At 71.7% G+C, this 461,373-nt stretch carries 386 protein-coding genes, 8 tRNA genes and 5 pseudogenes (2 of these 399 running past the window's edge); 179 read left to right on the top strand and 220 right to left on the bottom strand.

The window, feature by feature from the left end; genetic code table 11:
* A protein-coding gene (locus IO24_RS0102520; protein WP_031131270.1) for an NADP-dependent oxidoreductase crosses the window boundary here: on the bottom strand, positions 1–531 show its 5' portion. The gene continues 495 nt to the left of window position 1, outside the view; only the first 531 of its 1,026 coding nucleotides appear in the window; its start codon is at positions 529–531; its stop codon lies off the left edge, out of view.
* 102 nt (positions 532–633) lie between these two features.
* Here IO24_RS0102520 and IO24_RS0102515 point away from each other — a divergent pair, with 102 nt between their 5' ends.
* On the top strand, positions 634–1,083 hold the full coding sequence (locus tag IO24_RS0102515; protein WP_031131268.1) for a MarR family winged helix-turn-helix transcriptional regulator: 450 nt from the start codon (positions 634–636) through the stop codon (positions 1,081–1,083).
* Between the two features lie 240 nt (positions 1,084–1,323).
* On the opposite strand, the gene IO24_RS45535 is transcribed toward IO24_RS0102515, so the two are convergent.
* Positions 1,324–2,097, bottom strand: coding sequence for an SCO2400 family protein (locus IO24_RS45535; protein ID WP_031131265.1), 774 nt, complete (start codon positions 2,095–2,097; stop codon positions 1,324–1,326).
* A gap of 269 nt (positions 2,098–2,366) precedes the next feature.
* On the opposite strand from IO24_RS45535, the gene IO24_RS0102505 reads away from it, so the two are divergent.
* The 8 genes from IO24_RS0102505 to IO24_RS0102470 all read left to right on the top strand — a co-directional run bounded on the left by IO24_RS0102505 (position 2,367) and on the right by IO24_RS0102470 (position 12,895).
* Positions 2,367–3,530 carry a mandelate racemase/muconate lactonizing enzyme family protein gene (locus IO24_RS0102505; RefSeq protein WP_031108125.1) on the top strand — a complete coding sequence of 388 codons (1,164 nt, stop codon included), beginning with the start codon at positions 2,367–2,369 and terminating at the stop codon, positions 3,528–3,530.
* A complete protein-coding gene (locus tag IO24_RS0102500; RefSeq protein WP_031131260.1) occupies positions 3,527–4,531 on the top strand; it encodes a zinc-dependent alcohol dehydrogenase in 1,005 nt (334 codons plus the stop codon). The genes IO24_RS0102505 and IO24_RS0102500 overlap by 4 nt, the downstream gene beginning before the upstream one ends.
* Before the next feature lie 128 nt (positions 4,532–4,659).
* A complete protein-coding gene (locus IO24_RS0102495) occupies positions 4,660–5,628 on the top strand; it encodes a hypothetical protein (RefSeq protein WP_031131258.1) in 969 nt (322 codons plus the stop codon).
* A 139-nt stretch (positions 5,629–5,767) separates the two neighbouring features.
* Positions 5,768–6,880, top strand: a complete 1,113-nt coding sequence (chvE, locus tag IO24_RS0102490; protein ID WP_420823195.1) for a multiple monosaccharide ABC transporter substrate-binding protein — start codon at positions 5,768–5,770, stop codon at positions 6,878–6,880.
* Between the two features lie 46 nt (positions 6,881–6,926).
* Entirely contained in the window at positions 6,927–8,477 is a 1,551-nt protein-coding gene (gene mmsA / locus IO24_RS0102485; RefSeq protein WP_031131254.1) for a multiple monosaccharide ABC transporter ATP-binding protein, read from the top strand.
* Positions 8,474–9,718: a multiple monosaccharide ABC transporter permease gene (gene mmsB / locus IO24_RS0102480; protein WP_031131252.1), complete on the top strand. Its 1,245-nt coding sequence runs from the start codon at positions 8,474–8,476 to the stop codon at positions 9,716–9,718. The genes mmsA (IO24_RS0102485) and mmsB overlap by 4 nt, the downstream gene beginning before the upstream one ends.
* Positions 9,719–9,793: 75 nt before the next feature.
* Positions 9,794–10,942 carry an aldose epimerase family protein gene (locus tag IO24_RS0102475; protein ID WP_031131251.1) on the top strand — a complete coding sequence of 383 codons (1,149 nt, stop codon included), beginning with the start codon at positions 9,794–9,796 and terminating at the stop codon, positions 10,940–10,942.
* A 171-nt stretch (positions 10,943–11,113) separates the two neighbouring features.
* Positions 11,114–12,895 carry a pyridoxal phosphate-dependent aminotransferase gene (locus IO24_RS0102470; RefSeq protein ID WP_031131250.1) on the top strand — a complete coding sequence of 594 codons (1,782 nt, stop codon included), beginning with the start codon at positions 11,114–11,116 and terminating at the stop codon, positions 12,893–12,895.
* 86 nt (positions 12,896–12,981) lie between these two features.
* On the opposite strand, the gene IO24_RS0102465 is transcribed toward IO24_RS0102470, so the two are convergent.
* From IO24_RS0102465 to IO24_RS0102440, 6 genes are all read right to left on the bottom strand, one after another.
* Positions 12,982–14,418, bottom strand: a complete 1,437-nt coding sequence (locus tag IO24_RS0102465; RefSeq protein WP_031131249.1) for a family 43 glycosylhydrolase — start codon at positions 14,416–14,418, stop codon at positions 12,982–12,984.
* A complete protein-coding gene (locus IO24_RS0102460) occupies positions 14,400–15,386 on the bottom strand; it encodes an arabinan endo-1,5-alpha-L-arabinosidase (RefSeq protein WP_031131247.1) in 987 nt (328 codons plus the stop codon). The genes IO24_RS0102465 and IO24_RS0102460 overlap by 19 nt, the downstream gene beginning before the upstream one ends.
* A gap of 164 nt (positions 15,387–15,550) precedes the next feature.
* Complete coding sequence (locus IO24_RS0102455) at positions 15,551–16,609, bottom strand: hypothetical protein (RefSeq protein WP_031131245.1); 1,059 nt, start codon at positions 16,607–16,609, stop codon at positions 15,551–15,553.
* Positions 16,610–16,629: 20 nt separating this feature from the next.
* On the bottom strand, positions 16,630–17,088 hold the full coding sequence (locus tag IO24_RS0102450; protein WP_031131244.1) for a TIGR03618 family F420-dependent PPOX class oxidoreductase: 459 nt from the start codon (positions 17,086–17,088) through the stop codon (positions 16,630–16,632).
* A gap of 85 nt (positions 17,089–17,173) precedes the next feature.
* Complete coding sequence (locus IO24_RS0102445; protein ID WP_031131243.1) at positions 17,174–18,355, bottom strand: alpha/beta hydrolase family protein; 1,182 nt, start codon at positions 18,353–18,355, stop codon at positions 17,174–17,176.
* Between the two features lie 146 nt (positions 18,356–18,501).
* The gene (locus tag IO24_RS0102440; protein ID WP_031131240.1) at positions 18,502–19,050 is read right to left on the bottom strand and encodes a YciI family protein; all 549 of its coding nucleotides are present in this window, start codon (positions 19,048–19,050) and stop codon (positions 18,502–18,504) included.
* A gap of 64 nt (positions 19,051–19,114) precedes the next feature.
* Here IO24_RS0102440 and IO24_RS0102435 point away from each other — a divergent pair, with 64 nt between their 5' ends.
* Both IO24_RS0102435 and IO24_RS0102430 read left to right on the top strand, forming a co-directional pair.
* On the top strand, positions 19,115–19,891 hold the full coding sequence (locus IO24_RS0102435) for an alpha/beta fold hydrolase (RefSeq protein WP_031131238.1): 777 nt from the start codon (positions 19,115–19,117) through the stop codon (positions 19,889–19,891).
* Between the two features lie 32 nt (positions 19,892–19,923).
* Entirely contained in the window at positions 19,924–20,355 is a 432-nt protein-coding gene (locus tag IO24_RS0102430) for a hypothetical protein (protein ID WP_063768057.1), read from the top strand.
* A 21-nt stretch (positions 20,356–20,376) separates the two neighbouring features.
* On the opposite strand, the gene IO24_RS0102425 is transcribed toward IO24_RS0102430, so the two are convergent.
* Positions 20,377–21,030 carry a DUF4360 domain-containing protein gene (locus IO24_RS0102425; RefSeq protein ID WP_031131234.1) on the bottom strand — a complete coding sequence of 218 codons (654 nt, stop codon included), beginning with the start codon at positions 21,028–21,030 and terminating at the stop codon, positions 20,377–20,379.
* A 303-nt stretch (positions 21,031–21,333) separates the two neighbouring features.
* Positions 21,334–21,792 carry an RrF2 family transcriptional regulator gene (locus tag IO24_RS0102420; RefSeq protein WP_031131232.1) on the bottom strand — a complete coding sequence of 153 codons (459 nt, stop codon included), beginning with the start codon at positions 21,790–21,792 and terminating at the stop codon, positions 21,334–21,336.
* A gap of 131 nt (positions 21,793–21,923) precedes the next feature.
* Here IO24_RS0102420 and IO24_RS0102415 point away from each other — a divergent pair, with 131 nt between their 5' ends.
* Positions 21,924–24,905: a glycoside hydrolase family 35 protein gene (locus tag IO24_RS0102415; protein WP_031131230.1), complete on the top strand. Its 2,982-nt coding sequence runs from the start codon at positions 21,924–21,926 to the stop codon at positions 24,903–24,905.
* An 18-nt stretch (positions 24,906–24,923) separates the two neighbouring features.
* On the opposite strand, the gene arfA is transcribed toward IO24_RS0102415, so the two are convergent.
* The 4 genes from arfA to IO24_RS0102395 all read right to left on the bottom strand — a co-directional run bounded on the left by arfA (position 24,924) and on the right by IO24_RS0102395 (position 29,681).
* Positions 24,924–26,438 carry an arabinosylfuranosidase ArfA gene (gene arfA, locus IO24_RS0102410; protein ID WP_031131228.1) on the bottom strand — a complete coding sequence of 505 codons (1,515 nt, stop codon included), beginning with the start codon at positions 26,436–26,438 and terminating at the stop codon, positions 24,924–24,926.
* Positions 26,439–26,557: 119 nt separating this feature from the next.
* On the bottom strand, positions 26,558–27,391 hold the full coding sequence (locus tag IO24_RS0102405) for a carbohydrate ABC transporter permease (RefSeq protein ID WP_031131226.1): 834 nt from the start codon (positions 27,389–27,391) through the stop codon (positions 26,558–26,560).
* Positions 27,388–28,326 carry a carbohydrate ABC transporter permease gene (locus tag IO24_RS0102400; protein ID WP_031131224.1) on the bottom strand — a complete coding sequence of 313 codons (939 nt, stop codon included), beginning with the start codon at positions 28,324–28,326 and terminating at the stop codon, positions 27,388–27,390. The genes IO24_RS0102405 and IO24_RS0102400 overlap by 4 nt, the downstream gene beginning before the upstream one ends.
* Positions 28,326–29,681 (bottom strand): extracellular solute-binding protein, encoded by a 1,356-nt coding sequence (locus tag IO24_RS0102395; RefSeq protein WP_031131222.1) that lies wholly within the window; start codon positions 29,679–29,681, stop codon positions 28,326–28,328. The genes IO24_RS0102400 and IO24_RS0102395 overlap by 1 nt, the downstream gene beginning before the upstream one ends.
* 248 nt (positions 29,682–29,929) lie before the next feature.
* Here IO24_RS0102395 and IO24_RS0102390 point away from each other — a divergent pair, with 248 nt between their 5' ends.
* The 3 genes from IO24_RS0102390 to IO24_RS0102380 are packed head-to-tail and all read left to right on the top strand — an operon-like array spanning position 29,930 to position 33,164.
* Positions 29,930–30,550, top strand: a complete 621-nt coding sequence (locus IO24_RS0102390; protein ID WP_031131220.1) for a hypothetical protein — start codon at positions 29,930–29,932, stop codon at positions 30,548–30,550.
* A complete protein-coding gene (locus IO24_RS0102385) occupies positions 30,547–31,764 on the top strand; it encodes an MAB_1171c family putative transporter (RefSeq protein ID WP_031131218.1) in 1,218 nt (405 codons plus the stop codon). The genes IO24_RS0102390 and IO24_RS0102385 overlap by 4 nt, the downstream gene beginning before the upstream one ends.
* Positions 31,761–33,164 (top strand): NAD(P)/FAD-dependent oxidoreductase, encoded by a 1,404-nt coding sequence (locus tag IO24_RS0102380; protein ID WP_031131216.1) that lies wholly within the window; start codon positions 31,761–31,763, stop codon positions 33,162–33,164. Before IO24_RS0102385 ends, IO24_RS0102380 begins: the two co-directional genes overlap by 4 nt.
* A gap of 182 nt (positions 33,165–33,346) precedes the next feature.
* Here the strand turns inward: IO24_RS0102380 and IO24_RS0102375 are convergent, their stop codons facing one another.
* Together IO24_RS0102375 and IO24_RS0102370 are read right to left on the bottom strand one after the other, a co-directional pair.
* A complete protein-coding gene (locus tag IO24_RS0102375) occupies positions 33,347–34,195 on the bottom strand; it encodes an SMP-30/gluconolactonase/LRE family protein (protein ID WP_031131214.1) in 849 nt (282 codons plus the stop codon).
* Positions 34,192–34,965, bottom strand: coding sequence for an IclR family transcriptional regulator (locus IO24_RS0102370; RefSeq protein WP_031131213.1), 774 nt, complete (start codon positions 34,963–34,965; stop codon positions 34,192–34,194). The genes IO24_RS0102375 and IO24_RS0102370 overlap by 4 nt, the downstream gene beginning before the upstream one ends.
* Before the next feature lie 101 nt (positions 34,966–35,066).
* Between IO24_RS0102370 and IO24_RS45090 the strand changes: the two genes are divergently transcribed.
* Positions 35,067–35,207 (top strand): hypothetical protein, encoded by a 141-nt coding sequence (locus IO24_RS45090; protein WP_157851230.1) that lies wholly within the window; start codon positions 35,067–35,069, stop codon positions 35,205–35,207.
* Between the two features lie 41 nt (positions 35,208–35,248).
* Here IO24_RS45090 and IO24_RS0102360 read toward each other — a convergent pair whose 3' ends face one another.
* Together IO24_RS0102360 and IO24_RS45530 are read right to left on the bottom strand one after the other, a co-directional pair.
* Entirely contained in the window at positions 35,249–36,493 is a 1,245-nt protein-coding gene (locus IO24_RS0102360) for a PucR family transcriptional regulator (RefSeq protein WP_031131212.1), read from the bottom strand.
* A gap of 3 nt (positions 36,494–36,496) precedes the next feature.
* Positions 36,497–36,649 (bottom strand): hypothetical protein, encoded by a 153-nt coding sequence (locus tag IO24_RS45530; RefSeq protein WP_167551585.1) that lies wholly within the window; start codon positions 36,647–36,649, stop codon positions 36,497–36,499.
* A gap of 377 nt (positions 36,650–37,026) precedes the next feature.
* Between IO24_RS45530 and pgfA the strand changes: the two genes are divergently transcribed.
* The 10 genes from pgfA (at position 37,027) to IO24_RS0102305 (ending at position 48,943) form a co-directional block, all read left to right on the top strand.
* Entirely contained in the window at positions 37,027–38,022 is a 996-nt protein-coding gene (pgfA, locus tag IO24_RS0102350) for a cell envelope lipid trafficking protein PgfA (RefSeq protein WP_031131210.1), read from the top strand.
* 216 nt (positions 38,023–38,238) lie between these two features.
* Entirely contained in the window at positions 38,239–39,459 is a 1,221-nt protein-coding gene (locus IO24_RS0102345; protein ID WP_031131208.1) for a glycosyltransferase family 4 protein, read from the top strand.
* Positions 39,456–40,253, top strand: a complete 798-nt coding sequence (locus IO24_RS0102340; RefSeq protein WP_420823196.1) for a class I SAM-dependent methyltransferase — start codon at positions 39,456–39,458, stop codon at positions 40,251–40,253. The genes IO24_RS0102345 and IO24_RS0102340 overlap by 4 nt, the downstream gene beginning before the upstream one ends.
* Positions 40,250–44,422 (top strand): alpha-(1->3)-arabinofuranosyltransferase, encoded by a 4,173-nt coding sequence (locus IO24_RS0102335; RefSeq protein WP_037667069.1) that lies wholly within the window; start codon positions 40,250–40,252, stop codon positions 44,420–44,422. Before IO24_RS0102340 ends, IO24_RS0102335 begins: the two co-directional genes overlap by 4 nt.
* Positions 44,419–45,666, top strand: coding sequence for a condensation protein (locus tag IO24_RS0102330; RefSeq protein WP_031131202.1), 1,248 nt, complete (start codon positions 44,419–44,421; stop codon positions 45,664–45,666). Before IO24_RS0102335 ends, IO24_RS0102330 begins: the two co-directional genes overlap by 4 nt.
* Positions 45,663–46,406 carry a class I SAM-dependent methyltransferase gene (locus IO24_RS0102325; protein ID WP_031131200.1) on the top strand — a complete coding sequence of 248 codons (744 nt, stop codon included), beginning with the start codon at positions 45,663–45,665 and terminating at the stop codon, positions 46,404–46,406. The genes IO24_RS0102330 and IO24_RS0102325 overlap by 4 nt, the downstream gene beginning before the upstream one ends.
* 15 nt (positions 46,407–46,421) lie before the next feature.
* Positions 46,422–47,327, top strand: a complete 906-nt coding sequence (locus IO24_RS0102320) for a hypothetical protein (RefSeq protein ID WP_031131198.1) — start codon at positions 46,422–46,424, stop codon at positions 47,325–47,327.
* Positions 47,324–47,545, top strand: coding sequence for a Trm112 family protein (locus IO24_RS0102315; RefSeq protein WP_031131197.1), 222 nt, complete (start codon positions 47,324–47,326; stop codon positions 47,543–47,545). The genes IO24_RS0102320 and IO24_RS0102315 overlap by 4 nt, the downstream gene beginning before the upstream one ends.
* On the top strand, positions 47,542–48,369 hold the full coding sequence (locus tag IO24_RS0102310; RefSeq protein WP_031131195.1) for an FkbM family methyltransferase: 828 nt from the start codon (positions 47,542–47,544) through the stop codon (positions 48,367–48,369). The genes IO24_RS0102315 and IO24_RS0102310 overlap by 4 nt, the downstream gene beginning before the upstream one ends.
* Positions 48,335–48,943, top strand: a complete 609-nt coding sequence (locus IO24_RS0102305; protein ID WP_078898775.1) for a hypothetical protein — start codon at positions 48,335–48,337, stop codon at positions 48,941–48,943. The genes IO24_RS0102310 and IO24_RS0102305 overlap by 35 nt, the downstream gene beginning before the upstream one ends.
* Here IO24_RS0102305 and IO24_RS0102300 read toward each other — a convergent pair.
* On the bottom strand, positions 48,934–50,325 hold the full coding sequence (locus IO24_RS0102300; RefSeq protein ID WP_107062881.1) for an MFS transporter: 1,392 nt from the start codon (positions 50,323–50,325) through the stop codon (positions 48,934–48,936). The genes IO24_RS0102305 and IO24_RS0102300 overlap by 10 nt on opposite strands.
* A 28-nt stretch (positions 50,326–50,353) precedes the next feature.
* Positions 50,354–51,232 carry an ATP-grasp domain-containing protein gene (locus IO24_RS0102295; protein ID WP_031131189.1) on the bottom strand — a complete coding sequence of 293 codons (879 nt, stop codon included), beginning with the start codon at positions 51,230–51,232 and terminating at the stop codon, positions 50,354–50,356.
* Between the two features lie 161 nt (positions 51,233–51,393).
* Here IO24_RS0102295 and IO24_RS0102290 point away from each other — a divergent pair, with 161 nt between their 5' ends.
* A complete protein-coding gene (locus tag IO24_RS0102290; protein WP_031131187.1) occupies positions 51,394–52,458 on the top strand; it encodes a MerR family transcriptional regulator in 1,065 nt (354 codons plus the stop codon).
* Positions 52,459–52,550: 92 nt separating this feature from the next.
* On the opposite strand, the gene IO24_RS0102285 is transcribed toward IO24_RS0102290, so the two are convergent.
* Positions 52,551–53,255 carry a FadR/GntR family transcriptional regulator gene (locus IO24_RS0102285; RefSeq protein ID WP_031131185.1) on the bottom strand — a complete coding sequence of 235 codons (705 nt, stop codon included), beginning with the start codon at positions 53,253–53,255 and terminating at the stop codon, positions 52,551–52,553.
* Between the two features lie 194 nt (positions 53,256–53,449).
* Here IO24_RS0102285 and IO24_RS0102280 point away from each other — a divergent pair, with 194 nt between their 5' ends.
* The 8 genes from IO24_RS0102280 (at position 53,450) to IO24_RS0102245 (ending at position 66,382) form a co-directional block, all read left to right on the top strand.
* Positions 53,450–54,805, top strand: coding sequence for an SLC13 family permease (locus tag IO24_RS0102280; RefSeq protein ID WP_031131183.1), 1,356 nt, complete (start codon positions 53,450–53,452; stop codon positions 54,803–54,805).
* A gap of 72 nt (positions 54,806–54,877) precedes the next feature.
* Positions 54,878–56,323, top strand: a complete 1,446-nt coding sequence (locus tag IO24_RS0102275; protein WP_031131181.1) for an acyl-CoA synthetase — start codon at positions 54,878–54,880, stop codon at positions 56,321–56,323.
* Positions 56,316–57,656 carry a carboxyl transferase domain-containing protein gene (locus tag IO24_RS0102270; RefSeq protein WP_031131179.1) on the top strand — a complete coding sequence of 447 codons (1,341 nt, stop codon included), beginning with the start codon at positions 56,316–56,318 and terminating at the stop codon, positions 57,654–57,656. Before IO24_RS0102275 ends, IO24_RS0102270 begins: the two co-directional genes overlap by 8 nt.
* Before the next feature lie 80 nt (positions 57,657–57,736).
* A complete protein-coding gene (locus IO24_RS0102265) occupies positions 57,737–58,093 on the top strand; it encodes a CU044_2847 family protein (protein ID WP_031131178.1) in 357 nt (118 codons plus the stop codon).
* A gap of 32 nt (positions 58,094–58,125) precedes the next feature.
* Positions 58,126–59,814 (top strand): VMAP-C domain-containing protein, encoded by a 1,689-nt coding sequence (locus IO24_RS0102260; RefSeq protein WP_031131176.1) that lies wholly within the window; start codon positions 58,126–58,128, stop codon positions 59,812–59,814.
* Positions 59,815–59,907: 93 nt separating this feature from the next.
* A complete protein-coding gene (locus tag IO24_RS0102255) occupies positions 59,908–60,915 on the top strand; it encodes an AAA family ATPase (RefSeq protein WP_031131174.1) in 1,008 nt (335 codons plus the stop codon).
* A complete protein-coding gene (locus IO24_RS45910) occupies positions 60,905–65,176 on the top strand; it encodes an SAV_2336 N-terminal domain-related protein (RefSeq protein ID WP_031131172.1) in 4,272 nt (1,423 codons plus the stop codon). Before IO24_RS0102255 ends, IO24_RS45910 begins: the two co-directional genes overlap by 11 nt.
* Positions 65,177–65,344: 168 nt before the next feature.
* Positions 65,345–66,382: a rod shape-determining protein gene (locus tag IO24_RS0102245; RefSeq protein ID WP_031131170.1), complete on the top strand. Its 1,038-nt coding sequence runs from the start codon at positions 65,345–65,347 to the stop codon at positions 66,380–66,382.
* Positions 66,383–66,396: 14 nt separating this feature from the next.
* Here the strand turns inward: IO24_RS0102245 and IO24_RS0102240 are convergent, their stop codons facing one another.
* Both IO24_RS0102240 and IO24_RS0102235 read right to left on the bottom strand, forming a co-directional pair.
* On the bottom strand, positions 66,397–67,350 hold the full coding sequence (locus tag IO24_RS0102240) for an anti-sigma factor RsbA family regulatory protein (protein ID WP_031131168.1): 954 nt from the start codon (positions 67,348–67,350) through the stop codon (positions 66,397–66,399).
* Positions 67,347–67,703: an STAS domain-containing protein gene (locus IO24_RS0102235; protein WP_338055501.1), complete on the bottom strand. Its 357-nt coding sequence runs from the start codon at positions 67,701–67,703 to the stop codon at positions 67,347–67,349. The genes IO24_RS0102240 and IO24_RS0102235 overlap by 4 nt, the downstream gene beginning before the upstream one ends.
* 185 nt (positions 67,704–67,888) lie before the next feature.
* On the opposite strand from IO24_RS0102235, the gene IO24_RS0102230 reads away from it, so the two are divergent.
* From IO24_RS0102230 to uppS, 4 genes are all read left to right on the top strand, one after another.
* Complete coding sequence (locus IO24_RS0102230) at positions 67,889–68,587, top strand: ANTAR domain-containing protein (protein ID WP_031131164.1); 699 nt, start codon at positions 67,889–67,891, stop codon at positions 68,585–68,587.
* A gap of 292 nt (positions 68,588–68,879) precedes the next feature.
* Positions 68,880–69,122 carry a DUF6411 family protein gene (locus tag IO24_RS0102220; protein ID WP_031131162.1) on the top strand — a complete coding sequence of 81 codons (243 nt, stop codon included), beginning with the start codon at positions 68,880–68,882 and terminating at the stop codon, positions 69,120–69,122.
* Between the two features lie 69 nt (positions 69,123–69,191).
* Positions 69,192–70,157, top strand: coding sequence for a YihY/virulence factor BrkB family protein (locus tag IO24_RS0102215; RefSeq protein WP_031131159.1), 966 nt, complete (start codon positions 69,192–69,194; stop codon positions 70,155–70,157).
* 103 nt (positions 70,158–70,260) lie between these two features.
* Positions 70,261–72,135: a polyprenyl diphosphate synthase gene (uppS, locus tag IO24_RS0102210; protein WP_338055502.1), complete on the top strand. Its 1,875-nt coding sequence runs from the start codon at positions 70,261–70,263 to the stop codon at positions 72,133–72,135.
* Between the two features lie 80 nt (positions 72,136–72,215).
* Here the strand turns inward: uppS and IO24_RS0102205 are convergent.
* The 3 genes from IO24_RS0102205 to IO24_RS0102195 form a co-directional block, all read right to left on the bottom strand.
* Positions 72,216–72,289, bottom strand: a tRNA-Ile gene (locus IO24_RS0102205).
* Between the two features lie 190 nt (positions 72,290–72,479).
* Positions 72,480–72,552 (bottom strand) — tRNA-Asn (locus tag IO24_RS0102200).
* Between the two features lie 5 nt (positions 72,553–72,557).
* Positions 72,558–72,630: transfer RNA gene (locus IO24_RS0102195), tRNA-Asn, on the bottom strand.
* Positions 72,631–72,780: 150 nt separating this feature from the next.
* Here IO24_RS0102195 and IO24_RS0102190 point away from each other — a divergent pair.
* The 4 genes from IO24_RS0102190 (at position 72,781) to IO24_RS0102175 (ending at position 78,464) form a co-directional block, all read left to right on the top strand.
* Complete coding sequence (locus IO24_RS0102190; RefSeq protein WP_078965987.1) at positions 72,781–73,095, top strand: hypothetical protein; 315 nt, start codon at positions 72,781–72,783, stop codon at positions 73,093–73,095.
* Positions 73,096–73,242: 147 nt separating this feature from the next.
* Positions 73,243–74,691: a xylulokinase gene (locus IO24_RS0102185; protein ID WP_031131154.1), complete on the top strand. Its 1,449-nt coding sequence runs from the start codon at positions 73,243–73,245 to the stop codon at positions 74,689–74,691.
* Between the two features lie 111 nt (positions 74,692–74,802).
* Positions 74,803–76,536 carry an ABC transporter ATP-binding protein gene (locus tag IO24_RS0102180; protein WP_031131152.1) on the top strand — a complete coding sequence of 578 codons (1,734 nt, stop codon included), beginning with the start codon at positions 74,803–74,805 and terminating at the stop codon, positions 76,534–76,536.
* Positions 76,536–78,464 (top strand): ABC transporter ATP-binding protein, encoded by a 1,929-nt coding sequence (locus tag IO24_RS0102175; RefSeq protein ID WP_031131150.1) that lies wholly within the window; start codon positions 76,536–76,538, stop codon positions 78,462–78,464. The genes IO24_RS0102180 and IO24_RS0102175 overlap by 1 nt, the downstream gene beginning before the upstream one ends.
* Positions 78,465–78,645: 181 nt before the next feature.
* Here the strand turns inward: IO24_RS0102175 and IO24_RS0102170 are convergent, their stop codons facing one another.
* Positions 78,646–79,926: an RNA polymerase sigma factor gene (locus tag IO24_RS0102170; RefSeq protein ID WP_031131149.1), complete on the bottom strand. Its 1,281-nt coding sequence runs from the start codon at positions 79,924–79,926 to the stop codon at positions 78,646–78,648.
* A 139-nt stretch (positions 79,927–80,065) separates the two neighbouring features.
* On the opposite strand from IO24_RS0102170, the pseudogene IO24_RS40325 reads away from it, so the two are divergent.
* Positions 80,066–80,684, top strand: a pseudogene (locus IO24_RS40325) (hypothetical protein).
* The gene (locus IO24_RS0102160) at positions 80,681–81,679 is read left to right on the top strand and encodes a nucleotidyl transferase AbiEii/AbiGii toxin family protein (RefSeq protein ID WP_031131148.1); all 999 of its coding nucleotides are present in this window, start codon (positions 80,681–80,683) and stop codon (positions 81,677–81,679) included. Before IO24_RS40325 ends, IO24_RS0102160 begins: the two are co-directional and overlap by 4 nt.
* Positions 81,680–81,685: 6 nt before the next feature.
* Here the strand turns inward: IO24_RS0102160 and dnaG are convergent, their stop codons facing one another.
* The 4 genes from dnaG to IO24_RS0102140 form a co-directional block, all read right to left on the bottom strand.
* Positions 81,686–83,605: a DNA primase gene (gene dnaG, locus IO24_RS0102155; RefSeq protein WP_031131146.1), complete on the bottom strand. Its 1,920-nt coding sequence runs from the start codon at positions 83,603–83,605 to the stop codon at positions 81,686–81,688.
* Positions 83,606–83,653: 48 nt separating this feature from the next.
* Positions 83,654–84,919 carry an NAD(P)/FAD-dependent oxidoreductase gene (locus IO24_RS0102150; RefSeq protein WP_031131144.1) on the bottom strand — a complete coding sequence of 422 codons (1,266 nt, stop codon included), beginning with the start codon at positions 84,917–84,919 and terminating at the stop codon, positions 83,654–83,656.
* A 160-nt stretch (positions 84,920–85,079) separates the two neighbouring features.
* Positions 85,080–86,363, bottom strand: coding sequence for a deoxyguanosinetriphosphate triphosphohydrolase (locus IO24_RS0102145; RefSeq protein ID WP_031131142.1), 1,284 nt, complete (start codon positions 86,361–86,363; stop codon positions 85,080–85,082).
* A 116-nt stretch (positions 86,364–86,479) separates the two neighbouring features.
* Positions 86,480–87,250, bottom strand: coding sequence for a sirohydrochlorin chelatase (locus IO24_RS0102140; RefSeq protein ID WP_031131140.1), 771 nt, complete (start codon positions 87,248–87,250; stop codon positions 86,480–86,482).
* Positions 87,251–87,464: 214 nt separating this feature from the next.
* Here IO24_RS0102140 and IO24_RS0102135 point away from each other — a divergent pair, with 214 nt between their 5' ends.
* The gene (locus IO24_RS0102135; RefSeq protein WP_031131138.1) at positions 87,465–88,163 is read left to right on the top strand and encodes a SanA/YdcF family protein; all 699 of its coding nucleotides are present in this window, start codon (positions 87,465–87,467) and stop codon (positions 88,161–88,163) included.
* Positions 88,164–88,804: 641 nt separating this feature from the next.
* Here IO24_RS0102135 and IO24_RS0102130 read toward each other — a convergent pair.
* Genes IO24_RS0102130 through IO24_RS0102120 form a run of 3 tightly spaced genes read right to left on the bottom strand, consistent with a single transcriptional unit; the run spans position 88,805 to position 92,380 of the window.
* Complete coding sequence (locus tag IO24_RS0102130) at positions 88,805–89,572, bottom strand: enoyl-CoA hydratase-related protein (RefSeq protein WP_031131136.1); 768 nt, start codon at positions 89,570–89,572, stop codon at positions 88,805–88,807.
* Positions 89,573–89,606: 34 nt separating this feature from the next.
* The gene (locus IO24_RS0102125) at positions 89,607–90,863 is read right to left on the bottom strand and encodes a ferredoxin reductase domain-containing protein (RefSeq protein ID WP_031131134.1); all 1,257 of its coding nucleotides are present in this window, start codon (positions 90,861–90,863) and stop codon (positions 89,607–89,609) included.
* Complete coding sequence (locus tag IO24_RS0102120; protein WP_031131132.1) at positions 90,860–92,380, bottom strand: amino acid adenylation domain-containing protein; 1,521 nt, start codon at positions 92,378–92,380, stop codon at positions 90,860–90,862. Before IO24_RS0102120 ends, IO24_RS0102125 begins: the two co-directional genes overlap by 4 nt.
* Before the next feature lie 393 nt (positions 92,381–92,773).
* Here IO24_RS0102120 and IO24_RS0102115 point away from each other — a divergent pair, with 393 nt between their 5' ends.
* Positions 92,774–94,912 (top strand): molybdopterin oxidoreductase family protein, encoded by a 2,139-nt coding sequence (locus IO24_RS0102115; protein ID WP_031131130.1) that lies wholly within the window; start codon positions 92,774–92,776, stop codon positions 94,910–94,912.
* Positions 94,913–94,915: 3 nt separating this feature from the next.
* On the opposite strand, the gene IO24_RS0102110 is transcribed toward IO24_RS0102115, so the two are convergent.
* Complete coding sequence (locus IO24_RS0102110) at positions 94,916–96,562, bottom strand: M4 family metallopeptidase (protein WP_031131128.1); 1,647 nt, start codon at positions 96,560–96,562, stop codon at positions 94,916–94,918.
* A gap of 139 nt (positions 96,563–96,701) precedes the next feature.
* Here IO24_RS0102110 and IO24_RS0102105 point away from each other — a divergent pair, with 139 nt between their 5' ends.
* Complete coding sequence (locus IO24_RS0102105; protein WP_031131126.1) at positions 96,702–97,118, top strand: gamma-glutamylcyclotransferase family protein; 417 nt, start codon at positions 96,702–96,704, stop codon at positions 97,116–97,118.
* Positions 97,119–97,239: 121 nt separating this feature from the next.
* On the opposite strand, the gene IO24_RS0102100 is transcribed toward IO24_RS0102105, so the two are convergent.
* On the bottom strand, positions 97,240–97,857 hold the full coding sequence (locus tag IO24_RS0102100; RefSeq protein WP_045295832.1) for an NADPH-dependent FMN reductase: 618 nt from the start codon (positions 97,855–97,857) through the stop codon (positions 97,240–97,242).
* Between the two features lie 268 nt (positions 97,858–98,125).
* Between IO24_RS0102100 and IO24_RS0102095 the strand changes: the two genes are divergently transcribed.
* Together IO24_RS0102095 and IO24_RS0102090 are read left to right on the top strand one after the other, a co-directional pair.
* Positions 98,126–98,647 (top strand): hypothetical protein, encoded by a 522-nt coding sequence (locus IO24_RS0102095; RefSeq protein ID WP_031131123.1) that lies wholly within the window; start codon positions 98,126–98,128, stop codon positions 98,645–98,647.
* 111 nt (positions 98,648–98,758) lie between these two features.
* Positions 98,759–99,418 carry a class F sortase gene (locus IO24_RS0102090; RefSeq protein WP_031131121.1) on the top strand — a complete coding sequence of 220 codons (660 nt, stop codon included), beginning with the start codon at positions 98,759–98,761 and terminating at the stop codon, positions 99,416–99,418.
* Here IO24_RS0102090 and IO24_RS0102085 read toward each other — a convergent pair.
* The gene (locus IO24_RS0102085) at positions 99,356–99,748 is read right to left on the bottom strand and encodes a winged helix-turn-helix transcriptional regulator (RefSeq protein ID WP_031131119.1); all 393 of its coding nucleotides are present in this window, start codon (positions 99,746–99,748) and stop codon (positions 99,356–99,358) included. The genes IO24_RS0102090 and IO24_RS0102085 overlap by 63 nt on opposite strands.
* A 105-nt stretch (positions 99,749–99,853) precedes the next feature.
* Here IO24_RS0102085 and IO24_RS0102080 point away from each other — a divergent pair, with 105 nt between their 5' ends.
* Positions 99,854–100,747 (top strand): NAD(P)-dependent oxidoreductase, encoded by an 894-nt coding sequence (locus IO24_RS0102080; RefSeq protein WP_031131117.1) that lies wholly within the window; start codon positions 99,854–99,856, stop codon positions 100,745–100,747.
* Here IO24_RS0102080 and IO24_RS40320 read toward each other — a convergent pair.
* A pseudogene (locus IO24_RS40320) lies at positions 100,744–101,595 on the bottom strand (sulfite exporter TauE/SafE family protein). The gene IO24_RS0102080 and the pseudogene IO24_RS40320 sit on opposite strands and share 4 nt — an antisense overlap.
* A 160-nt stretch (positions 101,596–101,755) precedes the next feature.
* On the opposite strand from IO24_RS40320, the gene IO24_RS0102070 reads away from it, so the two are divergent.
* From IO24_RS0102070 to IO24_RS0102050, 5 genes are all read left to right on the top strand, one after another.
* The gene (locus IO24_RS0102070; RefSeq protein ID WP_031131115.1) at positions 101,756–102,973 is read left to right on the top strand and encodes an NAD(P)/FAD-dependent oxidoreductase; all 1,218 of its coding nucleotides are present in this window, start codon (positions 101,756–101,758) and stop codon (positions 102,971–102,973) included.
* Complete coding sequence (gene nirB / locus IO24_RS0102065; protein WP_031131113.1) at positions 102,973–105,582, top strand: nitrite reductase large subunit NirB; 2,610 nt, start codon at positions 102,973–102,975, stop codon at positions 105,580–105,582. The genes IO24_RS0102070 and nirB overlap by 1 nt, the downstream gene beginning before the upstream one ends.
* Complete coding sequence (nirD, locus tag IO24_RS0102060; protein WP_031131111.1) at positions 105,579–105,929, top strand: nitrite reductase small subunit NirD; 351 nt, start codon at positions 105,579–105,581, stop codon at positions 105,927–105,929. The genes nirB and nirD overlap by 4 nt, the downstream gene beginning before the upstream one ends.
* A gap of 75 nt (positions 105,930–106,004) precedes the next feature.
* Entirely contained in the window at positions 106,005–106,847 is an 843-nt protein-coding gene (locus IO24_RS0102055; protein ID WP_031131109.1) for a maleylpyruvate isomerase family mycothiol-dependent enzyme, read from the top strand.
* 119 nt (positions 106,848–106,966) lie between these two features.
* On the top strand, positions 106,967–107,905 hold the full coding sequence (locus IO24_RS0102050; RefSeq protein ID WP_031131108.1) for an SMP-30/gluconolactonase/LRE family protein: 939 nt from the start codon (positions 106,967–106,969) through the stop codon (positions 107,903–107,905).
* Positions 107,906–107,908: 3 nt separating this feature from the next.
* On the opposite strand, the gene IO24_RS0102045 is transcribed toward IO24_RS0102050, so the two are convergent.
* From IO24_RS0102045 to IO24_RS0102035, 3 genes are all read right to left on the bottom strand, one after another.
* Entirely contained in the window at positions 107,909–108,835 is a 927-nt protein-coding gene (locus IO24_RS0102045) for an oxidoreductase (protein ID WP_031131107.1), read from the bottom strand.
* A gap of 99 nt (positions 108,836–108,934) precedes the next feature.
* A complete protein-coding gene (locus IO24_RS0102040; RefSeq protein WP_037667066.1) occupies positions 108,935–110,641 on the bottom strand; it encodes a SulP family inorganic anion transporter in 1,707 nt (568 codons plus the stop codon).
* A 458-nt stretch (positions 110,642–111,099) separates the two neighbouring features.
* The gene (locus IO24_RS0102035; RefSeq protein ID WP_031131103.1) at positions 111,100–111,705 is read right to left on the bottom strand and encodes a carbonic anhydrase; all 606 of its coding nucleotides are present in this window, start codon (positions 111,703–111,705) and stop codon (positions 111,100–111,102) included.
* 217 nt (positions 111,706–111,922) lie between these two features.
* Here IO24_RS0102035 and IO24_RS0102030 point away from each other — a divergent pair, with 217 nt between their 5' ends.
* The 4 genes from IO24_RS0102030 to IO24_RS0102015 all read left to right on the top strand — a co-directional run bounded on the left by IO24_RS0102030 (position 111,923) and on the right by IO24_RS0102015 (position 116,194).
* The gene (locus IO24_RS0102030; RefSeq protein ID WP_031131101.1) at positions 111,923–112,753 is read left to right on the top strand and encodes a response regulator transcription factor; all 831 of its coding nucleotides are present in this window, start codon (positions 111,923–111,925) and stop codon (positions 112,751–112,753) included.
* A complete protein-coding gene (locus IO24_RS0102025; protein ID WP_031131100.1) occupies positions 112,750–114,240 on the top strand; it encodes a sensor histidine kinase in 1,491 nt (496 codons plus the stop codon). The genes IO24_RS0102030 and IO24_RS0102025 overlap by 4 nt, the downstream gene beginning before the upstream one ends.
* A gap of 163 nt (positions 114,241–114,403) precedes the next feature.
* Positions 114,404–115,561, top strand: a complete 1,158-nt coding sequence (locus IO24_RS0102020; RefSeq protein WP_031131097.1) for an alkaline phosphatase PhoX — start codon at positions 114,404–114,406, stop codon at positions 115,559–115,561.
* A 114-nt stretch (positions 115,562–115,675) separates the two neighbouring features.
* Positions 115,676–116,194 carry an NUDIX hydrolase gene (locus IO24_RS0102015; RefSeq protein ID WP_031131095.1) on the top strand — a complete coding sequence of 173 codons (519 nt, stop codon included), beginning with the start codon at positions 115,676–115,678 and terminating at the stop codon, positions 116,192–116,194.
* A gap of 275 nt (positions 116,195–116,469) precedes the next feature.
* Here IO24_RS0102015 and ppdK read toward each other — a convergent pair whose 3' ends face one another.
* Both ppdK and IO24_RS0102000 read right to left on the bottom strand, forming a co-directional pair.
* Complete coding sequence (gene ppdK, locus IO24_RS0102005) at positions 116,470–119,217, bottom strand: pyruvate, phosphate dikinase (RefSeq protein ID WP_031131093.1); 2,748 nt, start codon at positions 119,215–119,217, stop codon at positions 116,470–116,472.
* A gap of 406 nt (positions 119,218–119,623) precedes the next feature.
* On the bottom strand, positions 119,624–120,826 hold the full coding sequence (locus IO24_RS0102000) for an ROK family transcriptional regulator (protein ID WP_031131091.1): 1,203 nt from the start codon (positions 120,824–120,826) through the stop codon (positions 119,624–119,626).
* Between the two features lie 121 nt (positions 120,827–120,947).
* Between IO24_RS0102000 and IO24_RS0101995 the strand changes: the two are divergent.
* From IO24_RS0101995 to IO24_RS0101985, 3 genes and pseudogenes are all read left to right on the top strand, one after another.
* A pseudogene (locus IO24_RS0101995) lies at positions 120,948–122,414 on the top strand (MGH1-like glycoside hydrolase domain-containing protein).
* The gene (locus IO24_RS0101990) at positions 122,411–124,348 is read left to right on the top strand and encodes an amylo-alpha-1,6-glucosidase (RefSeq protein ID WP_031131087.1); all 1,938 of its coding nucleotides are present in this window, start codon (positions 122,411–122,413) and stop codon (positions 124,346–124,348) included. Before IO24_RS0101995 ends, IO24_RS0101990 begins: the two are co-directional and overlap by 4 nt.
* Before the next feature lie 166 nt (positions 124,349–124,514).
* Positions 124,515–126,314 (top strand): sulfatase-like hydrolase/transferase, encoded by a 1,800-nt coding sequence (locus IO24_RS0101985; RefSeq protein WP_031131085.1) that lies wholly within the window; start codon positions 124,515–124,517, stop codon positions 126,312–126,314.
* On the opposite strand, the gene dusB is transcribed toward IO24_RS0101985, so the two are convergent.
* Positions 126,315–127,448 carry a tRNA dihydrouridine synthase DusB gene (gene dusB, locus IO24_RS0101980; protein ID WP_031131083.1) on the bottom strand — a complete coding sequence of 378 codons (1,134 nt, stop codon included), beginning with the start codon at positions 127,446–127,448 and terminating at the stop codon, positions 126,315–126,317.
* A gap of 78 nt (positions 127,449–127,526) precedes the next feature.
* Between dusB and IO24_RS0101975 the strand changes: the two genes are divergently transcribed.
* Entirely contained in the window at positions 127,527–128,972 is a 1,446-nt protein-coding gene (locus IO24_RS0101975; RefSeq protein WP_031131081.1) for an MFS transporter, read from the top strand.
* A gap of 63 nt (positions 128,973–129,035) precedes the next feature.
* On the opposite strand, the gene IO24_RS0101970 is transcribed toward IO24_RS0101975, so the two are convergent.
* Positions 129,036–129,470, bottom strand: a complete 435-nt coding sequence (locus tag IO24_RS0101970; protein WP_031131079.1) for a VOC family protein — start codon at positions 129,468–129,470, stop codon at positions 129,036–129,038.
* Between the two features lie 193 nt (positions 129,471–129,663).
* On the opposite strand from IO24_RS0101970, the gene IO24_RS0101965 reads away from it, so the two are divergent.
* The gene (locus IO24_RS0101965) at positions 129,664–129,870 is read left to right on the top strand and encodes a hypothetical protein (protein WP_031131077.1); all 207 of its coding nucleotides are present in this window, start codon (positions 129,664–129,666) and stop codon (positions 129,868–129,870) included.
* A gap of 17 nt (positions 129,871–129,887) precedes the next feature.
* Here IO24_RS0101965 and IO24_RS0101960 read toward each other — a convergent pair whose 3' ends face one another.
* The 4 genes from IO24_RS0101960 to IO24_RS0101945 form a co-directional block, all read right to left on the bottom strand.
* Complete coding sequence (locus tag IO24_RS0101960; protein WP_031131075.1) at positions 129,888–130,754, bottom strand: GNAT family N-acetyltransferase; 867 nt, start codon at positions 130,752–130,754, stop codon at positions 129,888–129,890.
* A gap of 88 nt (positions 130,755–130,842) precedes the next feature.
* The gene (locus IO24_RS0101955) at positions 130,843–131,436 is read right to left on the bottom strand and encodes a TetR/AcrR family transcriptional regulator (protein WP_031131073.1); all 594 of its coding nucleotides are present in this window, start codon (positions 131,434–131,436) and stop codon (positions 130,843–130,845) included.
* A gap of 25 nt (positions 131,437–131,461) precedes the next feature.
* The gene (locus IO24_RS0101950) at positions 131,462–132,466 is read right to left on the bottom strand and encodes an aldo/keto reductase (protein ID WP_031131071.1); all 1,005 of its coding nucleotides are present in this window, start codon (positions 132,464–132,466) and stop codon (positions 131,462–131,464) included.
* A gap of 98 nt (positions 132,467–132,564) precedes the next feature.
* Positions 132,565–133,182 carry a LysE family translocator gene (locus tag IO24_RS0101945; protein ID WP_031131069.1) on the bottom strand — a complete coding sequence of 206 codons (618 nt, stop codon included), beginning with the start codon at positions 133,180–133,182 and terminating at the stop codon, positions 132,565–132,567.
* A 117-nt stretch (positions 133,183–133,299) separates the two neighbouring features.
* Between IO24_RS0101945 and IO24_RS47085 the strand changes: the two genes are divergently transcribed.
* On the top strand, positions 133,300–133,428 hold the full coding sequence (locus IO24_RS47085) for a hypothetical protein (RefSeq protein WP_267886804.1): 129 nt from the start codon (positions 133,300–133,302) through the stop codon (positions 133,426–133,428).
* Between the two features lie 61 nt (positions 133,429–133,489).
* On the opposite strand, the gene IO24_RS0101935 is transcribed toward IO24_RS47085, so the two are convergent.
* The gene (locus IO24_RS0101935; RefSeq protein WP_031131068.1) at positions 133,490–134,872 is read right to left on the bottom strand and encodes a glycine--tRNA ligase; all 1,383 of its coding nucleotides are present in this window, start codon (positions 134,870–134,872) and stop codon (positions 133,490–133,492) included.
* Positions 134,873–135,057: 185 nt separating this feature from the next.
* On the opposite strand from IO24_RS0101935, the gene IO24_RS0101930 reads away from it, so the two are divergent.
* From IO24_RS0101930 to IO24_RS0101915, 4 genes are read left to right on the top strand one after another with little or no spacing between them, the layout of a single operon-like run.
* Entirely contained in the window at positions 135,058–136,005 is a 948-nt protein-coding gene (locus tag IO24_RS0101930) for a metal ABC transporter substrate-binding protein (RefSeq protein ID WP_031131066.1), read from the top strand.
* A 20-nt stretch (positions 136,006–136,025) separates the two neighbouring features.
* The gene (locus IO24_RS0101925) at positions 136,026–136,793 is read left to right on the top strand and encodes a metal ABC transporter ATP-binding protein (RefSeq protein WP_031131065.1); all 768 of its coding nucleotides are present in this window, start codon (positions 136,026–136,028) and stop codon (positions 136,791–136,793) included.
* Positions 136,793–137,695 carry a metal ABC transporter permease gene (locus tag IO24_RS0101920; RefSeq protein WP_031131064.1) on the top strand — a complete coding sequence of 301 codons (903 nt, stop codon included), beginning with the start codon at positions 136,793–136,795 and terminating at the stop codon, positions 137,693–137,695. The genes IO24_RS0101925 and IO24_RS0101920 overlap by 1 nt, the downstream gene beginning before the upstream one ends.
* Before the next feature lie 58 nt (positions 137,696–137,753).
* Positions 137,754–138,173: a Fur family transcriptional regulator gene (locus tag IO24_RS0101915; RefSeq protein WP_031131063.1), complete on the top strand. Its 420-nt coding sequence runs from the start codon at positions 137,754–137,756 to the stop codon at positions 138,171–138,173.
* A gap of 297 nt (positions 138,174–138,470) precedes the next feature.
* Here IO24_RS0101915 and IO24_RS0101910 read toward each other — a convergent pair whose 3' ends face one another.
* From IO24_RS0101910 to IO24_RS46175, 4 genes are all read right to left on the bottom strand, one after another.
* Positions 138,471–139,304 (bottom strand): isoprenyl transferase, encoded by an 834-nt coding sequence (locus IO24_RS0101910; RefSeq protein WP_031131061.1) that lies wholly within the window; start codon positions 139,302–139,304, stop codon positions 138,471–138,473.
* A gap of 66 nt (positions 139,305–139,370) precedes the next feature.
* Positions 139,371–140,117, bottom strand: coding sequence for a DNA repair protein RecO (recO, locus tag IO24_RS0101905; protein ID WP_003990109.1), 747 nt, complete (start codon positions 140,115–140,117; stop codon positions 139,371–139,373).
* Positions 140,118–140,143: 26 nt separating this feature from the next.
* The gene (locus IO24_RS0101900; RefSeq protein WP_030836519.1) at positions 140,144–140,359 is read right to left on the bottom strand and encodes a hypothetical protein; all 216 of its coding nucleotides are present in this window, start codon (positions 140,357–140,359) and stop codon (positions 140,144–140,146) included.
* Positions 140,356–140,562, bottom strand: a complete 207-nt coding sequence (locus tag IO24_RS46175) for a hypothetical protein (protein ID WP_078898792.1) — start codon at positions 140,560–140,562, stop codon at positions 140,356–140,358. The genes IO24_RS0101900 and IO24_RS46175 overlap by 4 nt, the downstream gene beginning before the upstream one ends.
* A gap of 255 nt (positions 140,563–140,817) precedes the next feature.
* Between IO24_RS46175 and IO24_RS0101895 the strand changes: the two genes are divergently transcribed.
* Together IO24_RS0101895 and IO24_RS0101890 are read left to right on the top strand one after the other, a co-directional pair.
* Positions 140,818–141,291 (top strand): GNAT family N-acetyltransferase, encoded by a 474-nt coding sequence (locus tag IO24_RS0101895; protein WP_031131056.1) that lies wholly within the window; start codon positions 140,818–140,820, stop codon positions 141,289–141,291.
* 66 nt (positions 141,292–141,357) lie between these two features.
* The gene (locus IO24_RS0101890; RefSeq protein ID WP_031131054.1) at positions 141,358–142,833 is read left to right on the top strand and encodes an alpha/beta hydrolase; all 1,476 of its coding nucleotides are present in this window, start codon (positions 141,358–141,360) and stop codon (positions 142,831–142,833) included.
* Between the two features lie 75 nt (positions 142,834–142,908).
* On the opposite strand, the gene IO24_RS0101885 is transcribed toward IO24_RS0101890, so the two are convergent.
* Positions 142,909–143,346 (bottom strand): protein-tyrosine phosphatase family protein, encoded by a 438-nt coding sequence (locus IO24_RS0101885; RefSeq protein WP_031131052.1) that lies wholly within the window; start codon positions 143,344–143,346, stop codon positions 142,909–142,911.
* Positions 143,347–143,609: 263 nt separating this feature from the next.
* Here IO24_RS0101885 and IO24_RS0101880 point away from each other — a divergent pair, with 263 nt between their 5' ends.
* From IO24_RS0101880 to IO24_RS0101860, 5 genes are read left to right on the top strand one after another with little or no spacing between them, the layout of a single operon-like run.
* The gene (locus IO24_RS0101880) at positions 143,610–145,235 is read left to right on the top strand and encodes an ABC transporter substrate-binding protein (protein WP_031131050.1); all 1,626 of its coding nucleotides are present in this window, start codon (positions 143,610–143,612) and stop codon (positions 145,233–145,235) included.
* Positions 145,236–145,239: 4 nt separating this feature from the next.
* Complete coding sequence (locus tag IO24_RS0101875; protein ID WP_031131049.1) at positions 145,240–146,202, top strand: ABC transporter permease; 963 nt, start codon at positions 145,240–145,242, stop codon at positions 146,200–146,202.
* Positions 146,199–148,187: a dipeptide/oligopeptide/nickel ABC transporter permease/ATP-binding protein gene (locus IO24_RS0101870; RefSeq protein WP_420823197.1), complete on the top strand. Its 1,989-nt coding sequence runs from the start codon at positions 146,199–146,201 to the stop codon at positions 148,185–148,187. The genes IO24_RS0101875 and IO24_RS0101870 overlap by 4 nt, the downstream gene beginning before the upstream one ends.
* Positions 148,184–149,203: an oligopeptide/dipeptide ABC transporter ATP-binding protein gene (locus tag IO24_RS0101865; protein WP_031131045.1), complete on the top strand. Its 1,020-nt coding sequence runs from the start codon at positions 148,184–148,186 to the stop codon at positions 149,201–149,203. The genes IO24_RS0101870 and IO24_RS0101865 overlap by 4 nt, the downstream gene beginning before the upstream one ends.
* Positions 149,200–150,132, top strand: coding sequence for a dihydrodipicolinate synthase family protein (locus IO24_RS0101860; protein WP_031131043.1), 933 nt, complete (start codon positions 149,200–149,202; stop codon positions 150,130–150,132). Before IO24_RS0101865 ends, IO24_RS0101860 begins: the two co-directional genes overlap by 4 nt.
* 23 nt (positions 150,133–150,155) lie before the next feature.
* On the opposite strand, the gene IO24_RS0101855 is transcribed toward IO24_RS0101860, so the two are convergent.
* The 5 genes from IO24_RS0101855 to leuA all read right to left on the bottom strand — a co-directional run bounded on the left by IO24_RS0101855 (position 150,156) and on the right by leuA (position 156,983).
* Positions 150,156–150,818 carry a response regulator transcription factor gene (locus IO24_RS0101855; protein WP_031131041.1) on the bottom strand — a complete coding sequence of 221 codons (663 nt, stop codon included), beginning with the start codon at positions 150,816–150,818 and terminating at the stop codon, positions 150,156–150,158.
* Complete coding sequence (locus tag IO24_RS0101850) at positions 150,815–152,056, bottom strand: sensor histidine kinase (protein WP_031131039.1); 1,242 nt, start codon at positions 152,054–152,056, stop codon at positions 150,815–150,817. Before IO24_RS0101850 ends, IO24_RS0101855 begins: the two co-directional genes overlap by 4 nt.
* A 50-nt stretch (positions 152,057–152,106) precedes the next feature.
* On the bottom strand, positions 152,107–154,200 hold the full coding sequence (locus IO24_RS0101845; protein WP_031131037.1) for an MMPL family transporter: 2,094 nt from the start codon (positions 154,198–154,200) through the stop codon (positions 152,107–152,109).
* A gap of 153 nt (positions 154,201–154,353) precedes the next feature.
* The gene (locus tag IO24_RS0101840; RefSeq protein WP_031131035.1) at positions 154,354–155,052 is read right to left on the bottom strand and encodes a tellurite resistance TerB family protein; all 699 of its coding nucleotides are present in this window, start codon (positions 155,050–155,052) and stop codon (positions 154,354–154,356) included.
* Between the two features lie 209 nt (positions 155,053–155,261).
* Positions 155,262–156,983, bottom strand: a complete 1,722-nt coding sequence (leuA, locus tag IO24_RS0101835) for a 2-isopropylmalate synthase (RefSeq protein ID WP_031131033.1) — start codon at positions 156,981–156,983, stop codon at positions 155,262–155,264.
* Between the two features lie 322 nt (positions 156,984–157,305).
* Here leuA and IO24_RS0101830 point away from each other — a divergent pair, with 322 nt between their 5' ends.
* From IO24_RS0101830 to IO24_RS0101820, 3 genes are read left to right on the top strand one after another with little or no spacing between them, the layout of a single operon-like run.
* Positions 157,306–158,367, top strand: coding sequence for a M4 family metallopeptidase (locus IO24_RS0101830; RefSeq protein ID WP_031131031.1), 1,062 nt, complete (start codon positions 157,306–157,308; stop codon positions 158,365–158,367).
* 20 nt (positions 158,368–158,387) lie between these two features.
* A complete protein-coding gene (locus IO24_RS0101825) occupies positions 158,388–158,654 on the top strand; it encodes a protealysin inhibitor emfourin (RefSeq protein ID WP_031131029.1) in 267 nt (88 codons plus the stop codon).
* A gap of 57 nt (positions 158,655–158,711) precedes the next feature.
* On the top strand, positions 158,712–160,034 hold the full coding sequence (locus tag IO24_RS0101820) for a GH1 family beta-glucosidase (RefSeq protein WP_037667060.1): 1,323 nt from the start codon (positions 158,712–158,714) through the stop codon (positions 160,032–160,034).
* Here IO24_RS0101820 and IO24_RS0101815 read toward each other — a convergent pair.
* Genes IO24_RS0101815 through IO24_RS0101805 form a run of 3 tightly spaced genes read right to left on the bottom strand, consistent with a single transcriptional unit; the run spans position 160,024 to position 162,009 of the window.
* Complete coding sequence (locus tag IO24_RS0101815) at positions 160,024–160,836, bottom strand: SAM-dependent methyltransferase (RefSeq protein WP_031131027.1); 813 nt, start codon at positions 160,834–160,836, stop codon at positions 160,024–160,026. The genes IO24_RS0101820 and IO24_RS0101815 overlap by 11 nt on opposite strands.
* A 52-nt stretch (positions 160,837–160,888) precedes the next feature.
* Entirely contained in the window at positions 160,889–161,140 is a 252-nt protein-coding gene (locus tag IO24_RS0101810; RefSeq protein WP_031131025.1) for a DUF397 domain-containing protein, read from the bottom strand.
* Complete coding sequence (locus IO24_RS0101805) at positions 161,137–162,009, bottom strand: helix-turn-helix domain-containing protein (protein WP_031131023.1); 873 nt, start codon at positions 162,007–162,009, stop codon at positions 161,137–161,139. Before IO24_RS0101805 ends, IO24_RS0101810 begins: the two co-directional genes overlap by 4 nt.
* A 246-nt stretch (positions 162,010–162,255) precedes the next feature.
* On the opposite strand from IO24_RS0101805, the gene IO24_RS42570 reads away from it, so the two are divergent.
* Positions 162,256–162,702, top strand: a complete 447-nt coding sequence (locus IO24_RS42570) for an ATP-binding protein (protein ID WP_031131021.1) — start codon at positions 162,256–162,258, stop codon at positions 162,700–162,702.
* A 14-nt stretch (positions 162,703–162,716) separates the two neighbouring features.
* On the opposite strand, the gene era is transcribed toward IO24_RS42570, so the two are convergent.
* A complete protein-coding gene (era, locus tag IO24_RS0101795; protein ID WP_031131019.1) occupies positions 162,717–163,679 on the bottom strand; it encodes a GTPase Era in 963 nt (320 codons plus the stop codon).
* Between the two features lie 160 nt (positions 163,680–163,839).
* Between era and IO24_RS0101790 the strand changes: the two genes are divergently transcribed.
* Positions 163,840–165,150 carry an ammonium transporter gene (locus IO24_RS0101790; protein WP_031131017.1) on the top strand — a complete coding sequence of 437 codons (1,311 nt, stop codon included), beginning with the start codon at positions 163,840–163,842 and terminating at the stop codon, positions 165,148–165,150.
* Entirely contained in the window at positions 165,147–165,485 is a 339-nt protein-coding gene (locus IO24_RS0101785) for a P-II family nitrogen regulator (protein ID WP_031131015.1), read from the top strand. The genes IO24_RS0101790 and IO24_RS0101785 overlap by 4 nt, the downstream gene beginning before the upstream one ends.
* Before the next feature lie 25 nt (positions 165,486–165,510).
* Here IO24_RS0101785 and IO24_RS0101780 read toward each other — a convergent pair whose 3' ends face one another.
* From IO24_RS0101780 to IO24_RS0101740, 9 genes are all read right to left on the bottom strand, one after another.
* Positions 165,511–165,987 (bottom strand): hypothetical protein, encoded by a 477-nt coding sequence (locus IO24_RS0101780; protein ID WP_031131013.1) that lies wholly within the window; start codon positions 165,985–165,987, stop codon positions 165,511–165,513.
* A gap of 171 nt (positions 165,988–166,158) precedes the next feature.
* Positions 166,159–166,512 carry a cytidine deaminase gene (locus IO24_RS0101775; protein WP_031131011.1) on the bottom strand — a complete coding sequence of 118 codons (354 nt, stop codon included), beginning with the start codon at positions 166,510–166,512 and terminating at the stop codon, positions 166,159–166,161.
* Positions 166,513–166,532: 20 nt separating this feature from the next.
* On the bottom strand, positions 166,533–166,892 hold the full coding sequence (locus IO24_RS0101770; RefSeq protein ID WP_031131009.1) for an MmcQ/YjbR family DNA-binding protein: 360 nt from the start codon (positions 166,890–166,892) through the stop codon (positions 166,533–166,535).
* The gene (locus tag IO24_RS0101765; protein WP_031131007.1) at positions 166,889–168,193 is read right to left on the bottom strand and encodes a hemolysin family protein; all 1,305 of its coding nucleotides are present in this window, start codon (positions 168,191–168,193) and stop codon (positions 166,889–166,891) included. The genes IO24_RS0101770 and IO24_RS0101765 overlap by 4 nt, the downstream gene beginning before the upstream one ends.
* Before the next feature lie 8 nt (positions 168,194–168,201).
* Positions 168,202–168,699 (bottom strand): rRNA maturation RNase YbeY, encoded by a 498-nt coding sequence (ybeY, locus tag IO24_RS0101760; protein WP_010042065.1) that lies wholly within the window; start codon positions 168,697–168,699, stop codon positions 168,202–168,204.
* Between the two features lie 14 nt (positions 168,700–168,713).
* A complete protein-coding gene (locus IO24_RS0101755) occupies positions 168,714–169,781 on the bottom strand; it encodes a PhoH family protein (protein WP_031131004.1) in 1,068 nt (355 codons plus the stop codon).
* Between the two features lie 282 nt (positions 169,782–170,063).
* Entirely contained in the window at positions 170,064–171,200 is a 1,137-nt protein-coding gene (locus IO24_RS0101750; protein WP_031131002.1) for a carbohydrate kinase family protein, read from the bottom strand.
* A gap of 136 nt (positions 171,201–171,336) precedes the next feature.
* Positions 171,337–172,626 (bottom strand): glucarate dehydratase family protein, encoded by a 1,290-nt coding sequence (locus tag IO24_RS0101745; RefSeq protein ID WP_031131000.1) that lies wholly within the window; start codon positions 172,624–172,626, stop codon positions 171,337–171,339.
* Positions 172,623–173,570: a 5-dehydro-4-deoxyglucarate dehydratase gene (locus IO24_RS0101740; RefSeq protein WP_031130998.1), complete on the bottom strand. Its 948-nt coding sequence runs from the start codon at positions 173,568–173,570 to the stop codon at positions 172,623–172,625. The genes IO24_RS0101745 and IO24_RS0101740 overlap by 4 nt, the downstream gene beginning before the upstream one ends.
* Positions 173,571–173,667: 97 nt before the next feature.
* On the opposite strand from IO24_RS0101740, the gene IO24_RS0101735 reads away from it, so the two are divergent.
* Together IO24_RS0101735 and IO24_RS0101730 are read left to right on the top strand one after the other, a co-directional pair.
* Entirely contained in the window at positions 173,668–174,450 is a 783-nt protein-coding gene (locus tag IO24_RS0101735; protein ID WP_031130996.1) for an IclR family transcriptional regulator, read from the top strand.
* A gap of 205 nt (positions 174,451–174,655) precedes the next feature.
* The gene (locus IO24_RS0101730; protein WP_031130995.1) at positions 174,656–175,969 is read left to right on the top strand and encodes an MFS transporter; all 1,314 of its coding nucleotides are present in this window, start codon (positions 174,656–174,658) and stop codon (positions 175,967–175,969) included.
* Positions 175,970–175,973: 4 nt separating this feature from the next.
* Here IO24_RS0101730 and IO24_RS0101725 read toward each other — a convergent pair whose 3' ends face one another.
* The 10 genes from IO24_RS0101725 to hrcA form a co-directional block, all read right to left on the bottom strand.
* On the bottom strand, positions 175,974–176,975 hold the full coding sequence (locus IO24_RS0101725; RefSeq protein ID WP_031130994.1) for an adenosine deaminase: 1,002 nt from the start codon (positions 176,973–176,975) through the stop codon (positions 175,974–175,976).
* Positions 176,976–176,995: 20 nt separating this feature from the next.
* Positions 176,996–177,901 (bottom strand): ribonuclease Z, encoded by a 906-nt coding sequence (locus IO24_RS0101720; protein WP_031130992.1) that lies wholly within the window; start codon positions 177,899–177,901, stop codon positions 176,996–176,998.
* A 6-nt stretch (positions 177,902–177,907) separates the two neighbouring features.
* Positions 177,908–178,258 carry a histidine triad nucleotide-binding protein gene (locus IO24_RS0101715; protein ID WP_031130990.1) on the bottom strand — a complete coding sequence of 117 codons (351 nt, stop codon included), beginning with the start codon at positions 178,256–178,258 and terminating at the stop codon, positions 177,908–177,910.
* Between the two features lie 123 nt (positions 178,259–178,381).
* Positions 178,382–181,573, bottom strand: coding sequence for a S41 family peptidase (locus tag IO24_RS0101710; RefSeq protein WP_037667057.1), 3,192 nt, complete (start codon positions 181,571–181,573; stop codon positions 178,382–178,384).
* Positions 181,574–181,618: 45 nt separating this feature from the next.
* Positions 181,619–182,164, bottom strand: a complete 546-nt coding sequence (locus tag IO24_RS0101705; RefSeq protein WP_031130985.1) for a hypothetical protein — start codon at positions 182,162–182,164, stop codon at positions 181,619–181,621.
* 49 nt (positions 182,165–182,213) lie between these two features.
* On the bottom strand, positions 182,214–182,606 hold the full coding sequence (locus tag IO24_RS0101700) for a VOC family protein (RefSeq protein ID WP_031130983.1): 393 nt from the start codon (positions 182,604–182,606) through the stop codon (positions 182,214–182,216).
* Positions 182,607–182,622: 16 nt separating this feature from the next.
* Entirely contained in the window at positions 182,623–183,363 is a 741-nt protein-coding gene (locus IO24_RS0101695) for a 16S rRNA (uracil(1498)-N(3))-methyltransferase (protein WP_031130982.1), read from the bottom strand.
* The gene (locus tag IO24_RS0101690) at positions 183,360–184,433 is read right to left on the bottom strand and encodes a nitronate monooxygenase (protein WP_031130980.1); all 1,074 of its coding nucleotides are present in this window, start codon (positions 184,431–184,433) and stop codon (positions 183,360–183,362) included. Before IO24_RS0101690 ends, IO24_RS0101695 begins: the two co-directional genes overlap by 4 nt.
* Before the next feature lie 191 nt (positions 184,434–184,624).
* Entirely contained in the window at positions 184,625–185,758 is a 1,134-nt protein-coding gene (gene dnaJ, locus IO24_RS0101685) for a molecular chaperone DnaJ (protein WP_031130978.1), read from the bottom strand.
* Positions 185,758–186,774 (bottom strand): heat-inducible transcriptional repressor HrcA, encoded by a 1,017-nt coding sequence (gene hrcA / locus IO24_RS0101680; protein ID WP_031130976.1) that lies wholly within the window; start codon positions 186,772–186,774, stop codon positions 185,758–185,760. The genes dnaJ and hrcA overlap by 1 nt, the downstream gene beginning before the upstream one ends.
* Before the next feature lie 170 nt (positions 186,775–186,944).
* Between hrcA and IO24_RS0101675 the strand changes: the two genes are divergently transcribed.
* Together IO24_RS0101675 and IO24_RS0101670 are read left to right on the top strand one after the other, a co-directional pair.
* Positions 186,945–187,676, top strand: a complete 732-nt coding sequence (locus IO24_RS0101675; protein ID WP_031130974.1) for an MBL fold metallo-hydrolase — start codon at positions 186,945–186,947, stop codon at positions 187,674–187,676.
* 31 nt (positions 187,677–187,707) lie between these two features.
* Complete coding sequence (locus tag IO24_RS0101670; protein WP_031130972.1) at positions 187,708–188,508, top strand: DUF3097 domain-containing protein; 801 nt, start codon at positions 187,708–187,710, stop codon at positions 188,506–188,508.
* Positions 188,509–188,656: 148 nt separating this feature from the next.
* On the opposite strand, the gene hemW is transcribed toward IO24_RS0101670, so the two are convergent.
* On the bottom strand, positions 188,657–189,889 hold the full coding sequence (hemW, locus tag IO24_RS0101665) for a radical SAM family heme chaperone HemW (protein ID WP_031130971.1): 1,233 nt from the start codon (positions 189,887–189,889) through the stop codon (positions 188,657–188,659).
* Between the two features lie 27 nt (positions 189,890–189,916).
* Positions 189,917–192,142 carry a SpoIIE family protein phosphatase gene (locus IO24_RS0101660; protein ID WP_037667054.1) on the bottom strand — a complete coding sequence of 742 codons (2,226 nt, stop codon included), beginning with the start codon at positions 192,140–192,142 and terminating at the stop codon, positions 189,917–189,919.
* 192 nt (positions 192,143–192,334) lie between these two features.
* Here IO24_RS0101660 and IO24_RS40310 point away from each other — a divergent pair, with 192 nt between their 5' ends.
* A complete protein-coding gene (locus tag IO24_RS40310) occupies positions 192,335–196,843 on the top strand; it encodes a hybrid sensor histidine kinase/response regulator (RefSeq protein WP_420823198.1) in 4,509 nt (1,502 codons plus the stop codon).
* A gap of 91 nt (positions 196,844–196,934) precedes the next feature.
* On the opposite strand, the gene IO24_RS0101645 is transcribed toward IO24_RS40310, so the two are convergent.
* Together IO24_RS0101645 and lepA are read right to left on the bottom strand one after the other, a co-directional pair.
* Positions 196,935–198,809 (bottom strand): AMP-dependent synthetase/ligase, encoded by a 1,875-nt coding sequence (locus tag IO24_RS0101645; RefSeq protein ID WP_031130965.1) that lies wholly within the window; start codon positions 198,807–198,809, stop codon positions 196,935–196,937.
* A 211-nt stretch (positions 198,810–199,020) separates the two neighbouring features.
* Positions 199,021–200,889: a translation elongation factor 4 gene (gene lepA, locus IO24_RS0101640; protein WP_031130962.1), complete on the bottom strand. Its 1,869-nt coding sequence runs from the start codon at positions 200,887–200,889 to the stop codon at positions 199,021–199,023.
* Between the two features lie 241 nt (positions 200,890–201,130).
* On the opposite strand from lepA, the gene rpsT reads away from it, so the two are divergent.
* On the top strand, positions 201,131–201,397 hold the full coding sequence (gene rpsT, locus IO24_RS0101635) for a 30S ribosomal protein S20 (RefSeq protein ID WP_031130960.1): 267 nt from the start codon (positions 201,131–201,133) through the stop codon (positions 201,395–201,397).
* Positions 201,398–201,570: 173 nt separating this feature from the next.
* Here rpsT and IO24_RS0101630 read toward each other — a convergent pair whose 3' ends face one another.
* Positions 201,571–201,966 carry a nuclear transport factor 2 family protein gene (locus IO24_RS0101630; RefSeq protein WP_031130957.1) on the bottom strand — a complete coding sequence of 132 codons (396 nt, stop codon included), beginning with the start codon at positions 201,964–201,966 and terminating at the stop codon, positions 201,571–201,573.
* A gap of 100 nt (positions 201,967–202,066) precedes the next feature.
* Between IO24_RS0101630 and IO24_RS0101625 the strand changes: the two genes are divergently transcribed.
* Positions 202,067–202,492 carry a VOC family protein gene (locus IO24_RS0101625; RefSeq protein WP_031130955.1) on the top strand — a complete coding sequence of 142 codons (426 nt, stop codon included), beginning with the start codon at positions 202,067–202,069 and terminating at the stop codon, positions 202,490–202,492.
* 78 nt (positions 202,493–202,570) lie between these two features.
* Here the strand turns inward: IO24_RS0101625 and holA are convergent, their stop codons facing one another.
* The 9 genes from holA to leuS all read right to left on the bottom strand — a co-directional run bounded on the left by holA (position 202,571) and on the right by leuS (position 214,378).
* Complete coding sequence (gene holA, locus IO24_RS0101620) at positions 202,571–203,560, bottom strand: DNA polymerase III subunit delta (RefSeq protein ID WP_199808800.1); 990 nt, start codon at positions 203,558–203,560, stop codon at positions 202,571–202,573.
* 77 nt (positions 203,561–203,637) lie between these two features.
* Positions 203,638–203,883, bottom strand: coding sequence for a hypothetical protein (locus IO24_RS0101615; RefSeq protein WP_037667215.1), 246 nt, complete (start codon positions 203,881–203,883; stop codon positions 203,638–203,640).
* Between the two features lie 38 nt (positions 203,884–203,921).
* Positions 203,922–204,803 (bottom strand): YceI family protein, encoded by an 882-nt coding sequence (locus IO24_RS0101610; RefSeq protein ID WP_031130951.1) that lies wholly within the window; start codon positions 204,801–204,803, stop codon positions 203,922–203,924.
* 174 nt (positions 204,804–204,977) lie between these two features.
* Complete coding sequence (locus IO24_RS0101605; protein ID WP_031130949.1) at positions 204,978–205,808, bottom strand: arylamine N-acetyltransferase family protein; 831 nt, start codon at positions 205,806–205,808, stop codon at positions 204,978–204,980.
* A 4-nt stretch (positions 205,809–205,812) separates the two neighbouring features.
* Positions 205,813–208,404, bottom strand: coding sequence for a ComEC/Rec2 family competence protein (locus tag IO24_RS0101600; RefSeq protein WP_045295848.1), 2,592 nt, complete (start codon positions 208,402–208,404; stop codon positions 205,813–205,815).
* Positions 208,401–209,525, bottom strand: a complete 1,125-nt coding sequence (locus IO24_RS0101595; protein ID WP_031130945.1) for a ComEA family DNA-binding protein — start codon at positions 209,523–209,525, stop codon at positions 208,401–208,403. Before IO24_RS0101595 ends, IO24_RS0101600 begins: the two co-directional genes overlap by 4 nt.
* A gap of 119 nt (positions 209,526–209,644) precedes the next feature.
* The gene (locus tag IO24_RS0101590) at positions 209,645–210,490 is read right to left on the bottom strand and encodes a DegV family protein (protein WP_031130943.1); all 846 of its coding nucleotides are present in this window, start codon (positions 210,488–210,490) and stop codon (positions 209,645–209,647) included.
* Positions 210,491–210,562: 72 nt separating this feature from the next.
* On the bottom strand, positions 210,563–211,351 hold the full coding sequence (locus IO24_RS0101585) for a hypothetical protein (RefSeq protein WP_031130941.1): 789 nt from the start codon (positions 211,349–211,351) through the stop codon (positions 210,563–210,565).
* A 138-nt stretch (positions 211,352–211,489) separates the two neighbouring features.
* A complete protein-coding gene (gene leuS, locus IO24_RS0101580) occupies positions 211,490–214,378 on the bottom strand; it encodes a leucine--tRNA ligase (protein WP_031130939.1) in 2,889 nt (962 codons plus the stop codon).
* Positions 214,379–214,846: 468 nt separating this feature from the next.
* On the opposite strand from leuS, the gene IO24_RS0101575 reads away from it, so the two are divergent.
* Positions 214,847–216,112, top strand: coding sequence for a ferric reductase-like transmembrane domain-containing protein (locus IO24_RS0101575; protein ID WP_031130937.1), 1,266 nt, complete (start codon positions 214,847–214,849; stop codon positions 216,110–216,112).
* The gene (locus IO24_RS0101570; protein WP_031130935.1) at positions 216,109–217,719 is read left to right on the top strand and encodes an NADH-quinone oxidoreductase subunit NuoF family protein; all 1,611 of its coding nucleotides are present in this window, start codon (positions 216,109–216,111) and stop codon (positions 217,717–217,719) included. Before IO24_RS0101575 ends, IO24_RS0101570 begins: the two co-directional genes overlap by 4 nt.
* A 121-nt stretch (positions 217,720–217,840) precedes the next feature.
* On the opposite strand, the gene IO24_RS0101565 is transcribed toward IO24_RS0101570, so the two are convergent.
* The 10 genes from IO24_RS0101565 to IO24_RS45515 all read right to left on the bottom strand — a co-directional run bounded on the left by IO24_RS0101565 (position 217,841) and on the right by IO24_RS45515 (position 223,070).
* Positions 217,841–217,913 (bottom strand) — tRNA-Ala (locus IO24_RS0101565).
* Positions 217,914–218,041: 128 nt separating this feature from the next.
* Complete coding sequence (locus IO24_RS0101560) at positions 218,042–218,275, bottom strand: hypothetical protein (protein ID WP_006136074.1); 234 nt, start codon at positions 218,273–218,275, stop codon at positions 218,042–218,044.
* A gap of 3 nt (positions 218,276–218,278) precedes the next feature.
* The gene (locus IO24_RS44210) at positions 218,279–218,452 is read right to left on the bottom strand and encodes a hypothetical protein (protein ID WP_107062878.1); all 174 of its coding nucleotides are present in this window, start codon (positions 218,450–218,452) and stop codon (positions 218,279–218,281) included.
* Between the two features lie 200 nt (positions 218,453–218,652).
* A tRNA-Ala gene (locus IO24_RS0101550) sits at positions 218,653–218,725 on the bottom strand.
* Between the two features lie 74 nt (positions 218,726–218,799).
* Entirely contained in the window at positions 218,800–219,468 is a 669-nt protein-coding gene (locus IO24_RS0101545) for a histidine phosphatase family protein (protein ID WP_031130932.1), read from the bottom strand.
* The gene (rsfS, locus tag IO24_RS0101540; protein WP_031130930.1) at positions 219,465–219,911 is read right to left on the bottom strand and encodes a ribosome silencing factor; all 447 of its coding nucleotides are present in this window, start codon (positions 219,909–219,911) and stop codon (positions 219,465–219,467) included. Before rsfS ends, IO24_RS0101545 begins: the two co-directional genes overlap by 4 nt.
* Before the next feature lie 104 nt (positions 219,912–220,015).
* Entirely contained in the window at positions 220,016–221,734 is a 1,719-nt protein-coding gene (locus IO24_RS0101535; RefSeq protein ID WP_031130928.1) for an LCP family protein, read from the bottom strand.
* Positions 221,735–221,750: 16 nt separating this feature from the next.
* Positions 221,751–222,494, bottom strand: a complete 744-nt coding sequence (gene nadD, locus IO24_RS0101530) for a nicotinate-nucleotide adenylyltransferase (protein WP_031130926.1) — start codon at positions 222,492–222,494, stop codon at positions 221,751–221,753.
* Between the two features lie 85 nt (positions 222,495–222,579).
* Positions 222,580–222,744 carry a hypothetical protein gene (locus tag IO24_RS45520; protein WP_031130924.1) on the bottom strand — a complete coding sequence of 55 codons (165 nt, stop codon included), beginning with the start codon at positions 222,742–222,744 and terminating at the stop codon, positions 222,580–222,582.
* Positions 222,745–222,908: 164 nt separating this feature from the next.
* On the bottom strand, positions 222,909–223,070 hold the full coding sequence (locus IO24_RS45515) for a hypothetical protein (protein WP_031130922.1): 162 nt from the start codon (positions 223,068–223,070) through the stop codon (positions 222,909–222,911).
* Positions 223,071–223,194: 124 nt separating this feature from the next.
* Here IO24_RS45515 and IO24_RS0101515 point away from each other — a divergent pair, with 124 nt between their 5' ends.
* Positions 223,195–224,322 carry a M48 family metallopeptidase gene (locus IO24_RS0101515; protein WP_031130921.1) on the top strand — a complete coding sequence of 376 codons (1,128 nt, stop codon included), beginning with the start codon at positions 223,195–223,197 and terminating at the stop codon, positions 224,320–224,322.
* A 47-nt stretch (positions 224,323–224,369) separates the two neighbouring features.
* Here IO24_RS0101515 and IO24_RS0101510 read toward each other — a convergent pair whose 3' ends face one another.
* The 5 genes from IO24_RS0101510 to proB form a co-directional block, all read right to left on the bottom strand.
* A complete protein-coding gene (locus IO24_RS0101510; RefSeq protein ID WP_031130920.1) occupies positions 224,370–225,440 on the bottom strand; it encodes an SCO2583 family membrane protein in 1,071 nt (356 codons plus the stop codon).
* Positions 225,441–225,529: 89 nt separating this feature from the next.
* Positions 225,530–226,105 (bottom strand): SCO2584 family spore wall biosynthesis protein, encoded by a 576-nt coding sequence (locus tag IO24_RS0101505; protein WP_031130919.1) that lies wholly within the window; start codon positions 226,103–226,105, stop codon positions 225,530–225,532.
* Positions 226,106–226,296: 191 nt separating this feature from the next.
* A complete protein-coding gene (locus tag IO24_RS0101500) occupies positions 226,297–227,583 on the bottom strand; it encodes a glutamate-5-semialdehyde dehydrogenase (RefSeq protein WP_031130917.1) in 1,287 nt (428 codons plus the stop codon).
* 72 nt (positions 227,584–227,655) lie between these two features.
* On the bottom strand, positions 227,656–228,114 hold the full coding sequence (locus IO24_RS0101495) for a hypothetical protein (protein WP_031130915.1): 459 nt from the start codon (positions 228,112–228,114) through the stop codon (positions 227,656–227,658).
* Between the two features lie 134 nt (positions 228,115–228,248).
* Positions 228,249–229,355 (bottom strand): glutamate 5-kinase, encoded by a 1,107-nt coding sequence (proB, locus tag IO24_RS0101490; protein WP_031130914.1) that lies wholly within the window; start codon positions 229,353–229,355, stop codon positions 228,249–228,251.
* Between the two features lie 321 nt (positions 229,356–229,676).
* Between proB and IO24_RS0101485 the strand changes: the two genes are divergently transcribed.
* Positions 229,677–231,716, top strand: coding sequence for a membrane protein (locus IO24_RS0101485; protein WP_031130912.1), 2,040 nt, complete (start codon positions 229,677–229,679; stop codon positions 231,714–231,716).
* 15 nt (positions 231,717–231,731) lie between these two features.
* On the opposite strand, the gene IO24_RS0101480 is transcribed toward IO24_RS0101485, so the two are convergent.
* The 14 genes from IO24_RS0101480 to IO24_RS0101415 all read right to left on the bottom strand — a co-directional run bounded on the left by IO24_RS0101480 (position 231,732) and on the right by IO24_RS0101415 (position 251,083).
* The gene (locus tag IO24_RS0101480) at positions 231,732–232,940 is read right to left on the bottom strand and encodes a glycosyltransferase family 2 protein (protein ID WP_031130910.1); all 1,209 of its coding nucleotides are present in this window, start codon (positions 232,938–232,940) and stop codon (positions 231,732–231,734) included.
* A gap of 200 nt (positions 232,941–233,140) precedes the next feature.
* Complete coding sequence (locus IO24_RS0101475) at positions 233,141–235,249, bottom strand: hypothetical protein (protein ID WP_107062877.1); 2,109 nt, start codon at positions 235,247–235,249, stop codon at positions 233,141–233,143.
* A gap of 173 nt (positions 235,250–235,422) precedes the next feature.
* Entirely contained in the window at positions 235,423–236,919 is a 1,497-nt protein-coding gene (locus IO24_RS0101470) for a bifunctional cytidylyltransferase/SDR family oxidoreductase (protein WP_031130907.1), read from the bottom strand.
* Between the two features lie 573 nt (positions 236,920–237,492).
* A complete protein-coding gene (locus IO24_RS0101465) occupies positions 237,493–239,040 on the bottom strand; it encodes an alkaline phosphatase D family protein (protein WP_031130905.1) in 1,548 nt (515 codons plus the stop codon).
* A 168-nt stretch (positions 239,041–239,208) separates the two neighbouring features.
* The gene (locus IO24_RS0101460) at positions 239,209–240,717 is read right to left on the bottom strand and encodes an FG-GAP-like repeat-containing protein (protein WP_031130903.1); all 1,509 of its coding nucleotides are present in this window, start codon (positions 240,715–240,717) and stop codon (positions 239,209–239,211) included.
* A gap of 176 nt (positions 240,718–240,893) precedes the next feature.
* Complete coding sequence (gene obgE, locus IO24_RS0101455) at positions 240,894–242,330, bottom strand: GTPase ObgE (RefSeq protein ID WP_031130901.1); 1,437 nt, start codon at positions 242,328–242,330, stop codon at positions 240,894–240,896.
* A 102-nt stretch (positions 242,331–242,432) separates the two neighbouring features.
* Positions 242,433–242,687 carry a 50S ribosomal protein L27 gene (rpmA, locus tag IO24_RS0101450; RefSeq protein ID WP_031130899.1) on the bottom strand — a complete coding sequence of 85 codons (255 nt, stop codon included), beginning with the start codon at positions 242,685–242,687 and terminating at the stop codon, positions 242,433–242,435.
* Between the two features lie 14 nt (positions 242,688–242,701).
* Positions 242,702–243,022 carry a 50S ribosomal protein L21 gene (rplU, locus tag IO24_RS0101445; protein WP_031130898.1) on the bottom strand — a complete coding sequence of 107 codons (321 nt, stop codon included), beginning with the start codon at positions 243,020–243,022 and terminating at the stop codon, positions 242,702–242,704.
* A gap of 266 nt (positions 243,023–243,288) precedes the next feature.
* A complete protein-coding gene (locus IO24_RS0101440) occupies positions 243,289–247,482 on the bottom strand; it encodes an Rne/Rng family ribonuclease (protein WP_031130896.1) in 4,194 nt (1,397 codons plus the stop codon).
* A gap of 258 nt (positions 247,483–247,740) precedes the next feature.
* Positions 247,741–248,523, bottom strand: coding sequence for a TIGR03936 family radical SAM-associated protein (locus tag IO24_RS0101435; protein ID WP_031130894.1), 783 nt, complete (start codon positions 248,521–248,523; stop codon positions 247,741–247,743).
* 48 nt (positions 248,524–248,571) lie between these two features.
* Positions 248,572–249,777, bottom strand: coding sequence for a phage tail tape measure protein (locus IO24_RS0101430; protein ID WP_031130892.1), 1,206 nt, complete (start codon positions 249,775–249,777; stop codon positions 248,572–248,574).
* Positions 249,778–249,876: 99 nt separating this feature from the next.
* Positions 249,877–250,344: a GNAT family N-acetyltransferase gene (locus IO24_RS0101425; protein WP_031130890.1), complete on the bottom strand. Its 468-nt coding sequence runs from the start codon at positions 250,342–250,344 to the stop codon at positions 249,877–249,879.
* Positions 250,344–250,586: a helix-turn-helix domain-containing protein gene (locus IO24_RS0101420; protein WP_031130888.1), complete on the bottom strand. Its 243-nt coding sequence runs from the start codon at positions 250,584–250,586 to the stop codon at positions 250,344–250,346. The genes IO24_RS0101425 and IO24_RS0101420 overlap by 1 nt, the downstream gene beginning before the upstream one ends.
* Positions 250,586–251,083 carry a DUF2975 domain-containing protein gene (locus IO24_RS0101415; RefSeq protein ID WP_031130886.1) on the bottom strand — a complete coding sequence of 166 codons (498 nt, stop codon included), beginning with the start codon at positions 251,081–251,083 and terminating at the stop codon, positions 250,586–250,588. The genes IO24_RS0101420 and IO24_RS0101415 overlap by 1 nt, the downstream gene beginning before the upstream one ends.
* A 584-nt stretch (positions 251,084–251,667) precedes the next feature.
* On the opposite strand from IO24_RS0101415, the gene IO24_RS0101410 reads away from it, so the two are divergent.
* On the top strand, positions 251,668–252,525 hold the full coding sequence (locus IO24_RS0101410; RefSeq protein ID WP_078898816.1) for a helix-turn-helix domain-containing protein: 858 nt from the start codon (positions 251,668–251,670) through the stop codon (positions 252,523–252,525).
* Here the strand turns inward: IO24_RS0101410 and IO24_RS42555 are convergent.
* Entirely contained in the window at positions 252,510–252,779 is a 270-nt protein-coding gene (locus tag IO24_RS42555) for a DUF397 domain-containing protein (protein WP_078898818.1), read from the bottom strand. The two genes, IO24_RS0101410 and IO24_RS42555, sit on opposite strands and share 16 nt — an antisense overlap.
* Before the next feature lie 243 nt (positions 252,780–253,022).
* Here IO24_RS42555 and IO24_RS0101405 point away from each other — a divergent pair, with 243 nt between their 5' ends.
* Positions 253,023–253,235 carry a cytochrome c oxidase assembly protein COX20 family protein gene (locus IO24_RS0101405; protein WP_031130882.1) on the top strand — a complete coding sequence of 71 codons (213 nt, stop codon included), beginning with the start codon at positions 253,023–253,025 and terminating at the stop codon, positions 253,233–253,235.
* 7 nt (positions 253,236–253,242) lie between these two features.
* Here IO24_RS0101405 and IO24_RS0101400 read toward each other — a convergent pair whose 3' ends face one another.
* From IO24_RS0101400 to IO24_RS0101350, 11 genes are all read right to left on the bottom strand, one after another.
* Positions 253,243–255,207 (bottom strand): TIGR03960 family B12-binding radical SAM protein, encoded by a 1,965-nt coding sequence (locus tag IO24_RS0101400; protein ID WP_031130880.1) that lies wholly within the window; start codon positions 255,205–255,207, stop codon positions 253,243–253,245.
* Between the two features lie 87 nt (positions 255,208–255,294).
* Complete coding sequence (locus IO24_RS0101395; RefSeq protein WP_031130879.1) at positions 255,295–256,800, bottom strand: CYTH and CHAD domain-containing protein; 1,506 nt, start codon at positions 256,798–256,800, stop codon at positions 255,295–255,297.
* Between the two features lie 55 nt (positions 256,801–256,855).
* Complete coding sequence (gene rodA / locus IO24_RS0101390; protein ID WP_031130878.1) at positions 256,856–258,058, bottom strand: rod shape-determining protein RodA; 1,203 nt, start codon at positions 258,056–258,058, stop codon at positions 256,856–256,858.
* Positions 258,055–260,301, bottom strand: coding sequence for a penicillin-binding protein 2 (gene mrdA / locus IO24_RS0101385; protein WP_031130877.1), 2,247 nt, complete (start codon positions 260,299–260,301; stop codon positions 258,055–258,057). The genes rodA and mrdA overlap by 4 nt, the downstream gene beginning before the upstream one ends.
* 148 nt (positions 260,302–260,449) lie before the next feature.
* Positions 260,450–261,124 carry a rod shape-determining protein MreD gene (mreD, locus tag IO24_RS0101380; RefSeq protein ID WP_031130875.1) on the bottom strand — a complete coding sequence of 225 codons (675 nt, stop codon included), beginning with the start codon at positions 261,122–261,124 and terminating at the stop codon, positions 260,450–260,452.
* Between the two features lie 13 nt (positions 261,125–261,137).
* Positions 261,138–262,085, bottom strand: a complete 948-nt coding sequence (gene mreC, locus IO24_RS0101375) for a rod shape-determining protein MreC (protein WP_031130873.1) — start codon at positions 262,083–262,085, stop codon at positions 261,138–261,140.
* Positions 262,086–262,229: 144 nt separating this feature from the next.
* Positions 262,230–263,249 carry a rod shape-determining protein gene (locus IO24_RS0101370; RefSeq protein ID WP_004001297.1) on the bottom strand — a complete coding sequence of 340 codons (1,020 nt, stop codon included), beginning with the start codon at positions 263,247–263,249 and terminating at the stop codon, positions 262,230–262,232.
* 274 nt (positions 263,250–263,523) lie between these two features.
* On the bottom strand, positions 263,524–263,937 hold the full coding sequence (gene ndk, locus IO24_RS0101365) for a nucleoside-diphosphate kinase (RefSeq protein WP_031130869.1): 414 nt from the start codon (positions 263,935–263,937) through the stop codon (positions 263,524–263,526).
* 69 nt (positions 263,938–264,006) lie between these two features.
* Positions 264,007–264,363 carry a DUF4233 domain-containing protein gene (locus IO24_RS0101360; RefSeq protein ID WP_031130867.1) on the bottom strand — a complete coding sequence of 119 codons (357 nt, stop codon included), beginning with the start codon at positions 264,361–264,363 and terminating at the stop codon, positions 264,007–264,009.
* A gap of 5 nt (positions 264,364–264,368) precedes the next feature.
* Positions 264,369–265,892: a bifunctional tetrahydrofolate synthase/dihydrofolate synthase gene (gene folC / locus IO24_RS0101355; protein ID WP_031130865.1), complete on the bottom strand. Its 1,524-nt coding sequence runs from the start codon at positions 265,890–265,892 to the stop codon at positions 264,369–264,371.
* A 178-nt stretch (positions 265,893–266,070) separates the two neighbouring features.
* Positions 266,071–268,728: a valine--tRNA ligase gene (locus IO24_RS0101350; protein ID WP_031130863.1), complete on the bottom strand. Its 2,658-nt coding sequence runs from the start codon at positions 268,726–268,728 to the stop codon at positions 266,071–266,073.
* Between the two features lie 138 nt (positions 268,729–268,866).
* Between IO24_RS0101350 and IO24_RS0101345 the strand changes: the two genes are divergently transcribed.
* Positions 268,867–269,796 carry a hypothetical protein gene (locus IO24_RS0101345; RefSeq protein WP_031130860.1) on the top strand — a complete coding sequence of 310 codons (930 nt, stop codon included), beginning with the start codon at positions 268,867–268,869 and terminating at the stop codon, positions 269,794–269,796.
* 64 nt (positions 269,797–269,860) lie between these two features.
* Here IO24_RS0101345 and clpX read toward each other — a convergent pair whose 3' ends face one another.
* From clpX to IO24_RS0101320, 5 genes are all read right to left on the bottom strand, one after another.
* The gene (gene clpX, locus IO24_RS0101340; protein ID WP_031130858.1) at positions 269,861–271,150 is read right to left on the bottom strand and encodes an ATP-dependent Clp protease ATP-binding subunit ClpX; all 1,290 of its coding nucleotides are present in this window, start codon (positions 271,148–271,150) and stop codon (positions 269,861–269,863) included.
* Between the two features lie 181 nt (positions 271,151–271,331).
* Entirely contained in the window at positions 271,332–272,039 is a 708-nt protein-coding gene (locus IO24_RS0101335) for an ATP-dependent Clp protease proteolytic subunit (RefSeq protein ID WP_031130856.1), read from the bottom strand.
* 110 nt (positions 272,040–272,149) lie between these two features.
* On the bottom strand, positions 272,150–272,755 hold the full coding sequence (locus IO24_RS0101330) for an ATP-dependent Clp protease proteolytic subunit (RefSeq protein WP_030818448.1): 606 nt from the start codon (positions 272,753–272,755) through the stop codon (positions 272,150–272,152).
* A 356-nt stretch (positions 272,756–273,111) separates the two neighbouring features.
* Positions 273,112–274,488 carry a trigger factor gene (tig, locus tag IO24_RS0101325; RefSeq protein WP_031130852.1) on the bottom strand — a complete coding sequence of 459 codons (1,377 nt, stop codon included), beginning with the start codon at positions 274,486–274,488 and terminating at the stop codon, positions 273,112–273,114.
* A gap of 193 nt (positions 274,489–274,681) precedes the next feature.
* Positions 274,682–274,758 (bottom strand) — tRNA-Pro (locus tag IO24_RS0101320).
* Positions 274,759–274,924: 166 nt separating this feature from the next.
* On the opposite strand from IO24_RS0101320, the gene IO24_RS0101315 reads away from it, so the two are divergent.
* Together IO24_RS0101315 and IO24_RS0101310 are read left to right on the top strand one after the other, a co-directional pair.
* Positions 274,925–274,998, top strand: a tRNA-Gly gene (locus tag IO24_RS0101315).
* 80 nt (positions 274,999–275,078) lie between these two features.
* The gene (locus IO24_RS0101310) at positions 275,079–275,549 is read left to right on the top strand and encodes an ASCH domain-containing protein (RefSeq protein ID WP_031130851.1); all 471 of its coding nucleotides are present in this window, start codon (positions 275,079–275,081) and stop codon (positions 275,547–275,549) included.
* 10 nt (positions 275,550–275,559) lie between these two features.
* On the opposite strand, the gene IO24_RS0101305 is transcribed toward IO24_RS0101310, so the two are convergent.
* Complete coding sequence (locus IO24_RS0101305; RefSeq protein WP_031130850.1) at positions 275,560–277,935, bottom strand: serine/threonine-protein kinase; 2,376 nt, start codon at positions 277,933–277,935, stop codon at positions 275,560–275,562.
* 107 nt (positions 277,936–278,042) lie between these two features.
* Positions 278,043–278,237 (bottom strand): hypothetical protein, encoded by a 195-nt coding sequence (locus IO24_RS0101300; protein ID WP_031130848.1) that lies wholly within the window; start codon positions 278,235–278,237, stop codon positions 278,043–278,045.
* Between the two features lie 623 nt (positions 278,238–278,860).
* Here IO24_RS0101300 and IO24_RS0101295 point away from each other — a divergent pair.
* Positions 278,861–280,045 (top strand): acyltransferase family protein, encoded by a 1,185-nt coding sequence (locus tag IO24_RS0101295; RefSeq protein ID WP_037667046.1) that lies wholly within the window; start codon positions 278,861–278,863, stop codon positions 280,043–280,045.
* A 15-nt stretch (positions 280,046–280,060) separates the two neighbouring features.
* Here IO24_RS0101295 and IO24_RS0101290 read toward each other — a convergent pair whose 3' ends face one another.
* Together IO24_RS0101290 and IO24_RS0101285 are read right to left on the bottom strand one after the other, a co-directional pair.
* Positions 280,061–280,522, bottom strand: coding sequence for an HD domain-containing protein (locus IO24_RS0101290; RefSeq protein WP_031130844.1), 462 nt, complete (start codon positions 280,520–280,522; stop codon positions 280,061–280,063).
* A gap of 32 nt (positions 280,523–280,554) precedes the next feature.
* Positions 280,555–281,733, bottom strand: a complete 1,179-nt coding sequence (locus IO24_RS0101285) for a PP2C family protein-serine/threonine phosphatase (protein ID WP_031130842.1) — start codon at positions 281,731–281,733, stop codon at positions 280,555–280,557.
* A 162-nt stretch (positions 281,734–281,895) separates the two neighbouring features.
* On the opposite strand from IO24_RS0101285, the gene IO24_RS0101280 reads away from it, so the two are divergent.
* On the top strand, positions 281,896–283,146 hold the full coding sequence (locus IO24_RS0101280) for a GNAT family N-acetyltransferase (protein WP_031130840.1): 1,251 nt from the start codon (positions 281,896–281,898) through the stop codon (positions 283,144–283,146).
* Positions 283,147–283,159: 13 nt separating this feature from the next.
* Here IO24_RS0101280 and IO24_RS0101275 read toward each other — a convergent pair whose 3' ends face one another.
* Together IO24_RS0101275 and IO24_RS0101270 are read right to left on the bottom strand one after the other, a co-directional pair.
* Entirely contained in the window at positions 283,160–283,969 is an 810-nt protein-coding gene (locus tag IO24_RS0101275) for an Fpg/Nei family DNA glycosylase (RefSeq protein WP_031130838.1), read from the bottom strand.
* A 429-nt stretch (positions 283,970–284,398) separates the two neighbouring features.
* Positions 284,399–284,884 carry a ribose-5-phosphate isomerase gene (locus IO24_RS0101270; protein ID WP_031130836.1) on the bottom strand — a complete coding sequence of 162 codons (486 nt, stop codon included), beginning with the start codon at positions 284,882–284,884 and terminating at the stop codon, positions 284,399–284,401.
* A gap of 280 nt (positions 284,885–285,164) precedes the next feature.
* Between IO24_RS0101270 and IO24_RS0101265 the strand changes: the two genes are divergently transcribed.
* Positions 285,165–286,655, top strand: a complete 1,491-nt coding sequence (locus IO24_RS0101265; RefSeq protein WP_031130834.1) for an amino acid permease — start codon at positions 285,165–285,167, stop codon at positions 286,653–286,655.
* Positions 286,656–286,776: 121 nt separating this feature from the next.
* On the opposite strand, the gene IO24_RS0101260 is transcribed toward IO24_RS0101265, so the two are convergent.
* A complete protein-coding gene (locus IO24_RS0101260) occupies positions 286,777–288,672 on the bottom strand; it encodes a serine/threonine-protein kinase (protein WP_078898821.1) in 1,896 nt (631 codons plus the stop codon).
* A gap of 193 nt (positions 288,673–288,865) precedes the next feature.
* On the opposite strand from IO24_RS0101260, the gene IO24_RS0101255 reads away from it, so the two are divergent.
* Complete coding sequence (locus IO24_RS0101255; protein WP_031130829.1) at positions 288,866–289,591, top strand: hypothetical protein; 726 nt, start codon at positions 288,866–288,868, stop codon at positions 289,589–289,591.
* A gap of 87 nt (positions 289,592–289,678) precedes the next feature.
* Here IO24_RS0101255 and IO24_RS0101250 read toward each other — a convergent pair whose 3' ends face one another.
* The gene (locus tag IO24_RS0101250; protein WP_031130827.1) at positions 289,679–290,260 is read right to left on the bottom strand and encodes a biotin transporter BioY; all 582 of its coding nucleotides are present in this window, start codon (positions 290,258–290,260) and stop codon (positions 289,679–289,681) included.
* 449 nt (positions 290,261–290,709) lie between these two features.
* Here IO24_RS0101250 and IO24_RS0101245 point away from each other — a divergent pair, with 449 nt between their 5' ends.
* The 8 genes from IO24_RS0101245 (at position 290,710) to IO24_RS0101210 (ending at position 299,315) form a co-directional block, all read left to right on the top strand.
* Entirely contained in the window at positions 290,710–291,909 is a 1,200-nt protein-coding gene (locus IO24_RS0101245; protein ID WP_031130824.1) for an ROK family protein, read from the top strand.
* A 231-nt stretch (positions 291,910–292,140) separates the two neighbouring features.
* Positions 292,141–293,199: an ABC transporter substrate-binding protein gene (locus IO24_RS0101240; protein WP_031130822.1), complete on the top strand. Its 1,059-nt coding sequence runs from the start codon at positions 292,141–292,143 to the stop codon at positions 293,197–293,199.
* Positions 293,196–294,071, top strand: coding sequence for an ABC transporter permease (locus tag IO24_RS0101235; protein WP_031130820.1), 876 nt, complete (start codon positions 293,196–293,198; stop codon positions 294,069–294,071). Before IO24_RS0101240 ends, IO24_RS0101235 begins: the two co-directional genes overlap by 4 nt.
* Positions 294,047–294,781 carry an ABC transporter ATP-binding protein gene (locus tag IO24_RS0101230; RefSeq protein ID WP_031130818.1) on the top strand — a complete coding sequence of 245 codons (735 nt, stop codon included), beginning with the start codon at positions 294,047–294,049 and terminating at the stop codon, positions 294,779–294,781. The genes IO24_RS0101235 and IO24_RS0101230 overlap by 25 nt, the downstream gene beginning before the upstream one ends.
* Positions 294,778–296,121, top strand: a complete 1,344-nt coding sequence (locus IO24_RS0101225) for an LLM class flavin-dependent oxidoreductase (RefSeq protein WP_031130816.1) — start codon at positions 294,778–294,780, stop codon at positions 296,119–296,121. Before IO24_RS0101230 ends, IO24_RS0101225 begins: the two co-directional genes overlap by 4 nt.
* Positions 296,122–296,138: 17 nt before the next feature.
* Positions 296,139–297,032, top strand: a complete 894-nt coding sequence (locus IO24_RS0101220) for a TauD/TfdA dioxygenase family protein (protein ID WP_031130813.1) — start codon at positions 296,139–296,141, stop codon at positions 297,030–297,032.
* A 121-nt stretch (positions 297,033–297,153) separates the two neighbouring features.
* Positions 297,154–298,536 (top strand): amino acid permease, encoded by a 1,383-nt coding sequence (locus tag IO24_RS0101215; RefSeq protein WP_031130811.1) that lies wholly within the window; start codon positions 297,154–297,156, stop codon positions 298,534–298,536.
* Between the two features lie 131 nt (positions 298,537–298,667).
* Complete coding sequence (locus IO24_RS0101210; RefSeq protein WP_031130810.1) at positions 298,668–299,315, top strand: superoxide dismutase; 648 nt, start codon at positions 298,668–298,670, stop codon at positions 299,313–299,315.
* 121 nt (positions 299,316–299,436) lie between these two features.
* Here IO24_RS0101210 and IO24_RS0101205 read toward each other — a convergent pair whose 3' ends face one another.
* Genes IO24_RS0101205 through IO24_RS0101195 form a run of 3 tightly spaced genes read right to left on the bottom strand, consistent with a single transcriptional unit; the run spans position 299,437 to position 302,318 of the window.
* Positions 299,437–300,213 (bottom strand): SAM-dependent methyltransferase, encoded by a 777-nt coding sequence (locus IO24_RS0101205; protein ID WP_031130809.1) that lies wholly within the window; start codon positions 300,211–300,213, stop codon positions 299,437–299,439.
* A 12-nt stretch (positions 300,214–300,225) separates the two neighbouring features.
* A complete protein-coding gene (locus IO24_RS0101200; protein ID WP_031130807.1) occupies positions 300,226–300,849 on the bottom strand; it encodes a histidine phosphatase family protein in 624 nt (207 codons plus the stop codon).
* A complete protein-coding gene (locus tag IO24_RS0101195; RefSeq protein ID WP_031130805.1) occupies positions 300,846–302,318 on the bottom strand; it encodes an FGGY-family carbohydrate kinase in 1,473 nt (490 codons plus the stop codon). Before IO24_RS0101195 ends, IO24_RS0101200 begins: the two co-directional genes overlap by 4 nt.
* A 156-nt stretch (positions 302,319–302,474) precedes the next feature.
* Here IO24_RS0101195 and IO24_RS0101190 point away from each other — a divergent pair, with 156 nt between their 5' ends.
* From IO24_RS0101190 to IO24_RS0101145, 10 genes are all read left to right on the top strand, one after another.
* Positions 302,475–303,896 (top strand): ABC transporter substrate-binding protein, encoded by a 1,422-nt coding sequence (locus tag IO24_RS0101190; protein WP_031130802.1) that lies wholly within the window; start codon positions 302,475–302,477, stop codon positions 303,894–303,896.
* 3 nt (positions 303,897–303,899) lie between these two features.
* On the top strand, positions 303,900–304,784 hold the full coding sequence (locus IO24_RS0101185) for a carbohydrate ABC transporter permease (protein ID WP_031130800.1): 885 nt from the start codon (positions 303,900–303,902) through the stop codon (positions 304,782–304,784).
* Positions 304,781–305,605, top strand: coding sequence for a carbohydrate ABC transporter permease (locus IO24_RS0101180; RefSeq protein WP_031130798.1), 825 nt, complete (start codon positions 304,781–304,783; stop codon positions 305,603–305,605). Before IO24_RS0101185 ends, IO24_RS0101180 begins: the two co-directional genes overlap by 4 nt.
* The gene (locus tag IO24_RS0101175; RefSeq protein WP_031130795.1) at positions 305,602–306,690 is read left to right on the top strand and encodes an ABC transporter ATP-binding protein; all 1,089 of its coding nucleotides are present in this window, start codon (positions 305,602–305,604) and stop codon (positions 306,688–306,690) included. Before IO24_RS0101180 ends, IO24_RS0101175 begins: the two co-directional genes overlap by 4 nt.
* Entirely contained in the window at positions 306,687–307,499 is an 813-nt protein-coding gene (locus IO24_RS0101170) for a DeoR/GlpR family DNA-binding transcription regulator (RefSeq protein WP_031130793.1), read from the top strand. Before IO24_RS0101175 ends, IO24_RS0101170 begins: the two co-directional genes overlap by 4 nt.
* Positions 307,500–307,617: 118 nt before the next feature.
* Positions 307,618–308,697 carry an ABC transporter ATP-binding protein gene (locus tag IO24_RS0101165; RefSeq protein ID WP_031130790.1) on the top strand — a complete coding sequence of 360 codons (1,080 nt, stop codon included), beginning with the start codon at positions 307,618–307,620 and terminating at the stop codon, positions 308,695–308,697.
* Positions 308,694–309,725, top strand: a complete 1,032-nt coding sequence (locus tag IO24_RS0101160; RefSeq protein ID WP_031130788.1) for a 2-hydroxyacid dehydrogenase — start codon at positions 308,694–308,696, stop codon at positions 309,723–309,725. The genes IO24_RS0101165 and IO24_RS0101160 overlap by 4 nt, the downstream gene beginning before the upstream one ends.
* An 18-nt stretch (positions 309,726–309,743) precedes the next feature.
* Positions 309,744–311,168 carry an FGGY-family carbohydrate kinase gene (locus IO24_RS0101155; RefSeq protein WP_031130786.1) on the top strand — a complete coding sequence of 475 codons (1,425 nt, stop codon included), beginning with the start codon at positions 309,744–309,746 and terminating at the stop codon, positions 311,166–311,168.
* A 26-nt stretch (positions 311,169–311,194) separates the two neighbouring features.
* Positions 311,195–312,253, top strand: a complete 1,059-nt coding sequence (locus IO24_RS0101150; RefSeq protein ID WP_031130784.1) for a glycerophosphodiester phosphodiesterase family protein — start codon at positions 311,195–311,197, stop codon at positions 312,251–312,253.
* Complete coding sequence (locus IO24_RS0101145; RefSeq protein WP_031130782.1) at positions 312,250–312,477, top strand: hypothetical protein; 228 nt, start codon at positions 312,250–312,252, stop codon at positions 312,475–312,477. The genes IO24_RS0101150 and IO24_RS0101145 overlap by 4 nt, the downstream gene beginning before the upstream one ends.
* A gap of 3 nt (positions 312,478–312,480) precedes the next feature.
* Here the strand turns inward: IO24_RS0101145 and IO24_RS0101140 are convergent, their stop codons facing one another.
* Positions 312,481–313,119: a mycothiol-dependent nitroreductase Rv2466c family protein gene (locus IO24_RS0101140; protein WP_031130780.1), complete on the bottom strand. Its 639-nt coding sequence runs from the start codon at positions 313,117–313,119 to the stop codon at positions 312,481–312,483.
* A gap of 137 nt (positions 313,120–313,256) precedes the next feature.
* On the opposite strand from IO24_RS0101140, the gene pepN (IO24_RS0101135) reads away from it, so the two are divergent.
* The 4 genes from pepN (IO24_RS0101135) to IO24_RS0101120 all read left to right on the top strand — a co-directional run bounded on the left by pepN (IO24_RS0101135) (position 313,257) and on the right by IO24_RS0101120 (position 318,690).
* Entirely contained in the window at positions 313,257–315,836 is a 2,580-nt protein-coding gene (pepN, locus tag IO24_RS0101135; protein WP_031130778.1) for an aminopeptidase N, read from the top strand.
* Positions 315,837–316,032: 196 nt separating this feature from the next.
* Positions 316,033–317,073 (top strand): hypothetical protein, encoded by a 1,041-nt coding sequence (locus tag IO24_RS0101130; RefSeq protein WP_031130776.1) that lies wholly within the window; start codon positions 316,033–316,035, stop codon positions 317,071–317,073.
* Between the two features lie 268 nt (positions 317,074–317,341).
* The gene (gene sigK / locus IO24_RS0101125; RefSeq protein WP_078898823.1) at positions 317,342–317,953 is read left to right on the top strand and encodes an ECF RNA polymerase sigma factor SigK; all 612 of its coding nucleotides are present in this window, start codon (positions 317,342–317,344) and stop codon (positions 317,951–317,953) included.
* A complete protein-coding gene (locus IO24_RS0101120) occupies positions 317,950–318,690 on the top strand; it encodes an anti-sigma factor (RefSeq protein ID WP_031130772.1) in 741 nt (246 codons plus the stop codon). The genes sigK and IO24_RS0101120 overlap by 4 nt, the downstream gene beginning before the upstream one ends.
* A 57-nt stretch (positions 318,691–318,747) precedes the next feature.
* Here IO24_RS0101120 and IO24_RS0101115 read toward each other — a convergent pair whose 3' ends face one another.
* The 9 genes from IO24_RS0101115 to IO24_RS0101075 form a co-directional block, all read right to left on the bottom strand.
* Positions 318,748–319,470, bottom strand: coding sequence for a 4'-phosphopantetheinyl transferase family protein (locus IO24_RS0101115; RefSeq protein WP_031130770.1), 723 nt, complete (start codon positions 319,468–319,470; stop codon positions 318,748–318,750).
* Between the two features lie 17 nt (positions 319,471–319,487).
* Positions 319,488–320,471, bottom strand: a complete 984-nt coding sequence (gene sbnA, locus IO24_RS0101110; RefSeq protein WP_031130767.1) for a 2,3-diaminopropionate biosynthesis protein SbnA — start codon at positions 320,469–320,471, stop codon at positions 319,488–319,490.
* Between the two features lie 44 nt (positions 320,472–320,515).
* Positions 320,516–321,583, bottom strand: coding sequence for a 2,3-diaminopropionate biosynthesis protein SbnB (gene sbnB / locus IO24_RS0101105; protein WP_031130765.1), 1,068 nt, complete (start codon positions 321,581–321,583; stop codon positions 320,516–320,518).
* Positions 321,580–322,596 (bottom strand): TauD/TfdA family dioxygenase, encoded by a 1,017-nt coding sequence (locus IO24_RS0101100; protein ID WP_031130763.1) that lies wholly within the window; start codon positions 322,594–322,596, stop codon positions 321,580–321,582. The genes sbnB and IO24_RS0101100 overlap by 4 nt, the downstream gene beginning before the upstream one ends.
* Before the next feature lie 31 nt (positions 322,597–322,627).
* On the bottom strand, positions 322,628–325,090 hold the full coding sequence (locus IO24_RS0101095; RefSeq protein WP_045295862.1) for a non-ribosomal peptide synthetase: 2,463 nt from the start codon (positions 325,088–325,090) through the stop codon (positions 322,628–322,630).
* Positions 325,090–327,621, bottom strand: coding sequence for a Pls/PosA family non-ribosomal peptide synthetase (locus IO24_RS0101090; protein ID WP_031130758.1), 2,532 nt, complete (start codon positions 327,619–327,621; stop codon positions 325,090–325,092). The genes IO24_RS0101095 and IO24_RS0101090 overlap by 1 nt, the downstream gene beginning before the upstream one ends.
* A gap of 140 nt (positions 327,622–327,761) precedes the next feature.
* Entirely contained in the window at positions 327,762–328,142 is a 381-nt protein-coding gene (locus IO24_RS0101085) for a serine hydrolase (protein ID WP_267886807.1), read from the bottom strand.
* Entirely contained in the window at positions 328,143–329,903 is a 1,761-nt protein-coding gene (locus IO24_RS0101080) for a TIGR03767 family metallophosphoesterase (RefSeq protein WP_031130754.1), read from the bottom strand.
* A 231-nt stretch (positions 329,904–330,134) separates the two neighbouring features.
* Positions 330,135–330,593, bottom strand: a complete 459-nt coding sequence (locus tag IO24_RS0101075) for an NUDIX hydrolase (RefSeq protein WP_234335140.1) — start codon at positions 330,591–330,593, stop codon at positions 330,135–330,137.
* A gap of 224 nt (positions 330,594–330,817) precedes the next feature.
* On the opposite strand from IO24_RS0101075, the gene IO24_RS0101070 reads away from it, so the two are divergent.
* Positions 330,818–334,114 carry a S8 family serine peptidase gene (locus tag IO24_RS0101070; protein ID WP_031130750.1) on the top strand — a complete coding sequence of 1,099 codons (3,297 nt, stop codon included), beginning with the start codon at positions 330,818–330,820 and terminating at the stop codon, positions 334,112–334,114.
* A gap of 54 nt (positions 334,115–334,168) precedes the next feature.
* Here IO24_RS0101070 and IO24_RS0101065 read toward each other — a convergent pair whose 3' ends face one another.
* Together IO24_RS0101065 and IO24_RS0101060 are read right to left on the bottom strand one after the other, a co-directional pair.
* Complete coding sequence (locus IO24_RS0101065; protein ID WP_031130748.1) at positions 334,169–335,092, bottom strand: hypothetical protein; 924 nt, start codon at positions 335,090–335,092, stop codon at positions 334,169–334,171.
* A gap of 1 nt (position 335,093) precedes the next feature.
* Positions 335,094–335,648 carry an RNA polymerase sigma factor gene (locus tag IO24_RS0101060; RefSeq protein WP_031130746.1) on the bottom strand — a complete coding sequence of 185 codons (555 nt, stop codon included), beginning with the start codon at positions 335,646–335,648 and terminating at the stop codon, positions 335,094–335,096.
* A gap of 349 nt (positions 335,649–335,997) precedes the next feature.
* Between IO24_RS0101060 and IO24_RS0101055 the strand changes: the two genes are divergently transcribed.
* The gene (locus IO24_RS0101055; RefSeq protein ID WP_031130744.1) at positions 335,998–337,014 is read left to right on the top strand and encodes an aspartate-semialdehyde dehydrogenase; all 1,017 of its coding nucleotides are present in this window, start codon (positions 335,998–336,000) and stop codon (positions 337,012–337,014) included.
* Here the strand turns inward: IO24_RS0101055 and IO24_RS0101050 are convergent.
* The gene (locus IO24_RS0101050; protein WP_031130741.1) at positions 337,011–337,493 is read right to left on the bottom strand and encodes a DUF1203 domain-containing protein; all 483 of its coding nucleotides are present in this window, start codon (positions 337,491–337,493) and stop codon (positions 337,011–337,013) included. The genes IO24_RS0101055 and IO24_RS0101050 overlap by 4 nt on opposite strands.
* Before the next feature lie 295 nt (positions 337,494–337,788).
* Between IO24_RS0101050 and pepN (IO24_RS0101045) the strand changes: the two genes are divergently transcribed.
* On the top strand, positions 337,789–340,368 hold the full coding sequence (pepN, locus tag IO24_RS0101045) for an aminopeptidase N (protein ID WP_031130739.1): 2,580 nt from the start codon (positions 337,789–337,791) through the stop codon (positions 340,366–340,368).
* Positions 340,369–340,507: 139 nt separating this feature from the next.
* Here the strand turns inward: pepN (IO24_RS0101045) and IO24_RS0101040 are convergent, their stop codons facing one another.
* Entirely contained in the window at positions 340,508–341,449 is a 942-nt protein-coding gene (locus IO24_RS0101040) for an EamA family transporter (protein ID WP_031130737.1), read from the bottom strand.
* Between the two features lie 106 nt (positions 341,450–341,555).
* On the opposite strand from IO24_RS0101040, the gene IO24_RS0101035 reads away from it, so the two are divergent.
* Entirely contained in the window at positions 341,556–342,068 is a 513-nt protein-coding gene (locus tag IO24_RS0101035) for a MarR family winged helix-turn-helix transcriptional regulator (RefSeq protein WP_031130735.1), read from the top strand.
* Positions 342,069–342,124: 56 nt separating this feature from the next.
* On the opposite strand, the gene IO24_RS0101030 is transcribed toward IO24_RS0101035, so the two are convergent.
* From IO24_RS0101030 to IO24_RS0101020, 3 genes are all read right to left on the bottom strand, one after another.
* Positions 342,125–342,412: a hypothetical protein gene (locus IO24_RS0101030; protein WP_031130734.1), complete on the bottom strand. Its 288-nt coding sequence runs from the start codon at positions 342,410–342,412 to the stop codon at positions 342,125–342,127.
* A 63-nt stretch (positions 342,413–342,475) separates the two neighbouring features.
* The gene (gene malQ, locus IO24_RS0101025) at positions 342,476–344,560 is read right to left on the bottom strand and encodes a 4-alpha-glucanotransferase (protein WP_031130733.1); all 2,085 of its coding nucleotides are present in this window, start codon (positions 344,558–344,560) and stop codon (positions 342,476–342,478) included.
* Complete coding sequence (locus tag IO24_RS0101020) at positions 344,561–344,818, bottom strand: hypothetical protein (RefSeq protein ID WP_031130731.1); 258 nt, start codon at positions 344,816–344,818, stop codon at positions 344,561–344,563.
* Positions 344,819–345,042: 224 nt separating this feature from the next.
* On the opposite strand from IO24_RS0101020, the gene IO24_RS0101015 reads away from it, so the two are divergent.
* The 4 genes from IO24_RS0101015 to IO24_RS0101000 all read left to right on the top strand — a co-directional run bounded on the left by IO24_RS0101015 (position 345,043) and on the right by IO24_RS0101000 (position 350,581).
* Entirely contained in the window at positions 345,043–347,934 is a 2,892-nt protein-coding gene (locus tag IO24_RS0101015; protein WP_031130729.1) for a glycoside hydrolase family 84 protein, read from the top strand.
* A gap of 78 nt (positions 347,935–348,012) precedes the next feature.
* On the top strand, positions 348,013–348,546 hold the full coding sequence (locus IO24_RS0101010; RefSeq protein ID WP_031130727.1) for a PadR family transcriptional regulator: 534 nt from the start codon (positions 348,013–348,015) through the stop codon (positions 348,544–348,546).
* On the top strand, positions 348,543–349,229 hold the full coding sequence (locus tag IO24_RS0101005) for an ABC transporter ATP-binding protein (RefSeq protein WP_031130725.1): 687 nt from the start codon (positions 348,543–348,545) through the stop codon (positions 349,227–349,229). Before IO24_RS0101010 ends, IO24_RS0101005 begins: the two co-directional genes overlap by 4 nt.
* Positions 349,226–350,581 carry an FtsX-like permease family protein gene (locus IO24_RS0101000; protein WP_031130723.1) on the top strand — a complete coding sequence of 452 codons (1,356 nt, stop codon included), beginning with the start codon at positions 349,226–349,228 and terminating at the stop codon, positions 350,579–350,581. The genes IO24_RS0101005 and IO24_RS0101000 overlap by 4 nt, the downstream gene beginning before the upstream one ends.
* Positions 350,582–350,671: 90 nt before the next feature.
* On the opposite strand, the gene IO24_RS0100995 is transcribed toward IO24_RS0101000, so the two are convergent.
* Positions 350,672–351,208 (bottom strand): HNH endonuclease, encoded by a 537-nt coding sequence (locus tag IO24_RS0100995; RefSeq protein WP_031130720.1) that lies wholly within the window; start codon positions 351,206–351,208, stop codon positions 350,672–350,674.
* A gap of 313 nt (positions 351,209–351,521) precedes the next feature.
* Here IO24_RS0100995 and IO24_RS0100990 point away from each other — a divergent pair, with 313 nt between their 5' ends.
* From IO24_RS0100990 to IO24_RS0100925, 14 genes are all read left to right on the top strand, one after another.
* Positions 351,522–352,628 (top strand): mechanosensitive ion channel family protein, encoded by a 1,107-nt coding sequence (locus IO24_RS0100990; RefSeq protein WP_031130718.1) that lies wholly within the window; start codon positions 351,522–351,524, stop codon positions 352,626–352,628.
* 248 nt (positions 352,629–352,876) lie between these two features.
* The gene (locus IO24_RS0100985; protein WP_031130716.1) at positions 352,877–354,088 is read left to right on the top strand and encodes an ROK family transcriptional regulator; all 1,212 of its coding nucleotides are present in this window, start codon (positions 352,877–352,879) and stop codon (positions 354,086–354,088) included.
* 55 nt (positions 354,089–354,143) lie between these two features.
* Complete coding sequence (locus IO24_RS0100980; protein WP_031130713.1) at positions 354,144–355,481, top strand: ABC transporter substrate-binding protein; 1,338 nt, start codon at positions 354,144–354,146, stop codon at positions 355,479–355,481.
* Positions 355,482–355,484: 3 nt separating this feature from the next.
* On the top strand, positions 355,485–356,429 hold the full coding sequence (locus tag IO24_RS0100975; RefSeq protein WP_031130711.1) for a carbohydrate ABC transporter permease: 945 nt from the start codon (positions 355,485–355,487) through the stop codon (positions 356,427–356,429).
* Positions 356,426–357,319 (top strand): carbohydrate ABC transporter permease, encoded by an 894-nt coding sequence (locus IO24_RS0100970; RefSeq protein ID WP_031130709.1) that lies wholly within the window; start codon positions 356,426–356,428, stop codon positions 357,317–357,319. Before IO24_RS0100975 ends, IO24_RS0100970 begins: the two co-directional genes overlap by 4 nt.
* A gap of 89 nt (positions 357,320–357,408) precedes the next feature.
* On the top strand, positions 357,409–358,674 hold the full coding sequence (locus tag IO24_RS0100965) for a 6-phospho-beta-glucosidase (RefSeq protein WP_031130707.1): 1,266 nt from the start codon (positions 357,409–357,411) through the stop codon (positions 358,672–358,674).
* Positions 358,665–359,633, top strand: a complete 969-nt coding sequence (locus IO24_RS0100960) for an N-acetylglucosamine kinase (protein ID WP_031130705.1) — start codon at positions 358,665–358,667, stop codon at positions 359,631–359,633. Before IO24_RS0100965 ends, IO24_RS0100960 begins: the two co-directional genes overlap by 10 nt.
* A gap of 342 nt (positions 359,634–359,975) precedes the next feature.
* Positions 359,976–361,427 (top strand): hypothetical protein, encoded by a 1,452-nt coding sequence (locus tag IO24_RS0100955; protein WP_031130703.1) that lies wholly within the window; start codon positions 359,976–359,978, stop codon positions 361,425–361,427.
* A gap of 68 nt (positions 361,428–361,495) precedes the next feature.
* Positions 361,496–362,473: a glutamate ABC transporter substrate-binding protein gene (locus IO24_RS0100950; protein ID WP_045295866.1), complete on the top strand. Its 978-nt coding sequence runs from the start codon at positions 361,496–361,498 to the stop codon at positions 362,471–362,473.
* A gap of 79 nt (positions 362,474–362,552) precedes the next feature.
* Entirely contained in the window at positions 362,553–363,890 is a 1,338-nt protein-coding gene (locus tag IO24_RS0100945; RefSeq protein ID WP_031130698.1) for a coiled-coil domain-containing protein, read from the top strand.
* 17 nt (positions 363,891–363,907) lie between these two features.
* A complete protein-coding gene (locus IO24_RS0100940; RefSeq protein WP_031130696.1) occupies positions 363,908–366,511 on the top strand; it encodes a serine/threonine-protein kinase in 2,604 nt (867 codons plus the stop codon).
* Positions 366,512–366,514: 3 nt separating this feature from the next.
* Positions 366,515–367,930, top strand: a complete 1,416-nt coding sequence (locus IO24_RS0100935) for a PP2C family protein-serine/threonine phosphatase (RefSeq protein ID WP_107062876.1) — start codon at positions 366,515–366,517, stop codon at positions 367,928–367,930.
* 99 nt (positions 367,931–368,029) lie between these two features.
* Entirely contained in the window at positions 368,030–369,376 is a 1,347-nt protein-coding gene (locus tag IO24_RS0100930) for a vWA domain-containing protein (protein ID WP_031130692.1), read from the top strand.
* 32 nt (positions 369,377–369,408) lie between these two features.
* Positions 369,409–370,827: an FHA domain-containing protein gene (locus IO24_RS0100925; protein WP_031130691.1), complete on the top strand. Its 1,419-nt coding sequence runs from the start codon at positions 369,409–369,411 to the stop codon at positions 370,825–370,827.
* A gap of 3 nt (positions 370,828–370,830) precedes the next feature.
* On the opposite strand, the gene IO24_RS0100920 is transcribed toward IO24_RS0100925, so the two are convergent.
* Entirely contained in the window at positions 370,831–371,814 is a 984-nt protein-coding gene (locus IO24_RS0100920; protein WP_031130689.1) for a methyltransferase domain-containing protein, read from the bottom strand.
* 59 nt (positions 371,815–371,873) lie between these two features.
* On the opposite strand from IO24_RS0100920, the gene IO24_RS0100915 reads away from it, so the two are divergent.
* On the top strand, positions 371,874–372,287 hold the full coding sequence (locus tag IO24_RS0100915) for a globin (RefSeq protein ID WP_031130686.1): 414 nt from the start codon (positions 371,874–371,876) through the stop codon (positions 372,285–372,287).
* Between the two features lie 19 nt (positions 372,288–372,306).
* Here IO24_RS0100915 and IO24_RS0100910 read toward each other — a convergent pair whose 3' ends face one another.
* Genes IO24_RS0100910 through ettA form a run of 3 tightly spaced genes read right to left on the bottom strand, consistent with a single transcriptional unit; the run spans position 372,307 to position 375,056 of the window.
* Complete coding sequence (locus tag IO24_RS0100910) at positions 372,307–372,975, bottom strand: DUF8185 domain-containing protein (RefSeq protein WP_031130683.1); 669 nt, start codon at positions 372,973–372,975, stop codon at positions 372,307–372,309.
* A complete protein-coding gene (locus tag IO24_RS0100905; protein WP_031130681.1) occupies positions 372,972–373,385 on the bottom strand; it encodes an acyl-CoA thioesterase in 414 nt (137 codons plus the stop codon). Before IO24_RS0100905 ends, IO24_RS0100910 begins: the two co-directional genes overlap by 4 nt.
* A 6-nt stretch (positions 373,386–373,391) precedes the next feature.
* Entirely contained in the window at positions 373,392–375,056 is a 1,665-nt protein-coding gene (gene ettA / locus IO24_RS0100900; RefSeq protein WP_031130678.1) for an energy-dependent translational throttle protein EttA, read from the bottom strand.
* A gap of 901 nt (positions 375,057–375,957) precedes the next feature.
* Between ettA and IO24_RS0100885 the strand changes: the two genes are divergently transcribed.
* Positions 375,958–376,557, top strand: coding sequence for a GNAT family N-acetyltransferase (locus tag IO24_RS0100885; RefSeq protein ID WP_045295869.1), 600 nt, complete (start codon positions 375,958–375,960; stop codon positions 376,555–376,557).
* On the opposite strand, the gene IO24_RS0100880 is transcribed toward IO24_RS0100885, so the two are convergent.
* The 5 genes from IO24_RS0100880 to IO24_RS0100855 form a co-directional block, all read right to left on the bottom strand.
* The gene (locus tag IO24_RS0100880) at positions 376,514–377,356 is read right to left on the bottom strand and encodes a phosphotransferase (RefSeq protein ID WP_078898855.1); all 843 of its coding nucleotides are present in this window, start codon (positions 377,354–377,356) and stop codon (positions 376,514–376,516) included. The genes IO24_RS0100885 and IO24_RS0100880 overlap by 44 nt on opposite strands.
* A 399-nt stretch (positions 377,357–377,755) precedes the next feature.
* Complete coding sequence (locus IO24_RS0100870) at positions 377,756–379,165, bottom strand: Cys-Gln thioester bond-forming surface protein (protein ID WP_031130667.1); 1,410 nt, start codon at positions 379,163–379,165, stop codon at positions 377,756–377,758.
* A 274-nt stretch (positions 379,166–379,439) separates the two neighbouring features.
* Complete coding sequence (locus IO24_RS0100865; protein ID WP_031130665.1) at positions 379,440–379,916, bottom strand: single-stranded DNA-binding protein; 477 nt, start codon at positions 379,914–379,916, stop codon at positions 379,440–379,442.
* Between the two features lie 379 nt (positions 379,917–380,295).
* Positions 380,296–382,116 (bottom strand): YfjP family GTPase, encoded by a 1,821-nt coding sequence (locus IO24_RS0100860; RefSeq protein ID WP_031130663.1) that lies wholly within the window; start codon positions 382,114–382,116, stop codon positions 380,296–380,298.
* Between the two features lie 3 nt (positions 382,117–382,119).
* A complete protein-coding gene (locus IO24_RS0100855; protein ID WP_031130661.1) occupies positions 382,120–383,727 on the bottom strand; it encodes a dynamin family protein in 1,608 nt (535 codons plus the stop codon).
* 321 nt (positions 383,728–384,048) lie between these two features.
* Here IO24_RS0100855 and IO24_RS0100850 point away from each other — a divergent pair.
* A tRNA-Arg gene (locus IO24_RS0100850) sits at positions 384,049–384,121 on the top strand.
* A gap of 215 nt (positions 384,122–384,336) precedes the next feature.
* A complete protein-coding gene (locus IO24_RS0100845) occupies positions 384,337–385,296 on the top strand; it encodes a D-2-hydroxyacid dehydrogenase family protein (RefSeq protein WP_031130660.1) in 960 nt (319 codons plus the stop codon).
* Between the two features lie 113 nt (positions 385,297–385,409).
* On the opposite strand, the gene IO24_RS0100840 is transcribed toward IO24_RS0100845, so the two are convergent.
* The 4 genes from IO24_RS0100840 to IO24_RS0100825 all read right to left on the bottom strand — a co-directional run bounded on the left by IO24_RS0100840 (position 385,410) and on the right by IO24_RS0100825 (position 386,977).
* Entirely contained in the window at positions 385,410–385,685 is a 276-nt protein-coding gene (locus IO24_RS0100840) for a hypothetical protein (protein ID WP_031130658.1), read from the bottom strand.
* 145 nt (positions 385,686–385,830) lie between these two features.
* Positions 385,831–386,100: a hypothetical protein gene (locus IO24_RS0100835; RefSeq protein WP_031130657.1), complete on the bottom strand. Its 270-nt coding sequence runs from the start codon at positions 386,098–386,100 to the stop codon at positions 385,831–385,833.
* Between the two features lie 236 nt (positions 386,101–386,336).
* A complete protein-coding gene (locus IO24_RS0100830) occupies positions 386,337–386,615 on the bottom strand; it encodes a hypothetical protein (protein WP_031130655.1) in 279 nt (92 codons plus the stop codon).
* 83 nt (positions 386,616–386,698) lie between these two features.
* Positions 386,699–386,977 (bottom strand): hypothetical protein, encoded by a 279-nt coding sequence (locus IO24_RS0100825; RefSeq protein ID WP_031130653.1) that lies wholly within the window; start codon positions 386,975–386,977, stop codon positions 386,699–386,701.
* Positions 386,978–387,364: 387 nt separating this feature from the next.
* Between IO24_RS0100825 and IO24_RS0100820 the strand changes: the two genes are divergently transcribed.
* On the top strand, positions 387,365–387,655 hold the full coding sequence (locus IO24_RS0100820) for a chaplin (protein WP_031130651.1): 291 nt from the start codon (positions 387,365–387,367) through the stop codon (positions 387,653–387,655).
* A gap of 80 nt (positions 387,656–387,735) precedes the next feature.
* Here the strand turns inward: IO24_RS0100820 and IO24_RS0100815 are convergent, their stop codons facing one another.
* The 4 genes from IO24_RS0100815 to IO24_RS0100795 form a co-directional block, all read right to left on the bottom strand.
* Entirely contained in the window at positions 387,736–388,605 is an 870-nt protein-coding gene (locus IO24_RS0100815) for a tyrosinase family protein (protein ID WP_031130649.1), read from the bottom strand.
* Complete coding sequence (locus IO24_RS0100810; RefSeq protein WP_031130647.1) at positions 388,589–389,080, bottom strand: tyrosinase family oxidase copper chaperone; 492 nt, start codon at positions 389,078–389,080, stop codon at positions 388,589–388,591. Before IO24_RS0100810 ends, IO24_RS0100815 begins: the two co-directional genes overlap by 17 nt.
* 200 nt (positions 389,081–389,280) lie before the next feature.
* Complete coding sequence (locus IO24_RS47080) at positions 389,281–389,403, bottom strand: hypothetical protein (protein WP_267886808.1); 123 nt, start codon at positions 389,401–389,403, stop codon at positions 389,281–389,283.
* A 633-nt stretch (positions 389,404–390,036) separates the two neighbouring features.
* Positions 390,037–390,747: a hypothetical protein gene (locus tag IO24_RS0100795; RefSeq protein WP_031130645.1), complete on the bottom strand. Its 711-nt coding sequence runs from the start codon at positions 390,745–390,747 to the stop codon at positions 390,037–390,039.
* Positions 390,748–391,146: 399 nt separating this feature from the next.
* Between IO24_RS0100795 and IO24_RS0100790 the strand changes: the two genes are divergently transcribed.
* From IO24_RS0100790 to IO24_RS0100755, 8 genes are read left to right on the top strand one after another with little or no spacing between them, the layout of a single operon-like run.
* Entirely contained in the window at positions 391,147–392,235 is a 1,089-nt protein-coding gene (locus tag IO24_RS0100790; protein ID WP_031130643.1) for a hypothetical protein, read from the top strand.
* Positions 392,236–392,285: 50 nt separating this feature from the next.
* Complete coding sequence (locus tag IO24_RS0100785; protein ID WP_031130641.1) at positions 392,286–393,536, top strand: glycosyltransferase; 1,251 nt, start codon at positions 392,286–392,288, stop codon at positions 393,534–393,536.
* On the top strand, positions 393,533–394,960 hold the full coding sequence (locus IO24_RS0100780) for an exopolysaccharide biosynthesis polyprenyl glycosylphosphotransferase (protein WP_031130639.1): 1,428 nt from the start codon (positions 393,533–393,535) through the stop codon (positions 394,958–394,960). Before IO24_RS0100785 ends, IO24_RS0100780 begins: the two co-directional genes overlap by 4 nt.
* Before the next feature lie 7 nt (positions 394,961–394,967).
* Positions 394,968–396,311: an O-antigen ligase family protein gene (locus IO24_RS0100775; RefSeq protein WP_031130637.1), complete on the top strand. Its 1,344-nt coding sequence runs from the start codon at positions 394,968–394,970 to the stop codon at positions 396,309–396,311.
* Positions 396,308–398,011, top strand: coding sequence for a lipid II flippase MurJ (locus IO24_RS0100770; protein WP_031130635.1), 1,704 nt, complete (start codon positions 396,308–396,310; stop codon positions 398,009–398,011). The genes IO24_RS0100775 and IO24_RS0100770 overlap by 4 nt, the downstream gene beginning before the upstream one ends.
* The gene (locus IO24_RS0100765; RefSeq protein WP_031130633.1) at positions 397,995–398,759 is read left to right on the top strand and encodes a polysaccharide deacetylase family protein; all 765 of its coding nucleotides are present in this window, start codon (positions 397,995–397,997) and stop codon (positions 398,757–398,759) included. The genes IO24_RS0100770 and IO24_RS0100765 overlap by 17 nt, the downstream gene beginning before the upstream one ends.
* Before the next feature lies 1 nt (position 398,760).
* A complete protein-coding gene (locus IO24_RS0100760) occupies positions 398,761–399,909 on the top strand; it encodes a glycosyltransferase (protein ID WP_031130631.1) in 1,149 nt (382 codons plus the stop codon).
* The gene (locus IO24_RS0100755) at positions 399,906–400,562 is read left to right on the top strand and encodes a YveK family protein (RefSeq protein WP_031130629.1); all 657 of its coding nucleotides are present in this window, start codon (positions 399,906–399,908) and stop codon (positions 400,560–400,562) included. Before IO24_RS0100760 ends, IO24_RS0100755 begins: the two co-directional genes overlap by 4 nt.
* A 58-nt stretch (positions 400,563–400,620) precedes the next feature.
* Here the strand turns inward: IO24_RS0100755 and IO24_RS0100750 are convergent, their stop codons facing one another.
* The gene (locus IO24_RS0100750; protein ID WP_031130627.1) at positions 400,621–401,913 is read right to left on the bottom strand and encodes a glycoside hydrolase family 26 protein; all 1,293 of its coding nucleotides are present in this window, start codon (positions 401,911–401,913) and stop codon (positions 400,621–400,623) included.
* A gap of 168 nt (positions 401,914–402,081) precedes the next feature.
* Here IO24_RS0100750 and IO24_RS0100745 point away from each other — a divergent pair, with 168 nt between their 5' ends.
* Positions 402,082–403,338 carry a carboxylate--amine ligase gene (locus tag IO24_RS0100745; RefSeq protein WP_031130625.1) on the top strand — a complete coding sequence of 419 codons (1,257 nt, stop codon included), beginning with the start codon at positions 402,082–402,084 and terminating at the stop codon, positions 403,336–403,338.
* Positions 403,338–404,606 carry an NAD(P)-binding domain-containing protein gene (locus tag IO24_RS0100740; RefSeq protein ID WP_031130623.1) on the top strand — a complete coding sequence of 423 codons (1,269 nt, stop codon included), beginning with the start codon at positions 403,338–403,340 and terminating at the stop codon, positions 404,604–404,606. Before IO24_RS0100745 ends, IO24_RS0100740 begins: the two co-directional genes overlap by 1 nt.
* Positions 404,607–404,813: 207 nt before the next feature.
* Here the strand turns inward: IO24_RS0100740 and IO24_RS0100735 are convergent, their stop codons facing one another.
* From IO24_RS0100735 to iolC, 11 genes and pseudogenes are all read right to left on the bottom strand, one after another.
* Positions 404,814–405,518, bottom strand: coding sequence for a chaplin (locus IO24_RS0100735; protein WP_031130621.1), 705 nt, complete (start codon positions 405,516–405,518; stop codon positions 404,814–404,816).
* A gap of 155 nt (positions 405,519–405,673) precedes the next feature.
* A complete protein-coding gene (locus tag IO24_RS47075) occupies positions 405,674–405,799 on the bottom strand; it encodes a hypothetical protein (protein WP_267886805.1) in 126 nt (41 codons plus the stop codon).
* Positions 405,800–405,919: 120 nt separating this feature from the next.
* A complete protein-coding gene (locus IO24_RS0100725) occupies positions 405,920–407,434 on the bottom strand; it encodes a vWA domain-containing protein (RefSeq protein ID WP_031130619.1) in 1,515 nt (504 codons plus the stop codon).
* 160 nt (positions 407,435–407,594) lie between these two features.
* Complete coding sequence (locus IO24_RS0100720) at positions 407,595–408,461, bottom strand: ABC transporter permease (RefSeq protein ID WP_031130617.1); 867 nt, start codon at positions 408,459–408,461, stop codon at positions 407,595–407,597.
* The gene (locus IO24_RS0100715) at positions 408,458–411,115 is read right to left on the bottom strand and encodes a CocE/NonD family hydrolase (RefSeq protein WP_031130615.1); all 2,658 of its coding nucleotides are present in this window, start codon (positions 411,113–411,115) and stop codon (positions 408,458–408,460) included. The genes IO24_RS0100720 and IO24_RS0100715 overlap by 4 nt, the downstream gene beginning before the upstream one ends.
* A gap of 182 nt (positions 411,116–411,297) precedes the next feature.
* Complete coding sequence (locus tag IO24_RS0100710) at positions 411,298–412,701, bottom strand: APC family permease (RefSeq protein ID WP_031130613.1); 1,404 nt, start codon at positions 412,699–412,701, stop codon at positions 411,298–411,300.
* A 203-nt stretch (positions 412,702–412,904) separates the two neighbouring features.
* Positions 412,905–414,407: a CoA-acylating methylmalonate-semialdehyde dehydrogenase gene (mmsA, locus tag IO24_RS0100705; RefSeq protein ID WP_031130612.1), complete on the bottom strand. Its 1,503-nt coding sequence runs from the start codon at positions 414,405–414,407 to the stop codon at positions 412,905–412,907.
* Between the two features lie 14 nt (positions 414,408–414,421).
* Positions 414,422–416,305: a 3D-(3,5/4)-trihydroxycyclohexane-1,2-dione acylhydrolase (decyclizing) gene (iolD, locus tag IO24_RS0100700; RefSeq protein WP_031130611.1), complete on the bottom strand. Its 1,884-nt coding sequence runs from the start codon at positions 416,303–416,305 to the stop codon at positions 414,422–414,424.
* A gap of 32 nt (positions 416,306–416,337) precedes the next feature.
* Positions 416,338–416,481 (bottom strand): annotated as a pseudogene (locus IO24_RS46170) (5-deoxy-glucuronate isomerase); the annotation flags it as partial.
* A 64-nt stretch (positions 416,482–416,545) separates the two neighbouring features.
* The gene (locus IO24_RS0100695; protein WP_031130609.1) at positions 416,546–417,427 is read right to left on the bottom strand and encodes a Cgl0159 family (beta/alpha)8-fold protein; all 882 of its coding nucleotides are present in this window, start codon (positions 417,425–417,427) and stop codon (positions 416,546–416,548) included.
* Complete coding sequence (gene iolC / locus IO24_RS0100690; protein WP_031130607.1) at positions 417,424–418,374, bottom strand: 5-dehydro-2-deoxygluconokinase; 951 nt, start codon at positions 418,372–418,374, stop codon at positions 417,424–417,426. The genes IO24_RS0100695 and iolC overlap by 4 nt, the downstream gene beginning before the upstream one ends.
* A 434-nt stretch (positions 418,375–418,808) precedes the next feature.
* On the opposite strand from iolC, the gene IO24_RS0100685 reads away from it, so the two are divergent.
* Positions 418,809–419,009, top strand: coding sequence for a helix-turn-helix transcriptional regulator (locus IO24_RS0100685; RefSeq protein ID WP_031130605.1), 201 nt, complete (start codon positions 418,809–418,811; stop codon positions 419,007–419,009).
* 84 nt (positions 419,010–419,093) lie between these two features.
* On the opposite strand, the gene IO24_RS0100680 is transcribed toward IO24_RS0100685, so the two are convergent.
* Positions 419,094–420,137: a zinc-dependent alcohol dehydrogenase family protein gene (locus IO24_RS0100680; RefSeq protein WP_031130603.1), complete on the bottom strand. Its 1,044-nt coding sequence runs from the start codon at positions 420,135–420,137 to the stop codon at positions 419,094–419,096.
* Here IO24_RS0100680 and IO24_RS45080 point away from each other — a divergent pair.
* The 3 genes from IO24_RS45080 (at position 420,136) to IO24_RS0100665 (ending at position 423,030) form a co-directional block, all read left to right on the top strand.
* Positions 420,136–420,297 (top strand): hypothetical protein, encoded by a 162-nt coding sequence (locus IO24_RS45080; RefSeq protein WP_157851228.1) that lies wholly within the window; start codon positions 420,136–420,138, stop codon positions 420,295–420,297. The two genes, IO24_RS0100680 and IO24_RS45080, sit on opposite strands and share 2 nt — an antisense overlap.
* An 84-nt stretch (positions 420,298–420,381) precedes the next feature.
* Positions 420,382–420,621, top strand: a complete 240-nt coding sequence (locus tag IO24_RS0100670; protein WP_031130601.1) for a heavy-metal-associated domain-containing protein — start codon at positions 420,382–420,384, stop codon at positions 420,619–420,621.
* 168 nt (positions 420,622–420,789) lie between these two features.
* Positions 420,790–423,030 (top strand): heavy metal translocating P-type ATPase, encoded by a 2,241-nt coding sequence (locus IO24_RS0100665; protein ID WP_031130599.1) that lies wholly within the window; start codon positions 420,790–420,792, stop codon positions 423,028–423,030.
* 648 nt (positions 423,031–423,678) lie between these two features.
* Here IO24_RS0100665 and IO24_RS0100660 read toward each other — a convergent pair.
* Both IO24_RS0100660 and recD2 read right to left on the bottom strand, forming a co-directional pair.
* Positions 423,679–424,968, bottom strand: coding sequence for a citrate synthase (locus IO24_RS0100660; protein WP_031130597.1), 1,290 nt, complete (start codon positions 424,966–424,968; stop codon positions 423,679–423,681).
* Between the two features lie 179 nt (positions 424,969–425,147).
* Positions 425,148–427,427 carry an SF1B family DNA helicase RecD2 gene (gene recD2, locus IO24_RS0100655; protein WP_031130595.1) on the bottom strand — a complete coding sequence of 760 codons (2,280 nt, stop codon included), beginning with the start codon at positions 427,425–427,427 and terminating at the stop codon, positions 425,148–425,150.
* A gap of 532 nt (positions 427,428–427,959) precedes the next feature.
* Here recD2 and IO24_RS45075 point away from each other — a divergent pair.
* Both IO24_RS45075 and IO24_RS0100645 read left to right on the top strand, forming a co-directional pair.
* Entirely contained in the window at positions 427,960–428,130 is a 171-nt protein-coding gene (locus tag IO24_RS45075) for a hypothetical protein (protein WP_157851227.1), read from the top strand.
* Between the two features lie 175 nt (positions 428,131–428,305).
* The gene (locus IO24_RS0100645) at positions 428,306–428,818 is read left to right on the top strand and encodes a GNAT family N-acetyltransferase (RefSeq protein WP_031130593.1); all 513 of its coding nucleotides are present in this window, start codon (positions 428,306–428,308) and stop codon (positions 428,816–428,818) included.
* Positions 428,819–429,462: 644 nt separating this feature from the next.
* Here the strand turns inward: IO24_RS0100645 and IO24_RS0100635 are convergent.
* From IO24_RS0100635 to IO24_RS0100610, 6 genes are all read right to left on the bottom strand, one after another.
* Positions 429,463–431,649, bottom strand: coding sequence for a bifunctional polysaccharide deacetylase/glycosyltransferase family 2 protein (locus IO24_RS0100635; RefSeq protein WP_031130589.1), 2,187 nt, complete (start codon positions 431,647–431,649; stop codon positions 429,463–429,465).
* A 928-nt stretch (positions 431,650–432,577) separates the two neighbouring features.
* Positions 432,578–432,967: a D-ribose pyranase gene (gene rbsD / locus IO24_RS0100630; protein WP_031130587.1), complete on the bottom strand. Its 390-nt coding sequence runs from the start codon at positions 432,965–432,967 to the stop codon at positions 432,578–432,580.
* Positions 432,964–433,866: a ribokinase gene (locus tag IO24_RS0100625; RefSeq protein WP_031130585.1), complete on the bottom strand. Its 903-nt coding sequence runs from the start codon at positions 433,864–433,866 to the stop codon at positions 432,964–432,966. The genes rbsD and IO24_RS0100625 overlap by 4 nt, the downstream gene beginning before the upstream one ends.
* Before the next feature lie 75 nt (positions 433,867–433,941).
* On the bottom strand, positions 433,942–435,891 hold the full coding sequence (locus IO24_RS0100620; RefSeq protein WP_031130582.1) for an ABC transporter permease/substrate-binding protein: 1,950 nt from the start codon (positions 435,889–435,891) through the stop codon (positions 433,942–433,944).
* Positions 435,881–437,419, bottom strand: a complete 1,539-nt coding sequence (locus IO24_RS0100615; protein ID WP_031130580.1) for a sugar ABC transporter ATP-binding protein — start codon at positions 437,417–437,419, stop codon at positions 435,881–435,883. Before IO24_RS0100615 ends, IO24_RS0100620 begins: the two co-directional genes overlap by 11 nt.
* Positions 437,416–438,435: a LacI family DNA-binding transcriptional regulator gene (locus IO24_RS0100610; RefSeq protein WP_031130577.1), complete on the bottom strand. Its 1,020-nt coding sequence runs from the start codon at positions 438,433–438,435 to the stop codon at positions 437,416–437,418. Before IO24_RS0100610 ends, IO24_RS0100615 begins: the two co-directional genes overlap by 4 nt.
* 241 nt (positions 438,436–438,676) lie before the next feature.
* On the opposite strand from IO24_RS0100610, the gene IO24_RS0100605 reads away from it, so the two are divergent.
* Positions 438,677–439,042: a cupin domain-containing protein gene (locus IO24_RS0100605; protein WP_031130575.1), complete on the top strand. Its 366-nt coding sequence runs from the start codon at positions 438,677–438,679 to the stop codon at positions 439,040–439,042.
* An 82-nt stretch (positions 439,043–439,124) separates the two neighbouring features.
* Positions 439,125–439,775 (top strand): dihydrofolate reductase family protein, encoded by a 651-nt coding sequence (locus IO24_RS0100600; RefSeq protein ID WP_031130573.1) that lies wholly within the window; start codon positions 439,125–439,127, stop codon positions 439,773–439,775.
* 99 nt (positions 439,776–439,874) lie between these two features.
* On the opposite strand, the gene IO24_RS0100595 is transcribed toward IO24_RS0100600, so the two are convergent.
* The 3 genes and pseudogenes from IO24_RS0100595 to IO24_RS0100590 all read right to left on the bottom strand — a co-directional run bounded on the left by IO24_RS0100595 (position 439,875) and on the right by IO24_RS0100590 (position 441,296).
* Positions 439,875–440,678 carry a sugar phosphate isomerase/epimerase family protein gene (locus IO24_RS0100595; RefSeq protein ID WP_031130572.1) on the bottom strand — a complete coding sequence of 268 codons (804 nt, stop codon included), beginning with the start codon at positions 440,676–440,678 and terminating at the stop codon, positions 439,875–439,877.
* Between the two features lie 11 nt (positions 440,679–440,689).
* Positions 440,690–440,884: pseudogene (locus IO24_RS47520) on the bottom strand (hypothetical protein); the annotation flags it as partial.
* Positions 440,883–441,296, bottom strand: coding sequence for an SgcJ/EcaC family oxidoreductase (locus IO24_RS0100590; RefSeq protein WP_420823199.1), 414 nt, complete (start codon positions 441,294–441,296; stop codon positions 440,883–440,885). The pseudogene IO24_RS47520 and the gene IO24_RS0100590, both read right to left, overlap by 2 nt.
* 214 nt (positions 441,297–441,510) lie before the next feature.
* On the opposite strand from IO24_RS0100590, the gene IO24_RS0100585 reads away from it, so the two are divergent.
* Positions 441,511–442,083 (top strand): dihydrofolate reductase family protein, encoded by a 573-nt coding sequence (locus IO24_RS0100585; protein ID WP_031130568.1) that lies wholly within the window; start codon positions 441,511–441,513, stop codon positions 442,081–442,083.
* 214 nt (positions 442,084–442,297) lie between these two features.
* Here IO24_RS0100585 and IO24_RS0100580 read toward each other — a convergent pair whose 3' ends face one another.
* Positions 442,298–443,347, bottom strand: a complete 1,050-nt coding sequence (locus IO24_RS0100580) for a LacI family DNA-binding transcriptional regulator (protein ID WP_031130566.1) — start codon at positions 443,345–443,347, stop codon at positions 442,298–442,300.
* A 325-nt stretch (positions 443,348–443,672) separates the two neighbouring features.
* Here IO24_RS0100580 and IO24_RS0100575 point away from each other — a divergent pair, with 325 nt between their 5' ends.
* From IO24_RS0100575 to IO24_RS0100545, 7 genes are all read left to right on the top strand, one after another.
* Positions 443,673–444,824 carry a Gfo/Idh/MocA family protein gene (locus IO24_RS0100575; protein WP_031130564.1) on the top strand — a complete coding sequence of 384 codons (1,152 nt, stop codon included), beginning with the start codon at positions 443,673–443,675 and terminating at the stop codon, positions 444,822–444,824.
* Positions 444,821–445,972 (top strand): dihydrodipicolinate synthase family protein, encoded by a 1,152-nt coding sequence (locus IO24_RS0100570; RefSeq protein ID WP_031130562.1) that lies wholly within the window; start codon positions 444,821–444,823, stop codon positions 445,970–445,972. Before IO24_RS0100575 ends, IO24_RS0100570 begins: the two co-directional genes overlap by 4 nt.
* Before the next feature lie 32 nt (positions 445,973–446,004).
* Positions 446,005–446,802, top strand: a complete 798-nt coding sequence (locus tag IO24_RS0100565) for a sugar phosphate isomerase/epimerase family protein (protein ID WP_045295907.1) — start codon at positions 446,005–446,007, stop codon at positions 446,800–446,802.
* A gap of 183 nt (positions 446,803–446,985) precedes the next feature.
* Positions 446,986–448,170 (top strand): hypothetical protein, encoded by a 1,185-nt coding sequence (locus IO24_RS0100560; RefSeq protein ID WP_031130558.1) that lies wholly within the window; start codon positions 446,986–446,988, stop codon positions 448,168–448,170.
* Positions 448,171–448,261: 91 nt separating this feature from the next.
* Complete coding sequence (locus tag IO24_RS0100555) at positions 448,262–449,179, top strand: LysR family transcriptional regulator (protein WP_031130555.1); 918 nt, start codon at positions 448,262–448,264, stop codon at positions 449,177–449,179.
* Between the two features lie 330 nt (positions 449,180–449,509).
* Positions 449,510–451,342, top strand: a complete 1,833-nt coding sequence (locus IO24_RS0100550; protein ID WP_031130553.1) for a glycoside hydrolase family 3 protein — start codon at positions 449,510–449,512, stop codon at positions 451,340–451,342.
* Positions 451,343–451,455: 113 nt separating this feature from the next.
* On the top strand, positions 451,456–452,121 hold the full coding sequence (locus IO24_RS0100545) for a hypothetical protein (RefSeq protein WP_031130550.1): 666 nt from the start codon (positions 451,456–451,458) through the stop codon (positions 452,119–452,121).
* Between the two features lie 23 nt (positions 452,122–452,144).
* Here IO24_RS0100545 and IO24_RS0100540 read toward each other — a convergent pair whose 3' ends face one another.
* From IO24_RS0100540 to IO24_RS0100515, 6 genes are all read right to left on the bottom strand, one after another.
* A complete protein-coding gene (locus IO24_RS0100540; RefSeq protein ID WP_045295877.1) occupies positions 452,145–452,690 on the bottom strand; it encodes a DUF4760 domain-containing protein in 546 nt (181 codons plus the stop codon).
* 97 nt (positions 452,691–452,787) lie between these two features.
* The gene (locus tag IO24_RS0100535) at positions 452,788–454,224 is read right to left on the bottom strand and encodes a S28 family serine protease (RefSeq protein WP_031130546.1); all 1,437 of its coding nucleotides are present in this window, start codon (positions 454,222–454,224) and stop codon (positions 452,788–452,790) included.
* 115 nt (positions 454,225–454,339) lie between these two features.
* The gene (locus IO24_RS0100530; RefSeq protein ID WP_031130544.1) at positions 454,340–454,729 is read right to left on the bottom strand and encodes a hypothetical protein; all 390 of its coding nucleotides are present in this window, start codon (positions 454,727–454,729) and stop codon (positions 454,340–454,342) included.
* A 113-nt stretch (positions 454,730–454,842) separates the two neighbouring features.
* Positions 454,843–458,580, bottom strand: a complete 3,738-nt coding sequence (locus tag IO24_RS0100525) for an ABC transporter ATP-binding protein (RefSeq protein ID WP_031130542.1) — start codon at positions 458,578–458,580, stop codon at positions 454,843–454,845.
* 135 nt (positions 458,581–458,715) lie between these two features.
* Entirely contained in the window at positions 458,716–459,687 is a 972-nt protein-coding gene (locus IO24_RS0100520; protein ID WP_031130540.1) for an esterase-like activity of phytase family protein, read from the bottom strand.
* Positions 459,688–459,818: 131 nt separating this feature from the next.
* Positions 459,819–460,670 (bottom strand): serine hydrolase, encoded by an 852-nt coding sequence (locus tag IO24_RS0100515; protein WP_031130539.1) that lies wholly within the window; start codon positions 460,668–460,670, stop codon positions 459,819–459,821.
* Positions 460,671–460,814: 144 nt separating this feature from the next.
* Here IO24_RS0100515 and IO24_RS0100510 point away from each other — a divergent pair, with 144 nt between their 5' ends.
* Positions 460,815–461,373, top strand: partial view of an ArnT family glycosyltransferase gene (locus IO24_RS0100510; protein ID WP_031130538.1) — the 5' end (the start) only. The gene runs 1,679 nt beyond the window's last position; 559 of the gene's 2,238 nt are visible here — the first part of the coding sequence; it begins with the start codon at positions 460,815–460,817; its stop codon lies beyond the right edge, outside the window.

Genomic DNA, 461,373 nt, shown 5'->3' with positions numbered 1-461,373 from the left:
CTTGAGCTTGGCGATCTGCCCGACCTGGCCGCCCACGGCCCCGGCGGCACCGGACACGAAGACGGTGTCGCCCTCCTTGAAGGCGGCGGTGCGCAGCAGTCCCGCGTAAGCGGTGAGGCCGGTCATGCCCAGCACACCCAGGTAGGTCGACAGCGGCGCGGCGTCCGGGTCCACCTTCACGGCGTTCTTGGCGCCGACGACCGCGTACTCGCGCCACCCGAAGAAGTGCAGCACGTGGTCCCCGACGGACAGCCCCTCGGCGTTCGAGGCCACGACCTCGCCGACGGCACCGCCCTGCATGACCTTGCCGAGCTCGAACGGGGCGACGTAGGACTTCGCGTCGCTCATACGGCCGCGCATGTACGGGTCCACGGAGAGGTACTTGTTCCGGACGAGGACCTCCCCCTCACCCGGCTGCGGAACCTCCGCCTCGACGAAGGCGAAGTCCTCGGGCTTCGGCCAGCCGACGGGGCGGCTCGCCAGGTGCCACTCACGGCTGCTGACGGCGGGGAGGGTGGGGGTGTCGGTCATGATGCGCCTTACCTCACTGACTGGATGCGAATGTTTCAGTACCTGAAACAACCATGCTCCTGAAAATTTCAGGTTGTCAAATAACCGGGTACCCTCGATGGCATGGCCTCCACCACGTCGACGCCCCAAGTCATCACCAACCGCCCGGATCCGCTGACCGTCGAGGTCGTCGAGCTGATCGGGGAGGTCGTCGTGCGGTTCCACGAGGACTACGAGTCGGCGGCGGCGGAGCATGCCCTGACCGGCGCGCAGGCGAGGCTGCTCAGCCTGCTGTGTCTCGAACCGCTGCCGATGCGGAGGCTGGCCCGGCAGCTGAAGTGCGAGCCGTCCAACGTGACGGGGATCGTGGACCGGCTCGAGGCGCGGGGGCTGGTCGAGCGGCAGCCGGATCCCGCCGACCGCCGGGTGAAGGTGGCGGCGGCGACCGCGGAGGGGCGGCGGGTGGCCCGGAGCCTGCGGGAGTCGCTGAGGTTCGCCCGGGAGCCCCTGGCCGGGCTCTCCGAGGGGGAGCGGGTGGCGTTGCGGGACACGCTGCGGCGGATGCTGGGCTGAGGCCGGGCCGCCGCCGTCAGCGGATCCTGTGCCCCAGGACCGAGTACAGGGCACTGCACACGTGCGCGTACCGCCGGGCCGCCTGTTCGGGGTCCTGCGGCACGTGGCCGATGCCGTCCTCCCCGATGAGGGTCCAAGGCGGCCCTGGGCCCTCGCCGGCGCGGCGTCTGCGGCCCGATGTGCAGGGGCAGGAAGGGGCGATTCCGTTCCCCGCGCGCTGCCGAGGATGACCGACAGGCCTTACGTGCACCACCACAGAAACCGGTCGCACGTCTGAGACGGTTCCGGTTCCGGTTCCGGGGTGGTCGGGTCCGATGTCGGCGTCGGGGCCGGGGCCGGCGGGGCGGCCGTGGGAGCGGATGCCGGGCGGCTGGGGGCGCCTCCCGCCGTGGCCGACTCGGGGTCCTTCACCGGTTCGTCACCCTTCGGGGACTCCGACTTCTCGCCCTCCGGGGATACGGAAGCCGACGGCGTGTCAGATGCCTCCGGTGAGGCGGAGCCTGACGGACCTTCAGCCCCGGGCCCCTTTCCGCCCGAGCCGCTGCCCGGCTCCCCCGCCTCCGCCGAGGCGTCCCCGTCCGGCGACTCGCCCCCGGCCGCGGCCGGTTTCGGCGTCGAGCTGGGGGCGTCCATGCCGAGCTCCGCGAGGCTCAGGCCGCCCGCGGCCAGCACGAACCCGGCCGCCACGAACAGGGTCCGGCGTCGGCGCCGGCGGTGTGCGGCGGCCTTGCGGTCCCGCCGGCTCGACCCGCCCGGGCCGTCGACGGCCGGGCCGTGCCCGCGGCTCCGGCGGCGCGCGGCCCGTCCCAGGTGCTCATCGTCGTCGTCGCCGTCGTCGTACGCGGTGTCCGACCCCGTCGACCCCTCCGGCGTGTCGCCGACGCTCTCGGACGCGGTGACGTCGTAGCCGCCGTACCCCGGCTCGCGCCGCCGCAGCGTTTCGGCCGAGGTGCCGCACCCCGGGCAGGCAAGGGCGCCGTTGAGGTGCCGTCGGCACGGGTCGCAGTAGTCCATGACGCGGGAAGATTAAGTTCCGCGCTGGTCACGTTCCTAGATCCAGCTGTGAAGGTTCTGTAGGGACACGGCTCACCCATGGTTTCGAAACTGTCGAAACCGTTATGCGCGCGACCCATTGACACTCCAGCCGCCCGATCCTTACTGTCACGCCAGCATTTCGAACGTGTGCCGAAATCTCGAACAGACCGAGTCGCCGGACCACGAGCGGGATGCTGACGGAACAAACTGACGGAACTGAACCGACGAAGCTGCGAGGGACAACCGCCGTGCGCATCACCGGAATCAGCACACACGTGGTCGGGACGCCGTGGCGCAACCTGACGTACGTCCAGGTGCACACCGACGAGGGAATCACCGGAGTCGGCGAGACCCGGATGCTGGGACACACCGACGCCCTTCTCGGTTACCTGAGGGAGGCCGAGGCCAACCACATTCTCGGCTCCGACCCCTTCGCTGTCGAGGATCTCGTCAAGCGCATGAAGTACGGCGACTACGGCCGTGCGGGCGAGATCGTCATGTCCGGCATCGCCGTGATCGAGATGGCGTGCTGGGACATCAAGGGCAAGGCCCTGGGGGTCCCCGTCTGGCAGCTGCTGGGCGGCAAGGTCACCGACAAGGTCAAGGCGTACGCCAACGGCTGGTACACCACCGAGCGGACCCCGGAGGCCTACCACAAGGCCGCCCAGGGCGTGATGGAGCGCGGCTACCGGGCGCTCAAGATCGACCCCTTCGGCACCGGCCACTTCGAGCTGGACCACCAGCAGACCCTGTACGCCGTCTCCCTGATCGAGGCCGTCCGCGACGCCATCGGCCCCGAGGCCGAGCTGATGCTGGAGATGCACGGCCGCTTCTCCCCCGCCACGGCCGTGCGCCTGGCCAAGGAGCTGGCGCCGTTCAAGCCGGCGTGGCTGGAGGAGCCGGTCCCGCCGGAGAACCTGAAGGCGCTGGAGAAGGTCGCCGCAAAGGTCGACATGCCGGTCGCCACCGGTGAGCGCATCCACGACCGGATCGAGTTCCGGGAGCTGTTCGAGAGCCAGGCCGTCGACATCATCCAGCCGGACGTCGGCCACATCGGCGGAATCTGGGAGACCAGGAAGCTCGCGGCGACCGCCGAGACCCACTACATGCTGGTGGCTCCGCACAACGTGGGCGGCTCGGTCCTGACCGCCGCGTCGCTCCAGGTCGGCTTCACCTCCCCGAACTTCAAGATCCTGGAGCACTTCAACGACTTCGCGGACGCGGAGATCAAGAAGGTCGTCAAGGGCGCCCCGCAGGTGAACCCGGAGGACGGCTGCTTCCACCTCTCCGACGCCCCCGGCCTCGGTGTGGAGCTGGACGTCGACGCCGCCGCCGAGTTCCCCCAGCAGCAGGCACGCTTCGACCTCTGGGCGGAAGGCTGGGAACAGCGCAAGCCGAAGGGTGCGCAGTGAGCACCGCTGTCGTCATCGACGCCCCGGGCGAGCACCGTCTCGTCCCGCACGAGCCCCGGCGGCCCGAGCCGGGTGAGGCCCTGGTGCGGGTCCACGCCTCGGGGATCTGCGGCAGTGACCGCGAGGTCTATCAGGGCAACCGCCCCGAGGGCTATGTGCGCTACCCGCTCACGCCGGGCCACGAGTGGTCCGGGACGGTGGAGGCCGTGGGCGCCGGTGTCCCGGAGTCCCTCGTCGGCCGCAAGGTCGTCGGTGAGGGCTTTCGAAACTGTCAGGTCTGCGACCGCTGCCACGCCGGCGACACGACCCTGTGCACGGCCGGGTACGAGGAGACCGGGTTCACCCAGCCGGGCGCGATGGCGGCCACGCTGACCCTCCCGGCCCGGCTCCTGCACGCCCTCCCGGACGACTGCGACCTGACGGCCGCGGCCCTCCTGGAGCCCGCCGCGTGCATCGCGGCCGCCGCACTGAAGGGCAACGCGCAGCCCGGCGAGCGCGTCGCCGTGGTCGGCACCGGCACCCTCGGCATGTTCGCCGTGCAGTTCCTTAAGGCGAACTCGCCGTCCGAACTGCTGGTCGTCGGCACCCGCCGGGACCGCGAGGCGCTGTCGCGGAGTTACGGCGCGACGGACTTCCGGACGAAGGACCAGCCACTCCCGGACGACTTCGACGTGGTGATCGAGACGGCCGGGTCCGCGGACGCGGCACGGATCTCGGCCGGCCTGCTCAGGCGGGGCGGCCGGCTGGTCCTGACCGGCATCCCGGCACCGGACGCCGACGGTCTCGACCCGACCGACCTCGTCGTACGGCAGCTGGAGGTGCACACCGTGTTCGGTGCCCCGCCGGACGCCTGGGCGCACACGGTGCGGGTGTTCGCCGCCGGTCTGCTCGACCCGCTGCCGCTGGTGACGCACGAGCTGCCGCTCACCGAGTTCTCGCAGGCCATCGAGCTGGTCGGGGCCGGTGACCCCAAGGTGGGCAAGGTCCTGCTCCGCCCCTAGACGTACGCCGGTACGGGGGCAACCTGACGGCTCCCGTACCGGCGTACACCCAGCCTTGCCGCACCCCGAGCCTCGCCGTACCCACAGCCGCGAACCTCGTCCGAAATATCGAACCGAAGGACATTCCTGTGACCGACGCTTCCGTCACCGCAGCCCGCAGGCCCGGTGAGCAGGCGCTCACCGCCCTGGGCCTGAGTGCGCCCGCCCCCGACCCCGCCGACGCCTCGCCGCACTCCTTCCCGGGCGGCGGCCGCTGGCGCACCGAGATCCCCTCCTGCGAGGGTCCCGAGGCACTGGCGGTGGTGCTGAAGGAGGCCTCTCGGCTGGACGTGCCGATCCACCGGATCAGTCAGGGCAGCGGCGTGTGGATGCTGACCGACGCCGAGATCACCGAGATGGTCGAGTCGACGGCCGAGCGCGACATCGAGCTCTGCCTGTTCACCGGCCCACGCGGCACCTGGGACATCGGCGGGTCCACGCGCACCGACTCGCGCGGGGGCGGGCTGCGCGCCCGCGGCCACGACGCCGTCGCCGGCTGCGTCGAAGACGCCGTCAGAGCCACGGAGTTGGGTGTCAAGTGCCTGCTCGTCGCCGACGAGGGCGTGCTGTGGACGCTGCACCGGGCCCGGGCCGCCGGGATCATCCCGGCCGACACGACGCTCAAGGTCTCCGCGCTCATCGGCCCCGTCAACCCGGCCGCGTACGCGGTCTACGAGCGCCTGGGCGCCGACTCGGTCAACGTGCCGAGCGACCTGACGCTCGATCACCTCACCGAGATACGGCGGGTGTCGGGCGCTCCGATGGACATGTACATCGAGGCCCCCGACGACCTCGGCGGCTACGTCCGGATGTACGAGGTGGCCGAACTCATCAGACGCGGGGCCCCGTTGTACCTGAAGTTCGGCCTGTCCAAGGCCCCCGGGATCTACCCGTACGGGCACCACATGCGGGAGTTGACGCTGGCCACCGCCAAGGAGCGGGTGCGTCGCGGCCGACTCGCACTGGACCTGCTGGCCCGCCACGGCGCGGACGGCGACATGGCGCCGCTCGGGTCCCGGATGCCCGGCGATCTGCAACGGTTCGAAATTTCGGCATAACGTTCCGGAAACTCGGCTTCACAGAAGAAGACACAGCCGACCACAATCCGACACATCTCTTCTCGGTCTTTCCGGCACGACCACCCGGAGCGACTTCCCGCCTCAGACCGAGCCCTGCCAAAGATCAAGGATGATCATCATGCGTAACCGCAGAGCCGCTCTCGCCGCCATAGCCGGCGCCGCGTCCCTCGCCCTCACCCTGTCCGCCTGCGGGCAGAACAGCGAGGGTGGCAGCGAGGAGAGCGGGGACAGCGCCAAGGGCGCCACCATCGGCATCGCGATGCCGACCAAGTCCTCCGAGCGCTGGATCGCCGACGGCAAGAACGTCGTCACGGAACTGGAGTCCAAGGGCTACAAGACCAAGCTGGTCTACGGCGAGGACGACCCGGACCAGCAGGTCTCACAGGTCGAGAACCTGATCACGCAGGGCGTCAAGGCGCTGATCATCGCCGCCATCGACAACAAGTCGATGAACAACGTGCTCCAGCAGGCCAAGGACGCGAACATCCCGGTCATCTCCTACGACCGCCTGATGCTCGGCACGAAGAACGTCGACTACTACGCGTCGTTCGACAACGAGAAGGTCGGCGAGCTCCAGGGCACCTACATCGTCGAGAAGCTCGGCCTGAAGGACGGCAGCAAGAAGGGCCCGTTCAACATCGAGCTCTTCGCCGGCTCGAACGACGACAACAACACGCGCTACTTCTTCGGCGGCGCGATGAAGGTCCTGCAGCCGTACATCGACAAGAAGCAGCTCGTCGTCCGGTCCGGCCAGACCAAGCTCAACCAGGTCACCACCCTGCGCTGGGACGGCGGCACCGCCCAGAAGCGCATGGACGACATCCTGACCTCGGCCTACAAGAGCGAGCGCGTCGACGCGGTCCTCTCCCCGTACGACGGCATCTCCATCGGCATCCTGTCGGCGCTGAAGTCGGACGACTACGGCTCCAAGGCCAAGCCGCTGCCGGTCGTGACGGGCCAGGACGCCGAGGTCGCCTCGGTGAAGTCGATCATCGCCGACCAGCAGTCGATGACTGTCTACAAGGACCTCCGAAAGCTCGCCAAGGTGTCCTCGAACATGGTCGACGCGCTGCTCAACAAGAAGAATCCCGAGGTCAACGACACCAAGACCTACGACAACGGCGCGAAGGTCGTCCCGGCCTACCTGCTGGAGCCGGTCGCCGTCGACAAGGCGAACTACCAGAAGGAGCTCATCGACTCCGGCTACCTCAAGGAGAGCGACGTCAAGTAGTCCCCGCCACCGACCGACGATTCACCACTGATTGGAAGGCACGACCATGGCGGGACCCGTCCTGGAAATGCGCTCGATCGTCAAGACCTTTCCCGGCGTCAAGGCGCTGTCGGACGTCACGCTGACCGTCCGGCAGGGCGAGGTCCACGCCATCTGCGGGGAGAACGGCGCCGGCAAGTCGACCTTGATGAAGGTCCTCTCCGGCGTCCACCCGCACGGCACGTACGAGGGCGACATCCTCTTCGAGGGTGAGGTCTGCCAGTTCAAGGACATCCGGGCCAGCGAAGAGCGCGGCATCGTGATCATCCACCAGGAACTGGCGCTGGTGCCCTACCTCTCCCTCGCGGAGAACATCTTCCTCGGCAACGAGCACGCCACCCGGGGGATCATCAACTGGACCGAGACCCTGCGGCACGCCACCGAGCTGCTGCGCCGGGTCAGCCTGTCCGACCACCCCGACACCCGCGTCGCCGACATCGGGGTGGGCAAGCAGCAGCTGGTGGAGATCGCGAAGGCCCTGTCGAAGAAGGTGAAGCTGCTCATCCTGGATGAGCCGACCGCCGCGCTGAACGACGAGGACAGCGGCAAACTCCTGGACCTCATCCTGGAGTTGAAGAAGCAGGGCATCACCTCGATCATCATTTCCCACAAGCTCAACGAGATCCGCAAGGTCGCCGACTCGGTGACGATCCTCCGCGACGGCCAGACCATCGAGACCCTCGACGTGAAGGCGCCGGAGACCACCGAGGACCGGATCATCAGCGGCATGGTCGGCCGCGACCTGGAGAACCGCTTCCCGGAGCGGTCGCCGCACGAGCCCGAAGAGGGCGCGGCCCCGGCCCTGGAGATCCGGGGCTGGACCGTGCACCACCCGATCGACCAGCAGCGCAAGGTGTGCGACGACGTGTCGCTCCACGTGCGGCGCGGGGAGATCGTCGGCATCGCGGGCCTGATGGGCGCCGGGCGCACCGAACTCGCGATGAGCGTCTTCGGGCGCACCTACGGCCGGTACGCGGGCGGCACCGTCCTCAAGGACGGCAAGGAGATCCGTACGAAGTCCGTCCCCGAGGCGGTCAAGCACGGCATCGCGTACGTCACCGAGGACCGCAAGCACTACGGCCTCAACCTCATCGACACCATCAACCGGAACATCTCGCTGAGCGCCCTGGGCAAGGTCGCCAAGCGCGGTGTGGTCGACGAGCACGAGGAGCGGCAGGTCGCCGAGGGCTTCCGCAAGTCCATGAACATCAAGGCGCCGACCGTCTTCGAGCCGGTGGGCAAGCTGTCCGGCGGCAACCAGCAGAAGGTCGTCCTCAGCAAGTGGATCTTCTCGGGTCCGGACGTGCTGATCCTGGACGAGCCGACGCGCGGAATCGACGTCGGTGCCAAGTACGAGATCTACACGGTCATCGACCAGCTGGCCGCCGAGGGGAAGGCGGTCGTCTTCATCTCCTCCGAGCTGCCCGAGCTGCTCGGCATGTGCGACCGCATCTACACGATGGCCGCGGGGCGGCTGACGGGTGAGTTCTCGCGGGCCGAGGCCTCCCAGGAATCGCTGATGCGTCAGATGACGAAGGACAAAGAGGTAACCCGATGAGCACGGACGTGACCGCCAAGAGCCCGGCCCCCGCGCCGCCGGGCAAGAGCGGAGGGGCCGCGGGCGACAGCCTGCTACAGCTGGTGATCGACGGCATGCGCCGCAACATGCGGCAGTACGGCATGCTGATCGCGCTGGGCCTGATCGTGGTCCTGTTCGCCGTCTGGACCGACGGTGACCTGCTGCTGCCGCGCAACGTCTCCAACCTGGTGCTGCAGAACAGCTACATCCTGATCCTCGCGATCGGCATGATGCTGGTCATCATCGCCGGCCACATCGACCTGTCGGTCGGATCACTGACGGCGTTCGTCGGGTCGATGGCCGCCGTGTTCATGGTCAAACAGGACCTGCCGTGGCCCGTCGCCGTGGTGCTGTGCCTGGCCGTGGGCGCGGTCGCGGGTGCCGTACAAGGGTTCTTCATCGCGTACGGCGGCATACCGTCGTTCATCGTGACCCTGGCGGGCATGCTGATCTTCCGCGGTCTGACCGAGATCTTCCTGGAGGGCCAGACCCTCGGCCCGTTCCCGGACGGGCTGCAGAAGGTCGCCAACGGGTTCCTGCCCGAGGTCGGCCCGAACACGAACTACCACAACCTGACGCTGCTGCTGGGCTTCGCGATGATCGCCTTCGTGATCTTCCAGGAGGTCCGTGACCGCAAGCGGCAGCAGGAGTTCAACCTGGACGTCCCGCCCACCAAGCTGTTCCTGCTGAAGCTGGTCGCGATCGGCGCCGCCGTGCTGACGCTCACCATGCTGCTGGCCAGCTACAAGGGCGCCCCGATCGTGCTGCTCATCCTGGGCGTGCTGCTCGTCGGCTTCGGCTACGTGATGCGCAACGCGATCATCGGCCGCCACATCTACGCCATCGGCGGCAACCTCCCGGCGGCCAAGCTGTCGGGTGTGAAGGACAAGAAGGTCACCTTCCTGGTCTTCCTGAACATGGGCATGCTCGCGGCCCTGGCGGGTCTGGTCTTCGCCGCCCGCTTCAACGCGGCCTCTCCCAAGGCCGGCCTCAACTTCGAACTGGAGGCCATCGCGGCCGCGTTCATCGGCGGTGCGTCGATGAGCGGCGGTGTCGGCACCGTGCTCGGCGCGATCATCGGTGGCCTGGTCCTGGGCGTGCTGAACAACGGTATGAACCTCGTCGGCATCGGCACCGACTGGCAGCAGGTCATCAAGGGCCTGGTGCTGCTGGCGGCGGTCGGGTTCGACGTGTGGAACAAGCGCAAGGTCGGTTCGTAAGTCAGATCGGGGCCCCGCCGGAAGGCGGGGCCCCGGTTCTTTCCCACGCAGTTTCCCAATGAAGCGGAGCCGCACATGGAACTGAACAGACGCACGGTCATCGCGGGAGCAGCGGCGGCGGGGATAGCCGCCACCACGCTCGGCGGCACGGCGCACGCCACGGGAGGCAGGAAGCCGGTGAAGACGCTCTTCGGCAAGTTGGCCGACGGCACCAAGATCTACAGCTGGTCACTGGAGAACGGCGGCACCCGCCTGAAGGTCCTCTCCTGGGGCGGTGTGGTCCAGTCCCTGGAGATCCCCGACCGTCGCGGCCGGTACGCCAACGTCTCCGCGGGCTTCGACAACATCGAGGACTACGTCGCGAAGACCCCGTACTTCGGCGCACTGATCGGCCGGTACGGCAACCGCATCGGCAAGGGCAAGTTCACCCTCGACGGCAAGAACTACCAGCTGTCCGTGAACGACGGCGAGCAGAGCCTGCACGGCGGCACCCAGGGCTTCGACAAGCGCGTGTGGGACGTCGAGCCGTTCACCAAGGGCTCCGACGTCGGTCTGCACCTGTACTACACGAGCGTCGACGGGGAGATGGGCTACCCGGGCACGCTCAAGACCAAGGTGACGTACACGCTCACCCGGCACGGCGACTGGCGCATCGACTACGAGGCCACCACGGACAAGGCCACCGTCGTCAACCTCACCAGCCACGTCTACTGGAACCTCGCCGGTGAGGGCAGCGGCACGATCGAGGACCACGAGCTCCACATCGCCGCCTCCCGCTACACGCCCACCGACGCGGGCCTGATCCCCACGGGCGAGCTCGCCAAGGTCGCGGGCACGCCCTTCGACTTCAGCCGGGCCAAGCCGATCGGCCGGGACATCCGCACCTCGCACCCGCAGCTGGTGACCGCCAAGGGCTTCGACCACAACTGGGTCCTCGACAAGGGCATCACCGCCCGGCCCGAGCACGTCGCGACCCTGCGCGACCCGGCCTCCGGCCGGTCGATGAAGATCGCCACGAACGAGCCGGGCCTGCAGTTCTACTCCGGCAACTTCCTCGACGGCACGCTGACCGGCCCGTCCGGCCGCACCTACCGGCAGGGCGACGCGCTGTGCCTGGAGACGCAGCACTTCCCGGACTCGCCGAACAAGCCGAAGTTCCCGTCGACGGTGCTGCGGCCGGGGCAGACGTACCGGACGACGACGATCCACACGTTCGACTGCTGAGGCCACTGACAGGTCTTCACAGAGTGGGCACAAGTTCTGACCGTTTTCCCGACGGTTGAACAGCGCCCCTGTGGCCTCCGTATGAATGGGCGGCCCGCGCTCCCCCGCGCGGGCCGCCCTTGAACGTCGGGTCCGGCCGTCCCCAACGGGCCCGCCTCATACGGAGGTTCCATGGCCGACAACGTCACGTCGCTGTTCCGCAGTACCGCGGCACACAGCCCGTCGATGGCGGCTCTGACACGCGAGGGCGGCGAGGGAGCCGGCCCCGTGGACTTCTGTATCCCCTGCAACCCGTACTTCCCGACCCCGGCCATGTTCGAGGACATGGCGGGCCGACTGCGCGACATCATCACGTACTACCCGTCCGGCGCCGACACGATCACGGCCGAGCTGTGCAGCCTGCTCCAGCTGCCCCCGCAGTGCGTGGCCATGGGCAACGGCTCGACCGAGCTCATCACCTGGATCGACCACCTGCTGGTCCGCGAGTCCCTCGCCGTCCCCGTCCCCACCTTCGGCCGCTGGACCGACCAGCCCATGGAGACCGGCAAGCGGGTCGACATGTTCCCGCTCCAGGAGTCCAGCGGCTTCGCCCTCGACCTCGCGCAGTACGCCGAGTTCATCCGGGCCCGCGGCACCCGCGTCGCGGTGATCTGCAACCCGAACAACCCCGACGGCGGTTTCCTGCACAAGCACGCCGTCGTGCAGTTCATGGACGCCATGGCCGACCTCGACCTGATCGTCGTCGACGAGTCGTTCCTGGAGTTCGCGGACGCCGAGATCGAGCCGTCCGTCGTCCAGGAGGCGATGCTGCGGCCCAACGTCATCGTGCTGCGCAGCCTCGGCAAGAACTTCGGCCTGCACGGCATCCGCTTCGGCTACCTCGTCGCCAACCCGTCGCTCGCGGGCCGGGTCCGCTCGATGCTCCCCAAGTGGAACCTCAACTCCTTCGCCGAGCACGTCGTCTTCATGCTGAAGGAGCACGGCGCCGAGTACGCGCAGAGCCTGACGCAGGTGCGCCGCGACCGCCTCGACATGGCCGGCCAGCTCTCTTCCCTGCCCGGGCTGACGGTCTACCCGTCGCAGGGCAACTTCCTCTTCGTGCGCCTCCCCGTGGGCGCCGAGGGCACCGTCGTCCGGGACCGGATGCTCACCGAGCACCGGATCCTGGTCCGCGAGTGCGGCAACAAGATCGGTTCGTCCAGTCGCTTCCTGCGTCTCGTGGTGCGCCCCCAGGTGGACGTGCGTCGCCTGGTGTCCGGCCTGGAACAGGTGCTCTACGGGACGTCCAGGAGGGGAGCCGCCGTACCCGAGCTGGGCAACGGGACCAGCTACAGCTCGGGTACGGCGGCCGTGGACCGTCTGGTGAGCGAGACGAACGGGTCGGGCATGCGGGGGCTCGCGGCGCAGGCGATGGGGATGGCCGCGGCGCCGGCTGCCGCCGCAGGGGTCGGCGGGCCGGGACTCGCCCCGGCCCCGGCGGCCGCGAGTGTGGGTGGGCCGGGACTCGCCCCTGCCCCGGCGGCCGCTGCCCCGGCGCCCGCTCCGGCCACCGGCATCGGCATGCCGCTCCCCGCCGCCGCGTCCGCCGTACCGGCGGGTACGGGCGGTGGGATGCCGATGCCGGCTGCGGCGCAGATGCCGCAGCCGCAGATGCCCCAGCCTCAGATGCCGCAGTCTGTGCCGCAGCCCGCTCCCCAGCCGGTGGCCGCCCCGGCGCCGCCCCTGGCCCCCGCGGCCCAGGCGCCGGCGCCGTACCCGGCTCCGGCTCCCATGGCCGCCCCGTCGCCCATGGCCGCCCCGTTCACCGGGCCCACGCCGCCCGGTGTCCCGGCCCGTGGTGGCCTGACGGCCGCGCAGGTGCGGGGCACGAACGGGCTGACGCCGGCACCGGCCACGGGGTGGCCCGCCGCGCAGAGCTGGCCCAACGCGGCGGGGATGGGGCAGGCCGGGTAACGCCTTCTCGCCGTAGGCGGTTCGGTGACCGGGCCGGCGCGGGGTTCGTCGTGGCTGTTCGCGCAGTTCCCCGCGCCCCTGGGGAGCTATACCGCGGTCAGTTTCCATTGCTGGCAGGCGTTGTTCAGCCATGTCCACTGCCGTACGTCCGCGCTGTCCGCCGTGGAGCAGTTCGCCACGTCGGCCACCTTGCCGGAGGCCTGGTTGGCGATGCGGACCCAGCCGCCGTCGGTGGCCACGAAACGGAACCGCTGGCAGGTGTTGTCCAGCCAGGACCACTGGCGCAGGTCGGCGCCGTCGGCCGTCGAGCAGTCGGCGGTGTCGAGGGCCTTGCCGGTGGCGACGTTCACCAGACGGTGGGTGTCGTCGCCGAGGTCCTCCAGGCGCCAGCGCTGGCCGGCGTTGCCGTTGCAGGTGTACTGCGCGACGTTGGCCCCGTCCGCAGCTGAACCCCCGGTCACCTCCATGCACTTGCCGCTGTTGCGGTTGGTGACGGTGTAGGCCGTCGAGGCGGTGGCCGGCTCCCCCGACGGTCCGGCCTGGCTCGCCCCGAGCCGGACGGGCGTGCCGAGGTGGGGCGTGCCGTCGGAGTTCCACGTGAACTTCTGCGCCCTCGTCGTACGGCCGTTGTCGCAGCCCTCGGAGGCGGAGTCGTTGGCGTGGTAGACGATCCAGTTCTCGCGGCCGTCGGGTGAGGTGAAGAAGCCGTTGTGGCCGGGCCCATACACCCCGTTGGCGTCGCTGCGCTGGAAGACGGGCGTGGACTTCTTGGTCCAGGACGAGGCGGACAGCGGGTCGGAACCGGTCAGCTCCAGTTGCCCCAGCTTGTAGTCGGGCGTCCAGCAGCCGCTCGCCGAGTAGATCAGGAAGGTCCGGCCGTTGCGCTGAAGAACCTCCGCGCCCTCGTTGACCGTGCCGCCCTGCCGTTCCCAGGCGTGCGTCGGCGTCGAGATCGTCGAGTAGGAGCCGCTGACGGTGTAGGGGTTGGACATCGGCGCGATGACGAGGTTCTGTGTCCCGCCCGTGATCGCGCTGCCCAGCATGTACAGCCGGCCTCCCACGTTCATCAGGCTCGGGTCCAGCATCCAGGCGGCGTTGAGCTGCCCCTTGTAGGTGTAGGGGCCCATGGGGTCGGACCCGGCGCTCTCCAGCACGTGGCTGCGCTGCGTGGGGTTGTAGTCGGACACGTTCTGCCCGGCGACGTAGTAGAGGTACCAGCGGCCGTTGACGAAGTGCAGCTCCGGCGCCCAGATGTTGCAGCAGCGGGAGGCGGCGTCGCCCTTCCACACCTGGACGCTGGGCGCGGTGGAGAGCCCGGCGAGGGTGGTGGACTTGCGGATGGTGATGACGTCGGTCCAACTCGTCGTCACCAGGTAGTAGTTGCCGTCGTGGTACGAGATCCAGGGGTCGGCGCCCTTGACGGACTTGACGGGGTTGGCGAAGGAGGCGGCGCTCGCGGAGGGCTGGCCGAGGCTCAGCGCGAGCAGCAGGGCCGCCAGCAGGGTCAGTAGGCGACGGGCCATCCGCTGCTCCAGTTCAGGAGGTTGATGCCGAGCTTGGGCGTGCCGTTCGCGTTGCCGTCGTAGTAGTGGTAGACGATCAGGTCGCCGTCGGCGTCCTTCAGGATCGACTGGCCGCCGGGGCCGATGACGCTGCCGTGCGACTCCAGGACGGGCGTGCCGCCGTTGTTCATCAGGTCGACGCCGTTCCTGTCCCGGTACGGCCCGGTGATGCTGGAGGCGCGCCCCACCTTCACCTTGTACGTCGAGCTGGTGCCGGCGCAGCAGGTGTCGTACGAGGCGAAGAGGTAGTAGTAGCCGCCCCGCTTGACGATGAAGGGCGCTTCGACGGCCTTGGTCCCGGTGGGGCGGGAGGCGAGCGAGTACCGGGTGGTGTTGGAGGAGAGCTGCTTCCCGGTGGACGGGTTGATCTGGATCATCTTGATGCCGGTCCACCAGCTGCCGAAGGACAGCCACCACTTGCCGTCGTCGTTCACGAAGAGGTTCGGGTCGATGGCGTTGAAGTCGCTGCCGGAGTTCGACGTGTAGACGGTGCCCTGGTCGGTCCAGCTGCCCGGCCGGCCGGTGCTGGAGGTGGCGAGGCCGATGGCGGAGGTGTTCGAGCCGAACTTCGAAACGGAGTAGTACATCAGGTACTTGCCGCCGTGGTACGAGATGTCCGGGGCCCAGGCCTCCGGGACGGACGAGTAGTTCCGCCACCAGCTCGGCCTGCTGCCGAAGGCGTCGGCGCTGTTCGTGAACGCGGTGCGGTCGCCGGACGCCTTGCCGGCGATGCCGCCACCGGTGGCGTACAGCAGGTACTGCCCGGACGAGGTGCGGATCATCGAGGGGTCGTGGGTGACGACGTCACCGGTGACCCGGCCGGGGTTGGGGTACGCGGAGGCCGTGCCGGGGATCAGCGCCAGAAGGGCGGCGGCGGGGAGGGCGAACAGGGTGGTCCGCCTGCGGAGTGTACGAGGGCTGCGGCTCATGCGGGTCCTCTCCTTGCGGTGGGGGTGAGAGCTGCTCGACATTTCGAACAACATTCGCAAGTTCGAACGGACCGTAGAATCGAACCCCTTGCGCGTCAATGGTCCGCGCAGCAACAGTTGCGCGGACCAGTGGAGACCGGCCGGGATCCGAGTGGCCGGACGTGTCAGCCGGTCGGAAGTCCCAGCCCGTAGTACCTGACGTGGTAGCCGTCCACGTACTCGGCCTCGCCGCCGACGATCAGACCGGTCGGCTCGCTCACCCCCGCCGCCCTGGCCGTCGCCACGAGCATCTCCGCGAGGGCGCGGCCCTTCGGTTCGCCGGGGCCTCCCGCGTCCACGCGCCACACCGGATCGTCGTCGCGCCAGGTCGAGGCCGTACCCGGGTGCTCGGCGACGGTGCCCCAGCCGAGCGAGGCCGCGTCGACGTCGTCCGGGGCGAAGCAGCCGATCGACAGCCGGTCGCCGCACGTGACGTCGAAGAGGAGGGGCGCACCACCGGCGGTCCGCCCGTAGAACGGCATCCCGATACCGATGCCCAGGGCGGTCGCCTCCGCGGGCAGGGCATCGAGGAAGTCGCCCAGCGACCGGGTGACGGTCTGCCAACTGCGGGCGGTCCAGCCGCCGGGGAAGCCGAGGCCGGCGTTGGCCGGGTCGCGGTTGCTGCCGAAGAAGCCGCTGATCGCATGCTCTTCGCCGCTGCCCTGGCGCCAGAACCAGTTCTCGGCCGGGCCGGTGGGCTGCAGGACCAGCTCCGGCCCCGACGTGCCGGCACGCAGCTCCAGGGTGTCCGGGCTGCCGCGCCAGCGCATGAAGGGGGCGCCCCACAACGGCCCGCTGTCGTAGAAGGGGCCCATGTCGCCGTGCGAACCCATGACGGACGGCCGGCCCAGGGCCGCGGTCAGTTCCTCGTTGGCAGCCCGGAAGGCGGCGGCCTGCGCCGCGGCGTCGGGAGCGGCGCTCGTCACCGGCACCGCGAGCTCCACGTACGACTCGCCCTCGGCGTAACGCTCTTCGTAGGTGCCGACGGGACGCAGGCGGGCGTCACCCGAGGGCCGGCCGGTGACCAGGACGGGATGGTCCGCCGTGCCGCCCAGGGCCCAGCCGAGCTCGTCCGCCAGGGCCTTCACCCCGTCCGGCGTCCAGCCGCCGGTGTCCACCGCGAGCAGTCGCCGGGCGAGGTCCGCGAGGGATTGTTCCGTCGTGCTTCCCCGTTGTCCGTTCATGCGCTCATCGTGCCGCAGCCCTATCCCTCGATGTCGAGCGCGGTCCCGTACAGCCGGTCCACCTTCAGCCGGATGACGACGCGCCGCTCATCGACCAGCTGCTGGAGGAAGGCGTCCTCGTCCTCCGGTGCGGCGCCCGCCGGGATCATCGCGAGCAGCTCCCGGCCGACCGTGTCGCCGGGGACCCTCGTGACGTCGGAGACCTCGGCGTCGCCCTCCGCGACGGCGAACGACCAGACGTCCGCCCCCTGCACGTGCAACGCGGCATGCGGTTCGCGGCGCAGGTGCTTGACCTTGACGCGGTCGGCCGTCGTCGAGAACCGCACCGTGCGGGACTCGGCGTCCCAGCTGTACAGCATGGTGGTCAGGTGGGGGTGGCCGCTGCGCTTCACGGTGGCGAGCGTGCCGAACTGCTGCGCGCCGAGCAGGTCGGAGAGGGCCGCGTCGGACAGCAGGCGAGGTGCCGGTCTCTGAGTCATGACATCCCCAACACCGGTGCGGCCCAGATCATTTCAGGGTGCCGGCAGGAGTCCGGCGAGGGTGCCGGCATGCTCTGGCGCCGGATCACGGCCGCTGGAACGCGACCTCGGGGTGCGTGGCCTCGGGGCCACCGAGGAGCGGCTGCGGTATGCCCCGCAGGTGAAGGTCGAAGAAGGCTGACACGTAGTCGCGGGTTATGCGCCACCCGCGTTCCCCGGACAGCGACAGGGCAGGGTCCGACAGGCCCAGCTGCCCGGCCAGATACGGCAGGTCTGTGAAGGAGAAGTGTTCGGCGCCGGCCACGGTCAGCCAGCGCTTCCAGCCGTTCAGGTGTTTCCACGCCTCAGGCCAGTCGGTTGTCCGGCTGCTGGGGCTGTGGGTGGACTCGGCACCGAGCATCAGAAACGGGCGCCCGCCGAGCCCCGCCGCAGCAGGGTGCAGAAAGAAGTCACCGTCCAGGTCGACCCCCGCCCGCACACGACGGTCGGCCGCCATGGTGGCCGCCGCGGTCGCACCGCCGATCGAATGCCCGCCGATTCCGATCCGGCTCGGGTCGATCGCATGGGACAGCGCCCCGGCCCGCCGGCCGTCGGTCAACTCGCTGATCACGAAGGACATGTCCATGACCCGGCCACGCACGACGGCCGCCTGCTCCTCCGAAGTGTCGACCCGTTCACAGGCCACACAGGTCAGCATCCGGCCCCCGGGGAAAGCAGTGCCGACAGATTCGTACGCGTGGTCCACCGAGGCGACGACATAGCCGCGACTCGCGAGATCGTCGGCGATCGAGGTGAGGGTGGTGCGCGGCATCGAGAAGCCCGGAGAGAGCAGCACCGTGGGGAAACGCCCTGGCGCCGGACGAGCGCCCACATGCGCGTGGGTGCGCGCCCTGGCCACCGTTTCGTGGGGCACGACGCCGCCCAGTCCCCTTGCTTCCAAGAGGAGCTGCGCCTCTTCGTCGGTCATGTACGCCGCCGGCGATCCACCCGCTGAGCGTGCCGGGTAGGACACCGTCACCATCAGCTCCCGGTTACCGGCCGTCGGTACCCATGGGTCGGTACGGTGCCGGTCGACCAAGTGCAGGGTGCGGCGGCCGACGGGGTACGGACCGGTGGGGGACGGTAGTTCCAGCCCGCCGCTGTACGGGATTTGGCTTGCAGCCTGAGCGGCGGTGACGGAAACGGCCGGTGTGGCGCTCAAGAGCGGCGCCGACAGGGCCAGGGTGAGCAGAGTGGCCATGGCGGCTCTGCGGTGTCCGGGGATCATGCAGTCGAAGCTAGGCCCTGGTTCTTCACAACACGTCGGGCTCCAGGGTTACTTGGCCGTACCCCTGTCGGCGGATCCCGTCAGACCCTGGTATCACGCCAGCCGTTCTGCGACGAGACGATCATAAGCAAGGTCGCAAGCTCTCGTCACCGTCGCCCGCCGAACTCCCACGCGTGCACCTCGATGCCCGCGTACCGCCCCTGGGTGAGCACGGCACGCGCCGCCTCCGCGTTCGGGGCCCTCACAAGCGCGGCCGTGCCCACCCAGTCCTCACCGTCGTCGGACAGCAGCGGCCCGTAGGCGATCAGCTCGTCCCGGTCGTACGGCAGGTCGAGGTCGGCGGCCGTCCCCGAGCCGAAGCCGAGCACGAGGAATCGGTCCCCGCCACTCGGCCCGCCGGGGAACTCCCACATGGTCCGCCCCAGCTGGTTCCGCCAGCGTCGCAGCAGTACATCGCGGTACACCCCGGCCTGCTGGTTGGGCTCGTCGAAGGCGAACGCGCGGGCGGCGGCGGTGTCGGGGAGATCGACGATGTGCACACTCCCGGTGGGGGTCTCCCCGTCCGCGGCGAACGTCGGCCCCCGGGCGATCAACTCCGCCTCGTACCGGTCCATATAGGCCCAGTGCGCCTCCCCCAGCTCCTCCCGCAGCGGCAGGGAGCCGGGCCGGTCGCGGTGGTAGCAGAAGAACTCCATAGCTCATCCAACCTCAGTGGCTACTCTCGTGTCTCCCACCGTCGTGACCGCAGGAGAGCAGACCGTGCGCAGTGCCGCCGTGACACCCGAGGGCGACCGGATCCGCTGGGCCGAGCTGCCGGGGCAGGAGCCGCCACGTGTCTACGTGCACGGGCTGGGCGCCACATCGCCGGCGTACTTCGCACAGGTCGCGGTCCATCCGCTGCTCGCCGGACATCGGTCACTGCTGATCGACCTGCTGGGCCACGGCATCAGCGACCGCCCGACGCACTTCGACTACACACTGGAATCACACGCCGACGCGCTCGCCGGCGCCCTGACGGCGGCGGGCGTCTCGGCCGCCGAAGTGATCGCCCACAGCATGGGCGGCTCGGTGGCGGTCGTCCTGGCGGCCCGCCACCCCCGCCTGGTCTCCCGTCTGGTCCTGATCGACGCGAACCTGGACCCGGTCCCGCGGACCCCGGGTTCGCCGGGCAGCAGCGGCATCGCCGCCTACTCCGAGGAGGAGTTCGTGACGGGCGGCGGCTGGGAGGAGGTCCGCGACCGGGTCGGCCCTCACTGGTGGTCCACGATGCGCCTGGCCGGCCGGGAGGCTCTGCATCGCAGCGCCTCCCACCTCACGCGCGGTACGACCCCCACGATGCGCGAACTCCTGCTGGACCTGAAGATCCCCCGCACGTTCCTGCTCCCCGGGTCCGACGGCCCGCTCCCGGGCACCGACGCCCTCACCGCGGCCGGTGTGTCCGTCGTCGCGGTCCCCGACTGCGGCCACAACATCATGCTGGACAACCCGGAAGCCTTCGTGAAGGCCACCGCCGCGGCGCTCACGCCGCAGGACTGACCGGCTCTCACCGGAGAACGAGGTTCCCCGCCATGCGGTACGTACGACTCGTCAAAGGCGCCGTCACCGTCGCCGTCGCCTCCGCGGCCTGTCACACCCTGATGGTCACCGGCTACGCCTGGGGACGCGACAGCGCGTCCGCGGACGGGGACGGCATGTTCGCCGGCGCGTTCGAGTTCCTGTTCACCACGGCCGCTTCATGGGCGCTCATGCCGTTTCTGTTGTGGGCCGGCATGCGGGTGATGCGGGAGACCGGCAACACCGTGCTCGTCCTCGTCGGCGGGCTGGTCTGGGCGATGCTCTCCGGGTATTTCGTCGACGACATCGACCGCGCGGGCGGGCACATACCGGTTCCGGCCCTCGCCGCATACGTCCTTCTCGGTGCGGCGGTGGCCGGGGCCGGCCACCGGCCGGACGACGCGCGGGGACACGAGGGGCGGCCCACCCGGCCACCGGCCCGGTGAGGCCGCCCCCCGGTCATCCCGTCATGACTTCTTCGGGCACTCCTTCCACGCCAGGTGGTACACCGTGCTGATGTCCCCGTCCGTGGAGTCCATGGTCATGAAGCTGACCTTGTCGGCCGACTGGGTGCCGGCGTTGACCCGGAGCTCGGTGTTGATGTTGAAGTTGCGCTGGACTCCGCAGGGTGCGTAGACCAGCTGGGCCCAGTCCGTCTCGTCGGTGGCCTGCCAGTTGTCGTTGTACGGGCCGGCGAAGGGGTGGTTCTTGTGCACCGTGCTGGGCGAGCCCTGGAAGTAGTACGAGGCCCGCTGGGAGGCGCTCGCGCCGCGCTGGAGGGAGGCGAAGCCCCGGTAGTCCGCGCTCGCGATGGCGTAGGTGAAGCCGCCGGGGACGTGTACGACCAGGCTGAGCTGGCAGTTCCTGCGGAACGCGGTCGGATCGGAGCTCCCGCCGGCCTGGGCGAGGTAGTCGCTGTAGGTCACCGTGAAGGCCGTGTTGTCCTCGGAGACGGCGACCGCTGCCGTGCCCTGCGGACAGCCGGAGCCGTTCACCGTGGCGACCTTGATGATGATCTTGTCCGGGGGCGGGTCGTCGAACCCGGAGGACGGGGATTGCGCGGGAAGTGCGCTGGTGAGCAGCGCGGCGATCGCGCCGCTCAGGAGCAGGCCACCGGCCATGGTTCTCCCATCCGTTCGTGGGGGGTGGATCACTACCGAGATCTGGGCATGGGCATGTCAAAGAGACAGCACACGCACTCCCGACCTGTGACCATTCCATGAAGGAGATGTGAAGTGCGGGAGCGGTCGCATCGTACGCAGGGCGGCAGGGGTCGGCCAGGTCGCTCTCCGGCCATTCACACTGGCGGGAATTCACTGGGGTACCGGCAGGCGCATAGGGTGCGTTGCACCAGTGCGTCAGACCGAGGACATCCCGAGGACGGAATGAGGATCACGCACAGCGCCGCGCACGGCCGCCGCCCCTCAGGGGTTCTCCCAGGCCGCCGGTTCCGACGCCAGCCGTTCCACCGGCTCCGGCAGCGCCCCGGCCGCGAGGTCGGCGATCGTCACGCCCTCCAGGATCCTGCGCACATTGGCCCGCAGGGCGATCCACAGCGGCAGCAGCGGCTCGGCGGTACCGGAGTAGGAGAGGCCGGTCGGCCGCTCGCCGCGCACCGAGACGATCGGCCCGTCCACGGCCCGGATCACGTCCGCGACCGTGATCTCCGCGGCCTCCCGGGCCAGCCGGTAGCCGCCGCCCCCGCCGCGCCGGCTGTCGACGACACCGCCGCGCCGCAGATCGCCCAGGATCCCCTCCAGGAACTTGTGGGGGATGTCCTGCGCGGTGGCGACGGCCTCCGCCTTGACCGGCCCCTCCCCCTGCCGGACGGCCAGCTCCACGACCGCTCGTACCGCGTAGTCCGCACGTGCCGAGATCCTCATAGGACCATTGTCGCCGTGACCCTGTAGACATTGAGCACACGCACCACGCACCACACCCAGCACCCGCACCCCGCATCCCGTACGACGAGCACACGCACCACGCACCGCAAGGCACAACAGGAGGCGCTCCCTTGGAGCTCAGCAGGCGTACCTTCCACGCTCTGGCCGGCACGGCGGCGCTCGGCTTCGCGCTGACCGGCAGCGGGTCGCCGACCTCCGCCAACCCGTCACGTCCCGCGCCCACCGGCCCGCCGCCCCCGGTGCCGAGCGCGGACGGCCGGCCGCACGAGATCGGCTTCGACCACCACTCGCTGATCGTCGACGGCCGCCGCCTGGTCCTCTGGTCGGGCGAGATGCACCCCTTCCGGCTGCCGAGCCCGTCGCTGTGGCGGGACGTGCTGGAGAAGATGCGCGCCCACGGCTACAACGCCGTCAGCGCGTACGTCGCCTGGAACCACCACTCCCCCGCCCCCGGCCGCTACGACTTCACCGGCGTGCGCGACCTGGACCTGTTCCTGCGGACGGCCGCGGAGACGGGGATGTACGTGATCCTGCGGCCCGGGCCGTACATCAACGCGGAGGTCGACGCCGGCGGCTTCCCCGGCTGGCTGACCGCCACCGAGGGCCGGGCCCGGACCTCCGACCCGACGTACCTGCGCTACGTCGACGAGTGGCTGACCGCCGTCAACGCCATCGTCGCCAAGCGCCTGTTCACACGGGGCACGGGCACCGTCCTGCTCTACCAGATCGAGAACGAGTACGACGCGCACGTCGACGAGCCGTCCGGGCGCGCCTACATGTCGTACCTGTACGAGAAGGTCCGCGCCGACGGCATCGACGTGCCGCTGTTCCACAACGACAAGGGCAGGAACGGCCATTGGGCGCCCGGCTCGTTCGGCACCGGCGGTGAGAAGGGGCGCTGGCTGTACGGGTTCGACGGATACCCGGAGCCGGACGAGGTGCCGCCGGACTGGGGGTCGTTCGGGACCGGCGGCAGGAAGGGCGGGGCCACGGCCAGCCCGAAGACGCCCGGGTTCGTGCCCGAGTCCGGCGGGGGCTGGTTCGACCCGTGGGGCGGGTCCTGGTTCGACGGCAAGGGGTACGCCGAGGCGCGCCGGACCCGGGACGCGGCGTACGAGCGGCGCTTCTACCTCACCAACCTCGCCAACGGCATCACGCTGCACAACGTCTACATGACGTACGGCGGCACCTCCTGGGGCTGGCTGCCCGCGCCGGCCGTCTACACCTCCTACGACTACGGCGCCGCGTTCGACGAGGCCCGCAACGCCACCCCGAAGCTCGCCCCGATGCACCAGATCGGGCAGTTGCTGCGGTTCGTGCCCGACCTCGCCCGGCTGAACCGGGGAAAGTCCGTGCGGGCGGCCGACGAGCGGATCAAGGTCTACCACCTGGCCAACCCGGACACCGGGGCCCGCTTCTACGTCCTGCGCAACGACACCGGCGAGGCGGTCTCCTCGCCGCTTCCGGACGCCGGGATCGACGTGCCGGTCACCGTCCCGGCCCGCGACGCCAAACTGATCGCCGCGAACCTGCGGCTCGGGCGGCGGACGCTGGTGCACTCCACCGTGCAGCCCATGGTGAGCCTGACCGCCGGGCGGCAGGACATCGCCGTGTTCGCGGGCCGCCGAGGCGAGATGGCGCAGGTCGTGCTGGAGTGCGCGGACGAGCCGACGCCCATGCGGCTGGACGCGGAGCCCGCCTGGTCCTGGAACCTCGGCAAGCTGAACATCACCGCTCCGCTCGGCGCCGGCGGGCTGAGCCGCGTTCGGGTCGAGGGCGACGGTGTGGACACGCCGATGCTGGTGCTGTTCGCCGACGACGCGACCGCCCTGCGGCTGTGGCCCCACGAGACCCCGTCCGGCCCGCTCCTCGTCTACGGCCCCGCCCTGCTGCGCTCGGCCGAGCTGCGCGGCTCCACGGTCCATCTCACCGGCGACACCACCGGGGCGACCGGCCTGGAGGTGTGGGGGCCACGCGGGATCACCCACGTCACCTGGAACGGACGCCCGGTCCCCAGCCGGATCAGCGCCTCCGGCAGTCTGCTGGCGCTGCGGCCGCTGCCCGGTGTGACCCGGCCGGCCCTGCCCGCCCTGGACGGCTGGCGGCGGCGCAGCGGGAACCCGGAGGCCGAGCCGGACTTCGACGACTCGGACTGGACGACGGCCGACAAGGAGACGACCTTCAGCACCACGCCCGTGCCCGACGGGCAGCCCGTCCTGTTCGCCGACGACTACGGCTTCCACTACGGCGACGTCTGGTACCGAGGCGAGTGGACCGGCGAGGACGGCATCGAGTCGCTCTCCCTCGCCTACAGCACGGGCACGCAGGGCCTGCTGATGGCCTGGCTGGACGGCGAGCCGCTGGGCACGCACCGGATGCCGGTCCCCGGCAAGGACCGGGCGCGGCAGGGGACGTGGACCGCGAAGGCCGCCTTCGACCTGCCGGAGGAACTGCGGAAGAAGTTCCGCGCGGAACGCCCGGAGACGGGGCGGCGGCGGCACGTGCTGTCCGTGCTCGTGCGGCGGATGCAGCACGACATGGACGGCGAGGCGCTCGGCACGCACAAGGCCGCACGCGGACTGACCGCTGTCACCTTCGCGGGCGGCTCCCCCGAGGTGAAGTGGCGTATCCAGGGCGCCGCCACGCCGGATCCCGTGCGCGGGCCGATGAACAACGGCGGCCTGCACGGGGAGCGCGAGGGCTGGCATCTGCCCGAGTACGACGACAAGGACTGGAAGGACGCCCAGCTCCCCCGGGCCGACCGGCGCCAGGGCGTCACCTGGTACCGGACGGACTTCCGGCTGGACGTCGCCCCCGGCGTCGACGCCTCGGTCGGACTCGTCCTCGACGACGACCCGGGCCGGGCCTACCGCGTCCAGATCTTCCTCAACGGCTGGAACATGGGCCAGTACATCAACGACGTAGGCCCGCAGCACACGTTCGTGCTGCCCAACGGGATCCTGCGCACACGGGGGGCCAACACACTGGCTTTGGCGGTGTTGTCCGACGGGACCACACCCTCCGGGCCGCGGGACGTGCGGCTGGCGCTGCTGGGCGCCGCGGCCGGAGGGGTACCCGTGACAGCGGTGTGACCGGATCGGCCGGGGCCGTCACGCCAGCCGGATCACGTTCCAGGACAGCGGCTCCAGGACTGCGCTCAGCGTGCCGTCCCGAAGGGCCGTGCCGTCGACCGGGTGGGGGGCGACCCGCTCGGGGTCGTCCAGGGTGTTGCGGGCGTCGGGGTCGGCGTCCGCGAGGGCGCTGTGCTCGACGACCCGCGTCAGGTCGAGGCCGTTCAGGGCCACTTCGAGCGGCAGGGCGTCGGTGCGGCTGCGGTTGACCGCGAAAACGGTGACGGTGCCGTCCTCGGCACGCACGGCGGTGGCGTGCAGCAGGTCGGTCTCGCCGTACTTCTTCGTCTCGTACGTCGGGGAGTCCACGCGGACGTCCAGGACCTGGCCGCGGCCGTACTGCGCCGCCTGCGCGAACGGGAAGAACGTGGTCTGCCGCCAGGCCGGGCCGCCGGGCTCGGTCATGATCGGCGCGATGACGTTGACGAGCTGGGCGAGGCAGGCGACCGTGACGCGGTCGGCGTGCCGGAGCAGGGCGATGAGGAGCGAGCCGAAGACGACGGCGTCCATGACGCTGTAGTTGTCCTCCAGCAGGCGCGGGGCCTCGGGCCAGTCGTCCTGCTCGAAGGTCTTGGCGCGGGCCTCCCACTCGGGCAGGTACCAGACGTTCCACTCGTCGAAGGAGAGGTTGATCCGCTTCTTCGACTTGAGCTTCGCGCCCACGTGGTCGGCGGTCGCGACGACGTTGTCGATGAAGGACTCCATGTCGACGGCGGAGGCCAGGAAGGAGTCGAGGTCGCCGTTCTCGGGCCAGTAGTAGGCGTGCAGCGAGATGTAGTCGACGAGGTCGTACGTCTCCTCGAGGACCGTAGCCTCCCACTCGGCGAACGTCGGCATGGACTGGCTGGAGGAGCCGCAGGCGACGAGTTCGACACCGGGGTCCAGCTGGCGCATGGCCCGGGCCGTCTCCGCGGCGACCCGGCCGTACTCTTCCGCGGTCTTGTGGCCGGTCTGCCAGGGGCCGTCCATCTCGTTGCCGAGGCACCACAGCCGGATTCCGAAGGGGTCCTTGTCGCCGTGGGAGACGCGCAGGTCGGACAGGGCGGTGCCCGCCGTGTGGTTGGCGTACTCCTGGAGTTCGAGGGCCTCGGCGACCCCGCGCGTGCCGAGGTTGACGGCCATCATCGGCTCGGCCTGGGGGCCGATCTTGCGCAGGAAGTCGATGTACTCGGAGAGGCCGAAGCGGTTGGACTCCGTCGAGTGCCAGGCGAGGTCGAGGCGGCGGGGGCGGTTTTCCGCGGGGCCGACCGAGTCTTCCCACTTGTAGCCGGAGACGAAGTTGCCGCCGGGGTAGCGGACGGCGGTGACGCCGAGTTCGCGGACGAGGTTCAGGACGTCCTGGCGCAGGCCCTTGTCGTCGGCGGTGGGGTGGTCCGGTTCGAAGACGCCGGTGTAGACGCAGCGGCCGAGGTGTTCCACGAAGGAGCCGAAGAGGCGGGGGTTGACTTCGCCGACTGTGAATGCGGGGTCGAGGGTGAAACGGGCCTTGTGCATTTTCGCCTTTCGGGGTGGGTGGTTCTGTTCTGTGGCGGCTGCGGGTGGTTCGTGGCTTGTCGCGCCCGCGCGGCGGAGCCGCGAATTGAGCACAGCCCCGCGCCCCTGAGGGCGCTGCTCTACTGCCCTGCCAAGCCTGTATGTGCGACGCCCGCCACGATCTGCCTCTGGAAGAAGACGAAGACGATGATCAGCGGCAGGCCCGCCATGAGGCCGCCGGCCATGAGCTGGGCCCACTGGATGCCGTAGGAGTTCATCACGGTCGCGATGCCGTTCGGCATGGTCATCAGGTCCGGGTTGTTGGTCACCATGTACGGCCAGAGGAAGTTGTTCCACGAGGCGATGAAGGTGAAGATGCCGACCGCGGCGAGGGACGGGCGGGACAGCGGCAGGACGATGGTGAAGAAGACCCGCCAGCGGCCCGCGCCGTCGATGAACGCGGCCTCCTCCAGCTCCCGCGGGATGCCCTGGAAGAACTTGTAGAGGATGTAGACCATCGCGGCGGGTGCGCACTGCGGCAGGATCATGCCCCAGTAGGTGTCGACCATCCCCATCTGCTGGACCGTGGTGAACAGGGGGACGCCGAGGACCGCCGGGGAGATCATCAGCCCCGCCATGACCAGGCCCATCAGGACGCTCTTGCCGCGGAACTCGGTGCGGGCGAAGCCGTAGCCGGCGAGGGCGCTCACCAGCAGGACGACGGACGTCACGCAGACCGAGACGACCAGGGAGTTCACGAACCAGTTGGTGATGTTGCCGGACTCGAACAGCGCCTTCCAGGCCTGGCCCGTCCAGTCCTCGGGGAGCCAGTGCGGGGGTACCTCGACGGCCTCGGTCTCCGACTTGAGCGAGGTGAACAGGCCCCAGGCGAACGGGGCGAGGAAGACGATCGACACGGCCGTACCCAGGAGGGTGAGCAGTATCTGGCTGGGCGTCCACGCCTTGGTGGTCATCGGGCGGTCTCCTCACGGTTCCGCAGCAGCCACATCCTCGCGAAGGCGACGGCCGCGATGATCACGAAGAAGATGACGGAGATCGCGGAGGCGTAGCCCACGCGGTAGCTGGTGAAGCCCTCTTCGAGGGTGTACTGCACGAAGGTGCGGGTCGACCCCTCGGGCCCGGGGAGGAAGTCCATCATCACGACGGCCTGGTCGAAGATCTGGAGCGAGGCGAGAATCTGGAGGGCGATGACCAGGCCGGTGATGTTGCGCAGCATCGGCAGGGTGATGTGGACCATGCGGTGCCAGGCGCCCGCGCCGTCCAGTCTGGCGGCCTCGTAGAGGTGGTCCGGGATGCCCTGGAGGGCGGCGAGGTAGAGCAGGAAGCTGAAGCCGACGGTCCACCACAGGGTCGTGATGACGATGGCGAGCATCGCGTAGGACTTGTCGGTCAGCCAGGGCGTCTCGGCGCCGAAGACGTGGTTGATCATTCCGGTGCCGGGGTTGAACAGCCACTGCCACAGGTTGGCCGCGACGGTGGACGGCAGCAGGAACGGGGCGAAGAAGCAGAGCCGCCACAGCCACTTGGCGCGTTCGATGTGGTGGGCGAGCATCGCGAGGAGGAAGGCGAGGACGGTGATGCACGGGACGACCAGGAGCGTGAAGTACGCGCTGTGGCCGAGGGACTCCCACACCAGGGGGTCGTCGAGGGCCTCGCGGTAGTTGTCGAGGCCGACGAAGCTCGCGCCCTCGCCCGTGATGTTGGCGTCGGTGAAACTGAGGTAGACGCCGCGCAGCAGCGGCCAGATCACGAACAGGGCAAAGAGCAGCAGGAACGGGGCGACGAACCAGCCGCCGTGCTGGAAGCCCTGCTTGCGGCGGAGGGTGGCGCTGCCGGCGGCGGTCTTCGCGCGTGCGGGTGCGGCGATGGTGTGGGCGCTGGTCGCCATCAGACGGCACCTCCTTCTGCGGCTGTCTTCCCGTCCATGGGGTTCTTGGTGGCGAGGAGCTGAGTGAGCGCCTTCTTCATGCGGCCGGCCGCGGCCTCCGGCTTGGCGGAGCCCATCGTCGAGGAGACGACGATCGGGCCGACGCGCTGGGCGAGGATGCCGGTGGAGCCCGCGAACCACACCTTCGGCTCGGTGGCCTGGTGGTCCATGGCGGAGACGTACTCGCTCTGCGGGTCCAGCTTCTTGTACGCCGCCGTGGCCAGGGTGGGTGTGTACGCGGGGATGTGGCCGCCCGCCGCCCACTGCCGGGCGTGCTGGACGACGTAGGCGGCGAGCTGGTGGGCGGCCTCGTTGGCGGCGCCGCCGCGGTCGGACTGGTGCGGCAGGACGAACGAGTGCGACTCGGCGTGGGTGGCCTGCCGGCCGAAGACGGGCGGCAGCGGGGTCGCTCCGTAGTCGAGCTTCGCTCCGGAGTAGACCGGGAGCGACCAGTTGCCCTCCCAGACGAAGGGGGAGCCGTTGATGAACTGTTCGGCGCTCGCCAGGCCTCCGAAGCCCGGGTCGGAGTACCCGTCGGTGACGTGCCGGCGCAGGAACTCCAGGACCTGGACGGCCTTGTCGGTGTCGAAGGTGACCTCGGTGTTCGCGGTGTTGAACCAGGTGCCGCCGAGCTGGGTGTAGAAGGCGACGAAGAACCACCACTGGAAGTTCTGGTCGCTGTTCCACATGCCGATGGTCTGGAGCCCCTTCCCGGTGGCCCGCTTGGCCTCCTTCAGGGCGTCGAACCACTCGTCGGCGGAGGTGACGGGCACCATTCGGCCGTCGGAGCCCAGCAGCCCGGCCTTCTTCAGCACGTCCTTGCGGTAGAAGCAGAGCTGGACGTGGATGTCGAGCGGGAGGGCGTAGAGCTTGCCGTCGATGACGCCGCGCTTCCACAGGGCGGGGTTGTAGTCCTGCTCCCGGACGCCGTACTTGGCGAGCAGGCCGACGTCCCAGGGGTCGAGGAGGCGGCCGGGTGCGAAGCCGGTGACGCGGCCCAGGTGCATGACGCCGAGGTCGGGGGCGCGGTTACCCGCCGCCGCCATGGCGAGTTTGGTGTAGAAGGGGCTGCCCCACTGGAGCGTGGAGTCCTTGACGGCGATGTCCGGGTTGGCCGCACGGAAGGCGTCCAGCATCGCGATCATGTTGGAGCCGTCGCCGCCGCTGAAGAGGTTCCAGTAGCGCACCCGCGCGTCGGCACCGGAGGCGAGTGCGTCGGCTCCGGTGCCGAGCGCGGCGAAGCCGAAGCCGCTCGCGACGAAGAGTCCGCCGAGCCCGCCGAGAAGCTGCCTGCGATTCAGGCCAGGTCGTCCCATGCCCTGCCCTTACGATCGATGATCAGAACCGTTCGGTATTTCGGATGACGCTCGTTACTTCGAACGGGACCGTAAGTTCGAAGCGCTTGCGCGTCAATGGTCCGGCCTCATTTTGGACAGGACTTTCCGGGCAGGAACGGTCGTTTCCCGTTGAACATCGGACGCCGGATCGCATGACGCGCACACTTTCGGGCGCGTAGTCTCAGACGCGCCGACAGGCCGTCGGCCGGCGGTGAGAAGGGGGAACGATGGACATCGCGGGCGCGCGGATCAGAGCCGCCCGAGTCACCGCCGCGCTCAGGCGCTCACGCAGTGGCTCAGCCATGCGCGGCCTGGCCGCCGAGCTCGCCACCGCGGTCCGGAAAAGACCCCTGCGCCCCACCGACGTACGGTCGTTGTGCCGGGCGCTGTGCGAGGAGATGAGCACCCGGCGCGGCGGACGGCCGGTGGAGCTGCGCTTCGAGCGCTTCCCCGACGAGATCGAAGTGACCGGCCTGTGGGTGGAGTTCCAGGACTTCGACCTCGTCATCGTCGAGGAACGGGCCGAGGCGGTGCAGCAACTGGTCATCCTCGGGCACGAGCTGTGGCATCTGCACGCGGGGCACGGCCATCACCATGTCGCCGGTACGGCGGCGGCCCGGGCCCTGGACCACGAGCCCGGGTGGACGTCGGTGCCGCTGACCGTGGCGGCCCGGGACGGCTCGCGCCAGCGGGACGAGGCCGAGGCCGACGCGTTCGGGCACCGGCTGGCCGCCGCGTTCCGCTCGTTCGCGGACGGCTCCCCCACACGCGGACACGGGAGCGAGCAGGCCCTCGACCCCGTCCGGCGGTCGATGGGCTACCGGGGCCGGGGAGACGGCGCGCGATGACGTACGCACGGGACGTCCTCGACGGCTTCTCCGTCTCCTTCTGGCTGCCCATCGTGGCGCTGACCGTCGCCCTGGTCATCAAGCTGCCGAGCCTGGTGAAGATGTGGCGGGACCCGATGCTGCGGGCCGTCGGCGGGCTGCTGCTGTTCGCCTGCGCCGTGTTCGTCTTCGCGTCCCCGTCGGTCATCGGCTGGACCAACCGCGTCACCGGTGTGCCCAACATCGCGGCGCCCCTGGTGTACTCCCTGCTCACCGCATTGTGCGCGTCCTGGCTGCTGCTGATCGTCGCCTGGCGCAACGGCCTGTCCGACCGTTCGGCCTCGACGCGCCGCGCCGCCCGCTGGGTCGTCTTCGCCTACGCCGGTGTGGTCGCCGCCCTCTGGGTGCTGTTCTGGCTCGCGGACGTCCCCGTGGAACGCCGCCGGGACCTCGACACGTACTACGCGAACACGCCCTTCATGCGCGAGGAGATCCTGCTCTACCTGCTCGCCCACACCGTGGCCTGCTCGGTCACGGCCCGGCTGATCTGGAACTGGGTCCGCACCGACGGCCTGGACGCCTGGCTGCGCTGGGGCCTCAGGTTCCTCGGTGTCGGCTACGCGACGAACCTGCTCTTCGACGCGGCCAAACTCACCGCTGTCACCGCCCGGCTGACCGGCCACGACCTGGACTGGCTGAGCACCTACCTGGCCCCCTCGGCCGCCTGCGTGTCGGCCACCATGGTCGCCATCGGCTTCATCATTCCGCACGGCGGCCAGTACCTGCACGAGCGCTGGCGCATCCGGCTCGCCCACTGGCACCTGCGCCCCCTCTACCTCCTGCTGCGCGACGTCAACGGCGGCGCCCCCTTCACCCCCCGCGCCACCGGCGAACTGCGCCTGATCCGCCGCGAGACGTACATCCGCGACGTGCTCCTCCAGCTGGCCCGGCACCTCGACGAGGACCTGCGGGAACGGTCCTACGACGCCGCCGTGGACCTCGGTCTCGAGCCCGGCCGGGCGAAGGCCATGGCCGCGGCCGTGACGATCCTGGACGGCGTCGCCGCCCGGGAGCGGGCCCCGCAGAGCGACAGCGCCGCCTCCCCGTCCGGCCCCGACACCACCTATCTGCTGCAGGAGATCCAAGCCGTGTCCCGAGCCCTGCGCCACCGCGACCACATAGAGGCGGTACGCTCGCGCGCGGCCGCCCCCGGGAGAGAGAACGCCCGCGCATGACTGACAGCACCACCCCCGCCAGAACCGCCGTCGTCCTGGGGGGATCCCACTCCGGCATGCTCGCGGCCCGCGCCCTGGCCGACGTCGCCGACCGGGTCGTCGTCGTGGAGCGCGACGCACTGCCCGCCGCCCCCGGGCCCCGCAAGGGGCTGCCGCAGGCCCGGCACGCCCACATGCTGTGGTCCGGCGGGGTGCGCGCCATGGAGGAACTGCTGCCCGGCATCACCGGGACGCTCCGGGAGGCCGGGGCGAACCGGCGGCCGGTCACGACGGACATGGTCGCCCTGGGCACGCGGGGCTGGTTCCGGCGCTGGGACGAGTCCCACCACGTCATCCTGGCCGGCCGGGACCTGCTCGACGCGACGGTCCGCGCGCGGGTCCTGGCCGACGAGCGCGTCGAACTCGTCCAGCGCACCGAGGCGGTGGGCCTCACCGGCACGGGCGGCGCGGTCACGGGCGTGCGCGTCCGGCCGTGCGGCGGACCGGAGCGGACCCTCGACGCCGACCTGGTCGTCGACGCCTCGGGCCGCGGCTCCCAGGCGGCGCACTGGCTGACCGGCCTCGGCCTGCCCCGCGCCGAGCGGCGCGAGGTGGACGCGGGCCTCGCCTACGCCAGCCGCCTCTACCGCGCCCCCGCCGCGGCCCGCGACGACTTCCCCATCGTCAACATCCAGCCCGACCGGCGCGAGGGCGGGCCCGGCCGGGCGGGCTTCCTGCTGCCCATCGAGGAAGGCCGGTGGATCGTCACCCTGTGCGGCACGCGCGGCGGCCGGCCGTCCCCGGAGAACGACGACTTCGTCCGCTTCGCCCGCGAGGACCTGCGGCACCCGCTCATCGGCGACCTGCTCGAACAGGCCGAACCGCTCTCCGACGTGTCCTTCACCCGCGCGACCGTCAACCGCCGGCACTTCTACGAACGCATGCCGGCGTGGCCCTCCGGCTTCACCGTCCTCGGCGACGCGCTCGCCGCGTTCAACCCGGTCTACGGGCACGGACTCGCCGTCGCCGCGCAGAGCGCCCTGCTCATGCGCGACACGGTGCAGCGCCACGGCTGGGACGCCCCGGGGCTGTCCCGGCGGATCCAGAAGGCGGTCGCCCGCCCGGTCGGCGCGGCCTGGGACCTGGCCATCGGCCAGGACGTCTTCTACCCCGGCGCGACGGAGCAGGGCCCGACCCTGCGGGACCGGCTCGTGACCGCGTACGTGGACCGGCTGATGCACACGGCGACGGGCAACGGCCGGATCGCCCGCCGGGTGACGGACGTGACGTCGCTGGAGCAGGAGGCGGGGGTGCTGCTGACGCCGTCGGTTCTTCTGGCGGCGGCGGTGGGGCCGCTGAAGCCGGGGCTGAGCGGGCCGCCCCTGACGGCCGCCGAACGGAAGGCGGCCGGACTCACCTAGGGCCTGTCGTTCGGATCAGGTCGCAGGGAATCGACGGTGCCTCTCGACACCGGTGAGCGGGGCCTGGTGCGTGTAGCTGCAAGGCGGAGCAGGGAGGCGACGCGGAGCGTCGGTGACCGACGACAACGCCGCAGATGCGCGCACCAGGCCCCGCGTCTGCGACCTGATCCGAACGACAGGCCCTAGCCCGCGAACGAGGGCTGTGCCAGTCCCTTGCCCGCCCCGGGCACCACGAACAGGGACCCCGCCGACGCGGGCGGCTCGGTCAGCCCCACACGAGCGGTCGTCACGTACAGGTCGGTCAGGTCGGCCCCGCCGAACGCACAGGCGGTCACCAGCGGCACCGGCAGCTCGATCACCCGGTCCAGCTCGCCCCCGGGTGTGTACCGCCGCACCGCCGACCCCTGCCACAGGGCGACCCACACGCACCCCTCGGCGTCCACGGTCAGCCCGTCCGGGAAGCCCGCGCTCTCCTCGATCCGGGCGAGGGTGCGCCGCCCGGAGATCCGCCCGTCCGCGTAGTCGAAGACGTCGACCCGCCGGGTCGGGGAGTCGATGTAGTACATGAGCCGCCCGTCGGGGCTCCACCCCGTGCCGTTGCTGACGGCCACGTCGCCGAGCACGACGTCGACCGTGCCGTCCCCGGTGACGCGGGACAGCGTGCCGCCCCCCGGCGCCTCGTCGTAGCGCATCGTGCCCGCCCACAGCGCGCCGTCGGGCGCGACGGCGGCGTCGTTGGCGCGGCGGCCGGGGACCGGCTCGTGATGGAGCCAGCGGAAGCCGTCGTCGGGGTCGAGGAGACCGATCCCGTCGCGCAGGTTCAGCACCACTCCGCCCCCGGCGCGCGGCTTGACGGCGCCGATGTGCTGTTCCGTACGGCGGACGGTGCGGCGCCCGGTGGCCGGGTCGTAGGTGTGCAGGCGGGAGCCGAGGATGTCGATCCACAGCAGCCGGCCGGCCGCCGCGTCCCAGGTGGGTCCCTCACCGAGCTCGGCTTCCGCCCGCACCGCGACCTCGTACGGCGTGGTCATGCCATGCTCCGGTGACCGAGGTGCTCGGACAGCTCGGCGGCGCCCTTGACGGCGAGCTGCTCCAGCTCGGTGCGGCGCTCCTCGCTCCAGCGGATCATGGGCACGGAGATCGACAGGGCGGCGACGACCTGCCCGGTGCGGTCGCGGACGGGCGCGGCCACGCAGGACACGTCCGGGTTGGACTCGCGGTTCTCCACCGCGAGGCCCCGCTCACGGATCTCGGCCAGGGCCTCGCGCAGGGCGCCCGGGTCGGTGATGCTGTTGGGGGTCATCGCGGCCAGCTGGGCGCTGTCGGGGATGCGCGCGGTGAGCTCCGGCTCGGGAAGGGAGGCCAGCAGCATCTTGCCGACGGAGGTGCAGTGGGCGGGCAGCCTGCGGCCGGCCGCCGACACCATCCGCACGGCGTGCGTGGAGTCGACCTTGGCGATGTAGATGACGTCCGTGTCCTCGAGGATCGCCACGTGCACGGTCTCGTCGCAGGTCTCGGCGACGGACCGGGCGACCTGCTGCCCCTCGGCCGCGAGGTCGAGCTGCTCGGAGTAACGGGCACCGAGCTGGTACGGGCGCACGCCGAGCCGGTAGCGTCCGGGCTGACCGGGCATCGGAACGATGTACTTCCGGGCGGCGAGCGTGGTCACCAGCTCGTGCACGGTGGTGCGCGGCAGCTGGAGCCTGCGCACGATGTCGGGGGCGGAGAGCGTCCCGTCCCCGTCGAGAAAGAGCTCGAGAATGTCGAGAGCCCGGGTCACGGCTGGTACAAGACGTCCCACGACCGGCCCCCTCCCTAATATGTCTCAGGCGCCTGTGTTCGAGATTTCAACAGGCGATCGGCATGACGAACACAGGCTAGCCATAGAGGTATGTCCGGGCAATGGGCAGGGCCTCGTCACTCACGGCCCTGAGCGAGAACCTCGGCTCCGCGATGGTCGATCCTGGCTGGTCCAGCCCCACAGGGCAGGGCGACGCCGCCGCCGGACGCACGGCGGTGAAGGAGCGGGTGGCCGCGGGGTGAGTACGGGGAGGGGGTGATCGTCGCCGGGGATGGCGGCCCGGTCACCGCCGTCCCCGCATCACCCCCAGCTCCCCCCGCAACCGCTGCGCCCGCAGCACCAGTTCCAGTTCGAAGCGGCGGTCGGGGTTGTCGATCTCGTCGCCCCACAGTTCGCGGATCTGGCGCAGGCGGTAGCGGACCGTCTGGGGGTGGACGCCGAGGCGGGTGGCGACCTCCGGGGCGCCGCCGCGGGTTTCCAGCCAGGCCAGGAGGGTTTCGGCGAGGCGGCGGCCGTGGGTGGGGCCGCAGTGGGTCAGGGGGGCCAGGCACCTCAGGGCCAGGTCGTCGATGAGTTCCTCGGGCTGGAGGAGGACCAGGGCCTCGGTGTGTTCGGTGCAGTAGAGGACCTCGCCGGAGGGGAGGAGGCTCCGTTCCATCAGGCGGACCGCCGCCTCCGCCCAGCGCAGGGACTTCGCCGCGTCGGTGAGCGGGACCGGCGGGCCGATCGCGCCGGACCAGCCGGCCAGGGCCCGGTGCATGAGCTCGGAGCGGCCCGCCGCGTCCGGCTCGGGCACGACCATGCGGGGCTGCTCGTACTCCATGTCGAGCAGGACGCCCTGGCCGACCGCCGGGGCCATCGCCTCGCGGGCCGGACGGAGCAGGACGCCGACGGCGACCTTCGCCGGTAAGGGCCAGCCGATCCGGGCGGCGCGTTCGGTCAGGGCCTCGGCGGGGTCGCCGCGGTGGTGCTCGGCGAGGAGGAGCTCCATGAGGCGGCGTTGCAGGCGCAGGCGTTCGCCGGCCTGGCGGGCCGCGGCCTCGGCGTAGCCGCGTACGGACTGGTCGACCAGGCCGTCCAGGTACTCGTAGCCCGCATCGACGAGTTCGTACATCGCCGGGGGTGGGATCTCCACGCGCTGGCCGATGTCGGCGAAGCGGCGCCAGGCCAGGCGTACGCCCATGCGGTAGATGGCCTGGAGGGAGTCGAGGGAGCGGCCGTTCAGGCCCTCTCCGCGGCCGAAGTCCTGGAAGACGCCGGGCGGGACGGTCGGGCGCCCCTCGGAGTGCTCCAGGTGCTGCACGAACACCTCGATGGCGCGACGGATGCCGACCAGGGCCATCGGCTCGCCGGAGTCGTCGAGGACGACGGGCAGATGCGGGTACTCCCGCTGGATCTCGCGGAGGATCTCCTCGGCGAGCGCGGGCGCCTCGGCCATGGCGATCGCCGCGAACCGGCGCACCTGGAAGCGCGGTACGTCGTGCCAGGCCGAGCGGGTGGTGACGGTTCCGGTGCGGGCGGCCGTCATCCGTCAACCCCCCTGCCCGGTCTGCTCGTACGTGATCAGGGGGGTGTTCGGCTGGTCGGGTGTGGCCTGGAGCAGCGCGACCACGCCCAGCGCGGCGCCCACGGCCAGGGCGGCGGCGAGCGCGACGGTCAGCGCGGCAGCGAGCAGTCTCGACATCGCAGGGTCAGCCTCTCTGTCCGGATACGTCCGGAGATCATCCGGAGGTTTCCCCACCCCGGTATCCCGTCCCTGCCCGTCGCGCCCAGTCTCGACAAGCATTGACACCCCGTCAAGAGCCGCCTACGGTTCCCGGCCCAAGGAGGTGCCGAACGGGCCGGCGCGGCGTCGCGACGCCTGGCACGCACGCTCGCCGCGTTGCCGAACCACCCATGTGGCTCCACCACGCGGGCGCTCCGGCGCCTTGCGATCGCACGCACCAGACGCCGCTCATTCCTCCGCGCCGGCCCGTTCGGCACCCCCTTCGCACGCGCTGATTCCTCCGCCGTGCCGGTCCCCTCGTACGTCGAGCCGTCCCAAGTCACTGGAGTGCCCGGATGCGCCGTACAACCTCTCCTTTTTCCCTGGTCCTGCTGGGTCTCGGCACGTTCCTGCTGGTGCTGGCGCCGCTGCTCGCCCGGTACGTGGAGCCGCGTGCCGCGGTGAACCCGATCGACATCGACACGACCGCCGTCTACACCGGCAGAGGCAGCGTCTTCGACACTGACCGGATCGAGACGGTGCCCGACCGGAAGATCACCGTGACCCAGCGGGTGCGGGGCAACGTCGAGGACAGCGAACGCAGCGGCAACGCCGTCTGGGACGTGACCACGACGGTCGACACCGACAAGTCGCTGCCGGCCGCCGATCCGCACGACGCGCTGGACTTCACGCCGCACCGCTGGGTGATGGACCGCGAGACGACCCGGCCCGTGCACTGCTGCGGGGAGAAGCCCTACATCGAGGGTGAGGCCTACCTGAAGTTCCCCTTCGACGTGCAGAAACGCTCCTACCAGTGGTGGGACAACACGCTCGGCGACACGGTCGTGCTGCGCTACCGGGGCACCGCGAAGGTCCAGGGTTACTCGGGCTACAGGTTCACCGGCTCCGTGCCGCCGACGAGGACCGGCACGCGCATGGTGCCCGGCAGCATCGTCGACCAGCCGAACCGGCCGCAGGTGCTGGCCGAGGAGTGGTACTCCAACCACGGCTTCGAGCTGGTCGTGGACCAGGCGACGGGCCGCGTGATCTACGCGCAGACCGGCCCGAAGCGGACCCTGCGGGCGCCGGGCGGGAAGAAGGACGCGGCGGTGCTGCTGGACAGCGAGAAGGTCGCCTTCACGACCGCGACGCAGAAGGAAGCCGTGCGCCAGGCGAAGCGGGACAGCGGCCAGCTCCGGCTCGTCGGGACGACCTTGCCGATCGGTGCCGGGATCGCCGGCCTGGTGCTCGCCGCGGTGGGCGGCGTTCTGGTGGCCCGTGGGCGGAAGGAGCCGGAGCAGCCCGCTCCGTCCGATACGTCCGGTACACCCCAGCCCACCCTCACGATGTGATGTGACGTCAGCTCTAACAAAGCCGGAAATTGTCACGTCGGTGAGTAGCCGTGGAGTTCGTCCGGGCGAAAACTGTCCAACCCCACCCCGAGCACAACCCGTCCACACCCCCTCCCAGGAAGAGCTCAGGCCCCCCACAGGCCGTCCCCTCCCCGACGACCCCACCCCCACGTTTTCCCCACCGAGTTCCGCACCCCGAGACGAGTTGGAGCACCCATGCCCCAGCACGTGCCGTCCGTTCCCCCGCTCTCGGCTTCGCTCGAGCGGGGGGACCCCCACCGCGTCGCGTCCCCCAGCGCGCCGCAGCACCTTTCGGCGCTCCCCCCACAGCCGCGCCGGATCGTGTTCCTCGCCCATCGTGATCTGGACAACCCCTCCGCCGGCGGCTCCGAGCTGCTGGTCGACAAACTCGCCGACGGACTGACCCGGCTGGGGCACCAGGTGACCCTGCTGTGCGGCGGTCCGGCGTCCCCCGGGCCCTCGGCTCCTCCCCCGAGCGCCCCCATCCGCGACTACCGGGTCGTGTCGGCGGGCGGCACGTACGGGCACTACCTGCGCGCCCGGTCGGCCTTCGCCCGTCAGGTCGGTGACTGCGATCTGCTGGTCGAGGTGTGCAACGGCATGCCGTACCTGGCGCCGCTGTGGCACCGGGGGCCGACGCTGTGCCTGGTCAACCACGTCCACACGGACCTGTGGAAGATGCGGTTCGGCGGTCCGCTGGCGCCGGCCGCGCGCATCGGCCGAAGACTTGAACACTGGGCGCTGACCGGGGCGCAGCAGCGCAATCTGCTGGTCGCCGTGTCCTCCTCGACCGCCAACGCCCTGCGGGCGATCGGGGTCGAGCGGGAACGGATCCGGGTCGTGCACAACGGCGTCGAGGAGCCGGGCCCGCGAGCCGAGCGCTCGCCCGAGCCGCTGTTCGTCGCCGTCGGACGGCTCGTCGAGTACAAGCGGATCGATCTGCTGCTGCGGTTGTGGGAGCGGGTGCGGCCGGTGACCGGCGGGCGGCTGGTGATCGTCGGGGACGGACCGGAGCGCGAGCGGCTGGAACGGCTGGCCGGGCCCGGGGTCGAGTTCACCGGGTATGTCTCCGAGGCCGAGAAGCACCGGCTGCTGTGTGCGGCCTGGCTGCTGCTGCACCCTTCCGCGGTGGAGGGGTGGGGGCTGGTCGTGACGGAGGCGGCGGCCCGGGAGACACCGAGTGTGGCCTTCGACGTGCCCGGGCTCAAGGACTCCGTGGTCGACGGTGAGACCGGGGTCCTCGCGCGTGGTGAGTCCTCGTTCGCCGCGGCGTGGTGTGCGCTCGCCCTGGCCGGGCGGGAGCGGGAGTTGATGGGGAAGGCGGCGCGCGAGCGGGCGGCGCGGTTCCGGTGGGACCGGACCGTGCGGCAGTTTCGGGTGGTGGCCGCGGAGGCGGTGCGGGGCTGGGGGCCGTGAAGCCGCACCTGCGCCCACGCGACGGAGCCGCACCCGTCACAGCCCCGCGCCGCTCGACGGCGGCCCCGGCGAAGGACCCCTCGTTCCGGCGGTCCCTCGCCCTGTTCCGCGCCTTCCTCCACGAACAGGACGACCCCGAGGCCTGCTACTCGCTGCTCGCCCGCGACGCCGTCGACCAGGTCGAGGCCTACGACGGGCCCGTCGCCGGGCGTACCGTCCTCGACGTCGGAGGGGGCGGCGGGTACTTCACCGAGGAGTTCCGGCGGCGCGGTGCCAACGCGTACCTCTTCGAGCCGGACGTCACCGAACTCGGCGAGATGCCACCCGACTCGGCCGTCGTCGCCGACGGGTATCTGCTGCCCCTGCGGGACGGCGTCGCGGACGTGACCTTCTCCTCCAACGTGCTGGAGCACGTGGCGGACCCCGGGACGTTCCTCAGCGAGCTGGCCCGGGTGACGCGGCCCGGCGGGCTGATCTACGTGTCGTTCACCAACTGGCTGTCACCGTGGGGCGGGCACGAGTGGGCGCCCTGGCACTACTTCGGTGCCGAGCGGGCCCGGGCCCGCTATCTGCGGCGGACCGGCAGGCCCGCCAAGCACACGCTCGGCGAGAACCTGTTCGCGGTGCACATCGGCTCCACCCTCAGGCAGGTCCGCGCCCGGGACGACGTCACGGTCGTCTCGGCGCGCTCCCGCTACTGGCCGTTCCTCGCGGAGGCCGTCGTCAAGGCGCCCGGCATCCGCGAGTTCGCCACCTGGAACCTCCTCCTCATCCTGCGGCGGTGTCCTCTATGACAACCACGGTCCAGGCTCCTCCCCCGGCAGCCGTCCCCACCACCGCGACCACGTCGGGCCCGCCCGACGGCCCGCGGTCGCGGCGCTGGCTGCTGGGTTTCTGGGCCGTGGTGTTCGTGCTGTTCCTCGCGGTGCGGCCGGGGCGGCAGACCTTCGACACCAAGCTCGGTGTCACGGTCGACCCGGGTCAGTTCCTCGCCGACCTCGGGCAGTTGTGGCACGACCGGGCCGGGTTCGGCGGGATCCAGGACCAGTACGTCGGCTATCTGTGGCCGATGCTGCCGTTCTACTGGCTGTGTGACCTGCTGCGGCTGCCGGTGTGGCTGGCGGAGCGGCTGTGGCTGTCGCTGATCGTGTCCGTCGCCTTCTGGGGGGCGTTGCGGCTGGCCGAGCGGCTGCGGGTGGGCAGCGGGGCCTCCCGGCTGCTGGGCGCGGTGGCGTACGCGCTGTGGCCGCTGTTCACGACCGTGATCGGGTCGACGTCGGCCGCCGCGCTGCCGGGGGCGTTCCTGCCGTGGGTGCTGCTGCCGCTGACGAACGAGCGGTACGCCGCCCGGGTCGCGGCCCTGCGGTCGGCGCTGCTCGTGCCGTTCATGGGAGGAGTGAACGCGTCGGCGACCCTGGCGTCCCTGCTGCCGGTCGGGCTGTACCTGCTGTCCCGGCCGCCCGGGCCCCGGCAGCGCAAGCTGATCGCCTGGTGGGCACCGGCCGTGATCGTGGTGACGGCCTGGTGGTGGGTGCCACTGCTGCTGCTCGGCGTCTACGGCGAGAACTTCCTCCCCTATATAGAGACGTCGCAGACGACCACGGACACCATGGCGGCGACCGAGGCGCTGCGCGGGGCCGGGAACTGGGTCGCCTATCTGCACCTCGGTGAGGCGTGGCTGCCGGCCGGCTGGGCCGTGGCCTCCTCCGTCGTCGTGATCGTGTGCTCGGCGCTCGCCGCCGGACTCGGGCTGGCCGGACTCGCCCGGCGGGACATGCCCGAGCGGCGGTGGCTGGTGCTGACGGTGCTCGTGGCCGCGGCGGTGCTGCTCGCCGGATACGGCGGGGCGTTCGGGGCGCCGTTCCACGGGGTCGTGCAGGGCTGGCTGGACGGGTGGCTGTCGCCCTTCCGGAACATCTACAAGTTCCAGACCGGTGTGGCGCTGGCGCTCGTGCTGGGTCTGGCGCATCTGGTGGGCGTGGCCTCCGAGCGGCGCGGGGCCCGGCAGGTGCGCGGCCGGCGCTTCGCCCCGCTGATCGCGGCCGTGCTGATCCTGCCGGGGCTGCTGTGGCCCTACCTCAACGGCTCGATCCTCAACCCGGGTTCCTTCCAGAAGCTCCCCGCCTACTGGCAGGCGACGGCCGACTGGCTGGAGAAGTACTCCCCCGACTCGCGTGCCCTGGTCGTCCCGGCGACCGCGCACGGCGTCTACACCTGGGGCTCGCCCATCGACCAGCCGCTCGACGTGCTCGCCGAGTCGCGGTGGGCGCAGCGCGACTACGTGCCGTTCGGCACGCCCGGCAACCGGCGCGCCATGGACGCCGTCGAGCAGGCGCTGATGTCCGGCGCCGAGGTGCCGGGTCTGGCCGACTACTTGAGCCGGGCCGGGCTGTACTACGTCGTCGTGCGCAACGACCTCGATCCCGACCAGATCGGCTACGTGCCCACCGCGGCCGTCAAGCGCACCCTGGAGCAGTCGGGGTACGAGCGGGTGACGGGGCTCGGGCCGGTGATGACCGGCGGCCGGATCGCGCAGGACGCGCCGCTCCAGGTGGAGGGGCTGTACCCGCGGCAGCGGGCCGTGGAGATCTACCGGCCCACCGGGGACGACGTGATCCGGCCCGGGCAGGCGGGGCTCGCCCCGGTCGCCGACACGGCCGTGGTGTCCGGCGGGCCGGAGGCGCTGCTGCCGCTGGCGGAGCGGCTGCGCGGCCGGGCGACCGTCCTGACCGGCGACAACCACCCCGGGCTCGGCACGCCTGCCGTGCAGGTGGTGGGTGACGGGCTGCGGCGGGCGGACACCCGGTTCGGGCTGGTCAGCGCCGGTACGTCGTACACGTACACGCGTGACGAGCGCAACGCGCCGGACGCCCAGCAGGACCCGGGCGAGAAGCCGCGCCAGATCCTGCCCGCCGAGGGCGTCGAGCACCAGACGGTGGCCGAACTGCGCGGCGCCCGCTCGGTGTCGGCGTCCTCGTACGGCAGCTGGCTCTTCCACCTCCCGCAGTACGACCCGGTGAACGCCTTCGACGGCAACCCGGGCACCGCGTGGGCCGAGGGCGCGCCGGACACGCCGGACGGGCAGTGGCTGCGCATCGGCTTCACCGGCTCCTACGACATGCCGTCCTCCTTCAAGGTCACGCCGCTGCCGCAGGAGAGTGTGCGGGCGGCCGCGACGAAGGTGCGGGTGGAGACCGAGAAGGGCTCGAAGACCAGCTTCCTGCGGCCGAACGGCATGACGCAGCGGATCAAGGCGCCCGAGGGGGCGACCGGTTGGATGAAGCTGACGATCGTGGACTCGGTGGAGCGCCGGACCGGCCTGACGGGCGCCGGCTTCTCCGAGATCGACCTGCCGGACGTGCAGGTGACCCGGCTGCTGCGGCTGCCCGCCGACGCGGACGACTCCACCGCGTCCGCCACCGTCGTCTCCCTGCACCGCGCCTCCGACCCGACCGGCCTGTCCGCGACCGGCACGGAAGGCGGCCTGCACCGCCGCTTCACCACCCCCGCTGCCGGGACGTACGAGGTGAAGGCGAGCGCGGTGCCGGTGCCGGGCGAGGAGCTCGACGAGCTGCTGTACGAGGTGGCGCCCGAGCAGCAGGCCCGGATCGTCGCCACCGCAGACTCCACGGCCCGCCTCGGCGCGGGACTCGCGGCACGCAACCTCACCGACGGCGACCTGACGACGGCGTGGGTCGCGGGCGACCGGCCGACGATCCACCTGCGCTGGCAGGGCAAGCAGCCCGTCGGCGAACTGGTCCTGGCTCCGGCGGGTGGCCTGTCCGCCCGGGCGTCCGAGGTGCACATCAGCTCCCCGGACGGCGCCGCGATCGCAGGCGTCGACGAGAACGGCTGGGTGCGCTTCCCGCCGATCACCACCGACCGGCTCGACATCACGATCACCGAGACGGCCCGGCTGACCCTGCACAACCCGGTCGCCGACGAGGACCTGCGCCTCCCGGTGGGCCTCACCGAGGCGTACGTCCCGTCCCTGGACCAGTACCGCACCCCGCAGCCGGACAGCACCCGGAAGTTCTCGCTGCCGTGCGGCAAGGGCCCGGACGTGGCGCTGGACGGCGAGCTGTACCAGACGAGCGCGAAGGGCACCGTGGGGGACCTGGTGGAGCGGCGGGGCGTGCAGGTGACGCTCTGCCAGGAGGGCCGGGGCGACGCCGAGGTGCGGCTCGCGTCGGGCGAGCACCGGCTGGAGGGCGGGGACGCCGGCCCGCTCGCGCTCACGGACGTGACCCTGACCCGTGGCGCGGTTCCCGAGGCCTCGGCGGCCGGGCGTGACCTGCGGATCCGGGACTGGCTGGGCGACCGGCGCGAGATGACGGTCGGCTCGGGCACGGCCTCGTACCTGACGACGTACGAGAACTTCAACGACGGCTGGCGGGCCACGCTGAACGGCAAGGAGCTGACCCCGGTCCGGCTGGACGGCTGGCAGCAGGGCTGGCGGATCCCGGCCGGGGCGGGCGGCACGGTCAAGCTGTCGTACGAGCCCGCCACGACGTACGACATCGGGCTGATCGGCAGCGGTGCCGGCATCGCGGCCCTGGTGGGCCTGGCCGTCTGGCGCCGCCGTGCCCCCAACCCCGACGCGCCCCAGCCGGCCCCGCCGCTGCCCGGCCTGTGGCTCGGCGCGGTGGCGCTGACGCTGGTCGGGGTGGTGATCGCGGGCTGGTTCGCGCTGCTGGTCCCGGCGCTGGCGTTGCTCGCCGCGCGACGGCACGCCCTGCTGGTGCCGATCGCGTTCGCCGCCCTGGCCGGTGCGGGGCTCGCCGCGGCGTTCGGGGCCGGGGAGCCGGTGGGCGCGGGCGCGGGCGCGTTCGGGCATCTCGCCCAACTGCTGGCGCTGATCGGTCTGTTCGCGGCACTGGTGAGTCTGCGCGAGGGGCCGTCCCCGCAGGCGCCGACGCAACGGCTGCCGAGGACGGACCCCGGGGAGGGCAAGCCCGTATGACGGCACCGGTACGCATTCCGTTCCCGGTGGTGGACGAGGTTTCCCGGCACTGCCTCCAGGAGGCGGAACCGGAGACGGTCCACATCGAGGTCCACCTCCCGGGCACCCTCGACCGGGCGCGGCTGCGCAAGGCGTTCCTGGAAGCCCTGCACCGGCATCCGCGGATCCTGATGCGGGAGGCGCGGGGGCCGTGGTACCGGCGGCAGTACGAGTGGGAGTTGACTCCGGAACCGGATGTGGAGGTGGTGACCTTCGCCCCGTCGGGCCCACGGGCCCTGCGGGACGCCCGGACCCGGGCCCTCGCCAAGGCCCCGCCGTTGTCCATGTCCCCGCCGATACGCCTGGACGTGGTGGACTCGGTCCTCCTGCTCACCATCAACCACACCGCCCTGGACGGCCCGGCCTGCCTCCGCGTCCTGGCCACGGCCGCCGAGCTGTACGGCGGCCGGGACAACGCCCCGGCGGCGCCCCCGGCCCGCCCCACCGACCCCCGGCAGGAAGCCCCGGACACCCCGGGCACCTGGTCACCACCCGCGCGGGTGGCGCACGGCACGCCGGACCCCTCCCCCGGCAACGGCATGCTCGTCACCGAGCTCCCCCTCCCGCACCGCCCCAAGAGCTCCCCGTACACCGTCAACGACCAGCTCATGGTCACCACGGCCCTGACCATCGCCCACTGGAACAGGGAGCACGGCGCCCGCCCCCGCCCGCTGCGCATCACGATGCCCGTGGACGACCGCCCCCGCGACACCACCATGCCCATCGGCAATGGCACCCGCCTGGTGGAAGTCCCGTACGCGCCGGGGGAACTGGACGTCACCGACATGCCGGCCCTGCTGCGCCGCACCGCGGAGCGGACCCGCGCCCTGAAGGCCCTCCCCCGCCCCCAACTCGGGCACGGCGCCACCCTCCTGACCGCCCCGTGGGCGCCCGTCACCGCCCGCGCCGCCCTCACCCGCACCCTGCGCAGGGCCGCGGCCCCCTGGACGTCGACGACCCTGCTCAGCAACATCGGCCGCATCCCCTACCCGCTGGACTTCGGGGAGGAGGCGGGCCGCGCGCACGCGGTCTGGTTCTCGGCACCGGCCCGGATGCCGCGGGGCCTGACCGTGACCACCGCCTCCACGGCCGGCCGCCTCCATCTGGCCCTGCGCTGGTCGAAGGCCCTGCTCAGCCACGGTGACGGCGCCCACCTCCGCGACCTCTTCGAGCACTATCTGCACACCACGGAGGTGACCCCGTGACGACACCGGCCACCACCGGGCCCCCGCCCCGCGACCTGCGCGACTTCTACGAGAACCCCGACGTGCCCGTCGCCTCCGGCACGCCGCGCAGCCTGCGCCAGGCCCGCATGCTGGCCCGCGCCCTCGGACCGGCCGCCCAGGCCCCCCGGACCGTTCTCGACATCGGCTGCGGGGACGGCACCGCCGCCGCCACCGCCGCCCCGCTCCTGCCCGGCCACCGCGTCATCGGCGTCGACTGGTCCCAGGACGCCCTGCGCCGCGCCCGCACCCGCATCCCGTACGCGGTGCGCGGCGAACTCACCGGCGGCGGGCTGCCGTTCGCGTCCGGGTCGGCCGACGCCGTGCTGTTCAGCGAGGTCGTCGAGCACCTCGTCGACCCCGACGCGGCACTGGACGAGATCCGCCGGATCCTGCGCCCCGGCGGGCATCTGATGCTGTCCACGCCGAACCTCGCCGCCTGGTACAACCGCGGCCTGCTGCTGGCCGGAGTGCAGCCCGTCTTCTCGGAGGTCAGCCTGCGCGGCATCCACGGCCGCCCGGGCAAGGAGGTCGTGGGGCATCTGCGGCTCTACACCGCCCGCGCGCTCCGGGAGTTCGTCGCCGCGTCCGGGTTCACGGTCGTACGGCTCGAAGGGGCCCCCTTCCACGGCGTTCCGCGCCCGCTGCGCCCGCTGGACCGGCTGGCCTGCGCCCGGCCGCAGCTCGCGTCGATCCTGCTGCTGCACGCCCGGAAGACGTAGCCCATGTGGTGGGGAGTGGCCGCGGCGCTGCTGGCGAACACCCTGTACAGCCTGGGCTTCGTGCTGGAGAAACGGGCGCTCACCTCCCTGCCCGAGGTGAGCATCCGGCAGCCGGCCCGGCTGCTGCGCCTCGTCCTCGGCAGCCCCCTGTGGATCGGCGGGTCCCTCGCCCTGGCCGCCGGTTTCGCCGCGCAGCTCGTCGTCTACCGCACCCTGCCGATCGCCGCCGCCCAGGGCATCTTCGTCTCCGGCCTGGTGCTGCTCGTGCTGCTGTCGGCGCGGCTGCTCGGCGAGGAGACGTCCGGCCGGGAGCGGTACGCCCTGGGCGCGATCCTGCTGGCGCTGCTGATGGTGGTGCTGTCCCTGCGCGAGGGCTCGGACACCGTCAGCCAGGACGCGCCCTACCAGCTGATCCTGCTGGTGTGCGTACCGTCGCTGGCGGCCGGGCTGTGGCTGTACGGCTCGGCCGAGCGGCGCGCTCGCAACCGGCACCGGCGCCCGACGACCGGCGTCGAGTACGGCGTGGCCGTGGGCCTGCTGTACGGCGTCAGCTCGCTGGCCATCAAGGGCGTCTCCAGCCACCTGACGACCCACGGGATCGGCGGCGCGGTGCTGGATCTGCTGAGCTCCCCGTATCCGTATCTGCTGCTGTTCACCGGCGTGTTCGGCCTGGTGATGTCGCAGGCGGCACTGCAGCGCTGCCGGGCCTCGCTGATCGTGCCGGTGTGCACGACCGTGACGTCTCTGTTCACGGCGGTGCTCGGCACGCTGTCGTTCGGCGAGGCCCTGCCGGACGAGCCGCTGCGGCTCGCGCTGCGGGTGGCGGGCACGGCCCTGGCGGTGGCCGTGCTGCTGACCATGCCGAAGCACGACACCGCTCCCCACCCCTCCCCACCCGCCAAGGAGCTCGCATCCCCATGAAGCCCGACGACCCGCTGCTGAAGATCCTGGCGTGCCCGCTCGACAAGGGCCCGCTGCATCTGCTGGCCGAGGAGGCCGGGCAGGAGGAGGCGCTGTACAACCCGCGCCTGCACCGCCGTTACCCGATCACCGACGGCATTCCGCAGCTGCTGCCGTCCTCGGGCGAGCAGGTGCCGGACGACGAGCACGAGCGACTCCTCAAAAGGATGACACCGTGACCAGCCTGGCAGCCCGCGTCGCCCCTCTCCTGCCGACCCGCCTGGTGGCCGCGACGGCCCGGGTGCTCTACCCCCGGTTCGAGCCGGAGCTGGCCCGCCTCGCCGAGCTGTGCCCGCCGGACTGCGGTACGGCGGTGGACGTCGGCGGCTGGTACGGGCCCTGGACGCACCGCCTGGCCGGCCTCGCCGAGCAGGTCGTGACGGTCGAGCCGGTGCCCCATCTGGCCCGGCTGCTGGCCGCCGCCGCCCCGCCGAACGTCCGCGTGATCCGGGCGGCGGCCTCGGACCGGCCGGGCATCGCGCGCCTGTGGCTGCCGTCGGACGACTCGGGTGACCGGGGCGTGTCCTCGCTGGTCCGCCGCGACATCCACGGCCGCGCGCTGGACGTCCCCTGCGTCACGCTGGACGAACTGGGCCTGCGTGACGTCGGCTTCATCAAGATCGACGTGGACGGCAACGAGCCGGCGGTGCTGCGCGGCGCGACGGGACTGCTGGCCCGCGACCGCCCGGCCCTGTTCGTGGAGCTGGAGTCCCGCATCCAGCCGATCGCGCCGGTGGTGACCTACCTGGCCCTGCTGGGCTACGACGGCTGGGTCCTGCCCGGCGACACCTGGGTGCCGCTGTCCGGGTTCCCCCTGGAGGACCACCAGGCGGACGCCTCCTACGTCGTCTCCCACGGCCTGCTCCGCCGGGTCCTGCCCTCCCCGCTCCTCAGGGGCCCTCGCTACGTCAACTCCGTCCTGTTCCTGCCCGACGGCCGCCGCCCCGGCAGAACCCCGGTGGGCGACGATGGGTCCCATGCCCTCCGCAAAGCACCCCGCTGACCCCTTCACCCCGCTCGACTTCCAGCTGGTGCTGCTGCGCCGCATGGCCGACCACAACCCCGGCCTGGTGGAGGACGCCCGCCATGAGCTGGGGGTGTCGATCGCGGACATGCGCGAGGCGAACAGGCGCTGGCAGGCGATGGTCCGCTCCCCGCGCTCCCGGGCGCCCCTGTCCCGGTACCGCCAGGTGCTGGGCGAAGCCGAGTCCCGTACGCCGCGCCGGATCGGCGATCTCGACTGCGAGGCCTGGCTCTGGCCGGTGCCCCTCTGGCCCGGCCTGCGCTTCGAGGTGCTGACGGCCCCGAACCGCGCGGTGTGGAACGAGTGGCTGGTTCGCGCGCCGGGCGCGACGGGCCCGGAGCTGCGCACTCTCGACGACCTCACCCCCTGGTCCTGCACCGTCGACGAGGCGGCCCGCGCCTTCGCCCCGGCGCGCCCCCTGGAGGGCACGGCGCCGACCCGGTGGGGGCTGGCGTTCACCGCGCCGGACGCGCAGGGGGTGCGGCGGGAGGCCGTCGCGGAGTTCACGTGGGGGCTGCTGCAACGGGTGTCCGTCACCGGCCGTCAGCTCTGAGGGGCTGCGGCCCGGCCCGGTACGCACCACCAGGCGAGGGCCGCCGCGGCCAGGTAGGCCACAGCCCCGATGCCCATGCTGGTGCGGATGCCGGTGCCGTAGTTCGCGGCCGAGGCGAGCAGACTGCCGCCGAGTGCGACGCCGGTGGCGCTGCCGACCTGGCGGGTGGTGTTGAAGAGGGCGGAGGCGCCCCCCGAGTACGCCGGGGGTGCGGCGCCCATCACCGTGGCGGTCGAGCCGGTGAGGGCGAAGGACGTACCGAAGCCCGCGGCCATCATCGGCGCCACCAGCAGCGCGTAGCCGGGTTCGGCCCCCGCCGCGGCCCAGCCGGCCAGCCCCAGGGCGGCCAGGAGCATGCCCGAGACCACCAGCGGGCGGTCGCCGGTTCGGCGGGTCAGCCGGCCGGACAGGACCGAGGCGAACATGGTCATCGCCACCGCCGGGAACAGCGCGAGGCCGGTGCCGAGGGCGCTGTAGCCGCGTTGGTGCTGGAACTCCAGGCTGGCGGTGAACACCATGCCGTAGAAGCCGAAGTTGAACAGCAGGCCGATGACGGCTCCGCCGCCCATCGCGCGCGAGCGCAGCAGGGCCAGGGGCAGGACCGGGGCCCGGGCCAGCCGCTCACGCAGGGCGAACGCCGCCGCGGCCAGTACGGCGAGGCCCGCTCCCGCGAGCACGGCCGGGTCGGACCAGCCGCGCCGCCCGGCCTCGTTGAGCGCCGCGGTCAGCAGGGCGACCGCCGCGACGACCGCGACCTGCGCGGGCCAGTCCAGGGCCCGGTCGGCGCGCCGGGGCGAGCGGGCCACGTGCCGCAGGGTGAGTGCCAGGCAGGCCGCGCCGACGGGCAGGTTGACGAGGAACACCCAGCGCCAGCCCACCGTGGAGACGAGCAGCCCGCCCAGCAGCGGCCCGGCGGAGGCCGCGATGCCCGCCATGGAACCCCACAGCCCGAAGGCCCGTGAGCGCATGTCCGGCTCCGGGTAGGCCTGCTGGAGCAGGGCCAGCGAGCCGGGCACGATCAGTGCCGCGCCGAGCCCCTCCACCAGCCGGGCCGCCACCAGGAAGGCCGCGCCGGGCGCGAGTGCGCAGGCCGCCGAGGACACGGTGAACACCGCCACGCCCCAGCAGAAGACCCGCCGGTTGCCCAGCCGGTCCCCCAGCGCCCCGCCCGTCAGCAGGAACCCTGCGAGGACCAGCGTGTACCCGTCGGTGATCCACTGGATGCCGGTGAGCGAGGCCGGCAGCTCCCGCCCGACCACCGGCACGGCGACGTTGATGACCGTCACGTCCAGGATCACCATGAAGTACCCGGCGCACACCGCCAGCAGCGGTGCCCAGGACCGTCGCGCGGGCTTCGGGGCCGGCTCGGGAGAGGGCACCACCGAGGGACGTATACCCCACCCGTGGTGGTCAGCCGGCGGCGGCCAGAACCGCCCGCACGACCCGCGGCACGGATTCCGGGTGCAGATCGAGGAACAGGTTCGGCTCGATCAGCTCCAGCTCCATCACGCACGGCTCGCCGTCCGGCCCGGTGACGAGGTCCACGCGCGCGTACAGCAGCTCCGCGTCGACGGGTACGGCGGCCAGGGCCTGCTCGGCGACGGCCAGTTCGGCGGCGGTCGGCTGCCAGGGACGCAGATCGGGGTGGGCGACCTTGTCGGCGTCGTACGGCGTTCCGGGCGCGAGGACGGCGCCCTTGACGCTCGCGTGCAGCAGGTGTCCGCCGAAGAACTGCAAGGCCCGCTCGCCGTACGTGTCGATGCTGCCCAGATAGGGCTGCACCATGACGGTGAACCCCTCGGTGTGCATGCGCTCGACCTGCCGCAGGGCGGCGTCGCGCTCCCCGGCCGGGTAGCGGGCGGCATACCGGGCGCCGGCCCCGGAGGCGGGCTTCACGACGTACTCGCGGTCGGCGGGCAGATCGACGGGGTCGCCGGGCGCGAAGTACCGGGTGGGCACGGCGGGCACCGCGGCCTCCGCGAGCTGCCCGAGGTAGCGCTTGTCGGCGTTCCACCGCACGACACCGACCGGGTTGGCGAGCCGCGTCGCCTTCCCGCACCGCTCGGCCCACGCCGTGAACTCCTCGGCGCGCCAGCTGTAGTCCCAGGTGGAGCGGATGAGGGCGAGATCGAAGGCGGCCCAGTCGGCCGAGGGGTCGTCCCAGTGGACGGCGACGGCGTCGGCCCCGGCCTCCCGCAGCGCGTCCACCAGCACCGGCAGGTCCCGGTCCTTGTGCTGCTCGCCGCGGGCGTCGTAGGTGACGACGGCGATGCGCGGGGTGCCGGTCATGGCGGCTCCTTCCTCGTACGGACGATCGACTCGATGTCCGTCGCACGCTAACAATCCGGTCCGGAACCGCGACACCCCGTTTGACCTTCACCTTCGGTGAAGCCCCAGCATCGGTGGCGGAACGAACGAGCGCGAGGAGCGCGGGGACCGCAGGGGGTCGCATGGCCATGCTGACGATCGGCGCGTTCGCGAACGCGTGCCGGCTCTCGCCGAAGGCACTGCGCCTGTACGACGAGCTGGACCTGCTGCGGCCCGCCCGCGTGGACCCGGACACCGGATACCGGTACTACGCGGCCGGGCAGCTGGAGCGGGCCCGGCTGGTGGCGTGGCTGCGGCGGCTGGGCATGCCGCTGGCCGAGATCCGCCGGGTGTGCCTTCTGCACGACCGCGACTCCACGGCCGCCGCCCGCGAGGTCCGTGCCTACTGGGCGCGGGTCGAGGCGGAGACGGCGGTCCGGCGGGACCTCGCCGCGTTCCTGGTCGATCACCTGACGACGGACCCGCAGGGGCCCGGGAAGGACACCGCCATGCTGGAACTGCGTTACTCCGCCCACTCGGACATCGGCCGCGTGCGCCCCGCCAACCAGGACACGGCGTATGCGGGCACACGGCTGCTCGCCGTGGCCGACGGCTACGGACCGGCGGGCGCGCCCGCGAGCAGCGCCGCCGTGGAGGCACTGCGCTTCCTGGACACGGACGAGGTCCCGGCCGGCGGCGTCCTCAACGTCCTGGCCGACGCGGTGCGGGGCGCCCAACAGGCCGTCCGGGACGTCGCCGACGGCTCCGACGACATCGGCACGACCCTGACGGCCCTGCTGTGGACGGGCTCGCGGCTGGCGCTGGTGCACATCGGCGACTCCCGCGCGTATCTGCTGCGCGACGGTGAGCTGTTCCGCATCACGCACGACCACACGATGGTGCAGTCGATGGTCGACGAGGGCCGGCTGACCGCCGAGGAGGCCAGGTCGCATCCGCAGCGGGCGCTCCTCGCGAAGGCCCTCACCACCGCGGAACCGGATCTCCGCCTCCACGACGCCCACCCCGGCGACCGCTACCTGCTCTGCTCCGACGGCCTGTACGGCGTCGTCCCCGAGCGCCGCGTCCACGAACTCCTCGCCTCCCCCGCCTCCCCTGACGAAACGGTGCGGGCCCTGGTCGGGGCGGCGAACGCGGCGGGCGGTCCGGACAACGTCAGCTGTGTGGTGGCGGACGTGGTGGAGCCCTGACCCGGACGGCCCGGAACCAGGGGCCGCAGGCGTCGCGGCCCGGTCCAGTGAGTGCGGCACACCGGTGCTTCGTGGCGCCCGGCGTCGCCTGACTAGTCCTCTCCCGGCTCCCAGTCCAGCAGCCGCACCTTCGCCACCGTGCGGACGTGGCGCCGCATGGCCGAGGCGGCCTGGCGGGGCTGCCCGGCGGCGATCGCGTCGAGGATCGCCCGGTGCTGGGAGAGGGAGCGGGACGGGCGGCCGGGCTGGCGCAGCGACTCGGTGCGGCTCTCGGCGATCTGCTCGGCGATGGAACGCATGAACTCGGCGAGCAGACTGCTGTGGGCCGCCGCCGTCACGGCCGCGTGGAACAGCCGGTCGCCCTCGACGCCGTGGCCGCCCGCCTCGATCTCCCCGGTCATCAGGTCGAGCGCCGAGCGCATCGCCGCCAGGTCGTCCTCCGTGCGCCGCTCGGCGGCCAGTTCCGCGAGCTTCGTCTCCAGCGCCTCCCGTGCCTCCAGGACATCGGGCAGGCGTCGGCGGCGTTCGACCATCCGCTCGACCGGTTCGGTGTCGAGGCTGTCCCGCACGAGGTAGGTGCCCCCGCCGTGCCGGGCCTCCACCAGGCCCTGGACCTCCAGCACCACGATCGCCTGCTTCACCGAGGCCCGGCTGACGCCGAGCCGCTGGGCCAGATCCCGCTCGGGCGGCAGCCGGTCACCGGCGCGCAGGCCGCCCTCGACGACGTACTGGCGCAGCCGCTCCAGCACCTGTTCGTAGAGGCGCTGTTTCGTCATGGGGCGCAGGGCGTCGGTCACGGGCTCCCCCTCTCGCCGGGAGCGTAACACCGGGCCTTCACAGTGGCGGAGTGGCTGAGCCAATCCCTGCGCACCCCCTTGACGGGCGCCCGGACCGCACGCACGCTGTTCGACCAACGCACCTCAAGTGGTTCAGCCACTCGTCCACTGGTGGGTGCTCCCAGCCGCTCCGGGGCCCAACGACGGGAGCCCGTATGTCCCGCGAACTCATCTCGATCCTCGTCCTCGTCGTGGTGTTCGTCATCGCGACCACCCGTTCCGTCAACATGGGCGCGCTCGCCTTCGCCGCCGCCTTCGCGGTCGGCGGGCTGGTCGCCGGCCTCGACGCGGACGGCATCTTCGCCGGGTTCCCCGGCGACCTGTTCGTCGTCCTGGTCGGCGTCACGTATCTCTTCGCGATCGCCCGCGCCAACGGCACCACCGACTGGCTGGTGCACGCCGCCGTCCGGCTCGTGCGGGGCCGGGTGGCGCTCATCCCCTGGGTGATGTTCGCCCTGACCGGTGCGCTCACGGCCATCGGCGCGGTCAGCCCGGCCGCGGTCGCCATCGTCGCCCCCGTCGCGCTGAGCTTCGCCACGCGCTACGGGATCAGTCCGCTCCTGATGGGCGCGATGGTCGTCCACGGCGCCCAGGCCGGCGGCTTCTCCCCCATCAGCATCTACGGCTCGATCGTCAACGGCATCGTCGAACGCGAGAAGCTCCCGGGCAACGAGGTCGTCCTGTTCCTGGCGTCCCTTGCGGCGAACCTGGTGATCGCGGCCGTGGTGTTCGTCGTCTGTGGCGGGCTGAAGCTGTGGGCCCGGGGGGCGGTGGAGGAGCCCGGCACCGACGTCGACGGGAGTGCGGGAGCGCCGCGTTCCGCGGGTGGCACCGACGAGGTCCGGCCCTCCCTCGCAGGCACCGCGACCGTCACCGCCCCGCCGGCACAGTCCGCGGTACCCGACATCGCCCGGCTCACGCCGGCCCGCATCGCCACCCTCACCTCCCTCCTGGCCCTGGTGGTCGCCGTCCTGGTCCTCGACCTCGACGCGGGCCTCACCGCCATCACCCTCGCCGTCGTCCTCAGCACCGCCTGGCCGGAGGACAGCCGCACGGCGACGGGCCAGATCGCCTGGCCCACCGTCCTGCTGATCTGCGGTGTGCTCACCTACGTGGGCGTCCTCGACGAGATGGGCACCATCACCTGGGCCGGCGAGGGCGTGGGCGGCATCGGCGTCCCCCTCCTCGCGGCCGTCCTGCTCTGCTACATCGGCGCCCTGGTCTCGGCGTTCGCCTCGTCCGTGGGCATCATGGGCGCCCTGATCCCCCTGGCCGTGCCGTTCCTGGAGCGGGGCGAGATCGGCGCGATCGGCATGGTCGCCGCGCTGGCGGTGTCGGCGACCGTCGTGGACGTGAGCCCGTTCTCCACGAACGGCGCGCTCGTCCTGGCCGCCGCCCCGGACGTGGACCGCGAGCGTTTCTTCCGGCAGCTGATGGTGTACGGAGGGATCGTGGTGGCGGTCGTACCGGCGGCGGCATGGCTGGTGATGGTCGTCCCCGGCTGGGGATAGTCCTCGCCGGCCACCGTCCGCCCACGCACCGTCCGCCGACAACCGCACGCAACAGTCAAGGAGATGTGACGCGTGACCCCCCTCTTCCCGGCCCTGACCGAGACCCCGGCCGACCGCCCCGCCCTCCGGTTCGGCGAGCGCTCCCTGACCTACGCGCAGCTCGCCGCCGCGGCAGGAGCGCTCACGGGCCGCATCGGCGGAGCCACGCGGGTCGCCGTCTGGGCGACGCCCACCCTGGAGACGGCCGTCGCGGTCGTCGCCGCGCTGCTGGCCGGCGTGCCCGCCGTACCGCTCAACCCCAAGTCCGGCGAGAAGGAACTCGGGCACATCCTGGCCGACAGCGCGCCCGGGCTCGTGCTCACGGCCCCCGACGACCGGCTCCCCGCGCCCCTGCGGGACCTCACCCGCGTGGACGTCGACCCGCAGGCCACCGGCCCGGCCCCCGAGGACCGCGCCGCGGACGAAGATCCGGCCCTGATCGTCTACACCTCCGGCACCACCGGCCCGCCCAAGGGCGCCGTCATCCCCCGCCGGGCCGTCGCGAGCACCCTGGACGCTCTGGCCGACGCCTGGCAGTGGACCGGCGACGACGTCCTCGTCCACGGACTTCCGCTGTTCCATGTGCACGGCCTGGTCCTGGGCACCCTCGGCCCGCTGCGGCGCGGCGGGTCGGTGCGGCACCTGGGCCGCTTCAGCACCCAGGGCGTCGCCCGCGAGCTGAACGGCGGCGCGACCATGCTGTTCGGCGTGCCGACGATGTACCACCGCATCGCCGAGGCCGTGACGAGCGACCCGCAGCTGGTGCGGGCGCTGACCGGGGCGCGGCTGCTGGTCTCCGGTTCGGCGGCGCTGCCCGTGCACGACCACGGCCGGATCGCGACCGCGACCGGACGCCGGGTGATCGAGCGGTACGGCATGACGGAGACGCTGATGAACACCAGCGTCCGCGCCGACGGCGAGGCCCGCCCGGGCACGGTCGGCGTGCCGCTGCCGGGCGTGGAGCTGCGGCTGGTCGAGGAGGACGGCTCGGAGGTCACCGTGTACGACGGGGAGACGGTGGGCGAGATCCAGGTGCGCGGGCCGAACCTGTTCACCGAGTACCTCAACCGCCCCGACGCCACCGCCGCCGCCTTCACCGCCGACGGCTGGTTCCGCACCGGCGACATGGCGGTGCGCGACCCCGACGGCTATGTCCGGATCGTCGGCCGCAAGGCCACCGACCTGATCAAGAGCGGTGGTTACAAGATCGGGGCCGGTGAGATCGAGAACGCGCTCCTCGAACACCCGGGGGTGCGGGAGGCCGCCGTCACCGGGGAACCGGACGCCGACCTGGGCGAGCGGATCGTGGCCTGGATCGTGCCGGCCGACCCCCAGTCGCCGCCCGCGCTGGAGGAGTTGGCCGACCATGTGGCGCTGCGGCTCGCCCCGCACAAGCGGCCCCGGGTCGTCCACCACCTCGACGCGCTGCCCCGCAACGACATGGGGAAGATCATGAAGCGGGCCCTGGCCCATGACTGAGCGCCTCTCCGCCCGCGCGGCCGTCACCGCCCTCGCCGACGACGCCACCTTCGCCGAACTCCCCACCCCCATACGGCGGTCGAGGCCCGACGGTCCGCTCGCCTGGCCGGGCTACGACGCCGCCCGGGCCCGTGCCGCCGAACGCACCGGCGAGCAGGAGTCCGTGGTCTGCGGCACCGCCCGCGTCGGCGGCACCCGGGCCGTGCTGATCGCGTTCGAGTTCGGCTTCCTCGGCGGCTCCCTGGGCGAGCGCACCGGCGACCGGCTGGAGGCGGCGTACGCCTACGCCCGTGAACGCCGCTTCCCGGTCGTGCCGCTGGTCGCGACGGGCGGCAGCCGGATGCAGGAGGGCATGCTCGCACTGACCCAGCTCCAGCGGGTGGCCCGGCAGTCGGCGCTCACCCGCGAGGCGGGTCTCGCGCAGGTCGCGGTCCTGCGCGACCCGACCACCGGGGGCGGCTGGGCCACCCTGGGCGCGGGCGCCGACGTGGTGCTCGCGCTGCCCGGCGCCCAGGTCGGTTTCGCCGGCTCCCGGGTGCGCCCGGCGGACGCGGACCCGGCGGCGTACACGGCGGAGGCGCAGGTCGCGGCGGGCGCGGCGGACGCGGTCGTACGGCCGGAGGAGCTGCGCGAAACGCTCGGGCGGTGGCTGCGGCTGCTGACGTGCCCGTCGACGACCCCCGCCCCGCCGCCCGAGCCGCTCGGCGAGGCCGGGGTCCTGCCCGCCACGGGCTGGGACGCCGTCCGCCGCGCCCGTTCTCCGCGACGACCGCGCGCCGCGGCCTACTTGGACGCCTACCTCACCGACCGGGTCGCGATCAGCGGCGACCGCTGCGGCGGCACCGACCCGGAGGGCATGCTGTGCGGCTTCGGCACGCACGAGGGCCGTACGGTCGCGTACGCCGCGCAGACCGGGACCGCGACCCGCCCCGCCGGCTACCGCACCGCCGCCCGTCTGATCCGCCTCGCGGACCGGCTGGGCATCCCGGTGCTGACCCTCGTGGACACCCCGGGCGCCGCCAACGACGCGGAGGCGGAACGGCAGGGCGCGGGCGCGGCGATCGCCGACCTGTTCGGCGCGGTCGCGAGCGCCCGCACCCCGGTGACCACTCTGGTGATCGGCGAGGGCGGCTCCGGCGGCGCACTGGCCCTGGCCGCGCCCGGCAACACCTGGGCCACACCCGACAGCTACTTCTCGGTGATCGCGCCGGAACTCGCGGCGGCCATCCTCAAACGGCCGCCGCGCGAGGTGGAGTCGACCGCGGACCAGCTCCGCATCCGGCCACAGGACCTGGTGGAGCTGGGGGTGATCCGGGGGACCGTCGGCGGGTGACTTCGGTGAATGCCCCCTGCACCATCAAGTACCTTCCGTCACAATGGTGCTGCCCAGCGCAATCGGACGACGGGGGTGTCGTGGACGGGTTGGTCGAGTTCAGAACCGGTGACGGGGCCGTGGTCGCGGTCGAGGCGGTGGAGGAGCGGTCCGGCTCCCGCCTGGTCTCCCGCGGCGACGGCGCGGTCCGGGCGGCCCACACCTTCGAGGGCGCCCTCGACGGAGTGCGGGCGGCGGCCGAGTCGGCGCTGCGCGTCTTCCGGGACGGCTCGCTGAGGCCCGACGGAGTGGAGATCGAGTTCGGCGTGAAACTGGCCGCCGAGACGGGCGCGTTCATCGCCAAGGGCACCGCCGAGGGCCATCTGGTGGTCAAGCTGACCTGGTCCCCGTCCACGCCGGAGCCCCCGTCCACGCCGGAGGCCGGCGCCGCCTCATGAACAGCGCCGTGGACAGCGCACCGGTGGGCGCTCTGAACAGCGCCGAGTGGCACGCCCGCATCGAGTTACGGGGCCGGGTGGCCGGGGCGGGCTTCCTGGTCACCCCGCGCACGGTGCTGACGTGCGCTCATGTCGTGGGCGACGGCCAGGACCTGGCGGTGACCTTCACAGAGCGGCCCGGCACCCCGGCCGTCCCCGCCCGGGTCGTCGCGCACGGCGGCTGGGCCGGTGGCGTCACCGACCCCGGCGACCTGGCCGTGCTGGAGCTGGACCGGGACATGCCGATCGCCCCGGCCGCACTGGCCCCGGTCGACGCGGCGCACGGCACGACAGCCCGCAGGCTCGTCGTCTACGGCTTCCCGGACGGCTTCGACGAGGGCACCCTCGCCGAATGCCGCGTCACGGCACCGCAGTTGATCCGACGGGAGTGGCTCCAGCTGGAGGCCTGGCACCAGGGCGGCCAGCCCCTGGCCCCCGGCTTCAGCGGGGCCGCCGTCACCCTGGCCGACACCGGCGAGGTCGTCGGCATGGTCACGGCGGACGCCGGCAGCGGGCAGGTGCGCACCGGCCGGATGATGCCCACCCAGGTCATGGCCCGCCACTGGCCGGACCTGCGGAGCCTGGTCCCCACCTCCGACCACACCAGCGCCGACCGGGCCCGGCTGCGCGCCCTGGTCGAGAAGGCTGCCCGCGCGGGCGTCGACTGCGACCCGGTGAGGCTGTACACGGCGGCGGCCGACCCGTTCGATCCCCCGCCGCCCGGGGAGGGGTTCGACTCGCTGTGGTCGGCGGCCCTGTTCGTGCTGTGCGAACTCGACGGGCCGGGCGCCGCACGGACCGTCGCCCGGTTCGCCGACCGCCTCCAGGACCTGCTGCACACCCCGGCCGTGGAGCCGTCGGCGCCCGACTGGTCGCCCATCCTCGTCGAGCTCGGGCACAGCGGAGCGGGCGACGGCCTGGTCCGGGTCGAGGTGTCCGCATACAGCGAGGGGCGGCGGCACCCGGTCGACTCCGGCACGGTCGAGCGGCACCGGCTGCACGCGTACGTGCAGGAGGGGATCGAGGCGGCCTTCCGCTATCTGACGCCCGGCGCGGACGAGCTGGTGGCGTTCGCGCTGCCCCGGGACTGGCTGGACTGGCCGGTCGACCGCTGGGAGAGCGCCCCGGACGACGACACACCGCTCGGCTGCGTCTACCCGCTCGTCGTCACCGACCACGCCCGCCGCAAGGCCAGCACCCGGCACGTGCTGACCCGGGCGTGGAAGCGCCTCGACTCCTGGCCGGGCGCGCGGATGCACCGTGTGGAGTGCGGCGGGCCGGAGGAGCCCGGGCGGCTGCGGTTGCGGCTGCGGCAGCGCGACAGCTGCCTCGCCGGGTTCGGCAGCGCCCCGGCCGCCGCCCGCACCCGGCCCCACTTCGACATCTCGCTCGCCGCGCCGGCCCCGGTGATCGTGTGGTCGCGGGGCGGCTGCGGCTCCGGGCAGGAGGAGTGCGCCGGAGCGGACGGCTGCACCGGCAAGACGTTCCTCGACGCGCTCGACGCCCATGTCGTGGCCGTACCGCCCGCCGAACTCCCGCGCCAGGTCCTCGCCCTGCGCGAGGAGGCCCACGCGGAGGAGGACCACTGGGCCCGCGGCATCCAGCTGCTCTGGGACGACCCGCGGGTCTTCACCGACCCGCACGCCCTGGCCGCCGCGCACACGAGGTCGCCGGTGGCCTGACCCAACCGCACGCGAGGTCGCCGGTGGCCCGGCCACCCGCACGCGACGCGCCTGAGAGACTCGCACGAAAACGGAGAGCGGAGACCACTCCCCATGCCGCACTGGTCCGTCTACACCGGCCGCGACGAGCCGCACGACGGCATCGACGACCTGCCCGCCCCGCCGCCCTGGCGTGCCTTCGACGGCGGGCCCGCCCTGCCGCCGCCGCACGACGGCGACGACGCGACGGCCGTCTCCCCCGACCGCGTGCACCGGGCGAAGTCGTATGTCGCCACCGAGGAGAGCGTCCGGCTCGTCAACGCCGCACTCTGCCTGCGCCGCCCCCTGCTCGTCACCGGCCCGCCCGGCACCGGCAAGTCGTCCCTCGCCTACGCGGTGGCGCGTGAGCTGCGGCTCGGCCCGGTGCTGCGCTGGAACATCACCAGCCGCAGCTCGCTGGCCGACGGCCTCTACCAGTACGACCCGCTGTCCCGGCTGTACGCGGCCCGGGAGGGGCGGGACGAACGGGGCGATGTCGAGGACCACCTGCGCCTCGGCCCGCTCGGCACGGCCCTGCTGCCCTACGACCGGCCCCGCGCGCTGCTCGTCGACGAGATCGACAAGAGCGACCTCGACCTGCCGAACGACCTGCTGAACGTCCTGGAGGAGGGCCAGTACGAGATCCCGGAACTGGTCCGTGCGGCCCGGCACTCCGGCGACGGCGGGGCCGAGGTCCTCGCCGACGGCACGGACACCCCGGTCGCCGTCCACCGCGGCCGGGTGCGCTGCCGGGCCTTTCCGTTCGTCGTGCTGACCAGCAACGGGGAGCGCGAGTTCCCGCCCGCCTTCCTGCGCCGCTGCGTCCGGCTGAAGCTGCGACGCCCCGACCGGGACCAGCTCACCCACATCGTCCGGGCCCATCTCGACACGCCGGGCGGCGACGCGGACCGCCTGATCACGCGCTTCCTGGAGCGGGCCTCCGGCGGCGAACTGGCCACCGACCAGCTGCTGAACGCCCTCTACCTCACGGGAGTGGCGGGCCTGGACGCCCAGTCCCGCGACGACCTCGCCGAGCAGCTGATGCCGTACCTCAGCGCGACGGCCGACGGCGATGGCTTCTGAGGCCGGGTCCGGGCCGTCCCCGGTCGCCCGGCTGGCGGCGGCCCTGTCGGCGGCGGGCGCCGCGCCGACACCCCGGGAGATCGCCGAACTGCTGTGGCTGGCCGTTCGGTTGGAGCAGCCTGGCGAGGAGCCCGAGACCAGCCGGCCGATCGCTCCCGGGGCTCTGCCCACCGGTGAAGACCCGCCCGGCGCCGAGGAGCGGGCCCCCGCCCCGCCGCCGACCGCCGAGCCCCCTGCCCGGGCCGCCCCCGACCGTGTTCCCCTCCGCCTCCCCGCCCCGCGGTCCCCGGACCGTCCGCACCACCACCCGGGCGACGGCGGATCGCCCCTCCTCGCGCCCGCGCCCCCGATGCTGCCCCACCCCCTCGCGTTGCAGCGCGCCCTGCGTCCGCTGCAGCGCAAGGTGCCCTCCCCGCATCTGCGCCTGCTGGACGAACGGGCGACGGCCGACCGGATCGCCCGGCTCGGCGCCCGCCCGGACGTGTGGTTGCCGGTGCTGCGGCCGGCGCCCGACCGCTGGCTGCGCCTGAACCTCGTACACGACACCGGCCCCACCATGCCGGTCTGGCATCCCCTCGTGAGCGAACTGCACACGGTGCTCGCCCAGTCGGGCATCTTCCGCACCGTCACCCTGCACCCGGCCACGCCCGACGGCCGGGCCCGCCAGGTCCCCGTCCTCGACGACGGCCGCACGGTCACGCTCGTCGTCAGCGACTGCATGGGCCCGCAGTGGCGGCCGGGCGAGGCGGGCGACCGCTGGTACCGCACCCTGCGGCGGTGGGCCCACCGCATGCCGCTCGCCGTGGTCCAGCCCCTCCCCGAACATCTCTGGCCCACCACGGCGTTGCCCGCCGAACCGGGCCTGCTGACGGCCCCGTCGACGGCGGCGCCCTCGGCGACGCTCGCCTTCACCCCGTACGACGGGTCACCGCCCCCGGACCAGGCCCTCCCGCTGCCCGTCCTGGAACCGGGCGCCCCCTGGCTCGCCCACTGGGCGGCCCTGCTCGCCGACCCGGGCGGCGCCCGGACACCGGGCGCGGTGGCCTGGCTGCCGCCCGCACCCTCGCCCCCCGCCGAGCCCACGTCCGACCTCACCGCCTCCTCCCCCGAGGACCTGGTCCTGCGTTTTCGCGCGACCGCGTCCCCGGAGGCCTTCCGCCTGGCGGGGCATCTCGCGCTGGCGGTCCCCTCGGTCCCGGTGATGCGCCTCGTCCAGCGCACCCTGGACCGCGACCCACGCCCCCAGCACCTGGCCGAGGTGATCCTCAGCGGCATGCTCGCCTCCGCCCCCGGCCCGCCCGGCTCGTACGCGTTCCGGCCCGGCGTACGGGAGTTGCTGCTGCGTTCCCTGCCCCGCACGGCACGCGGCCGGACACGGGAGTTCCTCGAACAGGTCGGGGGTCTGATCGACGAGCGCGCGGGGCTCGCGGCCGGGGCGTTCCGGGCCGAGACGGACGGCGGGCAGGGGGAGGCGGGCCCGGCGTTCGCGACGGTCAGCGAGGAGACGGTGCGGCGGCTGGGCGGCGAGGAACTGTTCGCCGGACGGTACCGGCCGGTGGCACGGCGCGCGTGGAACGGGCAGGTGGCCGAGGCCGTGGACGTCCGCACGGGCCGGCAGGTGATCGTGCGCCGGTACCGCGGCCGGCCCGCCGGGCACGACCGCTTCCTGGAGCAGGCGCGGGTGCTGGCCGGGATGGACGATCCGCATGTCGTGCGGGTGCTCGACTTCGGAGTGGAGGACGACACGCCGTACCTGGTGACGGAGTTCGTGGACGGCCTGTCGCTGTCCGAGGTGCTGGCGGGCGTCTCCTTCCCGGTGTTCGCCAACGTCGTGAGCCAGGGGGTGGCCGGACTGCGGGCCCTGCACGCGCACGGCCTGGTGCGTGGGGAGCGCGGGCCCGCCGGTCTGCTGCTGCGGCCCGACGGCACCGTGCTGCTGAGCCGGTTCGCCCTGGGCGAGGAGCCCCTGGGCAAGGATCCGGAGTCGGACCTCGCCGAATTCCGGTGGCTGCTCAAGCAGCTGGCCCCGGGCGCGCCGATTCCCGGGGAGCACCAGGACCTGCTCCGTCTGATCGACGAGCACCGGCTGCCCGAGGCCGCCGGCTACGCCGCCCGCCTGCCCGCCCTGGCCCAGTGGCCGCCGGTGCGTTCCTTCACCCTGCTCGGCCCGCTGCGCATCAGCGACGGCCCGCGGGACATCGAACCCCCCTCGCCGGCGGCCCAGGCGCTGCTGTGCATGCTGCTGCTCCGCCGCGGGCGGCGCGTGACCCACGGCGAGCTGGCCCGGGGGCTGTGGGAGGAGCCGGTGCCGGAGAGCGAGACCGCCACCCGCCTCGAACGCCTGGCGGCGGAGGTGCGGCGGGTGCTGCCCCCCGGCCGTCTCGTCTCCTTCTCGCACTCGTACGCCCTGCACGCGCCCGACGTCTACGTCGACGTGCTGCACTGCGAGCGGCTCCTCGCCGACGACCCCGGTGACCCCCGGCGCGCCCTGGACCGCTGGTACGGCGACCCCCTCGACGGCATCCCGGGCCCTGCCGCCGCGGCCACCCGGGACCGTCTGCGCGCCCTCGAGGCGGAGCTGCGGTCCGGCCCGTGGGCCACCGCCCCCACGATCCTCTTCGAGGCCGACGACCTCACCGGCCGCCCCGAGGCCCGCATCACCCTCGAGTACGCGGTGCACGAGATGCTCTCCCGCGGCGCGCTCGCCCCCCACCGGTTCGACGTACGCGTCCGCGGCAGCGGCTATGACGTCCACACCGAGCCCGGCACCTACCTCCTCCCCGTGCTGGTCGCCGTCCTGCGCGGGCTGCCCGAGGTGCTCACCGGACTCGTGGACCCCCCGCCCCTGACCGTCACGTTCTGGGACCGGCCCGCCCCGCCGCCCGAGCCACCGCCCGTGCCCGCCGACATCCAGGTGATCGTCTCCCCGGACCTCTACGAGCAGTTCGCCGCCAGCTCGGCCGCCCAGGGCCCCCAGCGCTTCCAGCCCCTGTACCGGGACGGCGCCACGGACACCCCGCCCGTCGCCTGGTACTGCCCGCTGTCCCCCGCCACGACCCCGCAGCCCGACGCCCGCGACCTGGTGCGGGGCCCCTTCATCACGCGGGACCTGCGCCGGCTCGGCATACCGGCCCCGGGCCGCACGGCGGTCGTCCACACCCGGCCCGACGGCCCGCTGACCCTCCTCAACCCCGCCCGGCCGCACGACGACCGGCCGTCGCGGCTCGTGACGTACTACGAGGTGGACCTCACCACGCACCAGTCCCACCACCGGGTCTCCCTGCCGAGTTCCGGCAAGGGTGCCTTCGCCGCCGCGGTCGAACTGTCCTGGCACGTGGAGGACCCGGTCGCCTTCGTGCGAGCCGAGGTCGCCAGGGTGTCCGAGCCGCTGCTCGGCCATCTGCTGGAGGAGGCGGCCCGCATCACCCGCCGGCATCCGCTGCGCCGGGCGGGTGCCGCCCAGCGCGCGGTCAACGCCGGGCTGCGCCGCTGGCCGGTGCCCGGGCTGTCGGTGACGGCGTCGGTGCAGCTCGGCGTGGAGGGCGCGGACCTGCCCGGACCGCGGGGTGCCGCTCCCGCGCGGCGCCCGCTGCCGCAGCTCCTCGCCGAGACCGAGACGGTCCTGCTCGGCTTCGACGGCCCGATGGCCCGCCTGTTCTCGGCGACCACCGCCCGCGAGGCCGTGCTCGACCTGCTCGCCCTCGCCGACGAGCACCGCGACCCGCGGCACGCCCTGCCCGGGGCGGTGCGGGAGACGTTCGCGCATCCGCTGGACGTGCTCCGGGCCTTCGCCCGGGACCCGCTCGGGCCGCTGCTGCGGGAACGCCTGGACGAGCTGGAACTCCAGGCGGTGCCGCACGCGCCGGCGACGCACAACTCCGCGCTCCTGGTCCGCACCCTGCATGCCGCCGGCCGCCGCGTCGGGGTGATCACGGACGTGTGCGCCGAGGCCGTGCCCCGTTATCTGCGGCCCTACGGCACCCTGCCCCTGGCCGGCGTCCACGGGCGCGCCGAGGACCTCGCTCTGCTCACCCCGCACCCGGACTGCATGCTGCGTGCCCTCGACGCCTGCGAGGGGCCGGCCGCGACGGGCCTGGTGATCGGTTCCACGGTCGCCGAGTTCGCCGCCGCCCAGCGGGCCGGGCTGCGTTTCGTCGGCCTCGCGAGGAACGCGACCACCGACCGGCAACTGCGCGAGGCCGGCTGCGAGACCACCGTGACGTCCCTCGCGCCCCTGCTGGAGGCCGCGCACTGTCTGTGACGGACGTCGAACCCCCCGTTCGGCGGCGCCCCGCCCGGCCCCCCACGAAAGGCGGCCCGGCACCCTCCCGCGCACGATGCGAAGGAGGCCCGCCACCCGGCGGCCCCACGTCTGCGAGGCCCGCCACCTGGCGGCCTCCCACGGTCTGTGCTCTCGGGAGGACCTGCCATGACCGCCAGTCTGGAGCAGTTGCGCCGCTGCCACTTCGCCGTCGACCTGGGGGCGGCCCGCACCCGCGTCTACGTCAAGGGCGCCGGGCTCGTCGTCGACCAGCCGTCCGCCGCCGCCGTGAACACCCGCACCGGCGCGCTGATCGCGGTCGGAGAGCTCGCCGAGAAGATGACGGGCCGCACACCGGACTACATCCGCGTGGTCCGGCCGGTGTCCGGCGGCACCGTCGTCGACATCGAGATGGCGCAGCGCATGCTGCGGCACCTGCTCGGCGACAAGATGCGCCGCAGTCTGCGCCGCAAGCCGATCCTGCGCGCCGCTGCCTGCACCCCGCACGACGCCGACCCGCTGGCCCAGCGCGCCGCGATCGAGACGCTCGTCGGCCTGGGGGCGCGCCGCGTGGAACTCGTCGACACGCTCATCGCCGCGGCCGTCGGCTGCGGGCTGCCCGTGGAGCAGCCCGAGGCCACGATGATCATGGTGTGCGGGGCGGCGGCCACGCAGGTGGCCGTGCTGTCCCTGGGCGCGATCGTCACCGCCGAGCGCCTCCCGGTGGGCGGCGAGGCCGTCGACCAGGCGATCGTGCAGCACCTGCGCCACGAGCACGAGCTGATGCTGCCGAGCCAGTCGGTACGGCCGTTGCAGCTGGCCCTGTCCGGCAACGGTCTCACCGCGCAGGGCCCGGCCTCCACGGAGATCCACGGCCGGGACGTCGCCACGGGCCTGGCCCGCTCGGTCCAGGTCGACACCGCGGCCGTCCGGGACGCCATCCAGACGCCGCTCACCGCGATCCTGGACGGCATCGGCAAGGTGCTGCGGGCCTGCCCGCCCGACCTGGTCGCCGACCTCGCCGACCGGGGGATCATGATGGTCGGCGGCAGTGCCCTGCTGCCGGGCCTGGACCAGATGCTGCGGCAGGCGACCGGCATGCCGGTGCACATCGCCGAGCGCCCGGACGTGTGCGCCGTGCAGGGTCTCGGGGCGATGCTGGAGGGCAGGATCGCGCCGCTGGCGCTGGACCCGCTGGGCACCTGAGCGTCAGTCGCCGGTCAGCGGGCGAACCAGCAGCGCACGGTCGTCCCGGTCTCGCTCCGGTGCACCCGCACCAGGTCGGCGATCAGGTTGACCAGGAGGACCCCGCGCCCGCCGCGCTGGTCGCGGGGCACGGGCCGGCGTCCGGCCAGGATGTCCGCGAGGTGCCCTTCGTCGCGGACCTCGCACACCACGTACCCGTCCTCGGCCCACAGCCGCAGCACGCCCGAACCGCCGCCGTGCACCACGCTGTTGGTGGCGAGCTCGGCCGTGGCGAGGGCCAGGTCGTCCAGCTTCACACCGACGAGGCCGAGCCGCGCGCCCTCCCCGACGGCCATGTGCCGGGCGTGCGAGAGCGAGTCGGAGTCGAAGGTGAACGTCAGCGCCTCCTCCACCGGCGTCAGCGGCTCGTTGTAGCGGCTGACGACGTCCCCGGGGGCGTACGCGTCGCTGCGCCGCTCCGTGCGGTCGCCGGGGTGGATGACGGTCGGGTGGGTGGCGTAGGCGTCGGCGACGACGTGCTCGGGCAGCTGCTCGACGGCGTACGGGCACAGGATGGTCGCCGTACGGCCCTGGAAGGCGGCGTTGATGAGCGCCTCGTGCTGGGCGCAGGCGGGGTACTCGGCGTCGGAGCGTCCGGCCCAGATGGGCTCGCCGATGATCCGCACCCGGCGACCGGCCGGCTGGGCGTCGGCGAAGGCGCGCAGCACTCCGGGGATGATCCGCCCGGGGTTGCGTCCGGCCTCGCGCATGTCCAGGAGCCGCACGGCGGCGGCGTCGTCGCCCAGCGCGTCCCGGATCAGGGCGAGGTTCTTGCCGGGCACGGCGACGGCCACCGGTTCTCCGGCCTCCAGCCCCTCGCGTACGAAGGGCAGGGTGCCGTCGAGGTAGTCCTCCTCGTCCCGGTAGAAGAGCGCGGGGTGGACGAAGGGATCGAGGGGGCCGAAGGGCTCGGTGACCGCAGTGGTCATGATGTCGACACCTCGATTCCCTTCTGGCCGGGCCACAGCAGGTCCAGCGTGCGGCGCAGGGCGGGCGGCGGCCGGCGCACCACGAACCGCCGGCCGTCCCGGAGCTGCCCGGCGGCGGCCGCGAGCGCACCGGCGCCCGCGACGTCGACGAACGTCACGTCGGACAGCTCCAGGTAGTACACGTCCTCATCCTCGCGAACAGCCTGCTCCAGTACGCCTTCCCAGATCGCACGGGTCGTCAGGCCGACCTCACCCGCCGCCCGGATGCCCCGCTGCCCGGCCAGCGGGAACACCGCCAGGCCCGGCACCGGGCCGCGAGGGCCGGTCGCCGACATCTGCTGCCGAGTGTTCAAGCCCCTCTCCCCACGCTTGTGGACCACAGCGCTCGTACCCGCACCGGCCGAGCTCATTCCCCCGAAAGGTGTGTAGTACGCCGTGCGGGGGGCAGGCGCACCTCACACCGACGTCCACGGGGGTGTGTGACGTCGTGCAGTCCGGCGAGACGAACACGACCGACGAGGACCGACAAGGCGGTGACATGACCTCAGCGGCATCATCACATCTCACAGGAGGGCTGGACACCCTGGTCATCCGCGGCCGCGTCGACGCGGATCGCGCCGAGCTCACGCCGCGCGGCGAGCTCGTCCACGGCTGTGCGGACATCCTGGCCCGGACCCTGGCCGGCCTGCCGGCGACCGTCACCCGGGTCGACCTGGACATGGCGGGCGTGCACTTCATGGACACGGCAGGTCTGCAGTTCCTGGACGTGCTGGCCGATCACGGCCGGCAGCGGTCGCTGACGGTGACGGCGACGAACTGGAACGGCCAGCCGCGCCGGATCCTGGAGCTGGCGGGCCTGGACACAACCGACCCGCTGACCGGCCCGGGCGCCACGGGCCCCGTCTCCTCGGTGCCGCCGGCCGCCCCGGCCTTCTCGGCGGTCGCCCAGGAACGCGCGGAGCGCCTGCACGTCCTCCAGGAGGAGGTCGAGCAGCTGCGCCACGCCATCGCCTCCCGCCCCGTCATCGACCAGGCGCGGGGCATCCTCATGGCCACGCACGGCTGCACGTCCGACGAGGCGTGGCACATCCTGCGGGAGACGTCCCAGCTGTCGAACACGAAGCTGCGGGATGTCGCCGCGGCGGTGACGGCGAGCGCGGAAGCGGACGGCCCACCGCCGTCGGCCGAGCTGCGCACGGCGCTGCAGCAGGCTGTCGCGAGGCGCCACAGGGGTTGAGCAGGCCGGGGCTCGCGGTCTTGCGCCGGAAGCCCCGGGTACCCGGCGGCGGCCCGTCCCTGCCCGCCTTCGCCGAGGAGAACCCCGATGGGCTCCAACCGCACCCGTACCGGGAGGAACCCCATGAGCGACCACACCCCGTCCCAGGCGGAGGGCGACCGCGACGGCACGAGAGCCCAGGACGAAGGCGACGGCGACGCGACGGACCGCACGGACACCGCCGCACGGGAGACCACATAGAGGCGGCACGACGGGGCACCCGTATCCCCCCAACCAGTCAAGGGAGTTACTCGTGATCGTCGCCGTCGTCATCGCCGGGTGCGTGCTTCTGGCCGTGCTCGCCTTCCTCGTCCCCCGCCTGTCGCGTCACCCCGAACGCGGCACCCAGCGTTCGCTCGGCGCCGGCGCCCGTGCCGGCGGCAAGGCGCCCGGCGTCCTGGGCAGGCTCTTCAGCAAGCCCTTCCACTCGAGTTCCCGCGCGGTGAGCCGCAGCGGATCCGCCGGCCGCCGCACCCGTGGCCGGATGCCCTTCTGACCCACCACGCGGCCGTGCCGCCCGGCATGCTGGTCCGGTACGCAGGGCAGGCAGAAGGAGACCTTCTCGATGGGCACCGCAGTGCACGTCCCGCAGACGCGGGACATGATCGGGGAGGAACTCTCCGGAGACGAGGCGTTCACCGCGCTACGGCACTACGGAGGCCGCCGGCTGTTCCTCGACGCGTTCACCCGGTTCCGCTACGCCGACGGCTTCAGCAGCTCCCGCTCCCTCGCCTTCCAGGTGGTCGTCGGCATGGTGCCGTTCACCATCGCCCTGGTCGGCGTGGCCACCACCGTCCACACGGAGAGCGTGGGGCGGATCATCGAACTCACCCTCGGCCGGATCGTGCCCGGCGCCAGCGCGGACCTGGTCGAGGACGCCCTGGACGGCACCGCGCGCAGCGCCGGTTCCGGCGTCTGGGGCGCTGTCGCCATGTGGCTGGGCCTGGCCTTCGCCGTCCTCAACCTGGCCTCGGCGATGGCCCAGGTCGAGCGCGGCGCCAACCGCATCTACGGCATCGAGCGCGACCGGCCCTTCCTGGCCAAGTACGGCCGTTCCCTGCTCCTCGCCCTCGTCGCGGGCATGCCGATGGTCCTGGGGTTCCTCGTGCTCGTGGCCGGTGACGCCGTCGGCGGCGCGGTGGTGCAGGCCCTCGGCTGGTCCCGCACCTGGCTCGACTGGTGGGGCGCTCTCGACGTACCGCTGGGCGTGCTGCTCGCCTGGGTCGCCTCCTCGGCGATCTTCCGCTGGGCGCCCCGCCGGGACCAACCGGGCTACACCTGGCTGGCGTTCGGCTCCGCGGTCCATCTGGTGCTGTGGATCACGGCCACCTGGCTGCTGGCTCTCTACGTCGCCCAGAGCGGCTCCTTCGGTGCCGTCTACGGGCCGCTGACGGCCTTCATCGCCCTGCTGCTGTGGGCCAACCTGACCGGCGTGTCCCTGTTCCTCGGCATCGCCTTCGCCGCTCAGCTCGAGGCGGCCCGGGCCGGCATCACCGAGGCCGTGCACCCCGACCCGGGACCGGGCCCGTGAGGTGCCGGCGCCGGCAGGGACACGCGGGTGGACGGGGGACGATCGCTGACGCGCACCCAACCCCTGTGATCATCGCGCTGAACCAGGACGTATCGTCCTCGGTGTGACCGATGTGCCCCCCGCGACCGCAGCACCGGCAGACCGAGCAGCGCCCGTCGAAACCATCCGGCCGGCCGGACATCCGGTGACCGGCGACGACCCGGCCCTGCGGGCGGCCTACCGACTGTGCCGGCGCCGGACGAAGGACCAGGACCCGGCGGAGTACGCGCTGATCCAAATGGTGCCCGCGGCCCTGCGCCCGGCGCTCCACGCCCTGTGGGCCGCCGCCAACGACCTCGACGACCTGGGTGACGACCGCACCGCGCCCGCCGCCGAGCGGGCCGCCCGGGTCGAGGCCTGGATCACCGCCCTGCACCGCGAACTGCCCACCGGCTCCAGCCCGGACCCGGTCCGCCACGCCCTGGTGGACACCGCGAACCGCTGGCGCCTGGACCTGTCCGAGCTGCGGGACGCCATGGCCCAGGTCCAGGACGACACCCACGGCAGGCACTTCGCCGACTGGGCGGAGTGGCGCACCTGGGGCCGGGACAACCTCCTGCCCTGGTTCGGTCAGGTCCGCACGGTCTTCGACCGGGCCGGCGTGCCCGTGGCGCTGCGCCTGGACACCCGGGAGGCCTACGAGGAGTTCCTCGACGGCGTCCGGCTCACCGACATCCTCACCGACCTGTCCGCCGACCTCGCCCAGGGCGACCTCCTGCTGCCCGCCGAGGCCCTCGACCTCCACCCCGGGTCCGCCGCCGATCTGGCGCAGCGCCGCTGGAGCCCCGCCGTCGCCGCCCTGATCACGCAGCTGACCGGCCTGGCCCGCCAGTGGGTGACCCAGGAGGCCCTCACGCGCGGCATGCACCCCGGCCCCGCCACGGTCCTGGACACGATGGCCGCCCTGCTGCGCGCCCAGCTCGACGCCGTCGACGCGGCGGGCCCGGCCCTCCTCCGTTCCCCGCCCCGGCCCGCGCTCCGCACCCGGGCCCGTGTCCTCGCCCCCGCCCGGGCCCGCGCGGCCCTGGCCTGGAGCCTGACGCCGCTGACGGTGCCGCCGCCCCAGCACCCCGGCACCCACAGGGCACCGGAACCCGCCCTGCCGGCACCCACCAGCGCCTTTCTGCGGCCGCCGCCCCACCCCAGTGGCGAACGAGCACCGGACATCCCGTCCGACGACCTCCCCACCCACGTCGCTGTGATCATGGACGGGAACGGCCGCTGGGCCCAGCAGCGCGGCCTGCCCCGGCACGAGGGTCACCGCGCCGGCGCCGGCGCCGTCCGCGAGGTGGTCCACGGCGCCCTGGACATCGGCCTGCGTCACCTGACGCTCTACACCTTCTCCACCGAGAACTGGCACCGCGACCCGGAAGAGGTCGACGCGATCCTCGACCTGCTGCGCCGCGAACTGGACGAGAACCCCTTCCGCGACCTGGACGTCCGGATGCGCTGGCACGGCCGCGCCGGGCGCCTGCCCCCCGACCTGGTCGACGTGCTGCACCTGCGGGAGCGCACCACCCGCGCCCGCACCGGCCTGACGCTGACGATGTGCATCGACTACGGCGGCCGGGACGAGCTCACCCGCGCGGCCGCCGCCCTGGCCGGCCGGGCGCGGGCCGGTCATCTGGAGCCCGGCCTGATCGCCGAGGACGACTTCGCACGGCACCTGCCCCACCCGGACATGCCGGACGTGGACCTGCTCTGGCGCACGGGCGGGGAACAGCGCGTCTCCAACTTCCTGCCCTGGCACACGGCCTACGCCGAGCTGCACTTCACCCCGGGGCTCTGGCCCGACGCCGATCGCCGCGACCTCTGGCAGGCGGTCACCGCCTACACCCACCGCCAGCGCCGCCACGGCTCGACCCCGGACACGGCCCCTGCCGACGGACCGTCAGCGGACCGCTGTTCAACAGCCCCTGTTGCGGGGCCGGGCGGGTGAACCGGATGCGCCGCGCTGGAGCGGCACCGGCGTTCTCGCGATTCCGCGAGTAGAAACGGTTCTGCGCGTGTAGCGCGCGGTGGGGCGGGTGGGACTCGAACCCACGGCCGACGGATTATGAGTCCGCTGCTCTAACCGGCTGAGCTACCGCCCCATAGCGGCGTGTCGCGTACATGTGTGCGCGCCGTCTGCCGCAGCATAGCCGCTCATACGATCTCCTGCTTCGGCTGGGCGGCTTCGCACGGCCTACGTGACCTTGAGGACTGCGCCGGGTGCCGCGCGGTTCCCGGGACAGCGGATCGGACATGAAAAAGGACCCCTGAGAGGGGTCCTCGTTCAACCTGCTCCCCCGACTGGACTCGAACCAGTAACCTGCCGGTTAACAGCCGGCTGCTCTGCCAATTGAGCTACGGAGGACCGAGCTCCTCGGACTGGACTCGAACCAGTAACCTGCCGGTTAACAGCCGGCTGCTCTGCCAATTGAGCTACCGAGGAAGGTCTCGTTTTGCATCGAACGTACCTACCTGGGTATCCGCCAGGGGGCGCGCGTTCGCTGCGACACATACATTAGCGCAAGCAGGGGGGTGCTCCGCCAATCGGTACTCCCCGGCACGCCGCCGCACCGGAGACCTATGCAAGGAAAGGGTGGCCGCCATGCGTTACCGGCTCACGTTCGTCGCCGGAGTCGTCCTGGGTTACGTGCTGGGCACGAGGGCCGGGCGCGAGCGCTACGAGCAGCTGAAGAAATCAGCCCGGCAGTTCGCTCAGAACCCCGCGGTCCGCAACACCGCCGAGACGGCGGCCCACCAGGGCCGTGAGTTCGCGGGCAAGGCGTACCACGTGGTGAGCGACAAAGTCGGCGACCGTGTCCCCGAATCGGTGGCGGACCGGGTCCGCCACCTCCGCGACCGAGCCACCCACAACGGCGGCGAGGACGACTGGGGCACGAGCAACACGTGATCCTCTGATGCCGGGCAGGTTCACGCCCCTGACAGGGACGCGGGGAACTGCGCGACCAGCCATGACGAGCCCGCACCCGAAACCCGGCGACATCCCCCGCGGCGCCCACGGCTCCGGCCGGCGCAGCGGTACGGCAGAATTTTGGCCATGGGGATAGTCGCCGGGTTGGACAGTTCACCCGATTTCACTCGGATCGTCGTCTGTGACACGGACTCCGGAGCCGTGCTCAGGCAGGGGTATGCACCGCATCCGGTGGAGAGCCCCGAGGGCGGCGGCCGGCCGTCGGACGTCGATCCGCAGGCCTGGCTGCTCTCCCTGGGCGAGGCGGCGGGCGGCGGGCTGCTGGAGGGCGTGCAGGCGATCGGCGTCTCGGCGCAGCAGAACGCCGTCGTGCCGCTGGACGCGCAGGGCAACACCGTGCGGCCGGCGATGGTCGGCGGTGACAAGCGGACGCAGGTCGCCGCGGCCGATCTGATCGACGCGCTCGGCGGGCGCGAGGCGTGGGCGCAGGCGGTGGGCTGTGTGCCACAGGCCGCCCAGCCGATCACGAAGCTGCGCTGGATGGCCCGGACCGAGCCGGAGAACGCGCAGCGCACCGCGATCCTCCTCCAGGCGCACGACTGGCTGGTGTGGCAGCTGCTGGGCCGGCCGGTCCGGAGAACCACCGACCGGGGCGGGGCGTCCGGCACCGGCTACTGGTCGGCGGCCACCGGCGGCTACCGGCCCGACCTCGTCGAGCTGGCGCTCGGGCACCAGGTGATGCTGCCGGAGGTGATCGGCCCGGCGGACGCGGCCGGTACGACGCCGGAGGGGCTGCTGATCTCCGTGGGCACCGGCGAGACCATGGCGGCGGCGTTCGGTCTTGGTATCGGCCTCGGCGACGCGGTGGTGTCGCTGGGTGCGTCCGGGTCCGTGATGGCCGTGCACCCCGAGGCGCTGGTCGACGGGTCCGGGATGATCACCGCGCTCGCGGACGCGACCGGCATGCACCTGCCCGTCGTCACCACGCTGAACGCCGTGAGGACGTTGCGCGGGGCCGCGGAGCTGCTGGGGCTGCCCGATCTGGAGAGCCTGTCCGACCTGGCGATGAAGTCGACGCCCGGGTCGCACGGGCTGGTGCTGCTGCCCTATCTGGAAGGCGAGCGGACGCCGAACCTGCCGCACACCGCCGGGACCCTGGCCGGGCTGCGGCGCGAGTCGATGAAGGCGGAGCACCTGGCGCGGGCCGCGTTCGAGGGCATGCTGTGCGGGCTCGCGGACGCGCTGGACGTGCTGCGCGCCCGGGGCGTGGAGGTGCGGCGGGTGTTCCTGCTCGGTCCGGCCGCCGAACTGCCCGCCGTGCAGGCCGCCGCGCCCATGCTGTTCGGGACGCAGGTCGTGGTGCCGCAGCCGGCGGACTACGCGGCGATCGGCGCCGCCCGGCAGGCGGCCTGGGCACTCGGCGCGTCGCAGGGCACGCTCGACATGCGGAATCCGCCGGCCTGGCAGGGCGCGGTGGCGCAGGTGCTGGAGCCCGGGGACGAACTGGCCGTGGGGCAGGCGGTGCGGCAGCAGTTCGTGGCGGTGCGGGAGCAGACCCATCCGGGAGCCCTCTGAACCTTTTGACCGCCTGTTGGGTTAATTCGGTTGAGGTAACGCAGGTGGAGTGTTCGACGATAGGGGCCAGGGGCAACCAACCGCCTCGTCGCCCACTCCGAGAGAAGCAGCGTGCTCATACGACTTCTGCGGACCTATCTCAGGCCCTACAAGAGACCCATCGCCCTGCTGGTGCTGCTGCAGTTCCTGCAGACCTGCGCCACGCTCTACCTGCCCACGCTGAACGCGGACATCATCGACGAGGGTGTCGTGAACGGCGACACCGGCTACATCCTGGGCTACGGCGGCCTGATGATCGGCATCTCGCTGATCCAGGTCGTGTGCAACATCGGCGCCGTGTACTACGGCGCCCGTACGGCGTCGGCGCTCGGGCGGGACGTGCGCGGCGCCGTGTTCGACCGTGTGCAGTCGTTCTCCGCGCGTGAGGTGGGCCACTTCGGGGCGCCATCGCTGATCACCCGGACGACGAACGACGTCCAGCAGGTGCAGATGCTGGCGTTGATGACGTTCACGCTGCTGGTGTCGGCGCCGATCATGTGCGTGGGCGGCATCGTGCTGGCGCTCGGTCTGGACGTGCCGCTGTCCGGGGTACTGGTGGCCGTCGTGCCGGTGCTGGGCATCTGCGTGACGCTGATCGTGCGGCGGCTGCGACCGCTGTTCCGTTCGATGCAGGAGCGGCTGGACGCGGTGAACCGGGTGCTGCGCGAGCAGATCACCGGCAACCGCGTCATCCGCGCCTTCGTCCGTGACGAGTACGAGCAGCAGCGCTTCCGGAAGGCCAACACCGATCTCACCGACGTCGCGCTGGGCACCGGCAACCTGCTCGCCCTGATGTTCCCGATCGTCATGACGGTCGTGAACCTGTCGTCGATCGCCGTGGTGTGGTTCGGCGCGCACCGCATCGACAGCGGCGGGATGCAGATCGGTGACCTGACCGCGTTCCTCGCCTATCTGATGCAGATCGTCATGTCCGTGATGATGGCCACCTTCATGTTCATGATGGTGCCGCGCGCGGAGGTGTGTGCCGAGCGCATCCAGGAGGTCCTGGACACCTCGTCGAGCGTCGTGCCGCCGTCGGCGCCCGTGCGGGAACTGCGCCGGCACGGGCATCTGGAGATCCGCGGGGCGGGCTTCCGCTATCCGGGGGCCGAGGAGCCGGTGCTGCGGGCCGTGGACCTGGTGGCCCGGCCGGGTGAGACGACCGCCGTCATCGGCTCGACCGGCAGCGGCAAGTCGACCCTGCTCGGGCTGGTCCCGCGGTTGTTCGACGCGACCGACGGACAGGTGCTCGTGGACGGGGTCGAGGTCGCGGAGATCGACCCGAAGCTGCTCGCGAAGACCGTGGGGCTGGTGCCGCAGAAGCCGTACCTGTTCGCGGGAACCGTGGCGACCAACCTGCGCTACGGCAATCCGGACGCCACCGACGACGAGCTGTGGCACGCCCTGGAGGTGGCGCAGGCCAAGGACTTCGTCCAGGGGCTGGAGGGCGGTCTCGACTCGCCGATCGCGCAGGGCGGGACGAACGTCTCCGGCGGGCAGCGGCAGCGGCTCGCGATCGCCCGGACGCTGGTGCAACGGCCGGAGATCTACCTCTTCGACGACTCCTTCTCCGCGCTCGACTACGCCACCGACGCCGCCCTGCGGGCCGCGCTCACACAGGAGACCGCCGAGGCGACCGTGGTGATCGTCGCCCAGCGGGTGTCGACCATCCGGGACGCCGACCGGATCGTGGTCCTCGACGAGGGCCGGGTCGTGGGCACCGGCCGGCACCACGAGCTGATGGCGGACAACGAGACCTACCGGGAGATCGTGCTCTCCCAGCTCACGGAAGCGGAGGCTGCCTGATGGCGGGGCCCATGGGGCGGATGATGGCCGGGGGCGGCCCAGACCAGCGCTCGCTCGACTTCAAGGGGTCGGGCAAACGGCTCGTAGCGCAGTTCCGGCCGGAGCGGATCACCATCTACGTGCTGCTGCTGTGCGTGGTGCTCAGCGTCGGCCTCAACGTCGTCGGGCCGAAGATCCTCGGCAAGGCGACCGACCTGGTCTTCGCGGGCATCGTCGGGCGGGGCATGCCGGAGGGGGCGAGCAAGGAGCAGGTCCTTGAGCAGATGCGGCAGCGCGGGGACGGTGGCGAAGCCGACATGCTGCGCAGCACCGACTTCACCCCCGGCGAGGGCATCGACTTCTCGGCCGTCGGGCATGTGCTGCTCCTGGCGCTGGGTGTGTTCGCGGTGGCCGGGCTGCTGATGGCGGTGGCGACGCGGATGGTGAACCGGGCCGTGAACCGGACCATGTTCCGGATGCGCGAGGACGTGCAGACGAAGCTGTCGCGGCTGCCGCTGTCGTACTTCGACAAGCGCCAGCGCGGTGAGGTGCTGTCCCGGGCGACGAACGACATCGACAACATCGGGCAGACGCTCCAGCAGTCGATGGGACAGCTCATCAACTCGGTGCTGACCATCATCGGCGTGCTCGCGATGATGTTCTACGTCTCCTGGATCCTGGCGCTGGTCGCGCTGGTGACCGTGCCGCTGTCGTTCGTCGTGGCCACACGCGTGGGCAAGCGGTCGCAGCCGCACTTCGTGCAGCAGTGGCGCTCGACGGGGCAGCTGAACGCGCACATCGAGGAGATGTACACGGGGCACGCCCTGGTGAAGGTGTTCGGGCGGCAGGAGGAGTCGGCCGAGCAGTTCGCCGAGCAGAACGACGCACTGTACGAGGCGGGGTTCAAGGCTCAGTTCAACAGCGGGGTCATGCAGCCGCTGATGATGTTCGTGTCGAACCTCAACTATGTGCTGGTCGCGGTCGTCGGCGGGCTGCGGGTGGCCTCCGGCTCGCTGTCCATCGGTGACGTGCAGGCCTTCATCCAGTACTCACGGCAGTTCTCGATGCCGCTGACGCAGGTCGCGTCCATGGCGAACCTGGTGCAGTCGGGTGTCGCCTCGGCGGAGCGGGTCTTCGAACTGCTCGACGCGGAGGAGCAGGGCGCCGACCCGGTGCCGGGCGTACGGCCGGAGGAGCTGCGCGGGCTGGTGGCGCTGGAGAACGTGTCGTTCCGCTACGACCCCGACAAGCCGCTCATCGAGGATCTGTCCCTGAAGGTCGAGCCCGGGCACACCGTCGCCATCGTCGGCCCGACCGGCGCCGGCAAGACGACGCTGGTGAACCTGCTGATGCGGTTCTACGACGTCACCGGCGGGCGCATCACCCTCGACGGGGTCGACATCGCGCGGATGTCCCGGGACGAACTGCGGGCCGGGATCGGCATGGTGCTCCAGGACACCTGGCTGTTCGGCGGCACGATCGCGGAGAACATCGCGTACGGGGCGTCCCGGGACGTGACCCGGGGCGAGATCGAGGAGGCGGCCCGGGCGGCGCACGCGGACCGGTTCATCCGGACGCTGCCGGACGGGTACGACACCGTGATCGACGACGAGGGCACCGGGGTCAGCGCCGGTGAGAAACAGCTGATCACCATCGCCCGGGCGTTCCTGTCCGACCCGGTGATCCTGGTGCTGGACGAGGCGACGAGTTCGGTCGACACGCGGACCGAGGTGCTCATCCAGAAGGCCATGGCGAAACTCGCCCACGGGCGGACGTCGTTCGTCATCGCGCACCGGCTGTCGACGATCCGGGACGCGGACGCGATCCTGGTCATGGAGAACGGGGCGATCGTGGAGCAGGGCACGCACGAGGAGCTGCTGGCGGCGGACGGGGCCTACGCCCGTTTGTACAAGGCGCAGTTCGCGCAGGCGGTGGCCGAGGTCGACTGAGTCGCATCCGCGGGTGCCGCGTGGTGTCGTGAGGCGGCTGCGGGCCCGTCGTGGCGGGTCACGCCCACGCGGCGGAGCCGCACATCGAAACAGCCCCCGCGCCCCTGAAAGGACGTCAGCTGTACGCACCCAAGGGGCGCGGGGAACTGCGCGGCCCGCCCCCACCGGCCCGCGGACGGCGTCAGTCCAGATAGCCCCTCAACTGGTCCGCGAAGGTGTGATCCCGCAGTTTGTTCAACGTCTTCGACTCGATCTGCCGTATCCGTTCCCGCGTCACACCGAAGATGCGGCCGATCTCCTCCAGCGTGCGGGGGCGGCCGTCCGCCAGCCCGTAGCGGAGTTGGACCACCTTGCGCTCCCGCTCCCCCAGCGTCGACAGAACCGCTTCCAGGTGCTCCCTGAGCAGGAGGAACGCGGCCGACTCGACGGGGCTGGCGGCGTCGCCGTCCTCGATGAGGTCGCCGAGGGCGACATCGTCCTCCTCACCCACGGGCGCGTGCAGCGACACCGGCTCCTGGGCGAGGCGCAGCACCTCGCTGACCCGCTCCGGCGCCAGGTCCAGGTGGGCCGCGACCTCCTCCGACGTGGGCTCGCAGCCCCGCTCCTGGAGCATGCGGCGCTGGACGCGGACGACCCGGTTGATGAGCTCCACGACGTGGACCGGGACCCGTATCGTGCGGGCCTGGTCGGCCAGGGCGCGGGACATGGCCTGGCGGATCCACCACGTGGCGTACGTGGAGAACTTGTAGCCGCGGGCGTAGTCGAACTTCTCCACCGCCCGGATCAGGCCGAGGTTGCCCTCCTGGACGAGGTCGAGCATGGTCAGACCGCGGCCGACGTAGCGCTTGGCGACCGAGACGACCAGGCGCAGGTTCGCCTCGATCAGGCGGCGCTTGGCCATGCGGCCCATGACGACGAGCCGGTCCAGGTCCAGGGCGAGTTGGCTGTCCAGGTCGGGGGTGAGCCGCAGTTTCTCCTCGGCGAACAGGCCGGCCTCGACACGGCGGGCGAGTTCGACCTCCTCGGCGGCGGTCAGCAGGGGGATGCGGCCGATCTCCCGCAGGTACTGGCGGAACAGGTCCGAGGAGGGGCTGCCGGTGTCGGCCCGGGCCGGCGGCGGCTCGACGGCTTCGGGGACCTCTGCCGGCTCGATGGCCCCGGCGGGCGGCTCCTCCGGCTCCGGTTCCGACTCGGGGTGGTGCGCGGCGCGGCTCTGTGCCGGGACCGCGGGCAGGGCGTCGGCCTCCGCGTCCGGCTCGGTCCCGCCGGCGCCGGTCTGGGTGAGGGTCTGGGTCTGCACGGGGGCGACCTCCAGGATGATCGCTGCCGAGGAGGGCGGCAGCGGTACTTCGGGGGCGGAGTCGACGGCCTCGCCGCTTTCCGTCCCGTACGCGATGAGCGGAACCGCGGGGGTCTGGGACCCGTCGGTGACGGATCGGCCGCGCTCCGAGGACTCAGGCACCGGAACCCAGTGTGGGGTAAGACACATCGTCGCCACGAGGGGCGTGCGATGACTTTTTGCTTCCGGTCCGTGACCGGGCCGTCGCCCCCGGTGGAAAACCCGGGTGCCTCACGCGCCCCTGGTCTGCGACGATCAGCCGATGTCCGCTTCCCTCTACGAATCACATGTGACGGTGCGCTGCGCCGGCCCCGACGAGTCCGCGCGGCTGCGCCGCTGGGCGGCCGCGGGCGGGTTCAAGCTCACCCACATCGTGCTGGCCAGGGGCCGGATGCGCGACCAGCCGATGCTCACCCTGTCCGGTTCGCCGTCGTACGCCCGCGAAGCGGCTCGCGCGCGGGAGGTGGCGGCGCGCCTGCGGGGGGGACGGCTTCGAACCGGTGCGCGTGAAGATCGAGTCGTCGCCGTGGGCGCCGGAGGTGCCGCGCGAACCGTGCGGCGACGGACGGTACTTCGAGCACCATGTGAAGCTGCTGCTCGGCCCGGGCACGGACCTGGCGGCCCTCGGCGCGCGCGTCGTGCCGCACGGCGCCCATCTGTCGTGGAACGCCCGGCGGGTGCGCGGCCCACGGCACGAGCGGTTCGTGACCCAGCGCTGCCGCGCCGTCGACGCCGAAAGCGCCGGCCGGGCGCTGGAGCGGTTGCTCACTGAGCTGGACGGATTCGAAGTGCTGGGCGTGGAGCGGGAGTTCGTGCTCCACGACAGCGACATGTCGGTGGACGACGGATGGCTGGAGGAACCGATGGGGGTCCGGACATGACCGGGACGGCGTGGGAGAGGTTCGGCTGGCAGAGCCCGGAGATACCCCGGGAGCCGCTGGACGACGCCACCCGGAAAGTGGAACAGCTGCCGAAGACGCTGCGGCCCGTGCCGGGGGACGACGTCACGCAGCTCCCGGTCTTCGACCCGGCCCTGAAGCACCACCGCAACGCCTACCGGGCCACCGACCCGTGCTTCACCGACCCGACCCGGGGCGAGGCGTGGCGGGCTGCCCGCCGCCAAGCCCTGCACCTGGTACTGGCCGCGATCGCCGGCTCGGAGTGGGTGGACGCGCTGGTGCTGCGCGGCAGTGTGCTGATGTCGGCGTGGTTCGGGGAGGCCGCGCGCGAGCCCGGCGACCTGGACTTCGTCGTCGTGCCGCACACCTGGCGGATGGAGGACGGCCGGACGGACCGGATGCTGACCGGGATCGCGGATGCGGCGCAGGAGCTGGCCGACGCGCGGGGGCCGGAGGTCGGGATCTCGGCGCGCGGCGCGGTGGTCGAGGACATCTGGACCTACGAGCGGGTGCCCGGCCGGCGCATGGTGCTCCCCTGGGGCGCGCCCGGACTGCCCGGCGGCCATGTCCAGCTGGACTTCGTCTTCAACGAGCGGCTGCCCGAGGAGTCCGAGCCGGTGGAGCTGCCCGGCGGCGCGGTCGTGCAGGCGGCGACGCCGGAGCTCTCGCTGGCGTGGAAGCTGATGTGGCTGATCAACGACATGCACGCCCAGGGCAAGGACCTCTACGACGCCGTCCTGCTGGCCGAGCGGCACCCCCTGCGCCATGGGCTGCTGCACGAGGTGTTCCGGCTGTCGGGCGAGTGGCCGTACCCCTACCGCGAGAAGATCCTGCTGGAGGACGTGGTGGAGGCCGTCGGGTACGTGGAGTGGAACCACTTCGTCACCGAGTACCCGCGGTTCCGGGACGAGGAGCGGGCCTTCGCCGGCCGGCTGGTGCGGGCGGTGACGCCGGCGTTCGAGGGGATCGAGCCCTGACCGGCGTCAGAGCGCGGCGGCGCCGTGCTCCCGGAGGGCCTGGTCGTACTGCTGGAGGACCCACAGCTCGTTCTGTACGGCGGCCAGCTGGGCCGGGTCGCCGTGGGTGCCGAGGCGGGTGAGCCGGCCCGTGATGTCGCGGATACGGCGCTCGACGGCCCGGCGGCGGACGGTCACCAACTGGGCGCCCGCGTACACCTCGTCGACCCCCTTCACGCCCTTGTGCAGCATGATCGCCTCGACGGCCAGCTCCGTCACCATCGCGCGGACCGCGTCGTCCGGGGCGGCCTCGCGGACCTTGACCAGGTAGTCCTGGGGGTCGGCGACGCCCGGTTCGGCGCCACCCGCGTCCAGGATGGCCTGGCGGACGGCAGCGTAGGGCGGGGCGGTGAACTCGTCCACGCCGTACGCGTCGAAGGCCGGGGAGACCAGCTCGGGGCGCTGGAGGGCGAGTTTGAGGAGTTCCCGCTCGGTGGCGAAGACGGGGTTGCGGAGGTTGAGGGCCGGGCCGCGGGAGGTGGCCGGCTGGGGCGGCCCGGCGTACTGCCGGCCCTGGTGGTGCCGCTCCGGGGCCGGGCCCTTGCCGCCTCGGTCGCGGGCCCAGCGGGCCAGCTGGGCCACGCGCTTGACCACGAACTGGGTGTCGAGGATGCCGAGCATGCCGGCGAGCTGGACGGCGACCTCGTGCTGGGCGCCGCTGTTCTTGATGCGGGCGACGATCGGGGCGGCCTCGTCCAGGGCGGCGGCGCGGCCCGCGGGGGTGTCGAGGTCGTAGCGGGCGACGATCTGGCGCAGGGCGAACTCGAAGAGCGGGGTGCGGGGTTCGGCCAGGTCGGCGACGGCCTCGTCGCCCTTGGCGAGGCGCAGGTCGCAGGGGTCCATGCCGTCCGGGGCGATGGCGATGTACGTCTCGGCGGCGAACTTCTGGTCGTCCTCGAAGGCGCGCAGGGCCGCCTTCTGGCCGGCGGCGTCGCCGTCGAAGGTGAAGATGACCCGGGCCGAGCCGTTGTCCATGAGCAGCCGGCGGAGGATCTTGATGTGGTCGCCGCCGAAGGCGGTGCCGCAGGTGGCGATGGCGGTCGTCACACCGGCGAGGTGGCAGGCCATGACGTCCGTGTAGCCCTCGACGACGACCGCGCGGGACGCCTTGGCGATGTCCTTCTTCGCCAGGTCGATGCCGTAGAGGACCTGGGACTTCTTGTAGATCGCCGTGTCGGGCGTGTTGAGGTACTTGGGGCCGTTGTCCGCCTCGTAGAGCTTGCGGGCGCCGAAGCCGACGACATCGCCGCCGATGTCGCGGATGGGCCACATCAGGCGGCCGCGGAAGCGGTCGATGGGGCCGCGGCGGCCCTCCTGGGAGAGGCCGGAGAGGATCAGCTCCTTGTCGGTGAAGCCCTTGCCGCGCAGGTAGCGCGTGAGGTGGTCCCAGCCCTGGGGGCTGTATCCGACGGAGAAGTGCTGGGCGGCGGCCTGGTCGAAGCCGCGCTCGGCGAGGAACTGGCGGCCGGTGTCGGCCTCCGGGCTGGTGGCGAGCTGTTCCACGTACCAGTCGGCGGCGATCTTGTGGGCCTCGACCAGGCGGATCCGCTCACCGCGCTGGTGGGAGGGGTTGTAGCCGCCCTCCTCGTAGCGCAGGGTGATGCCCGCCTGGCCTGCCAGTCGCTCGACCGCCTCCGAGAAGGAGAGATGGTCGATCTTCATCACGAACGTGATGGTGTCGCCGCCCTCCTGGCAGCCGAAGCAGTGGAAGAACCCCTTGCTGGGGCTGACCTGGAAGGAGGGCGACTTCTCGTCGTGGAACGGGCAGAGACCCTTCAGGTTGCCGCCGCCCGCGTTGCGCAGCTGGAGGTACTCGGACACCACGGCGTCGATCGGGACCGCGTCCCGTACCGCCTTCACGTCCTCGTCGTTGATCCGTCCTGCCACGCGTGAATTCTACGGTGGCGGAGTGACAGTCCTGACGCCTCCTGACGGCTAGGGGGCGAGGCTGTCCAGCGGCGCGTGCGGGTCGGCCAGGGCCTCGGTGTCGACCTGGGCCCTCGAACGGATCAGGCGCTGGATCTTGTCTGTGACGTCCCACACATTCACGTTCATCCCGGCCAGCACCCTGCCGTCCTTCACCCAGAACGCGATGAACTCGCGCTTCCCGGCGTCCCCGCGGATCACCACCTGGTCATAGCTGCCCGGGGGCGCCCAGCCGGAGTACTCCATGCCCAGGTCGTACTGGTCGGAGAAGAAGTAGGGCACGCGGTCGTACGTCACGTCGCGGCCCAGCATGGAGCGCGCGGCGGCCGGGCCGCCGTTGAGGGCGTTGGCCCAGTGCTCGACGCGCACGCGCGTGCCGAAGAGGGCGTGCGGGAAGGAGACGACATCACCGGCGGCGTAGACGTCCGGATCGGAGGTGCGCAGCCCCTCGTCGACGACGATGCCGCCGCCGTGGGCCCGGTCGGCGATCTCCAGGCCTGCCGCCTCCGCCAGGTGGGTGCGCGGGGCCGCGCCGATCGCCGCCAGCACGTCGTGCGCCGGGTGCTCCTCGTCGTCGTCCGTGCGGGCCGCGAGGACCATGCCGTCCTGGCCGACGATCTCCGTCAGCCGCCTGCCGAAGTGGAAGCGCACCCCGTGCTCGCGGTGCAGCTCGGCGAAGAGCCCGCCGATCTCCGGGCCGAGCACGCCGTGCAGCGGGGTCGGCCCGTGCTCGACGACGGTGACCTCCGCGCCGTACTCGCGGGCCGCCGCCGCGACCTCCAGCCCGATCCAGCCGGCACCGGCGATGACGAGGTGCCCGTTGTCCCGGCCGAGGTTGGTCAGGACGTGCTTGAGGCGTTCGGCGTGGGCGAGGCGGCGCAGGTGGTGCACGCCCGCCAGGTCCGTGCCCGGGACGTCGAGGCGGCGGGGCTCGGCGCCGGTCGCCAGGAGAAGCTTGTCGTAGCGGACGACGGTGCCGTCCTCGCCGAAGCGGACCGTCTTCGCCGTGCGGTCGACGGCGTCGACGGTCTGGCCGAGGTGGAGCTCGATGTCGTTGGCCGCGTACCAGGCGGGTTCGTGCACGAAGACGCTGTCGCGTTCCTCCTTGCCGAGGAGGTAGCCCTTGGACAGGGGCGGGCGCTCGTAGGGGTGGTCGCGTTCGTCGCAGATCAGTATCACGCGGCCGGTGAATCCCTCCGCGCGGAGCGTCTCGGCCGCCTTGGCGCCGGCCAGTCCGCCTCCGACGATGACGAAAGTCTGATCCGCGTCGACCACTTGATGCCTCCTACGGGGGTCTGGGGGATGTCTTCCCAGAGAACACAGCGGGTGTCGCCACTTGCGAGCGTCCCGCACGGAGCGTGATGCGGGAAGAGGGAGTGACCCGATCAGGCCACGGAGGGTCACATGGGAGGGTGCTCGCGCCCCACCCGTCGCGTCAGTCTCGTCCCTGCCCCGTCAGTCGGGCGTGAAGCGAACGGGCGGAGGTGTCGGTGAGCGAGGCGATCTGGTCGACGATCACCCGCTTGCGCGCCCTGTCGTCCGCCGCCCGGTCGAACAGGGCCCGGAACTGCGGATCCAGGCCGTCCGGGGCGCGGGCGGTGAGCGCCTCGGCCAGTTCGGCGACGACGATCCGCTGATCGGCGCGCAGCCGCTCCTGCTCGGCGCGCTGCATCACGTAGAGGTCGGCGACGGCCTTGAGGACCGCGCACTCCGTCCGGGTCTCGCGCGGGACGACCAGCTCGGCGGCGTACCGGGTGAGCCGCCCGGCGCCGTACGCGGTGCGGGTCGCGGTCTCGGCGGCCAGGCAGAAGCGGCCGATGAGCTGGCTGGTGGCGTCCTTGAGGCGGGCCTGGGCGACGGCGGTGCCGTCGTAGCCGTGCGGCCACCACTCCTGGGCGAGGAGCCGGTCCAGGGCCTCGGCGAGCTCGGCCGGGTCGGTGTCCGCGGGGACGTACCGGCCGAGGGCGACCTGGAAGACGTCCCGGCGTTCGGGGTCGGCGTGCAGGCAGTTCGGGTCGATGTGGCCGGCGTGCAGGCCGTCCTCCACGTCGTGCACCGAGTAGGCCACGTCGTCGGACCAGTCCATGACCTGCGCCTCGAAGCAGATACGCGTGCCGGGGGCGTCCTTGCGGAGCCAGTCGAAGACGGGGCGGTCGTCCTCGTAGACGCCGAACTTGTTCGAGGCCGGGTCGGTGGGGTGGGCGCCGCGGGGCCAGGGGTACTTGGTGGCGGCGTCCAGGGCCGCACGGGTGAGGTTGAGGCCGACGGAGCCCTCCGGGGTGAACCGTTTGGGCTCGATGCGGGTGAGAAGTCTGAGGGACTGGGCGTTGCCCTCGAAGCCGCCGCAGTCGGACGCGAACTCGTTGAGGGCCTGTTCGCCGTTGTGACCGAAGGGCGGGTGGCCGAGGTCGTGGGAGAGACAGGCGGCTTCCACGAGGTCCGGGTCGCAGCCGAGGGCCGCGCCCAGTTCACGGCCGACCTGGGCGCATTCCAGGGAGTGGGTGAGACGGGTGCGGGGGCTGGCGTCCCAGGCGGGGCCCAGGGTGCCGGGCGTCACCACTTGGGTTTTGCCGGCGAGGCGTCGCAGGGCGGCGGAGTGGAGGACCCTTGCCCTGTCGCGCTGGAAGGCTGTGCGGCCGGGGCGTTTGTCGGGTTCCTGGGCCCAGCGGTCGACTGACGCCGGGTCGTAGGCGGTGGGGGTTCGTGCGGTGCCGTCCATGGACCGACACTAAGCGCCTGTGCGTGTGCCCAGTTCTCTTTTCGGGCGTGTGCGGGTTGTTTGTGGCTTGTCGCGCAGTTCCCCGCGCCCCTGAGGTACGTGCACCACCCGGCGTTTCAGGCCGATGCCAATGCGGGCACAGCGGTCGCGGCCGTCAAAGCCTCGTCGTAGCGGTGGAGGAGGAGGCGGGCCATGGCCGGGTGGGTGCCCAGGGGGGCCGCCGCTATCCAGGGGGCCGCCTGGGCGCACTCCGTGGCGAAGCGGCCGGGGGCCGTGAAGTAGGAGGCGAGGGCTATGTGACGGCGACCCCTTGCCAGGAGAGTGCGGACCGCGGTCTGGACCGTGGGGGTGGCGGCCGATGCGTAGGCCGGGATGACCGGGACGCCCAGGCGGGCCGCCAGGAGGTGGGCCGTGCGGGCGGTGTCCGTCTTGGCGTCCGGGTCGCGGGAGCCCGCCGCGGCGAGGACGACCGCGCTGGTGCGGCGGGGGGTCCCGCCCCAGCCGGCTTCCGTGAGGCGTGCCTGGAGGGCGTCGACCAGGAGCGGGTGCGGGCCCAGGGGGGCGGCCAGGTGGGTGCGGGCCCGGGAGGCCGCGGCCATCTCGGGGATGTCCTGCTTGACGTGGTAGCCGCGGCTGAGGAGCAGGGGGACGAGGACCGCCTCCCTGTCGCCGAGGGCGGCGAGCGTGTCGGGCAGCAGGGGGGCGTTGAGTTCGATGTGGCCCAGGTGCACCGGCACGTCGGGGCGCAGGGCCCGGACCCGGTCGAGGAGCGCGCTCACCGTGCTCAGCGCGCGGGGGTCGCGGCTGCCGTGCGCCACGACCACGAGGGCGGGCGGGGCCGGGCGGCGCGTGGCGGGCGGCGGGACGAGGCTGAGCTGACTGGGCATGCACCGATGGTCGCGGCGCCACGTTGCCTTCCCGTTGCATGGGCGTCACGGGTGTTTTCCAGCGGTTCACGATGCGGGACGGGGGGTGTGTGAGCTGTCTTGACCTGCGGTTTCCGTGAACCAGGTGAAGCTGGTCACGTGGCCGCGGGTGAACCGGGCGGGCCGGGAGGGCGTCCCTGACTGTCGAGGGGCCGACCTGGGGAGGGACCGTCCGATGCGTCTACCGGCGTTTCGCAGACCGCGACTGCCGCGTACCCGGCGGGGGCAGCGGCGGCTGGTGCAGGCCGTGATGGCCGGGTGCGTGCTCGCGCTGCTTCCGGCGACGTGGATGTACACCGTGGCGGGTGACCGGTTGCGTACGGCGGTGGATGTGCCGCGTACCGACGTGGCCGTGGTGTTCGGTGCCGGGCTGTGGGACGGGGAGCCCTCGCCGTATCTCGCGCACCGGCTCGACGCGGCGGCGAAGCTCTACCGGGAGGGGCGGGTGGAGGTGGTGCTCGTCACCGGGGACAACAGCCGAGAGGACTACGACGAGCCGGACGCGATGCGCGTGTACCTGACGCGGCACGGCGTGCCCGACGGGCGGATCGTCAGTGACTACGCCGGGTTCGACACGTGGGACTCCTGCGTACGCGCGAAGAAGATCTTCGGGGTGGACGAGGCCGTGCTGATCAGCCAGGGCTTCCACATCCGGCGTGCGGTGGCGCTGTGCGAGGCGGCCGGGGTCGAGTCGTACGGGGTCGGGGTGGACGCCGTGCACGACGCGACCTGGTACTACGGGGGCGCCCGGGAGATCCTCGCCGCCGGGAAGGCCGCTCTGGACGCGGCGTTCCGGCCGGATCCGCGGTTCCTCGGGCCGCGCGAGCCGGGCGTGGACAGGGCGTTGGTCACGGCCGGAGAGACCCTCGGATGAATCCGGGCGTTCGCCACCGGCGGATTGCGCTGGTGATGGCCGTCGCCGGCCCCCCATGCCGGCCGCACCGGCCGCCGTGGGGGGCCGCCTCGGCGGCGCCGTGGCCACCGGGGCGGCCCGGGCGCCGGGGCGGTCCGGGCGACCGGGGCGGTCCGGGCGACCGGGGTCGGGATGCGCCGTGCTCGGCGCTACGGCGCCGGGTGGGCGGACACCGTACGTGTGCTGATCCGGGGCGTGCCTGACCGGGCACGCCCCCTGAACTCGGCCGGTGGCCGGAGCGCTCCGCGCGGGCGGCGGCGGGGCCCGGACGGCGGCACCGGCCACGGAGCGCTGCCAGCCGTGCTGGCCGTGCCGGCCGCCAAGGGGGTCGCCTCGGCGGCGCGGTGGCCGCCGGGATGGCCCGGCCGCCGGGGCGGCCGGGGCAGGGATGCGCCCTGCTCGGCGCTACGGCGCCGGGGGGGCAGCATGCGTGTGCTGATCCGGGGCGTGCCCTGGCCGGGCACGCCTCTGAAAGCGGCCGGTGGCCGGAGCGCTCCGCGCGGGTGGCGGCTGTCGGCCCGGCGGGCCGGGAGGCGGCACCGGCCCCCCTGCCGGAGGGCCGGCCGCGGCCGGCGGCGCCGGCGCGCTCCCGCCATCGGCTGTCAGCGGCCTCGGAAGGACGGTGGGCGCTTCTCCAGGAACGCCGTCATCCCCTCCTTCTGGTCGTCGGTGGCGAACAGGGCGTGGAAGACGCGGCGTTCGAAGCGGACGCCGTCGCGCAGGCCGGTTTCCAGGGCCCGGTCGACGCACTCCCGGGCCGCCCTGACCGCCGCGCGGCCGTAGGAGGCGATCGCCGCCGCCGCTTCGAGGGCCTCGGGCAGGACCCGGTCGTCCGGGACCACGCGGGAGACGAGACCGCAGCGTCCAGCCTCCCGTGCGTCCATCGTGCGGCCGGTGAGCACCAGGTCCATGGCCTTGGCCCGGCCGACGAGACGGGTCAGCCGCTGGGTGCCGCCGATGCCCGGGATCACGCCCAGCTTGATCTCGGGCTGGCCGAAGACCGCCGACTCCCCCGCGACGACCAGGTCGCACATCATGGCCAGTTCGCAACCGCCGCCCAGGGCATGCCCGTTGACGGCCGCGATCTTCGGGGTGCGGAGGTCCGCGAACTCCTCCCAGCCGGCGAAGTAGTCCTCGGCCGCCATGTCGACGGCCGACTTCCCGGCCATCTCCTTGATGTCGGCGCCGGCGGCGAAGACCGTGTCCGAGCCGGTGACGACGAAGCAGCCGGTTCCCGGGTCCGTGTCCAGCGGGCGGAGCACGTCGAGGAGTTCGGTGAGGAGCTCACTGCTGAGCGCGTTGCGGACGTGCGGGCGGTGCAGGCGCACGGTCACCACTCGGCCGTGCCGTTCGACCTTGAGATGGTTCATATGCCTTCTCCTTCCGAGAGATCACGCGTCCGGGTCACGAGTCCCAGATCGCGCCGTACGCCGGGATGCCCCGCCGCTCCAGGCCGTGGACCACCTGCCAGGTCAGCTTCTTGTTGGAGATGCAGATGACCGCCTCCGCGCCGGAGTCCCGGCAGGCCTCGTGGGCGAGGCGCACCATGTCGGGCTTGCCGTGCCGGGAGGTGTCCCAGATGAGGGCGTGCGGCTGGACAGCGAGGATCTCGTCGACGAGGGCGTCGCCGTAGGTGGCTCGGGGGTCGCGGGTCGCCCAGACCAGTCGGGAGGGCACCTGGGCGGCGAGCAGGTGGGGCAGGCAGGGGCCGATGCCGCTGCCGGTGGCGACGTAGACCACCTTGGTGAACAGGACCTCGATGTTGGCGACGCCGGCCGTGGTGATGCCCTTGACCCACACCCGCTCGGGCAGGTCGTCGATGAAGGAGCCGGTCCAGTCGCCGGCCCGGGAGATCGTGAGCCGGAAGCCGGATTCACCGGGGGTGGGGACGTTGGCGAAGGAGTGCCATTCCTTCAGCGGGTTGCGGCTGATCGCGGTGGAGGAGCCCGCGAAGGGGGTCTCACCGTGGTCGAAGCGGGCCAGCACGACGTGGGAGGAGGGGCGTTCGAGGCGGACGTCCACCTTGCGCAGCCGCAGCCAGGGCAGGGCGACGCTGAAGGTGACCAGCGCGAGCACCCCGACCTCCCAGGGGCCCGGCGACGACAGCAGTGTGTGCGTCCAGAACAGGGCCACGGCCGCCCAGCCGCCGAAACGGTGGATCTTCTCGAAGTGGTCGTGGTGGCGGGAGCGGAAGGGCGGCAGGGCGGTGGCGACGATGAGCGCGAGGAGGGCGATCAGGGCCCAGCCGACGGCCATGCGGGGGCCGCTCGGCGTGGCGATCGTCAGGGCCAGGAACCAGGCCGTGCCCGCGAGCGCCCCGCCGACGTGCAGTCCGCCGAAGTGGTAGACCTTGCCGAGCGTCCAGCGGACCCGCAGCGGCCAGTTCGTCGGCGCCGAGGTCGCCAGCCGGAACAGCAGGTTGATGACGTACTGCTGGCGTACGACGACGGCGAGGGCGAGGTTGGCCAGGGCCGCGTGCCCGAGGGTGGGCGCGGACAGCGGCCAAGCGGTCGCCGCGAAGGCCGCGTTGGCCATCAGGACCAGGGCCGCCAGTCGGTTGTAGTGCATCAGGCGGGGGTGCTTGAGCAGGCGGCGGTGGGCGGGGAGGAGCGGCGGGAGTGTGCCGGTGGCCGGGTGGGCCCGGGGCGGGGACGTGGTCATCGCGCCACCGCCACGCGCTCCTCGATCATGTGCAGCAGCGCCTGTTTGTCGACCTTGCCGCGGTCGGTCTCGGGAAGGAAGGCCAGCGGCAGGACCTGCTCGGGGACGCAGTAGTACGGCAGGGCGGCCGCGACCGCGCGGCGGGCCGCCTCCGGGTCGACGTCCGCCGGGCAGACGAACGAGACCAGGGTGCGGGCGTCGCGTTTCAGTGTGACGGCCCGGGTGCAGCGGGCGGCCGACTCCAGGACCGACGAGACGGAGTCCAGCTCGACGCGGAAGCCGCGCACCTTGACCTGGTCGTCGGTGCGGCCGAGGTGCTCCAGCTCGCCCCCGGGGGTCCAGCGGCCGAGGTCGCGGGTGCGGAACATGCGGCGGCCGCCGCCGAGGAACGGGTCGGGGGCGTAGCGCTCGGCGTTGAGGGCGTCGTCGCCGAGGTAGCCGGCGGAGACGCAGTCGCCGCCGGCCCACATCTCGCCCACCTCGCCGACCGGCAGGGGGCGGCGGTCGGCGTCGAGGACGTAGACCGTGTTGTTGGGGGTGGGGCGGCCGATGGTGAGCAGCGGGGCGGCCGGGTCGTGGCGGCTCATGGTGTTGACGATGGTCGTCTCCGTCGGGCCGCAGCCGTTGAAGAAGGCGGCCTGCCGGGCCCACCGGTCGGCCAGTGGGCGCGGGCAGGGCTCTCCGGCGACGGCGACCGTGCGCACCCGTGGGCAGGCGGCCGGGTCGAGGCCGGACAGCACGGTCGGGGTCGCGACGAGCACGTCCGCCGTGCGGGCCGCCGCCGCGAGGTCCTTGCCGCGGATGAGGAGCGTGCCGCCCTGGGCGAGGCAGCCGAGGATCTCCCAGGCGGCCATGTCGAAGGCGATGTTGAGGAGCTGGGCGACGCGGTCGCCGGGCCGGATGCCGAGGCCGCCCGGGGCGGTGAGCAGGAGGTTGGCGACATTGCGGTGGGTGACCTTCACGCCGTTGGGGCGGCCGGTGGTGCCGGAGGTGAACAGGACGTAGGCGCCGTCGGCGCCGGTGACGCGCACGCGTGGGGGTGGGGCGTACGGCAGCGGCTCGTCGAGTGGGAGCAGCAGATGGCCGTCCGGCAGGGGCACGCGGTGGGCGTGCTCGGCGACCGTGAGGACGACCCGGGTCCGGGCGGTGCGGATGACGTGGGTGAGCTGCGCCGGGGGCGCGAGGCCGATGTCCTGCGGGACGTAGGCGGCGCCGGCCTTCAGGATGCCGAGCAGGCCGGCCAGCATGGGGATCGAGCGGCGGACGAACAGGCCGACGTGATCACCGGGGCGGACGCCCTCGCGGACCAGGCGGGCGGCGAGGGCGTCGGCGTGCCGGTCGAGCTCGCCGTAGGTGATGCGGGTGCCCTGGTGCTCGGCGGCCACGGCGTGCGGGGTGGCCGTGGCGTGCCGGGCGACGGCGTGGTGCAGGAGCGGGTCGGGGACGGGGACGGTGGGGCCCCGGCCGTACTGCCGGAAGAGCTGCTGGTCGTGGGGGGTCAAGTGGCGCAGAGGCATGGTCGGGTGGCCTCCTGGCTGTTTCGAGGTCGGATTGCCACCCGCGGCGGAGCCGCGGGTGGATGCAGCCGTGAGTGGCGGGCATGCCCGGGTGTCGAACGCCGTGCGGAGTCGTGCGAGCGCTGCGCGTAGCGAGAGCGTAGTGCGGCTGATTCAACTCTCAACGAGGTCGGATCGGCCAAGAAAGGAACTCAATGAGCCACATGTGGCGTTTTTCGTCCCACAGGCAACGTCCGTGGCGGTCGGCGACGACCTGAAGGAGGGCGGGCCTGTGCCTCACCGGGCGAAGGGCTCCTGCCTCACGCGGGCGGGGCGGTGGCGGGGAGGTTGCCGTCCCGGCCGCGTAACAGGGAACCGTCCCGGGCGTAACACGGCCGACGCACGCTGAACGGCATGCAGAGCACCGCGACGCCCACGCACTGTCCGTACTGCGCCCTGCAGTGCGGCATGAACCTGACGCCCGTGCCGGACGGGACCGTCGAGGTGAGCGAGCGCGCGGACTTCCCGGTGAACCGGGGCGCGCTGTGCGGCAAGGGCCGGACGGCGGCGGCGGTGCTCGCGCGCGACGCCCGCCTGACCTCCCCGCTGGTGCGCGACGAGGGCGGCTCGCTGGTGCCCGCCTCCTGGGACGAGGCGCTGGACCGGATCGCCGCGGAGCTGGGCCGCACGCGCGCGGAGTTCGGGCCGGACGCGGTCGGGGTGTTCGGCGGGGGCGGGCTGACGAACGAGAAGGCGTACACGCTCGGCAAGTTCGCGCGGGTCGTGCTCGGCACCTCCCAGATCGACTACAACGGGCGTTTCTGCATGTCGTCGGCGGCGGCCGCGGGCATCAAGGCGTTCGGTCTCGACCGCGGGCTGCCCTTCCCGCTGGAGGACATCCCGAAGTCCGGCTGCGTGATCCTCGTCGGGTCGAACCTCGCGGAGACCATGCCGCCGTCACTGCGGTTCTTCACCGAGCTGAAGGAGAACGGCGGCACGCTGATCGTCATCGACCCGCGCCGCACGAAGACCGCCGAACAGGCGGACCTGCACCTGGCGCCCCGGCCGGGCACGGATCTGGCCCTCGCCCTGGGCCTGCTGCACCTGGTGATCGCCGAGGGCCGGGTGGACGAGGAGTACGTCCGGGAGCGCACGGCCGGCTGGGAGGACGCCCGGGCGGCCGCGATGGCGCACTGGCCGGAGTACGTGGAGCGGATCACGGGGGTGTCCGTTCCTCAACTCCGGCAGACCGTAAGGATGTTCTGCGAGCCGGAGTCGGCGATGGTGCTCACCGCCCGGGGGCCCGAGCAGCAGTCCAAGGGCACGGACACGGTCGGCGCGTGGATCAACCTGTGCCTGGCGACCGGCCGGGCGGGCCGCCCGCTGTCCGGGTACGGCTGTCTGACCGGGCAGGGCAACGGGCAGGGCGGGCGCGAACACGGGCAGAAGGCCGACCAGTTGCCCGGCTACCGCAAGCTCGACGACCCGGCCGCGCGGGCCCATGTCGCCGGAGTGTGGGGCGTCGACCCGGACAGCCTGCCCGGCCCGGGGCGCAGTGCGTACGAGCTGCTGGACGCGCTGGGCACCGACATCAGGTCGCTGCTGCTGATGGCGTCCAACCCGGTGGTGTCGGCGCCGCGGGCCGCGCACATCGAGGAGCGCATCAGGTCGCTGGACTTCCTGGCGGTCTGCGATGTGGTGCTGTCGGAGACGGCGGCGCTCGCGGACGTGGTCCTGCCGGTCACCCAGTGGGCCGAGGAGACGGGCACGACGACGAACCTGGAGGGCAGGGTCCTGCTGCGGCGCCGGGCGATCACCCCGCCCGAGGGCATCCGCAGCGACCTGGAGGTGCTGCACGAACTCGCCGCCCGCCTGGGCGTGGAGAAGGGCTTCCCGACCGACCCGGAGGAGGTCTTCGAGGAGCTGCGCCGCGCGTCGGCGGGCGGGGCGGCGGACTACTCGGGGATCACCTACCGCAGGCTGGTGGAGGAGAACGGGGTGTTCTGGCCCTGCCCCGCGCCGGTGGAGACGGCCGGCGAGGACGCGGACGCCCTTCCCGACGGCCCCGCCCGGGAGACACCGGGCGAGCACCCGGGCACGCCCCGGCTCTTTCTCGACCGTTTCGCCACCCCCGACGGCCGGGCCCGGTTCGTCCCCGTCTCGCACCGTGCGATCGCCGAGGAGCCGGACGACGAATACCCCGTCCTGCTCACCACCGGGCGGGTCGTGGCGCAGTACCAGTCCGGGGCGCAGACCCGGCGCGTGGCGGAGCTGAACGCCGCCGCGCCCGGGCCGTTCGTGGAGCTGCACCCGAGGCTGGCGGCCCGGCTCGGAGCTGCCGAGGGCGACCCGGTGGCCGTCGTGTCGCGGCGGGGCCGGGCCGTGGCGCCCGCGAGGATCACGAACGCCATCCGGCCCGACACCGTCTTCATGCCCTTCCACTGGCCGGGCGAGGGCCGCGCCAACACCCTCACCAACCCCGCGCTCGACCCGACCTCCCGGATGCCGGAGTTCAAGGCCTGCGCGGTACGGCTGGAGGCCGTCGAAGGGTAGGGGTCAGCTCACGGCGACCGCCTTCCAGGCCGCTCCCACCGCCTTCTGCTCGGTGCTGTCGGCGCCGTACAGATCCTTCGCCGCGCTCAGGGTCGCCGTGCGCGCGTCCGCGTAGTCCGTCGAGGACGTCATGTAGACCGTCAGCGCGCGGTACCAGATCTTGCCCAGCTTGGCCCGGCCGATGCCGGTCACCGTGGAGCCGTCGCAGGTCGGGGAGTCGTAGCCGACGCCGTTGAGGGTCTTCTTGCCGCTGCCCTCGGCGAGCAGGTAGGCGAAGTGGTTGCCGACGCCGGAGGAGTAGTGCACGTCGAGGTCGGCCAGCCCCTCGCTCCAGCAGTCCGCCGACTTCCCGTCCTCGGACGGCTTGTCCATGAAGCGCAGGGCCTCCCGGCCGAGGCCGGAGCGGACGACCTTCTCGCCGATGAGCCAGTCGCCCCGGTCCTCGGCGTTGGCCGCGTGGAACTCCACCAGCGTGCCGAAGATGTCCGACGTGGCCTCGTTCAGGCCGCCGGACTCGCCCGAGTAGGTCAGCGCCGCCGTCTTCGACGTCACGCCGTGGGACATCTCGTGCCCGGCGACGTCCAGCGACACCAGCGGGCCCATCACCTTGCCGTCGCCGTCGCCGTACGTCATGCAGAAGCAGTTGTCGTCCCAGAAGGCGTTGTTGTAGCCCTTGCCGTAGTGGACGCGGTTGAAGGAGCCCTTGCCGTCGCCCGCGATGCCGTCGCGCCCGTGGAGTTTCTTGTAGTAGTCCCAGGTGACGTCGGTGCCGTACTGGGCGTCCACCGCCACCGTGGACCGGTCGGCGGCCGCGCCCGTGCCCCAGTGGTTGTCGGCGTCCGTGAACACCGTGGCGGGGGCCCGGGTCAGACAGACGGTCAGCAGGCACTGGTCCGTCTTGTTCTCCGCGTCGCCGGTGTACGTGCCGCCGCGCGTCGCGTCCTTCAGCCGGTACGACGAGCCGGACGCCGTCGTCTCCAGCGGTACCGTGCCGCCGTAGAGGGACTTGCCGTCGCCCGACGCCGACTCCAGGGTGTCCCAGGCGTCGATCCGGGCGCCGGTGGTCGCGTCGGTCAGCACCGTGCGCCCGACCGGGTTGCCGAGCTCGTCGTGCGCGACCGCGTCGGTCTGCCAGGCCAGCTTCGGGGCGCCGTGCAGGGCGTCGACGACCAGCCGCGGCTTGGCGGTCAGCTTCTTCAGGGTCTCGCCGAGGTGGGCCGACCGCAGCAGGTTCGCCGCGAGGTCGGCGGCCTTGGGGGCGGTCACCTTCGGGGTGACGCTCGCCAGGGAGAGCGCGGACTTCGTCGCGCGGCTCGTGCCGCGGTACGTGCCGTCCGGGTTCAGGTGGAGCACGAAGTCGCCGCCGAGGACCGGGAGCCGGTGGTAGGTGCGGTCGTAGCGGACGTGCCGGGTGCCGTCCTCGTCGACGACGACGTCCCGGACCTCCGTCTCCTGGGCCGAGGTGAGGCCCAGGGCTCCGGCCCGGTCCGCGAGCACCGCCTCCGCGTCCTCGATCGCGCCCGACCTGGCCGGCCGGTCCGCCGCGCCGGCGGCCGGGGAGAGCACGGCGGCCAGCAGGGCGGTGGTGCCGGTGACGGCCGCACCGGCGAGGGCGAGACGGGAACCGCGGACATGACGTATCCGACTCATCGGTCTCCTCATACGGGCGCACCCGGTCGCGTGGGGTCGACCGGGTGCGGCGTTGATGTTGACCGCGAGTTAAGGCGGCACGGACATGGCATGTCCATAGCCCCGCTGTGGAGGTGTGTGAGGGTGCAGAATCGTTCCTGTGACCCTCCCTTTCTTCGTCTACGGCACCCTCCGCCCGGGGGAGGTCAACCACGGCCTCTTCCTGCGTGGCCGCACCCGCTCCGAGGAGCCTGGGCGCCTCGCGGACACGGTGCTGTACGCGGGGCCGGGCTACCCGTACGCGGTCGAGGAGCCGGGCGGCGGCGTGGTCAGCGGGGAGCTGGTGACCGCGTTGCCGGAGGCGTACGAGGGGCTGCTCGCCGAGCTGGACCGGCTGGAGGAGTACGCGCCGGGGGATCCGCGCAGTCTGTACGTGCGCGTGGAACGGAAGGTCGTACGGGAGGCCGACGGGGCGGCCGTCCGGGCCTGGGTGTACGTGGCCGCGCCCGCCGTCGCCGCGCGGCTGCGGGCCCGGGGGCGGGCGATCGCGGGCGGGGACTGGCGGGCGCGGGTGTGAGGGGGCCGGCGTGAAGAACCCGGTGCGAGAGGCTCGGCGTGACGGGCCCGCATGATGGGCCCCTCATGAAGGGCCCGCCGGGCGAGGCCCGGCGCGAGGGTCGGGTGTGTCTGAGGCGGGCTCAGCCTCCGTACGGCCGCCTCCCCCGGGCCTCCCGCAACGCGTGGCCCCACCAGACCAGTTGGTCCAGCATGGCCTTCGCCGCCGCGTCCGGGCCGGACGGGTCGCGCAGGGCGCCCCGGTCGTCGAAGGAGGCGCCGGCGTTGTGGAAGGAGACGGTGTCGCGGACCGTCACGGCGTGGAGCTCCGCGAAGACCTGACGCAGGTGCTCCGCGGCGCGCAGGCCGCCGGCCAGACCGCCGTAGGAGACGAGGCCGACCGGCTTGGCCTGCCATTCGGTGAAGTGCCAGTCGACGAGGTTCTTCAGGCCCGCCGGGAAGGAGTGGTTGTACTCGGGGGTGAGGACCACGAAGGCGTCGGCGCGGGCCAGCTTCGGGGTGATGCCGGACAGCGCGGCGGTCGCCTCCGGGGTCGGTTCGAGGGACATGGGCAGCGCGGCGTCGGCGACGTCCACGACCTCGGCGACCAGGTCGTCCCGGTCCCGGATGCGGCCGAGGAGCCAGTCGGCGACGACGGGGCCGAAGCGGCCGTGCCGGTTGCTGCCCACGACGAGGGTCAGTCGGAGCGGGTCGGCGGCGGTCGGCCGAGCGGCGGCTGGATCGGTAGCGGTTGTCTGCATGCGGCACAGCCTCGTACCTCAACTATTCTTGAGGTCAAGCACCGGCGCGCACACCCGGGTCACCCGTTCACACGCGCACCCCGCGCATTTCCGGCCGCTGCCCGTCCGGACGCCTGTGACCTGCCGAAACGGCTGCGGGTGACCGCCGGTTCACCCCCTCCTGACACCCATTCATCCCAATTCTGACGCCCCATCAGCAAGCGCGTTCGTCCCGCTGCCCGTTACCTCGGAAGGGCAGGCGCAGACCGAACCGCTCGAAGGAGCACCGATGCGATGTACCGCCCGGCCGCTGACCGGTACCGCGCTCGCCGTCGCCGCCGCGGCTCTCGCCGTCGCCCCCGCGTACGGCGCGTCCGCCGGTGGCCTGGAGGTGTCCCCGGCCTCGGTCGTGCCCGGCGGTCAGGTCACCGTGCGCACGGCGGCCTGCGGCGACGGCGGCTCGGCGACGGGTGACGCCGGCGCGGTCGGGGCGGGTTCCCTCAGCCTGGCGCCGGACGCGCACGGGCAGGACGCGAGCGGGCGGTTCAGGGTGCCGCCGAGCGCGCAGCCGGGAACGTACGAGATCACCGCCACCTGCGGCGGCAGCGGCCGGCGGATCACCGGGGACCTGGTGGTCACGCTGACGCCGGTGCGCGAGCAGGTGCATCCCCGGGGAAGTGTGAAGACGGGGGTCGGTGGCGCCCTGGGCCCCGATCCCGTGCAGACCGCGGCCGGTGTGACGGCCCTCGCCGTCGCCGCCGCGGGCGGTACCTGGCTCCTGCATCGCCGGGCGAGAGGCGACGGGATCTGACGGACACCCTCCGCTGTCCGTCGCCGGTACCGCATGTCCCCTCCCCCTCCGGGTCCGACGCCCCTCGCGGCCCGGAGGGGGCACGGGGCCGGATCACAAAAAGGGTTGGGTATGCGCAGGTTCCCAGGGTTCCGCAGCGGCGTTCGCAATCCCGCGAACGCGGCCATGGCGGCCGTGACGGTGTTCGCCCTGTGCTCCGGGGTGTGGCTGCTGCGCGACGGCGCCGGGACGCACGCCCCGCCGCAGCCGTCCGCCGCGCAGGCCCGGGCCGGACTGGACGGCCGTGCCGGTGAGCGGCCCGCCGTGCCCGCGCTGCCGCCGTCGCCGCCCGACCGGATCCGCATCCCGGCGATCCGGGTGGACGCGCCGCTGACCGGGCTCGGCCTGACGAAGACCGGCAGCCTCGGCGTACCGCCCGCCGCGGACGAGAACCTCGCCGGCTGGTACGAGGCCGGCACGACCCCCGGCGAGCGGGGGACCGCGATCGTCGCCGGCCATGTCGACAACGCCGACGGCCCCGCCGTCTTCTACGGCCTCGGCGCCCTCACCAAGGGAAGCACGATCGAGGTGGACCGGCGGGACGGCAGCGTGGCGGTGTTCACCGTGGACGCCGTCGAGGCGTACGCCGCGAAGGACTTCCCCGACGCGAAGGTCTACGGCGCCGCCCACCGCCCCGAGCTGCGGGTCATCACCTGCGGCGGCGGCTACTCACGCGGCGCCGGTTACCAGGGGAACGTCGTCGTCTTCGCCCACCTGACCGGCAGCCGCTGACGCACCGAGGACGTTGGCCCTCCCCCAGGCGCCCAGCGGTTCCAGCGCCTCGTTCAGGGACGCGCCCCGGGCCGTCAGCGAGTACTCCACCCGCGGCGGCACCTCGTCATACGCCTCACGGTGCACCAGACCGTCGGCCTCCATCTCCCGCAGGTGCGAGGCGAGCACCTTCTCGGTGACGCCCGGCAGCTCGCGGCGCAGTTCCCCGAAGCGGCACGGCCGCTCGTCCAGCGCCCAGAGGATCAGCACCTTCCACTTGCCGCCGATCACGTCCATCGCCGCGTCGATCCCGCACACGTACACCCCCGGCCGCCGTCCCGTCGTCCCCATGCCCACCCCTCGCCCGCCTGCTGCCTGGACCCTTCCCCCGAGGTAACCACCCACTTCGAAGTACGTACTTGAGCGGGCGCTTCCCCTACGACGAGCCTAGACGCCATGACCGACACCGCAGTTGCTCCCCGTACCCCTCTCACTCTTCTCGGTACCGGCGCCATGGGCACCGCCCTCGCCCGCGTCTGGCTGGCCGCCGGGCACGAGGTGACCGTCTGGAACCGCACCGCCGCCCGTGCCGAGCCCCTCGCCGCCGAGGGCGCCACGGTGGCCCGGACCGCCGCGGAGGCGGTGGCCGCGAACCGGCTCGTGATCGCCTGCCTGCTCGACGACGCCTCCGTGGGCGAGGCCCTGGACGGGGCCGGTCTCGCCGGGCGGGATCTGGTGAACCTGACGACCGGCACCCCGGGCCAGGGCCGTGCGCGCGCCGCCTGGGCCGAGGCGCGCGGCGCGCGCTTCCTGGACGCCGGGATCATGGCCGTCCCACCGATGATCGGCGCCCCGGACTCCGGCGGCTACGTCTTCTACAGCGGCTCCCCCGAGCTGTTCGAGGAGCACCGCGACACCCTCGCCGTCCCGGCCGGCACCCGCTATGTCGGGGCCGATCCGGGGTTCGCCGCGCTGCACGACGTGGCGCTGCTGAGCGCGATGAGCGGCATGTTCGCGGGCATCACCCACGCCTTCGCACTGATCCGCCCGGAGGACATCGCGCCGAAGGACTTCGCACCGCTGCTCGCGGACTGGCTGGCCGCGATGGCCCCGGCCGTGCACCAGAGCGCAGACCAGCTCCAGAGCGGCGACTACACCCGGAACGTCGTCTCCAACCTCGCGATGCAGGCCGCGGGCAACACCACCCTGCTGCGCACGGCCGAGGAGCAGCGGGTCAGCCCGGAGCTGCTGACGCCGTACATGGAACTGATGGAGCGCAGGCTCGCCCAGGGGCACGGCGACGAGGACGGGACGGGGATGGTCGAGCTGCTGGACGTGCGAGGACGCTAGGCGAGCCACTGCTCGTACGCGAGGTTCCCCACCAGGGCGAAGACGACCGTCAGCAGTACGACGCGGACGAAGCCGCTGCCCTGCTTCAGGGCCGTGTGGGCGCCGAGGGTGCCGCCCGCCAGGTTGAAGACGGCCATCAGGGCGGCCGGTTGCCACAGGACCGCGCCCTGCCAGGCGAAGGTCGCGAGGGCGCCCGCGATGGGGGCCCCTGCTCGAGCGAAGCCGAGAGCTTGGGGGAGCAGCAGTTGACGATCTTGGCGGTGGCGGAGGCCGTGACGAGGTCGAGGTGGAGGACGGCGGTGAGCGCGAGGACCAGGAACGTGCCGGTGCCGGGGCCGATGAGGCCGTCGTAGAAGGCGATGCCGAGGCCGGCGAGGCCGATGGCGGCGAGGATCTGCCGGCGGGTGGCCGGGCCGGGCGCGGGGGCCGTGCCGAAGGCGGGGCGCAGGATCACGAAGGCGGCGACCCCGAGCAGCACCACCATGATCACCGGCTTGAGGACCTCGGTGCTCATCCCCGCCGCGAAGAAGGCCCCCCGCGGAGGAACCGGCGAGGGCGGCCAGTCCGATGCGGACGGCGGTACGGACGTCCACAAGAGCCTTGCGGGCATACTCCCCCACTGCCTGAAGGGCGTGGGAGGTGCCCCCACCGGCCACGCCCGTGGTACCGACGATGGCGACCGCCTTGTTGGTGCCCAGCGCGTGCGCGGCGGGGGTGTTCGCCGGCAGTCCGAGCAGCAGCACCGGCAGCAGCAGGAGGCCGCCCCCGCCGACCACGGCGTCGATCCGGCCGGCGGCGAGGGCCGCTGCGCAGAGCAGGACGATCATGGTCAGCGATGTGTCGGGCATGATCGCGACCCTGTGCGAGGCCGCTGCGACGCCTCACAGCCCGCCGTCGCCGCACTTCAGGAACCCTCACACCCATCGCCCCTCCCCGCTGAGGGCAGCGTTCCCCGCGGGAAACAGAGGTGATGCTGCCGGGTAACACCGGCACCGCACGCTCAAGTGCATGACCTCGAATGAGCGTGTGGTGGTGATCGGCACCGGCCTGGCGGGCGTACGGCTCGCCCGGCGGCTCGGTGAGCTCGGCACGCCCGCGCTGCTGATCGGCGAGGAGGAGCACCAGCCGTACAACCGGGTGCTGCTCGCCGAGGTGCTGGCCGGACGGTACAGCCCCGAGGTGATCGCCCTGCCGGCACCGGCCCGGATCATGCGCGGCCGGGTCCTCGGCGTCGACCGCGGGCAGCGGACCGTGACATGCGCGGACGGGACGGTGATCGCATACGACCGGCTCGTTCTCGCGACCGGCTCCAACCCCGTACTGCCGCCGCTGCGCGGGCTGTTCACCGAGAATCACGAACTTCCCGAGGGCGTCCACGCGTTCCGGACCATGGACGACTGCCTGGGGCTGTCGAAGGCGGTCCGGCCGGGGGCGCGGGCCGTCGTGGTCGGCGGCGGTCTCCTCGGGGTCTCCGCGGCACGGGCGCTCGCCCTGCGCGGCGCCCAGGTCGTGCTCGCCCAGCAGTCCGAGCGGCTGATGGAGCGCCAGCTCGACCCGGCCGCGTCGAAGCTCGTCAAGCGGCATCTGACCGACCTGGGCGTCGAGGTGCACACCGAGTGCCGCGTACGGGACGTGCGCTGCGTCGGCGGCGCCGTCCGCTCCGTGGAGATGGCCGACGGGTACGCCCTCGACGCCGACCTGGTGGTCGTCGCCTGCGGGGTCCACCCCCGGGTGGGTCTCGCCCAGGCCGCGGGGCTCGAGGTACGCAAGGGCGTCGTCGTCGACGACGAACTGCGCACCTCCGACCCGTACATCCACGCGATCGGTGACTGCGCCCAGCACGACGGCGTCCTGTACGGGCTCGCCACTCCGGCACTCGAACAGGCCGACGCGCTCGCGGAGCTGCTCGCCGGTGACGCGAAGGCCCGCTACACCGGCACGCGCTCCCTGACCCGGCTCACGCTGAACGGGCACGACAGCCCCTTCGACCTCGCCGCGTTCGGCGAGACCGAGGCGCTCCCGGGCGACGACGTCGTCCAGCTCGCCGACGCCACCCGCGGCACCTACCGCAAGGTCGTCGTCCGCGACGACCGCCTGGTCGGCGGGGTCCTCGTCGGCGAACTCGGCACCGTCGGCGCGCTCGCCCGCGCCTGGGAGGGAGCAGAGCCGCTCCCCTCCGACGGCGGCCCGCTGCTCCACCTGCTCACCAACGATGGAGGCTCCTGATGACGGCCACCCCGGGGGCGACCCCCACGATCGTGCTCGTCGGCCACGGCATGGTCGGCCAGCGCTTCCTCGAAGCGCTCGCCGAACGCGGCCTGACCGCCACGCACCGCGTGGTCGTACTCTGCGAGGAGCCGCGCCCGGCCTACGACCGCGTCGCCCTCACCTCGTACTTCTCGGGGAAGACCCCCGAGGACCTGTCCATGACGGACATGGAGTTCATCGACACGCACGGCATCGAGCTGTACATCGGCGATCCCGCGCAGACCGTCGACCGCGAGGCGAAGAAGGTCACCGCCAGGTCCGGTGAGGTCTTCGAGTACGACACCCTCGTCCTCGCCACCGGCTCCTACCCCTTCGTCCCGCCGGTCCCGGGCAAGGACGCCGAAGGCTGTTTCGTCTACCGCACGATCGAGGACCTGCTCGCGATCGAGGAGTACGCGAAGAGCAAGGCCCGGGTGGGTGCCGTGGTCGGCGGCGGTCTGCTCGGACTAGAGGCCGCGGGCGCGCTGAAGGGCCTCGGACTCACCTCCCACATCGTGGAGTTCGCGCCCCGGCTGATGCCCGTCCAGGTGGACGACGGCGGCGGCGCCGCGCTGCTGCGCACCATCGAGGAGATGGGCCTGAGCGTCCACACGGGCGTGGGCACGCAGGAGATCCTCGTCGACTCCGCGGGCGCCGTCACCGGCATGAAGCTCTCCGACGGCTCCGAACTGGCCGCCGACATGGTGGTGTTCTCCGCCGGTGTGCGCCCCCGCGACCAGCTGGCCCGCGACTGCGGCCTGACGGTCGGCGAGCGCGGCGGCATCACCGTCGACGAGCAGTGCCGTACGGTCTCCGACCCGCACGTCTTCGCGATCGGCGAGTGCGCGCTGGCCTCCGACGGCCGGGTGTACGGCCTGGTGGCGCCGGGCTACGAGCAGGCAGAGACGGCGGCGGCCACGATCGCCTCGGACGAGGCGTCCTTCACCGGAGCGGACCTCTCCACCAAGCTGAAGCTGCTCGGCGTGGACGTGGCGTCCTTCGGCGACGCGCACGGCACCGCCGAGGACTGCCTGGACGTCGTCTACTCCGACTCCCGCGCGGGCCTGTACAAGAAGCTGGTCATCGGCCGCGACGGCACGCTGCTCGGCGGCATCCTGGTCGGTGACGCGGAGGCGTACGGCACGCTGAAGGCCTTCACCGGCTCGGTCCCGCCGGTCGCCCCCGAGTCGCTCGTGCTGCCGGCCGGCGCCGGGGAGTCCGTCCAGCTCGGCCCCTCCGCCCTGCCGGACGACGCGATCATCTGCTCCTGCCACAACGTCTCCAAGGGCGCGATCCGTGGCGCGGTCACCGACCACCAGTGCACGACCGTGCCCGAGGTGAAGAAGTGCACCAAGGCCGGCACCGGCTGCGGCTCCTGCGTCAAGGTCCTCGGCCAGCTCGTCAACGCCGAGCTGGAGGCGAGCGGCGTCGAGGTCGACAAGGGCCTGTGCGGCTGCTTCTCGCAGACCCGCGAGGAGCTGTACGAGATCGTCCTCGCCCTGCGCATCAACTCCTACCAGGACCTGCTGGACCGCTACGGCCGCGACGGCGCCCGGGGCGGTGACGGCTGCGAGGTCTGCAAGCCGACCGTCGGCTCGATCATCGCCTCCCTCGCCCCCGCGATCGGCGCGAGCGGCTACGTCCTGGACGGCGAGCAGGCGGCCCTTCAGGACACCAACGACCACTTCCTGGCCAACCTGCAGAAGAACGGCTCGTACTCGGTCGTGCCGCGGATCCCCGGCGGCGAGATCGCCCCGGAGAAGCTGATCGTGATCGGCGAGATCGCCCGGGACTTCGGCCTCTACACGAAGATCACCGGTGGCCAGCGGATCGACATGTTCGGCGCCCGCGTCGAGCAGCTGCCGCTGATCTGGGCCCGGCTGGTGGACGCCGGCTTCGAGTCCGGCCACGCCTACGGCAAGTCCCTGCGCACGGTGAAGTCCTGCGTCGGCCAGACCTGGTGCCGCTACGGCGTCCAGGACTCCGTCCGCATGGCGATCGACCTGGAGCTGCGCTACCGGGGCCTGCGCTCCCCGCACAAGCTGAAGTCGGCCGTCTCCGGCTGCCAGCGCGAGTGCGCCGAGGCCCAGTCGAAGGACTTCGGCGTGATCGCCACCGCCAACGGCTGGAACCTCTACGTCGGAGGCAACGGCGGCGCCACGCCCCGCCACGCGGACCTGCTCGCGCAGGACCTGTCGGACGCCGAACTGGTCCGCCTGATCGACCGGTTCCTGATGTTCTACATCCGTACGGCCGACCGCCTGGAGCGGACCTCGACCTGGCTGGACCGGATCCCGGGCGGCCTGGACCACGTCAGGGACGTGGTGGTGCACGACTCGCTCGGCATCTGCGACGAGCTGGAGCAGCTGATGCAGGCGCATGTCGCGCACTACCGCGACGAGTGGGCCGAGACCATCAACGACCCCGAGAAGCTGTCCCGGTTCGTGTCCTTCGTGAACGCGCCGGACACCCCGGACCCCGTCGTCGCCTTCGTGCCCGAGCGCGACCAGATGAAGCCCGACCTGCCGCTGCTGTCCATCGGCATGCGACCCGCCGCTGACGTACTGGAAGGAAGCGCCCAGCGATGACCCTGGCACTCGAGACCACCGACCTCAGGATCGAACTCGCTCTGGACGGCGACTGGTTCACGGTCTGCGACCTGAGCACGCTGCTGCCGGGCCGCGGGGTCGCCGCGCTGCTGCCGGACGGCCGGCAGGCCGCGGTCTTCCGCGACCGCTCCGGTGAGCTGTTCGCCATCGACAACCGCGACCCGTTCACCGGCGCGGCGGTCCTCTCCCGCGGCCTGACCGGCACCCACCAGGGCCGCCCGTTCGTCGCCTCGCCCCTGCTGAAGCAGCGCTTCGACCTGGCGTCCGGGCAGTGCCTGGACGACGAGGCGGTGCAGGTCACGGCGTACAAGGTGCGCGCCGCGTAGGAACGCGGACGCCCGCCTCGACAACACCCCTCCCCCGGAGGGGTGTTGTCGTCGTCGCCTGGCAGGCTGGGGGCCATGGTTGCGCAGCCGAACGACAGGCCGGGCCTCTCCTGGCTCGGCCCCCCGATCGACGCCCGCCCGCTGTTCGGGCCGGAACTGGCAGCGCTGCTGGGGCTGTTGCGGGGGCTGCGGCCCGGTCAGTGGAGCGAGCCGGCCGTGCCGGGCTGGACCGTGCACGACGTCTCCGCGCACGTCCTCGGCGACTACTGCGCCCGCCTCGGCCGTCGTGAGTTCGGCGCCTTCGCGCCGGGCGAGACGCTGGAGGCGTTCATCCACCGCGCCAACCAGGGGTGGGTCGACCGCCACCGGGACATGGACCCGGCCTCGCTCGTCGACGCCCTGGAAGAGGCCGGCACCGAACTGGCCCGCCGCTTCACGCACGCCGACCCGGACGCGCCGTCCCTGGGTGTGTCCTGGGCCGGGGTGGACCCGGCGCCCATGTGGCTGGACTGTGCCCGGGAGTTCACGGAGTACTGGACGCACCGCCAGCAGATCCGGCACGCGGCCGGGCTGGGCACCGACCCCGGGCCGCGCGCCCTGTCCATGGTCCTGGACACGTTCATGCGGGCCCTGCCCCACACGCTGCGGGACACCGCCGCGCCGGCCGGCACGCGGGTGGCTCTGACGGTCACCGGCCCCGGAGGAGGCACCTGGACCGTGACCGCCGGGCCGGAGGGCTGGTCCCTGGCGCAGGACCCCGGCGGTCGGCCGGCGGCCGGCGTGGAGCTGGACACGGAGACCGCCTGGCGGCTGTGCACGCGGGGTGTCCAGCCGGCCGATGCCCTCGCGAGGGCCCGGGTCGAGGGGGACCGGCGGCTCGCCGGGGCCGTGTGCCGGATCGTGTCGATCGTCTACTGAACAACTGCCCTGCCGGACTGTCGGGTTGCTGTCGAGTTCGCCGACCCGGCTGCCGCGTCGGGGGTTCCTCGCGTTTCATCGAGTCACACCCCCACCTTCCTTCCACGGAGGCCCCCACCATGACCCGGAACCACCCCCAGCCGTCCCGGCGGACCGTGCTCGGCGGGGCCGTCGCCGCGCTCGCGGTGGCCGCCGGCACCGGCACGGCACAGGCCGCTCCCGGATCCCCCTGGCCGGCCGAGTTCCCGCTGCCCGACGGCTGGCTCCCCGAGGGGATCACCATAGGCGGCAGGCCGTACGCGTACATGGGCTCGCGCGCCGACGGCGCGATCTACCGCACCGACCTGCGCACCGGCAAGGGCAGTGTCCTGCACGAGGGCGCCGCCGGTCTCGCGTCCATCGGCCTGAAGCTGGACCGGGACGGCCTGCTGTACGTGGCCGGCGGCGCCGGAGGCGCCGCGAGGATCGTCGACTCGCGCACCGGCGAGCTGCTCAGCACGTTGCAACTCACCCGGGACACGGCCCCGTTCATCAACGACGTCGTCCTGCACGAGGACCGCGCCTGGTTCACCGACTCCCGTGCCGCGGTCCTCCACGGCGTCCCGCGCGGCCGGCGGGGCGAGGTCCGCGCCCTGCCGCTGACCGGCGAGTGGGTGCAGGCACCCGCCGGGACCAACAGTGCCAACGGCCTGGTCGCCACCCCCGACGGCCGCGGCCTGATCGTCGTCAACGCGGGTCAGCTGTACCGCGTGGACCTGAGGACCGGCCACGCCGCCGAGGTCACGCTGAAGGGTGCGACGGACGTGGCGGGCGGCGACGGCCTGGTCCGTCTCGGCCGCACCCTGTACGTCGTCCAGAACCGACTCAACAAGATCACCGTCTGGGACCTCGACAAGAAGGCCACCACCGCCACCCTGACCAGGACGATCACCGACCCCCGCTTCGACGTCCCCACCACCGCCGCCCGCTACGGCGACCGCCTCTACCTGGTCAACGCCCGCTTCACGAGCCCGCAGACGCCGGAGACGACGTTCAACGCGGTGGCCGTGGCCCTGTGAGCGTCATGCCTTCAGGGCGTCGTACGTCACCCCGGTCTGCTCCTCGGACGCGGCCCACAGCCGCTGCCCCGCCACGTCGTTGAGGGTCCAGGGCGCCCGCCAGGACGGTGCGGGCGCCCCGCGCCACATGGCGATGTGCGGGCCGGTGAAGGAGTCGGGCCGTACGCCGGGTTCCGTCGCGGCGTACAGGACCGGCAGCGCGCCCGCCTCGGCCGGCTGCGCGATGACCCGGTTGGCGAGCCGCACGAGCCGCTCGGCGGCCGGGCGCCCCTCGGCGAGCGGCCCGGTGGTCTGGAGGTTGGTGGCCGCGTACCCGGGATGGGCCGCGGCCGCCACCAGGTCCGTGCCGTGTGCCGCCGCCCGGCGCGCCAGCTCGTGCGTGAACAGCAGGTTGGCCGTCTTGGAACGGGCGTAGGCGATCCAGCGCCGGTAGCGCCGCTCGCTGTTGAGGTCGTTCATATCGATGTTGGCGAGGGCGTGCATCCCGCTGGAGACGACCACGACCCGGGCCCCCGGCGCCGCCACCAGCGCGGGCAGCAGCAGCCCGGTGAGCGCGAAGTGCCCCAGGTGGTTGACGCCGAACTGCGTCTCGAACCCGTCCACCGTCGTCCCGTACGGCAGCGCCATCACCCCGGCGTTGTCGACGAGCACGTCCAGCCGCTCATAGGGGAATCCGGCCGCGAACTCGCGTACGGAGGCGAGGTCACCCAGGTCGAGCCGGCCCAGCTCGACCCGGGCCTCGGGCAGTTCCGCACGGAGCCGGTCCACGGCCGCCGCGCCCCGGGCCTCGCTGCGGCACGCGAGGACCACCCGCGCGCCCCTGCGGGCGAGTTCACGTGCCGTGACGTATCCGATCCCGCTGTTGGCGCCGGTGACGACGGCGACGCGGCCGCTCTGGTCCGGGATGTCCTGTGTGGTCCAGCCTGGCATGTCAGGCTCCCTCCGTCGGTGGCCCGATCCAGCCTACGAGGAGCCGCGCCGCCTGCGGCGAGGAGGGCCCGGGCCGCCGCCGGGCCCTCCTCGCCGCTGTCAGCCCACCGGGCTCGACCGCTGGTCGTCCGGGAGGGGCCGGGTGTCGAGGTAGAACCACTCGGCGTCGGCGGAGGGTTCCGCCACCGGTTCGCGCCATGCTTCCTCTGCCATGGCCGTGACGTGCCGCTTGGGCAGCGGTGCCGGTGCTTGCCCCGCGGGCGCCTCGGCCCGGTCACCGGCCGGCTTCGCCTCCCCCGGCATCAGCAGCTCCACCCGCAGCCCCAGTCCGCGCTGCTGGGCGGTGAACTCCTCGACCTGGTTACGGCAGGCGTGGTCCAGGTGGGTCACGCCGGTCAGGTCGAGCCGGATCCTCGGCTTCCCGGACGCGGCGGCGGCCTCCAGCGCCTCGATCACCTTCGGCAGCCGCAGGAACGTCGCGTTGCCGGCCATGACGACCTTCGCCGTGTCGTCCTCGACGTGCTGGCGGATCGCGGTCTGGGACATCCGCAGCGCGGCCAGCACGATACCCGCGGCGAGGCCGATCAGCACGCCCTCGAGCAGCGCGGTCACCACGATGACCAGCGTGGTCAGCGTCATCACCGCGAACTCGCCCTTGTCCTGCCGCCACATCTTCGGGAACTCGGCGGGCCCGAACAGCTTCCAGCCGCTGTGCACGAGGACACCGGCGAGCACCGAGATCGGGATCAGCGCGAGCACCTGCGGCAGCAGCAGCGCGAAGGCGAGCAGCCACAGGCCGTGCAGGGTGCGGGAGAGCCGGGTCTTGGCCCCCGCCTGGACGTTGGCCGAACTGCGGGCCACGACCGCGGTGATCGGGAGCGCGCCGAGGATGCCGGCGACGGTGTTCCCGGCGCCCTGGGCGATCAGCTCGGTGTTGTAGCGGGTGCGCGGGCCACTGTGCATACGGTCCACGGCAGCGGCCGTGAACAGGCTCTCGGCGGACGCGATGACCGTGAACGTGAGGATGGCGGTGATGATCGCCCCGTCCGCGAGCCCGGCGAACTGCTCCGGCCCGGGCACCGACACGGACGCGAGCAGGTTGCCGACCTGGAGCGTCTTCACGTCCACGCCGGGCAGCGCGGCGACCACGATGCCGATGCCCACGGCGACCAGCGCCGCCGGGATCTTCCCGGCCGGACCCGGCACCTTCTTCCACACGAAGCTGAGCACGATCGTGACGACACCGAGCAGGGTGGCGATCATCGCCTGCGGGTCGGTCACGATGCCGGCCAGCAGGCCGGGGAGGCCCGCCATGTTCTCGATCGCCGTGCCGGGGGCCTTGGCGTCGGCCATCGGATAGGCCTGGCTGAACATCAGCGGCACGCCGATGCCGGCCAGCATGCCCTGGACGACGGCGACGGAGATGGCCTGGAACATCCGGCCGAGCCGCACCAGTCCCAGGATGATCTGGAGGAGGCCGGCGAACAGCACGATCACGCCGAGCATGGCCACGCCGACCTCGGCGACGGTCTCCGCCACGAGCGCGGCGAGTCCAGCGGCCGGCCCGCTGACCTGGAGCGTACTGCCGCGTGCCGCGCCGACGACCAGACCGCCGATCACCCCCGAGATGATCCCCAGCTCGGCCGGCACACCGGACGCGACGGCGACACCGATGCACAGCGGCAGGGCGACGAGGAAGACGACGAGCGAGGCGGTGATGTCGGTGACGAGGTCGGCCTTGGTCCGCGCTGTGCCGCCCTCGCCCTTCGCACCACCCGACACACGGCTGATCAGCCCACCCAGCACACCGCCCAGGGAACCTCCGGCCGAGCCGCCCGCGGGTTCACCGGGCGGGCTGCCCGACCGCCGGCTCGCGCCCCCTGCCGGGTCCCCCACCAGGCCGCCCCCGGGCCCACCCGACCGACCGACCGTGAAACCGCCCGCCGGACCCCCCGACCGCCGACTCGCAGCGCCCCCCGCCGGGTCCACGAGCAGGCCGCCCCCTGGGCCACCCGACCGATCGCCCGTCAACCCGCCCGCCGGACCGCCCGGTCCCCAGCCCTCGGCACCTCCCGACGAACCACGGACCGGCCCACCCCCCTGCCAGTCCCCCGAGCCCCGCCCGGAGCCGCCGGCCCCCCAGTCCGCGGCACCTCCCCCGGAACCAGCCGCCCCCCAGTCCTCCGCCGCGTCTCCCGCCGGACCGGCCGTCCGGCCACCCGGCGTGGCGCCGCCGCGTGCCCGCCCCCGCGCATGCGCCCCGCTCACGCGGCATGCACCCGGAACGCGCCGTCGTCGCCGAGCTCGTAGACGAAGCCCGTGTCGATCTCGTAGTACCAGCCGTGCAGCCGCAGCCGGCCCGTGTCGAGCCGCTGTCGCACCACCGGGTAACTCCGCAGGGCGGCCAGCTGGTTGACGACGTTGCCCTGGGACACCTCCGGCAGCGACGGGTCGTCCGGCGCGGACTCGAGGACGGGGGCAAGTTCGGGGCGGGCGATGTGCAGCCAGGCGTCCACGCCGGGCAGGGCGGACAGGTCGTCGCCGGACTTCAGCGCACCCATCGCGCCGCAGTGTGAGTGACCGCACACCACGATGTCCTGAACTCCGAGCACTTCCAGTGCGTACTCGATGGTGGCCGCCTCCCCGGAGGCCCCGGGCCGTCCGTAGGGCGGCACGATATTGCCCGCGTTGCGCAGCTCGAATATGTCCCCGGGCCGTGCGCCCGTGATGAGCGCGGGCATGACCCGGGAGTCCGAGCAGGTGATGAACAGCACCTCCGGATATTGCCCTTCGGCCAGTTTCCGGTATTCCCCGCTGTCGAAATCGACGCGCGTCCTGAACGTGCGGGCACGGTCCAGCAATGCTTTCAACTCTGCCTCCTGAGCTGCGATTTCCTTCTATGAGCCCCACCGTAGACGGACGACTTACAGAGGAAGGTTAAGCGAACTCCAGAGCCCGGCCAGGAATTGAACATTCTTTGTCCGGATACCCAGACGGACGGTCATCTTGTAGCGTGTGAACTACCGGGCCGATAATGCGAATTCACGCTGCCCGGATTCATGCCGGCTTCACGGAGAGACGGGACGTATGGGCCTACGAGTGCTGCTCATCGAGGACGACGAGACGATCGCCGAGCCGCTCACCGAAGGGCTCGGACACTTCGGGCTGACGGTCGACCACGTCGCCACCGGCGCGGAGGGGCTGAGAGGGCCGTACAACGACGTCGTCCTGCTCGACCTGGGACTGCCGGACATGGACGGCATCGACGTCTGCCGCAATATCCGGCAGGTCTCGGACGTGCCCATCGTCATCCTCAGCGCCCGCGGCGAGGAGGCCGACCGTGTGCTGGGCCTGGAGCTGGGCGCCGACGACTATCTGGCGAAACCTTTCAGCGTGCGGGAGCTGGTGGCCCGGGTCCGGGCCGTGACCCGCCGCACGCAACGCACCCGGCAGGCGTTCCCCGAGCCCCCGGGCACACCGGTCGCACCCGGTGCTCCCGAGTCGCCGCCCTACGAACCGGCCCCCGCGTACGAGCCGGCCCCGGCCCTCTCCTACGACCCCCCTGCCGCACCGTCGTACGATCCGGCCCCCGATCCCCCGCACGACCCGGGCCCGCTCGTGGTGGACCGCCGCACCCGCCAGGTCTGGGTCGGCGACTCCCCCGTGCCGCTCACCCCCAAGGAGTTCGACCTGCTGGCGCTCCTCAGCGAGGACCCGGGCGCGGTCTACTCACGCCAGCAGATCCTCGACCGCGTCTGGGATCCGCACTTCGACGGCCCGACCAAGACGCTGGACGTCCATGTGGCCGCGCTGCGCCGCAAGCTGGGGCACCCGGCGTGGATCAGGACACTGCGGGGCGTGGGCTTCCGGCTGGCGGTGCACACGGGGCCGAACGCGCCGCAGGTGGCCTCTCCATGACCCGACGGCTGCTGCTCAGTTACCTCAGCCTCGCCGCGCTGGTGCTGCTCTGCCTGGAGATCCCGCTGGGCTTCGTCTACTCGCGCGGGGAGCGGGAGCAGGTGGTCAACGCGGCGAAGGACGAGGCCGAGTCGGTCTCCGCGTACGCCGCGCTGTCCCTCGCTGCGGGGCGGGCCGAGCAGGACCTGCCCGCGCGGGTGGCGCACTGCGCGCAGCGCATCGGCGGCAAGGTGGTGATCGTCGGCGCCTCGGGCGCGCCGCTCGCCACCTCGCACCCCATGGACCCCTCGGTGTCCGGCGCCCTGGCCGACCGGCCGGGCATCGCGGCCGCGCTGCGGGGCACCTCCACGGTGGACGTGCGGACCTCCACGATCGGCGGGGTCGAGTACCTGTCGGTGGCCGCGCCGGTCGGTCACGAGGCGCAGCCGGTGGGTGCCGTGTGGCTGACGGTGCCCACGCGGACGGTGCACGAGCGGGTCCACCACGTGTGGCTGCTGCTCGCCCTGGGCGGGCTGGCCGTGCTGACGGCGGTGGCCGTGGTCGGCTTCGCCTTCGCCCGCTGGGCCGGCCGCCCCATCCGCGAACTGGAGCAGGCGACGCACGAGTTGGGAGAGGGCGGCGGCCGGTTCACCCCGGTGACGATCACGAAGGGCCCGCCGGAAGTGCGCAGTCTGGCCGCCGCGTTCAACCGCACCGCGGCCCGTTTCGCCCATCTGCTCGCCTCCCAGCGGGCATTCGCCGGCGAGGCCTCGCATCAGCTGAAGACCCCGCTCGCGGCGCTGCGGCTGCGCCTGGAGAACCTGGAGCCGGACGTCGCCGCCCGGGCCCGGGGCAGCCTCACCGCGGCCGTCACGGAGACGGACCGGCTCGCCCGGATGGTCGAGCACCTGCTGGCGATGGCCCGGCTGGAGGAGCACGCGGCGATCCCCGCCACCGTCGATCTGGGCGCGGTCTGCGCGGAACGGCACCGCACCTGGCAGCCGCTGTTCGCGCGGGAGGACGTCTCCCTCGTGCTCTTCGCGGGCAGCGTCGGCCCGGTCCTCGCGGTGCCGGGAGCCGTCGAGCAGATCATGGACAACCTGCTGTCCAACGCCCTGCGGGCGTCCCCGCCCGGCAGCACCGTCACGGTCGAGCTGCGGATGCCGGCCCCGCCCCGCCGGGCCCTGCGCGACAGCCGTCCCCGCTGGGTCGACCTGCACGTCACCGACGAGGGCCCCGGCATGACGGAGGAGCAGCGGGCCCGCGCCTTCGACCGTTTCTGGCGCGCCCCGGGCGCCCCCAAGGGCGGCTCGGGACTCGGCCTCGCCCTGGTGCAGCGCCTCGCCCACGCCAGCGGCGGCGAGGCGACCCTGCACGCGGCGGCGACGGGCGGCCTGGACGTGGTGATCCGGCTGCCGTCCGTACGGCCACCGGCCGAGGGGCCCGGACCGGGCACGGACCGGCCGAGGGGCGGCCGGAGACGGGAGGTCCCGGCGCTGCCGGCGTAGGGGGTGTCCGCCGTGGGACAGGCGGCACACAGCATGCCGCCCCACGGCCACGAGTTGTCCATGCCCCGTCAACCCTGCCCGTCTAGCGTCCCTCCCGCCTCCCCCCGCGCACAACCCTGCCGTCGACCGGCGGCAGGGCGGTACGGCACCTCTTGGAGTGAGAGTGGAACGTCGTAGCCTCCTGCGTGCGGCCGTCCTCGGCGGCACTTCGGCCGCCCTGGGCGGAACCCTGTGGCGCGGCGCCGCGTACGCGGCCCCGGCCCAGCCCGGCACCGGACCCTACGGGCCGCTGGGCGCCCCGGACGCCAACGGCATCAGACTCCCTGGCGGCTTCACCAGCCGGGTGATCGCCCGGTCGGGCCAGCGGGTCGGGACCACGTCCTACACCTGGCACAACGCCCCGGACGGCGGCGCCTGTTACGCCGACGGCACGGGCTGGATCTATGTCTCCAACTCCGAGATCAATCCCTCGGGCGGCGCGAGCGCGGTGCGGTTCTCCTCGACCGGGGCGATCACCGGCGCGTACCGCATCCTCTCCGGCACCCGCCAGAACTGCGCCGGCGGCAAGACGCCGTGGAATACCTGGCTGTCCTGCGAGGAGGTGGACCGGGGCTACGTCTACGAGACCGACCCCTGGGGCACGAAGGCGGCGGTGCGCCGCGACGCCATGGGCCGCTTCAAGCACGAGGCGGCGGCGGCCGACCCGGTCCGCCGGGTCGTCTACCTGACCGAGGACGTCACCGACGGCTGCTTCTACCGCTTCCGCCCGACGACCTGGGGCGACCTGTCCGCCGGCACGCTGGAGGTCCTGGTGGCGGGCAGCGGCACGAGCGGCCCGGTCACCTGGGTCCGCGTCCCCGACCCCACCGGCGCGACGGCCACCCGCCACCAGGTGTCCGGCGCCAAGCGCTTCAACGGCGGCGAGGGCTGCTACTACGCGAACGACACCTGCTGGTTCACCACGAAGGGCGACAACCGTGTCTGGCAGTACGACGCCGCCGCCCAGACCGTCGAACTCGCCTACGACGACTCCCTGGTGACCGGCGGCACGGCCCCGCTCACGGGCGTCGACAACGTCACCGGCTCCGCCTCCGGCGACCTCTTCGTCGCCGAGGACGGCGGCAGCATGGAGATCTGCGTCATCACCCCGGCCGACGTGGTCGCCCCGTTCCTCCGCATCGACGGCCAGTCCGGCTCGGAGATCACGGGCCCGGCCTTCTCCCCGGACGGCACCCGCCTCTACCTCTCCAGCCAGCGGGGCACCAGCGGCAGTTCCTCGGGCGGCATCACGTACGAGGTGACGGGCCCGTTCCGGACGTAGCCACGACCCGGCTGTCCCCTGAGCCCGACATGCCGGTGACCTTCGACGCGTCCGGCCGTTCCACCGTTCGGGCAGCTCGTCCCGGGCTGCCCGGCCGACGGAAGGAACATCACCGTGGACACGACCGTGCCCGCCACCGACGTACAGCGCGTGCTGCCGCGTGACGAGTGGGTCAGGACGCTGCCCCAGACCATCGTCGCGTCGTGCGTGCTGCTCCTCGACGCCGAGGACCGGATGCTGCTGCTGCGCTACGCGGACGGCCAGCCCGCTGCGGGGCTCTGGGGACTGCCGGGCGGCATGCTCGACCACGGCGAGGACCCCGTCGGTGCCGCGCGTCGGGAGCTGCACGAGGAGACCGGCATCTCCCTCGAAGGGGACCTGCGGTTCATCGGGTACGACCACCGGGCCGATGTGCTGGGCACGGGCCCGGTGCTCGACTTCTACTTCCACGGCGGCCGTCTCGCGCCCGGACAGACCGTCAGGCACAGCGGCGAGCACGACCAGGACGGCCTGTTCGCCCTCTCCGACCTGGAATCCACCCCGCTGACGACCCCGCTGCCGGCCCTCACCGCCCTGCACCGGGCCGCCCTGACCGGCACCGTCGTATGCCTGCGGGAAGGTCTGTCCCCATGACGGCCCATCAGGCCCGTCACGACGTGGACAGCAGGTCCGCCGCCCGCACCCGCTCCTGATGGATCAGCACGTCGAAGCAGCGGCCCAGCGCCATGTCGAACCACACACGTGCCCGACTGAGGGCCCTGCCGAACCCGCCCCCGTCTGAACAGCTCGCGAGAGAGCGGGGGCGCACCTCCGCACAAGGTGTGCCCCCGCTCTTCTTCGTGCTCCGGAGCCGCCGCGATCGGTGAGGGTCGGGGACCGTCGGCGGCTCCGGGTTCTGTGGGCCCCGGCTAGCGGTGGTCGCTGCCCTGGGACTGGACCGCCGCCCTGCCCGCCTCCAGGCGGGCCACCGGGATGCGGAACGGGGAGCAGGAGACGTAGTCGAGTCCGACCTCGTGGAAGAAGTGGACCGACTCCGGGTCGCCGCCGTGCTCGCCGCAGACGCCGAGCTTGAGGTCGGGGCGGGTCTCGCGGCCGGCCTTGGCGGCCAGTTTCACCAGGGAGCCGACGCCGTCCTTGTCGATCGTCTCGAACGGGGAGACACCGAAGATGCCCTTCTCCAGGTACGCGGTGAAGAAGCTGGCCTCCACGTCGTCGCGGGAGAAGCCCCACACCGTCTGGGTCAGGTCGTTCGTGCCGAAGGAGAAGAACTCGGCGGCCTCGGCGATCTGACCGGCGGTGAGCGCGGCGCGCGGCAGCTCGATCATCGTGCCGATGGACAGCTTCAGCTGCGCGCCCGAGGCCGCCTCGACCTCGGCGATGACCTGGTCCGCCTCCTCGCGCACGATCTCCAGCTCCTGGACCGTGCCGACGAGCGGGATCATGATCTCGGCGCGCGGGTCGCCCTTGGCGGCCTTGCGCTCGGCCGCGGCCTCGGCGATCGCCCGGACCTGCATGGTGAACAGGCCGGGGATGACCAGGCCGAGGCGCACACCGCGCAGACCCAGCATCGGGTTCTGCTCGTGCAGCCGGTGCACGGCCTGGAGCAGGCGCAGTTCGTTCTCGTGCGGCTCCTGGCGGGACTCGGCGAGGGCCACGCGGACGGACAGCTCGGTGATGTCCGGGAGGAACTCGTGCAGCGGCGGGTCCAGCAGGCGGACGGTGACCGGGAGGCCGTCCATGGACTCGAAGAGCTGCACGAAGTCCTGCTTCTGGAGCGGGAGCAGCTGCTTGAGGGACTCCTCGCGCTCGGTGTCCGTGTCGGCCAGGATCAGCCGCTCCACCAGCTCGCGCCGGTCGCCGAGGAACATGTGCTCGGTGCGGCACAGGCCGATGCCCTGGGCGCCGAAGCGGCGGGCGCGCAGCGCGTCCTCGGCGTTGTCGGCGTTGGCGCGCACCCGCAGGCGGCGCTTGCGGTCGGCGAAGGCCATCATCCGGTGCACGGCCTCGACGAGCTCGTCGGCGTCGTCGGCACCCGGGTGCATCCGGCCCTCGAAGTACTCCACGACCGGCGACGGCACGACGGGTACCTCACCGAGGTAGACCTTGCCCGAGGAGCCGTCGATGGAGACGACGTCGCCCTCCTCGACGACGTGCCCGCCCGGCACGGTCATCCGGCGGCGCTTGGTGTCGACCTCCAGCTCCTCGGCGCCGCAGACACAGGTCTTGCCCATGCCGCGCGCGACCACGGCCGCGTGGGAGGTCTTGCCGCCGCGCGAGGTCAGGATGCCCTCGGCGGCGATCATGCCGTCCAGGTCGTCGGGGTTGGTCTCACGGCGGATCAGGATGACCTTCTCGCCCGAACGCGACCACTTCACGGCCGTGTAGGAGTCGAAGACGGCCTTGCCGACCGCCGCGCCCGGCGAGGCCGCGATGCCCCGGCCGACCGTCGCGACCTTCGCGCTCTCGTCGAAGCGCGGGAACATCAGCTGCGCGAGCTGGGCGCCGTTGACGCGGGTGAGCGCCTCGGCCTCGTCGATCAGGCCCTGGTCCACCAGCTGGGTCGCGATGCGGAACGCGGCGCCCGCGGTGCGCTTGCCGACGCGGGTCTGGAGCATCCACAGCACACCGCGCTCGATGGTGAACTCGATGTCGCAGAGATCCTTGTAGTGGTTCTCCAGCGTCTCCATGATCTGCATCAGCTGGTCGTACGACTTCTTGTCGATCGACTCCAGCTCGGCGAGCGGCACGGTGTTGCGGATGCCGGCGACGACGTCCTCGCCCTGGGCGTTCTGGAGGTAGTCGCCGTAGACGCCCTGGTGGCCGGAGGCGGGGTCGCGGGTGAAGGCGACTCCGGTGCCGGAGTCGGGGCCGAGGTTGCCGAACACCATGGAGCAGACGTTGACGGCCGTGCCCAGGTCGTGCGGGATGCGCTCCTGACGGCGGTAGAGCTTGGCCCGGTCGGTGTTCCAGGAGTCGAAGACGGCGTGGATGGCGAGGTCCATCTGCTCGCGCGGGTCCTGAGGGAAGTCCCGGCCGGCCTCGGTCTTGACGATCTTCTTGAACTTGGTGACGAGCTTCTTGAGGTCGGCGGCCTCCAGCTCGGTGTCGACCGTGACCTTCTTGGCCGTCTTCGCCGCCTCCAGCGCGTCCTCGAACAGCTCGCCGTCGACGCCCAGGACGGTCTTGCCGAACATCTGGATGAGGCGGCGGTAGGAGTCCCACGCGAACCGGTCGTCGCCGGCCTGCTTGGCCAGTCCCTGCACGGACTTGTCGGAAAGGCCGATGTTGAGGACGGTGTCCATCATGCCGGGCATGGAGAACTTGGCGCCCGAGCGCACCGACACCAGCAGCGGGTCGTCGGCCTGCCCGAGCTTCTTGCCCATGCGGGCCTCCAGCGCGTCGAGGTGTGCACTCACCTCGTCACGCAGTGCCGCCGGCTCCTCGCCGCTGTCCAGGTAGGTCTTGCAGGCCTCGGTGGTGATCGTGAAGCCGGGAGGGACCGGAAGACCGAGGTTCGTCATCTCGGCGAGGTTCGCGCCCTTGCCACCGAGGAGGTCCTTGAGGTCCTTGTTGCCCTCGGTGAAGCCGTAGACGAACTTCACGCCCTCAACGCTCGCGGCCTGCTCGGCTACCGGGAGATCTTTGTTTTCCGACACGGGTCTCGACTCCTCGAGGACGCGGTGGCTGCCCTGACGGCGAGGAACATACCCAGATCAAAGGCGTCTGGGTACGTCTACTCGCGCGTCATACGCCTGTAACCACTCGTCCGCCAGCGGATCGAAAGTCAAGGCTCGGCAAGCGATCACAGGCGCATGTTTTCACTTCTTGAACGCAAGAACCTCCTCGGACCCCATCGAGCGCTCATGTGAGCGGTGTTTCCGCACATTTGATTTCGCTCGATGAACGATCAAAGGGTGGCACTCAGTGCCACCCTTTGGAGAAGTGCAGTCGCTCAAGATCCGCTCATCTGAGCGCAACCCTTATCAGGGGTGGCGAGAATCACGCTGCCACAGCCGACGGAATTTCACCATGCGGACGCGTCCCGGGACCGAAACGCGGCCGTCACACCCCGAGCGCGCGCAACCGCTCCTCGGCCCGCTCGGGCTTGTAGAGATGCTCCACGACCATCGCACCGGCCCCGACCAGCGCGGCCCGCTCACCCAGCCGCGCGGTCACCACGTCCAGGTGGGCGGTGGAGCGGGGCAGCGCCCGCTGGTACAGCAGTTCGCGCACGCCCGTCAGGAAGGGAGTTCCGGCCAGATCCCCGGCGATCATCAGGACGCCGGGGTTGAGCAGCGTCACGACGGTCGCGAGGACGTCCCCCACCCGGCGCCCGGCCTCCCGGGCGAGTCCGACCGCCTCGGGGTGCCCGGACGCCAGCAGGTCCCGTACGTCCGAGCCGGAGGCCGCCGGCACCCCGGCCTCGGCCAGCCGCCGTGCCACCGCGCCACCGCTCGCGACGGCGGCCAGACAGCCGTACGCACCGCACCGGCACAGCGCCTCGGCGCCCTCCGGCACGCGGATGTGCCCGATGTCGCCGGCGCCGCCGTCGACGCCCCGGAACACCGAACCGTCCACCACGACCCCGGCGCCGATGCCGGTGGAGACCTTGACCAGCACGAAGGCGGAACAGTCGGGGTAGCCGACGCGCTGTTCGCCGTACGCCATGAGGTTGGCGTCGTTGTCCACCAGCACCGGCACCCCGGTGGCGCCCGCGTGCCCGGTGAGCGCCCGGGCCAGCCGTCCCCTTATGTCGTAGCCGTCCCAGCCGGGCATGATCGGCGGCTGGACGACGCGGCCGGTCTCGGTGTCGACCGGGCCGGGCACCGCGAGCCCGACCCCGCAGACCGCCTCCGCCCCGTTTCCGGTCTTCGCCAGCAACTCGGCGAACCAGCGGCCGAGTTCGCCGAGCACGGCGTCCGGCCCGTCCTCGACGACCAGGGTGCCGGAGTGCTCGGTGAGGATCTCGCCGCTCAGCGACAGCACGGCCGCCCGCGCGTGCCGGGTGTCGAGGTCGGCGGCCAGGACCACCGCGTGCTCGTCGTCGAACTCCAGGGTGATGGAGGGCCGTCCGCCGAGCGGTGAGCCGACCGGCCCCCCGGCGCCCTCGCGCAGCCAGCCCGCGCGGAAGAGCCGGTCCAGCCGCTGCCCGACGGTCGCGCGGGACAGTCCGGTCGCCTGTTGCAGCGCACCCCGGGTCACGGCGCGGCGACTGCGCACCAGTTCGAGCAGATCACCGGCGCTCGCCTGAACGCGTCCCGTCATGCGCACCCCCTTGTGTTTCCCAACCCTGCATTACATATTGGGTTTTGCGTGTTAAATAGACGTAACCCTACGGTAGCCCCTGCCGATCCCGGTCAGGAGTACGTCTTTGGGAGAGCCCCGAGTGGATCGCATCGCCCAGCTCACCACGCGTCCCGCGGGGCGCGGTTTCGCATACGATCCGGCCGCCGCGCCGTTCCCCTTGTAGATGAGGGCCGCACAAGTGCTCGAGGGCAACTGGACGGGCGAGTCCACCGTGCCCTCGCGCGGTCTGTATCCGCACCAGTGGTCCTGGGACTCGGCGTTCATCGCGATCGGCCTGCGGCACATCTCGCCGTTACGGGCACAGACGGAACTGGAGACGCTGCTGGCGGCCCAGTGGGCGGACGGGCGGGTCCCGCACATCGTCTTCAACCCCTCCGTCCCCCTCGACGCGTACTTCCCGAGCCCCGACTTCTGGCGCTCGTCGGCCGCCGGGCGCGCCGCCGGCGCCCCGCGCACCGTACAGACCTCCGGGATCGTGCAGCCACCGGTGCACGCCCTGGCCGCGTGGCTGGTGCACCTCGCCGACCCCGGCCTGTCCAGGGCACGCGGCTTCCTCACCCGGATGTACCCCCGGCTGGCCGCCTGGCACGACTACCTCCTGCACCGGCGCGACCTCGGCGGGGGCGGGCTGGTGTCCGTCGTGCACCCCTGGGAGCAGGGTATGGACAACAGTCCCTGCTGGGACCGTCCGCTGTCCCGGGTCACCCCGGCCCCGGCCCGCTCCTTCCGCCGCGCCGACCTCGACCACGGCGCCCCCGACGACCGGCCCACGGATCTGGACTACGGGCGGTACGTGCGGCTGGCGGCCGACTACCGGGACCGCGGATACGACGACGGCCCGGCCCGAGGGGCGGCCCGCAGGGCCACGGTCGAGGGCGGTGGTGGGAGACGGGTGGGCGACTTCGCCGTGGAGGACCCGGCCTTCAACGCGCTGCTCGTCGCCTCCGAGTACGCCCTGGCCCGCATCGCCCACGAGCTGGGCCTGGCCGGCTCGGCCCGGCAGGCCCACGCGGAGCGTCTGACGGCGGCCCTGGTGGAGCGGCTGTGGGACCCGGCGGCGGGGATGTTCCTGTGCCGGGACGTGCGCGCCGGGGAGCTGATCCCCGAGCGCGGTGTCTCCGGCCTCGTCCCCCTGCTGCTGCCGGACCTGCCCGGAGACCTCGCGGCCACCCTGGTCCGCACGATGTGCGGCCCGCACTTCGGCCTCGGCGGCACGACCCGCCTGGTCCCGAGCTACGACCTGCTCGGCGATGCCTTCGACCCGCACCGCTACTGGCGCGGCCCGGCCTGGTTCAACACCAACTGGCTGCTGGAGCGCGGTCTGCGGCTGCACGGCGAGCGCGGCCGGGCCGACGCTCTGCGCAAGGGCATGCTGCACACCGCCGGCGCCTCCGGCTTCGCGGAGTACGTCGACCCGTACACGGCACAGGCCTGCGGCGTCACCGGCTTCGGCTGGACCGCCGCGCTCACGCTCGACCTGCTGCACGACCGGCCCGCACGGGGCAGGAACGGCCTCACGGCGACCAAGGGAGGGAACCGGGGATGACGGACCGGCATCATCTGCTCGTGTACGGCCGGACGTTCGCCGCCGTCGGCGACCGCGGCGACATCAGCGGCTACCGGGGCGGCAGCGCCCCGGACGGCATGTTCGTACGGGACGCCCGGCATCTGAGCCGGTGGCAGCTCACCGTCGACGGGGCGGTGCCCGACACGCTGACCCCGGTGGCGGACGGGGACACCGCGCGCTGTGTCCTCGTCCCGCGCGGCGGCCGCGACGAGCCGCCCGCGTACACGCTCTTCCGCGAACAGGCCGTCGGGGACTCCTCGTTCGTGGAGTCGCTGCGCGTCACCAGCAACCGTCCGGTGCCGACGACGGTCCGTCTCGCGGTCACCGCCGACGCCGACTTCACCGACCAGTTCGAGCTGCGCTCCGACCACCGCACCTACACGAAGGCGGGCGCCGTCCGCTCCCGCCGAGTGCTCGGCCACGGAGTGGAATTCGCCTACCGGCGCGGCGAATGGCGTTCCGTCACGACCGTGACGGCCGACCCGCAGCCGGACGCCGTGGAGGAGACCGGCACCGGAGCCCGCCGCCTGGCCTGGGCCCTGGACCTCGAACCGCACGGCACCGCCGAGCTGACCCTGCGGGTCATGGCCCGCCCGCACGGCGATCGGCGGGCCCTGCGCGTACCCCGCTCCCCCGCCGCCGTCCAGGAGCAACTCCGCGCCCAGGAGGGCGATTTCGTCCAGGGCGTGGCCTTCCCGAGCGGCTGGCCCGAGCTGGCCGCGGCCTGCACCCGGGGTCTCGCCGACCTCGCGGCCCTCCACATCCCGGCGACCGGCCCGGACGGCGAGGACCTGCGCGTCCCGGCCGCCGGTGCCCCCTGGTTCCTGACGCTGCTGGGCAGGGACGCCCTGCTGACCTCCCTGTTCACCCTGCCCTACCGGCCACGGCTGGCGGCCGCCACCCTTCCCGCGCTCGCCGCGACCCAGGCCACCGGGACCGGCGCCGACGAGATCGCCCAGCCCGGCAAGATCGTGCACGAGGTGCGGCACGGCGAACTGGCGCACTTCGGTCAGGTCCCCTACGGCCGCTACTACGGCTCGGTCGACGCCACCCCGCTGTTCCTCGTCCTGCTCGGTGCGTACACCGAGCACACCGGCGACACCGGCCCGGCCCGCCGCCTCGAATCCCACGCCCGGGCCGCGATCACCTGGATGCTCGACCACGGCGGCCTGACCTCGCGCGGCTACCTCGTCTACCGCGCCGACCAGGGCGGTCTCGCCAACCAGAACTGGAAGGACTCCCCCGGCGCGATCTGCTCCGCCGAAGGCACCCGCCCGCACGGGCCGGTGACGGCCGCGGGCGCCCAGGGCTACGCCTACGACGCCCTGCGCCGCACGGCGGGCCTGGCCCGCACGGTGTGGCAGGACTCGACGTACGCCCATCTGCTGGAGCAGGCGGCCGGAGACCTGCGCGACCGTTTCCAGCGGGACTTCTGGATGCCGGAGCACTCCTTCCCGGCCCTCGCGCTCGACGGCCGGGGCCGGCAGGTCGACGCGCTGGCCTCGGACGCCGGGCACCTGCTGTGGTCGGGGCTGCTGGACAAGGAGTACGGCGAACTCGTCGGCCGGCGGCTCCTCGAACCGGACTTCTTCTCCGGCTGGGGCGTCCGCACCCTCGCCGCCGGGCAGCCGGCGTACCACCCGCTCTCCTACCACCGCGGCTCGGTCTGGCCGCACGACAACGCGCTGATCGCCCTGGGCCTGGCCCGCTACGGGCTGCACGACGAGGCCCGCGCGATCGCCCACGGCCTGGTCGACGCGGCGGGCGCGACCGGCCACCGGCTGCCGGAGGTCCTCGCGGGCTACGGACGCGACACCCACCCGGAGCCGGTGCCGTACCCGCACGCGTGCGTGCGTGAATCCCGTTCGGCGTCGGCCCCGTTGGCGCTGCTCACGGCGGTCGGCGTGGTCTGAGGGCCGGTTGGACCGAACGACACCCCCAGTGTTTGCCGGGTGTTTGCCGAGCGCCGGCCCGGCGGGCTGAACACACCCGAGGAACGTCCCGTACGGAACGGTGGCGGACCCGCACCCCCACGCGGGTCCGCCACCTCACCGGGCTTTGAACGGGAAGGACCTCCGGGTGCCTGTCTTCACACGCTTCCACCGGTCGTCGCGGCCGGTCGACGGGATGTCCGGGGCCGATTCCCCACCGGAGCGTGACGTGCGGGCGGACGCCTCTGAGGAGGCGGAGAGCGCCGGAGCCGGGACACGCCTCAGCCGCCTCCGTACCTGGCGCACCCGCCTCCCCCGCGCCGCCCGCGTCCTCCACCTGACCACCACCGCCCTCGCCGCCGTCCTGGTCCTCGGGGCGCTGCTGCTGCCCAACACCCTCCCGGCCCTGAAGGCGGTCAGCTTCGCGCGGATCCCGGCCGAGGCGGTCATCGGGGCCGTCGTCGTCCTGGCGCTGCCGCCCCGGCCCCGGCTGGCGGCGGCGGTCCTGTACGGGCTCGGCCTCACCGCCCTGACCACGGTGAATCTGCTCGACATGGGGTTCAACGAGTATCTGGGCCGGGGCTTCAACGCCGCGCTCGACTGGGATCTGCTGCCCGACGCGCAGGCGTACGTCGAGGACACGCTGGGCGGGGGCGTCGCGACCGCCGCCGCCGTCGGCGCGGTGCTGCTCGTGCTGCTCGTGGCGGCCGTCATGGTCGCGGCGGCGGTCCGGCTCGCGAGCGTGCTGGCCCGCCATCGGGCGCGGGCGACCAAGGGCACCCTGATCGCCGGCACCACCTGGGTCACCTGCTCCGCGCTGGGCCTGACGCTGTTCGGCGGCCCGGTCGCCTCCGAGCGGGGCGCCGGGGCGCTCAGGGTGCACGCGCAGCGGACGGTGGAGTCGCTGCGGGACGAGGCGGCGTTCGTGCAGCAGGCGAAGGCGGACACCTTCGGCAACACCCCGCCCGGTCAGCTCCTCACGGACCTGCGCGGCAAGGACGTGATCTTCACGTTCGTCGAGAGCTACGGCCGCAGCGCGATCGAGGACCCGGCCATGGCCCCCGGCGTCGACCGCACCCTCGACACCGGCACCAAGGCACTGGAGAAGGCCGGCTTCGCCGCCCGCAGCGGCTGGCTGACCTCGGCGACGTACGGCGGCAGCAGCTGGCTCGGCCACTCCACGACCATGTCCGGCCTGTGGATCGACAACCAGCGCCGCTACCGCACGGTCACCGCGGGCGACCACCTCACCCTCACCAAGGCGTTCCAGAAGACCGGCGCGTGGGACACGGTCGGCGTCATGCCGGGCGTGCAGAAGGGCTGGCCGGAGGAGAAGTGGTACGGCCTCGACAAGCTCTACGACGCCTTCGACCTGGGCTACCGGGGCCCGAAGTTCAGCTGGTCGACCATGCCCGACCAGTACGCGCTGGAGGCGTTCCAGCGGCAGGTGCACGGCAGGAAGCGGGACAAGCCGCTGATGTCCTTCGTCATCCTGACCTCCAGCCACCAGCCCTGGGCGCCCCTCCCGAAGATGGTCGGCTGGGACGAGCTCGGCGACGGCTCGGTCTTCGAGGCGATCCAGAAGGCAGGCAACAAGGCGTCGGACGTCATCACCGACACCGCCAGGTCCCGCGAGGAGTACGGCAGGTCCATCCAGTACTCGCTCACCAGCCTCACCCAGTGGCTTCAGCGCTACGGCACCGACGACACCGTGCTGGTCTTCCTCGGCGACCACCAGCCCATCGCCCGGGTCAGCGGGAACCGCGCCTCCCGGGACGTGCCGGTGTCGATCGTCGCGAAGGACCCGAAGGTCCTGGACAAGGTCGCCGGCTGGAACTGGACGGAGGGCCTCAAGCCCGGCCGGGACGCGCCCGTGTGGAAGATGGACGCCTTCCGCGACCGCTTCCTGAAGGCGTTCGGCTCCACACCGCACCCCTCCACGGGCTGATCAGCCGCCGGAGGTGTCGAGCTCGGCGTCCTCGCCGACCCCGGCGCAGTCGTAGGGGTCCTTCAGCCAGCCGTCCGGCAGCACCACCCGGTTGTTGCCGGACGTACGGCCCCGGGGTCCGTCTGCGCCGGCGGGCCAGGGCTGGTCGAGGTCCAGCTCGTCCAGGCCGGAGCGCAGCTCCTGGAGCGAGGAGGTGACGGCGAGGCGCTTGCGCATCTCGGAGCCGACCGCGAAGCCCTTCAGGTACCAGGCCACGTGCTTGCGGAAGTCGATCACGCCCCGGGCCTCGTCGCCGATCCACTCCCCGAGCAGGGTGGCGTGGCGGACCATGACGTCGGCGACCTCGCGCAGGGCGGGACGGGCGATGTCCTGGGGGCGCCCCTCGAAGGCCGCCACGAGGTCGGAGAACAGCCAGGGCCGCCCCAGGCACCCGCGCCCGACGACCACACCGTCGCAGCCGGTCTCGCGCACCATCCGCAGGGCGTCCTCGGCCGACCAGATGTCGCCGTTGCCGAGCACCGGGATCTCCGGCACGTGCTCCTTCAGCCGGGCGATGGCCTCCCAGTCGGCGGTGCCGCCGTAGTGCTGGGCGGCGGTGCGGCCGTGCAGGGCGATGGCGGTGACGCCCTCCTCGACGGCGATCCGGCCGGCGTCGAGGTAGGTGATGTGGTCGTCGTCGATGCCCTTGCGCATCTTCATCGTCACGGGCAGCTCGCCGGCGCCGCTGACGGCCTCACGCAGGATGGCCCGCAGCAGGTTCCGCTTGTACGGCAGCGCGGAGCCGCCGCCCTTGCGCGTGACCTTCGGCACCGGACAGCCGAAGTTCAGGTCGATGTGGTCGGCGAGGTCCTCTTCCGCGATCATGCGGACGGCCTTGCCGACGGTCGCGGGGTCCACGCCGTACAGCTGGATGGAGCGGGGCCGCTCACTCGCGTCGAAGTGAATGAGCTGCATGGTCTTCTCGTTGCGTTCGACCAGCGCCCTGGTGGTGATCATCTCGCTGACGAACAGGCCCTTGCCACCGCTGAACTCCCGGCAGAGCGTACGGAAGGGCGCGTTGGTGATCCCGGCCATGGGGGCCAGGACGACAGGCGGCTGGACGGTGTGCGGACCGATCTGGAGGGGCGCGGACATGCCTCCATTGTGCCGTGCAATGAGATGGCAAAATTCATTAGTTAGCCACACTATCGAATTCGGCGTACGATGAAGCGCATGCCCGAGCTCAGTCCCCGCCGCCGGATGCTGGTGCTCGCGATCTGCTGCATGAGCCTGCTGATCGTGAGCCTGGACAACACGGTCCTGAACGTGGCCCTGCCGTCCATGCAGCAGGACCTGCACGCCGGCACGTCGGGTCTGCAGTGGACGATCGACGCGTACACGCTGGTCCTGGCCTCGCTGCTGATGCTCGCGGGCTCCACGGCCGACCGGATCGGCCGCAAACGCGTTTTCATGGCGGGCCTGGTCGTGTTCACGATCGGCTCGGTCCTGTGCTCCCTCGCGCCGAACCTTCAGGCGCTGGTCGCGTTCCGGATGGTGCAGGCGGTGGGCGGCTCGATGCTGAACCCGGTCGCCATGTCGATCATCACCAACACCTTCACCGACCCCCGCGAGCGGGCCCGGGCGATCGGCGTCTGGGGCGCGGTCGTCGGCATATCGATGGCCGCCGGCCCTCTCGTCGGAGGCCTCCTGGTCGACTCCGTCGGCTGGCGCTCCATCTTCTGGATCAACCTGCCGGTGGGCCTGGCGGCGCTGCTGCTCACCCTGCGTTTCGTGCCCGAGTCCCGCGCGCCTCGCGCTCGCCGCCCCGACCCCGTGGGGCAGGTGCTGGTGATCGCGCTGTTCGGCTCGCTCACGTACGCGATCATCGAGGCGCCGAGCACGCCGTTCACCTCCATCGCCCCGCTGGTCGTCGTGGCCCTGGCGGCCCTCGCCGGCCTGCTCCGGTACGAGTCGCGCCGCGCGGAGCCCCTGATCGACCTGCGCTTCTTCCGCTCGGCGCCGTTCAGCGGGGCGACGGTCATCGCGATCAGCGCGTTCGCCGCGCTCGGCGGCTTCCTCTTCCTGTCGACGCTGTACCTGCAGAACGTACGCGGCCTGACCGCCCTGGAGGCCGGCCTGTGGATGCTGCCGATGGCGGTCCCGACGTTCCTGTGCGCACCGCTGTCGGGCCGTCTGGTGGGCGCGCGCGGCCCGCGCCTGCCCCTGCTGATCGCGGGCTGCGCGATGACCGCGAGCGGTGTCCTGTTCGCCGCGTTCGAGGCGGAGACCTCGAACGTCACGCTCTTCGCCGGCTACGTCCTCTTCGGCATCGGCTTCGGTTTCGTCAACGCGCCCATCACCAACACGGCGGTGTCCGGCATGCCGCGCGCCCAGGCGGGCGTGGCCGCCGCGGTCGCTTCCACCAGCCGGCAGCTCGGGCAGACGCTGGGGGTGGCCGTGGTGGGCGCGGTCCTCGCCTCGGGCGTCGGTTCGTCCTCGTACCGGGACACGTTCGTGTCCGCGGCACGGCCCGGGTGGTGGATTCTGGCGGTGTGCGGGTTCGCGGTGCTGGCGCTCGGGGCGGTGACGAACGGACAGTGGGCTCGGGGAACCGCCGAACGGGCCGCACAGCGGCTGGAGTCGCCGGGGGTACGGCAGACCGCCGGATCGAGCGGCTGAGCCCCGGACGACCCCCGGGCCCGGCCCTCGCCGGCACCGGCCGCGTCTGCGACCCGGATCGGCTCAGTCGAGACAGAACTCGTTGCCCTCGATGTCCTGCATCACGATGCACGACTCGTCGTACTCGTCGGCGAGCAGCACCTGCACGCGTGTGGCGCCGAGCGCGACCAGTCGTGCGCACTCGGCTTCGAGCGTGGCGAGGCGCTCCTCCCCCACGAGCCCGGTGCCGACACGTACATCGAGATGCACCCGGTTCTTGACCACCTTGACTTCGGGGACGCGCTGGAAGTACAGCCGCGGGCCCGCACCCGAGGGATCACCGCACACGAACCCGGCACCCCGGCGCTCGGGCGGCAGGGTGCGATCGAAGTCGCCCCACGACGCGAACCCCTCGGGCGGCGGCGGTACGACGTACCCCAGCACCTCGCACCAGAAGCGGGCCACCCGCTCGGGTTCGGCGCAGTCGAACGTGACCTGGACCTGCCTGATCGATGACATCGGCGCACCATAACAGGACCCCGCTTCTCATCTCCCGTTGTATATCCGCACGTTGTCGTGATGCCCCGACGGCATCGGGCCCGCCCGCGTCTGAGAACTCGTCCCCGGGGAAACCCTGTTGATGTTGGTCTTGCTGCACACTCCTTGCTGCGAGCAGACCGGAACGCCGGATTTCTCGACGCGGGAAGGCGCCATGACACAGATCGACACGAGCAAGGTCAGCCGCTGGGACCAGCACGGCCGGGAGCATGTGGTGCGCGTGAACCGGACGGGTGTGCAGCGCACGATCAGATGCGACACCTGCGGCTGGCGCAGAAGTGCCCAGTTCCTGCCCTGGCTGAAGGCGGAGGAACACCTGGCGGAGGCCCACCAGGCGACGGTGGACCCGACGGCGGCGTGAGCCGGCCCGGACACCTCCTAGTAGAGGATCGAGGGCAGGTACGCGCCGTCGGGCCGGTTGTACAGGCCGATGGTCATCAGGCTCATCAGCTGCACGACCTTGAGGCCGTTGGACAGGCACCACCTGAGCAGCGCGCTGTCGTCCGCGGGGACGAGGATGCCCGGGCCGCCGAACTGCGGGGCCGCCGCGATGAGGGCCTGGAGGTCCGGGGTGGTCTCGCCCACGGCGTGCGCGAAGAACGCCAGGTCGGTGGCGTACCCGGTGACGCGTCCCTCGCGTTCGACGACCCGGGCGGTGCCCTGTTTGAGCGCGTCGGCGACCTCCCCGCCACGGTCGACGCCGTGGACCTGCCGGCATACGTCGTTGCAGGCGCCGAGGTCCGCGTCCGTGGCCTCCCGCACCGGGTATCCGGGCATCGCGCGCCGGATCGGCGGGCCCTGCACGCAGGCCACCGTGGCCCGGTGGACGAAGCCCAGGCCGACGTAGAGCGAGAACGACCTGTTGTGGTAGCCGCTCTGCAGCAGCCGGATGCCCGGCGCCCCGCGCTCGGCGGCCCGCTCCATCACGTCCCGCATCAGGCGGCGGCCCACGCCCGCGTTCTGCGTGGTGGGGTCGACGGTGACGGGCCCGACCCCGACGACGGTCGAGCGTTCGTCCAGGAAGTTGCTGCCGACGATCCGCCCGTCGAGCTCGGCGACGACACTGTAGAACCCCGGGTGCGTCAGGGCTCCCTCGATCAGCGTCACACCCACTTCGGGGCTGGGGATGTCGGGTGGGAACGCATGCTGCTCGGCGATGCCGGCGAAGGCCTCGTAGCAGATCCTTCCGCACTCGGCGGCATCGTCGGCCGTGCCCGGGCGCAATGTGAGAGCCACGATCGCCATCCCTTCTACGCGCCCCCGCGCGGCGCCCCCCCTCACTTCCATCCTGTGCCCGTCCCGGCCGGGACGCACCCGGTACTGCCGGACACCTCTACGGTGTCCGCCGCAGCCCCTGCACCAGCAGGTCGACGACCGCCGCGAAGTCGGCCTCGGCCCCCGGCTCCTCCCACTCCGTCGCATGGCAGGGGTCGTGGAAGCGGCCCGTGGCCTGGAACACCGCCCTGGCCGATGCCTCCGCGTCGGTGGCTGCGAAGTCGCCGGTGTCGACGCCGGCCTGGATGATGCGGGTCAGCTGGGACTCCAGGTCGGTGATGTGCTCGCCCACCGCCGTGCCGGCCTCGCGGGTGAGGACCAGGTACGTGGCGAAGAGCTCCGGGTCCTCGCCCGCCTTGCGGCGCTTCGCGGCGAACAGTGCGGCGAGCCAGTCCCGCAGCCGGGCCTCCGGGACGCGGTCCGCCTCTGCGATCCCGGACAACTGCCCGGACGTGCGGTCCAGCCAGCGCTTGGTGACCGCCTCACGCAACGCCGCCTTCGTCCGGAAGTGGCGGTAGACACTGCCGTGGCTGACGCCGAGCGCCCGGGCGACGTCCACCACGGTGGCCTTGGCCGGTCCGTGGCGGCGCAGCACCTCCTCGGTGGCTTCGAGGATGCGCTCGGCGGTCAGAGTCTCGCTGGTCGGTGCCATGCCCTGACCGTACCCAAAGCCCGGTTCAGCTTTCGAGGTGCGCCATCTGGGCTGCCGGGTACCGGTCGCCGGCGGCGGCACCGGCCGGTACGGCCTCCTCTATCGCGGCCAGGTCGGCCGTCTCCAGCGTCACGCCCAGCGCGCCCAGCGCTTCCGTGAGCCGGTCGCGGCGGCGGGCGCCGACGAGGGGCACGATGTCCTCGCCGCGGGAGAGCACCCAGGCGATGGCGATCTGCGCGACGCTGACGCCCTTCTGCTCAGCGATCTTCCGCAGCGCCTCGACGAGGTTCAGGTTGTGCCGGAGGTTGTCGCCCTGGAAGCGCGGCGACATCGCCCGGAAGTCGCCCGGGCCGAGCTGCCGGCCGGCGGTGAAGTGGCCGGAGATCAGGCCCCGGGAGAGCACGCCGTACGCCGTGATGCCGATGCCCAGCTCGCGGGTGGTGGGCAGGATCTCCTCCTCGATGCCGCGGGAGATGAGGGAGTACTCGATCTGGAGGTCGGAGATGGGTGCCGTGGCCGCCGCCCGGCGGATCGTCTCGGCACCGACCTCGCTCAGGCCGATGTGCCGTACGTAGCCCTTCTCGACGAGCTCGGCTATCGCGCCGACCGTCTCCTCGATCGGCACGTCCGGGTCGAGGCGGGCGAGGCGGTAGACGTCGATGTGGTCGACGCCGAGGCGCTGGAGGGAGTGGGCGGCGAAGTTCTTCACGGCGGCGGGCCGGCCGTCGTAGCCGAGCCAGCTGCCGTCCGGGCTGCGCAGGGCGCCGAACTTCACGCTGACCAGGGCCTGTTCGCGCCGGGCGGCGGGAGCGGCGCGCAGGGCCTCGCCGATCAGCATCTCGTTGTGGCCCATGCCGTAGAAGTCGCCGGTGTCGAGCAGGGTGACGCCCGCTTCGAGCGCCGCGTGGAGGGTCGCGAGAGACTCGGCCCGGTCCGCCTCGCCGTACAGGGCGGACATGCCCATGCAGCCGAGACCGAGGGCGGAGACCAGGGGGCCGGTGGTTCCGAGGGGGCGGGTTCGCATCGTCATGCCCTCCACCATGCCATGACAGCTGACAGATTTCAATATCTGTCATTCGATACTTGTCAGCCCTTTGGGCGCGCCTCAGCCCCGCTCGGCATCCGCGACTACCGGGCCGTGAACGCCAGCTTCGCCCCCAGCGCCACGAAGGAGCCCGCGAAGCCCCGCCGCAGCCAGGCCGTCACCCGCGGCCGGCCCACGACATGCCGGCGCACCGACGCTGCCAGCACCCCGTACGCGGCGAACACGACGAAGGTCGCCAGCATGAAGACCCCGCCGAGCCCCGCCATCCGCAGCACCGCGTGCGGCTCCCCGGGGCCGACGAACTGCGGCAGGAACGCGAAGAAGAAGATCGTCAGCTTCGGGTTGAGGATGTTGATCAGCACCCCGCGCACGATCACCCGGCGCGCCGGCACTGCGGGGGCCGCCTCCGGCTCCTCCACCACGAGGGCCTCCTTGTCCCGCACCGTCGCCCACGCCATGTACAGCAGGTAGGCGACACCCGCGTACTTCAGCACCTGGAACGCGGTCACGCTCGCGTGCAGCAGCGCGGCCACGCCGGTGACCGTGGCCAGCAGATGCGGCACGATCCCGAGCGTGCAGCCGACGGCCGCGACGACACTCGCGCGCCGCCCCCGGGAGAGTGCGGCGGCGAGGGTGTAGACGACGCCGGTGCCCGGCGTGGCGACGACGACGAGGGTGGTCAGCAGGAAGGCGAGGCTCATGCCGTCACCCTGGCGCGGCCCCCGCCCCGGCGACAGGGCCAATCGGCCCCGCTGCTACAGGACCAATCCGCCGCACCGCTGAGACCTCGGCGTCCCCACCGGTCGACGTGGGAGCAGGTGCAGCACGTGGAGGCCGAGCGGCGCGGCATCTGGGCGCCCTCGGCCGTCAAGTCCCTCGACACGGTCACCTCGAAGCGGAACCGCGCCTCGGACCACGCGGCGGTCTACGTCGACCTGGACCTGTGAAACGCGGCGGTGCCGGGCCCCTCCGAGGAGGGACCCGGCACCACGGCACGGCGAAACGCGGTCAGCAGCCGATCAGGCGGGACGCCAGGTAGCCCTCGATCTGGTCGAGGGAGACCCGCTCCTGCTTCATCGTGTCGCGCTCGCGGACGGTGACCGCGTTGTCCTCGAGCGTGTCGAAGTCGACGGTCACGCAGAACGGCGTACCGATCTCGTCCTGGCGGCGGTAGCGGCGGCCGATGGCGCCGGCGTCGTCGAAGTCGATGTTCCAGTTCTGCCGGAGCGCCTGGGCCAGGCCCTTGGCCTTCGGGGACAGCTCCGGGTTGCGGGACAGCGGCAGCACCGCGACCTTCACCGGGGCAAGGCGGTGGTCGAGGCGCAGCACGGTGCGCTTCTCCATCTTGCCCTTGGCGTTGGGGGCCTCGTCCTCGATGTAGGCGTCCAGCAGGAACGCCAGCATCGCGCGGCCGACACCGGCCGCGGGCTCGATGACGTACGGAGTCCAGCGCTCGCCGGCCTCCTGGTCGAAGTACGTGAGGTCCTGGCCGGACGCCTTGGAGTGGGCACCGAGGTCGTAGTCGGTGCGGTTGGCCACACCTTCCAGCTCGCCCCACTCACTGCCGCCGAACTGGAAGCGGTACTCGATGTCGGCGGTGCGCTTGGAGTAGTGGGAGAGCTTCTCCTTCGGGTGCTCGTACCACCGCATGTTCTCTTCGCGCAGGCCGAGACCGGTGTACCAGTTCCAGCGCTGCTCCATCCAGTACTCCTGCCACTTCTCGTCCTCGCCCGGCTTGACGAAGAACTCCATCTCCATCTGCTCGAACTCGCGGGTGCGGAAGATGAAGTTGCCGGGCGTGATCTCGTTGCGGAAGGACTTGCCCATCTGGGCGATGCCGAACGGCGGCTTGCGGCGCGAGGTGGTCTGCACCTGGGAGAAGTTGGTGAAGATGCCCTGCGCGGTCTCGGGCCGCAGGTAGGCGACGGAGCCGGAGTCCTGGGTCGGGCCGAGGTGGGTGGACAGCAGGCCCGAGAACTGCTTGGGCTCGGTGAACTGGCCCTTGTTGCCGCAGTTGGGGCAGTTGACGTCGGCCAGGCCGTTCTCCGGCAGGCGCTTGTGCTTGGCCTCGTAGGCCTCCTCCAGGTGGTCCGCGCGGAACCGCTTGTGGCAGGAGGTGCACTCGGTCAGCGGGTCCGTGAAGGTGGCGACGTGACCGGAGGCGACCCAGACCTCGGGGGCCAGGATCACGGACGAGTCGATCCCCACGACGTCCTCGCGGGACGTCACCATGTAGCGCCACCACTGGCGCTTGAGGTTCTCCTTGAGCTCGACACCCAGGGGGCCGTAGTCCCAAGCGGCGCGCTGGCCGCCGTAGATCTCACTGCAGGGGAATACGAAGCCCCGGCGCTTGCTCAGGCTGACGATGGTGTCGATCTTGTCGGCGGCCACGGTGCTCTCTTCATTACGACGACGGGCGACGAAGCGAGATGCTTCCAGCGAATGCTTCAGGTTACCGGCGGGGGCGCCCCCTCAATCAAATCGCTCCCCCCTCGGGCCGCCGCCGCCCCCCTCGGGACGCCCAGCTCAAGGCCATTTGTTGACAACGGTTTCCATATTTGTTGAAAATGACTGTCATGAACGTACGACGACGCCTCATACCCGCCGCCCTGGCCTCCGCTCTCGGCCTCGGCGCCCTGACCGCCTGCTCCAGCGACAGCGCGGCCTCGGGCAACACGGACAAGTTCGACGTCGTCGCGTCGTTCTACCCGATGGCGTTCCTCGCCGAGCAGATCGGCGGCGGCCACGCGAACGTCACCAGCCTGACCGAGCCCGGCCAGGAGCCGCACGACCTGGAGATCAGCACCAAGCAGCGCGCGCAGCTGGAGGAGGCCGACGCGGCGCTCTACCTCAAGGGCCTCCAGCCCGCCGTCGACGAGGCCGTCGGCCAGACCGGCATCAAGACGAAGATAGACGCGGCCACGCTGACCCACCTCGAGGACCACGGCACCGGCGGCCACACCCACGAGGGCGAGGAGGGCCACGCCGAGGAGGAGGAGCACGGCCGCGACCCGCACGTCTGGCTCGACCCGGTGAAGTACGCCGAGATCGCCCAGGGCGTCGGCAAGGCCTTCGAGAAGGCCGACCCGGACCACGCGGCCGACTACAAGAAGAACACCGCGGCCCTGGTCACGAAGCTGAAGGGCCTCGACGGCGACTTCAAGGACGGCCTGAAGAACTCCAAGTCCAAGGTCTTCTTCACCAACCACGCCGCCTTCGGCTACCTCGCCGAGCGCTACGGCCTCACCCAGGAGGCCATCTCCGGCATCGACCCCGACAGCGAGCCCAGCGGCGCCCGGGTCCGGGAGCTCCAGCAGGAGGCCAAGGCCGACGGCGTCACCACCGTCTTCTACGAGACACTGGTCTCCGACAAGACCGCGAAGACCCTCGCCCGCGACGCGAATCTGAAGACGGACGTCCTCGACCCGCTCGAGGGCATCACCGACAAGTCCCGCGGTGACGACTACTTCCAGGTCATGGAAGCCAACCTCAAGGCCCTTCAGGCGGCCCTGGGAGCCAAGTGATCGACCCATCGGAGGACGGCATGACCGAGCCCGTCGTATCCCTGCGCGGCGTCCGCGCGGACCTGGGCTCGCGCCCCGTGCTGCGCGGCATCGACCTCACCGTGCGCCGCGGCGAGGTCGTCGCCCTGCTCGGCGCGAACGGCTCGGGCAAGTCGACCGCCGTGCGCAGCATCATCGGCCAGGTGCAGACCGGCGCCGGCGAGATCGAGCTGTTCGGCACGGACCGCGGGCGGTTCCGCGACTGGCACCGCGTGGGCTACGTCCCGCAGCGCACCACGGCCGCCGGCGGCGTGCCCGCCACGGTGACCGAGGTGGTCTCCTCCGGCCGCCTGTCCCGGGCCCGCTTCGGCGTGCTGCGCAAGGCGGACCACGCGGCCGTGCGCGCGGCCCTGGAACTCGTCGGCATGGCGGACCGGGCCAAGGACTCGGTCGACGCCCTCTCGGGCGGCCAGCACCAGCGCGTCCTGATAGCCCGCGCGCTCGCCTCCGAGCCGGAACTGCTGATCATGGACGAGCCGATGGCCGGTGTCGACCTGGCCAGCCAGGAGGTTCTCGCGCACACGCTGCGCGAGCAGGTCTCCCAGGGCACGACCGTGCTGCTCGTGTTGCACGAACTGGGCCCGCTGGAACCCCTCATCGACCGGGCGGTCGTCCTGCGTGACGGCTGCGTCGTCCACGACGGCCCGCCCCCGGAGGCCGTCGGGCAGCACGCGCTTCCCGGCCACGACCACGTGCACCCGCACGCACCGGCGGGCGCCGAACCGATCCGCACGGGACTGCTGAGCTGATGGACTTCCTCGACTACGCCTTCATGCAGCGGGCCCTGCTCGCCGCCGTCCTGGTCGGCATCACAGCCCCCGCCGTGGGGATCTACCTGGTCCAGCGCCGCCAGGCCCTGATGGGCGACGGCATCGGCCACGTGGCGATGACCGGCGTCGGCCTCGGCTTCCTGCTGACCTGGTCGCCGGTGTGGATGGCGACCCTCGTCTCCGTCCTCGGCGCGATCCTCATGGAGCTGATCCGCTGGTACGGCAAGACCCGCGGCGACCTCGCCCTCGCGATGCTGTTCTACGGCGGCATGGCCGGCGGTGTGATGTTCATCAACCTCGCGCCGACGGGCTCCAACGCCAACCTGACGTCGTACCTGTTCGGCTCCCTGTCGACGGTGTCCGAGTCGGACGTCACAGCCATCTGCGTCCTGGCCGCCTTCGTCGTGCTGGTCACCCTGGGCCTGCGCCGGCAGCTGTTCGCGGTCAGCCAGGACGAGGAGTTCGCCCGGGTGACGGGCCTGCCGGTGCGCGCCCTGAACCTGCTGACCGCGGTCACCGCGGCCGTCACGGTGACCGTCGCGATGCGCGTGGTGGGCCTGCTGCTGGTCAGCGCGCTGATGGTGGTGCCCGTCGCGGCCGCCCAGCAGATCGGCCGCAGCTTCGCCGCGACGTTCGCGATCGCCGTGGCCATCGGTGTGAGCGTGACGATCGGCGGCACGGTCACCTCGTACTACCAGGACGTGCCTCCCGGCGCGACGATCGTGCTGCTGACCATCGGCGCGTTCATCGTGCTGACGGCGCTCGCGGCCCCGCTGGCCCGCCGCCGCGCCCGCTCGGCGGCGGCCGCGAACGGGACGGCCGACCCCGCCGAATGCGCCATCCCGGGCAGCCGGGCGGCAGCAGACGAAGTCGGCGTCTGACCGCCCCCACCCCGGGCTGGCACAATGGCCCGGGCAAGGCAGACGTGAGGAGGCAACGGTGACGACCGCTGGACCGTCCGTGAAGGGCCGCGCCACCAAGCAGCGGGCCGCTGTGTCGGCGGCCCTGCAGGAGGTCGACGAGTTCCGCAGCGCGCAGGAACTGCACGACATGCTCAAGCACAAGGGCGACTCGGTCGGGCTCACCACGGTCTACCGCACCCTGCAGTCCCTCGCCGACGCCGGCGAGGTCGACGTCCTGCGCACGGCCGACGGCGAGTCGGTGTATCGGCGTTGTTCCACCGACGATCATCACCACCACCTCGTGTGCCGAAGCTGCGGCAAGGCCGTCGAGGTCGAGGGCCCGGCCGTGGAGAAGTGGGCGGAGTCCATCGCCGCCGAGCACGGCTATGTGAACGTGGCCCACACGGTGGAGATCTTCGGTACGTGCGCCGACTGTGCGGGGGCCTCCGGCGGTTGAGCCGGTGTCGCTTCCCGCCGCGGGGGTGAGGCCGCGTTGCCGGCTGCTGGTGCGTGGGGGTGGTTTGCGCAGTTCCCCGCGCCCCTGGGATGGGTGGCGCAGCGTCGTTGCCGGCTGCGGGTGCGTTGTGGCTTGTCGCGCCGTTCCCCGCGCCCCTGGGGTGAGGCCCCGGGGGGCGAGTCTGTGGCGGGCGAGGAGGGACAGGGCCGTGGAGGTCAGGGTCACGGCGCCGCCGACGCGCAGGATGAGGTCGTAGCGGCCCGGCTGCCACCGGAGGGGCTGCCGGGCCACTGCTCGTTACGGCTGCTCGCCCTCCACGGCCAGCAGTTCCTCGTTCGGGACGGCCCCGCCGAAGCGCCGGTCCCGCGAGGCGAACTCCAGGCAGGCCCGCCACAGGTCACGCCGGTCGAAGTCCGGCCACAGCACGTCCTGGAAGACCATCTCGGCGTAGGCGCTCTGCCAGATCAGGTAGTTGGAGGTGCGCTGCTCACCGCTGGGGCGCAGGAACAGGTCCACGTCCGGCATGTCCGGGTAGTACATGTACTTCGCGAAGGTCTTCTCGCTGACCTTGGACGGGTCGAGCCTGCCGCTCTTCACGTCCTCCGCCATCGCCTTGGCGGCGTCGGCGATCTCGGCCCGGCCCCCGTAGTTCATGCAGAAGTACAGGGTCAGCCGGTCGTTGTCCTTGGTCTGCTCCTGGGCGATCTGGAGCTCCTTGGCCACGGACCGCCACAGCTTCGGCATCCGCCCGACCCAGCGCACCCGGATACCCAGCTCGTCCAGCTGGTCCCGGGTCTTGCGGATGAAGTCCCGGTTGAAGTTCATCAGGAAGCGCACCTCTTCGGGCGAGCGCTTCCAGTTCTCGGTGGAGAAGGCGTACAGGGAGATGGCGCCCACGCCCATCTCGACGGCCCCCTGGAGCACGTCCAGCACGCGCTCGGCACCGACCTTGTGCCCTTCGGTGCGTGGCAGGCCCCGGTCCTTGGCCCAGCGGCCGTTGCCGTCCATGACGATCGCCACATGCTGCGGTACGAACTCCCCGGGGATCTTCGGGGGCCGCGCGCCGGACGGGTGCGGCTCCGGCGTCCTGTACTCCCGGCGCTGGCGCCCCAGGATCCCGCGTACGGCCATGTGTTTCTCGTCTCCTCGTGCTCGCTTGTTTCGCTGCTGCCGTGTCTTCGCTGCCCTGCCGCCGCGCTACTTCTCGACGTAGCGCAGGGAGCGCAGGCCGCGCTCCATGTGCCAGTGCAGATACGCGGACACCAGCCCGCTGCCCTCCCGGACGTAGCGCGCCTCGCACGCGTCCGCGGTCTCCCAGTCTCCCGTAAGCAGGGCGCCGAGGAGTTCCAGGGCCTGGGGCGAGGGTACGACGCTGCCGGGCACGCGGCAGTCCACGCAGACCGAACCGCCCGACGCTACCGAGAAGAACCGGTTGGGCCCGGGCATCCCGCACTTCGCGCAGTCGGTGAAGCTCGGGGCGTACCCGTTGACGGCGAGGGACCGGAGCAGGAACGCGTCGAGCACGAGATGCGGCGCGTGCTCGCCGCGGGCGAGGGTCCGCAGCCCTCCGACCAGCAGCAGGTACTGCTGCACGGCCGGCTCGCCCTCGTGGTCGGTGAACCGCTCGGCGGTCTCCAGCATGACGGTCCCGGCCGTGTACCGGGCGTAGTCACTGACGATGCCGCCGCCGTACGGCGCGATGGTCTCGCTCTGGGTGCACAGCGGCAGCCCCCGTCCGACGAGCTCGCTCCCCTTGGCGAAAAACTGCACGTCGACGTGGGAGAACGGCTCGAGACGCGCACCGAACTTCGACTTCGTCCGGCGCACGCCCCGGGCTACCGCGCGTACCCGTCCGTGACCGCGCGTGAGCAGCGTGATGATCCGGTCCGCCTCACCCAGCTTCTGGGTGCGCAGCACGATGCCGTCGTCGCGGAACAGACTCATGGAGCCATTCTGGCAGGGTCGTCACGTCAAGGGACCTCGCCCCTGCTGCGGGCGTTGGCGTACGCGGTCGCCGCGCGCAGCCGCTCGGCCGGGGTGGCGTGCCGGACGGCTCCGGGGTCGGCGTCCCACTCCCTGCCGCCCCCGTACGGCCTCAGCTGCACGTAGGGCCCCTCATGGCCCATCACGATGCCGATGCGACCGCTGCGGGTGTCCACGACATACGCGCCGACCGGAGGCTTCATCGCCGCACCGCCGCGAGCCGCCGGGCGGTCCGTACGGAACACGGGCCCAATGCGATGAGCGGGCAGGGCGCTTCCCGCGCAAAACTCACCGGGTCAAGTCCCCGTGAGGGCATGATGATTCCGGCCTTGGCGAGTTCTGCCCGCAATTCTTTCACCGCGTCCTCCGCTTCTTCGGCGCAGAGCGCCGAGTGTCGTGCCTCCACCGTGCTCCCCCTCCTTTTGCGGTTTCACTCTTCGCGCCTTGACGGTGACGCTCCGCGACTACACTCGGGAAGGGTCTGTGCCCTACAACTGCGGCGCGGCACAAAGGGGTTCGGCACCGAACGCGGTAAACCGGCGTTATCGGTTGCGCTTCACGGAAAGCCGGTGACGCCGATGCCGATAAGCGGTATGGCGACGGCCGTTGAGACAATCCGTCCGTGGAAGCGTCAGAGGGGCCTTCGGAGCCGGAATGGGGCATGCGCCCCGCGCGATCGGCGGATGTCGAGGCGATAGCGGAACTACGGGCCGTGGTGATGCGCCCGGACCTGGAGCGGCTGGGCCGCTACGACGCGCACCGGGTCAGGCAGCGCCTTCGGGACGGCTTCTCCCCGCGGCACACCTCGATCATCATGGCGGCCGGCGCCTTCGCGGGCAGCGTCACCCTGCGCCCCCGGGATGACGGCCACTGGCTGGAGCACTTCTACCTCAGCCCGGGCCTCCAGGGCCAGGGCCTGGGCTCGGCGGTCCTCGCAACCCTCCTGAACAGGACGGACACGACCGGCGACGTCGTCCGCCTGAACGTCCTCCAGGGCAGCCCGGCCCGCCGCCTCTACGAACGCCACGGCTTCACGGTGGAGACACAGGACGCGATCGACGTCTTCATGCTGCGGCCGGCGCCGCCCCGTCGCCCACCCGCACCTCAGCCCGCCACCCCGAACCCCTGGGGGTAATCCCCCTGCGACAGTCGGGAGTTACCCGGATGTGGCCGTCCGCCGAAGTCGGCCAGGCTGCTCGGCATGAAGCAGATCACGAAACTCGCGGCGCTGGTCGCCGCCGCCGGTGCGGTTCTCGGGCTTGCCGGGCCCGGCGGGGCGTCCGCCGCCCCACCCGACCGCCTCGACTGGACCAAGTGCACCGCCCCCGGCCTCGACCCCAGACAGCAGTGCGCCACCGTCGGCGTCCCCATGGACTACGCCGACCCGGACAGCCCGGAGGTCCGGATCGCCGTCTCCCGGATCCCCAGCGAGAAACCGTCCACGCGGCGAGGCGCGCTGTTACTCGTCCCGGGCGGTCCCGGCGGAGACAGCCTCTCCGACCCCTCCGGCAAGGGGCAGAAGCTGCCGCAGAAGGTGCGGGACGCCTACGATCTCATCGGGTTCGCGCCGCGCGGGATGGCGCCCTCCACCGCCGTCGACTGCGGGCTCGACCCCGCCGACCTCGGCATGACCAGGCTCCTGCCCTGGCCCGCCCCGGACGGTTCCGTCGCCGAGAACATGGCCACCGCCCGGCGTACGGCCCAGGCCTGCGCCCGCAACGGCGGGGAGCTGATCCGGCACATCAGCACCGCCAACGAGGCCCGTGACCTCGACCGTGTCCGGGCCGCGCTCGGAGAGCGGAAGATCTCCGCGTGGGGCGTCTCGTACGGCACGTACGTCAGCGCCGTCTACAGTCAGCTGTTCCCCCACCGTACCGACCGCATCGTGCTGGACAGCAACGACGATCCCGACCCCACCCGGGTGACCCGCGGCTGGCTGGCCGCCTTCGAGGTCGGTGTCGAGGACAACTTCCCCGAGTTCGCCAAGTGGGCGTCCCGGCCCGGGAATCCGCACCGGCTCGCCCGCACCCCCGCCGAGGTGCGCTCCGGCTTCCTGCGCCTCGCCGCCCGGCTGGACCGCCATCCCCTTCCCTGGCCCGGCGTCAACCCGCCGCACCTGGACGGCAACACGCTGCGCCAGACCATGCTGACCAGCCTCTACGACCCCGATGACTACCCGAAGCTGGCCAAGACGATCCTGGCCGCCCGCAAGGGCACCGTGCCGCCCGCGCCCCAGTCGCCGCCCGAGTCGGTGCTCCAGAACGTCGCCGCGGTCGCCGTCGGCACCATCTGCAACGACGTCGACTGGCCCGGGTCCGCCGCCGTGTACCAGAAGGACGTCGACAAGAGCCGGGTGGAGTACCCGCTCACCGCGGGCATGCCGCGCGGCCCGATGGTGTGCGCCGCCCTGTCGTACGAACCGAGGGAACCGGCCGTACGGATCACCGGCCGCGGACCCTCGAACATCCTGCTCGTGCAGAACGAGCGGGACGTCGCCACCCCGCTCGCCGGTGCCCGCAAGCTGCGCCGGGCCCTCGGCGACCGGGCTGTCATGGTCACCGTGAACTCCACCGGCCACGACTCCTACCTCGACAACGGCAACGCCTGCGGCGACCGGATCGTCTCCCGTTTCCTGGCCACCGGGAAGCGGCCCGGATCCGACGTCTACTGCGAGTGAGCGGTGCGGTGGCCCGCCGCCCCCGTACCGGCGGGCCACCGCGCGGAACGCCTCCCCCGGCTCCCGGTGCGGGGCTCATCCCTCGCCGAACCGGCGCACGTACCTCCGCTGCCAGGGCGTTTCCACCGCGTGCCGGTCGTAGTGCCGTCGGACGAACCCCACCGCCTCTGCCCCCGGCACCCCGTCCAGCACCGCCAGGCAGGCCAGGGCCGTGCCCGTGCGGCCGCGTCCGCCGCCGCAGGCGATCTCCACCCGCTCACGGGCGGCCCGTTCCCCTACGCCGGCCAGCACCGCGCGGGCGGCCGCCCGGTCCGAGGGGAGGCGGAAGTCGGGCCAGCGGATCCAAGCCGACTCCCAGGGGACGTCGGGCGGCTGCCGGCCGAGCAGGTAGACGCCGAAGGAGGGGCGGGGCGCGGTCGGGTCCAGGGGGTGGCGCAGGCCCCGGCCCCGGACCAGCCGGCCGGACGGCAGTCGCAGGACGCCGGCATCGCTCTCGTTCCACAGCTCGCTCACGCCCTCATCATGCGCCGGGTCCGCCCGCCCGGTGGCGGAACCGGCCCACCTCCCGCGACTCCCGGCCCGCCCGGACCTGCCCTGGTACACCGTCAACTCCTGCCGTCGTGCGGTGCCATCGGTCCGGCCTCTGGCGGATGGGCCATTCGTGTGCGATCCCTTGACCGCCCCCACGGCCCCTCCTATCGTCGCGCTGACCGCAGGACGTAGGACGTCGTATCTCCGCTGCCCGTCCCTTCCCCCCAGACCTCGCTGGAGGACCCGTGCGCGACGTGACCCCCGACGTGCCGGCGCCGCACCGCCGGTCGTTCCTGAAGTACACCGGCGCACTGGGCGCGGCAGCCGTCTCCGCGTCGGTGCCGGCGTGTTCGGCCGGTCCGGAGTCCACCAACGACACCGGCACGGGCAGCGGTCAGGACCGGACCCTCACCGCGGTGATCGGCTACGGCAACGACGGCAGCTGGGACCCCACCCAGACCGCGTCCGCGTTCTGCATGGCCGCCAACCACCACATCTACGAGGGGCTGCTGGACACGGATCCGATCTCCCGTGAGCCGTACGCGGCACTGGCGACCGAGGTGCCCGAGGATCCGGACAGCACCTCTTGGAAGTTCACTCTGCGGGCGGGGGCGACGTTCCATGACGGCAAGCCCGTCACCGCAGACGACGTCGTGTTCGTCTTCCAGCGGATCCTCGATCCCGGCACCCAGACCCTCGCCAAGGGCTTCTTCGCGAGCTGGCTGAAGGAGGCCCGGAAGATCGACGCGCGGAACGTCGAGCTGGTGCTGAGGTTCCCGTTCCCGGACGGGCTTTCGCGGCTGACGCTCGCCAAGATCATGCCGAAGCACGTGTTCTCCCGGCCGGGCGGCTGGGACGAGGCCATCAAGGGCAAGGCCATCGGCTCGGGACCGTACCGGCAGACCGCGCACCACCCGAAGTCGAACACGACCTTCGAGGCGTTCGACGGCTACAACGGCCCCCGCAAGCCCGCCTTCCGGAAGATGAACTGGCTGACGATCGTGGACGCGGCCCCCCGCGTCGCGAAGATCTCGGGATCCAGCGCGGGCGCGCACATCGCGGACAACATCCCGTACGCCAACATCGGCCAGTTGGAGAGCGGCGGGCTCACCGTCGCCGGCGGGGCCGGGATGAACAACCTGTTCCTGATGTTCAACACCCGGCACAAGCCCTTCGACGACGTGCGCGTGCGCCAGGCCCTGCACTACGCCATCGACACCGGGAAGATGGTGGAGGTCGCCCTCAAGGGCCACGGCAAGCCCTCCAGTTCCTTCCTCGACGAGGCCAACCCGTCCTACCGCCGGGCGAAGACCGTCTACGACCACGACCCCGAGAAGGCGAGGGCCCTGCTGAAAGAGGCCGGGGTCAAGGGGCTGAGCATCGAGATCCTGGCCGTGAACGTCAGCTGGATCGTCGACTGTCTGCCGACCATCAAGGCGTCCTGGGACGCGATCGGCGTGCGGACGACCCTGTCCCCGCAGGAGACCACGGCCGTCTTCACGAAGATGGACCAGAAGCAGGACTACCAGGTCGTGGCGGCCGCCTCGAACCCCAACCAGTTCGGCCTCGACGCCGACCTGATCATGCACTACAACTACGGGCCCGAGAACCTCTGGATGCGGTACACGCGGTGGGCCGCCGACCCGGTCGCCAAGCAGCTCTTCAAGGACATGGACCGGGCGACCCGGGAGCCCGACCCGGCGAAGAAGAAGGCGATCGTCCAGGACTACATCGACGTCGTCGCCGAGCAGGCCGTGCTCTACCCGGTCGTCCACAACGAGCTGATGACGGCCTGGAACCCGGCGCGGCTCAGCGGGATAAGGGCACAGCCGTACCCGGGCATCAACCTCCTCCGGGCCAGGTGGGCCTAGCGGCATGACGGCCGTCCTGCGGATCCTGCTCCGCCGCGTCGCCCTGCTCGTGCCGCTGATGCTCGGCATCGTGCTGTTCGTGTTCCTGGTGATGCGGTTCTCGGACGTCGACCCGGCGTCCGCGTTCTTCCAGGGCGCCAACCCGACACCCCGGCAACTGCACGACTTCCGGGAGGAACACGGCCTGCTCGACCCGCTGCCCGAGCGCTACGTGGACTTCGTCGCCGACCTGCTCCACGGCGACCTGGGCACCAGCGCGCTGACCCGGGCACCGGTGATCGACCAGGTCACGACCGCGCTGCCGCTCACCCTCCAGCTGACGTTCCTCGGCCTGGGCATCGCGGTCGTACTGTCCCTCGTGGGCGGCGTGACCGCGGCGATCCACCGGGACCGGCTGCCCGACCAGATCATCCGGATCGTGTCACTGACCGGCGTCGCCGCGCCCGGCTTCTGGCTGGCACTGCTGATGATCCAGTACCTGGCCGTCGACCTGGGCTGGTTCCCGACCGGCGGCTACATCAACCCGGCGGACTCCTTCACCGGCTGGCTGAAGACGATGACGCTCCCCGCGCTCGCCCTCTCCCTTCCGGTGGCAGCACAGCTGACCCGGATCGTGCGGACGGCCGTGGTGGAGGAGCTGGACAAGGACTACGTGCGGACGGCGATCGGGAGCGGCCTGCCGCCGCGGGTGGTCGTGGGGCGCAACGTGCTGCGCAACGCGCTCATCAACCCGCTCACGGTGCTCGGCCTGCGCGTGGGATACCTGCTGGGCGGCGCGGTCGTCATCGAGACGATCTTCTCGCTGCCCGGCATGGGCAAGCTCATGATCGACGCCGTGAAGAACGGCGACCCGGCCGTCGTCCAGGGCGTCGTGCTGACCACGGCGGCCGGCTTCGTCGTGGTGAACCTCGTCATCGACGTCCTGTACCTGCTGGTCAACCCGCGACTGAGGGATGCGACCACATGACGACCCGCATGACGACCCGGAAGGGCCTGACCGAGGCGCTGTCCCGCCCCGGTGTCCGGCTGCGCGGCTGGCGCAGGCTGCCGCCGCTGTCGAAGATCGCCGTCTGCTTCCTGGCGGTCGTCGTCCTGACGGCGTTGCTCGCCCCGCTCCTCGCCCCGCACGACCCGCTCGACCAGCAGCCGCCCGTCGACGGCACCGGGCATCCGTCCGCCGGGCACTGGATGGGCCAGGACAGCCTCGGCCGGGACATCCTCAGCCGGCTGATGTACGGGGCGCGCTGGTCGCTGGCGATCGGGCTCGGCGCCACCGCGCTGGCGCTGGTGGCCGGTGCGCTGCTCGGGGCGGTCGCGGCGACCTCGCGCAAGGCGGTCGACGAGACGCTGATGCGGTGCCTGGACGTCGTGATGGCGTTCCCGGGCATCGCGCTCGCCGCCGTGCTGGTGGCGGTGTTCGGCGGCGGTATCACGGTGCTGATCTGCGCGATCGCGTTCCTGTTCACCCCGCCCGTGGCGCGGGTGGTCCGGGCGAACGTCCTCGACCAGTACGGCGAGGACTACGTGACGGCGGAACGGGTGATCGGCGCCCGGACCCCGCACATCGTGCTGAAGCACGTGGCCGTCAACTGCGCCGCGCCCGTCCTGGTGTTCTGCACGGTGCAGGTCGCCGAGGCGGTCGTCTTCGAGGCGTCGCTGTCCTTCATCGGAGCGGGGGTGCGGCCGCCGGACCCGTCCTGGGGCAGTGTCATCGCGGACGGCAAGAACATGGTGCTGACCGGCGGCTGGTGGGCGACGGTGTTCCCCGGGCTGCTGATGCTGCTGACGGTGCTGTCGTTGAACATCCTGTCGGAGGGGGTGTCCGACGCGTGGGCGGCCCCGTCGGCCCGGGAGGTGGACGTACCGGACGACGACGACCGGCTCGAGGCACCGGAGCCCGGCAGCGGGGAGGTCGTGCGGCTGCCCGGTCTGGCGGAGGCCGCGCGCCGGTTGCGGGCCCGGGCCCGTCATCTGCCCCGGGACGGCCGGCCGTTGCTCGCGGTGGAGAACCTCGCCATCGGCTTCGACCAGCGGCACGGCGGCGTCGACATCGTGGACGGCATCAGCTTCGAGGTGCACCCCGGCGAGGTGCTGGGGCTGGTCGGCGAGTCGGGCTGCGGCAAGTCCCTCACCGCGCTGGCGATCATGGGTCTGCAGCCGAAGGGGGCGCGGATCGGCGGCCAGGTCCGTTTCCACCAGCGGGACCTGCTCGCCGAGCCGATGCGCGTACGCCGCAGGCTGCTCGGCCACGAGATGGCGATGATCTACCAGGACGCCCTGTCGTCGCTGAACCCGGCGATGACGATCCGCGCCCAGCTGCGGCAGGTCGTCCGGCGCGGCGGGCACCGCGGTCCCGCCGAGCTGCTGACGATGGTCGGCCTCGATCCCGAGCGAACCCTGCGCAGCTATCCGCACGAGCTGTCCGGCGGGCAGCGGCAGCGCGTCCTGATCGCGATGGCCCTGTCCCGCGATCCGAAACTGATCGTCGCCGACGAACCGACGACCGCCCTCGACGTGACCGTGCAGGCGCAGGTCATGGAGCTGCTGCTGCGGCTGCGCGAGGAGCTCGGCTTCGCGCTGATCCTCGTCTCGCACGACCTGGCACTGGTCGCGGACGTCACCGACCGGGTGGTGGTGATGTACGGCGGGCAGATCGTGGAGACGGGTGTGACCGCCGACCTGGTGGAGGCCCCGGCGCATCACTACACGCGCGGGCTGCTCGGCAGCGTGCTGTCGCTGGAGTCGGCGCAGGAGCGGATGACGCAGATCAAGGGCGTGGTGCCCTCCCCGGCGGACTTCCCGGCGGGCTGCCGGTTCGCCGGCCGGTGTCCGCGGGCGAGCGCGGTCTGCCGCACCACGGCTCCCCTTCCGGCCGGTACTCCGGCTCATACGGCGGCCTGCCACCACCCGGCCACAGTGCTCGCGACGAACGAGACCGAGGCGGTGTCATGAGCACCCTCGTCGAGCTGTCCGGCATCCATGTCGTCCACAAGGCCCGCAGCGGCGGCCTCTTCACCCGCGACCGGGTGTACGCCCTGACCGGTGCCGACCTGGCGATCACGCCCGGCGAGACCGTCGGCGTGGTCGGCGAGTCCGGCTGCGGCAAGTCGACGCTGGCCAAGGTGCTGGTCGGGGTGCAGCCGCCGACCCGGGGGACGGTGTCGTTCCGGGGCAGGGACCTGTGGGCGATGCCGGCCGCCGAGCGCCGCCGGGCCGTCGGCGGCGGCATCGGCATGATCTTCCAGGACCCGTCGACGGCCCTGAACCGCCGCCTCACCGTCCGGCAGATTTTGCGGGACCCACTGGATGTGCACGACCGGGGCACGAAGAACCGACGTGCCGGCAGAGTCCGGGAGCTGATGTCCCTCGTGGGTCTGCCCCGGGCCCTGGCCGACGCCCTGCCGGCCCAGCTGTCGGGCGGGCAGCGCCAGCGCGTCGCGATCGCCCGGGCGCTGGCGCTGGACCCCGCCCTGGTCGTGGCGGACGAGCCGACGAGCGCCCTGGACGTGTCGGTCCGGGCCCAGATCCTCAACCTGCTGCTGGACCTGAAGGAACACCTCGGTCTGGCCCTGGTGTTCGTCTCGCACGACATCCAGACGGTACGGCGGATGAGCGACCGTGTGATCACCATGTATCTGGGCCGGATCGTGGAGGAGTCCCCGGCCGCCCTGGTCACCGACCGTGCCCGGCACCCGTACACCCGCGCCCTGTTCTCCGCCACACCCGGCCTGCTCGACCCGATCGAGCCGATCCCGCTGGCCGGCCCTGTCCCGTCGGCGACCCGCCCGCCGAGCGGCTGCCCGTTCCGCACCCGCTGCTGGAAGGCGGACGGGACGTGCGCGGACGAGATGCCGGGCTTCTCCGCCGCGTCGGCACCCGCGCACCGCTTCCGCTGCCACCATCCTGTCCTGGAGGACGAGTCGACCCGCGACCTCGTCCACCGGCGCGACCCGATGGAGGCTCCATGACTTTCACTCCGCTGACCGGTGTCATCCCGCCCGTCTGCACGCCCCTGACACCGGACGGCGAGGTGGACGTCCCCTCGCTGACCGGGCTCGTCGACCATCTCGTGGCCGGCGGGGTGCACGGGCTGTTCGTGCTCGGCTCGACCTCGGAGGCCGCGTATCTGCCGGACCGGCAGCGCAGGCTGGTCGTCGAGTCGGTGACGGGCCATGTGGGCGGGCAGCTCCCGGTGCTGGCCGGGGCGATCGACATGACGACGCCCCGCGTCCTGGACCATGTGGCGTCGGTGACGGCGGCGGGCGCGGACGCGGTCGTCGTCACCGCCCCGTTCTACGCCCGCACCCACCCGGCGGAGATCGCCCGCCACTACCGCACGATCGCCGCGGCCAGCCCGGTCCCGGTCATCGCCTACGACCTTCCCGTCGCCGTCCACACGAAGCTGCCGGCCGACGTGGTCCTGGAGCTGGCCGCCGACAAAGTCGTGGCCGGGCTGAAGGACTCCAGCGGCGACCTGGCCGCCTTCCGCCAGGTCGTGACCGGCGCCCGGGAACACCAGGGCATCACCGGCTTCAGCGTGCTGACCGGCTCCGAGCTGATCGTCGACGCCGCCCTCGCGATCGGCGCGGACGGTGCGGTGCCCGGCCTCGGCAACGTCGACCCGCACGGCTACGTCCGCCTGGACGGCCTGTGCCGGGCCGGGGACTGGGACGAGGCCCGCATCGAACAGGAGCGTCTGTGCGCCCTGTTCGGCATGGTGAGCGTCGGCGACCCGGCCCGGATGGGCCCGAACTCCTCGGCGATCGGCGCCTTCAAGACCGCGCTGCACCTGCGCGGCGTGATCGACTGTCCGGCGACGGCGGAGCCGCAGATCCCGCTGTCACCGGACGAGGTGGAGCAGGTCGGCAAGTACCTCGCGGCGGCCGGACTGCTCTGAACGAGGCGTCTGGTGCCGGTCCGTCAGACGCTCCCCGGCGTCACCATTCCGGACTCGTACGCGACGATGACCAGCTGCGCCCGGTCCCGGGCCCCCAGCTTGCCCATGATGCGGCTGACATGGGTCTTCGCGGTGAGCGGGCTCAGGCGCAACGCGTCGGCGATCTCCGTGTTGTTGAGGCCGCGCGCCACCAGCGCGAGCACCTCCCGCTCCCGGCCGGACAGGCACTCGGGTCCGCCGGTCTCCGGTGCGGAGGGGCTGCGCAGGAACCGTTCGATCAGCCGTGCCGTGGGGCCGGGCGACAGCAGGGACTCCCCGGCGGCGACCGTGCGGATGGCGTCGAGGAGTTCGGCCGGCCTGGTGTCCTTCACCAGGAAGCCGGAGGCGCCGGCCCGCAGGGCGTCGACGATGTTCTCGTCCGTGTCGTACGTGGTGAGGACGAGCACCCGTACGCCCGCGAGATTCTCGTCGGCGGCGATGAGCCGGGTCGCCTCGATGCCGTCCAGGTCGGGCATGCGGATGTCCATCACCACGAGGTCGGCGCGGGCGCCGCGGGCCAGCTCGACGGCCTGCCGGCCGGTGGCGGCCTGACCGACGACCTCCATGTCCCGGGCCGACTCCACGAGCATCGCGAACGCCTCCCGTACCAGGGTCTGGTCGTCCGCGAGCAGCACTCGGATGGTCATCCGTTCCTCTCCCCCGTCGTGGTCAGCGGCAGAACCGCGGTCACCACGAATCCGCCCCCGGTGCGCGGTCCGGCGTCGAGTGTGCCACCGACGCTGCGGGCCCGCTCCCGCATCCCGACGAGTCCGAAGCCCGGGGTGCCGCCCGGGGCGGGTCCGGTGCCGTCGTCGCGGACCGACAGGTGCAGGGCGCCCTGCCGCTCGTCCAGTTCGACGTGGACGGCCGGTTCGGGTCCGGCGTGCCGTACCGCGTTCGTCAGGGCCTCCTGCACGATGCGGTAGGCGGCGGCGCCGACGGCGGGCGGTGCCTGCCGTATCCGTACGGTCTGCTCGACCCGGGCGCCGGCCAGCCGGGCGGCCCGGGCCAGGTCGGGCAGCCCGTCGAGGCCGGGCAGCGGGCCGCGGGCCTCCGGGGGGCCGTCCTCGCGCAGCACCTCCAGGGTCGTACGGAGTTCGCCGCGGGCGCTGCGGCAGGTCTCCGCGATGTCGTCGAGGGCCTTGGCCACCGTCTTCCGGTCGAGCCGCTCCGGGTCGGCGGACAGCACATGGGCGGCGACGGAGGTCTGCACGCCGATGAGGGTGATGGTGTGGGCGAGCAGATCGTGCAGGTCCCGGGCGATCCGCAGCCGCTCCTCGGCGACCCGCCGCCGTGCCTCCTCCTCACGGGTGCGTTCGGCCCGTTCGGCGCGTTCCACGATCGAGGTGACGTACCGGCGGTAGAAGCGCACGTCGACGCCGAGGAACAGCACGGCGACGACCCAGCCGGACGCCTTCAGCAGTCCGAGCGCCTCGTGGGCGCTGACGGTGAGCATCACGCCCACCGACAGGGTGATGACGCCGATGCCGACCAGCACGGTGCGCAGCGCCCGGCCGGTGACGGCGACGGTGTAGAGGGCGACGTACGCGGCCTGGGTGCCCGCGGTGTGCGCGTAGCCGAGGAAGTGGTAGGGGAAGACGCACGCCACCACGGCGAGCAGGACGAGCACCGGACGGCGGCGGCGCCACACCAGCGGCACGTGAGAGACGAGCAGCAGGGCCCAGCCGAGCGCGTCGGGCCTGTGGCCGTCGTCGACGAGCAGCGCGAGCGCGACGGCGAGCGCGGCCGCCAGAACGGCGAGCAGCGCGTCGTTGCGGAGCGCATGCGGGGCGGTCAAGGGGTCCCGGTTGACCGCGGCCATGTACCGCTCGGCGTGCCGCGACCAGGTGTTCGATGCTGTGGTGGGTGCCTGCACGGGCAACATCCTCGGCCAGAAAGGCGCCCCTCCGGGAGAGGAGGGGCGCCGTCGGTCGGTCAGGGGGCGTTCGCGGCCACGGGCTTGCGTTCCTCCGGCGGGGCCGTCCGCTCCGGTGCGCGGGAGAGCCTCCCGGGCCACCACATCCGCCGCTTGAGCAGCACGCTCGCCGTGGTCACCAGATACGTACGCACCAGGAACGTGTCCAGCAGCACCCCTACCGCGATCACGAACCCGAGCTCGACCAGCCCGACCATCGGCAGCGTGGTCAGCACCGCGAACGTCGCCGCGAGCACCACGCCCGCCGAGGCGATGACCCCTCCGGTCGTCCGCAGCGCGGTGAGCGCCGCGGCCTCCGGCTCGGCCCCGCGCACGGACTCCTCCCGCATCCGGTGCATCAGGAAGATGCCGTAGTCGACGCCGAGGGCGACCAGGAACACGAAGGACAGCAGCCCTAGCCCGGGATCGTTCCCGGCGAACCCGAACACCGGCTCGAACACCAGCCCGCCGATACCGAGAGCGGCGCCCCAGACCGCCACCACCGCCGCCAGCAGCAGCAACGGCGCGACGAGGCTGCGCAACAGCCCGACCAGGATGACGAACACGGCCCCCAGCACCAGCGGCACGATCACCTTCCGGTCCCGCGACTCGCTCTCGGCCAGATCCATCTGCTGCGCACTGGGTCCGCCGACGTACGCGCCCTGGGGATCGAGCCCGGCCCGCAGCGTCTCGATGGTCCGGGTCTCGGCCGGGGTCTCGGGGGCCGCGGTGGTGAAGACGGCGATCTCGGTCCAGCCCGCGCCGCTGCGGCCGGCCGCCACCTCGGCGACGCCCTCGGTCGTACGGGCCCTGCCGGCCGCCGCCTCGGCCTGTTTTTCGGGCACGATCACCGTCACGGGCCGGCTGCTGCGCTCGGGATACTCCCGCGCCAGCGTCTGCATCGCGGTGATCGACTCGGGCCGCTCGGTGAAGGAGTCCTCCTGCTTGATGCTCCCGGACAGATTCAGCGTGCCGAGCGCGAGCGCACCGAGCAGCGCGGCACCGCCCACGAGCACGGTGACGGGCCGCCGCGTCGCCGAGGTGCCCATCGCGGCGAACAGCGACCGCCGGGCCTTCGGCTCACTCCCGAAGGCCGGGATCAGCGGCCAGAAGATCCGCCGTCCCAGCAGCACCAGGACGGCCGGCAGCAGGGTCGTCATGGCGACCAGCGCGGCGAGCACCCCGATCGTGCCGACCGGGCCCATGCCCCTGCTGCTGTTGAGGTCGGCGGCGAGCAGGCACAGCAGCCCGGCCGCGACCGTCCCCGAGGAGGCGAGGATCGCCGGCCCGCAGCCGCGCAGGGCGGCGCGCATGGCGTCGTACGGCCGCTCGTGACGCCGCAGTTCCTCGCGGTAGCGGGCGATGAGGAGCAGCGCGTAGTCGGTGCCGGCGCCGAGAACCAGCACGGTCATCACGCCGCCGCTCTGCCCGGTGACGGTGACGTCGAACAGCTCGTGCAGCCCGTATCCGGCGGCCATCGACACGGTGGCGGCGACCCCCGCCACGGCGAGCGGCACCAGCCACAGGAAGGGGCTGCGGTAGATGAGGATGAGCAGCACGGTGACGACGGCGAGCGTGGCGAGCAACAGCGTGGCGTCGAGCGTCCCGAACACCTTGTCCATGTCGGTGTTCAGCGCGCCGGGCCCGCCGACCTCGACGCTCAGCCCGCCGTCGCCGTCGGCGATGTCCCGCACCTCGTCGACGAAGGCCTCCCGGGCCTTCTCGTCCTGGCCGGGCTGGGTGCTGGTGACCGGGTACATCAGGGTGGAGCCGTCCTTCGAGGGGATGCCCCGCGGCTCCCCCGTCAGGTCGTAGGCGCCGCTCACCTCGGCGATCTGCTCGGCGGCGGTGCGCCGGTCGGCGTCGGTCAGCCCGCCGTCCCGGTGGTAGACGAGCACCAGGTCGGTCGACTCCCCGCCGGGCAGCCGGTCCTGGATCCTCGCCACCTGGGTCGAGTCGGCGCTGTCGGGCAGGTAGTCGACCGCCCGGTTCTGCTGGACGTCGGCGAACTTCCCGGCGAGCGGCCCGACCAGCACGAGCGCGGCGAGCCACAGCCCGACCACCACCCAGGGCACGGCCCGCTTCCGCCCGGTGCGCGTCCTTACGGCCGCCATGTGTACGGCTCCCTCCGGTCGGGTGTCTGGGATCGGTCTCCAGACTCCCGTGGGGCGGGGGCCGTTTCGTCGGGCGTGAGGTCGATTCGAGGGTTACTGCGGGGGGCGGTCCCGGCCGCGCTCCTACTCCCCGGGGAGTAACGCGGGCGTGCGCTACGAAGGCGTGCGGGCCGCCGCTGCCAGCAGCCGGGTGACGTCGTCGGAGCAGATCGTGAGCGCTGCCCCCACGGTCGCCAGCACATCGCGCTCGGCCGGGGTGTAGGGCCCGTCCGCAAGGGCGATGCGGGCGCCCTGGAGCAGGATCGACTCGCGGCCGGCGGTCGCGAGGTGCGGGGCGAGCGGGTCCAGTGCCTCGTGCAGTTCTATGGCCAGCCCCGCACCGCAGGGTTCGCCGGAGATCCGGCCGGTGTCCGCCTCCAGCGCCTCGACGAGGGCGGCCAGCTGCTCCTCGGTGCAGTCGTCGAAGCCGGCCGCGCGCACGGCGAGGACGGCGGCCTCCAGTGCCGTACGGGACCCGGCGCCGCCCGCCGCCAGCACGGCGAGCGCGACGGTGTGCACGGCGTCGCGGAGCATCGCGGAGAAGCGGGTGGTGGTCGGATGGTCGAGGACGTCGGTGCCGAAGTGGCGGCGGCAGGCCGCGCACTCCACGACCGGGCCGGTCTCGCCGCGGGGCAGCACGGGCAGGCCGAGCAGGGTGAAGCGGCGCTGTCCGGTCAGCCGCTGGTAGTTGCGGTCGCCGCCGCAGCCGGGGCAGAAGAACTCCCCGTCACCGGCGGCCGTCCACGCGGTGCGGGTGCCCAGGATGCGAGAAAGCCTGGCGGCATGGCCGTTTCGTCCCCGTCCTGGCAGCACGTCGCACCTCCGTCACGCCACGGCAACGTCGCCGTGCTTGCGTGATGTTAGCCACATCAGCGACGAGGAGTCAGCACCCCGGAGGAGACCTTTCCGTGACCTCCACAGGGAATGGCCGGTATACGACGGGGCTCCACCCGCCGGACATCGGCGGACGGAGCCCCTGCCGCGTTGGTGAGCGGCCGGTGGCCGCGGACCCGTACGGCTGGTCAGCGAGCCGCGCGGTTGACGGCCGAGACGACCGCCTTCAGCGAGGCCCGCGTGGTGTTGGCGTCGATTCCGATCCCCCACAGGACCTTGTCGCCGATCGCGCATTCGATGTAGGAGGCGGCCTGCGCGGAGGCGCCCTCGCTCATCGTGTGCTCCTGGTAGTCCAGCAGGCGTACGTCGATGCCGACGGACTGCAGGGCGTCGAAGAAGGCCGAGATCGGACCGTTGCCCGAACCGGTCAGAACGGTGTCCTGGCCGTCCAGCGTGGCCTCCACCTTCAGCGTGTCCACGCCGTCGGTGTCGGTCGTCGACTGGTTGTTCTTGACCTGGATCCGGCCCCACGGGTTCTCCGGGTTGGGCAGGTACTCGTCCTGGAAGACCGCCCAGATGTCCTTCGGCGTGACCTCGCCGCCCTCGGCGTCCGTCTTCGCCTGGATGAGCCTGGAGAACTCGATCTGCATCCGGCGCGGCAGTTCCAGCTTGTGGTCGTTCTTCAGGACGTAGGCGATGCCGCCCTTGCCGGACTGCGAGTTGACCCGGATGACCGCCTCGTAGGAGCGGCCGACGTCCTTGGGGTCGATCGGCAGGTAGGGGACGGCCCACTCGATGTCGTCGACGGTGACGCCCTTGGCGGCCGCGTCGGCCTCCATGGCGTCGAAGCCCTTCTTGATGGCGTCCTGGTGGGAGCCGGAGAAGGACGTGTAGACCAGGTCGCCCACGTACGGGTGGCGCGGGTGGACCTCCATCTGGTTGCAGTACTCCCACGTGCGACGGATCTCGTCGATGTCGGAGAAGTCGATCTGCGGGTCGACGCCCTGCGAGAACAGGTTCATGCCCAGGGTGACCAGGTCGACGTTGCCGGTGCGCTCGCCCTGGCCGAACAGGCAGCCCTCGACGCGGTCGGCGCCGGCCATCAGGGCCAGCTCGGCGGCGGCGACGGCGGTGCCGCGGTCGTTGTGCGGGTGGATCGACAGGCAGACGTGCTCGCGGCGGGAGAGGTTGCGGCCCATCCACTCGAAGCGGTCGGCGTGCGTGGAGGGCGTGGAACGCTCGACGGTGGCGGGCAGGTTCAGGATGATCTCGCGGCCCGGGCCGGGCTGCCAGACGTCCATGACCGCCTCGCAGACCTCCAGCGCGAAGTCCAGCTCGGTGTCGGTGAAGATCTCGGGGCTGTACTGGTAGCCGAACTCGGTCTCGGGGCCCAGCAGCTTCTCGGCGTACTCCATGACCAGCCGCGTGCCGTCGACGGCGATCTGCTTGATGTCGTCCCTGGACCCGCGGAAGACGACCCGGCGGAAGACCGGGGCGGTGGCGTTGTACAGGTGGACCGTGGCGCGCTTGGCGCCCTTCAGGGACTCCACCGTGCGCTCGATCAGGTCCTCGCGGGCCTGGGTCAGTACGGAGATGGTGACGTCGTCGGGGATGGCCCCGGGCTCCTCGATGATGGAGCGCACGAAGTCGAAGTCGGTCTGGCCGGAGGCCGGGAAGCCGACCTCGATCTCCTTGTAGCCCATCTTGACCAGCAGGTCGAACATGGCGCGCTTACGGGCCGGCGACATGGGGTCGATCAGGGCCTGGTTGCCGTCACGCAGGTCGGTGGAGAGCCAGCGGGGGGCGGTGGTGATGCGCTGCTCCGGCCAGGTGCGGCCCGGGATGTCGACCTGCTCGTAGCGGCCGTACTTGTGGATCGGCATGGAACTGGGCTGCTGGCGGTTCGCCATGATGCGGGGGCTCCTCAGAGGGTGTCCGGTAGGACGGCCGACGACGCAGCACCAAGCTCCGCGGGGAGGGAGTCGGCCTCGACTACAGGCCCTCGCCGCGGCAGCTAAGGAGAAGCAGCCCGAAACGCATGATGCGCAGCATGCTAGCCGAGCCTCTCCCCGGCGCGTGGGGTCGTATCAGTATGCGGGACCCGGCGAACATACGGGACAAAAAGTGCGCTATACCACTTCACCACGGAGCGTGAGGGTCGTTGTCCCGGTATTTCACCAATCATGGTGGCGACTAGTGACAGTATCGTCACGCAGTGCAAGGGTGCCGGGCATGACGACTCACGGGGGCTTCGAGCCCGTCTTCTGCACCATCGTTCCGCCTCATGTCCTCGACAAGCTCGCCCAGGCCGAGGACCCCGCGCTCGCCGGTCCCGCCCGCCGCACCCTGCAGCGCGACGCCTACGAGCGCACCCAGCGCCGCCTCACCACGGTCATCGGCGCGACCGCCGTCACCGCGGCCGCCGACGGCAAGCCGCAGCGCACCATCCACGACGCCCGGCACGGCACCGGCCTGCCCGGCCACAAGGTCCGCGGCGAGGGCGACAAGCCCGGCAAGGACGCCACCGTCAACCGTGCCTACGCGGGTCTCGGCGCCACCTTCGAGCTGTTCCTGCGGGCGTACCGACGCGACTCCATCGACGGCAGCGGCCTGCCGCTGAACGCGACCGTGCATTACGACCGTGACTACAACAACGCGTTCTGGAACGGCGAGCAGATGGTCTTCGGCGACGGAGACGGCGAGATCTTCCTCGACTTCACCATCCCGATCGACGTCATCGGCCACGAACTCGCGCACGGCGTCACGCAGTACACGGCCAACCTCACCTACTTCGGCCAGCCGGGCGCGCTCAACGAGTCCCTGTCGGACGTCTTCGGCGCCCTGATCAAGCAGTACACGCTCGGCCAGACCGCCGCCGAGGCCGACTGGCTGATCGGCGCGGGCCTGCTCGCCCCGAGGGTGACGGGCACGGCGCTGCGCTCCATGAAGGAGCCGGGCACGGCGTACGACGACGACGTCCTCGGCAAGGACCCGCAGCCCGCGACGATGGACGACTTCGTGCGCACCGGCCGCGACAACGGCGGTGTCCACATCAACTCGGGCATCCCGAACCACGCCTTCTACCTCGCGGCCACGGCCCTCGGCGGCCACGCCTGGGAGCGCGCGGGACAGGTCTGGTACGACGTGCTGACCGGCGGTGAGCTCGCACAGCAGGCGATGTTCGTCGACTTCGCCACGCTCACCGTCAAGGCCGCCCGGGAGCGGTTCGGCGACGGGGAGGAGCTGGACGCCGTGTCGAAGGCGTGGGAACAGGTCGGGGTGCGGACCCTGTAGTTCCGTACTAGACAGGTGCCATGCGGATTCAGGTGAGGCGCACGGGCGGGTTCGCCGGCATCGAGCGGCATGCCGAGGTGGACACCTCGGGCCGGCCCGATGCCCCCGAGTGGCACGCACTGGCCGAGCGGGCGGTCGCCGCCGGCCGGAGCACGCCGCCGGTCGGGGTGCCGGACGGGTTCAGCTACCAGCTCACGGTGGACGGGAAGACCGTGTACTGCGCGGATCCCCGGCTGACGGAGGAACAGCGGAAGCTGATCTCGCGGGTCCTGAAGGAAGGGGCGTAACAGCTGCTCCCGCCCGGCCGTTGACTTCCGTTACCGCCGGTACGGATGATCCAGCGCATGGCGACTGACGCAGGCAACCCGATCCCCCGCTTCCCGGCCGGCTTCCTCTGGGGCGTCTCGACGTCCGCGCACCAGATCGAAGGCGCCGCGGACGAGCGCGAGCCGTCCGTGTGGGACACCTTCACGGCCACGCCGGGGCGGGTGAAGGACGGCTCGACGGCGGCGGTGGCCTGCGACCACGTCCACCGCCACCGCGAGGACGTGGCACTCCTGGCCGGCCTGGGCGTGAACGCCTACCGCTTCTCGGTCTCCTGGCCGCGGGTGCGCTCCGGGAAGGGCCTGGACTTCTACGACCGGCTGGTGGACGACCTGTGCGCGGCGGGCGTCCGCCCGGTGCCGACGCTGTTCCACTGGGACCTGCCGGCCGACCTGGACTGGCTGGAGCGGGACACCGCCGAGCGCTTCGCCGAGTACGTGGCTCTCGTGGCCGACCGCCTGGGCGACCGTGTGACGAAGTGGATCACCCTGAACGAGCCCGCCGAGCACACCCTGCTGGGCCACGCCCTGGGTGTGCACGCACCGGGGAAGCGGCTGCTGTTCGACGCGCTGCCGGCCGCCCACCACCAGTTGCTCGCCCACGGCCTGGCCGTACGGGCCCTGCGCGCCTCGGGCGCCACGGACATCGGCGTCGCCAACTCGCACGGCCCGACCTGGGCGGCGTCGACCGAGGCGGCGGACGTGGAGGCGGCGGACTTCTACGACCTGCTGCTGAACCTGCTGTTCGCCGACCCGCTGCTGCTGGGCCGGTACCCGGACGGCATCGGCGAGCTGATGCCCGGGGACGTCGAGGCAGACCTGAAGGTGATCGCCGAGCCGCTCGACTGGTACGGGATCAACTACTACGCCCCGACCAGGGTCGGTGCCCCGCAGGGTACGGAGATCGATTTCGGCGGAGTCACCATGCCCGCCGAACTGCCCTTCTCCGTCCGGAAGATCGAGGGCCACCCGGTCACGGACTTCGGCTGGCCGGTCGTCCCCGAGGGCCTCACCGAACTCCTCACCGCCTTCCGCGACCACTACGGCGACCGGCTCCCGCCCGTCGTCATCACCGAGAACGGCTGCGCGTACCCGGGCGTCGACGACCAGGACCGGGTCGCCTACCTGGACGGCCACGTCCGGGCCCTGCACCGGGCCATGGCGGCGGGCGTCGACGTGCGCGGCTACTTCGTGTGGTCCCTGCTCGACAACTTCGAGTGGGCGGAGGGCTACGCACGCCGCTTCGGCCTGGTCCACGTCGACTTCGCCACCCAGGAGCGGACCCCGAAGGCGTCGTACCACTGGTACCGGGAGCTGCTGAGGGCGCAGCGTCCTACGGCTTGATGCCCACCCCGGTCCACAGGCTGACCTCGGCGTCCGTCGGGGCGTCGCCCCCGGCGGCGTCCGGGCGCCAGCGGTGGCCGACCGTGACGCCCGGCTCCAGCAGGTCCAGACCGTCGAAGAAGCGGGCGACGTCCTCCCGGGAGCGGAACCGCACCGGCGTGCCGGCCGAGGTGTAGATGTCGGTGACCTTCTGCCAGGTCCCGGGGTCGAAGTCGGGTGTGCAGTGGCTCAGCGCCAGGGCGCTGCCCGAGGGCAGCACGTCCAGCAGGCGGCGCACGATGCCGTAGGGGTCCTGGGCGTCCGTGACGAAGTGCATCAGGGCGTTGAGGGACAGCGCGACCGGGCGGTCCAGGTCCAGGATCTCGGCCAGCTCGGGCGCGTTCAGCAGCGACTGCGGGTCGTTGACGTCCGCCTCGATGTACGTGGTGCGGCCCTCGGGCGAGCTGCGCATCAGGCGCTCGGCGTACTTGAGGACCAGCGGGTCGTTGTCGGCGTAGACCACCCGGGCGTCGGGCACCACCGACTGGGCGACCTGGTGCAGGTTGGGCTCGGTGGGGATGCCGGTGCCTATGTCCAGCCACTGGCGGATGCCGTGCTCACGGGCGAGGACCCGGGTGGCGCGGTGCATGAAGGCCCGGTTCTCGCGGGCGCACACGAAGATGGCGGGGTAGGCCTCGGCGACCCGCTCGGCCGCCTGCTTGTCGACGTCGAAGTGGTCCTTGCCGCCGAGGTAGTAGTCGTACATGCGGGCAGAATGCGGCCTGCTGGTGTCGATGTCCCGCGCGGCCTGCGAGGTGCTCATGGGGGGGTGCCTCTCGGTGGGGGGTGGTGGTGCGAGTCGGTCCGGTGGGGGTTCAGCGGGCCGTCAGGTGGTCGGCCAGGCCCTGCTTGACCCCCGTGACGAACGCGGTGATCTCCTCGGGCGTGTAGATCAGTGCGGGGCCGGCGGGATCGGCCGACTGGCGCACGGCGACGCGGCCGTCGGCGAGCTGCTTCGTCTCCACGCACTGGCCCCCGTTGGGGCCGCTCCACGGACGTTCCCAGCCCTGCTCGCCGAGGTCCGACGCGGGCATCCCGTTGTACACCGCACCCTCGGTGACGGTCATGAGTACTCCTTCCGCATGCGGTTCAACAGCGCCTTGCTGTCCGCGGACGAGGTCTTCAGCGACAGCCGGTTGTGCGCCTCCAGATGGGCCACGACGTCCGCTCGCTGGTCGAGGTAGACGGAGGCGGAGAGGAGTTCGCTGTAGACGATGTCGGGCAGCTCCCGCTCCTCGAACCGGAAGTAGGTGAACGGCGCGCACGCCCCGACGTGGGCGCCCGCGCCGAACGGCACGATGTCGACGCTGACGTGCTCCAGTTCGGACGCCTCCAGGAGCCGGTCGATCTGCTCCCGCATCACCTCGGGGCCGCCGACCACCCGGTGCAGCACGGCCTCCTCCATCACCACCCACAGCGTGGGCGCGTCCTGCCGCGTGAGCAGGCTCTGGCGGCGCAGCCGCAGCTCCACGCGCCGGTCGAGGTCGTCGTCGCCGTCGTTCGGGAAGCCGCCGCCGAGCACGGCCCGCGCGTACCCGGGCGTCTGGAGCAGGCCCGTGACGTACTGCGGCTCATAGGTGCGCAGCGTTCTCGCGCCGGTCTCCAGGCTCACGTAGGCCGTGAACCAGGACGGCATCACGTCGCGGTACGGGTGCCACCAGCCGGGCGCGTTGGCGCGCTCGGCCAGGGTGACGAACTCGTCGATCTCCTGCCGGCCCGCCCCGTAGGTCTCCAGCAGCTTCTCGACGTAGAGGATCTTCAGGCCGACCTCGGCCTTCTCCAGGCGGCGGACGGTCAGCGGAGTGACGCGCAGGGCCTTGGCCGCGTCGTCGAGGGACAGGCCCGCGCCCTGCCGGGCCTCCTGGAGCCGGCGGCCCAGGATCATGCGCAGCACGGTGGGGGCGCCGGCGCCGGTGCCTGATCGCGCGTCGTTCACGCCGTGCCTCCTGAGGGGTCGTCATCGCCGCTGACTCTGCGGGGACTTGAGCGTTTCACCAGATCGCTCGGCCCGGGCGATACCGTCCTTCTGAAATTATCAGGGAGATGGTTGCAGCGTGAACTGCTCTGCGAGCATAGTTACTTGTGTGACCAGGGTTCCGGAAGCACCAACCCCCCATCCGGCCGCCCGTTGCCCGCTCGCCCCTTCCTTGACTGCGCCCACCCCCCACGGAAGGCGATCGCCGTGTCCCCCCACACGACATCCACCCCCCGGTTCCCGGACGCGGTGCGCCCGGACCGCACCGACTGGCTGGAGCTGCCGCCGCAGCGGACGAGTGTCAGAGTCGCCCGTCACGCCATGCGCGCGCGGCTGGCCTCGTGGCAGATACCCGAGGACGTGTGCGCGAACGCCGTGCTGCTCGTGTCCGAGCTCGTGACCAACGCCGTGCTGCACACCCTCAGCGAACGGATCCTGTGCGGTGTGCAGCGGATGGCGGACGCGCGCTTCCGGCTGGAGGTCCACGACGGCGACCTCACGGGCCGCGGCATCCCCGACCGCTGCCCCGGCCCCGACGACGAGAACGGCCGCGGCCTGCTGCTCGTACGGGAGATAGCCGACAGCTGGGGCATCACCCGCTCGACCCTCACGGGCGGCAACGCGGTGTGGGCGAGCCTCGGAAGGCCGCTGTGACGCGCTGAGGGACCTCAGAACCCCAGCTTGCGCAACTGCCGCGGATCCCGCTGCCAGTCCTTGGCGACCTTCACGTGCAGGTCCAGGAAGACCGGTGTGCCCAGCAGTGCCTCGATCTGCTTGCGGGACTTGATGCCGACCTCCTTCAGGCGCTTGCCCTTGGGGCCGATGATGATGCCCTTCTGGCTGGGGCGCTCGATGTAGACGAAGGCGTGGATGTCGAGGAGGGGCTTGTCGGCGGGGCGGTCCTCGCGCGGCAGCATCTCCTCGACGACGACCGCGATGGAGTGCGGCAGTTCGTCACGGACGCCCTCCAGCGCGGCCTCGCGGATCAGCTCCGCGATCATGACCTGCTCGGGCTCGTCGGTCAGGTCGCCCTCGGGGTAGAGGGCGGGGCCCTCCGGGAGGAGCGGGACGAGCAGATCGGCCAGCAGGCCCACCTGCTTGTCGGCGACGGCCGAGACCGGCACGATCTCGGCCCACTCGAAGCCCAGCTCCTTGCCGAGCTGATCGATGGCGATCAGCTGCTCGGCGAGCACCTTGCTGTCCACGAGGTCGGTCTTGGTGACGATCGCGATCTTGGGCGTCTTCTTGATGGACGCCAGCTCCTTCGCGATGAAGCGGTCACCGGGACCGAGCTTCTCGTTCGCCGGCAGACAGAAGCCGATCACGTCGACCTCGGCCCACGTCGTGCGCACGACGTCGTTGAGCCGCTCACCCAGCAGCGTGCGCGGCTTGTGCAGCCCCGGGGTGTCGACCAGGATCAGCTGGGCGTCCGGGCGGTGCACGATGCCCCGCACGGTGTGCCGCGTCGTCTGCGGCTGGTTCGCCGTGATCGCCACCTTCTGGCCGACCAGAGCATTCGTGAGGGTGGACTTGCCCGCGTTGGGACGGCCCACGAAGCAGGCGAAGCCGGCCCTGTGGACAGCTCCGGCCGGCTCTTCGGATGACTGGGTACGAACGCTCATGGCGCCCATTGTCCCTGATCCACGAAGCCCTCCTGCACCGGACGTGCCTCGTGAGCTTCCGGAAACCCTTACGCAACGAAACGTCACGGAAACACACCCGTACGCGACCGGAAACGCGGGCCGGTGAACCTCTGACGAGCCCCCGGAGCCCCCACCCGTTGGAGACACCGTGCCTCTGGCCGCCGCAACCGCCGACACCGGCGACACCGCCTGGCTGCTCGCCGCCACCGCCCTCGTCCTGCTGATGACCCCGGGCCTGGCCCTGTTCTACGGCGGCATGGTCCGCACGAAGAGCGTGCTCAACATGCTGATGATGAGCTTCGTGTCGATCGCCCTCGTCACGGTGGTGTGGCTGGCCGCCGGCTACTCCCTGGCCTTCGGCGAGGACGCGGCCGGGGGTCTCATCGGCGGCCTCGACCACGCCGGGATGAGCGGCCTCGGCCCGGACAGCGTCCAGGGCACGGTCCCCACCCTCCTCTTCGCCACCTTCCAGCTCACCTTCGCGATCGTCACGGCCGCGCTGGTCAGCGGCGCGGTCGCCGACCGGGCGAAGTTCGGGGCGTGGCTGGTCTTCGTGCCGGTGTGGGCGCTGCTCGTATACGTCCCGGTCGCGCACTGGGTGTGGGGCCCGGGCGGCTGGATCCTGGAGAGGCTGGGGGCCCTGGACTTCGCCGGCGGGCTGCCCGTGGAGATCGTCTCCGGCGCCTCTGGGCTGGCATTGTGCCTGGTCCTGGGCCCGCGCATGGGCTTCAAGAAGGACGCCATGCGCCCGCACAACCTGCCCATGGTGATGCTGGGCGCCGGTCTGCTCTGGTTCGGCTGGTTCGGCTTCAACGCCGGCTCCGCGCTCGGCGCCAACGGTCTCGCGGCCGCCGCGTTCCTCAACACCCTCGCCGCGGGCTGCACCGGCCTGCTCGGCTGGCTCTTCGTGGAGCAGAAGCGCGACGGCCACCCCACGACCCTCGGCGCCGCGTCCGGCGCGGTCGCGGGCCTGGTCGCCATCACCCCGTCCTGCGGATCCGTCTCGCTGCTCGGCGCCCTGGTCGTCGGCCTCGCCGCCGGCGTCGTCTGCTCGTACGCCGTCAGCTGGAAGTTCAAGCTGAACTACGACGACTCCCTGGACGTCGTCGGTGTCCACCTGGTCGGCGGGGTCATCGGCACGCTCCTCATCGGCGTCTTCGCCGTCGAGTCGATGACCGGCGGCGCCGAGGGCCTCCTGTACGGCGGCGGCCTCGGCCAGCTCGGCAAGCAGCTGCTCGCCGTGGTCGTGGTGGCGGTGTACGCGTTCGGCGTGACGTACGGCATCGGCAGGCTGATCGACGCCACGATGGGCCTGCGCGCCAGTGAGGAGCAGGAGCAGACCGGTCTGGACCTTACGGTGCACGCCGAGACGGCCTACGATCACGGGGTCCTGGGCCACGGCGCCCCGGTCTCCTCCTCCGTCGTCTCCCCCGCGCAGAAGGTCACCACCCAGGCATGAAGCTCATCACCGCGATCGTCAAGCCGTTCCGACTCGACGAGGTCAAGAACGCCCTGCGGGACCTCGGAGTGCACGGCCTGACCGTCAGCGAGGCCAGCGGCTACGGCCGGCAGCGCGGCCACACCGAGGTGTACCGCGGCGCCGAGTACCAGGTCGACCTCGTGCCCAAGGTCCGGATCGAGGTCGTCGTGGAGGACGCGGACGCCGAGGCCGTCATCGACGCGGTCGTGAAGGCCGCGCACACCGGCAAGATCGGCGACGGCAAGGTGTGGGCGCTGCCCGTCGACACGGTCGTGCGGGTGCGGACGGGCGAGCGCGGCCCCGACGCGCTCTGACACCGGGGCCGCGCCGCCTTCGTTCTCAGTCGAACACGAACGGGCCCGGTGACTGCGGCCCGGTCGCCGTGCAGGTGATGGTGATACCGAAGACGGTCATCCTCAGCGAGCCGCCGAAGGCCTCCAGGCTGTCGCCGGAGGCCACGGTGCCGCTGAGGGGACCGACCTCGACGGGCGCGCCGGCGGCCATCGCCGGGTTCTCCGTGCCGGTGAAGTCGACGGTGCCGCCGCCGCTCTTCACCAGGGTGAGGGTGGACGAGATCGAGTCCTCTCCCAGCGCGATGGGCGCCGTGATCGCGGCGGACTTGACGGTGAGGGTGGCGGCGGTGCCGTCCTGCGTGGCCGTGAGGGTGGCCTCGCCACTGCCGAAGGTGCCGCAGTCCGCGCTGATCGTCGCTGTCTGGGGGGTGACGGCGAGGGCTGCGGGGGCGAAGGCGAGCCCGGTGACCGCGAGGGCCCCGGCCGCCAGTGCGGCACCTGCTCCGATTCGCTTGCATCTCATGGGATTCCGGCTCCGTTTCCGTGTGGGGGGACCGCTCGGCAGGTGGGTGCGGACACGCTGCGCGAGAGCCGAACCTGACGGTCCGTCGGAATTTACGGTTCCATTGATGCGCGTGAGGCAGGGGGCGGCAAGGTTGAAAACTGGCCTAATTACCGGCGGTTACACCGATGTTCAGCCGGCGGTCAGGGTGACGCGGACCGTCCCGTCGGGCCCGGCCACCAGTACCGGCGTCCCGGCGTTGCCGAGATCCCGTACCGCCGCCCGGTCCTCCGCGGACGCGGTCTCCGCCTCGGTCACGACCGCCGCCGCCTCCAGGGACGTCGCGCCCGAGGCCACCGCCATCGCCACCGCCGTCTGCAGGGCACTGAGTTTCAGGGAGTCGAGGGCCACGGTGCCCGCGACATAGGTGCGTCCGGTCTCGTCCCGTACGGCCGCGCCCTCGGGCACGCCGTTGCGGGCCCGCGCGGAACGGGCCAGGGTGACGATCTTGCGGTCCTCGGGGTCGAGCGCGCTGCTGTCGGTCATGATCCGAGCATACGGAAGCGTCAGGAGCGGTCGAGGCGGAGGCGGTCCGCTCGGGGCAGGCCCGCGACGACCAGGTCGTACGAGTCCTCGATGAGCTCCCTGACCAGCCGGTCCGGGAGGTCGCCGTCGACGGTGACCGTGTTCCAGTGCCGCTTGTTCATGTGCCAGCCCGGCACGATCAGCCCCTCGTGCTCGCGGCGCAGGCGGATCGCCTCCTCCGGGTCGCACTTGAGGTTGGCCTTCAGCGGGCGCGCGTCGAGGTGCGACAGGGCGAACAGCTTGCCCTGCACCTTGAAGACCGAGATCTCCGGACTGAACGGGAAGTCCTCCACCGCCGCGTTGAAGGACAGGCAGAACGCGCGCAGGTCCTGCGGGGTCATTCCGGCTTCTCCTCCTCCGGCGGGTCCGGCCGGCCCGCCGGCTCCGCGAGCACTGTCACGATCTTGTTCCGGCGCCCGGCGGCGGCCTCCGCGGTCAGGCGCAGCTCCCGGCCGTCGGGCAGGTCCACGACGGACGAGGCACCCGCGATGGGGACGCGGCCCAGCGCCTTGGCCAGCAGGCCGCCGACCGTCTCGACGTCCTCGTCGTCGTACTCCTCGAGGCCGTACAGCTCGCCCAGGTCGCCGATGTCGAGGCGGGCCGTGACGCGGAAGCGGTCCTTGCCGAGCTCCTCGACCGGCGGCAGTTCACGGTCGTACTCGTCGGTGATCTCGCCGACGATCTCCTCGAGGATGTCCTCGATGGTGACGATGCCGGCCGTGCCGCCGTACTCGTCGATGACGACGGCGACGTGGTTGCGTTCCTTCTGCATCTCGCGCAGCAGGTCGCCGGCGTTCTTGGTGTCGGGCACGAAGAACGCCGGGCGCATGGTCGTGGACACCTGCTCGGACTCGGCGTCGCGGCTGATGTGCGTCTTGCGGACGAGGTCCTTCAGATACACGATCCCGACGATGTCGTCCTCGCTCTCCCCGGTCACGGGGATGCGCGAGAAGCCGGAGCGCAGGGCGAGGGTGAGGGCCTGGCGGATGGTCTTGAAACGCTCGATGACCACCAGGTCCGTGCGCGGGACCATGACCTCGCGGACGAGGGTGTCGCCCAGTTCGAAGACCGAGTGCACCATGCGGCGCTCCTCGTCCTCGATGAGGGACTCCTTCTCGGCGAGGTCGACCAGCGCCCGCAGTTCCGCCTCGGAGGCGAACGGGCCGCGGCGGAAGCCCCTGCCGGGCGTGAGCGCGTTGCCGATGAGGATCAGCAGCGACGGGACCGGGCCCATGATCCGGGCCAGCGGCACCAGGACGTAGGCCGAGACCGTCGCGGTGTTCAGCGGGTGCTGGCGGCCGATGGTGCGCGGGGAGACGCCGACGGCGACGTACGACACGAGGACCATGACCGCGATGGCGATCAGGAGGGCCTCGGTCGTGTTGTCGAACTCCATCAGGCAGCCGTACGTGATCAGCGCGGCGGCGGCCATCTCGCAGGCGACGCGCACCAGCAGCGCCACATTGAGGTAGCGGGTCGGGTCGGCGGCCACCTGGGAGAGCTTGGCGCTGCCCCGGCGGCCGGAGCGCACGGCCTCCTCGGCGCGGAAGCTGGAGACGCGCGCGAGACCCGCCTCCGCGCAGGCGGCGAGCCAGGCCACGACGACCAGGGCGACCGCCCCCAGGGCGAGTTGCGGACTCATCGGCGGCGCTACGAGACCGTCGGCGCCGGGGACGGGCCGGTCAGGCCCCGCTCCGCGCGCCAGCCGTCCACGATGGCCGCCTGGAGGCCGAACATCTCGGCCTTCTCGTCCGGCTCCTCGTGGTCGTAGCCCAGCAGGTGCAGCACGCCGTGAACGGTGAGCAGCTGGAGCTCCTCGTCCATGGAGTGCTGCGTGTCGGCTTCCTTGCCCTGCTTCTCGGCGACCTCCGGGCACAGCACGATGTCGCCGAGCAGACCCTGCGGCGGCTCGTCGTCGTCCTTGGACGGCGGGCGCAGCTCGTCCATGGGGAAGGACATGACATCCGTCGGACCCGGGAGGTCCATCCACTGGATGTGGAGCTGCTCCATGGCGTCGGCGTCCACGACGATCACCGAGAGCTCGGAGAGCGGGTGGATGCGCATCCGAGCGAGCGCGTAACGGGCGATGTCGAGGATCGCCTGCTCGTCGACCTCGGTGCCGGACTCGTTGTTGACGTCGATCGACATGGTGCTGTGTGTGTCTACTTCCCCTTGTGCCCGGACTTGCCGCGGCTCTTGTGCGCGCCGTTCTGGGTGCCGTGCGTGGTGTCGTACTTCTCGTACGCGTCGACGATACGGCCCACCAGCTTGTGCCGGACGACGTCCTGGGACGACAGGCGGGAGAAGTGGACGTCGTCGACGCCGTCCAGGATGTCCTGCACCTGGCGCAGACCGCTCTTCGTCCCGTCGGGAAGGTCGACCTGCGTCACGTCACCCGTGATCACGATCTTCGACTCGAAGCCGAGGCGGGTGAGGAACATCTTCATCTGCTCGGGGCTCGTGTTCTGGGCCTCGTCCAGGATGATGAAGGCGTCGTTGAGCGTACGGCCGCGCATGTACGCCAGCGGCGCCACCTCGATCGTGCCCGCCGCCATCAGGCGCGGGATCGAGTCCGGGTCGAGCATGTCGTGCAGCGCGTCGTAGAGCGGGCGCAGGTAGGGGTCGATCTTCTCGTAGAGGGTGCCCGGGAGGAAGCCGAGCCGCTCTCCGGCCTCGACCGCGGGGCGGGTCAGGATGATGCGGTTGACCTGCTTGGACTGCAGGGCCTGCACCGCCTTGGCCATCGCCAGGTACGTCTTGCCGGTGCCCGCCGGGCCGATGCCGAAGACGATCGTGTGCTTGTCGATCGCGTCGACGTAGCGCTTCTGGTTGAGCGTCTTGGGACGGATCGTGCGGCCGCGCGAGGACAGGATGTTCTGCGTGAGCACCTCGGCGGGTGTCTCCTGGCCGTCGCTCTCGCCGTTGTCGCTCGCCTTCAGCATGGCGATCGAGCGTTCCACTGCGTCCTCCGTCATCGGCTGCCCGGTGCGGAGCACCAGCATCATCTCGTCGAACACGCGCGAAATGAGGGCGACGTCCTTCGGGTCGCCGGTCGCGCTGATCTCGTTGCCCCGGACGTGGATGTCGGCCGCCGGGAAGGCCTTCTCGATCACGCGCAGGAGGGAGTCGCCGGACCCCAGAACGGTCACCATGGGGTGCTGGGCGGGGACGGTGAGCTGCGCTCTCGCCTGCTCCTGCGCGGGGGTGTGAGCTGTGGGTGTCTGAGTCATGGGCCGGCGCTGAAGGCCTGCGGTTCCTCCTCGTCACGGCCGCACAGCTGAGGGCGGCCTCGCGACTCCCAGGGTACGACGGTGGAGTGACAACGCCGTAGGGGTTTTGGGGGTGGGGTTTGCAACCGGGGGCGACAGCGGTTCTCGACCGGGCGATTCGGGGCGCGGCCCTTCCCGGCCGGCAGCTTCGCGGGCGACAGCGGCTCCTGGCCGAGTGATGCGGGTCGCGGATGGGCACAGGCCGGGGGTCCGGGGGGCGGAGCCCCCTGGGCGGCCAGGGCGTCACGCCGAGCGCCGAAAGCCGATCGTGGGTACCGCACGCCGCAACGGCCAGGGTCTGACCAACTCCTCGGAGACCAGGCCCGCCAGGAACCCGTACCTCTCCAATGCCACCGCCGACTGCCCCTCCACCGACTGCACCCTGCGCCACCACGCCGCGATCTCCGACCACCCCGGCGCCGACAGGGACCCCCCGAACTCCTGCACCGACAGCGCCGCCGTCAGCCCGGCGAAGGCCAGCCGGTCGGCCAGCGGCCAGTCCGCCAGCGTCCCGGCCACGAACCCGGCGACGAACACGTCCCCCGCCCCGGTCGGATCGAGCGCCTCGACCTCGATCGCCGGCACCTCCGCCGTCTCCCCCGTGCGCCGGTCCACCGCGTACGCCCCGTCCGCCCCGAGCGTGACCACCGCGAGCGGCACGTACTCGGTCAGCGCGTGCGCCGCCGTCCGCGGACAGTCCGCGCCCGTGTACCGCATGGCCTCCTGAGCGTTCGGCAGGAACGCCTCGCAGTGCCGCAGGTCGGTCAGCGCCGCCAGATCCCACGCCCCCGTGTCGTCCCAGCCGACGTCGCCGAACACCCGGGTGCCGTTGCTCGCGGCCTGGGCGATCCAGGGCGCGCTCACGCCGGGCGCGAGGGAGGCGACGGCGGCACGCGCGCGGGGCGGGCAGGCGGGCGCGGGCTCCTCGTGGGGCGGCTCGTGGCCGTGCGAGACCATCGTGCGCTCGCCCTCGTAGGCCATGGAGACGGTCACCGGGGAGTGCCAGCCGGGCACCGTGCGCGACGGGGAGAGGTCGATGCCCTCGCCGTGCTCCAGGGCGTCCCAGCAGTAGTCGCCGTAGTGGTCGTCGCCGAAGGCCGCCGCGAGGGACGTGCGCAGGCCCAGGCGGGCCAGGGCGGTCGCCATGTTGGCGACGCCGCCGGGGCTCGACCCCATCCCGCGCGCCCAGGACTCCGTCCCGCGCACCGGGGCGGAGTCGAGGCCGGTGAAGATGATGTCCAGGAAGACGGTGCCGGTGAGGTAGACGTCCCAGGGCGGGTCGTCCGGTGTGCGCAGAGGGGCGAGGGGATCGACCTGGCTCTGGCGGTGCGATCCCTTTCCGGCCGGTCCCTTTCCGGCCGGGGCGGTGGACGCGATCACGATGCGCTCCCTGACGTGGTGCGGATCCAGCCAGTCTGCACCACATCACCGACAAGGTGACGCCGATCACGCCGGGCCCACCGGTCCCGTCAGCCCGCGCCGGGCCCTCGCGCACCCCGCCCGGGACGGGCGGGCGCTACCAGCGGGGCATCGCGGGTGTCACCCACTCCGGGTCGGCGATCCGCATGGCCGCCGCGTCGTCGCGGTCCCGCAGAGCGCCGTCGTCGTCCAGCCACCGCCGGTGCAGGGCGGCCAGCCGCTCGCGGTCGAGCTCCACGCCGAGGCCGGGCGCGTCGGACACGGCGACCTTGCCGCTCTCGAAGGTGAGCCGCTCGGTGAGGACGTCCTCGGACTGCCAGGGGTAGTGGGAGTCGCAGGCGTGGTGGAGGTCCGGGACGGTGGCGGCCACGTGGGTCATCGCGGCGAGCGAGATGCCGAGGTGGGTGTTGGAGTGCATCGACACTCCGACGCCGAAGGTGCGGCAGACGGCGGCGAGCTGCTGGGTGTTGCGCAGTCCGCCCCAGTAGTGGTGGTCGGAGAGCACGACCTGGACGGCACCCCGGGTGAACGCCTCCTGGATCTCGGCGAAGGTCGTCACGCACATGTTCGTGGCGAGCGGCACCCCGGTCCGCTCGGCGACCTCGGCCATGGCGGGCGTGCCGAGCGCCGGGTCCTCCAGGTACTCGAGTACCTCGCCGAGCTCCCGGGCCACCTGCACGGACGTCTCCACGGACCAGGCGCCGTTCGGATCGAGCCGCAGCGGGTGTCCCGGGAAGGCCTCGGCGAGCGCCCGTACGGCCGCGATCTCCTCGTCGGGCGGGAAGACGCCGCCCTTGAGCTTGAAGGAGGTGAAGCCGTACCGCTCTGTGAAGCGGCGGGCCTGCTCCACCACTCCCGCCGGGTCGACGGCGGCACCCCAGTCGTCCTTCTCGGCCGGCACGCCCTCGGGGTGGGCGGCCCACTTGTAGAACAGGTAGGCGCTGTACTCGACGGCGTCGCGGACCTTGCCGCCGAGCAGTGCGTGCACGGGGAGTCCGAGCGCCTTGCCGAGGGCGTCGAGGCAGGCGACCTCGAAGCCGGAGACGACGGACAGCCGCAGCTTGTCGGCGGTCTGGACACCGCGCAGCCCGCCGACGTCCACGGCGTTCTCCACGCGGGAGGCGTCCACCGCGACCTGGTCCGCGACCGTGAACAGGCCGTTGAGATCGCTGACCTGGCGTCCCTTCAGCCGCTCGGCGAAGGGCCGGGCCAGCTCCAGGTACTTGGCGTCGCCGTAGGTCTCGCCCACGCCGGTGATCCCGTCCGCCGTGACGACCTCGACGATCAGCCGGGGCGTGTACGGCTGGTGCACGCCCTGGGTGTTCAGCAGCGGCGGGTCCGCGACCAGGATCGGCGTCAGGCGGACGTCCGCGATCGTGAGGTTCACAGGGTGGCTCCCACGAGGTCGAGTCCGGCGGTGAGGACGGCGGTGAGGGCGGCCAGGTCGGCGGGCGAGGGGTCGGTGAGCGGGGCGCGTACCGGACCCACGGAGTGGCCGCGCAGCCGGGCCGCCGCCTTGACCAGCGACACGGCGTACCCGGGGACGCGGTCGCGGAGTTCGACGAGCGGGACGTAGAAGCCGCGCAGCAGCTTGTCGACGGTGCCGTGGTCGCCGTCGCGCAGGGCGGTGAAGAAAGCCCCGGCGATCTCGGGGGCGAAGGCATGGACGGCGGAGGAGTAGGCGGGGACGCCGACGGTGGCATAGGCGCGGGCCTGGATCTCGGCGGTGGAGGCCCCGTTGAAGAACAGGAAGTCCTCGGGCGCGGCCAGTGTGAGGCGCTGCAGCCGGTCGAGGTCGCTGTGGCCGTCCTTGAGGCCGATGACGTTCGGCAGGGCGGCGATGCGGCGGAGCGAGTCGGCGGTGAAGGCGACCTGGCCGCGCTGGTAGGCGATGAGGGGCAGCGGGGTGCGGGCGGCGATCTGCTCCAGCTGGGCGACCAGTCCGTCCTGCGGGGCGGCGACGAGGTAGTGCGGCAGCACCAGGAGCGCGTCGGCGCCGGCGTCCTCGGCGATGCGCGCGAACCGGACGGCCTGCGCCCAGCCGTAGCCGGTGCCGGCGACCACGGGGACCAGCCCCGCCGCCTCCTCGACGGTGATGGTGACGACCTGCCGGTACTCGTCCTCGTCGAGCGAGAAGAACTCGCCGGTGCCGCAGGCCGGGAAGACGGCGCCGGGGGCGGCGGCGAGCCGCTGCGCGACGTAGGCGCGGAAGCCGTCCGGGTCGAGGGTGCCGTCGTCACGGAAGCCGGTCAGCGGGAACGACAGCACGCCGCCCGCCATCCCCTCCCGCAGCCGCCGCGCGACCGCCACCGGTCCAGCGCTCACGGTCATCACCAGTCATCTCCTCATGCAGACGTGATCCATGTATGAGAATGGAGGTTGAGTATGCGAACGTCAACCGCCTGGGCGGCCCGATTACCATCGGTGCATGTCAGACACAGGGGGCGTCCGCGAGGTGAAGTCCGCGGCGCGCACGGTCGAGCTGCTGGAGCTCCTCGCCGCCCGCGCCGACCGTCCGGCCCGGCTCCAGGAGCTGGCCGACGCACTCGGTGTGCCGCGCAGCTCGATGTACGCGCTGCTGCAGACCCTCATCTCGCGCGGCTGGGTTCGCACCGACGTCACCGGATCCCTGTACGGCATCGGCATCCACGCCCTGCTCACCGGTACCAGCTACCTCGACTCCGACCCGCGGGTCCGGGCCGTACGGCCGTACCTCGACGAGGCGTCCGAGGCGCTCGGCGAGACCATCCACATGGGCCGGCTGGACGGCCGGGACGTGGCGTATCTGGCCACGCGTGAATCGCACGAGTACCTGCGGACGATCAGCCGGGTGGGGCGGCGCCTGCCCGCGCACGTCGGCGCCCTGGGCAAGGCCCTGCTGGCGGAACGCCCGGACGGCGAGCTGCCCGAGGGGCCGTACGAGGCGCTGACCCCCAACTCCCACACGAGCAGGGCGTCCCTGGCGGCCGACCTCGCGGAGATCCGGTCCCGCGGCTGGTCCGTGGACCGCGAGGAGGGCGTGACCGGCATCGTCGGCTTCGGGTTCGCGCTGCACTACGACACCCCCGCGCTGGACGCGATCAGCTGCTCGGTGCCGGTCGCCCGGCTCACGCCCGCACACGAGGAGCGGATCGTCGCCGTGATGCGGGAGATCCGGGCGAAGGCCGAGGCGACCGTTCCGGCGGGACCCGGATCGGTGCACTGGCGTTAGCGAAAGCGCCGTCGACGCCTGACGAAGGGCGCTCGTGTACCCGGGCTTCACCACCCCAAACACAACGTGCTCCAGATCACACGCCCAGGGTTCCCTTGTCCGACTACGTGCTTGATACAAATTGCTCGCGCGTTCCTGTCCGTCGACGGTCGTCGCCCAACCCCCCCCATTTCCCCCGCTCCTTTCGCACGCCCTGGGAACGCCCGTGTTCGCCCCCCGCACCACTCCCTGGCCCCTCGTCGCCCTTTTCACGGCCGGGTACCTCGCTCCGTATCTACTGCCCACCACCGTCGGCAGACTCGACTCGGACCTTCCGCTCTCCGCCACGCAGGCCGGCGCCGTCGGCAGCGCCCTGCTGCTGAGTTCGGCCGCCGCCGGATTCGCCCTGGCCTCCCGGGTCGAACGGGCCGGAGCCCGCACCCTCGCCCGGCTCGGTCTCGCCCTGGCCCTGCTGGGCTACGGCGGAGCGGCCCTGACCACCGCGATCCCCGCAGTCATCGCCGGCGCGATGATCGGCGGGTTCGGCTCCGGCACGGCCACCACCGTCGCCGCCACGCTCATCGCCGGTCAGAAGGATCCACACCGGGCCTCAACGGCCGGGCTGCTCACCGTCTCGGCCCTCGCGGGCGCCGTGTATCTGACGGTGCCGCACCTCGGCCCGGGGCACGGCCTGCCGCTGGCCGCGATCGCCCTCACGGCCCTGGCGGTCTGGCCCCTCACCGGCCGCCTCCCCGCCGGCACGCCCGTCACGCCCACCCGGCATGGCAAGGCCCGGCTGCCACACACCCGTTCGGGGCTGCTGCTGGCCGCCGCCATGGTGTGCTGGTCGCTCGCCCAGAACTCCCTGTGGGGCGTCAGCGGACGCATCGGCCTGGAGCAGGCACACCTCGGCGAGGCCACCGTCGGCGTCGTGTTCGCCCTCGGACTGGGCGCCGGCCTGGCCGGAGTCCTCGCGGCCGGCGCCCTCGGGGCCCGCCTCGGACGGGCCCTTCCCATCGGCGGCGGCACGGTCCTCATCGCTGCCTGCATCGCGCTCAGCGCCTCGGCGACCGACCTCGGGAGCTTCGCGGCCGGCGAGATCGCCTGGAACACGCTCTACCCGGTGGTGCTGTCGTACCTCATCGGGCTCGCCGCCTCGCTCGACCCGCGCGGCCGCTGGGCGGTGCTGGTCGGCTCGGCATCCTCGCTGGGCACGGCCGCCGGACCGCTGACCGGCAGTGTGCTGTCGGCGCAGGCCGGGTTCCCGGTCATGGGCGCGGTCCTCGGCGCGGGGCTGCTGGTGATCTCCCTGCCGATGACCGCCGTCGCCCTGCACACCGGCGGACGTCCGCTGCTGCCCGGCGCGATCCGCCGCCGCGGCGGCCACCCGGCCGCCCTGGTCGCCGCCGCCACCGGCACCCCCACCGGCGCGGTCCCCGAGATCGGTGCCCCGGAGCAGCCGGTGGTGGAGATCCCCGTCGAGGCCGCCGCCGCCCCCGCCCAGCGCGACTACGACAAGGCGGGGTCGGAGGTCTTCTGAGGCCCTACGGGTTCCGCTGGAACGCGTAGGCCTCCACCTCGGCGAGATACCGGGCCCGCAGCTCCTCGTCGTCCTCCAGGAAGGAGGCGAGGAAGGAGTTGCGGGCAAGCTCCCGCAGCTGCTCCTCGGTGAGGCCGAGGGTGGCGCCCACGGCGTCGAAGTTGTCACCGGCGTAGCCGCCGAAGTAGGCCGGGTCGTCGGAGTTGACCGTGCACATGAGGCCCGCGTCCAGCATGGCGGGCAGGGGATGGTCGGCGAGGGTGTCGACCGTGCGCAGCCGGACGTTGGACAGCGGGCACAGCGTCAGCGGCACCCGGTCGCGCACCAGCCGCTCCACCAGCGCCGGGTCCTCCACGCAGCGCAGCCCGTGGTCGACCCGCTCGACGCCGAGGAGGTCCAGCGCCTCGGTGATGTACTCCGGCGGGCCCTCCTCGCCGGCGTGGGCGACCCGCCGCAGGCCGAGCGCGGCGGCGGCCTCGTAGACCTCGCGGAACTTCACGGGCGGATGCCCGACCTCGGCGGAGTCGAGGCCGACGCCGGTGATCCGGTCCAGGTACGGCTTGGCCGCGTCCAGCGTGGCCAGGGCCGACTCGGCGGACTCGTCACGCAGGAAGCACAAAATCAGCCGGGTGGAGACACCGTGATTCGCCTCGCTGCTCCCGAGCGCCCGCCACAACCCCTCGACGACCGTGCCGATGTCCAGCCCGCGGCTGGTGTGGGCCTGTGGGTCGAAGAAGATCTCCGCGTGCCGCACGCCCTGCGCGGCGGCCCGGGCGAGATAGGCGTTCGCCAGGTCCTCGAAGTCCCGCTCGGTGCGCAGGACGGCCATGAGCTCGTAGTACAGGTTCAGGAAGGACTGCAGGTCCTCGAAGCGGTAGGCCTCGCGCAGCTCGTCCGTGTCGGCGTACGGCAGCGTGACGGCGTTGCGCGCGGCGAGCTCGAAGGCGAGTTCCGGTTCAAGGGTGCCTTCGATGTGAAGGTGCAGTTCGGCTTTGGGGAGGGACATCAATTCATCGTACGGCCGTTTCACCGACGCTTCGGAACCGGCACCCTCAGTAGATCGTGGGCCACGGTCAGCTCACCGTCGTACCCGGCGGCCCGCGCCTGCCGCTCGAACTCGTCCGGGTCCGTGTACCGCTGGCTGAAGTGCGTCAGCACGAGGTGCCGCACGCCGCCCTCCCGGGCCGCCCGGGCGGCCTGACCGGCGGTCAGGTGACCGTGCTCCACGGCGAGTTGCTCGTCGTCGTCAAGGAAGGTCGACTCGATGACGAGCATGTCGCAGCCCTCCGCGAGCGCGTACACGCCGTCGCACAGCCGGGTGTCCATGACGAACGCGAACCGCTGACCGCGCCGCGTCTCACTGACGTCGTCGAGTGAGACTCCGCCGAGTGACCCCTCGCGCTGGATGCGGCCGACGTCCGGGCCCTTGATGCCGTGCGCGGCGAGCCGCTCGGGCAGCATGCGGCGGCCATCGGGCTCGACGATCCGGTAGCCGTACGACTCCACCGGGTGCGACAGCTTCCGGGCCTCCAGCGTGTAGCCGCCGGTGCGGGCGAGGGGCCCGTCGGCGTCGACCGGGGCCTCGGTGATGCCGACGGTCTCGCGGTAGGCGGTGGCGTACCGGAGCCGGTCGAAGAAGCGCTGCCCGGAGCGGGGGTAGTGGGCGGTGATCTCGTGCGGGACCCGGTCGAGGTTGATGCGCTGGATCACACCGGCGAGGCCGAGGGAGTGGTCGCCGTGGAAGTGCGTGACGCAGATCCGGTTCAGGTCGTGCGCGGCGACCCCGGCGCGCAGCATCTGGCGCTGCGTGCCCTCGCCGGGATCGAACAGGATGCCCTCGCCGTCCCAGCGCAGCAGGTAGCCGTTGTGGTTGCGGTGCCGGGTCGGGACCTGGCTGGCGGTGCCGAGGACCACGAGTTCACGTACGGACAAGGCGGATTACCCCGGGGGCCAGTCGAGGCCGCGACCGCCGAGCACGTGGCCGTGCACGTGCCAGACCGTCTGGCCGGCGCCGCTGCCCGTGTTGAAGACGAGGCGGTAGCTGTCGAGTTTCTCCTCGTCCGCGACGGCCTGGGCCTCGCGGAGCACGTCCGCGGACAGGACCGGGTCGGCGGCGAGGGCTGCGGCGTTCTCGTAGTGCGCCTTGGGGATGATCAGGACGTGGGTGGGGGCCTGGGGGTTGATGTCGCGGAAGGCGATGGTGGTGTCTGTCTGGCGGACGATCGTCGCCGGGACGGTGCCTGCGACGATCTTGCAGAACAGGCAGTCTTCCTGGGGCTCCCCTGCCATGTCTCCTCCGAGGGTTGGCCGAGCGAGGTCTCGGGTGGGCATCGTATCGTCGTCGGGTGCGGGTGCCTCGTGGCTGGTCGCGCCCACGCGGCGGAGCCGCACATCGACACAGCCCCGCGCCCCTCAGGTGGGCAAGCCTGGAGGCGTTTTCGCGGGACTGGCCTCCAGTGCCTCCAGTGCCAGCCGGATCGCCTCGTCCAGTTGGGTGTCCCTGCCCGCCGCGTAGTCCTGGGGGCGTTGGACGATCTCGACGTCCGGGTCCACTCCGTGGTTCTCCACGCCCCACTCGTAACCCTCCAGCCAGAAGGCGTACTTGGGCTGGGTCACGAGCGTGCCGTCGACCAGGCGGTAGCGGCTGTCGATGCCGATGACGCCGCCCCAGGTGCGGGTGCCGACGACCGGGCCGAGGCCCAGGGCCTTGATCGCGGCGTTGACGATGTCGCCGTCGGAGCCGGAGAACTCGTTGGCGACGGCTACGACGGGGCCGCGCGGGGCGTCCTCCGGGTAGCTGTAGGGGCGCATGCCGCGCGGGACGGCCCAGCCGACGATACGGCGCGCCAGTTTCTCGACGACCAGTTGGGAGGTGTGGCCGCCCCGGTTCTCGCGGACGTCGACGACCAGGCCCTCCCGGGCGACCTCGATGCGCAGGTCGCGGTGGATCTGCGCCCAGCCGGGGGCCTGCATGTCAGGGACGTGGAGGTAGCCGAGGCGGCCGCCGGACTTCTCGTGGACGTAGGCGCGGCGGTCGGCGACCCAGGCGTGGTAGCGCAGGGGTTCCTCGTCGGCGACCGGGACGACGACGGCGTGCCGGGGGTCGCCGCCGCCGGACGGGGAGATGGTCAGCTCCACGGGCTTGTTCGCCGTGCCGATCAGCAGCGGGCCGGGCCCGGCGACCGGGTCGACCGGCTGTCCGGCGATCGCGAGGACGGCGTCCCCGGGGCGCACGGCCACACCGGGTGCGGCCAGCGGGCTGTGGGCATCCGGATCGGAGGTCTCCGAGGGCAGGATGCGGTCGACGCGCCAGCTGCCGTCCTCGTGGCGGGAGATGTCGGCGCCGAGCAGGCCCTGGCGGGGGCCGCCGCCGTGCCCGCCGCGCGGGGTGACGTACGCGTGCGAGGTGCCCAGTTCGCCCTGGACCTCCCACAGCAGGTCGACCAGGTCGTCGTGGGTGGCGAGCCGCTCCACGACCGGGCGGTACCGGTCGAGGACGCCGTCCCAGTCGACGCCGCTCATGTCGGGCCGCCAGAAGTGGTCCCGCATGATGCGGCCGTTCTCGTCGAACATCTGGCGCCACTCGGCCGCCGGGTCGACGAGTTGGCGTACGCGGCTCAGGTCGACGGTGATGTTGGTGTCGCTGTCGTCGTCGTTCGAGGCGCGCCGGTCGCTGGGGACGACCTTCAGCCGCCCGTCGGTCCACAGCAGCACCCGCTTGCCGTCGCCGCTGACGGCGAAGTGGTCGGCGTCCACGGCGAGATGCTCGACGCGCTGCTGGGCGAGGTCGTAGCGCTCCAGCTCGGACTTGGGTTCGGGGTCGTCCGGGGTGGCCCGGGAGGCGCCGAGCACGCCGGCGACCGGGTGACGCAGCCACAGGACGCCGTCCTTGGCCGCGCGCAGATTGGTGTACCGGGCGGCCTCCACCGGGAAGGGCACGATGCGGTCGGCGAGGCCGTCGAGGTCGATGCGGGTGGTGGGGGTGCCCTCGCTGTCGGGGGTCTCCTCCCGGTCGGGTGTCTCGAAGGACCGGCCGTGCCGCTGCGGCCCGAACGGGGAGGGCGTGGTGGCGGCGAGGGTGATCAGATGCGGCCGGGCACCCACCACGAAGGCCAGGTCGAAGACGTGCTCGTCGTAGACCGGGTCGAAGGAGCGGGTCGACAGGAACGCGAGGTGCTTGCCGTCCATCGTGAACGCGGGCGCGTAGTCCTGGAAGCGCAGCGGGGTGGCCTCGGTGACCGACAGGTCGGTGGTGTTGGCGAGCTTCAGCTGGCACAGGGGCCGGGGGCCGGGGTGGGACCAGGCCAGCCAGGACGAGTCGGGCGAGAAGACGAGGCCCGACACATCACCGTCCTCGCTGCGGTCGACCTCCCGCACCTCGCCCGTCTCCCGCTCCACCAGCAGCAGACGCCCGTCGTGACTGGACACGGCGGCACGGCTGCCGTCGGGAGCCATGGCGAGGTCCAGCACCCGGCCGAGCTGCCCGGCGGCGAGCCGGCGGGGTGTCGACCCCGGGGCTGGTCCGGTGGCGGGAGCGAACTCCAGGGCGTCGTCGCCCTCGGCGTCCGTCACCCACACCACCCACTCCTCGCCGTCCGCGCGGAACGTCCGCGGCAGCCGGGCCCGCACCCCGGGGGTGGCGGCCAGTGCGCGGGCCGGGCCGGAGCGGTGGGTGACCCAGTGCACGGCGCCGCGTACGGCGACCGCGCTGCCGCGTGCGGTGTGGTCCGGGGACGCCGACCCGAACCACCGGGAGGCGTTCACCGGGAACGGCTGAAGGTCGACGCGCTGTCCGCCCAGCCGCACGTCCAGCCGCCGCGGCTCCGCCCCTTCCAGGTCGTCCAGCACCCACAGCTCACCGGCGCTGGAGTAGACGACACGGGTGCCGTCGGTCGCGGCGTGCCGGGCGTAGAAGCCGTCGAGTGGTGTGTGGCGGCGCAGGTCGGACCCGTCGGCGAGGGAGGAGTAGAGCGCTCCGGTGCCCTCGTGGTCGGAGAGGAATCCGACTCGGTCTCCCACCCACAGCGGGTACTCGATGTTGCCGTCGAGTTCCTCGTGCAGCCGCACGAACTGCCCGTCGTCCTCGAGGTCGATCCACAGCTTGCCCGCCGTGCCGCCCCGGTACCGCTTCCACCAGGCGGCCTCCCGGCCCATCGGCGCGGACAGCAGCACCGTGTGCGGGCCGTGGGCGATGTCGCCGACGGGCCCGTAGGGCAGGGTGGTGGCCGGGCCGCCGTCCAGCGGGACGGCACGCGCCCAGGTGCGGCGCAGACTCGCCTGCCCCTGGGTGCTGATCGCCAGGACCTCGCCGTCCGGAGTCCAGCCGCGCACCTGCGTCTTGAGACTGCCCCAGTACGTCAGCCGCTTGGCCGGACCGCCGTCGACCGGGGCGATGAACACCTCGGGGGCGCCGTCTCTCGTGGAGGTCCAGGCGACCGTCGTGCCGTCGGGCGAGATACGGGGCTGGGTCACCGGCATGTTGTCGGCGCTGACCCGCCAGGCCCGGCCGCCGTCGAGCGGCGCGAGCCACACGTCGTCCTCGGCGGTGAAGGCGACCAGGTCGCCGTGCACATGGGGGAACCGGAGGTAAGCAGGCGATGTCACCTGATCACCCTATGCAGGGACGACGCCGCACGGACAGTGTTCGGATCACTTGCCCTCGACGGGACGGCAGTCCGGGTACCGCTCGCACCAGATGGTCTGCGTGACGGTCACGGTGACGGTCGGCCCGGGCTGCCCGTCCGGGGGACTGCCCACGGGGGGCGGGCTGGTGGAGTCGCAGTCGCCGAGCCCGTCCACCTCGAACCACACCTTGCCGTCCACCTTGGCGGTGATGTTCCCGCGCACGCAGGCACCGTCCACCGCGTGGGTGACCTTGCCGTCGACGGTGATCTCCTTGCCGTCGTCGGTCTCGCCCTCGCAGTCGACGGTCGCGACGGTCCGCTCACGTGCCGAGGGGGACGACTTCCCGCCGCTCTCCCCGTAGGAGGCGGTGCACGTGAGCCAACGCACGCCCGCCTTCTGCCGGTTGAGCTCCTTGGTCACGGTCTCGTCGGTGGTGTACGCGACGGACGCGGCGCTGACGCTGCCGGGTTCGCAGGCGACGGCGCCGCCCACCGCCAGCACGGCGAACGTCGCCGCGACCGCCACTCGCCGGCCGCGCGGCCCCGGCAGATTCCTCCTGAAAGCCCCCATGGAGGGGAGCCTGCCACCGACACGGGCCGCGCGGTAGGGCGCAAAGGCGTCAGCCGCGCAGCAGCAGCCACTCCTGGAGTTCCACCAAGTTCCCCTCGGGGTCCTTGAGATGCGCCACCCGCATCCGGTCCGTCATGGGCACCGGGCCGTGCAGGACCGTCGCGCCGCGCACGGTGATCTCCTCGCAGTACGCGTCCAGCCCGTCCACCCGCAGCACGACCAGGGAGCGGTGGCCCGCCGCGGTGGCGCCCAGTTCGTCGAGCACCTCGGCCATCATCGACCGGTCCTGCAACGCGATCCCCGCGGAGCCCACCGCGGGGCTGAACTTCTCGTACGGCCCCCGCACCGCCCCCGACTGCGGTTTGAGGCCGAGGACCTCGCCGTAGAAGCGGTAACAAGCGGAGAAGTCGGACACGAGCAGACGGACCTGTGCGAGTTCCACGGTGCCTCCAAGGGGGTCAGGACCAGCGTCCGGTGCGTGCCAGGAGTACGGCCGCGGCGGCCGTCCCGGCAGTCGATGTGCGCAGCACACTGCGCCCGAGGCGGTACGGCTTCGCCCCCGCCTCCTCGAACAGCGCCAGTTCCTCCGGCGCCACGCCCCCCTCTGGCCCCACGACCAGCACGATCTCGCCGGTGGACGGCAGTTCGGCCGTCGCCAGCGGCGCGTCCCCGCTCTCGTGCAGCACGGCGGCGAACTCCGCCCCCGCCAGCAGGGCGGCGACCTGCTTGGTCGTGGCCACCTCCGCGACCTCCGGGAAACGCACCCGGCGCGACTGTTTGCCGGCCTCCCGGGCCGTCGCCCGCCACTTGCCCAGCGCCTTCGCCCCGCGGTCGCCCTTCCACTGCGTGATGCAGCGCGCCGCCGCCCACGGCACGATCGCGTCGACTCCGACCTCGGTCATCGTCTCGACGGCGAGCTCCCCCCGGTCGCCCTTGGGCAGCGCCTGGACGACGGTGACCCGGGGCTGCTCCGGCGGCTCCTCGTGCACCGAGTCCAGCTGGAGGATCAGCCGGTCCTTGCCTTCCGTGCCGAGCACGACGCAGTCCGCCCAGCGGCCGGACCCGTCCGTGAGGACGACGTCCTCACCGGCCCGCAGCCGCTTCACGGAGACGGCGTGCCTGCCCTCCGGCCCGTCGAGGACGTAGCGGCCGCCACCGCCCGCGTCGAAGTGCTCGACCACGAACACCGGCGCGGTCACAGCACGCCTCCACCCGTCAACGAAGCGCGGGCGGTGGCCAGTTCCCCGGCCAGGACCTCCACGAGCTGCCCGGCGGGCAGTTCCCGCGCCATCCGGTGCCCCTGCCCGGCCCACAGCGCCATGCCCTGCGCGTCACCGGCCTTGGCGGCGGCCTTGCGCAGCGGCGCGGTGAGGTGGTGGATCTCGGGGTAGGCGGCGGGCGCGTACGGGCCGTGCTCGCGCAGGAACCGGTTGACGAGGCCGCGCGCGGGCCGCCCGGAGAACGCCCGGGTCAGCTCCGTGCGGACGAACAGGGGGTTGGTCAGCGCCTGCTTGTGCAGGGCGTTCGCGCCCGACTCGTGCGTGGCGAGGAAGGCGGTGCCCAGCTGGGCCGCGCTCGCACCCGCGGCGAGCACGCCGGCGATCTGGGCGCCGCGCATGAGACCGCCGGCAGCGATGATCGGGATGCTCACGGCCTCGCGGACCTGGGCGATCAGCGACAGCAGGCCGATGCCGGAACCGTCGGTCTCGGGAATGTCCCGGTGCGTGCCCTGGTGGCCACCGGCCTCGACGCCCTGGGCGATGACCCCGTCCGCGCCCGCCCGCTCGACGGCCCGGGCTTCGTCGGGGGTGGTCGCGGCGGCCAGGACGAAGGTGCCGACGCGGTGCAGGGCGTCGACGATCTCACGGCTCGGGACGCCGAAGTGGAACGACACCACCGGCACGGGGTTGTCGCGCAGCACCACGAGCTTGGCCTCGAAGCCGTCGTCGCGTCCGCTGTCCGGATCGCCGAGCTCGGCCTCGTACCAGGTGGCCTCGCCGGCCAGCTGGTGGGCGTAGACGTCGATGGCGGCGGGATCGGCGTACTCCGGCTGCGGCATGAAGACGTTGACGCCGAAGGGCCTGCCGGTGAGGCTCCGGATCTGCTTGATCTCCTGGTACATCCCGTCGGCGGTCTTGTACCCGGCGGCGAGGAATCCGAGCCCGCCCGCTTCGCACACGGCGGCGGCGAGCTGCGGCACGGAGACGCCGCCCGCCATGGGGGCCTGCACGATCGGGAGGGGGAAGAGATCGGTCAGTGCGGAGGACATGACCGCATGTTGTCACGTCCTCCGAACAACCCCGAAACCGGCCTGCCGACTGGCATAGACCAGAAGCACGCTCGCTCTCAGCGCCCGTTGAACGCGTCCTTCAGCCGCGAGAACAACCCCTGCTGCCCCGGCTGACGGTGCCTGCCCGGGGGGCAACCCCCGGACCCCCGGCAGCAGCCGGACCACCCGCGTCAGCGACCGTTGAACGCGTCCTTCAGCCGGGAGAACAACCCCTGCTGCCCCGGCTGGAACTGGCCCGTGGGCCGTTCCTCGCCGCGGAGTTTGGCCAGCTCGCGCAGCAGGCGTTCCTGCTCGACGTCGAGCTTGCTCGGGGTCTGGACCTCGACGTGGACGATGAGGTCGCCGCGTCCGCCGCCGCGCAGGTGCGTGACACCGCGGCTGTGCAGCGGGATCGACTGGCCGGACTGGGTGCCCGGGCGGATGTCGACCTCCTCCAGGCCGTCCAGCGTCTCCAGCGGCACCTTCGTGCCGAGGGCGGCCGCCGTCATCGGGAGCGTGACCGTGCAGTGCAGGTCGTCGCCGCGCCGCTGGAACTGCGAGTGGGGCAGTTCGTGGATCTCGACGTACAGGTCACCCGCGGGACCGCCGCCGGGGCCGACCTCGCCCTCGCCGGCGAGCTGGATCCGTGTGCCGTTGTCGACACCGGCCGGGATCTTCACCGTGAGCGTGCGGCGGGAGCGGACGCGGCCGTCGCCCGCGCACTCGGGGCACGGCGTCGGGACGACCGTGCCGAAGCCCTGGCACTGCGGGCAGGGGCGGGAGGTCATGACCTGGCCCAGGAAGGACCGGGTGACCTGCGAGACCTCACCGCGGCCGCGGCACATGTCGCACGTCTGGGCGGAGGTGCCCGGGGCCGCGCCCTCACCGCTGCAGGTGTTGCACACGACGGCCGTGTCGACCTGGATGTCCTTCGTCGTACCGAAGGCCGCCTCGTCGAGCTCGATCTCGATGCGGATCATCGCGTCCTGGCCGCGGCGGGTGCGCGAGCGCGGTCCGCGCTGCGACGCCGTGCCGAAGAACGCGTCCATGATGTCCGAGAAGTTCCCGAACCCACCGGCTCCGAAGCCGCCCGCGCCGCCGCCGGCCTGCGAGAGCGGGTCGCCGCCGAGGTCGTAGACCTGCTTCTTCTGCGGGTCCGACAACACCTCGTAAGCGGCGTTGATCTCCTTGAACCGCTCCTGGGTCTTCGGATCGGGGTTGACGTCCGGGTGCAGCTCGCGCGCGAGCCGCCGGAAGGCCTTCTTGATCTCTTCCTGCGACGCGTCGCGGCGCACGCCGAGTACGGCGTAGTAGTCCGTGGCCACTACGACTCCGCCAGGATCTGTCCGACGTACCGTGCCACTGCGCGTACCGCTCCCATCGTTCCCGGGTAGTCCATGCGGGTCGGTCCGACCACGCCGAGCTTGGCGAGTGCCTCGCCGCCCGAACCGTAGCCGACCGACACGACGGACGTGGAGTTGAGTCCTTCGTGGGCGTTCTCGTGACCGATCCGTACGGTCACGCCCGGATCCTGCGCCTCGCCGAGCAGCTTCAGGAGCACCACCTGCTCCTCCAGCGCCTCCAGCACCGGCCGGATCGTGAGGGGGAAGTCATGCCCGAAGCGGGTCAGATTGGCGGTGCCGCCGATCATCAGCCGCTCCTCGTTCTCCTCGACGAGCGTCTCCAGAAGTGTGGAGAGCACCGTAGAGACCGTACCCCGGTCCTCGTGCTCGAACGCCTCCGGGAGATCCTCCACCAGACTCGGCACATCCGCGAAACGGCGGTTCGCCACGCGGCTGTTGAGGCGCGCGCGCAGATCCGCGAGCGAGGCCTCGCCGAACGGCGCCGGGCAGTCGACCACACGCTGCTCGACCCGCCCGGTGTCCGTGATCAGCACGAGCATCACGCGCGCGGGCGCGAGGGAGAGCAACTCCACATGCCGCACGGTCGAGCGGGTCAGCGACGGGTACTGCACGACGGCGACCTGGCGCGTGAGCTGCGCGAGCAGCCGTACCGTACGCGCCACGACGTCGTCGAGGTCGACGGCACCCTCGAGGAAGTTCTGGATCGCGCGCCGCTCGGGCGCGGTCATCGGCTTGACGCCGGCGAGCTTGTCGACGAACAGCCGGTAGCCCTTGTCGGTGGGGATGCGCCCGGCACTGGTGTGCGGCTGGGCGATGTACCCCTCGTCCTCGAGGGCCGCCATGTCGTTGCGGACGGTGGCCGGGGAGACGCCGAGGCTGTGCCGCTCGGTGAGGGCCTTGGAGCCCACCGGCTCCTCGGTGCCGACGTAGTCCTGAACGATGGCGCGCAGCACCTGAAGCCTGCGTTCACTGAGCATCGCGCACACCTCCAGATGTCTCCGCCTGCTGCCCTGCCGGTCCGGCCTGGCACTCTGCGTGTGCGAGTGCCAGCATTCCCCGGCCCAGTGTACGGCGGTGGGGTACACCCCCGGCAAGGCTGGTCGTGCGGCGCCGTGCCCCGAGCGGGGCGCACCGCTAGCGTCGCCGTATGACGGTGACTTGGGAAGACCTCGGATGGGAGCGCGTGGCCGCCGGGGTGGGGCGGTGCCGGCTGCCGGTGTGGGACTGCACGGCGGGGCTGGTCGCCGGTGAGGGCGCGGTCCTCTTGATCGACGCGGGATCGAGCCTCGCCGAGGGCGCGAAGTTGCGCGCGCAGGCGCGGGCGCTCACCGGCCACCGTGTGACGCATCTCGCTCTGACGCATCCGCACTTCGACCATGTCTTCGGGGCGGCGGCGTTCACCGACGCGGAGGTGTTCGGCGCGGTGGGCGTGGACGCGGTGCTGACGCGGGTGCGGGACCGGGAGGAGCTGTGCGCGGACGCGGTGCGCAACGGCCTGGCGGCGCCCACGGCCGGGGAGGCGGCGGAGCGGCTGGCAGCGCCCGGCCACCTGGTCTCCGGCGAGTGGACCCTCGACCTGGGCGGCGGCCGGCAGGTGCTGCTGGCGAACGTCGGCCCGGGGCACACCGCGCACGACCTGGCGGTGCTGGTGCCGGGCGATCCGGAAGTGGTGTTCTGCGGTGACCTGGTCGAGGAGTCCGGCGAGCCCCAGGCGGGCCCCGACGCGGTGCCGTCGCACTGGCCTGCCGCCCTGGACCGGCTGCTCGACCTGGGCGGCGAGGACGCGGTGTACGTACCCGGTCACGGAGCGGTGGTGGACGCGGCGTTCGTGCGGGCGCACCGGGACGCGCTGGCGGCGCGTTTCGGCGTGTCGCGGTGATCGCCGTGCGCCTTCTCCTATCGTCATTCGAATGCGCCAGTACTCCGCCGACCTGACCCCGCCGTGGAAGAAGCCGACGCCGGTGCCCGAGGTCGCGGCGGAGCCGGGCCTCGTGGTGGAGGAGCCGGGGACCGGCTTCTGCGGCGCGGTGATCCGCTGCGAGGCGGGCACGGTGACCCTGGAGGACCGCTTCGGCAAGCACCGGGTGTTCCCGATGGAGCCGGGCGGCTTCCTGCTGGAGGGCAGGGTGGTGACCCTGGTTCGCCCCTCGCCGGGCGGCCCCGCGCGTCCCGCCCGCACGGCCTCCGGTTCGGTGGCCGTCCCCGGCGCACGCGCCCGCGTGGCCCGCGCCGGCCGCATCTACGTCGAGGGCCGCCACGACGCCGAGCTGGTGGAGAAGGTGTGGGGCGACGACCTGCGCATCGAGGGCGTGGTCGTGGAGTACCTGGAGGGCGTCGACGACCTCCCCTCGATCGTCGACTCCTTCGCCCCCGGCCCGGACGCGCGGTTGGGCGTCCTGGTCGACCACCTGGTCCCGGGCAGCAAGGAATGGCACATCGCCCAGTCCGTCACCAGCGACCACGCCCTGGTCGTCGGCCACCCGTACATCGACATCTGGGAGGCGGTGAAACCGTCGTCCCTGGGCATCGGCTCCTGGCCCCGGGTACCGCGCGGCCAGGACTGGAAGACGGGTGTGTGCCGCGCCCTGGGCTGGCCGGAGAACACGGGGGCGGCCTGGCAGCGGATCCTGTCGGGGGTGCGGTCGTACAAGGACCTGGAGCCGGAGCTGCTGGGCAGAGTGGAAGAGCTGATCGACTTCGTGACGGCGTAGCTACGCAGCTGCGGGCAATCGTGCCGCCAAGGGCGATGGGGGTCCCCCTGCTCGAGCGAAGCCGAGAGCTTGGGGGAGGGTGGGCGCAGCGGCACCCCGCTACGCCGGGCTGCGAAACCCCCCGGCCTCAGCACGAACACCGAGCACCTCAGTCCACCAGATCCCGCACGACCCCGTCGGCCCGCAACCGCCCCCGCAGTGTCAGCACGGCCCGGCCCTCCTCGTAGGGACCTTCCTGCAGCAGTCCGTCCGACAGGGCCTTGCGTGAGGCCGCCAGCCCCTCCTCGCGCAGCAGGGAGAGCGGCACCCCCTCCCGCAGACGCAGCTCCAGCAGAATCCGTTCGACCCGCCGGTCCTCCTCGCTCAGAAGCTCCCGTCCGGCCCCCGGCGACCTCCCCGAAGCCAGCGCAGCCGCATACGCGCCCGGATGCTTCACGTTCCACCACCGCACCCCGCCCACATGACTGTGCGCACCGGGCCCGGCCCCCCACCAGTCGGCTCCCCGCCAGTACAGCTCGTTGTGCAGGCACCGCGCGGCCCGCGAGGTCGCCCAGTTCGACACCTCGTACCACTCGAAGCCCGCGCCGGAGAGCACCTCGTCCGCGATCAGGTACCGGTCGGCGTGCACGTCGTCGTCCGTCATGGGCACCTCGCCCCGCCGAATCCGCCGCGCCAGCTGCGTCCCCTCCTCGACGATCAACGCGTAGGCGCTGACGTGGTCCGGTCCGGCGCCCAGCACCGCGTCCAGCGACGCCCGCCAGTCGTCGTCGGACTCCCCCGGCGTGCCGTAGATCAGGTCGAGGTTCACATGCTCGAACCCGGCCCTCCGGGCCTCCGCCACACACGCCTCGGGCCGCCCCGGCGTATGCGTACGGTCCAGGATCTTCAGCACATGCTGCCGCGCACTCTGCATCCCGAAGGAGATCCGGTTGAAGCCCCCCTCGCGCAGCGTCGCCAGATACGCGGGATCGACCGACTCGGGATTCGCCTCCGTCGTGACCTCGGCGTCCTCCGCCAGCCCGAACTCGTCGCGGACGGCCTCCAGCATCCGTACGAGATCACCGGCGTCCAGCAGCGTGGGCGTACCCCCGCCCACGAACACCGTACGGACCGGCCGCGGATCGTCGCCCAGCACCTTGCGCGCCAGCCGGATCTCGTCGGCGAGCGTCTCGGCGTAGTTGTCGCGGGACGCGAGGACCCCGCCGGTGCCGCGCAGCTCGGTCGCGGTGTACGTGTTGAAGTCGCAGTAGCCGCAGCGGGTCGCGCAGTACGGAACGTGCAGGTAGAACCCGAGCGGACGGTCGGCGGCCCCGGCGAGTGCGGACGCAGGAAGCGCGCCGTCGTCGGGGACGGGCAGGCCGTCGGGGAGTGCGGAAGGCATGCCTTCCATTGTCCAGCACCCGCGCGGTCAGTCCGCCTGGAGGACCAGCAAAGCGAGATCGTCCGCCGGGGGCCGTGCCCCGAACTCGTGCACCAGCCGCTTGATCCGCTCGGCTATCAGCTCCGCGTCCAGCCCGGTGCACCCGGCCAGCGCCGCCGCGAGCCCGTCCCCGTCGTCGAACTGGCGGGAGCCGGAGCGGCGCTCGGTCACGCCGTCGGTGACGCACAGCAGCGTGTCGCCGGAGCGCAGCTCGAAGGTCTCGCTGGTGTAGGTGGCGTCCTCGACGACGCCGAGGAGCGTCTGGGGCTGTGCGCACGTGTGGACTTCGCCGCCCGCCCCGAGCAGCAGCGGCAGCGGGTGCCCGGCGGAGGCGACGGTGCAGCGGACACCGCCGTCGAAGGGCACCAGCTCGCCGTAGAGCAGGGAAAGAAAGCGCGTCTGGGGACCGTCGCCGGGCGGGGTCGGCCGCGCGCCCGCGGCGACCAGCGCCCGGGCCGCCGCGTCGGCGGCCTCCGTGGCGTCGTCGAGGAGCAGCTGGTTGAGGCGGTCGAGGACGTCGGCGACCCGGTAGCCCTCGCGGGCGAGCAGCCGCAGCCAGGGCCGGGCCAGGCCGATCACGACGGCCGCCTCGGGCCCCTTGCCCTGGACGTCGCCGACGGCGAAGCACCAGCGGCCGTCGCCGGCCGGGAACAGGTCGTAGAAGTCGCCGCTCGGCCCGCCCTTGTCGCACGGCTCGTAGACGAGGGCGCTGCGCATGCCGGGGATCTCGGCCACGGCGCCGGGCAGCAGTCCGCGCTGGAGGATGGCGCTGATGGTGGCCTGGCGGGCGTACTGGCGGGCGGCGCCGATGGCGAGGGCCACCCGGCGGCTGAGGTCCTCGGCGAGGCCGGTGATCTCGTCGGGGAAGCCGGCCGCCCCGGAGCGCCCGATGACGAGCGTGCCCAGCGGGCGTCCCCCGGCGACCAGCCGGTACGCGAGGGCCGAGCCGGGCTCGCCGTCACCGAGCGCCTCACCGGGCCAGGGGTAGTCGACGGGCCCGGACCTGCCCCGGCCGCGCTCGAACGGGGACGCCCCTGTCGGGTCGAACGGCTGCGGCGGCTCCTTCTCCAGGGTGCGGCGCAGCTCCTCGATACGGTTCTCGCTGCCGTGCCAGACCCGGGCGAGGCGCGGTCCGCCCACGCCGGCTCCGCCGCTCCAGCCGCCTCCGGTGGCCTCGTCCTCCAGCCACACCGCGCACCAGTCGGCCAGCCGGGGCACGATCAGCTGCCCGGCGAGGGCCGCGACCAGGTCCTCGTCGAGCTGCCCGGCCAGCAGGTCGGAGGCCTCGGCGAGGAAGGAGAGGGCGCCGCGGCCGAGCCAGGCGCCGTCGGGCCCGTTGCGTCCGTCGCGGTTCTCGTGCCGGTCCCGCCAGTCCCGCAGGTCGTTCCAGTCACGCACGCCACCGGCCTTCCGTAAGTCGGGCCAGTCCCGTGCCTGTCCGCCCTCCCGTGAGTCCCATGTCTCACCTCCCTCGCGCAGGTCCCACGGCTCTCCCCCGCGACGCCAGGCCCGTACGGCCTCCCCCACCTCGTCGCCCGGGCGTGGTTCGGGCGCCAGGATCTCCGCCACCCGCAGGCCGCGCGCCAGCGCGTGCTCCCCGGCGTACGCCTCGATCTGCTCGCCCGCCGCGCACCCCCCGGCGGGCAGCCGCGCCCACACGGTCTTGCGTCCCGTGCGGTACGTGATCCCCCACGCCTCGGAGAGCGCGCCGACGAGCCGCAGGCCACGCCCGTACTCGGGGGTGTCGTGCGGCGTCTCCGGCTCGCTGCCGCGGGGTGCGCGTGAGGGGTGGTGGTCGGAGACCTCGACGACGAGCGCGGCCGTGTCCGGGGTGTCGCCTTCCAGCCGGCACTCCATCTCGACGTCGGTGCCGGCGTGCACGACGGCGTTGGTGACGAGTTCGCTGACGACGAGCGTGGCGTCGTCGGCGAGGCGGTCGGTGAGGTGCGCGGCGCCGGGCAGGGCGAGCCCGGCCCACTCGGCGAGCGCCGCGCGCACCAGGGCGCGGGCGGCGCCCGGCGCGAGGCAGCTGCCGGACAGGGTCGCGTGCGCCCGCGCGTCCTTGGGCGCGTGCGCCTCCGCAGTGGGTGCGGGCATGGGTGCGGGCTCCTCGGAAACGGGCCCCTCCTGGACGGGCACGGGCGTCCCCCCAGCGTGTGCAGGCGCCTCTGAGGCACGGGAAGCGGTCTCCCGTTGCGTCGGAATGGCCCCCATGGACAGCTCCCCGGGCAGTTCGTACGAATACGCCACAGTCGATGGCGACAGAGTGACAGACTGACCACGCCCATAAGCGCCGAGTTACCGAAGTGGGCCGCCATGAGTGAGAACAGTGCTACTCCTGTGGTCGAAGACCGGTACGAAGACGGTCAGATTCGTGCATCCGATCTGCGTCCCCTGCTCGCTGCCATGACGGCCGCCCGCGACGGTGACTTCACCAAGGTGCCGGAATCCGGCCACGGGATGGTGGCCGAACTCACCGCGGTCTTCAACCAGGTCATGGACCGCAGCGTCCACTTCACCGGTGAGGTGCGGCGCGTCAGACAGGAACTGGTGCGGCACGGCCGGCTCGACGAGCGGCTCTCCGCCAGCCCGGGGCAGGGCCTGTGGACGTCCCGGGTCAACGACGTGAACCAGCTGCTGGACGCCCTGGTCGCCCCGGCGGCGAACGCCACCCGGGTGCTGGACGCGGTGGCCGGCGGCGATCTGACCCAGCGGGTCGATCTGCACGACGGGACGCGGCAGTTGCGCGGCGATCTGCGGCGCCTGGGCCGGGCCGTGAACAAGATGGTGGACCAGCTGTCCCTGTTCACGGGTGAGGTGACGCGGGTCGCCCGCGAGGTCGGCACCGAGGGCCGGCTCGGCGGCCGGGCCAAGGTGCAGGGGCTGTCGGGCAGTTGGCGGGACGTCACCGAGGCCGTCAACACGATGGCGTCGCGGCTGACGGCCCAGGTGCGGGACATCGCGGCCGTGACGACGGCGGTGGCGCGCGGCGACCTGACCCGCACGGTCACGGTGGAGGCGACCGGCGAGCTGCTGGAGCTGAAGCTGACCGTCAACACGATGGTCGACCAGCTGTCCGCCTTCGCCGACGAAGTCACCCGCGTCGCCCGCGAGGTCGGCACCGAGGGCCGGCTGGGTGGCCGGGCGCAGGTCCGGGGGGTCTCCGGGGTCTGGAAGGACCTCACCGACAACGTCAACTTCATGGCGTCGAACCTGACCTCCCAGGTCCGCAACATCGCCCAGGTCACCACCGCCGTGGCCAACGGCGACCTGTCCCAGAAGATCACGGTCGACGCGCAGGGCGAGATCCTGGAGTTGAAGTCGACCATCAACACGATGGTGGATCAGCTCTCCGCGTTCGCCGACGAAGTCACCCGCGTCGCCCGCGAGGTCGGCACCGAGGGCAACCTCGGGGGCCGGGCGCAGGTCCGGGGCGTCTCCGGGGTCTGGAAGGACCTCACCGACAACGTCAACTTCATGGCCGACAACCTCACCTCCCAGGTGCGCAACATCGCCCTCGTGTCCACCGCCGTCGCCCAGGGTGACCTCGGCAAGAAGATCACGGTGGAGGCCAAGGGCGAGATCCTGGAACTGAAGACCACGATCAACACGATGGTCGATCAGCTGTCCGCCTTCGCCGACGAGGTGACCAGGGTCGCCCGAGAGGTGGGCACGGAAGGCAACCTCGGCGGCCAGGCACAGGTCCGCGGCTCCTCCGGCGTCTGGAAGGACCTCACCGACAACGTCAACTTCATGGCGCTGAACCTGACCTCCCAGGTGCGCAACATCGCCCAGGTCACCACCGCCGTGGCCAACGGCGACCTGTCGAAGAAGATCACGGTCGACGCGCGCGGCGAGATCCTCGAACTGAAGGACACCGTCAACACGATGGTGGAGCAGCTGCGCGCCTTCGCCGACGAGGTGACGCGGGTGGCGCGCGAGGTCGGCACCGACGGCCGGCTCGGCGGCCGGGCCCAGGTGCTGGGCGTCTCCGGGGTCTGGCGGGACCTGACGGACAACGTCAACTACATGGCCGACAACCTCACCTCCCAGGTGCGCAACATCGCCCAGGTCGCGACGGCCGTGGCGCAGGGCGACCTGTCCCGGAAGATCGACGTGGACGCGCGCGGCGAGATCCTGGAGCTGAAGACCACCATCAACACCATGGTCGACACGCTGTCGTCCTTCTCCTCGGAGGTCACGCGCGTCGCCCGCGAAGTCGGCAGCGAGGGCCAACTCGGCGGCCAGGCCCGGGTCGAGGGCGTCTACGGCACCTGGAAGCGCCTGACGACGAACGTCAACGAACTCGCGCTCAACCTCACCACCCAGGTCCGCGCCATCGCCGAGGTCGCCTCCGCCGTGGCCCAGGGCGACATGTCCCGCTCGATCACCGTGGAGGCCCGCGGTGAAGTCGCCGAGCTGAAGGACAACATCAACCTGATGGTGGCCAACCTGCGCGAGACGACCCGCGCGAAGGACTGGCTGGAATCCAACCTGGCCCGCCTCGCCTCGCTGATGCAGGGCCACCGGGACCTGATGGAGGTCGCCGACCTGATACTGCGCGAGCTGACCCCGCTGGTGAACGCCCAGTACGGCGCGTTCTACCTGGCCGACCCGGACGAGGACAGCGCGGCCCCGCGGACCACCGCGCCCATCAAGGGCCTGGCCTTCATCGCCGGTTACGGCGCCGCCCAGGACGCGACCGTCGAGACCGGCGGCCTGCCGGTGCACGGCCTGGTCGCGCAGGCGGCCCGGGAGAAGAAGCGGATCCTGGTGGAGGGCGCCCCGCCCGACTACATCAAGATCAACAGTGGTCTGGGGGAAGCCGCTCCGACCACGATCGTCATCATCCCGATCCTCTTCGAGGACAAGCTCCTCGGTGTCATCGAACTCGCCTCCTTCTCCCGCTTCTCCGATGTGCACCTGGCCTTCTTCGACCAGTTCGTCAACACCATCGGCGTCGCCATCAACACGATCATCGCCAACTCCCGCACGGAGTCCCTGCTCGGCGAGTCCCAGCGCCTGGCCATGCAGCTCCAGGAACGCTCGGACGAACTGCAGAAGCAGCAGGGCGAACTCCAGCGCTCCAACGCCGAACTGGAGGAGAAGGCCGCCCTGCTGGCCACGTCCTCCCAGTACAAGTCGGAGTTCCTGGCGAACATGTCGCACGAGCTGCGCACGCCGCTGAACTCCCTGCTGATCCTGGCCCGGCTGCTCTCCGACAACACCGACGGCCATCTCTCCGACCAGGAAGTGCAGTTCGCGACGACGATCCACCGGTCGGGCTCGGACCTGCTCCAGCTGATCAACGACATCCTGGACCTGTCGAAGATCGAGGCCGGCCGGATGGACGTACGCCCCAAACGGCTCCCGCTGATCAAACTGCTCGACTACGTCCACGCCACCTTCCGTCCCCTGACCATCGACCGGGGACTCGCCTTCGAGCTGGCCGTCGGCGAGGACGTACCGCGCGAGATGTACTCGGACGAGCAGCGCCTCCAGCAGATCCTGCGCAACCTGCTGTCCAACGCGATCAAGTTCACCGCCAACGGCAAGGTCGAGCTGCGCGTGGACCGGGTGCAGGACGCCGAGCACCGACGGGGGTCCCCCCGCTCATGGGGGTCCCCCCGCTCGAGCGAAGTCGAGAGTGGGGGAGAAGCCGAGAGTGGAGGAGTCAGGGACACCGACGACGTCGTCGCGTTCGCCGTGTCCGACACCGGCATCGGGATCGCCCCGGAGAAACTCCCGGTGATCTTCGAGGCGTTCCAGCAGGCCGACGGCACCACCAACCGCAAGTACGGCGGGACCGGCCTCGGCCTGTCCATCAGCCGGGAGATCGCGGGCCTGCTCGGCGGGCGGATCGTCGCCGAGAGCGAACCCGGCAAGGGTTCCACCTTCACCCTCTACGTCCCTGTCGTCAGCCCCGGTCACACGGCTCCCGTGCCGCTCCCCGAAGACCGCACCGACCTGTCCCTGCCGCTCCAGCCGACCGCCGGGCCGTTCCCGGTGGCGCACGACACGGACGACGCCTGGCCGGCGCCGACCAGGCTGGAGGCGTGGGCGTCCGGCAGGCCGGGCCGAATCCTGGCCGGGCGGCGGGTGCTGATCGTCGACGACGACATCCGCAACGTCTTCGCCCTCACCCATGTCCTGGGCCGGGTCGGCATGACCGTCCTCTACGCGGAGAACGGCCGCGAGGGCATCGAGACGCTGGAACGCAGCGCTGACGTCGAACTGGTCCTGATGGACCTCATGATGCCGGAGATGGACGGCTACGAGACCATCTCCGCGATCCGCGGCCCTGACCGCCAAGGCGATGCCCGGGGACCGGGAGAAGTCCATCGCCCGGGGCGCCAACGACTACGTGCCCAAGCCGGTGGACGTCGACGGCCTGCTGACGGTCGTGTGCGAACTGCTGGACCCCGAGGGCGCGGAGGAAGAGGCATGAGCGGCGCGGCCCCTCACCCCGAACGCGCCGGAATCCTCCTCGTCGACGACATGGAGGACAATCTGACCGCCCTGGAGGCCGTCCTCGCCTCCCTCGACGAGCCGCTGGTCCGCGCCCGCTCGGGCGAGGAGGCGATGAAGGCCCTGCTGCGGCAGCCGATCGCCCTGGTCCTGCTCGACATCCGGATGCCCGGCATGGACGGCTTCGAGACGGCCGCCCACATCAAACGCCTGGGCCAGACCCGGGACGTCCCGATCATCTTCCTCACCGGCGCGGACGACGAGTCGGGCTACGCCTTCCGCGGCTACGCGACCGGCGCCGCCGACTACCTGACCAAGCCCTTCGACCCCTGGGTCCTCAGGGCCAAGGTCAGCGTCTTCCTGGACCTCTACCGCAAGGGCAGAGAGGTGGACCGCCTGCGGGCGGAGGTCCAGGACCTGCGACGCCGGATGGGTTCGGAGACTTGAGCGGCGCGGGGCTGTGCCGATGTGCGGCTGCGCCGCGTGGGGCGCGAGCAACCACGAACAACCCGCAGCCGCCCGCGCGCCTTCGCCGCCCCTACGCCTCGCGAGACCCGTCGTACATCTCCTCGATCAGATGCTTGTACTCCCGCTCCACGACGGGCCGCTTCAGCTTCAGGCTCGGCGTGATCTCACCGTGCTCGATATCGAGATCCCGCGGCAGCAACCGGAACTTCTTGATGGTCTGCCACCGCTGAAGCCCCTCGTTGAGCTGCTTCACATACCCGTCGACCATCTCCACGGTCGCGGGCGCAGCCACAATCTCGGCGTACGGCTTCCCCTCGAGCCCGTTCTCCTTCGCCCACTCGACGATGGCCAACTCGTCGAGCGCGATCAGCGCCGTGCAGAAGTTCCGGTCGGCCCCGTGCACCAGGATGTTCGACACGTACGGGCACACCGCCTTGAACTGCCCCTCGACCTCCGCCGGGGCGATGTACTTGCCGCCCGAGGTTTTGATGAGGTCCTTCTTGCGGTCGGTGATCCGCAGGTACCCGTCGGGCGACAGCTCCCCGATGTCCCCGGTGTGGAACCAGCCGTCCGGCTCCAGCACCTCGGCGGTCTTCTCGGGCAGCTGGTGGTAGCCCTCCATGATTCCGGGGCCGCGCAGCAGGATCTCGCCGTCGTCCGCGATCCGCACCTCCGTACCGGGCAGCGGCTTGCCGACCGTACCGGTGCGGTAGGCCTCGCCCGGGTTGACGAAGGACGCGGCCGAGGATTCCGTGAGTCCGTACCCCTCGAGGATGTGGATCCCGGCGCCCGAGAAGAAGTAGCCGATCTCCGGCGCGAGGGCGGCCGATCCCGACACGCACGCCCGCAGGTTGCCCCCGAAGGCCTCACGGATCTTGGAGTACACGAGCGCGTCGGCGACCTTGTGCTTGGCGCCGAGGCCGAAGGGCACGGACACGGTTCCGGTACGCCGGAAGTTGTCCTGCGCGGCCTTGGCGTACTCGCGGGCGACCTCGGCCGCCCACTGGAAGATCTTGTACTTGGCCCCGCCGCCCGCACGGGCCTTCGCGGCGACCCCGTTGTAGACCTTCTCGAAGATGCGCGGCACGGCCGCCATGTACGTGGGCTGCACGATCGGCAGGTTCTCGATGATCTTGTCGACGCGGCCGTCCACGGCTGTGACGTGCCCGACCTCGATCTGGCCGGAGGTGAGCACCTTGCCGAAGACGTGCGCGAGGGGCAGCCACAGGTACTGCACGTCCTCGCTGCTGACCAGCCCGGTCGCGGCGATCGCCTTCGCCATGTACGACCAGTTGTCGTGCGGGAGGCGCACACCCTTGGGGCGGCCGGTGGTGCCGGAGGTGTAGATCAGGGTGGCGAGCTGGTCCTTGGTGATCGCGCCGACCTTCTCCTTGATCAGGTCGGGGTTCTTCTGCAGGTACGCGGCACCGCGCTGCTCCAGCTCGGCGAGCGTGAGCACCCAGTCGCCGGTCTCGGCGCCGGCCGGGTCGATGACCACGACGTGGGTGAGCTCGGGCAGCTCGGCCCGCTTCTCCCGCGCCTTGGCCAGCTGCTCGGCGTTCTCCGCGAACAAGACCTTGCTGCCGGAGTCCGACAGGATGAACGCGGACTCGTCGGCGTTGGTCTGCGGATAGATCGTGGTCGTGGCGGCGCCGGCGCACATGATGCCCAGGTCCGCGAGGATCCACTCGACCCTCGTCGAGGAGGAGAGGGCGACCCGCTGCTCCGGCTGCACACCGAGCTCGATCAGGCCGGCCGCGATGGCGTAGACCCGCTCGGCGGCCTGCGCCCAGCTCAGCGACTTCCAGTCGTCCGGCCCCTGACCGGAGGCCGGAGGCACGGGATAGCGATAGGCCTCGGCGTCAGGTGTGGCCGCCACGCGGTCCAGAAAGACGGCCGCCACACTCGGCGGACGGTTCTCGATCAGTGTCTGTGTGTCGCTCACGACATCCTCCGGGGCCCGCGGCTGTGCGGCTGGCTCATTGCGGCTGTTGTTTAACTCACGAGTAACTACCGAGCAGGGATCAGAGTAGGGCGCGACCGGCCGGTGCGTAAGGGGCGGCGGCCTGTCACTTCCTACAGAGAGCGACACTACGCACGCGTAGGGGCCTGCCCCGGCGACATGCGGCAGGCCCCTGTTTTCGCGGTACGGACGGCTACTTCTTGCCCTTCCCGGAACCCGCGCTGTCATCACTGGACAGCACGGCGATGAAGGCCTCCTGCGGAACCTCTACGGAACCCACCATCTTCATCCGCTTCTTGCCCTCCTTCTGCTTCTCCAGCAGCTTCCGCTTACGGGAGATGTCACCGCCGTAGCACTTTGCGAGGACGTCCTTGCGGATGGCACGGATGGTCTCGCGGGCGATGACCCGGGAGCCGATGGCGGCCTGGATGGGCACCTCGAAGGCCTGCCGCGGGATGAGCTCGCGCAGCTTGGCGACGAGCCGCACACCGTAGGCGTACGCCGCGTCCTTGTGGGTGATCGCCGAGAAGGCGTCGACCTTGTCGCCGTGCAGCAGGATGTCGACCTTGACCAGGCTGGAGGTCTGCTCGCCGGTGGGCTCGTAGTCGAGCGAGGCGTAGCCGCGGGTCTTGGACTTCAGCTGGTCGAAGAAGTCGAAGACGATCTCGGCGAGCGGGAGCGTGTAGCGGATCTCGACGCGGTCCTCGGACAGGTAGTCCATGCCGAGCAGGGTGCCGCGCCGGGTCTGGCACAGCTCCATGATCGAGCCGATGAACTCGCTGGGCGCCAGGATGGTGGCCCGCACCACCGGCTCGTAGACCTCCGAGATCTTGCCCTCGGGGAACTCACTGGGGTTGGTGACGGTGTGCTCCGTGCCGTCCTCCATGAGGACGCGGTAGACCACGTTCGGCGCGGTGGCGATCAGGTCGAGGCCGAACTCGCGCTCCAGCCGCTCCCGGATCACGTCCAGGTGCAGCAGGCCGAGGAAGCCGACGCGGAAACCGAAGCCGAGGGCGGCGGACGTCTCCGGCTCGTAGACCAGCGCGGCGTCGTTGAGCTGGAGCTTGTCCAGGGCCTCGCGCAGCTCGGGGTAGTCCGAGCCGTCCAGCGGATACAGGCCCGAGAAGACCATCGGCTTGGGGTCCTTGTAGCCGCCGAGCGCCTCCTCGGCCCCCTTGGACTGACTGGTGACGGTGTCACCGACCTTGGACTGGCGGACGTCCTTCACACCGGTGATGAGGTAGCCCACCTCGCCGACGCCGAGCCCGTCGGCGGAGAGCATCTCGGGCGAGTTCGTCCCGATCTCCAGCAGCTCGTGAGTGGCGTTGGTGGACATCATCCGGATGCGCTCGCGCTTGTTGAGCTGGCCGTCGATGACACGGACGTACGTCACGACACCGCGGTAGGAGTCGTAGACCGAGTCGAAGATCATGGCGCGGGCGGGCGCGTCCTTGACGCCGACCGGGGCCGGGACCTCGGCGACGACCTTGTCGAGCAGCGCCTCGACGCCCAGGCCGGTCTTGGCGGAGACCTTCAGCACGTCGTCGGGGTCACAGCCGATGAGGTTGGCGAGCTCCTCGGAGAACTTCTCCGGCTGGGCGGCCGGCAGGTCGATCTTGTTCAGCACAGGGATGATCTTGAGGTCGTTCTCCATCGCCAGGTACAGGTTGGCGAGGGTCTGCGCCTCGATACCCTGGGCCGCGTCGACGAGGAGCACGGTGCCCTCGCAGGCCGCGAGCGACCGCGAGACCTCGTAGGTGAAGTCGACGTGCCCCGGGGTGTCGATCATGTTGAGGATGTGCGTATTGCTCTTGTCATGGGTCGGAGCCCAGGGCAGACGCACCGCCTGCGACTTGATCGTGATGCCCCGCTCGCGCTCGATGTCCATGCGGTCGAGGTACTGGGCGCGCATCTGCCGCTGCTCGACCACTCCGGTCAGCTGGAGCATCCGGTCGGCGAGCGTGGACTTGCCGTGGTCGATGTGCGCGATGATGCAGAAGTTGCGGATCAGAGCCGGGTCGGTACGGCTCGGCTCGGGCACGTGGCTGGGGATCGCGGGCACGCAGGGTCCTGATTCTTGAGGCGTCCGCAGTGTCTGCGGTCTCGGGTCGGATCGATACGTAGCCTCCATGGTCCCACGGGCCGGGACCACGGACGGGTTTGGGCCGCGCGAGGGGCCACTGGTAGCCTGGGTGGCTGTGCCTCATGCCCTCTTGCAGGAGGCACGACCTCAAGAAATCACCCGGTACGGGAATCGTGCGGTGTCCGTGCGCCCTCGTGCCAGAACCTGAGAAGGCTCATTCGTGGCGAACATCAAGTCCCAGATCAAGCGGATCAAGACCAACGAGAAGGCGCGGCTGCGCAACAAGGCCGTCAAGTCCTCCCTCAAGACCGCGATCCGCAAGGCCCGTGAGGCTGCTGCCGCGGGTGACGTCGAGAAGGCCACCGAGTACCAGCGCGTCGCCGCGCGTCAGCTCGACAAGGCCGTCTCGAAGGGCGTCATCCACAAGAACCAGGCTGCCAACAAGAAGTCGGCGCTGTCTTCGAAGGTCGCCGCGCTCAAGGGCTGACATCTGATGTGACGCCGGAGGGAATCGAGCGGGCCCTCTCATCCGCTCCCGTCCGGCACCCCTCGGGTCCGCGCGCGGCCTGCGTTCGCCACGCGGGCGCGGATCCCGCAGCTTGAACCGAAGGCCGGGTGCCCTCCTGTTCCCCATGGGACGGCATCCGGCCTTCGGCCTGTTCAGGACCAGAACTCGTTGTTCTTGTCGATGTCCTCGACGCATTCGTCGAGGTCGGTGACCTTGTCGCCGACGACCCGGAAGATGATGCAGCCGGTGTCGTCGAGGGTCTTGCCGTTGCGCTCGGCCGTGAAGTGGTTCATCCCGACCGCGTGACCGCGGCCGTCGACACAGATGCCGATCAGGTCGGCGCGCATCGTCCCGTTGGTCTCCGCGCCGAGCCGCTCGTACATCTCGATGATCGAGTCCACCCCTTTGAAGTCGCCCGACAACGGGTGATCTCCGGGCACGTGGTGGGTGGCGTCCGCCGCCATCATCTCCCGCAAGGTGTCCATGTCACCTCGCGAGAAGGCCTCGAATCCCTTGCGGACCAGCGCTGCGTGCGGGTGCTCAGCCATGACCTTCGCCACCTCTCCGTCACTTGGCGACGTACGGCTGATACACCCGATTCTCCTCTTCGACAGGAGGAAGGCGACTCGATCACGGCACAGTGGAAGCATGGACGCCAACCACAGCGAAGCGCCGGACCTGGTCCGCGCGGCAACCAGGCTCCCCGCCCAGGATCTGGAGCGGGCGCGGCGCTTCTACTTCGAGAAACTCGGTCTGGAACCCGTCGACGAACGCCCCGGCGGGCTGCTCTACCGGTGCGGCGGCGCGGAGTTCGTCCTGTTCCGCTCGACGGGCGCCTCGCCCGGCACCTTCACGCAGATGGCGTTGGAGGTCGAGGACATCGAGGCGGCGGTCGCTGAGCTGAAACGGCGCGGCGTCGTGTTCGAGGAGGTCGACGCCCCCGGCTTCCGCACCCGGGGCGGAATCGCCGAGATCGAGGGGAACTACCCGAGCAAGGGCGCCCGGGGCGAACGCGGCGCCTGGTTCCACGACAGCGAGGGGAACCTGCTCGGGATGGGGGAGCCGGTCTTCTGAGGCCGAGCGGCCCGGGACCGGCCGGCCAGACCCTGGGAGTGAGTCGGCCAGGCCGGTTTCCGTCAGGCCCGGGGCCGACTAGCTGCGGCCCCTGGAGCGGGCCGCCCGGGCGATCGTGACCACTGCCTTCTCCAGCGCGTATTCGGGGTCGTCGCCGCCGCCCTTCACCCCCGCGTCCGCTTCGGCCACGGCCCGCAGCGCGATCGACACCCCGTCCGGAGTCCAGCCCCGCATCTGCTGCCGGACCCGGTCGATCTTCCACGGCGGCATCCCCAGCTCCCGCGCGAGATCGGCCGGTCGCCCCCCGCGCGCGGACGAGAGCTTTCCGATCGCCCGGACGCCCTGCGCGAGCGCACTCGTGATCAGCACCGGCGCCACCCCCGTCGCCAGCGACCAGCGCAGCGCCTCCAGGGCTTCCGCGGCCCGCCCCTCGACCGCCCGGTCGGCGACCGTGAAGCTCGACGCCTCGGCCCGCCCGGTGTAGTACCGCCCGACGACCGCCTCGTCGATCGTCCCCTCGACGTCCGCGACCAGCTGCGACACCGCCGAGGCCAGCTCCCGCAGATCGCTGCCGATGGCGTCGACGAGCACCTGGCACGCCTCCGGCGTGGCGGATCTCCCCGTCGTCCTGAACTCGCTCCGCACGAACGCCAGCCGGTCCGCCGGCTTCGTCATCTTCGGGCAGGCCACCTCACGCGCCCCCGCCTTGCGCGCCGCGTCGAGCAGCCCCTTGCCCTTGGCCCCGCCGGCATGCAGCAGCACGAGGGTGATCTCCTCGGCGGGGGCACCCAGATACGCCTTCACGTCCTTGATCGTGTCGGCCGACAGATCCTGCGCGTTGCGGACGACCACGACCTTGCGCTCCGCGAAGAGCGACGGGCTCGTCAGCTCGGCGAGCGTGCCGGGCTGCAACTGGTCCGAGGCCAGATCCCGCACGTCCGTGTCGGCGTCGGTGGCCTTCGCTGCGGCCACCACCTCCTGCACGGCACGGTCGAGGAGCAGGTCTTCCTGGCCCACGGCGAGCGTCACCGGGGCGAGGGCGTCGTCATTCGCAGTCTTCCTGGCCATCGCGACAAGCATCCCACGCGCCACTGACAGCCGGCCCCGACGGACCGGGACGCACACACGCGGAAGGCCGGGTGCGCCTACGGCTCCTCCCGCCAGCCCTCCCACTCGCCGGCCAGCCGGTCCAGCTCCCCGGGATCCAGCCGCCCGTCCTCGTCCCGCAGGACGACCAGCCACTGCGCGTCCTCGGCATCGTCCTCGCCGGCCAGCGCGTCCCTCACCAGCTGCGGCTCCTCGACGACCCCGAACCGCTCCCGCAGCGCCTCCACCACCTCTTCCGCGGCATCACGATCGGGCAGCACCAGCACATGTCGCACATCACTCACGCCGGACATTGTCCGACACCGCCTCGCGGCCCGGCCGCTCAGCCCTTGCGGACGACCTGCACATCGAGGTCGACCCGGATGCTGGGCCCCACCACCGCGATGCCCCGCGCCAGCATGGTCTGCCAGCTCACGGTGAAGTCGTCCCGGTGCAGCTCGGTCGTGGCGCGGCAGGCCGCCCGCACCTCGCCCTCCATGCCGTTGCCCAGCCCCAGGTACTCCGTGTCCAGCGTGACCGTCCGCGTCACCCCGTGCAGCGACAGCGCCCCCGTCACGGCCCACCGGTTCCCGCCCTTGTGCACGAACCGTTCGCTGTAGAACTCCAGCGTCGGGAACCTCTCGACGTCCAGGAAGTCCGCCGACCGCAGATGGTCGTCGCGCATCCTCATGTCGGTGTCGATGGACGCCGCGTCGATCACCACGTGCATCGCCGACCGCTCCACCGGGTCGCTGAGCCGGATGACCCCTGCGAACGACTTGAACCGCCCGTGGATCCGGGCCAGTCCGATGTGCCGCGCGGTGAAGCCGATGGAGGAGTGCGCCGACTCGATCTCCCAGTCGCCGGCGGCGGGCAGCTCCGGTGGCCGGGCCACCTGCAGCGTCACGTCCCCGAGGGACGCGAGCGCGTTCTCGGCGACCTGTGTGGTCGCCCGGTACGGCGTGTAGCCCTCCGCCGACACCGCGAGCCGGTACTCCCCCGCGGGCACCGTCGTCACGAACGACCCGTACGGGTCCGCTCCCCCGCTGACCACCGGCCGGCCCACGGCGTCCGTGACAGCGAACTCCGCGTGCCTGACCGGCTCGTTCACCGGGTCCAGCACCCGGCAGGCCAGCACCCCCGCGCTCGGCGGTGTCGGCACCGCGGCCAGGGGACTCGTCCGTTGCACCCGAGAGGTGCGGCTTCCCCGCCAGCGGCCGATCATCCACGACTCCCTTGAGTGACTCGAAATCGCCTGTTGATCACTGTTGATCACACCTTGCCGAAGATGCATTCGACCACCAGTGAGGCTTTCGAGGCAACACGGGACCACATCACGGGAATCCAGCAGATGCGCTGGTACTACGCACGAGTAGCCCCGTGTGGCCGGAATCGACGTCTACGCGGGGTTTCGCAGGGCCGGCACCCTGCCGAGCCGGATCCCGAACCGCTCCCGGTACACCTCCAGTACCTCCTCGTCCGTCTCCAACTCCCGCTCCTCCCGCGTCCCGTCGGCCGCCGTCACCGTGAGTCCGCGCCCGCTGAGCGTGATCCTGCCTCCGTCCTCCGTCACCCGCGAACAGACCAGCGACCGCGTGAAATGCGACACCGGCGACGTGCTGTGCCACCACGCCCCGGCCACGAAGTCGCCGAGCGCCCGCGGCCGCACCTCCAGGCGGTACTGCGGTCTGCCGTCCCGGAACACGTCCAGGTCCGCTGCCTCCGCCGTGCCGTGCCCGCCGCGCACCCCGGCGGCGTCCGGCCCAGCCTCGACGATCCGGAACGTGCCGCCCGGATCCTTCTGCTCTCCCCGGTCCCCGAACGCCAGCGGAAGGTGGCTGTGCGCCCCGAACCCGACGTCCGCCAGCCAGTCGCCCCCGTCCACCGTCCGCACCCGCAGCGCCAGATGGTCGTAGGGGATCCCGAGCCGCTCCTCGTCCCCGTACACCCGCGCCGCCAGCAGCGCCACGTCGTAGCCCAGCGCGGCGAGCAACGCCCCGAAGGAACCGTTGAGTTCGTAGCAGAAGCCGCCCCTTCGCGCGCCCACCACCTTGTCCAGCAGCCGCTTCTCCTCCAGCACGATCTCCTCGCCCAGATGGATCGAGAGGTTCTCGAACGGCACGGTCCGCAGGTGCCGCAGGTGCAGCTCGCGCAGCGCGTCAACGGTGGGCCACGCCGGGGGCTCGGCTCCGAGTCGGCGGAGATAGGCATCAACTTGTGCTGAGTTCATGCAGTCAGTCTCGCGCCACGCTCAGCTCTCCGCCCCCTCCCACGACCGCGAGCGCGCCGTCCCGGTCCGTCCGCAGCACCGCCGCGCCCCCGGCACGCAGAGCGGCGACGGTGCCGGGCGCCGGGTGCCCGTAGGAGTTGTCCGCGCCGCAGGAGATGAGGGCCAGCCGCGGGGCCGCCCGGCCGATGAGGCCCGGGTCCTGGTAGGCCGAGCCGTGGTGGGCGACCTTCAGCACGTCCACACCCTCCAGTGCCTCGGCCGCCGGTGATCGCGCCAGTGCCCTCTGCGCCGGGGGCTCCAGGTCTCCGAGGAGCAGCAGCCGCAGTCCGGCCGAGCGGACCAGCATGGCGACACTGGCGTCGTTCGGTCCCTCCGGCGCGGGGTGAGCCGGAAGCGCCCCGGGAAACGTCCCTGGCGGCGAGTCAGGCGGCGGGCTGGGCGGCGGCCACACGACCTGCCAGGACAACTCCCCTGTGCGCCGCCGCTCCCCGGCCGCCGCCCGCGTCACGGGAATCCGCCGTGCCGCCGCCAGCCTCCGTACGAACGCGGCCTGGTCCGCGGGCTCTTCGAAACCCGTCGTCTCGATCGCGCCCACCGCCCGCCCGCGCAGCACCCCGGGCAGGCCCGCCACGTGATCGGCGTGGAAGTGGGTGAGCACGACCAGCGGGATCCTGCTGATGCCCAGTTCGCGCAGACAGTGGTCGACGAGCTGCGGGTCGGGTCCCGCGTCCACCACCACGCCGGTCCCCTCGCCCGCCGCGAGCACCAGGGCGTCGCCCTGACCCACGTCGCACATCACCAGCCGCCAGCCCGGCGGCGGCCAGCCCGTGACCACCCGGGTCAGCGGCGGCGGCTGTACGACCACCAGGATCAGCAGCACTCCGCAGACCCCGCACCACCAGGGATGCCCGAGCAGCCGCCGTCCGACGAGCACCACGACGAGGGTCACGGCCAGGAGCAGCACCGCACCCGTCCAACTGCCCGGCCAGTCCACTCCCCCGCCCGGCAGCGCCGCCCCGGTCCGGGCGATCCGCGCGATCCACTCGGCGGGCCAGTGCGCGCACCACGCCAGCGCCTTGGCCACGGGCATCGCCACCGGCGCCGTGGCCAGCGCCGCGAACCCCAGCACGGTCGCCGGCGCGATCGCGAACTCCGCGAGCAGATTGCAGGGCACCGCCACCAGACTCACCCGCGCCGACAGCACGACGACGATGGGCGCGCACAGGGCCTGGGCGGCCGCGGCGGCGCCCAGCGCCTCCGCCACCCTCGGCGGTACCCCGCGCCGCCGCAGTCCGGCGCTCCAGCGCGGCGCGAGCGTGAGCAGGGCCCCGGTCGCCACGACGGACAGCAGGAACCCGTAACTGCGCGCCAGCCACGGGTCGTACAGCACCAGCAGCAGAACCGCCGTGGCCAGCGCGGGAATCATGGACCTCCGGCGGCCGGTCGCCAGCGCGAGCAGGGCCACGGCTCCGCAGGCCGCGGCCCGGACCACGCTCGGATCCGGTCTGCACACGACCACGAACCCGAGCGAGAGAGCACCCCCGAGCACCGCCGTCCCGCGCAGTGAGATACCCAGCCGAGGCGCGAGTCCGCGCCGCTCGGCGTGCTGTGCCAGGCCCGGCGGCCCGAGCAGCAGCGCGAGGAGGATCGTGAAGTTGGCCCCGGACACGGCCAGCGTGTGCGTGAGGTCGGTCTCCTTGAACACCTCCTCCAACTCCGGAGTGATCCGGGAGGTGTCCCCCACGACCAGCCCCGGCAGCAGCGCCCGAGCGTCCGCCGGCAGTCCGTCGGTCGCCTCTCGCAGCCCGGCGCGCAACCGCCCGGCGAGCCGCTGCGGCCGCGAGGGCTCTCCCACCACGTGCGGTCCGCCCCGGTCCCGTACCCGCAGCACCGCCGCGTTCCGGTCGCCGCCCGTCATGGCGGGCGCCATTCGCGCACCGACCCGCAGTCGCGTCGACGGCAGCAGGCCCAGCCACGGTGACCGCGTCCGCCCACCGGCAGCCTGGCCGGGAGGGGTCTGCACGTCCACGATGATCAGCACCGGCGTCCGTGTCGTCACCGCCGTGCCGCCCGCCTCCTGGACGCGCCGCACCCTGGCGTCGATCAGCACGGCCGTCGGAGCGACGTGATCGCCCCGGACCTGCGGCCGGGTGAGCCGCGGGTCGGACGTGACCTCGACCTCGGCGGTCACCGTGGCGTACTCCCGCGCCAGGCCGGGCACGGGCCCCCGGCGCAGATCCGCCCCGTGCAGCCCGGCCGAGGCGGCTGCCGCGGCGGCGCACAGCAGCAGCGCGGCGGCCGAGGCCGGCGGCCATGACGCCACCCTGTGCCGCCGGACCAACGGCAGCAGTCCGACGGCCACCAGACAGCCGATCACGATGCCGAGCACCCACTTTGGCGCCGCGTCCAGCACCAGCGCAGCCGTGCCCCAGGCCGCGAGGGCGGGTGGTACGAGTCGCAGGTCCGTCGGGCCCTCCTGGCGTGGACGGGCCGTGCCGAGACGCGTGCCGGAGGAAGCGTGCACGGACGACCGGGTGGGGCGGTGCCCGGGCGCGGCCTCGTCCCGCCGCGCCGACGGGTCGGGGAGGCTCCTCATGGCCGTACGAGAGGGCGCAGGTCGGCGAAACGGCGGTCGCCGATGCCGTTCACCTCGCGCAGCTCGTCCACGGACCGGAAGCCGCCGTGCCGGGTGCGGTAGTCGATGATGTGCTGGGCCAGCACCGGGCCGACGCCCGGCAGGGTGTCGAGCTGGTCCGCGGTGGCCGTGTTGAGGGAGACCGGAGCCGCCGGTGCGGCCGCCCCGCCCGCCGCAGCGCCGGCCGGGCCGCCGGGAGCCGTACCGCCCGCCGCCGCCCCCGCGGCGGGGGCCGGTCCCCCGACGATCACCTGCTCGCCGTCCACGAGGAACCGGGCCCGGTTGAGCCCGTCGGTGTCGGTGCCCGGCTTCACCCCGCCCGCCGCGTGCAGCGCGTCCGCCACCCGCGAGCCGGCCGGCAGCCGGTGGATCCCCGGTTCACGGACCTTGCCGCTGACGTCCACGACGATCGCGGCCGCCCCCGCCTTCACGGACCCGGCGGAGGCCCCGGAGGGAGCACCGGCAGGCACCCCGGCAGCGCCGGGGGCGCGCTCCTCCCCGGCCTGCCCGCTGCCCTGCCGTTCCCCGTACGGCACCGCCGCCCGCACCACCTCCGGCGGCCGCACGGACTGTGTGCGGCCTGCCCAGAAGTGCTGCACGGCGAACCCCACCGCGACGACGAGCACCACCGTCAGAGCCAGTACGCTCCGCCGCTCCAGACCGCACCTGGCCTGCACCCACAGCGGCATGCGCTCCCGCAGCGCGAGCCCGGCCCGCTCCCGCCAGGCTCCCTCCGCCGTGCGACCGCCCCCGTCTCCCACCTCGGCGAAAGCGCCCGCGGCAGCCGGCCCTCGCCGGGCCTCTTCGACATCGGCGGAACCCGGCGGTCCCTGCCCCGACTCCCGCCGCTCGCCGGCCCGCTCGGCCGGCTCGGCCCTCCCCGGCGGCCCGGCGGCCCCGGCATGCCCGCCGAACAACACCCCCGCGCGCCGCCGGAGTTCCTCCGCCGAGGCATGACGCTGCCCGGCCCGTCCGCGTGCGACTGGTGGGCGCCGGTGATGACGGACGCGCCCGTCGGACGCCGGTCCACGGCCCGGCCCACTGGTCGCGGTCGCTGTGCGTGAACGTGATCGAAGTGCCATGCGACGAGGATCGGCCACCTCGCCCCACTCGCGATGATCTTGGTCAATTCCCGGGGACAATCCCCCGGTTGTGGATAACTCCGCCCCTCACACGGGCGACCGGAGTCCCACAGCAACGTTCACCGGGGCGAAACCACGACCCCCAGCAGCCCGGGCCCCGTGTGCGCCCCGATCACCGCCCCGACCTCGCTGACATGCAGATCGGCCAGCCCGGACACCCGTGTCCGCAACCGGTCGGCGAGGGCCGACGCCCGGTCGGGGGCGGCGAGATGGTGAACGGCGACATCCACCTGGGCACTGCCGGCACGGTCGGCCGCGATCTCCTCGAGGCGGGCGATCGCCTTGGACGCGGTCCGCACCTTCTCCAGCGGTTCGATACGGCCGTCGGCCAGTTGCAGCAGCGGCTTCACCGCGAGCGCCGAGCCCAGCAGGGCCTGCGCGGCACCGATACGGCCGCCGCGCCGCAGGTAGTCGAGGGTGTCGACGTAGAAGTAGGCGGAGGTGCCCGCGGCCTTCTTCTCCGCGGCCGCGACGGCCTCGTCCACCGTCCCGCCCGACTGCGCGGCCTCCGCCGCGGCGAGCGCGCAGAACCCGAGCGCCATCGCGATCATGCCGGTGTCCACCACCCGCACCGGCACCGGCGCCTGCCGTGCGGCCACGACGGCCGCGTCGTACGTACCGGAGAGTTCGGCGGAGAGGTGGAGGGAGACGATGCCGGTGGCGCCGGACTCGGCGACCTTGCGGTACGTCTCCTCGAAGACCGCGGGACCGGGCCGCGAGGTCGTCACGGGGCGCCGCTTCTGCAAAGCCTGGGCGAGGGCGCGGGTCGAGATCTCGGTGCCCTCCTCCAGCGCCCGGTCGCCCAGGACCACGGTCAGAGGTACCGCTGTGATGCCGTGGCGCTCCATCGTCCGGGTCGGCAGGTAGGCCGTTGAATCGGTGACGATCGCGACATGGCGGGACATGAGCTGGAGGTTACCTGCCGTAGCGCCCGTGCGGCAGCCCGGCCCCCGCGCCCTGCGGTACGTGTGGCCGGATCAAGTGGTGCTCTCGGGGCGGGGCTTCTTCTGCCAGGGGTAGGTCGGGCGCGGTCCCGGCGGCGTGATGGCGGGCCGTGCCGGTTCCTGCGCGGTGCTCGACCGCGCGGTGTCCGACCAGGTCTGCCCGGCCGTGGCGGCGTCGGCGGCGGGCGCCTCGGGCCACGGGGGCGTCGCGGGCTGCGGCGGTGAGTCCGGCTGCCGGGAGGACGCGGACTGCTGCGAGGACGCGGGCTGCGGCTCCGGAGCCGTCCAGTGCCGCAGGGCCCCGGATTCCAGGTCGATCTGGGCGCTGAGCGAGTCGAGATCGTCGTCCGCGAAGCGGCGGGCCCGGTCCCGGGCCGCCCAGCGCAGCGAGTCCGCCGCGTGCGTGATGCGTTCGGTGCGCTCGCGCAGGTCGGGCAGCCGCTCGGCGAGCGCGGCGCGGTCCGGCTCGGACTCCAGGCGCTTGAGCTCTCCGTCCAGCTCGTGGCCGTGCGCACTGAGCCGTTCGAAGAGGCCGAGGGACTCCTTCAGGGACTCGTCCTCGGCGACGGCCGCGTGCAGCGCTTCCTGCGTGGCACGCATCGAGGTGCGCAGCTTCAGGCGCAACTGGGCGAGTTCACCCGCGGCGCCGGGCTGGGCGAAGGACTTGGCGCGCAGTGTGTGGTCCTCGACCGTGCGGCGGGCCTGGGTGATGCCGCGGTCCACGCCGCGCTTGGTGGCGCCGACCACCTTCACCGTGGCGTACACCCCGAGCCCGAGAATGAGCACGATGAGCAGGGCGAAGACTGCGATCACTGCTTCCACAAGGGCTCCTCCTCAGGACGTCACGGCGCCTCGCGTCGCTCTTCAACGGTAAACGCAACGGGCAGGTCCGGAGTTCCAGAAAAACCCCGAACCTGCCCGTAGGGGACCACCCCGAGTGCGGTGCGTACGCTCTGGCGGCTACGCCGGAACGATGTTCACCAGCTTCGGCGCCCGCACGATCACCTTCCGGATGCCGGCCCCGCCCAGCGCGGCGACGACCTTCTCGTCCGCCAGCGCCACCTTCTCCAGCTCGTCCTCCGAGATCGACGGCGCGACCTCCAGCCGCGCCTTGACCTTGCCCTTGATCTGCACGACGCAGGTCACGGTCTCGTCGACGACGTACGCCGGGTCGGCCACCGGGAAGTCATGGTGCACCACCGAATCGGTGTGTCCCAGCCTGCGCCACAGCTCCTCGGCGATGTGCGGGGCCAGCGGCGCGACCATCAGCACCAGGGCCTCGGCGACCGGGCGGGCCACGGCCCCGCCCACCTTGGTCAGGTGGTTGTTCAGCTCGGTGACCTTGGCGATGGCGGTGTTGAACCGCATGCCCTCCAGGTCACCGCGGACCCCGTCGATCGCCTTGTGCAGGGCGCGCAGCGTCTCCACGTCGATGTCGGCGTCCTCGACGTCGGCGACGGTCACCTCGCCGGTCGCCTCGTCGACGATGTTGCGCCACAGCCGCTGCAGCAGCCGGAACTGGCCGACCACCGCGCGCGTGTCCCAGGGCCGGGAGACGTCCAGCGGACCCATGGCCATCTCGTACAGGCGCAGCGTGTCGGCCCCGTACTCGGCGCAGATCTCGTCCGGAGTGACGGCGTTCTTCAGGGACTTGCCCATCTTGCCCAGCAGCCGGGAGACCTTCTCGCCCTGGTAGTAGTAGGCGCCGTCGCGCTCCTCCACCTCGGCGGCCGGCACCGCGATGCCGCGGCTGTCGCGGTAGACGTAGGCCTGGATCATGCCCTGGTTGAACAGCTTGTGGAACGGCTCGGCGGAGGAGACGTGGCCCAGGTCGTACAGGACCTTGGACCAGAAGCGCGCGTACAGCAGGTGCAGCACGGCGTGCTCGGCGCCGCCGACGTACAGGTCGACACCGCCGTGCGGCCGGCCCTCGCGCGGGCCCATCCAGTACTGCTCGATCTCGGGGTCGACCAGCTTGTCGGGGTTGTGCGGGTCCAGGTAGCGCAGCTCGTACCAGCAGGAACCGGCCCAGTTGGGCATGGTGTTGGTCTCGCGCCGGTACGGGCGCGGGCCGCGTCCGTCGCCCAGGTCCAGCGTGACGTTGACCCAGTCCTCGTTGCGCGACAGCGGGGTCTCGGGCCGGGTGTCGGCGTCGTCCGCGTCGAAGGTGCGCGGCGAGTAGTCCTCGACCTCGGGCAGCTCCAGGGGCAGCATCGACTCGGGCAGCGCGTGGGCGATGCCGTCCTCGTCGTAGACGATCGGGAAGGGCTCGCCCCAGTAGCGCTGGCGGCTGAACAGCCAGTCGCGCAGCCGGAAGTTGACGGTGCCCTCGCCGACGCCGGACCGCTCCAGCCACTCGGTGATGCGCGCCTTGGCCTCGGTGACGCCCAGGCCGTCCAGGCTGACCTCGTCGTTCGAGGAGTTGATGATCTTCGCGTCGTACGACGCGAAGGCGTTCTCCCAGGTCGAGGTGTCCGTTCCGCGGCCGTCGGTCGGCTCGACGATGCAGTGGATCGGCAGCTCGAAGGCGCGTGCGAACTCGAAGTCGCGCTGGTCGCCGGCCGGGACGGCCATGATCGCGCCGGTGCCGTAGCCCATCAGCACGTAGTCGGCGATGAAGACGGGGACCTGCTCGCCGTTGACCGGGTTGGTGGCGTAGGCGCCGATGAAGACGCCGGTCTTGTCCTTGGCCTCGGCCTGGCGCTCCACGTCGGACTTGGAGGCGGCCTGGGCGCGGTAGGCGGCGACGGCCTCACCGGGGGTGGCGTGGCCGCCGGTCCACACCTCGTGGGTGCCCTCCGGCCAGGCGGCCGGGATGAACTTCTCGACCAGCGGGTGCTCGGGCGCCAGGACCATGTAGGTGGCGCCGAACAGGGTGTCGGGGCGAGTGGTGAAGACGGTGATGCGCTCGCCGTCGATGGGGAAGTCGACGCGGGCGCCCTCGGAACGGCCGATCCAGTTGCGCTGCTGCAGCTTGATGGCCTCGGGCCAGTCCAGCGCGTCCAGGTCCTCCAGCAGCCGGTCGGCGTAGGCCGTGATGCGCATGTTCCACTGGCGCAGCTTGGCCTTGAAGACCGGGAAGTTGCCGCGCTCGGAGCGGCCCTCGGCGGTGACCTCCTCGTTGGCCAGCACGGTGCCCAGTCCGGGGCACCAGTTGACCGGCGCGTCGGAGGCGTAGGCCAGCCGGAACTCGCCCAGGACGTCGGCCTTCTCGGCGGCGCTCAGTTCGCCCCACGCGCGCGTGTGGCCCGGTACGGGGCGCTCACCGGACTCGAACGCGGCGACCAGCTCGGCGATCGGGCGGGCCCGCCGGGCGTCGTGGTCGTACCAGGAGTTGAAGATCTGCAGGAAGATCCACTGGGTCCACTTGTAGTAGTCCGGGTCGATCGTGGCGAACGAGCGGCGCTTGTCGTGGCCCAGGCCCAGCCGGCGCAGCTGGGACTTCATGTTCTCCATGTTGGCTTCGGTGGACACGCGCGGGTGCGTGCCGGTCTGCACCGCGTACTGCTCGGCGGGCAGGCCGAAGGCGTCGAAGCCCAGGGTGTGCAGGACGTTGTGGCCGGTCATCCGCTGGAAGCGGGCGAACACGTCCGTGGCGATGTAGCCCAGGGGGTGCCCGACGTGCAGGCCCGCACCGGAGGGGTACGGGAACATGTCCATGATGAACTTCTTGGGGCGGGTGACGATCCCCTGGTCACCGGCCAGGTCGCCCTTGGGGTTGGGCGCGGCGTAGGTGCCGTCGGCGTCCCAGAAGTCCTGCCAGCGTGCCTCGATCTCGGCAGCCATCGCGGCCGTGTAGCGGTGCGGCGCCGCCACCTCGGAGGCGGCGGCGGGGTTCGTCTCGCTCATGATCTCAAAGCTCCATCGATCGTCTCTGCCTGCGGCTGTCTGGTTCGAGAAACGAAAAATCCCCTCGCACAGGAGGGGACGCCGCGCCGATTCCGGCCACTCGACTCGTCCGGTGGCCGGGACTGATCAGCGCGGCCCGCTAAGCAGAAGGCGTACGGCACGCATGGCGCTAGGGTACCGCAGGCCCTCAGCGTGCCGCGACGCGCTTCCGAGGGCCGTCTCGGTGCCGGAAAAGCTGAACCTTGGTCAATAGTTACTTCGCGTAACAGCCACTAAGGGGCATCACAACAACCACATTGTCCTTTGGTAACAGCGCAATAACTCAAACCTCGTACTCATCGGTATGGCTCCGCTTAGAGTTCGGCAGCGGGACCGCTGCTTTCCCGAACCGCTCGGAGTTGCCCCCATGAACCCTCATCGCAGTAACACCTCACCACCCCCGGACGCCGGGACGTGGGGAGGCAGGTCGTGAACCCCTACGACTCCACGGCAGACGACTCCTTCGCCGAGTTCCTCAACTTCGGTGCGGGCGTGCTGTCCCTCGTGTGCCTCACCTGCTCGGTGATCTGGGGCCTGGTCGCCCAGGACCGGGTCCTCCTGGACGCCCGCAGGCGCATCCTGGCGCAGGCCGTCCACCGGATTACGGCCGTCGCCTCGATCGCCTTCCTGCTGGTGCACATCGGGGTCAAGCTGGCGCTGGACCACACCTCGTGGATCGCCGCGGTGATCCCCTTCGGGCTGCTGCTCACCGACGAGGAGCTGGTGGCGGGCAGGTCGTTCCTGATCGGCCTGGGCACCCTGGCAGGCATGCTCATGATCTTCGTGGGCATCACCGGCGTCCTGCGCAACCGCTTCGCGTCCCCCGCACCCGTCGCGGCCCGCTGGCGAGCCATGCACATGCTGGCCTACCCGGCCTGGTGCGCCGCCCTCGTACACGGCCTCTACGCGGGTCGCGCGGCCAAGCCGATCTTCATCGTCCTGTACTGCCTGTCCCTGGCCGGAGTGGCCGGCGCCCTCGCCCTGCGGGCGGCTCCGCGCCAGGTCAAGCGCCAGGTCGCCGACAGGATCGCGGCGCTCATCGGCCCCGGCGAGGGCCAGAGCCGCAGGGACCTGGAGGAGAGCCGGGCCCGGGTGGGCGGCGGCTCCGGGCTGCCCGGCTTCGAAGGCCGGGAGGCGCCCGCGCGCGCCTCGGCGTCCCCGTCGGGGCCGCTGTACGAGAGGGCGGAGCGTCCCGCGGCCAAGGAGCCGGCGAACGGCTTCGCCGCCGCCTACCGGGCCGTCTCCGGCCCTCCCCAGGGCCGGCAGGCCTTCGCGCCGGGGCCGACCACCAGCATGCAGCTGCCGCTGGACATGCAGGCCACCGAGACCCTCCCGACCGTGGACGGCCCCTCCAGCACCTCGGGCAACTGGCCGATCCCGTCCCCGCCGCCGGTCGGCGAGGCCCCGCCGTCCGCCTACGACCCGCTCCAGGACACGGGCTTCAACATCCCGCCCTACGACCCCCTGCAGGACACCGGGCAAAGCATCCCGGCCTATGGCAATCCAGGCGCCTCCGGCTATGGATCGAGTGACGTGTACGACACGGGTGAGACGAATGCCGCCTACGACACGTACTACCCGAACGACACGTACAACAGCGGTCCCGCCACTGAAACAACGCCCGGTGCGTCCTATGACTTCGACGCACCGGGATCGGGCGAACCTTGGAACACGCCTTCCGGAGGCTTTAAGTGAACGAGGCCCTGCCCGACGTCCCCGAAGTCCGCGTGGTCGGACTTCCTCAGCTCACGTCGGGCTTCGACCTTGTCGATCGGCTCGATCTGCCCATGCACCTCAAGGTGCACGGGCCGCTCGAGCCGATGGGCGGCGAGCAGCTCGCGCAACTCGCCGAACGCATCAACCTGAAGGGCCGCGGCGGCGCGGGCTTCCCCTTCCACAAGAAGCTGCGCTCGGTCGCCGAAGCGGCGATCAAGCGTGGCGTCCGGCCGGTCGTCGTCGTGAACGGCAGCGAGGACGAACCGGCCTGCCGCAAGGACACGGTGCTCATCAACCGTGCCCCGCATCTGATCCTGGACGGCGCGCTGCTGTGCGCCGAGGCCCTGGGTGCCCGCACGCTCGTGGTGGGGGTCACCCGTGAGTCCACTCAGCGCTCCATGGAGGCCGCGCTCGCCGAACGAGGCCTCAGCAACGGCCGCCGGTCGGCACTGCGCGCCCGTGTGCAGCGCAACCCGGTCCGCATGGTCACCGGCGCCGCCGCGTCGCTGATCCGCTCGATCGACGGCGGCCCGGCCGTCCCGCCCGGCCGCAAGGTCAGCGCCTCGCAGAACGGCGTCGGCGGCGCACCCACCCTGCTGTCCAACGCGGAGACCTTCGCCCAGCTGGCGATAGCCGCCCGCATCGGCCCCGAGCGCTACGGCAACACCGGCCTGTACGACGAGCCGGGCACCGTCATGCTCACGGTCTCCGGCGCGGTGGCCCGCCCCATGGTGATCGAGGTCCCCACGGGCGTGCCGCTGCGCTACGTCCTGCAGCTCGCCGGCGCGCCGCCGGTGCCGCAGGGCGTGCTCACCGGCGGCTACCACGGCAAGTGGATCGACGCGGCGACGGTGAACGAGGCGATCGTCTCCCGCAACTCCCTGGACGCGGTGGGCGGCGCGCTCGGCGCCGGCGCGATTCTGCCGATCACTCAGGACACCTGCCCGCTGGGCGAGTCGCTGCGGGTGGCGCAGTGGCTGGCCGAGGAGAGCGCGGGCCAGTGCGGCCCCTGCTACCTCGGTCTGCCGGCCGCCGCGCGCGGCCTGGAGGACATCCTCAACGGCGGCGGACCGGCCGCCCTGGAGGCGCTCAAGCAAGTCGCCAAGAACGTGAAGCGGCGCGGCGCGTGCTCGCACCCGGACGGCTCCGCGATGTTCCTGGAGTCGACCATCAAGGCGTTCACGGACGACCTGGCCGCCCATGTCCTCGGCAACGGCTGCGGACGGCCCGTGGAGGGCGTTCTGCCGCTCTTCGAGGGCGGCAGGGCCCCCACGGGCATCCCGGGCGGCGCCGAGTCGGAGGAGAACGGCCCCAGCCGTCAGAAGATCTTCGTCGACTGGACGTTGTGCCGGGGCCACGGGCTGTGCGCGGACATCCTCCCCGAGGTGTTCCAGCTGGGCGCCGACGGCTTCCCCACCGTGGCGCAGGCGCAGGTGCCGCGGTACGCCGAGGCAAAGGCTCTACGCGCGGTGCGCCGCTGCCCGGCGCTGGCGCTGCGCATCGAGGAGGGGCGTCCCCAGGGCGCGCCCTCCCGCAACCTCCCGGTCCTCTCCCAGGGCCGCGGCCGCCGCGCTCTCGGCCGCTGAGCACACGCACGGCGGGCTCCCCCGGTGGGGCCCGCCGTGAGAGCACACAGGGCTGCATGCGGGCGACGTACGCAAAGAAGGCGGGCCATCCGAATCGGATGGCCCGCCTTCTCATCTGCTGTGGAGCTAAGGAGAATTGAACTCCTGACCTCCTGCATGCCATGCAGGCGCTCTACCAACTGAGCTATAGCCCCTTGCCGGTGCTCCACCGGGTTTCCCCGGCGGCGACGCCAACATTACTGGCCCACCGGGCCCAACACCAAATCGATTTCGCCTCGTACGGAGATGCCCGCTATGCCGGATTTGCACCGACTCTGCGGGCTCAGGCCGTGACGAACGAATAGAACCGCTTGAGCGTGCAGTGCTCCTCCAGAAGCCGGCCGTAGATCGGCTCCCCCTCCAACTCGCGGTACGTCTCGATCGGGTCGCCTTTTATGATCAGCGCCCGCGCGCATTCCTCGCACCAGTACTGGTAGTCGGGATTGATCGGTTCCATGTCACGGACGATCGGAGTCCCGCTGCCGCACCAGTCGCACTTCCGCCTGTGTGCACCCATCGATCAGCTCCAGCTGTGGCCGCAGGCCGTGCACACGTAGGAAACCCCGCCGTTGTCGCCGAGCATCTGGGCCACGTGCGCGGAACCACAGGAAGGGCAGCTGAGGCGGGTGGACATGTCCCGTGTGACCGCTGCTTCGAGGAGGTGGTCGACCTCCTCGAGGATGCTCGCAGGCATCGCCACTCCTCCCGTCGGGCCGCGCCCCCTTCCGGCCGTTTGATTCTGCCACGGCCGGACCAATACGGTCAGCGACGCCTCAGTACCAGTCCGGACACGGCACCCGGCGGGGCCGTAGAGGTATACGCCTCAGCGAGCCCGAGTGACTCAAACGGGAGCACGAAAAATCCCGTCCCCTGACCGGGAACGGGATCTTGACGTGGAGCTAAGGAGAATTGAACTCCTGACCTCCTGCATGCCATGCAGGCGCTCTACCAACTGAGCTATAGCCCCTCGCGTCCGTCCCCGCTGGCGGGGCGAACAAGAAGAACTTTAGCCTGCGACCTGCCGGAAAGTGAAATCCGGGGTCAGTCGTCGTCGCCGAGTACCGGTTCCGGCAGGGTGCCGGCGTTGTGCTCCAGCAGGCGCCAGCCGCGGGCGCCTTCGCCGAGCACGGACCAGCAGCAGTTGGAGAGTCCGCCGAGGCTCTCCCAGTGGTGGGGGTCGAGACCGAGGAGGCGGCCGATGGTGGTGCGGATCGTGCCGCCGTGGCTGACCACGACGAGCGTGCCGTCCTCGGGGAGCTTCTCGGCGTGCCGGAGCACCACGGGGGCGGCGCGGTCGGCGACCTCGGTCTCCAGTTCGCCGCCACCGCGGCGTACGGGCTCACCGCGCTTCCACGCGGTGTACTGCTCGCCGTACCGGGCGATGATCTCGTCGTGCGTGAGGCCCTGCCAGGCGCCCGCGTAGGTCTCGCGCAGCGCCTCGTCATAGGTGACGTCGAGGCCGGTGAGCGTGGCGAGCTCGGCGGCCGTTGCGGCGGCGCGCCGGAGGTCGGAGGCGACCATCGCGTCCGGCTGCAGCGAGGCGAGCAGCCGGGCGGCGCGGCGGGCCTGGGCCAGGCCGGTCTCGGTCAGCTCGACGTCCGTGCTGCCCTGGAAGCGGCGCTCCACGTTCCACGAGGTCTGGCCGTGCCGCCACAGGATGATGCGGCGGCCCCGGCCCTTCCCTGCGGACGCCTCACTGAAGGAGGTCACCGCCAGTCACCGTCCAGTTCCGCCGCCTCCTCGGCCGCGCGCAGCTTGGCGTGCTCCTCGGCCTTACCGCGGGTGGCCTTGGCCTCCTCGGGCAGTTCGAGCTCGGGGCAGTCCTTCCACAGCCGCTCCAGGGCGTAGAAGACGCGCTCCTCGCTGTGCTGGACGTGGACGACGATGTCGACGTAGTCGAGCAGCACCCAGCGGGCCTCGCGGTCGCCCTCTCGGCGCACCGGCTTGGCGCCGAGTTCCTTCGAGAGGCGCTCCTCGATCTCGTCGACGATCGCCTTGACCTGGCGGTCGTTGGGCGCGGAGGCCAGCAGGAAGGCGTCCGTGATGGACAGCACCTCACTGACGTCGTAGGCGACGATGTCGTGGGCCAGCTTGTCGGCAGCCGCCTGGGCGGCTGTGTTGATCAGCTCGTGAGAGCGGTCGGTCACGGTCACTGCAAGGCTTTCGGTCGGCGGACACTTGACACCAAGGGTCTCACGGACCGCAGCGGGCCCCCCACGCGATGACGGGGATCACGTGGGGAGCGCGCTCCCGCCGGCTAGCCGGACGACGGCTTGTAGTCCTGGCCGAGGACCACGGAGACGTCGGCGCTCGCGGAGATCCTGCCCTTGGTGACGGAGCCGGCGGGCAGGCCCAGGGTCTTGGCGACCTCGGCTGCGTTCGTCTTGTCGGCGGCGTCGGCGTAGACGACCTGGGAGGTGGCCCGGGCGGTGCCGGTGCCGCTCTCCAGGAAGGTGAAGCCACCGTTGAGGAGCACGACGCGGGCCTTCTCGGTGTTGTCCTCGACGCCGGTGGCGTTCTGGACGGAGACGCTGACGGCGGCGTCCTTGTCGGGGCTCTTGGCGGTGCCGCCGAGGACGTTCTTGACCACACCGGCGCTCGCCTGCGCGCTGAGCGTGCCGTCGTTCTGGACGGGCAGCAGGTCGGTCCTGACGTCGCCGCCCTTGGCGAGGTCGGAGAGCCCGGCGAGGAAGGTGCCGAGGTCCTTGTCGGTGAGGGAGGGGTCCAGGATCTGCGCGAGGGTCTGGATGGTGGTCGTCGCGGCCTGCGGGTCGGAGGACATCTTGCGCAGGACGCCCTGCATGACCTGCCCGAAGCGCTGCAGCTGGGCGTTCTGGGCCTCGCCGGGCGCGCGGTAGGTGGCGTAGGCGACCGCCATCTTGCCGCTGAGAGTCTGGTCCTCGCCCTTGTTGACCAGGGGGGCCTCGCCCTTCTTCTTGGCGGCGGGGTCGGGCACGTCGGCGTCGGTGTCGACGTCGATGTTGCCGATGAGGTCGACGAGGTTCTGCAGGTAGGGGGTGTCCAGGCGCCAGGTGCCCTCGATGTCGGTGCCGAGGACCGTGTCGAGCGCGTCGCGCGTGCCGTCGGAGCCGTCGTCCTCGACCGACTTGGCGAGTGTCGTCGTGGTGCCGTCGTCGCTGGTCAGGGCGAGGGAGTTGGGCAGCAGGACGGTGGTGCCCCGCTGGGTGGTGGTGTTGTCGACGAGGAGGGCGGTGGAGGTGCCGCCGCCCTTGGTGTCGTGCAGGTGGACGACGATCACGTCGCGCTTCTGGGCGCCCGCGGCCGTCGCGGTGCCTGTCCTGGAGTCGTCGGAGGACAGGCCGGGGAGCTTGCCGGCGTACCAGAGGTAGCCGACGCCGCCGGCCGCGACGAGGGCGAGCACGACCGCCAGGGCGACGACCCGGCTGCGGGCCCGGCGCCGGGCCTCCTCGCGGCGTTCGGTGCGGTTCTCGGTGAACTTCAGCCAGTCGATGACGTCTTCGGAGTTGGCGTCCGGTTCCTCGACGAAGGCGAACTGCTCGGTGTGGTACTCCCGTTGCGGCTCGGCGGGGGCTTCCTGGTCGTGGGCCGGGCCGGCCTGCTGCGGGATGTGGGCGGTTGGCTGCGCGGTCTGTTCGGCGACGCGGGGCTGCCGGGCGGTGGCTCCGGAGGCGGTGGCCTGGCCGTAGGGCTCGTGCGGGGTGCCCTGCGCGGGGCCGCCCTGGTGCGGGCCGGTGGCGTACGGGTCGTAGGCGCCGTAGGGGGAGGCGGGCTGCTGCCCGCCCGTGCCGTAGTCGTAGGTGGGCGGGGACTGCTGCCCCTGCTGCCCGTACGGGTCGTAGCCGTAACCCTGCTGGTGCTGCTGGGCGTACGGGTCGTACGTCTGCTGCTGGGTCTGGACCTGCCGGTAGACAGGCCGGCCGTACTCGTCGTAGCCGACGAGCTCGTACTGGTCGGCGCCGTGGTCTGCGGCTCCCGCGTCGTATCGGTCGTTCACCGGTGCCCCTCTCGGCTCACTCGCCGCGGTACAGCTCGCGCTTGTCGATATAGCGCACGACGCCGTCCGGCACCAGGTACCAGATGGGGTCGCCCTTGGCGACTCTCGCACGGCAGTCGGTGGAGGAGATGGCCAGAGCGGGAACCTCCACCAGCGAGACACCGCCCTCCGGGAGCCCGGAGTCGTCCAGGTGGTGGCCCGGCCGGGTGGCTCCGATGAAGTGCGCCAGGGAGAACAGTTCCTCGCTGTCCCGCCAGGTGAGGATCTGGGCGAGCGCGTCGGCGCCGGTGATGAAGAACAGGTCCGTGTCGGGGTTGAGCGCGCGCAGGTCGCGCAGGGTGTCCACGGTGTAGGTGGGACCGCCGCGGTCGATGTCGATGCGGCTGACGGAGAACTGCGGGTTCTCGGCGGTCGCGATGACCGTCATCAGGTAGCGGTCCTCGGCCGGGGAGACGCTCCGGTGGCTCTTCTGCCAGGGCTGGCCGGTCGGGACGAAGACCACCTCGTCGAGGTGGAACGCCGCGGCGACCTCGCTGGCCGCCACCAGGTGCCCGTGGTGGATCGGGTCGAAGGTGCCGCCCATGACGCCCAGGCGGCGCTTGCCGGGTCGCGACGGACTCTTTCCGGGGTCGTCGGTCCGGTGGGCCACCGCGGGGGCACGGCGGGGCTCCGAGTGTCGCTCGGTGCCGCTCGCCGCCTCCTGTGCCGGGTCGTGCGGCGTCTCGTTCGCCGGACCGGTAGGCATGTCCTGCTCTCCCATGCGTGCAGACCCTACCGGCCCTGCCTGAGGGCTCCGGCCGCCCCCGCCATCCCCCGGGCATCCTCCGCGGGACGCCCCGCCGGTCTCAGCGGTCGCGGTTGAAGCGGGTGGTGATCCACAGCAGGAGCAGCAGGATGAAGAGTGCGCTGCCGCCGGTGAGGTAGGGGCTGAGGCTCTCGTGGTTTCCGCCGTGCTCCTCGCCCTCGGCGGCGAGGGTGACCAACTGGGCAGCGGTGCTGTGGAAGCTCATCTTCGGCAGGACCTATCGCGTGTGGGCGGGACAAAGACGTCGGCCCATCGTAAGCGGGCGCCCGTCGCGCGATCACCCCGACTCCGCCTGTTCGTGCCGCGGGCGGTCCCGTGTGCCGGGCCGGACCGGGTCCCGAAGGCCCGGCGGGGAACCTTCGGGTGGCCTCAGTCGTCCTTCCGTCTGTAGCCACGGAGCAGGAACCACGCGGTCAGCGCACAGCCCAGGATCATCACGATCAGCACGATCCGCAGCAGCCCCGGCCCCCCTTGCCGATCGGCGGCGCTCGCGGCCTCGGCGAGCCAGGCGGCTGCGGGGTGGTGCTCCATGGCGGTGGTCTCCTTCGCTGTACTGCCCGACCACCGTAACTCCGCCTAGGCTGGGCTCTGCCTCGGGGAAGCAAAAGGCCGCACAAGGGGCCGCAAAGGTCACACCAGACGCATGGGGGAAGACATGTCCGACGGCCACGAGCACCAGGGGCACGAGCACGTGCCGAGCAGGCAGCGCAGGCGCTTCCCCGGGATCTCCTCGCGTACGTACGAGCATCCGGCGGACCGCTCGGCCCTGGTGGCGCTGCGCAAGCTGAGCGGCTTCGACACGGTGTTCAAGGCGCTCAGCGGCCTGCTGCCCGAGCGCAGTCTGCGGCTGCTGTTCCTGTCCGACTCGGTGCGGGTATCGGACCAGCAGTTCGCCCACCTGAACGTGATGCTGCGGGACGCCTGCTACATCCTGGACCTGGAGAAGGTCCCGCCGATGTACGTGAACCAGGATCCGCAGCCCAACGCGATGTGCATCGGCCTGGACGAGCCGATCATCGTCGTCACGACGGGTCTCGTCGAGCTGCTCGACGAGGAGGAGATGCGGGCGGTCGTCGGGCACGAGGTGGGGCACGCGCTGTCCGGCCACTCCGTCTACCGGACGATCCTGCTGTTCCTGACGAGCCTCGCCGTCCGGGTCGCCTGGATCCCCCTGGGCAACCTCGCGATCATGGCGATCGTGACCGGGCTGCGGGAGTGGTTCCGCAAGTCGGAGCTGTCCGCGGACCGCGCGGGGCTGCTGGTCGGGCAGGATCTGGAAGCCTCCATGCGGGGTCTGATGAAGATCGCGGGCGGCAATCACCTGCACGAGATGAACGTGGACGCGTTCCTCGCCCAGGCCGAGGAGTACGAGGCCGGGGGCGACCTGCGCGACTCCGTGCTGAAGATCCTGAACGTGCTGCCCCGCTCCCACCCGTTCACCACCGTGCGGGCGGCCGAGCTGAAGAAGTGGGCCCAGTCGCGGGACTACCAGCGGATCATGGACGGCCACTACCCGCGGCGCGACGAGGACAAGGACACCTCGGTCCGGGACTCCTGGCGGGATTCGGCGAACCACTACAGCACCCACGTGAAGAGCTCCAAGGACCCGCTGATGAAGCTGGTCACGGACCTCGCGGGCGGCGCCGGCGACCTGGGCGACCGGGTCCGCCGCGGCTTCGGCGGCTTCGGCGGCCCGTCCCCGAAGCCGCCCCAGGGGCCGGACACGGACACCTCACCGGGTTCCCCGGGGGACGACCAGCCCCCGCGTAACGACACCCCCTAGGTGCCACAAGGGCGCCTACAGGCCGGCAAAGGGCTCTCAGGCTCGCCTCACACCTTCGGTTGCGCGCTCTTCGCCAGAGAGCCGCACAGGGCCGTCGCGCTGCCCGTGGCGTAGGGATCGGTGCCGGCGGGGCCTCCCTCCTTGGCCGTCTGGCCGGCGAGGAGGGGGCGGAGATGGTTCGTGGAGTCCTCGGCGCAGGAGAGCGGGCCGGCCTGGACGTAGGAGACGACGAGCTGGGCCTGGTGCATCCGCAGGTCGTCGCGGTCGAAGCGGAAGTGCAGCTCACGCCGGAGGGTGAACAGGGACACCTCGTCCTTGTCGCCGTCCCCGGCCGGCCGCAGCGCGTACACGAACGTGTGGTCGGCGGTGACCTCGAGCGTGGACGAGTCTGCCTCGGCGGCCTGCAGCGTGCCCTGGACCCGGACCTTGCGGTCGGCGAGCTCGGCGCGCGAGGGGTCGAAGCGGACCAGCCAGCCGGTGGGCGCGTGGCGTCCGTCGGCGGTGGGGCGGGCGAAGCTCTGGTCGAACTGGTCCAGCTGCTCGGGGTCGAGCAGCACGCGGACGGCGCGGACCTCACCGCCCGTGAGCACCTCCGGGTCCAGGGCCGACCGGACGATGTAGTCCTTCGCGGTGGTCAGCGCGCTCACGACCTGGCTGTCCGAGAAGTGCGCGGTGCGCCGCGAGGCGGGCAGCGGCACCCCCTCGGAGCCGGTTTTGAACTGTGCGGCGGGGCTGTGCTCGTACAGGTACGCCGATTCGGCCGTGCCGGGCACCTTGCCCTCGGGGACGAGCGGGATGACGGTCATCCGCAGGGGCTCGATGGGATCCTGGGCGGCAGGCGTCTGGTAGGGGTGCCGCACGCCCATGTAGATCGCGGTGCCGAAGGCGACGGCGATCAGCAGGACCAGGACCAGTGCCTGCCGGGACAGGCCCCGGCGCAGGGCCGGCCGGCGTCGCACAGCGGGGGCGTGGTCGGCGATGCGCTCCTGCGCGGAGAACTCCTGGAGGCGGGCAGCCCGGACGAACGACTCGTCGAAGACGACGGATCGGTACTCGTCCTCGCCACCTCCGGGAGCGCCCTCGGGAGTCCCCTCAGGTGGGTTTCCAGGCCCGCCCATATCTTCAGGGTAGGTCGCCGGAAGCTCGGGTAAACGCCCTGCTGCACCACAAGTTTTGACAGGTTCTCACCAAGATGGGCGGGTTCCGGTCAGGGGCTGCGGGGGATCACCGAGACGGCGGGCTGGGAGTAGTCGGCGGACGCCGAGGGGGCGGCTCCGCCGCCCTGTTCCGGCCCGGTCGTGGCGGGCGGCGGCGCGGGCTCCTCCCGGCTGGAGGACGCACCCCGGTAGACCGCCGTGAAGGCCAGGGCGACCATGCCGATGCCCATCACGAGGGCGAGCATCCAGGCGACCGGGCGGTGCCAGCGGACCTGTTTGGAGTACGGCCCCGAGCCGCCGTAGTGGTCTTCCAGGACGTCGGGGTCGTCCAGATCGTCGAGGTCAGGATCATGGCCGAAATCGCCGGACCCGTCCGGGCCGTACCCGTCGTCGTACCGCTCGCCTCTGGTGTGGGAGCGGCGCGCCTCCGCCTCGGAGGCCTCGGCTCTCGCCTGTGCCGCGGCCAGGAGGCGCTCCACTGCCGTCGGCTCGTGCACCACGGCCGCGCGTACGAAGGCCTCGTCGAAGACCACGGAGGCGAACTCTTCGTCCGACACCCCGCGGTCGTGGTCGTCGTCGGGCTCCCGGCCGTCCGGAAACGGCGTGCCCCCCACGTCCTCCGGCACGAATCCAGAGTAGACCTGGGGGGTCAATTTGGGCAGACGGTATGGAAATTCATCCGCCGGTCGAGACGGCTCCCGCGGAGTCCGGGACGGCGCGCACCCGGCCGGTCCGCCCCTGCCGCACGCGGACGCGCCGCCTGTCCGGCCCGGCACGTCTATGCGCGAGTCCGCATACCGCGCTACGCCGAACGTGGTCAGCGCCGGATGTGCCCGTCCCCGGTGACGATGTATTTCGTGCTGGTCAGCTCCGGCAGGCCCATGGGGCCGCGGGCGTGCAGCTTCTGCGTGGAGATGCCGATCTCCGCGCCGAAGCCGAACTGGCCGCCGTCGGTGAAGCGGGTGGAGGCGTTCACGGCGACCGTGGTCGAGTCGACCAGCTGGGTGAAACGGCGGGCGGCCTGCTGGGAGGTCGTCACGATGGCCTCGGTGTGACCGGAGGTCCACAGCCGGATGTGCTCGACCGCCTTGTCCAGGGAGTCCACGACCGCGGCGGCGATGTCGTACGACAGGTACTCCGTCTCCCAGTCCTCGGCCGTCGCCTCGACGACGGTGGCCTTGGAGTCCTTGGCGTAGGCCTGCACGCGCTCGTCGGCGTGCACGGTGACCCCGGCCTCCGCGAGGGCGTCCAGGGCGCGGGGCAGGAACTCGGCGGCGATGTCCTGGTGCACCAGCAGGGTCTCGGCGGCGTTGCAGACGCCGACGCGCTGGGCCTTGGAGTTGATCAGGATCTCGACGGCCATGTCGAGGTCGGCGGCCGCGTCGACGTAGACGTGGCAGTTGCCCGTGCCGGTCTCGATGACCGGGACGACGGACTCCTGGACGACCGTGCTGATCAGGGAGGCGCCGCCGCGCGGGATGAGCACGTCGACCAGGCCGCGGGCGCGCATCAGCTCGCGCACGCTGTCGCGGCTCTCCCCGGGGACGAGCTGGATGGCGTCGGCGGGCAGCCCGGCCCCGCCCACGGCGTCGCGCAGAACGCGCACGAGGGCGGTGTTCGACTGGTACGCCGAGGAGGAGCCGCGCAGCAGTGCCGCGTTGCCGGACTTCAGGCAGAGGGCGGCGGCGTCGACGGTGACGTTCGGCCGGCCCTCGTAGATGATCCCGACGACGCCGAGCGGCACGCGGACCTGGCGCAGGTCGATGCCGTTGGGCAGCGTGGAGCCGCGGACGACCTCGCCGACCGGGTCGGGCAGCGCGGCGACGTCGCGCACGTCGGAGGCGATGGCGCGGATCCGCTCGGGGGTGAGCGTGAGCCGGTCGATCATGCCTTCGCTGATGCCGGCCTCGCGGGCCTTGGCGACGTCCTTGGCGTTGGCCTCGACGATCTCGCTCGCACGGACCTCCAGCGCGTCCGCGATGGCGAGCAGCGCGTCGTCCTTCTCGGCACGGGGCAGCGGCGCGAGGGTCGCGGCGGCGGCCTTGGCGCGGTAGGCGGCCTCGGTGACCGGGGACATGGAGTCGTACGGCGAAAGCGTGGTCATGAGGGAAGGGTAGTGCGCCCGGCGGATCCGTTCATCGCGCGTTTCACACCCCGAGACACTCCCTGGACCGGATCAAAAGGGGTGAACTCCGACCGGCGAGGCCGGGGGCGGCCCGTACCCCTCCGCGATGCGCTGGTGGTACGTCGCACGGTCGATGACCTCCAGGCCGACGATCTCCCAGGGCGGCAGCCCGGCGGTCTGCCGGTGCTCGCCCCACAGGCGCAGGGCGACGGCGGCCGCGTCGTGCAGGTCGCGGGCCTCCTCCCAGTAGCGGATCTCCGCGTGGTCGACCGCGTACCGGCTGGTCAGGAAGAAGGGATGGTCGTGGGCGAGCTGCTCCAGGGCGCGCCGGACCTCCGGCAGCGGGGCCTCCTTGCCGGAGACGCTGAGGGTGACATGCCACAGGCGCGGGGTGTCAGCGGGTTCCTCGCCCTGGAAACGGTCCCCGGCCGCCACGCTCGTCAGGGCACGCTCCTCACCGGCCGCGCGGGAGCCGGCACCACCGTGGGACGCCTGAGTCCCAGGGCGCACTCGTCGCACGACGGCCTCCTTTGCACAGTGGCGCTGCTGCGGAATAGGTCCCCGAGACAAAGTTGAGCAGGCCGCAAGGGATCGCGTGGCGGTTTTGCGGAACGTCCACCACCGGGGGCGGACGTTTCGACGCATTACGGGTGCAGGACCACCAGGTCGTCCCTGTGTACGACCTCGCGTTCGTACGCGGGTCCGAGTTCGCGGGCCAGTTCCCGGGTCGAGCGGCCGATCAGCCGGGGGATCTCCTTGGCGTCGAAGTTGACCAGCCCGCGGGCCACGGCATGCCCCGTGCCGTCCCGCAGCTCGACCGGATCGCCGGCGGCGAACTCGCCCTCGACGGCGGCGATCCCGGCCGGCAGCAGCGACTTGCGGCGGTCCACGACGGCCCGGACGGCGCCGTCGTCCAGGGTCAGCGCGCCCTGCGGGGTGGAGGCGTGCTGGAGCCACAGCAGCCGGTCGGCGGAGCGCTTGCCGGTGGGGTGGAAGAAGGTGCCGGTGTCCTGACCGGTCAGGGCGTCGGCCGCGTGGACGGTGCTGGTGAGGACGACGGGGACACCGGCGGCGGCCGCGATCCGGGCGGCCTCGACCTTGGTGACCATGCCGCCGGTGCCGACACCGGCCTTGCCCGTGCTGCCGATCTCGACGTCCGCGAGGTCGGAGGGGTCGCGCACCTCGCCGATGCGGGAGGTGCCGGGCTTCGCGGGATCTCCGTCGTAGACACCGTCCACGTCGGACAGCAGGACCAGCAGGTCGGCGTGGACGAGGTGGGCGACGAGGGCGGCGAGCCGGTCGTTGTCGCCGAAGCGGATCTCGTCCGTGGCGACGGTGTCGTTCTCGTTGACGATCGGGAAGGCGCCCATCGCGAGCAGCTTGTCGAGGGTGCGCGAGGCGTTGCGGTGGTGCGAGCGGCGGCTCATGTCGTCGGAGGTCAGCAGCACCTGCCCGACGCGGACGCCGTAGCGGGCGAAGGAGGCGGTGTAGCGGGCGACCAGCAGACCCTGGCCGACGCTGGCAGCGGCCTGCTGCCGGGCGAGGTCCTTGGGACGGCGGCGCAGGCCCAGCGGGGCGAGGCCGGCGGCGATGGCGCCCGAGGAGACCAGGACGATCTCGCGCTCCCCGCCACTGCGGACCTTGGCGAGCACGTCGACCAGCGCGTCCACCCGGTCCGCGTCCAGGCCGCCCGAGGCGGTGGTCAGCGAGGAGGACCCGACCTTCACGACGATCCTGCGGGCCTCGCCCACGGCCTGCCTTGCCCCTGCCACGTCGCCGTCCGTCCCCTCGCGTCGATTCGCTCCCTCACCGGGAAATCTACGGGACGGCCGGACCGGGTGCGGCGCCGGTCCACGCTACGGACGGTGCCGCCCGCGTCACGGGACGGCTGCCATCCCCCTTCTCCGACGCCCCCACCCCTGACAGGAAGGAGATCTTCCGCTACGGTCCGACGGCACACGCGAGAGACAGCCTCCCCACACCCCAGCGTCCCGCGCGTGTCGTCAGGAGGTCGCCGCGCGTTAACCCGGACGGCCGACCTGCGCCGACCCGACGCTCCTGGAGTGACCGCAGTGCCCGTACCTCTCCCCCGCCCACAAGCTCTCCTCAAAGGGCTGGTCACCGTCGTCCTGGCCGCCGCGTTCACCGCACAGGCGGTCGCGGCGCTGCTGCCCGATGTCCCCCTGCTGCTCGCCGCGACGGTCGTCTCCCTGGCGACCGAGGGCGCCCTGTACCGGTGGCAGCGCGGGGTGCTGTCACTGTTCGCCAAGTCGCACGCGGACATCACCGTGCGGCACGTCCTGCGGGACCTGCTGCTGGTCGTGGCCCTGATGCGGCTGGGCGAGCAGGACCGGGAGACGGTGTACGCCCCGCTGGTGGCCGGGCTGCTCGTCTTCTACGTGCTGCACTGCGCGATCCAGGCGGTCTCCGTGCTGGTGCGCCGCACCCGCACCCTGCCGGTGGTCACCCGGAACATCGACGCCTCGGCGCTGCGGCTGTCCCCGGCCCCGCCCGTACTGCTGCGCCGTCCCGGGCCGCGGCTGCTGGTGTTCGGCCTGCCCGCGACGGCCGGGCTGCTGGCCAGCGCCCCGGGTGACCGGCCGGTGTACGCGGCCGCGGGCATCGCGCTCTCCCTCGCCCTCGGGCTGGCCGGCCTCGGTGCGCTGCTCCTCCGGCTGCTGCCGGGCCGGCGCCCGGCGGACGAACAGGAGGTGCTCGACTGGTTCGACGCGTGGCTGGCCGCGTACCGGCCGACGGTCGGCCTGTACTTCTCCGGCGGCGCCGCCTCCGCCTACCAGGCGAACATGTGGCTGGAGCCGCTCGCCGCCGGGCCGGCCGGCAGGCCGGTCATCGTGCTGCGCGAGCGGTTCATGGTGCAGAAGATCGCCGCGACGGACATCCCGATCGTGTGCCTGCCGAAGGTGTCGACGCTGATGCGTCTGGAGCACTCCACGCTCCAGGTCCTCATCCACCCCTCGAACTCCGGCAAGACCTCCCAGGTGCTGCGCATCCCCACGATCAAGCACACCTTCGTCAACCACGGCGAGAGCGACAAGCTGTCCTCGTGCAACCCGTACGCGAAGGCGTACGACGAGGTGTGGGTGGCCGGGCCCGCCGCGCGCGAGCGGTACGCGCTGGCCGAGGTCGGGGTCGAGGACAAGGACGTGGTGGAGACGGGCCGCCCGCAGCTGGACGGCGTGCTGCCCTACGCGGGCCCGCCCGCCGGGGCCCGGACGACCGTGCTGTACGCGCCGACCTGGGAGGGCTGGGACGGCAACCCCGGCAACACGTCGGTGATCGCGGCCGGCGAGAACCTGGTCCGGGCGCTGCTCGCGGACCCCGGAGTGCGGCTGCTCTACAAGCCGCATCCGCTGACAGGCTCGGTGGACCCGCGTGCGGGCGCGGCCGATCTGCGGATCCGGGAGCTGATCCGGGCGGCCAACCGGGAGCGGGCGGGGGTGCGTCCCTCGGACAGCGCGGAGCTCGTCCGCCGCACCGCCGAGCTGGACCGGCTCACCACGTCGGCCTTCCGGGCCGGGGCCGACACCGTGGAGCGGATGCTGGTGCAGTCGGCGCCCGAGCCGGGCCGCGCGGCGGCGGTGGCGCGGGCGACGGCCGCCTGGGAGGAGGCGTACTGGGCCTCGCTGCCGGAGGGCGAGCACCAGATCATCACGGACGCCCGGCCCACGCTGTACTCCTGCTTCAACGTGTCCGACCTGCTGATCAGCGATGTGTCGAGCGTGATCAGCGACTTCCTGGCGAGCGAGAAGCCGTACGCGGTGGCCAACACCAGCGGGCTGCCCGAGGACACCTTCCGTACGGCGTTCCCGACGGTGGTGGCGGCGACGGTGCTGACGCCCGACGCCGCCGGTGTGCCGGACCTGCTGGAGACGGTCCGGCACCCGGAGAACGACGAACTGGCCGAGGCACGCGCGGAGTTGAAGCTGCGCCTGCTGGGCCCGGCGGAGCCGTCGTCGCAGGAGCGCTTCAACGAGGCCGTCCGGGCGCTGTGCGCGACGGCCCGGGACCACCGGACACGGGTGGCGGAGCGGCTGGCCGCGGAACTGCCCGGCCAGCGCACCGAGACCGCGGTCCCGACCGCACCGCGCTGAGCGGCGGCACGCGGTTCACGCCGCGTGCCGTACTTCCCGGGACGTCAGCACCCGCCGCGCCTTGCGCACCGCCCGGCGTACGAACGTGTCGACGCCGCCCTCGCGGTAGCCCGGGAAGGCCCGGGCCTCCCGGGGCTCGGCGAGGTAGACGGAGTCGGGAACGCCGGCGGCGCGGTCCCGGAAGTGCGGGTAGGCCAGGTAGACGCGGCGGCCCTTCCTCTCCAGGAGGGCCGCCGCCTGCTTCTTGGCCTTGACGAACTTCACGACGTCCGGGAGCAGATCCGGCCGCTGTTCGGCGACCAGGTGCAGCCGCAGCCGCTCGTGGACCTTGAGGCGGTGGGCGACGCCCTCGGTCCAGTAGGTGTCCATCAGCGGCTTGGCCAGCTCGAACTTGTGCCGGCGTATCTCCTCGCTGTCCGTCAGGTACTTGGGCCCGAACTGCGGCAGCAGCGTGACGAGGAAGGGCCGGACCATCAGCTGGTCGCGCCGGCCGCCCGCGGGGACGAGTTCGGCGATGAGGTCCATCAGGGCCCGCGCGGAGTCGAAGCGGAGCGTGTAACTGCCGCTCTTCGTCACGTGCTTGCCGTCGTCGCGGCCGACCAGGTAGTAGCAGGTGTGGTCGGCGACCACGGAGACGCCGTCCGCCCGCAGATATGCCTCCATGGTGAACAGCGCGTCCTCGCCGGTGAACAGCGACTCGTCGAAGCGCATGCCGTGCCGGTCCAGCAGCGCGCGGCGGAACAGCTTCTGCGCGCTGAGCGTGAACTTGATGTTGGAGGAGAAGACGTCCGTCCGCTCCACCGTCTTGCCCCACATGGACTTCGGCGCCGAGCGGTTGACGCCCTCGACCTTGCCCAGCACCACGTCCGTGCCGGCGCGGTCGGCCATGGCGACCATCCGTTCCAGGGCCTCGGGTCCCAGCCGGTCGTCGGCGTCGAGGAAGAAGACGTAACGCCCGGTCGCCTTGCCCAGGCCGACGTTGCGCGGGCCGCTGGGTCCGCCGGAGTTCTCCTGCCGGATCACCAGGACGTGCATGGGAGCCCGCTCGGCGAACTCCTCCAGGTACTCCCCCGTTCCGTCCGTCGAGCCGTCGTCCACCGCGATGACCTCGACGCGCGTCGGATCGATGGTCTGCGCCTCGACGGACGCGAGGCACTCGATCAGATACGGCATCGCTTCGTACGCCCCGATGATCACACTCACATCAGGCTGCGTCACGGTCACGTTTCCCCCTAGTCAATGGGATATTCCCCCCGTATCGCCTCATTCGCTACTTGGTAGACGGGTGATCGGGGCAAGCGGTTGCCTCGCACGCGGGTGTTAGTGGGACACGTCACACAGTGAACCGACAGGGCACGGGAAGCAGAAAGAGTTCGGCCCCGGGGAGCTCCCCGGGGCCGAACTCATCCATCAGTGGCGGCAGTTCAGCCCGTGCCGACACCGTCCGTGTCACCGGCGGTGGACACCCGCTGCCCGGGCACGGCGTTCGCCAGCTCGGCCTCGGCGACCGCGGCCGCCACCCGTGACTCCTGGCCGACGTTGCGCGTCTCGGCCTTGAGGGCGAGGTTCGCGACGGCAGTGTTGAACTGGTCGAGGGAGGTCGGCTCGTCCGGGCCCAGCAGGTACTGCTTGAGCTCCTTGCGGTCCTCGGCCAGCGGGTCGGCGTCCGGGGCGCGGACCGCGCCGAGCAGCTCGCCCAGCTCGGACGCGCTGTTGGACAGGATCACCGCGGCACGCACGGCCGTGTTGTTCCGCTTGAACTCCTCGACGCCCACCTCGGCGGAGTCCGTGACCGCGTAGGGCTTGCCGCTCGCGATGAAGTCGGACACCACGCTGGAGATGTCGGAGACCATCGCGTCGGAGACGTTGAAGCAGTCGTACAGCCGCGGCTCGGCGCCGGTGATGACGCGGTGTTCCCAGGACGGGAAGGAACGCCAGTAGGCGTCGTTCCACTCGGCGCGCAGCCGGGCGGCCTCCTCGTGCCGGGCGACGTCGACCAGCCCTTCACGGGTGGCCTCGGCCTCGTCGCCGCGGTCGCCGCCGGAGCCGGACAGCTGCGCGAGCCGGGCCTGGATGCGGTCCAGCTCGGCCTTGGCCTGCGCCTGGGCGGCGGTGTCGGGGATGAACCGGGTGTCGATGGCGCGCTCCGCGGCGGCCTTCTGCACCAGGGCCGTGATCCGCCGGTGCGCGGCGCCGGCCTCCTTGCTGACGTTGCCGGTGAACGGGTGCGGCTTGTACAGGACGCGGACCGGCGGGTCGGCCTGCACGAGCTGCTGCACGATGTTCTCGCCGGCCAGCACGACGGAGGTGTTGCCCGGGTTGCCGTCCCAGCCCTCCCAGGTGGGGGCGTACAGCACCGTCGGGATACGGCCCTCGGGCACGCCCTGCCAGGTCTGGATCGGGGCGAGCTGCGGGCGGCCGACCTCGACGATGTCGTCGTCGCGGACACCGACGTCGGCGATGGCGTAGCGGTCGCGGCCCGCCCGGCCGGCCGTCCACACCTCGTCGTAGACCTTGCTGTACGGGTTGACGCTGGCGAGCTTGTCGCTGTCGCCGTGGCCGATGAAGACGTGCTTGATGGTGGGCACGCGCAGCATGTGGATGTTCTTGCCGACGTTGGCCGCGTAGAGCGCGACGCGCACCGTGGACAGGTCCAGGTTCATCAGGTGCACCCCTCCGGGCACGCAGATGACGGGGACCGTGGTGGGCGCCAGATTGTTCAGGATGGCCCGCTCACGCAGGATGATCAGCGGCTTGGACTCCAGCTTCTCCATGGTGTCGAGCCACATGTTGACCTGGTAGGCGGAGTCCTTCGAACCGGAGAAGTACAGGACCGTCTCCGGCTTGTACTCGCCCAGCCAGTCGTCGACGGCGGCCAGGACCCTCTCGGCGTTCGGCGGGATCCTGCGGCCGCGCACGTACGGCACGAGCGTCAAGACGTACAGGGTCGCCAGGGCCACCGTGATGCCGATGCCGATGAAGCCGATCAGGGCGGACTTCACCTGCGCGGCGAGCAGGATGCCGGCGACCGCGAAGAGGTCGATGTGGAGCATCTTCTCGGCGGAGCGGTGCAGCAGCTTGCGCGGCGGGGCGTCCGGGATGCGGATGCGCGACTTCAGGTCGACGTTGCGGGTGGCGACCGGCATGCGGCGGCGGTTGCGTATCAGCTGGACCAGCGCGCCGTGCGGGGCCTGGAGACCGTAGAAGGCGATGAAGCAGGCGATCGCCCCGTAGTAGATCAGGTTGTCCGCGAGGGACAGCCGGGCCAGCAGCAGGACGAGGAGCAGCTGCCGGATCAGGAAGCGGATCGACAGGCCGGCCCGCACCTTGCCGAGGCGGTTGATCAGGTAGCTGCCCTTGCGGTGCAGATAGTGGTCCGCCAGGTACGTCACGGCGGCCGCTGCCGCGAAGGCGGGAACGCTCGGGACGAGCGCGGCCAGCATGAGGGCGGGGAAGCCCGCCACCATGAGGACCGCCGCGGCCAGCTCGGCCGCGCTGCCCACCCGGGCGACGCGAATAGCGGTGGATATCACGGAGAAACCTGCTCTTGGGAGGGGTGTGCCGGTCTTGGTTCTAGAATGCGGCTGGTCTGTGAATATTCGCGGGACTGTATGGATTCAGGCCCCTGCGAACACTCCTGTCGACGAAACCCGTTAACAGGAGGGCGCAGAGGCCTGAATTACTGAAGTCTATTTGGCGCCAATTATTACACGCCGTCCTGCCGGTCCAGCACCGTGGCCAGTGCCTGCTCGAAGCCGGAGGCCCGGGCCGCGCCGGCCGTCGGGTCCTGCTGGCGGACGTCGATGACGTGGCCGGTCAGCTCGGAGAGCAGCACGTCGAGCGAGGTGCGGGCCACGGCCTCGGAGGACAGCAGGGAACCCGAGGGCTCCTGGCCGAACGCCTTGGTGCGCATGGGGGTCGCGGTGCGCTCGGGGTTGATGCAGTTGACGCGGACGCCGTCGCCGGCCCACTCGTCGGACAGCGCCTGGGTGAGGTTCACCATGGCGGCCTTGGTGGAGGAGTAGAGGCTGTACTCGGCGCGGCCGCGGGTGTAGCTGCTGGAGGTGTAGAGCAGCAGCTGACCCTTGGTCTCCGACAGGTACTTGTAGGAGGACCGGGCGATCTGCACCGGGGCCAGGTAGTTGACCTTCAGCGCCTCCTCGATGGTGGCGTTGTCGGTCTCGGCGAGCTTGCCTATGCGCAGCACACCGGCGGTGTTGACCACGTAGTCGATGCGGCCGGTCTCGCCGTACGCCTTGGACAGGGCGTCGTCGACCTCCTCCGGGTTCTCCACGTGGGTGCCGGTGGTGGAGCGGCCGAGGGCGTAGACCTTGGCGCCGTAGGACTCGGCGACCTCGGCGATGTCCTTGCCGATGCCGTAGCTGCCGCCGAAGACGACCATGGTCTTGCCGGTCAGCAACTGGCGGTACGCCTCCTCGGAGACCTGCTCGGGCGCGGCGGTGGAGGCGAGCTGGAAGAGCTTGTCGGCGATGAAGACGTCGACGGGCTGGGTGACCTTCATGTTGTACTCGTCACCCGCGACGACGTGGATCGGCACGTCCGGCAGGTACTTGAGCACGACGGAGCAGTCGTCGGTGGCCTGGAAGTTGGGGTCGCCGGCGGCGACCTCGTAGGCCCGCTTGATCGTGGACAGCTTGAAGGCCTGCGGCGTCTGGCCGCGGCGCAGCCGGGAGCGGTCCGGGATCTCGGTGATGAACTCGCCGTCCTCGCCGTGCGTGCGCGTGACGATGATGGTGTCCGCGGACGGGATGGCCACGTCGACGGCCTGGTAGCGCTCCAGGGCGACGACGCAGTCGTCGATGACGCGCTGCGAGAGCAGGGGGCGCACGGCGTCGTGGAAGAGGACGTTGGCGTCCTCGCCCTCGGCCAGGCCCTCGCCCAGCGCGGCGATGGCGCGCTCGGTGGTCTCGTTCCGTGTGGAGCCGCCCTCGATGATCTTCGAGACCTTCTGGAATCCGGCCTTCGCGACGATCTTCTCGATGTCGGGCACGTAACCCGGCGCCATCAGCACGATGATGTCGTCGATCGAGTCGGTGTTCTCGAAGGTGGTCAGCGTGTGCTCGATGACTGCCTTGCCGGCGATCTTCAGCAGCTGCTTGGGGATCGACAGACCCACGCGCTGGCCGGTGCCACCGGCCAGGATCACTGCGGTGGTACGGGGCTTGGCTATGTGCTGGGACACAGAGGACCTACCTTGGGGCGACAGGGAACTCGGAAATGGTCCCACTTGTGGTTACCGCAATGCAAGGTGAGCGCCCTCCACCGCATATGTGCGCGCAACCTCTCATTCACCTCCCACTCCTGGTGATTGGTGAGACGGCCGTGCGGGCCCCGCGAAATGCGCTGTGAGTAACTGCACAGAAGCTCAGCGACAGCGGAGGCGCCCGGGAGCAGCGGTGACCGAGGACCCTCACGGGTTCCTTGGACGATGTCCGGTGCACGGTACGCGCTTTGAGGGTGCCCCGCGCACCACGCCCGCCGCTCGCGCGCCGGGTACGGGTGCGGCGGTGTGCGGATCTGCCCGTCCCGGGGCGCCGGGCGGCACGCGTTCTTCATGGGTCCGGCCGCGAATACGGCTCCCCCGGCCGCTCATTGCCGGGGAATTCCCGGTCAAGATTCCGCAGCATTTCGGTCTCGGCGAGAACAATGCGCCGCGAGACCGGGTCGGACTTCTCACACGGCTCGCCCGTCCCGTACGACGACGATGAGCCCGGGACTCCTCGGAGTCCCGGGCTCATACGCCTCAGGGGCGGGGTCAGACGACCTCGACGCCGGGGCGGCCCGCCCGGACCCTCAGCCGGGCCAGCGTGCTCGGGGTCGCGGTGGGCTGCCGGACCGTGTCGACCACCCTCACCTGCGCGTCGATGCGGTCGCGGCGGACGTCGAAGAGGTGGTAGCCGCGTTGCGCGTCGAGCAGCTTCCAGTGCGGGTTGTCCGGGCGCCGCGGGTCCCACTCCTTGCGGAAGGCCTCCTGGTCCTGGTCGCCGTTGCTGGAGATCGAGGTGCCGACGAACTCCGCGCCGACGACGGCGGAGTCCGGGTCGGCGTAGTCCTGCTTGAGGTCGCTGATCATCGTCAGGTGCCGGTCGCCGGAGAGCACGACCGGGTTGCGGACCTGCTTGAACTCCTCCATGAACCGGTTGCGTTCGGCCTGGTAGCCGTCCCAGGCGTCGTAGAACCAGAGCTTGCCCTCGCCGACCTTGAGATCCGTCTCGGCCATCATGATCTGGGAGGCGATGAGGTTCCAGCGGGCGGGCGAGTCCTGCAGCCCGTTCAACAGCCACTGCTTCTGCCGCGCGCCGAGCATGGTCAGCGACGGGTCCTGGGCGCCGGCCTGGCTGGTGGCCTGGTCGCTGCGGTACTGGCGGGTGTCCAGGACGTTGAGCCGGGCCAGGCGGCCGAACTCCAGGCGGCGGTACATCCGGATGTGCGGGCCGTTCGGGACGGCGGTGGCACGGACCGGCATGTGCTCGTAGAACGCCTGGTAGGCCGCCGTCAGCCGGGCCACGAACGCGTCGTGCGGCTGCTTGTCCGGGTCCTGCGGGATCTCGCCCGCGAAGTCGTTGTCCACCTCGTGGTCGTCGAAGCTCACCACGAAGGGCGCGTTCGCGTGCATCGCCGCGAGGTCCGGGTCGGTGCGGTACTGGGCGTACCGGTTGCGGTACTGGGTGAGGCTGAAGGGCTCACCGGTGCCTTCGTGCCGCCGCAGCGCCGTCGCCGAGGGCGTGGACTCGTAGATGTAGTCCCCGACGAACACCACGACGTCAGGGTCCTGATCCAGCATGTCTGCGTATGGCGTGAAATAGCCGTGCTGCCAGTTCTGGCAGGAGGCCAGCGCCACGCGCAGGGAGCCACCGGAGCTGTGAGGGTGGGGCGCGGTGCGGGTGCGGCCCACGGGCGAGAGCTGCCCGCTGGTGCGGAAGCGGTACCAGTACGTGCGGTCCGAGCGCAGCCCGCGTACGTCCACGTGAACGCTGTGCCCGTACTCGGGCCGGGCCTGGGCGGTGCCGCGTCGGACGAGCTTTCTGAACCGGTGGTCCTCCGCGACCTGCCACTCCACGGGCACCACCCGGTCGGGCATACCCCCGCCGTTCAGCGGGTCCGGGGCGAGCCGGGTCCACAGCACGATGCCGTCCGGCAGCGGGTCGCCGGAGGAGACACCGAGACCGAACACCCCGTCGGGCAGCGGCGTCTCGGCCGCGCGGGCTGCGGCCGGAAGCCACAGCTGGGCGGAGGCGGCGGCACCGAGCACCGCGGCGCCTGCGGTCAGAAAGCGGCGTCGGTCGGGCGATCCTGCTGTCATCGGCTGACTCCCTTACCTCGCTGGCCACTTGGACACTGGGAAGCTTCACGCTCGCGGGCGGTCCGCCCGTTGAACGTCGGGGTTCACGTACATGACAACTAAGCAGACAAAAAGAGACTCGCCGCCAGCATCGGAACAAGCCGTTGCTGGGGCGAGTCTGACAGGTGATCAGCCAGCGAAACCGGTGCCGAGCCGGGCGTCCGTGGCGGTCGTGCCGAGGAGCGTGTTGCCGAAGGTCGTGGTGGCGTCGGGGCTCACGACGGTTGCCGGGGCGGACCTGAAGTACCACACGGACCCGGCGTTGCCGTTCTCCCCCGGCGCGCCCGCGGCCAGGTCGGCCAGGCCGTCGTGGTCGGCGTCGGCGAGGTGGACGGCCCTGCCGAAGGCGTCGCCCTTCTCGGGAGTGCCCGGCACGTCGGGCGTGTCCTGCGTGACCACCTGGGCGCCGGTGCCGGTGAGCCCGCGTGCGGTGCCGGGCAGCACGACGACTGCTCCCGCGTCGGCCACGGTGCCCAGATTCTCACCGGGCAGCCCGGTCGCCACGTCCGGGTATCCGTCGCCGTTGACGTCGGCGATCCGCACGTCGGTACCGAAGCCGTCGCCCGCCTCGGCGCTGCCGGGCACGCCGGGGCTGTCCTGGTTGAGGTGCTTGGCCTTCACACCGTCGGGCCCGTCCGGGCCGCCCGGGATCCAGGTGACCCGGCCGCCCTTCGCGGCGGGGGTGTCGAGGTCGCTGTCGTACCCGTCGACGGCCCGGCCGACCACGATGTCGTCATAGCCGTCCCGGTCGACGTCTCCGATGTCGAGGTTCTCGCCGCCCTTGAGCCGGTAGCCGTCGGCGCCCTCCACGGTGGTGTACGGCGTGAGCCCCTGCTCGGTGCCCAGCCAGTACACGACCCGGCGGGCGTCGAACTCGTCGCCGTCGATCTGGGTGCCGGCCACGTCCGTGACACCATCGCCGTTGACGTCGCCGGTGGCCAGGTCGAGGTAGCGGCTGTCGAACTCGTCCGTCAGGAGCTGCTCGCCCTGGGCCGTGGAGCCGTCCCGGGTGAACGGGCCTTTCAGCACACGCAGGTTGAACTGGTTCTCCACGGTCACCAGGTCCTCGGCACCGTCGCCGTCGATGTCCCCGACGGTCAGGCGCCCCTGGCGGCCGAGCCAGTCGTAGCTCTTCCCGGTGGCCAGGACGGCCCCGCCGGACAGGCCCTTCGCACCGCCCCAGAGGACCTCGACCAGCCCGGACTCCTCGCCGCCGTCGGCCGTGTCCTCGCTTCCCACGCCGACCACCAGGTCCGCGTACCCGTCGCGGTCGAGGTCGGCGGTGGTGAGCGCGCTGCCGAACGCGTCGTCCGTCTCGGGGCTGCCCGGTACGCCGGCCGTGCTCTGGCTGAACACCTGCCTCTTCGTCACGTCCAGGCCGCTCTTCGAGCCGTAGACCACGGCGACGTATCCGGCGCCCTTCTTGCCGCCGACGGTCGCGGTAGGGGCGGCCACGGCGAGGTCGGCGTAACCGTCGCCGTTGAAGTCGTCGTGGAGCTCCGCCGCGCCGGCCGGGGTCGTGGAGGCCGCGCCGGCCGCCTGTGCGGCCACCGGGGCGGTGACGGCCACGACGACCGCGACGGCCGCCGCCACCCCGGCTCCTCGGCCGATCCTGCGCTTGCTCTTGGACTGGGGCACGTGAACTCCGGTGATTCGCTGGGCAGTTGCGGCACGGCGAGGAGCAAGATCCTCATCGTGCCGCCCAGTACGACTCACCGGTGCACCACTTGGTTGCCTCGGGATTCGTTGCGAATGCGCATCCCGTTGACCGACGAGCCAAGCCGCCCGGTCACCAAGGCTGCTGCCGAAACCGATCAGAACGGCTCGAAGTCGTCGAACTCCTGCTGCGCCTCGTCCCGCTCGGCCTGCCGGTCCTTGCGGCGCTGCGCGGCCGGCCGCTCCCCCTCGAGCCGGTGGTCCTCACCGCGTCGGCCGAGCATCTCGGCTCCGGCCGTCATGGACGGTTCCCAGTCGAAGACGACCGCGTTCTCCTCGGGGCCGATGGCGACGCCGTCGCCGCCCCGGGCGCCCGCCTTCATCAGCTCCTGCTCGACACCGAGCCGGTTGAGCCGGTCCGCCAGATAGCCGACCGCCTCGTCGTTGTTGAAGTCGGTCTGGCGCACCCAGCGTTCGGGCTTCTCGCCGCGCACCCGGAACAGGCCGTCGGCCTCGCGCGAAACGGTGAAGCCGGTGTCGTCCACGGCCTTGGGCCGGATCACGATCCGGGTGGCCTCTTCCTTCGGCTTCGCGGCCCGCGACTGCGCCACGAGCTCCGCGAGCGCGTACGACAGCTCCTTCAGGCCCATGTGCGCCACGGCAGACACCTCGAACACGCGGTAGCCGCGCGCCTCCAGGTCGGGCCGCACCATCTCGGCCAGATCCTTGCCGTCCGGTACGTCGATCTTGTTCAGGACGACCATCCGCGGCCGCTTGTCCAGCCCGCCGTACTGCCGCAGCTCCTCCTCGATGATGTCGAGGTCGGAGACCGGGTCACGGTCCGACTCCAGCGTCGCGGTGTCCAGGACGTGCACGAGCACACTGCACCGCTCCACGTGCCGCAGGAACTCCAGGCCCAGGCCCTTGCCCTGGCTGGCCCCGGGGATCAGCCCGGGCACGTCGGCGATCGTGTACACCGTCGAACCGGCCGTGACGACACCGAGGTTCGGAACCAGCGTGGTGAAGGGGTAGTCGGCGATCTTCGGCTTGGCGGCGCTCAGCACCGAGATCAGCGACGACTTGCCGGCACTCGGGTATCCGACGAGCGCCACGTCGGCGACGGTCTTCAGCTCCAGGACGACGTCATGGAGGTCCCCCGGCTCACCGAGCAGCGCGAAACCGGGCGCCTTGCGCCGCGCGGAGGCCAGCGCCGCGTTGCCGAGCCCGCCCCGGCCGCCCTGGGCGGCGACGTACGACGTGCCGTGCCCGACCATGTCGGCGAGGACGTTGCCCGCCTTGTCCAGCACCACTGTGCCGTCCGGCACCGGCAGGACGAGGTCCTGCCCGTCCTTGCCGGAGCGGTTGCCGCCTTCGCCCGGCTTGCCGTTGGTGGCCTTGCGGTGCGGGGAGTGGTGGTAGTCGAGCAGCGTGGTGACCGACTGGTCGACGGTGAGGATCACGTCCCCGCCGCGCCCGCCGTTGCCGCCGTCCGGCCCGCCGAGGGGCTTGAACTTCTCACGGTGGACGGAGGCACAGCCGTGGCCTCCGCTACCCGCGGCGACGTGCAGCTCGACGCGGTCCACGAAGGTGGTCATGGGATGTGCCTCCAGTTACTGCGGGAATGTCTTGGGGTAACACGCGAAAGGCGGACCCGCTTCCCGTGAGGGAAGTGAGGTCCGCCTCGCGAAAGTTTCCGATCAGGCGACCGGAACGATGTTCACGACCTTGCGGCCACGGTGGGTGCCGAACTGCACCGAACCGGCCGCGAGGGCGAACAGCGTGTCGTCGCCGCCACGGCCGACGCCGGAGCCCGGGTGGAAGTGGGTGCCGCGCTGACGAACCAGGATCTCACCCGCGTTGACGACCTGACCGCCGAAGCGCTTCACGCCGAGCCGCTGGGCATTGGAGTCGCGACCGTTCCGGGTGGACGATGCGCCCTTCTTGTGTGCCATTTCTCCTCAGTCCCTTACTTCGCAGCCGCGGGGATCTCAGTGACCTTGATCGCCGTGTACTGCTGGCGGTGGCCCTGGCGACGGCGGTAACCGGTCTTGTTCTTGTAGCGCAGAATGTCGATCTTCTGGCCCTTGTGGTGGTCCACGACCTCGGCCTGGACCTTGATGCCGGCCAGCACCCACGGGTCGCTGGTCACGGCGTCGCCGTCGACAACGAGCAGGGTCGAGAGCTCGACCGAGTCGCCAACCTTGGCAGTGGAAATCTTGTCAACCTCAACGATGTCGCCGACAGCAACCTTGTGCTGGCGACCACCGCTGCGCACGATGGCGTACACGCGGAACTCACTCTCTAGCTCGGGAAACGGCACCCCCGCAGGCCAGCCGCCCGCTCAGCGAGCGGCCTCTCCTGGCGCCCGGCGCCCGGAGGATGAGGTTTACGGGGATGTGACGTGTCAGTCGACACGCCGACGGTCAAGGTTACGGGGCCGCGGCCGAAGGGGTCAAACCGAGCCGGGTCCGTCACCTGTGCGACCGGTCACGCCGGTCGCGTCCGCCGGGGCGTACGCGCGGTCGCGCACGCCCCGGCGGACAACAGGGCCGGTCAGCCCTCGTCGGTGGAGGCCGAGACGGAGGAGGCCGAGGACGCCGACTGCTCCGCCGCCACGGTCTTCTTCGACGCGGTCTTCTTGGCGGCGGTCTTGGTGGTCTTCGCCGCCTTCTTGGCCGTCGTCTTCTTGGCGGCGGTCTTCTTGGCCGCCGTCTTCTTGGTGGTGGCGGCCTTCTTCGCCGTGGCCTTCTTGGCCGTCTTGCGGGCCGTCTTCTTGGCGGGGGCCGACTCCTCGGCGGCCTCCTCCGGGGTGCCACCGTCGGACGCGGGCGTCTGCGGGGCCTTCTCGGACACCGGCTCCTCCGACGCGGCCGACGGGACGACCACGACGGCCGTCTCCTCGGACGCGGTGGACACCGTGGGCTTGCGCACGGCACGGCGCCGCGGACGGGCCGGGGCGGCGCTCCCGGCGGGCGCCTCGGCGACGGCCTCGGGCTGCGCGGCCTGTTCGGGCGCCTCCGTGGCCTCGGACACCGCGGGTGCGGTCTCGGCGACCGTCACCACGGCCGCCTCGGCCCCCGCCGGAGAACCGGCCGGAGCGGACACCTTGCGGGTGGCCCGCCGACGGGTACGGCCCTTGGGCGCGGCCTCCTCGACCGGAGCGGCCGGGGCGGCCTGCGCGGCCTCGACCACCGGGTCCTCCACGGCCATCGGCTCGGCCTGCGCCTCGGCGGCCGGCTCCGGCTGAACCGGACGGGCGACCTCCTGCTCGGCGGTCACGTCCTGAGCCGTCGGCACCTCGGCCTCGGCCTGCTCGGCCCTGCCCCTGCCGCGCCGGGCCTTGTCCCTGCCCTGCTCGGCCTTCGGCTCCGCCTCAGCACGCGGGGAGCCCGCCGGAGCCGACGCCCGCCGGCTCGCCCGGCGTCGCGACCGGCCGCGGCCGGCCGCGGCCTCCGCCTCGGCGGCACTGCTGTACAGCTCCTCGTCGGGCTCGAAGACCGGTTCGGGCAGCGCGACCGGCTCGGCGACCTCGGCTCCGACCTCGGCCTCGGTCTCGGCCTCCTCCTCGGCGGTCTCGACGGCCGACTCGTGGACGTGCGGCTGCTCGGCGGCACCGGCACGCGCGCGCTTCTTGCGCTTGCCGCCGCCTCCGGGGGCCGTCGGCTGCTCCATGTGCACGATGACACCGCGCCCGTTGCAGTGGACACAGGTCTCGGAGAAGGACTCCAGCAGGCCCTGCCCGACCCGCTTGCGGGTCATCTGCACGAGCCCCAGCGAGGTCACTTCCGCGACCTGGTGCTTCGTACGGTCCCGGCCCAGGCACTCCAGCAGGCGCCGCAGCACCAGGTCCCGGTTGGACTCCAGCACCATGTCGATGAAGTCGATGACGATGATGCCGCCGAGGTCGCGCAGCCGCAGCTGACGCACGATCTCCTCGGCCGCCTCCAGGTTGTTCCGGGTGACGGTCTCCTCGAGGTTGCCGCCCTGACCGGTGAACTTGCCGGTGTTGACGTCGACGACGACCATCGCCTCGGTCCGGTCGATCACCAGCGAACCGCCGCTGGGCAGCCACACCTTGCGGTCGAGGGCCTTCGCCAGCTGCTCGTCGATCCGGTACGTGGCGAAGACGTCGACCTCGGAGGTCCACTTCGACAGCCGCTCGGCGAGGTCCGGCGCGACGTGCGAGACGTACCCGTGAATGGTCGACCACGCCTCGTCGCCGCTGACGACGACCTTGGAGAAGTCCTCGTTGAAGATGTCGCGCACGACCCGGACGGTCATGTCCGGCTCGCCGTACAGCAGCGTCGGCGCGGTGCCGCCGTTCTTGGCCTTCTTCTGGATCTCCTCCCACTGCCCCTGGAGCCTCTCGACGTCCCGGCGCAGCTCGTCCTCGCTCGCACCCTCGGCGGCGGTGCGCACGATGACGCCCGCGTCCTCGGGGACGATCTTCTTGAGGATCGTCTTCAGCCGCGCCCGCTCGGTGTCGGGCAGCTTGCGGCTGATGCCCGTCATGGAGCCCTCGGGCACGTACACGAGGTAGCGCCCGGGGAGGGAGACCTGGCTGGTCAGGCGGGCGCCCTTGTGGCCGATGGGGTCCTTCGTCACCTGGACGAGCACCGACTGGCCGGACTTCAGGGCGGACTCGATGCGCCGCGGCCCGTTGGCCATGCCCAGCGCCTCGAAGTTGACCTCACCGGCGTACAGGACCGCGTTGCGGCCCTTGCCGATGTCGATGAAGGCGGCCTCCATCGACGGCAGAACGTTCTGCACCTTGCCGAGGTAGACGTTGCCGACGTACGAGACCGCCTGCTCCTTGTTGACGTAGTGCTCGACGAGCACGTTGTCCTCGAGGACGCCGATCTGCGTGCGGTCGCCGTGCTGGCGGACGACCATCACGCGCTCGACGGCCTCGCGGCGGGCCAGGAACTCGGCCTCGGTGATGATCGGGACGCGCCGGCGGCCCTGCTCGCGGCCTTCGCGGCGGCGCTGCTTCTTGGCCTCCAGCCGGGTCGAGCCCTTGATGGACTGCACCTCGTCGGACGGCTCGGCCTTGGGGCGGGGCTCGCGGACCTTGACGACCGTGCGCTCCGGGTCGTCGTCCGAGGGCTCGGGGTCGGTGCCGGAGTCACCGGCGCGGCGACGGCGGCGCCGGCGCCGGCGGCTGCTGCTGGAGCCGCCTGCACCGGACTCGTCGCGGTCGGCGGCGTCCTCGGAGTCCTCGTCGTCCTCTTCGGCGGTGTCCTCGGCGTCCTGTGCTGCGGCGGTCTGCTCGGACTCGGCGTCCTCGCCGTCGGACTCGGCCGACTCGCCACGCCTGCGGCGGCGACCGCCCCGGCGACGGCGGCGGCGCGAGCCGGTGCCCTCGGACTCCTCCTGGTCGTCGCCGTCGGCCTGGTCCTCGGCGGAGTCGTCGGCCTCCTCCGCCTCGTCGGCGGCGGTGTCGACGACCTCGGCCTCGGGAGCCTGGGCCTCGGGCTCGGGAGCCTGGGCCTCGGGCTCGTCGCCGGCACCACGGCGACGGCGCCGGCGGCGCGACCCGCCGGTCTGCTCCTCGCGCTGGGCCTCGGCCGGCGCGGACTCCTCGGCCTCCTCGGCCCCGGCCGACTCGGCGGCGGCGGCGGCAGCGGCCCGCTCCGGCGTCTGGAACTGGGGCTCGGTGAAGACGGGCGCCTGGAACAGCGCGACGGCGGGTCGCGCCGGACGCGACGGCGACTCGCTCTCACTGTCGGCCGCGGCCTCGCGAGCGGATGCCTTCGAGGCCCGCGCGCCCTTGGCGGGCTGGGCAGGCTCGGCGAAGCCGCCGGCGGCCCGGCGCACGACCCGGCGACGGCGACGCGGACCGGTTTCCTCGGCCGACTCGGCGACCTCGGCGGCGGTGTCGGCGGTGTCGGCGGGGACCTCGGCAGCGCGGGCCGGCTCGGCGGCGGCGGTCTCGGAAGCAGTGGCCTCGGACGCAGTGGCCTCGGACGCGCGGTCGGGTTCGACGGCAGGGTTCTCGGTCACGGGTGCCTTCGCCTCCTCGGCGTTCCCTTCCACCGCGTCCGCGGCGGAAGGCGCCCCGGCAGGCGCGGACGCCCGCCGCGAGGCACGCCGGCGAGTCCGACGCGGAGCAGCCTCTTCAGCGGCCTCGGCAGCTTCGGCGGAGCCCTCGGCGGCGCCGTCGGCCACGACCGCCGGCTCCGGGCCGTCGGTCTCGGCCGGTGCCGCGACCGTCTCGGCCGGAGCGGCGACGGGCGAGGTCACGGTGCGCGTGGCACGGCGCCGGGTGCGCTTGGGGGCGGCGTCCTCGGTCACTTCGGCGGACGCGGCAGGCGTGGTGGCCTCGGCCGGCTCAGGAACGGCGGGGGCGTCGGCGGTCACCGGGACCACGGTCTCGGCGGCCGCCACGGCCGCCGGAGCGCCGACCGGCGCGGAAGCACGGCGCACGGCGCGACGCCGCTTACGCCCGGCGGGCGCGGCATCCTCATCGCTCTCGACGGCCTCGGGAGCCTTGTCGGCCTCGGCGACGGCTCCCTCGAGCTCGTCGGTCTCCTCGGCCGCTACGGCGTCGGCCTCTGCGGCATCGGCCGCGAGTTCCTCGGCATCGGCGGCCGGTATGGCCGGCGCGACGGTCTCCACCGGCGTGTCGGCGGCACCGGTGGGCGGGCCCGCCGGGCGGGACGCGGCACGACGCCGCCGCCGGGGCGGCAGGGTGTCGCTGGGAGTGTTCTGTTCGGAACCCTCTGTGGGTTCGGTCGGTTCGAGCATGCGGGCTTATCTCCCGTCAGGCTCCCGGGCGCCGCGCCTGGTCCGGCTGTGCCGGTGACGTCCGCGGCTCGCGCTGTGCGCGTCGCCGCCGTCCGGGGCGCGGGCGCCGCACGGGAGCTCTCTGTGTCCTGTCTCACCGGTTCCGTACGCCGAATGCGTACGGCCTGGCGAAAGTCTTCTGGTCGGTACGCTGCCCGACCCAGGTGGCTCCCGAGTCCGAGGGCGGCGCTACGACGTCCGTCCTACGCGGAACCTTCCTTACGCCGACGCCGTCGCGGCGGCAGTCGGTTCGGCCGTTGAGTGGGCCTCGACTGCCTCGCGGTCGGGCGCGAGCGGGTCGGTCACCGTGCCGGTCTCTGCATCGAACAGCCCCTGCGCCAGCCTGGTCACCGCTGCGGGGACCGGCGGCGCCAGGTCGGCCACGGCGCGAAGACCGGACAGGACGTCGTCGGGTCGTACGGCAGGCGTCACGTGCCGAACAACCAGCCGCAGTATCGCACAGGGCTGGTCGGTCGGCCTATCAGCCTGCGAACTGTGCGTTTCCGCGAGGTCGCGCACCTCCAGGCTCGCGACGGCGGAGCGGGCGTCGAACGTACGGACGCCGTTCTTGGCGAGGCGCTGGACCTCGACGGTGTCGGCCGCGTTGAAGGCGTCCGCCGCCCGGCGGGCCTCCACCAGCGGCACTCCGTCCAGCCGGAGCTCCCAGACGGAAGCCGTCAGCCGGTCGGCGAGTCCCGAGGTGCGGGCCTCGACCGCCTCGATGATGTCCAGCCCCGAGGGCATCGACTCGTCGAGGAGAACCCTCAGCTGCTCCGGGTCGCGTGGCGCGGTGAGCGCGATCTCCAGGTACTCCGCCTCACTGCCCGTGCCGGTGGGTGCGGCATTGGCGTACGACACCTTCGGGTGTGGTGTGAAGCCCGCCGAGTAGGCCATCGGCACCTCGGCACGGCGCAACGCACGCTCGAAGGCGCGCTGGAAGTCACGGTGGCTGGTGAACCGGAGGCGGCCGCGCTTGGTGTAACGCAGTCGGATGCGCTGCACCGCGGGTGCGGGCGGCGGGCCTTCGGGCTGTCGCTTGCCCAGTGTCGTTCAGTCCTTCGTGAGAGCGGTCGTACTGCTCCCAAGAGTACGTGTCTCGCGCCCCGAAGGTTCCCTCCGGTCGACCGGCTGCGGCCGCCGCGGCTCGCCGAAGAGCATCCGCCGGAAGTCGGCGCGGGCCTGACGTACGGACTCCCGGGCGGCGGCCAGCGCCTGCCGGGTGGCCCGCCCCACACTGCGGGCGGCCTCGGCGGCGGGCCGCCAGACGGCGTCCCGTACGACGTGCCCGACGGGCGTCAGCACGCTGCGGTACACCCACCGCACCGGTTCGACGAAGATCCACCGGAAGAGGGTGCCGAGGAAGCGCCCGACGGCGAGTGAGATGTGCCCGGCGACGCGCCAGGCATGGCCGAGGGCGTCCCACAGCTCCCGCCCGATGACGGCGAGGACGCGTCCGACCGGCGTGAGGATCCAGCGCCAGACGGCGAGCGCGGGCAGGACGAGCAGGATCCGGGCGATCCAGTAGAGGGCCGTGCCGATGCCGGTGACGGCCATGCTCACCAGCCACACGAGCCCCTTGGCGCACCAGCCGATCGCGCGGCCGACGGGTGCGAGCACCCAGGTGTACAGCCAGACGGCTGGTACGACGACGAGATACTTCACGAGCCAGGCCAGGGCCGTCCAAACGCCGATGCCGAGCGCGGCGAGCACGGCGCCGAGCCCCTTCAGCACCCACATCACCGCGTACCCCACGGGCGTGAGCAGCGCGGCGTACACCCAGCCGAGCGCGGCTCCCACGCCCCCCGCGATCCAGCCGAGCGCGGCACCGGCGCCCCGGGCCACCCAGGCGATCGCGTGCCCCACCGGGGTCAGCACATACCGGTACAGCCAGACCAGGGGGACGACGACGAGGACGTGCCCGAGCCATCCGAGGGCCTTGCCCACCGGGACGACGACCCAGCGCCACAGCGCCACGAACGGCCAGACGAACACCGCCCGCCCGAGCCACAGCAGCGCCCGGCCGAGCGGCCGGAGCAGGGCGTCGTTCAGGAACCGCCCGGCCACGACGAGCGCGTCCCACAGCATCCGCACGGGGACGACCAGGACGAGCACGACGATCCGCACGGGAATCCGGATCGCGACGGTGAGACACCCCTCGGGCGCCTCGGGCTCACGCCGGACGGGCGGCTCGGCCGGCCGCTTGCGCAGATCGACCCGCGCCTCGGAACGTTCGCGGGGGTGCTTCTCCAGATCCATACCGTCGTAGACGCCTTCAATGCCCCGTCCGGATGCAGCACCGCACAGTCCTGCCCCGTTCTCCCGCGATTCCTCCACTCGGCCGCAAGATCATACGGCTCACGCGCGGGCGACCTGCGCCTGCAGCAGCCGGGGCGACTCCCGAAAGCCGTTGCGGGCGTACGCGGGGATCGCCCGGGGACTGGAGTGGACGGTCACGCGTTCCAGCCCGAGCTCGCGGGCTCCGTCCAGGACGGCCTGGACGAGCCGCCCGCCCAGGCCGCCGTCCCGCGCCCCGGGTACGACGTACACGCACTGCAGGTCGCCGGAGGCCCGCCGCGGTGCCCTGGGCGTGGGCACCCGCTGCACCACCGCGAGCCAGGCCATGCCGATGACCCGGTCGTCCCGGACGAGCACCGTGCAGCGGTGGGATCCGGCGTTCTCCGCCGCCCAGGCGACGAAGTGCCGTACGAAGTCCTCGCGTTCGCCGAGATCCTCCGAGCCGTTCTCGACGAGCCACTCCCACCGGAGGGCGGCCACGGCGGCGAGTTCGGCGGGCCGGGCCGGGCGGATGCTGATGTCGTCCATCAGGGCATTGTCGGCTCGGGCGTCGGGACGGGCGCCCCGTCCGTCTCCCAGCGCAGCAGATCTCCCGGCTGGCACTCCAGCACCTCGCACAGCGCGGCGAGGGTGGAGAAGCGGACCGCCTTGGCGCGGCCGTTCTTGAGGACCGCCAGGTTGGCGGGGGTGATGCCGACGCGTTCCGCCAGTTCACCCACGGACATCTTGCGTTTGGCCAGCATCACGTCGATGTCGACGGCGATGGGCATCAGATGACCTCTTCCAGCTCGGCCTGCATCCGGGCCGCCTCGATGTCGCGGGCGACGGCCTGCGCGAGCAGCATCCGCAGCACGAGCACGATCAGCGCGACGCCCAGGACGGCCACGACGACCCCGCACAACAGGAGGACCACCCCGGGAGCGACGGCCTCGCCCGGTGCGAGCACGACCGCGAGCGCGAAGACCAGCAGGGCGGCCGCCACGAACGCGCCGATCACGATGTGCACGTAGCGGAAGGCGGCGGTGGAGAAGACCGTCCCGCGACGCATCATCGTCACCAGCCGCCACACGCAGACCAGGACGACCTGAGCCGTCACGACGCCCAGGATCGTGATCACGATGATCGGGGTGCGCAGATACGCGTACTCGGGCTTGAGCCCGTTCATGTCGATCGCCAGCAGCGGCACCATCACCGTCTGCACGAACAACGACCCGGCGAGCAGCACCACGAGCACCCCACGCAACGCCGCAACGGCCAGTTTCCCCATCGCCACTCCCTCGATCGAACCACGATGGAAATCTATCGAGATTCGATAGGTGACGCAAGGGGTGGCCCGCGGCGACCGCCGTGCCGGGCCGCCCTTCTCCAGCACCCGGAGCCACTCAGGCCGCCCGACCTGACGGCTCCCCCAGCACGCATTCCGAACTGGGGGAACCTGGCCGAGCCGGCCCCCCGGGGGAGTGCACCAACCCGACCTGCTCAGCGAGTCCCCCTCAGAGCGGGCCTCTCACCTCCCAGGCCCCGCCTGTGAGGTGCGACGGACCTCTGGGACCTCTGATTCCCCAGTGCCCGGATGAGCCGCGAGAACGGATCCGGTAATTCCCGAGAAGCGATCGAGCAGAAGTCACTCGTGCGAGTGAATACATCGATCACGCGTCCCGAGAAACCGTATCGATGTTTCATTCTTTCCCACTCATCCCGCGCATCTCTTCAGAGTTGGCGGCCCGGCGAATCACCTTGAGGCATAGTGACACGTAGCAAAAATCCGCGTAGCCTTGCGACGCTGGTCGTCTTGAATATGGTCGGAGTGCCTGGCGGCGGTACGACCTGTGGCACCAGAAGGAGCTTTTCATGCCCGATGCCGACCCGATGTTCTACCGACACCTTCTGAGCTCACAGCTTCAGGAAGCGCGCAAAAAGGCGGGGTACTCACAGCCTGATGTTGCGCGAGAGACAGGATGGTCCCTGTCGAAAGTCATGCGCCTGGAGTCGGGCAGGGTGAAGATCTCCATGACCGACCTCAAGGCATTGATCAGCTTCTACGAGCTCTCACCCGAAAATGCGGCTGAATTGCGTCGCGCCGCCGAAGAAGCGCGCCGGCAGCCCTGGTGGTACGACTACCGGTCCCTGCTGTCGGAGGGTTTCCAGTCCTACCTGGGCTACGAGGCGTCCGCGTCCGTGATCCGCAACTTCGAGGCCCTTTTCGTGCCCGGCCTGCTGCAGACCGAGGCGTATGCGCGCGTCGCCCTCCAGCAGTCCGTGGTCCCGGAGAAGGAGGAACTGCTCGACCTGCGCGTGAAGCGTCAGGAACGCATGCTGAGCGAGTCGTCCACCACCGAGCTGCGGTTTCTGATCGACGAGGCCGCGCTCCGACGGGTCGTGGGCGGCAGCGAACTGATGGAAGCCCAGATCCGCCATCTGCGGCAGATCAGCACACTGGATCACGTGAGCATCGGGGTCGTGCCCTTCAGCAGCGGGCTGTATCCGCTGCTGCGGTCACCCTATGTGATCTTCGAGTTCGCCAAGGTCGATCAGGAGCGGGTGGTGTATCTCGAGAATCCCGACGGGAGCGTCATCCTCAACAACAAGGCGATCGTCGGTGTGCAACGGAGCGTCGAAGACTACCTCGAAGCTTTCTGGGAGGTCGAGAACCGTTATGCCCAGCCCATCACCGAGTGGAGCGAAAATCTTCCTCAGCTCGCGGCATAGCGACTGGAAAGGGAATCCAGAAAGGATGTCCAGGCTGCCGAACCTACCGCAAGGCAGGGCCCTTCTGTCACTTTAGAGTCCCTGACCAGGACGGGATGGCCCAAAGAGACTTCGACGCAGTTTTCCGGCCCACTGGCGGAACTCTTCCGCCACTCCGATGTCGGATCCGGAAAGGTCACGACTCCCCCAATCCCGCACTGCGGTACCCACGGCACATCAGGCCTCTGGCCCGTCAGTATGACGGCAGGAGCCATGACTGCCAAGGCCGCCGAATAGCGATGATCTCGGAGAGTTTTTCACAGCAGGAAGGGGAGCGCTCGGTCAGCCGGCAAGCATCGTCCGAGTACTCCCCCACCGCGAAGCACCCTCGTCCACTCGACTCAACCAGGAAGCCTCATGGCAGATAGTAACGCGAGCTGTGTCACCGGCCAGACCCACGGCCGGGCGTTCCCCGTCGGCCCGCCTGCGCGAATAGCGAGCTCAGGCGGAGGCATGTCATGACTCAGGTCCCGCCTCCTCCTGCCGGAGGGCTGTCGCAGCGAGCCCTGCTCATCATCATCGCCTTACTGCTCGGCCTTCTCACCGGCCTCGCAGCAGGCGTACTGGCCGTACTGCTCCACGCGACGATCCTCGGCGCGGCGACCTGGGCAGGGGGCACCTTCATCGCCATCACCATGCTGCTGTTCAAGATCTGCGAACTCTTGCGGTGACCAGCCCTCAGTGCCCGTGCCCACCGGGAGCCGGCGCCGCGTTCGTGACGGTCAGAGGCAGCAGCTTCCTGCCCGTCGGGCCGATCTGGATCTGGGTGTCCATCTGCGGGCACACCCCACAGTCGAAGCACGGCGTCCAGCGGCAGTCCTCGACCTCCGTCTCGTCGAGGGAGTCCTGCCAGTCCTCCCAGAGCCAGTCCTTGTCCAGGCCGGAGTCGAGGTGGTCCCAGGGGAGGACCTCCTCGTAGGTGCGCTCGCGGGTGGTGTACCAGTCGACATCGACACCGAACGGGGCGAGGGCCTTGTCGGCACAGGCCATCCAGCGGTCGTACGAGAAGTGCTCGCGCCAGCCGTCGAAGCGGCCGCCGTCGTCGTAGACCGCGCGGATGACCGCGCCGATGCGGCGGTCGCCCCGGGAGAGGAGGCCCTCGACGATGCCGGGCTTGCCGTCGTGGTAGCGGAAGCCGATCGAGCGGCCGTACTTCTTGTCGCCGCGGATCTTGTCCCGCAGCTTCTGCAGACGGGCGTCCGTCTCCTCGGCGGAGAGCTGCGGGGCCCACTGGAAGGGCGTGTGCGGCTTGGGGACGAAGCCGCCGATCGAGACCGTGCAGCGGATGTCGTTGGAGCGGGAGACCTCGCGGCCCTTGGCGATGACCTTCGTCGCCATGTCGGCGATCTGGAGGACGTCGTCGTCGGTCTCCGTCGGCAGGCCGCACATGAAGTACAGCTTCACCTGGCGCCAGCCGTTGCCGTACGCCGTCGAGACCGTGCGGATCAGGTCCTCTTCCGAGACCATCTTGTTGATGACCTTGCGGATGCGTTCCGAGCCGCCCTCGGGGGCGAAGGTGAGGCCCGAGCGGCGGCCGTTCCTGGTCAGCTCGTTCGCCAGGTCGATGTTGAAGGCGTCCACGCGGGTGGAGGGGAGCGACAGGCCGATCTTGTCGTCCTCGTAGCGGTCCGCGAGGCCCTTGGCGATGTCGCCGATCTCCGTGTGGTCGGCGGAGGACAGGGACAGCAGGCCGACCTCTTCGAAGCCCGTGGCCTTCAGGCCCTGCTCGACCATGTCGCCGATGCCCGTGATGGAGCGCTCGCGCACCGGACGCGTGATCATGCCGGCCTGGCAGAAACGGCAGCCGCGGGTGCAGCCGCGGAAGATCTCCACCGACATGCGCTCGTGGACCGTCTCGGCCAGCGGGACGAGGGGCTGCTTGGGGTACGGCCACTCGTCGAGGTCCATGACCGTGTGCTTGGAGACCCGCCACGGGACCCCGCTGCGCTTCGGCACGACACGGGCGATACGGCCGTCCGGCAGGTACTCGACGTCGTAGAAGCCGGGGACGTACACCCCGCCGGTCTTCGCCAGGCGGAAGAGGAGCTCCTCGCGGCCCCCGGGGCGGCCCTCCGCCTTCCAGGCACGGACGATCGCGGTGATCTCCAGGACCGCCTGTTCACCGTCGCCGATCACGGCGCAGTCGATGAAGTCGGCGATCGGCTCCGGGTTGAACGCCGCGTGGCCGCCGGCCAGGACGATCGGGTCGTCCAGTCCGCGGTCCTTGGCCTCCAGGGGGATGCCGGCCAGGTCGAGGGCGGCCAGCATGTTCGTGTAGCCCAGCTCCGTGGAGAAGGACAGGCCGAACACGTCGAAGGCCTTGACGGGCCGGTGGCTGTCCACCGTGAACTGCGGGACGTGGTGCTCCCGCATGAGCTCCTCGAGGTCCGGCCACACGCTGTAGGTGCGCTCGGCGAGGACGCCCTGCTGCTCGTTGAGCACCTCGTAGAGGATCATGACGCCCTGGTTGGGCAGACCGACCTCGTAGGCGTCCGGGTACATGAGCGCCCAGCGGACGTCGCAGGACTCCCAGTCCTTGACCGTGGAGTTGAGCTCTCCGCCGACGTACTGGATCGGCTTCTGCACATGCGGGAGCAGAGCTTCGAGCTGCGGGAAGACCGACGCAGCGACTTCGGCAGGCATGTCGCGCACCTTCGTGAGCTGGACTGAACTGACAGGGGTGACCATCCAGACTAACGCGACCGCGGGGGGCCTCCGTACGCCGGAAGGTCAGAGGTCCGCCGCACCGTCCTTGATCCCGTCCCAGACTCCGGGCAGTTCGGCCTCCACGCGCACCGCCCGCTGCTCCTCGCGCTCGTGGAGGACGCCGTAGGAGAAGGCGCTCTCCCCCGCCGCGTGGGCGACCGCCGACAGCTCTCGGAGGGTCTGGCGGGCCATCACGCTGTCCTGGTGTTCGCCGAGCAGGTTCTGCAGGGCCTTCATGGACTTGACCATGGTCTTGGCCGGCTTTCCGAGGACGGGTCCGGCCGCCTCGGCCGCGTAGCGGGTGCGCTTGGCCTTCTTGCGGGCCTCGTGCAGCGCGACGTCCCGGTCGGTGCCGGTCTCCAGGTCCGCCGCCTGCTCGATCAGTGCGGAGACCTTGCGGAAGTCCTTCCGCACGGCCTTGGCGATCGGTGTGCGGGCCTCCTTGCCGGCGGCCTTCAGCAGCGGCGGGTCGGCGATCAGCGCGTCCACGGTGTCGAGCAGGGCCAGGTAGCGGCGGGAGTCCAGGACGCCGAGGAGGCGGCCGCGGGCCCCGCTGTGCTCGGCGCTGGACCAGGAGTGCAGACGCTCCGCGACGGGGCCGCGGACCAGGCCGTCGGGCACCTCGTCGAGGGCCGCGGTCAGCCGGTCGGTCAGCACCTCGCGGTCCCGGTCCAGGCCCAGCTCGCCGGCGAGCCACTTCAGCTCCTCGCCGATGGGGTCGGTGACGGTCCGGTCGAGGATCTTGCCGAACGACTTGAAGGTGCTGCGCAGCCGGCGGGTGGCCACGCGCATGCTGTGCACGGAGTCCTCGGCGTCCCTGCGGACGGCGGGGTCGAGCTCGACGATCGCGTCCCGCTGGATGCGCACGTAGGCGAGCACATGGTCGCCGGCGGTCACCGGTTTCCGGGCGGGTGCGGAGGTGCGCCGCTTCCCCGGGGCGGTCTCCTCGAGGGCACGGGCCAGCTTCGACGACGACGCCGAGGGCCGTACGCCCGCTTTGCGCAGCCGCTTCTCCACCTTGTCGAGCAGGGCCGGCTCTCCCCCGTCGGCGAGCTCCACCTCGATCTCGGTCCACTGCGCTTGACCGCCGCGGCCTGTGAGCCGCTCGGCGTGCACGGTGTCCACGCTCACCTCGGCGAGCAGCCGGCCGTCGGCGTCGACCAGATGGCGTACGTCGCGGTCGGAGCGCAGCCGGACCACCGGGAGCAGCTCGCGGTCGCGGACCCGGGAGCGGACCAGCGCGGCGAGGTCGTCGGGGAGGGTGTCGGAGAGCGGGGCGTGGATCTCGTCGCGGACGTCGGGTGCGATCGGGAACTTCAGGTGCCAGCCCGCGTCGGAACCGCCTGTGCGGCGGCGCAGGGTGACGGACGACGCGGCGAGGCGTTCGTCGTCGGTGTCGTGGTAGGTGGCGTCGAGGTGGGCCACCCCCTTGTCGACCACGGCCGCGACCCCGGCGACTCCGGTCAGGTCGGGGAGTCCGCTGTCCGCCGACTCGTACTTCCGCTCGATCTCGCGCTTGCTTTCCGCCATGAACCGAATCTAGTCGGCCGGGGCGCGGGGCGGCAGTGGGCCGCCCCGCGCGGTGTCATGCCGACATCGGCCGCTGTACCCGGATCGACTGCAGCAACCCCACCGCTATCCACACGGCGAACATCGATGATCCGCCGTATGACACGAAGGGCAGCGGCAGGCCGGTGACCGGCATGATGCCGAGTGTCATGCCGACGTTCTCGAAGGTCTGGAAGGCGAACCAGGCGACGATGCCGGCGGCCACGATCGTGCCGTACAGGTCCGGGGTCTCCCGGGCGATGCGGCAAGCCCGCCACAGGAGGATGCCGAGCAGCGCGATGATCAGGCCGCCGCCGAGGAAGCCCAGTTCCTCCCCCGCCACGGTGAAGACGAAGTCCGTCTGCTGTTCGGGCACGAACTGGCCGGTGGTCTGCGAGCCGTGGAAGAGGCCGGAGCCGGTCAGGCCGCCGGAGCCGATGGCGATGCGGGCCTGGTTGGTGTTGTAGCCGACGCCGGCCGGGTCGAGTGCGGGGTTGGCGAAGGCGGCGAAGCGGGCGATCTGATAGTCGTCGAGCACCCCGAGCTGCCAGACGGTGACCGCGCCGAGGGTGCCGGCGCCGAGCAGGCCGAACACCCACCGGTTGGACGCCCCGGAGGCCAGCAGGACGCCGAGCACGATGATGACCATCACCATGACCGACCCGAGGTCGGGCATCAGCATCACGATCAGCATGGGCACGGCGGCCAGGCCCAGTGCCTGCACGACCGTGCGGTGGTCGGGGTACTGCTTGTCGCCCGCGTCGACCCGGGCCGCCAGCAGCATCGCCATGCCGAGGATGATCGTGACCTTCACGAACTCCGAGGGCTGGAGCGAGAATCCGCCGGGCAGCTTGATCCAGGAGTGGGCGCCGTTGATGGTGGAGCCGAGCGGGGTCAGCACCAGCAGGATCAGCAGCAGCGAGAAGCCGTACAGGACCGGCACGGCGGTGCGCAGGGCGCGGTGGCCCAGCCAGATCGTGCCGGCCATCAGGGCGAGGCCGATGCCGGTGTTCAGCAGGTGCCGGACGAGGAAGTAGTACGGGTCGCCCTGGTTGAGCTCCGTGCGGTTGCGGGTCGCCGAGTAGACGAGGAGCGTGCCGAGCAGCGACAGGGCCAGCGCCGACAGCAGGATGGGCCAGTCGAGCCGCCGCGCCACCGAGTCACGGGCCAGCAGCCGCGTCCAGCCGGAGCGCTGGGGCCCGTAGCCGGAGACCTGGAAACTGTTCACACCGCCGGTCATGCTGGCAACCTCCGGCTTCCCCGGCGACGGCGTCGCCTTCGGGTGTCACGGTTCTCGGGCGTCGGCGGGGCCGCCGTCGCCGGCTGGAGCGGGTCGGCCGGGGCGTTCGGGTCCTTCTTGTCGGCCTCCTGGTCCTTGGCCGGGTCCTTGGAGACCTTCGGGGAGGCGATGGTGCCGTCCGTCTTGACCTTCGGCAGGGCCTTCTGCGGGGCCGGCAACAGGGCCTTCTTGGGGTCGATGTCGCCGTCCTCGGAGACGCCGTACAGCGCGTTGTAGATGTTGCGGACGGCGGGGCCCGAGGCGCCGGAACCCGTACCACCCTGGGAGATCGTCATGACGATCGAGTAGTCCTTGGTGTACGTGGCGAACCAGGAGGTCGTCTGCTTGCCGTAGACCTCCGCCGTACCCGTCTTGGCGTGCATCGGGATCTTGTCCTGCGGCCAGCCGCCGAACCTCCAGGCGGCCGTACCGCGGGTGGCGACTCCCGCGAGGGCTTCGTCTATCTCGTCGCGCGTCTTCTGCGTCATCGGCAGCTTGCCGTGCGGCTCGGGCTTGATCGGCGTGACGGTCTTGCCGTCGGCGCTGATGACGGCCTTGCCGACGGAGGGGTTATAAAGGGTTCCGCCGTTGGAGATGGCCCCGTAGATGGTGGCCATCTGAATGGGCGTGACGAGTGTGTCGCCCTGGCCGATGGAGTAGTTGACGGAGTCACCGGCGCGCATGCGGTTGCCTTCGAGGCAGTTCTCGTAGGCGATCTTCTCGGCGTAGCTGCCGTTGCGCTTGCCGGTGCGGCACCAGGCGTCCTTGTTGGCCTTCCAGTAGTCGAGCTTCCACTGGCGGTCGGGGACGCGGCCGGTGACCTCGTTGGGCAGGTCGATGCCGGTTTCCTTGCCGAGGCCGAACTGGTGGGCGGTCTTGTAGAACCAGTCGCCTGCGTTCTTCTTCGGCTTGGTGCCGCCGTCGCGCTTCCACTCCTCGTGGGAGAGCCGGTAGAAGACCGTGTCGCAGGAGACCTCCAGGGCGCGGCCGAGGCTGATCGGGCCGTATCCCTTGGACTCGAAGTTCTTGAAGACCTGGCCGCCGATCGAGTACGAGCTGGAGCACTGGTAGGGGCCGTTGAAGGAGTAGCCCGCGTTGACCGCGGCGGCCGTCGGGATGACCTTGAAGATGGAGCCGGGTGCCGACTGGCCCTGGATGGCGCGGTTGAGCAGCGGGTAGTTGGAGCTCTTGCCGGTGAGCCGCGCGTAGTCCTTGGCGGAGATGCCGCCCACCCAGGCGTTCGGGTCGTACGTGGGGTTCGAGGCCATGGCGACGACGCGGCCGGTCTTGGCCTCCATCACCACGACGGCGCCGGAGTCGGCCTTGTAGTTGGTGCCGGTGTTCCGGTCGTGCTGCTTGCGGGCTTCCTTCATCGCCTCGTTCAGCTGGTACTCGGCGATCCGCTGGACGCGGGAGTCGATGCTGGTGACGAGGTTGTCGCCGGGGTGGGCCGGGTCGGCCTCGGCCTGCCCGATGACGCGGCCGAGGTTGTCGACCTCGTAGCGGGTGACGCCGGCCTTGCCGCGCAGTGCCTTGTCGTACTGGCGCTCCAGGCCGGAGCGGCCGACCTGGTCGGAGCGCAGATACGGCGAGTTGGTGTTCTGCGCCTTCTTGATCTCCTCGTCGGTGACCGGCGAGAGGTAGCCGAGGACCTGGGCGGTGTTGGCCTTGCCCGGGCTCGGGTAGCGGCGCACGGCCTCGGGCTCGGCGGTGATGCCGGGGAAGTCCTCGGCGCGCTCGCGGATCTGGAGGGCCTGCTTGGGGGTGGCCTCGTCGGTGATGGGGATGGGCTGGTAGGGCGAGCCGTTCCAGCAGGGCTGCGGCGTTTTGGCGTCGCACAGCCGGACCTTCTCCTGGACCTCCTTGGGCGTCATGCCCAGGACTTCGGCGAGCTTGGCGAGGACTTCCTTGCCGTCGTCCTTCATCTTCAGCAGGTCGGTGCGGGAGGCGGAGACCACCAGCCGGGTCTCGTTGTCCGCGAGGGCCACGCCGCGGGCGTCCAGGATCGAGCCGCGAACGGCGGGCTGGACGACCTGCTGGACGTGGTTCCCCGATGCTTCTTTGGCGTAGGCGGCGCCCTCGCGGATCTGGAGGTACCAGAGGCGTCCGCCGAGGGTGAGCAGGAGGGACAGGACGAGGACCTGGATGACGACGAGCCGGATCTGGACCCGTGGGTTCCTGCCGGTCTCGGGGATGTTGGTCACTGCGGCTGCCTCCCCCTCTCGGTGCGCGTACGGATGTGCGAGTCCGCAGGTGCGTCCGGGTACGCATGTGCGGATACGAGTGATGAACGGCCGGCCCACGAGCCGGCGTTCCTACTGGACCGACCCGTTCGGGTGAACTTCCCCGCGTTCACAGCCGCTTGACCCCCTTGATGCGCCCGGCGCGTGCCATCCGCGCCCGGGCCGCCTTCACCCGCAGCCCGCTGCGCGGGCTGCCGATCTTCAGTCCGGTGCCGCCGGAGAGCCAGCCGGAGGAGATGTCCGTGGCCTTGGCGGCGGCCGAGGTCGACTCGGCGAGCGGGTCGTTCTCGGCGCGCCGGGCCAGGGCCATGATCCCCGGCACGACGAACGGGGCGAGCAGCAGGTCGTACAGGGCGGCCGTGAACAGCAGACTGCCGAGGCCCACATGGCGGGCGGCGGTGTCCCCGACGAGGGCGCCGACCCCGGCGTACAGCAGGGTGGAGCCGACTGCGGCGGCGACCACCACGGCCATGGGCCCGGTCGCGGACTTCAGCTGGCCCGTCTCGGGTTTCACCAGGCCCGCGAGGTAGCCGATGACGCACAGCACGAGGGCGTAGCGCCCGGCGGCGTGGTCGGCGGGCGGGGCCAGGTCGGCGAGCAGGCCCGCGCCGAAGCCGACGAGGGCGCCGCCCACATGCCCGTACACCAGCGCGAGGCCGAGCACGGTGAGCAGCAGCAGGTCGGGCACGGCGCCCGGCAGGTGGAGGCGGGCGAGGACGCTCACCTGGATCACCAGGGCGACGACGACCAGGGCGGAGGAGAGCAGGATCCGGTTGACGCGCATGAGGTGACAGCTCCTACTGCTCTTGCTGGTTCTGGCCGTCCACCGGGGCCTCGGCGGACGGCGTCACGGTCACCGTCACCGTCGGCCTCGGGGTGGGCTTGGGCTTGGGCGGGAGCACCGTGTCACGCGGGTCCTTCTTCGGCGCCTCGACGACGACACCGACGATGTCGAGCTTGGTGAAGGCCGTGTACGGCGTGACGTAGAGCGTGCGGGTCAGGCCGCCGCCGGAGGGGTCCACCCGGGAGACGACGCCGACGGGCACGCCGGGCACGAACGGACGGTCGGCCTGGGAGCCGAAGGTGACCAGGCGGTCGCCCTTCTTCACCTCCGCCTTGCCGTTGAGGAGTTCGACGCGCAGCGGGCGGTCGCCCTGCCCGGAGGCGAAGCCGAGTTCGTCGCCGGACTCCATGCGGGTGCCGACCGTGAAGTCGGGGTCGCTGGCCAGCAGGACCGTGGCGGTTTCGGGGCCGACGGTGGTGACGCGGCCGACGAGCCCGTCCCCGTTCAGGACGGTCATGTCGCGCTTGATGCCGTCCTTGGCGCCGACGTCGATGGTGATGGTCCAGGAGAAGCCCTGCGCGGCTCCGATGGCGATGACCTCGGCGCCCTTGATGCCGTACTGGCCCCGGCCGGCGATCTTCAGCATCTTGTCGAGCTGCTTGAGGCGGCTGCGGCTGCGGTCGTCGCTGCCGAGCCGCGCCTTCAGGGCCGCGTTCTCCTCTTCCAGCGCGGCGAGCCGGTCGTGCCGCTCCCCGGAGTCCCGGATGGCGGAGACCGCGTTGCCGACCGGGTCGACCGCGGCCGAGACACCGCTCTCGATCGGGCCGAAGACGGTCGCCGCGGCCTGCCGGGCACCGTCGACGGGCGAGTCCTCCCCGCCGCGGATGTCCACCGTGATCAACGCGAACGCGACGGCGATCAGCAGCACCAGGAGCAGCCGGCTCTCTCGTGTGTCCCTCACGTGCGGCGGCCGTGCCCTTCCTCATAGGAATTCGGGAAGCCCCAGGGAAACCCGAGGGGCTGCTTTGTGGGAGCTTATGCAGCTGTATCAACGATCCGCCGTACGAGAGGAGATCGTCCCGTACGGCGGAATCGAAGAGTTATGTCATCTGCGCGGCTGGGCGTCCAGCACCTGCTGGAGCGCCTCGAACTCCTCGACGCACTTTCCGGATCCGAGAGCCACGCTGTCCAGCGGGTCCTCGGCGATGTGGATCGGCATACCGGTCTCCCGGCGCAGCCGTTCGTCGAGGCCCCGCAGCAGCGCTCCGCCTCCGGTCAGAACGATTCCTCGGTCCATGATGTCGCCGGACAGCTCCGGCGGACACTTGTCGAGGGTCGTCTTGACGGCGTCGACGATCGCGTTGACCGGCTCCTCGATCGCCTTGCGGACTTCGGCGGCGGAGATGACCACGGTCTTCGGCAGCCCGGAGACGAGGTCCCGGCCGCGGATCTCGGTGTGCTCGTCGGAGTCGAGGTCGTACGCAGAACCGATCGTGATCTTGATCTGTTCGGCCGTGCGCTCACCCAGCAGGAGGGAGTACTCCTTCTTGATGTGCTGGATGATCGCGTTGTCCAGTTCGTCGCCCGCGACCCGGATGGACTGGGCGGTGACGATGCCGCCGAGGGAGATGACCGCGACCTCCGTGGTGCCGCCGCCGATGTCGACCACCATGTTGCCCGTGGCCTCGTGGACCGGCAGGCCGGAGCCGATGGCCGCGGCCATGGGCTCCTCGATGATGTGCACCTGACGGGCGCCGGCCTGGGACGACGCCTCGATGACGGCGCGGCGCTCGACGCCCGTGATGCCCGAGGGCACACAGACGACGACCCGCGGACGAGCCAGATACCGCCGCTTGTGGATCTTCAGGATGAAGTAGCGGAGCATCCGCTCGGTGATCTCGAAGTCGGCGATCACGCCGTCCTTCAGCGGACGAACGGCAACGATGTTGCCGGGCGTGCGCCCGATCATCTTCTTCGCTTCGGCACCGACCGCGAGGATGCCACCGGTGTTGGTGTTGATCGCCACGACGGACGGCTCATTGAGTACGATCCCGCGACCCCTGACGTACACCAGCGTGTTGGCGGTCCCGAGGTCGACAGCCATGTCACGGCCGATGAACGACATTGAGTTCCCCATCAGGATTCGTCTGGCCTTCCCACTAGCTTTTGAGGGCTTTTCAGGTAGGCAAAGGTGGGTGCTGTGACGTGAAGGCTTCCATCGTAGACGCGCCTTCGCGAACACTGCGGGAGGGTCTCCGCCATTGTCAGCAGATGCCGTCCGCATTCGCTTCTGGAGACGGGCGTTCGGGGACCAACGTTCCCTCGATCGCCACGCATATGCCGCAAGTCCGGAGGCCTGGGCCCCCGGGCCTGCCGTATGTGCTGGTGAGGTGCGGACGCTACGCCCGGCCGGGGAAGAAAATCTTCACTTCGCGCTCGGCGGACTCCTCGGAGTCGGAAGCGTGGATCAGGTTCTCCCGGACGATCACGCCGAAGTCGCCGCGGATGGAGCCGGGGGCGGCGGCGATCGGGTCGGTCGGGCCGGCCAGCTGGCGCACACCCTCGATGACCCGCTCACCCTCGACGATCAGCGCCACGACCGGGCCGGAGGCCATGAACTCCACCAGCGGCTCGTAGAAGGGCTTGCCCTTGTGCTCGCCGTAGTGCTGCTCCAGCGTGTCCTGGTCCAGCGTGCGCAACTCCAGCGCGGTGATCGTCCAGCCCGCCTTGCGCTCGATGCGGCTGATGATCTCGCCGGTCAGACCACGACGGACGGCGTCGGGCTTGAGGAGGACGAGGGTGCGCTGGCTCACGGCGGGCTCCTTGTGCGTACGTAAAGGTTTTGCGGTGGGACGAGATTACCCGGCGTGTCGGGGCGCCTGTTACGCAGCGTCAGGTGTGGAGGAGCCCGCCTGGGCCGCGAATCTCGCCTTCGCCTCGTCCACCTTCCGGCCGTAGTGCACCGACGCCCACCACAGGGCCGCGAAGATCGCACCCAGGAAGTACATGGTCGGGACGATGAAGCCCGACGCGATGAGCGCGATCTGCAGCGCCCAGCCGAGGGCGACCCCGCCCGGACGCGTCACCAGGCCGCACAGCACCAGGCACAGGAACATCGCGATGCCGCTGACCGTCCACACGGTCGCCACGGACAGGTCGGGGTCCTTCATGGCGACCAGACCGGCGAATCCGATGACGAAGAACTCGCCGATCAGCGTCGAAGAACAGAGCGTGCGCACGGGACTCAGCCCCTCCCCAGGAGCAGTCGGGCCTCGCCGACGGTGATGACGGAACCGGTGACGAGCACACCGCCACCCGCGAACTCGCCTTCCTCCTCGGCCAGCGTGATGGCGGCTTCCAGCGCGTCGGGCAACCGCGGCTCGACCTGGACGCGCTCCTCGCCGAACACCTCCACGGCGATGCCGGCGAGTTCGTCGGCGTCCATCGCGCGGTGGCTGGAGTTCTGCGTGACCACGACCTCGGCGAACACCGGCTCGAAGGCCTCCAGCAGCCCCCGTACGTTCTTGTCGCCGCTCGCGCCGACCACGCCGATGAGGCGGCTGAACTGGAACGCCTCCCCGATCGCCTCGGCCGCCGCCCGGCCACCGGCCGGATTGTGGGCGGCGTCCAGCACGACCGTCGGCGACCGGCGCACGACTTCCAGCCGGCCCGGCGAGGCCACGGCGGCGAAGGCCTTGCGGATCGTGTCCAGGTCCAGTGCGTCGGCCCGCTGCGCGCCGACGCCGAAGAACGCCTCGACGGCGGCGAGCGCGACGGCCGCGTTGTGCGCCTGGTGCGCGCCGTGCAGCGGCAGGTACACCTCGGGGTACTCGCCGCCCAGCCCGCGCAGCGTCACCAACTGCCCGCCGACGGCCACCTGCCGTTCGACGACACCGAACTCCAGCCCTTCCCGGGCCACGGTCGCGTCCACCTCGACGGCCTTCTTCAGCAGCACCTGCGCCGCGTCGACCGGCTGCTGCGCCATGATGACCGTCGCACCCTGCTTGATGATGCCGGCCTTCTCCGTGGCGATCTCGGCGTGCGTGGTGCCGAGCCGGTCGGTGTGGTCCAGATCTATCGGCGTGACTACGGCGACGTCCCCGTCGATCACGTTCGTGGCGTCCCAGGAGCCGCCCATGCCGACCTCGACGACGCCGACGTCCACGGGGGCGTCGGCGAACGCCGCGTACGCCATGCCGGTGAGCACCTCGAAGAACGACAGCCGGTACTCCTGCGCGGCGTCGACCATCTCCACGTAGGGCTTGATGTCCTGGTACGTCTCGATGAACCGCTCGGGCGCGATGGGCGCGCCGTCGAGGCTGATGCGCTCGGTGATCGACTGCACGTGGGGCGAGGTGTAGCGGCCGGTGCGCAGCTCGAAGGCGCCGAGCAGGGCCTCGATCATGCGGGCCGTGGAGGTCTTGCCGTTCGTCCCCGTGATGTGGATCGACGGGTACGACCGCTGCGGCTCTCCGAGGACGTCCATCAGCGCGGCGATACGGCTGACGGAGGGCTCCAGCTTGGTCTCGCCCCACCGGGTGGCGAGCTCTGTCTCGACCTCGCGCAGGGCCTTGTCGACCTCGGGGTCGGCGGGGCGCGTGGGAATGTCGGCGTCGGGCGGGCCGCCCTGGGTGCGCAGGGTTCGGCTGCCGGCCTCGATGACCGCGAGGTCGGGGTCGCGGGTGGTCTCCTCCGCGATGATCTCGTCGAAGGTGTTGAGGGGGTCGGGCTGGTCGTCGGCGTCGTGGTCTGGAGGGAGCTCGCTCACGGGGCCAGTCTACGGACGGGCGGTGACATCGGTCGGGGGTGGTTTGTGTCGTCCGGTGTCCGCGGGTCTGTGGGGGCTTGTCGCGCAGTTCCCCGCGCCCCTGAGTACGTCGCCCTGAGCCACGTGAGAGGCCCCCGGAGCCTGACAGCTCCAGGGGCCTCACACCACGTACGAACCCTTAGCCCTGCGGCAGGCGCTCCAGCTGTGTCTGGATGCGGGTGATGTCCTCCTCCGCCTTGGTGAGGCGGGTGCGGATCTTGTCCACGACGTGGTCGGGGGCCTTCGCCAGGAACGCCTCGTTGCCGAGCTTGGCGTTCGCCTGCGCCTTCTCCTTCTCCGCGGCCGCGAGGTCCTTGGCGAGGCGCTTGCGCTCCGCCGCCACGTCGATCGTGCCGGAGAGGTCGAGGGCGACCTCGGCGCCGGCGACCGGGAGGGTTGCCGTGGCTGTGAAGGCGTCGCCCTCCGGCTGGAGGCGGAGCAGCTGGCGGATGGCCGCCTCGTGGGGCGCGAACGGCGTGCCGTCCAGGGTCAGCCGGGCCGGGACCCGCTGGCCGGGCTGGAGGCCCTGGTCGGCGCGGAAGCGGCGGACCTCGGTGATGACCGACTGGAGGCTCTGGATCTCGCGCTCGGCGTCGGCGTCCCGGAAACCGCCCGGCGCGTCGGCGCCAGGGACAGACACAGCCTTCGGCCACTCGGCGATGACGACTGACTCGCCGCCGGTCAGCGTGGTCCACAGGGTCTCGGTGACGAACGGGACGACCGGGTGCAGCAGCTTCAGCGTGACGTCGAGGACCTCGCCGAGGACGCGCTTGGAGACCTCGGCCGCCTCGCCGCCCGCCTGGAACGTCGTCTTGGACAGTTCGACGTACCAGTCGAAGACCTCGTCCCACGCGAAGTGGAACAGGGCGTCGGAGAGCTTCGCGAACTGGTAGTCCTCGTAGAACGCGTCGACCTCGGCGACGACGGAGTTCAGACGGGACAGGATCCAGCGGTCGGTCGCCGACATCTTGGCGACGTCCGGCAGCGGACCCTCGATCGTCGCGCCGTTCATCATCGCGAAGCGCGTCGCGTTCCAGATCTTGTTGGCGAAGTTGCGGGAGCCCTGGACCCAGTCCTCGCCGATCGGGACGTCGACGCCCGGGTTGGCGCCGCGGGCGAGGGTGAAGCGCAGGGCGTCCGAGCCGTACTTGTCCATCCAGTCCAGCGGGTTGACCGCGTTGCCGAAGGACTTCGACATCTTCTTGCCGAACTGGTCGCGGACCATGCCGTGCAGGGCGATGGTGTGGAACGGCGGGGTGCCGTCCATCGCGTACAGGCCGAACATCATCATCCGAGCGACCCAGAAGAAGAGGATGTCGTAGCCGGTGACCAGGACCGAGTTCGGGTAGAACTTCGCGAGCGACTCGGTCTGTTCGGGCCAGCCCAGCGTGGAGAACGGCCACAGGCCGGAGGAGAACCAGGTGTCGAGGACGTCGGTGTCCTGACGCCAGCCCTCGGCCTCGGTCCCGGGCGCCTCCTCGTCGGGGCCGACGCAGACGACCTCGCCGTTCGGGCCGTACCAGACCGGGATGCGGTGGCCCCACCACAGCTGGCGCGAGATGCACCAGTCGTGGAGGTTGTCGACCCAGTCGAAGTAGCGCTTCTCCATCTCCTGCGGGTGGATCTTGACGCGTCCGTCGCGGACCGCGTCACCGGCGGCCTTCGCGAGCGGGCCGACCTTGACCCACCACTGCATGGACAGGCGCGGCTCGATCGTCGTCTTGCAGCGCGAGCAGTGGCCGACGGAGTGGACGTACGGCCGCTTCTCGGCGACGATCCGGCCCTCGGCGCGCAGCGCGGCGACGATCGCCGAGCGGGCCTCCAGCCGGTCCAGGCCCTGGAAGGGGCCGTGGGCGGTGATGACCGCGTGCTCGTCCATGATCGTCAGGGCCGGGAGGTCGTGGCGCTGGCCGATCTCGAAGTCGTTCGGGTCGTGCGCCGGGGTCACCTTGACGGCGCCCGTGCCGAACTCGGGGTCGACGTGCTCGTCGGCGACGACCGGGATGGAGCGGTCGGTCAGCGGCAGCTTGACGAGCTTGCCGATCAGGTGCTTGTACCGCTCGTCCTCGGGGTGGACGGCGACGGCCGTGTCACCGAGCATCGTCTCGGCGCGGGTGGTGGCGACGACGATGGTGTCGTCCCCGTCGCCGTACTTCATGGAGACGAGCTCGCCGTCGTCGTCCTGGTACTCGACCTCGATGTCCGAGATGGCCGTCAGACACCGGGGGCACCAGTTGATAATGCGCTCGGCGCGGTAGATCAGCTCGTCGTCGTAGAGCCGCTTGAAGATGGTCTGGACGGCCTGGGACAGGCCCTCGTCCATGGTGAAGCGCTCACGCGACCAGGCGACGCCGTCGCCCAACCGCCGCATCTGGCCGCTGATCTGGCCGCCGGACTCGCCCTTCCACTGCCAGACCCGCTCGACGAACGTCTCACGGCCCAGGTCGTGGCGGGACTTGCCCTCCTTGGCGAGTTCCCGCTCGACGACGTTCTGTGTGGCGATACCGGCGTGGTCCATGCCGGGCTGCCACAGCGTCTCGTACCCCTGCATGCGCTTGCGGCGGGTCAGGGCGTCGATGAGCGTGTGCTCGAAGGCGTGCCCCAGGTGGAGCGAGCCCGTGACGTTCGGCGGCGGGATGACGACGGTGTACGGCGGCTTCTCGCTCTTCTCGTCCGCCTCGAAGTAACCCCGCTCTACCCAGCGCTCGTACAGCGGCCCCTCTACGTCGGCCGGCGCGTACTGGGTCGGCAGGTCGGTGCTGGGCGCTGGTGGCTGCTGCTGAGCGTTCTCGGTCACGGGGGTCAGTTTAGAGGTGTCACCGCCCCGTCCCGAAACGCGTTTGCTTCGTAACGGTGGGGGGCCCGATGCCATGCACACGGCGGGTCTGCGCCAGGATGTCCGGAACACATAAGCATCTGGAGGGGAACCCAGAACATGAGTTACAACCAGCCGGGCCCGTACGGCGGGCAGCCCCAGCAGCCCGGTCCGTACGGCCAGCCCGGTCCGTACGGCCAGCCACCGCAGGCGCCCCAGCCCGGCTACGGCTACCCTCAGCAGCCCCCGCAGGGCGTCCCGCCCCAGCAGGCACCCTACGGTCAGCAGCCCCCGTACGGCCAGCAGCCGCCCTACGGTCAGCAGCCCCAGTACGGCGTGCCCCAGCCCCCGGCTCCGGGCGGCGGCAAGAAGAAGACGGGCATCATCATCGGCGCGGTCGCGGTCGTCGCGGCGATCGGCGTCGGCGCGTACTTCGTGATCGGCGGAGGCGGCGGCGCGGGCGCCCTGGAGGACGACGGGCCGCACAAGCTGGCTACGCCGGCGAAGGTGCTCGGCGAGTACAAGCGCGCCTCGGAGGACGGGCAGACCGCGGGCGACGACTCCGCCGAGGAGCTGGAGAAGAGCGGCATCGAGAACGCCGAGTCCGTGCTGGGCTTCTACACCACGGTGGACATGAGCAAGTACGACCCCACCGACCCGTCGTCCGCCGCCCAGAGGGCAACGGCCAAGGGCGTCACGTTCGTCGGCGTCTACGGCAAGGTCGCCGACCCCGAGGCGGCACTGGACACGGCCTTCGCCAATTTCAAGAAGTCGGCCGAGAAGGGATCCTCCAGCAGCGGCAGCGGCGGCAAGACCGAGCTGATCGGCGAGCCCGAGGAGGCGGACCTCGACGGTGCGGTCATGAAGTGCCAGGCGGCCAAGGGCCAGGATCCGATGACCAAGAAGGAAAAAACCGACTGGTTCTGCGCGTGGGCCGACTACAGCACGATCGCCATGGTGTCGCCGGGTGAAGCCTCCGGAGGCGTTTCCAAGGACACCGCGATCGACATCACCACCAAGCTCCGCCCGGAGATCCGCGTCAAGGCCTGACGACTCCGAAGACACATAGGGAAGGGCCCCGGCCGATGACCGGGGCCCTTCCCTTACGTCTGTGTCACGCCGTCTTCTGCTCCCCCGGGCCGCGTCCGTTGCGCGCGTCCCGCGGGATCAGGGTCGGGTTGACGTTCGACTGGACGACGTCCGCCGTGATGACGACCCGGGCCACGTCCTTGCGGGACGGGACCTCGTACATCACGCCCTGGAGGACCTCTTCCATGATGGCGCGCAGGCCTCGCGCGCCGGTCTGGCGGAGGATGGCCTGGTCGGCGATGGCCTCGAGGGCCTCGCGCTCGAAGTCCAGCTCCACGCCGTCGAGTTCGAAGAGGCGCTCGTACTGCTTGACGAGCGCGTTGCGCGGCTCGACGAGGATCTGGAGCAGCGCCTCGCGGTCGAGGTTGTGGACCGAGGTGATGACCGGGAGGCGGCCGATGAACTCGGGGATCATGCCGAACTTGACCAGGTCCTCCGGCATGACCTCCTGGAACTGGTCCTTGGACTCCATCTCGCGCTTGGAGCGGATCTGCGCACCGAAGCCGATGCCCTTGGCGCCGGCCCGGGACTCGATGATCTTCTCCAGTCCGGCGAAGGCACCGCCCACGATGAACAGCACGTTCGTCGTGTCGATCTGGATGAACTCCTGGTGGGGGTGCTTGCGGCCGCCCTGCGGCGGGACCGAGGCGGTGGTGCCCTCCAGGATCTTCAGCAGCGCCTGCTGAACGCCCTCGCCCGAGACGTCGCGCGTGATCGAGGGGTTTTCACTCTTCCTCGCGACCTTGTCGATCTCATCGATGTAGATGATCCCGGTCTCGGCCTTCTTGACGTCGTAGTCGGCCGCCTGGATCAGCTTGAGCAGGATGTTCTCGACGTCCTCGCCGACGTACCCCGCCTCCGTGAGGGCCGTGGCGTCGGCGATCGCGAAGGGGACGTTCAGCATGCGCGCGAGGGTCTGCGCGAGGAGGGTCTTGCCGGAGCCCGTGGGGCCGAGGAGCAGGATGTTGGACTTCGCCAACTCGATGGCGTCGTCACGGCCGTTCGCCCCGCCGTTCTCGCCGGCCTGGACACGCTTGTAGTGGTTGTACACCGCTACGGAGAGGGCCTTCTTGGCGGCCTCCTGGCCGACCACATAGCCCTCGAGGAACTCGTAGATCTCGCGCGGCTTCGGGAGCTCCTCCCAGCGGACCTCGCTGGTCTCCGCCAGTTCTTCCTCGATGATCTCGTTGCAGAGGTCGATGCACTCGTCGCAGATGTACACACCGGGCCCTGCGATGAGCTTCTTGACCTGCTTCTGGCTCTTGCCACAGAACGAGCACTTGAGCAGATCGCCGCCGTCACCGATGCGTGCCACGGTGTGCTTCCCCTTCGCCTGGGAGACTCCTGGACGTCGACGTCCAGCGGACTCCTGGTGCTGCCTTATGTCCGACGGTACCTTGCCGGGCCCCTCGTCCGGGCCCCCCTTGGCGCGGTTCGCTTTGACGTGAACCGAGCCAAACCATGCCAAGGGGCGGCAGACGATACAGCCTTTCGCCTCAGCGCAGGCTCGAGTTGTCCATCTTCCGGGTGCTGATGACCTGGTCGATCAGGCCGTAGCTCAGCGCGTCCTCGGCCGTGAGGATCTTGTCGCGCTCGATGTCCTCGCGGATCTTCTCGACCGGCGTCGTGGAGTGCTTGGCCAGCATCTCCTCCAGCTGCGAGCGCATCCGGAGGATCTCGTTCGCGGCGATCTCCAGGTCGGACACCTGACCGCGGCCGGTCTCGCTGTACGGCTGGTGGATCAGCACGCGCGCGTTCGGCAGGGCCATGCGCTTGCCCGGCGTACCGGCGGCCAGCAGGACGGCGGCGGCGGAGGCGGCCTGGCCCATGCAGACCGTCTGGACGTCCGGCTTCACGTACTGCATCGTGTCGTAGATCGCCGTGAGCGCCGTGAAGGAGCCGCCGGGGCTGTTGATGTACACCGAGATGTCACGGTCGGGGTCCATCGACTCCAGGCACAGCAGCTGCGCCATGACGTCGTTGGCGGAGGCGTCGTCGATCTGGACGCCGAGGAAGATCACGCGCTCCTCGAAGAGCTTCGCGTACGGGTCGTACTCGCGGATGCCCTGGGAGGTGCGCTCGACGAAGCGCGGAATGATGTAGCGGGACTCGGCCTGCGGGCCGGTGTAGCGGCCCTGCGAGGCGCTCATGTCCTGCATGGCGTCCATACGGTCGTAGATCCCGCTGCCGGGGAACTGGTTCACGGTGTCTCCTGAAAAAGGGCTGAGGCGGTCGGCTGGGGCTGTCTGGGGTCGCTGGCGCCCGGGAGGGCTCCGTGGGCCTCACGGGGCGCCACAGGCCCCGTGGGGACCGCTCAGGCCCCGGTGCCGCCGCCGCCCGGCATGCCGGCGGCCGTGGGGATGACGTCGTCGATGAGGCCGTACTCCTTGGCCTCGAAGGCGTCGAACCAGCGGTCGCGGTCCGAGTCGCGGGTGATCTGCTCGACCGACTGCCCCGTGTGCTGGGACGTGAGCTCGGCCATGCGCTTCTTGGTGTGCAGCAGCCGCTCGGCGTGGATCTTGATGTCCGAGGCCGAGCCCGCCAGGCCGGCGGAGGGCTGGTGGATCAGGATCTCGGCGTTCGGCAGCGCGAAGCGCTTGCCGGGGGTGCCCGCGCTGAGCAGGAACTGGCCCATCGAGGCCGCGAGGCCCATGGCGATGGTCACCACGTCGTTCTTGATGAACTGCATGGTGTCGTAGATCGCCATGCCGGCCGTGATGGAACCGCCGGGGCTGTTGATGTACAGGTAGATGTCCTTGTCCGGGTCGGCGGCAAGGAGCAGCAGCTGTGCGGTGATCTTGTTCGCGATGTCGTCGTCGACCGGCTGGCCGAGGAAGATGATCCGCTCGTTGAGCAGCCGGTTGTAGACCTGGTCGCCGAGGCCACCACCGATGGAAGGCTCGCCGGCGGCTGAAGGCATCAGATTCGTCACGTATCCACCTGCTCGTCTTACGACGGCGCCGGGCCGTCTCACGTTTCCCTAGGAGCTAGGAGCCGTTCGGGGACTCCACTGCCCTCGTATTCATGGACCCTAACGCGCGGGTCCCTTCGGGGAATCCCGGGAATGGGAGTGTTCGCCGGGGGCGTAGCGCGCGGGGCTCCGCCGGGGCACGTGCGGTCTCGTCGGGGTGGGGGCGGGAATCACCGGGCTGCGGGCGGGTGGGGGACCTGTCCCGCGGTGGCGGCGCACCTGGACTGCGGCTGCCCCTGTGGGCGGCAAGAAGGCCCCGGGGGCGTGCCCCGGGGCCTTCTTCACCACTTCACCGACGCCGGGACTCAGCCCTCGGTCTTCTCCTCGGCGGACTCGGCCGGGGCCTCCTCGGCGGACGCCTCGGTGGTCTCCTCGTCGTCGAGGTCGATGATCTCGCCGTTGGTGTCCTTGACCGTGGCCTTCTCGACCACGACGGCCAGGGCCTTGCCGCGGGCGACCTCGCCGACCAGGAGCGGAACCTGGCCGCCCTCGACGACCGCCTGGGCGAACTGGTCGGGGGACATGCCGGAGGAGGCCGCACGCCGCATGAGGTGCTCGGTGAGCTCCTCCTGGTTGACGTTCAGCTTCTCCTGCTTGACGAGCTCGTCGAGCACGAACTGGGTCTTGATGCCCTTGACCGCGGCTTCCTTGGTCTCGGCGTCGAACTCCTCCTCGCTCTTGCCCTGGATCTCCAGGTACTTCGCGAGGTCGAGGCCCATCTGGCCGAGCTGGTGGTGCTCGAGGTTGTGCTTGCGGGTGTTGACCTCGTCCTCGAGCAGCTTCTCGGGGACCGGGACCTCGACCAGCTCGAGCAGCTTCTCCAGGACGCGCTCCTGCGCCTGCGTAGCCTGGTCGTACTGCTTCATGTTCTCGAGGCGCTTGCGGCTGTCCGCGCGCAGCTCCTCCATGGTGTCGAACTCGGAGGCGAGCTGCGCGAACTCGTCGTCCAGCTCGGGCAGTTCACGCTTGGCGACCTGGGTGACCTTGACGGTGACCTCGGCCTCCTTGCCGGCGGCGGAGCCGCCCTTGAGCTCGGAGGTGAAGGTGGTCTCGCCACCGGCCTCCAGGCCCTTCACGGCGTCGTCGATGCCATCCAGCAGCTCGCCGGATCCGATGGTGTAGGAGACGCCGTCGGCGACCCCGTCCTCGAGGACCTCGCCGTCGACCTTGGCGCGCAGGTCGATCGTGAGGACGTCGCCGTCCTCGGCGGCACGCTCGACCGGGGCGGTGGAGGCGAAGCGCTCGCGCAGCTCCTCGACGGCCTTGTCGACGTCCTCGTCGGTGACCTCGACCGCGTCGACCTCGACCTCGATGCCGGAGAAGTCCGGGATCTCGATCGTCGGGCGGATGTCGACCTCGGCGGTGAAGTTCAGCGTCTCGCCGTCCTTCAGCTCGGTGATGTCGACCTCGGGCTGGCCCAGCACGCTGAGCTCGGCCTCGTTGACCGCGTCGGTGTAGAACTTCGGAAGCGCGTCGTTGACCGCCTCCTCCAGAACCGCACCGCGGCCGAACCGCTGGTCGATGACCCGGGCCGGGACCTTGCCCTTGCGGAAGCCCTTCACCGAGACCTGCTGGTTGATCTTCTTGTACGCCGCGTCGAGGCTGTCCTTGAGCTCCTCGAAGGGCACCTCGACAGTGAGCCGAACCCGAGTCGGGTTCAGGGTCTCCACGGCGCTCTTCACGGTTCGGTCTCCTTGTGGCTGACTTCTTGGTTTCTGCCGGGGCCAGAACGGCCCGGCGGATTTCGCCGCCCGGAGGACTGCAGACGATGAGACACACGGGCGTGCAGCTTGCATAGTAACGGCAGCGACTACACCGCCCAAAAGGCGATCACGTGAGTGATCCGATGGGCGATCACGCGAGTGATCGGGTGGCTGGTCGGGGTGGCGGGATTTGAACCCACGGCCTTCCGCTCCCAAAGCGGACGCGCTACCAAGCTGCGCCACACCCCGTCTGGTGCGACACGTAGGGTACATGCCGACAGGCGGTGTCGCGGCCGCATTTCCACGGGGCCCGCGGCGCGTCGGCTCCGGCGGGAATGCGGTGTGCGACGGAGGGGGCCGACCCGCTACGATGCCTTCAGTGCCGCGCGGTCACCCGACCTGCGGCGCGTGCTGTGCGGGCGTAGCTCAATGGTAGAGCCCTAGTCTTCCAAACTAGCTACGCGGGTTCGATTCCCGTCGCCCGCTCCATACGGCTCAGGGCCAGGCGGAGGATCATTCCTCCGCCTGGCCCTGATCGTTTCCCAAGAGTGGGCCGTTACGGTCGTCGCATGACTCCTGGCTCCTTCTCGCCCGCGGACATCGCGTCGATGCCCAGGGCCGAGTTCGCGTTCCCCGGTTCACTGCGCGACCGGCTCGTCGCGGCGATCCTCGACGGTTCGAAGACCTCCACGACCGGGCTGGTCATCGACTACGAGCACGAGGACGACCCGTTGCCGCAGGCCGGGGACCGTTCGGTGGTCATCGATTCGGACGGTCGTCCGGTCGCGGTCATCGAAGTGACCGACGTACGCGTCGTCCCGCTGGGGCAGGTCGATCTCGTCCATGTGGTGGACGAGGGTGAGGGGCACACCGGCGTGGCCGAGTGGCGACAAGCGCACGAGCGGTTCTGGCACGGTGAGGACATGCGGGCGGCCCTGGAGGACCCCGGCTTCACCGTGGGCGATGCGACGCCGGTGGTTCTGGAGCGCTTCCGCCTTGTCGCCGATCTCCGTCCCCGGATCCACCGCCTCGCCGACTGAATCAGATGCGTCAGAGGTTGCGGACGTCCACGGTGTAGACGGACCGGACGCCGTACGGGACGTACAGGGCGTCGCCGACGAGGAGGAGCGGTGCTCCGGAGGTGACGAGTATGTTGTCGGCCCGGCCGCCGTCGTCGCGGCCCTCCCGGGTGTGCTCGACCTTGCCGGTGCGCGCGTTCAGGGCGGCCAGGCGGCCGCTGGGCGAGGCGAAGTACACGTGGGTGGCGGAGGCGGCCGGCGGTCCCTGCCGCTCCAGGGTGGAGTTGGATTCCCACAGCGTCCGCCCGGTGCTCGGCGAGACGGCGCGGACGCCGCCGCTGCTGCGGGTGAAGTAGACGGTGCCGCGCACCAGGTACGCCCTCGACTCCTCGGGCCGGGGCTTGGCCAGTCGGCGCACGGTGAGCTCGTGCGAGGAGACGTCGATCAGGGTGAGATCGCGGGTCGCCGTGGACCGGCCGTCCGCGAACACCAGGCGTCCCTCCTGGCGGCCGAGCAGGTCCAGGTCGCCCTCGGCCTCGACGGTCCAGCGGGCCCTGCCGGTGGCCGGGTCGATCTCGGAGACGGTGCTTTCGGCTGTCTCTCCGTCGTTCGTCACGGTCGCGCAGATCAGATAGGCACGGCCGGCCGCCGAGTCCAGCGCGCAGTCGCCCCGGGTGTCCGGCCTCGGCTGCCGCCAGCGGACCTTCCCGGTGTCGGCGTCGAGCAGGGCGTACTGGTCGCCCTGTGATCCGTAGAAGGTGACGACGCCCTCGGGCACGGCCGTGGCGGCGCCCTGCGTGCTGTCGGGGACCGATGCCGTCTCGCCGCTGCCGGTCGGGGTCCGCCAGAATTCCTTGCCGGTGTCGGCGGCCAGGGCGTGGACCGCGTAGCTGGAGCCGACGCCGCTCGTTCCTTCCGCGTCGTCGGCCCCGTAGGTGAAGACGCGTCCGTCGCCGGTGCCGATGAGCGCGCCCTCGTCGCCGAAGGCGCCGTCGGGGGTGGCGTCGACGGCCCGGCTCCAGGTGTTGCGGCCGTCGGCGAGACCGAAGCGGGTCGCCATGAGGTCGGAGCCGGCACACACCAGGGAGGCGTCGACGACGGAGCAGCCCTTGAGGGGCGTGTCGGTTCCGCCCAGGACGCCGTTGTCCTTGTCCGGGGTCTTCACCGTGGCCACCCACGGCTTCCAGCCCTCGGGAAGGTCGGCCGCCCTGGCGGTGGAGGAGGGCGGGCGGTCGTTGTCGCGGATCAGGGTGACGGTGGTGGTGACGATCGCGGCGAGCGCGACGGCCACCGCGGCCGTGACCAGCAGCAGTCCGTGTCTGCGGCGGCCGCGGGTGCGCTCCGCCTCGGGCGCCGGTGCCCCGGCCGGGTCAGGTAGGGACTGGTGCTGTTCCGTCGGGGTCCTGCCGGGCCGCGGGTGCCGCGACTCGTCCCGTTCGGCGTCCGCCTCCTCGGGCAGGCGGTGCGACGTCTCGTCCCGCTCGGCGCGGGCCGTGCCGGGCCATGCGGTGCCGGCCGGCTCGGTCGGCGGGGCGCCCGGCCACGGCCGTACGGGGCGTGGTGCGCCGGTGCCGGGCACCAGGAGGGGGCCGGGGGTGCCGCCCTCGCGGAGCAGCGTGAACAGTTCGTCCGCGGCGGGGCGGTCCTTCCGGTGCTTCTCCAGGCAGAGGCGGATGAAGGGGAGCAGTTCGTCGGGGACGCCGGTGAGGTCCGGCTCGCCCTCGACGACGCGCAGGGCCGTTTCGTACGGGCTCGGGCTGTCGAAGGGGCCGCGGCAGGTGGCGGCGTAGGTGAGGACCGAGCCGAGGGAGAACATGTCGGCGGCCGGGCCGACATCCTGGGGGGCGGCGAACTGCTCCGGGGACATGAAGGGCGGGGTGCCCATGACGCGACCGGTCTGGGTGAGGACGTCGGAGGCGGCGAACTCGGCGGCGCGGGAGATGCCGAAGTCGATGACGCGGGGGCCGTCCTCGGCGAGCATCACGTTGGCCGGTTTCAGGTCGCGGTGGACGACCCCGGCGCGGTGGATGTCGCGCAGCGCCTCGGCGAGGCCGGCGGCGAGACCGCGCAGGCGGGGCAGCGGGAGCGGGCCGTGCCCGCGGACATGGGTGCCGAGGTCCGAGCCCGGTATGTAGAGCGTGGCCATCCAGGGGTGTGTGGCGTCGGCGTCCGCGTCCACGACGGGGGCCGTGAAGGCGCCGCTGACCTGGCGGGCGGCGGCCACCTCGCGACGGAAACGGGCGCGGAACTCGTCGTCGTCGGCGTACTGACTGTGGACGACCTTGACGGCGAGGCGTCGGCCGGAGGCCGAGCGGGCCAGGTAGACCACACCCATGCCGCCGGAGCCGAGGCGGTCCTCGATGCGGTAGCCGCCCACCTCCGCCGGGTCAGAATCGCGCAGCGCCATCCCCGAACGTTCCCCCCGTCACGCACCGTCCTGTGGTCGGGGCGAGCGTAACCGCCCCTGCACCGGGCCCGCAGCGCAGGGCTCGGGAGGGGGCGCCGGCGCCCCGGTCAGAAGCTGATGGAGTTGATGGTGTCCGCTATCGAGTTGAGGAACCGGTTGATGGACGGGGCCATACCGGTCGAGGCGAGGAAGAAGCCGAACAGGATCGCCACGATCGCCGGCCCTGCCTTGATGGACCCCCCTCTGATCAACACCACAAGGATGATCGCCAACAGCAGAACCACAGACAGTGAAATGGCCACACTGATCACACCCTCGGTCGGTCCGCTCTCCCGGCCCGGGGACGCGACCCCGCGCACCCCCGCCAGAACCATCGTGCCACCAACGCGGCCGGGCTATGCGGCCGGTGACGCATCGACCACACCTGTGTCGCTCCGCCCGTGTGTGCCGCCCGTGCGCGGAGGCTCGACTCCGGGCAGTCGTACGGCAATTCGAAGAGCCACCCGCACAGGGAATTCGGCCGTATCGTTTCCATCTCCACACAACGCGTTCGCAGCTAATTCGAATTGTTGCCACAAGCCCGTCAACAGCCGTGCGGTCCAGGGACCGAAGGGGGGCTGAAGCAGACATTCCACTGGAGTCGCCTGCTGGTCTTATGCCTCGCTTAGTCCGGAAGTATCACGACAAGCAGGGCTCAGTCGGTGCACACAATCCGGCATCGGACGATGTGTTGGCCGTCACGTCGACAGTGACGTCAACTGCCCGTAATCCGGGGTACCCGCAGCGAATAGCCAGGAATCACGTCCGGCGTTTTACGAATAGCTGCAGGGAACGCTAGGGTGCCTCAGATGTTCCACGCTGCCTCGTCCCCCGCACGCGCAGCGAGGTCCCGGATCGTCTCCCCGAGCTCCTGGTGGGAGGGTCTGTGACGAACTCGCTGCGACCGAACGGCGACCGCAGGGCGCCACTTCCCCCGGCACAGTCGCCGGCCGACGGAGTGCCGAGCCCCCGCTCGCCGCAGAGCACGCAGAAGAAGCAGAACGGCAAGCAGCGCGACTCCTTCTTCGACAACGCCAAGTACCTCGCGATCGTCCTGGTCGCCATGGGCCACGCCTGGGAGCCGCTCAAGGGCGACAGCCGGATACTCGAGGCGGCGTACCAGGTCGTCTACGCGTTCCACATGCCGGCGTTCATCATCATCTCCGGCTACTTCTCCCGCAGTTTCGACATGCGGCCCGACCGGCTGAAGCGCCTGATCACCGGCGTCGCCGTGCCGTACATCATCTTCGAGACGGCCTATCCGCTCTTCAAGCGAGTCATCGACAACGACCCGCACCAGGAGATCAGCCTTCTCGACCCCTGGTACCTGACCTGGTTCCTGGTCGCGCTGTTCATCTGGCGCCTGACCACCCCCATCTGGAACCTGGTGCGCCGGCCGCTGCCGCTCGCGCTGGGGCTCGCCATGCTGGCGACCGTGACCCCGGAGATCGGCGACGACCTGGACCTGCAGCGCGTCCTGCAGTTCCTGCCGTTCTTCGTGCTGGGCCTGGTGATGAAGCCCGAGCACTTCCACATGGTGCGCCGCCGTTCGGTGCGGATCGCCTCGGTGCCCGTGTTCGCCGCCGCACTGGCCTTCAGCTGGTGGGCGGTGCCGCGCATGAACACCGCGTGGTTCTACCACCGTGACGCCGCGCAGGAACTGGGCGCCCCGTGGTGGACCGGCCCGGTCATGGTGCTCGCGATGTTCGGCTGCTCCCTGGTGCTGACCGCCTGCTTCTTCGCCTGGGTGCCGCGCCGCCGCATGTGGTTCACCGCCCTCGGCGCCGGCACGCTCTACGGCTACCTGCTGCACGGCTTCCTGGTGAAGGCCGGCGACTACCAGGGCTGGTTCGAGGCGTCCTGGCTGCACCATCCAGCCGGTGAGATCCTCGTGACCGTCCTCGCGGCCGCCGTCGTGACGGTGCTGTGCACCAAGCCGGTGCAGCGGGTCTTCCGGTTCGCGATGGAGCCGAAGATGGAGTGGGCCTTCAAGCGGGACGCCGCCGAACTCGCCCGCGAACGCCAGAGCGCCGAGCGGCGCGAGCGCGAGCGCGAGAAGGTCAACGCCTGACCCGCACCGCTGGATTCATCCGACGAGACCGAGAAGCGCGCGCATCCGTGCGTACTTCTCGGTCAGTCGTGTGCGGGTCGCCTCGTCGAGGACCGCGAGACGGGCCGGGTCCGCGTTGTGCGCCAGGTCCGACTCCTTCACCAGCAGCGCGCCGGGCGTGGCGAGGATCCGCGCGGCGTACGCCTCCGGCGGCTCCCCCGCCCGTTTGGTGACCGCGAGGACGATGTCCTTCGTACGGCTGCTCAGCGCGGCCTCGCGCAGCCACCGCGGGGAGAGGGCGTCGTCCTCGACGGCGTCGTGCAGCCAGGCCGCCGCGATCTGCTCCTCGTCGCCGCCCCGCACCCGTACGCCCTCCGCCACGGCCTGGAGGTGTTCGGTGTACGGCCGTCCCGCCTTGTCGGTCTGGCCGCTGTGCGCGGCGCGGGCGGTGGCCTCGACCTGGGCCAGGGTCAGCGGGATGCGGGGTGTCTCGGTCACGGCACCAGTGTGCACCTGAGGAGAACCGCACCTCAGCGGGTGGCGGCCGCTGTCGGTCCCTCGCGGCAGATCAGCAGCAGGGCCCGGTCGTCGTTGACGTCCTTGGCGACGGCCTCGATGAGGTGCCAGGCCGCACCGTGGAAACCGCCGGCCACATAGCGGTCGGCCTCACCGGTGAGGCGGTCGATGCCCTCGACGATGTCGCGGTCGGCGGTCTCCACCAGGCCGTCCGTGAACAGCATCAGCACGTCCCCGGGTCGCAGTGAGCCCTTCACCGGATCGAACTGGGCACCGTCGTACACCCCGAGGAGCGGGCCCTCGGCCGCCTTCTCCTCCCAGCGGCCGCTGCCGGCGCTGAGCTGGAGGCCCGGCGGATGCCCCGCGGTGTAGAGCTCGTAGTCGCCGGAGTCCAGGTCGAGGACCAGGTGGATGGAGGTGGCGAAGCCCTCGTCCCAGTCCTGGCGCAGGAGATAGCCGTTCGCGGCCGGGAGGAAGGCGTGCGGCGGGAGGGAGCCGAGCAGACCGCCGAACGCACCGGACAGCAGCAGGGCGCGGGAGCCCGCGTCCATGCCCTTGCCGGAGACGTCGGTGAGGACGACTTCGAGCGTACGGCCGCCGTTGGTGCGCGCCGCCACCACGAAGTCGCCCGAGAACGACTGGCCGCCCGCCGGGCGCAGCGCCATCTCCCGGTGCCAGCCGTCCGGCAGGCCGGGCAGCTTGCTCTGCACCCGGATACGTTCGCGCAGGTCGAAGAGCATGGTGCCGCCGCGCCGCCAGGGCACACCGACCCGGCTGCGGAACTGGGCCAGGAGCAGCCCGAAGAAGCCGCAGGCCGCGACCACGAGCACGACGCCCGGGGTGACCCTCGACGGGCCCTCCGTGTACGGGCCCAGCTGCACCGACTCCACGATCAGTGCCGTGGCCGCCGCCGCGTACAGGCCGAGCAGGCTCGCCGGGCGCAGCAGCAGCCCGCCCACGACGACGGGCAGCACCAGCGCGGCCGGTGAGAACCACACCGAGTTCGCCAGCGTCGCCGACGCGATCAGGGGGACCGCCATGAGCAGGCCGGCCAGGGCGATCCAGTCCGAGCCGTTGCCGCGGAAGTAGTCCACGGCCGCTCGGCGCACGCCGACGCGGACCCGGTGCCACTGCTTGTTCAACCGGGCCGTGAACGTGTCGGCTTCCGCGCGCCGCTCTCGTCCTGATGCCATTAGTTCGGGACCCTATCCATCGGACCAGCCGCTTGGCACGGGAGGTCCCACTTGTCCCCCGTCCGAGGGCCGACTTCACAGTGAACTTCACAACGCTCCGCCGCGCCGCCACCCGGGAGAAATTGCCTCGCTCGCCCCGCACTGCCCTGGTAGGCATGGCTCATGGCAGCTGACGCGAAAGGCCTTTCGCCCGACGTGCGGGTCCTCCGCCAGGACGATTGGGACAAGTGGTACGACACCCTGATACGGGGCTTCGGAGGGGTGCCGGAGTCCGCCGAAGAGCGGCAGTTGTGGAACTCACTGACCGAGTTCGACCGTTCCATCGGTGTCTGGGACGGGGACGAGTGCGTGGGGACGGCCGGGGCGTTCAGCTTCCGGCTCACCGTGCCCGGCGGCGCGTCACTGCCGGTCGCGGGCGTCACGATGGTCAGCGTGGCCGCCACGCACCGTCGGCGCGGCCTGCTGACGGCCATGATGCGGCGGCAGCTGGACGATGTGCGCGCGTGGGGTGAGCCGCTGGCCGTGCTCACCGCGTCCGAGCCCGCGATCTACGGGCGGTTCGGATACGGCAACGCGACCGTCTCGTTGACCGCCGAGATCGACACGACCCGGGTACGGCTGTCGGTGCCGGACGGTACGGATGACGTACGGGTGCGGTACGCGGTACCGGCCGATGTGCTCGACGTGTGCGAGGCGGTGTACGCCCGGCTGGTTCCGGCGCGGCCCGGCATGCTGGCCCGGCGGCCCGGCTGGGAGCGGCTCGGGGTGCTCGACCCGGAGAGCGAACGGGACGGGGCGTCGCCCCTGCAGTGCGTGCTCGCCGAGCGGGACGGGGAGACGGTCGGGTACGCGCGGTACCGCGTCAAGCCCGCCTGGGAGCCGTCCGGGCCCCACGGCACCGTGATCGTCGAGGACTTGGCGGCGCTGGACCCCGCCGCGGACGCGGCGTTGTGGCGGTTCCTGTTCGGGATCGACCTGACGTCGAAGGTGAACGTGCGGGGGCGCCCGGTGGACGACGCGTGGCAGTACCTCGTGTCCGACCAGCGGCGGTGCCGGCCGTCGTTGCGGGACTCCCTGTACGTGCGGCCGGTGGAGGTGGGAGCCGCGCTGGAGGCGCGGACGTATCAGGCGCCGGTGGATGTGGTGTTCGAGGTGGAGGACGCGTTCTGTCCCTGGAACTCCGGGCGTTGGCGATTGAGCGGGGACGCGAAGGGAGCATCCTGCGAACGTACGGCGGATGCGGCGGATGTCGCCCTGTCCGTACGGGAGTTGGGCGCCGCGTATCTCGGGGGTGTGCCCCTGGCCTCGCTGGGGGCGGCGGGGCGGGTACGGGAGGTTCGGCGGGGGGCGCTGGCGGAGACGTCGCTCGCCTTCGGGGCGGGCGTGCCGCCGTGGCTGCCGCACGGGTTCTGATGCCCCGGCCGCCTCAGGGGCGCTGGCAGGCCGGGCACCAGAAGAGGTTGCGGGCGGCGAGATCGGCGGTGCGGATCTCGCCGGCACAGATGTGGCAGGGCAGGTCGGCCCTGCGGTAGACGTACACCTCGCCGCCGTGGTCGTCCACGCGGGGCGGGCGGCCCATCGCCTCCGGGGTGTGCTCCGGGCGGACCGTGTCGATGCGGTTGTTGCGGACGCCCTCGTGCATGAGGTCGACCAGGTCGGTCCAGATCGCGTGCCACTCGGCGGGGGTGATGTCCTTGCCGGGGCGGTACGGGTCGATGCGGTGCCGGAAGAGGACCTCCGCGCGGTAGACGTTTCCGACGCCTGCGATGACCTTCTGGTCCATGAGGAGGGCGGCGATCGTCGTACGGCTGCGGGCGATGCGGCGGTACGCGGTGTCCGGGTCGGCGTCGTCGCGGAGCGGGTCCGGGCCCAGGCGGTCGTGTATCGCCTGCTTCTCCGGGGGGGTGATGAGGGCACAGGTGGTGGGGCCTCGGAGGTCCACGTACGTGGTCTCGTTCGCCAGGCGGAGGCGGACGGTGTCGGTGGGGGGCGGTTCGGGGGCCGGGCCCAAGGTGACCTTGCCGAAGAGGCCGAGGTGGATGTGGATCCAGTCGGTGTCGCGGAAGCCGAGGAAAAGGTGTTTTCCGTGGGCTTCCGTGTGGGTGAGTTCCGTGCCGGTGAGGAGGGTGGCGGCGGGGGTGAACTTGCCCTGGGGGCTGGTGGTGCGGGGTTTTGTGCCGAGGAAGGCGGCGGCGTAGTCCTGGGCGAGGCGGTGGATGGTGTGGCCTTCCGGCACGGGTGCTCCCTGTGATCGTTGCCTTTTGCCCACCCACCCGCCCGACGCGGTCGGCCGAGAGGCCCGAGCCGAAACGCCTCGGGGCTCCGCCCCGGAACCCCGGCGGGGACTTCGTCCCCTGCACCCTTCTCGGGGGCTCCGCCCCCGTGCCCCCGGCGGGCTCCGCCCCGTGCCCCCGCTGTGCTCCGCCCCGGACGCCGACAGAGCCACGGCCCTCCCCGGGGACAGAGCTATGGCCCTGCATGGGGCAGAGTTCCGGCCCGCCTGAGGGCAAAGCCCCCTGGGGACATAGACCAAAGCCCGCCGGAGAGCGCAGCGCTGCTGCCTGCCTGGGGACGGCGGAGCCCCCTGCCTGGGGGCAGAGCCGCTCCCTCCCCGTCCTGGGCGCCACGGCCGTCGCCCAGGCGGCGTGGCTGTCGTGGGGGTGGGTTACTGCTGGGGGTGGTGCGGCGGGATCGGGGGGAGGTCGCCGGTCGTTTCGTAGGACGCGAGCATGTCGATTCGGCGGATGTGACGTTCGTCACCGGAGAACGGCGTGCCGAGGAAGGTCTCCACGAACTTCGTCGCCTCGTCCTGCGAGTGCATGCGCGCGCCCACCGCGACGACGTTCGCGTTGTTGTGCTGGCGGCCCAGGGACGCCGTCTCCTCGCTCCAGGCGAGGGCCGCGCGGACGCCCTTGACCTTGTTCGCGGCGATCTGCTCGCCGTTGCCCGAGCCGCCGATGACGACGCCGAGGGCGTCGGGGTCCGCGGCCGTGCGCTCCGCTGCACGGAGGCAGAAGGGCGGGTAGTCGTCCTGGGCGTCGTAGATGTGCGGGCCGCAGTCGACGGGGTCGTGACCCGCCTCCTTCAGCCACTCGACGAGGTGGTTCTTGAGTTCGTAGCCCGCATGGTCCGAGCCGAGGTACACGCGCATGGGACGAGTGTGACACGGGTGTTTCGGGGAAGGCGCGCGGGGTGGCGCCCATGAAAACCCGAGGCACATGTGAGCCGCATTACTGAACCTCAGGAAAACCTCAAGTAACAATCTGGATTCAAAGGTTCTCCTAAACGTTCGCCTCCGATTCACTGGACCGGCTCGTACACCGCTCGTACGAGCCTCCCCGTACACCGTGATGCCGCGACACACCCCGTTCGTACGGCTCGTGCGGTTCCGTACGGAAGTACAGCTCCCCGGCGCAAAGGAAATCCGTTCCATGACCTCGCAGCCGACTCTGAACAAGACCGGAAACGACCCCGGAGGGCCCGGAGAACCCGGAGCCGAGGGCTCCGGACTGCAGGCCGGGCTCAAGAACCGGCATCTTTCGATGATCGCCATCGGTGGTGTCATCGGCGCCGGACTCTTCGTGGGGTCCAGCTCCGGCATCGCCACCGCGGGGCCCGGCATCCTGCTGTCGTACGCCCTCGTCGGCACGCTCGTGGTGCTGGTGATGCGGATGCTCGGTGAGATGTCGGCCGCCAACCCGACCTCGGGTTCCTTCTCCGCCCACGCCGACCGGGCCCTCGGGCCCTGGGCCGGTTTCTCCATCGGCTGGCTGTACTGGTTCTTCTGGGTGGTCGTGCTGGCGGTCGAAGCGACCGCCGGCGCCGTGATCCTGGAGGGCTGGATACCGGCCGTGCCGCAGTGGGGCTGGGCCCTGATCGTGATGCTGGTGCTGACCGCCACCAACCTGGTCTCCGTCGGCTCCTACGGCGAGTTCGAGTTCTGGTTCGCGGGCATCAAGGTCGTCGCCATCGCCGCGTTCATCGTCATCGGCGGACTGGCCGTGTTCGGGCTGCTGCCGGGTGTGGACAGTGAGCAGGCCGGGCTGAGCAACCTCACCGAGCACGGCGGCTTCCTGCCCCACGGGGCCGGCGCCATCCTCACCGGTGTGCTGCTCGTCGTCTTCTCCTTCATGGGCAGCGAGATCGCCACGCTGGCCGCCGGTGAGTCCGAGAACCCGCGGCAGGCCGTCACCAAGGCCACCAACAGCATCATCTGGCGTGTCGCCGTCTTCTACCTCGGCTCGATCGCCGTCGTCGTGTGCCTGCTGCCGTGGGACAGCAAGTCCATCACCAAGGACGGCTCCTACGTCGCCGCGCTCGACTCCCTCGGTATCGCGCACGCCGGGCAGATCATGAACTTCATCGTGCTGACCTCGGTGCTGTCCTGTCTCAACTCCGGCCTCTACACCGCCTCCCGCATGGCGTTCTCGCTCGGCCGGCGCGGCGACGCACCGAAGGCCTTCGCCCGCACGACGTCCAACGGCGTGCCGCGCACGGCGATCCTCGCCTCCGTCGCCTTCGGCTTCGTCGCGGTCTTCTTCAACTACAAGTTCCCGGACTCCGTCTTCCTCTTCCTCGTGAACTCCAGTGGCGCTGTCGCCCTGTTCGTGTGGCTGGTGATCTGCTTCTCCCAGCTGCGCATGCGGAAGATCATCAAGGCGGAGGCGCCCGAGAAGCTCGTGGTGAAGATGTGGCTGTACCCGTATCTGACCTGGGCGACCGCCGCGCTGATCGTGTTCATCCTCGGCTACATGCTCACCGACACCGAGCACGACGGACGCCAGACCATCCTGCTGTCGCTGCTCGTCGCGGCGGTGGTGCTCGTCATCGCCTTCGTGAAGCAGAAGGTCCGTGGGCGCCGGCCTGTTGACGGCGCCCCGCAGGAGCAGGACGCGGAGCGGAGCGAGGTTTCGGCCGGCTGATCCTCCGGCCGCTCACCGTTCGCCGTGAACGGGGGCCCGTTGTGCGTGCCGTCGCCCGGCTGCACGCACGACGGGCCCCCTTTTCGTGGGCCCACAGCACCGTTGCCCACAGCACCGTTGCCTACAGCACTGTGAAACTGTCCTTGACCCTCTCGTAGGTGGCGAGTGCCTCCTGCTCGATCCCGTCCTCGTACCACGTGTTGACCTGGTACGACTTGCCGGTCACGTTGAAGCCGAGCAGACGGGCGTGCCAGTGGACGCCCTGCAGCGTGAACGTGTACTCCCAGACCACCGCCGGGTGACCGCGGAACGTCGTCTCCTCCAGGCGGATCTTGCGGTAGTCCCGGCCCTGGCGGGCGTTGCGCTCCGAGGTCTGCCACGACTCCAGCAGGTCGCCGCGGGCCAGGGAGGACTTGCCGACCAGTTCCTGGGACCCGTCCGGGGAGGTGTAGTGCACCTCCGCCCCCGTCTTCACGTCCCGCCGCCAGCCGTCGGGTGTCGCCCAGGCGAACCCACCGGCCTCCCGGTGCGTGCCGGGCGGCAGGGTCAGCGGCCTGGTGGTGCCCTCGACGGTGGGCGAGGGAGTGGTGTCCCCGGTGGTCGCCGGCGTGGACGCCGAGGAACCCGCACGGGGAGTGTCGTCACCGCCCGGTGAGCCCGACGACGTCGCCAGCAGGATTCCCGCGACGGTTCCGGCGGTGGCGAGCGTGGCCGCCGCGGCGGTGAGCACCGTACGGCGACGGCCTGCGCCGCTACGGGGGCGGGGTGTGGCCGGGACGGCCGGCCCGGGGAGTTCGCCGGGCGGCATCGGCAAGGGTGCGGGTGTGGGGTGGGGCCGGCGTTCGGTCTCCGCTTGAGCGCGCGTGAGCGAGACAGGGCCCCTGGCCTTCGCGGACGTCGTCGTGGGGGTGGCGCCCGCGGTGTGGTGGTGCTGCTCCGGGGCGGGGGCGGGCCGGCGGGGGTCCCGGGGCGCCGGGAGGTACGCGGGGGTGGGTGATTCCTCCGGGGGTGCAGAAAGAGGCGCCCGCGACTGCGGCTGTGGGGAGAGTTGTTGTCCCCCGAGAGTGGTTTCCAGGTCGGGGTCGGGCTCCGGTTCCGGACTCGGTGCGGGCGCCTCGTCCGCCACAGGCTCCGGCTCCCCCAGCCCCACCGCGACCGTCGGTGTCGGAGCCGGAAACGCCACCGGTCGCAGCGCCGTTTCGAGCGCCTCCAGGTCCGGGCGAGCCGACGGTTCCTTCGCCAGCAGGGACGTCAGGATGTCCCGCAACGGGCCGGATGCACCGGGGAGTTCGGGCTCCTCGTACAGGACCGCGTGCAGTGTCGCCAGCGTGGTGTCGCGGGAGAACGGGGAGCGGCCGCCCAGGGCCGCGCAGAGGGTCGCGCCGAGGGACCAGACGTCGGACGGTGGGCCCTGGGGGCGGCCGGAGATGCGCTCGGGGGCCATGTAGTCGGGCGAGCCCACCAGCATGCCGACCATCGTGAGTGCCTTGGCGTCCTGGATCGCGGCGATGCCGAAGTCGGTGAGGACGACCCGGCGTCGCCGGCCGGAACCGCTGCCGTTGCCGCGTGCGGATCCGGCCATCCCGTCCGCGTGTTCCACGAGCACGTTTCCGGGCTTGATGTCGCGGTGCAGTACGCCGCGTTCGTGCACCTGCCGTAGCGCCGCGACCAGACCGAGTCCGATGCGGGCCGTCTCGCCGGGGCTCAGTGGGCCGGTCTCCGAGAGGATCCGTTCGAGGGAGGGGCCTGTGACCAACTCCATGACGATCCACAGGCGTTCGCCCTCGTCGACCACGTCGTAGACGCGTACGACATTGGGGTGGTCGATGCGGGCCGTGGCGCGGGCCTCGCGCAGGGTGCGTTCGCGGCGGGTCCTGCTGTCCTCCGCGTCGAGACCGTCGATCCGCATTTCCTTGACGGCGACCTGCCGGTCGAGTATTTCGTCGGCGGCTCGCCACACCCGCCCCATTCCCCCCTGGCCGATACTTTCGACCAACCGATAGCGCCCCGTCACCAATATCCCTGGAACACCGCCACTGTTCGCATTCCCCGGCAATCCGCTGCACCCCCTCCACGACGCCGCGACCGACTCCAGTGAAACACAACGGTCACACTTCGAGCCGTCTCAGGATAGTGCGGCGAAATCTTGTGGTACCTCTTTCAGTGCTGCGAATTCAGGCGCAGCCCAGGGGGACGCAAGGGGGACGAACATGAGTTCTCGTCGTACGACAGCGGTCGCGGGATCGCTGGTCATGGCATCTTTCTCGGCGGTGATGATCCTTTCCGGCACGGCCGGCGCGGAGGACGAGGGGCCCGCGAGCGGCAAGGGGGGAAAGGCGGTTGACGAGGCGCCGGCAGGGGTGAAGCTCACCACGCTGCTGCCCGTGAAGATCTCGGTCGACAACGGTTCGGAAAAGACGGCGATTACCGCCACGGTGAAGAACGAGGGGAGCAAGGACAGCGGGAAGATCAGGCTGTTGGTGGTCGGTTTCGACGGGCTTGTCGTCAAGGGCGTCGAGGGATGTTCGGCGATACCCGAGAACGGGCTTCCGGAGGGTTCGAACAGCGGATTCGCATGCCCGATCGACAATCTCGCGGCCGGTAAGTCGAAGTCGTACGAAGTCGACGCGACGTTCGACCTCGGCAAGACCGGAAAGATCTGTCTGCCCGTGCAGACGGACGACGGGAAGAAGACCTTCTGGCAGCAGGGCCCGGTGCCGTTCGGTACCAGCAACCCGTCGCCGGACGCCCCGGCCACGCCGCTGCTGCTCGGCACCGACAACGAGCCGGCGGGTCCGGGCGGCAAGGAGCTGCCGAAGACCGGTCCGGCCCGTGATCTGCTGCCGCTGGGCGCGGCCGGTGCGTCGCTGCTCGCGACGGGCGTGGCCGGCATGTGGTGGTCGCAGCGGCGGCGGCCGGTGGGTCAGGAGGGCTGAACCAGCCGCCTGTCGCGCCGCTCGGACGCCGAGAGGCCCGCCGGGGATACTCGTGCCCCGGCGGGCCTCTCGGCGATACCCGCGATTTCAGCGCTTGTTCGCGAACTTCCACGCCGTCGGCAGGGCGCCCATCGCCAGCGCCGCCTTCAGCGCGTCGCCGATGAGGAAGGGCGTGAGGCCGGCCGCGATCGCGGCGGTGGCGGACATGCCGGTGGCGAGGGCCAGGTAGGGCACGCCGATGGCGTAGATGATCGCCTCGCCCACCAGCATCGTGCCGGCCATGCGCAGCATCGAGCGGTCGGCGCCGCGGCGGGCCAGGGCGCCGACGACGGTGGAGGCGAGGATCATGCCGAGGATGTAGCCGAAGGAGGGGGCGACACCGGAGGAGGCGCCGGCGAACCACGGCACCCCGGCGATGCCCGCGAGGGCGTACAGCGCCAGCGCGAGGAAGCCGCGGCCGGCGCCGAGGGACGTGCCGACGAGCAGCGCGGCGAAGGTCTGGCCGGTCACCGGCACCGGGGAGCCCGGCACGGGCACGGAGATCTGGGCGGCGAGGCCGGTGAGCGCGGCGCCGCCGAGCACGAGGGCCGCGTCCCGGACTCGGGAGGCGGGGAGCAGGTCGGCGAGGACCTGTCCGGCGCGGGCGGGTGTGGCGGCGGCGGTGCTCATGGGGACTCCGCGAAGGTGAGGGCCGGTGGGACACCGTGACGCTATCCCAGCGCCCTCGTCCCGATCACCGTCAGCGGTCCACAAAGGCGTGGACCGGCCGTTGGTCTGCTTCGGACAAAGAGCGCGGGTTACAGCGGGTACGGCGTGATGCCGGTCACGGTGATGGCGTGCCATATGACACGGGAGGGCGAAACCGGTCGTCTGTAGGTTTCCCCCAAAGGCACAGAGTGCGCCGTCTCGCCCGTCGGTCGCCGTCTGGGCAGCCCGGGGCCCTTTTGCTAGCGTCGCCGACATGGTTGCCCAGGCCCGGTACTTCTCGTCGCGTCGCTATGTCGACCTGCGACGCCAGGGCACGGCCACCTGTCGCCGCCCTCTGTGAGGCGGGGCGGAGGGATCCGGCCCGCCGATCGAGACGGCGCAGTGTCGGACCGGCCTCCAGGAAGATTCCCATGCCCCGTACCGCGGCTCCCCTTCTGACGTCCCCCGTCCCCCGTGTCGCCGACAGCGACCGACGCCGCACGAGCGCGAGCGTCGTCCTGCGGTCCGTGCTGGAGCACGGGCCGGTCGCGCGCAGCACCATCGCCCGGCTGACCGGTCTGTCCCCGGCGTCCGTGACCGACTACTGCGCCCGGTTCGCCGAGTTGGGCCTCATCCGTGAGTCCGCCGTGCTGCGGCGGTCCAAGGGCGTGGGGCGGCCGCATCTGCCGGTCGACCTGGACGGCTCGCGGTTCGTGGTGGGCGGCGTGCATGTGGCGGTGCCGTACACCACGGTCGCGCTGCTGGACCTGCGCGGGCGGGTGGTGGCCCGCAGCGAGGTGAAGCACGAACGGGCCGAGCCCGCGCGGGTGCTGGCCCGGGCGGCCGACGGGCTGGCGGCGCTGCTCGCCGCGGCTCCCGGCAGCAGCGCGCTGGGGGTCGGGTTCGCGACGGGCGGCTGGGTGGACCGGGACTCGGGCACCGTCGTGGAGCATCCGCTGCTGGGCTGGCGGGAGGTACCGGTACGGCAGGTGCTCGGGGCGCGCACCGGGCTGCCCGTCCATGTGGACGGACACGCGCGGGCGCTGGTGAACGCGGAGCGGCTGTTCGGGCGGGCGCGGGGCAGCCGCAGTGTGCTGCACCTGTTCGCCGGGCATGTGGTCGACGCGGCGTTCGCCACCCAGGACGAGGTGCACCACGGGCCGCGCTCCCAGGCCGGGGCGATCGCCCATCTGCCGGTGCCGGGCGGCACGGAGCCCTGCGCGTGCGGCCGGGTGGGTTGCCTCCAGGCCGAGCTGAGCGAGCGGACCCTGTGCCGGCGGGCCCGTGAGGCGGGGGTCGTCGACGGGGTGAACCCGATGCACGTGGTCGGTGCCGCGGCGGCCGGTGACCCGGTGGCCGTGCGGCTGCTGCGGGAGCGGTCGCGGCGGGTCGGGCGTGCGGTGGGGCTGCTGCTCGATGTGCTCAATCCCGAGCGGGTGGTCGTGACGGAGATCGGGGCCATGCACCGGGAGGACTGTCTGGTTGCGCTGCGCGACGAGGTCGGAGCGGATCGCGCCGCGACCGTCTCACCGATCAGTTTCCCGGATTCCGTGCTGGCCGTGGCGGGGGGTTCGGTGGCTCTCGACGTCCTCTACCGGGACCCGCTGGCCGCGTCACCTGAGGCTATTTAATTCAGAAACTCGGAATGTTGACAGGAACGGCCGCTGACCAGGAACATCCTGTTCATGAGCCCGCTCACGAGCTGTCGCACCCTCTGTTGCTGACCCGTTGACGCGCCCCCGGCGCCCCTTCACGGAGCGCCTTCTTCTTCCTTTGTGACATTCGCGTGAATTCCCTTGGCAGGCCTCTTCCTGCCCGGAATTCCGCTTGCTGTGCCGTCTTCCATACCCAGGGAGCCTTCCATGCCCTCGCCCCCCGTTTCCGGTCTCGACCGGCGCCTGTTCCTGACCTCACTGCTCGGCGTGACGGCCGCGGCGGCCGGACTGAGCGGCTGCGCGGACAGCAGTGCCGCGGCCGGCGAGACGGCCTCCGACGCTCCCCTGGCCTCCCAGGTTCCCGCGGGGACGAGCCTGAAGATCTCCTCGTACCAGAACGCGCAGCAACTCCAGTTCAAGCTCGCCGGGTTCCGCGATCTGCCGTTCAAGGTGGCCGACTGGCTGAACATCGGCGCGGGCCCCGATGTCATCAACGCGTTCCGCGCGAAGTCGCTGGACGTCGCCAACAACGCGGGAATTCCGCCGATCCAGGCGCACTACCAGGGATTCGACGCGAAGATCGTCGCGATCAACATCACCCGTAAGCCCAATTACCTGTTCGCCACCAAGCCAGGCAGCGACATCCGTACCGTCGCCGACTTCGAGGGCAGGCGGCTCGCCTTCTCCCAGGGCCAGGCGCAGGGCGTCGTTCTGCTGCGGGCCCTCGAGAAGGCCGGGCTGACGTACGACGACGTGGAGCTGGTGCCGCTGACCAGCAACCAGTTCCTCACCGCCCTGCAGTCCGGGCAGGTGGACATCGCCCCGCTCGGCAACACGCAGGCGCCCGCGTATCTGGCGCAGTACAAGTCGGCCCGCACCATCACCACGGACGTGGTCGACCTGCTGAACCTGCTGTGGGCGCCGGTCTCGGTGCTGAACGACTCCGCGAAGGCCGCCGCGGTCGCCGCGTACGTCCCGTACTGGGCGAAGAGCCAGGTGTGGACGTACGAGCACCCCGACGAGTGGAACGAGCAGTTCTACGTCGGGACGCAGAACCTGACTCTGGCCCAGGCGAAGGCGGTCACCGCGTTGGCCAACAAGCCGCTGTTCCCGCCCCGCTGGGACGAGGCCATCACATGGGAGCAGGAGACCGCGGATCTGCTCGCGGAGGGCGGCTTCGTGAAGAGGTTCGACGTCTCCGAGCTCTTCGACCACCGATTCGAGTCCCTCGCGGCGAAGGCCGTGCCCGCGGAGTACCGGAGGTGACCGCCGTGACCACGACCACACACACGACGACGCACACGAGTACCACCGCGCCCGTCGCCGCCCCTGCCGAGGAGGCGACGCGCCAGGTGCGCAGGCGCCGGCGGCTGGCTCCCGGCAAGCGGCTGCCCGCCACCCGGCTCGTCGGACCCGCCGTCGTCCTCGCGTTGTGGAGCGTCGCCTCGGCCGCCGGGCTGCTCGACCCGGGCGCGATCCCGGCCCCCTGGGCGGTACTGGAGACGGGCGGCCGGCTGTGGACGGCGGGCACACTGCCGGACGACATCCTGACCTCGTTGCAGCGCGCGGCCACCGGCTTCGCGATCGGTCTGACCGCGGGCATCCTGCTCGCGCTGGTGTCCGGGCTGACCCGCACCGGCGAGGCGCAGATCGACGGGACGGTCAACCTCAACCGGGCCATCCCCACCCTGGGTCTGATCCCGCTGTTCATCCTCTGGCTGGGCATCGGCGAGACCTTCAAGACCGCCGTCATCGCGATCGTCGTCTACATCCCGATCTACCTCAACGCACACGCCGCGCTGTCCGGCATCGACAGCCGCTTCGTCGAACTCGCCGAGGTGCAGGGCCTGTCGAAGCTCCAGTTCATCCGGCAGGTCGTCATCCCCGGCGCCCTGCCCGGCTTCTTCGTCGGGCTGCGGCTCGGCGTGACCGGTTCCTGGCTGGGCCTGGTGGTGCTGGAGCAGATCAACGCCACCAGCGGCCTCGGCTACATGATGTTCCAGGCGCAGAACTACGGCCAGACGGACGTCATCCTCGTCGGCCTGGTCGTCTACGGCATCTTCGGCCTCATCTCCGACAGCGCGGTCCGCATCGTCGAACGGAGGGTGCTGTCATGGCGCCGCACACTGAGCAGCTGACCCGTCCCGCCGTCCGACTGCGCGGCCTGACCCGGTCGTTCGAGGGCCGCACGGTCCTCGACGGCATCGACCTCGATCTGCCCGCCGGGCAGCTCACGGCTCTGCTCGGGCACAGCGGCTCCGGCAAGAGCACGCTGCTGCGGGCGATCGCCGGACTCGACCACGGCGTCACGGGCTCCGGGCAGCTGACCGCGCCCGAGCGGGTGTCGGTCGTCTTCCAGGACTCCCGGCTGCTGCCCTGGCGGCGGGTGCTCGCCAACGTCCTGCTCGGCCTGGACGGCAAGGACGCCGAGCGGCGCGGCCGGGAGGCCTTGGAGGAAGTCGGGCTGAAGGGCCGCGAGCGGGCCTGGCCGGGCGAGCTGTCCGGCGGGGAGGCCCAGCGGGCAGCCCTGGCCCGGTCGCTGGTCCGCGAGCCGGAACTGCTGCTGGCCGACGAGCCGTTCGGGGCGCTGGACGCGCTCACCCGGATCCGGATGCACGGCCTGCTCCGGGAGCTGTGGGAGCGTCACCGGCCGTCGGTTCTGCTGGTCACCCACGACGTGGACGAGGCGATCGTGCTCGCCGACCGGGTGCTCGTCCTCGACCAGGGCCGGATCGGCCTCGACCTCACCATCGACCGCGCGCACCCGCGGTCGTACCGCGACCCCCTGCTCGGCGAGTACCGGGAGCGGCTGCTGGCCGCGCTCGGTGTCACGGAGGACCACCGATGACCCGCAGACAGCTGCACCTCAACGCGTTCCTGATGAACACCGGCCACCACGAGGCGTCCTGGCGGCTGCCCGAGAGCGACCCGTACGCGCACGTGGACCTGGCGCACTACGTACGGCTCGCCCGGATCGCCGAGCGCGGTACCTTCGACTCGCTGTTCCTCGCCGACGGCCCGCAGCTGTGGAGCAGTGCGGGCCAGCGGCCCGCCGGGGCGCTGGAGCCGATCACGCTGCTGACCGCGCTGGCGACGGCGACCGAGCACATCGGCCTGATCGCCACGGCCTCCACCTCGTACAACTCGCCCTACAACCTGGCCCGCAAGTTCGCCACGCTGGACCATCTCAGCGCCGGCCGGGCGGGCTGGAACATCGTCACCACCGCCGGTGCCGAGGCCGCCCGCAACTTCGGTCTGGACGCCGAGCCGGCGCACGCCGAGCGGTACGCGCGGGCCGCCGAGTTCCTCGACGTGGCGCTGAAGCTGTGGGACAGCTGGGAGGACGACGCGATCGTCGCCGACAAGGCGGCGGGCGTGTGGGGCGACGACGCGAAGATCCACCCGCCCCGGCATCGGGGGCGCTTCTTCAGCGTCGAGGGGGCGCTCAACGTCCCCCGCACACCGCAGGGTTACCCGCTGCTCGTGCAGGCCGGCTCCTCCGAGGACGGCAAACGGTTCGCCGCCCGGTACGCGGAGGCCGTGTTCACCGCCCAGCAGACCGTCGAGGACGCACGGGCCTTCTACGCCGACCTCAAGGCCCGGGCCGTCGCGGCCGGCCGCGACGCCGACCACATCAAGGTGCTGCCGGGCATCGTCCCGGTGATCGGCTCCACGGAGGCCGAGGCGCGGGCGAACGAGCGGGTCCTGGAGGACCACATCGTGCACGCGCACGGAGTGGACCGCCTGGAGCGGCTGCTGCACCTGGACCCCGGCACCCTGGACCTCGACGGCCCGCTGCCGGCCGACCTGCCGCCGGAGAGCGCCATCGAGGGCGCCAAGAGCCGCTACACACTCGTCGTGGAGCTGGCCCGGCGCGAGCGGCTCACCGTGCGGCAGCTGATCGGGCGGCTCGGCGGCGGGCGCGGGCACCTCACCTTCGCCGGGACGCCCGATCAGGTCGCCGACACGATCGGGCTCTGGTTCGAGTCGGGCGCGGCGGACGGCTTCAACATCATGCCCGCGGTGCTGCCCTCGGGCCTGGAGACCTTCGTCGACCACGTCGTCCCGATCCTGCGCACCCGCGGGCTGCTCCGCACGGAGTACGGCGACCACCACCGGACCCTGCGGGAGCGGTACGGCCTTCCGCGCCCCGCCAACCAGCACGTCATCGCCCCCGCTCTCGTCTGATCCGGAAGGAACCCATCATGGCCATCGAGATCCACAAGGTCACCGCGCACATCGGCGCCCGTGTCGAGGGCATCGACCTCACCCGGCCCCTCGACCAGGAGACCTTCACCGCCCTGCGTGAGGCGCTCAACGCCCACAAGGCCCTCGTCTTCGACGCGGAGGGCCTCGACGACGCGGGCCAGCAGGCCTTCGCCCGCCACTTCGGCGACATCACCACCGCCCATCCGACGGTGTCCGCCGTCGACGGCGCCCCGAACGTCCTGCCCGTCGACAGCGAAGGAGGCCGGGCCGCCAACAACTGGCACACCGACGTCACCTTCGTCCTCAACCCGCCGCAGGCCAGCACTCTGCGCAGCATCACCATCCCGCCGTACGGCGGCGAGACGCTGATCGCCAGCTCGGCCGCCGCCTACCGGAACCTGCCCGACCCCCTGCGGCAGCTCGCCGACACCCTCTGGGCCGAGCACACCAACGACTACGACTACGCCGTCCCGGAGGAGGACGTCGACGAGGCGCAGGCCGCCCGGCGCGCCCAGTTCACCTCGATCAAGTACCGCACGGTCCACCCGGTGGTCCGCGTCCACCCGCTGACCGGCGAGCGCGGGCTGTTCATCGGCGGCTTCGCGCAGCGGATCGTGGGCCTGTCGCCGGGCGAGTCCCGCAAGATCCTCGACCTGCTCCAGGCGTACGTCACCCGGCCCGAGAACGTCCTGCGCCACCGCTGGTCGCCGAACCAGCTGGTCCTCTTCGACAACCGCATCACCCAGCACTACGCCGTCGACAACTACGACGGCCTGCCCCGGCGCCTGCACCGGGTGACGGTCGCCGGGGACATCCCCGTCGGCGTCGAGGGCAAGGAGAGCTACGTCATCGAGGGCGACGCCTCGCACTACACGCCGGTCGCCGCCTAGCCACACAGAGCGACGCGACTGTCCGAATGGTGGGATGCCTCTCCGTGCCGGCGGAGAGGCATCCGAGACTGGCGGCGTTTTTGCTCTCGTACGCCTCTCACGCATAGGACGAGCCGCGCCCATGCCCAGCAGCACCACCACGGGGACGCCGCCCAGCACGGACGGCGCCTCCCTCTCCCACGGCCTGAAGCAGCGCCACCTGTCGATGATCGCCCTCGGCGGGGTGATCGGAGCCGGTCTGTTCGTCGGCTCCGGTGCCGGTATCGCCGCGGCCGGTCCGTCGATCGTGGTCGCCTACGCCCTCTCCGGTGTCCTCGTGATGCTGGTGATGCGGATGCTCGGCGAGATGTCGGCCGCGTACCCCTCCTCGGGCTCGTTCTCGGCGCACGCCGAGCGGGCCATCGGCCCCTGGGCCGGGTTCACCGCCGGCTGGTCCTTCTGGGTGCTGCTCTGCACGGCCGTGGGCCTGGAGGGCATCGGCGCAGCGAAGATCGTCAGCGGCTGGCTGCCGGGCACGCCGGAGTGGGCGTGGGTGGCGCTGTTCATGGTCGTCTTCTGCGGTACGAACCTCGCGGCCGTGAAGAACTTCGGCGAGTTCGAGTTCTGGTTCGCGGCGCTGAAGGTCGGTGCGATCACCCTGTTCCTGGTGCTCGGTGTCCTGGCGATCTGCGGGATCCTGCCCGGCACGGACTCCCCGGGCGCGAGCCACCTCACCGACTTCCTGCCGAACGGCGGCGAGGGCCTGGTCATCGGTTTGCTCGCGTCGGTCTTCGCCTACGGCGGCCTGGAGACGGTCACCATCGCGGCGGCCGAGTCGGAGAACCCCGTCAAGGGCGTCGCGAGCGCGGTCCGCACCGCGATGTGGCGCATCGCCCTGTTCTACATCGGCTCGATGGCGGTCATCGTCACCCTGGTGCCGTGGGACTCCAAGGAGGTCGTCGAGAAGGGCCCGTACGTCGCCGCCCTCGACGCGCTCGGCATCCCGGGCGCCGGCCAGCTGATGAACGTGGTCGTGCTGGTCGCCCTGCTGTCGGCGATGAACGCCAACATCTACGGTGCCTCCCGCATCGCCTACTCGCTGGTGGAGCGCGGCCAGGGTCCGAAGGGGCTGGGCCGGGTCTCGGGCGGGGTGCCGCGGATCGCCGTGCTGGCGTCCTCCGTCTTCGGGTTCCTGTGCGTGCTGCTGAGCTACTGGCGGCCGAACGACGTCTTCCCGTGGCTGCTGAACATGATCGGCGCGGTGATCCTGGCCGTCTGGATCTTCATCGCGGTCTCGCAGCTGCGTCTGCGCCGCCGCCTGGAGCGGGAGGCCCCCGAGAAGCTGGCCGTACGCATGTGGGCGTACCCGTGGCTGACCTGGGTCGCCCTGGCCGGCATGGCCGCGGTCTTCGTCCTGATGGCCCGCGAGCCGGACACGCGGGTGCAGCTGTACTCGACGGGCGGGATGATCGTGGTGCTGGCCGGCATCGGGTACGGATGGCAGAGGGCGCGGGCCAAGCAGTAGGGAACGTGCCGCCGAAGGCCCCCGCGAGACACGCGGGGGCCTTTTGCGTGCCTCGGCCACCCGTCGAGGCCTCTTGCTGCTAGCGTGCAGTTGCAATGTTGTTGCAATAAGAGTCCGGAGGGGATCCCGCCTTGCCCGTCTACACGTTGCCTGAACTGCCCTACGACTACTCCGCACTCGCCCCCGTGATCAGCCCCGAGATCATCGAGCTGCACCACGACAAGCACCACGCGGCCTATGTGAAAGGCGCCAACGACACGCTGGAGCAGCTTGCCGAGGCGCGGGACAAGGAGACGTGGGGGTCGATCAACGGGCTGGAGAAGAACCTGGCCTTCCATCTCTCCGGGCACATCCTGCACAGCATCTACTGGCAGAACATGACCGGCCCGAAGGACGGCGGTGGCGAGCCGCTGGCGCAGGACGGTGTGGGTGAGCTCGCGGACGCGATCACGGAGTCCTTCGGTTCCTTCACGCACTTCAAGGCGCAGCTGACCAAAGCCTCCGCGACCACGCAGGGTTCGGGCTGGGGCGTGCTCGCCCACGAGCCGCTGAGCGGGCGGCTGATCGTGGAGCAGGTCTACGACCACCAGGGCAACGTCGGCCAGGGCGCCACCCCGATCCTCGTGTTCGACGCCTGGGAGCACGCCTTCTACCTCCAGTACCGCAACCAGAAGGTCGACTTCATCGAGGCGATGTGGCAGGTCGTCAACTGGCAGGACGTCGCCCGGCGTTACGAGGCGGCCAAGTCGCGGGCGGACGTGCTGCTGCTCGCTCCGTGACGACGGCCCCGTGAAGCGTCCTGCCTCGTGATCGTCTTCTCACCCTTCACGAACGGCAGGCGGAAAGAAGGAAGCCCCCGCGAGGACCTGACTCGCGGGGGCTTTCCCGTGCCCGGCGGTGTCAGGGCTTGCGGCCCAGGCCGCCGTGCTGGCCGATCGGCTCGGCCGGCGCACCCGTCTCGGGGTGCCACAACGGCACCGAGACCACACCCGGCTCCACCAGCTCCAGGCCCTCGAAGAACGCCTCGATCTGCTCGACCGGCCGCAGGAAGTACGGCACCGCGCCGGTCTCGTTGTAGGCGTCCTGGGCCTGCTCGTAGGCCGGATCCGTGCCGCGGGAGCCCTCGTTGAGGGAGAGGTGGCTGCCCGGGGGCAGACCGGCCAGCAGGCGGCGGACCAGGTCGCGGGCCTGCTCGTAGTCGGCCACGTGGCCCAGGATGCCGCTGAGGATCAGCGCCGTGGGGCGGGTGAGGTCGAGGGTCTTGCCGGCCGCCGCGAGGATCTCCTCGGGCTCGTGGAGGTTGATGGGCTCGTACGCCGTCGCACCCTGTGCGGTGGAGGTGAGCAGGGCCCGGGCGTGGGCGAGGACCAGCGGGTCGTTGTCGACGTAGACGATCCGCGACTCCGGGGCGAGGCGCTGGGCGACCTCGTGGGTGTTGTCGACGGTCGGCAGGCCGGTGCCGACGTCGAGGAACTGCCGTACGCCGGCCTCCTGGACGAGGTACCGGATGCTGCGGCCGAGGAAGGCGCGGCTGCTGCGGGCGATGGTGACGATGCCGGGGAAGACGGCGGTGTACGCGTCACCGGCCGCCTCGTCCACCGGGTAGTTGTCCTTGCCGCCCAGCCAGTAGTTCCAGATCCGGGCCGAATGCGGCACCGACGTGTCGATCTGCGTCATGTGCTCATAGTGCTACGGCACATCGGCCTCGCACGGCACATTGAGTGAGAGGAGTGCGGCGGAACCGTCGGGGTTCATGCGCAGTTCGCTGATGGCCGCGTTCCGCAACCGGGGGAGCACTCTGCGGTACTCGCCGACCGGGATCGACAGCAGGGTGCACAGCACCAGCCGCAGCAGGGTGTTGTGGGCGACGACCAGGACGCGTTCGCCCGGGTGGGCGGCGGCGATGTCGCGCAGGGCGCGCACCCCGCGGGCCGCCGCGGCCAGCGGGTCCTCGGCGCCGGGGAAGGAGTGCTCCACCGGGTCGGACCGGTAGGCCGCGGCCCACTCCGGGTCCTCAACCTCGAACTCGGCGAGCGTGCGCCCCTCGAGTACGCCGAAGTCGCATTCCCGCAGGTGGGGTTCGCTCTGGGAGGTGAGGCCGAGGGCCCGGCAGGCGGGCTCGGCGGTGGCGACGGCGCGGGACAGCGGGGACGTCCAGATCGCGTCGACGGGATGGGCGGCGGCCCACCGGCCGAGGGCCTCGGCCTGGGTGCGGCCGGTGTCGGTGAGATCGATGTCGCTGATGCCGGCGTAACGGTTCTCGGCGTGCCAGACGGTCTGTCCGTGACGGACCAGCAGGAGGGTCGTACTCATGAGGCGGAAGTATCCCCGCTCAGACGGCTGTGTGCGTGCGCGGCGACCGGGCCGGGCAGCCAGCCGCGGTCCCGCAGGGCGTCGACCAGACGCGCGTACGGCTCGGCGAAGGCCGCCGTGCGGCCGGGGCGGGGTTCGACGACGGTCCGGACGCGCACCATGCGGGCGGCGACGTCCGCGAGCGCACCGGCCCCCGACGCCCCGTACGCGGCCAGCGCCGCCATGCCCAGGGCCGGTTCGGTCTGCTCGGGGACGCGGGCCGGGCGGCCCAGGATGTCGGCGCGCAGCTGGTTCCAGTACGGGCTGCGGGCACCGCCCCCGGTGAAGGTGAGCGGCCCTTCGAGGGGCGCGCCGAGGTGGTGCAGGTAGTCCAGGCACAGGCGTTCGGCGAAGCCCACGCCCTGCAGGAGCGCGGCCCACAGGTCGGCGTCGTCCGCGGGGTCGCCCAGGACGAACGGGGTCGCATCCGGCGCCCGGAACGGGAACCGCTCCCCCGGCGAGACAAGGGGGTAGGCGACCGCGCCGGACGGCTCGAACGCCCTGGCCCGTTCGTCCATCACCGCGGGATCGGCGTCCGGGACGTGCGCGGCGAGCGCCCCTGCCCCGACGCTCGACGCCCCGCCGGGCAGCCACGTACCGTCGGGGGCACGGTGGTTGTAGACGACGCCGGTGGGGTCGCGGACGGGGTCGCGGGCGGCGCCCTTCAGTACGAGCGTGGTACCGAGCACGGAGTTCCAGGAGCCGGGCCGCAGCGCGCCCGACGCGATCTGGGCCGCGCAGCCGTCGGTCATCCCGGCGAGCACCGGAGTGCCTGGGGGGATGCCGGTGGCGTCGGCGGCGGCCGGGCAGACCTCACCGAGGCGCGTCCCCGGGCGGACGACGGTCGGGAACAGGCCGTCGGGCACGCCCAGTCCGGCCAGGGCGGCCTCCGGCCAGCGGTCCCCTTCGAGGTCGTAGCCCGTCTTCAGGGCATGGCTGGAATCGGCCGGGGGCGGCTCACCCGTGAGCCGGGAGACGATCAGGTCGGGCTGGTGCGTCAGGCGCAGCGAGGTGCCGCCGTACTCCCCCACCAGCCACAGCGCCTTCGGCAGCGCCCAGGTGTCCTGGACCGCCAGCCCCGCCTCCCGGGCCCGGGCGGCCTGCGCCTTCGCCCGCCCGTCGTCGTACATCAGCGCGGGGCTCACCGGGCGGCCCGAGCCGTCCGTCAGCAGCACGGTGCCCGATGTGCCGCACACCGCGAGTCCGCCGACCGGCAGGCCCGGGGGCGCGGAGCCGAGGGCCGCCCGGGACGCCGTGCACAGCGCCGCCCACCAGCGCGGGGGACTCTGCTCGTGCCGCACCCCGTCCCGCCGCCCGGTCAGCGGGGCCGAGCCGCTGCCGAGGACGGTGCCGTCGGCGGTGACGAGCAGCACGCGGACGCTCTGCGTGCCCAGGTCGATCCCCAGCCAGCCCGCACCCTCGTCCACCATCCGGAACCTCCCACGCCGTCGCAGCCGGATCTGTGAACTTCTCACTGTGCCCCGATATTTTCCCGTGCGCGAGGGATTGACGCCCAACTTCAGCCGTTCCACCCTCTGTTAACGAGTCGACTCGACGTGTTAACCAGGCTCCCCGCGGAGGTACGGATGAACACGCACGTGCACGACCGGCGGCGCTTCCTCGCCCTCGCCGCCGGGGCGGCCGCCGCCCCGCTGCTCACGGCCTGCGGCGCCGGTTTCGGCGGGAACGACGACAAGAGCGACGGTTCCGCGGCGGACGACGTCACCGGTTCCTTCGACTGGAAGCGGGAGAAGGGCACCACCGTCAAGGCGCTGCTCAACAAGCACCCGTACACGGACGCGCTCATCGCCGACCTGAAGTCCTTCACCGCGCAGACCGGCATCGAGGTCGAGTACGACGTCTTCCCCGAGGACAACTACTTCGACAAGCTCACCGTGGACCTCTCCAGCGGGCGTGCCTCCTACGACGTCTTCATGCTCGGCGCGTACATGGTGTGGCAGTACGGTCCGCCGGGCTGGCTGGAGGACCTCGGGCCCTGGATGCGCAACTCCTCGGCCACGGGCGCGGAATGGGACCAGGCCGACTTCTTCCCGAACCTGCTCCAGGCCGACCAGTGGTCCCTGAAGGCGGGCGCGCCGCTGGGCCAGGGCGGGCAGTACGCCCTGCCGTGGGGCTGGGAGACGAACGTCGTCGCCTACAACACCGAGGTGTTCCGCAAACTCGGCCTGAAGCCCGCCGAGTCCTTCGACGAGCTGACCGAACTCGCCGGGACCATCAAGCGCAAGGCGCCGGGGGCGGGCTTCGACGGCATGTACGGGATCGCCGTGCGCGGGTCCAGGAGCTGGGCCACCATCCACCCGGGCTTCATGACGATGTACGCCCGCAACGGGCTGAAGGACTTCACGGTCGACGGCGGGAAGCTCACCCCCGCCATGAACAGCCCCGAGGCCGTGGCCTTCACCGAGGACTGGGCCCGCATGGTCAAGCGGGGCGGGCCGCCGTCCTGGACGTCGTACACCTGGTACCAGTGCTCCAGCGACCTGGGCGCGAAGAAGGCCGGGATGCTGTTCGACGCCGACACGGCCGCCTACTTCCAGGCCGTGAAGGGCGCGAGCCCCGCCTCCGGGAAGATCGCCTTCCACCCGGGGCCGAAGGGCCCGGACGGGTCGCTCGCCACCAACATGTGGATCTGGTCGCTCGGCATGAACGCCAAGAGCAAGAAGAAGAGCGCCGCTTGGCTGTTCCTGCAGTGGGCCACCGGCAAGGAGCACCTGCGCAAGAGCGCCGTCACGCACAACCACATCGACCCGGTGCGCAAGTCGGTCGCCGAGGACGCCGCGTACAAGGACAAGATGCGGCATCTGCCGGGCTTCCTGGAGACCTTCGAGACGGTCGTCGACCAGACGAAGATCCAGTTCACCCCGCAGGCCCAGTTCTTCGACGCGACGACCAGCTGGGCGGCGGCCCTCCAGGAGATCTACGGCGGCAAGGGCGCCGAGTCGGTCCTGGACGGGCTGGCGGACGACCTCGCCGGCAAGGTGGGCTAGCCGATGGGGTGGCGGCTCACCCTGCGCCCGTACGTCCTGATCGTCCCCGCACTACTGCTGACCTGCGGGATCCTGTACCCCTTCGGGCTCGGGCTGTACTACACGCTGTTCGACTTCTCGGCGAGCAAACCGCAGCCGGACATGGTGGGGTTCGAGAACTACAGAGCCGTCTTCACGCAGGAGGCGTTCTGGAACTCGGCGTGGGTGACGGTGCTGTACGCGGTCGGGGCGGCCCTCGTCGAGACCGTGCTCGGCGTGGCCGTCGCCCTGCTGCTGCACCGCTCGACCCTGATCGGCCGGATCCTGGAGAAGATCCTGATCCTGCCGCTGATGATCGCCCCGGTGATCGCGGCGATCATCTGGAAGCTGATGCTCCAGCCGTCGGTCGGGGTGGTCAACTACCTGCTGAGGCCCTTCGGTCTGGGCGGGGTGCAGTGGACCGACACCCCGACGGGTGCCCTTCTGTCGTCGATCGCCGTGGACGTGTGGGTGTACACGCCGTTCGTGGCGATCCTCGCCCTGGCCGGTCTGCGGTCGCTGCCCACCTCCCCGTTCGAGGCGGCGGCCGTGGACGGCGCGGGGTGGTGGTACACCTTCCGGCGGCTGACACTGCCGATGCTGTGGCCGTATGTGCTGGTCGCGGTGATCTTCCGGTTCATGGACTCCCTGAAGGTGTTCGACATCATCTACGCCCTGACGGAGGGCGGTCCGGGTGACTCGACGGTGGTGCTCCAGATCCGGGCGTATCTCGAAGCCATCCGCTTCCAGCGGTACTCCTTCGGGATCAGCTACACGATCGTGCTGTGGGCGGTGGTGTACCTGGCCGCGATGGTGCTGGTGAAGCATCTGGGGAAGATCCAGCGAAAGGCCGCGGAGGTGACCACATGAGGAAACGCCTGGTGGGGTGGCTGTGCGACGCCGCTCTCGTCCTCTACTTCGTCTTCGCGCTGTTCCCGATCGCCTGGATGGTGATCCTCTCCCTGAAGCCGGCGGACCAGCTCTTCTCCACCTACTTCTCCTTCTCCCCCACGCTCGACGGCTACCGGACGGTCCTCGGCGACAGCGAGGGCATCCCGTTCGTGCGGTTCTTCGTCAACAGCCTGGTGGTGTCGGTGGGGGCGGTGGTGCTGTCGCTGGTGGTCGGGCTGCCGGCGGCGTACGCCTCGGCGCGGTGGCGGTTCAAAGGCTCGGAGAACCTGATGTTCACGCTGCTGTCGTTCCGCTTTGCACCCGAACTGACCGTCATCATCCCGCTGTTCGTGCTCTACCAGAAGCTCGGTCTTTTCGACACGTACGTCGGCATGGTGTGGGTGCTGCAACTCGTCACCCTCCCGCTGATCGTGTGGATCATGCGGTCCTACTTCGCCGATCTCACGCCCGAGCTGGAGCAGGCCGCCCTGCTCGACGGCTACACCCGCAAGCAGGCGTTCTTCAAGGTCGCCCTGCCGCTGGTCAAGCCCGGCATCGCGGCCGTGTCCCTGCTGGCGTTCATCTTCGCCTGGAACAACTTCGTCTTCCCGCTGATCCTCACCTCCAACGAGGCCCAGACCGTGACCGTGGGCGCGCTGTCCTTCCTCGGCGGGGACCGGCCCAAGTACAACCTGACGGCCGCCGCCGCGCTGGTGTCCGTCGTACCTCCGCTGCTGCTGGCGCTGACGATCCAGCGGTACCTGGTGCGCGGCCTGTCGTTCGGGGCGGTGAAGTCATGATCCGGCTGAGCGGGATACGCAAGGCGTACGGGAGGACCGTCGCGCTCGACGAGCTCGAACTGGAGGTGCGGGAGGGCGAGTTCTTCTGCCTGCTCGGGCCGTCCGGCGCGGGCAAGACCACCACCCTGAAGACCGTCGCCGGGCTCGAACCGCCCGACACCGGCACCGTCGTGCTCGACGGCAAGGACATGCGGGGTGTCGAACCCTACGACCGGGGCGTGGCCATGTGCTTCGAGAGCTACGCCCTCTACCCGCACCGCTCGGCCTACGACAACCTGGCCTCGCCGCTGCGTTCTCCCCGGCACCGGCTGCCCGCCGCCGAGGCCCGGCAGCGGATCGGCGCGATCGCCGAACTGCTCGGGATCTCAGGGCTCTTGGACCGGCCGGTGGGTCAGCTGTCCAACGGGCAGCGGCAGCGCGTCGCCCTCGGCCGGGTGCTGGTCCGCCCGGCCCGGGCCTTCCTGCTCGACGAGCCGCTCTCCCACCTCGACGCCAAACTCCGCCAGCAGATGCGGGCCGAGCTGAAGGCGATCGGGGCCGTGCAGCGCACCACCACCCTCTACGTCACCCACGACTCGGTCGAGGCGCTGGCGCTCGGCGACCGGATCGGGGTCATCCGGGAGGGCCGGATCGTGCAGACGGGCACCCGGGAGGAGATCTGGTACCGGCCCTACGACACGGAGGTCGCGCGGGCCTTCGGGCGGCCCCGGATCAACCTCCTGCCGGGGGTGGTGACGGAGTCCGGGGTGCGCTCGGACGGCGGTGTGGAACTGCCGGTCCGGGCACAGGCCGAGCCGGGCACGGACGTCCTCGTCGGTCTGCGCCCCAGGGACCTCGCCCTGCACGGCGAGGGCCACGAGCTGACGGGGACCGTGTACGTCACCGAGGTCCTCGGCCGGTCCGTCGAGGTCACCGTCCGGCTCGGGACCGGGCGGCAGCGGGTGTCGCTGGTGGTGCCCCGGGCGGACGCGGCGCGCCTTCGCCCGGACGATCCGGTACGGCTCGTGGTCCGGCCTGAGAACCTGCTGCTGTTCGAGGCCGACCGGCCGGAGCGACCGGGACGACGGATAGAGAAACAGCCATGAGCAGCAACAGCAGTGGTGGACAGCAGGGGCCGGCGGCGCGGCAGGCCGCCATGGCCGAGCTTGTGCTGGCCGACGGTTCGGCGACGGCGGCGGAGCTCGCCGAGCGGTTCGGGGTGAGCCTGATGACCATCCACCGGGACCTCGACGAGCTCGAACGGCAGGGCATCGTACGGAAGTTCCGGGGCGGGGTGACCGCACAGCCGTCGGGGGTCTTCGAGTCGAACGTCCAGTACCGGCTGAAGACCATGCGGGCGGAGAAGGCCGCCGTCGCCGAGCACGCGCTGCGGATGGTGGAGCCCGGCATGGCGATCCTGCTGGACGACTCCACGTCCACGCTGGAGATAGCCAGGCGGCTGCGCACGGCCGAGGTCACACCCCTGACGGTCGTCACCAACTTCCTGGAGGCGATCAACCTCCTCTCCGACCAGCGGGGCATCCACCTGATGGCGCTCGGCGGCGACTACGACCCGCTGCACTCCTCGTTCCTCGGGGTGTCGTGCGTGGAGGCCGTCGAGCAGCTCCGGGTGGATGTGTGCTTCGCGTCGACGTCGGCCGTACACGGGGGTTACGCCTACCACCAGGAGCAGCACATCGTGTCCGTGAAGCGGGCGATGCTCGACGCGGCGGCACGGAACGTCCTGCTGATCGACCACACCAAGCTCGGCCGGGTCGCCCTGCACCGGGTGGTCCCGCTGTCCCGCTTCGACACGCTCCTCGTGGACGACGGGGCGTCGCCGGAGGCACTGCGGGATCTGGACGAGCACAAGGTCCGTTACGAGGTTTGCGCGACGTCCACGAGTGAGCCGTAGGGGCGCGCCGGTGTCGAGGGTGCGAGCGCGCGGAGGCCCGAAGGGTCGAGCACGGTCGCGGCCTCGGCACCGGCTGAAAGCGCCCTGGAGGCGAACGAGCCATGAGAAGGGGACGGCCATGACGGGACTGGAGCTACGTGAGCTGCGGAAGACCTACCGGTCGCGCGGGCGGCCGCCCGTGGACGCCGTCCGCGGGATCGACCTGAACCTGCGGTCCGGGGAGCTGCTGGGACTGCTCGGACCGTCCGGCTGCGGCAAGTCGACCACGCTGCGCATGATCGCCGGGCTGGAGTCCGTCACGGGCGGGGACATCCTGGTCGGCGGGGCGTCGGTCGTCGAACGGCCCGCTCAGCAGCGCAACATCGGGGTGGCGTTCGAGAACTACGCGCTCTATCCGCCGCTGTCGGTCGCGGAGAACCTGGCGTTCGGGCTGAAGGCCCGGAGGAGGGCGGCCCGAGGCGATGTCGACCGCAAGGTGAAGGAGATCGCCGAGCGGGTCGGCCTGACCGGCCTCCTGCACGCCCGCCCGGCGGGCCTGTCCAGCGGCCAGAAGCAGCGGGTCTCCCTGGCCCGGGCGCTGATCCGGGAACCCGACGTGCTGCTCCTCGACGAGCCCCTCTCCCACCTTGACGCGGCCCAGCGCGACACCACCCGGCGTGAGCTCAAGCGCATCCAGAAGGACCTGGGCCACACCACGATCCTGGTCACCCACGACCAGGAGGAGGCCCTCTCCCTCGCCGACCGGATCGCCGTGATGAAGGACGGCGTCATCCAGCAGCTCGGCACCCCCTACGAGATCTACGACAGTCCGGCCAACGTCTTCGTCGCGGACTTCGTCGGCGAGCCCGCGATCACCCTGCTGCCCGGCATCTCCGGCGGCGACGGCCACGCCCGTCTCTCCGACACGGTGCGCGTCGCGCTGCCCGTACCGGTGGACCGGGGTCGTGAGGTGGTGGTCGGGATCCGTCCCGAGGACGTCCGGCTCACCGCCGAAGGCGGCCTTCCCGCCCGGGTCGTCGCCCATGAACCGCTCCTGGAGTCGGGCCTGGCGACCCTCGCCCTGGACGGGGTCGAACGGCATCTGGTCGTCCTCACCGAGCCCGAGGTGCGGCTCGCCCACGACGAGCGGGTCCGGGTCGCCGCCGACCCCGAGCACACCCGTGTCTTCGACGCCGAGACAGGAGAATCCCTGCGATGACCTCTGGAAACAGTGTGCGGGTGGTGGCCGCCGGCGACCACTTCGTCCTGCCCTCGCTGATCACGCGGGCGGTGCGGCGCGAGGTGGAGCGGGCGGACGTCGAGGAACTGGAACTGGGCTGGCCGCTGGAGCCGTTCGGGCCGGTCGCCGAGGTGCAGGAGGCCAGTGACGCCGAGGACGCGATGATCGAGGCGCTGGCCGGGGCGCAGGTCCTGGTCACACAGATGGGCCCGGTGACGGAGAGGGTCCTCGCCGCCTGCCCGGATCTGAAGCTGGTCGTGGTCTGCCGGGGCGGGCCGGTCAACGTCAACCTGGACGCGGCGAAGAACCGTGACGTGCGGGTGTGCTTCGCGCCGGGCCGCAACGCCGCCGCCACCGCCGAGTTCACCGTCGGCCTGATGCTGTCGGCCCTGCGCCGCATCCCCCAGGCCCACGCCCCGCTCGCCGGGCGGGGCAGCTGGGAGGGGGCGACGTACTACACGTACGAGCAGAGCGGACTGGAGCTGGAGGACCTGCCCGTCGGGCTGGTCGGCTATGGGGCCGTCGGCAGCCGGGTCGCGCGCGTGCTGTGCGCGTTCGGGGCGCGGGTGATGGTCTACGACCCGTATGTGCACGGCGAGATCCACGGCCTGCGCGTGACCTCGCTCGACGATCTCCTGCGCCGCTCCCGGGTGATCACCCTGCACGCCCGGCTCACTCCCGAGACGCGGGGGCTGATCGGCGCCCGGGAGCTGGGGCTGCTGCCGTCCGGCGCGGTGGTGGTGAACGTGGCCCGCGGCCCGCTGCTGGACGAGGGCGCGCTGTGCGACGCGCTGGAGAGCGGCCGGGTGTCGGCGGCGGCGCTCGACACGTACGAGCGGGAGCCGCTGCCGGCCCGGTCCCGGCTGCTGGCGCTGGCCGACCGTGTGGTCCTCACCCCCCACTTGGGCGGGGCGTCGCGCGCCGTCGCGGAGAAGGCCGCCCGGATCGCCGCCGAAGAGGTGGGCCGCTGGGTGCGCGGGGAGCCGCTCGCGCACTGTCTGACCTGAGGACGGGAGGAGAGCCGCATGTACGTCGGTATCGATGTGGGCACGTCCATGGTCAAGGCGGCGGCGTTCGACGCCGTGGGCCGTGAACTGGCCGTGGCCTCCCGCCCGGTGGACCTCTCCCTGCGCGGCGGGGTCGTCGAGCAGGACATGGAGGAGGTGTACGGGGCGGTCGTCGCCGTGCTCGGGGAGGTCACCGGACGGGTACCGGAGCCGGTCGAGCTGGCCGGGCTCACGGGGCAGGGCGACGGGGTGTGGCTGGTCGACGGCGAGGGCCGTCCGGTGCGCCCCGCCGCCTCCTGGATGGACGGGCGGGCGCACGACCTGGTCGACCGGTGGCTGGCGGACGGCACGTTCGAGACGGTGTTCCGGCGGACGGGCAGCGCGATGTTCCCGGGCTGCCCGGGCCCGCTGCTGGCGTGGCTGGACCGTCACGAACCGAAGGCGCTGGACGCCGCGAAGGCCGCCCTGTACTGCAAGGACATGGTGTTCCAGCGGCTGACGGGAGCCGGTCCGGCGACGGATGTGTCGGACGCTTCGATGCCGTTTCTGGACCCGCGGACCCGGGCGTACGACGACACGGTCGTCGAGCTGCTGGGGCTGGCGCACCGCCGGGGTCTGCTCGCCCCGGTCAGCGACCCGGTCGCGACCGCCGAGACCCGGGGCGAGGGCCTGCCGCCCGGTACCCGCATCGCGAACGGGCCGTACGATCTGCCGGCCTGCGCGCTGGGCGCCGGGGTGACGTCCCCGGGGGACGGTCTGCTGATCGTCGGCACGTGTCTGGCCAGCCTGGTCGCCACCACCGAGCTCGATCCGACCGGGGAACCGGCGGGCCTGTACATCTCCACCGACCGGCCCGGGCACTGGCTGCGCGCCATGCCCGCCATGGTCGGCACGGCGGCGCTGGACTGGGTGCTGTCGACGACCGGGGTGCGGCACGAGGAGGTGGACGGTCTGCTGGCCGGGACGCCGCCGGGCGCCCACGGTGTGCGGGTGCTGCCGTACTTCGCGCCCTCCGGCGAACGGGCCCCCTTCGTCGAACCGCGCCTGCGCGCCGAACTGACCGGCGTGTCCCTGGAGTCGACCAGGGGCGATCTGGTCCGTGCCACCTGCGAGGGCATCGGGTACGCGGCCCGGCACTGCCTGGAGGCGGCGGGCCTCACCGGGAACCTGGCCGTCTGCGGCGGCGGCACCCGCAGTTCCGCCTGGATGCGGCTGCTGGCCGATGTGCTCGGGCGGCCGCTGCGGATCGTCGAGGGCGAGGTGGGCGCGCGGGGGGCGGTCCTGGCGGCGGCCGGGCGGTACGGGGTGACGCTGGACGCGGAGGCGTGGACGGCGCCGACGGCGGTCGTCGAACCGGACCCGGACCGGGCGGCGTTCCACACCAGGGGTTACGAGGAGCACCTGGACCGGCTGGCCCAGGCCAGGAGCCGGGCACGTCGGTGAACCTGCCTTAGACAAAGGGGAGTTGCATGCAGCTCGGACGGAGATCCCTCCTGCTCGCGGCGGCCGCGGGAACCGCTACGGCCGCCACGGCCGCCACGGCGGCGGCCGAACCCCGCACGGGTGGCGGCCCGGTCGTCATCGGCCACCGCGGCGCGGCCGGCTGGCGCCCGGAGCACACGGCGCCCTCGTACACGCACGCCGTGCAGACGGGCGCCGACTGGATCGAACCGGATCTGGTGCCGACGAAGGACCACGTGCTGGTGGTCCGGCACGAGAACGAGATCTCCCAGACGACCGACGTGTCCCGCCACCCGGAGTTCGCGGACCGCCGTACGACGAAGACGGTCGACGGCCGGCCGGTGACGGGCTGGTTCACGGAGGACTTCACGCTGGCCGAACTGAAGACGCTGCGGGCGGTGGAGCGGCTGCCCGCGGTCCGCAACCGCAACACCGTCTTCGACGGGCGCGCGGAGGTCATGACCTTCCAGGAGGTCGTGGACCTGGCGCGGCGGCTGTCGCGGGAGCACGGCCGGACGATCGCGGTCTTCCCGGAGACCAAGCACCCCACGTACTTCCGTTCCCTCGGCCTGCCGTTGGAGCCGAAGCTGGCGGCCGCGATCCGCCGGAACCGGCTCGGGCGGCGCGAGTGCGTGGTGCAGTCGTTCGAGCCGACGAGCCTGCGGCGGATCGCGGCGGAGCGGCTGGGCGTGCCGCTGTGGCAGGCGCTGGGGACGACGGGCGGGCCCTACGACCTGGTCGCGGCCGGTGATCCGACGACGTACCGGGACATGATGAGCCCGGCGGGACTCGCGCGGATCGCCGCGTACGCGGACTGGATCGGGCCGGACAAGTCCTCCGTCGCCGGCACGTCGCTCGTCGCGGACGCGCACGCGGCGGGGCTGCGGATCGGGCCGTACACCTTCCGCGCGGAGAACCAGTTCCTGCCGGAGCGGTTCCGGCGCGGGAGCGGAGCGAACGATTTCGGGGACGCGTTCGCCGAATACGCGCTGTACTACCGCATGGGGGTCGATGCGGTCGTAACCGACTTCCCGGACCTGGCGGTGATGGCGAGGAGGAGCGGATGACGGTGAGCCGGGCGTGCCGGACCTGCGGCACCATGCAGGAGTTCCGGATGTTCAACGCCGCCGAGCGGGCGGTGGTCCGGGCGGAGAGGGGGGACGGTCACTTCGTGGACGACTACTGGCGCTGCACCGCTGCCGGCTGCCGGTGGTACCAGCGCTACCTCAACCGCGGCGAGGACGGCCTGCTCCCGGAGGAACTGAGGATCCAGGCCGCCCCGGCCAAGTGAGTCCTACAGGTTGGAGAAGTCCGGGCCCTTGGTGCGGGTGCGCTTGATCTCGTAGAAGCCGGGGACCGAGGCCACGGCGAGGGTGCCGTCCCAGAGGCGGCCGGCCTCCTCGCCCTGCGGGGCCGGGGTGACGACGGGGCCGAAGAAGGCGATCTGCTCGCCGTCGGGGCCGGGCACGGCGATGACCGGGGTGCCGACGTCCTGGCCGACCTTGTCGATGCCCTCCTTGTGGGAGGCGCGCAGCTCGGGCTCGTACCGGGTGCCGTCCCAGTGCTCGAGGAGGGACTCGGGCAGGCCGACGTCCTTCAGGGCGGCGGCGACCGTCTCCTTGCCGGGGCCCTCGGCCTGGTTGTGGATGCGGGTGCCGAGCGCGGTGTAGAAGTCGCCGAGGACCTCGGGGCCGTGCTCCTGCTGCGCGGCTATGACGACCCGGACGGGGCCCCACGCCTTGGTCTCCAGCAGTTCGCGGTACTCCTCGGGCAGTTCGTCCAGCTTGTCCTCGTTGAGCACGGCGAGGCTCATGACATGCCACCGGACCTCGATGTCCCTGACCTTCTCCACCTCCAGCACCCAGCGGGAGGTCATCCAGGCCCAGGGGCACAGCGGGTCGAACCAGAAGTCGACGGGGGTCTTGTCCGACATGTCTCTCCTCAAGAGGAAACCGTTTCTCCGGCAACGCCGGTACGCGTTCCCGTCATTCCCGGCTGCCCCGTGTCAGGTGCGCGTGGCAGGATCGGTCCTGTTCAGCCGTACCCCACGACATCCGAGGAGTGCCGCCCGTGCCCGGTGAGAATCTGTCCCGCGACGAGGCCCGCGAGCGGGCCGCCCTGCTGAGCGTCGACGGGTACGAGGTGTCCCTCGACCTGCGGTCCGCGGTCGGTGAGGACCGAGGGGACGGGCCCCGCACCTTCCGCTCCGTCACGACGATCCGCTTCCGGTGCAACGAGCCCGGGGCGAGCACCTTCGCGGACCTGATCGCGCCGAGTGTGACGGCCGTCTCACTCAACGGCCGTGATCTGGACCCCGGTGAGGTCTTCGACGGCTCCCGGATCACGCTGGAGGACCTGGCCGCCGACAACGAGCTCGTCGTGGACGCCCGGTGCGCCTACTCCCGCACCGGCGAGGGTCTGCACCGCTTCGTCGACCCCGAGGACGGCGAGGTGTACCTGTACACGCAGTACGAGCCGGCCGACGCGCGACGGGTATTCGCCAACTTCGAGCAGCCCGACCTGAAGGCCCCCTACCGGTTCGAGGTGCGGGCGCCCGAGGGCTGGACGGTGTGGAGCAACGGGGCCGGTGAGCAGGCCGACGGGGTGTGGCGGTTCGCCGAGACCAAGCCGATCTCGACGTACATCACCTGTGTGGTGGCGGGCCCGTACCACTACGTGACGGACTCCTACGCGCGCACCCTCGCCGACGGCACGACGCTGGAGATCCCCCTCGGCGCCCTGTGCCGCAAGGGCCTGGCGCCCTACTTCGACGCCGACGACGTGTTCCTCGTCACCAAGCAGGGCCTGGACTTCTTCCACGACCACTTCGACTACCCGTACCCGTTCGGGAAGTACGACCAGGCGTTCGTGCCCGAGTACAACCTGGGCGCGATGGAGAACCCGGGCCTGGTGACGTTCCGGGAGGAGTTCATCTTCCGCGGAAAGGTGACGCAGGCCTCCTACGAGGGCCGGGCCAACGTCATCCTGCACGAGATGGCGCACATGTGGTTCGGCGACCTGGTCACCATGGAGTGGTGGGACGACCTGTGGCTGAAGGAGTCCTTCGCGGACTTCATGGGTGCGTTCTCCCTGGTCGGCGCGACCCGCTTCGTCAACGGCTGGATCACCTTCGCCAACCGCCGCAAGGCCTGGGCCTACCGCGCCGACCAGCTGCCCTCCACGCACCCGATCACGGCGGACATCCGCGATCTGCAGGACGCCAAGCTGAACTTCGACGGCATCACGTACGCCAAGGGCGCGTCGGTGCTGAAGCAGCTCGTGGCGTACGTGGGCGAGGAGGCGTTCCTGGAGGGCGCCCGGCGCTACTTCAAGCGGCACGCGTACGGCAACACGCGCCTCGGTGACCTGCTGTCGGTGCTGGAGGAGACCAGCGGCCGGGACATGAGCACCTGGTCGCGGTCCTGGCTCCAGACGGCCGGGGTGAACTCGCTGACACCGCAGGTGCTGCTGCGCGGGGACGGCCGCGTGGAGGAGCTGGCGGTGGTGCAGGAGGCCGCGGAGTCGCACCCGGAGCTGCGGCCGCACCGGGTGGCGGTGGGCCTGTACCGGGTGACGGACGGCGGGACGCTGGAGCGGTACGCCCGGGTGGAGACCGACGTCGACGGCGCGCGGACCGTCGTGAAGGAACTGGCCGGTGCCGACGCCCCCGACCTGATCCTGGTCAACGACGACGACCTGACCTACTGCAAGATCCGCTTCGACGAGACCTCACTGGCGACCCTGCGCGAGCGCCTGGGTGCGGTCACCGACCCGCTGGCGCGCGCCCTGTGCTGGTCGGCGCTGTGGAACATGACGCGGGACGCGCTGCTCCCGGCGCGGGACTTCGTGGACCTGGTGCTGCGGTTCGGGGGGCGCGAGTCCGAGATCGGCGTCGTGCAGATGCTGCACGCGTGGGCCGAGTCGGCGGTCACGCACTACACGGCGCCGGCCCGGCGCGAGACGGCCGCCCGGCTGCTCGCCGAGGGCGCCCGGCGCGAGCTGTACGCGGCCGGGCCGGGCAGCGAGCACCAGCTCGCCTGGGCGCGCTTCTTCGCCCGGACGGCCACCGCCGAGGCCGACTTCGAGCTGCTGCGGGACCTGCTCGCGGGCACGGCGACGGTCGAGGGCCTCGACCTGGACCAGGAGCTGCGCTGGGTGTTCCTGGAGCCGCTGGCCGCGCACGGGGCCGTGGACGAGAAGGCACTGGCCGAGGAGCTGACCCGGGACGACACGGCCTCCGGCAAGCGCCACCAGGTGCGCTGCCTGGCCGCCCGCCCGTCCGAGGCGGTCAAGGCGCAGGCCTGGGCACAGGTCGTGGAGTCGGACGCACTGTCCAACGCCATGGTCGAGGCGACCATCGCGGGCTTCTCCCAGGGCTCGCAGCGGGAGCTGCTCGCGCCGTACGCCGAGAAGTACTTCGCGGTGATCGAACGGGTGTGGGCCGAGCGGTCCATTCAGATCGGCATGCACGTGGTGCAGGGCCTGTTCCCCTCCCTCCAGCAGTCCCCGCGGACGCTGGACGCCACGGACGCCTGGCTGGACGCCCACCAGCAGGCGGCCCCGGCGCTGCGCCGGCTGGTGCTGGAATCCCGCGACGATCTGGCACGGGCGTTGCGTGGACAGGCGTGCGACGAGGCCTCTGACCAGTAGCTTTGGCCTGAGATCTGGGCGTTCCGTCTTCGTTACGAGATGCGTGCCGCGGGCGCCGTAACCCCTGGTCCGCACCCGAACGGACCAGGGGCTTTCGGCATCCGAACATCCGTCCTTTAGGGCTGGGTTGTCCGTATTTGTCGACGGACCTGTAACAGCGGTTCAAAGAGGGCCGGAGCGCGGGAAATTGCGGGTCATGACCCACAACACCCCGCTCTCCCCCCGCCCGCTGCACGACCTCTCCGGCGGTGGCCGCCCCCGCGTGATGACGACGGCCCAGCTCCGCTCGCACGGTGTCTCCACCGCCGAGACCAACGAGCAGTGCCGCGCGGGCGGCCCCTGGCAGCAGCTCCTCCCGGGCGTCGTCCTGCTCCACCCGGGCCCCCCGACCAGCGAGGAGCGGCTGCACGCGGCGCTGATGTACGCGGCGCGGGAGCGCGGCACCGGGGTGCCCGCCCAGCCCGGCGCGGTCCGGCCGCACGCACCCGCCTACCCCGAGGTGATGATCACGGGCCTGGCCGCGCTGACGCTGCACGGCTTCTCCTCCACACCGCCGTTGCCGTCCCTGGACGCGATCGACGTCCTGGTCCCGCGGCTGCGGCGGCTGCGCTCCACGGGCTGCGCACGCATCGTCCGCACGCCCGCCATGCCCGACCCCGAGCAGGTCACCGGGGTGCCGGTGGCGCCGGTCGCCCGCGCGCTGGCCGACGCGGTGGCCGGACTCGCGGACGCCGGCATCGTCCGCCGCCTGCTCACGGAGGCGGTCCGCGGTGGCCACTGCGACCCGGCGGCGGTGGTCCGCGAACTGAACCAGGCACGGCTGCTGAGCCGCCCGCACGTCGTGGACGCGGTGGATTCCCTGCTCGCCGAGGGCCGGGCGCGAGCGGAGGACCGCCTGTACCGGATGGTCCGCGAGTACGGCCTCCCCGACCCGGTCTGGAACGTCGACCTGCGCCTGCCCGGCGGCCCCTACCTCGGTGGCCTGGACGCGTACTGGCCCGACCATGCGGTGGCGGTGGAACTCGACACCCGGGCACCCCGGCAGGACGACGACGCCCTGTGGTCCGAGTACGCCCGCAAGCGCGAGCACCTGGAGCGGCTCGGCATCACGGTCGTCCACATCACGCCGAGGAAGCTCCGCGACTCCCCGGAGCAGCAGGCGACGGTGATCCGCACGGCCCTGATGGCCTCGGCCGACCGCGAACCGGCCGCGTACGTCGTGGTGCTGCCCCGGTAGTGACGGACCGGACGCAGGAACCAGGAACGGAGAGGAGAGGTCGCCGGGACGCACCGGCGGCCTCTCCTCGTGTGCGGCCGGGTGTCACTGACTGCCACGCGTTGCGGCCGATCTTGATCCGTCACGACGACAGCTCCGAACAACGGACAGAGGGAACACACCGCCTCTCCGGCTGCGGCAGGCAGGTGAATCTGTCAGACGGACGGCTTTGGAGCGGATGCGCTCGGCGGGGAAAAGGGCCAGTGTCGAGCTGAGCCGAGGAGGCGCGATGGACCGAGGAACCGGAGCTCGGAGGGAGGGTGACACGCAAGGGCGGCGAGGAGAGGCCCCGGACGACCCCAGGCTGGACCAACTGCTCGTCCGCGCCGCCGACGGCGACGAACAGGCGTTCGCCGGACTGTACGACGCCCTGGCGCACACGGTGATGGGACTGGCCTGCCGCGTGGTGAGGGACGAGGCCCAGGCGGAGGAGGTGACCCAGGACGTGATGGTGGAGGTGTGGCGGACCGCCGACCGGTTCCGTCCGGCGCGCGGAGCCGCCCGGAACTGGGTGCTCACCCTCGCGCACCGCCGCGCGGTGGACCGGGTACGGTCCGTGGCCGCGGGCCGCGCCCGCGAACTGCGCGCCGCGGTCCGGGAGCAGGAACGGGCCTTCGACATCGTCGCCGAAGAGGTCGAGGTGCGGGAGGAGCAGCGGGTGGTCTTTCGCTGTCTGGCCCAGCTGGCCCGCGAGCTGAGGCTGCCCCTGGTGCTCGCCTACTACGAGGGGCTGACGTACGCGGAGGTCGCCGAGGCGCTTTCCACGCCGGCGGGAACCATCAAGTCGCGGATGCGTCAGGGGCTGCAGCGCCTGCACGACTGTATGGAGGCCGGCTCGTGAACCTCACGGACGACCCCCACCTCGATGCCGGCGCGTTTGTGCTGCACGCGCTGCCGGCCGATGAGGCGGCCGCCTTCGAGCAGCACCTGGCCGGTTGCGCCCCCTGCCGTCTGGAGGTCGAACGGCTGTCCGGCGCAGCCGTTCGACTGGGGGCGGTCGCAACGAGGGCACCCTCCGCGGACCTGCGCCGCCGGGTGCTCGACCAGATCGTCACCGTACGTCAGGACCGGTCCGTCGCCATCGCGTCTCGGAGCCGGCCCCGGCAACGGAGCCTCCGGCTGGCGCTGGCCGCGTCCGTGGCGGCAGCCGCGGCTCTCGGAGGTGTCGCCTGGTGGCAGAGCTCCGAGGCCGACACCGCGCGTGAGCAGTCCGCCCAGGACCGAGCCGGATACCGGGAACTCTCCGACGTCCTGGCCGCCTCCGACGCCACGATCAGCACCGAGGAGCTCGCGCGCGGCGGGACCGCGAGCGTGGTCGCCTCCCGAGCGCGGGGGCGGGCCGCGTTCGTCGCCGCAGGGCTGCCGCCGCTCACCGGCGACCGGGTCTACCAACTCTGGTACGCCGAATCGGGGCAGTACCGGCCGGCCGGACTGCTGTCCGCCACGGGCGGACGTCAGGCCCATGTCCTGGACGGGCGCCTCGACGGGGCCACAGCCGTCTGCCTCACGGTGGAACGGGCCGGCGGTTCGCGCCGGCCCACCACCGACCCCGTCGGCGTCATCTCCGTCCCGGCATGACGACACCGGCACGCCCAGCGCATCGCCGTCCACCGAGCCGTCGTACGGCCTGCCGTATCACGGCTCCGCCACCGCGACGGCAGCCGCATACCCCGTGTCCACCGCCACGTCGGCGACCGCCCAGCCCGGCATCCGGCAGGGGCCGCGCGCGGAGACACCGACGTGGTCGAGGCGGAGGTCACGTCCGAGGCCGATACCCAGCCCTTTCAGATACGCCTCCTTGCGTGTCCACACGCGGGCGAAGGCGGCGGGACGCCGGTCCGGCGGACACGCGGCGAGCCCGGCGGCCTCCCGGGGATGCAGCGTCGCCGTGAGGGCGGAGACGACGTCATCGGCGGGCAGCCGCTCGATGTCCGCGCCGACCGCCGTGTCCGCGAAGGCGAGAAGACAGAAACCGGCGGTACGGGAGAGGGAGAAGCACAGGGGCACGCCGGGCACGTCGGGACGGCCGTGCGGGGCCCGGCACACGGGGCAGGGCCGCCGAACCAGCGTCACGTCCGACGGCTCGACGCCGAGGTAGGCACCCAGGAGCATGCGCAGGCACACATGGGCGACCCGGTAACCGTCCCGGTCCGCCATCCGGTGAAGTGCCGCGGCCCGCGCTCTTTCCCCGCTGTCCAGCAGCACGCCGGCGAGCGGGGCCACGGCGCCGCTGAGGTCCTCCACACGTGCCAGCCACAGTCGGGGCCGGCCGGGGCGAGGCGGCTCCGGGAGCCGGGCCCAGACGCCGGGTGTGAGCCGCTCGGGACGCAGGACCGGTCTCGCGGGGAGGAGGCACATGGCAGCGCCGCCTTCCGTCAGTCGGAGGACGCTCGCACAGCGCGTGGGTCCGCGATGGCGTCACCGCCGTACAGGGCCTCCACCCAGTTGCTCTGGTAGATCGTGTCGAGGTAGCGCTCACCGAGGTCCGGGGCGATCGCGACGGGCGTGAGGCCCGGCCTTCCGTGCCGGGCGAGCCAGCTCGTCGCCCCGCTCACGACCGTGCCGGTCGACCCGCCGAACAGGAAGCCCCGCCTCGCCAGGGTCCGGCAGGTACGGATGGCATCGGCCTCCTCGACACGGACCGCCTCGTCGACGTAGCTCTCGTCGAGCAGGGGAGGCCGGACGCTCATGCCCAGGCCGGGGATCATCCGCCGTCCGGGCGGGTCGCCGAAGATGGCGGAGCCGACGCTGTCCACCGCGACGATCCGCACCGGGCGGTGCCAGGAGCGGAACCAGCGGGCGCAGCCCATCAGGGTGCCGGTCGTGCCGACCCCGATGAACAGGACGTCCAGGAACGGGAACCAGCGGGCGATGGCCGGTGCCGTCCTGAAGTAGTGCGCCCTCCAGTTGTCGGGGTTGGTGTACTGACTCAGCCACACATAGCGGTCGTCCGCGGCGCACAGACCTCGCAGGTACGCGAGCCGCGCGCCCAGCAGACCGCCCGTGGCGTGCTCGTCGGAGACGACGTGGACCTGGCTGCCCAGGGCCTCCATCATCAGCCGGGTGGCCAGGTTGCACCGGGAGTCCGTCACGCAGACGAAGCGGTAGCCCTTGCTCGCCGCGATCATGCTCAGCGCCACGCCGAGATTGCCGGAGGAGGACTCCACCAGGACCGAGTCCCGCCTGAGGGTCCCGCTCCGCTCGGCGGATTCCACCATCTCGGTCGCGGCCTTCAGTTTGATCGAACCGGCGAAGTTGAAGCCCTCGCACTTGAGGAAGAGCCGGTGTCCCGTCATCGGCTCGAGGTCGACGTACAGGTCCTCCTCGTTGAAGGCGTGGGGGACGGATATGACTGGCACGATGTTCTCCTCGTCCAGGGCCGGACGGCGGACGGATGCCGTCCTCAGCCGTGCCGGCTCAGCTCGTGAAAGAAGTGGTCGATGACCTGCAGTTCGCCGGAGCGGGCCACTTCGCCGTAGACGTAGGAGCCGACCGCGAGGTCCAGCACGCCCAGGCCGAACGGTGAGAAGACCGCCGGGCGGTCGGCCGGAACCGTCACGCGGCCGGCCATCACGTCGTCGAGCGTGCCGAGCAGGAAGTCGCGGTTGCCGGTGAGGCGTTCGGTGAGGTGCGGTGAGGTGGCGGCCCTGAGGCAGTGGTCGATGTCGTCGACGACGTTGGTGGCGCTGAGCAGCACCTGCGGCGCGAGGTCGCGCAGCGACACGTGCAGCACCAGCGGGTTGTGCCGGAACCACGACGGATCGGTGATGTGCGGCCGGTCGGCGACGGTGGCGAAGACGATCAGGTCGCTGAGGCGGATCAGTTCCTCGGCGCTGCGGTGCACGGTGACGCGTCCGACGGCCCCGGACTGCTCCAGGTAGGTGCGGAAGCCGGCAGCGCTGTCGGGGGACAGGTCATGCACCCCGATGGTGTCGAAGGACCAGCCGGTGCCCTCCAGGTACGTGTGGATGTAACGGGCGATCAGACCCGCGCCGACGAACCCCAGGCGGGCGGGGCGCACTCGCCCCCTGCTGAGCCGGTCGGCCGCCGACGCGGCGGACGCCGCGGTCCTGGCGGCGCTGATGATCGAGCTCTCCACGCACGCGAAGGGGTAGCCCGTGGCGGGGTCGTTGAGGATGAGGACGGCTGACGCCCGGGGGATGCCCGAGGCGACGTTGCCGGGGAAGCTGGAGATCCATTTCAGGCCGTCCACCCGGCCCTCGCCGCCGAGCGAGGCGGGCAGGGCGATGATCCGTGCCGTCGGCCGGTCCGGAAAGCGCAGGAAGGAGGACGGCGGGTTGACCGTACGGCCGGCGCCGTGCAGGCGGTACGTCGCCTCGACGACCTCCACCACGGTCTTCTCACGGCCCTGGAGCACCTCCTTGACCTGGCTTCCGGGGATGACGGCGAAGGACGGCACGAGGGGGGTGCCCGTCCGGGCGGTCTGCGGGACGGTGTGCAGGGTGGTCATGCCGCCTCCCTCCCCACCTGCGGTCCGGGAAGGCCGGGACGCACGGGGTCGGCCATCGCCACCACGATGTTCCGCGGCCCCCGGTACGCCTCCCGGCTGTGCGCGGTGCGGATGTTGTCCACCAGCATCAGGTCCCCGCGCTGCCAGGACCGGCGTACGGTATGGGCTTCGTAGGTCTTGTTGATCTGCTCGACGACGTCCGGGGGCACCGGATCGCCGTTGCCGAAACGGGTGTTGAAGGGCAGCCCGTCCGGTCCGTACTCCTCGACCAGGAACTCCCTGACCTCGGGTGCCATCGTCCACTCGTTCAGGAACGCGATCTGGTTGAACCAGCAGCGCCGGCCGGAGACCGGGTGCCGCACGACGGCGGGCCGGTGCTGCCGCGTCCGCAGCGAACCGTCCGGCTGCCAGGACCAGTCGATCGCGTGGGCACGGCAGTAGGCCTCGACCTCGCCGCGGTCGTCGGTGCCGAAGGACTGACCGAGTGTCGCGCCGATCCCCTCGTTGTAGGCCCTGTCGAGCAGCCAGCCCTGCCGGGCGAAACGGTCGACGAGTTCGGCGGGCAGCGCGTGCAGCACGGCGGTCGCGTCGGCCACCGCGGTGGCACCGCCTTCGACGGGCGGCTCCAGGCACGCGAACAGCAGCAGGCCGGGGCACTGGACGGCGTAGCTGAGCTCGTGGTGCATGCACATGGGCTGGTGAGGCGGCCATGCCGACGACGAGTAGACGCCGTCCGCGTGGCGGTCGCGGGCGGCGAACGCCTCACGTTCCGGCGCGGGGCGCTCGGCCACCCGGTGGAGGACCGACCCGACGTCGGCCGGGGTGCGCAGGCCGAGGCCCCGGACGGTGAGCGCCCCGTGCTCGGCGACGAGTTCGCGCAGCGCGTCCCGCCGGCCGGCCGTCCAGGCCGCCGCGTCCGTGGCGTCCGGGGTGTCTTCGGCGTCGAGTATCGGTAGGCCGTCCGGAGCCGGTGCCGTAGTGGCCCTGTTCCTGCGGAAGAGTGCCGACAGCATGTCGATCTCCTCTCGAATCTCCTCGTGTCCGTCACGGTTCTCCGGCGGTCCGGGTGTCGATCAGGTGGGCCAGGTCGGCCAGTACGGGGCGGCCGGCGAGGTCGCGCGGGGAGATCACCCGGTCCAGCGCGACCGCGAGCCGTACCGCTGACAGGGAGGTGCCGCCCAGATCGAAGAAGTTGTCCTCACGGCGGATCCGTCCGGGCGGTATGCCGAGTTCCGACGCCCACTCGGCCGCGAGCCGCCGTTCGGCCGGTGTCCGCGGGGCTCCGTGGGAGTCCCGGGCCGGGCCGAGGTCCTCGGCGATCGCCGTGAGCGCCTTGCGGTCGGTCTTGCCGTTGGCGGTGAGCGGCAGGCGGTCCAACCGGTGGAAGGACGCCGGGACCATGTACGCGGGAAGCAGCTCCGCGAGCCGCTCCCGCAGGTCCTCGGCGGTCACGGCGCAGTCGCTCGTGCAGAAGGCGGCCAGCTGGCGGCCGTGGTCCTCCGCGCCGGTCACCACGACCGCGCAGTCCGTGACGCCGGGCATCCGCAGCAGCGTGTTCTCGACCTCGCCGATCTCGACCCGGAACCCCCGGATCTTCACCTGCGCGTCCGTGCGGCCGAGGAACTCCAGTTTTCCGTCGGGCCGCCAGCGGCCGAAGTCGCCTCCGCGGTAGAGCCGTTGGCCCGGGCGGTGGGGATCGGCCAGAAAGGCGAGGCGGGTGCGTTCGGTGTCGTTGATGTAGCCGCGACCGACGCAGACCCCGGAGAAGACGATGGCGCCGGGGGCGCCGAGCGGAACCGGATGCAGGTTCTCGTCGACGACGTACTGGTGCACGTTGGCGATGGGCCGGCCGAGCGGGATCCGATCGGTGCCCGGCGCCCGGTCCATCACCTCGTGGTGGGTGTCGTCGGACGTCTCGGTCAGCCCGTAGGCGTTGACCAGCCGCACGGCGGGACCGGTGGCGAACCACCGCTGGACGAGCTCCCCTCGCAGCGCCTCGCCGGTGACGGACAGGCACCGCAGGTCCGGCAGGTCCCGCGGGCGGCGTTCCAGCGCGGACAGGATGACGTCGAGATAGGACGGCACCAGCTGCAGGACGTTGACGCGGCCCCCGGTGATCCTGTCCAGGAACCGGTCCGCGTCGAGGACGGCGTCCTGCTCGACCAGCAGCGTCCGCCCGCCCGTCAGCAGCCCCGCCAGCAACTGCCACAGCGAGATGTCGAAGCACTGCGAGGCCGTCTGCGCCACCACGGTGCCCTCGCCGATGCCCAGATCGTCGATCTTGGCGTACAGGTGGTTGAGCAGACCGGCGTGCTCGCACATCGCGCCCTTCGGCTCTCCGGTGGATCCGGAGGTGAAGAAGACGTACGCGAGCCGGTCCGCCGGTATGTCCAGGCCGAGGTCCGATCCGTCGGCGGCCGCTTCGGTGATGTCCGGGACGAGCAGCCGCCGGACCCCGGGGAGCGATGCCGGCGCCCGGTCCAGCTGCGTGGTGCTGTCCGGTTCGGTGACGACGTACGCACAGTCGGCGCGGGTGAGCATCGCGCTGATGCGGCCGGGGGGGTGACGGGGGTCGACGGGCAGGTACACGCCGCCGGCCTTGAGGACGCCGAGCACGGCGGCCGCCCAGTGGAGGTCGCGCTCGGTCACCACGGCGACCGTGTCCTCGGGGCCGAGCCCCTCGGCCAGCAGGGCGCGGGCCAGCCGGTTGGCCCGCCTGTTGAGGTCCGCGTACGTCCGACTGCGGCCCTGGTGGACCACGGCGACGGCGTCCGGATCCTTGCGCACCCGCTCCTCGAACAGTTCGTGGAACCGGCGGTCCGGCAGCGTCCGGCGCGGGCCCGCGAGCCCGTCGAGCTGGAAGCGGAGTTCGTCCGCGGAGAGCAGGCTGCGCCGGTCGTGGGGGGCGTCGGGGTCGGCGGCGATCGCCTCCAGTGCGGCGAGGTGGTACCCCCCGATCCGGGTGGCCGAGTCCGCGTCCAGCAGGTCCGTCCGGTGCCGCAGGCGCAGCGCGAGCCGACCGGCCTCCTCACCCGCCGAGACGCCGAGCAGCACACTGCCGTCCACCGGGACGGTGGCCTCGTGCCCGGCCGGGGCGAACACCGCTTCCAGGCCGGCCGGGGGCGGTGCGCCGGCCCCGGGCGACCACGCCACCGCCTCGGCCCGGTGGGCTTCCAGCACCAGCCGGCGCCAGGTGCCGGGCCCGACCGTCAGCTCGAAGGGCACCGGCCCGGTCCGGCCCCGGGCCAGGTAGCCACTGCGCACCTCGGGGTCGCCGGAAAGCAGGGCGAGCACCTTGGCATGGGCGGCGAGGAGGATCGCGGTGAGCGGCACACCGAATTCACGGGCCCGCACACGCAGGGCCGCCGTCACTGCGCCGGGGATGCGCCTGACGTGCTCCCCGGTGCCGGGCATCGGCTCCTTCGCCCATCGGGGCACGGCCGTGAAGCCGCCCTCGGCCCGGCTGTCGGAAACGGGGATGTGGGCGTCGGTCGCTGTGGGTGCCATCAGTGCGCACCTCCGTTTTCGTCGGGCGCCGGGCGGGCCGGATTCCCCAGCCATCGGGTGTGCCCGGGGACCGTTTCGCCCTTCATGAGGAAGGAGTCCGCCGCCAGCACGGCGCCGTCGCCGACCGTCACTCCGTAGTGCACGAACGCTCCGACGCCGAGGGTGCAGCCGTCCCCGAGCGCGACGCGGTCCGACTTGAACGTGCCGTCCTCCTGGGAGTGGCACTGCAGGACGCTGCCCGAGTTGAGGGTGCAGCCGTCCCCGATGGCGACCATGCGGCGCTCGGTCAGAGCACAGCCGTCGTCGAAGACCCGCGTCCCGATCCGGACGCCCAGCATGCGCCACACGGCAGCCTTGAACGGCGTGCCGTCGAGGATGTGCAGATACGTCTCGGACGGGACCTTCCAGTACCGCTCACGACGCCAGAAACGACGGTCGTAGATCGAGCAGAACAGCGGCTCCGGGGGGTGCGCCGCCGTGACGGCCCGCTCGAGGAGGATGTAGTAGAGGAAGGTGAACGGCAGCACGACGGCGTTGGCGGCAGCGAGGACCGCTGTGCCCCACGCCGGGTACCGGCTCGCGGCGAGCGCGAACAGCAGGGCGACGCAGAAGAAGTACAGCCATCCCGTGAGCAGGTGGCATGCCATGGTGCCGGCGTTGTGCCGGTTCTTGGCGGCGAGAGCCCGGCGCAGACCGCTGCCGTCCTTGAGCTCGTCGAAGGTGCTGTCGCGCGCCACCGAACGCGGGATCTCGAAGCAGGGAGAGCCGAGAAGGCCCACGTCGTGCCGGAGCGGTCCGCCGATGGGGACCGCCACCTTGGTGGCGAGGAGGCAGTTGTCGCCGGTCCGGCCGCCGGCGGGGTAGGCGATCCGGTTCCCGAGGAAGTTGTGCGCCCCGATCGCGGTCGGCGACAGCCGGAAGGACGTGCTGGAGTACTCGGCGTTCATCAGGGACAGTCCGTCCGCGACCATGGTCCCGGTGCCGATCCAGCTCAGGTAGGGGCTCTCGTGCTTGACCGCGGTGCCGAAGTTCGAGCCGGTCTGCTCCACGGGTGAGAGGCGATAGCCGATCCAGCGCAGGTAGTGCACGATGCAGCTGCTGTCTCCGAACAGACGCGTCAAGGATTTCCTGTTCGTCAACAGGGCGATCGTCCGGTGCACGGAGTAGTGGAAGCCGAAGAGCGGGTAGGTCCGGCCGGGCCGGACGAACCCGCCCAGCAGCCGTGGGACGGTGGCCAGCACCACGAGAGCGGCGATCACGCCGCCGAAGAAGACCACGGCGGTGACCACCAGCAGGTCGACGTAGAGCACCGTCGCCCCGCCCTTCAGTACCGCGGAGCCCTCCAGCATCCGGGAGAGCAGCACGTCCAGGCAGCCCACCGCCAGCGGCACGTAGACCAGCAGCACCGTGAGCATCAGCAGGACGCCGTGGACCGCTCGCCGCGTGGTGCCGCACCGGGCGGGCTCCACCGCCGGGACGTCGTCGTCCGCGGGCTGGGCCGGAGAGCCGTGCCAGTGCTCGCCGTCGGGGACCGCCTGGCCGGTGTGCAGGGAGGACGCGTGCCCGAGCCGGGATCCGTCGCCGAGCCGGGTCCCGATGTCCAGCACCGTCACCTCACTGACGACCGCGCCCCGGCCCAGGGTGACCGGCCCTGTCTCGATCACACCGTCCGCCGCGTGGTAGCAGCTGATCAGTGCGTCCTTGCGGACGAGCGTGCCGTCGCCGACGGTCAGCAGGTCGGTGCAGACGGGGGCGCTGCGCGACAGGATCGTCACTCCTGTGCCGATCCGCGCGCCCAGTGCCCTCAGGAAGAGCGGGTAGAGCGGCGAGCCGGCGAACAGGACCAGCGGGCTCGACCGGATCAGCGTCTTGACCAGCCAGAACCGGAAGTAGGTGAGGCTCCAGACGCGGAACCGCCGTGGTGTGAACCGGCCGATCAGCAGCCACTTGGCGAGCACGGGCAGGGCGCACAGCACCACGAACAGCACGGCGCCGAAGACAACGCTCCGCAGGTAGGCGTCCACCAGGTGCGTGTGCGCGGAGATCCATTCGTAACCCTGGGCGGTGACGGTGGCGAGGAGAAAGGCGTAGCCCAGGAAGGCCAGAAGCTGGAGTGCCCCGCAGAGCACGCGGTGGGGGCGGCCCGTCGGCGGTGCCGGTGCCGGTGCCCGGGCCCCGGGCAGTGCCGGTGGGCCGGGCGTCCGGGATGCGGGTGGCGGCGGGGTGCTGTCGAGCAGTGCGGCCGCCAGCCCGCGGGCGGTCGGATGCCGGTAGACGTCGCGCATCGACACCGGCGGCAGGTCCGGCCGTTTCCTGACCCGCGCGCAGAAGTGCGCCATCACCAGGGAATCGGCGCCGAGATCATCGAAGAAGTCGCTGTCGAGAGGAACCTCGTCGAGGTGGGCTGCCTCCGCCAGCAGTCCGGCGAGCCGCTCCGCGGCAGCGGACACCGCGGGATCCGGCGGCGCTTCGCGGGGCCGGGCTTCCTCCACGAGGCCCCCGGCCGCCTCCCGGAGCTGCTGTCCCGCCATCGGGACCCCCTCGGCTGCCGACAATCGCGTGCTCTGCCTGACATGGGTTCGTAGCCGGGCAGCCGAGGGATGGAGTTTGCCGCCGTTCTTCTCGAAGCGTGAGCAAGCATCTCACCGGGTGGAACCCGGCGACGCCGCTCCTACTCGCCGCAGAACTCCGCCTCGATGATGGCGTCGGTGCTGCCCGACCAGTCCCCGTTGAAGTTGACGGCCAGGGAGTGGCGGCCGTTCCCGGTCGTCACGGCGTCCGAGGTGGAGCCGCTGATGCCGCCGTCGTGGCCCCAGACGTGGACGCCGCAGCTGAGCTTGCGGTCGACGAGCCCGAGACCGTAGCGGCTGGATTCCCGGCTGGAGTCGACCGTGGTCTTCATCGCCTTCAGCTGCTCGGGCGGGAGCAGCCTGCCACCGAGCAGGGCCGAGTAGAAGCGGGTCAGGTCGGCCGAGCTGGAGACCATCTGGCCGGAGCCGTACCTCGGCCGCCCGGCCCCGGGTTGATCAGGTCCCGGACGGTTGAGCGGGATTCAGTCCTTCTTGAGCACCAGCTCGGTGTTGCGGTCCTCCGGGTCGCCGCCGAGGGTCGTGCTCGCGCCGGGGGCGTTGAGGGACAGCTCGCGGTAGAGGGCCGCCAGGCCGGTCTGGGAGAGGTCGGAGAAGTCCGTGCTGTGCGGGGCCGAGGACTCCACGAGGGTGGTGAACAGGGAGATCGTGCCGTCCTTGTTGTCGGTCAGTTCGATGACCCGGGCCAGCTGCGGGAAGTCGACGTGGGAGGCCGTGGAGATCTCCCAGAAGGAGCGCCCGCCGGACGCGGAGTGCGGCGTGATGACGTTCTTGTGGATGTGCCCGTTCACCCAGGCGAGCACCCCGGGGTGACTGCCGAGCAGGGCGAGGACCTCCTGGCCGTTGTGGCGCCGCTCGTCGGGGCGGGCCGGGTCGCGGCGGGTGTTCGTCATGGTCTTGCTGGTGTGGTGGCTGAAGATCACCGCGTAGGAGTCCTTGTTGTCCCGCAGCGTTCTGTCGAGCCACTTCATCTGGGCCGTGCCGATGGATCCCTCGTAGTGGCCGCCGGAGTCGGTGGTGTCCAGGCTGATGCCGATGACGTCGTCGGAGATGCGGAAGGCGTAGTACTGCGTGCCCGTGTCCAGGTTGGCGGAGGAGTAGCCGTGGCCGGCGGGGCCGACACCGCGGTAGGCGGGGTCCAGGTGCGCCTCGAGGTACTCGGCCGGTGTGAAGGGGGCGCGCCTCTCGTCCGGGGTGACCGAACGCATGCCGCGGTCGTGGGACTTGAGGAAGTCGTGGTAGCGGACGCCTTCGGGGTCCCGGGCCTTCTTGATCTGCGCCTGAAGCCGCTGCGCCTCGGCCGCGGTCACGTTCATCAGTTTCTTGCCGCCGACGGCGAGTTCGGTGAGGTACGAGTCGCCGTGCGAGGCGTAGCAGCCCATCGGCAGGGAGTCGTGGTTGCCGACGGTGGAGTACCAGGGCAGGTTGAGGCCGGGGCTGCGCACCTCCCGGATGGCGGCCCGCAGGAAGCCGTCGAGGTGGGGGAAGCCGGCCTGCTTGTCGCTGTCGCGGACCGCGGCGTCCGGCTGCCAGTACTGCTTGAGGCCGCTGTTCTGGACGCCCTCGTACCGGCGCGGGTCACCGGTGTTGGGCGTGATGCGCCCGCCGCTCATGATCTTCAGAAACCACTCCAGCTCGGACTTGGCGTTGTTGTCCGTGTTGTCGCCGGTGGTCATGGCGAAGTGCAGCGGGGCGCCGGTGACGGGGGCGCCGCGCAGCGCGTTGATGCGCTCCACCAGCGCGATCGCGCCCTGCACGGTCAGCGCCTCGTGCGGCCGCCAGGCGTGGATGTCGGCCGAGCGCAGGTACTCCAGGCGCAGCGGGTGCTGGGCGTCGATGATGTGCAGGTCGGTGAGCTGCACGAACGCGGCGAGCGCGGTACGGCGGCCGGCCCGGCCCGACTGGGGCGCGGCCAGTTCGGAGCGGACGACCCGCTGCCAGCCGGGCCCGTCGCCCAGGCGCCGGTAGCCGGAGCCGCCGCGCGGGGCGGCGACGGACGCCACGGTGGTGCCCTTGGTGTACGGGGCCAGGGGTGCGGCGGGTGCCTGGCGCGAGGAGGCGGCGACGGCCGCGGTGGTCTTCTCGGTGCCCGTGGCGGCCTGGCTGTCGCTGGGCCGCAGGGCGTAGCCGACGCCTCCGGAGAGGGCGACAGCGCCGGTGGCGGCGAGGACGGAACGACGGTGGATGCCCTGGCCGGAGCCGGCGACTGAGCGTGTGCGCGACATGCGCTTCTCTCCCCGAGTGCGAACGCGTCGGCAGTGGTCGCGGGGCGTTCACGACGTGAACACCCCGCTCATACTCGATCGTTGGCACCGGGAATGACCTGCGCGTAAACGAGGCGGCAACGGGCAGCGCCGATCACCGTACGTGGATCTTGGACTACCCTGCGCGTCGTCGCCTGCTCCGGATACGGCCCGGAGCCGGTCACGCGGCGTTCATCTTCCGGGGTACTGCACCTACTCCGGGGCGTCGGCCAGCCGTCCGGTGACCGGGCGCTCGCGCCACATCCGCAGCGCGATGTCGACCATCGGCACCCGGACGAGAGCGGGCACCGCGTCCAGGTCCTGCCAGGCGGCGAGGTCGGTGGAGCCGTTCACCTCGTTGCGCAGTTCGCCGCCGATGATCCGGCCCTCGTAGACGAACCGGACGCCGTGATGATCGACAGCGGGTCCGAAGCCGTTGCGGAAGACGCGGTGGAAGGAGTTCACGCCGAGCAGTCCGGTCACCTCGATGCGGTACCCGGTCTCCTCCTCCACCTCCCGCCGGACGGTGTCGTAGGGATCCTCGCCGTGCTCCATGCCGCCGCCCGGCACGACCCACTCGGGCGTGCCGTCCTGGGCGGGCGAGCGGGCGAGCAGGATCTGTCCGTCCCGGACGCATATGGCGTAGGCCGCCACCCTCAACTTCTGTCGCACTCCGGGACGTTAACCGATTTCTTCGCCACCTTCAGGACTGATGACCACAAATCGCATCGCGGGTTTTCCCCATACATCCATTTCGTTTCGGTCAACCCTCCCCAAAGAACTTCCCCTTGCGTAAAGCTGTGCGATCGTCCGGGCTTGCCGTTCGGACCGTCTGCGACCAGGACCGATCGGCCCCGGTCGCTTCCCGCTCGTTCCTTTACCTACAAGGGATGCCGATGACCCCTCCCACCCCGCGCGATCAGATATCGGGCCCGAGACGTGTGGCGCGCATCGCCGTGGCCGCCGGTCTCGTCGCCGCGCTCTCCGCGGCCGGGCCGATTCCCCTGGCCTTCTCCGCCGACGGACCCGGCACGGACGCCCCGGCCGACCCGGGCGTCAAGTCCGCGCCCGCCAAGCTCGGTTCGGACGACGCGGACCTGCTCGCGGAGGCCAAGGCCGACGGCGACAAGACCGTCACGATGATGATCGCCACCGCGCCCGGGAAGACCGAGCAGGTCGCCGGGCAGCTGGACGCGGTCAAGGGCGGCCTGGTGGGCCGGGCCGACGACAAGCTCGGCTACGTCCGCGCCACCGTCCCGACGGCCAAGGCGGACTCGGCGATCGCCGCCGCCGCCAAGCTGTCCTCCGTGCACGGCATCGACCTCCGCGAGGAGATCCCGCTGGACGACCCGACGCCGAGCGCGGACACCGCCAAGGGCGCCAAGGCCGCGAAGGGGACCTACCCGGCGCCGGGGAAGAAGACCCCGGCCGAGAACCCGTACAACCCGTCCTTCGAGACGGGCGCGGTCGACTTCGTCGAGGACCACCCGAAGGCGGACGGCCGCGGCGTCACCATCGGCATCCTCGACTCCGGCGTGGACCTCGGCCACCCGGCGCTGCAGAAGACGACGACCGGCGAACGCAAGATCGTCGACTGGGTGACGGCGACCGACCCCCTCGTCGACGGCGACCGCACCTGGCGCCCGATGACCGCCTCGGTGTCCGGGCCGACCTTCACCCACGGCGGGAAGACCTGGACGGCCCCGGCGGGCTCCTACAAGGTCAGCACCTTCCTGGAGTCGTACACCACCGGCGGCGACGCGGCGGGCGACGCGAACCGCGACGGCGACACCACCGACTCCTGGGGTGTGCTCTACGACGCCGCGGCCGGCACGGTCCGGGTCGACCTGAACAACAACAACGACTTCGGTGACGACACCCCGATGAAGCCGTACAAGGACGGCTTCCAGGTCGGGTACTTCGGCACCGACGACCCGAAGACGGACATCGCCGAGCGGCAGCCGTTCGTCGTCGAGATCCGCAAGGACGTCGTCGTCAACGCGGCGGGCGCGAAGGCCGACTTCGTCAACATCGGCGTCATCGAGTCCGAGCACGGCACGCACGTCGCCGGCATCACCGCCGCCAACGGCCTGTTCGGCGGGAAGATGGACGGTGCCGCTCCGGGCGCCAAGCTGGTCTCCTCGCGCGCCTGCACCTGGTCCGGCGGCTGCACCAACGTGGCGCTGACCGAGGGCATGATCGACCTCGTCACCAAGCGCGGGGTCGACATCGTCAACATGTCCATCGGCGGCCTGCCGGCGCTGAACGACGGCAACAACGCGCGCGCCGAGCTGTACACGCGGCTCATCGACACCTACGGCGTCCAGCTGGTGATCTCCGCGGGCAACTCCGGCCCCGGCGCCAACACCATCGGCGACCCCTCCCTGGCCGAGAAGGTCATCTCGGTCGGCGCGTCCGTCTCCAAGGACACCTGGGCCGCCAACTACGGCTCGGTCGTGGAGAAGAAGTACGCGATGATGCCGTTCTCCTCGCGCGGCCCGCGTGAGGACGGCGGCTTCACGCCGACCCTGGTCGCCCCGGGCGCGGCGGTCAACACCATCCAGACCTGGATGCCGGGCCAGCCGGTCGCCGAGGCGGGCTACTCCCTGCCGGCCGGCTACGGCATGCTCCAGGGCACCTCGATGGCCTCCCCGCAGGCCGCCGGTGCCTCGGCGCTGCTGATCTCGGCCGCCAAGCAGAAGAAGATCGACCTCACCCCGGCCACCCTGCGCACGGCCCTCACCTCCACCGCCGACCACATCAAGGGTGTGCAGGCGTACGAGGAGGGCGTGGGCCTCATGAACATCGGGGACGCCTGGGACGCCATCCGCGACGACGCCACCGCCCACGCGTACACGGTCAAGGCACCGGTCGACACCGCGATGGACCAGTTCCTGAAGACCCCGGGCTTCGGCACGGGCCTCTACGACCGTGAGGGCGGCCTGAAGGCCGGCCAGAAGAAGACGTACGAGATCACGATCACCCGTACGTCCGGCGCCGACAAGGCGATCCGGCACGAGCTGCACTTCGAGAACAACGCGGGCGGCACGTTCCGCGTCGTGGGCTCCGACGAGGTGAAGCTGCCGCTGAACCAGCCGGTGACCGTCAAGGTCCAGGCCGCGCCGAAGTCCGCGGGCATCAAGAGCGCGATCCTGGAGGTCGACGACCCGAAGACCGAGGGCATCGACCGCCAGGTCCTCAGCACGGTCGTGGTCTCCACGCCGCTGAAGTTCACGACCTCCGCGAAGGACTCGGTGCAGCGCAACAGCTCGCACCACTACTTCGTCACCGTCCCCGAGGGCGCGAAGACCCTCGAGGTCGCGATGAGCGGGCTGAAGGACAAGAGCCAGACCCGGTTCATCTCCATCCACCCGTACGGCGTCCCGTCCGACCCGACGTCGACGATCAACTGCTACCCGAACTACTCCAACCCGGCCAACACCTGCCGCCCCGACCTGCGTTCGTACGCGGACCCGCAGCCGGGCGTGTGGGAGATCGAGGTCGAGTCGCGCCGTACGTCGCCGCTGCTCGACAACCCGTACAAGCTGGACGTCGCCGTCCTCGGCGCGGCCTTCGCCCCGGAGACCGTGACCGTCCCCGAGGCGAAGGTCGGCACCCCGGCCGCCGCCTCCTGGAAGGTGACGAACGGCTTCGCCGCGCTCGACGGCAAGCTGGTGGGCGGCCCGCTGGGCTCGGCCAAGACGGCCCGCCCCTCGGTCAAGCAGGGCGAGACGCAGACCACCACGGTCGAGGTGCCCGCGGGCGCGAAGTCGCTGGACGTCGCGATCGGCGGTGTCTCGGACAACGCCGCGGACCTGGACCTCGCCGTGTACGACGCGGCGGGCACGCAGGTCGGCAGCTCCGCCGACGGCGACTCGGAGGAGTCGGTGTCCGTGCCGTCCCCGGCCGCGGGCGCTTACACGATCGAGGTCGTCGGCTACTCGGTGCCGGCCGGCACCACGGAGTACGACTACCAGGACGTGTTCTTCTCCCCCTCGCTCGGCAGCGTGACGGTCGACGGTTCGGCGCCGGTGAAGCTCGGCACGGGCGACTCGGCGACCGTCTCGGGCAGCGTCACCGCCGCGGCGGCCGCTCCCGAGGGGCGTGAGTTCTTCGGCCAGGTCCAGCTGGTCAACGCGCGCGGCACGGTCGCGGGCCTGGGCAGCGTGAAGATCGAGAAGGTTCTGCCGTAGCGGTATCGCGGCATCGGTGGGGCGGGCGTCCATGCGGACGCCCGCCCTCTTCTGTTACCGGCAGGGCAACGCCCGCGATGCGGGCAGGGCGGCGGTGATCCAGGCCCGGTCGCGGGCGATCTCCTGCTCCCCCGTCGTCCACAGGTCGGGCTCGGCCTGCCCGTCGGGGATGCCGACGAGTGCGTGATCACCTGCCCGGAGCCGGGGCTCGACGCCGGCCCCGAGGAGGAAGGTGATCCGCGTCCGGCCCTTGGCGGGCTTGTAGTACCGCTCCACATCGAGGGCGATCCGGTCCTGGCCGGTGCCGGGGACCGTCTCGACCCCGGTGACGGTGCCCTCGACGACGATCCGGGCGCAGGCGAGGTACCCGGCGTGACCGAGCTTGGCGTCCTCACCGGTCTGCGGCCGGGCGACGGAACCGTCGGCGGCCGACCCGCCCTGGTCGCCCCCGGCGCTCATGCCGCCACTCTGGGTGACGAGCCAGCCCATGCCGATCACGAGACCGGCACCGACGGCCGCTACGAGGCCCTTCACGGCCACGACGAGCGGTTTGGGCCGGGTGCGCCGCCGCGAGGCCAACGACACGACCGGCGAACCACCGCCCCCACCCGGATCGGCCACACCCCCGCCACCGGCGACCGCGGACACCTCCACGCCGCCGCTCCCACGCCCCGCGGACACCCCGCCCGGCTCCGGTCGTGTGGACGTCGGCCCCAGTGGGGTGGTTCGCCCCGCCGGGGTTTCGGCTTGCTCCTCGGTGGGTCGCGCCAGCGTGTCCCCGAGCAGTCCGAGCTGTCGCCGGAGCAGTGCCACATCCGCCTCAGCCGAGTCGTGGGCTGCCATGAAGGCCGTGTCCCGGCGGGCCTCTTCCGGGACGGGGCCCCCGGCCAGCACGGCCATCAGCGCGTCCATGCCGTCGTACTCACCACCGCCGTCACGCTCTCCACGGCACCGGTCGTCGTCGTTCCGGGCGGTCACGTCACACCACCTCGTCCTCGTGCAGGCGGGCGCGCAGGGCGCGTACCGCCGTGTGCAGCCGGCTCTTGACCGTGCCCTCCGGGACGCCGAGCTGCTCGGCGATGGACCGGACCGGCAGGTCGGCGTAGAAGCGCAGGACGACGACCTGCCGCTGGGCGTCGGGCAGCTCGTCCAGGCCCTGGGCGACGGCGACGGACAGCACGCTGCTGTCCTCGCCGGAGGGGTGCGCCGGCTGGCGCAGGGCCGCCAGCCGCTCGCCGAGCCGCTCCTGGCGGCGTTTGGCCCGGTGCCAGTCCATGGCCAGGTTGGAGGCCACGACCGCCGCCCACGCCGAGACGTCCCGCGGCGCCTCCCGGCCGCTCGCGGCCCGCTCCAGCAGCCGCAGGCGGACCTGCTGCACCCCGTCCGGCAGGTCCGCCTGCGGCACCCCGCCGAGCGCGAGCACAGCCCGCACCCGGCGCTCCTGTGCCGCGTCCAGCGGATCGGCCTCGCTCACCGGATCGTCGCCGGTCGCGGCACGCGCCTCCCGGCCGCGCCGTGCCCTTCCGCGCAGCAGCACAAGCCACCCCCCTCACCGTGTTTCTCCTACGACGCCGGCACGGCCCGGAACGTTCGGCCGTTTTCCCGGCCGGTGCCGGCCGGGGCGACAGAGGCGTACATCACACTTCCGTGTGGCCGGGACCGGCATGGGCAGGCGAGCTTGCGGCGCACGACCCCTGCCGGACGAATTCCTCCAGCTCAGCGGGGTCGACACCGCAGGTCCGCAACCATGGAGCGGGACAGACCGTCCCACTCTCCGGGCAGACCGGGCAAAGAAGTGGACAGGCGGGCCGTGGTCGGCCGCATGATGGAAAAGCCTCGGCCAAGCAACGAGCACGTGAAGAGACGCAGGAGAGGGAGTCACCGTGAGGGTCGGAATCGTCGGAGCCACCGGACAGGTGGGCACGGTCATGCGCAGGATCCTCACGGAGCGGAACTTCCCGGTCACGGAGCTGCGCCTGTTCGCCTCGGCCCGTTCCGCGGGGACGGAGCTGGACGGTGTGACGGTGGAGGACGCGGCGACCGCCGACTACACCGGCCTGGACATCGTGCTGTTCTCCGCGGGCGGCGCCACGTCCCGGGCACTGGCCGAAAAGGTCGCCTCACAGGGCGCCGTGGTGATCGACAACTCCTCCGCGTGGCGCAGGCACCCGGAGGTCCCCCTGGTCGTCGCCGAGGTCAACCCGCACGCGATCAAGGACCGTCCCAAGGGCATCATCGCCAACCCGAACTGCACGACCATGGCCGCGATGCCGGTCCTGCGCCCGCTGCACGACGAGGCGGGCCTGGAGGCCCTGGTCGTCGCCACGTACCAGGCGGTCTCCGGCTCCGGGCTCGCGGGCGTCGCCGAGCTGCACGGCCAGACGCAGAAGGTCGTCGCCGATGCCGACAAGCTCACCCATGACGGTGAAGCGGTCGACTTCCCCGAGCCGGGCGTCTACAAGCGCCCCATCGCCTTCAACGTGCTGCCGCTGGCGGGCAGCATCGTCGACGACGGCCTGAACGAGACCGACGAGGAGCAGAAGCTCCGCAACGAGTCCCGCAAGATCCTGGAGATCCCCGAGCTCAAGGTCTCCGGCACCTGTGTGCGCGTCCCGGTCTTCTCCGGCCACTCCCTCCAGGTCAACGCCCGCTTCGCGCGTCCGATCTCCCCGGAGCGCGCGACGGAGCTGCTGAAGGACGCCCCGGGCGTCGAGCTCTCCGACATCCCGACCCCCCTCCAGGCCGCCGGCAAGGACCCGTCCTACGTCGGCCGCATCCGCCGCGACGAGACGGCGGACAACGGCCTGGCCCTCTTCGTCTCCAACGACAACCTCCGCAAGGGCGCGGCCCTGAACGCGATCCAGATCGCGGAGCTGGTGGCGGCGGAGCTCAAGGGCTAGTCCCTGCGCACCTCGTAGAGGAAGCAGCCGTACTCGACGGCCCGGACGTGGACCAGTGCCACGGCCGGGTCGTCGAACGCTTCCAGGAAGGCCTGCGGGAAGTCGCCGGGTTCCCGGACCAGCCGGCCGCCCAGGATGCGGCCCTCGCCCGAGTAGCGGCGAACCGTGCGGTGGGCGCCGGTGAAGGGGAGGGCGTCGCCGGCCGGGCCGTGGCACTCCCCGGCGTGGATGAAGACCGGGCCCTGCTCGTCGTAGGCGCCCGGGGTGACGCCCGTCTCCGACGCCCAGCGCCGCAGGGGCGCGTAGGAGACCAGGGCGATGACTTCGCCCGGCTCGCTGCGGCGCAGGCAGCAGCGGAGCGGGGCGCCGCCTTCGGTGTCGGTGAAGGGCTCCGCCGGGCGGCCGGCGTCGTCCGCCGTGCGCAGTTCCTTCAGGGCGCGCGGGGCGATGGGGCGTGCCGCGTACGTGGTCGTCGTCATGCTCGTCAGACTCCCTCGCGCGAGGGAGCGGCACCGGCGGGATCCGGACGTCGCGTTCCCCCGCTCAGGACGGCCGGCGGAGACGGGGACGCCCCCTGCGGACGAGGCCGGGTGTGCGCCCGAGTCGGCGCTCGGTCCGGTCCGGCACCGGGACGGAGGAGGTCGGCGGTGGTGCGCGCGTCCGCCCGGACCCTGCCCTCCCGAGGGGTATCCCTAGGAGACGCCCGGGACGTCGCCTGACGCGGCACCGCCGTGGAAAGATGGCGCAACCCACCCATAACGAGGAGATGACCGCGTGCCTGGCACAAACCTGACCCGCGAAGAGGCGCAGCAGCGGGCGCAGCTGCTCGCCGTTGAGTCGTACGGGATCGAACTCGATCTCTCCGGCGCGCAGGAGGGCGGCACCTACCGGTCGGTGACCACGGTGCGCTTCGACGTGACGGCCGAGAACGGCGCGGAGTCGTTCATCGACCTGGTGGCGCCGGCCGTGCACGAGGTCACCCTGAACGGGGACTCCCTCGACCCGGCCGAGGTTTTCGCGGACTCCCGGATCGCCCTGCCCGGCCTGCTCCACGGGCGCAACATCCTCAGGGTCGTCGCCGACTGCGCGTACACCAACACCGGTGAGGGCCTGCACCGGTTCGTCGACCCGGTCGACGACCAGGCCTACCTCTACACCCAGTTCGAGGTGCCGGACGCCCGCCGGGTCTTCGCGAGCTTCGAGCAGCCGGACCTGAAGGCGACTTTCCAGTTCACCGTGAAGGCGCCCGAGGGCTGGACGGTCATCTCCAACTCCCCCACGCCCGAACCGCAGGACAGCGTCTGGAAGTTCGAGCCGACGCCGCGGATCTCGACGTACATCACGGCGCTGATCGTCGGCCCCTACCACTCGGTGCACAGTGTGTACGAGAAGGACGGCCGGTCCGTCCCGCTCGGCATCTACTGCCGGCCCTCCCTCGCCGAGTACCTCGACTCGGACGCCATCTTCGAGGTGACCCGGCAGGGCTTCGAGTGGTTCCAGGAGAAGTTCGACTACGCGTACCCGTTCCAGAAGTACGACCAGCTGTTCGTGCCGGAGTTCAACGCGGGCGCGATGGAGAACGCGGGCGCGGTGACCATCCGCGACCAGTACGTGTTCCGGTCGAAGGTGACGGACGCGGCGTACGAGGTGCGCGCGGAGACCATCCTGCACGAGCTGGCCCACATGTGGTTCGGCGACCTCGTGACCATGGAGTGGTGGAACGACCTGTGGCTGAACGAGTCGTTCGCCACGTACACCTCGATCGCCTGCCAGGCGGCCCACCCCGAGTCGCGCTGGCCGCACTCCTGGACCACGTTCGCCAACTCCATGAAGACCTGGGCGTACCGGCAGGACCAGCTGCCGTCGACGCACCCGATCATGGCCGAGATCAACGACCTGGACGACGTGCTCGTCAACTTCGACGGCATCACGTACGCGAAGGGGGCTTCCGTACTGAAGCAGCTCGTCGCGTATGTCGGCGAGGACGAGTTCTTCCGCGGCGTGCAGGCGTACTTCAAGGCGCACGCGTACGGCAACACGCGCCTGTCCGATCTGCTGGGCGCCCTGGAGACGACGTCCGGCCGTGATCTGAAGGCCTGGTCGAAGGCGTGGCTGGAGACGGCGGGCATCAACGTCCTCCGTCCCGAGATCGAGACCGGCGAGGACGGTGTCGTCACCTCCTTCGCGATCCGCCAGGAGGCCCCGGCCCTGCCCGCCGGCGCCAAGGGCGAGCCGACGCTGCGCCCGCACCGGATCGCCGTCGGTCTGTACGAGCTCGACGACGACAGCGGCAAGCTGGTCCGGGAGGAGCGCATCGAGCTGGACGTGGACGGCGAGCTGACGGCCGTGCCGCAGCTGGTGGGCAAGCGCCGCCCGGCCGTGATCCTGCTCAACGACGACGACCTGTCGTACGCGAAGGTCCGCCTGGACGAGCAGTCCCTGGCCTTCGTCACGGAGCACCTCGGCGACTTCGAGTCCTCCCTGCCGCGCGCCCTGTGCTGGGCGTCGGCCTGGGACATGACCCGCGACGCCCAGCTCGCGGCCCGTGACTACCTGGCCCTGGTGCTGTCCGGCATCGGCAAGGAGTCGGACATCGGCGTGGTGCAGTCGCTCCAGCGCCAGGTGAAGCTGGCGATCGACCTGTACGCCGACCCGGCCGCCCGCGAGGCGCTGCTGGCCCGCTGGACCGACGCGACGCTGGCGCACCTGCGGGCGGCGGCGCCGGGCAGCGACCACCAGCTGGCGTGGGCGCGCGCGTTCGCCGCGACGGCCCGCACGCCGGAACAGCTGGACGTGCTGGACGCGCTGCTGGACGGTTCGCAGACCGTCGAGGGCCTGGTCGTCGACACGGAGCTGCGGTGGGCGTTCGTGCAGCGGCTCGCGGCGGTCGGCCGGTTCGACGAGGCGGAGATCGCGGGCGAGTACGACCGTGACCGCACGGCCGCCGGTGAGCGGCACGCGGCCACGGCCCGGGCGGCCCGTCCGACGCCGGAGGCCAAGGCGGAGGCGTGGGCGTCGGTCGTGGACTCCGACAAGCTGCCGAACGCCGTGCAGGAGGCGGTCATCGGCGGCTTCGTCCAGACCGACCAGCGCGAGGTGCTCGCCCCGTACGCGGACCGGTACTTCGAGGTGGTCAAGGACATCTGGGAGTCCCGCTCCCACGAGATGGCCCAGCAGATCGCCGTCGGCCTCTACCCGGCCGTCCAGGTCTCCCAGGAGACGCTGGACAGGACGGACGCCTGGCTGACCTCCGCCGAGCCGAACGCGGCCCTGCGCCGGCTGGTCTCGGAGTCCCGCGCGGGCGTCGAGCGCGCCCTGCGGGCCCAGCGGGCGGACGCGGCGGCCGGCCGCTGACCCGCCACGCAAGCAGTGGGGCGCCCGGCGTGTGCCGGGCGCCCCTTCGCTTGTCCCCGGTCCGGGCGGGGCGGCAGGGGCGGGACCGGCCGGGAGGGCGCGGGCACGGCCCGGGGCCACCGCGGCCGAACATCCACCTCTACCGTCGCAACGCCCCGTCCCGGACGTCCATCGCCTCGATGCGAGCGTTCTTCCCGGTGCGGCCGAGGGCTCGTGGCGTACGCGTCCGGGTGACGAACTGCCCCGCCACCGTCGCGCCGAACGCCAGGCCCATGCCGACCAGTTGCACCGGCGTCAGTGCCTGCCCGAGCGCCGCCCATCCGACGACGGCCGCCGTCAGCGGGGAGAGCGGGCCGAGGAAGGTGACCTGGGTGGCGGTCATACGGCCGATGCCGCGGAACCACAGCCAGTACGCGACCGCCGTGTTCGCGACGGCGAGGTAGAGGTAACCGCCGGCCGCGGGGCCGTCCAGTGCCGGTGGCGCACCTTCCACCAGGAAGGCGAGCGGCGCGATGAGCAGGCCTCCCGCGGTGAGCTGCCAGCCGGTGAGGGCCAGTGGTCCGACGCCCTCGGGGCGGCCCCAGCGCTGGGTGAGCACGGTGCCGGTCGACATCGACGCCGTGGAGGCGACGGCCGCCAGCAGGCCGATCGTGTCCAGCGCCCCGGCCGCCCGCAGCACGACGAGGCTGACACCGAACGCGGCCACGGCCCCGGCCACCAGCGTGCGCGCCGACGGCCGCTGCCCGAGCAGCAGCACCGAGAGGCCGGCCACGAACAGCGGCCCGGCCGACCCCACGACCGCCGCGAGCCCGCCGGGCAGCCGGTACGCGGAGAGGAACAGCAGCGGGAAGAAGGCACCGATGTTCAGCGCGCCGAGCACCACCGCCTTCCACCACCAGGCGCCGCGCGGCAGCACCCGGGCGAGGGCGAGCAGCAGCAGGCCGGCGGGCAGAGCGCGCGCCAGGGCGGTGAACAGGGGGCGGTCGGGCGGGAGGAACTCGGTGGTGACCGCGTAGGTCGTGCCCCAGGAGACGGGAGCGAGGGCGGTGAGGGTGACGAGAGCGGCGCGGGAGGTGGCCATGGCGGGGCCCCTTCAAGTAGGTCGGTAGAAAGTAGCTTAGCGCTAAGCAACTTTCAGTCAAGCTACTTTCTTGCGGGTGACCGAAGGGCGGCCGATACTCGTCGGCATGAGCGAACGCCCGGAGCAGCGCAAGGACCCCGTCGACGCGATCATCGACCAGTGGGCGGCGGTCCGGCCCGACCTCGACACCGCCGCCATGGAGGTCTTCGGCCGGATCAACCGGCTCTCGCACGCGATCGGCGAGCGGGTGGGACAGGCGTACGCGAGGTTCGGCATCTCCCGCGGGGAGTTCGACGTCCTGGCGACCCTGCGCCGCTCCGGCGAGCCCTACACGCTCTCGCCCCGGCAGCTCTCCGCGACGCTGATGCTCACCACCGGCGGCATGACGGGACGGCTGGACAAGCTGGAGCGGGCGGGGCTGCTGCGCCGCTCCCCCGACCCGCACGACCGGCGCGGGCTGCACGTCACCCTCACCGACGCGGGCCTCGGGCTGGTCGACCAGGCGGTCGCAGCGGGGCTGGCGGTCCAGACGGAGGCACTGTCCGCCCTGGACCCACGGCGGGCCGGGCAGCTGGCCGATCTGCTGCGGGACCTACTGGCGGGGACGGACAGGCCATGACACGCCGAGGGCGCCGTCGCGGACATCGCGGCGGCGCCCTCGGTGAGGAACGCTGATCAGGCCTTGACTTCGCTCTTCGCGTCGGCCTTGGTGGTGATGTTGGAGCTGGTCGGGTCCTTCTTCTTGTGCGACTTGTCGCCGATCATCACCAGACCGTGGATGACCAGGTACAGCACGATCGGGGCCGCGACGAAGAGGCCCAGCGTCTCGATGACGCTCAGGCCCGGGCCGGGGTCGTCACCGTCGTCGCGGGTGAGCGCGCTCGCGGGGGACGACATGAGCAGCATCATCAGCGTCGTACCGGCTGCCAGGGCGCCGGCGCGCAGGGCGTTCTTCTTGTCCACGGTGTCAAAGTATCCAACGCCGACCGGGCACGCGCGCCCGGGGTGCCGTAAGAGCCCTCCGCCTCAAGCGCCGCCGTCCCCGAGCACCTCCATCAGCGCGTGCAGCCGCGGTGAGGCCGCCAGATCCTCCAGCGTCACCGGCCGCCCCTGCGCGTCCGCGATCGGCAGGCGCCAGTTCGGGTACTGGTCCCAGGTCCCCGGGAGGTTCTGCGGGCGCCGGTCGCCGACGCCGTCCGGGAGCCAGACGCCGACCATGCGGGCCGGGGTGCGCATCAGGAAGCGGTGGACGGCCTGGATCTCGGCCTCCTCCGACGACGTGTCGCTGCCGCCGCCCGTGCCGTGCAGCAGGCCGAGCCGGGAGAGCAGGGACAGCCACTCCCCCGCGTCCGCGGCGGCCTCGGCGCGCTCCTCCTCCAGCGGGCGGGTCAGCAGGCCCAGGCTGTCGCGGAGTTCGACGTGCTCGCAGGTGAGGCGGGCGGCCGTGGAGGGCAGGTCGTGGGTGGTGGCGGTGGCCAGGCAGTCGGCGCGCCAGCGGTCGGGGGGCAGGGGGCGGCCGTCGCCCTCCCAGTCCCGTTCGAACCACAGCACCGACGTGCCGAGCACCCCGCGCTCGCGCAGCGCCTCACGGACGCCGGGCTCGACGGTGCCGAGGTCCTCGCCGATCACGAGCGCCCCGGCCCGGGAGGCCTCCAGGACGAGGACGGCGAGCATGGCCTCGGCGTCGTAGCGGACGTAGGTGCCCTCGGTGGGCGGGTGGCCCTGCGGGACCCACCAGAGGCGGAACAGGCCCATGACGTGGTCGATGCGCAGGGCGCCGGCGTAGCGGAACAGGGCGCGCAGCAGCTCGCGGAACGGGGCGTAGCCGGACTCGGCCAGGCGGTCGGGGCGCCAGGGCGGCAGGCCCCAGTCCTGCCCGCGGGCGTTGAAGGCGTCCGGTGGGGCGCCCACCGACATGCCGGCGGCGAAGTACTCCTGCTGCGCCCAGGCGTCGGCGCCGCCGGGGTGGACGCCGACCGCGAGGTCGTGCACGATCCCGACGGGCATCCCGGCCTCGCGCCCGGCGCGTTGGGCGGCGGTCAGCTGGGTGTCGGTGAGCCAGGCGAGCCGGGACCAGAAGTCGATCCGGTCCATGAGGCCGTTGCGGGCCTGGACGGTCTCGGCCGAACGCGGGTCGCGCAGGCCGGTCGGCCAGCGGTGCCAGTCCGAGCCGTGCACCTCGGCGAGCGCGCACCAGGTGGCGTGGTCCTCCAGAGCCTGCCCCTGCTCGGCGAGGAAGTCGCAGTAGGCGGCGCGCCGGCCGGGGCCGAGGGGGACCTCGCCGAGCAGCTCCAGCGCCTCCCGCTTGAGCTCCCACACGGCGTCCCGGTCGATCAACGCACCCTGGTGCAGCACCGCTTCACGCAGCCGGCCGGACCTCTCCCGCAGGGCGCGCAGGCGTTCGGGGTCCTTGACGTAGGCGGCCTCGGGGACGTCCTCGATGCGCAGGTGCACGGGGTCGGGGAAGCGGCGCGAGGAGGGGCGGTACGGGGAGGGGTCGGTGGGAGCTCCGGGCACGGCCGCGTGCAGCGGGTTGACCTGGACGAACCCGGCGCCGAGCGACCGCCCGGCCCAGCCGGCCAGCTCGGCGAGGTCACCGAGGTCGCCCATGCCCCAGGAGCGGCGGGACAGCAGGGAGTAGAGCTGGACAAGGAGTCCGCGGGAGCGTCCGGTGGGGGTGGGCAGGCGGGGTGGAGCGACGATCAGGTGGGCGGTGGCGGTGCGGCCGTCGGGGATGGCGGCGGTCAGCCGGTGGACGCCGGGTGGGAGGCCGTCCGCCGAGGCCCGGCTCTCGCCCTGCTCGGTGTCGATCCGCAGCCGGGTTCCCTCGGGGAGCGCGGCCAGGGCGGCCGGGGGGCTGCCGCTCCAGCCGACCACGGTCGGCGGCAGCAGCCGTTCGCCTCGCTCCCGCTCCCGGGCCGCGAGCGCGGCGCGGACGGCGCCTGGCGTGCTCGCGTCCACGCCGAGGGCGGCCAGGGTCAGGGTGAGCGCGGTGCCCGAGGCCGCGACCGTGCGGTCCGGGGACGGACTGTAGGACGTGGCGACACCGTGCAGGGCGGCGAGGCGGGACAGGTCCTCGGAAGGCGGGTCGGCCGGCCGGGGTGCGGTCATCTACATCCTCGTGAGGTCCGGGACGAAGGCCGGGGGCTCGCTGGTCAGGGGGGCGGCTTCGGCGAGCGGCGGCTCACTGGTGAGGGGCTCGGCGTCGGGCAGCGGGGGCTCGCTGGTCAGCGGCAGTTCGGTGTGGGTGCTCTCGGAGCTGAAGACGCAGTAGCGCGGGTCGGCATGGTGGGGGTCGTCGAGGTCGGCGGACGGGTCCGCCACGGGTTTGGACGGGGCCGGGAGCGGGAGGAAAGTCATCGCAGCCACGGGGGCCTCCTCGTCGAGTACGGCTTTCAAAGGGTCATCGCAGCCCTACCCAGTCGACGCGAAGGCAGACGCCCCAGGCCGAACATCGTGCTTCTGCTCACATTCCACTCGCCTCCACACAGTCAAGATTCCGGCATTTCACCCACAATGGCCACTCTCGTTGACACCTTCACCGGACGGGTGGTGGGCTCGTTCCGCCGGTCGAACGCATCTGGAGGGGGCCTGTGGGACTGCGGCGTGGGAAGCGGGCCGCGGCCCTGGCGGTCGCCGTCGTCGCCGGGAGTCTCATTGCCCCGCCCGTCGCGATGGCCGCTCCGCCGGCCCCGGGCACGACCACGACACCGGCCCCCGACACCGCCGGACCGGGCCTCTCCGTCTGGCCGCGGCCGCAGTCCCTGCGCGCGAACGGCGCCCCGGTCGCGGTGCCGGACGAGGTCGCGCTGATCACCGACGCCCCGGCGGACCCTCCCCCAAGCTCTCGGCTTCGCTCGAGCAGGGTGGACCCCCATGCGGTCGGTGCCCTGCGCGACCTGCTGCGGCAAGCCGGGGCCCGCCGGTTCACGGACACGGCCGGACCGGGAGCCCTGGTCGTGCGGGCCCGGACGGAGCCGGTCCGCCGGGGCGACCGCCATGCCCTGCCCGCCGGAGGATACGAGCTGTCCGTGGGCCGGGACGGCGTCTTCCTCACCGGCACCGGCGAGGACGGCCTCTTCCACGCCGTGCAGACGCTGCGGCAGCTCCTGCGGCCCGGCCGCACGATCGCCGCGGCCGTCGTCCGCGACTGGCCCGGCACCGCCGTACGCGGCATCACCGAGGGCTTCTACGGCACCGCCTGGACGCACCGGCAGCGGCTGGCGCAGCTGGACTTCCTGGGGCGCACCAAGCAGAACCGCTACCTGTACGCCCCCGGGGACGACCTCTACCGGCAGGCCCGCTGGCGTGAGCCCTACCCGGCGCAGCAGCGGACCCGGTTCCGGGAGCTGGCCGAGCGGGCACGCCGCAACCACGTCTCACTCGGCTGGGCGGTGGCCCCGGGCCAGGCCATGTGCTTCGCCTCCGACGCCGATGTGCGGGCGCTGACGCGCAAGCTGGACGCGATGTGGGCGCTGGGCTTCCGGGCCTTCCAGCTCCAGTTCCAGGACGTCAGTTACAGCGAGTGGCACTGCGGGGCGGACGCCGACCGGTTCGGCTCCGGCCCCGAGGCGGCGGCGCGGGCGCAGGCCCGGGTGGCGAACGCGGTGGCCCGGCACCTGGCGGCACGGCACCCGGGCGCCGCCGGTCTGTCCCTGATGCCGACCGAGTACTACGAGGACGGCACGACCGACTACCGGCGGGCGCTGGCGAGCGAGCTGGCCGCGGGCGTGGAGGTCGCCTGGACGGGCGTCGGGGTGGTGCCCCGCACCATCACGGGCGGCGAACTGGCCGACGCCCGCGAGGCGTTCGGGCACCCGCTGGTCACGATGGACAACTACCCGGTCAACGACTACGACCCCGGCCGTATTTTCCTCGGCCCGTACCGGGGCCGGGAGCCGGCCGTCGCGACCGGCTCGGCCGCCCTGCTCGCCAACGCGATGCAGCAGCCGGAGGCGTCCCGCATCCCGCTGTTCACCGCCGCCGACTACGCCTGGAACCCGCGCGCCTACCGCTCCGGTGAGTCCTGGCGCGCCGCGATCGCCGACCTTGCGGGCGGGGACCGGCGCCGCGAGCAGGCCCTGGCCGCGCTCGCCGGCAACGACGCGTCGTCGGTCCTGGACGACTCGGAGTCGGCGTATCTGCGCCCGCTGACCGAGGCGTACTGGCGGTCCCGCACGGCGGGCGGCCAGGGCACCGGCGGCGACGCCGCGCGTCGGCTGCGGGAGGCCTTCACCGTGCTGCGCGAGCTGCCCCGGCGGCTGTCCGGAACCGGCCTCGGCTCCGAGGTCGCCCCCTGGGCGGAGCAGCTGGCGTCCTACGGCGAGGCGGGCACGGCCGCGCTCGGCATGCTGGACGCGCAGCGCGCCGGGGACGCGGCGGCGGCCTGGACGGCGTACCGCAGGCTCGGCACGCTGCGGGCCCGGCTGGAGTCGGCGCCGGTCGAGGTCGGCAGGGACGTGCTGGACCCCTTCCTGCAGCGGGCGCAGAAGTCGTACGCGGCCTGGTCGGGCATCCATCACGAGCCGCCCCGCAATCCGGGCGACGGCCGCACCCTGCGCTTCCCGCAGCCCCGGGCGCTGACCGCCGTGACGGCCCTGACCGAGCCGGGCACCGAGGGCGGCGTCGAGCTGCACGTGCCGGGGCAGGGCTGGCGGGAGGCGGGCCGGCTGGACGGGTCCGGGGCGACCGAGGTGCGGCTCTCGGCGCGCGCAGACGCCCTGCGGATCACCGGCCCCGCACCCTCCCGCGTCCACCACCTCATCCCCTGGTTCACGGACTCCCCCGCCACCTCCCTCGGCCTGCCCCGCGACCGGGCGGACCTCGAGACCGGCCGGACGGAGCGGCTGACCGCCCGGCTCGGGTCGCTGCGCCCCGCCGACGCCCGCGGCAGGCTCACCGCCGAGGCGCCCGAGGGGGTCCGGGTCCGGGTGCCGAAGGGCGAGCTGACCGTGCGGCGCGGCACGACGGTGGAGGTCCCGGTCGAGGTGACCGTGGAGCGCCGCACCCCGATGCGGCCGTACGACGTCCGGCTGGGGTTCGCGGGAGCGGACCGCACGCTCACCGTCCGCGCCGTCCCGCCCACCGGCGGCCCCGACCTGGCCCGCGCCGGCACCGCCCGCTCCTCGGGCGACGAGACGCCTGACTTCCCCGCGTCGGCGGCGAACGACGGCGACCCGGAGACCCGCTGGTCGTCCCCGGTCGACGAGGGCGCCTGGTGGCAGGTCGAGCTGGCCCGCCCGGCGCGGCTCGGCCGGGTCGCGCTGCACTGGCAGGACGCCCACCCCGCGTCGTACCGCGTCCAGGTCTCCCCGGACGGCCACCGCTGGCGTACCGCCGCCACGGTCCGGGACAGCCGGGGCGGCCGGGAGAACGTCCGCATCGACGAGCGGGACGTGCGCTTCGTGCGCGTGCAGGGCGACGAGCGGGCGACGCCGTACGGGTATTCGCTGTGGTCGGCGGAGGCGTACGCCGTCTCGGAGTGAGCCCTTCGAAGCGCGGAGACGGACTCGGTCGCCGTTCACTATTCACTCAGTACATGTACTCAGTACATAATGATCGCCATGAGCACCCGCCACATCCTGCTGGGCCTGCTCGCGACAGGTCCGAGCCATGGCTACGACCTCAAGCGACGCCATGACGAACGCTTCCCGCAGGCCCGCCCGCTGGCCTACGGGCAGGTCTACACGACCCTCCAGCGCCTCGTGCGGGACGGCCTCGCCGAGATCGACGGCACCGACTCGGACGGCGGCCCGGAGCGCACGACGTACCGGGCGACGGGCGAGGGGACGCACGAACTGGCCCGCTGGGCCGGGGAGATCGCGCCGCCCGCGCCCTTCGTGGCGAACGAGATCTTCGCCAAGGTCGTGGTCGCGATCCTCTCGGGCGGCGACCCGGCCGGGTACCTGAGCGCCCAGCGCGCCGCGCACATGGAGCGGATGCGGGAGCTCACGGCGGTCAAGGCCGCCCGGGGCGCGGACCTCGCGACCGTGCTCTCGGCGGACTACGCCCTCAACCACCTCGACGCCGACCTCCGCTGGATGAGCACCACGGCGGCCCGGCTCACCACCCTGACCGCGGAGGTCGACCCAGCATGAGCAGACCCGTGCCCCTTCTCACGGCCGCCGGCCTCACCAAAGCGCACGGCCCGACCCCCGCCCTGCGCGGCGCGTCGGTCGAGCTGCACTCCGGCGAGATCCTCGCCGTGACCGGCGCGAGCGGCAGCGGGAAGTCGACGCTGCTGCACTGCCTGGCCGGCATCGTCCGCCCGGACGCGGGCTCGGTGACGTACGACGGCCGGCGGCTGGAGGACCTGCCCGAGAAGCGGCTGAGCGAGCTGCGGCGCACCGAGTTCGGCGTGGTGTTCCAGTTCGGGCAGCTCATCCCCGAGCTGACGGTCCGGGACAACGTCGCCCTGCCCCTGCTGCTGGCCGGCACCGACCGGGCCGGTGCCCGGGCCCGGGCCGTGGAGTGGCTGGAGCGGTTCGGGGTGCGGGAGCAGGAGGGCCTGCGGCCGGGCGAGCTGAGCGGCGGCCAGACGCAACGGGCCGCGCTGGCCCGGGCCCTGGTCACCGGACCGAGGGTGGTCTTCGCCGACGAGCCGACGGGGGCGCTGGACTCCCTGGCCGGGGAGCAGGTCATGACGTCCCTGGTCCACACGGCCCGCGAGTCGGGCACGGCCGTCCTGCTGATCACGCACGACGCCCGGGTGGCCGCGTACGCGGACCGGGAGGTCCAGCTGCGGGACGGTGCCGTCGCGGCGCTGGGGGTGACGGCATGAAAGCCCTGCGCTCCGATCTGCGCCTCGCCTGGGAGCTCACCCGGGGTTCCGGCCGCGGCGAGTGGTGGCGGGTGGCGCTCACGGCGACCGGGGCGGCGCTCGCGACGGGGTTCGCGCTGGCCGCCGTCGCCCTGGCGTCACTGCGCGGCTGGCATCGGGTGCCCGTCGCCGCGGGGCTGCTGAACGAGCCCGGCACACGGTCCGGCGTGATCGTCAGCCTGCTGCTCCTGCTCGTGCCGGTGCTCGGGTTCCTCGGCCAGTGCGCCCGGATCGGTGCGGTGCACCGCGACCGGCGGCTGGCCGCGCTGCGGCTGGCCGGTGCCACGCCCTGGCAGGTGCGGCGGATCGCCGCGCTGGAGACCGGGCCGGCCTGTCTGCTGGGCTCGGCCGTCGCGACCCTGATCTCCGTGCTGCTCCTGCTGCGTCTGTGGGACCGGCCCACGCCTCTGACCTGGGCGGGGATCGTCCTGGTCGCCGTCGCCGTACCGCTGCTGGGCGCTGCGGCGGGCGCGCTGGCGCTGCGCCGGGTGGTGGCCTCGCCCCTCGGCTGGGTCCGCCGGGTCGGGCCGCGCGGCGGGCGGGGGCCCGGGCTGCTGTTCCTGGCGGGGGTGCTGCTGGTGGGGGTGGTGGCGCTGCTCGCCGTGACCACCACGTCCCAGGCCGCTTCCAACCGGCCGGACGGCGGGTTGCCGCTGACGGTGGTGGGCGTGGTTCTCGCGGTCGGCGCGGGCGCGGTGTGGTTCTCCGGGGCCGCCGCGAAGGCGACCGGGCGGGTCCTCGCCGTCCGGGCCCGGTCGGCCGCGACCCTGATCGCGGCGGAGCGGCTGCGCGACGACCCTTGGGCTGCTGCCCGTACGCACGCGGCGATGCTGCTGGTGACGATCGTCGGGACCGGTTTCATGGGCATCCGGCAGGTGTTCCTGGACGCGGTGCACTCCCGCGACAACCTCACCGAGAACCCGGACTACTACACCACCGGCATCGACCTCACCGGCGCCGCCATCGCGGTCGCCCTCGCGATCACCCTGTCCGGCCTCGCCGTCGGCACCGCCGAGTCCCTGGCGACCCGCCGCCGAGGTCTGGCCGCGCAGGCCGCCGCGGGGGTGCCGCCCGCGGTGCTCGGCCGGGCCCTGCTGCTGGAGACCGCGCTGCCGCTGGCCCCCGCGGTACTGCTCGCGGGCCTGGGCGGGACGGCCATCGGCACCTGGTACGCGCTGCTCGCCGGCCGCCCGGTCCCCTGGGCGATCGTTCTGGTCCCCGTCGCCGTCTACGCCGCCTGCCTGCTGGCCGCGGCCACCTCGCTGCCCCTGCTGCGCCGATCGGTCCGTCCGGGGGAACTGCGGTACGCGTAGGGGCACTCCCCCCTGTCGGACCGGCCCGGGGGAACAGGACTTCCCCCGGCCGGCCGGCCGCACGCGGCAATACGAAGGCCCGGATCGTCGTCAGGCGGAAATGCCGTCGATCCGGGCCATGGCGTCCTCCGCGCCGTACGGCTGCAAGTACGGCAGCCAGCGCGGATCCCTGTGGCCGGTCCCGATGATGCGCCAGGCCAGGCCGGACGGCGGGGCGGGTTTGTGGCGCAGCCGCCAGCCGATCTCGAAGAGGTGCCGGTCGGCCTTCACATGGTTGCAGCGGCGGCAGGACGCCACCACGTTGTCCCAGACGTGCTTGCCCCCGCGGCTGCGCGGGACGACGTGGTCGACGCTGGTTGCGACGCCACCGCAGTACATGCACCGGCCCCCGTCGCGGGCGAACAGCGCCCGGCGGGTCAGTGGAACGGGCCCCCGATAGGGAACCCGGACGAATCGCTTGAGCCGGACCACGCTGGGTGCGGGGACTGTGACGGTCGCGCTGTGCAGATAGGCGCCGGACTCCTCGAGGCATACGGCCTTGTTCTCGAGGACGAGGACGAGCGCGCGGCGGAGCGGTACGACGCCTAGCGGCTCGTACGACGCGTTGAGGACCAGGACATGCGGCACGGATGCCTCCTTGGACGCCGGCGGCGCGTGGCTCGCGCCGGGACGATTCGTAGCCAGTCTCCCCTCATGCCTGGTGGAAGCGCCACCATGTCCCCGTAACGGGCTGGGAGTGTTTTCGACCACATCTGATTCATCCCCCGGACCATGGCCTGTTCAAGCCCAGGTGAGCACGGTCTCTCCTTCACACATCCCGCAAGAGCACACACAATGCCCCGTTAGTGTGGTGGTTCTGCCCCTTCGGTGACCCAGCCGTGACCTTGACCCCCCTGAACCACCGCGCCGGGGCAGACCGCTGCACCTGGAGGTACCTGCTGTGTCCCTGTCCGCCGTCCTGCTCGCCGCCGGTCCGTCGCCGTCACCGTCGCCGACCCCCTCGGGCACACAGACCCCGAGAGTGCCCTCGCTCCAGGACGCCCAGGAGAGCGCGACGAACGCCGCCGGCTGGGTCGAGCAGAACTGGTCGACATGGCTCGCGATCGGCCTCCAGGTCCTGCTGGTCCTGACGATAGCGGCGGTGCTGAGGGTCGCGGTACGGCGGGCGATCACCAAGCTCATCGACCGGATGAGCCGCACCGCGCAGAGCTCGGACGGTAGCCCTCTGGGCGGCCTGCTGGTCAATGTCGAGCGCCGCCGTCAGCGCTCGCAGGCGATCGGCTCGGTGCTGCGCTCGGTGGCGAGCTTCCTCATCATGGGCACCGCGGCCCTGATGATCCTCTCCGCGTTCAACATCAACCTGGCCCCGCTGCTGGCGTCCGCCGGTGTCGCGGGTGTGGCGATCGGCTTCGGCGCCCGCAACCTGGTCACCGACTTCCTCTCGGGCGTCTTCATGATCCTGGAGGACCAGTACGGCGTGGGCGACACCATCGACGCGGGCGTCGCCTCCGGCGAGGTGATCGAGGTGGGCCTGCGGGTGACCAAGCTGCGCGGCGACGACGGCGAGATCTGGTACGTCCGCAACGGCGAGGTCAAACGCATCGGCAACCTCTCCCAGGGCTGGGCGACGGCCAACGTCGACGTCACCGTCCACGCCGGCGAGGACCTGGACAAGGTCAAGGCCACGCTCGACGAGGTCGCCGGGAAGATGAACGCCGAGGAGCCCTGGAACGAGCTGCTGTGGGGCCCGATCGAGGTCCTCGGCCTGGACAGCGTGCTGCTGGACTCGATGGTCGTGCGGCTCTCGGCCAAGACCATGCCGGGCAAGTCCCTGACCGTGGAGCGGGAGCTGCGCTGGCGGGTGAAGCGGGCGTTCGACGCGGCGGGCATCCGGATCGTCGGCGGCGCCACGACTCCGGCCGGGGAGCAGCCCGTCGACCCGACGGCGGGGATGGCCGCCCCGTCGGTGTACGCGAACGCGACGTCCCCGCAGTCGGCGGCGGCGTCTCCGCTCGCGCCGCCCGCTCCGACGAGCACCACGAAGTAGCCGTCACACCTCGGAAAGGGGGCGGCATCCGGTCCTGCCGGGTGCCGCCCCCTTCACATGCCCTGACACACGTCCTCACGCCTGCCCTCCCGCATGTCCGGATGACGACGTGCCGTCCCCTATTGACGACCGCCCGACGCCGGGCCTACCTTCCTCCCACCAATAGGAAACTTTCCTAACAGTGGGCGATGGACTTCCCTCCCCGGTCACTGAGAAGCTGAGCAGCCGAAGGGCAGGTGTGGACACGCATGGCAGGAACCGCCGGCACGCCGGGCACCCCGCGCGTCCTGCGCGCCATGAACGACCGGGCCGCCCTGGACCTGCTGCTGGAGCACGGACAGCTGTCGCGCACCCGGATCGGCAAGCTCACCGGCCTGTCCAAGCCGACCGCCTCCCAGCTCCTGGCCCGTCTGGAGGCGGCGGGCCTCGTCCTGGCCACCGGCACCACCGAAGGCCGCCCCGGCCCGGGCGCCCAGCTCTACGAGGTCAATCCCACGGCCGGGTACGCCGCCGGACTCGACGTCACCCCCCACCGGATCCTCGCCGCGGTCGCCGACATCACCGGCCGCACGGTCGGCCGCCACGAGCTGCCCACCCCCGGCAGGCGCACCGGCACCCCGGTCGTCCAGCAGGTCGCCGACGCCCTGGACGGCGCGGTGAAGGCGGCCGGTCTCGCCCGGGACGACATCCACCGCCTCGTCATCGGCACCCCCGGCGCCTTCGACCCCACCACCGGCCGCCTGCGCTACGCCTCCCACCTCCCCGGCTGGCACTCCCCCACCCTGCTGGACGAACTCGCCGCCGCCCTGCCGATGCCGTTCGAGTACGAGAACGACGTCAATCTGGTCGCGCTCGCCGAGCAGCGCCTCGGCGCGGCCCGGGGCCACACGGACTTCGTCCTGCTGTGGAACCAGGAGGGCCTGGGCGCCGCCCTGGTGCTCGGCGGCCGGCTGCACCGCGGCTGGACCGGCGGCGCCGGCGAGGTCGGCTTCCTGCCGGTGCCGGGCACACCCCTGGTCCGCCAGGTCACCAAGGCCAACAGCGGCGGCTACCAGGAGCTGGCCGGTTCCCAGGCCGTCCCGAGACTGGCCCGCGAACTCGGCATCGAGGACATCCCCGCGGGCCCGCACGCCGAGGCCGCCGCACACCTGGTGGCCCGGGCCGCGGAGACCGACGACGAACCGCACCGCCGCCTCCTCCAGACCTACGCGACCCGGCTGGCCACCGGTCTGGCCTCCCTGGTCTCGGTCCTAGACCCCGAGCTCGTCGTGCTGAGCGGCACGTCCCTCACCTCGGGCGGCGAGCCGCTGCGCGCCCTCGTCCAGGCCGAACTGGAAGAACTGGCCGCGTCCCGCCCGCGCCTGGTCGTGGGCGACGTCCGTGAACACCCCGTGCTGCGCGGCGCGCTGGAGAGCGCGCTCGCCACCACACGCGACGAGGTCTTCGACACCTCCCGCTGATCCCACCCCCTCCCCGGTCTTCCCCTTCTTCCCCCGTGCCTCAGGGAGCTCTGCCATGCCCGGAATATCCAGAAACGCGACTCTCGCGCTCGCCGCCTCCGCCGCTCTCGCCCTCCTCGCCACCGCGTGCACCGGCCGGCCCGACGCGGGCGCGGACGACGACGCGTCCAAGGAGACGACCGTCACCTTCTGGCACGCCTGGAGCGCGCCGTCGGAGGTGAAGGCCGTCAAGGACCTGGTCGCCGGATTCGAGAAGGCGCACCCGAACATCCACGTCGACGTCGTCGGCAACATGACGGACGACAAGATGAACCAGGCCCTGCGCACCGGCGGCGACAAGGCCCCGGACGTGATCTCGTCGTTCACCACCAACAGCGTCGGGAAATTCTGCTCCTCGGGCGCCCTGGTGAATCTCGACCCGTTCTTCGAGAAGTCAAGCATCGACCCGCAGAAGACCTTCCCGAAGGCCATGAACGAGTACACCCGGTTCGACGGCAACCGCTGCGCGGTCCCCCTCCTCGGCGACGCCTACGGCCTCTACTACAACAAGACGGCGTTCGAGAAGGCCGGCATCACGAGCCCCCCGAAGACCTGGTCGGAATTCGAGCAGGTGGCCAAGAAGCTGACGATCCCCCAGGGCGGCACCTACAAGCAGCTCGGCTTCATGCCGAACTACCACGGCTGGGAGACCACCACCGAGCACTACCTCGGCCAGTTCTCCCCCACGTACTTCGACAAGGACGGCAAGTCGAACGTCGCGAAGGACCCGGCCTTCGCCAAGGCCTTCACGGTCCAGAAGAACCTGGTCGACACTCTCGGCGGCTACCGCAGGCTGGAGACCTACCGCTCCCGGCTCGGCGACGAGTGGGGCCCCAAGCACCCCTTCCACACCGGCCAGGTCGCCATGCAGCTCGACGGCGAGTGGCGCCTGGGCATGGCCCTGGACACCAAGCCGAAGTTCGACATCGGCGTGGCCCCGCTGCCCGTCCCCGACGACCAGGCCGACCAGTACGGCAAGGGCTACATCACGGGCACCATCGCCGGTATCGCCGCGACCAGCGAGAAGCAGAACGCGGCCTGGGAGCTGGTGAAGTACATGACGACGGACACGGACGCGGTGGTGAACTTCTCCAACGCCATCCACAACGTCCCCTCGACGCTGGCGGCCCTGAAGTCCCCGAAGCTGAAGTACGACCCGCGCTTCAAGACGTTCCTGGAGATCGCCGCGAACCCGGACTCCACCACGGCCCCGGCCTCCGTCAACGGCGGCGTCTACCTCACCACGATCCAGCAGTTCGGCTACGACTACGAAAGCGGCAAGGCCACCGACCTGAAGAAGGGCCTTCGGGAAACCGCTCGGCAGATCGACACGGACATCGCGCAGGCGAAGTAAGCCATGACCACCTGCACCCTGCGGGCGAAACACCGCCGCTCGACCCTGCGCACCCTCGCCTTCCTCTCCCCCTGGCTGATCGGCTTCACGGTCTTCTTCGCCTACCCCCTGCTCTCCACCGTCTACTTCTCCTTCATGCGGTACGACGGCTTCAGGCCGCCCGTCTGGTCGGGCACGAAGAACTGGACGTACGTCTTCGAGCACTACCCCTTCTTCTGGCCCGCCCTGCGCAACACCCTGTGGCTGGTCGTCATCATGGTCACGCTCCGGGTCGCCTTCGGCCTGGGCGTGGGCCTGCTGATCACCAGGATCAAGACGGCCACGGGTGTCTTCCGCACCCTCTTCTACCTGCCCTACCTGGCCCCGCCCGTGGCGGCCACGATGGCCTTCGCCTTCCTGCTCAACCCCGGCACGGGCCCGGTCAACTCGCTCCTCGACCAGGCCGGCCTCCCCACCCCCGGCTGGTTCAACGACCCCACCTGGTCGAAGCCGGCCCTGACGCTCCTGGCCCTGTGGGGCATCGGCGACCTGATGGTCATCTTCATGGCCGCACTGCTCGACGTGCCGAAGGAGCAGTACGAGGCGGCGGAACTCGACGGCACCTCGGCCTGGCAGCGTTTCCGCTACGTGACGCTCCCGAACATCTCCCCGATCGTCATGTTCGCGGTGGTCACCGGCGTCATCCAGACGATGCAGTACTACACGCAACCCCTGATCGCCGGAAAGGTCGCCTCGGGCGTGATCCAGGGCGCGGGCACCCAGTTCGAGCCCGGCTACCCCGACAAGTCCACCCTCACCCTCCCCCAACTCGTCTACAACCTGGGCTTCCAGCGCTTCGACTACGGCTCGGCCTGCGTGGTCGCCCTGGTCCTCTTCGCCCTCTCCATGGCCTTCACGGCACTTCTGATGCGCCGCAGGGGCGGCCTGATCCAGGCAGGTGACCGATGACTCAGCTGCTCGGCAAACCCCCGGAGCTGAAGGCCCCGCCCTCCCTCGCGGAACGCACGGCCCACCGCAGAGCGCTCCTCGAATGGATCGCGATCCACTCCCTGGGCATCGCGGTGGCCCTCTTCTTCACCCTCCCCTTCGTCTTCGTCCTCCTCACCTCCCTGATGAGCGACACCCAGGCGCTCAGCCGCGACCTGATCCCGCACACCTGGGAGTGGGGCAACTACGCCGAGGTCTTCGACACCCCCGGCTTCCTCACGTGGTGGCGGAACACCCTGATCTACGCGGGCCTGGGCACGGTCCTCACGGTCGTCTCCTCGATCCCCGTGGCCTACGCCCTGGCCAAGTTCCGCTTCCGCGGCCGCAATCTGACCCTGATGCTGGTCATCTCGATGATGATGCTGCCGCCGCAGGTGGTCATCATCCCGATGTACCTGTTCTGGGCGAAGCAGCTGGACCTGTCCGGCACGCTCTGGCCGCTGATCATCCCCATGGCGTTCGGCGACGCCTTCTCCATCTTCCTGCTGCGCCAGTTCCTCACCACGATCCCCGACGAGTACGTGGACGCCGCCAAGGTGGACGGCTGCGGCGACCTGCGCACCCTCCTCAAGGTCGTCCTCCCGATGGCCAGACCGGGCATAGCCGCAGTGGCGTTGTTCCAGTTCTTCTACGCGTGGAACGACTACTTCGGCCCCCAGATCTACGCCTCGGAGAACCCGGGCGCCTGGACGCTCTCCTACGGCCTGGAGTCGTTCAAGGGCGCCCACCACACCGACTGGAACCTCACCATGGCCGCCACCGTGCTGGTCATGGCCCCCGTGATCCTCGTGTTCTTCTTCGCCCAGAAGGCGTTCGTAGAGGGCGTCACGCTCACCGGAGTAAAGGGTTAGACGTACATGCAGCATCTCCCCGGGGGGCAACCCCCGGACCCCCGGCCGATGGCCGTCGTCCCGGGCATCTGGAAGCGAGGGACCGCTCAGTGAAACTCACCGTGGTCGGCGGAGGCTCGACCTACACCCCCGAACTCGTGGACGGCTTCGCCCGCCTGAGGGACACCCTGCCCATCGAGGAACTGGTCCTGATGGACCCGGCGGAAGACCGCCTGGCCCTGGTGGGCGGCCTGTCCCGCCGCATCTTCGACCGCCAGGCCCACCCCGGCCGCATCACCACCACGACCGACCTCGACCGGGCGGTCGACGGCGCGGACGCGGTCCTCCTCCAACTCCGCGTGGGCGGCCAGGCGGCCCGCGAGCAGGACGAGACGTGGCCCCTGGAATGCGGCTGCGTGGGCCAGGAGACGACGGGCGCCGGCGGCCTCGCGAAGGCCCTGCGCACGGTCCCGGTCGTCCTGGACATCGCCGACCGCGTGCGCCGCAGGAACCCGCACGCCTGGATCATCGACTTCACCAACCCGGTGGGGATCGTGACCCGCGCCCTGCTCCAGGCGGGCCACAAGGCGGTGGGCCTGTGCAACGTGGCGATCGGCCTGCAGCGCAAGTTCGCGGCGCTGCTGTCCGTGGAGGCTGCCGAGATCCACCTGGACCACGTGGGCCTCAACCACCTCACCTGGGAGACGGCAGTACGACTGGGCGGCCCGGAGGGCGAGGACGTCCTGCCGCACCTGCTGGGCGAGTACGGCGACGCGATCGCGGCCGACCTCCGCCTGCCCCGCCCCCTGCTCGACACCCTGGGCGTGGTCCCCTCCTACTACCTGCGCTACTACTACGCGCACGACGACGTCGTACGGGAACTGCGGACGAAGCCGTCCCGGGCGGCCGAAGTAGCGGAGATGGAACGCCGGTTGCTGGCCCTGTACGCCGACCCGGCCCTGGACGAGAAGCCGGAGCTGCTCGCCCAGCGGGGCGGTGCCTTCTACTCGGAGGCGGCGGTGGACCTGGCGGCGGCCCTGCTGGGCGGCGGTGGCACGCCGTACCAGGTGGTGAACACCTACAACCGGGGCACGCTCCCGTTCCTCCCCGACGACGCGGTGATCGAGGTCCAGGCGGCGGTGGGAGCCAAGGGCGCGTCCCCCCTCCCCGTACAGCCCGTGAACCCGCTTCACGCCGGCCTGATCGCCAACGTCACGGCCTACGAGGACCTGGCCCTCCAGGCCGCCCTGCACGGCGGCAGGGACCGCGTCTTCCGCGCCCTCCTCTCCCATCCCCTCATCGGCCAGTACGCGTACGCCGAGACGCTCACCGACCGGCTGATCGCACACAACCGGGAGCACCTCGCGTGGGCCTGAGCGCACCTGTCCTCGCCATCGACGCGGGCAACAGCAAGACGGACGTCGCGATCGTGACGGCGGACGGGGAAGTCCTGGCCACGGCGCGCGGGGGCGGCTTCCGTCCACCGGCCGTCGGCGTACACACGGCGATGGAAGGCCTGGCCGAAACGGTGGCGCGGGCCCTCACCACCGCGGGGCTGACCTCGGTCACCCACGTCTCGGCCTGCCTGGCGAACGCCGACTTCCCCGTCGAGGAGGAGCGACTGGCCGCGGCGCTGCGGGCACGCGCGTGGGGCACGACGGTGACGGTCCGCAACGACACCTTCGCGATCCTGCGGGCCGGTGTCACCGAACCGCGGGGAGTGGCGGTCGTCTGCGGCGCCGGCATCAACTGCGTAGGCATGCGCGACGGCCGCACGGCCCGCTTCCCGGCCCTCGGCCGCGTCTCGGGCGACTGGGGCGGCGGCTGGGGCCTGTCCGAGGAGGCCCTCTGGCACGCGTCCCGGGCGGAGGACGGCCGCGGCGCCGCCACCGCCCTGTCCCACACCCTCCCCGCCCACTTCGGCCTGCCCTCCGTGTACGCCCTCATCGAGGCGCTGCACCTGGAGCACATCCCGACAGTGCGGCGCCACGAACTGACCCCGGTCCTGTTCGCCACGGCGGCCGACGGTGACGCGATCGCCCGGACGCTCGTGGAACGCCAGGCCGAGGAGGTGGTCTCGATGGCGGTCGTCGCCCTGGCCCGCCTGGACCTCCTGTCCGAGGAGACCCCCGTCCTCCTGGGCGGCGGCGTCCTGGCCGCCCGGCACCCCCAACTCAACGACCACATCGAGCACTTGCTGACAGCCCGCGCCCCGAAGGCGGTACCCCGGGTGGTGACGTCGAGCCCGGTCCTGGGCGCGGCGCTGCTGGGTTTTGACCACACCGGAGCACAGAAGGGAGCGCAGGAGAGGCTGCGGGCGTACTACAACAGCTGACGCGCCCGCACCCGCGTACGGGCGAGAAGGGGCCGTGTCGGGGGGGTGTCCGCCCGCAGCTGGTTGGCGCGTCAACGGGCACACAGTCGGCGTGAGACCCCATCGCGCCGTTCCGGGGACGGACACCCCCCGGCGCGGCCCCGACCCAATACGGCGCGACGGCGAAGCACACACCCCCACCCCCGGGAACCGAACCAGCCCCCCGTACGTGTTCCTGGGCAAGGGGTGGTGCATGGGGTGGTGCTCCACGCTGCGATCCGATCAAGATCCAGGCAAGGCCGGTGCGGATGTCGGTCCCGGCAGCGATACTTGCGGCGACGGATGACCACGGGGGAGGTCACAGTGACGTACACGCCGAAGAGCAGCCCGCCACCACCCGGCCCGGGCCTGCCCGTCCTGCCTGCGGTACCGGCACAGGCGGCACCCCCGGCCCGGTCCCCCGAAAACACCCCGGCGCCCTCGACACCCCCGGCGGCCCCCCGCCGCACCGCCTTCGCCGAGGGCCTCGACCAGCTCCGCTCCGCCGCCACCACCGAGCCCGGCCGCCTCCGCGTCATCGGCGCCCTCCTGGCCCTCCTCGTCATCGCCTTCGGAGCCGTCGCCGCCTGGCAGATGACCGACCGCGCGGCCGCCGCCGACGACGTCCTCACCCGCAGCCAGCCCCTCAGCTCGGACGCCGCCGACATCTACCGCTCCCTCGCGGACGCCAACACCGCCGCCTCCAGCGGCTTCCTCGCCGGTGGCCAGGAGTCGGCCGCCACCCGCGACCGCTACGAGCGGGACATCCGCACGGCCGCCGAGAAGCTCGTCAACGCCGCGGCCAACGCCGAGCCGGGCTCCCCGTCCACGGCGACGATCGCCAAGCTCAACAGGCTCCTCCCGGAGTACAAGGGCCTCGTGGAGCGCGCCCGCACGTACAACCGCCAGGGCTTCCCCGTGGGCGGCGCCTACCTGCGCTACGCCAACGAGAAGATGCAGCAGGAGATGCTCCCAGCGGCGGAGGACCTGTACAAGAAGGAGAACCAGCGCCTCAGCGCGGACTACGCGGACGCCACGCCCTACCCCTGGGCGGCCATCGCCCTCGGAGTCGCCGCCCTGGCCGCCCTCGCCTGGGCCCAGCACCGCAACTACCGGCGGACGAACAGGGTCCTGAACCACGGCCTGGTGGCCGCCACGGCCACGGCCACCGTCGTCCTCCTCTGGCTGGTCGTCGGCCACACCGTCGCCCGCGCGGGCCTGGACGACTCCTACGACCACGGCGTCCGCTCCCTGAACGTCCTGCACGACGCGCGCATCGCCTCCCTCAAGGCCAGGGGTAACGAGAACCTGACCCTGGTGGCCCGCGGCGCCGAGACGAAGAAGGTCGGCGAACGGACCTACGACGCCTACGACTACGACTTCGGCACGGAGATCAAGGCCCTCGCCGCCCACCTGTCGGCAGCGGAGAAGCTCGCCGACGACAACTCGGGGGAGCGCCCCGTCACCGCCGCAGTGGGCAACATGACGGAGTGGAAGAAACGCCACACCGCGGCCCGCGAGCAGGACGAGAACGGCAACTACCAGCAGGCGCTGGACAGGGTCATCGGCACCAAGGGCGCGACGGGCGAGTGTTTCGACAGCGTCGACGAGAACCTGCGCACCGCACTCGCGCACGAGGAGACGGAGTTCAGGCGCGCGGCCGGCGACGGCCGCGACGCGCTGACGGGCATGCCGGCCGGAGCGGCGGTACTCGCGGTGCTGGGCGCCGCGGGCGCGGTCCTGGGTATCGGCCGCAGGCTGTCGGAGTACCGGTGAACGGGCCAGGGGCGAAGGGAGGAACGACCGTGCGAGACGCGCTCAGGGGCTGGGGCGGAGTGACCGCGATGGCAGTCGTCTGCGCCCTGGTGGCGCTGGTGGCCCTCTGTCTGCCGCTCACCACGGCCACCACGGCCGGCCAGAACACCACCGCGACCCAGACAGCCCAGACCACAGCGGAGGAAGACTGCGAGGCCCCCGAGAAGCAGACCCTCTCCCCCTCCTCCGCCGACGGCGACACCATCCGGGCGATCAAGAACCGCGAGGGCGAGAAGCGCAAGCTGATCGTCGGCGTCGACCAGAACAGCTACCGCTGGGGCTACCGCAACCCCAACAGCGGCAAGACCGCGGAGCTCGAAGGCTTCGACATCGACCTGGTCCACCGCATCGCAGAGGACATACTCGGCGACCCGGACGCCGTCCAGTTCAAGGCGATCCCCACCGACCAGCGCATCCCGGCGATCCAGGACGGCCGCGTGGACATGGTCGTCCGCACGATGACGATCAACTGCGCCCGCATCGCCGACGTCGCCTTCTCCGCGCCCTACTTCAAGACGGGCCAGCAGGTCCTGGCCCCCAAGTCCTCCACCATCGAGGGCTACGACGACACGCTCGCGGACCGCAGGATCTGCACGGCAGCCGGCTCCACGGCGTACTCCACGCTGGAGGCGGACCAGAAGGCCGGCGAACTGCCCGCCAGCACCGACATCTCCACCACCGTCCCGAACCAACTCGACTGCCTGGTGCGGCTCCAGCTCGGCGAGGTCGACGCGGTGGTCACCGACGGCGCCCTCGCGGCGAGCCAGGCGGCACAGGATCCGACGGTCCAGCTCAAGGGTGACGCCTTCACTGCCGAGTACTACGGCGTGGCGATGAAGAAGGACGCGGACGACCTGGTGCGCCGGGTCAACCAGATCCTGGTGGACTACCGCAAGGACACCGCGAACGGCTGGCAGGCGTCGTACGACCAATGGCTGTCGGCAACACTGGGCAAGGATGCGAAGAAGTCGGAACCGCCGGCACCCCAGTACCTCCGCACAACCTGACACCTGCCGGACCCGCGAACACCCCACATCAGAAGACGACAGACGGCACGCGACACACAACCGCAGCGAGAGGTGATCGATGGGCGTCACGGGATCCACCGGGCCGGTGATGGACCGGGACGAGGTGGACCGTGCGCTGGCGCGGCTCGGCGCGGAGCACGAGGCGATCGAGACCTCGCTCCTCGCCCTGCAGGACCACGCGGGCCGCAGACTCCTGGAGGGCGCCGAGCTCACGGGCGTCACCCAGGAGCGCTGGACGTCCACGGAGGCGTCGATCACGCTGCTGTGGACGTACTTCGACGCGTACACCGACGCGCTGCGCTCCGCCCGCGACATCCGGGCCCGCCGCCGCTGGTCCAGCCGCGAGGACCTGGTGGAGCTGACGGAGCTGCTGAACGGCGACTCGGTCACCGTCGCGGGCAGCGCCACGGCGACGGCCAACGCCCCCACCCTGCACGGCGGTCCGACGAAACTCAGCGAGCGCTACTCGCTCGCCGCCCTCGTCGACCGGATGAACGAGCTGTACGCGACGAGCCTGGACATGGTCGTCGCCGCGGACGCGGTCTGGTCGGCCCTGCCGGCCCGGATCGATCTGCTCGCGGCGGAACTCCAGCGCACCCGCCGGCTCGCGCATTCGGTCGGCGTGCGGCCCGGCGAGCACCCCGCGGGCGACGACCTGGAGCGCATCACGCGGATACTGACGAAACTGCGCGAGCAGGTGATCTCGGACCCGCTGGCGTTCTGGCTGGCCGCGGAGGGCAGTTCGGCGCCGGGCGGCGGCAGGCCGGACACGACGGTGTACGACCGCGAGGCGCGCGCCCTGGACGACGTTCGCCGCGAGATCGACGCGGTGCTGACGGTACGTCAGGACGCCGAGACGCGGATCGTCAAACTGCGGGACATCCTCAGCCGCGCGGACCGCACACTCGCCGAGGCACGCACCGCCCGGGGCGAGGTCCTCGCGAAGATCGCGGCGACGGAGGTCCCGGTCGTCAGCGGACCGCCGACCGCGCTGCAGGAACAGGTGGCGGCGGCCGCCGAGTACCGCAGGCACGCGCAATGGCACCGGCTGTCCCCGCTGCTGGAGTCGCTGGAGCGCAAGGCCGAGGACGAACTGCTGCGCGCCCGCGAGTCGTTGACCGCGGTGACCGCCCCGCTGGCGGTCCGCGCCGAACTGCGCGGCCGGCTGGACGCGTACAAGGCGAAGGTCGCCCGGCACGGCCTCGCCGAGGACACGCTGCTGGTGGAGCGCTACGAGAAGGCGCGCCGCATGCTGTGGAGCGCCCCCTGCGACCTGCGCGCCGCCGAGCAGGCGGTGCTGCGTTACCAGCACGCGGCCGCCGAGCTGCTGGGCGGCGGCCCGCGGGTGCCGGACCAGGGAGTGCCCGAGGACGGCCGGAGGGGGCCGGGCGCATGAGCGACGAGGGGGAGTCCATGAGTCAGGCACCGCACGAGCCATCCGGCGCGCCTCCACGCACCTGCCAGCGCCCCGCCTGCGACGGCACCTACGAGGACGTGGGCGGCGGCGAACTGTACTGCGACACCTGCGGTCTCGCCCCGGTCGTCGGGGCTGGGGGTCCCCCCTCCGGGGGAGGCATGGTCGGCTCGCCCGCCACCGGCATCACCGCCGGTGGCAGGGGCGGCTCCCGCGGGTCCGCCGGCAGCGGCAGTACCCGCTCCGGCAGCCGCAGTTCGCGGACGTCGTCCCAGTCGTCGAAGTCCCGCCGCTCGGTGTCGGGGCGCCTGTCGCGGTCCCTGTCGGGCAAGTCGACGAGCCGCTCGGTGTCGGTGCGCAGCTCGGGCTCGACCGCCGGTTCCGGGTCCCGGGGCCGGCTGGGGGCCGGGCTGGTGCAGGTGCCGCCGATCCCGCGGCCCGACCCGCGCGAGATGGTCCTGGACAACCCCGAGGTGCCCGAGCGGAAGCGGTTCTGCTCGCGCTCCGACTGCGGCGCCCCGGTGGGCCGGGCGCGCGGCGACCGGCCGGGCCGCACGGAGGGCTTCTGCACCAAGTGCGGTCATCCGTACTCGTTCGTGCCGAAGCTGAGGGCCGGGGACGTGGTGCACGGCCAGTACGAGGTGGTCGGCTGCCTGGCGCACGGCGGCCTGGGCTGGATCTACCTCGCCGTCGACCGGGCGGTCTCGGACCGCTGGGTGGTCCTCAAGGGCCTGCTGGACACGGGCGACCAGGACGCGATGGCGGCGGCGATCTCCGAGCGGCGCTTCCTCGCGGAGATCGAGCACGCCAACATCGTGCGGATCTACAACTTCGTGGAGCACCTGGACCAGCGCACGGGTTCGCTCGACGGCTACATCGTCATGGAGTACGTCGGCGGCAAGTCCCTCAAGGAGATCGCCAACGCCCGCCGCACCGCGCAGGGCAGGCGTGACCCGCTGCCGGTGGAGCAGGCCTGCGCGTACGGCATCGAGGCGCTGGAGGCGCTCGGGCATCTGCACAGCCGGAACCTGCTGTACTGCGACTTCAAGGTCGACAACGCGATCCAGACCGAGGACCAGCTGAAGCTGATCGACATGGGCGCGGTGCGCCGTATGGACGACGAGGAGTCGGCCATCTACGGCACGGTCGGCTACCAGGCCCCGGAGGTGGCCGAGGTGGGCCCGTCGGTGGCGAGCGACCTCTTCACGGTCGCCCGCACCCTGGCCGTCCTGACCTTCGACTTCCAGGGCTACACGAACGTCTACGCCGACTCCCTGCCCGACCCGGACCACATCGAGGTGTTCCGGCAGTACGAGTCGTTCTACCGGCTCCTGGTCCGTGCCACGGATCCCGACCCGGCCCGCAGGTTCGCCTCCGCGCAGGAGATGGCCGAGCAGCTCACGGGCGTCCTGCGGGAGGTCGTCTCCCTCCAGACGGGCCGCGCCCGCCCGGCCCTGTCCACGCTGTTCGGACCGGAACTGCGGGTCACGGACACGGAGTTGTTCCCGAGGCTGGACGGCGACGTGTCCCGCCTGGGAGCCCGGGCGGTGCGGACCGGGGCTCGCGCCGGCACTCCTGCCGCCCTGCCGCCCCCGCAGAGGCCCGAGAGCCCGCACAGCCTCGTCAAGCCCGTCGACACCCCCGCCGCGGCCTTCGCCCTGCCCGTCCCGCGCGTCGACCCGACGGACCCCAACGCCGGTTTCCTCGCGGGTCTGATGACCTCGGCCCCGGCCGAACTGCTCGGCGCCCTGGCCGCCGCCCCGGCCCCGTCGATCGAGACGCGGCTGAGGCAGATCCGGGCCTGGCTGGAGACCGGCGATCCGGCCGCCGCGCTGCAGGCGCTGGTCGCGCTGGAGGGCGAGCGGCCCGACGACTGGCGGGTGGTCTGGTACCGGGGCGTGGCGGCGCTGGTCACGGGCGACGACGAGGGCGCCGCGCTGGCCTTCGACGCGATCTACGACGCCTTCCCGGGCGAGATCGCGCCCAAGCTGGCGCTCGGCCTGTGCGCGGAGGTACTGGGCCAGCTCGACAACGCCGCCGAGTACTACCGGCTGGTGTGGTCGACCGATCCGAGCTATGTGAGTGCCGCGTTCGGCCTGGCCCGCGTGCAGCTGGCGACGGGGGACCGGCGCGGTGCCGTGCGGACGCTGGAGTCGGTCCCGGAGTCCTCCATCCACTACACGGCAGCACGGGTGGCGGCCGTCCGGGGACGGCTGCGCCGGCGCACGGCGACCGCCTCCGACGCACCGTTCCTGGAGGATCTGACGGCCGCCGCGGCGCAGGTCGAGGCGCTGGAGGCGTACGGTCTGGATCCGGCGCGCCGCGAGCAGTTGTCGGCCGAAGTCCTCGGTTGCGCGCTGGACTGGGTACTCTCCGGGGGCCAGGGTTCCGCCCCTCCCCCAGGCTCGCAACTACGTTCGAGCAGGGGGGAACCCCATGCCGCCGGGGGACGGACGCTGCTCGGCAGCGACCTGGACGAGCGGGGCCTGCGTTTCGGCCTGGAACGCTCGTACCGCACGCTGGCCCGGCTGGCGCGGGGCGGCGAGGAGAGGATCGACCTGGTGGAACGTGCCAATCGTTACCGCCCCCGGACGTGGGTGTAGTTGATGTCGCAGATGCCCCAGTTGTCCGCCTGCCCGAGCTGTGAGGAACCCCTCGAGTCGGGTGACCGTTTCTGCGGCGCGTGCGGATACGACCTGTCCGCCGTGCCGGCACGGCCTCAGGACAACCCGACCATCACCATGAACGGCTCGGTGCCCGCGCAGGGCGCCCCGGCCGGTGCGTATACCGAGCCCCCGCCGGCGCCACCCGCCGGCGCGGCCTGGCCCGCCGCCGGGCCGGACGGCGCGGGCGCCCCGGACGCGGTGCACCTGCCGACGGACCTGCCGGGCACGGACTCCGGCGGCTCCGCGCTGCCGCCCGAGACGCCCCCGCCCCCCGGCGTCCCGCCGGCCGCGGCCGGGGGCGTGCGGTTCGACCGGCCGCCGCAGCCCGAGGGGGCCGCCGCGTCGCCGGAGATCTACCAGACACAGCCCGACGAGTACCTCCTCCAGGCACCGGACCCACGGGTGTCCGCCGAGCCGGCGGCCCAGGCCGCGGGCGCCGGCGGCAAGGTCTGCGTCGCCTGCCGGGCCGGCCGCGTGGACGACGACGGCTACTGCGAGAACTGCGGCCACGCCCAGCCGCGCGAACGGGACCACATGGAGCAGGAGTCCGGCCCGGTGGCCGCGGTCAGCGACCGCGGCCTGCGCCACCACCGCAACGAGGACGCGTTCGCCATCGGCACCACCGTGCTGCCCGACGGCTCCCCCGCCTCCGTCGCGGTCGTCTGCGACGGCGTCTCCTCGGCGACCCGCCCCGACGACGCCTCCGCGGCGGCTTCGAAGGCGGCGGGCGAGACGCTGCTGGCGGCCCTGCCGCGCGGCACGCACCCGCAGCAGGCGATGCACGACGCGATCCTCGCCGCCTCGCGCGCAGTCAACTCCCTCGCCGGGGAACCCGCCACGGTCCGTGAGCAGGCCCCCCACCAGAACGCACCGGCGTGCACCATCGTCGGCGCCGTGGTGACGTCGGGCCTGCTGATCGTCGGCTGGGTCGGCGACAGCCGCGCCTACTGGGTCCCGGTCGACCGCGGCGCTCCCCCCGCCCGGCTCACCGAGGACGACTCGTGGGCCGCGCAGATGGTCGCCGCGGGCCTGATGAACGAGGCCGAGGCCTACGCCGACGAGCGCGCCCACGCGATCACCGGCTGGCTCGGCGCGGACGCCTACGAGCTGGAACCGCACACCGCCGCGTTCAAGCCGGACCGGCCGGGCGTGGTGGTGGTCTGCACGGACGGCCTGTGGAACTACGCGGAGGCCGCCGAGGAGATGGCGCGGGTCGTCCCGCTCGATGCCGCCACGCATCCGCTGCACAGCGCCCGGGTGCTCGTCGGCCACGCCCTGGACGGCGGGGGCCACGACAACGTAACAGTGGCCCTCGTGCCGTTCCCGGCCCTGCCCCAGGGGGCAGGATCGGCCTGAGGCCGCGTACGGGGACGCCTCGGCGGACCGGAGGGGACCGGTCCGCCTACCGTCATCACCCCGCTGCGGCGGGGGCTTTCGAGGGGGATCGAAGCAGGCATGGCCAATTTCTCGAAGTCGAACGCGCCCCAGTTCTCGGTGGACGTGTACCAGAACGAGTACCTGCCGGAGGGCGCCGGCGAGGTCAACGCCATCGTCACGGTGACGGCGACCGGCGGCGGCACGATCGGCAGCGCGGTCGCGGCGCCTCACCTCTTCTCGCCCGGCCAGGGCCCGTCCGCGGCCGTGGCGGTCATGGTCGACTGCTCCGGGTCGATGGACTACCCGCCGACCAAGATGCGCAACGCCCGCGACGCCACGGCCGCCGCGATCGACACCCTGCGCGACGGCGTGCACTTCGCGGTGATCGGCGGGACGCACGTGGCGAAGGAGGTCTACCCGGGCGGCGGTCGCGTCGCGGTCGCCGACGCCACCACCCGCGAGCAGGCCAAGCAGGCGCTGCGCTCGCTCAGCGCGGGCGGCGGCACCGCCATCGGCACCTGGCTGAGACTGGCCGACCGCCTGCTGTCCTCCGCGGACGTCGCGATCCGGCACGGCATCCTGCTCACCGACGGCCGCAACGAGCACGAGTCGCCCCAGGACCTGAAGGCCGCGCTCGACGCGTGCGCCGGGCGTTTCACGTGTGACGCACGGGGCGTGGGCACCGACTGGGAAGTGAAAGAAGTCACAGGGATCGCCTCCGCCCTGCTCGGCACCGCCGACATCGTCGCCGATCCCGCCGGGCTCGCCGCCGACTTCACGCAGATGATGGAGACGGCGATGGGCAAGGAGGTCGCGGACGTCTCCCTGCGGCTGTGGACCCCGGTCGACACCACCGTGAAGTACGTCAAGCAGGTCGCGCCGACGGTCGAGGACCTGACCGGCCGGCGCACCGAGGCGGGCCCGCGCGCCGGCGACTATCCCCTCGGTTCCTGGGGAGACGAGTCCCGTGACTACCACGTCTGCGTCGAGGTCCCGGTCGCGCACATCGGGCAGGAGATGCTGGCGGCCCGGATCTCACTGGTCATTCCGCAGCCCGACGGCAGCGTCCGGAACCTCGGCGCGCAGGGCCTGGTGCGGGCCGTGTGGACGGACGACATGGTCGCCTCGACGTCGATCAACCCTCAGGTCGCCCACTACACCGGGCAGGCCGAACTGGCGCAAGTCATCCAACAAGGGCTGGATCTCCGCAAGTCGGGAGATATGGACGGAGCAACGGCCAAACTGGGCCGGGCCGTTCAGCTCGCGAGTGCCTCCGGGAACGCCGATACTGCGAAACTGCTTGCGAAGGTGGTGGACGTGGTCGACGCCGCGACCGGTACTGTGCGACTGAAGGCGAAGGTCGCGGAGGCGGACGAGATGACGCTCGAAACCCGGTCCACCAAGACTGTTCGTGTCAAGAAGTGACCTGGAAGAGATCGAAGGAGGGACGCGCCGACATGCCGACCTGCCCGAACGGACACCAGTCGGGTTCCGACGACTGGTGCGAGGTCTGCGGTCACCGCATGGCGGGTGCCGTGCCTCCGCCTCCTCCCCCGCCGCCCCCGCCCGGCGGCTACGGCTTCCCGCCCCCCGCCGGCCAGGGCGGCCCCCAGGGCCCCGGCGGCCAGCCCGGCGGGCGTCCGCCGCACCTGTCCGCCGTACCGAACGCCGAGCCGGAGCTCTGCCCGCAGTGCCGTACGCCGCGTGAGGGCGGCGCCCCGTTCTGCGAGGAGTGCCGGTGGAACTTCCTGACGAACACGGCGACGTCGTACACCCCCGCGGCCCCGCCGCCCGGCCCCGGCGCGCGTTTCCAGCCGCCGGGCCGGCAGGGCGGCCCGCCGCCCGGTCCGTCGTACGGCGGCGGTGACTCCTACGAGCACCAGGGCTCTCGTCCGTCGCAGGTGAACCGCCCGGCCGAGCCGATCCCTCCGTTCGGCGGCGACCCGTCGGGCCGTCCCGGCCCCGGCGGCCCCGGCGGCCCCGGCGGCCCCGGCGGCCCGCAGGGCGGTGGCTACGGCTACCCGCAGCCCGGCGCTGCCCCGCCCCCGCCCGGCCCCGGCGGTCCCGGTGGCTTCGGCGGCCCGGCCGGCCCCGGTGGTCCCGGCGGCCCTGGCGGCCCCGGCGGCTTCGGTACCGACCCCTCCCGGCCGGTCCCGCCCCCGCCCGGTCCCGGTGGCCACGGCGGTCCCGGTGGTCCCGGTGGTCCCGGTGGCGCTCCGCAGGCTTACCAGTCCGGCCCGCCGGCCCCGCCCGGATTCCCGCAGGAGACCCAGCGGCCTCCGCAGCAGGGCGGCCCGTCCTTCGGCGGTGACGACGACTGGGTGATCCCCCCGCCGTCGTCCGGCCCGGGCGGCCCTGGCGGTCCCGGCGGCCCCGGCCAGGGCGGCTACGGCTACCCGCAGCCCGGCGCGACCCAGGCCCCGCCCGGCCCCGGTGGCTTCCCGCAGCAGCCGCAGGCGCCGCAGGGACCGACGACGTGGACCGCGACCATCGGCCCGGACCGCGACTACTTCATGGCGATGATGCAGCGCTCCGGCCCGGAGGCCGCGGGTCTGAACCTGCCCGCGTACTCGCCCGAGCAGCAGCGCACGCTCACCGGCAACCAGCTCACGATCGGCCGCCGCCGGCACTCCACGGGCGAGTCCCCTGACATCGATCTGTCGGTGCCGCCGGAGGACCCGGGCGTCTCGCACCAGCACGCGGTGCTGGTGCAGCAGCCGGACGGCAGCTGGGCGGTCGTCGACCAGAACTCGACGAACGGCACGACGGTCAACGGGTCGGAGGACCCGATCCAGCCGTTCGTCCCCGTACCGCTCCAGGACGGCGACCGGGTGCACGTGGGCGCCTGGACGACGATCACGATCCGGCGCGGCTGAACGTCACGACGGGAGGGGCCAGACGTACGGCCCCTCCGGGTCGTCCAGCCAGGCCCACTCCCGCTCACCGCTGACGGTGATGCCGTAGCGCTCGCGCTGCGGCCTGCCCTCCTGCTCCCAGAGCGCGTGCGCCTCCTGCGGGTCGAGGCTGCCGCGGGTCAGGGCCAGCAGGAAGCGGAACAGCTCGTCCTCCCGGGCCCGGCGCGGCACCCCGCCCAACTGGACCGGCTCGCCCCCGGGCCCGCCGGCGCCGCGCAGCGGCACGAAGTAGGCGGGCGTGTGCAGGAAACGCCCCTCGGCGTGCCCGGCGCGCGTCACCGTGAGCACGATCAGGCCGGTGGCGAGCGGCATGAGGATCCGGCCGCCGGGGCGGCTCTGGGCGACCCAGGCGCGCGGGACGGTGCTCAGGGCACACGTGGCGATGATCCGGTCGAACGGCGCGCGCTCCGGCACGCCCCGGGCGCCGTCGCCGGTGACGACGGCCGGGTGGTACCCGGCGGCTGCCAGATGCCGGCGGGCCGACTCGGTGATCTCCGGGTCGAGGTCGACGGTGGTGACCTTGTCGTCGCCCAGCCGGTGGGCCAGCAGCGCCGCGTTGTAGCCGGTACCGGCGCCGATCTCCAGGACCGTATGGCCGTCCGCGACGCCCAGCGCGGCCAGCATGTCCGCCATCAGGGACGGCTGGCTGCTGGACGACAGCAGCTCGCCGTCGCGCAGCCGGGTGGCCAGCGGGGTGTCCTCGTAGGCTCCCCGCATCCACCGCTCCCGTGCCCGGGGGTCGGTGCTCTCCCCCCAGCGGCGTTCGTAGCCGCCGGCGACGCCGACGTAGTAGTACGGCACGAAGAGGTGCCGCGGGACCGCCGCGAAGGCCTCCCGCCAGCCCGGATCGGCGGCCCAGGCGCCGCTCTCCTCGATCCGCCGCACCAGCGCCGCCCGCGCGGCGGCGGCGAGACCGTCGAGTTCCCTGCCGGATGCGTGGCCGCCCATGTCTCCACAGTAGGGGCAGGGTCCTAGGTCCTGGGTCCTATGCCGCGGCGTCTGAGACCATGGATCGCGTGAATGAGATTCGGCGCGGCACGCTTCAGGAGCAGACCTTCTACGAGCAGGTCGGCGGGGAGGAGACCTTCCGTCGGCTCGTCCACCGGTTCTACGAGGGAGTCGCCGAGGACCCGCTGCTGCGGCCCATGTACCCCGAGGAGGACCTGGGCCCGGCCGAGGAGCGCTTCGCGCTGTTCCTCATCCAGTACTGGGGCGGCCCCACGACGTACAGCGAGAACCGCGGCCACCCGCGGCTGCGGATGCGGCACGCGCCCTTCGCCGTCGACCGCGCGGCGCACGACGCGTGGCTGAAGCACATGCGGGTCGCCGTCGAGGAGCTCGGCCTGTCCGAGGAACACGAGCACACGCTGTGGAACTACCTGACCTACGCGGCTGCCTCGATGGTCAACACCGCGGGCTGACGCCCGCCCGGGGGCCCGGTCAGCGGACGCTGACGTCCAGCGCCCCGAGTCCGGCGCGTCGTACGGCGACGGATCCGTACGGCGTGCGCAGCCTCAGCCACGCGCCCGACGAGAACAGCGCCGGCGGCGCTCCCGGCCGCAGGAAGCCGAGGGACTGCGCGGCATGCACGGCCCGGACGGGGAGCCCGGTGTCCGCGACCGTACGGGACCAGATGTCGTGTCCGATCCGGTCCAGTTCGCTCCGCGTCCGCCGCTCGGAGGGCAACTCCTGCGTACGGGACCGGAACTCGGCGACGACGGCGGCCACGAGGGACCGCAGGGCGTCCGGCGCCGGCAGCCCCGGCTCGGCCCGCCAGCCACCGCGCGGCGGCAGCACGCCCGCCCACGGCGGCCCGGTCACCGCCCCCGGCACGAGCGCCGTGCCGGCCTTCTCGTCCACCGACTCCAGGAACTCACCGGCGGACACGGTCACGTCCAGCGTGGCCTCGAGCCCCTTCTCGTACGGCTTCGCCAGCCGCACCGCCCGCACGGCCAGCACCTCGAAGGACGGCGGCCGCCCGAACACGGCCAGTGCGGTGCCCGCGGCCTGCAGACGCACCGCTGCCCCACGGTCGTAGTGGAGCAGCCGGGAGAGGAAGGCCGCGAGATCCGCCGCCTCCCCCTCGTCAGCGAGGTGGAGGACCGTCATGCGGCGACGGCCTCCTCCTCGGCGTCATCCATGTACTCGCGGAGGAACTCCCGTTCCTCCGCGGTGATCCGGCGCGGGCGCTGCGTCTCGAAGTCGAACGGCACTATCACCGTCGAGGCCCGCACATAGACCTGGTCGTCGTCCTTCACCTCGTAGGTGAGGGTGAAGGATGCGGCCCTTATCTCGGTGACCCACAGCTCGATGTCCACCGGGTGGTGCCGGTGCACGAGCTGGCGCTTGTAGTCGATCTCATGGCGTGCCACCACGGACCCCTGCTTGAAGTCCTTCTCCGGGCGGAACAGGAAGTCGATACGGGCTTCCTCCAGGTAGCGGAGGAACACCACGTTGTTGACGTGGCCGTACGCGTCCATGTCCGCCCAGCGCAGCGGGCAGCGGTAGATGTGCCGCAAGATCGATCAGCCCCGGGTCAGCTTCTTGTAGGTGGCGCGGTGCGGACGGGCGGCGTCCGGACCGAGCCGCTCGATCTTGTTCTTCTCGTACGACTCGAAGTTGCCCTCGAACCAGAACCACTTGGACTCGCCCTCGTAGGCGAGGATGTGCGTGGCGACCCGGTCCAGGAACCACCGGTCGTGGGAGACGACCACGGCCGCACCCGGGAACTCCAGCAGCGCGTTCTCCAGGCTGGAGAGGGTCTCGACGTCGAGGTCGTTGGTCGGCTCGTCGAGGAGCAGCAGGTTGCCGCCCTGCTTGAGGGTGAGCGCGAGGTTCAGCCGGTTGCGCTCACCGCCGGAGAGCACGCCGGCCGCCTTCTGCTGGTCCGGCCCCTTGAACCCGAAGGCCGACACGTAGGCACGCGACGGCATCTCGACCTGGCCCACGTTGATGTAGTCCAGCTCGTCGGAGACGACGGCCCACAGCGACTTCTTCGGGTCGATGTTCTCGCGGCTCTGGTCGACGTAGGAGATCTTGACGGTGTCGCCGACCTTGATGGCGCCGGAGTCCGGCTCCTCGATGCCCTGGATCATCTTGAACAGGGTGGTCTTACCGGCACCGTTCGGGCCGATGATCCCGACGATCCCGTTCCGCGGCAGCGTGAAGCTGAGGTCGTCGATGAGCAGCTTGTCGCCGAAACCCTTGCTGAGGTTGCTGACCTCGACGACGACGCTGCCCAGGCGCGGGCCCGGCGGGATCTGGATCTCCTCGAAGTCCAGCTTCCGCATCTTGTCGGCCTCGGCGGCCATCTCCTCGTAGCGGGCCAGACGCGCCTTGGACTTGGCCTGCCGCCCCTTGGCGTTGGACCGCACCCACTCCAGCTCTTCCTTGAGCCGCTTCTGCCGCTTGGCGTCCTTCTGCCCCTCGACCTTGAGGCGGGCGGCCTTGGTCTCCAGGTACTTGGAGTAGTTGCCCTCGTAGGGGTAGAGGCGACCGCGGTCGACCTCGCAGATCCACTGGGCGACGTTGTCGAGGAAGTACCGGTCGTGGGTGACCGCGACGACGGTGCCGGGGTACTTGGCCAGGTGCTGCTCCAGCCAGTTCACCGACTCGGCGTCGAGGTGGTTGGTGGGCTCGTCGAGCAGCAGCAGGTCGGGCTGCTCCAGCAGCAGCTTGCACAGCGCGACGCGGCGGCGCTCACCGCCGGACAGGTTGGTGACGGGCCAGTCGCCGGGCGGGCAGCCCAGGGCGTCCATGGCCTGCTCCAGCTGGGCGTCCAGGTCCCACGCGTTGGCGTGGTCGAGGTCCTCCTGGAGCTTGCCCATCTCGTTCATGAGCTCGTCGGTGTAGTCGGTCGCCATCTGCTCGGCGATCTCGTTGAACCGGTCGAGCTTGCCCTTGATCCCGGCGACACCCTCCTGGACGTTCTCCAGGACGGTCTTGTCCTCGGTCAGCGGGGGCTCCTGGAGCAGGATGCCGACCGTGTAACCCGGAGTGAGGAAGGCGTCACCGTTGGACGGCTGCTCGATGCCGGCCATGATCTTCAGGATCGTCGACTTGCCGGCGCCGTTCGGGCCGACGACGCCGATCTTCGCCCCCGGCAGGAAGCTGGTCGTCACGTCGTCGAGGATCACCTTGTCGCCGTGCGCTTTGCGCGCCTTGCGCATGGTGTAAATGAACTCAGCCAAGAGAAACCGTCCGGCAGCTTGAAACTGGCAGTGGGCAGATACACCCCATCTTGCCGTACCGCCAGGCCTGGGCGGAAACGCGTAAGGCCGGGGGGCTGTGACCTGGGGGTTCGCTGCGGACAGCTGGACTCACCCGTCACTGTCGGTCGTCGTTGATCGGCCCGGAGCCCCACACGGCCCTGGGACGGCGCGGAGGTGATCACTCGGCAGCACGCATCGGGGGAGCTCCGCTACTACTGCCTGATCGCAGGCCGACCGCCCTCGCCCCTTCAGGCCGCCGACGCGCCCAGAGGGCCATCCTCGAAGAGCCTGCGTCCACTCGGCCCACCACGGCCATCAGCCTGTGGTCAGGTCGGCTCGCATTGCCCTGCGGAGGGAGTCTGCGCTTATGTCGGGCCCGTCGAACCGGTCTCGTAGGTCTCGGACACGCATGAACGCCTGGTCGGCCGCGTCACCGAGCTGCGCAGGAGCGATGATCAGCATTTGGTAGCGGAGGTGGTAGGCGTTGGTCGATCCCAGGATCTCGCCCGCCTGCTCTATGCGTTCCTCTCTGCGGCATGATCGGGCTGCTTTGTCCGGCACGGGCGAGGCCGTCCGACGCCACGGTTGCTGTACAGCACTGCCGACTCGGCCTGGCAACGGCTGTGCTCGTCGTTGCCCCGCTCAAGCACCCGTGGCTTCGGCAACGCAGACGTACACGGGCGGTTGGGCACCGCCCTCGCTCGGGAAGTCCAGGACGCCTGGGCAGGTCATCCTGGTGCCGGGGTACGCCCCCTCGCAGGTCTGAGGGCTGTCCGAGAAGACGGAAGTGCCGTCCTGCTGGATCACCTGTCCGGCTGAGCCGACCAGGTAGGCACCACACCGAAGATCCGCCGGCTGATCTTGCGATAGGTTCCCCGCCATGACCGGACTCGGGCCCGTCGCCTGGCCGCCTGCCCCGATCAGGACCGAACGGCTCGTACTCCGCGAGTCCGACGCCCAGGACCGTGCGGCGTTCATCGAGCTGTTCGCGTCGCCAGAGGTGGGTACCTACATCGGCGGCCCCCGGCCGCGTGCTGAGCTCGCACGCGCAGTGCCTGAGGTGCCCGGGCGGCGCCCCGGCCTCTTCGTGATCGATCTCGACGGAGCGATGATCGGCATGATCACTCTCGATCGGCGCGAGGCCGAGCGTCCCGGACACGTTCGTCCGGGTGCCGGAGAGGCCGAGCTCGGCTACATGCTCCTGCCGGAGGCGTGGGGGCGCGGGTACGCCGCCGAGGCGTGCGCAGCGGCACTCGACTGGTTCGGTAACGCGCTTCCCGGCGAGCCGGTGGTGCTCTGCACGCAGACCGCCAACGACCGCGCACTGCGCCTCGCGAGGAGGATGGGGTTCACCGAGGTGGAGCGGTTCGAGGAGTACGGCGCCGAGCAGTGGTTCGGCGTGAGGTCCCCGGTCGCGCCGTCCGGTCCGCTCGAGTTCAGCCCAGCCCGCAGCGATCGAGTGCAGCACGAACCAGGTTGAGCCCCTCCACCCTCCAGTGGTCCCGATCAGGCATCTGGTCGTCCCGGCGCCAGCGCCAGGCCGAGAACATCGCCCAGTTCAGGGCGCGGCACCGGTGAATCAGGTCCTTGTCAGCCCCCGCATAGTGCTGTCCCACTTCTTCGGGCGCATGGGCGAGGTCGAACTCGATCGGTCCTCGGCAGCAGGTGGCGAGGTCTACGAAAAGCGGCCCTCTCCTTGTGTTCAGGAGGTTGCCCGGGTGCGGCTCGCCGTGCAACAGCTGGTCGCCGGCTGTGTCGATGCCGATCGCGGCGCTCAGACCACTGAGTGTGTCGCTGAGGAGTTCCCGGTCGGATGCGGGCAGCTCAGGGGAACGCTCATGGTCGTTCACCTCTCTCAGTGCCGCGGCGACTCGGTCGGTGAAACGCGGTGCGTCCAGATCGATCTGACGCAGGGCGGCGTGGTGGCGCATGAACGCGTCTGCGTAGTCGGTCGGCGTGATCTCTGACCCCACAGGCTCGTAGTAGGTCCAGAGCGAGATGGCGAAGGCATCACGCACATGGACTCGAGGCGCGACCCGAGGCTCGAGCGCGGCCACCGGAGCGTCGACGTCGGCGAGACGCCGGGCAACCTCTACTTCGAACTCGGAATCAGCCAGATGCGCCGAAGGTGCGACCCGAGCCAGAACATCGCACGGGACCAGACGCAGCACGACCCGGTCCGAGTTGTGGATGACGACCACATCGTCGACCTGAAGGCCCAGCTCCGAAGCGGTCGCCCGTCCTGCCTCAACCGCGCGGCGAAGTTCCGATGGCTCCACACCGCCCCCCTTCCCCTCCTGGGCCCTGTTGCGCCTCAGCGACAGATCCTTGTCCACCTAGGCGAGCCTGGGCAACGTCTTTGGGCTGACCTGGAGCGCCCCCTTCTCTTCCTCGACGTCGAGGGTCCGTTCATCTGGGTCGACGACGAGATCAGTGCCATGGTTCGCCAGTGGGTCGCCGCCGGCCACCCAGGACCGTCGCTGCTTCACCGCGTCGGCCCGTCCAAGGGCCTCCTGGCCGCCGACTTCGCCCCTCTCGCGGATTGGCTTCGTGCCGTCGCGCCCTGATGAGCACCGTTTGAGCCCTCCATCCGATGCGGCCGACCACCCGCTCACGCGTGAGCCGGGCCGGCCGCTCGGACACCTACTGTCCGGGGGCTGAAGCGGCGTTCGTCCGGGTCACTCCCCCGCCGTCGACTCCCTGCGCCGCAGCACGATCAGGGTCGCCCCGCCGATCACGACCAGGCCGATGGCGACGCCCGCGATCAGGGGAGTCATCTCCGAGCTGCCCGTCTCGGCGAGGTTGGTGTCCGTGGCCGTGCCGCCCACCGTCGCCGGGCTCGGTTCGCTGAGGGTCTGAGTGGTGGTGCCGGTGTCGCTGCCACGGGTCTGGCAGTCCAGCATGCCGGTGAAACGCTTCTCGAAGCCGCCGGGGCCGTGGATCGTGAAGTCGTAGGCCTGGTCCTCCTGGAGCGGGACCGTCACCGTGCGGGACTCGCCCGCGGCGATGGTGTGCTCCAGACCGGCCAGTTCGAAGGTGAACGGCTCGTCGCCCTGGTTGGACGCGATGATGTCGACGCCGCCCTCGGCGCAGTTCTTCGCCGCCGTCAGCGCAGGGATCGGGCCCCGCTTCGCCCAGGTCGCCCCGGCCGTCGCGGACACCGTCGACTCGCTCGAGCCGGCCAGGATCTGTGTCTGGCTGCGGTTCTCGGAGGCGAAGGCCCGGCCGACCGGCACGGTGGTCGAGGCCTGCACGGTCAGTTCCGCCGTGCCGGCTGCCGTGTCCTCGGGGACGTCGAAGAACACCTGCCCGCCGTCGGACGCGGAGGTGACGGCCTTGCCCTGCTTGTCGACCACCCGCACGCCGCTCGTGGCGGCGTCCGCGGGCGGGGTGACCGTCGCGCTGCCGGCGTTGGTGCGCACCGTCACCGGTCCGATCCGCTCCCCCGGCCGGCCGGAGACCGCGGACGGCTCGAGGGTGAGCGAGGCCCGGGGCTCGGGCAGCGTGCGGGCGCTCTTCTCCAGGTAGTCCGCGAGCTGCTCGGCCTGCGGGTCGAGGGCGTCGACGGCCACGTCGTCCGAGTAGCGCCAGATCGCAACCTGTGTGCCGGCCGCCGCGTCCTGCTCGGTCAGCGCACCCCGCACGCCCGCCTTCCGCGCCAGCGTCGTGAGGTCGTTCACCTGCGGGTAGGAGTTCTGCAGGATCCAACGGATCTTACCGGCGTCCTTGTTGGCCCCCAGGGACGTGCCGCTCCAGGGCGTCTCGTGGTACTTGGCGTCCCGCTGCGTGGGGTTGTGCAGGTCGACGCAGTACGTCTGCAGCATGCCGCCGCCGTCGACGGACATCTCGAACAGGCCCGCCGAGATCTCCTGATCGCCGGTGCCGGCGTGTATCACGGCCGCGCCGTACGTCTTGAGGCCGCCTATCGTCGCGGCCGCTCCGCCCTGACTCCGCGTCGTCTCATCGGCGGCCGCCCGGCCGGCACCGGCCAGCCCGCCGGCGGCGACGAGCCCGGACACCACTGTCGCGGTGGCGAGGCGGGCGGCCCCTCGCCTGCGTACGAACAGCTCAGAGAACGCAAACACCAAATTCCCCTTCGAGCAGGACCCGTTGACGTGGGGGGACGGTCCCACCAGCAGAATCAGAAGCCTCACAGGACACAAGAGTCCCGACAGCCATGTCCGGCATCCTAGGGACGCGGGGGACGCCGCCCGCCGGTCAGACCGCCGGACGAGTGATCCGACTCGGAATCGTTATCGCAAGATCCCCGACGAGCAGGGCTTATCGACAAATCCACCCCTGGCCGTTCGGTGTGCACTCGTCGATAAGCCGCAGTCCGGGCAGGCGGCGGGGCGATTGACGTCACGTCAATACAGCTGGCTCCGGGGCGTGTTGGTTCTGCGCGCCCGCCGGTTCCGCAGAGCCCTCCGGCGGCGTCTCCCAGTTGGGCTCGGGCTGCGTCGGCGAGGGTGCCGTGTCCGGCTTGCCCGCCCTCCTGAAGGCCGAGGTGCCCCAGGCCAGATCGTGGCCGATGGCCACCGCGTCGATGTCCGCCGACGTCCAGCTCTGCCCCTCGCGTACGTCGGTCCGCACCTTCAGCCTGCCCTGCACGATCACGGGCTCGCCGACCGTCAGCGACGCCGCCGTGTTCGTGGCCAGCTGGCGGTTGGCCCACACCGTGAAGAAGTTGGTGTGCCCGTCCGTCCATGTGTTCTTCTCGCGGTCCCAGTAGCGCGCGGTCACCGCCAGCCGGAACCTCGCAGACGGGCCGGACGCCACCTCCCGGTACACCGGCTGCGTCGCCACCCTGCCGACCGCGCAGACCATCGTCTCGTTCATCGCGAACCCTCCCTCGCCCGGATCACGGCAACGCACCGGGCCGACACGCGTACGGGCCCGTCCCGTACGGCTGCGTCTGCCAGACTGCCGCCGCCGGGCCGGGCCCGCTGAGCGCTGTGGATCACCACCCGCCTGTGGACAACGCCGCCACCCGCAGGGGTGACACCGGGTGGCTCGGAGCACCGACGCCACCCCCTGCGGCCCGTCACAGCCGCCTCGCCCGGAGCCACCGCCGCCCTGCCCGGCAGCCAGCAGTCTCATCCCCGAGCCGCAGCCCCCTGCCCGGCAGCAGCCTCACCGCCGGAGCCTCGCCACCACCCGGGCGCCCCCCTCCACCCGGCGCGTCCCTCCACCCGGCGCGTCCCGCACCGCCGTAGCCTCACCGCCCCGCACCCACCACCCTCCCGTACTGCTCCCGGACCTCCCGGTACCGCAGCAGCTCCGCCGCCACCGGATCCAGGACCCGCGCTCTGCCGCATCCGGCCGCCGCCTCCCGCAACCGGCGTTCCGCCTCCAGTCCGTAGCGCCGGGCCGGGCCGCGGGCCGCCAGCCGGCAGCTCCACTCGATGAGCGGGCCGCCGACGATGCCGATCACCATCAGCAGCACCGGCACCCCCAGGTTCGGCGGCATGACCCCGATGATCTGGCCCAGCAGCCACAGCCCGCCCAGGAACTGCAGGATCGTCATGGACGCCTGGGTGAGGACGGCCACCGGCCACCACCCCGGACGCGGCGGCCGCCCCGCGGGCAGACCCGCGCGCGCGGTCAGCTCGTCCAGCGCCTCGGGCAGCCCCTGCGAGCCGCGAGCGGCCGCTTCCCGCACGGCCTGCGCCCAGGGCGTCGGCAGCCCGGCCGAGGCCCGATCGGCCACGGTCCGTACCGCCTGCTCGACCCGCTGGCGTGCGGTCGCCTCCTCGTCGGCCTGCGTGCGCGAGGGGAGCCGGCCCGTGGTGGGCTCGCCGCGGTCCTGGTACCAGCGCCACAGCCGCAGCCAGGGCGTACCGCAGGCACGGTTGGCGTTGCGCAGCCACGCCCGCTCGGCCGCCTCGCCCGCCGCCGTGGCGCCCACGGCGTCCGCGAGCCGGTCGGAGAACTCCTCCCGGGCCTGTTCGCTGAGCCCCGTCCGCCGCTGGGTGGCGTAGACGGGCCACAGCCGCGCGGCGGCGATGTCCACGTCGGCCGAGATGCGGCGGTTCGGCGCCCCGCGCTCCGAGACGAACTGGCCGAGCACCTCGCGCAGTTCTCCGACCCCGTCCCCGGTGAGGGCGGACAGCGCGAGCACGGTCGTGCCCGGTTCGCCGTACTCCCCGAGGGCGATGCCGTCCTCGTCGAGGAGCCGCCGCAGATCGTCGAGGACCTGCTCCGCGGCCTCCCCGGGCAGCCGGTCGACCTGGTTGAGGACGACGAACATGACCTCGGCGTGGGCCGCCATCGGCCGCAGATAGCGCTCATGGAGGACGGCGTCGGCGTACTTCTCCGGGTCGACGACCCAGATGACCGCGTCGACGAGCGCCAGGATGCGGTCCACGTGCCGGCGGTGCTGTACGGCCGCGGAGTCGTGGTCGGGCAGGTCGATCAGGACGAGTCCGCGCAGCGGCGACTCGCCGTCCCCGGTCGGCAGCGGCCGGCGGCGCAGCCGGGGCGGGATGCCGAGCCGTTCGATGAGGCCGGCCGCCCCGTCGCTCCAACTGCACGCGATGGGCGCGGCGGTGGTGGGACGGCGTACGCCCGTCTCCGAGATGGTCACCCCGGCGAGCGCGTTGAACAGCTGCGACTTGCCGCTGCCGGTGGCGCCCGCGATGGCGACGACGGTGTGCTGTCCGGAGAGCCTGCGCCGTGCGGCCGCCTCGTCGAGCACGCGGCCGGCCTCCGAGAGCGTCCGGCTGTCCAGGCGGGTGCGGGAGAGCCCCACGAGTTCGCGCAGGGCCTCGAGGCGGGAGCGCAGCGACCCCTCGTACACCAGCGGGGTCACCGCCGGTGGAACGGCGGAGCGGTGGTCCGTCATGGGGAACCGGTCTCCTTCGGCTGTCTCGTTGACCCGGCGCGCGATGAGCCCGTCGTCCCAGGTTTCGGTGGAGTCGGTGCGTGTCGCGCGCTCGCCGTCCGAGGCGCCCCGGGCGGCGGCGCTTCCCGCCTTGTGCGCGTCGTCGTCCGGCTGATCGGCGTGATCGGTGGGGTCCTGGTCAGTGACGGCGGTCACCGGTCACCTCTCCTTCTGCAGTACGGACAGCGCGGCGATGAGTTCGGCCTGGGGTTCGGGGTGGACGCCGAGCGCGTCGAGCGGGGCGAGCCGGCGCTCGCGTTCGGCGTGCAGGACCCGGTTCACGTGCTCGGTGAGCAGCCGCCCGGCCCGGTCGCGCAGCCGCAGCGCGCCATGGGCGCCGATCCGCTCGGCGAGCCCCTCCCCGGCCATCCGGCCCCGGCGGCCGCCCAGCAGGGAGGTGGCGACCAGGGCGGCGACCAGCTCCGGGTCGGGCGCGAGGTTCCGGTCCAGTTCGCGCACCTCGTCCTCGGCGTGTTCCTCGAGCTCCCGCCGCCACCGCCGTACGGCGAGTCCGATGCGGTGCTCGGCGCTGTCCGCCGCGGGTTCGCGTGCGGCGAGTTCCGGGGCGGCCGACGCCGGTTCACGCCGCCAGGCGTCGTCGACGCGCTCGTCGGCGGCGGTGACGGCGCACAGCAGCAGGGCGCTGAGGCTTTCCACGAGCGCGTCGAGGAGTTCGGCGGCGGTGCAGTCCAGAGGGAAGGCACGCCACCGCTTGAGCGCGTCGCCGGCGAGCACGGCCCCGGACTGCAACCGGCCCCGCATGCGCGTGTGCTCGCTGTCGTACGCCCCCTCGACGGCGGAGGTGAGCCGTAGTGCGGCGGCGTACTGCGCGGCGGCGGCACCGGCGAGCTCGGGCATCCGGGACTTCAGGGAGTCGAGGACGCCGTACGCCGTGCGGGCGAGGACGTGCTGCCGGGCCGCGGGGTCCTGGGCCTGGTGGACCAGCCAGGTGCGCAACTGGGCGACGGCGGAGGCCGGCAGGAGGCCGCCGCCCCAGGCGGACTCGGGCAGCTCGGGCACGGTGAAGCGCGGTACCTCGCCGAGCCCGGCCTTGGTGAGCAGGGCCCCGTACTGCCGTGACACCTCGTTGACGACCTGGTGGGGCACACGGTCGAGCACGGTCACGAGGGTGACGTCGTACTCCTTGGCGGTGCGCAGCATGTGCCAGGGGACGGCGTCGGCATAGCGGGCGGCAGTGGTGACCATGACCCAGATGTCGGCGGCGCAGATGAGTTCGGCGGCCAGGACGCGGTTGTCGGAGACCAGGGAGTCGATGTCGGGCGCGTCGAGGAGGGCGAGGCCGGGCGGGAGTGTGTCGGCGGTCTCGACGCGCAGCACGCGCGCGGGGTTCTCGCCGGGAAGCAGCAGGTCGTCGGTGGAGTCCTGTTGGGGCACCCACACACGCGTGAGGTCGGGCAGCACTCTCATCCCGCTGAACCAGTGGTGGTCCTCCGGATGGCAGACCAGCACGGGGGTGCGTGTCGTCGGCCGCAGCACGCCCGCCTCGCTGACCCGCCGTCCCACGAGGGAGTTCACGAGTGTCGATTTCCCGGCTCCGGTCGACCCGCCCACGACGGCCAGAAGCGGTGCTTCGGGATCCCGCAACCGGGGCACCAAGTAGTCGTCGAGCTGCGCGAGGAGTTCGTCGCGGTTGGCACGCGCGCGTCGGGCCCCCGCCAGGGGCAGCGGGAAGCGCGCGGCGGCGACACGGTCGCGCAGGGCGGAGAGTGCGTCGAGCAGCTGAGGCCGTACGTCCAAGGTCACCACATGTGAAGAATGCCCAATTTTAGGGGAATTCTGAAGCATATGAGCATGTCTGCGCGCCGACGGAACACAAGGGATGGAAGGGACGACTGGGACACAGGCACACTCCAGGCATAACGAGTGCACAACACCCGATGCCTCTGACGCCAAAAGCGATGCACGATTCGTACCTGCCTGCGATTATCAGGACCGCTTCACTGAACCTCCACATCGAGCCACGGAGGCGAAGCAACAGGGACAAGGACGCGGGAGCCCTATCCTTGTCCCCGGCGACGTCACGGATCGGCCCACACCCGGGCACCACGACAGAGGCCACCACACCCGGCCCCCGTAGCTCAGTGGATAGAGCAGGCGCCTTCTAAGCGCTTGGCCGCAGGTTCGAGTCCTGCCGGGGGCGCAAGTCTCCGCCCTCCCGTCCGGGAGGGCTTTTTGCTGGTCAGGGCCTGTTCCAGCCCGTACGGCGAGGCCCCGGACGCCCTCTTGGTGATCAAGGTCGGGCTCCGGGGCTGCCGGCTGATACCGGTGGGAGCCGCCGCCCGTCCTCGCCGCGCCCGATCCGCACGTCGTAGAGTCGGCCTCGCCGACCCCTCCCGACCCCGGAAAGGGACCGCCGTGCGGCTGCGCTGTGCTGTGCTGGACGACTTCCAGAAGGTGGCGACCGAGGTCGCCGACTGGTCATCGATCGCGGACGACGTCGAGGTCGTCCTCTTCGACACCCACATCGCCGACGAGGGCGCCCTGGCCGCGGCACTGGCCGACTTCGACATCGTGGTGACCCTGCGGGAGCGCGTGCCGTTCCCCAGGTCGCTGATCACCCGTCTGCCCCGGCTGAAACTGATCGTCGCCTCCGGCATGCGCAACTCGGTCATCGACTACGCGGCCGCCGCTGAGCACGGCGTCACGGTGTGCGGCACGGCCAGCTCCTCCACCCCGCCCGTGGAACTGACCTGGGCTCTGCTGCTCGGCCTCGCCCGGGGCCTCGTCGAGGAGAGCAACGCCCTGCGCTCCGGCGGCCCCTGGCAGTCCACCGTGGGCGCCGACCTGCACGGCCGGCGCCTCGGGCTCCTCGGCCTCGGCAGGATCGGCAGCCGCGTGGCCCAGGTCGGCCTCGCCTTCGGCATGCACGTCAGCGCGTGGAGCCAGAACCTCACCGCGGAGCGCACCGACGAGCTCGGCGTCGAACTCGCCCCCTCCCTGGAGGACCTCCTCACCGGCAGCGACTTCGTCTCGATCCACCTCGCGCTGAGCGACCGCACCCGCAGACTGCTCGGGCCTGCCGAACTCGCCCTCCTCAGGCCGACGACGTACCTGATCAACACCTCGCGCGCGGCCATCGTCGACCAGGAAGCCCTGCTCGGCGCCCTGCACGAGGGCCGGATCGCCGGCGCCGGCGTCGACGTCTTCGACATCGAGCCGTTGCCCGCCGACCACCCGATGCGCACCGCCCCCCGCCTCCTCGCCACCCCGCACCTCGGCTACGTCTCCCAGGCCAACTACGCGACGTACTACGGGCAGGCGGTCGAGAACATCCGCGCGTTCCTCGCCGGCGCGCCCGTACGACGGCTGCCTTGACGGTCAAAGACACGCACATGGCCGGGACCCGGTATCGGGTCCCGGCCATGGCCCGCTGTGCGGGTGGGCTCAAGGGGCGCGCCGTGAACGAGGCACCTCGGTCTCGGCGGGCGTCAGGCCTTCTTGCCGGGGACGACGGCGCTGCTGACGCAGGAGACCTGGCTGTGCGAAGTCGGGCACTCCTGCGTCGAGTGGTTGACGACAGTGACCTTGCCCTTGTCGGTGGTGTACGTGTACTGGCTCAGTTCCACGCAGCGAACGTGACCGTTGCCGTCGTCGACGCACTTGCCGGGGCCACCGTTGGCAGAGGCCTGGGCGGCACCGACACCGATCAGAGCAAAGCTCCCCAGAATTCCTGCTACCGCTGCGATCTTCTTCGAAGTGAGCATTTACCTTTTCCTTTACGGTCGACTCGCCGCCGCTGGGCAGCGGAGTCGTTCCGGACGCATTACCGGTGAAGAAGCCAAGCGGCAGGCCCCGGGGCTCGGACACCTGGTTCGAGCCCCGGGGCCTGCCTGATCACCTGGTCGGTGATTACTTGCCCAGGGAGAAGGTCTGCGAGCAGGTCACAGACTCGCGCTCGCTGTTGTCCTGGTTGGCGAGACCCAGGATGGCGAGGTTGACGTTGATGTCGTCGATGTTGATGAGTCCCTCACGCGAGTCGTTCTGCTGGCACGACTGGGCCTGCTCGTTCTCGAGCTTGAACTTCTCGTCCCCGTCCGCAGCGTGACCAACGCCAGCGCCAAGGAAGCTGACGCTGCCGAGCATGGCCACGACGACTGCGGCCTTCTGGTACTTGCGCATTACTTCTCCGATTTCTCGAATCGACACAGACCGTAATGGACTGGTCACCGACAGTTGCCAACCCTAGGCGGCCGATACGTTTCTTGACCGGGCGAAACGCCCAATCGCGTATGTTTCTGGAAAAGACGTTTTATAGTTCCGCTCACCGACGCGCAGCGAGTGACCGAACCCCGAGTCACCACCGAGGGCCGCGCACGCCGTCAGGCACACGGAGCCCGCACCGGCCGGCGGAGGCGTCAGGCGCCCTTGAGGGGGATCACGGCACTGTCGACACAGCTGACCTGGCTGTGCGACGTCGGACAGGTCTGCGTCGAGTCGTTGACGACGGTGACGTTCCCGCGCTTGTCCTTGATGACCTGGTACTCACTCATCTGCACGCAGCGGACGTGCCCCTTGCCGTCCTCGACGCACGTACCGGGACCACCCTGGGCCGAGGCCTGGACGGCACCGACCCCCATGAGAGCGAAGCTCCCCAGAACCGCCGCCACCGCCGCGGTCTTCTTCGTGTTGAACATCTGCCTTTTTCCTTCAGTCAGGCGGCAGGCCCCGGGGCTCGGACACATGGTTCGAGCCCCGGGGCCTGCCTGGATCAACCTGATCAGTGGCCGCCACGCAGCGAGAAGGCCTGCGAGCAGTTCAGGGACTCGCGCTCGCTGTTGTCCTGGTTGGCCAGGCCCAGCAGAGCGGCAACGTTGACGTTGACGTCGTCGATGTTGACCAGACCCTGGGTGCTGTCGTTCTGCTCGCAGGACTGGGCCTGCTCGTTCTCGAGCTTGAACTTGTCGTCCCCGCCCGCAGCGTGACCAACGCCAGCGCCGAGGAAGCTGACGCTGCCGAGCATGGCCACGACGACCGCGGCCTTCTGGTACTTGCGCATTACTTCTCCGATTCTCGAGTCGACACGAACCGTTATGGTCCGGTCACCGACAGTCGCTAAGATAAGCGTCGTTTGCGGCTTTTGCCACGCGAAACGCGCCGCGGCGTGGCTTTCTTGTGAAAGCGCCCGTCATGGCGTTGCCGTGCATCCGCCGGATGGGTCCCTGTCGGACCACCGCCCCGAACCGGCTGCCGTGCCCGCCAGCAGACCCGGCAGAAAGCCGGGGACGAGCAGACGGCCGCGATCAACACCCATTTGGCGGAGCCCCTGTTCAAGATGGGTGATCCGGAGAAGATTTCTCGTGACCGGATGGGGGTCGTCGCGTTGAAAGGGCAGTGCGGCGCTCGTACTGCTGCCGCACTTACCTAGTCAGTAAGGGAGAACGTGATGTCTCGCATCGCGAAGGTTGGCGCTGTTGCTCTCGGCACGAGCGCCGTGGTGCTCAGTGGGGCCGGTCTCGCCGCCGCGGACGCCGGCGCCAAGGGCGCGGCCATCGGCTCGCCCGGCGTCCTGTCCGGCAACGTGGTCCAGGTTCCGGTCCACGTGCCGATCAACGTGTGCGGCAACACCGTGAACGTGGTCGGTCTGCTGAACCCGGCTGTCGGCAACGAGTGCAAGAACGAGAGCCACAAGAAGCACGACAAGAAGAGCGGCAAGAAGAGCGGCCACCGCCACTGACTTCCGCTGTCCTGACCCGAGAGCCCCGGCCCCCGAAGGCCGGGGCTCTCCCCGTGTGCCCGGCGGAAGCCTGGGTCACGTCACGCGTAGCGGTAGATCCGGCCGACGTCCTCCAGTTCCGCCGGGGTCACGTCCCACGGCGGCAGGCTCTGGTGCCGCGCCACGATCCGGCCGTACTGCCGATCGCCCCTGCGCGGTGGCTTGGCGGGCAGGTAGCCGGCATCGCGGTGCCGGCGTTGCCAGCGGTGCCACTGCAGGTCGATGAAAGCGTGGTGCAACCAGAACACGGGGTCGTTGACGGAAGCGCCGCCGAGCATGTCCCCACCGACCCAGCCGTGTACCCGGTTGTGGTTGCGCCAGGCCGTGCTGCCGCGGGCGCTGCCGCCCCAGCCCTCCAGCTTGTTGCGGAAACCCCGGGAGACCGTCGAGTCCCAGGGCGCCACGTCGTAGACGGGGTCCTTCAGCGCCCACTCCAGCTCGCTCCTCGTGGGCAGCCCGATCGGGTTGCGGGGACGTCCGAGGTCCCGCGTGAGGAACACCCTGTCGGTCACGTTCACCTTGATGGTCCAGTTGCCTTCCCGATAGGCGAACGGACCTGTCGTCACCTGGTGGTCGGAACGGCGCCCGTCACCCCCGAGGAAATGGGCCGTCCAGGGCGCGGAGGTGGTCGTGCGGTCGCGCGTCCAGTCCCAGTACGGCAACGTCACCGAGGAGTCCACCCGGCGCAGCGCGCGCTCCAGGTCGAGCAGGAACCGGCGGTGCCAGGGCAGGAACGAGGGCGCCATGTGCGCGGCGCGCAGTGCGTGCTCGCCGTCCGCGGAGAAGTACTCGATGTGCATCCGAACGAACTCGTCGTACTCGCCCCGCCGTTTGACCTCCAGCAGCGCCTTGACGAACCGCCGCTGCTCGGCCCTGGTGAGCGTACCGGCGTCCCTACGTACGTACGCCACGCCGGTGCTCCGCGTGTACGTGGCCCGCGCTTCCCGGCCCCGGGGCCGGTTCGCGCAGGCGCTGACCGGGGCCGAGGGCGTCGACGGCGGCGCGGGCGGCCTCGAGCGGTGAGGGGTGGGAGCAGTAGTGGTCGACCATGCTCAGCCAGGTGCCGTCGGCCCGGCGCATCAGGTGCAGCGGGCGGCCGTCCACGGTGACGTGCCACCGGCCCTGCCCGGCCCTGTCGTGCGGTGGGGTCCACACCATGCCGATGCGGCGGCCGCGACGGGTCTCGACGAAGACGGTGCCGCTCTGGGCGTCCCCAGGTCCGGGGCGCTGCGACCGGAGGGCGGCGGCCACCGGGGCCGCCACAGCCGCGGCGAAGGCGCAGACACGCAGACCGCGCGTCACCTCCCGCCGTGTGGCGCCCGGTCCGGGTCGCGCCGGGGCCGGCACCCCGTCCCCCGTCTGTCCTCCGCCGATGCTGACGGCCATGGTCCGCTCCTCGTCCGGTTCCGGTGTCGTAGCCGTAACCGCCGGAACTCCCGCGCGGTCACCGCCGTGCGGCCAGACAAGTGATCACCGGCGTCCGTTCCCCGGGGGAGAGAGCGGGTCACGTCACTGGGTGGGCACGTACGGAGGGCCGGTCCTCGGACTTCCCGAGGACCGGCCCTCCGTACGGCATGGTTCGCGCCCTAGAACCACAGGTTGCCGTGCACCGGCTTGGCGTCGTTGACCGCGGACGCGGCGTTCTTCGCCGTGTGGACCAGCGACTCCTTGCCTTCGGCGGTCACGTCCAGGGGAACCTTGGTGCTCACGCCGCCGGTGAGGTCGGTGGACGCCAGGTCGCGGGTGTTCTGAGCGACCGGAGCGGGCTGAGGAGCGGGAGCGGGCTGAGCAACCGGAGCAGGCGGAGCGGGCGGGGCAACCGGAGCGCTCTGAACAGCCGGGGCAGGCTGAGCGACCGGAGCAGCCTGGGGAGCCGGAGCGGGCTGGGCGGCCGGGGCACTCTGAACAGCCGGAGCGCTCTGGGCGACGGGAGCACTCTGAACCGGAGCCGCCTGAGCAACCGGAGCCGTCTGGGCAACCGGAGCCGCCTGAGGAGCCGGAGCAGCCTGAGGAGCCGGAGCAGCCTGCACATCCGGAGCGCTCTGAGCGGCGGGGGCGCTCGGAGCGACCATGGCGTCCTGGGCGAACGCGGGCGTGGCGGAACCGGCGGCGATCAGGGATCCGGCAAAGACGGCGGCAGCCTTCAGAGACTTCATCGTGTTCCTTTCTTCGGCAACGCGCGTCGCCGGAGGGAATTCTGTCGCCGTGCCTAACGAGCCCTGGCCTGGGCGGAAACCGGGGATGCCGAAGATTGCCGATACCTCATACGAAATCTATTAAAGGACTGAAGAACAACAGTCGTGGCGCCGCTCCCCTGCGGTCGGCACCACGACTGGACGGGCTCAAGAGGTCGGCGGCAGCACCGGCGTCAGCAGCGGCACCTCGGGGAGCGTGACGGCCGTCTCCGCAGGCGCCGATGTCGACGACGTGCCGGGCGACTCGCTGGACGGCTCGTCGGCCGGTGTCGACGCGACCGGTTCGTCCTCGAGCTGCGGGTCGCCCGCGGTCAGCGCGGCGAGGAGGCCGTCCACCCCGGTGAGCAGGTCGTCGACCGAGGGAAGGACGCCGCCGACACCGGAGGTGATCGCCTTCAGGAGGCCGTCGACCGCTCCGAGTACGAGGTCGAGCAGGTCGGTCACGGGGTTGGCGGCGCGCGGCGCCGACACCGACGCCGCGGGTACCGCGGCGGGCCAGGCGGGAGCCGGCAGCCGCACAGCCGTCGACATGAGCGAGGTCTGCGCACCCTTGGCGGCCGCGTCGGCCAGGGCGGCCTTCGCGGCGGCTCCCAGCCTCCTGGCCTCGGCCGGGGGCAGTTTGCCGTTGCTGTCCCGGAGCACGGTTCTCAGCAGGTCGGCGACGGGGGTGAGCTCGCCCCAGTTCAGTTTCCCGATCTGCGCGAGGCGCGCATCCGTGCCGGGAAGCCGGGCCTCGGGCGCCACGTGGCCGTGCCCGCGGGTCGATTCGGCCGCCATGGCGACGGGGCCGGTGATCCCGACCAGGAGGGCGGCGCAGAGCGCGCCGGACGCGATGCGCCGCACGGGCAGAGCACACATTGGGGATTCCTTTCGACGGCGTTGGATCTTGAGCCCACCGTGAAAGCACCCACGGCTTCCCGCAACCGCTCATACGCTTTTCGGGATGGCACAATTCCCTCTTTTGCCGCGTCCGGCCTGATCAGACGGTTTGTCAGGGCGCACCGCCCCGGTCCTTGGCGGAGCAATGCGGCGGCCCGCGCCGAGCGGAGGCGCCGCCCGAGGGCGAGTCGGTGACCGAAACCAGCAAAGATGTGCGATTTCACGATTCCGACACACTGTCAGGTTTCACCGAATTTCATCGACTATGTCCGGTTGATGACTAGAGTTGCGAACCGCCCGACGCACTCGTCAGCGCGGACACATCGCACTCGTGGCGCTCTGCCACGGCCACCTGTTCCGAAAGGGCAACAACCGGTCATGCGCCATTCCCTGGGCCCGCTGTTTCGCCGCGCGACCGTGGGCGTCCTCGCCCTTGCCGCCGTGTGGGCAGCCAGCAGTTCCCCCGCGGCCGCGCCGGCTGCCGCACCCGCACCGGAGGCCGAGAGCCTCAGCTTCACCGAGCGGTACCGCGCGCTCCAGCACGGCGGCATCGTACGCGCGGCCAACGCATCGATCACGTGCCGCACGGCCCAAAGCCCTTCGTGCCCGGACGCCCAGGCAGGCGGCTCCGGTGTGAACGGCGACTTCGACATGTACTACGTCGATGTCGACCGCGACCCCAACACCTACAACTCCTCCCGCGCGGAGGTCCGCCTGCCCAACAGCTCCCGGGTCACGTACGCGCGCCTCTACTGGGGCGGCAACCTGCGCGTGGGCGAACAGAAGCCGCCGGAGGACAACGGGCGCGTGCTGATCGCCGAACCCGGCGGCCAGTACAAGGAGTTGCTCGCCGACACGCTGGTCGGGCACCGCGTGCTGGACGGCATGGACGCCTTCCAGGCCTCGGCCGACGTGACACGGCTGGTGCGGGAGGGCGGAGCGGGCCTGTACACCGTGGCACAGATCAACATCGCCATGGGCAGGTCGACGGCCGGGGCCTGGGGCGGCTGGACGCTCGTGGTGGCCTACGAGAACCCGGCGGAGCCGCTGCGGCACCTCGCGGTCTGGGACGGCTTCACCCCGCTGAGGTCCGGTACGGGACAGGACATCCGCCTGCCCGGCCTGGGATTCGCCGCGGGCGCGGGGGGCCGTGCGGGCCTGGTGACGTACAACGGCGACCGCGGCACCACCGGCGACTCGCTCACCGTGACGAACGGCCAGGCCGAGACCCCCCTCACCAACGCCGCCAACCCCCGGGACGACGTCCTCAATTCCACCATCAGTGAGCCCGGGGCGGATGCGGCACGGGTGCCCTCCTATGCCAACAACCTCGGCTACGACTCGGACGTGTTCGACCTCGGAAGCAGCCTGCAGCAACCCGGCGACGAGGCGACCTTCCGGATCCGGTCCCAGCAGGACGCGGCGTGGGCCGGCGTGCTCTTCGTCGCCGTCGACGCACGGCGGTGAGTACGCCGCCGACCGCCCCGAACGCCTTCGCGAGCGAGGAATCCGCGCACATGCACCTGTCATCCACCGCTCCTCACCCCAGAGTCCTGCACCTCACCCAGCCGGTGGACGGCGGCGTCGCGCGCGTCGTCACGGACCTGGTCCAGGCCCAGCTGTCGGACGGCCTGGACGTCACCGTGGCCTGCCCCGACAGCGCGCTCACCACGAAGCTGCGGACGCTCGGAGCGCGCGTACGGCACTGGCACGCGACGCGGTCGCCCGGAACGTCGCTCGTCCGGGAAGTACGGCACCTGGCACGGGTGATCGACGAGGTGCGTCCGGATCTGGTGCACGCACACAGCGCGAAGGCCGGGCTCGCCGGACGCCTCGCGGTACGCGGGCGGATCCCGACGGTCTTCCAGCCGCACGCCTGGTCGTTCGAGGCGGTCGGCGGGAGCACCGCGACCCTGGCGCTCATGTGGGAACGCTGGGGCGCGCGTTGGGCCTCACGCGTGGTGTGTGTGAGCGAGGCGGAACGCGCGACCGGCATGGGCGCCAGGATCACCGGCCGGTGGACCGTGGTCCCCAACGGCATCGACCCCGAGCGTTTCCGTCCGGCCGCAGCGGACGACGTACGGGCCGGGCTGACCCCGCTCGCCGGCATCCACCCTGCGGCACCGCTCGCCGTGTGCGTGGGACGGTTGTGCCGGCAGAAGGGCCAGGACGTCCTGCTGCGGGCGTGGGAGACCGTCGAACAGCAGGTGCCCGGCGCCCGCCTCGTCCTGGTCGGCGACGGGCCCGACCACGACCGGCTTCGCGAGAACGCCCCGCGATCAGTGGTGTTCGCGGGAGCCGTCGCCGACGCCTCCCCCTGGTACCAGGCCGCCGACCTCGTCGTCCTGCCGTCCCGCTGGGAGGGCATGGCCCTGGCGCCGCTGGAGGCGATGGCCTGCGGGCGGCCGGTGGTCGTCACGGACGTCGACGGCGCCCGCGAGAGCCTGCCACCCTCCTCCTCCGCCCGGTGCCTGGTCCCGCCGGAGGACCCTGCGACGCTGGCCGGGGCCGTCACCGCGCTGCTGGCGGACCCGCTGCTGCGCGAGTCGCTCGGCGACCAGGGCCGCCGGCACGTGCTGTCCACCCACGACGTGCGGCACACCGCCGAGGCCGTCTCGGACGTCTATCGCGACCTGCTCGGCCCATGGACCGCCACCACCCCCAGCGCTGAGCACGGTCAGCCGCTCGACACCGGACGTGGCGCCGAGGCGAACCGGACAACACAGCGCGTCGAGCCCACCGAGTACAGGGAGTCCATCCACTCGTGACCGCCGAACGTACCGTGCCCTCCCCCGGCGTACCGCCACGGGACCACGGATCCTCACCAGTCTCGGTCATGCCGCCGCGCGGCACCTCCACCGGTTTCCGGTCGTCCGCCCCACGGCACCCGGCCCGGGCGGCCTCACCCCTCCCGCTGCTCTTCGCCGACGGCTTCGCCGCCCTGGCGGGCACGCTCGCGCTCACCGAGGCCCAGCGCCGTCCGCTCCTCGTCACCCTGCTGGTCGTCGCCTCGCTGCTGCTGCGCCGGCGCGACGGGCGGCCACCGGTACCCGGGCTGCTGGAGGAACTGCCCGCCGTGTGCGGTCGCATCGCGGTGGCGTGGCTGGCGCTCGCGGCGCTCCTGGCGGCGTACCGGCCGGAGCACGCGTTGTCCCTCCGTACGGTGCTGACGGGTCTCGCCCTGCAGGTCGTGGCCGGCTGCGCGCTGCGCGGAGCCGTGCACGCCCGGCGCCGCTCCGCGCTGCTGCGCCACCCGCACACGGCACTCGTCATCGGGCCGGTCACGACCGCCCAGCGCGTGGCCGCCGCCGTCCTGCGTCTCCCGCGCTGCGGTGTACGGCCGGTGGGGATCGTCGCCGAGCAAGCGGACGGCACCGAGACCCTGCCGGTGCTGACGACCGCCGAGGAGGTCGAGCGCGCGGTCATCCAGAACGGGGTGCGGGCGGTGCTGGCCGTGCACCCCTCCGTACGCGCCGAACAGGAGCCGCTGCTGCGGGCGCTGGCCGAGTCGGGCTGCGTGGTCTGGGAGGTCGACGCGGAATCCCCGTCGTACGCGACGCGGGAGCGGCTGGCCGGGTTCTCCTGCCGGCGGCTGGACATGGCCCCGGCCCGGCGTGACAGCGCGGCCAAGCGGACACTCGACATCCTTGTGTCGGGGACGCTGTTGCTGCTGGTCAGCCCGCTGTTGCTGACCTTCGCCGCGGCGCTGCGGATCAGCGACGGGCCGGGCGTGGTGTTCCGGCAGGAGCGCATCGGCAGGGGCGGCAAGCCGTTCACGCTGCTGAAGTTCCGTACGCACCGCCCGGTCGACGAGCACGAGTCGGCGACCCGGTGGAGCGTGGCGAACGAGAACGAGATGCGCTGGTTCTGCCGGATGCTGCGACGCACCTCGCTCGACGAACTGCTCCAGCTGTGGAACGTGCTGCGGGGCGACATGAGCCTGGTCGGACCCCGGCCCGAACGCCCCTACTTCGTCGCCCAGTTCGGCCAGACCTACCCCGGCTACACGGTCCGTCACCGGATGCGGACCGGCATCACCGGCCTCGCCCAGATCCACGGTCTGCGCGGCGACACCTCGATCGAGGACCGCTGCCGGTTCGACAACGCCTACATCGACGACTGGTCCCTTTGGCAGGACGTCTGCATCCTGCTGCGCACCGCCGCCACGGTGGTACGTCCCACGGGGAGCTGAGAGAGACGTGAGCCTCGCACTGACACCGCTTCCCCACCGCGTCGCCGCGCGGACACCGGCCCTGCTCGTCGTGGCCGTACCCGCCCTGCTGGCGCTGCCGCTGACGCGGGACGGCGCGGGGCCCGCCGACGTGCTCTCCGGGCTGGTGGTGGTGTACTGCGTGATCCGTCTCCTGCTCGAACGGCGGCGCCCGCTGTCGCCCGCCGCTGCCGTGGTCCTGGGCCTGCCGGTCGTGGGGCTCGCGCTCGCCGCCATGGGGGCGTTCTCGCCCCAGGCCGGGCTCACCGGCCTGGGGCGTTATCTGCAGACCTTCGTACTCGTTCCGGCGGCCGTGCTGCTGCTGCTGCGCGACCGGACCGGCTTCCGGATGGTGGCCTGGTCCTGCGTGGGGCTCGGTCTGTGCCAGGGGGCCGTCGGTGTCCACCAGTTCGTCACCCGGACCGGTGCCTCCTACCAGGGCGAGAACATCCGGGCGGTGGGCACCTTCGGGCCACAGGACGTGATGGGCATGGCGACGGCGGTCTCCCTCGGCCTGGTGTGCGCGGTCGGGATCGCGCTGGGCCGGGTGTCCGTACGGCAGCGGGTGGCCGCCGCCGCGTGCGCATCGGTGCTGCTGCTGCCGCTCGCGCTCTCCTTCAGCCGGGGTGCCTGGATCGCGACCGTCCTGACGTGCGCCGTCCAGCTGGTTCTGACCGGATGGCGGCGCGCGCTCAAGGTGGCCGCGGCCGCGGTCGCCGCCGGCGTGATCCTGGTGGGCGGGTTCGGCGTGGGCTCGGCGCTTCTGCAACAGCGGATCGGCAGCATCGCCCAGGTCGCCGACGCGCCCGACCAGTCCGTCGTCGACCGGTACACCCTGTGGGCGTCCGCCACGGAGATCTGGCGGCAGCACCCGCTGACCGGTGTCGGGCTGAAGGGCTTCCCCGAGTACCGGGACGGGCACGCGACGCTCGCGCTGTCGTCGGGCAGCGAGACCGAAGGCGCGGGAGCGGCCTACCAGAGGCAGCCACTGCTGTCTCCGCACAACATGTACCTCCTGGTGCTGAGCGAGCAGGGCCTGATCGGGCTGCTCGCGCTCGCCGGAAGCTGGCTGGCACTGCTGGTGTGCGGGATGCGGCGCCTGGTGCGCCTCCGCGACCGCGGCCCGGGACTCGACTGCGGGCTCGTCGCCTGCGGACTGCTGGTCTGGCTGCTGACCGACTTCATGTACGGAGACATCGGCGGCCCCTCGACCGTGCTGATCGCCGTGGCCATGGGGCTCGGGGCGTGGTGGGCGCTGACCGGCGACGCGCGTGCGGAGGCGCCCCGCAGCGGGGTGCACGAGCACGCCGGCGAGGAGGCCCTGGCGCGATGACGGTGGTGCCTTCGCAGACCCCCGGGCCCGAAACGGACGACGCCGCGACCGTGCCCCCGGCGCGTGCCGCCACCAAGGCCGGCGACGGTGCCGACCAGGCCTCGGCGTCGGCGTCGTCGGTCTCCGGGAGCTTCCTGGCCAGGGCCGCGCTCATCACGGCGTCGCTGTCCATCGCCGGTTCACTGCTCGGCCTGGTGCGCGACCAGTCGCTGGCGCGGCTGTTCGGCGCCGGGAGCGACACGGACGCCTTCCTGGTGGCATGGACGGTTCCTGAGTTCGCCGCCACGCTGCTCATCGAGGACGGGCTGGCGATCGCGCTGATCCCGGCGTTCAGCATGGCGCTGGCCCGCCGCGCGCGGGGCGCACCGGGCGACCCGGTCCGCGCCCTGGTCCGCGCCACCCTGCCCCGGCTCTGCCTCGCCCTCGCCGCGGTGGCCGCGCTGATCGCCGGCACGGCTCCCTACCTGGTCCAGGCGCTCGCTCCCGGGCTGCCGGACCCCCGGCTCGCCGTCGACTGCACCCGGATCACGGCGACCTGCGTGCTCGCCTTCGGGCTCGCCGGGTACTGCAGTGCCGCCCTGCGGGCACACCGCTGTTTCCTCGCGCCCGCGGCGATCTACGTCGCCTACAACACCGGCATCATCGCCGCGATGTTCCTCCTCGGCGAGGGCTGGGGCGTGCGCTCCGCCGCGGTCGGGGTCGCGGCGGGCGGCTGTCTGATGGTGGCGGTGCAACTGCCGTCGCTGTGGCGGCGACTGGCGTCGCGCACGCCGCCTTTCGCCAGGTCCGGGGCGGTGGTCGAGGAGCGGCCGATGCAACTCGCCCTGATCGCCGCGGTACTCCTCTTCGCCCTGTGCCGCCAGTCGCAGGTCCTCGCGGAACGCTTCCTCGCCTCCGGCCTGCCCGCCGGCGCCATCTCGCACCTGAACTACGCGCAGAAGGTCGCCCAGATCCCGATGACGCTGTCGCTGATGGTGTGCACCGTCACCTTCCCGGTGGTGGCGCGGGCCCTCGCGGACGGCGACACCGCGCGGGCCCGCAGCCGCGTGGAACGGGATCTGGCGCTCGCCTCGTGGCTGGTGCTGCTGGGCGTGTGCGCGGTGACCGCCTGCGCCCCCCAGATGATCGAACTGCTCTTCCAGCGGGGGGCGTTCACCGCGAGCGACACCGCCGCGACGGCGGGCGTCATGCGCGTGTACGCACTCGGGCTGCTGGGCCAGACCCTGGTGGGCGCCCTCGTGCGGTCCTACTTCTGCGCGGGCCGGGCCACCTGGTACCCCCTCGGCGCGATGGCGGTGGGCATCGTGGTGACGTTTTGGATCGGCGCCGCCTCCGTGCACTCCTGGGGCGTGGCGGGGATCGCCGCCGCCAACGCCCTCGGCATCACCGGCACGGCCGCCCTGCTGCTCGCCGGGCTGCGAACGGGCCGGCTGAAGAGCCCCCACAGCGTCTCGGTCCGTGTCCGGCAGGTCCTGGCCGAGCTGAGCAGGCTGGTGTCCGCCGCTCTCGTCGCCACGGCCGCGGGGGCGTTCGCCGCGAGCCGGCTGCCGTCCCCGGCGGCGGGCCTCGCGGCCGGCCTCCTGACCGTGACCTTCGTCTTCGTCCCGCTCACCTGGGCCCTCGGTGCCCAGAGTTCCGCGTCCGCTCTGCGCTCCCTACGCGCCGTCACACGAAGGCTCGCACATGGCCGCTTCCGTTGATTCCCTGGACACCCGCAGACCCTCGGTCCCGCACAAGGGCCCGGCCCCCTGGGTGGCGATGTACCACTCGGTGGGCGACTGCTCGGACGACCCGTACCGCATCACGGTCACGCCCGAACGGCTCGCGAGGCAGCTGGCCTGGCTGCGCCGACGCGGTCTGCGGGGCGTGTCCGTGACCGAGCTGCTCGCCGCCCGCGCCCGGGGTGAGGGGCGGAACCTGGTCGGGCTGACCTTCGACGACGGGTACGCCGACTTCGTCACCGACGCCCTGCCGCTGCTGCACCGCTGGGACTGCGGCGCCACCCTCTTCGTGCTGCCCGGGCGGCTCGGCGGCGACAACGCCTGGGATCCGCTCGGGCCGCGCAAGCCACTGCTCACCGCGGACGGCATCCGGCGCGCGGCCGCCGAAGGCGTGGAGATCGGCTCGCACGGGCTGACGCACGTGGACCTCACCAAGGCGGACGACCTCACGCTCAAGGCGGAGGTCGCCGAGAGCCGCGCACAGCTCGAGGAACTGACCGGCGCCCCGGTCGACGGGTTCTGCTACCCGTACGGCACGATCGACGCTCGCGCCGTCGAGGCCGTACGGGAAGCGGGGTACACCTACGCCTGCGCCATCGACCCCGGCCCGCTGACCGGTCCGCACGCCCTGCCGCGCGTGTACGTCGGCCAGGACGACACGGCCTGGCGTCTGCACCTCAAGCACTGGCTGCACCGGCTGCGCCGGCGCCCGGTGGAGGGCCTGTGAGATGAGGGCTCTGCACATCATCACCGGCCTCGGTGTCGGCGGGGCCGAGCAGCAGTTGCGTCTGCTGCTGCGTCATCTGCCGGTGGACTGCGACGTCGTGACGCTCACCAATCCCGGCGCGGTCGCCGAGGGCCTCGCGGCCGACGGTGTCCGTGTCACGCATCTCGGCATGGGCGGCAACCGTGACCTGGCCGCGCTGCCGCGCCTGGTCCGGCTGATCCGCGCCGGCGGCTACGACCTGGTGCACACCCACCTCTACCGGGCCTGCGTCTACGGCCGGTTCGCCGCACGCATGGCCGGGGTCCGGGCGGTCGTCGCCACCGAACACTCCCTGGGCGACTCACAGATGGAGGGTCGCAGGCTGACGGCAGGGGTGCGCGGGCTGTACCTCGCCAGCGAGCGGCTCGGTTCGGCCACGGTCGCCGTCTCCCCGACGGTGGCCGAGCGCCTGAAGCGCTGGGGCGTGCCCGCGCCCCGCATCGAGGTCGTTCCGAACGGCATCGACCTGGACCGCTTCCGCTTCGCCCCGGAGCGGCGCGAGCACACCCGCCGGCACTTGGGCCTGCCGGAGGACGCCTGGGTCGTGGGCGGTGTCGGCCGGCTCACCGCGGGGAAGCGGTTCGACGTCCTCGTCCGCGCGCTCGCCCTGCTTCCGCACGAGTGCCGGCTGCTGCTGGTCGGCGGCGGCCCCGAGGAGCAGGCCCTGCGCCGCACGGCCCTGGAGGCCGGCGTGGCCGACCGCGTCGTGTTCACCGGCGAACGTCCCTACGTGCCCGACGGCTCGCCCGGCCCGGACCTGCCCTCGCTCACCTCGGCGATGGACCTGCTCGCGTCCCCTTCCACCGAGGAGGCGTTCGGTCTGGCGGCCGTGGAGGCGCTGGCGTCCGGACTGCCCGTGCTCTACGCCTCCTGCCCGGCCATCGAGGATGTGCGGCCGCCCGCCACCGGCGCCCGGCGGGTGCGCGGCGGCCCCGAGGAATACGCCCGCGCGATCGCCGCGCTCCGCGGGGCCGGCGCCGGACCGCGCACGGCCTCGGAGGTCGCCCACCACTACAGCATCACCCACTGCGCGGCCCGTCTCACGGACGTGTACGCGACAGCGGTCTCCAGTTCGCCGTCCCCCTCACCTCTGGGAGCCACCTCCTCATGACCGACACTCCGACCCGTCAGCGCCGCTTGTCCCCGGCTCGTCTCAGGGGGCTTCCCCTGTGGTCCGTGCTCGCGGCCGGCACCCTCGTCGGGGGCCTGCTCGGCGGTTCGTACGGCATGCTCACACCCTCCACGTACACGGCCACGAGCTACGTCATCGCCGTACCCACCGGGAAGTCGACGCCGGACGCCGCCCTGGGATTCGCTCAGGCGTACGGCCGGGTCGCCACGCAGCTCGCGGTGCTCGGGGACGCGCAGGTGTACGCGGGTGTTCCGGTGCGCACCCTGCAGCACAGTGTGCGCACGGCGACGTCGCCGGACGCGCCGATGGTCGCCGTCTCGGCCACCTCCTCGCGCCCCGGCCTCGCCGTCGACATGGCCAACGCGGTCACCCGCTCGCTGACCCGCCACGCGGACGACAGCAGTGACAACACCAACGTGCGGCTCGTGCCGTTCTCGCGGGCGGTGGAGCCGAACGAGCCGACGTCCGCGTCACCGGCGGTGACCGGTCTGGTGGGGGCGAGCGCGGGCGGTCTGCTGAGCGGCCTGGCCCTGCTGGCGCGGCCCAGGAGGACCGGCCAGGACGGCGAGCCCGCCCCGGCCCCCTCGGTGCCCGGGCCGGCCGCCGCCGCCGATGTGCGCGGACAACGGTGACGACGGCGGGCCCGGCCGAACACGGCACCGGAGGGCAGGGTTTCGCTCGGCCGGTGGACTACCACCAGTCGAAACGGAGACAGAGCTTCCCGCCCAGCCACTCCTCCACCCAACTGCCCAGATCCAGCGGCGTGCAGTCCGCCGGGGGCGGCGTCGTGCCGGGCGGGGTCGGCTTCGGGGTGGGCGTGGGCGTGAGGGGCGGAGTGGCCTGGTCGCCGCGGCCGAACAGGGCGGACCGGTAGAGGTGGGACGACTTCGGGTTGGCTCCGCACTGCCACACACCGTGCGGGCAGTAGTCGGTCAGCGTGTTGTAGAGCGGCCTGTGCTCATCCATCCAGGCGAGCATGCGCCGCATGTACTCGGCGTTGTCACCGTTGCGGAAGAGCCCCCATTCCGGATAGGAAATGGGTTTGCCGTGAGCCTTCGCGAAATCCACGTGGTGCTTCAGCCCGTAGGGCTCTTTCACCTGTTGCTCGAACGACATACCTGTCGGCTGGTCATAGGAGTCCATGCCGATGATGTCGACCGTGTCGTCCCCCGGATAACATTTCGTCCAGGGAATGGCGTCCTGGCCACGGCTCGGCGTGAAATCGAACCGAAACTTCTGGCCCGGCACGGAACGCATGGTGGTGACGATCCTGTTCCAGTACTTCTTCCAGGCCTCCGGGTCCGGCCCACAGCGATGGGTGTACGTGGTGCCGTTCATTTCCCAGCCGAGCACGATGACCGTGTCCGGCACCTTCAACTCCACCAGCCGCTCGGCGAGGACACGGAAGTGGTGATCGAACTCCCCGGCCGCGCCCTGTCGCAGCAGCTGCCTGACCTCGCCGTCGGAGACGCCCTCCTCGTTGCGCTCCTGCATGGGGACGTTGAGGACCAGCATCCGGTCGGCCTTCTTGTTGCGCCAGTGCGCCCACACGTCCAGGAAGTCGGGGGCACCCTCGATGTCGCGCCAGCGGTGTCCCGGCAGGTAGGTGTGGCCGACGCGGAGTTCCGTGCCGCCCAGCCAGTGGCTGAACAGCGGCATCCGGGCCACGCCACGGGCGTCGGACTTGAGGAAGACGCCGAAGGCCGGGGGCTCCTCACCCCCACCCGCAGTGGTGGCCGGGCTCGGCACCGGGGGTTGGGCGACGGCCGGAGGTGTGAGGGCCGGAGGTGTGAGGGCCGGAGGTGTGAGGGCCGGGGGCGTTGCGACGGGCGTCGCCGGGGTCGGAGCCGGAGCCCGGGGCTCGGCGGCTTGTGCCACGCCCACCCCTGCGACGGGGCTGGACGCCAGGGTGGCCGACGCGGCGACCGCTACCGCGCCCAAGGCCAGCCGGCGGACGCCGGCCCGCCTGTGCTGTGGGGCCATGCCTGCTCCTTTCTTCGCTCTGGTCCGGAATACTGCCGAGGTTTTTGCTATTGACGGGCAATCATATGAAGTCAGTCACAGAAAAGCCAAGCGCGCCACTGCCGTTGCGGCTTTCGAGTGCCGGTCTCGCCCGTGCGGGTGAGCCGATCGAAAGGAAAGAGAGAATTCGTGTCGCTGCTTGACATCCGCGTCCCCGCTGTTGTGCTGCGGATCGACCGGAACCCTTTTCACCACGGAACGCTGGGGGCCGTGCGTTCGCTCGGCAGGGCGGGAGTGGAGGTACACCTCGTCGCGGATACCACGGGAAGTCCCGTCGGCGCGTCATGTTTCCTACGCCATACGCATTCCCCGCCGCTCCCGGGAGCGTCCCCGGAGGAAATTCTCGCCGTGCTGCGCCGCGTGGCCGACCGGATCGCGCGGCCCGCCGTCCTGGTCCCGATGGACGACGCGAGCGCGATCGCCGTGGGCCGGATGCGAGGCGACCTCGCGCCCTCCTACCTTCTGCCGGCGATGCCGAGCACCCTGGCCGAGCGCGTCGCAGACAAGGCGGAACTGGCCGCCGTGTGCGCGGCCGCCGACGTCCCGCACCCGGAGACGCTGGTCCCGGACAGTCCGGCTGAGGTAGCCGACGCCATGCTGCGGCTCGGGCTGCCGGTGGTGGCGAAGTGGAGCCGGCCCTGGCTGCTGCCGGCCGGCAGCGGGCTGCGCAGCACCGTGCTGGTGCGGTCCGTACAGCAGGCCCGGGAGCTGTTCCTGCGCACCGAGGAAGCGGGCAGCAGGCTGCTGCTCCAGGCCTACCTGCCACCGGGCCCCGACCGGGACTGGTTCTTCCACGGCTACGCCGACCACTCGGGCGGCGTGCGCGCGGGCGGGCCGGGCCGCAAGCAACTGGCCTGGCCACGGGGGGCGGGGCTGACCGCGGTGGGCTGCTGGACGCCCAACGCCCAGGTGCAGGCGCTGGCCGAGCGCCTCACCGGCGAGCTGGGCTACCGGGGCATCTTCGACCTCGACTTCCGCCGCTGCGGAACGACGGGTCGCTACCACCTGCTCGACTTCAACCCGCGCGCCGGCGCCCAGTTCCGGCTCTTCGCGGACAGCGCGGGCCTGGACGTCGTGCGGGCCCTGCACCTGGATCTGACGGGTCGTTCACTGCCGGCCGGGACCCCGATGGCCGGGCGGGCGTTCGTGGTGGAGAACTACGCGCCGCTGGCGGCGCTGCGCGCGGCGCCGGGCGGGCGCGAACTGGCCTGGTACGCCGCGGACGACCGCTCCCCCGGACGGGTCATGTGGGCCCAGTGGTGCCGGCACGTGTCCCGCCGGCTGCGTGAGCGGCTTGGTACGCCGCCGGCGCCGGCGCCGGCGGCCCGGCTGATCCCCCGGGCAGCCTCGCCCTCCCTGACCGACAACGAGAAAGCGAGCAGTTGATGGTGTACGACCTTCTGGTGGTGGGCGCAGGCCCGTACGGTCTGTCGATCGCGTCCCATGCCGCGGCCGCCGGGCTGAACCTGCGCGTGTTCGGCCGGCCCATGGCGTCCTGGCGGGACAACATGCCCCGCGGCATGTTCCTGAAGTCGGAACCGTGGGCGTCCAACCTTTCCGACCCGGCCGGACAGTGGCGTCTGGACGTCTACTGTGCGGAGCACGGCCTGACGGCACGTCATGCGAAGCCGATTCCGGTCGAGGCGTTCGCGGAGTACGGCCTGTGGTTCGCGCGGCACGCCGTGCCGGAGGTGGACGAGCGCACGGTGACCCGTGTGGCGGCCGGGCCGGGCGGTTTCACGGCGGTCACCGAGGACGGGGAGGAGGTGCAGGCGCGGACGGTGGCCCTGGCGGTCGGTGTGATGCCGTTCGTCGAGGTACCGCAAGCCCTGCGCGGACTGCACCCCGCCCTCGTGACGCACAGCAGCCACCACAGCGACCTCGACCGCTTCCGCGACCGGGACGTCACGGTGATCGGCGGCGGGCAGGCGGCCCTGGAGACGGCGGCCCTGCTCGCCGAGCAGGGCACGCGTGTCCGTGTGCTGGCACGGGCGGAACAGCTGCGGTGGAACGATGTGCCGCCGCCCTGGGAGCGCCCCTGGTACCAGTCGGCCCGCTCCCCCCACAGCGGCCTCGGCCCCGGCTGGCGGAACTGGTTCTACGCGGAGCGCCCGAACCTCTTCCGGCGGCTGCCGGAGCCGACCCGGGCACGCATCGCGACCACGGCGCTGGGACCGGCGGGCGCGTGGTGGGTGCGGGACCGGGTGGAGGGCGTGGTGGAACTCATGCCGGGCCATGAAGTCACCGCGGCCTGCGCGGTGCCGGGCGGGGTACGGCTGGACACGGCGAGCCGCGCGGGTGCCCTGCGCAGCCTGGAGACCGAACACGTCATCGCCGCCACGGGGTTCCGGGCGCGTTGCGACCGGCTCGCGCTGCTCTCCCCCGAGTTGCGCGGAACGCTGGCGGCACTGCCGGACGGCTCCCCGGAGGTCGGGCGCACCTTCGAGTCCTCCTACCCCGGCCTGTTCCTCGCGGGCCTGGTGACGGCCTCCGGCTTCGGCCCGGCCATGCGCTTCGTGCAGGGCGCGTCCTTCACCGCGTCGACCCTCGTGAGGGGAGTGCGCCGCCGGCTCGGGGCGATGCCGGTGGGCGGCGTCGTCCCCGCTCCGGTGGACGGCAGCCGGAGCGAGTCGCCGGCGCCGGTACACCGCTGACGGGGGAACCACACGGTGATCCGCGGGCCGCTGACGGCGACAGCGTCGTCAGCGGCCCGCCCCTGTGCCGCACGGCGGTCGAGGACGTCGGTGTGCTGAAACGGCCGACACCCCCCGGACCTTGGTCGACGGGGGGTGAGGGTGATGCTGTCCCGGAGGTGCGGTGCCGGAGTGAGTGCGTCCGACACCACGGCACCTCGGGAACAGCTAGCGGGACGAGGTGGTGCGGCCGCGGCGGTACATCATCACTCCGCCCGCGATCAGGACGGCGCTGGCGGCCGATGCCGCCGCCAGTGCCTCGCTGCCGGTCTCGGCCAGCTGGGGCAGCGCGCCGTCCTCCTCCTTCTCGGCCACTTCGGTGAGGGACGAGTCCTCGCTGTCCGCGGGCGTGGTACGCGGCCCCTCGCTGTCGTGCGGGACGGTGCGGTCCTTGGCCGGGGGCGTGCGCTCCTCGTCCGTCGACGGCTTGTCGTCGCCGCCGCCGTACGAGCCGTTCTCGCAGTCGTTGTCGAGCGCGTCGTTCAACAGCGCGCCCCCGTCGACGTTGTTGCCGCAAGCGTTCACGGGCACCTCGAGCGGCACCTGCACGTTGTTCCCGGACAGCACACCGGGGGAGCCCTTCACGACCGCTGACGCGTCCGCGCCCGCGTCGTGGTCCTTCGACTTGTGCGAGATGTTGCCGCAGGAGTTGCCGAACGCCGTGTTGAGCGCCGCGATCACGTTGACGGTGTTGCCGCACAGGTTGACCGGCACGTCGACCGGCACCTGCACGCTGTTCCCGGACAGCACACCAGGGGAATCCTTCGCCACTCCCGACGCGTCGGAGTCAGCGAGGGCGGGGCTGCCGTACAGGGACAGAATCCCCGTGGCGGCGGCCGCCGCGAACGCTCCCTTGCTCAGGGTCTGTCGCATTGCAGTTGTCCTCCTGCTTGAAGAATTGGGGCAGCCGACCTCGGAGCGGAAGCCGCATCCGGGGCCGGCGGTGTGGCGGCATGAACGGGTCGCAGCGCTGAACAGGAATCAGGCGTGTCGAATGCTGGCTCGCGGCACAGGGCTGCGGAGCCGGTTCAGCGTTCCTCGCCTTTGCCCTGCGCGACGGCCGGTCCGCCGGCGAGCGCCGGGACAGCGGCCGTCACCGGCACGTCGATGGCAGAAGCGGCGGCCGCCGCAGCGATCATTGCCTCCTTGAGCACTGCGCGTTCCTTTCTCGTAGCGCCGCATGCTCTACTGCCTCATCAACCCGGTGCAGGAGAATTGGTTCCGCAGGTTCACCCGGTTGGCCCGCGTCCCGTCCCGGAGGTCCGGGGCGGTGTTCAATCCCGTTGCCTGTCCGCCCGTTCGATGGCCTGGGCGAGTTCGCGCACTGCCCCGTCCTCCGTGGTGCCGGACAACGCGCGGGCGTGATCGGCGAGTTCGGTGAAGCCGGCCGGGGCTCCCGGAAGGCGGTGGTAGCCGTCGTCCCGCGAGCGGAGGGCGTCGGCGAAGTAGGCGGCCACGGCGGTGACCTGGAAACGGCTCGGGGCGGCACGCAGGGAGTCGTGGAGGGCGTCGGTCTCCAGGTCGCCGGTCTCCTCGTGCGGATCGCGGGTGCCGGGGTCGAGCCAGCGGACGGTGGCGGTGGCGAGGTGGCCCTGGGCACCGGGCTTGGTGCGGACCGCGTACAGGGCGGTGACGCTGTGGCCGGGGCCGATCTCGCCGCCGTCGACGCGGTCGTCGCGGAAGTCCTCGTCGGCGACGCGCCGGTTGTCGTAGCCGACGAGCCGGAACTCCTCGACCGTCTCGGGGTCGAAGGCGACCTGGGCCTTGGCGTCGCGGGCGGTCAGGTCGATGTTGCGCGGGAGCTGCTGGGAGAAGACCCTGCGGGCCTCGTCGGAGTCGGACACGTAGACGGTGTGGCCGTCGCCCTTGTCGGCGAGGTTCTCCATGAGGGCGTCGCCGTAGTCGCTGCCGACGCCGACGCCGAAGAGGGTGATGCCGTGCTCGCGGCGTTCGCCGGCGATCCGCTCGAGGATCGACTCCGCGTCGGTGTCGCCGGTGTTGGCGAGGGCGTCGGAGACGAGGACGACCCGGTTGGTGGCGCCCTCGCGCAGGCCCTCGACGGCCGTCTCGTAGCCGGTCTCCACACCGGCGCCGAGGTTGGTGGAGTCCTGGGTGTCCAGGTCGGAGATGGCGTCCTGGATCTCGTCGCGGTTGCCGTCGAGGCGGGTCATGGGCAGGACGGTCTCGGCCTCGTCGCTGAAGGTGACGAGCGCGACCGAGTCGTCGTCGCGCAGCCGGTCCGTCATCACGGCGAGGGACTCCTGGGCGAGGTCCAGGCGGCCGGGTTCGGCCATGGAGCCCGAGACGTCGAGGACGAACGTGAGGGCGGCGGGCGGGCGTTCGCCGGTGCGTTCCGCGGTGCGGGTGGCCAGGCCGACGCGGACCAGGGACCAGTCCTCGTCGTCGGTGCGGGCGCCGTCCACGGTGACCGAGAAGCCGTCGCCGTCGGGGCGTTCGTAGTCCTGACGGAAGCTGTTGACGAACTCCTCGGGGCGGACCGTGGACGGGGCGGGCAGCCGGCCATCGGCGAGGGCGCGGCGGGCGTAGTCGTAGGAGGCGGTGTCGACGTCGAGGGCGAAGGTGGAGAGGTGGCCGGGGTCTTCCCGGTGGTCGTACCGTTCGTCGGCGTCCTGGCTCTGGGCGGGTGCGGGCCGGCTCCCGCTGTGGCCGTGGCGGTCGGCGGCCTTGCTGCCCTCGCCGGTGTCGGCGCTCCCGCTGCACGCGGTGAGCAGCAGGCCGCTCGCGGCCGTGAGCGCGAGCAGCGCTTTTCGTGTCCGGAACCGCTCCATGGTCCGTACCCCCTGCATCCGTTGGCGTCGGCTTCTTGCGACTGTGACGGCGCAGGGGGCCCGAACGTGCGGTACGGGGCGTTGCGGAAGCGTCTCGAAGCGGCCACGGGGACCGCCCGTCGAGACCGGTCGGTGACCCTCCGTTGACCTGTCCGTCGGCCTAGGAGACGACGTCCTTGCGGGCGAAGCCGCGGAAGGCCAGGGCGAACAGCACGAGCGCGTAGGTCACGGAGATCGACGTGCCCTGGATCATGTCCGACCACTCCAGCTGGGGCCGGACGGCGTCGAGCCAGGCGTACTGCCAGTGGGCGGGCAGGAAGTGGCGCCAGTCGCCGAGGGCCGTCACCTCGTCCAGGACGCTGCCGATGATGGTGAGGAACACCGCGCCGCCGACCGCGCCGAGCGGGGCGTCCGTCCGGGTCGACAGCCAGAACGCGAGGGCGGCGGTGACCAGTTGGGACACCATGATGTACACGACCACGATGAGCAGGCGCTGGGCGGCCGTGCCGGTGGGCAGGGTGCCGCCGGTGGGCAGCTGGAGCGGGCCCCAGCCGTAGGCGGCCGTGCCCACGAGGAGGGCGACGATCGGGAGCAGGACCATCGCGGCCAGGCTCAGGCTCAGTCCGACGGCGAGCTTGGACCACAGCAGCCGGGCCCGGGGCACGGGGGCCGCGAGCAGGTAGCGCAGGGAGGACCAGCTGGCCTCCGAGGCGACGGTGTCGCCGCAGAACAGGGCGACGGGGATGACGAGCAGGAAGCCGGCGGCGGAGAAGAGGTTGACCGCGGCGAAGTTGGCCCCGGATGCCGTCGCCGTGTCCATGAGGTTGAGGCGGTTGTTGTTGCCGCCCGGGTCGCCGCCGACCTGGAAGGCGATGAGCAGGATGATCGGCAGGGCGAACAGGACGCCGCCCATGACCATCGTGCGGCGCCGCTTCAGCTGCCGGACCAGCTCGACGCGGAAGGGCAGGGTGCGGCCCGCGCGGTAGCCGTCGGCGACCTCGACGGGCGGCTCGGCGAGCGTGCTCATGCTTCGGCTCCGATCAGGGTGAGGAAGGCGTCCTCCAGGCGGCGGTGGGGTCCGACCGACCGCACCGCCACGTCCAGCCGTACGAGGTCGGCGACCAGGCGCTGCGGGGTGCCGTCGGCGTCGAGCTGGACCAGGAGGCCCTCCTCGGCGCGCACGGCGGAGGCCACGCCCGGCAGGGCGGTGACCTTCTCCAGCACGGGCTCGTCCACGGGCGTGGCCGTGCCCACCAGGAGCGTGTCGCCCGAGCCGACGATGTCCTCGACCGGGCCCGCCTTGACGAGCCGGCCGTGGTCCATCACCACGAGGTGGGTGCAGGTCTGCTCGACCTCCGCGAGGAGGTGGCTGGAGACGATGACCGTGCGGCCGGCGGCGGCGTAGCGGATCATCACCTCGCGCATCTCGCGGATCTGGGGCGGGTCGAGGCCGTTGGTCGGTTCGTCGAGGATGAGCAGGTCCGGCAGTCCGAGCATGGCCTGGGCGATGGCGAGGCGCTGGCGCATGCCCTGGGAGTAGGTGCGCACCGCTCGGGCGAGCGCGTCGCCCAGTCCCGCGATCTCCAGGGCCTCCTCCAGGTGCGCGTCCTCGGCCGGGCGGCCGGTGGCGCGCCAGTACAGCTCCAGGTTCTCGTGGCCGGACAGGTGCGGCAGGAAGCCCGCGCCCTCGACGAAGGCGCCGACCCGGGAGAGCACCGGGGCGCCGGGGCCGATGGCGTGGCCGAAGACGCGGATCTCGCCGCCGTCGGGCTTGATCAGGCCCATCAGCATGCGCAGAGTGGTCGTCTTGCCCGCCCCGTTGGGGCCGAGGAGGCCCAGGACCTGGCCCTTCTCCACGCGGAAGGAGAGGTCCTTGACGGCGTACCGGTCCGACGCCTTCGCGTAGCGCTTGGTCAGGTCGGTGATCTGGAGGGGGACTCCGGCGAGTTCGGGGTCCGGCGGAGCGGGGGCGGCCGTGCGGCGGCGTCCCGTGATGATCAGTGCCAGGGCGATGCCGGTGCCGGCGAGCGGCAGCCACCACACCCACGAGGGCAGCCCCGCCCGGGTGTCGCGCGGGCCGAGGGCCGAGGGGACCTTCAGGTCGCCCTCGAGGGAGACGGTGTACGTCGCCGGGGCCGTCGGGGAGGCGTAGCCGAGGTCGGTCGAGGCGAGGACCAGACGCAGCCGGTGGCCGTCGTCGATCTCGTGGTCGATCGCCGGGAGCGTGATGCGGACGTCCTTGCCGGCCTTGGCGCCGTCGACCCGGATGGGTGTGACGAGCTGGGAGGGCAGCACCTGCTGGGTGCCGCCCCCGGGGCCGACGTCGTAGAGCTTGGCGAAGAGCACGGCGTCGTCGCTGGTGGACTTCACATGGACGGTGGCGGTGGGCGAGCCGGTGATCTGCAGGTCCTCGCGCTGCGGCACCGACTCGAACGCGGCGAACTGGCCGGGGAAGTCCAGCGATATGCCGATGCCGAGCGTGGAGAGCTGGCTGAGGCCGCCGGCGCCGCCGAGGCCGGGCAGGGCGGAGACACCGGGCGGGCTGGCGCCGGGCGGGTTGTCGAAGCTCTGCTCGCGGCCGGCCAGGGCGATGGAGCGCTGCTTGCTCTCCAGACCGGGGTAGCGGTCCGAGGTCACTCCGGTCAGGCGGGGTTCGCCGTCGCCGGAGCCCGTGCCGAGGGTGCGGGTCACGCGGAAGGCGGGGCCGGTGTCGGTGCCCTTGTCGTCCTTCAGGTAGCGGTCGAACCAGGACGTCACACGGCCCTGGACGCGGCCGGTCTCCATGTCGCCGCCGTCGTGGCCGCCGGCGATCCAGTCGACGTCGACCGGGGCGCCGTTCGCGCGGATCGCCTTCGCCGCCCGGTCGGCCTGGCCGAGCGGGAAGAGGGAGTCGGACTGCCCCTGCATGAGCAGCGTCGGCACCTTGATGTCCTTGCCGACCGCGGACGGCGAACGCTCCTCCAGCAGCTTGCGCGCCTCGGCGTCCGGTGTGCCCGACTCGGCGACCCGCTCGTACATGCGGCACAGCGCGGGCTCGAACTTCTCGCAGCCGCCGCCGGAGTTGACGAAGATGCCGGCCCAGAGCTTCTTGAACACGCCGTTCGGGAAGAGGGCGTCGGCCAGGTTCCAGTACGTGATCGCCGGGGCGATGGCGTCGACGCGAGGGTCGTGGCCCGCGGTGAGCAGGGCGATGGCGCCGCCGTAGGAGCCGCCGGCCATGCCGAGGCGGGGGTCGCCCTTCTTGTCGAGCTCGACCTGGGGCTGCTTCGCCAGCCAGTCGATGAGCTTGGAGACGTCGGCGACCTCGCCCTCGGGGTCGTTCAGGCCGATCTTCCCGTTCGACTTGCCGAAGCCGCGGGCCGACCAGGTCAGCACCGCGTAGCCGTCCCGGGCGAGGTCCTCGGCCTGCTGCCGTACGTCGTTCTTGCTGCCCCCGAAGCCGTGCCCGAGCAGGACGGCCGGGCGACGGCCGTCTCCTCGGGAGGTGAAGTACGAGGTGTCGATGCGGACACCGTCGCCCGTGGGCAGGGCCCGGTCTTCGCGGTGGACCGGGGGCGTCTCGTCGTCGGCGACGGCCGTCCACGTTCCCGCGCCCGCGAGGACGACGACGGCGGCCCCGGCGGCGAGCAGCCTCCGGGGCCGCCGAAGCAGCCCGTTCAGTCCGGGCAGTCGAAGATCCATGCGTCAACGGTACGGGGTGAACCTGTCGAACAGTTGTCGACCGGAGACCTAAGTGAAGCCCCTCCCAGAGGAGTACGCGTGTCCGTGGCGTACCGCCGTTGCTGTACGGATTCGAGCTCGGGTGGAGCGGTACCTGGCCGGGTGCGGGTTCGTTGTGGCTTGTCGCGCAGTTCCCCGCGCCCCTAAGAGGCCTGCTCATCCTCCGGCACGGACACCAGCCAGCGCGTCTCCCTGCGCGGGCGCAGGTACAGCGCCCAGTACAGGGTGGCCGCTGCTGTGATGCCGCCCGTCCACAGGAGGTACGCCGCGTCCTGCCGGCTCAGGATGTGGAGCAGGACCACGATCAGGAGGAGCGGGGCGGCCGGCCACAGGGGCATGCGCCAGGCCGGGGTGTGCTGGTGGATTCCCCTGCGGGACAGCAGGGCGGCGATCGCGACCAGGAGGTACATGCCCGTCACCGAGACGCCCGTGACGCCGTAGAGGGTGTCCAGGTCCACGAAGCACAGGGCCGCGCCGGGGACGCCCACCGCGAGGGTGGAGACCCACGGGGAGCCGAAGCGGCCGAGGCGCGAGAAGAGGGCGTTGACCGGCTCCGGCCACGCCTTGTCGCGGGCCGAGGCGAACAGGACGCGGGAGTTCTGGATGACCATGACGATCCCGGCGTTGATGATCGCGAGGGCCACGCAGAGGCTGACGAACGTGCCGACGGCCGTGTTGGACCAGGTCGTGACCATGGTGCCGATGTCCCCGCCGGTCAGGGCGGCGAGGTCCGGGGCGCCCAGGGTGATGGCGGCGACCGGGACCAGGATGATCACGGTGGAGATGGCGAGCGTGGCGAGGACCGTACGGGCCACCGAGCGGCGGGGGTTCTCCAGTTCCTCGGAGAGGTAGACCGCGGTGGAGAAGCCCTGGGTGACGAACAGGGCGATCGCGAGACCGGAGACGACCAGGAGAGCCGTGACGGTGTCCGGGGCGCCGTTCGGGCCCGCCACCTGCATCGAGACCAGGCTGCCGGGGCCGCGCTCGGCGTGGGTGAAGCCCAGGACCGCCACCACGGCCGCCGCGATGACCTCCAGGACCAGGAAGACCCCGGTGATCCAGGCGTTGGCGCGCAGGTCGAGCAGGCCGGCGAGGGTGGCGAGGAGCATCACCGAGGCGCCGGTCCAGGACGGGTCGAGGTGGACGAGGGGGGCGAGGTAGTCGGCCGTGCCCATCGCGATGACCGGCGGGACGATCATGACGACCAGCAGGGAGAGGACGAACACCAGCCAGCCCGCGAGCCGCCCGGCCATCGTCGAGACCATGGCGTACTCGCCGCCGGCGCTGGGGATGAGGGTGCCCAGCTCCGAGTAGCAGAACGCCACCGCGACGCAGAGCAGCGAGCCGATGGCGATGGTGAGGGCGGTGGCGGTTCCCAGCGACCCGAACAGGTCGGGGACGACCACGAACAGGGTGGAGGCGGGGGTCACGCAGGAGAGGGTGAGGAGGGTGCCGCCGACGACTCCGATGGAGCGCTTGAGCTTCCCGGGATGACTGTCCGGCGCCTGCGCGACGGTGGTCTCGACAGGGCGGAGCGTGTCGGTCATGCGGCGGTTCCCATCGGCTCGGCAGTGAACTGCGCAGCATCACACCCCGACGAAAGCAGCACGTCAATGGCTGTTTACCTACGAAATCCGCAGCAGAACCATGCCTTCACTGCCGTTTTGGGAAGCGGAGGTCAACAGGAACGGGGCGGGGGCTCCCTGCGGTAACCGCAGGGAGCCCCCGGAAAAAACTCTCGGCCTTCGCCTCAGTGGTTGCGCGGGAAGCCCAGGTCCACGCCCGCGGGGGCGTCGGCCGGGTCCGGCCAGCGGGTGGTGACGACCTTGCCGCGGGTGTAGAAGTGCGTGCCGTCGTTGCCGTAGATGTGGTGGTCGCCGAAGAGCGAGTCCTTCCAGCCGCCGAAGGAGTGGTAGCCGACGGGGACCGGGATCGGCACGTTCACGCCGACCATGCCGGCCTCGACCTCCAGCTGGAAGCGGCGGGCCGCGCCGCCGTCCCGCGTGAAGATCGCGGTGCCGTTGCCGAACGGAGAGGCGTTGATCAGCTCCAGGGCCTCCTCGTAGGTCTCGGTGCGCAGCACGGTCAGCACCGGGCCGAAGATCTCGTCCTGGTAGGCCTTGGCGGACGTGGGCACCTTGTCGAGCAGCGAGATGCCGATCCAGTGGCCGTCCTCGAAGCCGTCGACGGTGTGGCCGGTGCCGTCCAGGACGACCTCGCAGCCCTCGGCCGCCGCGCCCTCGACGTAGGAGGCGACCTTGTCGCGGTGGACCCTGGTGATGAGCGGGCCCATCTCGGACGTGGGGTCGTCGCCGGGGCCGATCTTGATCTTCTCGGCGCGCTCGCGGATCTTCTCCACCAGTTCGTCGCCGATCGAGCCGACGGCGACGACCGCGGAGATGGCCATGCAGCGCTCGCCGGCGGAGCCGTAGGCGGCCGACACGGCGGCGTCGGCGGCCGCGTCGAGGTCGGCGTCGGGCAGGACCAGCATGTGGTTCTTGGCGCCGCCGAGGGCCTGGACGCGCTTGCCGTTGGCGGAGGCCGTGGTGTGGATGTAGCGGGCGATCGGGGTCGAGCCGACGAATGAGACGGCCTTGACGTCCGGGTGCTCCAGGAGGCGGTCGACGGCCACCTTGTCGCCGTGGACGACGTTGAAGACGCCGTCCGGCAGGCCCGCCTCCGCCAGCAGCTCGGCGATCTTGAGGGAGGCCGACGGGTCCTTCTCGGACGGCTTGAGGACGAAGGTGTTGCCGCACGCGATGGCGATGGGGAACATCCACATCGGCACCATCGCCGGGAAGTTGAACGGGGTGATGCCCGCGACCACGCCCAGCGGCTGGCGGATCGAGGAGACGTCGACGCTGCTGGCGACCTGCGTGGACAGCTCGCCCTTCAGCTGGACGCTGATGCCGCAGGCCAGGTCGACGATCTCCAGGCCGCGGGCCACCTCGCCGAGGGCGTCGCTGTGCACCTTGCCGTGCTCGGCGGTGATCAGTTCGGCGATCGCGTCCCGGTTGGCGTCCAGCAGCGCGCGGAACTTGAACAGGATCGAGGTGCGCTGGGCCAGCGAGGACTGGCCCCAGGTCAGGTAGGCCTCCTTGGCGGCGGCGACCGCCGCGTCCACCTCGTCGACCGAGGCGAACGCGACCTTCGTCGTCACCTCGCCGGTCGCCGGGTTGGTCACCGGCCCGTGCGTGCCCGAGGCGCCTTCGACGGTCTTGCCGCCGATCCAGTGGTTGACGATCTTCGTCATGGCCGGGAACTCCTTCACAGATGGCGGCGTCGGGTGGAGACGTGCCGTTCGTACAGCTCACGTGCCTTGACCGCGGACGGCCGTGTCGCGGTCTCGGCCACGGGTACATCCCACCAGGCCTGGGCGGGAGGCGCGCCCGACACTGTGTCTGCCGTTTGGGTCTCCACGTAGACACATGTGGGCGTGTCGGCGGCCCGGGCCTCGGCGAGGGCCTCCCGCAGGTCCCGTACGGTCTTCGCGCGCAGCACGCGCATGCCGAGGCTGGCCGCGTTGGCGGCGAGGTCGACGGGCAGCGGCGGCCCGGTGTACGAGCCGTCCTCGGACGGGTAGCGGTAGGCGGTGGCGAACCGCTCGCCGCCCACCGACTCCGACAGGCCTCCGATGGAGGCGTAGCCGTGGTTCTGGATGAGCAGGACCTTGATCGCGATGCCTTCCTGCACGGCCGTGACGATCTCCGTGGGCATCATCAGATACGTGCCGTCACCGACCAGCGCCCACACGGGCCGGTCCGGGGCGGCCATCTTGACGCCGATGGCTGCGGGGATCTCGTAGCCCATGCAGGAGTAGCCGTACTCCAGGTGGTACTGGTCGGGCGAGCGCGTACGCCACAGTTTGTGCAGGTCGCCGGGGAGGGAGCCGGCGGCGTTGATCAGGATGTCGGACTCGTCGGCGAGTTCGTCCAGGGCGCCGAGGACCTGGGGCTGGGTCGGGCGGGTGTCCGGTTCGTCCACCTCGTAGCAGGCGTCGACGCGCTGCTCCCAGCGCTCCTTGTCCTCGGTGTACTCGGTGGCGTAGGTGCCGGCGACCCGGTACGCGTGCAGGCGGAGGGCGTCCGTGAGCTCCCCCAGGCCGCTGCGGGCATCCGCGATCAGGGGCCGGCCGGCGAGCTTGTGGCCGTCGAAGGGGGCGATGTTGAGGTTCAGGAACCGGACGTCCGGGTTCGAGAAGAGGGTGCCGGAGGCGGTGGTGAAGTCGGTGTAGCGGGTGCCGACGCCGATCACCAGGTCGGCGGTGCGGGCGAGTTCGTTCGCGGTGGCGGTGCCCGTGTGGCCGACGCCGCCGACGTCCTGGGGGTGGTCGTGACGCAGGGAGCCCTTGCCGGCCTGGGTGGAGGCGACCGGGATGCCGGTGGTCCCGGCGAACTCGGCGAGGGCCTCCTCGGCGCGGCTGTGGTGGACGCCGCCGCCCGCGATGACCAGGGGCCGCCGGGCGGCCCGGATCGCCTTCACGGCCTCGGCCAGTTCCGTCGGGTCGGCGCCGGGACGCCGTACGGTCCAGACGCGCTCGGCGAAGAACTCCTCGGGCCAGTCGTACGCCTCGGCCTGCACGTCCTGGGGCAGGGCGAGGGTGACGGCGCCGGTCTCGACGGGGTCGGTGAGGACGCGCATCGCGTTGAGCGCCGACGGGATCAGGGCTTCCGGGCGCGTGATCCGGTCGAAGTACTTCGAGACCGGGCGCAGGCAGTCGTTGACCGACACGTCGCCCGCGTACGGGACTTCGAGCTGTTGCAGGACCGGGTCGGCGGGGCGGGCGGCGAAGATGTCGCCGGGCAGGAGCAGCACCGGCAGGTGGTTGATGGTCGCGAGGGCGGCGCCGGTGACGAGGTTGGTCGCGCCCGGGCCGATGGAGGTCGTCACCGCGTGCGTGGACAGGCGGCCCGACTGGCGGGCGTAGCCGACTGCCGCGTGCACCATGGCCTGCTCGTTGCGGCCCTGGTGGTACGGCATCTCCTCGGCGTACTCCAGGAGCGCCTGGCCGAGGCCGGCGACGTTGCCGTGGCCGAAGATGCCCCAGGTGGCGCCGATGAGCCGCTGCCGGACGCCGTCGCGTTCGGTGTACTGGGCGGACAGGAAGCGCACGAGCGCCTGTGCGGCCGTCAGCCTCGTCGTCGAGGTCATCGGTATCCCTCCCTGGGGGTGATCACCGGTACGCAACGGCCGCGGCGAGCGTTCATGTCGGAGACCTCCGGCGCGGGGCCGTAGCGGGCGGGGAGTTGTCGCTCGCACTTCGCTCCTGCCAAAGCAAAGCGGCTTCCCGCGCCGGAGGCGATCTGGGCCCGGGACGTGCCCGGGAGAGGGAACTCGTGGTCTGGTGTGCTGTCGCCCGTGGTGAAGGTGTGGGTGGTCATGGGGCGGCCCTCACAGCAGTCCGACGGCGGTGTCCACGGCGGCGGTCACGTCGCCGTCCACCGGGTACAGCAGCGAACGGCCGACCACCAGCCCGCACACGGTGGGCAGTTGCAGGGCCCCGCGCCACTTCTCGTACGCCCCGTCCTGGTCGTCGCCGACCTCCCCGCCGAGCAGCACGGCGGGCAGCGTGGAGGTCGCCATGACCTCGGCCATGTCGTCGGGGTTGTCGGTGACCGGGACCTTCAGCCAGGTGTAGGCGGAACTGCCGCCGAGGCCCGAGGCGATGGCGATGGACTTGGTGACGGCCTCGGCGGAGAGGTCGTTGCGCAGCCGGCCCTGCTCGTCACGGCGGCTGATGAACGGCTCGACGAAGACGGGGAGCTTGCGGGCCGCCATGGCGTCGACGGCGCGGGCGGTGGACTCCAGGGTGGTGAGCGAGCCGGGGTCGTCGTAGTCGATGCGCAGCAGCAGCTTGCCCGCGTCGAAGCCCAGGCGCTCGATGTCCTCGGGGCGGTGGCCGGTGAAGCGGTCGTCGAGTTCGAAGCGCGCGCCCTGGAGGCCGCCGCGGTTCATGGAGCCGAGGACGACCTTGCCGTCGAGGGCGCCGAGCAGGAGCAGGTCGTCGAGGATGTCGGCGGTGGCGAGGACGCCGTCCACGCCCGGGCGGGACAGGGCCAGGCAGAGGCGTTCGAGGAGGTCGGCGCGGTTGGCCATGGCCGTGCTGTGGCCGCCGACGCCGAGGGCGCCGCGGGCCGGGTGGTCGGCGGCGACGACCATCAGGCGGCCGTTGTCGTTCAGCAGCGGCCGGCGGGGGCGGCGGGCGGCGGCCTCGGCGATCGCCTCCGGGCGGTGGCTGCGCAGGCGGACGAGTTCAAGGACGTCGACGGTCACCGGACGGCTCCCGCGGTGACGGCCGCCTCGATCTCGTCCGGCGTGGGCATCGCGGAGGAGCACTCCAGACGGGAGGCGACGATGGCACCGGCGGCGTTGGCGTGCCGCATGGTCTTCTCCAGGTCCCAGCCGGCCAGCAGGCCGTGGACGAGACAGCCGCCGAAGGCGTCGCCGGCACCGAGGCCGTTGAGGACGTTCACCGGCAGCGGCGGGACCTCGGCGCTCTCGCCGGCGCTGTTCACCGCGAGGACGCCCTTGGGGCCCTGCTTGACGACGGCCAGCTCGACACCGGCGTCCAGCAGGGCGCGGGCGGCGGCGTGGGGTTCGCGCACGCCGGTGGCGACCTCCACCTCGTCGAGGTTGCCGACCGCGACGGTGGTGTGGCGCAGGGCCTCCGTGTAGAAGGGGCGGGCCGCGCCGGGGTCGGTCCAGAACATCGGGCGCCAGTCGAGGTCGAAGACCGTCGTGCCCGCCCTGGCCCGGTGGGCGAGCGCCGCGAGGGTCGCCGTACGGCTCGGTTCCTCGCTCAGGCCCGTGCCCGTGACCCAGAAGACGCGGGCGTCGCGGATGGCGTCGAGGTCGAGCTCGTGGGCCTCGATCTCCAGGTCGGGGGCCTTGGGCTGCCGGTAGAAGTACAGCGGGAAGTCGTCCGGCGGGAAGACCTCGCAGAAGGTGACCGGGGTGGGCAGGCCGGGCACCGGGGTGACCCAGCGGTCGTCCACGCCGAAACCCTTCAGGGCCTCGTGGAGGTAGGTGCCGAAGGGGTCGTCGCCGGTGCGGGTGATCACCGCCGCCTGCCGTCCCAGGCGGGCCGCCGCGACCGCGACGTTGCTCGCGGAGCCGCCGAGAAACTTGCCGAAGGAGGTGACCTGCGGCAGCGGGACGCCCGTCTGGAGCGGATACAGATCCACTCCGATCCGCCCCATGGTGATCAGGTCGTACGCCATCGGTGTCCCCTCGATGCTCGGCTCTCCCCGGCTTTGTAGCCCCCTCGCGAAGCCCTGTCAATGTTTTGTCCGGACATTCGGACCAGATCATGACAGCGCTTTCCGCATGTCTACGTCCGCGTCCTCACAGTTCCGTAGTCTTCGGCTCCACTCCTCGCCCCGCCTCTCCGGACGGCTGCCGACCGGGCCCGGGTCAAGGCACCCCGCCGAACTCCGGCGTGCGCCTTTGCCCCGGGTGTGTCACAAACGCACCCTTCCTGTCACACATGTCGCGTGCAGGCGGGTCTTCCGTCACACCCGGCGCACAGGCCCTGCCCTGTGCCACCGGGCGTCGTTGGACCGGACACAGGCTTGTTGATCGCCAGCGCAGCGCCCGGCTCCCCCGGACGGCCGTCCACGGCCGCCGCCGTGGTGTGCGCGGGGAGGTGCACGTCATGACCGACCGAAGGCTCTGGTCCTACAAGGAGATCGCGGCGCACATCCGGGTGCAGCCGGACACCGTGCGGTCCTACCGCAAACACGGGCTGCTGCCCCCGCCCGACCATGTCGAGAGCGGCAAGCCCTACTGGTACGCCGACACCGTCCGGGCCTGGGTCGCCTCCAGGCCCGGCAACCGCGGCCGAAGAGCCGACTGACGCCGTCCCCCCGCCTCGGCCTCCACCCCGCCTCCGTGCGGGGCACCGTCGCCTCCGGGGGCGCCGGCTCCGTCCGCCGGGGCGTCAGCGCCAGGGCTCGACGACCGTCGCCCCCGCTCCCGGCGCCGCCCCCATCGCCGCCAGCGCGGACGGGACCTCGTCCAGCGCGATCGTCGACGTCACCAGCAGGTCGGGGCGCAGGACGCCGCTGCGGACCAGCTCCAGCATCGGCGGATAGCTGTGCGCGGCCATGCCGTGGCTGCCGAGGAGTTCGAGTTCCAGGGCGATCGCGCGGGCCATCGGCACGGGTGTCGTGCCGGTCGGCGAGGGCAGCAGGCCGACCTGGACGTGCCGGCCGCGGCGCCGCAGGCCGTTCACGGAAGCGGCGCATGTGCCGGGTGAGCCCAGGGCGTCGAGGGAGAGATGAGCACCGCCGCCGGTCAGCTCGCGGACCGCGGCCGCGGTGTCCGGCACGGACGTGGCGTCCAGGCACTGCGCCGCGCCGAACTTCCGCGCCAGCTCCAGGGCTCGTTCCGACACGTCGACCGCCACGACCCGCGCGCCCGACGCGGCCGCGATCATCACGGCAGAGAGCCCGACCCCGCCGCAGCCGTGCACCGCGACGAACTCCCCCGCCGCCACCCGGCCCTGCTGCACCACCGCCCGGTACGCCGTGGCGAACCGGCAGCCGAGCGAGGCCGCCGTCGCGAAGGACAACTCGCCGGGCACCGCCACGAGGTTCACGTCGGCATGGTCCAGCGCCACGTACTGCGCGAAGGATCCCCAGTGGGTGAAGCCGGGCTGGGTCTGGCGCTCGCACACCTGCTGGTCGCCCGCAGCACAGGACGGGCAGGTGCCGCAGGCGCAGATGAACGGCACGGTGACCCGGTCGCCGGGCCGCCACCCGGTCACCCGGGCGCCCACCGCCTCGACAGTCCCGGCGAGTTCGTGCCCGGGCACGTGCGGCAGTGCGATGCCCGGGTCGTGGCCCTGCCAGCCGTGCCAGTCGCTGCGGCACAGCCCGGTGGCCTCGACCCGCACGACGACACCGTGCTCCGCGGGCTCCGGGTCCGCGACGTCCCGCACCTCGGCCGCCTCTCCGTACCGCTCGAACACCACGGCCCGCATGGACCCACCCGCCTCTCGTGCCACCTGCGACCACCGCCCTGTCCACCAGGCCGGCCCGGAGCTGATCCTGGCCCATGCGGGCGACGAGCGGGAGGCGTACGTCCAGGAGCTGGAGGGCACCCTCCTGTGCTGCCTGGAACCGCTCACTCGGACGTCGTGAACTGATACCCCCTAGGGGTACAGTTGGTTGTGCGGGCCCCCAGCGGACCCCACAGCCCCACACGCCTCGACGAGGAGTAACGACATGACCGCCCAGACCGACACCACGGGCCCCGTCACCACCGTCTTCAAGGTGAGCGGCATGAGCTGCGGACACTGCGAGGGCGCGGTCTCCGGCGAGATCTCCCAGCTCTCCGGCGTGAGCTCGGTGACGGCCGTCGCCAAGACCGGCGAGGTCACCGTCGTCTCCGCTGTCCCGCTCGACGACGAGGCCGTACGCGCCGCCGTGGACGAGGCCGGCTTCGAACTGGCCGGCCGGGCCTGAGCCACCCGAGTCCGGCGGCCGGGCGGGTTTGAGACCAGTCCGGCGGCCGGGCAGGTCTGAGACGCGCCGGTCCTGGCACTCGTACCCGTGTACGGGCCGTACGGCCGTCGCCCCGGCCCGTACGGCCCGTTCCGCTTCCCGGCGCCCCGCATCTCCTGGAGTGAGGACATGACCAGCACCACCGCCCAGGCACCGGCCGCACCCGAGCCGGCCCTCGCCGAGATCGAGCTGCTCATCGGCGGGATGACCTGCGCCGCCTGCGCGGCCCGCGTCGAGAAGAAGCTCAACCGCATGGACGGCGTCACCGCCACGGTGAACTACGCGACGGAGAAGGCCCGGGTCGCCTACCCCCAGGGCACCGAGGTCGCCGATCTGATCGCCACCGTGGTGAAGACCGGGTACACCGCCGAGGAGCCCGCGCCGCCGCGGGAGGAGACCTCCGCAGCCGAGGACGAGGACCCCGAGCTGTCGGCTCTCGGCCGGCGCCTGGCCGTCTCCGCCGTCCTCGCCGTGCCCGTGATCCTTCTCGCGATGGTCCCGGCCCTGCAGTTCGACAACTGGCAGTGGCTCTCGCTCACCCTCGCCGCACCGGTCGTCGTCTGGGGCGGCCTGCCCTTCCACCGCGCGGCCTGGACGAACGCCCGGCACGGCGCCGCCACCATGGACACCCTGGTCTGTCTCGGCACCCTGGCCGCGTTCGGCTGGTCCCTGTGGGCGCTGTTCCTCGGCGACGCGGGCATGCCGGGCATGCGGCACCCCTTCGAGCTCACGGTCTCGCGCGGGGACGGCGCCTCCTCGATCTACCTGGAGGTCGCTTCCGGGGTCACCGCCTTCATCCTGCTGGGCCGTTACCTGGAGGCCCGTTCCAAGCGCCGCGCGGGAGCGGCGCTCAGGGCGCTGATGGAACTGGGCGCCAAGGACGTGGCCGTGCTGCGGGACGGGCGCGAGGTGCGGATCCCGTCGCAGCGCCTCGCCGTCGGCGACCGGTTCGTCGTACGGCCCGGCGAGAAGATCGCCACCGACGGCACGATCGTCGAGGGTGCCTCCGCCGTGGACGCCTCGATGCTGACCGGCGAGTCCGTGCCGGTGGACGTGGCGCCCGGGGACCCGGTCACCGGCGCGACCGTCAACGCGGGCGGCCGGCTGGTCGTCGAGGCCACCCGGGTCGGCGCCGACACCCGGCTCGCGCGGATGGCGAAGCTGGTGGAGGACGCGCAGAACGGCAAGGCCGAGGTGCAGCGGCTCGCCGACCGGATCTCCGGGATCTTCGTGCCGGTGGTGCTGCTGATCGCCGTCGCCACGGCCGGGTCGTGGCTCGGGCTGACCGGCGACGGCGTCGCCGCGTTCACCGCGGCCGTCGCGGTCCTGATCATCGCCTGCCCGTGCGCGCTGGGCCTGGCCACCCCGACCGCGCTGATGGTCGGCACGGGCCGCGGCGCCCAGCTCGGCATCCTCATCAAGGGCCCGGAGGTCCTGGAGTCCACACGCCGGGTCGACACCGTCGTCCTGGACAAGACGGGCACGGTGACCACGGGCCGGATGACCCTCCAGGAGGTCCACCTGGCCGAGGGAGCCGACGAGAAGGAGGTGCTGCGGCTCGCGGGGGCCGTCGAGCACGCCTCCGAGCATCCTGTGGCCCGTGCGATCGCGCTGGGCGCCGAGGAGAGGGCCGGGCGGCTCCCGGAGGCCGACGGGTTCGAGAACGTCCCCGGGCGGGGCGTACGCGGGCGTGTGGAGGGCCGTGACGTCGCCGTGGGGCGGCTCTTCGACGACGTGCCGCCCCAGCTGGCCCGCGCGCGGGACGAGGCCGAGCGGGCCGGGCGCACGGCCGTCCTGGCCGGCTGGGACGGGACGGCGCACGCCGTTCTGGCCGTGGCGGACACGGTCAAGGAGACCAGCGCCGAGGCCGTACGCGAACTGCGCGCCCTGGGACTGACACCGGTACTGCTGACCGGGGACAACCGCGCGGTGGCCGAGACGGTGGCCGCGGCCGTGGGGATCGAACAGGTGGTGGCGGAGGTCCTGCCCGAGGACAAGGTCGACGTGGTGCGGCGGCTGCAGGCCGAGGGGCGGGTCGTCGCCATGGTGGGCGACGGCGTCAACGACGCGGCCGCGCTCGCCACCGCCGATCTGGGACTCGCCATGGGCACCGGCACGGACGCGGCGATCGAGGCGGGCGATCTGACGCTGGTCCGCGGCGATCTGCGGGTGGCCGCGGACGCGATCCGGCTGTCCCGCCGGACACTGGCCACGATCAAGGGCAACCTCGCGTGGGCCTTCGGCTACAACGTGGCCGCGCTGCCGCTGGCCGCCGCGGGCCTGCTGAACCCGATGATCGCGGGGGCCGCGATGGCCTTCTCGTCGGTCTTCGTCGTCACGAACAGCCTGCGACTGCGGACATTCCGGTGAAGTCCCCCGAATTCCCCCTAAGTTCACGGCGAACATGAATTGAGCCCCTCTGGAGTCCCGGGCCCGGCTCACATAAGCTCTTCACAAGGCTCGCGCATCATCCTTACGCTTGGGTCTCGAACGGCATTTCTGAGGTCTTACGTATCTAACGGACATACGCAAGAGACGCAGATCACAGTGATGTGAACGTAACCATCGAAGGGGTTCGAAGGTCTAAGTTGACGATGCCAGGGAGCGTCTTGGGGGGCGCCACCTGGCATCTGGAGATGTCTTGGGGGACTTCTCCAGTTGGGGGTGCCTCCCTGCTCGAACGAAGTTGAGAGCTTGGAGGAGCGTAGCCGGGACACGTACGCCGGGAAGCTTTGAGCGGCCCTCCCGGGCGTGCGCTGTCCCGGCAGATCGCACACCCCAGTAGTACGACGAGTTTTGCTCGTTCTGCTCAACAGCGATTCAGGCGCTGTCCTCACAGACGCCCGGCCGGATCCCGTGGGGGGAATCCGTACCGGGACTGGGAAGGCGCCCTGGTCGTCGGCCCGTGGGGGGACCGGCGCCGGGGCGCCTTCTTCATGCGTGAAGGATCCCGTGTGGGAGCACGCGAAAGCCCCCGCACCCGGCAAGCGGATACGGGGGCGGAAGCGGGCTTGCGCCTCAGCGCTCCTCGACGGGAACGAAGTCGCGCTCGACCACGCCCGTGTAGATCTGGCGCGGGCGGCCGATGCGGGAGCCCGGCTCCTTGATCATCTCGTGCCACTGGGCGATCCAGCCCGGCAGCCGGCCGAGGGCGAACAGGACCGTGAACATCTCGGTCGGGAAGCCCATGGCCCGGTAGATCAGGCCCGTGTAGAAGTCCACGTTCGGGTAGAGGCTGCGCGAGACGAAGTAGTCGTCGGAGAGCGCGTGCTCCTCCAGCTTGAGCGCGATGTCCAGCAGCTCGTCGGACTTGCCGAGCGCGGACAGCACGTCGTGCGCGGCGGCCTTGATGATCTTGGCGCGCGGGTCGAAGTTCTTGTAGACCCGGTGGCCGAAGCCCATCAGGCGGACGCCGTCCTCCTTGTTCTTCACCTTGCGGATGAAGGAGTCGACGTCACCGCCGGAGTCGCGGATGCCCTCCAGCATCTCCAGCACGGACTGGTTGGCGCCGCCGTGCAGCGGGCCCCACAGGGCGTTGATGCCGGCGGAGATCGAGGCGAACATGTTCGCCTGCGAGGAGCCCACCAGGCGGACTGTGGAGGTCGAACAGTTCTGCTCGTGGTCCGCGTGCAGGATCAGCAGCTTGTCGAGGGCCGAGACCACCGTCGGGTCCAGCTCGTACTCCTGCGCCGGGACCGAGAAGGTCATGCGGAGGAAGTTCTCGACGTAGCCGAGGTCGTTGCGCGGGTAGACGAACGGGTGACCGATCGACTTCTTGTACGCGTACGCGGCGATCGTCGGGAGCTTGGCGAGCAGACGGATCGTCGAGAGGTTGCGCTGGCGCTCGTCGAACGGGTTGTGGCTGTCCTGATAGAACGTGGACAGCGCCGAGACGACCGAGGACAGCATGGCCATCGGGTGGGCGTCGCGCGGGAAGCCCTTGTAGAAGTTCTTGACGTCCTCGTGCAGCAGGGTGTGCTGCGTGATGTCGTTCTTGAACACCGAGAGCTCGTCGACGGTCGGCAGCTCGCCGTTGATCAGCAGGTAGGCGACCTCCAGGAAGGTGGAGCGCTCGGCCAGCTGCTCGATCGGGTAGCCGCGGTACCGCAGGATGCCCGCTTCGCCGTCCAGGTACGTGACGGCGGATTTATACGCGGCCGTGTTGCCGTAACCGCTGTCCAGCGTCACCAGACCGGTCTGGGCGCGGAGCTTTCCGATGTCGAAGCCCTTGTCACCGACGGTGCTGTCGATCACCGGGTAGGTGTACTCGCCGTCGCCGTACCGCAGTACTACAGAGTTGTCGCTCACGTCTTCCCTCACCGACGTTGTGCCTCATCTTCGAGGTTGCCCTGACTGTCTCTACCATCCCCCACTTGGCTCAGGAGAGTGCACTCGGGGTCGACCATCGGGCCTATCGACGGCACTGAGTGCCGCCAACTTGCTCATCCTGCCCCCTGTGTTCCCCTTCTGGAAGTGTCTTGTGACCTTCACGACTCATTTGATCGATCATTTTTCGCTGAACCGAGCCGGAAGTCGAGTGCCGTGCACCGCCGGCCCGCCGAAACCGTGCGCACCGCCTGGCCGATCGCCTTGCGCGAACCGACGAGGACGACCAGCTGCCTGGCCCGGGTGACCGCCGTGTAGAGCAGGTTCCGCTGGAGCATCATCCAGGCGCCCGTGGTGACCGGGATGACGACCGCCGGGTACTCGCTGCCCTGGGAGCGGTGGATCGTCACGGCGTACGCGTGGGCCAGCTCGTCGAGCTCGTCGAACTCGTACGGCACCTCCTCGTCCTCGTCCGTGAGCACCGTCAGGCGCTGGTCGACGGGGTCGAGCGAGGTGACCACGCCGACGGTGCCGTTGAAGACACCGTTCTCGCCCTTCTCGTAATTGTTGCGAATCTGGGTGACCTTGTCGCCGACACGGAACACCCGTCCGCCGAATCTCTTCTCGGGCAGGTCGGGGCGGCCCGGGGTGACGGCCTGTTGCAGCAGGCCGTTGAGAGTGCCCGCGCCGGCCGGGCCGCGGTGCATGGGGGCGAGGACCTGGACGTCCCGGCGCGGGTCCAGCCCGAACTTGGCCGGAATGCGGCGGGCGACCACATCGACGGTGAGCCGGCCGACGGCCTCCGTGTCGTCCTCGACGAAGAGGAAGAAGTCCTTCATGCCGTCCGTGACCGGGTGTTGGCCGGCGTTGATCCGGTGCGCGTTGGTCACCACACCCGACTGCTGGGCCTGCCGGAAGACCCGGGTGAGACGGACGGCGGGGATCGGGCCGCCGTCGGCCAGGAGGTCCCGCAGGACCTCGCCCGCGCCGACGCTGGGCAGCTGGTCCACGTCCCCGACGAACAGCAGATGTGCTCCCGGCGGGACGGCCTTGACCAGCTTGTTGGCCAGGAGCAGGTCCAGCATGGACGCCTCGTCGACCACCACCAGGTCGGCGTCCAGCGGGCGGTCCCGGTCGTAGGCCGCGTCACCGCCGGGCTTGAGCTCCAGCAGGCGGTGGACGGTGGACGCCTCGGCGCCGGTGAGTTCGGACAGGCGCTTGGCGGCCCGGCCCGTGGGAGCGGCGAGCACGACCTTCGCCTTCCTGGCGCGGGCGAGCTCCACGATCGAGCGGACCGTGAAGGACTTGCCGCAGCCGGGCCCGCCGGTGAGGACGGCGACCTTCTCGGTCAGCGCCAGCTTGACGGCGGCCTCCTGCTCGGGCGCGAGCTCGGTGCCCGTACGGCCCTTCAGCCAGCTCAGCGCCTTGTCCCAGGCCACGGCCCTGAAGCCCGGCATGCGGTCCTCGCCGGCGCGCAGGAGGCGCAGCAGCTGGGCGGAGAGGGAGAGTTCGGCGCGGTGGAAGGGGACGAGGTAGATCGCGGTGACGGGCTCCCCGCCCTCGGGGCCCGGCACCTTCTCCCGTACGACGCCGGGGTCCTCGCCGTCCTCGGGGGGTTCGGCCAGTTCGGCCAGGCATTCGATGACCAGGCCGGTGTCGACCTGGAGGAGCTTGACCGCGTCCTTGATCAGCTGCTCCTCTGGGAGGAAGCAGTGTCCCTGGTCGGTGGACTGGGACAGCGCGTACTGCAGGCCGGCCTTGACCCGCTCGGGGCTGTCGTGCGGGATGCCGACGGACCGGGCGATCTTGTCGGCGGTGAGGAAGCCGATGCCCCAGACGTCGGACGCGAGCCGGTACGGCTGGTTCTTCACGACCGAGATGGAGGCGTCGCCGTACTTCTTGTAGATGCGCACGGCGATGGAGGTGGAGACCTCGACCGTCTGGAGGAAGAGCATGACCTCCTTGATGGCCTTCTGTTCCTCCCAGGCGTCGGCGATCTTCTTGGTGCGCTTGGGGCCGAGCCCGGGGACCTCGACGAGCCGTTTGGGCTCCTCCTCGATGATCTTGAGGGTGTCCATGCCGAAGTGCTGTGTGATGCGGTCGGCGAAGACCGGGCCGATGCCCTTGACCAGGCCGGAGCCGAGGTAGCGGCGGATGCCCTGGACGGTGGCCGGCAGGACCGTCGTGTAGTTCTCGACGTGGAACTGCTTGCCGTACTGCGGGTGGGAGCCCCAGCGGCCCTCCATGCGCACGGACTCGCCGACCTGGGCTCCGAGCAGCGCGCCGACGACCGTGAGGAGGTCGCCGGCGCCTCTGCCGGTGTCGACCCGGGCGACCGTGTAGCCGTTCTCCTCGTTGGCGTACGTGATGCGTTCGAGTACGCCTTCCAGCGTGGCCAGTCGCCGCTCGCCCGCCTGGGCGGCCCCCGCCTGATCGGTCATGATCCGACGGTACCGCCCGGGTACGACAGTGCGGCGGGAGCGGACCGCCGACGGCTCCCGAAAAAAGCGACCGGTCAGTATGCGGCCAGGGGTTCACTTTTCACGGTGAATTCACAAGGAGGCCCGAAGCTTTACAGTTCAAGCATCTCGGCCACCCCTTTTGTGATCCTTTTCCGTGGAAGAATTCTGGGGTTCCATCAAAAAAGGGGGGGCGGACTCGATTCCGGAGCGACCCGTGATGCCTCTGCGTCCCCCAGACCCCAGCGCCCCTCGGCGCGCGCACACGGCGGGCACGCTGCTCGTGAGCCTGTGCGCCGCCAGCACGTTGACGCTGCTGGTGATGGCTCCGGTGATATCCGGGGACCACTCGGTCGTGGCTCCGGGGCCTTCCGCGCCGCACGGGAACATCCCCGGCTCTCCCCCGCCGAACCGGGCTCCCATGCCGGAATTGCGCCCTCTCCCCAGCCCGGGACCGGGCTCATTGCACCTCCGCCCCTCCCCTTTTCCCGGCCCCGAATGACGACGAGGAACGATGTCACCCCAGGCCCAGAGCGTCGCCCTGTGGATCATGTCCCTGGCCATCAACATCACGGCGGCGTGCGCGGGGATCGTCTGGGGCTGGGAGGCCTTCGCACAGTTCCTGCTGCCGGCGTTCGGATCGGTGGTGGGGGCGTCGATGGTGAGCTACAGCCTGCGGCGATGAGGACGCCGGCAGCAGCCCTGCGGGTGTTCGGCACCGAGATCACCACGGAATGCCGGAGTTCGTCGGCTTCGGGGGTCCGTCGCGCCCATCGCGGCCACTGTCCCGGCCACCGTGCGTCGGGTGCGGACGAAAGTCGATTGCCGCTCCGCGCTCGCCGTGGGTAGCGTCCCCCGGCATGCCCCCGACCTTGCGCACCCCACGCCTGCTTCTTGACGCCTACCGCCCGGACGACGAAGAGAGCTTCGTCGCACTGTTCCAGGACAGGAGGGTGTCCCGGTGGATGGGTGACGGGCCTGCTGCCGAGGCCGCGGACCGGGCGCTGTTCGGGCGGATCTTCAGCACGGTGTACGCGGGGGATCTGTTCGACGTGTGGGCGGTCCGGCGTGGCGGGCTCCTGGTCGGGCACGCGGAGATCAAGCGGACCGAAGAGGTCGATGGTCACGAGATCGTCTATGCCCTGGGGCCTGACGTCTGGGGCAGCGGGCTCGGAACGGAGCTGGCGGAGGCGCTCGTGAGTTATGGCTTCGAGTCGCTCGGGCTGACCGAGGTGCACGCCACCGTCGCCGCGCAGAACAAGGCGTCGCTGCGCCTGCTGGGCAAGATCGGGTTCGAACACGCTCGGGACATCGTCGAGGACGACGGCTCGCTCACACGCGTGCTGACCCGCTGTCTCCCGGTGCGCTCGTAGAGACGTACGGCCACGGCGCCGTCCGGTGGCTCTCCGCGTCGAGCAGGCTGGTGCGGAGGCCAGTACAGGAGGGAGCCCGGGGCTCCCTCGCCGTACTCGGACCGCCGGGCCAGGGCACCGGACGCCCGCACCACTTCGGCTGCGAGGCGGAGGCGCAACGTCGGCAGGTCAGGGGGCCGGCACGGGCCGCATGACGCCTCTGGTCCCGTCCTTCTCCCCCGTCGCCGCGCCGTCGTCGCACCCGGTCTCCTGTGCCCGAGGGCTCTGGGGCCCGAACACGACACCCCAGACGATGTCTTCGAGGCCCTGCCTCTCCACGCGGGTCATGTGGCACGAAGAGGTCTGGCCCTCTTCGCGGTCAGGCGGCGCAGCGGTGTGTGCCGCTACGGGGGCGGCGGAGGTCAGGGCTGCTGCGAGGACGATGACGGTCGCGCCGGCCGAGTGCGCGAGGGAACGGTGCACGGAGTGCAGTCGCGGGATTTTCATGATCACACCCTGAGCGCAAAAGCACTCGGGAGGAAGGCTGACGGCTCCGAGAGCGGGCAACTCAACCCGATCGCGCGATGAGCGGAGGGGGCTTGAGCGGGACCGGGTGAGCCATCCGGCCCAGGGGGCGTCCGGCACCGCCCGCCCGCAAGGCGGTTTCACGTCCGGCGGGTCGAGGGCTGAGACGGCAGCATCACGTCTCCGCTGCGTTTGAGCCGCTGCCAGGGCAGTCGGTAGCCGTTGATCGCGGTCAGGCAGGCCTGGACGAGGACCAGATACATCAGCTGGCGGTAGACGACCTGCTGGAGGGGGAGCGCCCACAGGGGCCGGAGCCGCTCGCCGTCGAGGTGGAAGGCGTACGCGGCGCACATGGCCTGCACAGCCAGCATGCCGCTCCAGGCCAGGACCGTGATGAGCGGATCTCCGAACACCAGACCGTACAGGGCCAGTATGTCGATCAGCGGGGAGAGCAGTGGGGTGAAGATCTGGAAGACGGCCAGCAAGGGCAGACCGAGGCGGCCGAAGCGGCCCGCGTGGCCCCGTTCCAGCAGCGCGTGCCGGTGCTTCCATGCCGCCTGCATGGTGCCGTAACTCCATCGGTAGCGCTGGCGCCACAGTTGCCGCAGCGAGGTCGGTGCCTCGGTCCAGGCGAGTGCGTCCGGCGCGTAGCGGATCTCCCACCCGGTCCGGTGCAGGGCCATGGTGATGTCGGTGTCCTCGGCGAGGGTGTCGGCACTCATCATCCCGGCGTCCCGCAGGGCCTCGACGCGGAACGCCCCCACGGCACCGGGAATGGTGGGCAGGCAGCGCAGCAGGTCGTACATCCGGCGGTCGAGGTTGAAGCCCATGACGTACTCGATGTGCTGCCACCGGCCGAGCAGACGCCGGCGGTTGCCGACCTTGGCGTTGCCCGCGACGGCGCCGACGCGGGGGTCGGCGAACGGCTGGACCAGACGGCCGACGGTCGAGGGGGCGAAGACGGTGTCGGCGTCCAGCATGACGACGATGTCGTGTGAGGCCCGCAGGACGCCGGTGTTGAGGGCGGAGGCTTTACCGCCGTTGGGCTGCCGGATGACGGTGACGTTCTCGAGGGCGAGGGACTGCGCGAGGTCGGCGGTGCCGTCGTGGGAGCCGTCGTCCACGACGATGATCTCGACGGGGTGGTCGCTCGTGGCGAGCGAACGGAGTGTCTTGGGGATGCACAGCTCCTCGTCGTACGCGGGTATGACGACACTGACGGGCCGGGTGACGAGTCGGCGCGGGCCGGTATGCGGGCGCCGGTGCCGACGGGCGTGGTGGCGGGCCAGGGCGAGCAGGAGCACACACCGTGCGAGGACGAGCGAACCGGCCACCAGCAGCAACAGGCTGACGGCCGTAACCGCTGCCCTCGACGCGGTGACAGCGGCCACGAAGATGCGGCCCTGCCACAGTTCCCCTGTTCCGACGGGGCTGGTGAAACTGTCGGTGCCGACGAGATCGGCGAGGGTGGTGAAGCGGTACCCCTGGGCCTTCAGCCGGGGGATCAAGGTCTTGAGGGCCTCGACGGTCTGTGATCTGTCCCCTCCCGCGTCGTGCAGGAGGACGACCGCGCCCCTGCCCGGTGCGTCGGGCGTGGCCGCGTCGGCGATCGCCCGGGCGCCCGGGCGCCGCCAGTCGTTGGTGTCCTGATCGATGAACGCCAGGACGTAGCCCTTGGCGCCCAGGCGCCGGGTCACGGTCCAGGCCGGGGCGTCGAGGGCGGAGGTGGTCGAGGAGTAGGGCATCCGCATCAGCGACGTGTTGATGCCTGCGGCCCCGGCGAGGGCGAGTTGGGTCAGCGCCAGCTCACGGTCGACGGCGCTCGCCGACTGGGTGGTCAGGTCCCGGTGGGAGAAGGTGTGCACACCGACCTCGTGGCCGGAACGGATCACACTGCGCAGAACTTCCGGGTGCCTGGCGGTCTGTTGCCCGGTGACGAAGAAGGTGCCGGGCGTGCCGTGGTGGTCGAGAACGGCCCGTATGCGGGGTGTCCAGGTGGGGTCGGGGCCGTCGTCGAAGGTCAGGACGATGGTCTTGGCCGGTGTGCGATACGTCCGCGGGTGAGCGCCGGTGGTGTCCACGACCGGACCGCCGCCGGCGATCCTGCGGGGGACGCCGATGCCGGGGCGCCCGCTGCGCCCTTCCTGGTCACCGGCGAAGCCGCGCGTGGTGTACCCCTCGACCAGGAGGACCGAGGCGACGAAGGCCAGCAGGACGAGGGGAACGACGATGCGGAACCGACGCCGGGGCGACAGGGGCGGTCGCGTCCGCCGCAGACCGGGCGACCTCGGTGAGGGGCCGGGTGGCCGGTGAGGACGCCGCCGCATCAGGGGGCCTCGGCCACCGATGGGTCGGAGGACGGGGGTGTGACACCGGACGGCGCCGAGGGGCCGGTCGCCGGCCCTGTCGGCTCGGGGGCCGGTGGCGGCGTCTGTACCGGGGACTCGGGTGCCGGTGGGGCCGTGGCCGGCGGAGCGGGAGAGGGCGGAGGCGGGGCGGGCGCGGTGCCCGTGCCCGGTGTGGGGGCAGGAGCGGCAGGAGCGGCAGGAGCATCGGGAACGGGCTGCGCCGGTGGAGTCGTTGGTGCCGGCGGTTCTGGTGTGTCGGGAGGTGCCGGGGGGTCGCCGGGTGGGTCCCCGGGTACCAGGGGCGGAGCGACGGGAGGGCCGGGCACGGTGAACTGCGGAACGAGCAGATTGCCCGGGCCGACGCGTTCCGAGCGGTCCGACGCGGGTGGCTCGCCGGGTGCCGGGGGCGTCCGGCCGGGGGTGTGGGGTCCTGGTGCGGCAGGCGCCGCGATGTCGCCGGGCAGGATGGCCCCCGGCGCGAAGGGCGTTGCTCCCATCAGGCTCAGGCCCAGTACCGCCATGTACGTGGCAGCACCGGCGGCCAGCCCGTAGCCGGTACGCCGCAGATACCGCGCGCGTCGGCCGGAGGCGTCGACGAACACGGGGAGGTTCGGATCGCCCGACGATTCCTGTCCCGTATGCCCGCTTATGGGACGAAGAAGCACCATGGCGTTCAGCGTACGCCGCTGCGGCGCGGGCGAGTTCCTCAAGAGACGGCAAGAATTTCTTACTCAGCCGTGCAACCCTTCCCGGCCTCCGCGGGTCGTACGTGGTGTCAGGGCCTTCGGGGGAGGGGATCTGGGGGGATCGCGAGGTTCCTGACGGGAGGGGAAAAGCCGAGAGGGCCCGGTCGACGGACCGGGCCCTCTCGAAACCGTTCAGGGGCGGCAGCTGCCGCCCAGGGGCTTCAGAAGAAGACGCCGCACCTCAGCAGGACGTTCGCGTACGGCCGTGCCTCGCCCGTGCGGACGACCAGGCGGGCCCCCGCCGACAACTCCTTCAGCCGCTCGTGCGAGACGAGATCCAGCCCGGGGAAGTGCCCCTCCAGCAGCGACGACGCCTCCGGATTGGCTTCCCGCAGCTCCCGCGCCGCCGTCGCCCCCTCGACCACCAGCTCGGCCAGCAGCCCGTCCAGCACCTCGGCGAACGCCGGTACCCCGGCCCGGAAGGCCAGGTCCACCACCCGAGGACCGTCGGGTATGGGCATGCCCGCGTCGCACACCAGCACCCCGTCGCCGTGACCGAGTTCGGCCAGCGCACCGGCGAGGTGGCGGTTCAGTATTCCGGTCCTCTTCACGGTGCGGCGACCTCCGCCGCCGTCGGGAAGGACGCCTGCGCGCCCTCCTTCGTCACGGTCGCGGCACCCACCCGCGCCGCGTACGCCGCCGCCTGAGCCAGGGACTCGCCCGCCCCCAGCCGGCAGGCCAGCGCGGCGGTGAAGGAGTCGCCCGCTCCCGTCGTGTCCACCGCGTCCACCGTCACGGCCGGCACACGCGACAACCCCTGCGCCGACGCCACCAGCGCGCCCTGGGCGCCCAGCGTCACCACCACCGACTTCGGGCCCTTGGCGAGGAGGATCCGCGCCCAGTCCTCCGGGGTGTCCCCGACGGCGGAGTCGCCCAGGATCACCTTCGCCTCGTGCTCGTTCACGATCAGCGGGTCGCAGGCCGCCAGCACCTCCTGCGGAAGGGGGCGCGGCGGCGAGGGGTTCAGCACGAAACGGCTCTGAGGCGCCAGGTTCCGTACGGTCTCCACCACGGTCTCCAGCGGGATCTCCAGCTGCGCCGACACCACCCGGGAGCCCTGGAAGAGGCACCCGGCGGCGCTGACGTCCTCCGGAGTGAGGCGGCCGTTGGCGCCGGGCGAGACGACGATGCTGTTGTCGCCGGACGGGTCGACCGTGATCAGCGCGACCCCGGTCGGCGCGCCGCCCACCAGGACCCCCACCGTGTCGACGCCCGCCTCGCGCTGCGAGTCCAGCAGCAGCCGGCCGTGGGCGTCGTCGCCGACCCGGGCCAGCAGCGCCGTACGGGCGCCGAGCCGGGCGGCGGCGACCGCCTGGTTCGCGCCCTTGCCGCCCGGGTGGACGGCCAGGTCGGAGCCGAGCACGGTCTCGCCGGCTCCGGGCCGGCGCTCCACTCCGATCACCAGGTCGGCGTTGGCCGACCCCACGACCAGGAGGTCGTAGTCGTACATGAGTTGTCTCCCCACGTGAGTGACATGGCCGGGCGGTCCACAAGGTGTGCGTGACCGCCCGGCCGTTCCCCGATGTCAGCCGCTGAAGCCGGCCACGTTCTCCTTGGTGACCACCTTCACCGGCACCTTCACCGTCTCCTCGACCTTCTCGCCCTTCAGGGCCCGCAGGGCGTTGTCCACGGCGATCTTCCCGAGCTGGGACGGCTGCTGCGCCACGGACGCATACAGCGTGCCGCCCCCGACCGCCTTCAGTCCGTCCGGCGTGCCGTCGAAGCCGACGACCGAGACCGACTTGCCGGCCTTGGAACCGAGCGCCTTGATCGCGCCGAGGGCCATCTCGTCGTTGGCGGCGATGACGCCCTGGACGTCCGGGTGGGCCTGGAGCAGGTTCGACATGACGTCGAGGCCCTTGGTGCGGTCGAAGTCGGCGGGCTGCTGGGCGACGACCCGGATGCCCGGGAAGGCCTTGAGGCCGTTCGCGAAGCCCTGCGCGCGCTCCCGGGCCGCGGAGGTGCCCGCCTGGCCCTGAAGGATCACGATCTTGCCCTTGCCGCCCAGCTTGTCGGCGATGGTCTTGGCGGCGAGTTCACCGCCGGCGACGTTGTCCGAGGCGACGAGAGCGTCCACCGACGCCTTGTTGACGCCCCGGTCGACTGCGATGACCGGGATCTTCGCCTGGTCGGCGGCCTTCACGGAGTTGCTCGCGGCGTCCGAGTCCACCGGGTTGACGATGATCGCGCCGAGGCCGGAACTGGTGAAGTTCTGCAGCTGGTTGGCCTGCTGGGAGGCGTCGTTCTGGGCGTCGGTGACGGTCAGGTCCACGCCCCGCTTCTCCGCCTCGGCCTGGGCGCCCGCCCGGATCTGCACGAAGAAGGGGTTGTTGAGGGTGGACAGCGACAGGCCCATCTTCGGGCTGCTCGTGGCGGAGGAGCCGTTGTGCAGGAACGACGTGGCGCCGACGATCGCGACGGTGACCACGGCCGCGAGCCCGTACGTCGCCGCCTGCTTGCCCTTGCCTCCCGGAGAAGCGCCGGCCACCGGGGTCGCCCCCGCCTTGCGCCGCAGCGTGTCGAACAGCACCGCCAGCGCGATGACCACGCCGATGACGACCTGCTGCCAGAACGCGGAGACGTTCAGCAGGTTCAGCCCGTTGCGCAGCACGGCCAGGATCAGGGCGCCGATGAGTGTGCCGGACGCCTTGCCGGTGCCGCCCGCGAGGGAGGCACCGCCGATGACGACGGCGGCGATCGCGTCCAGCTCGTAGCCATCGGCGGCCTGGGGCTGCGCGGAGGAGAGACGGGCGGCGAGCACGACACCGGCGACGGCGGCGAAGACGCCCGAGAAGGCGTAGATCGCGAGCTTCTGCTTCTTCACGCGCAGTCCGGACAGCCGCGCGGCCTCCTCGTTGCCGCCGATCGCGTACATGGAGCGGCCGATGTAGGTCCGGCCGAGCACGAACGCTGCGATCAGGCCCATGACGATCATCACCAGGACCGGCACCGGCAGCCAGCCGCCGAGCGTGTCGCCGAGGTGGGAGACCGAGCCGGGGAAGGCGATCGGGGAGCCCTCGGAGATGACGAGGGACAGGCCGCGGGCCACGGACAGCATGGCCAGCGTGGCGATGAACGGCGGCAGCTTGCCGTAGGAGATCAGGATGCCGTTGACCAGGCCGCAGACGATGCCCGTCGCTATGGCGAGGAGGACGGCGAGGAAGACCGGGACGCCCGCGGTGGTGGCGCTCCAGGCGAGGACCGTGGCGGACAGCGCGGCGACCGAGCCGACCGACAGGTCGATGCCCGCGGAGACGATCACGAAGGTGACGCCGAAGGCGAGGATGGCGGTCACGGCCGCCTGGACGCCGACGTTGAGGAGGTTGTCCGTCGTCAGGAAGTCGCCGGACAGCGCCGACATGGCGACGACGAGGACGATCAGTGCGGTGAGCGCGCCGTTGTCGAGGAGGAGGCGGCGCAGGCCTCCCGAGGCGCCACCCGCGCCCGTCGTGCTCTTGAGCGTGTCAGTGGCCACGGGAGGCCTCCGTTCCGGTCGTGGTCGTGGTCGTTGTGGTGGGCGTGCTGACGGCGAGTGCCATCACGGCGTCCTGGGTCGCCTCGTCGGCGGAGAGTTCACCGGCGATCCGGCCCTGGGCCATCACCAGCACCCGGTCGCTCATGCCGAGCACCTCGGGCAGATCGCTGGAGATCATCAGGACGGCCGCACCGGCGGCGGTGAGTTCGTTGACGAGCTGGTAGATCTCGACCTTGGCGCCGACGTCGATGCCGCGCGTCGGCTCGTCGAGGATCAGCACCTTGGTGTCGGCGAGCAGCCACTTGCCGATGACGACCTTCTGCTGATTGCCGCCGGAGAGGGTGCGCACGTGCTGGCCGAGTCCGGCCATCCGCACACCGAGCTGCCCCGCGATCCGCTCGGCGGCCTCGCGCTGGCCCCTGAGGTCGACGAGCCCGGCGCGCGTGGCCGACCGCAGCGTCACCAGGCCGAGGTTCTCCTCGACCGAGGCGTCCAGCACCAGGCCCTGGCCCTTGCGGTCCTCGGGGACGAGTCCGATGCCGGCGGTCATCGCCGCGTTGACGTCGTACTTGGCGACCGGGGCGCCGGAGACCTTCACGGAGCCCTTGTCGTAGGCGTCGGCCCCGAAGACCGCCCGGACGACCTCGGTACGGCCCGCGCCGACCAGCCCCGCGATGCCGACGACCTCACCGGCGTGCACCTCGAAGCTGACGTCGTGGAAGACGCCGTCCCGGGTGAGGCCCTCGACGGTGAGCAAAGCGGAGCCCCGGTCGGCCCGTTCGCGCGGGTACTGCTGCTCGATGGAGCGTCCCACCATGAGCCGTACGAGCTCGTCCTCGGGCGTGGCGGCGGGCACCTGGCCGACGCTCCTGCCGTCCCGGATGACCGTCACCCGGTCGCCGAGCGCGGCGATCTCCTCCAGATGGTGGGTGATGAAGACGATCCCGACGCCGTCCTCGCGCAGCGTGCGCACGATCGTGAAGAGCTTGTCGACCTCCTCGGAGGTGAGCACGGCGGTCGGCTCGTCCATGATCAGCACACGGGCGTTCAGGCTGAGCGCCTTGGCGATCTCGACCATCTGCAGCCGCGCGATACCGAGCTCGCGGACCCGCGCGCGGGGCGAGACGGTCACGCCGACCCGCTTCAGCAGGACCTCGGCGTCGGCCTCCATCCGCTTGCGGTCGATCATCCCGAAGCGGCGCGGCTGGCGCCCGAGGAAGATGTTCTCGGCGACCGTGAGGTCGGGTACGAGGTTGAACTCCTGGTAGATGGTGGCGATCCCGAGCCGCTCGGAGTCCTGCGCACCCTGGATGCGCGTCTCCTCACCGCCGACCAGGATCCGCCCGGCGTCGGGGGTGTAGGCGCCGGACAGCATCTTGATGAGGGTGCTCTTGCCGGCACCGTTCTCACCGAGCAGGACGTGCACCTCGCCCCGGCGCAGATCGAAGTCGACGCCGTCCAGCGCGACCACGCCCGGGAAGGTTTTCCGTATGCCCTCGATGCGCAGCAACTCGTCCGCGTTGCTCACGTCGTGCTCCTTTGCACTGGGGTGGGGTTCTCGCCGCACGAGCGGCGTACGACGAGACGGGCGGGGAGGGTGACGGACTCGCCGGGCCGCCCCTCGATGCGGTCGACCAGGGCCCGTACGGCGGCCCGGCCCAGCTCGCCCGTGGGCTGGGCGATCGCGGTGATCGGCGGATCGGTGTGCACGAACCACCGGATGTCGTCGAACGCGGCCAGCGCGAGGTCCTCCGGTACGCGCAGGCCACGCGCGCGTACGGCGTCCAGCGCGCCGAGCGCCATCAGGTTGTCGGCCGCGAAGACGACCTCGGGCGGCTCGGCCAGGTCGAGGAAGCCCTCGGTGACCAGTCGGCCGCTCTCGGCCTGGAAGTCGCCCTGCCCTATGTAGGCGTCGGGCAGTTCGAGTCCGTACGCGGCGAGAGCCTCCCGGAAGGCCTCGACGCGCTCCTGGCCGGTCGTGGTCGCCGCCGGGCCCGCGATGATCGCGAGCCGCCGGTGCCCGAGCCCGTGCAGATGCGCCACGAGATCCCGTACGGCGGCCCGCCCGTCCGCCCGCACGACCGGCACGTCCACGCCCGGGATCCAGCGGTCCACGAAGACCATGGGCGTCCCGGCCCGCGCGGCGTCCAGCATCAGCGGCGAGCCGCCGTCCGTGGGAGAGACGAGCAGGCCGTCGATGCGGCGGTCGAGCAGGGTGCGTACGTGGTGGTCCTGGAGGTCCGGCCGTTCGTCGGCGTTGCCGATGATGACGCTGTAGCCGAGCGCGCGGGCCTCCTCCTCGACGGAGCGGGCCAGTTCGGTGAAGTACGGGTTCATCACGTCGCTGATGACCAGGCCGAGGGTGTGGGTCTGGTCGGTGCGCAGGGAGCGGGCGACGGCGTTCGGGCGGTAGCCCAGGATCTCGACGGCGGCCAGCACGCGGGTGCGTGCTTCGGCGCTGACCGACGGATGGTCGTTCAGGACGCGCGAGACCGTGGCGACGGAGACGCCGGCCTCGGCAGCGACGTCCTTGATGCTGGCCACCTCCGCTCCACCTCCTTGTGGATCAGTCGTGGGAGCACTCGTCGATGACTCGGTGAGCGCTCGTGGAATCGATTACATCGACGGGAGCATGGAATCGATTACACGGCGTCGAAGCAAGCCCCCGGCGGTACCTCTTGACCGGATCGTGATGTCGCGGGGCGGGGCCCGGCGATCCAGGCTGGAGGTACGGGGGTTTCGCGAGGGGGCAGTCCAGGCCCTGGCGGGCCGGAGCGGAGGAGCCATGACGGCGGCGACCCGGAACGACGTACCCGTCGCCCTTGAAGGCGACGGAGTGGAACTGCGCATCAAGCCCATCGGCGGCGGCCTCTCGGTGGGCTACATCACCCTGCCCCGGGGCACGGACATGGGCCCCGCCCTCAAGGGCCTGCCCGACGACGCGTGCCAGTGCCCGCACTGGGGCTATCTGCTCAAGGGGCGGATCAGGATGCACACGGCCGCGGGCGAGGAGGAGTACGAGGCGGGCCAGGCGTACTACTGGGGCCCCGGCCATGTGCCGGTGGCGCTGGAGGACAGCGAGCTGGTGGAGTTCTCGCCGAGTGAGGACTTCCAGCAGGTGATCGACCACGTGGCGGCGCAGGCCGGGTGATCCGGGGAAACCGCCTGTGCCCTGCCGATGAGTTCCGCCGGCCCGGGCGGTCTCCCCTGTCGTCGACCACAGGAGGAGCGCTGTGTCCCAGCTGCTGCGCGTGCAGAACTTCAACGTCTCGAGCGACGGATTCGGTGCCGGAGAGCACCAGAGCCTGCAAAGGCCCTTCGGCCACGCCGACCCCGGGCAGATGTTCGCCTGGGCCGGTGCCACGGCGAGCTGGCCCAATCGCACCGACCCCGGCGGGAGCCGCGGCCTGGACGACTACCTGACGCGCGACTTCCACAACAACATCGGCGCCGAGATCATGGGCCGCAACAAGTTCAGCCCGCAGCGCGGGCCGTGGCAGGACCACGAGTGGCAGGGCTGGTGGGGCGACGAACCCCCGTTCCACACGCCGGTGTTCGTCATGACCCACCACCGGCGTCCCTCGTTCACCCTCTCCGACACGACGTTCCACTTCGTCGGCGGTGAACCGGCCGAGGTCCTCGCCCGGGCGCGCGAGGCGGCCGGGGGCAAGGACGTCCGGCTCGGCGGCGGGGCGGCCACCATCCGGGAGTTCCTCGACGCCGGCCTGGTGGACACGCTGCACGTGGCGGTCTCGCCCGGCGTGGTGCTCGGGTCCGGCTCACGGCTGTGGGAGTCACCCGAGGAACTGCTCGACCGCTTCCACTGCGACGTCGTACCGAGCCCGGGCGGCGGGGTGATTCATCACCTGTTCTGGCGGAAGTGAATCCCCTCCTCCCTGAAAGGAGGCGATCCCCGGCTCCGACCTCCCCCTGGAGCAACGCTCCGGAAGGACACGTGCGGAGCTCCCACGAGGGCCGGCGCGTCACGCCGAGTCGTTGAGCAACCTGCTCACGTGTTCACTCCCGGGCCCGAGGAGGTCGGGCAGGGGCGCCGCCTCTTCGTACCAGCGCTTCTCGTACTCCCAGCAGAGCCAGCCGTCCCAGCCGTGGCGGGAGAGGACCTCGACGCATTCGGCCAGGGGAAGGACGCCCGCGCCGAGAGGCAGGGGGGTCGTGTCGTCGGGGGAGGCGATGTCCTTGACCTGGACGTAGCCGAGGTGGGGGGAGAGTGCCGCGTAGGTCTCGGAGGGCTGTTCGCCGCCGAGCCAGGTGTGCATCACGTCCCAGAGGGCGCCGACCTGGCGGTGGCCGACGAGGCCGAGGATCCGCATCGCGTCGGCGGCGGTGCGGTGCGAGTCATGGGTTTCGAGGAGGATGCGTACACCCAGGTCATTGGCGTGTTCGGCGGCCGTGCCCAGACGGCGGGCGGCCGTCGCGTCGGCCTCCTCGGGGGTCTGGACGTCGAGGTCGCCGCCCGGGAAGACCCGGACGTACGGGGCGCCCAGGTCGTGGGCCAGGTCGAGGAGGGCACGGATCTCGGCCAGGACGGGCTCGTCGTCGCCCGGCGCGGCGACCCGTACGTAGCCCGCCAGACTGAGGAGCTCTACGCCCGCTCCCTTGAACTCGGCCGCGACGTCCGCGCGTTCGGCGGGTCCGAGGCCGGTGTGGACCGGTTCCTCGGGGTGGGTGCGCAGCTCCACGCCGTGATAGCCGTGGGCGGTCGCGAGCCGCAGGACGTCGGGCAGGGGCAGGCCGGGGACACCGAGGGTGGAGAACGCCAGCTTCATGTGGACGGACCCTACCCGGCACCCCCGCCTGCGACTCCCCTTCGGCACCCTGGTGTTGCGTGAAGATCCGGTCGCCGGTCCTGGCCGGCCGGATCCCGGCCGCAGGAGCGGTGCGGTTTCCGCGCGACCGGCACGAAACCGTGGTGCCGGGGCCGCGCGTCCGGCTCGACGAGCAGGAGCCGCAGGCGGGCGCCCGGGCAGGGATCAGTCGGCGACGACCGACGTGTTCTGACAGGCGGTGAGCAGCCAGCGGCCGTCGTCCTGCTTGGTCATCACATACAGCGGGGCCCCCTCGCTCTCGTCGCCCGGGCTCAGGTAGCGCTGACGAACCTTGACCGCCGCGACATCGGGGCGGATGAAGAGCACGTGGACCACCTCGTAGCTGACCTTGCCGTCCCAGTCGGCGGCGGGGAGCACCTTGCGGGTGAACTCCGAGATCGCGTCGAGGCCGATGAGAACCTTGCCGTGGGCCGTCGTCCAGACCGCGTCGGGGTGGAAGAGGGCGAGGAATTCGTCGGGGTCCTTGTGCTGCTGGGAGTGCTCGACGATGGCGACGACCTGCTTGACGGCTTCGATGTCTGCGGCGTGCGCCGTGGATTCCGTGGTCATGTGGGCCATGCTGCAACCTCAAGCACGGTTGAGATCAAGAGGGCGATCCACGGGATCGGCGCCTGAGACCAGGCACGAGGCGATCCGGACGGGTGACGGCCGATGAGTCTGGCCGTGTTCCGCAGTCAGAAGAGGTGTTCGTGCGTCGCAGCCGCGAGTGTTGCGGAGGCGGGCACCGACGAAAATCCGCTGAGAAGCCGACACGAGATACCGAGGACCCCAGATGCGTACCCTGATCAGCACCGCTTTCATCTCGCTCGACGGCGTCGTGGAGGCCCCGGGCGGCGAGCCGGGTTACCGGAACTCCGGGTGGACCTTCAAGGACGTCGAGTTCCTTCCCGAGGCATTCGAGATCAAGGGCCGGGAGCAGAAGGAGGCCACCGCGATGATGATGGGCCGCACCAGCTATGAGGCGTTCAGCCCGGTGTGGCCCGACATGGAGGACTTCGCCGACTACAAGGTGATGCCGAAGTACGTCGTGTCCACGACCCTCACCGAGGACCACCTGGTGTCGAACTGGGGTGAGACGACGATCCTGCGCTCGCTCGACGATGTCGCCGCACTGAAGGAGACCGAGGGCGGTCCGATCATCGTCCACGGCAGCGCCTCCCTGAACCGGGCCCTTTCGGACGCCGGCCTGATCGACCGTTACCACCTGCTCGTCTTTCCGCTCCTGCTCGGGGCGGGCAAGCGGCTCTTCAGCGCCACGGACAAGGACACCCAGAAGCTGCGGCTCGTCGAGCACGAGGCCTACGCCAACGGTCTGCAGAAGAACGTCTTCGACGTCGTTCGCTGACGAGTGCCCCGCCCTCGTACCGCTGCCGCGTCACCGGACGTGGCACTCGCCGGAGGGCCTGCGCGGCGCGTGGGATCACATGAGTAGGGGTCCAGGAGGAAGCCGGGGCGCGGGGGCGGCAGCCCTCACAACCCCGGCCCCGACGCGAGCACCCGTCGGGGCACGGCACGAACACCCCCGGCACAGCCCCCGGGCCCCCAAGAGCCACAGCGCCTCAAGAAGAGCGCGGCACCCCGGAGGACCCTCGCACCATCAGCTCCCCCCGAACCGACGCGATACCCCCGGGCGGGGCCTCCTCCCGCCCCATGGCGATCCGCCCGGCCCGGGCCCCGGCCTCCGTCAACGGCAGCCGCACCGTCGTCAGCGAAGGCACCGCGTCGATGCTGAACGGCAGATCGTCGAACCCCGCCACCGACACGTCCTCCGGAATCCGCAGCCCCGAGTCCCGCAGCGCCGCGCACGCCCCCAGCGCGACGGAGTCGTTCGCCGCGACGACCGACGTCAGCGACGGATCGCGCCGCAGCAGCTCCAGCGTCGCCTCGTAGCCGGACCGCCGGTCGTAGCGCCCGTGCACGGTCCACCGAGGGTCCTCCTCGATCCCGTGCGCGGCCAGCGCGTCCCGGTGCCCTTCCAGCCGGTGCCGCGTGGTCGTCCGCTCCTCCGGGCCCGCGATGTACCCGAGCCGCCGGTGCCCGAGCCCGATGAGGTGCTCGGTCAGCTCCTGCCCGCCGCCGCGGTTGTCGAAGGTCAGCGCGATCGCCCCGGTCTCCGGCGCCGGCGGGCGTCCGCACAGGACGACCCGCGTCCCGGCGTCGACCAGCTTCCGCACCTTCGCGTCCATGGCCGCCTGGTGCGCCGCGTCCACGATCGCCCCGCCGGTCAGCACCACCGCCGCGGCCCGCTGCCGCTGCAGCAGCGTGAGGTAGGTCAACTCCCGCTCGGGGGAGCCGCCCGTGTTGCAGACCACCGCGAGTCTCTCCCCGCCCGCACGGCCGCCCGGCCCGCCGATCTCGGCCTGGATCGCGCTCGCCATGATCCCGAAGAACGGGTCGGCGATGTCGTTCACCAGGATCCCGACCAGGTCGGACGTGGCCGCGGCCAGGGCGCTCGCGGGCCCGTTGAGCACGTAGTCCAGCTCGTCCACGGCCTTCAGCACCCGCTCACGGGTGGAGGCCGCCACGGGGTAGTTCCCGTTCAGCACGCGCGACACCGTCGCGGGCGAGACCTGCGCGCGGGCCGCCACGTCCGCCAGGGTCACCGTCATCTCGTCGTCCTCCGGTCGCGCATCTCGTCGTCGCCCTCGTACACACCCGGACCCACCGCCACGGTTCCGAGCAGGCCAGTTGCCCCGGCCGCGCCGAACCCATGGCCAAGGTTCCGACCAGACCTTAAGCCCCCGACCCCCGGCTGTTCGCCCCCTCGAACAACTCGTCCTGGTCACGGTCTTGTCCGGACCGCGGTTCAGAGGCTAGCTTCTCTGTATATAGAAAGCGCTTGCTGCAACGCTCACCAGTCCACGACCGGCCCACCGGGCCGTCCGTGAAGGATGAGGCGTACGCGGCGCGACGACCGCGTACGAAGGGAACGACGTGACACGCAAGACGGTGCGAATCGCCATGAACGGCGTGACCGGGCGCATGGGCTACCGCCAGCACCTGGTCCGCTCCATCCTCGCCCTGCGCGAACAGGGCGGCCTCGACCTCGGCGACGGCACCGTGCTGTGGCCCGAGCCGATCCTGGTCGGCCGCCGGGAGCACGCGCTGAAGGCGCTGGCCGAGAAGCACGGGCTGGAGCACGTCTCGACGGACGTGGACGCGGTCCTCGCCGACGAGACGGTGGACATCTACTTCGACGCGCAGGTCACCTCCGCCCGCGAGGAGGCCCTGAAGAAGGCCATCGCGGCCGGCAAGCACATCTACACCGAGAAGCCGACCGCCACCGGCCTCGACGGCGCCCTGAACCTCGCCCGGCTGGCGAACGAGGCCGGCATCAAGCACGGCGTCGTCCAGGACAAGCTCTTCCTCCCGGGCCTGCTGAAGCTGAAGCGCCTCATCGACGGCGGCTTCTTCGGCCGGATCCTCTCCGTGCGCGGCGAGTTCGGCTACTGGGTCTTCGAGGGCGACTGGCAGACCGCCCAGCGCCCGTCCTGGAACTACCGGTCCGAAGACGGCGGCGGCATCGTCGTCGACATGTTCCCGCACTGGGAGTACGTGCTGCACGAGCTGTTCGGCCGCGTGAAGTCCGTCCAGGCACTCACCGCCACGCACATCCCGCAGCGCTGGGACGAGAACGACAAGCCGTACGACGCGACGGCCGACGACGCCGCGTACGGCGTCTTCGAGCTGGAGGGCGGCGCGATCGCCCAGATCAACTCCTCCTGGGCCGTCCGCGTCAACCGCGACGAGCTGGTGGAGTTCCAGGTCGACGGCACCGAGGGCTCCGCGGTCGCGGGCCTGCGCAACTGCCGCGTCCAGCACCGCAGCGCCACCCCCAAGCCGGTCTGGAACCCGGACATCCCCGCCACGGAGGTCTTCCGCGACCAGTGGCAGGAGGTCCCGGACAACACCGAGTTCGACAACGGCTTCAAGGCCCAGTGGGAGCTGTTCCTGCGGCACGTCTACGCCGACGCCCCCTACCACTGGGACCTGCTGGCCGGTGCCCGCGGTGTCCAGCTCGCCGAGCTGGGCCTGAAGTCCTCGGCCGAGGGCCGCCGTCTCGACGTCCCGGAGATCTCGCTGTGACGATCCGACTCCCCGGAGCCGGCGGGGCGTTGCGGACCTACGAGCCGCGCACCGAGCCCCTGGCCGTGACTCCCGGCACGCCCTTCACCTCGCGCACGGTCTTCTCGGCGGCGCACGTCGTCGCCGACCCTTTCGCGGACGTCTCCCCCGACTCGCCCGCCGCGGTCGACTGGGACGCCACCCTCGCCTTCCGCCGCCACCTGTGGTCGCACGGGCTGGGCGTCGCCGAGGCCATGGACACCGCCCAGCGCGGCATGGGCCTGGACTGGGCGGGCGCGGCGGAACTGATCCGCCGGTCGGCTGCCGAGGCCAAGTCGGTCGGCGGCCGCATCGCCTGCGGTGTGGGCACGGACCAGATCGCCTCCGGGTCGCTCGCGGAGGTCCGCGCCGCCTACGAGGAGCAGCTCGCCCTCGTCGAGGAGTCCGGTGCCCAGGCGATCCTGATGGCGTCCCGGGCGCTCGCGGCGGCGGCCTCCGGGCCGGAGGACTACCTGGAGGTCTACGGCCACCTGCTGCGCCAGTCGGCCGAGCCGGTGGTCCTGCACTGGCTGGGCCCGATGTTCGACCCGGCGCTGGAGGGCTACTGGGGTTCGTCCGACCTGGACGCGGCGACGGACACCTTCCTGGAGGTCATCGCCGCCCACCCCGACAAGGTCGACGGCATCAAGGTCTCCCTGCTGGACGCACAGCGCGAGATCGACATCCGCCGCCGGCTGCCGCAGGGCGTGCGCTGCTACACGGGCGACGACTTCAACTACCCCGAGCTGATCGCGGGCGACGAGCAGGGCTTCAGCCACGCGCTGCTCGGCATCTTCGACCCGCTGGGCCCGCTGGCGGCTCAGGCGGTCCGGGTCCTGGACACGGGCAACGTGCAGGGCTTCCGCGAGCTGCTGGACCCCACGGTCGGGCTCTCCCGGCACCTCTTCCAGACCCCGACGCGCTTCTACAAGACGGGCGTGGTCTTCCTGGCCTGGCTGGCCGGCCACCAGTCGCACTTCACGATGGTCGGCGGCCTGCAGTCGGCCCGCTCGCTGCCGCACTTCGCGACGGCGTACGAACTGGCCGACGGGCTGGGGCTGTTCCCCGACCCGAAGCTGGCGGAGGAACGGATGAAGACGCTGCTGAGCCTGTACGGGGTGAACCAGTGAGCGGGTCCCTGGAGCGCTTCTCCATCAACCAGATGACGGTGAAGCAGCTGTCGATGCCGGAACTGGCCGACGGATGCGCCCGGCTGGGCATCCGCAACGTGGGGCTGTGGCGCGAGCCGGTGCAGACGTACGGTCTGGAGGCGACGGCCAAGCTGGTGCGGGACGCGGGCCTGACGGTGACGACACTGTGCCGGGGCGGCTTCTTCACGGCGATCGAACCGGAGGAGCGGGCGCAGGCCCTGGCCGACAACCGCCGCGCGATCGACGAGGCGGCGGTGCTGGGCACGGACACCCTGGTCCTGGTCTCGGGCGGTCTGCCCGCGGGCTCGAAGGACCTGCACGGCGCCCGCGAGCGCATCGCGGACGCCCTGTCGGAACTGGGCCCGTACGCGGAGCGGCACGGCGTCCGTCTCGCCATCGAGCCGCTCCACCCCATGTACGCCGCGGACCGCTGCGTGGTGTCGACCCTGGCCCAGGCGCTGGACCTCGCCGAGCGCTTCCCGGCGCACCAGGTGGGTGTCACGGTCGACACGTACCACATCTGGTGGGACGACACGGCCCCCGCGCAGATCGCCCGGGCGGGCGCGGGCGGCCGTATCCACACCTTCCAGCTGGCCGACTGGACGACTCCCCTCCCGGAGGGTGTTCTCACCGGCCGCGGTCAGATCGGCGACGGGTCGATCGACATGCGGGAGTGGCAGGGACACGTGGAGGCGGCCGGATACACGGGCGCCATCGAGGTGGAGCTGTTCAACGACGTCCTCTGGGCCCGGGACGGCCAGGAGGTCCTGGCCGAGACGGCTGCGAGGTTCACCGAACACACCCGCTGACCCACCCCGAAGCCACGCCCACCGCCCTGCCCCGCGTCCCCGAGGGCGGGGCGGCGGTGTGCCGGGGGCCGTCCAGGCCGCTCCGGATGCAGCGGCCCCCCGGGCGTGACACGCTTTTCCCAAGGACTCCGCCGGTCGCAGTGCTCTCTCTCCTCCCCTCACTTCCTGATTCGGAGAGCAGCCATGGCCGACTTCCTCGTGAACACCACCAAGTCCGGCGACCAGCTCCAGCCTGCCGTCGACGCGCTGTTCGGCACGCAGTTCCTGGAGCTGTGGTCGGACGAGAGCGACTTCGTCATCAAGGGCCAGTTCCTGGGGGACGACGGCGACAAGCTCGGGGACGAGTTCGCGGTCAGTACGCAGCCGGCGGACGGGGCGGGGGTGCGGCCGCTGTGGCCGTCCGTGCTGTCCGCCGGGATCAGCGGCCAGTTCGCCGTATGGCTGGAGACCCCGTTCGGCCCGCCCGGCCCCAGCCCGTCCGTGAAGCTCCAGCGGTTCACCGATGGTCAGCAGGCCGGTCCACAGACGCTCGTCACGGCGGACGCGGATCCGAAGGTCCGGCCGTGTCTCGCGTTCATGATCGACGGCGGTGTGCTGGTCACCTGGGCGAGCCGGCGGCCCGACCAGCGCATCCGCGCGCGGCGGTTCCGTTCGGACGGCACTGCGGCGACTCCGGAGTTCACGGTCAGCACCACCGAGGGCTTCCACGAGAAGCCCGCCGCCTCGATCCTCACCAACGGCAACGTGGTCGTCGCCTGGTCGACGGATCCCTCGGCGATCGGCGGCGGCCGGCTCACGCTGCGGTTCTTCGACTTCGAGGGCAACCCGCTGGGCGGAGAGATCCAGCCCAACGTCGGCGGCTTCACCGGGGTCAACGCGATCACCCTGCTCGACAGCGGACGGTTCGTCGTCGCGCACATGGAGGGCATCCAGCCCAGCGATCTGGGCAAACCGCAGACCACGGTCGCGGCGAGCATCTTCCAGCCCGACGGCACGGAGACCTTCGACATCACGGCCGGCAACCCCCGGGGCTTCACCCGGAGCTCCCCGGCCCTGTCCCGGCTGCCGGGCGGGCGCTTCCTGATGGCGTGGGTCGAGGAGAGCGCGGACACACACGACACCGTGCCCACGGTGATGGCCAGGGTCTGCTCGGAGAGCCAGGGCTCCCTCGGCGACAAGGTCCAGGTCAGCACGGCGGACCCCGGGAAGCGGTCCCACACCTGCACCGCGACGGCCTTCGGCGACGGCCCGGAGAGCGCGATCATCACCTGGGACGACGACAGCCACCTCGACGGCGACCCGGGTTTCGGCGTAAGGGCCCGCACGTTCCATGTCAGCCCGCCGGGGATGCTGGTCGAGGCGTCCTAGCGGCAGCCGAGGCGTCCCCCGCGACCGTGAAGCACCAGCGATGATCGCTGCGTGGTTGGATGAAGCATCGCTGAGCGGAAAGGGGCACCCCGTGCTCGACCTCCAGCGGCTGCGCGCCCTGCACGCCGTCTCCGTGCACGGCACCGTCGGCGCCGCCGCCCTCGCGCTCGGGTACACGCCCTCCGCGGTGTCGCAGCAGATCGCCAAGCTGGAGCGGGAGACCCGGACCGTGCTGCTGGAGCGGGAGGGGCGGCGCGTGCGGCTCACCGATGAGGCCCGGCAACTGGTGTCCGCCGCCCAGGAGTTGCTGGCCATCGTGGAGCGCGCGGAGACCGAGCTGGAGGAGCGGCGGGGCCGGCCTGCGGGGCGGCTGACCATCGCCGCGTTCGCGTCGGCGGCACGCGGGCTGATGCCGGGCGTGCTGGCCGAGCTGGGCCGCAGGCATCCCGGCCTGGACGCCCGGCTCTCCGAGGTGGACCCGCATCTGTCGGTCGACCTGGTGGCGAAGGGCGCCGTCGACCTCGCCGTCGCGCACGACTGGGACATCGCGCCGCTGCCCGCCCCGCCGGGCCTGGAGCAGGCGGTCATCGGGGACGACCTGTGCGACCTGCTCGTCCCCGAGGGGCATCCCTTCGCCGGGCGGACCGCCGTACGGCGGGAGGAGCTGGGCGGCGAGCGGTGGATCTGCCAGCCGCCGGGGCGGGTCTGCCACGACTGGCTGCTGCGGACTCTGCGCACGGCCGGGCACGAGCCGGACATCGTCCACCAGGCCGACGAGAACCCGACCCTCGTCGCCCTGGTCGCGGCCGGGCTCGGTGTCGCGCTCATCCCGCGACTGGGACGCGGGACGCTGCCCGCCGGGGTGGTGGAGGTGCCGCTCGATCCGATGCCGGTGCGGCGGCTGTACGCGCTGTGGCGGACGGGGGCGGCCCGGCGTCCGGCCATCGCGGAAACCGTACGGGTGCTCGGTGAGCAGTGGCCGGAAGTGGCGGCTCATCCGCCCCGTTGAGCCTCTGGCTCCCCCGGCGTACCGACTTCCGGGAATCCGGGCCGAGTCGGGAACCCGGGGCGGACCGCCTCCGTCCAATCGCAGGCCGCTGGAGAGTCACCTCGGTGCGGTGTCGGCCCTCGCCACTGGCTGCGATCGCTGACCTCCCTCTCCGCCGTACCGCGGCCGGCGGCACCGCCGCCATCGGCGCGCCCCCTCCAACCGCGCCGGTGGCGGCCCCTTCGCGGTTGGTGCGTGTTCCCTTGACTGGCAGAAACTTCCCGGATATTGGTGACCTCTTGGAAGTTTCCTTCAGTGGATCCGAGTGGATCACCTCCGGAAGGAGCGCACGTGCACGACACCGGCACGGCAAGCACGGGAAACACGGCACAACCCTCCAGACGCACCGTCCTCGCCGCCACGGCCGGCGTCACCGCCGCCCTCGCGGCCGCCGGGCCCGCACAGGCCGCCGCCCCGGACGACAGCCGGCTGCGCGGCATCGTCTCCCGCATGACGCTCCAGGAGAAGGTCGGGCAGCTCTTCGTCATGCGGGTCTACGGGCACTCCGCCACCGCCCCCGACCAGGCCGACATCGACGCCAACCTCAAGGAGATCGGGGTCCGTACGGCCGCGGAGCTGGTCGCGAAGTACCGGGTCGGCGGCATCATCTACTTCGCCTGGGCGCACAACACCCGCGAGCCGCACCAGATCGCCGAGTTGTCGAACGGCATCCAGAAGGCGTCCCTGGAGCTGCCGCGCGGGCTGCCCGTGCTCATCTCCACCGACCAGGAGCACGGGATCGTCGCCCGGGTGGGCAGACCGGCCACGCTGTTCCCGGGGGCCATGGCCGTGGGGGCGGGCGGGTCGCGGTCCGACGCCCGTGCGCTCGGCCGGATCTCGGGCGCCGAGCTGCGGGCGATGGGGATCCGGCAGGACTACTCCCCCGTCGCCGACGTGAACGTCAACCCGGCCAACCCGGTCATCGGCGTGCGGTCCTTCGGTGCCGACCCGCGGGCGGTGGCCGCGCTGGTGGCCGCCGAGGTCGCCGGGTACCAGGGGTCCGGGGTGGCGGCGACCGCCAAGCACTTCCCCGGGCACGGGGACACCAACGTGGACAGCCACACCGGCTTCCCGACCATCACGCACAGCCGGGAGCTGTGGGAGCGGCTGGACGCGCCGCCGTTCCGGGCGGCGATCGCCGCGGGCATCGACTCGATCATGACCGCGCACCTGATGGTCCCGGCCCTCGACGACTCCGGCGATCCGGCCACCCTCTCCCGCCCCATCCTCACCGGCATCCTGCGCGAACGCCTCGGCTACGACGGGGTCGTGGTCACCGACTCTCTCGGCATGGAGGGCGTACGGAGCAAGTACGGCGACGACCGGGTGCCGGTGCTCGCGCTGAAGGCCGGCGTGGACCAGCTGCTCAACCCGCCCGACCTCGACCTCGCCTGGAACGCCGTCCTGACCGCCGTGCGCGAGGGCGAGCTCACCGAGGCCCGGCTCGACGAATCGATCCTGCGGGTGCTGCGGCTGAAGTCCAGGCTGGGGCTGTTCCGTTCCCCGTACGTCAGCCAGGGCGGGGTCGACCGGACCGTCGGCACCCGGGCGCATCTGGCGGCGGCCGACCGGATCGCCGAGCGGACGACCACACTCCTCGTCAACGAGCGGCGCCTGCTGCCCCTGTCGCGGCGCCGGTACCCCAGGGTGCTGGTGGTCGGGGCGGATCCGGCCTCGCCGTCGGGCACCACGGGACCGCCCACCGGCGTGCTCGCGGGCGCGCTGACCGACCTGGGCTTCACCGCCACCGCCCTGTCCACCGGCACCGCCCCCTCCGCGGCGGCCGTCGCGAAGGCGGTCGCCGCGGCGCGCGACGCGGACGCGGTGGTGGCCGCCACGTACAACGTCACCGCGAGCAGCGGCCAGAGGGCGCTGGTGGAGCAGCTCGTGGCGACCGGGAAGCCGGTCGTGGCGGTGGCCATCCGCAATCCGTACGACGTGGCCCAGCTGCCGTCCGTGCCGGCCTGCCTGGCCGCCTACTCCTGGACCGACGTCGAACTGCGGGCCGCCGCACGGGTGATCGCCGGACGGGTGAAACCGCGCGGAAAGCTGCCGGTGGCGGTGCAACGGTCGGATGATCCGGAGCAGGTGCTGTATCCCGTCGGCTACGGGCTGTCGTACTAGACGTACGCCACGGACCGGGCGCACCACCCCCAACGTGCGCAAACCGCCCCATGTGCCTGGCGTGCGCCCGCGACGGCGGGTCACGCTGGGCGAGCACACTCGGGGGGTCGGCGATGCGTGGGAGAAGTTCCGTGGGGGTGGTCTGCGGGCTGGTGGTGCTGCTCGGCACGCTCCTGACCGGCTGCCAGAGCCCGTCGGGAGGCGTGGCGGAGGACGGTCGGCTGGGCGAGCCCGCGACCGGGAGGACCGGGACGACCACCACGGCGTCGCCGGTGCCGACGCGCCCGTCCGGGTACGGGGCGGTGTTCCTCGCGGTCGGCGAGTGCAGTTCGTTCGGTACGACGAGCTTCACCGAGGTGCCGTGCGCCGGTGAGCGGGCGGCGGCCCGGGTCGTGGCGCGGCACGACGGCACGGTGCGGGACGGGCCGCGCTGCCCGGCGGTCACCGACTTCGTGCTGCACATCAGCGAGCAGCGGCCCGCGTCCGACGAGGACGGCGACGGGGCGGTGCCGCGGGGCTTCGCCTGTATGCGCAACCTCCAGCCGCCGCACCCCGGTGATCCGGGCGGCGGGGGCGGGCCCCGCACGATCGTCGGGGACTGCGTCTACAGCTCCGGCGACGGGCAGGTCCGCGAGACCGCCTGCGACGGCAGGGGCGAGCGGAAGCCGCAGTACGAGGTGGTCCGGGCGGTCGCCGAGCGGGCCGACTGTCCCGCCCCGACCGCCTTGTACGTCCGGCTGGGCGGAAAACGGCCCGTGGGGTGCGCCCGGCCGCTGTGAGCGGTGCGTCCGCCTCGCCCGCGTCAGCGCATCAGCCTGTTGCGCGAGTGTCGTCGCCGGGCCTCGGCCATCTGGTCGCGGACGTTCTCCGCGGGCAGGTCTGCCGCCAGTCGGGCCAGCTCCTCGAAGGTCGACAGATACGTTCCGCCGCTGCCCTCGCCCCGCAACTCCCTCTCCCGCTCCACGAACGGCCGGACGGCCTTCCAGACCGAGACGATCCGGGTGCGCAGGACCGTGACCAGCAGCGTCTGGTCGAGCAGACCGAAGACGGCGAGATTGGCGAATGACTGGTAGTAGTACACGACGCTGCAGAAGGCCGCCTTGGCCTCGGCCGGCAACCCGCGTACTCCGTCCTGGGGGTCGTGCTCGGCCCCCAGGCGAGTGCACACGTAGTCGTGCTGTTCATGGAACTCGGCGGACCGGAACTCCCGGAGCAGATCGATCAGTACCGATATGTGGTTGCCGTGCTTTGCGATGCGGGCCTGCCGTGTGCTGAACACGATGGAGGTCACCACTGCGACGACGGCGATGGCCGTGGTCACGACGTTGAAGACGACAGAACTGTCCATCCGGTCACCGTACGGAGCATTCACCGCGTGCGCATGGACATGCGAACCGCCCCTCGGCCCGGAGGCCGAGGGGCGGTCGTATCCGGGCAGCGGGCGGTTACGGACGCAGCGTCATCTCACGCTGGACATCCCGCTTGTCGAGCTTGGCGTCGAACTTCGCCAGCGGCCTGGCCGCTTGCGGGTCCGCCTGCACGGTGCTGGAGGCGACACCGGCCCAGTCGAGGATGCGGGCGGTGGCGAGGGCCTTCTGCTCGGGCACGAGGCCCGCGACGTTGGCGCCGTGGTTCATGCCGGGGGCGGTCATGACGTAGGAGTCCTTCGCGCCCTTGCCGACGCGGAAGGGCTCCGCGCTCCACGGGTCGTTCTGTCCGTTGACGAACAGCATGTGGCGGGCGTTGTGCCGGACCCAGGTGTCGATGTCCCGCATCGCCGACGGCTGGAACCTCATGGGGATGTCCCGGGGGACGAAGTTGCGCGGCGGCTGGTAGCCGTAGCGGATGTACTGCTTCTCGACGTGCGGGAAGCGGATGGTCGGCGCGCCGAGCTGCGTGCCGGCCTGGTAGTAGTACGGCGTGTAGGTCGTCAGGCCCTGGTCGGCGTAGGCGGAGAAGCCGGAGATCGTGTCGACGGAGTCCCAGATCTCCTCGTCGGTGGCCTTCTTGGCGTCGGCCGGGATCTGGTCGCAGTCGGACAGCAGGCTGTACTGCCAGAAGCCCCACACGTAGTCGAGGACGGTCGCCTCGAAGGCCTTGTCCAGGCTGCCGATGGTCGTGAAGGTGAGGCCGTTGGCCTGGGCGAAGGCCGCGTACTTCTTCTCCAGCGGCTCGCGGCGCACCAGCGCCTCGCGCTGCACGCCGTTCAGCCGGTCGCGGCACTCCTCGGTGCCGACGCGGGCGAAGAAGCGGTCGTAGGCGGAGTCCTCCTTGTTCACCACGTCGTTGGGGGCCACGTAGGCGACGACGCCGTCCATGTCCCGCGGGTGGAAGCGCTCGTAGTAGGTGGCGGTCATGCCGCCCTTCGAACCGCCCGTGGAGATCCACTTCTTGCTGTAGATGCCCTTCAGGGCCTTGAAGACGCGGTGCTGGTCGTCGGCCGCCTGCCGGATGTCCAGCTTGGACCAGTCGGCCGGGGCGGGCCGGGACGGGGTGAAGAAGCGGTACTCCAGGGAGACCTGGTTGCCGTCCACGATCTGGGTCGGCTCGCTGCGGCGGGGCGTCGTGGAGACGTTGTAGCCGCTGGTGAAGAACACCGTCGGGCGCGAGACGTCCTTGTGCAGCACGGTGATGCGCTGCTGGAAGGTGCCCTTCGAGGGCTTCCGGTGGTCGATCGGCTGCGTGTAGTTCAGGACGAAGAAGCGGTAACCGGTGTACGGCTTCTCCTCGACGAGGCTCATGCCCGGTATGGAGAGCAGCCTGTCCTTGATGTCGGTGGTGCCGGCGGCGTCGGCGGCGTCGGCGGCGGTGGCCGCTCCCGCCGTGCCCAGTGTGCCTATGAGCACCGTGAGCGCCAGCAGCCATCTGAGCGCCTTGCGCATGCGCACTCCCCTGTGAGACAGATGTGCGCCGGAAGCTAGCGGACCAACTCACCGGAGCACCAGGGGACATAGGGAAAACCCTGTGCGCGGGGGGGGTGTCGCGGGGCGCGGGCCGTCAGCAGAGGATCCAGCCGGAGCTGAACTTCCCCCTGCCGACCTGTCCTTTGAGCCAGACGCAGCGGCGCCCGGCGTGCACGGTCACCGGCCCCGCGCGATAGGCGTACTTGCCCGCGTCGACGACCGGCCGGTTGCCGCGCGCCTGCACGCTCACCGACATCGTGCGCTTCACGCCGGGCTTCTTGGTGAGGGTCACGGCGCAGACGTAGCCGCCGCGCTTGTAGACGAGCACGGTCCCGGTGGAGAACGGCAGGGTGCGGACCTTGCGGCCGGGGCAGAGTGCCGAGGCCGCCTGCGCCTCCCCCGGCGCGGCGACGGCGAGCAGCCCGGAGGCGGTCAGCACGGCCAGCCCGAGCGCGAGCCGCCGCCGTATCGCTCCACTGTGCACTGTCGTCCTCCCGTACCGCGTCGTCCGCGACCATCGGCGTACGCCAGTACGGACGCATGACGTATGTCGGACGGTTGCGCGGGCGTCACGGATACGCGGCAAAGAAGGTGTCGTCAGCGGGACGCGCCGACCGGCTCCTCCGGCTCGGCACCGATGAACGTCCGCCACAGCTCCGCGTACCGGCCGCCGCGTGCGAGCAGCTCCTCGTGGGTGCCGTCCTCGGCGACGCGGCCGTGGTCCATGAGGACGACCCGGTCGGCGCGGGCGGCGGTGGTGAGGCGGTGGGCCACGACGAGGGTGGTGCGGCGGCCTGCCAGCCGGTCGGTGGCCTGGTTGACCTGGGCCTCCGTGGCCAGGTCCAGGGCGGCCGTGGCCTCGTCGAGCAGCAGGACGTCCGGGTCGACCAGTTCGGCGCGGGCCAGCGCGATCAGCTGGCGCTGCCCGGCGGACAGGTTGCGGCCCCGCTCGGCGACCTCGTGGAGGTAGCCGCCCTCCAAGGTGGCGATCATGTCGTGCGCGCCGACCGCGCGGGCCGCCGCCTCGACCTCGGCGTCGGTGGCGTCCGGGCGGCCGTAGGCGATGGCGTCGCGGACGGTGCCCTGGAAGAGGTACGCCTCCTGCGGGACGACTCCCAGGCGGTGCCGGTACGAGGTGAGGTCGAGGTCCCGCAGGTCGGCGCCGTCGACGGTGACCCGGCCGCCGGTGGGGTCGTAGAAGCGGGCCACGAGCTTGACGAGGGTCGACTTGCCCGCGCCGGTCTCGCCGACGAAGGCGACGGTCTGCCCGGCGGGGATGCGCAGGTCCACCCCGCTGAGGGCCGCCTCCCCCTCACCGGCGGCACCGTATGCGAAGTGCACGTCCTCGAAGGCGATGTCGCCGCGCAGGGACAGCACCTCGAGGGGTTCGTCGGCGGACTTCGTCGACGTCGGCTCCCGGAGCAGCTCCTGGATGCGGCCGAGCGAGACGGTGGCCTGCTGGTAGCCGTCGAAGACCTGGGAGAGCTGCTGCACGGGCGCGAAGAACAGGTCGATGTAGAGCAGGTAGGCCACCAGCGAGCCGATCGCCAGCGTCCCGTCGTCGACCCGGGCGCCGCCCACGATCAGCACCGCCGCCGCGGCCACCGACGACAGGAACTGCACGAACGGGAAGTACACCGAGATCAGCCACTGGCCCCGGATGCGCGCCTGGCGGTAGCTCTCGCTGTGCCCGGCGAACCGCCGCCCGCCGTCCCGCTCGCGCCGGAAGGCCTGCACGATCCGCAGCCCGGACACCGACTCCTGGAGGTCGGCGTTGACGACCGACACGCGTTCGCGGGCCAGTTCGTACGCCTTCACGGACGCGCGGCGGAAGAAGTACGTGGCGACGATCAGCGGCGGCAGCGTCGCGAAGACGACCAGCGCCAGCTCCACGTCGATCACCAGCAGCGCGACCATGATGCCGAAGAAGGTGACGACCGAGACGAAGGCCGTGACCAGGCCCGTCTGGAGGAACGTCGACAGCGCGTCGACGTCGGTCGTCATCCGGGTCATGATCCGGCCGGTCAGCTCACGCTCGTAGTAGTCGAGCCCGAGGCGCTGGAGCTGGGAGAAGATCTTCAGCCGGAGCGAGTACAGGACCCGCTCGCCGGTACGCCCGGTCATCCGGGTCTCGCCGATCTGGGCCGCCCACTGCACGGCCACCGTCAGCAGCCCGAGCAGGGCCGCCACCCACACGGCACCGAGGGCGGCCTGTGTGACGCCCGAGTCGATGCCGTGCCGGATCAGCACGGGCAGCAGCAGGCCCATGCCCGCGTCGGTGGCGACCAGGGCCAGGCTGACCAGCAGCGGCAGTCCGAAACCGCGCAGCAGCCGGCGCAGGCCGTAGGACTCCTCCGGCTGCACGGCCCGCGACTCGTCGACGTCCGGGACGTCGGTGGCCGGGGGCAGGGCCTCGACCTGGGCGAGGAGCTCGGGGGTGGCGGGGCTTTCGGCCAGGGCCAGGTCCTTGCGCTCGCGGTCCCCCGTCCACAGCCGCGGGGTGACCCCCCGCTCGGCGTCGAACTCGGCGTCCAGCTCGTCCCGGACGGAGGTGTCCTCCTGGGGGCAGGCCGGCCGGGTGTGGCCCGGGGAGACCGCGCCCAGCTCGTCCGGGTCGGTGAGCAGGCGCCGGTAGAGGGCGGACCGCTCCTGGAGCTCCTCGTGGGTGCCGATGTCGGCGAGGCGGCCGCCGTCCAGGACGGCGATGCGGTCGGCGAGGTTCAGGGTGGAGCGGCGGTGCGCGATCAGCAGGGTCGTACGGCCCCGCATGACCCCCTTGAGGGCCTCGTGGATCTCGTGCTCGACGCGGGCGTCCACCGCGGAGGTCGCGTCGTCCAGGACCAGCAGGCGCGGGTCGCTGAGGATCGCGCGGGCGAGGGCGACGCGCTGGCGCTGGCCACCGGAGAGGGTGAGGCCGTGCTCGCCGACGGTGGTGTCGTAGCCCTCGGGGAGTTCCGCGATGAACCGGTCCGCCTGGGCGGCGCGTGCGGCCTTCTCGATCTCCTCCTGGGTGGCGTCCGGGCGGCCGTAGGCGATGTTGTTGCGGACCGTGTCGGAGAACAGGAACGAGTCCTCCGGGACCAGCCCGATCGCCGCCCGCAGCGACTGGAGCGTCAGCTCCCGCACGTCGTGCCCGCCGATCAGGACGGCCCCGCGTGTGACGTCGTAGAAGCGCGGCAGGAGGAGGGAGACCGTGGACTTGCCGGAACCGGAGGAGCCGACGACGGCGAGCGTCTCACCGGAGCGGATCTCGAAGGAGAGCCCGTCGAGGACGCTGTCGGCTTTGCCGGGGGCGCCGCCGTAGCCGAAGGAGACATCGTCGAACTCGACCGTCGCGGGGGCGTCGGCGGGCAGGTCCTTGTGGCCGTCCTCCATCGACGGCTCGGTGTCGATCAGCTCCAGGACGCGCTCGGTGCCGGCGCGGGCCTGCTGGCCGACGGTGAGCACCATCGCGAGCATGCGGACGGGACCGACCAGCTGGGCGAGGTAGGTGGAGAAGGCGACGAACGTGCCGAGCGTGATGTGCCCGCCCACCGCCAGCCAGCCGCCGAGGGCCAGCATCGCGACCTGGCCGAGAGCGGGGACGGCCTGCAGGGCGGGGGTGTAGACCGAGTTCAGGCGGATGGTGCGCAGCCGGCCCGCGAACAGCCGGCGGCCGACGTCCCGGAGCTTGCCGGTCTCCTGCTCCTCCTGCCCGAAGCCCTTCACCACGCGTACGCCGCTGACGGCGCCGTCGACCACGCCCGCGACGGCGGCGGCCTGGGCCTGGGCGTACCAGGTGGAGGGGTGGAGCCGGGTGCGGCTGCGCCGGGCGATCCACCAGACGGCGGGGGCCACCGCCAGGGCGACCAGGGTCAGCGGCACGGACAGCCACGCCATGATCACCAGGGAGATCAGGAAGAGCATGAAGTTCCCGATGGTCATCGGGAGCATGAAGAGCAGGCCCTGGATCAGCTGCAGGTCACTGGTGGCCCGGCCGACGACCTGGCCGGTGGACAGCTCGTCCTGGCGGCGGCCGTCGAGCCGGGTGATCGTGTCGTACATCTCCGTCCGCAGGTCGTGCTGGACGTCGAGGGCGAGGCGGCCGCCGTAGTAGCGGCGGATGTAGGTGAGGACGTAGACGACCAGCGCGGCGGCGACGAGGAGGCCGGCCCAGGTCGTCATGTCCCTGGTGTGCTCGCTGATGACGTCGTCGATGATCACCTTGGTGATCAGCGGGACGAGCGCCATGACGGTCATCCCGGCCAGGGAGGAGCCGAGGGCGAGTACGACGTCCTTCGGGTGGCGCCACGCGTAGGCCCACAGTCGTCGTGCCCATCCCCGTTTCGGTGTCACACCGGTGCCTTCCGATCGTCCTGGTCTGCCGGAAGGCACCAACGTGTGCGGGGGCGTTTTTCATCCCGCCGCGGGTGGACCGGTTGTTCTTCGGGTGCCGCATCGTGGGGGTTGACCGCGCGGTTCCCCGCGTCCCTAGGGAGTCGCGCGTACTCGCAGGTAGTAGAAACGGGTCGTCTGAGCCGGGTTCTGGTTGTCGTCGCTGACCAGCAGGATCTCCAGGGCGTTCCTCGTCCGGCCTGTGATCGTCATGCCCTCGATGTTGTCCAGGAGAGGGTTCGGCTGGGGCTGCTTGGCCGTCGCTCCCAGGGGCGGGCAGGTCGCGAGGTCGGTGAGCAAGGTCTTCTTCATCCCGCGGCGCGGGTCGGCCAGGTAGAGGCGGACCGTGTTGCCCACGCCTGCCGTGAAGCCGCGTTCCAGGACCAGGAGGCGGCCGTCGGGGGTGGCCCGGATCTCGGGGACGCCGAGGCCGGGGTCCGTGCGGTACGTGTACCGGTCGGCGAGCCGGAAGCGGCCCTCGTGACGGTTCCAGGTCTGGAAGCGGACGGTGTCGGCGGGGTCGCCGGCGAGGGCGTACTCCATGGACGCGACCAGGGTGCGGCCGCCGGGCAGCAGGGTCAGCCCCTCGAAGGTGCCGTTGGGCTGCCCTCGGCCCGCTGGGCTCACACGCAGGTCGTCCGGGACCGGGAGGCGGTCGAGGATCTTGCCGGTGCGGGAGTAGCGGCGTACCGACGGCTCGGTCTCGGAGGTGACGAGGTACGTGCCGTCGCCGTCGGCCACCAGGCCCTCGGAGTCGAGTGCGGCTCCGGTCTCGTCGGCGAGGGGCACCACGGACCGGGGCTTCAGGGTCCTCGCGTCCAGGCGGAACAGCGACGAGCGGTCCGAGAGGGCGGCCAGGGAGCCGTCCCGGCCGACGGCCAGCGCGGAGAGATTGCCGACGAAGGTGTCCTCGTACGTCGTCTTGTCGAGCGCGTCGGAGAAGCGGTCGAGGGAGACGGACGGGGAGCACGCGTGGGACGTGTGCGCCTGGGCGGGGCCGGCGGCGGTCAGGCACGTGGCCGCCGCCAGGCCCGCCGTGAACAGGGCGAGGTGGGTTCTCAAGGGCATGGGCGTCACCGTAGGGCGGGCCGGTGACGCCGGGTGGGCGGCCAGGTGAAGGTCGGCCGTTCCGGTGAGTGGGCCACACCGGCAGCCACTCGCCCTGCCCTGCGGGCACTCCCTCGCACCCGGCAGACCCGTCAACTCGCGGCGAGATCCTTGTGGATGACCTTGGCCACGGCCTGGATGGTGGCGATGCCGTAGTTCATCGTGCTGTTGCCGTGGGTCAGCACGGTCATCACGTAGTCGTGGCCGCCGCCCTTGAACGCGCCGACGCTGTGCACCCGCCACCCGTTCGTGGAGCGCTGCAGCCAGCCGTTCTTGACGGCCACGGTGACGCCTGAGGGCACTCCGTACGGGGTGCCCCAGCGCTGGGACGAGACGACCTGGCCCATCAGCTTGACGATGTAGGCGCGGGAGTTGTCACTGAGGACCGCGTTCTTGGCGGTGAGGAGCTTCAGCAGCTTCTGCTCGTCGGTGACGGTGATCTGCGTCAGGCCCCAGTAGCCGTTCGCGCCCGGCATGGTCTGCGTCATGCCGGCGGCCTTGAGGAAGTTCTTGATCTTCGTCATCCCGAGCTGCTTCCACAGGGTGGAGGTCGCCGCGTTGTCCGACTTGGTGATCATCGCCTTGGCGAGGGTGTTCTCGCGGTCGGTGAGGTACCGGTTCGTCTTCTTCGCGTCCCAGAGCAGTGTGGCGAGGACGGTGACCTTGACGACGCTGGCCGAGTCGTAGGCGGAGCTCGCGCGCAGGGTGCAGGTCGTGTTGGTGCTGCGGTCGTGGAGGCCGACGGCGACCGTGCCCTTGCGGGTGGCGAGCGCGGCGGTGATGTCCTTCTTCAGCTTGGCGGCGAGCCCGGCCTTGGCGGACGTGCAGGTCACGGCCGGAGCGGCAGCGGCGGCGGGCGTGGCGGCAGCGACGAGCGGCACGAGGACGCCCGTACCCACGGCCGCCGCCAGCACTCTGGCGCGACGGGATATCCCAGAAGTCATGCACCCCTTGACTTCCGGGCACGGGCGAAAGGTTGTAGGGATGACGAAGGCTTGTACGAGTCGTTACCGGAGGCTGCCCGGGTTCACAGGCGGCGGCCAGCTTCGGCACAGCGGCCTCCCACCTCCGCTGCCCACCATGCCGGGGTGACATCTGCCACCGAAACCCAGCTCAGCACAGCCGAGCCCCCGCCGGCCCCGCCCCGGGACGCCGCCACCGCGCCGCGTTGGTCCCCGCCCGCACTGCTCGCGATCCTCGCCCTGGCCGCGGTGCTGTACTCCTGGAACCTGTCCGGATCCGGCCTCAACAGCTTCTACAGCGCCGCCGTGCTGAGCGGCACCGAGAGCTGGAAGGCCTGGTTCTTCGGCTCGCTGGACGCCGGCAACTTCCTCACCGTCGACAAGCCGCCGCTCGCGCTGATGGTCATGGGCCTGTCCTGCCGGGTCCTCGGGTACGGCACCTGGCAGATGATGGCGCCGATGATCGTGGCCGCCCTGGCCACCATCTGGATCCTGCACTCCTGCGTGAAGCGGGTGTTCGGGCACGCGGCTGCGGCCGTGGCGGCCCTCGTCCTCGCCCTCACCCCGATCACGGTCGCCATCAACCGGGACAACAACCCCGACACTCTGCTGGTGTTCCTGATGGTGGCCGGCGCGGCACTCGCCCTGCGCGCCACGCGCGACGGCCGGCTGCTGCCGCTGCTCG

The organism is Streptomyces flavovariabilis (genome assembly GCF_000725785.1).
Lineage (GTDB): Bacteria > Actinomycetota > Actinomycetes > Streptomycetales > Streptomycetaceae > Streptomyces > Streptomyces hawaiiensis.
The sequence above is the reverse complement of the archived record's forward strand: the minus strand, read 5'-3'. Positions and strand labels throughout refer to the sequence as shown.

Bases quoted from the DNA above. Each gene is read 5' to 3' on its own strand.
- IO24_RS0100720 (WP_031130617.1), bottom strand. From the start codon at position 408,461: ATGAGCACGCTCGCCGAGCCGCCCGTCGAGGTCGCCGACGGCTACCGC.
- IO24_RS0101870 (WP_420823197.1), top strand. From the start codon at position 146,199: ATGACGACCCGCATGACGACCCGGAAGGGCCTGACCGAGGCGCTGTCC.
- IO24_RS0101265 (WP_031130834.1), top strand. From the start codon at position 285,165: ATGACCTCGCAGCCGACTCTGAACAAGACCGGAAACGACCCCGGAGGG.
- IO24_RS0101910 (WP_031131061.1), bottom strand. From the start codon at position 139,304: ATGGCCGTACGCGGGATCCTGGGGCGCCAGCGCCGGGAGTACAGGACG.
- IO24_RS0101895 (WP_031131056.1), top strand. From the start codon at position 140,818: ATGCGCCCCGCGCGATCGGCGGATGTCGAGGCGATAGCGGAACTACGG.
- IO24_RS0101200 (WP_031130807.1), bottom strand. From the start codon at position 300,849: ATGAGTACGACCCTCCTGCTGGTCCGTCACGGACAGACCGTCTGGCAC.
- IO24_RS0101825 (WP_031131029.1), top strand. From the start codon at position 158,388: ATGCGGATTCAGGTGAGGCGCACGGGCGGGTTCGCCGGCATCGAGCGG.
- IO24_RS0102295 (WP_031131189.1), bottom strand. From the start codon at position 51,232: ATGACCGGCACCCCGCGCATCGCCGTCGTCACCTACGACGCCCGCGGC.
- IO24_RS0101920 (WP_031131064.1), top strand. From the start codon at position 136,793: ATGGACTTCCTCGACTACGCCTTCATGCAGCGGGCCCTGCTCGCCGCC.
- IO24_RS0102445 (WP_031131243.1), bottom strand. From the start codon at position 18,355: ATGATCCCCGGACACCGCAGAGCCGCCATGGCCACTCTGCTCACCCTG.
- obgE (WP_031130901.1), bottom strand. From the start codon at position 242,330: ATGACCACCTTCGTGGACCGCGTCGAGCTGCACGTCGCCGCGGGTAGC.
- IO24_RS45530 (WP_167551585.1), bottom strand. From the start codon at position 36,649: ATGTCGAGACTGCTCGCTGCCGCGCTGACCGTCGCGCTCGCCGCCGCC.
- rpmA (WP_031130899.1), bottom strand. From the start codon at position 242,687: ATGGCACACAAGAAGGGCGCATCGTCCACCCGGAACGGTCGCGACTCC.
- hemW (WP_031130971.1), bottom strand. From the start codon at position 189,889: ATGCCTTCCGCACTCCCCGACGGCCTGCCCGTCCCCGACGACGGCGCG.
- IO24_RS0101050 (WP_031130741.1), bottom strand. From the start codon at position 337,493: ATGACGACGACCACGTACGCGGCACGCCCCATCGCCCCGCGCGCCCTG.
- IO24_RS0100535 (WP_031130546.1), bottom strand. From the start codon at position 454,224: ATGCGCAAGGCGCTCAGATGGCTGCTGGCGCTCACGGTGCTCATAGGC.
- IO24_RS0101855 (WP_031131041.1), bottom strand. From the start codon at position 150,818: ATGACCATCCGAGTGCTGCTCGCGGACGACCAGACCCTGGTACGGGAG.
- IO24_RS0102070 (WP_031131115.1), top strand. From the start codon at position 101,756: ATGACCTCGAATGAGCGTGTGGTGGTGATCGGCACCGGCCTGGCGGGC.
- IO24_RS0100785 (WP_031130641.1), top strand. From the start codon at position 392,286: ATGCACCTGTCATCCACCGCTCCTCACCCCAGAGTCCTGCACCTCACC.
- IO24_RS0101970 (WP_031131079.1), bottom strand. From the start codon at position 129,470: ATGTCATCGATCAGGCAGGTCCAGGTCACGTTCGACTGCGCCGAACCC.
- IO24_RS0101500 (WP_031130917.1), bottom strand. From the start codon at position 227,583: ATGACCACGCTTTCGCCGTACGACTCCATGTCCCCGGTCACCGAGGCC.
- IO24_RS45075 (WP_157851227.1), top strand. From the start codon at position 427,960: ATGTCACCCCAGGCCCAGAGCGTCGCCCTGTGGATCATGTCCCTGGCC.
- IO24_RS0101860 (WP_031131043.1), top strand. From the start codon at position 149,200: ATGACTTTCACTCCGCTGACCGGTGTCATCCCGCCCGTCTGCACGCCC.
- IO24_RS0101245 (WP_031130824.1), top strand. From the start codon at position 290,710: ATGCCCCGTACCGCGGCTCCCCTTCTGACGTCCCCCGTCCCCCGTGTC.
- IO24_RS0101660 (WP_037667054.1), bottom strand. From the start codon at position 192,142: ATGGGGGCCATTCCGACGCAACGGGAGACCGCTTCCCGTGCCTCAGAG.
- IO24_RS0101155 (WP_031130786.1), top strand. From the start codon at position 309,744: ATGTACGTCGGTATCGATGTGGGCACGTCCATGGTCAAGGCGGCGGCG.
- IO24_RS0101420 (WP_031130888.1), bottom strand. From the start codon at position 250,586: ATGCCCATCGCCGTCGACATCGACGTGATGCTGGCCAAACGCAAGATG.
- IO24_RS0101830 (WP_031131031.1), top strand. From the start codon at position 157,306: ATGACGACTCACGGGGGCTTCGAGCCCGTCTTCTGCACCATCGTTCCG.
- IO24_RS0100680 (WP_031130603.1), bottom strand. From the start codon at position 420,137: ATGCGGGCCGTGGTGTTCGAGCGGTACGGAGAGGCGGCCGAGGTGCGG.
- iolC (WP_031130607.1), bottom strand. From the start codon at position 418,374: ATGGCGTACGACCTGATCACCATGGGGCGGATCGGAGTGGATCTGTAT.
- IO24_RS0102380 (WP_031131216.1), top strand. From the start codon at position 31,761: ATGACTGACAGCACCACCCCCGCCAGAACCGCCGTCGTCCTGGGGGGA.
- IO24_RS0101965 (WP_031131077.1), top strand. From the start codon at position 129,664: ATGACACAGATCGACACGAGCAAGGTCAGCCGCTGGGACCAGCACGGC.
- IO24_RS0102305 (WP_078898775.1), top strand. From the start codon at position 48,335: ATGGGTCCCATGCCCTCCGCAAAGCACCCCGCTGACCCCTTCACCCCG.
- IO24_RS0101770 (WP_031131009.1), bottom strand. From the start codon at position 166,892: ATGACCCCGCAGGACCTGCGCGCGTTCTGCCTGTCCTTCAACGCGGCG.
- IO24_RS0101225 (WP_031130816.1), top strand. From the start codon at position 294,778: ATGACCCGCAGACAGCTGCACCTCAACGCGTTCCTGATGAACACCGGC.
- IO24_RS0101220 (WP_031130813.1), top strand. From the start codon at position 296,139: ATGGCCATCGAGATCCACAAGGTCACCGCGCACATCGGCGCCCGTGTC.
- IO24_RS0102400 (WP_031131224.1), bottom strand. From the start codon at position 28,326: ATGGCGACCAGCGCCCACACCATCGCCGCACCCGCACGCGCGAAGACC.
- pgfA (WP_031131210.1), top strand. From the start codon at position 37,027: ATGCGCCGTACAACCTCTCCTTTTTCCCTGGTCCTGCTGGGTCTCGGC.
- IO24_RS0101180 (WP_031130798.1), top strand. From the start codon at position 304,781: ATGAGGAAACGCCTGGTGGGGTGGCTGTGCGACGCCGCTCTCGTCCTC.
- sbnB (WP_031130765.1), bottom strand. From the start codon at position 321,583: ATGACCACCCTGCACACCGTCCCGCAGACCGCCCGGACGGGCACCCCC.
- IO24_RS45515 (WP_031130922.1), bottom strand. From the start codon at position 223,070: ATGGAGCACCACCCCGCAGCCGCCTGGCTCGCCGAGGCCGCGAGCGCC.
- IO24_RS0102330 (WP_031131202.1), top strand. From the start codon at position 44,419: ATGACGGCACCGGTACGCATTCCGTTCCCGGTGGTGGACGAGGTTTCC.
- IO24_RS0100670 (WP_031130601.1), top strand. From the start codon at position 420,382: ATGACCGCCCAGACCGACACCACGGGCCCCGTCACCACCGTCTTCAAG.
- IO24_RS40310 (WP_420823198.1), top strand. From the start codon at position 192,335: ATGACGGCCGCCCGCGACGGTGACTTCACCAAGGTGCCGGAATCCGGC.
- nirB (WP_031131113.1), top strand. From the start codon at position 102,973: ATGACGGCCACCCCGGGGGCGACCCCCACGATCGTGCTCGTCGGCCAC.
- IO24_RS0100830 (WP_031130655.1), bottom strand. From the start codon at position 386,615: ATGTTCAACACGAAGAAGACCGCGGCGGTGGCGGCGGTTCTGGGGAGC.
- IO24_RS0102055 (WP_031131109.1), top strand. From the start codon at position 106,005: ATGGTTGCGCAGCCGAACGACAGGCCGGGCCTCTCCTGGCTCGGCCCC.
- sigK (WP_078898823.1), top strand. From the start codon at position 317,342: ATGGACCGAGGAACCGGAGCTCGGAGGGAGGGTGACACGCAAGGGCGG.
- IO24_RS0100715 (WP_031130615.1), bottom strand. From the start codon at position 411,115: ATGGATCTTCGACTGCCCGGACTGAACGGGCTGCTTCGGCGGCCCCGG.
- IO24_RS0100885 (WP_045295869.1), top strand. From the start codon at position 375,958: ATGACCGGACTCGGGCCCGTCGCCTGGCCGCCTGCCCCGATCAGGACC.
- IO24_RS0102385 (WP_031131218.1), top strand. From the start codon at position 30,547: ATGACGTACGCACGGGACGTCCTCGACGGCTTCTCCGTCTCCTTCTGG.
- IO24_RS0102045 (WP_031131107.1), bottom strand. From the start codon at position 108,835: ATGCCAGGCTGGACCACACAGGACATCCCGGACCAGAGCGGCCGCGTC.
- IO24_RS0101815 (WP_031131027.1), bottom strand. From the start codon at position 160,836: ATGAGCACCTCGCAGGCCGCGCGGGACATCGACACCAGCAGGCCGCAT.
- IO24_RS0101285 (WP_031130842.1), bottom strand. From the start codon at position 281,733: ATGGCATCAGGACGAGAGCGGCGCGCGGAAGCCGACACGTTCACGGCC.
- IO24_RS0100685 (WP_031130605.1), top strand. From the start codon at position 418,809: ATGACCGACCGAAGGCTCTGGTCCTACAAGGAGATCGCGGCGCACATC.
- IO24_RS0102140 (WP_031131140.1), bottom strand. From the start codon at position 87,250: ATGCCCAGTCAGCTCAGCCTCGTCCCGCCGCCCGCCACGCGCCGCCCG.
- IO24_RS0101440 (WP_031130896.1), bottom strand. From the start codon at position 247,482: ATGCTCGAACCGACCGAACCCACAGAGGGTTCCGAACAGAACACTCCC.
- IO24_RS0101705 (WP_031130985.1), bottom strand. From the start codon at position 182,164: ATGGGGGCTTTCAGGAGGAATCTGCCGGGGCCGCGCGGCCGGCGAGTG.
- IO24_RS0101950 (WP_031131071.1), bottom strand. From the start codon at position 132,466: ATGACGATGCGAACCCGCCCCCTCGGAACCACCGGCCCCCTGGTCTCC.
- IO24_RS0101610 (WP_031130951.1), bottom strand. From the start codon at position 204,803: ATGATCGGCCGCTGGCGGGGAAGCCGCACCTCTCGGGTGCAACGGACG.
- IO24_RS45080 (WP_157851228.1), top strand. From the start codon at position 420,136: ATGGACCCACCCGCCTCTCGTGCCACCTGCGACCACCGCCCTGTCCAC.
- IO24_RS0100710 (WP_031130613.1), bottom strand. From the start codon at position 412,701: ATGACCGACACGCTCCGCCCTGTCGAGACCACCGTCGCGCAGGCGCCG.
- IO24_RS0100645 (WP_031130593.1), top strand. From the start codon at position 428,306: ATGCCCCCGACCTTGCGCACCCCACGCCTGCTTCTTGACGCCTACCGC.
- IO24_RS0100740 (WP_031130623.1), top strand. From the start codon at position 403,338: ATGGTGTACGACCTTCTGGTGGTGGGCGCAGGCCCGTACGGTCTGTCG.
- IO24_RS0102465 (WP_031131249.1), bottom strand. From the start codon at position 14,418: ATGGCCCGTCGCCTACTGACCCTGCTGGCGGCCCTGCTGCTCGCGCTG.
- IO24_RS0102230 (WP_031131164.1), top strand. From the start codon at position 67,889: ATGACCTCAGCGGCATCATCACATCTCACAGGAGGGCTGGACACCCTG.
- IO24_RS0100560 (WP_031130558.1), top strand. From the start codon at position 446,986: ATGGCCGACTTCCTCGTGAACACCACCAAGTCCGGCGACCAGCTCCAG.
- IO24_RS0100825 (WP_031130653.1), bottom strand. From the start codon at position 386,977: ATGCGCAAGTACCAGAAGGCCGCGGTCGTCGTGGCCATGCTCGGCAGC.
- IO24_RS0101185 (WP_031130800.1), top strand. From the start codon at position 303,900: ATGGGGTGGCGGCTCACCCTGCGCCCGTACGTCCTGATCGTCCCCGCA.
- IO24_RS0101330 (WP_030818448.1), bottom strand. From the start codon at position 272,755: ATGCCTTCAGCCGCCGGCGAGCCTTCCATCGGTGGTGGCCTCGGCGAC.
- rodA (WP_031130878.1), bottom strand. From the start codon at position 258,058: ATGACCGGCGGTGTGAACAGTTTCCAGGTCTCCGGCTACGGGCCCCAG.
- IO24_RS0101175 (WP_031130795.1), top strand. From the start codon at position 305,602: ATGATCCGGCTGAGCGGGATACGCAAGGCGTACGGGAGGACCGTCGCG.
- IO24_RS0101035 (WP_031130735.1), top strand. From the start codon at position 341,556: ATGAGCGAACGCCCGGAGCAGCGCAAGGACCCCGTCGACGCGATCATC.
- IO24_RS0100770 (WP_031130635.1), top strand. From the start codon at position 396,308: ATGACGGTGGTGCCTTCGCAGACCCCCGGGCCCGAAACGGACGACGCC.
- IO24_RS0101255 (WP_031130829.1), top strand. From the start codon at position 288,866: ATGAGTTCTCGTCGTACGACAGCGGTCGCGGGATCGCTGGTCATGGCA.
- nirD (WP_031131111.1), top strand. From the start codon at position 105,579: ATGACCCTGGCACTCGAGACCACCGACCTCAGGATCGAACTCGCTCTG.
- IO24_RS0100945 (WP_031130698.1), top strand. From the start codon at position 362,553: ATGGGCGTCACGGGATCCACCGGGCCGGTGATGGACCGGGACGAGGTG.
- IO24_RS0101140 (WP_031130780.1), bottom strand. From the start codon at position 313,119: ATGTCGGACAAGACCCCCGTCGACTTCTGGTTCGACCCGCTGTGCCCC.
- IO24_RS0101975 (WP_031131081.1), top strand. From the start codon at position 127,527: ATGCCCGAGCTCAGTCCCCGCCGCCGGATGCTGGTGCTCGCGATCTGC.
- IO24_RS0100865 (WP_031130665.1), bottom strand. From the start codon at position 379,916: ATGAACGAGACGATGGTCTGCGCGGTCGGCAGGGTGGCGACGCAGCCG.
- IO24_RS0102335 (WP_037667069.1), top strand. From the start codon at position 40,250: ATGACAACCACGGTCCAGGCTCCTCCCCCGGCAGCCGTCCCCACCACC.
- IO24_RS0102130 (WP_031131136.1), bottom strand. From the start codon at position 89,572: ATGAACCATCTCAAGGTCGAACGGCACGGCCGAGTGGTGACCGTGCGC.
- recD2 (WP_031130595.1), bottom strand. From the start codon at position 427,427: ATGACCGATCAGGCGGGGGCCGCCCAGGCGGGCGAGCGGCGACTGGCC.
- IO24_RS0101090 (WP_031130758.1), bottom strand. From the start codon at position 327,621: ATGGCGGGACAGCAGCTCCGGGAGGCGGCCGGGGGCCTCGTGGAGGAA.
- IO24_RS0102470 (WP_031131250.1), top strand. From the start codon at position 11,114: ATGGCCGACAACGTCACGTCGCTGTTCCGCAGTACCGCGGCACACAGC.
- IO24_RS0101785 (WP_031131015.1), top strand. From the start codon at position 165,147: ATGAAGCTCATCACCGCGATCGTCAAGCCGTTCCGACTCGACGAGGTC.
- leuS (WP_031130939.1), bottom strand. From the start codon at position 214,378: ATGAGCGAGACGAACCCCGCCGCCGCCTCCGAGGTGGCGGCGCCGCAC.
- IO24_RS0102395 (WP_031131222.1), bottom strand. From the start codon at position 29,681: ATGGGACGACCTGGCCTGAATCGCAGGCAGCTTCTCGGCGGGCTCGGC.
- IO24_RS0101900 (WP_030836519.1), bottom strand. From the start codon at position 140,359: ATGAAGCCTCCGGTCGGCGCGTATGTCGTGGACACCCGCAGCGGTCGC.
- malQ (WP_031130733.1), bottom strand. From the start codon at position 344,560: ATGACCGCACCCCGGCCGGCCGACCCGCCTTCCGAGGACCTGTCCCGC.
- IO24_RS0101630 (WP_031130957.1), bottom strand. From the start codon at position 201,966: ATGGCTGAGCACCCGCACGCAGCGCTGGTCCGCAAGGGATTCGAGGCC.
- IO24_RS0100790 (WP_031130643.1), top strand. From the start codon at position 391,147: ATGCGCCATTCCCTGGGCCCGCTGTTTCGCCGCGCGACCGTGGGCGTC.
- IO24_RS0101415 (WP_031130886.1), bottom strand. From the start codon at position 251,083: ATGGGGAAACTGGCCGTTGCGGCGTTGCGTGGGGTGCTCGTGGTGCTG.
- IO24_RS0100840 (WP_031130658.1), bottom strand. From the start codon at position 385,685: ATGCTCACTTCGAAGAAGATCGCAGCGGTAGCAGGAATTCTGGGGAGC.
- leuA (WP_031131033.1), bottom strand. From the start codon at position 156,983: ATGGCGAACCGCCAGCAGCCCAGTTCCATGCCGATCCACAAGTACGGC.
- IO24_RS0101740 (WP_031130998.1), bottom strand. From the start codon at position 173,570: ATGACCGTGAGCGCTGGACCGGTGGCGGTCGCGCGGCGGCTGCGGGAG.
- IO24_RS0101600 (WP_045295848.1), bottom strand. From the start codon at position 208,404: ATGAGGAGCCTCCCCGACCCGTCGGCGCGGCGGGACGAGGCCGCGCCC.
- IO24_RS0101095 (WP_045295862.1), bottom strand. From the start codon at position 325,090: ATGGCACCCACAGCGACCGACGCCCACATCCCCGTTTCCGACAGCCGG.
- IO24_RS0102425 (WP_031131234.1), bottom strand. From the start codon at position 21,030: ATGGCCGGTGGCCTGCTCCTGAGCGGCGCGATCGCCGCGCTGCTCACC.
- IO24_RS0101160 (WP_031130788.1), top strand. From the start codon at position 308,694: ATGACCTCTGGAAACAGTGTGCGGGTGGTGGCCGCCGGCGACCACTTC.
- IO24_RS0101130 (WP_031130776.1), top strand. From the start codon at position 316,033: ATGACCCACAACACCCCGCTCTCCCCCCGCCCGCTGCACGACCTCTCC.
- IO24_RS0100735 (WP_031130621.1), bottom strand. From the start codon at position 405,518: ATGCGACAGACCCTGAGCAAGGGAGCGTTCGCGGCGGCCGCCGCCACG.
- IO24_RS0101625 (WP_031130955.1), top strand. From the start codon at position 202,067: ATGGACGCCAACCACAGCGAAGCGCCGGACCTGGTCCGCGCGGCAACC.
- IO24_RS0101430 (WP_031130892.1), bottom strand. From the start codon at position 249,777: ATGGATCTGGAGAAGCACCCCCGCGAACGTTCCGAGGCGCGGGTCGAT.
- IO24_RS45090 (WP_157851230.1), top strand. From the start codon at position 35,067: ATGGGCAGGGCCTCGTCACTCACGGCCCTGAGCGAGAACCTCGGCTCC.
- IO24_RS0102375 (WP_031131214.1), bottom strand. From the start codon at position 34,195: ATGACCACGCCGTACGAGGTCGCGGTGCGGGCGGAAGCCGAGCTCGGT.
- IO24_RS0101005 (WP_031130725.1), top strand. From the start codon at position 348,543: ATGAGCAGACCCGTGCCCCTTCTCACGGCCGCCGGCCTCACCAAAGCG.
- IO24_RS0102100 (WP_045295832.1), bottom strand. From the start codon at position 97,857: ATGCAGACAACCGCTACCGATCCAGCCGCCGCTCGGCCGACCGCCGCC.
- IO24_RS0100930 (WP_031130692.1), top strand. From the start codon at position 368,030: ATGGCCAATTTCTCGAAGTCGAACGCGCCCCAGTTCTCGGTGGACGTG.
- IO24_RS0102430 (WP_063768057.1), top strand. From the start codon at position 19,924: ATGCGGTACGTACGACTCGTCAAAGGCGCCGTCACCGTCGCCGTCGCC.
- IO24_RS0100950 (WP_045295866.1), top strand. From the start codon at position 361,496: ATGGCAGTCGTCTGCGCCCTGGTGGCGCTGGTGGCCCTCTGTCTGCCG.
- IO24_RS0102185 (WP_031131154.1), top strand. From the start codon at position 73,243: ATGGGGATAGTCGCCGGGTTGGACAGTTCACCCGATTTCACTCGGATC.
- IO24_RS0102315 (WP_031131197.1), top strand. From the start codon at position 47,324: ATGAAGCCCGACGACCCGCTGCTGAAGATCCTGGCGTGCCCGCTCGAC.
- IO24_RS0102255 (WP_031131174.1), top strand. From the start codon at position 59,908: ATGCCGCACTGGTCCGTCTACACCGGCCGCGACGAGCCGCACGACGGC.
- IO24_RS42555 (WP_078898818.1), bottom strand. From the start codon at position 252,779: ATGGCTCCTGCCGTCATACTGACGGGCCAGAGGCCTGATGTGCCGTGG.
- IO24_RS0101765 (WP_031131007.1), bottom strand. From the start codon at position 168,193: ATGAGTCCGCAACTCGCCCTGGGGGCGGTCGCCCTGGTCGTCGTGGCC.
- iolD (WP_031130611.1), bottom strand. From the start codon at position 416,305: ATGACCTCGACGACGAGGCTGACGGCCGCACAGGCGCTCGTGCGCTTC.
- IO24_RS0100935 (WP_107062876.1), top strand. From the start codon at position 366,515: ATGTCGCAGATGCCCCAGTTGTCCGCCTGCCCGAGCTGTGAGGAACCC.
- nadD (WP_031130926.1), bottom strand. From the start codon at position 222,494: ATGGGAGAGCAGGACATGCCTACCGGTCCGGCGAACGAGACGCCGCAC.
- IO24_RS0102135 (WP_031131138.1), top strand. From the start codon at position 87,465: ATGCGTCTACCGGCGTTTCGCAGACCGCGACTGCCGCGTACCCGGCGG.
- IO24_RS0101240 (WP_031130822.1), top strand. From the start codon at position 292,141: ATGCCCTCGCCCCCCGTTTCCGGTCTCGACCGGCGCCTGTTCCTGACC.
- IO24_RS0101170 (WP_031130793.1), top strand. From the start codon at position 306,687: ATGAGCAGCAACAGCAGTGGTGGACAGCAGGGGCCGGCGGCGCGGCAG.
- IO24_RS0101250 (WP_031130827.1), bottom strand. From the start codon at position 290,260: ATGAGCACCGCCGCCGCCACACCCGCCCGCGCCGGACAGGTCCTCGCC.
- holA (WP_199808800.1), bottom strand. From the start codon at position 203,560: ATGGCCAGGAAGACTGCGAATGACGACGCCCTCGCCCCGGTGACGCTC.
- IO24_RS44210 (WP_107062878.1), bottom strand. From the start codon at position 218,452: ATGCCTGCGAGCATCCTCGAGGAGGTCGACCACCTCCTCGAAGCAGCG.
- IO24_RS0101205 (WP_031130809.1), bottom strand. From the start codon at position 300,213: ATGACGCAGATCGACACGTCGGTGCCGCATTCGGCCCGGATCTGGAAC.
- IO24_RS0101305 (WP_031130850.1), bottom strand. From the start codon at position 277,935: ATGGCGCTGCGCGATTCTGACCCGGCGGAGGTGGGCGGCTACCGCATC.
- IO24_RS0100755 (WP_031130629.1), top strand. From the start codon at position 399,906: ATGACCGACACTCCGACCCGTCAGCGCCGCTTGTCCCCGGCTCGTCTC.
- IO24_RS0102245 (WP_031131170.1), top strand. From the start codon at position 65,345: ATGACCGCCAGTCTGGAGCAGTTGCGCCGCTGCCACTTCGCCGTCGAC.
- IO24_RS0100910 (WP_031130683.1), bottom strand. From the start codon at position 372,975: ATGACGGTCCTCCACCTCGCTGACGAGGGGGAGGCGGCGGATCTCGCG.
- IO24_RS0100920 (WP_031130689.1), bottom strand. From the start codon at position 371,814: ATGGGCGGCCACGCATCCGGCAGGGAACTCGACGGTCTCGCCGCCGCC.
- hrcA (WP_031130976.1), bottom strand. From the start codon at position 186,774: ATGCTCAGTGAACGCAGGCTTCAGGTGCTGCGCGCCATCGTTCAGGAC.
- IO24_RS0102450 (WP_031131244.1), bottom strand. From the start codon at position 17,088: ATGACTCAGAGACCGGCACCTCGCCTGCTGTCCGACGCGGCCCTCTCC.
- IO24_RS0102515 (WP_031131268.1), top strand. From the start codon at position 634: ATGGCCTCCACCACGTCGACGCCCCAAGTCATCACCAACCGCCCGGAT.
- IO24_RS0102025 (WP_031131100.1), top strand. From the start codon at position 112,750: ATGACCCGACGGCTGCTGCTCAGTTACCTCAGCCTCGCCGCGCTGGTG.
- IO24_RS0101605 (WP_031130949.1), bottom strand. From the start codon at position 205,808: ATGAACTCAGCACAAGTTGATGCCTATCTCCGCCGACTCGGAGCCGAG.
- IO24_RS0102475 (WP_031131251.1), top strand. From the start codon at position 9,794: ATGGAACTGAACAGACGCACGGTCATCGCGGGAGCAGCGGCGGCGGGG.
- IO24_RS0101190 (WP_031130802.1), top strand. From the start codon at position 302,475: ATGAACACGCACGTGCACGACCGGCGGCGCTTCCTCGCCCTCGCCGCC.
- IO24_RS0101070 (WP_031130750.1), top strand. From the start codon at position 330,818: ATGACCCCTCCCACCCCGCGCGATCAGATATCGGGCCCGAGACGTGTG.
- IO24_RS0101930 (WP_031131066.1), top strand. From the start codon at position 135,058: ATGAACGTACGACGACGCCTCATACCCGCCGCCCTGGCCTCCGCTCTC.
- IO24_RS0101010 (WP_031130727.1), top strand. From the start codon at position 348,013: ATGAGCACCCGCCACATCCTGCTGGGCCTGCTCGCGACAGGTCCGAGC.
- IO24_RS0101080 (WP_031130754.1), bottom strand. From the start codon at position 329,903: ATGTCGCGCACACGCTCAGTCGCCGGCTCCGGCCAGGGCATCCACCGT.
- IO24_RS0101775 (WP_031131011.1), bottom strand. From the start codon at position 166,512: ATGACCGACAGCAGCGCGCTCGACCCCGAGGACCGCAAGATCGTCACC.
- IO24_RS0101000 (WP_031130723.1), top strand. From the start codon at position 349,226: ATGAAAGCCCTGCGCTCCGATCTGCGCCTCGCCTGGGAGCTCACCCGG.
- IO24_RS0100940 (WP_031130696.1), top strand. From the start codon at position 363,908: ATGAGTCAGGCACCGCACGAGCCATCCGGCGCGCCTCCACGCACCTGC.
- IO24_RS0101850 (WP_031131039.1), bottom strand. From the start codon at position 152,056: ATGTTGCCCGTGCAGGCACCCACCACAGCATCGAACACCTGGTCGCGG.
- IO24_RS0102390 (WP_031131220.1), top strand. From the start codon at position 29,930: ATGGACATCGCGGGCGCGCGGATCAGAGCCGCCCGAGTCACCGCCGCG.
- IO24_RS0100580 (WP_031130566.1), bottom strand. From the start codon at position 443,347: ATGACGGTGACCCTGGCGGACGTGGCGGCCCGCGCGCAGGTCTCGCCC.
- IO24_RS0102460 (WP_031131247.1), bottom strand. From the start codon at position 15,386: ATGAGCCGCAGCCCTCGTACACTCCGCAGGCGGACCACCCTGTTCGCC.
- IO24_RS0102030 (WP_031131101.1), top strand. From the start codon at position 111,923: ATGGGCCTACGAGTGCTGCTCATCGAGGACGACGAGACGATCGCCGAG.
- IO24_RS0102125 (WP_031131134.1), bottom strand. From the start codon at position 90,863: ATGACCACGTCCCCGCCCCGGGCCCACCCGGCCACCGGCACACTCCCG.
- IO24_RS0101230 (WP_031130818.1), top strand. From the start codon at position 294,047: ATGGCGCCGCACACTGAGCAGCTGACCCGTCCCGCCGTCCGACTGCGC.
- IO24_RS0101715 (WP_031130990.1), bottom strand. From the start codon at position 178,258: ATGGCAGGGGAGCCCCAGGAAGACTGCCTGTTCTGCAAGATCGTCGCA.
- IO24_RS0101310 (WP_031130851.1), top strand. From the start codon at position 275,079: ATGACTCCTGGCTCCTTCTCGCCCGCGGACATCGCGTCGATGCCCAGG.
- IO24_RS0100760 (WP_031130631.1), top strand. From the start codon at position 398,761: ATGAGGGCTCTGCACATCATCACCGGCCTCGGTGTCGGCGGGGCCGAG.
- IO24_RS0101725 (WP_031130994.1), bottom strand. From the start codon at position 176,975: ATGTCCCTCCCCAAAGCCGAACTGCACCTTCACATCGAAGGCACCCTT.
- IO24_RS0101405 (WP_031130882.1), top strand. From the start codon at position 253,023: ATGACTCAGGTCCCGCCTCCTCCTGCCGGAGGGCTGTCGCAGCGAGCC.
- IO24_RS0102455 (WP_031131245.1), bottom strand. From the start codon at position 16,609: ATGAACGGACAACGGGGAAGCACGACGGAACAATCCCTCGCGGACCTC.
- IO24_RS0100565 (WP_045295907.1), top strand. From the start codon at position 446,005: ATGACGGTGAAGCAGCTGTCGATGCCGGAACTGGCCGACGGATGCGCC.
- IO24_RS0100605 (WP_031130575.1), top strand. From the start codon at position 438,677: ATGACGGCGGCGACCCGGAACGACGTACCCGTCGCCCTTGAAGGCGAC.
- IO24_RS0101955 (WP_031131073.1), bottom strand. From the start codon at position 131,436: ATGGCACCGACCAGCGAGACTCTGACCGCCGAGCGCATCCTCGAAGCC.
- IO24_RS0102175 (WP_031131150.1), top strand. From the start codon at position 76,536: ATGGCGGGGCCCATGGGGCGGATGATGGCCGGGGGCGGCCCAGACCAG.
- recO (WP_003990109.1), bottom strand. From the start codon at position 140,117: ATGAGTCTGTTCCGCGACGACGGCATCGTGCTGCGCACCCAGAAGCTG.
- IO24_RS0101400 (WP_031130880.1), bottom strand. From the start codon at position 255,207: ATGCCTGCCGAAGTCGCTGCGTCGGTCTTCCCGCAGCTCGAAGCTCTG.
- IO24_RS0101410 (WP_078898816.1), top strand. From the start codon at position 251,668: ATGCCCGATGCCGACCCGATGTTCTACCGACACCTTCTGAGCTCACAG.
- IO24_RS0102290 (WP_031131187.1), top strand. From the start codon at position 51,394: ATGGCCATGCTGACGATCGGCGCGTTCGCGAACGCGTGCCGGCTCTCG.
- IO24_RS0102080 (WP_031131117.1), top strand. From the start codon at position 99,854: ATGACCGACACCGCAGTTGCTCCCCGTACCCCTCTCACTCTTCTCGGT.
- IO24_RS0102085 (WP_031131119.1), bottom strand. From the start codon at position 99,748: ATGGGGACGACGGGACGGCGGCCGGGGGTGTACGTGTGCGGGATCGAC.
- IO24_RS0101945 (WP_031131069.1), bottom strand. From the start codon at position 133,182: ATGAGCCTCGCCTTCCTGCTGACCACCCTCGTCGTCGTCGCCACGCCG.
- IO24_RS0100795 (WP_031130645.1), bottom strand. From the start codon at position 390,747: ATGTGTGCTCTGCCCGTGCGGCGCATCGCGTCCGGCGCGCTCTGCGCC.
- IO24_RS0102345 (WP_031131208.1), top strand. From the start codon at position 38,239: ATGCCCCAGCACGTGCCGTCCGTTCCCCCGCTCTCGGCTTCGCTCGAG.
- IO24_RS0102405 (WP_031131226.1), bottom strand. From the start codon at position 27,391: ATGACCACCAAGGCGTGGACGCCCAGCCAGATACTGCTCACCCTCCTG.
- IO24_RS0101425 (WP_031130890.1), bottom strand. From the start codon at position 250,344: ATGGACGACATCAGCATCCGCCCGGCCCGGCCCGCCGAACTCGCCGCC.
- IO24_RS0101345 (WP_031130860.1), top strand. From the start codon at position 268,867: ATGAGTTACAACCAGCCGGGCCCGTACGGCGGGCAGCCCCAGCAGCCC.
- IO24_RS0101820 (WP_037667060.1), top strand. From the start codon at position 158,712: ATGGCGACTGACGCAGGCAACCCGATCCCCCGCTTCCCGGCCGGCTTC.
- IO24_RS0101670 (WP_031130972.1), top strand. From the start codon at position 187,708: ATGCGCCAGTACTCCGCCGACCTGACCCCGCCGTGGAAGAAGCCGACG.
- IO24_RS0102280 (WP_031131183.1), top strand. From the start codon at position 53,450: ATGTCCCGCGAACTCATCTCGATCCTCGTCCTCGTCGTGGTGTTCGTC.
- IO24_RS0102420 (WP_031131232.1), bottom strand. From the start codon at position 21,792: ATGAGGATCTCGGCACGTGCGGACTACGCGGTACGAGCGGTCGTGGAG.
- IO24_RS0102090 (WP_031131121.1), top strand. From the start codon at position 98,759: ATGCGCAGGTTCCCAGGGTTCCGCAGCGGCGTTCGCAATCCCGCGAAC.
- IO24_RS0100545 (WP_031130550.1), top strand. From the start codon at position 451,456: ATGCGTGGGAGAAGTTCCGTGGGGGTGGTCTGCGGGCTGGTGGTGCTG.
- mreD (WP_031130875.1), bottom strand. From the start codon at position 261,124: ATGCGCGTCAACCGGATCCTGCTCTCCTCCGCCCTGGTCGTCGTCGCC.
- IO24_RS0100595 (WP_031130572.1), bottom strand. From the start codon at position 440,678: ATGAAGCTGGCGTTCTCCACCCTCGGTGTCCCCGGCCTGCCCCTGCCC.
- chvE (WP_420823195.1), top strand. From the start codon at position 5,768: ATGCGTAACCGCAGAGCCGCTCTCGCCGCCATAGCCGGCGCCGCGTCC.
- IO24_RS0101890 (WP_031131054.1), top strand. From the start codon at position 141,358: ATGAAGCAGATCACGAAACTCGCGGCGCTGGTCGCCGCCGCCGGTGCG.
- IO24_RS0101395 (WP_031130879.1), bottom strand. From the start codon at position 256,800: ATGGCGGAAAGCAAGCGCGAGATCGAGCGGAAGTACGAGTCGGCGGAC.
- IO24_RS0101165 (WP_031130790.1), top strand. From the start codon at position 307,618: ATGACGGGACTGGAGCTACGTGAGCTGCGGAAGACCTACCGGTCGCGC.
- IO24_RS0100520 (WP_031130540.1), bottom strand. From the start codon at position 459,687: ATGCCCTTGAGAACCCACCTCGCCCTGTTCACGGCGGGCCTGGCGGCG.
- IO24_RS0100635 (WP_031130589.1), bottom strand. From the start codon at position 431,649: ATGCGGCGGCGTCCTCACCGGCCACCCGGCCCCTCACCGAGGTCGCCC.
- IO24_RS45535 (WP_031131265.1), bottom strand. From the start codon at position 2,097: ATGGACTACTGCGACCCGTGCCGACGGCACCTCAACGGCGCCCTTGCC.
- IO24_RS0102000 (WP_031131091.1), bottom strand. From the start codon at position 120,826: ATGACGGGACGCGTTCAGGCGAGCGCCGGTGATCTGCTCGAACTGGTG.
- mmsB (WP_031131252.1), top strand. From the start codon at position 8,474: ATGAGCACGGACGTGACCGCCAAGAGCCCGGCCCCCGCGCCGCCGGGC.
- IO24_RS0101510 (WP_031130920.1), bottom strand. From the start codon at position 225,440: ATGGGCGGGCCTGGAAACCCACCTGAGGGGACTCCCGAGGGCGCTCCC.
- IO24_RS0100765 (WP_031130633.1), top strand. From the start codon at position 397,995: ATGGCCGCTTCCGTTGATTCCCTGGACACCCGCAGACCCTCGGTCCCG.
- ybeY (WP_010042065.1), bottom strand. From the start codon at position 168,699: ATGTCGATCGACGTCAACAACGAGTCCGGCACCGAGGTCGACGAGCAG.
- IO24_RS0101810 (WP_031131025.1), bottom strand. From the start codon at position 161,140: ATGACCGTCACCGAGGGTGCGGTGTACAACGGGATGCCCGCGTCGGAC.
- IO24_RS0101100 (WP_031130763.1), bottom strand. From the start codon at position 322,596: ATGCTGTCGGCACTCTTCCGCAGGAACAGGGCCACTACGGCACCGGCT.
- IO24_RS0100540 (WP_045295877.1), bottom strand. From the start codon at position 452,690: ATGGACAGTTCTGTCGTCTTCAACGTCGTGACCACGGCCATCGCCGTC.
- IO24_RS45910 (WP_031131172.1), top strand. From the start codon at position 60,905: ATGGCTTCTGAGGCCGGGTCCGGGCCGTCCCCGGTCGCCCGGCTGGCG.
- IO24_RS0100515 (WP_031130539.1), bottom strand. From the start codon at position 460,670: ATGACTTCTGGGATATCCCGTCGCGCCAGAGTGCTGGCGGCGGCCGTG.
- IO24_RS0100750 (WP_031130627.1), bottom strand. From the start codon at position 401,913: ATGGCCCCACAGCACAGGCGGGCCGGCGTCCGCCGGCTGGCCTTGGGC.
- IO24_RS0102240 (WP_031131168.1), bottom strand. From the start codon at position 67,350: ATGACCACTGCGGTCACCGAGCCCTTCGGCCCCCTCGATCCCTTCGTC.
- IO24_RS0100970 (WP_031130709.1), top strand. From the start codon at position 356,426: ATGACTCAGCTGCTCGGCAAACCCCCGGAGCTGAAGGCCCCGCCCTCC.
- IO24_RS0102360 (WP_031131212.1), bottom strand. From the start codon at position 36,493: ATGACGGCCGCCCGCACCGGAACCGTCACCACCCGCTCGGCCTGGCAC.
- IO24_RS0101925 (WP_031131065.1), top strand. From the start codon at position 136,026: ATGACCGAGCCCGTCGTATCCCTGCGCGGCGTCCGCGCGGACCTGGGC.
- era (WP_031131019.1), bottom strand. From the start codon at position 163,679: ATGGGCGCCATGAGCGTTCGTACCCAGTCATCCGAAGAGCCGGCCGGA.
- IO24_RS0100665 (WP_031130599.1), top strand. From the start codon at position 420,790: ATGACCAGCACCACCGCCCAGGCACCGGCCGCACCCGAGCCGGCCCTC.
- IO24_RS0100835 (WP_031130657.1), bottom strand. From the start codon at position 386,100: ATGCGCAAGTACCAGAAGGCCGCAGTCGTCGTGGCCATGCTCGGCAGC.
- IO24_RS0101845 (WP_031131037.1), bottom strand. From the start codon at position 154,200: ATGGCGGCCGTAAGGACGCGCACCGGGCGGAAGCGGGCCGTGCCCTGG.
- IO24_RS0101150 (WP_031130784.1), top strand. From the start codon at position 311,195: ATGCAGCTCGGACGGAGATCCCTCCTGCTCGCGGCGGCCGCGGGAACC.
- IO24_RS0101690 (WP_031130980.1), bottom strand. From the start codon at position 184,433: ATGTCCTCCGCACTGACCGATCTCTTCCCCCTCCCGATCGTGCAGGCC.
- IO24_RS0100925 (WP_031130691.1), top strand. From the start codon at position 369,409: ATGCCGACCTGCCCGAACGGACACCAGTCGGGTTCCGACGACTGGTGC.
- IO24_RS0102270 (WP_031131179.1), top strand. From the start codon at position 56,316: ATGACTGAGCGCCTCTCCGCCCGCGCGGCCGTCACCGCCCTCGCCGAC.
- IO24_RS0100975 (WP_031130711.1), top strand. From the start codon at position 355,485: ATGACCACCTGCACCCTGCGGGCGAAACACCGCCGCTCGACCCTGCGC.
- IO24_RS0100810 (WP_031130647.1), bottom strand. From the start codon at position 389,080: ATGGCCGTCAGCATCGGCGGAGGACAGACGGGGGACGGGGTGCCGGCC.
- IO24_RS0101370 (WP_004001297.1), bottom strand. From the start codon at position 263,249: ATGTCGTTCATCGGCCGTGACATGGCTGTCGACCTCGGGACCGCCAAC.
- IO24_RS0101560 (WP_006136074.1), bottom strand. From the start codon at position 218,275: ATGGGTGCACACAGGCGGAAGTGCGACTGGTGCGGCAGCGGGACTCCG.
- IO24_RS0101195 (WP_031130805.1), bottom strand. From the start codon at position 302,318: ATGGTGGACGAGGGTGCGGGCTGGCTGGGGATCGACCTGGGCACGCAG.
- mmsA (WP_031131254.1), top strand. From the start codon at position 6,927: ATGGCGGGACCCGTCCTGGAAATGCGCTCGATCGTCAAGACCTTTCCC.
- IO24_RS0102215 (WP_031131159.1), top strand. From the start codon at position 69,192: ATGGGCACCGCAGTGCACGTCCCGCAGACGCGGGACATGATCGGGGAG.
- mmsA (WP_031130612.1), bottom strand. From the start codon at position 414,407: ATGACGAAGATCGTCAACCACTGGATCGGCGGCAAGACCGTCGAAGGC.
- IO24_RS0101865 (WP_031131045.1), top strand. From the start codon at position 148,184: ATGAGCACCCTCGTCGAGCTGTCCGGCATCCATGTCGTCCACAAGGCC.
- IO24_RS0101215 (WP_031130811.1), top strand. From the start codon at position 297,154: ATGCCCAGCAGCACCACCACGGGGACGCCGCCCAGCACGGACGGCGCC.
- IO24_RS0100985 (WP_031130716.1), top strand. From the start codon at position 352,877: ATGGCAGGAACCGCCGGCACGCCGGGCACCCCGCGCGTCCTGCGCGCC.
- IO24_RS0101875 (WP_031131049.1), top strand. From the start codon at position 145,240: ATGACGGCCGTCCTGCGGATCCTGCTCCGCCGCGTCGCCCTGCTCGTG.
- IO24_RS0100625 (WP_031130585.1), bottom strand. From the start codon at position 433,866: ATGTACGACTACGACCTCCTGGTCGTGGGGTCGGCCAACGCCGACCTG.
- IO24_RS0101780 (WP_031131013.1), bottom strand. From the start codon at position 165,987: ATGAGATGCAAGCGAATCGGAGCAGGTGCCGCACTGGCGGCCGGGGCC.
- IO24_RS0102145 (WP_031131142.1), bottom strand. From the start codon at position 86,363: ATGGACGGCACCGCACGAACCCCCACCGCCTACGACCCGGCGTCAGTC.
- IO24_RS45520 (WP_031130924.1), bottom strand. From the start codon at position 222,744: ATGAGCTTCCACAGCACCGCTGCCCAGTTGGTCACCCTCGCCGCCGAG.
- IO24_RS0102440 (WP_031131240.1), bottom strand. From the start codon at position 19,050: ATGGAGTTCTTCTGCTACCACCGCGACCGGCCCGGCTCCCTGCCGCTG.
- IO24_RS0100980 (WP_031130713.1), top strand. From the start codon at position 354,144: ATGCCCGGAATATCCAGAAACGCGACTCTCGCGCTCGCCGCCTCCGCC.
- IO24_RS0100820 (WP_031130651.1), top strand. From the start codon at position 387,365: ATGTCTCGCATCGCGAAGGTTGGCGCTGTTGCTCTCGGCACGAGCGCC.
- IO24_RS0101145 (WP_031130782.1), top strand. From the start codon at position 312,250: ATGACGGTGAGCCGGGCGTGCCGGACCTGCGGCACCATGCAGGAGTTC.
- IO24_RS0102115 (WP_031131130.1), top strand. From the start codon at position 92,774: ATGCAGAGCACCGCGACGCCCACGCACTGTCCGTACTGCGCCCTGCAG.
- IO24_RS0101515 (WP_031130921.1), top strand. From the start codon at position 223,195: ATGTCCGACGGCCACGAGCACCAGGGGCACGAGCACGTGCCGAGCAGG.
- IO24_RS0102110 (WP_031131128.1), bottom strand. From the start codon at position 96,562: ATGAGTCGGATACGTCATGTCCGCGGTTCCCGTCTCGCCCTCGCCGGT.
- arfA (WP_031131228.1), bottom strand. From the start codon at position 26,438: ATGCACAAGGCCCGTTTCACCCTCGACCCCGCATTCACAGTCGGCGAA.
- IO24_RS0100585 (WP_031130568.1), top strand. From the start codon at position 441,511: ATGCGTACCCTGATCAGCACCGCTTTCATCTCGCTCGACGGCGTCGTG.
- IO24_RS0101270 (WP_031130836.1), bottom strand. From the start codon at position 284,884: ATGCGCGTGTACCTCGGCTCGGACCATGCGGGCTACGAACTCAAGAAC.
- IO24_RS0101755 (WP_031131004.1), bottom strand. From the start codon at position 169,781: ATGACTCAGACACCCACAGCTCACACCCCCGCGCAGGAGCAGGCGAGA.
- IO24_RS0102120 (WP_031131132.1), bottom strand. From the start codon at position 92,380: ATGCCTCTGCGCCACTTGACCCCCCACGACCAGCAGCTCTTCCGGCAG.
- IO24_RS0101465 (WP_031130905.1), bottom strand. From the start codon at position 239,040: ATGACAGCAGGATCGCCCGACCGACGCCGCTTTCTGACCGCAGGCGCC.
- IO24_RS0101590 (WP_031130943.1), bottom strand. From the start codon at position 210,490: ATGTCCCGCCATGTCGCGATCGTCACCGATTCAACGGCCTACCTGCCG.
- IO24_RS0100915 (WP_031130686.1), top strand. From the start codon at position 371,874: ATGGATCGCGTGAATGAGATTCGGCGCGGCACGCTTCAGGAGCAGACC.
- IO24_RS0101040 (WP_031130737.1), bottom strand. From the start codon at position 341,449: ATGGCCACCTCCCGCGCCGCTCTCGTCACCCTCACCGCCCTCGCTCCC.
- IO24_RS0102095 (WP_031131123.1), top strand. From the start codon at position 98,126: ATGCGATGTACCGCCCGGCCGCTGACCGGTACCGCGCTCGCCGTCGCC.
- IO24_RS0102050 (WP_031131108.1), top strand. From the start codon at position 106,967: ATGACCCGGAACCACCCCCAGCCGTCCCGGCGGACCGTGCTCGGCGGG.
- IO24_RS0101960 (WP_031131075.1), bottom strand. From the start codon at position 130,754: ATGGCGATCGTGGCTCTCACATTGCGCCCGGGCACGGCCGACGATGCC.
- IO24_RS0101675 (WP_031130974.1), top strand. From the start codon at position 186,945: ATGACGGTGACTTGGGAAGACCTCGGATGGGAGCGCGTGGCCGCCGGG.
- IO24_RS0102160 (WP_031131148.1), top strand. From the start codon at position 80,681: ATGACCGGGACGGCGTGGGAGAGGTTCGGCTGGCAGAGCCCGGAGATA.
- IO24_RS0100590 (WP_420823199.1), bottom strand. From the start codon at position 441,296: ATGGCCCACATGACCACGGAATCCACGGCGCACGCCGCAGACATCGAA.
- IO24_RS0101990 (WP_031131087.1), top strand. From the start codon at position 122,411: ATGACGGACCGGCATCATCTGCTCGTGTACGGCCGGACGTTCGCCGCC.
- IO24_RS0101280 (WP_031130840.1), top strand. From the start codon at position 281,896: ATGGCAGCTGACGCGAAAGGCCTTTCGCCCGACGTGCGGGTCCTCCGC.
- IO24_RS0101115 (WP_031130770.1), bottom strand. From the start codon at position 319,470: ATGTGCCTCCTCCCCGCGAGACCGGTCCTGCGTCCCGAGCGGCTCACA.
- IO24_RS0101595 (WP_031130945.1), bottom strand. From the start codon at position 209,525: ATGGCACTTCGATCACGTTCACGCACAGCGACCGCGACCAGTGGGCCG.
- dusB (WP_031131083.1), bottom strand. From the start codon at position 127,448: ATGTCCGCGCCCCTCCAGATCGGTCCGCACACCGTCCAGCCGCCTGTC.
- IO24_RS0101735 (WP_031130996.1), top strand. From the start codon at position 173,668: ATGTCAGACACAGGGGGCGTCCGCGAGGTGAAGTCCGCGGCGCGCACG.
- IO24_RS0100725 (WP_031130619.1), bottom strand. From the start codon at position 407,434: ATGGAGCGGTTCCGGACACGAAAAGCGCTGCTCGCGCTCACGGCCGCG.